We start from the raw sequence: 348,343 nt of genomic DNA on the forward strand, positions 1-348,343 counted from the left end.
TCACCCGTCATGGCGGCATCCTGCATTACGTGCTGCGGCAGCTGGCGGCGCGCAAGGCGGCGTAAGCGGCTTCGTGGCGGCGGAAGCCCCGCAGCACACCTATGCCCCTCTCCCGCGAGCGGGGGAATGGAAAGCCGGAGCCTGCCCTACGGCAAGCCCTGCCCTACAGCTTCGGCTTCCACTCCGCGCTGGTCATCCGCCATTCGCCCTCGCTCTCGCGCCAGCCGGTGCGCACCTCGTACACCTGCGCCGCCTCCGGCAGCACCTGACCGGCGCCGCCGCTGAGCGCCGCGCTGAAGCGCACCGTGGCGCGGTCGCCCTGGATCGCGATCTCGGCCGGCCCCAGCACCACGCCCACATCGCGGTAGCGCCGGAAGCTCAGCATCGCCAGCGCGCGGGCGCCCCTGCGGTCCATGCCTTCGGGGCCGACGAAGTCCTCGGCCAGGCTCGCCTGCAAACCCTCCAGGTCGCGCTTTTCCAGGGCCGTCTGCAACTCGCCCAGGGTCTCGCGCAGGCGCTGCTCGGGCGGCGTGCGCGCGCAGGCGGCGAGCAGGGCCAGCAGCGCCAGCGCGCACAGGCCCAAAGCGGCGCGGCGCCAAACCGATGTTCCGAAACCCGTGGTAGGGGTCTGCATAAACCTGACCGTCCGTTCGTTTTTTCGGTCGCCATCCTGACACGTCGCGACGGTCTTTCGCGCCCCCTGCCCAGGTCTCCTTGCCAGCCAATAGAGCCTATGCTCCAATCCGGAGAGGACCGTACGGCGGCGCATTCGATGCGCTGCCAGTGAACGGAAACACCGGCGATAGAGAGGGGATCGCGATGAGTTTTGAACGTCCGTGGCTTGCCCAGTACCCGGCGGAGGTGCCGCCGCAAATCGACGTGGACGAGTTCCCGTCCATCGTATCGGTACTGGAAACCGCGATTGAGAAGTATCGCGACCGCCCGGCCTTCGCCAACCTCGGCAAGGTGCTTACCTACGCCGACATCGACCGCCTCAGCGCCCAGTTCGCGGCCTACCTGCTCGGCGAGCTCAAGCTCAAGAAGGGCGATCGCGTCGCGATCATGATGCCCAACTGCCTGCAGTACCCGATCGCGACCTTCGGCGTGCTGCGCGCCGGCCTGACCGTGGTCAACACCAATCCGATGTACACCGCGCGCGAGCTCAAGCACCAGCTCGACGACTCCGGCGCCAGCGTCATCTTCGTGCTCGACAACTTCGGCGACACCGTGCAGAACGTGGTCGCCGGCAGCCCGATCAAGGTCATCACCACCGGCCTGGGCGACATGCTCGGCTTCCCCAAGGGGCCGATCGTCAACTTCATGCTCAAGCACGTGAAGAAGATGATCCCGGACTACAACCTCCCGGGCTCGATCCGCTTCCGCGACGCCCTGACCCTGGGGCAGATGCACAAGCTGCCCGACATCGAGATCACGCCCGACGACATCGCCTTCCTGCAATACACCGGCGGCACCACCGGCGTGGCCAAGGGCGCGATGCTGACCCACCGCAACCTGGTCGCCAACATGCAGCAGGCCGCGGCCTGGGTGGGCACCAACGTCAAGCTGGGCGAGGAGATCATCATCACCGCGCTGCCGCTGTACCACATCTTCGCGCTCACCGCGAACGGCCTGGTATTCATGAAGTTCGGCGGTCTCAACCACATGATCACCAACCCGCGCGACATGCCGGCGTTCGTGAAGGAACTGAAGAAAACGCCGTTCACCGCCATCACCGGCGTCAACACCCTGTTCAACGGCCTGCTCAACACACCGGGCTTCAGCGAGGTCGATTTCTCGCGCCTGCACCTGACCTTGGGCGGCGGCATGGCGGTGCAGCGCGCGGTGGCCGAGCGCTGGAAACAGGTCACCGGCGTGACCCTGCTGGAAGCCTACGGTCTCACCGAAACCTCGCCCGCGGCCTGCATCAATCCGATGAACCTGGCCGACTACAACGGCGCGATCGGCCTGCCGATCTCCTCCACCGACGCCTGCGTCAAGGACGAGAACGGCAACATGCTGCCGATGGGCGAAGTCGGCGAGCTGTGCATCAAGGGTCCGCAGGTGATGAAGGGCTATTGGAAGCGTCCGGAGGAAACCGCCAACGTCATCGACAGCGAAGGCTGGCTGCACACCGGCGACATGGCGCGCATGGACGAACAGGGCTACTTCTACATCGTCGACCGCAAGAAGGACATGATCCTGGTCTCGGGTTTCAACGTGTACCCGAACGAGGTCGAGGACGTGATCGCGATGATGCCCGGCGTGCTGGAAGTGGCCGCCGTCGGCGTGCCCGACGAGAAGTCCGGCGAGGCGGTCAAGGTCGTGATCGTCAAGAAGGACCAGGCGCTGACCGCCGAGCAGGTCAAGGCGCACGCGCGCGAGAACCTCACCGGCTACAAGCATCCCAAGTACGTCGAGTTCCGCACCGAGCTGCCCAAGACCAACGTCGGCAAGATCCTGCGCCGCGAGCTGCGGGACGCGCCGGCGGCCTGAACGCCGCCGGTCCGGCGGCCCAAGCGCGCCGTCCGTCCGATAAGCCGCCTAAACGCGCCCGCAAGGCCCTCGCGCCTTGCGGGCGCTTTGTTTTGGGCGCATAGAATCGGCCCTGCCGAGCATCGGTTTGCCAGCCGGGTCACGCCCGCTGAGGCATGCTGAATCGGCCACACGCCCGTTCTGGCCGCGGGGTCGGCCAATTTCTGGAGCTTCGAGTCTGAACGGCAGGTGTAGCATGAATTTGCCGGGCCAATGCCCGTCATTCCCTACTACGACTAGGAGCCTCGCCATGTCTGCTGTCCCCGCACGTCTGCACCTCGAAGATTCTTCGCTGTTCCGCCGCGTCACCGATGCCGCCGGCACCGCCGATTGGTGCTACATGCACGCCAATCCGTCCCAGGTCTACCACCCCTGCTTCTCCGAGCGCCTGCTCTGGGACATGAAGCGCACCCAGGAATGCATCCGCCGCGAACTTGCCGCGACCGACAACGCGCGCGCCGGCATCCACCATCTGGTGCTCGCCTCCGACGACTCCCACGCCTTCAACCTGGGCGGCGACCTGGCCCTGTTCTCGCAGCTGATCCGCAACGGCAACCGCGGCCGCCTGCTCGAGTACGCCAAGCTCTGCATCGAGGTCGCGTTCAATCTCTACCAGCTGTACGAAGACCGCGTGCACAGCATCGCCGTGATCCAGGGCGACGCGCTCGGCGGCGGTTTCGAGGCCGCTCTGTGCTGCCACACCATCATCGCCGAGGAAGGCACCGGCATGGGCTTCCCGGAGGTGCTGTTCGATCTGTTCCCGGGCATGGGCGCCTATACCTTCCTCACCCGTCGCGTCACCCCGATCCAGGCCGAGCGCATGATGCTGGACGCGCGCGTCTACCCGGTCGAAGAGCTGCATCGCATGGGCGTGGTCGACATGGTCGTTCCGCGCGGCGAAGGCCTGCGCGCGGCGGCCGACATGGTCAGGCGCAACCAGCGCATCGGCAACGCCCTGCGCGCGATGAACACGGTCCGCCAGGCCTGCAACCCGGTCACCCTGGACGAATTGCTGTCGGTCACCACCGAGTGGGTGGACGCGGCGATGCGCCTGAACGATCGCGGGCTGAAGACCATGGAACGCCTGGTGCGCGCTCAGCAGCGCCGCGCGGAATCGAACGCCCCGGCGCTTGCGTTCGCATGAGGACTTCGCAGGGGGAGCCTGCCACGCGTCTTGCGTGGCAGGACGAAGGGCTCAGGAGACGTCGGGGACGTCCTTGCCGCGCCCACTGCGGCTGAGCCGGGCGACTTCGTGACGGCTGGCGTCGGTCACCGCGGTTAGCTGCGCGGCCAGATCCGTCACCAGCTTGGACTGCTCGCGCGCCAGGACTTCGTCGCTAGCGCGCATGATCTGCGAGCAGCGCTCGGCGATCGAGTGCGCACCCAGGTTCTCGGCCACGCCCTTGTAGGCGTGCGCCACCTCGCGGAACTCCTCCCAGTTGCGCGCCGCGCCGACCTTGGCCAGTTCCTGCTGGCAGCCGCCGGCGTCCTTGAGGCATTGCTCGACGAAATCGCGCAGGAACTGCTCGCCCAGGCCCATCTCCGCCAGCTCGGCCAGCACCGCCGGATTGGTCAGCGGCCGGCTGACGTCGCTGATCGCGCGCACCGCCGGCAGCTTCTGCGAATCGACCACGTCGGCGATGGTCTCCAGCAGGCGCCCGACCACGATCGGCTTGGTCAAAAAGGCCATCGCGCCGGCCTCGTTGGCCGCCTCCGACGCCTGCAGGGTGGCGTCGGCGCTGAGGATGATGGTGGGCGTATTGCGGCCGGTGCCGGCCTGCATGAAACGCAGCTGGCGGATCACGTCCAGGCCGCTGAGGCCGGGCATGTGCATGTCCAGCACGGCCAGCTCGAACTGCGCGACCTCGAGCTGATCCAGGGCCTGCTCGCCGTCGTTGACCGCGGTCACGCGGTGGCCGGCGCGTTCCAGGATGCGCGTGAGCACGGTGCGGTTGGCCTGCTGGTCGTCGGCGATCAGCACGCGCAGATTGCGCACCCGGGTCTTGTGGCGGATGAAGGGATCCTCGAACGAGATCACCTTGCCGCCGTCGCTGCTCGCGGTCTCGTGCTGCTGGGTCGGCTGGGTCTCCTCCAGCAGCATCGGCAGCTCGATCCAGAAATGGCTGCCGCCGCCGGGGTTCTCTTCCAGCCCGATCTCGCCGCCCAGCAACTGGGTCAGGGTGCGCGCGATGGTGGTGCCCAGACCGGTGCCGCCGAAGCGGCGGGTCGGCCCGGTGTCGACCTGCTCGAAAGCCTGGAAGATGCGCTCGGCGTCCTGGCTGGGCACGCCGATGCCAGTGTCGCGCACCGAGAAGCGCAGCCACACGCGGCGCTCGGGGTCGGCGGCGTCGGCGCGGTCGCCGGCCAGGCGCGCGACCAGCGACACCCCGCCCTTCTCGGTGAACTTGACCGCGTTGTGCATCAGGTTCAACAGCACCTGGGTCAACAACGCGCTGTCGCCGTTGAGGCGCACCGGCACGTCTTCCTCGATATCGACCTTGAAGGTCAGGCCCTTGGCCGAGGCCAGCGGCTGCAGCATCTTCTGCAGGCGCTTGAGCACCTCCTGCAGATTGAAGTCGACATCGCGGCGCTGCAGCTTGCCGGCCTCGATCGCGGAGATGTCGAGCACGTCGTTGACCAGCAACAGCAGCGACTGGGCCGAGGTGTGGATGACCTCGGCGTACTCGCGCTGCTCCGGCGCCAGGCGGGTGCCGTGCATGAGCTCGGCCATGCCGATGATGCCGTTCAGGGGCGTGCGCAGCTCGTGGCTCATGTTGGCCAGGAAGCGGCTCTTGGCCTCGTTGGCGCGGCGCGCGTCCTCGGTCGCCTTCTGCAGGCTGCGCAGCAGCGAGGACAGGTAGGCCGGGATCGCGACCAGGCCCATCCACAGGCCCGCGGCCAGGTAGGGCTGCACGCGCCAATAGGGATTGCCGATGACCACGGCCATGAACGAGGCCGCCGCCAGGGCCGCCGCGGTGTACAGGTAGGTGGTGCCGTAGCGCAGGCCGTTGCCGATGGTCACCCACAGCACGATCACGTACAGCGGCGCCAGCGAGGGCGCATCCAGCGACATCAGCATCGCCAGGGTCGAGTAGTCGGCGATCATGCCGACCCAGCGGCGGATGTGCGACACCCCCGGCGCAACCACGATGCCGGCCAGCAGGGCCAGGCCGATCACCGACTCGCCCAGCATGACCCACAGCATGGTCATGGCGGCCTGGCTGTCGCGTTCGAACGCGTGCAGGCTCAGCAGGTAGGCCACGATCAGGCAGGCGATCACCAACCGCACCAACGCCTGCCCGTGCTCGCTGTCCGGGCGATTCGAAAGGCGCTCCTTCAACAAGCGCAGGACGGAAGCCATCGGCTACTCCATGCCGGGACGGGGGACACTCGTCGAATAGCGGCTGCAGATCTCTTCGAGGCGGGCGCGGCTGCGGATCAGGGCATCCACGCAGCGCGGATCGAACAGACGCCCGCGCTGCGCATAGAGGTAGCCCAGGGCCGCGTCCACGTCCCAGGCCTTCTTGTAGGGGCGCGGCGAGATCAGGGCGTCGAACACGTCGGCGACCGCCACGATCCGCGCTTCCAGCGGGATCTCCTCGCCGACCAGGCCGTCCGGATAACCGCTGCCGTCGTAACGCTCGTGGTGGCGCAGCGCGATCATCGCGCCGGCCTGGATGAAACGGTTCTGGCTGCCGCTGAGCAGCTCGTAGCCGATCTTGGGATGACGGCGCATCACCGCCGTCTCTTCCTCGGTCAGCGGGCCGGGCTTCATCAGCACGGCGTCGGGGATCGCGATCTTGCCCACGTCGTGCAGCGGCGCGGCCATCTCGATCACCCGCACCTCGTCCTCGAACATGCCCAGCGCCTCGGCGATCAGCCCGGCGATGTGGGCCATACGCTCCAGGTAGGCGCTGGTGCCGGCGTCGCGGTACTCGATCGCGCGCGCCAGACGCGACAGGGTCTCGCGTTCGCGCTCCTCGACCTCGTGCATGCTCGACAGCAGGCGCTGCTCCAGCGACAGCGCGCGCTGCTTGACGTTTTCGGATTGCTGGCGCAGCTGCAGCAGGTTGCGGCAACGCGCGCGCAGCTCGCGCGGGCGCACCGGCTTGACCAGGAAATCGATCACGCCGGCCTCGAGCGCGGCCTGGCGCACGGGCTCGTCGCCAACCACGGTGACCAGGATGATCGGGATGTCGCGATGCAGCGGCAGGCGGCGGAAGCGGCGCGCGAATTCCAGGCCGTCGATGCCCGGCATGCGGTAGTCCAGCAACAGCAGATCGGGCTGGCTGGATTCGCACCAGGCCAGCGCGGCTTCCGGTTCGCCGAAGTCGTGCACGGCCAACTCGGACGCAATGTCCTCGATGATATGGCGCAGCATGGTGCGCGCGGACGTTTGGTCATCGACGATAACGACGTTCACACCGGCATCCGTGAGGGGCCACCCCCTGTGGTGGCCGACAAGGCGAGGATACCCCGCCCAGCGGCCGTTGGCAGCCGCCCCGTTCATTTTGCTTGCCGGCGTCTATCCAGAACGCAGGAAGGCCGCAGCTGCGGCCTTCCTGTTCGCGCCGCGGCGGCGCGGCGGGGGTTCACGGCCGCCGCCCTGTCGCGTCCCGCCGGGCCGCGCAGGCGCCGGCGGGCGATCAGCCTGCTTCGGGCCGCATGTAGGGGAACAGCAGCACGTCGCGGATCGAGGAGGAGCCGGTCAGCAGCATCACCAGGCGGTCGATGCCCACGCCCAGCCCGCCGGTGGGCGGCAGGCCGACCTCGAGCGCGCGGATGTAGTCGGCGTCGTAGTGCATGGCCTCGTCGTCGCCGCCGGCCTTCTGGTCGACCTGGGCGCGGAAACGCGCGGCCTGGTCCTCGGGGTCGTTGAGCTCGGAGAAGCCGTTGGCCAGCTCCTTGCCGCCGATGAACAGCTCGAAGCGGTCGGTGATCTCCGGGTCCAGGTCGTTGGCGCGCGCCAGCGGGCTGACCTCGACTGGATGGTCGGTGATGAAGGTCGGCTGGATCAGGGTGTGCTCGACGGTGGCCTCGAAGATCTCCAGCAGCAGCTTGCCCCAGCCGTAGGAGGCCTTGATCGGCAGCTTCAGGCGCGCGCAATGGGCGCGCATGGCGGCCAGGTCGCGCAGCTCCTCGCGCTTGATCTCGGGGTTGTGCTCCAGCACGGCGTCGATCATCGACCAGCGCCGGAACGCCGGGCCCAGGTCGATGCGGTTGCCGTCCCACTCCGACACCAACGCCCCGATCTGTTCGGCGCAGTGGCGGATCACCGCCTCGGTCAGGTCCATGATCTCGGTGTAACTGGCGTAGGCCTCGTACAGCTCGAGCATGGTGAATTCGGGGTTGTGCCGGGTCGACACGCCCTCGTTGCGGAAGTTGCGGTTGATCTCGTAGACGCGCTCCAGGCCGCCGACCACCAGGCGCTTGAGGTAGAGCTCCGGCGCCACGCGCAGGTACAGCTCCAGGTCCAGCGCGTTGTGGTGGGTGGTGAAGGGCTTGGCCGCGGCGCCGCCGGGGATGTAATGCATCATCGGCGTTTCCACTTCCAGGAAACGCCGCGCGTCCAGCCAGGCGCGGATCGCGCGGATGATCAGCGAGCGCTTGACGAACACGTCGCGCGCATCCGGCGAGACGATCAGGTCGACGTAGCGCTGGCGGTAGCGCTGCTCGACGTCGGCCATGCCGTGGAACTTGTCCGGCAGCGGGCGCAGCGCCTTGGTCAGCAGGCGCAGGCTTTCGGCCTTCAGCGACAGCTCGCCGGTGCGGGTGCGGGTCAGCTCGCCCTCGGCCGAGACGATGTCGCCCAGATCGAGTTCCTTGAACACCTCGTAGGCCTCGCCCAGCACGTCCTTCTTCAGCCACAGCTGCAGGCGCCCGGACTCGTCCTGGATCTGGGCGAAGCCGGCCTTGCCCATGTCGCGCTTGAGCAGCACGCGGCCGGCCACGGCCACGCGGTGGCGCTTGCCTTCCAGCGCCTCGGCGTTCCATTGCTCGGCGTCGGCGTAGGCCTGCTGCAGGTCGCCGACGTAGTCGCCGCGGCGGAAGTCGTTGGGGAAGGCGATGCCCTGCCCGCGCAGCGCCGTGAGTTTGGCGCGACGCTCGGCGATCAGGTGGTTCTCGTCGTGCGGCGTGGTCTCGGGCGTCTGGTCGGTCATGGTCTTCGCGTAGTGAGGGTTGCGGTGGGACGGGGTCGGGAACGTATTGCTTAGGAGCGCAGAGTACTGGCAGCCGCGACGGTTTGCTCGCGGCCGGCCGCCGGGCGGGCCCGCGCCCGCGCCCGAAAGGCCGGGTGACCTTGCGCACATCCGTGCGCGCTCGGCCGGGCCTAGATTCGTTGCTGCGCCCTAACTGTCGGCGCGCCCATGAGGCGGATGCAGCATGTTCAAGAAATTCCTGATCGGTCTGGCGATGGTGGCGGTGGTCTGCGCCCTCGCCCGCGCCGGCTACGAGTTCGGCCAGCACCGGGCCGAGCGCGATCGGGCCAAGCTCGCCGCGACGGCCGCCCAACCCTAGGCGGGCGGCGACGCGGCCCCCGGGCGGCGGGCGGCGACCGTGTCGCGCCCGTCGCCGGCGGGGTTCAGACCGCGTCGCTGCGTTTGGAGCCGACTTCCAGGCCCGATTTGAGGCTGGCCTCGACGAATTCGTCGAGATCGCCGTCCAGCACCTTCTGGGTGTCGCTGCGCTCCACACCGGTGCGCAGGTCCTTGATCCGGCTCTGGTCGAGCACGTAGTTGCGGATCTGGCTGCCCCAGCCGATGTCGGACTTGGTCGCCTCGACCGCGTCGCGCTCGGCGTTGCGCTTCTGGATCTCCAGCTCGTAGAGCTTGGCGGCCAGCATCTTCATCGCGTTGTCGCGGTTCTGGTGCTGGCTGCGGCCGGTCTGGCAGGCCACCACTATTCCGCTGGGGATGTGGGTGATGCGCACCGCCGACTCGGTCTTGTTGACGTGCTGGCCACCGGCGCCGGAGGAGCGGTAGACGTCGGTGCGCAGGTCGGCCGGGTTGATCTCGATGTCGATGTTGTCGTCGACTTCCGGCGACACGAACACCGAGGTGAAGCTGGTGTGGCGGCGGTTGTCGGAGTCGAACGGCGACTTGCGCACCAGCCGGTGCACGCCGGTCTCGGTCTTGAGCCAGCCGTAGGCGAAATCGCCCTCGACCCGCAGCGTGGCCGACTTGATGCCGGCGACGTCGCCGCCGCTGGCCTCCATCAGCTCGGTCTTCCAGCCGCGCGATTCGCACCAGCGCAGGTACATGCGCAGCAGGATCTCGGCCCAGTCCTGGGCCTCGGTGCCGCCGGCGCCGGCCTGGATGTCGACGAAGGCGTTGGACGCGTCCATCTTGCCGGAGAACATGCGCCGGAATTCGAGCTTCTCGACTTCCTTGGCGTAGCTCTCGACGTCCTCGACCACGGCCAGCGCGGTGGATTCGTCGTCCTCCATCTCGGCCAGCTCCAGCAGCTCGCCGGCGCCGGTCAGGCCGTCGGTGAGGTTGCGGATGCCGTCGACCACCTTCTCCAGCGAGGAGCGCTCGCGGCCCAGGCCCTGGGCGCGTTCGGCGTCGTTCCAGATGTCCGGGCTTTCGAGTTCGCGGTTTACTTCTTCGAGACGTTCGACCTTGCTGTCGTAGTCAAAGATACCCCCTGAGCGAATCCAGCCGCCCGGTGAGGTCGGCGATGCGCTGGCGGACGGGATTGAGTTCGATCATGTCCGGTGGTTTTGATGCGGATGAACCGGCGATTCTAGCAGGCCGGGCGGGTCCAGGCCCTGCCCGCCCCAGGGCCGGCGGCTCGCGCCGCGCCCCCGGGCCGGATCCGGCACAGGCGCGCGACGCGGGCCGCGGTCGCGGCGCGCGTCCCGCGCGGCGCTCACTTCACCTCGAACTCGCCGACCAGCACCGTCTCCGACTGCTGCTTCAGGCGCAGGGTCACGCGCTGGTCCTGCTGGCGGGCGGTGCCGAAGCCGGTGCTCAGCCACAGCTGCAGGGTGGTGGCGCCGGTGACCAGTTGCTGGCGGTCGCCGTAGAAGTTGGCCTCGACCTTGTACTTGCCCGGCTTGGCGTCGCGCAGCATGAACTCCTCGGGGCCGTAGCCGCCGGTGAAGTCGTCGGAAATGCGCCCGCCCTGGTAGGTCAGGGTGTGCTGGTAGAAACAGCGCTCGCCGTTGGGGTCGGTGACCCACAGGTCCATGTCGGAGTTGTCGCTGTCCCAGCTCAGCACCGCGCGCAGGTCCAGCGGCAGATTGCGCAGCAGGCGCCGGTCCATGGCCGAGGTGTCCAGCGGCCGGCCCGAGGTCGCCACGATCGCGTTGAGTTCGTTGAGCGCGATCAGGGCCACGCCTTCGAAGCGGCTGTCCCAGCTCCGGCTGACCACCTGGTAGAGGTTGTCGATGGCCGGCTGGTAATCGCGCGCGGCGGCATGGGCCAGGCCGAGGTCGCGGAAGCTCTGCGGCTCCTCCTGCGCCAGGCGCGCCACCCGCTCGAACACCGGCACCGCCAGGCCCGGCTCGTCGGCCTGCAGCAGGCGATAGCCGAGCACGCGCAGGATGTGGCGGTTCTCCAGGTCGAGTTCGGCCAGGTTGGACAGCACCCGCAGCGCCAGCGCGCGCTGCTTCTTTTCCAGCAGCACGTCGGCCACGTCCAGATAGAAGGCGGTGCTGGCGGCGTAGCCGTCGCGTTCGTCCAGGTAGATCGCGTAGGCCTGGTCCGGAGCGGCCTTGCGCAGGCGCGCGGCGTACGGCGAATCCGGCTTCCAGGCCTGCAGGGCGATGGTCGCGCCGCGGCCTTCGCCGCCGTCGCCGGCCTCGCCCTTGGGCTCGGCTTCGGCCTGGGCGATGTCATCGGCGGAGATCCGCGCGCCGGTGACTTCGATCCGGTCCAGGCTCTGGGCCGCCGCGTCCACCCGCTCCTCGTGCACCACGCCGAGCGTCGTCACCGGCGCCGGCGCGGCCATCGGCATCGGCGGCGCATAGCCCGCCACCGCGCCCTCGGTTTCGCCGGCGCGTTGACGACGCTTGGCCTCGGTCTCGGGGCTGGGCGGCCGGCCCTTGGGCCAGGTCTTGCGCCACCACTGCACGGTGTCCTCGAACTGCGCCGCGATCTGGTCCAGATGGCTGCGCCGCGCGTCGTCGCGCTGCACGGATTGAGCGGACTTGAGGCGATCGAATTCGGCGCGCAGCTCGGCCGGCGGCAGGATGTCGTACTGCAGATAATCGGCGAGCGCTTCCAGCACCAGCAGCGAACTCTCCGGCGTGACCAGGCCGAACTGCTGGCTCAGCCGCGCGATGGCGGCGCGGTTGAGCTCGGGTTCGGCGCCCAGCGCACGCACGCGATAGCCGGCCCACAGCCGCGCCGCATAGGCGCTGTCCGGCGTGTCGGCATCGATCGCCAGTTGCAGCGGCGCTTGGCCCTCGAAGCCCAGCTTGAGCTGTGCGGTCGGCGCGGTCAGGCGCCCGGCCACGCGCAGCACGCCGTCCTGCGGATACGCCGACTCGGCGACCAGGTCGGTCGCGCCCAGCGCCTCCAGATCGGTCAGGCGCGCGCCGGCGCTCAACAGCTCGCGCACGCCAGCGTCGATCGCGCCCGGCGTCTGCCAGGCGATCAGGCGGCCGCCGTGGCCCTCGGCCAGCGCGCTCAGGCGCGTGCTGTCGGCGGCGTTGCCGGCGGAGTTGATCGCGTACAGGCGCTGGCCGCGGCGCAGCTCCGGGAAGCGGCGCTGGCCGTAGTTGAACAGGCCGTCGCTGACCAGCAGGTATTCCTCGACCTCGGCCTGCGGATTCCAGCCGCCGGGATCGGTGGCGCCGTCGTACACCGTGGCCTTCAGCGCGTCGCGCAACGCGCGCCAGTCGCCGCCCTGGACGCGGAAGTCGCCCGCGTCCTCGGCGCGGTCGCGCAGCCGGATCAGATGCACCTGGGCATCGCCGAGCGCGGCGAAATAACGATCGAGCAAGACCAGCTCGCCGGCCAGGTCGCGTTTGCGGCCCGAGGCCGAGCTGTCCCACAACAGGCCCACGCGCTTGGGCAGCGCGCGCGTGGCGGTGGTCGCGGGCACCGGCACTTCGGCGACGAAGTAGTGCTGGCCGTCGACGCTGTGGGTATAGGCCTGCGGCGATTTGGCGCGCGCGAAGCGCAGCCCCAGGCCATTGCCCACCCGTTGCTCGCGCGCGATCCGCGCCGTGTAACCGCCCTTGCCGTCGCGCTGGAAATCGACCCGGCCGAAACCGCCGTCGGCCTGCGGCGCCGAGCCGCCGCGCGCGAGCACGCGCAGCTCGACCGCATCCGCGCCGCGCGCGTAGTCCAGCGGCAGCGGCAGGCGGCGGCCGTCGCCGTCGGGGCGCAGCGCCTCGACATAGCTCAGGCGCACGCGCCGGGTGCCGTGGGCCGGGATCGGATACACGCGCAGGCGGAAATGGTTGCCCTCGGTCTTCTCCAGCAGGGCCGGATCGACCCGGCGCCGCTCGATCGCCTCGAACACCGCCTGCCCTTGCGCCTTGGGCACCGGCACCGCCGCGCGCATGCGGCCGTCGATGTCCAGGGCGAAGGCGCTGATCTGCTGGCCTTCGTGCAGCGGGAACTGCAGCTCGCCTTCCAGGTCCCGCGCGTTGGGATTGCGGAACGTGAGTTCGACCGTGGTCTGGGCCAGGCCGCCGTTGACTTCGACCTCGACCGCCGCCGTTTCCAGCACGATCGGCCGCTCGGCGCCCTGCACGCGCATCAGCGGCGGCGCGGTCAGCGACAGACGGTCCGGCGCGACGACCTGGGCGGCGACCGCGCCGCTCAGCCCCAACAGCAGGCACACATTCAAGACATAGGAACGCACCGGTCACCTCTCCTGGATTCGTCGTCGGTCACACCTGCTGGTAGCCAACGCACGCGAACGCTGAACGGGGTTGAGCCTCGGCCCAACGCGTCCAGGGTTCGGGAATCTAGGCAGCCCCTGCCCCTCCACCTTAAGGCCTGGGCGGCAAGGCCTGGGCGGCGTCCGCGCGGGCGGAAGCCGCGCCTGGGCCCGTGCTCGGCGCCGAGGCGATCGCCGTTTCGGAAAACGCTATGGCTGTCACGCTTTCTGGGCGTTTACCCGCCTTCGGCCCGCGCCGGGCCTCCCCGGCGCTCGGCCATGATCCGGGCAGCCCCGCACACCGCGAGGGCTTCAAGGTATTCATCAGCACACTGGGAGCCAGACGCAATGACACGTAAAGGCATGCTTCGCTACGCGCTGTTGGCCGCAATCTCCAGCGCGAGCGCCGCGACCTCGGCGGCGGAAATGACCGCCGCGCCCGTCACCGCAAAGCCCATGGCCGGCGCCCTGGGCGGCGCCGACTTCGCCACCGGCCACAAGATCCGTTCGCTGCGCGCGGTCGACCTGGGCCTGCCCAGCGCCGACGCGCTGAACGCGCTGCGCGCCCGCCGCGACGACCAGCACCGCAACGGCGAGCCGATGGAGATCGGCATGGCGCGTCAGGTCGAGCGCAGCCGGATCGATCTGACCGGGCTGGACTGGGAAGCGCTGGCGGACGGCTCCCACGGCGCGCGCTTCACCCTGACCTCCACCAACGCCGCCGCGGTCCGCGCCGGCCTGCGCTTGAGCGCCGCCGGCAAGCGGGGTGGCGATCCCTCCGCGGTCACCCTGCGCTTCGCCGGCAACGACGGCCGCGTGTTCGCCGACAACGGCCGCAGCTACAGCGGCGCGCAGGCGGGCTGGTCGCCGGTCGTGGCCGGCCCCACCATCACCGTCGAAATCGTGCTCGCGCCCGGCCAGCGTCCGGACGCCTTCAGCCTGAGCGTGCCGCAGCTTTCGCATCTGGACGTGGATCCGGCCGCCAGCACCCGCGATCTGGCCAAGTCCGGCGTCGGCGCCAGCGCCGCCTGCGAGCAGGACATCGTGTGCCGGGCCAACCCGAGCGCCGGCTTCCTGGCCGCCAGCAAGTCGGTCGCGCGCATGGTCTACACCAGCGGCGGCAGCTCCTACCTGTGCACCGGCACCCTGCTCAACAACAGCAACTCGCCCAAGCGCCAGTTGTTCTGGACCGCGGCCCACTGCATCGACACCCAGGCCGAGGCCGACAGCCTCCAGACCTATTGGTTCTTCGACGCCACCGCCTGCAACAACGACACCGCCAACCCCGGCGCGGTCACGCTGACCGGCGGCGCTTTCCTGCGCCATGCCAACGCCGGCCGCGACACCGCGCTGCTCGAGCTCAAGACCGCGCCGCCCGCGGGCGCGTTCTACGCGGCCTGGAACAGCACCGCCATCACCGCGACCGGCACCGGCATCGAGGGCATCCATCACCCCGCAGGCGATCTCAAGAAGTACTCGCTGGGCGGCGTGACCAACGTGTCGGGTTCGATCGACGGCAAGAGCCCGCTGACCCAGGTGATCTGGAACGCCGGCGTCACCGAGGGCGGTTCCTCGGGTTCGGCTCTGTTCACCGTCGACGGCAACGGCGACTACCAGCTGCGCGGCGGCCTGTACGGCGGCTACTCGGCCTGCAAGAAGCGCGGCCAGCTCGGCCCGGACAAGCCGGACTACTACTCCCAGCTCAGCGGCGTGTGGTCCAGCATCTCGACCTACTTCGGCCCCTGATCCGCAACGTCGTCACCTCGGCCTCTCCCGCCCACGCGGGAGAGGCCGTTTTCTTGCCCGCGCCGCTCAGACCTTGAAGTCGTCGAACGCGACCCGATCGTCGGCCACGCCCAGCTTGCGCAGCAACTGCCGCGTCGCCGCCAGCATCGCCGGCGGACCGCAGACGTAGAACTCGCATGCGCCCAGGTCCGGGTGCGCGCTCAACAAATGCTCGTGGGTGGCCTCGTGGACCAGGCCGCGCAGCAGCCCGTCGCCCTGCTCGGCCTGCTCTGACAGCACCAGGTGCCAGCTGAAGTTGGCGTGGCGCTGCGCGAGTTCGGCCATCTCCTCCACGTAGGGCGCTTCGCGCAGCTGGCGCGCGCCGTACCAGTAGTGCATGCGCTCGCGGCCGCCCCGATCGAGCCGGGCGTGGATCATCGCCCGCAACGGCGCCATGCCCGCGCCGCCGCCGATGAAGATCTTCTCGCGCTCGCCCGGCTGCAGGGCGAAGTCGCCGAAGGCACCGCTGAAGTCGACCGCGTCGCCGGGCTTGAGCGAGTACAGATAGGTCGACCCCTTGCCGAACAGTGTGCGCTTCTTGTGCTGGCCGCCGGGACTGAAACGCGCCAGCAGGGTCAGGCGTCCGTCGGCCTTGTCCACCGGCAAGGCCAGCGAGTACGAGCGGCGCACCGCGTCCTTGTTGTGCAGGCTGGCCGGCAGGTCCAGCGCGGCCCAATCCTGGCGATGCTGCTCGGGATAGGCGATGTCGTCGCGCCGCAGCGTGTAGTCCGGCACGTGCAGTTGCAGGTAGGCGCCGGGCTGGAACTCCGGCCCCGGCGGCGACTCCGGCCGCAGCACGATCTCGCGCAGGAACGGGGTGACCGCGGTGACCGATTCGACCGTGGCCTGGCGCTGCGTCCACAGCGCCGCGCCGCCCGCCACTTCGATCTGCAGGTCGCCGTCCAGCGCCAGATTGCAGGCCAGGCGATGGCCCAGGCGCAGTTTGCTCTCGGCCAGATGGGCGCGGTCGGCGCTGCTGGGCGCCGGTGCGACGCCGCGCACCCGCACCTCGCATAGGCCGCAGCTCTGGCCGCCACCGCAGTTCGACGGCAGCTGCAGGCCGTTGCGGGCCATGGCCAGATAAACCGTGTCGCCACGATGCGATTCCAGCGAACGCAGCTTGTCGCCGGCGTTGTCGAACACGGTCAAGGCGCGCAGCGGCCGCCAGCGCGCGGGCACGAATTCGCCCAGGCGGAAGCTGGCCACCAGCAGCCAGACGCCGGACAGCGCGATCCACAGCCCGCCGGCCGCGGCCATGATCACCAGCGGATGATTGAAATCCTGGCGCCCGCTGTAATCCATGATGTGCAACATCCAGAAGAGGTCGAACAGGCGCCAGGCGTCGTTGCGCCGTTCCAGGATGCGTCCGTCCTGCGCCGACAGGTACAGCGTGGTGCCGTCGCCGTCGTCGAAGTCCACGCGCCAGAACGGGCCGGCGTGCCCGCGCACTTCCAGCGTCGCGCGCTGCATCCATTGCGGAGCGCCCGCGCGGCCGTCGCCAACGTAGTCCGCCGCGGCCAGGCGGCTGGCGAGCGCGGCGTCGATCTTCAGCGGCCGCCCGTCGCGCGCGTCGACCAGCCAGGCCCGGCTGTGGTGGCTGAGGCGATACACCGGGCGCTCCTGCAACCAGGCCGCTTCCACGCCCTGCACCGGCTGGCCGGACCGGGCCAGCAATTGCGCCGGCGCCAGGGTGCCCGCGGGCCAGGGCCGCTCGGTCCTGGCGGCGTGAGCGCGGTGCTGGTGGCCCTCGACGGTGTCGTGATCGAGCACGCTCATCACCAGCCCGCTCGCCGTCCACAGCAGGAACTGCAGCGCGACGATCAGGCCGACCCATTTGTGCAGCTTGCGCATCCAGGGCGTCATGCCGGCCGCCTCTTGCTGAAGCTGTACAACAGCAGCCAGACGCCGCTGAGCGCGAACACCAGGCCCAGTCCGGAGGCGATCCGCAGCAGGGTGTTGTTGACGTCGCTGCGTTCCTGGTAATCCATGATGTGGAACATCCACAGGAAGTCGAACCAGCGCCACAGGTCGTGGCGCTTGGCCAGCAACTCGCCGGTCTGCGGCGAGAGATAAAGCGCGGTTTCGTTGCCGTCGGCGAAAGACACCCGCCACATCGGCACCGGCCGGGTTTTGACCTCGCTGGGCGCCACTTGCAGCAACTCGACCGTCTCGATCGAGGCCTGGCCCTGATACAGCGATAGCGCCAGGGCCCGCGCGCCCGCTTCGTCCAGGGGGCTCAAGGCTTCGCCGCTGCGCGCGTCGACCAGGCTGAGCTTGTCGCCCCGGCGCAGCTCGTAGACCTCGCGTTCCATGTAGCGCTTGAGCCGGAACCCGCTCAGGTCCGGATAGCGTTCGCGCAGGGCGTCGGGCGCGATGAACGCGGTCGACGCCGACAGCGGCTTGGCCTTGCTGTGGGCCAGATGATCGCCGTGGATGATGTCGATCGAAATGGAGGTCATGTACAGGCCGCTGACCATCCACAGCAGGGCCTGGACGCCGACCACCAGGGCGATCCATTTGTGGGCGCGGCGCGCCCAGAATGCAGGTTTCATAGCTTCACCACTCTCGATTCGTGCGCATGCCGGCGATGCCTCGGCCCCGCCGGCGAACGCCGGCAGGGCCGCTGCCTATCACCAGCGGTAGGTGGCTTTGAGGTTCCAGCGCCGGCCCAACAGGTCGTAGGTCATGGTGTCGGTGTTGGCGTCGGTCCAGCTCTGGATGAACGGCGGCGATTTGTCGAACAAGTTGTCGACGCCGGCCGAGAGCGCGAAGGCCTCGCTGAAGGCGTACTTCAATTGGACGTTGTGGTAGCTCACGCTGGGCGCGCGATCGCCGATGTCGCCGCGTTCGGCGTTGATGTCGTCGGCCGAACCGATGTACTGCAGGCTGTACGAACCCGACCAGGGACCGCGCGCCAGGGTCAGCGAGGCGAACGAACGCCACTGCGTGTAACTGCCGCGGCCGCCGGTGATCTTGCCGGCGTAGCGGATCTCGTCCGCACCCAGGAACGGACGCACGTCGTAGTTCTTCAGGTACGACACGTCCCAGCTCAGGTTCGCATCCCAGCCGGCCAGATCGAACTGGTACAGCAGGCCCAGGTCGATGCCCGAGACCCGCTCGCTGGCGGCGTTGACCGGCTGCGCGGACAGGAAATCGATCTCGCCGGTAAGCGGATTGCGGGTGAAGTTGTCGGCGCTGCAGAACGGGTGGCTCAGGCCCGGCGTGTTGTAGCAGACCGAGAGCTTGGTCGAGCCGTCGATGCGCTGGATCGCATGATCGATCCTGATCTTGTAGTAATCCAGGGTCAGGGTCAGATCGGGCGCGAAGCTCGGCGTCCAGACCGCGCCCACGGTCAGGGTTTCGGCGTCCTCGGGCTCGAGCTCGGCGTTGCCGCCGACCGTGGTCAGCACCGAGTTGCCCAACTGGGTGTAGCCCACCGGCACGCCCGCGGCCTGGCAGTTCTGGTAGACCACCGACGAGGCTGGCTTGCCGCTCCAGCCGCTGCAGGGATCGGTGGTGGTCAGGTTGCCCTCGGACACGCCGCCGAACAGCTCGGGCACGTTCGGGATGCGGAACGCGGTCGCGTAGTTGGCGCGCACTTTGAGCGAGGGCACCACCTGCCAGTCCAGGCCGACCTTGTAGTTGGTGTCGGCGCCGAACAGGTCGTAATCCGAGTAGCGCACCGCGGCGTTGAGGGTCAGCGCATCGGCGAAGGCCTTGCCCTGCAGCAGCGGCACCGCGATCTCGGCGAACACTTCCTTGGCGGTGTACTCGCCGGCGATGCGCTGCTGCTGGTTGGTGTTGGCGATGCCCAGCACGGTCAGCGGATCCGGATCGCGCCAGCCGCGTTCCTTGCGCACCTCCACGCCGGTCGCCAGCCCCACCCAGCCGGCCGGCAGCTCGAACAGTTGGCCGCTGACGTTGGCGGTGAAGCTCTTCTGCTCGTTGCCGCCGGTGTCGCGGGTGGTGAACATGATGTAGTCCAGCACCTGCCGGGTCATGTCGCCGTAGCCAAGATAGTCGGCGCAGGGAATCGCCGCGCCGGGCGCGTTGCTGCACAGGGCGGTGTTCAAGGTCTGATCGACGCGGTCGAGATTGGCGACGTTGCTGGAGCCGTCGATGCCGGTGTTGCGGCCCCAGTTCAGCGCCGCCGACCAGTCCCAGCCCAGGCCGAACTTGCCGTCCAGGCCCAGCACCACGCGGAAGGTGTCGGTCTCCTGGTAGAACTCGCGCACCCCGCCCTCCTGCAGGCGCCGGCGCTGCAGCAGCAGGTCCTGCCCGGTCGGATTGGTCGGATGATTGGCGGCGATGTTGATCGGCCGGTACTGGCCGATCGCGCCCGGCGTGGCGAGCTGGTTGGAACGGCGATTGGTGTACATCAGCTCGGTGAACAGGCGCAGGTCGTCGCTGAGATTCAAGTTGCCGAAGCTGCTGAAGCTCAGGCGTTTGATCGGGTTGACCGCGTTGAGATAGGGATTGCTATTGTAGTTGTGCTTGGCCGGCGAATAGGTCTCGTAGAAATCGCCGTCGCCGTTGGGGTCCTGGTTGAAGTTCACCCGCCGCCCGTCGGCGAGCACGGCGCGGCCGCCGATCGTGGTCGAACTGCCCACGCAGACCAGCTGGCCGTTGGACTCGCCCAGGCCGCAGGGCGCGCGGTCGGCCATGTTGACCGTGCCGCCTTCGGTGTAGTTGACCGCGGCCATGATCGAACCACCCTCGCCGCTCATGCCCCAGGTCAGGTCCACCGCGGTCTCGTCGCCGTCGCCCTGGAAGGTCTGGCCGTAGCGCAGCGAGGCCTCGACGCCGTCGAATTTCTTCTTGGTGATGATGTTGACCACGCCGGCCACCGCGTCGGCACCGTAGATCGCCGATGCGCCGTCCTTGAGCACTTCGACGCGCTCGATCAGCGCGATCGGGATCACGTTGAGATCGACCGAGCTGTTGGCGCCGGTGCCGCCGTTGACGATGCGGCGGCCGTTCAACAGCACCAGGGTGCGGTTGATGCCCAGACCGCGCAGATTGACTTGGGTGGTGCCGTAGCCGTTGTCGGCCCAGTAGGCATTGGTCTGGTTGCCGGCGAAACCCGCGGCCGCCGGCAAACGCTGCAGCAAGGTGTCGATGGAAATCGCGCCGGAACGCTGGATCGCTTCGCGGTCGAGCACGGTGACCGGCCCGACGCCGGAAATCTGCGCGCGTTTGATATGGCTGCCGGTGACGGTGACCGTATCGATGGTCGTCGCATCCTGCGCGGTGTCTTCCGTGGGGGCGGCCGGTGCGGCGGTTTGGGCGTAGGCGGCCTGGCAGATACCGGCGGACAGCATCAGGCCTATCGCGGTAGCGAGGTGGTTGCGCTTGCAGTACATGGAATTCCCCGAACGGTTTGTGATCTGGCTAGCGAGCGCCCATGGCGATGCCCACGCGGCTGCGCGGAGATGGCGAAAGGCGACGGAGACCACCACGCAGGTGGCCGGACCGGATCAGGCGATCGGAGGTCGGAATACGCCGGTAGCGGCGGCAGGAACCACGGACGCGGGCGCCGGCGTCGGCGGCTGGTCGGCAAGACGGTGTTGCGCGGCGAACGGAACGCTGTGCACCACGGCCAGCACCGGGAAAGCGCAGGCGCAGCAGCCCGAACCGCTGCCGCAATCGCAGTCGCGGTGCGGCGTGCGGCCCTGCTCGTGGGAAGCGTCGTTCTCGCAATCCGGATCGGCGGCGAGCCCGTCCCGGGATTCGGCGGCGACGCTGGCCGCGGCGGCGACGGCGCCCTCGGCGGCCATGGCGCTGGAAGTCCACAGCGACAGCGTGCCTTCGAGGCAGAACGCCACGATCAACAGGCAACGCAGGAGTGTGCCGAGAGAGAACATAGGCCGCTGTGACGAGAACGCCCCGATGAAATAGCACGACAAAAAAGCGTGTGTCAACCGCGTGACGAATGGCATGCCGAGTGTGTCGTTCGACGCGGACAACGCGGCCTGGACATGGATGCCGCAGCTGCATCGATGCGGTCCGGCATGGATCGCCGATTCAGCCGTCACCGATTCAGCCGCCGCCGATCAGCCGCCGATTCAGCCGCCACCGATCCCGGACCAACGCGCCGCGAGGGCGATGCGCAAGGGATTGCCCGGGTCCGCCAACAGTTTCACCGTCAGCGCCAGGCAGATCACCACCAGCACCGGCCGCACCGCGCGCGCACCGAAGCGCATGGCCGCATGCGCGCCGACCTGGCCGCCGGCGACGCTGGCCACGGCCATGGCCAATCCCAGCAACCACAGCACGTGCCCGCCGGCGATCATCACCGCCAGCGCGGCCAGGTTGCTGGCCAGGTTGAAAAACTTGGTCTGCGCGGTCGCGCGCACCACGCCCAGGCCGCCCAACGCGACCAGCACCGTGGCCATGAACGAGCCGGTGCCGGGACCGAAGAAACCGTCGTAGGCGCCGATCAACGCGATCAGCGCCGCCAATGCGTAGGGGCCGATGCGCTGGTGGCTGTCCTGGTCGCTCATGCGCGGCGCGAGCAGGAAGTACACCGCCATCGCGATCAGCAGCAAGGGAATCACGCCGCTGAGGAAGGACGGATCCAGCCGCTGCAGCAGCCAGGCGCCGCCGGCCGAGCCCACGAACGCGCCCAGCGCGGGCAAGGCGTAGCGGCGGAAATCGATATGGCCCTTGCGCGCGAAGGCGAACACCGCGCTGGAGGTGCCGATCGCGCTTTGCAGCTTGTTGGTGGCGATGGCCGCGACCGGCGGAATGCCCACCGCCATCAGCGCCGGGATGGTCAGCAGCCCGCCGCCGCCGGCGAGCGCGTCGATGGCGCCGGCGACGAAGGCCACGGCCATGAGGAAGGCGACGACCTCCAGCGAGAACTCCATCGGCGGCGCACCTGATTCCGGGAGCGCGCATTGTCTCCGCTGCGCCTCGTCCATGAAAGCGCGATGCGGGCGCGTGGCCGTCTTCGCCAGGATCGGCTAGGCCGGCTCGCGATGCGTGATTACCAACTGGACCGCATCGCCGCCGCGGTAATCGTCCGGCTCCAGCCGATAGGCGATGCGCACCCGCGCCGGCGGCGGATCGCCGTGCCAGCCGCCGAACTCGATCGCGTTCAAGCGCCGGCCCTGGTGGCCGAGTTCGAGCTTGAGATGGCGCTCGCCGACCACGCGCCAGCCCAGCACCGGGAACTCGCCGTCGAACTGCGGTTCGGGGAAGCCCTGCCCCCAAGGCCCGCCGTCGCGCAGCGACTCGGCGCTGGCGCGGTCGAACTCGCCCGCGCCGAGTTCGCCGTCGCTGAGCACGTCGGCCTGCAACAGCTCGGGGGTGAGCAAGGCGCCGGCGCAGCGCTCGAAGGCGCTGCGGAACGCATCCAGCGAGGCGCGGTGCAGCGACAGGCCGGCGGCCATGGCGTGGCCGCCGAAGCGCTCGATCAGCTCGGGGTGCTGCGCGGCCACGTCGGCCAGCGCGTCGCGGATATGGAAACCGGGAATCGAACGCGCCGAGCCGCGCAGCGCGTCGCTGCCGGGTTCGGCGGGCGCGAACGCGATCACCGGCCGGTGCAGGCGCTCCTTCATCTTCGAGGCGACCAGGCCGACCACGCCCGGGTGCCAGTCCTCGTCGAACAAACAGACCGCGAGCGGCGCATAAGCCGCATCCAGCGCGACCTTGGCGAACGCGACCGCGGCCTCGTCGGTCATCTGCTGCTGCACCGCGCGCCGCTCGGAGTTGATCTCGTTGAGGCTGTGGGCGATCTCGCGGGCCTGCGCCTCGTTCTCGGTCAGCAGGCATTCGATGCCCAGGGCCATGTCTTCGAGCCGGCCGGCGGCGTTGAGGCGCGGCGCCAGCGCGTAGCCGATGTCGGCGGCGGTCAGGCGGCGCGCGTCGCGTTGCGAAACTTCGATCAGGGCGCGCAGGCCGGCCCCGCCCTGCCCCGCGCGCAGCCGGCGCAGACCGGCCGCGACCAGGGCGCGGTTGTTGGCGTCCAGCGGCACCAGGTCGGCGACGGTGCCGACCGCGACCAGGTCCAGCAGCACCTGCAGATCCGGTCCGTTGCCTTCGCAGCGCCCTTGCGCGCGCAGTACGCGACGCAGCGCCAGCAGCACGTAGAACATCACCCCGACCCCGGCCAGGGCCTTGCTCGGGAACGCATCGCCGGGCAGGTTGGGATCGACGATCGCGTCCGCTGGCGGCAGATGCTCGCCGGGCAGATGGTGGTCGGTGACCAGCACCTGCCAGCCGCGCGCCTTGGCCGCGGCGATGCCGGCATGGCAGGCGATGCCGTGATCGACGGTGACCAGCAGATCGGGCTGCAGCGCGGCCAGTTCGTCCACCAGCGCCGGCGACAGGCCGTAGCCGTGCACCATGCGATTGGGCACCGCGTGCGAAACCCGGCGCGCGCCGAGCATGCGCAGGCCGCGCACGCCGACCGCGCAGGCGGTGGCGCCGTCGCAGTCGAAGTCGCCGACCACGACGATGTGGCGGTCGCCGGCGATCGCGTCGGCGAGCAAGGCGGTGGCGGCGTCCAGGCCGCCGAGGCCGTCGGGCGGCAGCAGCTGGGCCAGGCGCGGCTGCGCCTGTTCGATCGCGATCGCGCCGCGCGCGGCGTACACCCGGCGCAGCAGCGGCGACACGCTGTCGGGCCAGGCGCCGGGGTCGGCGATCTCGCGCCGGCGCAGGCGGGCGGCCTGGTTCATGCGCGCGCCGTCATGGCTGCAGCGAGCGCAGGGGCCGGCGCCAGAAGCGCCAGCGCTGGCCGCGCGCGAGTTCGAAAGCTTCGCTGTCGCCGAACTCCAGCGCGATCCGCTGGACCCGGCCGGCGTCGAGCTCAGCGCCCAGCGGCGTCAGCCAGTCGCGCTCCAGCGCCTGCAGGTCGCGCGCGCGGCGCAGGTCGACCGCGAGGTCGCCCTCGCCCGCGCTCCAACGCGGCGGCAGCGCGGCCACGCGCGCGCCGGCCAGCGAGCCCAGGGCGGTCAGCGCTTCGTCGTCGCTGCAGATGCGCGCGTAGGCGCTGCGCACGTGATCGGGCAGCACGCCGGCACCCCAGAACCACAGCGAGTTCACCGGCGCCTGGCCGGCGGCGATGCGCTGGGCGTTGCGCGGGTGGTTGTGCAGCAGCACCTGCGCCTCGCTCAGCAGCGAACGCCAGCGCCGGCCCTCGGGGCTGTTGTCGGCCGCGTCCGGCAGATGCTCGAACAGGTCGGCGCCGAGCGCGGTCTCCGGGCTGGCGAACGCCGGCAGCCTGGCGCCCTGCGGCAGACGCAGGTACCAGCGCGAAGGCAGCGGCGCGTCGATCGGGAAACCGGCGTCGCCGAAGGCCGGCTTGAGCGTGCGCAGGAAATCGGCGGCCTCGGCCTCGTCCAGGCCCAGGGCCTGGCCGTAGGCGAGCAGGCGCGCGCCGTTGAGATCGGGGCGCACGTAGGCCGGGTCGGCGCGCAACCAGGCCGCGTTGGCGGCGTCGCGGGCGTCGCGCTGACGGGTGGCCGCGGCCACCGGCCAGCCGCGCGGCAGCACGTCGAGCACGCGCGCGAGCGGATCGCCGCTGCGCTCGACACGGTCGGCGCGCGCGAGCCGGCGGCCCAGCTCCTCGGACAGGCGCTGCCCGCCGAAGCGCTCGCGCTCGGGCAGCAGCAGGGTCGCGGTGGTGGGCGTCATGCGCGGCCTCGCGGTCGCGGCCTGCTCAGCCGGCGTAACTGACGCCGACGATTTCGTACTCGTGGGTGCCGCCCGGTGCCTCGATGACGACGCTGTCGCCCTCGTGCTTGCCGATCAGCGCGCGCGCGACCGGCGAGGAAATCGCGATCAGGCCCTGCTTGATGTCGGCTTCCAGGTCGCCCACGATCTGGTAGGTGCGCTCTTCGTCGGTGTCGACGTCGGCCAGCTCCACGGTGGCGCCGAACACGATCTTGGAGCCGGCGTTGAGGGTGGACACGTCGATCAGCTGGGCGTGCGAGAGCTCGGACTCGAGCTGCTTGATGCGGCCCTCGATGAAGCTCTGCTGCTCGCGCGCGGCGTGATACTCGGCGTTCTCCTTGAGGTCGCCGTGCGCGCGCGCCTCGGCGATCGCATTGATCACGGCCGGTCGCTTGACCGACTTCAGCTCTTCCAGTTCCGCGCGCAGGCGCTGCGCGCCCTTCACCGTGATCGGTGCTCTCATCTCGTCGTTCCTCGTGCCGGCCGGCGGCCGGTCGCTTGCGTTTGCAAAGTTCGATTGTGCCGCGAACGCGGCCGCTTGGCACCCCATCGGGCGCCGCCGGGAAAATCCGGGAAAACTGGCCGGACGCCCGCGTCTGGCGCGCGGGCGTCCGGGACGCGGAGCCGCTCCGCGTCCGCTACGGCCTGGGACGCGGAGCCGGTCCGCGCCCCTGCCGGCTCAGGCCGCGCCCTGGATCTGCGCGTGCAGCTCCTGCAGCGACCACACCGGGCCCTGGCCGCGGTAGTCCAGCGAGTTCACCAGCGCGCGCGCACCGGACACCGTGGTCGAATAGGTGATGCGCGCCTGCAGCGCCTCGCGGCGGATCGAGAACGAGTCCGAGATCGCCTGGCGGCCTTCGGTGGTGTTGATGATGTAGACGATCTCGCCGTTCTTGATCAGGTCGACCACGTGCGGGCGGCCCTCGGTGACCTTGTTGACCACTTCGCAGGCCACGCCGTGGCCGCTGAAGAAGGCTTGGGTGCCGCTGGTGGCGACCAGGCTGTAACCGCGGCGCACCAGTTCCTGCGCCACCGACAGCACGCGCTGCTTGTCCGGGTCGCGCACCGAGACGAACACCTTGCCCACCGGCGGCGCCTTGATGCCGCCGGCTTCCTGGGCGCGCGCCATGGCCGCGCCGAAGTTCTTGCCCACGCCCATGACCTCGCCGGTGGAACGCATCTCCGGCCCGAGGATCGGGTCCACGCCCTGGAACTTGGCGAACGGGAAGATCGCTTCCTTGACCGAGTAGTAGTCCGGCACGATCTCCTCCAGCGCGCCCTGCGAGGCCAGGGTCTGGCCAACCATGCAGCGCGCGGCGATCTTGGCCAGGGCCATGCCGGTGGCCTTGGACACGAACGGCACCGTGCGCGAGGCGCGCGGGTTCACTTCGATCAGGAAGATGGTGTCGCGGCCTTCGGCGTCGGTCTGGATCGCGAACTGGGTGTTCATCAGGCCGACGACCTTGAGCGACTTGGCCAGGGCCACGACCTGCTTGCGCAGCTCGTCCTGGGTCGCCTGCGACAGCGAGTACGGCGGCAGCGAGCACGAGGAGTCGCCGGAGTGCACGCCGGCTTCTTCGATGTGCTCCATCACGCCGCCGATCAGCACGTGGCCTTCGCGGTCGGCGATGATGTCCACGTCGACTTCGACGGCGTTGTCGAGGAAGCGGTCCAGCAGCACCGGCGAGTCGTTGGAGACCTTGACCGCGTCGCGGATATAGCGCGTGAGGTCGGCGTCGGAGTAGACGATCTCCATCGCGCGGCCGCCGAGCACGTAGCTGGGACGCACCACCATCGGGTAGCCGATCTGGTTGGCCAGCACCAGGGCTTCGTCGGGGTTGCGAGCGGTGCGGTTGATCGGCTGCGCCAGGCCCAGTTGCTGGACCAACTGCTGGAAGCGCTCGCGGTCCTCGGCCAGGTCGATGCTGTCCGGGCTGGTGCCGATGATCGGCACGCCGTTGGCTTCCAGCGCGCGCGCCAGCTTGAGCGGGGTCTGGCCGCCGTACTGCACGATCACGCCCTTGGGCTTCTCCAGGTCGGCGATCTCCAGCACGTCTTCCAGCGTCAGCGGCTCGAAGTACAGGCGGTCGGAGGTGTCGTAGTCGGTGGAGACCGTCTCCGGGTTGCAGTTGACCATGATGGTTTCGTAGCCGTCCTCGCGCAGGGCGAGCGCGGCGTGCACGCAGCAGTAGTCGAACTCGATGCCCTGGCCGATGCGGTTGGGGCCGCCGCCGAGCACGATGATCTTGTCGCGGTTGCTCGGCTGCGCCTCGCACTCGTCCTCGTAGGTCGAGTACATGTAGGCGGTGGTGGTGGCGAACTCGGCCGCGCAGGAGTCCACGCGCTTGTACACCGGGCGCACGCCGAAGGCGCGGCGCAGGGTGCGCACGGCGGTCTCGTCGGTGCCGGTGAGCTGGGCGATGCGCGCGTCGGAGAAGCCCATGCGCTTGAGCGCGCGCATGCTGGCCTTGTCCAGCGAGGCCAGGCCGGCCTCGGCGAGCTTGCGCTCGGCGGCGATCAGCTCCTCGATCTGGTCCAGGAACCAGGGATCGACGAAGGACAGCGCGTGCACGTCCTCCACGCTCATGCCGGCGCGGAAGGCGTCGCCGATATGGAACATGCGCTCCGGGCCCGGCTCCTTGAGCTCGCGGCGCAGCTTGGCCAGGTCGGCTTCGCTGGACAGGTCCAGGCCGGTCGGGTCGAGGCCGACCTTGCCGGTCTCCAGGCCACGCAGGGCCTTGTGCAGCGATTCCTGGAAGGTCCGGCCCATCGCCATGACTTCGCCGACCGACTTCATCTGCGTGGTCAGGCGCGCGTCGGCCTGCGGGAACTTCTCGAAGGCGAAGCGCGGAATCTTGGTGACCACGTAGTCGATGGTCGGCTCGAACGAGGCCGGGGTGGCGCCGCCGGTGATCTCGTTGCGCAGTTCGTCCAGGGTGTAGCCGATCGCCAGCTTGGCGGCGATCTTGGCGATCGGGAAGCCGGTGGCCTTGGACGCCAGCGCCGAGGAACGCGACACGCGCGGGTTCATCTCGATCACGACCACGCGGCCGTTCTGGGCGTTGATGCCGAACTGCACGTTGGAGCCGCCGGTATCGACGCCGATCTTGCGCAGCACCGCGATCGAGGCGTCGCGCAGGCGCTGGTATTCCTTGTCGGTCAGGGTCTGCGCCGGGGCGACGGTGATCGAGTCGCCGGTGTGCACGCCCATGGCGTCGAAGTTTTCGATCGAGCACACGATGATGCAGTTGTCCGCGGTGTCGCGGACCACTTCCATCTCGAACTCCTTCCAGCCCAGCACCGATTCCTCGACCAGGATCTCGTGCACCGGCGACAGCTCGAGGCCGCGCTTGGCGATCTCCTCGAACTCCTCCTTGTTGTAGGCGATGCCGCCGCCGCTGCCGCCCAGGGTGAAGCTGGGGCGGATGATGGTCGGATAGCCGACCCGGGTCTGGATGTCGACGGCCTGCTCGAAGCTGCGCGCGACCTCGGCCTTGGGGCACTCCAGGCCGATCTCGGCCATGGCCACGCGGAACAGTTCGCGGTCCTCGGCCATGCGGATGGCGTCGCGCTTGGCGCCGATCAGCTCGACGTTGTACTTCTCCAGCACACCGTTATCGGCCAGGTCCAGCGCGCAGTTCAGCGCGGTCTGGCCGCCCATGGTCGGCAGCAGCGCATCGGGCTTTTCCTTGGCGATGATCTTCTCGACCGTCTGCCAGTTGATCGGCTCGATGTACACGGCGTCGGCCATGTTCGGGTCGGTCATGATCGTGGCCGGATTGCTGTTCACCAGCACCACGCGATAACCCTCGTCGCGCAGCGCCTTGCAGGCCTGCGCGCCCGAGTAGTCGAATTCGCAGGCCTGACCGATCACGATCGGCCCGGCGCCGATGATCAGGACGGTTTTGATGTCGGTGCGCTTGGGCATTTAGATCACTCGAGTATCGTGGAAGGCGGCACGTCGCAGGTCGTCATCGCGCCCAGCATCAGCTTCAGCACCAGACGGGTGCCGATGCTCTTGCCGGCGTCGCTGTTCTCCTGCGCCGTCTTGGAGGGGTTGAAGGCTTCGCCGATGCCGACCAGTTCGCGCAGCGGCGCGTTGTCGGCGTCGGTGATGAAGTCCACGAAGGACAGCATCTGGTCGGCCTTCATCTTCTTCATCACTTCGCTGGTCTCGACCTTCTTGCCGGTCTGGGCTTCGTCGACGCCGGCGTTGATGAAGTCGGAGAACACGCTGGCGGCGCCGCCCTTGAGCAGGGCCATGTCGGCGTCGATGCGTTCGGGATGGGCCTGCACGTACGTGAGGGCTTCGGCGCGCTTGCTGCGGCGGTAGCCGGTGGTCGACAGTTCGCTGCGCAGGCAGCCCAGCTGCTTGGGGGTGACCTTGTCGGCCTTGCCCTGCAGCGGCCACTCGGGATCGGCGGCGGCGGCATCGTCGAGGATCTTGCCGAACGGCAGCATCTGCAGCATCACCTCGGTGAGGCCGTCGGCCTGCGCCTGCGCGTTCTGGGCGGACACGGTGAAGGGCAGCAGCGCCAACAACGCGGCGGCGGCGACGGCATTGCAGCGGGCTTGCAGGGTCATTCCTTGTCTCCGTTGGGTAAGCGTCGCGGGGTGTGCGGGATGGGCATGTCAGTACAGGCGGTCCCGCCAATCGGCGGGCGGCAGCCAGGTGATCTGCTGCGCGCCCTGGGCGTCGATGGCGCCCTGGCGCACGGCGGCGAGCACCGCGGCGTTCATTTCGTCCCAGCTGCGAGCGTCGTGGCCGATGCGCGCGCCGATGCGGTTGTTGTGCGCGTCCATGGCGCGGCTGCGGTTGCCCTGCCCGTCGCGCTCCATGACCCAGGTGACCCAGTCCACCAGGCGCGGCGAGGTGGTGTAGGCGACCACGGCGCTGGCCAGGGAATGCCGGTAGGCGTCGGCGGGGCCGTTGCGCCCGCCCGGCAGGCCGGCGGCGAAGAAGTGCGAATACACCGCGATCAGGACGAAGGCCGGATAAGCCGCGAACACGGCGCCGGCGGCCAGCCAACGGCGCCAGCGGCGCGCGAGCTTGCGCGCTGCGGTCGCGGCCATGGCCGGCGCGGCGCTCATCAGGCCTTGGGCATCTCGATGCCGCAACGCTCGGACACGCGCTGGCCCAACTGCTCGATCTGCGCCGGGCTGACGTCGGTGTCGGGGAACTCGCGCTCCAGCACCTTGGCGGCCGGGCTCTGCATGAACTCCATCACCTGCATCAGCTCTTCGGCGTTCATGCCCTTGAAGAACTCGACCGCCTCGGCCTTGGGCGCGCCGTCGACGGCGTTGTCGATGTTGCCCTTGACCTGCGCGCGCATGCCGGCGACGAACTTGGCGCCGCCCTGGGTCTGGCCGAAGCGGGTCCAGGCGGCGATGGTCTCGCCGTCGCCGAACAGCTGGCGGAAGGCATCGACCATGCTGGTCCTGAACTCCGGCAGCAGTTGGCCCTTGATGCAACCGCGCTGGCTGGCGCTGAAACCCTTGAACTCTTCGGCGTTGTCGATCTTGCCGGCGATCACGCGCTCGATGGCGACGTCGAAACCCAGCAGCTGCTGGATCTGCGCGACTTCGGCATCGGTCGGCACGGCCGCGTCGGCCGGGGCCGTCCAGGCCAGCCCCGCCACCAGGGCGGCGGCGAACGCTAAGGCCTTCATCGCGCCGACTCCATGCTGGCGACGAAGCGATCGAACAGCGGCGCGACGTCGTGCGGGCCCGGGCTGGCTTCCGGGTGGCCCTGGAAACTGAAGGCCGGCGCGTCGCTGAGCTCGATGCCCTGGTTGCTGCCGTCGAACAGCGAGCGGTGGATCACCCGCACGTTGGCCGGCAGCGTGGCCTCGTCGACCGCGAAGCCGTGGTTCTGCGAGGTGATCATGACCCGCCCCGTATCCAGGTCCTGGACCGGGTGGTTGGCGCCGTGGTGGCCGAATTTCATCTTCAGGGTCTTGGCGCCCGCGGCCAGGCCCAGCAGCTGATGGCCCAGGCAGATGCCGAAGGTCGGCAGCTTGCGCGCCAGGAACTCGCCGATCGCGGCGATCGCGTAGTCGCAGGGCTCCGGATCGCCGGGGCCGTTGGACAGGAACACTCCGTCGGGTTTCAGCGCCAGCACCTCGGCGGCCGAGGTCTGCGCCGGCACCACGGTCACCCGGCAGCCGCGCTCGGCGAGCATGCGCAGGATGTTGCGCTTGACGCCGAAATCGTAGGCGACGACATGGAAACGCGGTTCGGCCTGGACGAAGGCGTTGGCGTCCAGATCGAGCTGGCCGTCGCGCCATTCGTAGCGTTCGCGGGTGCTCACTTCCTTGGCCAGGTCCATGCCCTTCAGGCCGGGGAACTTGCGCGCGGCCTCGATGGCCTGGGCGGCGTTTATGCCCTCGCCCGCCATCAGCGCGCCGTTCTGGGCGCCGCGGTCGCGCAGCAGACGGGTCAGCTTGCGGGTGTCGATATCGGCGATCGCGACCACGCCGCGCTCGGCCAGCCACTGCGGCAGCGCGACCTGGCTGCGCCAATTGCTGGGGCGGCGCGGCACGTCGCGCACGATCAGGCCCGAGGCCCAGACCTGGCCGGCTTCGTCGTCCTGGTCGGTGCAGCCGGTGTTGCCCACGTGCGGATAGGTCAGCGTGACCAGTTGGCGCGCGTAGGACGGATCGGTGAGGATTTCCTGGTAACCGGTGATGGCGGTATTGAAGACGACTTCGCCGACGCTGAGGCCGGGCGCGCCTACGGAAACGCCCTCGAATACGGTGCCGTCTTCGAGAGCGAGGATTGCGGGTTGGGTCACGGGGGTCGCCTTGGCTGCCGAGGATACTGACCCCGTCCAGCGCGCACCGGCAAAACCGGCTTGCAGCAAAACACGGACGCGGTGCGGGACCGGTCCGGCGGGCGGGGTTCAGGCGAGCGAGAATTGTACCGACGGCGACCGCCGAACGCCAGCCGCGCCGGCCCATTCGCGCGGGCGTAGGCGCGCCCGCAAACCGGCCGTTCACCTTCGCGGCAGCCGATCCGGCCTTGCGGCCCGGATCGGCAAACCGGCGCGGCGCCCCGATCCGGAGCGCTCCGCCGGGCCGGTACCGCGCGCTTACACCGGCGGATCGATACGCGCGGCGCGGCTCAGGGCCTTGAGCCCGCCGCTGGGCGACTCACAGATTCGGAAACATCAGCTCGGCCAGGCCGTAGCGGCCCGGGGCCTGGCGCACCACCTTCAGCGCCGCCTCCAGCGCGCCGCGCGCGAAGATGTCGCGGTTGCTCGCGCGGTGGATCAGCTCCAGGCGCTCGCCGGCGCTGGCGAACTGGACCGTGTGCTCGCCGACGATGTCGCCGGCGCGCAGGCTGGCGTAGTGCGGGTCGCGGCCGCTGCCGATCTCGACCGCACGCCCCAGATGCAGGGCGGTGCCCGAAGGCGCGTCGAGCTTGCGGGTGTGATGGGCCTCGACGATGTCGCAGTCCCAGGCCGGCAGCGCGGCCGCGGCGCGGCGCACCAGCTCGGTCAGCACCGCCACGCCCAGGCTGTAGTTGGCGGCCCAGACCACGGCGATGCGCGCGCTGGCCGCCTCGATCGCGCGGTTTTGCTCCGAAGACAGGCCGGTGGTGCCCGAGACCAGGGCGCAGCCGCGCTGCGCGCACAGCGCCAGCACCGGGTCGAAGCCTTCGGGCAGGCTGAAATCGATGGCGACATCGAACTCGGGGACGCCGCCGAGTTCGCTGGCGGCGAACTGCGGCACGCCGTCGACCACGCGCTGCGCCGGCGATTTGCGCGAGACCGCGGCGACCACGCCGAGATCGTCGCGGCCGGCGGCCAGGCGCAGCAGCGCCAGGCCCATGCGCCCGGAGGCGCCGTGGATCAGGAGTCGGGGGGTCTCGTTCATGCCGGCAGGCTAACGGCTGGGCCGGAGTTTCGACAAGCGCCGAGGCCGCGTCGCCCTATCGGCCGTGATAACGCGCCAGGGTCGTACGCAGGGACTGGCCATCCGGCCCGATCAGATCGGCCGCGCGCCAGCAGCGGCCCGCGCCGCTGAAATGCAGGCGCAGCTCGCGCGCCCGCGCCGGCATATCCTCGGTCAGCACGAAGCGGTAGCGCAGCCGCACCTCGTTCGCGCCCTCGGCGAAATACTCGGGGTCGCGCGCTTCGCCGTCCTGCGCGTCCAGCCAGGGGTCGGCGTCGATCGCGCACAGGCCTTCGGCCTCGCTGCAGGCCTGCTCGCGTCGCAGCAGGCCCAGCAAGGGCGGCGCGAAGGTTTCGCGCAAGACTTCGGGCGGATCGTTCCAGAAGCTGTAGTGATCCCGGAACCAGGCCTGCGCGGCCGCCAACGGCGTTTCGCCCAGGCAGGCCGCCGACGCCGGCATCGCCAGCGCGAATACGGCGACGGCGATGCCGAGCCGGAGCACGCAGCGCAGGCGCAAACTCATCGCCGCGGCGCTCACCGAGGGGCGGAGCGAGTTGCGGCACGACCTCATGCGTCGGCAACCTCGGCCGAGCCCCAGCCCTGCTCCGCCGCATAGCCCTGCAAGCGTTGCAGCATCGCCCCGGCCTTGGCGCCGCGGCTGAGCTCGATATGCAGGCGGGTCTGCGGCAGTCGCGGATCCCAGTCGCTGCCGCGCACGCGGCAGACCACGCCGTCGCGGCGGCCTTCCCAGTACAGGTCCAGGGCCTGGCCCGGCCCGGTCTTCTCGATCAGGCGCGGCCGCGCGATGCCGAGCGCGCCGAACACCCGGCTCGCCGCCGCTTGCAGGCTGCAGGCGTGGCGGCCGGGCGCGAACACGAGCTCATGCGCGGGCAAGGACACGGCGATGCGTCCTGCCCGCCTACTGGTACACCACCTGCGACTTCAGGTTCGGCAGCACCTTCTTGGCGAAGGCCTGGAAGGCGCGGTTGTACTCCGGCGTGCACAGCGGCCCCGGCGTGCCGTCCTCGAATACGCGGCTGGCCTCGAGCACGTTGCCCTTGAGGCTGTAGCTGGCCTGGTAGCGCAGGCCGCCGGATTCGAGCGAAAGATTCGACGGCACCGCGATCACCTTCATGCCGGCCGGGAACTCGATCCGGTAGATCTCCTCCGAGCGCCCGCCCGTGCAGGCGGTGTCGCCCTGTTCGCTGATGTCCTCGTTGGCGCTGGCGGCGAAGCTCGCCACCGGCATCGGGTTCATGAACAAGGGCCCGAGCGGGATCGCACCCGGCACCGGCAGCATCTGCGCGACCTCGAACTCGGCGTCGTAGTTCTGGGTGTCGATCAGGGCCTTGGGATCGTCGTGGCGGAAGCTGCCTTGGGCGACCAGGCCGCCGGCGCGGAAGTAGTTCTTGACCAGGTCCTGGGACTGCTCCTGGGTCAGGCCGCGCAAGGCCTCGCGCAGGGTGATCGCCGGAAAGCCCGATACCTCCACCGCGACCTTGCCCTTGATCGAGCCGTCCTCGGCCACGGTCAGGTGGGTGGTCATGCGCTGGCGATTGCGGCCGGAGCGGTAGGCGGGTGTCTGCGCGCTCAGCTCGGGGCGGTCGACGCGCAGCACCGGCTTGCCGGCCACGCTCACCGGCAGATCGCCGAAGGGGATGCCCTTGGCGGTGGCGTCCAGGTACAGGTCCAGCCCGGGCAGGTAATTGATCACGTGGTTGACGCTGGAAGCGACCGGAATCTCGGGCAGTTGGTACACGTTGCCGGCGTTGACCAGGGCCTGGCTGGCCTCGATGCCCTTGGCCGCCAGCAGCGCCTGCAGCAGGGTCGCGTGGTCCTTGCAATCGCCCAGGCGGTTGTCGAGCACGAAGTCCTGGTCGCGCGGCACCACCGCGCCCAGGCCGATGCAGTTGCCGCCGTAATGGATGTTGGTCGACACCCATTCGTACAGGGCGCGCGCAACCTCGCGCTGGTCGGTCTTGCCGGCGGCGATCTCGTCGGCGAGCTTGCGCACGCGCGCGGTCGGCACCGCCTTGGGCAGCGCGCGCTCGCCGTAGGCGCGCGCGATGTCGCCGTAGCTGCGGAAGGTCGAATAGGCGAAGCCGGGGAACCGATCGACGCGGTACACCGAGTTATCGCGGTTCTTGCGCTTGCGCGGCGCGAGGTTCCGATAGCTCCATTCGACGATGCGGCGATCGCCGACGGTCTCGTCGCGCACTTGCTTCATCGCGCCCCAGGCCTTGTGCTGGGCCCACATCGCGGCCGGCGCGTCGATCTTGATGCGCACGTCGCCCATGTACTGGCTGTCGCCGTAGCTGTCGAGTTCGGAGAACTGGCGATCGAACATCGGCTGCTTGCCGGTCAGCCGGTAGGACAGCACCACCGTGTCGCCGGCGACGACATCGGGAAAGATCAGGCTGGTGGTGGCGATGTCGGAGAAGGCCGGCCCGCCGCCGTCGCGGCCGTCGTTGGTTTCGACCTGGAAGTTGGACTTGGGCACGTCGATGCGGCGGCCGTCGGCCTTGCGCGTATAGGCCTCGATCACGTCCAACTGCTGGATGCTGGCGCTGTAGCTGATCGATTCGCGCTTGGCGTATTCGACCGCGCGCTCGTCCAGCACCTTGACCTGCATTTCGCGCTGTTCGACGTAGCTGCCGTCGGGCTGCACGGTGTAGCTCAGGTGCGCGCGCTCGTTGCGCATCGGCTCGTCGGGCGCGGCCTGCGCCGCCGGGGCCAGGGCTACCGGAGCCTGAGCCGGCGCCGCGGCGGACGCGGCGTCCTGGGCCAGGGCGCTGGCGCACGCCAGCGCCAGACCGATCGCGGCGCACAGCCGCCGTGTTGCGATACGCATCCCTTCCCCCTGTTCCTCGGTGGCGACGCGCGCCTTGCGGAATGGTTCCGCGCCGCGCCGTCCTGAGCCGGCCCAACGCCGGATGCGAGACGTTCTATCACATCGCGCGGGCACCGCTAAGACCGGTCCGGCGCAAGCCCGCCGAGACACATCGCGGCCACGAAAAAGGGGGCCGCGGCCCCCTTGGTCGACAGGCCGGCGCCGACCTCAGGAGGTCATCCGGTCCCAGAAGCCCTTGACGCCGTCGAGGAAGGTCGAGGAACGCGGCGAATGCTTGCGCGCGCCTTCGCCGATGAAGGTCGCTTCGAACTTCTCCAACAGCTCGCGCTGCTCGACGGTCAGGTTGACCGGCGTTTCCACCACCACCCGGCAGTACAGATCGCCGGGCTTGCGGCTGCGCACCGACTTCACGCCCTTGTCGCGCAGGCGGAACAGCTTGCCGCTCTGGGTCTCGAACGGAATCCGCAGCTCGACCTCGCCGCCCAGCGTGGGCACGCGGATGGTGTCGCCGAGCGCGGCCTGGGAGATGCGGATCGGTACTTCGCAATGCAGGTCGTCGCCGTCGCGCTGGAAGATCTCGTGCTCGCGCACGCGCACTTCCACGTACAGGTCGCCGGGCGGCGAACCGGCCGGGCCGGCCTCGCCTTCGCCGGTCAGGCGGATGCGATCGCCGTTGTCGACGCCGGCCGGAATCTTGACCTGCAGGGTCTTGGTGCGTTCGACCCGGCCCTGGCCGTGGCAGTCCTTGCAGGGGTCGGCGATGGTCTGGCCACGGCCGCCGCAATGCGGGCAGGCCTGCTGCATGGAGAAGATGCCGCGCTGGAACCGGACCTGGCCGCGGCCGTTGCAGGTGGCGCAGGTTTCCAGCTTGCCGTCGGCCGAACCCGAGCCGTGGCAGGTGTCGCATTCGTCCAGGGTCGGGATTTCGATCTGCTTGTCCAGGCCGCCGACCGCTTCCTCCAGCGACAGCTCCATCACGTAGCCGATGTCGGCGCCGCGGCGCGGACCGCGCTGGGCGCCGCCGCCGAAGATGTTGCCGAAGATGTCGCCGAAGATGTCGCCCATGTCGGCGTAGCCGGCGCCACCGCCGCCACCGCCCATGCCGTGCTCGAACGCGGCGTGGCCGTGCTGGTCGTAGGCGCGCCGGCGGTTGCCGTCGGACAGCACCTCGTAGGCCTCCTTGCACTCCTTGAACGCGGCCTCGGCGGACTTGTCGTCGGGGTTGCGGTCCGGGTGGTGCTTCATCGCGCAGCGCCGATAGGCCTTCTTCAGGTCTTCGTCGCTGGCGTTGCGGGCCACGCCCAGCACTTCGTAGTAGTCGCGTTTGCTCATGGGCGCAGGTCGGGAATCGGGAATTGAGAGTCGGGAATCGTTAAATCAAAAACAGGCGGCGCGTGGGTACGCCTGCCGCCCGCGACGGATACAAGAAAGGGGAATCGGGTGTCGACGGACCGCAAGCACAAGCCGCGTACCCATTCCCGATTCCCCATTCTCCATTCCCGGCTTTACTTCTTCTCGTCCTTGACCTCGGTGAACTCGGCGTCGACCACGTCCTCGGACTTGGCGCCGGCGTTGCCGCCCGCGTCCGCGCCCGGCTGCTGGGCCTGCACCGCCGCGTCCAGCGCCTGCGCGGCTTCCGCCAGGGCCTTGGACTTGGCCTCGATCTGGCCCTTGTCGTCGCCCTTCATCGCGGTCTCGAGCTCGGCGATCGCGCCCTCGGTGCGGCCGATCGCGTCGCCCGGCAGCTTCTCACCGTGCTCCTTGATCGTGCTGCGCGCCATGTGGATCAAGCCGTCAGCCTGGTTGCGGGCCTGCACCAGCTCGTGGAACTTCTGGTCTTCCTCGCGGTTGGCTTCCGCGTCGGCGACCATCTTGGCGATCTCCTCCTCGGACAGGCCCGAGCCGGCCTTGATCTCGACCTTCTGCTCCTTGCCGGTCTTCTTGTCCTTGGCCGACACGTGCAGGATGCCGTTGGCGTCGATGTCGAACGAGACCTCGACCTGCGGCATGCCGCGCGGCGAAGGTTCGATGCCGGACAGGTCGAAGCGCGCCAGCGACTTGTTGTAGCGGGCCTGCTCGCGCTCGCCCTGCAGCACGTGCACGGTCACCGCGGACTGGTTGTCCTCGGCGGTGGAGAAGGTCTGCGAGGCCTTGGTCGGCACCGTGGTGTTCTTCTCGATGATCTTGGTGAACACGCCGCCCAGGGTTTCGATGCCCAGCGACAGCGGGGTCACGTCCAGCAGCAGCACGTCCTTGACCTCGCCGGCCAGCACGCCGCCCTGGATCGCCGCGCCGACGGCGACGGCTTCGTCCGGGTTGACGTCCTTGCGCGGTTCCTTGCCGAAGAACTCGGCCACGGCCTGGCCGACCTTGGGCATGCGGGTCTGGCCGCCGACCAGGATCACTTCGCTGATGTCGCTGGCGCGCAGGCCGGCGTCGTTGAGGGCGATGCGGCAGGGCTCGATGGTCTTCTTGACCAGGTCCTCGACCAGCGACTCCAGCTTGGCGCGGGTCAGCTTGATGTTGAGGTGCTTCGGGCCGGAGGCGTCGGCGGTCACGTAGGGCAGATTGACTTCGGTCTGCTGGGCGCTGGACAGCTCGATCTTGGCGCGCTCGGCCGCGTCCTTCAGGCGCTGCAGGGCCAGCGGATCCTTGCGCAGGTCGATGCCCTGGTCCTTCTGGAATTCGTCGACCAAGTAGTCGATGACGCGCTTGTCGAAGTCTTCGCCGCCCAGGAAGGTGTCGCCGTTGGTGGCCAGCACCTCGACCTGCATTTCGCCGTCGACCGAGGCGATCTCGATGATCGACACGTCGAAGGTGCCGCCGCCGAGGTCGTAGACCGCGACCTTGCGATCGCCGCCCTTCTTGTCCATGCCGTAGGCCAACGCGGCCGCGGTCGGCTCGTTGATGATGCGCTTGACTTCCAGGCCGGCGATCTTGCCCGCGTCCTTGGTGGCCTGGCGCTGGCTGTCGTTGAAGTAGGCCGGCACGGTGATGACCGCCTCGGTGACGGTCTCGCCCAGGTAGGCCTCGGCGGTCTTCTTCATCTTGGCCAGCACTTCGGCCGAGATCTGCTGCGGCGCCATCTTCTTGGCGTCGGCGGTCGACACCCAGGCGTCGCCGTTGTCGTGCTGGACGATGCCGTAGGGCACCAGGTCCAGGTCCTTCTGCACTTCGGCGTCGGTGAACTTGCGGCCGATCAGGCGCTTCACCGCGTAGAAGGTGTTCTTGGGGTTGGTGACGGCCTGGCGCTTGGCCGACGCGCCGACCAGGACTTCGCCGTCCTTGGTGAAGGCGACGATGGACGGCGTGGTGCGATCGCCTTCCGCGTTCTCGATGACCTTGACGTTGCCGCCTTCCATGATCGCCACGCACGAGTTGGTCGTGCCCAGGTCGATGCCGATGATCTTGCCCATGGTGTTGTTCCCTCTCGAATGCTTTTGATGTTGCGGCTGCCGTGCAGGCGCCGATGTGCGTTATTTGGGGTCCGGTCGCGGGCGGTTCAAGCGCCCCCGCCCTCGCCCGTCGGCCGTGGCGCGCTCGCGCCGGCGACCGTTCAGGCGTCCTGGGCGACCACGACCAGGGCCGGGCGCAGCAGGCGCTCGTTCAACAGCCAACCCTTCTGGTAGACCTGGACCACGTGGTTCGGGGCCACGCCCGGCGCCGGCACCATGCTCATGGCCTGGTGCTGCTCGGGGTTGAACGGCTGGCCGGTCGGATCGACCGCGACCAGGCCGTTGTCGCCGGCGACCTTGAGCAGCTGGCGCAGGGTCAGCTCCATGCCCTCGCGCAGCGCGCTGGCGTCGCCGCCGGCGGCGGCCAGGCCGGCTTCCAGGCTGTCGATCACCGGCAGCAGGGCGCCGAGCAGGCGCTCGTTGGCGAACTTGCGCGCCATGTCGATGTCGCGCGCCAGGCGCTTGCGCTGGTTGTCGAGTTCGGCGCGCTCGCGCAGCGCGTCCTCGCGGGCCTGGGCCAGTTCGGCGCGCAGGGTCTCGACCTCGTTCGGCGCGACGGCGGCGGCCGCGTCCTGCGCATCGGGCTGGAGTTCGGGATTGGGATCGTGGTGGCTCATGCTGGGCTGGGTCCTGGCGGTACTTCCGCGACAGGGGCAGCTATTGGGGCCGCGCCCAGGCCGTTCAAGTGCGCGCCGCGCAGAAGTGCCACGATCTGCGGCGATCGTGCGGCAACAGCGGCTAGCACCGTGGTTCGATGCCGTTTTTGGGACGATGGCGGGGGCGCGGGCCGAATGATTCGGCCATCGCCGCTTATCGGGGCCTGGCGCCGAGGCGGCGATGCCGGGGCGCGGGGCGTTCGCAGCCCCTGTGGGAGCGGCGTAAGCCGCGATGGGGTTCGGCGACGGTGATACCCGCATCGCGTGTGGGGTTCGATCGCGGCTTACGCCGCTCCCACAAGGGGCTGCGGCTTGGTGGAGGACGCAGGTTGCGACGGCTGTTGGAGGTCGCGGTCGCGGCTTACGCCGCTCCTACCCTAAGGCCGGTCCGCCTTTCCCCTAAGGCCGGTCCGTCTTTCGGTCGCGCGCTCAGCCTTCGGGCTTGAACGCATCTCCCAGCGCGTCCGCGGCGGCCTGCACCACCGGGATCACCCGCTCGTAGGCCATCCGGGTCGGCCCGATCACGCCCAGCACGCCCAGCACGCGGCCGCCGGCGGTGTACGGCGCGGTCACCAGCGACACCCCCTCCAGCGGCGCCAGCCCGGTTTCCTCGCCGATGAAGATGCGCACGCCCGGGGCGTGGATGGTGCGCTCCAGCAGCTGCAGGATCTCGCGCTTGCGCGCGAAGGCCTCGAACAGCTCGCGCAGGCGCTCGACGTCGGACAGCTCCTGCACGCCCATCAGGCGCGTCTGCCCGGCCAGCACCATGTCGTCGTCGCGCTCGGGCGCCAGCGCCTGCTCGGCCAGCTCCACCGACTGCGCCAGCAGCGCGGCCATCTCCGACTGCGCGCTGCGCAGCTCGTGCAGCAGGGTCGCGCGGATATCGGCGACCGGCCTGCCGGCGAAATGGGTGTTGAGGTAGTTGGCCACCCGCTCCAGCTCGCTGGCCTCGAACGGGCGCCGGGTTTGGATGATGCGGTTCTGCACGTCGTGATCGGCGAACACCAGGATCGCCAGCACGCGCTGCGCGTCCAGCGGCACGAAGTCGATGCGCCGGAACGCGAACTGCTCGCGCTTGGGCACGCTGACCACGCCGACGAAATGGGTCATCGCCGACAGCAGCTCCGAAGCGCTGCCGAGCAGGGCCTGGGTGCCCGAGCCGGCCGGCAGTTCGCTGCGCAGGCGCGCCAAGTCGCCCTCGGGCAGCGGCCGCACCTGCAGCAGCGAATCCACGAACAAGCGATAGCCCTGCGCGGTCGGCACCCGCCCGGCCGAGGTGTGCGGGGCGCTGAGCAGGCCGGCTTCCTCCAGGTCGGACAGGATGTTGCGGATGGTCGCCGCGCTCACGTCCAGGCCGGCGTGGCGCGCCAGCGTCTGCGAGCCGACCGGTTCGCCGCTGTGGATGTAGCGCCCGATCAGCGTGCGCAACAACTGGCGCGCGCGCGGATCCAGGCTGAGGTCGGAAGAACGCAGGTTCATTGCTGTCGATATAAGCGCGCCCGGCGGCCGGCGCAAGCGGGGCGATGCGGGACGGCGGTTCATGATCGGGGCTCGCCGGGTTCGGCGGCGGACGCCGGCGGCGTGCGGGGTGAGCCGGTCGTGCCGGAGTCGGCTGCGCGGTAGAAGCAAATTCCCCTCAATCCCCCTTTTTCAAAGGGGGAAGACAAGCGGGGGCGGTGGGGTCGTGCGAACCATTGGGGGCTGGCGCGCGATTTCGCGCATCCCAATCTCAGCTTTGGAGACTATTCCGACGCAGATTGGCGGCCTTCCCTGCTAGCCCGGTCATCCCCGACCCGGCACAATCGCCGCTCCACAACGCCGCCAGCGCATGCTCACCCACCTTTCCCTCAAGCATTTCGTCGTGGTCAGCGCGGCCGAGCTCTCGTTCGGCCCCGGCCTGACCGTGATCTCCGGCGAGACCGGCGCCGGCAAATCGCTGCTGGTCGACGCCCTGGGCCTGATCAGCGGCCTGCGCGCCGACAGCGGCGTGGTCCGCCACGGCGCCGACCGCGCCGAACTGGTCGCCGACTTCTCCCTGGACGACGCCGCGCCGGCCGCCGCCTGGCTGCGCGAGAACGAGCTGGACGAGGACGACAGCTGCCAAGTCCGGCGCGTGATCCGCGCCGATGGCGGCTCGCGGGCCTGGATCAACGGCCGCCCGGCCACCTTGGGCCAGCTCGCCGACCTGGCCTCGCACCTGGTCGAGATCCACGGCCAGCACGAGCACCAGGCCCTGCTGTCCAAGGCCAGCCAGCTCGCCCTGCTCGACGCCTACGCGCGCAACGACGCCGCGCGCGCCGCCGTCGACGCCGCCGCGCGCGACTGGAACGCCCTGCTGCGCGAGCGCGACGCGCTGATCGCCAAGGGCGACGTCTCCGAACGCATCGGCTGGCTGGAACACCAGTACGCCGAACTCGAACGCGAAACCCTGGAACCCGAGGCGATCGCGCGCCTGGTCGCCGACCACAAGCGCCATGCCCACGCCGCCGGCCTGATCGCCGCCTGCGACCACGCCTTCGCCCGCCTCGGCGGCGAGGACGGCCCCTCGCTGTCGCGCAACCTGCAGCAGGTACGCGGCGAGCTGCAGCGGGTGGCCGAGCACGAGGCGCGCCTGCTCGACGTCGACGCCATGCTCGACGCCGCCGCGATCCAGGTCGACGAGGCCCTGGCCCTGCTCGGGCGCGTGCGCGACGACCTCGACCTGGACCCGTCCGCCTTCGAAACCCTGGAACAGCGCCTGGGCCGCCTGCACGAACTCGCGCGCAAGCACCGGGTGACGCCCGAACAACTGGCCGCGCACCGCGACGGCATGGGCGCCGAGCTGGAAGTCCTGCGCGGCGCCGGCGAACGCCTGGCACGCCTGGACGGCGAGATCGTCGGCGCGCGCAAGGCCTGGCACGGCAGCGCCGACCAGCTCAGCGCCTCGCGCAGGATCGCCGCCCAGGCTCTGTCCGCGGCCACCACCGGCCTGATCGGCGAACTGGGCATGGGCGGCGGCCGCTTCGAGATCGCCCTGGAACCCATCGGCGAAGACCGTCCCGACCCGCTGGGCGGCGAGCGCGTCGAGTTCCTGGTCGCGGCCAACCCCGGCCAGCCCGCGCGCGCCCTGCGCAAGGTCGCCTCCGGCGGCGAACTCTCGCGCGTCTCGCTGGCCATCGAAGTGGCCGCACTGGGCCTGGATACGGTGCCCAGCATGGTCTTCGACGAGGTCGACTCCGGCATCGGCGGCGCCGTGGCCGAGATCGTCGGCCAGAAGCTGCGCGCCCTGGGCGCCAGTCGCCAGGTCCTGTGCGTGACCCACCTGCCCCAGGTCGCGGCCCAGGGCCACGCCCATTACCGGGTCAGCAAATCGGCCAGCGAGGGCGTCACCCAGAGCGCGGTCCAGCGCCTGGACGCCAAGCAGCGCGAAGAAGAACTGGCGCGCATGCTCGGCGGCGTCGAGCTGACCAAGGAAGTGCGCGCGGCGGCCAAGCGGCTGCTGGCGGACGTGGTTTAAGGCCGGGATTCGGGATTCGGGATTCGGGATTCGGGATTCGGGATTCGGGATTCGGGATTCGGGATTCGGGATTCGAAAAGAGCTTAGAACCTCGTCGCCACTCTCGATCCGTCATCCCCGCGCAGGCGGGGATCCAGTGAATGGCCTGGCTGTCGCCGACGGCGCGGCCGCATCGGGCTTCGCAGCCCCAAGCCTTCGGGCCGGCGTCCTGCCGGTCGAGCCGGTCCCGCACCGAACGAAGCCGCGCCGCCGCATTCCTCGTAATTCGACACCGGCAGGCACGCAGCCCGCCAAAGCGAAGGCCCGCCATCGGCGGGCCTTCTTGTCCCGGTATATCGGCGAGCGCTACGGCCCTGCCTACCCGAGTCGCGAATCGAGATTCGCGACCGTCAACGCTTCTTACGCACGTACAGCACCAGCGAGTGCTCCTCGATCTCGTAGCCGTGCTTGGCCGCGATCTTGCGCTGCAGCTCCTCGATCTCGGCGCTTTCGAACTCGGTGATCTTGCCGGTCTCGATGTCGACCATGTGGTCGTGGTGGTGGCCGCGGTCGAGTTCGTACACCGACTGGCCGGCTTCGAAATTGTGCTTGAGCACCAGGCCGGCGGACTCGAACTGGGTCAGGACCCGGTAGACCGTGGCCAGGCCGATGTCCTCGCCTTTTTCCAACAACAGCCGGTAGATGTCCTCGGCGGTCATGTGGCGCGGCTTGGACTGCTCCAGCAGCTCCAGGATCCGCATGCGCGGATGGGTGACCTTGAGTCCGGCGTTGCGCAGGTCCTGCGATTCCATCTGATCGTCCCTCTTTATCTTGCTCGATGGGCGGCCCGGGCCGGCGTTCGTGCGCCGGCGGCGCGGCGGCCACGGCCGGAACGGCGGATGAACGCGTCGCGGCGCGCCCCGGTCCACCCCTTGTGGATGCGGCCTTCAGTGTATCATCGGCGCGTTACCCGCCCGTCGCAGACATAGGTCCCAGCACACGATGCGCAAGCTCCTGCTCGTCCTTTCGATCGCCCTGATCACCTCCGGTTGCGGCATTCTCTATAAGCAGCCGATCTACCAGGGCAACCTGCTCGAGAAGACCGCGATCGACCAGCTGCAGGCCGGCATGACCAAGCAGCAGGTGCAGTTGCTGCTGGGCAGCCCTTCGATCGAAGACCCGTTCCACCACGACCGCTGGGATTACACCGCCACCCAGCGCACCGGCCGCCTGGCGCGGACCGAGAAGAAGAACCTGGTCCTGTACTTCGAGAACGACGCCCTGACCCGCTGGGACGGCGACTACTTCCCGGAGCAGGACGAGCAGATCGCCAAGGCCGCGCCCAAGCAGTTCGGCCGCAACCTGGCCAAGGAAAAGGACAAGAAGCGCCGCCGCTGAGGCCGCGCTCGTCCGACCCGGCAAGACTCCGGCACCGCCGCGGCGGTGCCTGCCCTATTTCGACGTACCGCCCTTGAGCGGCCCGCGCACCTGCGCGCGGCGCCGGCGTGCGTCCTTGGGATCGGCCAACAGGGGCCGCAGCAGCTCGATCCGGTCGCCGTCGCGCAGGACCGCATCGGGCTCGGCGCGCACGCCGTAGACCGCATAGGCGACCGCCTCCGGGTCCTGCTCCCAGCCCGCGGCGGCCAGCGCGTCGCGCAGGCGCGCGCCCTCGGGCAGGTCCAGCGCACGCGACTCGAACCGCCGCGGCCAGGCGCGGACCAGCTCGATCTTCACGCCTCGTCCCCGCGGTCGGCGACCCGCACGAAGTCGTCGACCATGCGGTCGGCCAGGCTCTGGAAGCCGATCGCCATCGCCGGGCCCAGCAACTTCACCGCCGGCTCGAACTCCAGGGTCAGGGTCACCTTGCAGGCCGACTCGTCCAGGGCATGGAACTCCCAGCGCCCGCCGAGCTGGCGGAACGGCCCGTCGACCAGCTTGAGCTCGATATGGTGCGGCGGCACCAGGGTATTGCGGGTGGTGAACCAGGTCCGCAGCGCCCCCAGGCCCAGGTCCAGCCGCGCCACCATGTGGCTGTCGCTGGCCTCCAGCACCTGCGCGTTCTCGCACCAGTCGAAGCGCCGCGGGTAGGCCGCGACGTCGTTGACCAGCGCGTACATGCGCGCGGCGGAATGTTCGACTAGGGCGGAGCGACGGATGGTCGGCATGGAATATTCGCTAGCGGCCGCGCAATCGGGGACAATGGCGCGATGGCTAAAAATGCAAACAACAAGGCCGGCAAGGATAAAGGAAAGGGCGGTGCCGGCGGCACCATTGCCCTGAACAAGCGTTCGCGCCACGACTACCACCTCGAGGAACGCTTCGAGGCGGGCCTGGCCCTGCAAGGCTGGGAGCTCAAGTCGATCCGCGCCGGACGCGCCAACATCACCGACGCCTACGCGGTCATCCGCGAGGGCGAGATGTTCCTGTACGGCTCCCAGATCAACCCGCTGATCTCGGCCTCGACCCACGTCGTGGCCGAGGAACGCCGCACCCGCAAGCTGCTGCTGCACCGGCGCGAGATCGACAACCTGATCGGCCGGGTCCAGCGCGACGGCTACACCGTGGTGCTCACCGCGCTGTACTGGAAGGGCAACAAGGTCAAGGCCGAGATCGCCCTGGCCAAGGGCAAGCAGAGCCACGACAAGCGCGAAGCCAGCAAGGAACGCGACTGGGCGCGCGAGAAGCAGCGCGTGATGCGGCGGCACAACCGGGACGCTTGAAGCCTCGGGCGGCCCGGCCTGTGCGGGCCCCGCCGCCACGGTTCGACGGACTGGCCGTATACGGCCCGGCAATCGGCGGCAGCCGTCTCTCACGGTTCGATCAGCCCCCCTCGATAACGCTCCTCCGCCGCCTCCTACTTTGAAAAAGGGGGATTGAGGGGATTTGCTCCTGCCCGCCACAACGAAGCCCGCCGCCCACGCTTCGAGAAGCTCGCACGAACGACTCAGTGCGCCGCGACCGGCTCGCGACTACGCGGCCGATCACCGCGCAGGCCTATTCCCCCGGCAACGTAAACGTAAACGTCGCGCCCTGCCCCTCCACGCCCTCGGCGCGGATCGTGCCGCCGTGGCGTTCGACGATGCGTTTGACCGAGGCCAGGCCGATGCCGTGGCCCGGAAAATCGCTGTCGGTGTGCAGGCGCTGGAACGGCCGGAACAGCTTGCTCACGTATTCCTGGGCGAAGCCCGCGCCGTTGTCGCGCACATGGAATTCCGCCAGCCCCTGGGCGTTGACGGTGGCGCCGAACTGGATACGCGCCAGCGCCTGGTCGCGGGTGAACTTCCAGGCGTTGCCCAGCAGGTTGGCCAGCAGGTTGCGCAGCAGCGCCGCGTCGCCGACCACCTGCAGGCCCGGTTCGATCTCGACTTCGACGCGGCGCTGCGGATCGGCGCTGCGCAGTTCCTCGACGATCTCGCCGGCCAGCTTGCTCAGATCGATACGGTCGAACTTGAGCTCGCTGCGCGCCAGTCGCGACATGTGCAGCAGGGCGTCGATCAGCTCGCCCATGCGCCCGGCCGCCTTGCGCACGCGCCCCAGATAGTCGCGCCCGGAATCGTCGAGCTGGGCGGCGTGCTTCTCGATCAGGATGCGGCTGAAGCCCTCGATCGCGCGCAGCGGCGCGCGCAGGTCGTGCGAGACGCTGTAGGCGAAGGCCTCCAGCTCCTGATTGGCCAGGCTCAGCTCGCGCGTGCGCAGGGCCACGCGCGCCTCCAGGGTACGGTTGAGCGCGTGCACGCGCGCTTCCGCGCGCAGGCGTTCGGTCACGTCCTCGACCTGGACCAGGCCGGTGATGTCCTGGCCGACGTTGCCCGGCACCGGCGAATAGGTCAGTTGGACCTGGCGCACCAGCCCGTCCTCGCGATGCAGGCGCCGGGTCGCGCGGTGCACGCCGTCGGTGTCGGTGCGGCCGGCGGTCCGGCCCACCAGTTCGTGGTCCTCGTTCTCGAACAGGCCGTCGAAACGGGTGCCGCGCAGCGCGGCCTCGTTGTTGCCGACGATCGCGACCAGGGCCGGATTGGCCTCGACGATGCGGCCTTCGCTGTCCAACAAGGCCTTGCCGATCGCCGAATAGCGCATCGCGCTGCGGAAGCGGGTCTCGCTGCGGCGATAGTCCTCGGTCATGCGCAAGGCGATCTTGCGCGCGCGCGCCTCGGTGCGGGCCAGGGTCAGCGCCACCGCGTACAGCAGCAGCGAGGCGAACAGGCCCAGCGCCAGCATGTTCTGCAGGCTGGCCAGGCGCGGCGCCGACTGCGCCTGCGGGCTGGATTCGAACTCCAGCCGCCAGCGCCGCCCGTAGACGTCCAAGGTGGTCGAGTGACGGAACGCCGGCACCTCCTCGCTGAGCTCGCCGGGGCTGGCATACAGCAAGGAACTCGCGCCGCGGTCGACATCGTAGATGCGGAAGCGCGCGTCCTTGAAGGCGTTGCCCAGCGAGTTCTCCACGAACGGCTGCACCCGGAACGGCACGTACACCCAGCCCTGCATCGAGCTGCGGCGTGCATCCCGGCTCTGCGGGCGGTCGCCGCCGCGATACACCGGCAGGTACAGCACCAGGCCGACGCTCTTCTCGGCGCCGTCCTGGATCAGGTGCACGGGGCCGGTCAGCTGCGGCTGGCCGGACTCCAGCGCCGCCGACATCGCGGCCGCGCGGGTCGGCTCGGAGTACATGTCGTAGCCGACCGCCGCCACGTTGGCCGGCGTCTTGGGCTCCAGGTACAGGATCGGGCCGTAGTCGCGGCGCACGCCGCGCGGACGCACCTCGAGCATGCCGTAGCCGGATTCGCGCCATTCGGTTTGCAGATCCGGCAGCCGCGAACTGCGCACGTAGCCGCCGAAGCCCAGACCCAGCATGGCCGAGAAGCGCTCGCGCAGGTTCATGCCGTCGACATAGGCCCGCCACTGCTGCGGCGTCGGCCGCGATACCGAGGCGAACAGCGACACGCCGCCGCCCGCGACCAGTTCGTAATAGATCAGGCGCTGCCGCATCAGGTCGGTGACGACCTCGGTCTGGGCGTGGAATTCGGACTCGGCCGAACGCAGTTCGCGATCGCGCGCCACGGTCCAGGTCGCGAACACCAGCACCAGCGCGCCGATCAACACCAGCAAGGCGAGCAGATAGCTGCGGCGCGGCACCAGGCCGGACAGTTGGGCGGCGGCGGAATCGTCCAGGTCGGCTGCGCTCATACCCGGAGCATACAAGCCGGGCCAGCACCCAGGCACCTTTCCGACGCCCTCGCCCGCTACGGCTCGGCGGAGCCCGGCGCGGCCGGCGGCGGCCTCGCCTCGCGTCGCAAACCCTCCAGCATCAAGGCGTTCACGCATTCCAGATGCTCGCCGGCGATGCGGCGGCACAGCCGCGCCCAGCGCCGCTGCTCGCCCGCGCTGCGCCCGGCACGCTCCAACTGCGCCACATGCACCTCGATTTCGCGCGCCAACCACAGCAGCGAGTCGCCGTTGCGACTCTCGCGCTCGGCCAGATCCGGCCGCGGGCGCTGACCCCGCATCGACACCGCCAGCACGCAGGCCGCCGCCGCGATCAGCAGGGCCAGCGCCGCGGCCAGACCGGCCGCCACCGCCGAAGCGTCGGCCCACTCGCCGCCCGGCGCCGAAGCCGGTTCGGCCGCCACCACCGCGACCACGGCGGTGGTGGCGGATTCGCGCATGGGCGCCTCGGCAGCGGCATCCGGCCCGCTCATCGGCTCAACCCCGCCCGCTCCGCCGCGGCAGCGCCATCAGCTCGATCGCACTGACCCGCCCGGCACAGGCCTCGGCCATGCGCAAAGCTCGGTTGCGCGTGGAAACAAAGCCTCGAATGCGCATTTGGCGCAGCATTTCTGTGGACACACCGGCGGCCTTGGCCGCCAAGCCGACTGTCGCGAAGCAGGCGACATAACGCCGGATCGGATTTTCGCGGGAGTTTCCGCTTTCCGCGTTCGCGGACATTGCTGCACTGACTGTTCCGGCCACGACATCCCTATCGTCGTTTACGCAAACAAAACATACAACTCGAAGTAGCTAAATACAACACTTAAAAAGTGTGATTCGTTTCCACAAGATGCGCAAGAATGAGTTGCGCTCTCCCGCGCAAGAACGAGTGGACACCCGGTGACGGACAACCGATCGAGCCTGGCAGGACGCACAGGCGGTACCGCATGAGCAACACACCGCACGACGAATTCGCCCGCCGCCTGCATCAGGCGCTGGATTTCTCCGGCTTCGCCAAGGGCCGCGCCCGCACGGGCGCGCTTGCGTCCTATTACGGCGTCAGCCGCGAGACCGCGCGCAAATGGCTGATTGGCCTGGCCCTGCCCGAGCTCGAGCGCATGCTCTCGATCGCGGTCCAACAGCACGTGAGCTTCGAGTGGCTGGCCACCGGCCGCGGCACCATCGAAGGCAAGTCGCTGTCGGTGCGCGACCAGACCACCAAGTACAGCGATCCCGACGAGCTGCGCCTGATGGGCCTGATGCGCAAGCTGTCGCGCAAGAAACGCCGCGCCCTGATCGAACTGCTGGACGGCCACTGAACACCGGCGCGGGCCCTGCCCGCTCCACGGTGTCCGGCCCCGGTCCCGTCGGCGTTGAAGGCCGTTGCATTGAGACTATGCCGTGCGTGTCGCACAGGGCGAGACGGGCGCGATCGTCGTCACGCCACGCAACGCCTGCGCGCGCGCAGCCGCTCCGAGGCAGGTCCGGCGTAAGCCGCGGCCACGCAAGCCCGCGCAGACCAGGCCCCGTCCGAACCAAGGCTGCGCGCACCGGACATCGGCACCCGGCAGCGCCGCGCGATCTCCGGGATCGCGCGGCCTGGTCCAGCCTCAGCGCTCGCCCGTATAGCTGACGTGCCAGGCCTTGCCCTTGTCGTCGACCATGCAGGCCCAGGGCGCGTTCGCGCCCGGCGCCTTGACCTGGACTCCAGTGCCGGCCTGGCTCCACTCGGCGCTGATCACCGACAGCTTGCCCGCATCGGTCTTCGCGGCCTTGGCGACCGCGGCCAGACAGGCCTTCTCGGCGACGGGGTGCGACCGGCGCGGCGCGGCCTTGGGCACGGCGGCGGCAGGCGGCACGGCCACATCGCCCGCCGTCAGCTGGCACACGCCATTGGCGCGATTCTTCCCCGTATACGACAGGCTGGGCCTGCCGCCGGAATCGACGGCGATCGACAGGGTGACGCCGGAGGCGGCGTCCTTGGCTTCGTAGTAGTTGTCGTTGAAACGCTTGAGTTTGGCCTGCTTGCCGTTGACGTACACCGGACCGCCCTGGCCGGCGCGCACGGACAGCTTGCCCGGGCAGCTGCCGTCGAACTGCGGCAAGCCGGCGTGGGCATTGCACGCGAACAGCGACGCGGCGGCCGCGGCGGGGACGAGGATCCATTTCATGGCGAAAACTCCGTGGTTTGGGGGAGCGCGCCGCAATCGAAGGCGCGAGCGGCGGATGATGCGCCCTCGCCCGCCAACGAGACCCGAATACCGGAATCGCCGGGGCGACACGGCTTTGAGCGCGCCGATCCCGGCCCGCCCGCTTATGCGGCGCCCGCCCCCAGCCAAAGGCCCAGGCCGAACATCGACCAGTCGTTGATCGCGTGCGCGCCGAACGATACCCACAGGTTCCGGCTCTTGAGATAGGCCAAGCTCAGCACCAGGCGCGCGCTGCCGATCACCACCAGGCACTGGACCAGGTTCCAGTCGTAGGTCGGCAGATGCGCCGCGCCGAACCACAGCGCCGACAGCAGCCACGCGCACAGCAGCGCGCGCGAACGCGGCCAGGCCAGCTTGCGATGGAACAACCAGGCCAGGGCCAGCAAAGGCAGGATGCTCAGCACTTCCTCGCCGAACAATTGCGGCAGGGTCCTGAGAAAGAACAGCAGCCGTTCGTCGCCGGTCTGCCCGGCCAGCAAGGCGAACGCCGGATTGCGGGCGGCGTCGAACAGCTTCAGCACCGTCGCGCCGATCAGCACGGTGACGACGATATTGAGCAAGGCGAATCCGAACATCCACAGCAGCTCCCGCCAGCCGACGCGGCGAAAGACGGCGGTCCAGTGGCGCCCCGCGACCATGCGCAGGCCCAGCATCGGGATCGCGAAGAACGCGACCGCCGGAACGAACCGGCCCCAGCCATCGCGCAACAGCGGCAGGGGTGCGATCAGCACCGCGAAGCCGAGCGCGACCGTGGCCATCAGGAACCACCACCGCGCACCGGAGATCGCGACGGGCCGGTCGTCGTAGTACGGAAGATCCGATCCGGCGGGCATAGCCTGGGCGGCCGCAGCGTTCTTCATGGGAGCTCCTGCAGCACTACGGCCGGACAGACCGGGCGGAAACCTGCTGCGCAGCAGTATGCCCGGTGCGTGGCGTCATCCACGGCAAGCACCGGCAACAACGCCGGCGGGAGTCGGGGTCGGAATCCATCGCCCGGGGCCCGTCTCGGACGCAGGCCGAGCCAGGCTCGGGCCGCGCCCGCCGCCGGCATTCGCCGCCCGTTCGCTGCGCTGTGCTCCTTTCGGGCTAAGGCAGCGTGAACTTGCGCGTTACGCGCAAGGGCCAGATCGACGTGAACTGGGCGCCGCCGACCAGACGGAACGCCGCCGATACGCCCTGCACCACTCCCGCCTGCTCCAGCACGTTGCGTGCGCGCCGGAAGGCCTGGCGCGGATCGGCCGTGGTCATGAACAGATTGATCTCCTTCGGGCTGGTGTCGTAGCCCTCCAGTTCCACCGTGTCGCCCAGGACCTGCTTGAGCTCGCTTTCGATCGTGGCGAGGAAGGCTTCGTCTGCGAGCGACTTGCGCCACAGCTTGATGACGAGTTGATAGTCCATTGCGCCATTGTAGCCCCTGACCGCATGCGGCTCGCCGGCCGCGGCGGAAACGCAGCGGATGCACAGACGCCGCCGCCCCGGACAGCGTCTGGCGATGGCTGTCCCTCGGGCAGTGCGTCGCATCGGCGGCATTCCCCGTCTACGGCGTCGTGCCCGGCAACTGGGTGCTCATCGTCGCCGACCGCCGCGTGCACCGACGACCATCGCGGATCGGGCACGAACGGTGATCGGCCACCGGTCGCGACGCTGAACCTCGTCGCACGATCGCGCTTTCACCTTGCTGTTTCGATCGTCGTGCAATGATGGTCTACCGGCACGCACGCCTCTTGTTTGGTTTCCGATGCCTCAGCTGTGGAGGATGTTCAGCCGTTGGCTACGCTTACGCAGGCGTTGGTGGCGCTGGCGACGTGCAGCCGCACCGAGCGCGCTGCAGGTCGAAGGCCCCCTGCGATCGCAACTGTTCAATGCCGAGCAGATGGAGTCGCACGGCAAACTGCTGGCACGCACCCATCGCGTGCATGCGCGTGCCGGGCCCGAACGGCTGCTGGACCGGCTGGAAGAGAACGAAGGGCTGCTCGACGATGCCTACACCCTGTTGACCCGGATGGTCCAGGACGACATGCGCATCACCCCGGCCGGCGAATGGCTGCTGGACAATTACTACCTGATCGAAGAACAGATCCACACGGCCCGCCGGCACCTTCCCAAAGGCTACAGTCGGCAGTTGCCCTCATTGAGCCAGGGCGCCTCGACCGGCCTGCCGCGCGTCTACGATCTGTCGCTGGAAGCCATCGCGCACGGCGACGGCCGCATCGACGGCGAAACCATCAGCCGCTTCGTCGCGGCCTATCAATCGATCACGCCGCTGAAGCTGGGCGAACTGTGGGCCATACCGATCATGTTGCGGCTGGCTCTGATCGACAACCTGCGGCGCATGGCGGTGCGGGTGATGCGCGATGGCGCCGACCATAGGCTCGCGAACGAATGGGCCAGTCTGCTGAACGAAACCGCCGCGGACAATCCCAAGAACGTGGTGCTGGCGGTGGCCGACATGGCGCGATCCGGACCGCCGCTATCCGGGGCCTTCGTCTCCGAGCTGACGCGCGGCTTGCAGGGCCGCGGCGCGGTGTTCTCGATGCCGATCACCTGGTTGGAACAGTGGGTCGTCGACGGCGGCCACAGCATCGAGGAGCTGGTGCACCTGGAAAGCCAGCAACAGGCCGCCGACCAGGTATCGATCAGCAACAGCATCGGCAGCCTGCGTTTTCTGGCCAATATGGATTGGCGCGAGTTCGTGGAGAACATGAGCGTGGTCGAGCGCCGTCTGCGCGAAGACCCGGTCGGCGTCTATGCCCTGATGGATTTCAACACCCGCGACAGCTACCGCCATGTGGTGGAGAAGATGGCGCGTCTCAGCGGCGCCAGCGAGCAGGAGGTCGTGGACATCGTGCTGCAGCTGGCCCGATCGGGCGCGGCGGCGGGCGCGGCCGGCGACAGCCAGGCGCACGTCGGCTATTACCTGGTCGACGACGGGGTGGCGCAAACCCGGGCCGCGGTGGCCGCATCGGGACCGTCGCGTCGGCCGATCCGTCTGCGCCCTGCGCGTATTCCCTTGCCTGCCTATCTGGCTCCGATCGCCGCGATCACCGCGCTGTTCGCCTGGGGCCTGTTGTCCGAGGGCTCGGGCATCCCCCCGGCAACGCCGCTGTGGCTGCTGGCGACGTTGGCGGTAGCGGCTTTCAGCGAGTTGGGCATCGCCCTGGTCAACTGGGCGGCCACCTTGCTGGTGGCGCCGCGGCCCCTGCCGCGAATGGATTTCTCCAAAGGCATTCCCGCCGATGCCCGGACCTTGGTGGTGGTGCCCAGCATGCTGGGCAGCGCCGATGGCGTGGACGGCCTGGTGGAGGGGCTGGAAGTGCGCTTCCTGGCCAATCGCGATCAGCACCTGCACTTCGCCCTATTGACCGATTTCCTCGATGCCGGCCAGCAAACCCTGCCCTCCGACGCGGTCCTGCTGGCGCGGGCCGCGCAACAGATCGAACTGCTCAATACCCGCTATGCCCCCGAAAGCGGCGACCTGTTCTTCCTGCTCCACCGCGCGCGCGAGTGGAATCCGCGCGAGGGCCGCTGGATGGGTCACGAACGCAAGCGCGGCAAGTTGGCCGCATTGAACCGATTGCTGCGCAGCGGTGCGCACGACGAATTCCTGCAGGTGAGCGGCAATACCGAAGTCCTCACCCAGGTGCGCTACGTGATCACCCTGGACACCGACACCCGCCTGCCGCGCGATGCCGCCCGCGAATTCGTCGGCACCCTGGCGCATCCGCTGAATCGCGCCCGCTTCGACAGCCGCCAGCGTCGGGTCGTGCGCGGCTACGGCATCCTGCAACCCAGCGTCGGCACCAGCCAGAGTGGGCGCCGCAACACGCGCTATGCGCGCATGTTCGGCAACGAACCGGGCATCGACCCGTACACCCGCACCGTGTCGGACGTGTATCAGGACCTGTTCGGCGAGGGCTCCTTCGTCGGCAAGGGCATCTACGACGTGGACGCGTTCGAGTCGGCGCTGGCGCAGCGTTTCCCGGACAACCGCATCCTAAGCCACGACCTGTTGGAAGGCTGCTACGCGCGTGCGGGCCTGGTCAGCGACGTGCGCCTGTTCGAGGACTACCCCTCGCGTTACGCGGCCGACGTGAAACGGCGCTACCGCTGGATACGCGGGGATTGGCAGCTGCTGCCCTGGCTGTTGCCCTGGGTGCCGCGCGCTCATGGCGGCTACGAGCGCAACCCCTTGTCGTGGCTGTCGCGCGGCAAGCTGCTGGACAACCTGCGCCGTAGCCTGGTGCCGGTGGCCGCCACGGCCCTGTTGCTGCTGGGCTGGCTGTTCTCGCCGCAGCCGCTGGCCTGGACGGCGTGGCTGATCGGCCTGTGGCTGTTGCCCGTATTGGTGCCGGCGCTGCGCGATGCCTTCGCCGTCCCGGTGGACATGCCGCTGGAGGCGCATCTGCTGCGTGTGGGCAAATCCACTTTGCGCCAGCTGCAGCGCGCCCTGGTCCAGATCGCCTGCCTACCCTACGAAGCCCTGCTGAGCCTGGGCGCGATCGCACGCACGCTATGGCGGCTGACGATCAGCCGCCGTCATCTGTTGCAATGGAATCCCTCCAGCGAGGTCGAACGCAGCCTGGGCAGCGGCATGAGCGCGGAACTGCGCGGCATGGCCGCGGCGCCATTGTTCGCCATCGCCGCGGCGATACTGCTTGCGATCGTCCAGCCGTCGGCGCTGTGGATAGCCGCGCCCTGGCTGGGCCTGTGGTTGCTGTCGCCGGCCCTCATGGCCTGGCTGGGCCAGCAGCCCGCACAGCACGACGCCGACCTGTCCGCTTCGCAGTTGGCGTTCCTGGGCCGCCTGGCGCGCCGCACCTGGGGCTTCTTCGAAACCTACGTCCGTGCCGAGGACCATTGGCTGCCACCGGACAACGTGCAGGAACATCCCGCCTTGGTGGTCGCGCGGCGCACCTCGCCGACCAACATCGGCCTGTCGCTGCTGGCCAACCTGTCGGCCTACGACTTCGGCTATCTGCAGATGGACCGCGCGATGGAACGCACGCGCCGCGTATTCGCCACCCTGGAAACGCTGCCGCGCCATCGCGGGCATTTCTACAACTGGTACGACACCGAGACGCTGCAACCGTTGCCGCCGCGCTACATTTCCACCGTCGACAGCGGCAACCTCGCCGGGCACCTGCTGACCCTGCGCCAGGGGCTGCTGGCGCTGGCCGACGAACCGGTGCTGGCGCCCGCCACCTTCGCGGGACTGGCCGATACGCTCGGCGTGCTGGAAGAAGGCCATCGCGCCGCGGGCCATACCGACGAAGCGCTCGGCCGCAGCCTGTCCGCCTTCCGCGACGCCCTCGATCCGGCGCTCGCGCGGGCGCCGGCGACGGTGCGCGAAGCGCTGGCCATGCTGACGCGGTTGAGCGCGCACGCCGACGACATCCTGGCCGCCTGGCCCGCGAGCGAGGATCCGAACGCAGCCCGTTGGGCCGCTGCCCTCGCCGATGCCTGCCGATCCGCGCAGGCCGAACTGCGGTTCTTCGGCCTGGGCCCGGCGCCGTCGGACGCGACCGATGCCGACGCGGCCGCCGACGAACGTATCCCCACCCTGCGCGAGTTGCAGTCGCGATCGTCCGACCCCGAGGCGCAGGCGCGCGCTCGCGCGCGCGTCCACGAACTGGAGCGGCTGGCGCATGTCGCCGGCCAGTTCTCGCTGATGGAGTACGAGTTCCTGTACGACCGCGCGCGCCACCTGCTGTCGATCGGCTACAACCTGGACGAACACCGCCTGGATACCGGCTACTACGACCTGCTGGCGTCGGAGGCGCGGCTGTGCAGCTTCGTGGCCATCGCCCAGGGCAAGCTTCCGCAGGAAAGCTGGTTCGCGCTCGGGCGCCTGCTGACCGAAGTCAACGGCGACGCCACGCTGCTGTCGTGGAGCGGCTCGATGTTCGAGTACCTGATGCCGCAACTGGTGATGCCCAGCTATCCGGATACCCTGCTCGACCAGACCTCGCGCCATGCGGTGGAGGCGCAGATCGCGCACGGCCTGGAGCGCGCGGTGCCCTGGGGCGTGTCCGAGTCCGGCTACAACACCGTCGATGCGCGCATGAACTATCAATACCGCGCGTTCGGCGTCCCCGGGCTCGGGCTCAAGCGCGGCCTGGGCCAGGACCTGGTGATCGCGCCCTACGCCAGCATGATGGCCTTGATGGTCGCGCCGGAAGCCGCCTGTCAGAACCTGCAGCACCTGACCGCCCTGGGCTTCGGCGGCGAACTCGGCTTGTACGAAGCCATCGACTACACCCCCGCGCGGGTGCCGCACGGCCAGGAATACGTGGTCGTGCGCTCCTTCATGGCCCACCATCAGGGCATGGGCTTGCTGGCCTTGGACCATTTGCTGCGCCAGCAACCGATGCAGCGGCGCTTCGTCGCCGACCCCGAGTTCCAGGCCACGCTGCTGCTGCTGCAGGAGCGCATCCCGCATACCGGCGTGTTCCATCCTCACGAAGCCGAGACCCTGGGCGCGCGCGCCAGCGTCGGCGAGACCGAAACCCAACTGCGCATCTTCCGCAATCCCGACACGACGCGCCCGGCCGTGCAACTGCTGTCGAACGGCCGCTACCACGGCTTGCTGACCAGCGCCGGCGGCGGCTACAGCCGGCAGCAGGAGATGGCGGTCACGCGCTGGCGCGAGGACGGCACCCGCGACCATTGGGGCAACTTCTGCTACCTGCGGGACGTCGACAGCGGCGAATTCTGGTCCGCCGCCCTGCAGCCGACCGGCGTTCCGGTGGAGCAGTACGAGGCGATCTTTTCCGATGCCAAGGCCGAGTTCCGCGGACGCAAGCGCGGCTACGACAGTCATCTGGAAATCGCGATCTCGGCCGAGGACGACATCGAGCTGCGCCGGCTGCGCCTGAGCAATCGCAGCCGGCACACGCGCACGATCGAGATCACCACCTATGCCGAAGTCGTGCTGGCCCCGGCCATCGCCGACGAGCTGCATCCGGCCTTCAGCAACCTGTTCGTGCAATCGGAGATCCTGAGGCCGAAACAGGCGCTGCTATGCACGCGGCGACCGCGTGCGCACGACGAAGTGCCGCCGTGGATGTTCCACCTGGTCGCGGTGCACGACGCCGACGTCGGCGCGATTTCCTACGAAACCGATCGTGCGCGTTTTCTGGGCCGCGGCAACACGCCGCGCACGCCGCGTGCGCTCTCGGCCGACGTAGCGCTGTCGGATTCCCAGGGTTCGGTGCTGGACCCGATCGTCGCCATCCGCTGCCGGATCGAGCTGGCGCCGCAGCAGACCGCGATGATCGACATGGTCTATGGCGTCGGCGCGGACCGGGACGCCTGCGTGGGACTGATCGAGAAATACCGCGACCGCCGCCTGGCCGACCGTGTGTTCGATCTGGCCTGGACCCACAGCCAGGTGGTGCGGCGCCAGATCAACGCCTCCCAGGCCGATGCCCAGCTGTACGAGCGCCTGGCCGGGTTGATCGTCTACGCCCACCCCCTGTTGCGCGCCGACCCGGACGTGCTGCTGCAGAATCAACGCGGCCAATCCGGCTTGTGGGGGCATGCGATCTCCGGCGATCTACCGATCGTGCTGCTGCAGATCTCCGATGCCGACAACATCGAACTGGTAAGGCAGATGGTGCAGGCGCACGCCTATTGGCGGCTCAAGGGTTTGCGTGCCGATCTGGTGATCTGGAACGAAAGCAAGGCCGGCTACCGCCAGCAGCTGCAGGACCAGATCCTGGGCATGGTCTCGGCCGATCCGGAAGCCAACCTATTGGACCGGCCCGGCGGCATCTTCGTGCGCCCGGCCCAACAGATGTCGCAGGAAGATCGCATCCTGCTGCAGTCGGTGGCGCGGGTTATCGTCAGCGATCAACGCGGCACCTTGGCCGCGCAAATCGGACGGCACGTGCCGCCCGAACGATCGGTGCCCGCGCTGCTGTCCGAAGCCGCCGAGGTGCCGCCCCCGGCAACGGACGCGAGCGCCGCTACCGGCCTGCCTCCGCCCCGGACCGACGCCAATGCGGAGGATGCCTGGCCGTTCGACGCGGTGAGCGAAGAATTCCAGTTCGACAACGGCACCGGTGCGTTCTCCGCCGATGGCCGCGAGTACGTAATCGTCTTGCGCGAGGGCGCGCCGACCCCCGCCCCTTGGTCCAACGTGATGGCCAACGCGAAACTCGGCACCGTGGTCAGCGAGAGTTCGCCGGGCTACACCTGGTTCGAGAACGCGCACGAGTTCCGCCTGACGCCCTGGCACAACGACCCGGTCGCGGACAGCGGCGGCGAGGCCTACTACCTGCGCGACGAGGACAGCGGGCGCCTGTGGTCGCCGATGCCGCTGCCCTGCCGCGGCCGCGGCGACTATCGGACCCGCCACGGCTTCGGCTACAGCGTCTACGAACACATCGAAGACGGCATCGCCAGCGAGCTATGGTTGTATGTGGACGTCGAGGAAGCGGTGAAGTTCTCGGTCTTGAAGCTGCGCAACCTGTCCGGCCGCGCACGCCGGCTGTCCGTTACCGGCTACGTGGAATGGGTGCTCGGCGACCTGCGGGCGAAATCGCAGATGCACGTGGTCAGCGAACTGCAGGCCGACAGCGGCCTGCTGACCGCGCGTAACCCGTACAACACCGAGTTCAACGGGCGCGTCGCCTTTTTCGACACCGATGCCAACGGCTGCAGCTACACCGCCGACCGCACCGAGTTCCTGGGCCGCAACGGCAGCCTCGGCGCCCCCGCGGCAATGCGACGCGAGCGCCTGTCGGGCCGGCTGGGGGTGGCCCTGGACCCCTGCGCCGCCATCCAGGTGCCGCTGAGCCTGGCCGACGGCGAGGAAACGGAAACGGTGTTCCGCCTGGGCATCGGCAAGGATCACGCCGAGGCCCTGAAACTGGCGACGCAACTGCGCGGCGCGCAGCGCGCCCACGACGCGCTGGACGCGGTGCGTATCCATTGGCACGGCCTGCTCTCGACCGTGCAAGTGAAAACCCCGGACCCCGGCGTCGATGCCCTGGCCAACGGCTGGCTGCTCTACCAGACCTTGGCCTGTCGCTACATGGCGCGCAGCGGCTATTACCAGTCCGGTGGCGCCTTCGGTTTCCGCGATCAGCTCCAGGACACCATGGCGACCGTGCATGCCAAGCCGGCGCTGACACGCGAACACCTGCTGCTGTGCGCGGCGCACCAGTTCCCGCATGGCGACGTGCTGCATTGGTGGCACCCGCCGCAGGGACGCGGCGTGCGCACGCGCTGCTCGGACGATTATCTGTGGCTGCCGGTGGCGGCCTGCCGCTACCTGGAGGTCACCGGCGATGCCAGCGTGCTGGACGAGAACGTGCGGTTCATCGAAGGGCGCCCGGTCAACCCCGACGAAGAGTCCTACTACGACATGCCGGTGGCGTCCTACCTGCAGCAGTCCTTCTACGATCACTGCGCACTCGCGCTGCGGCGCGGTTGCGGCCTGCTGGGCGAACGCGGCCTGCCGTTGATCGGCACGGGCGACTGGAACGACGGCATGAACCGGGTCGGCGACGCCGGGCGCGGCGAAAGCGTGTGGCTGGGCTTCTTTCTGTTCGACGCCCTGCGGCGTTTCGCGGACGTCGCCCAGGCGCGCAACGACGAGGCATTCGCCGAGTACTGCCGCGAACACGCGCAGCGCCTGCGCGATAACCTCGAAGCCCATGCTTGGGACGGGCAATGGTATCGCCGCGCCTGGTTCGACGACGGCTCGCCGCTGGGCTCCGCCCAGAGCGACGAATGCAGGATCGACTCCATTTCGCAAAGCTGGTCCGTGCTTTCCGGCGCAGCCGATCCGGTGCGCGCGCGCCAGGCCATGGATTCCCTCGACCAGCACCTGGTGCGGCGCGAAGCCGGGCTGATCCAGCTGCTGGAGCCGCCGTTCGACAAGACCGCCAAGGACCCGGGCTACATCCGCGGCTACGTGCCCGGCGTGCGCGAGAACGGCGGGCAGTACACGCATGCCGCGGTATGGGCGGCGATGGCGTTCGCCGCTCAGGGCGACGCGGCGCGGGCCTGGGACCTGGCCCATATGATCAATCCCATCCACCACGCCCTCAGCAGCGAGGACGCCGCGCGTTACAAGGTAGAACCCTACGTGCTGGCCGCCGACGTATACGGGGTGCCGCCGCATGTGGGGCGCGGCGGATGGACCTGGTACACCGGTTCCGCCGGCTGGATGTATCGCTTGTTGACCGAATCTCTGCTGGGCCTGCAGCGCAGCGGCGACCGTCTGTCCCTGAAACCCTGCCTGCCCGCCGGCTGGCCTGAATACCGGATGCAGTACCGCCATGGCACCAGCCTGTACTCGATCCTGGTACGGCAGCGCGATGCGGGGCCGGCACTGTTGCAATTGGACGGCGTCGAACAGCCGGATTTCGCGTTCGCGCTCGTCGACGACGGCGCCGTGCATCGGATCGAAGCTCACTGGCCGCGCTCGCCAGCATGAAAACGGGCCCGCAACTGGATGCGGAGCTAGACCATCTGGCGCGCATGCTGCCGCCCTGGCTGGAGAGGCTCCGTCATCCATCGCAGTTCTGGCCTCAGTTCGAGGCGCTGGCACGGGACATCCTCGCCCAGGCCGAACCTGACGATCGGCCGCATGTGAGACGGTGCCTGGAGGCCATGCTGATCGAGCACGGCATGCCGGGCGGACGCTACCGCGAGCACGAACATCGGGCACCCCCGTCCACCTCGGACTGACCAGCGAGCCGCCAGATTTCCAGCGCGCTCGACTGCAGATTCTTCCGTCCGGAAACTGGACGCAGAATGCTTAACGATTCATCAAGAATGGAGCGCGCATTCAGGGCGAAAATTCACGTTTTCAACATCCGACGGCTCTTAATTTCCTACGCCTGATCGCGTCGAAGGACGCTGCATATCGGAGAGGAACATGGCCAAGAAGACGCAAGATTCCGCGCAGCTCAAGGAACTGCTCTACCAGGCTTTGGAGACCGAACTGGGCGGTATTCAGGTGTATGAAACCGCCGTCCGCTGCGCGGTCAACGACGAGCTCCGCAATGAGTGGACGGAGTATCTCGAGCAGACCCGGACCCACCGCAAGGTGCTGCTGAACGTATTCGAATCCCTGGGCCTGGATCCGGATGCTTCCACTCCCGGGCGGGATGTGGTCGCGCATATCGGCAAGGCCCTGGTCCAGGCGATGGAAATGGCCCTGGCCGCAGGCGACCCGGCCGCCGCCGAGCTTGTGGCCGGCGAATGCGTGGTCCTGGCGGAAACCAAGGATCACCTGAACTGGGAACTCATCGGCCACGTGGCGAAGAACGGCAAGGGGCCGGCGATCGAAGTCCTGCAAGCCGCGTTCGACGCGGTCGAGCAGGACGAAGACCATCACCTCTATCACACTCACGGCTGGACCCGGGAGCTGTGGATCCAGTCGCTCGGCTTCCCGGCCGTGCTTCCGCCCCCGGAGGAGATCAAACAGGTCGAAACCGCCATCGGCGCATCCCGCGCCGAGCAGGCGCGAGATCGCATGCTGAAGAAGCATTGATGGCGGCGCAGCACGCGCCCTGCATTCTGCCCGCCCGCGGAAACCGAAAACTCCGGCGCACCTGCACGAGTCGGGGCCGACGCACTGTCATTTGCTCCAGACCGGGCCCCGGCCCGGTCCGGGCCTGATGTGACAGATCATTAACAATCCCAAGCGTAGCGTCGGCCATCCGTTCGCTCGCAAACGCAGGCCATGCTCGCGCACACCAGTCCCTCGATTCGAGCGTTCGAAGACGGCGATCAATTCAGGCTGCTGGTCCAAAGCGTGTTCGATTACGCCATCTATCTGCTCGACCCGGATGGATACATCTGCAACTGGAACGAAGGCGGGCGCCGGATCAAGGGCTACGACGACAAGGAAATCATAGGCCAGCACTTTTCGCGCTTCTACGTGCAGACCGACCAGGACGCCGGCGAGCCCGAGTACGGGCTGCGCATGGCGCGCGAGAACGGGCGCTACGAAAAGGAAGGCTGGCGCCTGCGCAAGGACGGAGCCCGGTTCTGGGCCAGCGTGGTGATCGACCCGATCTTCAAGGACGGGCAATTGATCGGTTACGCAAAAGTGACCCGCGACATCACCGAGCGCCACGAGTCGGCGCTGCGGCTGGCCGAAGCGCAGAGCGCGCTGTTGCAGGCCAAGAAAACCGAGGCCATCGGCAAACTGACGCTGGGCCTGTCGCACGATTTCAACAACATACTCGGCGTGATCGTCAACAGCCTGGACCTGATCAGCGCCCATCGCGAAGACGAACAACGGGTGAGCCGCTTGGTCGATGGCGCCATCCGCGCCGCCGACCGCGGCATGCTGCTGACGCGGCAACTGCTGAGTTTCGCCCGCGGCCAGGCCCTTGCGCCGGAAACCCTGGAGATCAACCAGCTGGTGCAGGGCATGCGCGAACTGCTTACGCGCGCCTGCGGCCCGAACATCAACTTCCGGTTCTCGCTGGCCGACGGTCTGCCCAGGGTCCGAGTCGACCCGACCCAGCTGGAAGCGGCGCTGTTGAACCTGGTCGTCAACAGCCGCGATGCGCTGGTCGACGGCGGCATCATCCAGGTCGCCACGGACGCCACCGCAAACCGACCGCTCGAGCTGAACTCGAAGGAAGAAGACTTCGTGCGCATCAGCGTGACCGACAACGGGCCGGGGATGAGCGAAGAGATCCTGCAACAGGCCGTGCAGCCTTTCTTCACCACCAAGGAAGTCGGCCGCGGCAGCGGATTGGGCTTGAGCCAGGCCTTCGGTTTCACGGCGCAATCCGGAGGCTATCTGCACATCGACAGCGAGCCCGGCCGCGGTACGCGCGTATCGCTGTGCTTTCCAGCCATGGGGAACAATGCATGACCTCGCCCTGCATCTTGATCGTGGAAGACGACGACTTGCTGCGCGACCTGGTGGTCGAAGCGCTGGAGGACATCCACTACCGCCCTGTCCGCCTGCGATGGGCCGCAAGCCCTGGAAATGATCGAAGCCCACGCCGGGATCGACGTGATATTCAGCGATGTCAGCATGCCCAAGGGAGTGTCCGGCATCGACCTGGCGCACACCATGCGGGAACGCCGGCCCGAAACGCGCTTCATCCTCTCCTCCGGCTACGCCAAGTCGCAGCTGCCGCCGATTCCCGAGGGCGTGTCGTTCCTGCCGAAGCCCTATCGCATCGTGCAGCTGCTGGCCTTGCTGGAATCGACGCGAGCGCGCTGAAGCCGCAGGGAATCGCGACAGGACATCGCCGACTTCGCGCGGCGCCTCCTGCAGCAGGGGGTGCAGATCGATCGCTTCACAGGCCAGGCTGGCGGGCGACAGCGAAGATACCGCCAGGGTCTGATGGCCGGCGAGATGACGACTGAACCGTTCCAGGTATCGGCCGCGGCGAGCGTTCGGCCAGGACGTCCACGCACCGTGCGATGGATTTCGGCGCCGCAAGGGTCAGGCCTTGCGATGCGCTCGTCAGCTCATCGAAGAGGATTCGACCACCGCCTGCACGCGGTAGGTGTTGCGCCCCGCTTTCTTGGCCTCGTAGAGCGCTGCGTCCGCCACCGACATCAGGCTGGTGGCGTCCGTGGGCAGGCTCGAATATGCGATACCGATGCTGGTCGTAACGTCCAGGGACCGGCCTTCGATGTCGATTCGGCCATGCATCGCCTTGATCAGCTTTCGCGCCATCGCCTCCGCGGCCTCGGGCAGCATCGCGTCCTCGATGATCACCACGAACTCGTCGCCGCCCAGGCGCGCGACCAGATCGGTCCTGCGCACGCTGTCGAGCAGGCGGCGCGCGAAAATGCGCAGGACCTGGTCGCCGGCGGCATGGCCCTGACCGTCGTTGATGCGCTTGAAATGATCGATATCCAGGTACATCAGGGCGATCGGGAAACCCTGGCGCCGCATCCGCAGTAAGCTCAGCGACAGGCATTCGTCGAACTGGCGCCGGTTCGCCACGTCGGTGAGCGTGTCGACGCGGGCCAGGCGTTCCAGTTCCAGTCGGCTTTCCTCCAGCGCCTGCTCGGCCACCACGCGCCGGGTCACGTCGCGGCCGGCGTAGATGATGTCCTGTTCGCCGGCCCGGTCCTCGCTGGGAATCGGCCGCGTGACCGCTTCCACCCAGACGTAGTGCCCGTCCTTGTGACGCACGCGGTAGACCGCGGTCTTGGCCCGCCCTGAAGCCAATACTTCCTCCATGGCGCGGATCTGGTGCTCGCGATCCTCCGGATGCACCAGATCCCAGCGCGTGCCCAGCATTTCCTCGGGCGACCAGCCCAGGATGTCCTGGGCCGAAGGCGATACGTACAGCCGTTCGCCGTCGGCGCGCATGCGCACGATCACGTCGTGGGAGTAATCGGCCAGCATCCGATAGCGGTGCTCGCTTTCGCGCACCCGCGCGGTCAGCCGTTTGCGTTCGGCCATGGCCAGGGCGACCGGGATGGTCATCAGGCAGCCGCCGGCGATATACAGCTGCAACAGCGCGATGCGGCCGCCGGTGCCGATGTCCTGCACCAGCCACAAGGGCCCTCGCCCCATGGCCGTGGCGACGCTGCCGACGACGGTCAGCAGGATCACGCCCATGGCCACGCCCGCGAAACGGTGCCGGAACGCGCCCAGCAGCAGCGGCGGATAGGCCATGAACAGCACCGGATAACGCGAATGGAAGACCGCGATGCTGATGCCCGCCAGCAGTAGCATGCTGACGAAGAACGACCCGCGACGCCCCCGCGCGCCCACGAAATCCAGGCCTTCGCGCAGCACCACCAGGGTGGAAGTGGCGATGATCACCATGCCGACCACGTGCGATGCGAACCAGCCGATGAAGTTCATCGCCAGCGAGCTTCCGTACATGGCCGAGGTGATCCAGGCCCCCAGCGCGCCGGATATCGCGCAGGCCACCAGCGTGCTGGCGGTGGCGATGCCGCCCAGACTGATCCAGCGCTTGGGATCGCCCACGTCCGGCACCAGGCGCCTGACCACGCCTGCGACGATCATTACCTCCACCAGATTGCTGGCGCCCAGGGCCGCCGCATGCAGACTCGAATAGCCGGTCAACAGGTGCGCGGCGATATCGGCCGCCAGCCCCGCCAGCACATAGCCGGGCCAAGTCCAAGTCGGCCTGGACAACAGCCAGCCCGTGAAGATTCCGTTGCCTATCCAGATCGCGGCCAACTCGCCCGGGCCGCGGGCCAGCTTGAGCGACAGCCAAGCGGTGAGCCCGATCAGCAGCGCCATCGACGATCGGTCGATCCAGGGCCGTTGCGGCGACGCCGAGAAACTATTCACGTCGGTCTCTCATCCGGAGAGCTGTATCCAGCCTAGTCCAGTCGGCGTGACGATGAGTGAAACCGCCGCGCCCGGCGCCCGGCTCGCGTCTTTCACGCGACGCGCGGCCATGGCGCGCACGAATCTGTGACGCGATACCGGTCCGGGCCGCGCCTGCCCGCGGCGTTCGATGTCCGCTGCGCGCTCGCCTCCACCCGGAATCACATCGCCCTAGCGATCGCTGTGTTAATAGCGACCCCTGCGGTATTCCAGTAGCCCTCCGCCCAATCGGGACGCAGCCAATGGAAGCAGACTCCCCGCTCAAGACCCGGCTGAGCCGGCGACAGGTGCTGATCGCGGGCACCGTATCGGCCGCGGCCACCACCCTGCCCATGATAGGCACGCTCGCCGCCGAGGCCAGCGCACCGGAGGCGGCGCGAGCGCCGGTGACATCGAAGGTCGGATTCGAGGTCAACGGCACGCAGCGCAGCCTCGAACTGGACACGCGCACCACCCTGCTCGACGCCCTGCGCGAACACCTGCGCCTGACCGGCACCAAGAAAGGCTGCGACCATGGCCAATGCGGCGCCTGCACGGTGATCGTCGACGGGCGCCGGATCAACGCCTGCCTGAGTCTGGCGGTGATGCACGGGGGCGCACGCATCACCACCGTCGAAGGACTGGGCACGCCCGAGCGCCTGCATCCGATGCAGGCGGCCTTCGTCAAACACGACGGCTACCAATGCGGTTACTGCACGCCGGGACAGATCTGTTCGGCGGTGGCGATGCTGGAGGAGGTCAAGGCCGGCATCCCCAGCCACGTCACCGATGACCTCAAGGCGCGGCCGCGGCTGAGCGCCGCGGAGGTGCGCGAACGCATGAGCGGCAACCTCTGCCGCTGCGGCGCCTATTCCAATATCGTCGACGCCATCGGCGACGTGGCCGGAGGCCTGTCATGAGGGCCTTCGCCTATCAACGCGCGCGCACGCCGGCCGAGGCCGCGGCCGCGGTGGCGGCCACGCCGGGCGCCCGTTTCATCGCCGGCGGAACCAACCTGCTGGACCTGATGAAACTGGAGATCGAAACGCCGTCCCATCTGGTCGACGTCAACGGCATCGGGCTGGACGCGATCGCCAAAACCCGCGAGGGCGGGCTGCGGATCGGCGCGCTGGTACGCAACACCGACCTGGCGGCCGACCGCCAGGTGCGCCGTCACTATCCGCTGCTCGCGCGCGCCCTGCTGTCCGGCGCCTCCGGGCAATTGCGCAACCGCGCCACCACCGCCGGCAATCTGCTGCAGCGCACGCGCTGCCCGTATTTCTACGACACCCACCAGCCCTGCAACAAGCGCCGCCCCGGCAGCGGCTGCGCCGCGCTGGAGGGCTACAGCCGCCACAACGCCATCCTCGGCGCCAGCCAGGCCTGCATCGCCACCCATCCCAGCGACATGGCCGTGGCGATGCGCGCGCTCGACGCGGTGGTGGAAACCGTGGACCCGCAGGGACAGTCCCGCAGCATCCCCATCGCCGAGCTGCACCGCTTGCCGGGCGACACGCCGCAGATCGAGCACAGCCTGAAAGCGGGCGAACTGATCACCGCGGTCACCCTGCCCAAGCCCGTCGGCGGCCAACAGATCTACCGCAAGGTGCGCGATCGCGCCTCCTACGCCTTCGCGCTGGTGTCGGTGGCGGCCATCGTGCAGCGCGACGGCAGCGGCCGGATCGCCCTGGGCGGCGTCGCCCACAAGCCCTGGCGCCTGGACGCCGCCGACGCGGCGATGCCGCAGGGCGCCAAGGCGGTCGCGTCGGTCCTGCTGGATGGCGCGCGCCCCACCCACGACAACGCCTTCAAGCAGCCGCTGGTCGAACGCACGATCGCCGCCGTGCTGGTCGACGCAGGGAGACGCGCATGAAATTCGATCAGCCCGCCACCACCAATCCGATCGATCGGGGCAAAGTCGTCGGCAAGGCCACCGACCGCATCGACGGCCCGCTCAAGACCACGGGAACCGCGCCTTATGCCTACGAGCGCCACGACGTGGTGCCCAACCAGGCCTATGGCTACGTGGTCGGCGCCGGCATCGCCAAGGGCCGGATCGCCTTCCTCGACGACAGCGCCGCGCGCAAGGCGCCGGGCGTGCTGGCGGTGGTGACGGCGAAGAACGCGGGCAAGCTCGGCAAGGGCAAATTCAATACCGCCAAGCTGCTGGGCGGGCCGGAGATCCAGCATTACCACCAGGCCATCGCGGTGGTCGTGGCCGAGACCTTCGAACAGGCGCGCGCCGCCGCGCAGACGATCCGGGTGGACTACGTGCGCGCCAAGGGCGCCTACGACCTGGACAAAGCCAGGGCCGGCGCGATCGCGCCGAAGAACGAAAAGCCCGACAGCGATGCCGGCGACTTCGCCACGGCGTTCAAGAACGCACCGGTCCAGTTCGACGCCACCTACACCACGCCGGACGAATCGCACGCGATGATGGAGCCGCACGCCTCCATCGCCGCCTGGGACGGCGATCGGCTTACGGTGTGGACGGCCAACCAGATGATCGACTGGGGCGTGGGCGATATGTCCGCCACCCTGGGCATACCCAAGAAGAACGTGCGCCTGGTGTCGCCCTACATCGGCGGCGGTTTCGGCGGAAAACTGTTCCTGCGCGCCGACGCGCTGATGGCGGCGCTGGGCGCGCGCGCCGCGCGGCGGCCGGTCAAGGTGGCGCTGCAACGCCCGCTGATGATCAACAACACCACTCACCGCCCGGCCACCATCCAACGCGTGCGCCTGGGCGCCGACCGCGACGGCAAGCTCACCGCGATCGGCCACGAAAGCTGGTCCGGCGACCTGCCCGGCGGCGGCCTGGAGGTGGCGGTGCAGCAGACCCGGCTGCTGTATGCCGGCGCCAATCGCATGACCCGGATGCGCCTGGCCACGCTGGACCTGCCCGAGGGCAACGCGATGCGCGCGCCCGGCGAGGCCCCCGGCCTGATGGTGCTGGAAGCGGCGATGGACGAGATGGCCGAGAAGCTGGGCATGGACCCGGTGGAGTTCCGCATCCGCAACGACACCCAGGTCGATCCGGAGCATCCGCAGCGCCCGTTCTCGCAGCGGCGCTTCGTCGAATGCCTGCGCACCGGCGCCGAACGCTTCGGGTGGAATCGGCGCTCGGCGACGCCCGGCAGCGTGCGCGACGGGCGTTGGCTGGTCGGCATGGGCGTGGCCGCCGCGTTCCGCAACAACCTGCTCACCAAGTCCGCCGCCCGCGTGCGCCTGGACGATCGCGGCACCGTCACCGTCGAAACCGACATGACCGATATCGGCACCGGCAGCTACACGATCATCGCCCAGACCGCGGCCGAGATGATGGGCCTGCCGCTGGAGCGCGTAAACGTGCGCCTGGGCGACTCCGCCTTTCCGGTCTCCTGCGGCTCCGGCGGGCAATGGGGCGCCAACAACTCCACCTCCGGCGTATACGCGGCCTGCCTCAAGCTGCGCGAAGCGGTCGCGCGCAAGCTGGGCTTCGATGCCGCCACGGCCGAATTTTCCGACGGCCGGGTGCGCGACGGCGCGCGCCAGGCGGCGCTGGCGGACGCGGCGAAAGACGGCGAACTGGTGGCCGAGGACTACATCGAATACGGCGACCTGGGCAAGAAGTTCCAGCAGTCCACCTTCGGCGCGCACTTCTGCGAGGTCGGCGTGGACGCGGCCACCGGCGAGGTGCGGGTGCGCCGCATGCTGGCGGTGTGCGCGGCCGGCCGCATCCTCAACCCGAAAGCGGCGCGCAGCCAGGTCATCGGCGCCATGACGATGGGCGTGGGCGCGGCACTGATGGAGGATCTGGCGGTCGACAAGCGCCTGGGCTACTTCGTCAACCACGACCTGGCCAGCTACGAAGTGCCCGTGCATGCCGACATCCCGCACCAGGACGTGATCTTCCTGGACGAGACCGATCCGATCTCCTCGCCGATGAAGGCCAAGGGCGTCGGCGAACTGGGCATCTGCGGCGTCGGCGCGGCGGTGGCGAACGCCATCCACAACGCCACCGGTTTCCGCGTCCGGCACTACCCGATCACGCTGGACAAGCTGCTCGACCATCTACCGGCGTGACCGCGGCGGCCCGGCGCAGCGGCGACCGCCTTGCACCGGCGACATCGTCGTCGCGGCCCGGCACAACCATCGCCGGGCCGCGGCCGCAGGCGGTCGCGGCGGGAGCTGAGTAAGCGCCACGGACTCGCCCGTCGAACGATCGGAGCGGATCGGTTGCTTCCGGTTTGCCGAGGGCCCGTTCGCGGCCTTGGCGCCGCTAGGCCGCGCGCCCTCGCCCGCGGAAGAAGGAGATCGCCGCCAACACCAGGAACACCACGAACAAGATCCAGGCGATCTGGGTGGCCGCTCCGGCGATGCCGGTGAAGCCGAGCACGCCGGCGATCAGGGCGATGACTAGGAAGACCAGGGCATAACTGAGCATGGCAGTATCCTTGTTTCATCCGGTGACTCATCGTCCGGCAGCGCTCGCTATGGCGCCGTATACGCGGACGGCTCGGCTCGTGGCGAGGCCTTAACACACGCGCCGGCGGGCGGCGCAGGTCATGCGCGCGCGGAGCGGGCCGGCGCCTTCGGTTTCGCCGCGGATTTCGCCCGGCCGCCGTCCGCGCCGCGAGCGGCCCCGCTGGCGCCGGGTTCCGGGGCGGCACGCGCCGGAGTCAGGGCGTCTTGAAATACGCGTTTCAGCGGCACGCGGGTTCGCGTCGCGCTGGGGGTGATCGGCGCTTTGCGCTTCATGTCGAACGCCTCAGCCTGGGGTCGATCGCCACCGGACTGATGGTCACCGACTGCAGGTGCACGATGTCCACGTGGCGGGGGTTGATCAGGTAGTTGCATTGGTTGGGCGCCAGCGCGCTGGGCACCTTCAAAGCCAGCGACTTTCCTTCCTGCGCCCATTGATCCCCGACGCGCTGGGCGTCGGCGCGGTAGGGATACTCCGACCAGGTGGACGGCAGCGCCGTTTGCGCGAGGATGCAATCGGACGGAATCGTCGCCGACGCCAGCACGACCTCGCTGCACGCGTGCGCGCCGGCATGCGCCAGATATTCGAGGATCGCCCCGGCCTCGCTCGCCGAGGCGTAGATCGCCGCCACGTCGTCGGAAGTCCAGCGGCCGGCGCGATACTTGGGCTGTTCGCCGAAGGGCCGGTCGGAGTCGGGCGGCTCGATCACCCGAAACAGATTGGTATGGCCGCTCTTGCTCGATGTTGTCGACCCGGCCACGTGCGGGGCGGACGGCGTCGCCGTCGTGCCGGACGTCATCGAAGGCGGATCGCTCGCCGGAAAGCTGTTGTCCAGCGCCTCGTCCAAGGGCTTCTTGCTTTCGCCTGTACCGTTCATAGGGACCTCGGGCATTGGACGGATCGCCTGAGTCGCATGGCGCCTGTACCGCAGGGCGAACGAGGCCATCCGCGCGCGAATTTTGCGAGCGAATCCGTGTTGCGGACGTGATGGACGAATGCGCACGCGTCGCGCGCCCGGGCGTCGTCAGCCACGCCGTTTTTACTTCGCGGCCACTCGCGCTTCACGTATCGCGTATGAAGGCGGCCCTAGGCTGGACCCAGCCGCCCCCGCCGCGCGCTTCCCAGGCCGCTATGACCCGCAAAAAAACCTTCAAGATCGCGACGTTCAACGTGAACGGCATCGGCACGCGCCTGCCGCATCTGCTGGCGTGGCTGGCCAAGGAAAAACCGGACGTGGTCGCGCTGCAGGAACTGAAGGCCCCGGACGCGGCCTTCCCGGCCGCAGCGCTGGAGGACGCGGGCTATGGCGCCATATGGCACGGGCAGAGGTCCTGGAACGGGGTGGCCCTGTTGGCGCGCGGCCTGCTGCCGATCGAGAGCCGGCGCGGCTTGCCCGGCGACCCCAAGGATGAGCAGAGCCGCTATATCGAAGCCGAAGTGCACGGCATCGTGATCGCCTGCCTCTACCTGCCCAACGGCAATCCGCAGCCCGGTCCCAAGTTCGACTACAAACTCAAGTGGATGCAGCGGCTCAATCGCCGCGCCAAGGCCTTGGTGGCGCTGCCCAATCCGGTCGCGCTGGTGGGGGACTTCAATGTCATCCCCAGCGACGACGACGTGTACGACCCCACGGCCTGGCGCAAGGACGCGCTGATCCAGCCCGAAGTTCGCCAGGCCTATCGGCGCCTGCTGGACCAGGGATGGACGGACGCATTGCGCCAGATATACGGCGATCGGCGCATCTATACCTTCTGGGATTATTTCCGTCAGCACGCCGAGCGCGACCGCGGGCTGCGCATCGACCATCTGCTGCTCAATCCCGCCCTGGCCGAACGCCTGAAAGACGCGGGCGTGGATCGCTGGGTCCGGCTGCAGGACAAGGCCAGCGATCATGCGCCAGCCTGGGTCCAGGTCGGTTTGGCCTGAGTCGCGCGTCGCTACGCAACCGCGTCCGTTGGCGACGGAAGGCCGCTCACGCACTCACGACAGGCCCAGGAGTATCTAGGTTCGCGCTATTCAGGAGATACCTTTATGGCAGACGACAAAAGCAAAGTGGGCCCGCCGGACCGCGACCGCATCAACGTCAACGAGGCCTACGAACTCCAGTACTGGACCCAGGCCCTGGGCGTGACGGCCGAGCAGTTGCGCGCGGCGGTGAAGGCCGTCGGGCCGACCGTGCAAGCCGTGCGCCGGCATCTGGGCCAATAGCCCCATGCCATGAGCTTGGTCGACTACCGCCGCAAGCGAAGCTTCGATCAAACGCGCGAACCCGAGCCCGGCAAGGCGCCGCCGAAAGGACGGCGCGCCATCTTCGTCGTCCAGCTCCACCACGCCAGCCGGCGGCACTACGACTTCCGGCTGCAGGTAGGCGACGCCCTCAAAAGCTGGGCGGTGCCCAAGGGCCCCAGCTACGACCCCAAGGTCAAGCGCATGGCGGTCGAGGTGGAAGACCACCCGCTGGACTACGCCGGCTTCGAGGGCGAGATACCGAAGGGCCAGTACGGCGGCGGCCACGTGGCCCAGTTCGATCACGGCGTCTGGGCCACCGAGGGCGACCCGGAGGAGCAACTGGCCAAGGGCCATCTTCGTTTCGAACTGTTCGGCGCGAAACTCAAGGGCGCCTGGCATTTGGTGCGCTCGGGGAAGGCGGCCAGGCAGCCGCAGTGGCTGCTCTTCAAAGACCAGGACGCGTTCGCCGGCAGCCTGGAGGCCGACGACCTGTTGGCCGACGTGACCGCGGCGCCGGCGGCGGATCGCAAGCGAGCCGGCGCGGGCAAGACCCGCAAGAAGCAGCTGGCGGCCCTGCCCGTGCGCAAACGGCGGCGCAAGGATTGGGCGAAGCAGGCGCTCAAGCTGCCCGATGCGAAGAAGGCCAAGGCCCTGGCGGGGCCGTTCGAACCGCAATTGGCCAAGCTGGGCGAAACACCTCCCCAGGGCGATCAATGGATACACGAGCTGAAGTGGGACGGCTACCGGATCCTGGTCACCATCGCCGCGGCCCGGGTGCGGCTATGGTCGCGCAACGCATTGGAGTGGACGGAAAAAATTCCCGATATCCGCGATGCGATCGAAGCCCTCGGGCTGGAATCGGGCGCGTTGGACGGGGAGCTGATCGCCGGTTCGGGCAGCAAGGAGGACTTCAACCTCCTGCAATCGACGCTCTCGGGCGAACGCCAGGGCAAATTGACGTTGGCCCTGTTCGATCTGCTGCACATCGACGGAGTGGACATCACCGATGCACCGCTGATCGAGCGCAAGGCCCTGCTGCAGGACCTGCTGGCCAGCGCGCCCTCCCCTCTGGCCTTCAGCTCGCACATCAGCGGCAACGGCGAGGCCGCGTTCGAACTGGCCGGCAAGCGCCACTTCGAAGGCATCATCTCCAAGCGCGCCGACCGGCCGTACCGCGGCGGACGCAGCGACGACTGGCGCAAGACCAAGCTGCTGGCCTCGGACGAGTTCGCGGTGGTGGGCTATACCGCGCCGCGGGGATCGCGCAGCGGCTTCGGTTCGCTGTTGCTGGCCAAGCCGGATCCCGAGCACGGCTGGCGCTACATCGGACGCGTCGGCACCGGATTCAACGACGAACTGATGCGCAGCGTGACCCGCAAACTGCAAAAAGGCGGCGGCAAACGCCCCACCGCCTATGTCGGCGCCACCGACACCGACCTGCGCGGCGCGACCTGGATCGCGCCGCGGTTCGTGGTGGAAGTGTTCTACCGCGGCATGGGCCGGCAGCAGCTGCTGCGCCAGGCCTCGCTGAAGGCGGTACGCGAGGACAAGGACGTGCAGGACCTGGCCGACAGCGACACGGGCACGCAGCCTCCTCGCGTTCGAAGCAAGGGAACAGGAGCCATGAAGACCGCACCCAAGACCGCGAAGAAAGCCGCGAAAAAAACCTCGCCCCAGCGGGATCTGCCCACCCTGTCCAGCCCGACCAAGGTGTTGTTCCCCGACTCCCGCATCACCAAGCAGGAGGTCTGGGACTATTACCTGGCCGTGGCCGATTACCTGTTGCCGGAAATCGCCGGGCGCCCTGTGTCGGTCATCCGCTGTCCGTCGGGCATAGAGCGGCCCTGCTTCTTCCAAAAGCACCTCACCTCCGGCCTGGAACGGGTATCGACCGTCAAGCTCAAGGAAGAATCCGGTGCGCAGGCGCAGTACCTGGTGGTCGAAGATCTGCCGGGGCTGATGGAACTGGTCCAGTTCAACGCGCTGGAATTCCACCCTTGGGGCGCGCACGCCCTCGACCCCGACCGCGCCGACCGGGTGGTCTTCGACCTGGACCCGGGCCCCGGCGTCGGCTTCGCCGAGATCAAGCAGGCCGCCGTGGACATACGCAAACTGCTGGAACGGATGCAACTGACCTCGTTCCTGCGGGTGTCGGGCGGCAAAGGCCTGCATGTCGTGGTGCCGCTCAACCCTGGCTGCGACTGGGACCTGACCAAGCGCTTCGCCCATGGCTTCGCCGACGCGCTGGCGCGCTCGCAGCCGGACCGTTTCCTGTCCACCGCCACCAAGAGCAAGCGCAACAGGCGCATCTTCGTGGACTATCTGCGCAACGGCAGGGGCGCCACGGCCGTGGCGTCCTACTCGATGCGCGGCCGGCCGGGCGCGCCGGTGGCCATGCCGCTGGCATGGAACGAATTGGGCCGGCTGAAGAAGGCCAATGCCTTCACCATCAAGGAGGTGCCGGCCAAGCTCAAACGGCGGCGCAAGGATCCTTGGGACGGCATCGACCGCATCAAGCAGAACCTGGCCGCATGGGCGCGCGAGGAATAGCGACGGCCCGATTGTTGAACATGCTCGCGAGGATGCGCGCGAGGCGCTCAGGCGTTAAGCGATGCCTGCAGTGCCGTCGCCAGCGCCGCATCTCCATTCACCAGTTCGGACCAACGCAGTTCCAGGCCTTTCCGCCGCCCCTTCTCCACCAGCTTCAATCCCTGCGGATCGATGGTGAGGGTGTAGGGCCGGTCCTCTATCACCAGTTCGCGCCGTAGCGGTTTGTCGAGCGGAGTCATGTGGTCTCTCCGGGAGGACGTAGACGGCCGCAAGCTAACGCCTGGACCTCGTCGGGCGCGTCAAGGTTTTGATTGCGGTCCGTGATCGCACGGAGCCGGGCGCGGACGCCGTCGTGGGACAGGCGCACCGGGAAGGCGCTATTCAGCCCACTGCCACCATGCCTGAATGCGCCGCAGCGCCGGCCCTGGGCAGGCGGCATGGCCCAAGCGCTCCTCACGCGCCCTCCACGGCTGCGTCCCAAGCATAGGCGCATGGGCAAGCCCAGGGCCCAGCTAGAAGCCGAACTGGCGCTACTGGAGGCGGAACTCCAGCGGCTACGGCGGTCCCCAACCTTGTTTCGGGACATCGAAAATCATTTGGACACCCTCGCCTTCGAGGCCGATCCCTCCGACTGGGACTGGTTGCTCACCCAGCTCGAAGGCCTGCTGATCCGCTACGAAATCCGCTGAGGCGACGGCCAGGGCGCCGCTGCGGGGCGGCTCGATCTACGAGGCCGACGGCGGCGCCAGGCGCCGCAACTGGTCCACCGAATCGAAGAACTCCTCCGCGCCCGCCGTGCGCAAGACGTCGGCATGCGCATAACCCCAGCCTACGGCGCCGAAGGCCACGCCCGCGCGATGCGCGGCCTCGCCGTCGCTGACCTGATCGCCGACATAAATCGCCTGCGAGGCGTCCAGCTTCGCCTGCTTCAGCATCCGCGCGATGCGCCGATGCTTGCCGAGCATGTGCGCACCGCCGTCGGTCAGCTCGATCGTCTCCATCAACTCCGCGCCGAGCACGCGCCGCACATTGTCGGCCGAGTTCGAAGTCAGGATCGCCAAACGCGCCCCGCCGCCGCGCAGGTGGCGCAGTGCCTCCGCGACGCCCGCGAACAACGGCACCGGCGGCGCGGCGCGCATGCGGCGCACGAAATCGGCGGCCACGATCGGCAGCTTCCATCTGGAGAACTCGAACTCCCGCAGCAACTCGCGCGTGCCCAGCCGCCGCATCTCCTCGACGCGGTCTTCGGCGATGGCCTTGAAACCGTGGCGTTGCGCCAGTGCGTGCTGAGCTTGCATGAAGAACGCGAACGAATCGGCCAGCGTGCCGTCGAAATCGAAGATGATCAGTGAGTAGCGCATGTACGCGATCGGGAAGATGAAAGCGCATCTTGCCGGCAATCGCGCTCCAGGTCATGGCCCACTGCGGGCCCGCATCGGCTCGCTCGCGCCGAGCATGAATCCTTAGCGGCCTCGGCCGGATCGACCGCCGGCCACGGCCTAAAAGCGCGGCTCGACGCGGCCATCGGGCATGGCGAGAGCCCAATCTGGAGCGCCGTACCTATTGGCAAAAGCCAGCCGATCTCTCGCATAGTCCCTTAGCAACGAGCTCGGCTGGGCGCGCGGACCGCTGCGGATCATCTGATAGACATTGACCAGCAAGGCCGCAGGGGTGAACAGCAGGCCGAACGGAATACCCCACCACCCGACCAGCAAGGTTCCCACCGACGAAAGGGCCTGAGCCTTTCTGGCGCACGTCGAGCAACCGATGAAGGTGTTTTCGCTCATGCGGGTAATCAGCACTGCCGACCAGACGAAAACGCTCTTATGGAAATCTATACTTCCGGACTTGCCGCACTTTGCGCACAAACCATTGCGAATCTTGGCGACCTCCACATCGACATTCGCGGCGGAAACGGACGCGAGGCTGGCGATGAACGCGGCCTTCTGGGCATGGCAAGCTTTGCTGCAAAAGCGAAACCCATGATCTTTGATACCGCCAAAAGCGACGGTTCTTTTGCAGCTGTAGCAAGGCCCCATAAGTCCCCCGATGTTCGATGATGTGCGATGTCCCGGCCTTGCCGCGGTCCTTTTGGGACCGTTTTATGGCGAGAGTGGCCGCCCCCAAGCGTGCGCCGCGAGGCCCATTCTGCCCCGGACCAGGCCTACTGCGTCGAACGCCCCAATCTCACGCCAGCCTCGCGGGAATAAATCCTTAGGCTGCATGGCTAACAAACCTCCAAGGTCAGGGTCTCGTTTGCAACCCAAACGCCCGACTTGAGGAACAGGTCGAGGGAGATTGTCGTACCGCAGTCCAAATTTGCGTTGCGATGCATCGGGCCGAAGGTCGCGACAATGGTTGCCTTGTCCTGAGCGACGTCGATTTTGCGGACGATAGCGAAGCCAGGGGCGATTTCGTAGGCCTCGTTCGAGACGCCCGAAACGTTGACCACAGGCGCGACGGCGCCGATCGCTTGCTGGTACCGATCGGGAACTGCCGCTTCGATGGCGATTCCTTTAAGAGGCTCTCGTCCGAGAGAGGCGAAGTACGCGCGCATCAGCTGCTTGTCGGTGTCAGGACTTTGCGTACTCGGATAACAGCAGGCAGCGACAAGCTCGTCAGGAGTGATATGCCTTGAAGCCCATCGGTAACGGCTCGTTACGTTGCAAGCTGAGATGCAAATCAGGCTTGCGAGCAACAAGAAGATTCGCATAAGGCCTCCCCCCTGAGGCGAGCCGAGCCGCGAGACCGCAGCCGAGTGCGCTATCACCCAAAGTACGCACTTGGATGCCTCGCTGATGCGTCCTGCTTGAACGAATGGCCGGGACCGCGCCCTCGGCCCCGCCAGAATTTTACGAGGCCGTAGGCGCCCTGTGGCATCGGCCCGCCGTTGGATTCCACCGGTCCGGCGCAAGGTCCGATTCGCTTCCCCGGACGCGTGGCATGGCGGCAACCGTTCCTTCCGACGACAGGCGCGCTGCCTCCGAGAGGGGCGGACACAAAAAAGGCCGGAAGCCCTGATTGCGCAGGATTTTCCGGCCTTTCATGGTCCTTGGGGGACCCTTTTATGGTGGAGGTGGGCGGAATCGAACCGCCGTCCGAAGGCACTCCATCCCCGGCACTACATGCTTAGCGCTCCGTTAGATCTCGCCCCCGGACAGCACGGCGCGCAAAGCGCATCCGGGAACCAGCCTGTTTTGGGTTAACCGGGGATTGACAGGCGACCGTCCCCAGCGATTCCGTGATGATGACCCTACGCTGCGAGCACGGACACAAGCAGTTTCGGGGCTTACGCCTTAAGCGGCGAGAGCGTAGTTGTCGTCGTTGGCAACTAAAAGTTTGCAGCTGGATTTACGAGGAAAGCTACCCCCTCGGCATGCGCCAAGCGATTTTGCAACCCCCGTCGAAGCCAGTGCACCCCCGGGGACAGCTAACAACGCTGACCCGATCAGTATAGGGGCGGCGGCCGCATTCACAAGCGCGGCGGTGGCGGCGGTTCATGTGGAAGCCGCGGCCGGGGCTGGGGCCGGAACAGGACCCGCGGCGGCAGAACGCCGCGTTGCCTGGGCGCTCACCGCCGCGCGCCCGGCCCAGGGCGATACTGTCGCGGCCGCCCCGCGAAAACGACGCCATGCCGCTGCTCGATCTGCCCGATCTGGAACTGCCGCTGATCCAGGCGCCCATGGCGGGCTCGCAGGGCAGCGCGCTGACGGTGGCGGTCTGCCAGGCCGGCGGCCTGGGCTCGCTGCCGGCGGCGATGCTGAGCGCGCAGGGCCTGGGCGAGGAACTGGCGGCGATCGCGGCGCAGACCGACCGCCCCTACAACGTCAACTTCTTCTGCCACAGCCCGCCCGAGCCCGACGCGGCGGTCGAAGCGGCCTGGCGCGAATCGCTGGCGCCCTATTACGGCGAGTTCGAGATCGACCCCGCCACCGTCGGCGCCGCGGCCGGCCGGCGTCCCTTCGACGCCGAGACGGCCGAGTTGCTGGCGCAGTTTCGCCCGCGCGTGGTCAGCTTCCATTTCGGCCTGCCCTCGCCCGCCCTGCTGCAGCGGGTGCGTGCCTGGGGCGCCAAGGTGTTGTCCTCGGCCACCACGATCGAGGAAGCGCGCTGGTTGGAGGCGCAGGGCGTGGATGCGGTCATCGCGCAGGGGCTGGAGGCCGGCGGGCATCGCGGGCATTTCCTCGACGACGACCTCAGCCGCCAGTCGGGCACGTTCGCGCTGCTGCCGCAGCTGGTGCGCGCGCTGCGGGTACCGGTAATCGCCGCCGGCGGCATCGCCGATGCGCGAGGCGTGGCCGCTTCGATGCGGCTGGGCGCGGCAGGCGTGCAGATCGGCACGGCCTACCTGCTCTGCCCGGAAGCCGACACCAGCGCGGTGCATCGGGCCGCTTTGAAGGGCGCCGGCAGCGGGCACACCACGCTCACCAATCTGTTCAGCGGGCGCCCCGCGCGCGGCATCGTCAATCGCTACATGCGCGAACGCGGTCCCTTGAGCGGGCTGGCGCCGCCCTTCCCCTTGGCGAGCGGCGCGCTGGCGCCGATCCGGGCGCGCGCCGAGGCGCAGGGCAGCGGCGATTTTTCGCCGTTGTGGTCGGGGCAGAACGCGAGCGGTTGCCGGGAGATTCCGGCTGCGGAGCTGACCCGCGAGTTGGCGCGCGGGTTCGAACGCGATGGCTGAACGCGGGCTTGTTGTAGGAGCGGCGTAAGCCGCGACCGCGTGGCCACGACTGGCTGCGCCGCTTTTGCCGGCCATCGCATTCAACACCGCCGACGCGCCATCGCTGCCCCCTGCCCCGCGCGCGTTATGCCGCCGCAGCGAACCGGTTTTTGCGGCGCGATACGCCGCCGGTCATGGCGTGCGCCAAGGCGATGCGAAGGTCGCGGGCGCTGGCGCTCTTCGGAAGTTGCCCCCAAGGTGTAGGGTTCGCGATCGCGGCTTACGCCGCTCCCACAGGGGGCTTCGGAGGATGCGCGATGGCGTGGGGGCGTGGTCGCGGCTTGCGCCGCTCCTACAGGGTGCATCGGGGCTTACGGCGATGGTGGGACTTCGTAGTCGCGGCTTGCGCCGCTCCTGCGCGACGAGACCCCCGCGGAGTCAACGCAGGGCTTCGGCCAGCCCTGGCGGATACAGCGCGGTGTCGGGGTCGGCGGCGGTGCCGCGGCGGCGGACCAGGGCCTGGCGCACGCGTTCGGCGTCGTCCGGGGTCAGCGCTTCCTCGATCATCTCGACCTTGCCCGCGCTCAGGCTGGCGATCGGCAGGCCGTCGCGGAACAGCACGCGCGCGCCGGGCAGGCGCGCGACGCGGTCGCCGGCGAGCACGGTGCCGGCCAGGTTGAGCGGGTCCATCGCCGAGACGCAGACCAGCTCGCCGCTGTCGGGACGCTGGCGCAGCTTGCGCAGCGCGCCGATCGCGTCGGGCAGCGCGAACTGTTCGCCGGACATGCCGCTGACGAAGCGGCCGCCGCGGATCTCGCCGCGCGCTTCCCAGCGCCGGTACACGCGCAGCAGGTCGCGCCAGGGCGGCAACCAGCTGGCCTCGCGTTCGATCAGGCGCCAGAACACCACGCCATAACGGTCGAGCAGGCTGCGCGCGGCGTGCTCGACGGTTTCGGCGTCGACCGCGGGCGGCGGCGCGTCCTCGGCCGGGCGCGGCGTCAGCGACCAGCGGCCGGCGTCCTGGATGCCGAACATCGGCGCGCGCCGGCTGCGGCCGCCCCGCGAGCCCTCGCGCTTGGACGGCGGCACCAGCAGCGCGCGCAGGCCGGCGTAGCTGTCGCAGGTCACGCGCCCGCGCGCGACCAGTTCGCTCAGGGCCTCTTCCAGCTCGGTCTTGAGCAGGTGCGCGCCGCGCTCGAGCTCGTCGAAGAAGGAGGCGCCGCGCACGCGCAGGCAATCGACCACGCGCAGCGCGCGCGAGGACAGCGGCGCGTCGTCCGCGCGCTGCGCGGTCAGGGTGGACCACATCGCCAGCTCGCGGCGCGGCAACAGCACGATCGGGGTCTGGCGTACCGAGGGCGAGGCCGCGGTGCCGGCCTCGACCCGGGCCGGACGCAGGCGCGCCCAGCTCACGCGTCCGGCGCTGCACAGGTCGTCCAGCCAAGCCGGGCTGTAGTCGGCGATGCGCGCGCTCAGCAACTCGCCTTCCCACACCGCTGCCGGCGCCTCAAAGCCCTGCAGCTGCGCCAGTACCGCTTCGACCGCGTCGCGGCCGCTCATGCGGGTGGCCGCGGACACGCGCTGCCAGTCGAACAGGAAGCGCACGAAATCGCGCGGCGACACCGGCTCGATCTCGCGCCGCAGGCGGCCGACGGTGTAGCGATGGATGCGCGCGAGCAAATGGCGTTCGCACCATTCCTCGGCGCCGCCTTCGCTGCTTTCGCGGCTGAAGCGGCCGCGCATCACATAGCCCTCGCTTTCCAGCCTCGCCAGCGCGATCTCCACCGCCACGGCCGGCTGCCGCAGCGAAGCCGCCAGCGCGGCCACGGTCGCCGGACCCAGGCCGGTCAGGCGCGAACGCAGCCATTCGGCCAGCACGCCGTCGGCGTCCCAGGCCGCCGCGGCGTACTCGGCCGGCACCGTCACCTCGGGCGACCAGGCCGCGTCGGGGAACAAGGCGCGCGCCTGCGGCAAGGTCTCGGTGGCGATCCACAAGGCCGCGTCGTCGTCGCTGTCGGCGGTCGCTCGCAAACGGGTCGCGCGCCCGGCCTCGGCCAGGCTATGCAAGGCGTCCAGCCAGCCGTGCGCGCGCGCCTCGCGCGCCTCGACATAGGCCAGGCCGATCAGGGCCTCGTGCATCTCGTCGGCGTTGCGCGCTTCCGGCCAAGCCTCGGCGCGCACCGCCGCAATCGCCTCCGGATCCAGGCGGCCGAGGTCGTCGGCGCTGTCCGGGTCGGCGTAGCGGCGGCTCATCACCGCCTGGGTGCGGCGTTCTTCCAGCGGCGCGTCGTCGAGGAAGGCATAGGGCCGCGCATTGATCGCCTCGGCCGCGATCGGCGACGGGCCGGTCACGTCGCGCGCGATCACCTGCACCTCGCCGCGCTCCAGCCGGCCCAGCAGGCGCAGCCAGCCCTGCGCGTCCATGGCCTCGTACAGGCAGTCGTGCAAGGTCTGCGCGACCAGCGGATGGTCCGGCACCTCGCGTTCGCCGACCAGGTTTTCGGCGCAGGCGACTTGGTCCGGGAACACCGTCGCCAGCAGATCCTCGCTTTTCATGCGCTGCAGCTGCGGTGCGACCTTGCGGCCGCCCTGGTAGCGCGGCAAGGCCAGCGAAGTGGTCGCGTTCCAACGCCAGCGCACCCCGAACAGCGGCGCGTCCAGCAGCGCCTGGATCAGCACGTCCAGCGCGCTGGCGCTGTGCAGATAGCGCGCGACCTCGATCAGCGGGAAGCTGTGGCTGGTCGACAGCGACAGCACGATCGCGTCCTCGGTGGCGGCCGCCTGCAGTTCGAAATTGAATTTGCGGCAGAAGCGCTTGCGCAGGGCCAGGCCCCAGGCGCGATTGATGCGGCTGCCGTAGGGCGTGTGGATGACCAGCTGGGTGCCGCCGGATTCGTCGAAGAAGCGCTCCAGCACCACCGTGTCCTGGGTCGGCACCGCACCCAGCGCATAACGCGTGCGCGCCAGGTAGTCGACCAGTTGAGCGGCGGCGTCCTCGCCCAGGCCCAGTTCGTGCGCTATCGCCGCCGCGACCTGCGCGTGCACCTGCGCCAGCGTCGCCGGATCGGGCTCGCCGTGCGCGGCCAGTTGGGCGTCGACCAGGCCGCGCAGGCGCGACACGCCCAGCGAGAGTTCGTCGCTGCGCCCCGGCGCCTCGCCCAGCCAGAACGGAATGTTCGGCGGCGCGCCCTGGGCGTCCTCGACCCGTACCCGCCCCGGCTCGACGCGCAGGATGCGGTAGCTGGCGTTGCCCAGCTGAAACACGTCGCCGGCCAGGCTTTCGATGGCGAAGTCTTCGTTGACGTTGCCGATCGTGGTCGCCTGCGGTTCCAGCACCACCGCGTAGTCGCCGGTATCGGGAATGGTGCCGCCGGAGGTGACCGCGGTCAGCGCGCCGCCGCGGCGGGCGCGCAGGCGCCGGTGCACGGCGTCGCGGTGGACGTAGCCGGCGCGCGCGCCGCGGCGGGTGGTGAAGCCCTCGGCGAGCATGCGCACGACCGCGTCGAAATCCGTGCGCGCCAGGCGCGCGTAGGGCCAGGCCTGGGTCAGGCGCGCGTACAGCGCGTCCTCCTCCCATTCGCGCGAGGCGACCTCGGCGACGATCTGCTGCGCCAGCACGTCCAGCGGCGCGACCGGCAGCTCCAGCGCATCCAGCTCGCCGCGACGCACGCAGTCCAGCAGCGCCGCGCACTCGATCAGGTCCTCGCGCGACTGCGGGAACAGGCGTCCCTTGGGCACGCCACCGACATGGTGGCCGGCGCGGCCGACGCGCTGCAGGAAGGCGGCGATCGCGCGCGGCGAGCCGAGCTGGCAGACCAGGTCGACATCGCCGATGTCGATGCCCAGTTCCAGCGAGGCGGTGGCGACCAGCACCCGCAGCTCGCCGCGCTTGAGCCGTTGTTCGGCGTCCAGGCGCAGCTCGCGCGAGAGGCTGCCGTGGTGCGCGGCGACCGCCTCCTTGCCCAGGCGTTCGCCGAGATGGCGCGCGGCGCGCTCGGCCATGCGCCGGGTGTTGACGAAGACCAGGGTGGTGCGGTGTTCGGCGACCAGTTCGGCCAGGCGCCGATAGACCTGGTCCCATTGCTCGTGCGACATCACCGCGCTCAGCGGCGACGGCGGCAGCTCCAGGGCCAGGTCGCGGCGCTTGTCGTAGCCGATGTCGACGATCTCGCAATCCGGGCGACCCTCGGCGTCGATCGCCGACGCGCCGACCAGGAAGCGCGCGACCTCCTCGATCGGCTTCTGCGTCGCCGACAGGCCGATGCGCGCGATCGGATGCCCGCACAAGGCCTGCAGGCGTTCCAGGGTCAGGGCCAGGTGGCTGCCGCGCTTGCTCGCGGCGACGGCGTGGATTTCGTCGACGATCACCGTGCGCACGGTCGAGAGCATGGCGCGCCCGGATTCCGAGCCCATCAGCACGTACAGCGATTCGGGCGTGGTCACCAGCAGGTGCGGCGCTTGCTTGCGCATGCGCATGCGCTCGCTGGCGGTGGTATCGCCGGTGCGCACCGCGCTGCGGATGCCGGGATCGGGCCGGCCCATGCGCGCCAGCTCTTCGCGGATGCCGGCCAGCGGCGCGTCGAGATTCAGGTGGATGTCGTTGGACAGCGCCTTCAGCGGCGAGACGTAGACCACCGTGGTCTCGTCGGGCAAGGCGCCCTGCGCCTCGGCCTGGCGGACCAGGGTGTCGATCGCGGCCAGGAAGGCGGTCAGGGTTTTGCCCGAGCCGGTCGGCGCCGCGACCAGGGTATGGCGCCCGGCGCGGATCGACGGCCAGGCCAGGACCTGGGCCTGGGTCGGCGCCGGGAAGGTCGCCGCGAACCAGGCGGCGACGGCGGGATGGAAGGCGGTCAGTGGCATGGCGCGCGGACGCGATCGCTGCGGCGAATCCGGTGGGGGCCGCTACCGGTATGGGGGCGGACGGGAGCTAAGGGAATGGTAGCGCCGCCGCGGCAGACCGGGGCTGGAGCACCGGTGCCGTAGCCCGGTGCCGTATCGTTCGGCGCCTGCGTCCCTGGGGCTCGGATCCAGCCTGCCCTGCCCGCGTCTCAAGGACTGCGACGCCGGCTCATCCGGGCGGCGCGGAGACCTCGCGCACCACCTCGGCGGTCGCCCGGCTTTTGCCGGCGCGGGCGAGATCGGCCAGCGACACGATGCCGGCCAGGCGCCCTTCGGCGTCGACCACCGGCACGCGCCGGATCTGCTCGCGCTCCATCAGCTCCACGCAATCGCGCAGATCGGCGTCCAGATTCACGCTGTGCGCCGGCATCGTCATCGCGTCGCCGGCGGTGGAGGTGCCGTCGCGGCCGGCGGCCACCACGCGCACGGTGATGTCGCGGTCGGTGACCACGCCCAGCGGCACGCCCCTTGCGTCCAGCACGGGGATCTCCCCGCAGTCGTGGTCGGCCATCATGCGAGCGACATCGCGCAGGGGCGTGGTGACGTCGCAGGCGACCGGATTGGGTGTCATGAAAGCGCTCACGTTGGCCATGACTATCTCCTCGGGTTGGGTTTCGGTGACGGCCGATGTGATCGCGGCGTGAAACGCAAGTCGAAGCGAATAGCGGCCACGCGATTGCGCGCACTCAGCCACGCCGCAGCCGCGCCGGCCGTTGTATCCTCGGCCCGGTATGCGTCCTTGACGCGATACGCCCCGCGATGCGACATCAACGGAGAGAACGCCATGACGACCAAGTTGGACAAGCCGCTGCGACGCGAACTGGAAATCGGCGACAAGCTCTACACGCTCACGATCGACGCCCACGGTTTGAAGCTCACCGAGAAGGGACATCGCAAAGGTGTCGAGCTGAGTTGGAACGAAGTGATCGGCGGCGACGACGCGGCGACGCCGCCCGGCGCCTGATCGCCAGGGCCGCGACGGCCCAGGGTTCCGCCGTCGCGGCCCGATCCAATACGCGCGCAGGCGCCGATGCCGACCGGCCTCACTTCTTGCTGGCGTGCTTGGCGGCCATCAGCGCCTTGGCGTCGACGCTGCGCACGCCTTGCACGGATTTGGCCACCGCGGTCGCCTTGTCGATCTGGGCCTGGTTGTCGACCGTGCCCGACAGCGAAACCACGCCGTTGACGGTATCGACATCGATCTTCAGGCCCGACACGTCCTTGGCGGCCAGCAATTCGGTCTTGACCTTGGTGGTGATCCAGGTGTCGCTGACCGGCTGACTGGATTCGCCGGTCGCCGGCGGCGGGGTATGTTCCTGGGCGAACGCCACGGCGGGCGCGCCGACGAGCAGCGCGAGGGTCAGCGCGGTGGCGAAACGACTGCGAATCGGATTCATGAGCGTGCTCCTATCGATGGGTAACGACGCGTCGCCGGCTCAGTGCTGGCGTTCGCGTCCCGAGCCTGACTTCTTGCCGCCGCCGTCCTGTTTGTTGACGGTGGCCCAGGCGCGCTGTTCGGCGGTCTTCTCGGACAAGCCTTCTTTGCGGTATCCCTCTTCGATATGACGCGCCTGGCGTTTCTGTTTGTCGGTGTAAGCGGATTTGTCTCCACGGGACATGGATAAGCCTCCGGTCGGAACCGTTCCGACGCGGGGCCGAGGCTAGTCCTGGCGCGGTAAACGCGACGGCAGGATTTCGTTAGCGCGCGGTCGTGATAGCGCCTGGCGCATGCAGCGCAGGCTCATGTAGATGAATCGCGGATTCGCCGCCTTGCGCGCTCACCCCGCGACGACGGCCGGTGGAGTGTGCTGTCCGCGCATCCCACGACGAGCCCACGCATGCCCCGGTACCGCGCATGGCCATGGACCTGAAGAGCGGCTACCCCTATTGGGCCGTGCGCAACGGCCTGATGCACGCCTTCCCGGCCCTGGATGCCGACGCGCGCTGCGAGGTGGCGGTGGTCGGAGGCGGCATCAGCGGCGCCCTGATCGCCGACGAGTTCGCCCGCCACGGCCACGACGTGCTGGTGATCGAGCAGCGCGATATCGGCTGGGGCAGCACGGCGGCCAGCACGGCGCTGCTGCAGTACGAGATCGACACCCACCTGATCGATCTGAGCGAACGCTACGGCGAGGACGCGGCCGCCCTCGCCTACCGCGCCTGCGGCGAAGCGGTGCAGGCCTTGCGCGAGCGCGTGCGCGGCCTGGGCGATGTCGATTTCGCGCGGGTGGACAGCGTCTACTGCGCAAGCAAGCAGCGCCATGTGTACGCGCTCAAGCACGAACTCGCGCTGCGCCGCCGCCACGGCTTCGATGTGCGCTGGCTCAACGCCGCCGATCTGCACGAACGCCACGGCCTGCACGCGCCCGGTGCGATCCTGAGCCGCCTGGGCGCGCGCGTGGATCCCTATCGCATGACCTATCGCCTGCTGATGCGCCTGGCCAGGCGGGGCGTGCGCGTACACGACCGCAGCGAGGTCGCGACCATCGAACCCGGCGCGCGTTCGGTGCTGCTGCGCACGCCCCAGGGCCATACGATCCGCGCGGCCCAGGCCGTGCTGGCGACGGGGTACGCCGGCCAGCGCTGGCTGCGCCAGCGGCTGGCGCGCAACCGCAGCAGCTACGCCTTCGTCACCGATCCGATGGCGCCGGGCGAATTGCGCGGCCTGGACCGGACCATGGTCTGGGAGTCGGCGCGGCCCTATCTCTATCTGCGCGGCACCGGCGACGGCCGGATCATGGTCGGCGGAGAGGACGACGCGATCGACATTCCGTCCCGGCGCGACGCACGCCTGGAGAAGAAGACCCGGCGCCTGGTGCGGCAGGTCGCACAGCGGTTTCCCGGCCTGGAGCTGGCGCCGACCTTCGCCTGGGCCGGCACCTTCGCCGAAACCGAGGACGGCCTGCCCTACTTCGGGCCGCACGAGCAGTACGGGCCGCGCGTGCATTTCGCGATGGCCTACGGCGGCAACGGCATCACCTACGCCGAGGTCGGCGCGGGTTTGTTGCGGGCGTCGGTCGAGCGGCGCCCGCATCCCCTGGCGCGCTTGTTCTCGTTTCAGCGGATGGGCTGAGGGCTTGCGCCGTGAGTGGGAGGGGGCGGTCGCGGCTTACGCCGCTCCTACCCCAAGGCAGGCATGCGAGTGCCGACCGGCATCCTGTGGGAGCGGCGTGAGCCGCGATCACGCTGCCGCGCCGCTTGTGCGACGTGTGGCGCAGCGGGTCGATTGAAGCGCGGCGGTGCTGCGTCGGCCAGGCATCGGGGGCATTCGTCGTAGCTGCGGTGGCGCGGTCGCGGCTTGCGCCGCTCCTACAAGGAGCATCGGTCCAATGCTGTTCCTGCTCCGGAGCGGAGCTCGGAGAGTGCGGCTGCAAAGCGAACGGGCCGCTTTCGCGGCCCGTTCGATCGGAACTTGCTGAAATTGGCGAGCCCGCGCGGCGCTGTCGCCCTGCCCGCCCGTCGGCTCAGGAACGCAGCGGCACCAGGGTGATTTCGACGCGGCGGTTCTGGGCGCGGCCTTCCTCGGTGTCGTTGCTGGCGATCGGACGGGTCTTGCCGGCGCCGGTGAGGATGAAGCGGTCGCGGACCAGGCCGCGCGACATCAGGTAGTTGCCGACCGAGGCCGCACGCTGCTCGGACAGGCGCTGGTTGACCGCGTCGGTGCCGATGCTGTCGGTGTGGCCGGCGACCTCGACGATGGTCTGGTTGTACTCCTGCAGGGTCGAGGCGACGTTGTCCAGCACCGGATAGAACTGCGATTCGAGCTGGGAACTGTTGAAGGCGAAGGTGATGTTGCTGGGCATGTTCAAAGTGATGTTGTCGCCCTGGCGCACCACGTCGACGCCGGTACCGGCCATGCGCTCGCGCAGGGCGCGCTCCTGGCGGTCCTGGTAGTTGCCGATGGCGCCGCCGGCAAGGCCGCCGACGCCGGCGCCGATCAGCGCGCGCTGGCGGCGTTCGGTGGCGTCGTCGCCGCTGAGCAGGCCCGCGGCGACGCCGGCCAGCGCGCCGATCAGGGCGCCCTTCTGGGTCCGGCTCATGCCTTGGCGCTCCTGCGGGTACTGGCCCTGCGGCTGGCCGCCGTAGTAGCCACCGCCGCCCGTGGCGCAACCGGCGAGCGCGGCGGTCATCGCGGCGGCGGCCATCGCGATCTTGATCTGGGTTTTCATGGGACGTCCTCGGCTGAATTCGGCGGAGCCAAAGCTAATCACGCCGGCGTCACGGATGGGTGACGAGGGCGCACGGCAGTTCAGCTGTCGGCAGGCGTGGACGAGGAAGGCCGTTGCGCGTTCGAGGCGTTAGCCGACTCCAAGCGCGCAACGGGATGGGGGTTCGATCGCGGCTTACGCCGCTCCCACAGAAGGCATGGCGTGGCGCGGCTTGTGACCGAAGCAAATCCTTGCGCGGCGCCGCCACTACCCCGAGCTCGGCGACGGCGGCAGGGTGCGAACGGGTCGCACCCTGCCTGTCGCCTGGCGCTCAGCCGGCGGGGATCAGGGCGTCGGCGCCGGCGGCGTCGAGGGTGTGGTCCCAGTTGCCCATCAGCGCCAGGTACAGCAGCTTGTCGAACTCGGCGCCGAAGCGGCTGATCACCGCGTCGGGATCGGGGATCAATTTGGCGTCGGCGATCAGTCCGAAGTGGACGCGGCCGTTGTAACTGAGGATGGAGATGCCGACGCCGATCGAGCCGGTCTGCGGCACCCAGAACATCATCTCGCGCAGCGTGCAGCCGGCCAGGTACAGGGGCTGCTGCGGGCCCGGCACGTTGGTCGCCACCGCGGTGGCCTTGCGGCTGAAGAGTTCCAGCGCCAGCCCCTGCAGCTGCGACGGCGCCATGCCAAGGGCGGCCAAAAGACCAAATGCAACAATGGCTTGCCGTGAATTTTTAAGGTTGTTCATGCATTCGGCGACGCGTTCGACCCGACGGATCGGGTTGTGCTCGCCGACCGGCAGTTCCAGGAACACCAGGCCGAAATGGTTGCCGAGTTTCTTGGCGTGCTCGAGCGGGCGCAGGTTGACCGGCACGGTCGCGCGCAGGGTCACGCCGTCGACGCTGTCGCCGCGCTCGATCATGTAGTTGCGCAGCGCGCCGGCCGCGGTGGCCATCAGCACGTCGTTGACGGTGCAGTCGCAGGCGCGGCCGACCGCCTTCACTTCTTCCAGGTCCAGCGGTTCGGCCCAGGCCACGCGCTTGCTCACCCCGAGCTTGCCGCGCAGCAGCGAGGGCGGATCGTCGGACAGCGCCAGCGCATTGAGCAGTTCGCGCGCGATCTCGCCGCCCTCCTTGGCCAGCATGCCGGCCAGGGTCGGGTCGCGGTACATCTCCATGCCCTTTTCCAGCGCGCGCGAACCCAGCTTCATGTAGCGGTCGACCGCGCCGACCCGGCGCGCGACCTCGACGCCGTCGGTCTTGAGCCAGGCGTGCGGCAGGTCGCTGCCCTTGGCCGGCTCGCGGGTGGTATCGGTCAGCGACAGCAGGACCTGGACCAGGGCGATGCCGTCGGCGTAGCTATGGTGGATGCGCGCGATCAGGGCCGAGCCGCCGTCGTAGCGCTCGACCAGATGGAACTGCCACAGCGGCCGGCTGTGATCGAGCGGGCTGGACGCGAGCTGGCTGACGAAGCGTTCCAGGCCGCGCTTGCCGCCGCGCCCGGGCAGCGCGGTCAGCTGCACGTGCCAGTCCAGGTCGAAGTCCTCGTCGGTCTGCCAGGACGCGCCGGCCGGCGTGTCGACCGCTTTCTGGCGAAAACGCGTATAGGCCAGGAAGCGCTGCTTGACCACGCGCCGCAAGGCATCGATCGACATCGGTTCGGCGAACATCAGCACGCCGGTGATCATCATCGGATTGGTCGGTCGCTCCATGCGCAACCAGGCCGTATCCACTCGCGACATCGGTTCGCGACGCGCGCGTTTGCGCGGTTGTGCTGTGGCCATGCGCCCTCCAAAGCGTCTGCGCCGAGTGAATCACGCGGCCGCGAGCGGCGTCAACGCGAGAAGGCGGGACTCCGGATCGGCAAGAGCACGGCCGGCTCGGCGCGCGCTTGCCGTAGGCCGTGCCCTACTCCCGCTGTTTTCGGTAGGCGGCGAGCGCGGCGTCGCGGCCGGCGGCCAGGTCGACCAGGGGCTGAGCCGGATAGTCGGGAGCCAGGCGGCGCAACGTCGCCGGTTCGCGCCAGGGCGCATAGTGCAGGGGCAGCGGCAGCGCCGCCAGCTCCGGTACCCAGCGCGCGATATAGCGGCCGTCGGGATCGAACTTTTCGGCCTGGGTGACCGGATTGAACACGCGGAAGTACGGCGCGGCGTCGGCGCCGGTGCCCGCCACCCATTGCCAGCCCAGGGTGTTGTTGGCCAGGTCGGCGTCGACCAGGGTGTCCCAGAACCAGCGCGCGCCGTGGCGCCAGTGATAGCGCAGATGCTTGGTCAGATAGCTGGCGACGATCATGCGCACGCGGTTGTGCATCCAGCCGGTGTGCCAGAGCTCGCGCATGCCGGCATCGACGATGGGCACGCCGGTGCGGCCGTGCTGCCAGTCCTGCAGGCGCGGCTGGACCAGGCGCGCCCAATCGAAATCGTCGAAGCGCGGGTTGAAGTTGCGTTGCGGTGTTTCCGGGAAATGGTGCAGCAAATGGTGGGCGAACTCGCGCCAGCCCAGCTCGCGGATCGCCGCGTCGATGTCGCCCGCGCGCGCGGCGCTGCGTCGCGCCTCCAGGGCGGCGACCACGCGCCAGGGCGCGATCTCGCCGAAGTGCAGGTGCGGCGACAGCCGCGAGGTGCCGACGCGATCGGGACGGTCGCGCTGCTGGGCGTAGCCGTCCAGCGCACCGTCGAGGAAAGTTTCCAGGGCTTCGTGCGCGCCGGCCTCGCCGGGCCGCCAGTGTTGCCAGAAACCCTGGTCCCAGGCCGGCGACGGCAGCAGCTTCAAGGCTTCCAGCGGCACGCCTTCCGGCCCGGCCGCGCTGGCGGGCAGATGCGCCGGCGGCTCCCAGGTCGGCGCCAGGCGCCACCCGGCCAGGGCGGCGCGCCAGAACGGCGTGAACACGCGATAGGGTTCGCCCTGCTTGGTCGCCAGTTGCCAGGGCTCGAACAGCAGCGCGCCGTTGTGGCTTTCCACGCGCGCGCCCTGACGGCGCAGGGTCTGCTTGATGCGGGTGTCGCGCTTCTCGATCGCCGGCTCGTAGCGGCGGTTCCAGTACACCGCCTCGGCGTCGGTCGCCAGCAGCAGCGATTGCAGGGTCGGCAGGCTGGGGCCTACGAAGCGGCGCAGGTGCGAGCCGCGCGCGCGCAGGTCGCGGTCCAGCGCGGCCAGGGAATGATGGCGCCAAGCGTCGGAAGCGGCGCCGGGCCGCCAGTCGCCCTGCTCGTCGGGCGCATGGATGTAGATCGGAATCGGCGTGTAGCCGTCGTCCAGCGCGGCCCGCAGGGCCGGATTGTCGGCCAGGCGCAGGTCGTTGCGGAACCAGACCAGCGCGGTGGCGGCAACATCGGGCATCGCGGAACCGGGGCGGCCTAGGAGAACGCCAGTATGCCGTCCGGCGCGGCCGGCGACAGACGGGGCCCGGCTGGGCCCCGTCCGCGTTTTGTGACGCTTACTGCGACTGCAGCTCGGTGATCGCGGCCGGCATCTGGACCAGGCCCCAGCCGGTGTTGTTGTCGTAACCGGCGGCGTCGATGTCCTGCGCCGTGGTCAACAGCGCGTCGCGCACCTGCGCCGCGGTCGCGGTCGGCTTGGCGCTCCACACCACCGCGGCCGCACCGGACACGTGCGGGGTCGCCATCGAGGTGCCGCTCATGGTCTCGTAGGCGGTGTTGGACAAGGACGGGGTCGCGTCCAGCGTCATGGTCTGACCGGCCAGGCCGGCGACGATGGCTTCGCCGTCGGCCTTGCTGATGCCCAGCGCGGGCAGCGTGGTGGTGATCGGCTGGAGGTTGGCGTCGTACATGCCGATGCGCAGCTCGCCGGCGACGTTGTTGTAGATCACCACGCCGGCGGCGCGGCCGGTCTTGGCCTTGGTGATCTTGTCGACGAAGGTGTTGGTGCCGCGCTGGCAGAGCACGATCTTGTTGCGCCAGGTGGTGGACGAGGCCTGGCACAGGCCGCCGTTGACCCAACCCGCGCTGACCGTGGTCTGCCTGGAGCCGTCGACCGGGATCGCGGCGAAGCTGGAGTTGCCGACCAGCAGCGGGTCGTCCTTGAGCGGATAGGTGCTGAGCGTGTCCACGCCCGGCGCCGCGATGTCGACCGCGCTGTTGAACTGCGAGAAATCGGCCTTGACGTTGGCCGAGTCGATCGCCGCCACCGACACCACGCTGGCGTAAGACGCCGGATAGCTGAGGCTGGAATTGCCGCTGTTGCCGGCCGCGGCGATGCTGAGCACGCCGTTGTTGGCCAGGGTCTGGAAGGTGTTCTGCTCGGTGGTCGAGCTGTTGGGGCCGCCCAGGCTCATGCTGATGATCTTGGCGCCGGCGGTGTTGCAACGGTTGGCCGCATCGACCAGGGTGGACGAATAGGTCCACGAGCACTGGCCGTGGCTGCCGCCGTTGGTGCCGTTGCTGCCGAAGATCTTGATGATGTGCAGCGAGACCTTGCCCGGGCTCACGCCGACCACGCCGGTGCTGTTGTTGGCCGCGGCGATGGTGCCGGCGACGTGGGTGCCGTGACCGCAGGTGTCGGTGTCCCAACCGGTCGGGTAACCGGTGATGGTCATGCCGGCGAAGTCTTCGTGGGTCTTGTTGATGCCCGAATCGATCACGCAGACCTTGATGCCGGCGCCGGTGGCCGCGCCCGCGTCGAGCACGCCGTCCTGGTTGGCGTCCCACACGTTGCGCGCCTGCACCTGGTCGATGCCGTAGGGCACGCTCTGCGCCTGCAGGTAACGCGGCTGGTCGATCTCGACCGATTCCACGTCCGGATTGGCGCGCAGCGCCTTGATGGCTTCCGGCGAGGACAGCGTCATCACCGCGCTGTTGAGGCGGTCGAACTGGTAGTTCAGCACGGCGTCGCCGCCGCGCGCGGCGCTGAGCTTGCCGCGCAGCGCCTGGATGCGCTGGCCCAGGCTCTGGCTGGAAACCGCGGCGCTCTTGCCGGTGGCGGCGCTGACTGCGCCGGCCTTGAACTTGACCCAGACGCGATTCGGATTCGGTTGCTCCTGCGCTGCAACGACGGTGGAAGCGACCATCGTGGCCAGGCCCAGGCCCAGCGCGTACATCAGCTTGCTCTGCTTCATCGATCCCCCAATGGAATGTCGGCCGCGCTCCGGACGGAGCGGCCTTAGGCGCGGGCGTGCCGTAGCGCCCGATCGACCGACCTTATCCAAACGGGCGAATACCGCTCCCCCCCTACCTGTTGGGGAAAAATCCCAGCTTTTGCGACCATATTCTCACTTTGGAGAAGTGCGCATTCGGCGCTGCACATCGCGTATGCCGACGATCCACACAAGGGCGCCAGTCACGCGAAGCGCAGGGGCCGCAGCGGGCTCAGGTCTCGACGAAACGCACCCGGCGGGTGATCGAGCAGGTCAGCTCGTAGCCGATCGTGCCGGAGACTTCGGCGATGCGTTCGACCGGCAGCTCCGGGCCCCACAGCAGCACCGGGTCGCCGACGCGGGCGTCGGGGATGCCGCGCAGGTCGATGGTCATCAGGTCCATGGAGACGCGGCCGATCACCTGCGCGGGCTGGCCGCCCACCAGCACCGGCGTGCCGGAGGGCGCCGCGCGCGGATAGCCGTCGCCGTAGCCGATCGCGGCCACGCCGACGTTCATGTCTTCCGGGCATTCCCAGGTCGCGGCGTAGCCGATGCGCTCGCCGCGGCGCACGCGGTTGACCGCGATCAGGCGCGTGGACAGGGTCATGGCCGGGCGCAGGCCGAAGTCGGCGCCGGTGGTGCCCTCCACCACCGAGATGCCGTACAGCGCGCCGCCGGGACGGATCCAGTCGGCGTGGGCGTCGGGCCAGCCCAGCACGGCGGCGGAATTGGCCAGCGAGCGCGTGCCCTCCAGCCCGGCGGTGGCTTCGGCGAACGCGCGCAGTTGCATGCGCGTCTGCGGCTGGTCGAATTCGTCCGAGCTGGCGAAGTGGTTCATCAGCACGATGCCGTCGGCCACGCCCGCCAGCGCCGACAGGCGCGCATGGGCTTCGCGCACCTGCTCGGGGGCGAAGCCGAGCCGGTGCATGCCGGTATCGACCTTGAGCCAGCAGCGGATCGGCTCGCCGGCGGCGGCCTGCTCCAGCATCTCGATCTGGCTGAGGTGGTGGACCACGGTCTCCACGCCCAGGCGGCGCAGCTGCGGCAGATCGTCGGCTTCGTCGAAGCCCGACAGCAGCACGATCGGCTGCGACAAGCCCGCAGCGCGCAGGCGGTCGGCGTCGGACAGCGCGGCCACGCCGAACGCGTCGGCGCCTTCCAGGGCGCGGGCGACGCGCTCCAGGCCGTGGCCGTAGCCGTCGGCCTTGACCACCGCCATGACGCGGCTGTGCGGCGCGCGCGCGCGCGCCTGGGCGAGGTTATGACGCAGGGCGTCGGTGTGGATGCTTGCGGAAGTCGGGCGTGCCATCGCGCTAGTTTATCGGCTGGCGCCTTGCGCAGGCTGTCGGGGTGGATGCTGGCTGCGGGAGGTCGCGGGTGCGCCCTCATCCGCCCTGCGGGCCCCTTCTCCCGCCAGCGGGGGAAGGAATCCAAAGCCCGCGCAGTGAGAGCGTTTCGGCTGGCGACAGAGGAACCTGGCGCCCGCACGGCCTCAGTCTTCGAATTCCAGCACCGTGTTGGGAGCGGGCCGCTCGCGTTCGCGATCGGGCGCCTGCGAAGCCGGCGCCCACGGCGCCTTGCCCAGTTGGGCGAGGTCCGGGTAGCGGCCCAGTACGCGGAAACCTTCGAACTCGAACGCCACGCCTTCCGCGCCCAACGGCGAGGCGCGGTCGGCGACGTGGAAATGCAGGTGCGGGCCGGTGGAGTCGCCGGTGAAGCCGAGCGCGGCAACGACCTCGCCGCGGCGCACGCGTTGACCCGCCCTGACCCGCAGGCTGCCCGGCTTGAGGTGCTCGTAGAACGCGTATCGACCGTCGCCCAGGTCCAGCGCGACATAGTTGCCGGTGGCGTCGCCCAGCGCCTGCTTGCCGTGCTCGGACACGCGCTGGGTCTCGCTCACGTCGTCGCGCACCGCGGCCACGGTCGCGTCGGCCACCGCCAGCACCTCGGCGCCGTAGCCGTAGGCTTGGGCGACCAGATCGGCATCGCCGCCGGTGGTGCGGCCCTCGGCGTCGAGCTTGACCCAGTCGATCGCGTAGCGGCCCGGAATGCGTGCGCGGCCGTCGATCGTGTAGAGCACGCGGCGATGGCCGCGCATCCAATCCGGGTGGTGAATGGCGATCCAGGGACCGCCGCGCACCGGCGGCCCCAGGGCCAAGGCGGCGGCCTGGGCCACCGCGACTTCGCCGCCGTCCAGCCAATGCGGCGTGTCGCTGCCGGCGACGCGGTAGCGCAGGCGATGGGCGAGCCGTCGCGGCACCGGCGCCTGCGCCGGCAGGCTCAGCTCCAGGTAGAGCACGCCGCGCTGGCCCGGCGCCAGGGTCAGCGCGTCGCTGCCCGGCGCCGCCGCTAGGCGGTCGAAGCGGCGCTCCAGCGCCTGGCCTTCGTAACCGGCCAGCCCCTGCCCGCCCTCGCCGTCGCGCGCCTCGGCGCTCAGCAGTTGCAGCGGCTCGCGGCTGAAGTTGGTCAGGTGCAGTTCGTAAATCAGCACCGCTGCGCCGTCTACCCGCACCGGCGCCGGCGCGGCCGGTACCTGCAGGTCGAAGGACTGGCGCAAGGGTGCGGCGCGATCGGCCGCGAACGACGAAGCGGCGAAGGAAAACAGAGCGGCTAACGCGATGGCGCGCATGCGGTGCGGTGTCCTGGGAACTTGGAAGAAACCCGGCGCAACCGCTGCGCCGGGCGCGGAGGTTCAGCGGTCGTAGCGCAATTCGTCGATCGCGGCGTCCGACAGCCACAGCAGGGTATTGAGGTAGTCGTCTATGCAGTCGACGACCTCCGCGCGCGGCCCTTCGCGCCAGGCCGGCGAGGAATAGAACGCGTCCTGTTGCGCGACCAGGTCGGCCTGGTCGCGGTAGGCGCGGATCAGGTACCAGCTCTCGCGCTCGTGCCAGCTGCGCCCGAACGCGACCACGTCCATGCCGTGCTCGCGCAGCAGCGGCAACGCGCGCGCGCGCATCGCCTCCTGGAATCGCGCCGCCGCGTCCGGCTTGAGCCGGTAGCTGCGGATTTCGATCAGTCGCTTCATGGCGCGCTCCCGGGTGATCGGCAGCGGATGCTGATCGACCCGGGCGGCTGCGCGCAAGTCGCTACGGTCATGCTCCGTGAGCGGGCGGAAACAAAAACGGGCCGGCTTGCGCCGGCCCGTTTCCCTTCGCGAAGAGCGTGCGCTCAGTCGCAGCGGCGCTCGATCACGGTCTCGGTCTTGTTCTGCTGGTTTTCCTGGATCTTGCGGCCGACCAGGGCGCCGCCGACGGCGCCGGCCGCGGTCGCGACCTTCTTGCCGCTGCCGCCGCCGACCTGGTTGCCGAGCAGACCGCCCGCGACCGCGCCCAGGGCGGTGCCGGTGATCTTGTGCTTGTCCTTCACTTCTTTCGGGCGCTGCACTTCGACGTCGTAGCAATGCGGCTGCTTGGCCGGCTTGGCCTTGGACTTGGTCTGCGCGGCGGCACCGGTCGCCATCACGCAGGACATCAGGGCGACGGCGAGGGTGGATTTGAGCTTGGCGTTCATGGGGAATGCACCGGTTGGAGTAGAGGGCCACGGCAACATGCGCCGCGCTTCGTCACGGCCGCGTCAAGCGCGGCACCGTGTCTGCGCGACAGTCTGGCGCTTGCAGTCTGAACCGTCGCAGGCGCGCGCGCTGCAACCCCGATCACATCCGCGTGCTGGACGACGAACGGCGATCGCGATGAGCCGCCAGTCCCTGCTGTTCGCCCCGCCGCGATCGGCGACGGCGATGCGGCCGCCTGCCCTCGTCGGCCGCGGCTGGCCTCGCCGCACATGGATCCGAAGCCGGACCGCCGTGGGCGAGCCGGCCGCCGCCGCTTACTCGAACGACCCCACCGAGTCGTGCGCGAGGTTGTCGAAGCGGGTGTACTCGCCGAAGAACTTGAGCTTGAGCGAGCCGGTCGGGCCGGAACGCTGCTTGCCGATGATGACCTCGGCCAGGCCTTTGTCCGGCGAGGTTTCCTTGTTGTAGTAATCGTCGCGGTAGATGAAGACGATCACGTCGGCGTCCTGCTCGATGGCGCCCGATTCGCGCAGGTCGGCCATCACCGGGCGCTTGTCGGCGCGCTGCTCCAGCGAGCGGTTGAGCTGCGACAGCGCGATCACCGGCAGGTTGAGCTCCTTGGCCAGGTGCTTGAGCGAGCGCGAGATCTCGGAGATTTCGGTGGCGCGGTTTTCGCTGTTGCCGGGCACCGACATCAGCTGCAGGTAGTCGATCACGATCAGGCCCAGGTCGTGCTCGCGCTTGAGGCGGCGCGACTTGGCGCGCAGCACGTCCGGCGACAGGCCCGGGGTGTCGTCGATGAAGATCTTGGCCTCGCGCAGCTGGCGGATCGCGCTGGTCACGCGGCTCCAGTCCTCGTCCTCGAGCTGGCCCGAGCGCAGGCGCTGGGCGTTGACGCGGCCGACCGAGGAAATCAGGCGCAGCGCCAGCTGGCTGGCCGACATTTCCATCGAGAACACCGCCACCGCCTTCTTGCTGCGGAAGGCGGCGTACTCGGCCATGTTCAGGGCCAGGGTGGTCTTGCCCATGGCCGGACGCGCGGCGATGATCAGCAGGTCGGTGTTCTGCAGGCCCGCGGTCATTTCGTCGAATTCGGTGTAGCCGGTCGGCAGGCCGGTCACGCTGCCGCCGTTGGCGTAGCGCGTCTGCAGCACATCGAAGGCTTCCGACAGCGCCTTGTTGACCGGGGTGAAGTCGGTGCGGCCGCGCGCGCCGGCTTCGGCGATCGCGAACACTTCCTGCTCGGCCTTGGCCAGGATCTCGCTGCTGTCGCGGCCGTCGGGCTGGAAGCCGTCGTTGACGATGCCGGTGCCGACCTCGATCAGCTGCCGCAGCACCGCCTTGTCGCGCACGATCTCGGCGTAGGCGGCGATGTTGGCGGCCGAGGGCGTGGTGCTGGCCAACTCGATCAGATAGGCGCCGCCGGCGACCTGCTCGGACAGGCCCATGGAATCGAACCACTCGCCCAGGGTCACCGCGTCGAAGGGCCGGTTCTTCTCGGCCAGTTCGCGGATCGCACGGTAGATCAGCTGGTGGTCGCGACGGTAGAAGTCGTCCTCGACCAGCTGGTCGGCGACGCGGTCGTAGGCGTCGGGCGCCAGCATCAGGCCGCCGAGCACGGCCTGCTCGGCTTCGATCGACTGCGGCGGCACGCGCAGCTGGTCGATGCGCTGCTCGGCGCGGGTTTCGAACCGCTTCTCGCCGCGGAATCCGCTTCGTGCGCTCATCTGTGTCGCGGTCCTCGCTGAGCGGCCGTCTTGCGCGGCCGTTGATATCGGGGTGGTTCGTCGCCCCGCAGGGGGCCCGGCCGGTCGGACATCGTAGAGGCGAATGCCCCGCCGGCGTTGCATACAAGCCTGTGACGAAGCTGTGGATAAGAGGTGGGCAACTTCCCCTCTATCGCACACTCCGTTCTCATCGGCTGCGACGGTAGCCGTCGCGGCGATGCCGGGGCCCTGGCGCGGACCGGCCCGCAAAAACGAAGGGCGCCTCGCGGGCGCCCTTCGTTCTACGCAAGCCCGCGTCGGATCAGGCGGCTTCGCCTTCGATCACGACCTTGACGGTGACTTCGACGTCCGCGTGCAGGTGCAGCAGGATGTCGTACTCGCCGGTGCGGCGCAGCGGGCCTTCGCCCATGATCACTTCCGACTTCTCGACCGGGTGGCCGTGCTTGGTCAGGGCCTCGGCGATGTCGCGCGGGGTGACCGAACCGTACAGCTTGCCTTCGGTGGAAGCGTTGGCGTGGATCGTGACCGACACGTCCTCGAGCTTGGCCTTGCGGCCTTCGGCGCCGTCGAGCAGCGACTTGGCCTTGGCTTCGTAGTCGGCGCGCTTGGCTTCGAACTCGGCCAGGTTGGCGGCGGTGGCCGGCACGGCCTTGCCCTGCGGGACCAGGAAGTTGCGGCCGTAGCCCGGCTTGACGTTGACCTTGTCGCCCAGGTTGCCCAGGTTGGTGACTTTCTGCAGGAGGATCAGTTGCATGGTGGTGCTCCGTATTCGTTAGCGGGCCTGTAGGTCCGCAGCAGAGGACGCTGTCCGAAAAGGCTTTGTGCGGGTTCGGGCGCTGTCGCGGCCCTCACCCCTGCCCTCTCCCGCTGGCGGGAGAGGGGGACAAAGGGTTCGCCCGCAAGCGGGCGAACGTCTTTACTTATGCGTTGTGGTTGTCGGTGTACGGGATCAGCGCGAGGAAACGGGCGCGCTTGACGGCCGTCGACAGCTGGCGCTGGTACTTCGACTTGGTACCGGTCACGCGGCTCGGCACGATCTTGCCGGTCTCGGTGAGGTACTGGCGCAGGGTGTTGAGATCCTTGTAATCGATCTCTTTGACGCCCTCGGCGGTGAACTTGCAGAACTTGCGGCGGCGGAAGAACTTGGACATGAGTGCGATCCCTTAGGCGGCTTCGGCGTTGTCTTCGGCGCTGTCGGCGGTGCCGACTGCGTTGTCGCTGTCGTCGTCACGACGACGGCGCTCGCCGCGCTCGGGCTTGTCGCCCTTCTCGTCCTTGAACTTCATGATCAGGGACTGTTCGGTGTCGGCCTCGTCGCGCTTCATGACCAGGTGACGCAGCACCGCGTCGTTGAAACGGAAGCCGTCGACCAGCTCGTTGAGCACGGTCTGGGTGACTTCGATGTTGAGCAGGACGTAGTGGGCCTTGACCAGGTTCTCGATCGGATAAGCCAGCTGACGACGGCCCCAATCCTCGAGACGGTGGATCTTGCCTTCGCCGGCTTCGATCAGCGACTTGTAGCGCTCGATCATGGCCGGGACCTGCTCGCTCTGGTCCGGGTGGACCAGGAACACGACTTCGTAATGACGCATCGTTGTTTCCTTGTGGGTGTCGGCCCGTCGACCGGGCCGGTTCAGCCCCCCGCCACCGGGCGAGCGATCGCCGGGCGCGGTAGGGCAAGGGTCCTACGACGGCACCAGGCCTCGCGGGAGCCGGAAATTATGGCAGGGTCAAGGGCTTAGGTGCAAATCGGGGGCTGGGGAGGCGCCGGCTGGGGCCGAATTGGGGCTGGGGCCGTCGGTTTGGGGGCCGATCCGCTTTGGCGGGAGCCTGCGCCGGCCCTCGCGGGGCGCGGTCGCGGCTTGCGCCGCTCCTACAGTGGGTTGGACGGGCTTGCGCGAGATGTCGTGGGCGCGCGGTCGCGGCTTACGCCGCTCCTACCCCAGGGCACCGTGGCCCGCCCTGCCCCGGGTCCGCCGTTGGGCGGACCCGGGACCGGGACTCACTCGGCGTGCAGGGCCGCGACCGACGCGGCCGGCAGCGCCGGCTCGGCCGATTTGCCGCGCGCGCGGCGGACCGCGCGCGCGCTGCCGTTGCGCAGGTCGTCGAGGATGGCGTAGATGGTCGGCAGGAACAGCAGGCTGACCAGGGTCGAGAAGGCCAGGCCGCCGGCGATCGCGCGCGCCATCGGGTAGTAGGCCGGCATGTCGTTGCTGCCGCTGGTCGACAGCGCGATCGGCACCATCGCCAGGATCGCCGTGCCCATGGTCATCAGGATCGGGCGCAGACGCTCGCGGCTGCCCTCGACCAGGGCCTCGGTGCGCGACAGTCCGCGCCGGCGCAGGTTGTTGATGTGCTCGATCATGACGATGCCGTTGTTCACCACCACGCCCATCAGCACCAGGATGCCGATGAAGGACATGATCCCGAAGGTGGTGCTGGTGATCCAGAACAGCCAGAACACGCCGAACACCGAGAACAGCACGCCGCTCATGATCGCGGCCGGGAACAGCAGCGATTCGAACACCGCCGCCATCACCACGTAGATCATCACCAGGGCGAGCAGCAGATTGAACATCATCTGCCCGGTCGCCTCGTCCTCGTCCTCGAACGCGCCACCCTCGAAGGAATAGCTGTAGCCGGCCGGGAACGAGACCGCCTTCAGGGTGTCCTCCATGGCCTTGCGCGCGTCCGGCACGGTGGCCTTGTCGGCCAGGTTGGCCTGGATGGTCAGGGTGGTCTGGCGGTTGGCGCGGCGGATCTCGGTCGCGGCCGGGCGCACGCTGACGTCGACCATGCTCAGCAGCGGCACGGTGCGGCCGTCCGGCGCGCGCACGGTGAACGAGGCGATGTCCTCGACGCCGTAATCCTCGGCGCCGGCGAAACGCACCCACACCGGCACTTCGGTCTCGCCGCGGCGGAATTCGCGCAGCGGCGCGCCGCGCAGGGCCAGGCCGACGAAGCGCGAGACCTCCTGGGCGCTGAAACCGAACGAGGCCGCGCGCTCGCGGTCGACCCGCACCGCCAACTCGCTGTTCTGGTCGCCTGCATCCACGCGCACGTCGCGCAGTTCCTTGCGTTTGGCCAGGATCGGCACGATGTCCTTGGCCACTTCAGCCAGGGTCTGGGTCGAATCGCCGACCAGCTGCACCTGCACGTTCTTGCCCGGCTGCCCGCCACCGCCGCCCGGGCCGCCCTGGTCGCCGATGCCGATGTCGGCGCGGGCCGACTTGGGCAGCGCCTTGCTGATCGCGTCGACCAGGGGCTTGGTGGCGCTGGCTTCCTTGGTGTCGAAGGTGATGCGGGTGCCGGCGCCGCCGACTTCGCTGTAGTAGGAATAGATCTGGGTGATGTGGAAACGCTTGCGGTTGGCGTCGAGGAACTTCTCGACCCGCAGCACTTCGTCCGACATCTGCTCCTTGGTGTAGCTGCCCTTCCATTGGTAGAAGACGTTGACTTCGCCGCCTTCGTCGCCGCCGAACATGTCGAACTTGGTCTGGGTCATCGGGAACACGCTGACGGCGATGATCAGCACGATGCCCAGCACGCTCCAGCCGCGATGGGCCAGGGTCCAGCGCAGGAACCGCGCGTAGCGGGTCTGCAGGCGCGGGATCAGGCCGCGGGTGTTGTTGACCGTGGGCGGGGTCTTCAGGCGCGCCGAGATCATCGGGATCAGGCTGACCGCGACCAGCCACGAGGCCAGCAGCGAGACCGAGATCGTGATCGCGATCTGGGCCATGTAGATGCTGAGGAAGTTGCGCTCGCCGAACAGGTTGGGCAGGAACACGATGCAGTGGCACAGGGTGCCGGCCGACAGCGCGATGGCGACGTGGCGGGTGCCCAGGATCGAGGCCAGCCGCGGCTGGTCGGGCATCTTCTCGCGTTCCTGGTAGATGCTCTCCACCACCACCACGGCGTTGTCGACCAGCATGCCGACCGCCAGCAGCAGGCCCATCATCGACAGGATGTTGAGGGTGACGCCGGCGAAGTACATGAAGCCCAGGGTCATCACGAAGCAGATCGGGATGGCCAGGGTCACCATCAGCGTCGACGGCCAGTGGCGCAGGAAGAAGAACAGCACCGCGACCGACAGCAGCAGGCCGATGCCGCCGGCCTCGGCCAGGTCGAGCAGCGAGGACGTGACGTTCTCGCCCTGGTTCTCGATGATCTTGATCTGGACGCCGCGCAGCGAAGGCTCCTTGCGGATGTCCTCGACCTCCTGCAGCGCCAGTCGCGAAACCTCCACCAGGTTGGCGTTGCGCTCCTTGAAGATGTCCAGGCCCACCGCGGGACGGCCGTCCAGGCGGCGGCCGTAGTCCATGCGCGCCGGCTTCATGCGCACGTCGGCGATGTCGCCCAGGCGGGTGCCGTTGGCGCCGATCACCAGCTCGCGCAATTGCTGCAGATCGGTCACCTCGCCCACCGGCTGCACGCGCAGGCGCTGGCCGCCGTCGTCGATCTGCCCGGCCGAGACCGAGAAGTTCACCGCTTGCAGGCGCGTGGTCAGTTCGTTGAGGCTGAGGTTGTGCGCGGTCAGGCGGTCGGGCTGGATCGCGATCTCGACTTCGTTCGGCGGCGCGCCGGACACATCGACCCGGGCCACGCCGGGCAGGCGTTCGATGCGGCGCTTGAACTCGCGGTCGATCAGGTCGTAGGCGCCGGTCAGGTCGATGTCGCCGGCCAGGCGCACGCGCAGCACGGGCTGGTCGGTGGTCGAGAACTTCTGCACGAAATAGCGCTGCAGGTCTTCGGGCAGGTCGGCGCGGATCGCGTCGATGCGCTCGCGCGCCTCGGACGCGGCGATCGCCACGTCGCGGTCCCAGTCCGAGAACTGGATGAAGATGTTGGCGCCGTCCGCGCGCGCGCCGGCGTCCATGCGCTTGATGCCGGTCATGGTCGACAGCGATTCTTCGACCGGCCGCAGCACCGTGCGCTCGACCTCTTCCGGGGTCGAGCCGGTGTACGGCATCTGCACGAAGATGAAGGGCGGAGAGACCTCCGGGAACGCCTCCAGGGGCAGCCTAATCGCGGCGATCAGGCCGACCACGAACAGCGACACGAACAGCATGACCGCGGTGACGGGACGCTTGATGCTGAGCTCGGCGATGCTCATCGTGCGCTCCTCAAGCCTGGCCCGGGCCGGTCGGATCGACCAGCGGCGCTTGTTCGTCCTCGATCATCTCGGCCGCGGCGCGCGCCTCGCGACGGGCGCGGCGCGCGCGTTCGCGATAGTGCTCGTCGGAACGGCGGTCGAGCAGGTCGTACACCACCGGGATCACCACCAGGGTCAGCAGGGTCGACACCAACAGGCCGCCGATCACCGTGATCGCCATCGGCGCGCGCACCTCGGCGCCGTCGCCGGTGGCGATGGCCAGCGGCAGGAAGCCGAACAGGGTGCACAGCGTGGTCATGATGATCGGGCGCAGGCGCGAACGCGCGCCCTCGGCCAGGGCCTCGCGCTTGGGCACGCCCTGCTCGCGCAGCTGGTTGACCTTGTCGATCAGGATGATGGCGTTCTTCACCACCAGGCCGACCAGCAGGATCAGGCCGATGAACACCACCACCGAGACCGCCGAGTTGGTGAGCAGCAGCGCCAGCACCGCGCCGACCAGGGCCAGCGGGATGGTGAACAGGATCACGAAGGGGTGCAGCAGCGATTCGAACTGCGAGGCCATCACCAGGTAGACCAGGAAGATCGCCAGGCCGAACGCGAACAGCAGCGAATTCACCGACTGCTGCAGCTCCTCGCCCTGACCGCCGATGTGCATGCGCACATCCGTCAGCGGATTGTCGGCGACCATCTGCTGCACCTCGGCCACGGCGGCGCCGAGGTCGATGTCGCGCAGGTTGGCCGAGACGATCGCCACGCGCACCTGGTCGGCGCGGTGGATTTCGCTGGGGCCGGTGGTGGAGATCACGTCGGCGACCGAGTCCAGGGTCACCGGGCGGTTGCTGCCCGGGTTGACGATCAGGCGGCGGATGCTCTCGACCGAAGCGCGGTCGGATTCGCGCGCCCGCACCAGCACGTCGATCTTGCGATCGCGGAAGCTGTAGCGGGTGGCGACGTCGCCGCGCACCTTCTTGACCACCACGTCGGCGATCTGGCGGGTGGTCAGGCCGAGCGCGCCGGCGCGTTCCTGGTCGAAACGGATCTGGATCTCCGGGAAGCCCTGCTCCACCGTCGACTTGACGTCGGCGTAGTGCTTGTTGGCGCGCAGCATCGCGGCCACGCGCTGGCCGGCGCGCTGGATGGTTTCGACATCTTGGCCGCGCAGTTCGATTTCCAGCGGGGTCGAGAACGAGAACAGTTCCGGACGGCTGAAGTCGACCTGGGCGCTGGGATGGGCGCGCATGGTCTGGCGCAGGCGTTCGGTCTCGGCGGCCTCGACCTGCTTGCTGCCGCCGTCGGCCATCACCACGCTGAGCTTGCCGATGTTCTCGCCGCTCTCGGTGGGATTGGCGTCCAGGCGCGTGCCGCTGCCGCTGACGCCGAACAGGGCGCGGATGCCCGGATCCTTGGCGTGCTTGCTCTGCAGCTCGCGCACCAGGGCGTCGGTTTCGCGCAGGGGCGTGCCGGGCGGCAGCTTGACCGTCATTTCGAAGCGGTCCTGGGCCAGCTGCGGGATCAGGTCGGCGCCCAGCATCGGCACCGCCAGCAGGGTCAGCGCGAACGCCGCCGTGGCCGAGCCCAGCACCAGCCACGGCCGCCGCATGGCGTTGGGCAGCAGGCGCAGGTAGGCGTTTTCGGCGCGGCTGTACGGCCACATGGCGATGTCGCTGGCCTTGCGCATGATCGGGCCGATCACCGCGGCCAGGCCGCGCCACAGGCGCACGAAGAACCAGGCGATGCCGAAGAACGCGCCGCGGCCGGCCACGCCCAGGCCGTGGCTGGTGGCGGCCAGCGGCTTCTGCAGCTTGGACTGCGGCTGCCAGCGCGGATGCGGCTCCTCTTCCGGGAACGCCATCGGCGTGCGGTCCTTGAGCGCGCTCAGCATCGGGATCAGGGTCATCGACACGACCAGCGAGATGCCGATCGCCAGGGCCACGGTCAGGGCCTGATCGCGAAACAGCTGGCCGGCGATGCCCTCGACGAACACCAGCGGCAGGAACACCGCGATCGTGGTCAGGGTCGAGGCGACCACGGCCATGCTGACTTCGCGGGTGCCGGCGACCGCGGCCTGGAGGATGCCCAGCCCGCGTTCGCGCGCCTTGGCGATGCTTTCCAGCACCACGATCGAGTCGTCCACGACCAGGCCGGTGGCCAGCGCCAGGCCGCCCAGCGACATCACGTTGAGGCTCAGCCCCAGGCGGTCCATGAAGAAGAAAGTGGTGATGATCGAGACCGGCAGCGACAGGCCGACCACGAAGGTGCTCCAGCCGTCGCGCAGGAACAGGAAGATGATCAGGATCGCCAGGGCCGCGCCGATCATGCCGTCCAGCTTCACGTCGCGGATGGCGTGACGGATGAACTGCGACTGGTCGTCGATGGTGGTCAGCTCGACGTCGGCCGGGATCTGCGCCTTGATCTGCTCCAGGCGGGCCTGGATGGCGTCGGCGGTGGCGACGGTGTTGGCGTCGCCTTCCTTGTAGATCGCCAGCTCGACGGCTTCCTTGCCGCCCATGCGGATGATCGCCTCGCGCTCCTTGTAACCCTGGCGCACCTCGGCGATGTCCTTCAGGCGCACCGGCATGCCGCCGGCCACGGACGCGCTGGAACCGGAGTTCGCGCTCTGCACCGACGCCGCCGCGGCCATCGCCGCCGCATCGCCGCTGGAGGCCGCGATCGCCGCCATCTGCGCGGCCGCGTCGGCGGCCGCGTTGCCGCCGCCGCTCTGGGTGGTGACCAGCATCTCGCGGATTTCGGGCACGCTGGCGAACTGGTTGACGGTGCGCACCAGGTAGCGCTGCGAACCCTCTTCCAGGCGGCCGCCGGAGATGTTGATGTTCTCCTGCTGCAGGCGCTGGATCACGGTGTCGATCGGCAGGTTCAGCTGGGCCAGCTTCTGCTGGTCGATATCGACCTGGATCTCGTCCTCCAGGCCGCCGCCGACCTTGACCGCGGCGACGCCGTCGACCGGTTCCAGCTTCTTCTTCAGATCGTCGTCGGCGTAGCGGCGCAGCGCGGTGAGCTGGCGCACCGAATCGCCGTCGGCCTTGGCCGACAGCGCCAGGCGCAGGATCGGCTCGGTCGAGGGGTTGAAGCGCAGCAGCACCGGGGCCTTGGCCTCCAGTGGCAGCTGCAGCACTTCCATCTTGTCGCGCACCTCCAGGCTGGCCTGGTCCATGTCGGTGCCCCAGGCGAACTCGAGCACGACGTCGCTCTGGCCGGTGCGCGAGACCGACTTGAGCTTGCGCAGGCCCTTGACCACGCCCACGGCCTCTTCGACCGGCTCGGAGATCAGGGTTTCGATTTCCGACGGCGCCGCACCGGTGTACTCGGTGCGCACGGTCAGGGTGGGATAGCTCAGGTCCGGCAGCAGGTTGACCTTGAGGTCGCCCAGGGCGATGAAGCCGAACAGGATGAAGGTGATGGTCACCATCGCCACGGTGACCCGGCGGCGTGTGGAGAATTCGACCAGATTGAAGGAGCCGCCCTCGTGGGCGTGATTCTTGGAAGCCGGGGTCACGGTGGGTCTCCGCCCTTACTGCTTCGGCTTATCGGATTTCTCGGCGGAGGCGACCTGCTTGGGCGCGTCCTTACCGATCAGCTGCACCAGGGTGCCGTCGCGCAGCGCGGTCTTGCCCGCCACCACGACCTGGTCGCCCTGCTTGATGCCGGCGCGGACCTCGGCCCATTCGCCGTCCAGGTAGCCCAGCTTGACCGGCACGCGCGCGGCCTTGGCGTTGCGGATCACGAACACCGCCGGATCGCCCTCGTCCTCGAGCAGGGCGATGCGCGGCACCACCAGGGCGTCGGCGCGGTTGTCGTAATCGATGCGGATGCGGCCGAACATGCCCGGCTGCAGGGTCTCGCCGCCGGCGAAGGTGCAGACCACGCGGAAGGTGCCGCTGCCCGAATCCACTACCGGCGCGACGCGATCGACCGTGCCCTGGAAGACCTTGCCCGGCAGGGCGTCGACCGCCAGCTGCACCGGCAGGCCGGCCTTGAGCGTGGCCAGTTCGCGCTCGGGTACGTTGAGCGTGGCCTCCAGGCGCGAGGTGTCGACGATGCGGAAGATCGGGGTGTTGATCTGGACGAAGTTGCCGGTCTTGATCGAACGCGAGGCGATCACGCCGGAGATCGGCGCCTGCACGTTGGCGTAGGACAGTTCCAGGTTGGCCAGGCGATTGGCGGCGCGCGCGTTCTCGAGGTCGTAGCGCAGTTGGTCGTTGTCGTTGGCGCTGAGCAGGCGCTGTTCGGCCAGCTGCTTGGAACGGGCGAAGTTGGCCTCGAGCTTGCGCATCTGCGCCGAGGTCTGGGCGGCCTGCAGTTCCGAGCGCGCCGAATCCAGGCGCACCAGGGTCTGGCCGGCGCGCACGATCTGGCCTTCCTCGGCCATCACGTTCAGGGCCACGCCCGAGGTCTTGGCGACCACCTGGGACTCGGCCCGGGCCTCGAGGGGGGCGGTGCCGGTGTAGCTGGCGGCGATGGCCCGGCGCGAAGCCAGGGCGACCTCGACCGGGACGGCGTCGGGCGCCTTCTGTTCCTTGGCCTGGGCTTCTCCGGCCCCGCCGCCGCCCTTGCAGGCCGTCAGGGCCAGGGCGCAGGACAGCGCGAGGAGAGCGACGCGGGCGGCCCCGGCCTGACGGAATGTGGTGTTTTGACGCATTTCAGACGACCCCGATGGCTGAACTTGCTAGCTGGAACCGGCGCTTGTGCCGGTGTTGTATATAGGTATATCACCCACCTCCGAAATCGCATCCGCCGAAGGTCATGGTGACTGCCGCCATGCCTTGCGCGCCGCGCCCCGAATCCCTGGGACAACGTGCGGCGCGCGGCCGATCGGCACACCCTGCGTATGCGATGCGGTCAGGGACGACTTCGTTGCATCCGCATCGCGGGCTATACTTGCGGACTTATGCGCGGTCGTGACCGTGCACAGCCAGCTACAACTCTTTCGCTAGCCATTCGAGATTGCGGATTACGACATGATGCGACCGCTGACGATCGCCGCCTGCTTTGCCCTGACCATCGCCGCCGCACTGGCCGCGAACGCCGAGGACAAGGCTCCGGCCGCCACCCCCGCCGCTCCGGCCGCGGCCACCGCCGCTCCGGCTCCCTCCGCAAAAGCGCCGGCCATCAAGGGCAACGCCGACACGGGCCGCCAGCTCACCTATACCTGCCAGGGCTGCCACGGCGTCACCGGCTACAAGAACGCCTATCCGAACTATCACGTTCCCAAGATCGTCGGCCAGTCGCCCGAGTATCTGGCCAATGCGCTGAACGAATACAAGAAGGGCGCGCGCAAGCACCCGACGATGCAGGCCCAATCCCAGAGCTTCTCGGACCAGGACATCGCCGATATCGCCGCCTTCCTTTCGACCGCGAAGCAGTGAGCAGCCGCCCCATGACGACCAAGCACCTCGCCATCGCCCTGTTCGCCGCGTTCGCCGTGTCCGCCTGCTCGCAGGGCGACACCCCGGCCGAGCATTCCTCCGCCGACCGCGCCGAAGGCCACACCTCCTCCTCGTCCGGCCTGCCGGCCGGCCACATCGCCGCCGGCGAAAAGCTGGCCAGCACCAAGGGCGCGGCCACCGGCCAGTCCTGCGTGGACTGCCACGGCGCCGAAGGCAACGCCCCGATCGACGCGACCTACCCCAAGCTGGCCGGCCAGTACCACGACTACATCGCGCACTCGCTGCAGATGTACCGCGACGGCGACCGCGAGCACGCATTGATGTCCAGCCAGGCCAAAACCCTGACGGACCAGCAGATCGCCGACCTCGCCGCCTACTTCGGTTCGCGCGACGGCAAGCTGCACGATCTGCATAACGTGCATTGATCCTGGCTCCGGTCCGGACAGCGAAAGGCCCGCTTCGGCGGGCCTTTTTGTTGGCGACTATTAGCGGCTAGTAGCCAGTGCCTAGCAGCGAGTAACAGGTGAAAGCCGCCCTTGCTCGTTACTAGTCACTTCTTTACTCGCTATTCGCCGCCCCTACCCGCCCGGCGGCGGCTTCACGCTGCCGTTGTCTTCCTGCAGGCCGGGCTTGAACGGAATGTCCGGCGGCGGGCGCGCGATCGCGGGCTGCTCGTTGAGGTTGGGGTCGTTGATGCTGCAGGCGCCGCCCAGGGCCAGCAGCGACACCCCGCAGACGATGCTCTTGGTGGTGCCCGGGATCGGGATCGCGACTTCCTTGAAGCCCTTGCGCACCCATTCCTGCAACAAGGTCTCGTTGGGCCGCCAGTACTTGTCGAACGCGGTCGGCTCGTAGTCGTTGGGCTTGCGCCGCAGCCAGGTGCCGGCGCGGTCGATGTTCTTGATTTCCTGGGTGATCGTGCCCGGCGGGAAGCCCGGCGAGGCCGAACCGGGCTGCTCGGCCAGGCGCACGCTGCCGTCGCTGTTGAACAGGCCGGGCTTCTCGCCGCGCTGGCCGCCGGGGACGTTGCGGGTCGATTGGCCCCAGTCGTCGCCGCGCCGCGGCGTGGCGATGCTGCCGGGCGCCGGCGTGGGCTTGGGCCCGGCGCCGCCGGCGGCGGGCTTCGTTCCGCTGGGGCGCGGCGTGCCGGCGGTGCTGGGCGCCGTGGCGGGCGCCGAGCTCGTGGCCGGAGTCGAAGCCGGCGCGGTCGACGAAGCCGCCGCCGGTGCGGCCGTGGCGGTGCTGGCGGCAGCCGCGGCGGCGGGCGCCGGGACATCGCGGGTGCGCAGGTTCGGCGTGGCCGCGCTCAGCTGCGGCGTCGCCGTGGTCGGGGTCGGCAGTTCGCGCAGCGGCGCGCGCTGCAAGGGCGCCGGCACTTCGCGCGCGGCGACTTCGGGCAGGCGCGCGCTCAGGGACGGCGCCGCGAGTTCGCGCTGCGGCAGCTCGCGCCGGATCGGCTGCACCGGCTCGGAGACCTCGGCCTGGCGCAGCTGTTGGGTCGGCGCCGACAACTCCGGCACCGCGATCGCGGTCTCGGTGCGGCGCTTGGTCGGCGGCAGGGTGAACACCGTGGTTTCCGTGCTGGGCACCGGCTCGCTCACCGCCACCGGCTGCTCCACCGTTGGCGGCGGCAACTGCGGCTCGGGCACGTCGCGCTGCGGAATATCGGGCGCGGCCGCTTCCAGGGTCGGGGTCGGCAGGCTCGGCGAGGCGATGCTGGCGGTGGCCGACGCGGCCGCCTCGGCCGGGGCCGGCGCGGCCTGGGCGGCAGACTCGGAAGGCTGCTCGCTGGGCTGGTCGGGACCGCCGCCGGGTTCCTCCGGCGTGCCCACGCCGATGTATTCGACCTGGACCACGGTCTCGCCCTCGGGCGGCGGGGCCGGCGTGCCGAGGAACTGCAGGTACATCAGCCACAGCAGCAAGGCGCCGAAGAACAAATGCCACAGCAGGGTCACGCTGACCGCGAGCCAGTGCACGCCGCGGGTTTCGCGCTCCGGCGGCTGCCACTGCTGGCGCCACAAGGTGGCGAAGGCCTGCCAACGGTTGAGGTCGCCGACCCGGCGCGGCGGTTGCGTCAGCGGCCGCTGCAGCAGCTGTTCGATCAGGGAGTCGGCGGTGGCCCCGGTCACCCGGCCGGCGCGCGCGCCCATGTCGGCGAACCAGACCGCCCAGCCGGGCGGAAACTCGCCGGGCTTGAGCGAATCGCGACGCACGTTCAGACGCAGCCTGCGCTGCAGGGCTTCGATGAGTGCGGCGGCGGAATACATCAACGGCGCCGCGCCGGGATCAGGCCGCGCTATCGCGGCGGATGTACGGGGCGTCGCCGCTGTCGTGGTCGGTGGCGTCGCGCACCGCGGTCACGCCGGGCACCTTGCTCATCAGGGTCTTCTCGATGCCCTGCTTGAGGGTGACGTCGGCCATGCCGCAGCCGTGGCAGCCGCCGCCGAAGCGCAGCAGCACCACGCCGTCGGCGGTCACTTCCTGCACCGACACGTTGCCGCGGTGCTCGGCCAGTTGCGGATTGATCTCGTGCTCGACCAGCCAGTGCACGCGCTCGACCAGCGAGGCCGACTCGGCCGGCGCCTCGCCCTTGATCTTGGGCGCGCGGATCTGCAGCTGGCCGCCGGTGGCCATGGTTTCGTAGTCGATCTCGGCGCCGTCCAGGTAGCGCACGCTGACCGCTTCCAGCCACAAGGTGAAGCCGTCGCAGTCGATCGCCCACTCGTCGCCGGACAGGTCGCCGGGCTCGGCGAACTCCAGGCGCACGTCGGCGCGCGGCGTGCCCGCATGCACCGCAGACAGCTTCACGCCCAGACCGGGCAGCGCCTCGCGCTCGATCAGCTTGCGGAAATGGGTCTGCGCCGATTCGGAAATGTTGATCATGGGGCTATTCTAACGGGGTCCGTGTCATGTGAAGACACACCCCGACGGCCGCGGCGGCCGGTGTTGCGAGTTCCATTCAGGCAAGCCCGAACGGACCCGCGCCCCGCCCCCGCAAGGAGCGCAAGACCGATGAACGACTTGATCCCCCTCGCCCAGGCGCACTGCCTGGCCCGCCGCGGCAGCGAACACCGCCTCAGCGAGGCGCGCGTGCGCGAACTGCTGCCGGAAGTGCCGGGCTGGGAGCTGGCCGAAGACGGCCACGCGCTGGTGCGTACCTTCCGCTTCGACGATTACTACCGCACCATGGCCTTCGTGAATGCGCTGGCCTTCATGGCCCATCGCGAGGACCACCACCCCGACCTGGGCGTGCATTACGACCGCTGCGTGGTGCGTTATTCCACCCACGACGTCGGCGGGCTCAGCGAAAACGACTTCATCTGCGCCGCCAAAGCCGACGCCCTCACCGGTTGACCGCCGCCATGACCAGCCCAGCCCCGTTCCGCCTCATCCCTTTGCGCGCCCTGGCCGCGGCGCTGGCCCTGAGCACGCTGCTCGCCGCCTGCCACAAGCCCGCCGAGGAACCGATCGTGCGCTCGACCGAGCCGCTCGCGGTGAACACGCCGCCGCCCGCCTATCCGATGGAATTGGGTTGCGAGGACATCGGCGGCCAGGTCGTGCTGAAGGTCACCATCGGCGTGGAAGGCAAGCCCACCGACATCCGCATCGTCCAGACCAGCAAGACCAAGCAGCTCGACGACGCCGCGGTCGCGGCGGTGCGCGGCTGGACCTTCCGCGCCGCCACCCGCGGCGGCAAACCCACGCCGGTCTCGATCCAGGTGCCTGTGACCTTCGCCCCGCCGGCGGTGCGTCCGGAGTCGTGCTTCGTGTACGACGAGGAAAAGAAGAACACGCTCTGAGCCCGGGCCGCGCGCCAGCCCGGGCAAGCGGCCGTGCGGCGCGCAACGCGCACGGCCCGCCGCAAGGCCGTACCGGCGCCGGAGCCCGCGCCTCTTCATCGGCGAGATCATCGCCGCCGTCCCGCCACGAGTTCCGGGGAGATCTCGTCACCATGTCCGTTCGTCCGCTCCGCTCCGCGGCGCTGCTCGCGTTCGCCCTGCTCGCCCACGGCGCGAACGCGCAAGCGCCGACCCCGCCGCCACCGCCGCCGACACCGCCGGTCGCGATCGACCCGGGCAAGCCGCAGCGCCCGGTCGCCGCGCTTTCCAGCGTGATGCCGACCTATCCGCGCGACCAAGTCTGCCTGGGCGTGCACGGGACCGTGACCCTGATCGTCACCATCGGCGCCGACGATCAGGTGCAGGACGTCGAGGTCGAACGCAGCACGCGCAGCCGCGAACTCGACCGCGCGGCGATGGAAGCGGTGCGCAAGGCGCGCTGGCAGGCCGAAATCGTCAACGGCGAGCCGGTCGCCTCGCGTGTCCGCCTGCCGGTGGAGTTCGTGCTGGATCAGCAGCCGCGCGAGTACTGCCGGCGCGTAGACGTCACCCTGTTCGACACCGAAGCCGTGGCGCCGGTGAGTGCGCGCATCGAGCTGTACGTGCCCGCCGCGCTGGAAGCACAGCTGCAATGGCGCCGCCTCGCCGTACCGCCGCAGTCGGAGGCCCTGATCCACGAGGAGCGCCGCGCGCTGCCACGGTCGGAACGCGAGCGCCGCAGCGCCGTCGAGGTGGCGACGCCTAAGCCGCTGCCGCCGGGCCGCTACGCGCTGGACGTGCTGATCGACGGCGAGCTGCGCGGCCACCAGGAATTCGAGGTGCGCTGAAGCGCCGCCGGCCACGCACCACGCGGACGGCGACGTTCAGCCACCTCGGCTTCGCCACGCCTCGCCGCAGCGCCACGCCGATCGAGGCGCGTCGAGGGAACGCTACCAGCGAAGAGAGACGACCATGAGCAGCGACACCGAACCGCTAATGCTCAATTGCGGCGAGCATGGCCAGCGCATCGCCACCGTGGTCTGCGGTCACATGCTCGGCGGCAGCGACCGCCCCCGCGCGGGATTCATCGAGAACAGCGGCGACCCGAACGACCTTCAGGCCTGGTGCCATGCCTGCGAAGCCAAATTCGAAGAGGAAGGCGGTATGACCGAGGCCTTCCTGGCGTTCAACGCCGTCGCGATGGTGTGCGTGGACTGCTACCTGGCCGCCAAGGCGCATCACTCCCTGGCGGACCACTGACCCGCTCGCTCAAGCCAAGCGATCCAGCACCTCGATCAGCTCCGGGGCCAGCGGCGCATTCAACAGATACGGCTCGCGGCCGCCGTCCAGCGCGAACTCCAGGGTCGAGGCATGCAGGAACAGCCGGCGCAGCCCGGCCTGGTCGCGCAGGCGCTTGTTGGCCTCGGGGTCGCCGTACTTGTCGTCGCCGGCCACGGCGTGGCCGATGTGCTGGGCGTGGACGCGGATCTGGTGGGTGCGGCCGGTCTCGATCCGGACCTCGCAATAGGACTGCCCGCCGCGCCGCTCCAGCACCTTGAAGTGACTCAGCGAGGCCTTGCCGTCGCGGTGGACCTGAACGTGGCGCTCGCCGCCCTGGCGCAGGCCGATGTGCAGCGGCGCGTCCACGCTCATGACCCCGTCGGGCAGGCGCCCGGTCAGCAAGGCCAGGTAGCGCTTGGCGATACCGCCGTCCTCGCGCATCAGGGCCTGCATCTCGGTCAGGGCGGAACGCTTCTTGGCCACGATCAGCAGCCCCGAGGTGTCGCGGTCCAGGCGGTGGACCAGCTCCAGGGTCTGGCCCGGGCGCAGCGCGCGCAGGGTCTCGATGGCGCCGAAGCTGATCCCGCTGCCGCCGTGGCTGGCCACGCCCGAGGGCTTGTTCAGGGCCAGCAGGCGCGCGTCCTCGAACACGATGGCCGCGTCCAGGGCGTCCATGAAGCCCTTGGGCGGCGAAGCCTTTTCTCCGACCTCGCTGAGACGGACCGGCGGAATGCGCACCTCGTCGCCGGCCTCGAGCTTGCGCTCGGCCTTGGCGCGGCCGCCGTTGACCCGGACCTGACCCGAGCGGACCAGCTTATAAATTAATGAACGGGGCGCTCCCTTGAGCTGGCCGAGCAAGAAGTTGTCGAGCCGCTGACCTTCACGGTCGTCTGGCACACGAATAGTGCGGGCCCCGGGGCCCGTGGCGGTGTTGGCTGGAGAGGTCATCCGGAAAGCGTTATCTGTTACACTCGCGACGCGAGATAAGGTTTTGATTTCGCTGGGAGTTGTCCTGCAGGTCGCGCCAGAAGGGCATGACCGCAGGATTGGGCCGAAAGCCCCTCCTCGCGATTCCGGTCCGCGTCTAACCACTGCCCACGGGGTAGCCATGTTAGCAGCGACGGTCCGGCGGAACCCGCCCTCGCCCGGTGGTTCTCCCGCAGGGGCGACGCCATCGCGATGAACACGACCCGTGCGGCGCCAAGGTTCAGACCGAAGGCCGCCGCCGGGCCCCCGCCCCGAGCGACGTTCGCGTCGCCGGTCCGAAAGTCAGGCAACAAAGAAACAAGCGCTCCCGCGGCGTGCCGTGGTGTAGAAGCGCTGGTAGTGGAAGTTTCGCCGGCGCGCGCCGGGCGCAGAGCGGTTCGCCGCCCTGCTGCGTACAGGCCGCGACGGCGGGGCTTCGGTTCCCAGATAGCGAAACGCCATGGCGTTCCGCGCGGTAGAGCGCGCGAGGAACGCAACAATGAAGCGCATGCTGATCAATGCGACGCAGGCGGAAGAACTGCGCGTCGCAATCGTCGACGGCCAGAACCTGTACGACATCGACATCGAACAACCGGCCAAGGAACAGAAGAAGTCCAATATCTACAAGGGCCGCATCACCCGCCTGGAGCCCTCGCTCGAAGCGGCGTTCGTGGAATACGGCGCCGAGCGCCACGGCTTCCTGCCGTTGAAGGAAATCTCCCGCGACTATTTCCAGGCCGGCGTCGACCATAACAAGGCCGGCCTGCGCGAACTCCTGCGCGAAGGCCAGGAAGTGGTGGTCCAGGTCGACAAGGAAGAGCGCGGCAACAAGGGCGCCGCCCTGACCACGTTCATCTCCCTGGCCGGCCGCTACATGGTGCTGATGCCCAACTCGCCCACCGCCGGCGGCGTCTCGCGCCGGATCGAGGGCGACGACCGCGCCGCCCTCAAGGAGGCGATGGACAAGCTGGCCATCCCCGACGACATGGGCGTGATCATCCGCACCGCCGGCGTCGGCCGCGACGCCGAAGAGCTGCAGTGGGACCTGGACTACCTGCTGCAGGTCTGGAAGTCGATCGCCGAGGGCGCCCTGAGCAAGCCCTCGCCGTTCCTGATCTACCAGGAATCGCGCCTGATCATCCGCGCCCTGCGCGACTACATGCGTCCGGACATCGGCGAGATCCTGGTCGACACCGACGAGATGTACGCCGAAGCGCGCGATTTCGTCGAACAGGTCATGCCGCACAACCTGCGCAAGCTGAAGAAGTACAGCGACGATACCCCGCTGTTCAACCGCTTCCAGATCGAATCGCAGATCGAAAACGCCTACGAGCGCACCGTGCGCCTGCCCTCCGGCGGCGCCCTGGTGATCGACCAGACCGAGGCCCTGACCGCGGTCGACGTGAACTCGGCGCGCGCCACCAAGGGCGGCGACATCGAAGAAACCGCGTTCAACACCAACCTGGAGGCGGCCGAGGAGGTCGCGCGCCAGATGCGCCTGCGCGACCTCGGCGGCCTGGTGGTGATCGACTTCATCGACATGTCGTCCAACCGCCACCAGCGTGAGGTCGAGAACAAGCTGCAGAACGCCCTCAAGCAGGACCGCGCGCGCGTCCAGATCGGCCGCATCTCGCGCTTCGGCCTGCTCGAACTCAGCCGCCAGCGCCTGCGCCCCTCGCTGGGCGAGTCCAGCCAGTTGGTCTGCCCGCGTTGCGACGGCCACGGCCGCATGCGCAGCGTCGAGTCGCTGTCGCTGTCGATCCTGCGCGTGGCCGAAGAGCATGCGATGAAGGAGAACACCGGCCAGGTGCTGGTGCAGGCGCCGACCGAGATCGCCAACTACCTGCTCAACGAAAAGCGCCGCGCCCTGAGCGAGATCGAGCAGCGCCACGATTCGCCGATCGTGATCGTCGCCGACGACCAGCTGGAGACCCCGCACTACGAGGTCACCCGCATCCGCGAGAACGAGCTGGGCGAAGAGTCCAGCAAGCCCAGCTACCAGCGCGGCACCCCGCGCAAGCTGCCGACCCACGCCCTGACCAAGGCCCATCTGAACATCCCGGATGCGCCGATGGTGACCAACGTCAAGCCGGCCCAGCCCGCGCCGATGCGCGAGCCGCGCGAAGAGCCGGCCGTGGCCGCCTTCGCGGTGCCGGCGCCGGTGGTGGTGGCGCCGCCGCAGGTCGGCGTGTTCGGCCGCATCCTCAACTTCTTCCGCGGCGGCGAACCCGCTGCCCCGGCCGCGCCGGCTCCGGCCGCGCGCGCGCAGGACGGCCGCGGCCGCAGCGAGCGCGGCGACCGCAACGGCGGCCAGCGCCGCGACGGCCGCAACGAAGGCCGCAACGGCAAGGGCGGCCGCGACGGCGGCCGCCGCGACGAGCAGCGCCGCGACAAGCCGCAGGCCCAGCAGGCCCAAGGCGGCCAGCCGCAGGCCAACCGCGGCAAGCAGGAGCAGCCGGCCAAGCAACAGCAGCCGCAGAACCCGCCCAAGCAGCAGCAGGCCCAGCAGCCCAAGCCGCCCAAGCCGCTGCCGCCGCAGGGCGAAGAGCAGCGCGCGGGCCATGCCCAGCAGCAGGCGCAGGCCAACAACGCCCCGCGTCCGCCGCGCGAGCCCAAGCCGGCCGCTCCGCAGCCGCCCAAGGCCGACACCGAAGCGCTGAACGCAGCCGCGATCGCCGCCGCCCTGCCCGCCGTCGCAGCCGCGACCGGCGAAGCCGTGGCCGCCGAGGAAACCATCAAGCGCGAAGCCGCCGTCAACACCAGCAACGAGAACGGCGCCGCGGCCGACGACGCCGCCGGCGAAGGCGGCGGTCGCCGCCGTCGCGGCCGTCGCGGCGGTCGCCGCCGTCGTCGCGGTGCGGGCGAAGCCGGCGCCGCCGGCGAGTCGCAGCTGCACGACGACGTCTTGAACGACGAAGACGACGACGCCGGCGACGAGCCGGGCGCGCCCGCGGTCGAGGCCGCGAACCGCTCGCAGCCCGAGTTCGACTTCGACGACGACAGCTCGGCTCCGGCCAAGCCGGCCGCCGCGCCTTCCGCTGCGTCCGCCGTCGCCAACGCGGCGCCGGTCGCCGCCGCCGCTGCGGTCGCGCCCTCGTTCGCCGCCGAGAGCAAGCCGGCCGAGATCCACGGACGCGCGCGTTTCGACCTGCCCGCCGACGAGCTCGAGCCGGTGCCGCCGAAGGCTGGCGCGCCGACGCCGGCAGCCCCGGCCGCCGCCGCACCGACGGCGATCGAGCCGGCCACCGCCAGCCCGGCCGCCAGCGCAACGGTCGTGGAGCCGACGCCGGCTGCCGCCGCCGCGGAAGCGATCGCGCCTGCGGCCGCCGCAGTGGAAGCCAGCCGCAAGGCCGACGCGGTCAGCGAAGCGCCGAAGGCCTATGAAGCGCCTAAGGCTTACCAAGCGCCGAAGGCCTATGAGGCTCCGAAGGCTGACGAAATGCCGAAGGCCTACGAGCCGAAGGCCTACGAAGCGCCCGCGCCGGTCGTGACTGCGCCGCAGTACGCCCAGCCGGCCGCGCCCAAGGCCGACGAGCCGGCCGCGGTGACGCCCGCCGCCGTCGTGGTCGAGCCCGAAGTCGTGGCCCCGGTCGTGGTCGAAGACGAGCTCGTGCCGGCACCGGTACCGGTCGAGGAGACCGTGGTCGAGACGCCGGTGGTGGTCCCGCCGGTCGAGCCCAAACTGGACGCCGCCGCAACGCCGGTCGCGATCGACGCCGACAAGCGCAGCGACGCCGCGCCGTCGGTGCCGCACACCGCCAGCCTGTTCGACCCGGTGCCGCAGCCGCAGCGCCCGGCGGCACCGGCTCCGGCCGACGCCGCGGTCGAAGGCCAGGCCGATGCGGAAGACGAGCCCAAGGAAGGCGACCGCCAGGCCTGATCGGCTGGGCTCGCAATGCGTCAGGGAACGGGCCGCTCAATGCGGCCCGTTTCCGTTTTGGGGGGCTGACCTCCGGACAGGAATTCGCCGGGCCTTCCGAGCCGCTCGTGGTGAGCGTGTCGAACCATGAGCGGCAGGCCCGCGCAGGTGCAAAAGCAAATCCCCCTCAATCCCCCTTTTCCAAAGGGGGAGGAAGAGAGAGTTGCGTCGTCGCTCTTTGAGCCGTTCGTGGCGAGCCTGTCGAACCATGAGCGGCGGGCCCGTGCCGCCGTAACCGCCACTCGCCTTACAACGCGTTAGCCGGATCGGCCAGGCCGTATTGGCCGGCCAGGCGCGCCAGCGCGATCGTGTCGGCCACCGCCAGCTTGGCGAACAGACGCGTCTTGTGGGTGTTCACGGTCTTGGCGCTGAGGCTAAGACGCTTGGCGATCTCTTCCTGGCGCAGGCCCTGCACCAGCAGCAGCGCGATCTCGATCTCGCGCGGCGACAGTTCGTCGAACGGCGAGGCGCCGCCGTCGACCTTGGCCAAGGCCATGTTCTGCGCGATCGTGGTCGCCAGGTAACGCTTGCCGCGCGACACCTCGCGCACCGCGCGCAACAGCTCGGCGGCGTCGCCGCCCTTGTTGACATAGCCCGAGGCGCCGGCCGCGAGCAGGCGCTGCGGCATCGGCCCGTCCTCCAGCACCGACACGATGATCACGCGCTCGGTCACTTCCAGCCCGCTGTAGCCGGGCAGATGCAGATCGCACAGCACCACGTCGGGACGCAGCTTGCGGATTTCGGGCAAGGCGATCTCGCCGCTCTCGGCGTCGCCGACCACCTCGATGTCGGTTTCCGCCGACAAGATCATGCGCATGCCGGTTCGCACCAGCGCATGATCGTCGACAAGGTAAACGCGTATCGTCATGCTGTCCCCGGCCGCGGCGGCCTGCCGCGAACGAGGCTACGCGGCGCCCGCGGAGCACGCAAGCAGGCGCGAACCTTTGGCACATTCGATCAATTCCGCCGCTGTGCAAACTCCAGCAAATTCGTTAGGCAAAGGATCTCAAATGCCGCACAAAACCCGTCTCGTCGTCCTCGCCCTCAGTCTCGCGATCGCCGCGTGCGCACAAACCGCGCCGATCACGCCGGCGACACCACCGCCGAGCGTGGATGCCGCCAGCCAGCCCGCCGCCGCCAGCTGGCTGGCCGACGTGGAGGCGATGTCCGGCAGCGCCGCCGCGGGCGATCGCCGCGCGGTGATCCAACGCCGCCTGCACGGCCTGGGCATCCAGTGGCGCGGCGTGCCGTTCAGCAGCGGCGAGTACAGCGGCGAAAACCTGCTGGCCGATGTCGCCGGCGCCGCCGACGCGCCGCTGCTGTTGCTGGGTGCGCATTCGGACAAGGTCGAGGCCGGCCACGGCGCGACCGACAACGCCTCCGGCAGCGCGGTCGTGCTGGCCCTGGCCGAACGCTTCAAGCGCGAACCGCTGCAGCACCATCGCGTCGCGGTCGCGTTCTGGGACCTGGAAGAGCGCGGCCTGCTCGGCGCCAAGGCCTACGTCGCCGACGGCAAGCTCAAGCCCGCGCTGTACGTCAATTTCGACGTGTTCGGCTGGGGCGACACGCTGTGGCTGATGACGCCCGATCCGAACCAGCCGCTGGTCGCCGCCTCGCGCGCGGCCAGCGACGAGACCGGGCTCGGCCTGTCCGCCGGCGACAAGTATCCGCCGTCCGATCATCTGGCCTTCCTCAAGGCCGGCTGGCCGGCGGTGTCGTACTCGCTGCTCGGCGCCGACGAGATTCCGCTGACCCTGGAGGCCTTCGCCGGCAAGAAGCCCAAGCCTATGCCCAAAGTGATGCAGGTGATCCACAGCGACGCCGACACCGTCGGCCAGATCGACGCGGTCGCGGCCGCGCGCGGCGTCGATGCGGTCGAACGCGCGCTGCGCCGCTGGGACGCGCAGTCCGCGCCGTAACGTCTGCGGGCTCGCGGCGCGATCCGCCGCGGGCGCTGATCGCAATCGCCGCGGCGAATTCGCAAACGCCGCACACGCTAGCGACGGTGCGCAGGCTATCGTGGCCTGCGCCATCCGAATCCGCGCCACTCGATCCGCCGCCGCGCATATCGCGACGCCGCCGCCACGGCGCTGTCCGAATCCGGCGAGTCGCGATCGCGCCGAGCTGTCAGCATGGCCGCATCCCCTCTCCCCCGGAGCCTCGCATGACCGACCACGCCACCACCTTCCGCCGCCTGCACCAGGACGGCCTGCTCCTGCTCGCCAACGCCTGGGACGCCGGCAGCGCGCGCCTGATCGAAAGCCTGGGCGCGAAAGCCGTCGCCACCACCAGCGCCGGCCTGGCCTGGGCGAACGGTTACCCCGACGGCGACTACCTGCCGCTGGACCGTCTGTACGCCGCGGTCGAAAGCATCGCGCGCGCGATCCGCGTGCCGCTTACCGTCGACGCGGAAGGCGGCTATTCCGACGATCCGATCGCGGTCGGCGCCACCATCGCGCGTCTGGGCTCGCTGGGCGCGGTCGGCATCAACCTCGAAGACGGCGCCGGCAGCCCCGAAGCCTTGTGCGCCAAGCTCGAGCAGATCAAGCGCGCCTGCGCCCAGGCCGGCGTCGACGTGTTCGTCAACGTGCGCACCGACATCTACCTGCGCGGCCTCGCGCCCGAAGGCGAGCGCGTCGGCGCGACCCTGGCGCGTGCACGCCTCTACCGCGACGCCGGCGCCGACGGCCTGTTCGTGCCCGGTATCCAGGAATCGGCCGAGATCGCCGTCGTCGTCGCCGGCACGCCGCTGCCGGTGAACGTGCTCGCGCGCCCCGGCCTGCCCGCCGCGGCGGAACTGGCGCGATTGGGCGTGCGCCGTCTCAGCGCCGGCTCCGGCCTGTCCCAGACCCTGTTCGCACGCGCCGCCGAACTGGCCACCGGCTTCTTCCGCGACGGCGATTCCGCGCCGCTTTCCGCCGCCGCCATGCCCTACGCCCAGATCAACGCGCTGTTCGAACCGCGCTGACGCGGCGGCGCGACGCGCCGGTGTACATTGCCCGCAACGCGCACGCGCCGGCCTTCGCCGGCGCGGCGCTCGCGCCGAGGCAGACGCATGTTCCATTGGCTGACGGGCACCTTCGCGCACCTGGCCGCCGCCGCGCTGGCGGTGCTGATCTACGTGCTGACCACGCGCGTCGCGCAGGAACGCCGCGCGCCCGCGGCCGCGATCGCCTGGGTGATCGCGCTGGCCCTGCTGCCCTACGTCGCCCTGCCGCTCTACCTCGCATTCGGGCGCCGCAAGCTCACGCGCGAGCGCGCGCACCTGCGCGCGCAAACCCGCCCGCAGGCGCATTGGGCCGCCGAACTGCTGGTCTCGCTGGGCCTGCCGACGCCGGCCAGCGCCAGCACCCGCTTCGACGCCGACGGCACGGCCGCGCTCGCCTCCGTGCTGGCCCTGATCGGCGGCGCGCACGAGCGTCTGGATGTGTGCAGCTTCATCCTCGGCGGCGACGAAGTCGGCGCGGGCGTGCTGCAGGCCCTGGCCGCCGCGCGACAACGCGGCGTGCGCGTGCGGCTGCTGCTGGACGGCGTCGGCTCGCTGCGCAGCGACCGCGCCGCGTTGCGTGCCCTGCGCCGCAGCGGCGCCGAGATCGCGTTCTTCCGCGCCCTGCTGGAACGCCCCGACGGCGCGCCGCGCAATCTGCGCAATCACCGCAAGCTCGCCATCGCCGACGGCCAGCGCCTGTGGAGCGGCGGCCGCAATCTGGCCGCCGAATACTTCCTCGACCGCCCGCGGCGTCCGGCCTGGCTGGACCTGTCGTTCACCGTGGACGGCCGAGTCGCCGCCGATGCCGCCGACCGTTTCGAACGCGACTGGCGCAAGGCCCGGCACCAGCCGCAACCGCCGCCGGCCGCGCCATCGCCCGAACCGTCCGAAGCCCCGACCGCGGCCGCCCAATTTTTGCCCAGCGGCCCGGAGCTGCCTGAGGACAGCGCCCAGGCCTTGCTGCTCGCGGGCGGTTTTCGCGCGCGTCGCCGCCTGCTCGCGGTCACGCCCTACTTCGTGCCCGACGACGGCCTGCAGCTGGCGTTGAAGCTGGCCGCGCTGCGCGGCATCGAAGTCGATATCGTCCTGCCGGCGCGCTCCAACCACCGCCTGGCCGACCTCGCCCGCCGCCGCTCCATGCGCGAACTCGCCGCCGCCGGCGCGCGCTTCTGGCTGCATCCGCGCATGCTGCACGCCAAGGCGGTGGTGTTCGACGACGACCTGGCCATGTGCGGTTCGATCAACCTCGACCTGCGCAGCCTGTTCCTCAATCACGAGGCCTCGGTGCTGTTCTATGGCCGCCAGGAGATCGACTGGCTCGCGGACTGGATCCAGGCCCGCCGCGACGAATCGCAGGCCTACGCGCCACGCCCGGCCGGCATGGGCGCCGACCTGCTGGAAGGCGCGGTGCGCGCGGTCGCGTTCCAGCTCTGATCCGGCCCACCCGGATGAAGGCGCATCGATTGAGGATTCAGGTCACAACTTTTACGCAATCTCGCAGCGTCGCCGCCGATTCCATGCTTCCATGCCGGCCAGGGCTACACCATCGGCACGTTTCACCCACTATCCTGTGCCGGGACACGACACCGCCCGCCACGACAGGCATCACACGGGGCCGCACCACATGCCGGACAAGGACCGCCGCCGTAGCGCTGAGCCCACCGACGAGCAACTGCGCTCAGGCCTCACGCCCGAACAACTCGCCGCCCTGGCGACGCTGGAGCATTTCCGCTGGTCCCTGCGCTTCGTGCGCCGCCCGCTGTTCCGCGAGCCCATCCCGGTGGTCTTCCACGCCGACGGCCGCTACGCGGTGCTGGAACCCGACGGCTCGATCAACGACAACCCCGGCTTCGATATCCGCAAATAGCCGCACCCGCAACGTCGCCGCTAAAGCTATCCAGGAACAGGAGCGGCGCGAGCCGCGACCGCGCCACCGGATCCACGTCGCCAGCCCAGCCTCCCACGCCGCCACTGTTTTCTGTGGAAGCGGCGTAAGCCGCGATCGCGCACTGAATCGGCCTCGCCGACCGTCCTCTCCTCACCGCTCCAACTGCCCCCTGTAGGAGCGGCGCAAGCCGCGACCACGCCCTCCGGTTACGACGACTCCGAACTTCAAGAAAAACTTGAAGCCTTGCAAGAAACATTCGTTTCCCCACACCAAAACTAGCGCGGATAGTCGCCCCCATCGAACCGCTGCATTGCTACCCCGTTTGCATTGCAGCGCCCCCTCCTTGGAGCGCCTGCCATGCCTACCGCCTCACCCGCTTTCGTCACTCAACGCAACGGCCAAGACGCCAGCGCCGACGCCCTCGCCCCGCTCGCCTTCGCCGGCCACGCCCACTTCACCGCCATGCAAGTCCGCGACCGCAAGATCCGCGGCCTGGACCTGCACCTGGACCGCCTGCGTTCCGCATCGATGCGCATGTACGACCGCGCCCTGCCCGACGAGCGCATCCGCGCCTACCTGCGCAGCGCCATCGCAGCCGGCCCGGCCGAACTCTCGCTGACCGCCACGGTCTACTCGCCGGCCGGCGAATTCGTCGTAGCCGGTGCCGACATCGAGCCCGAAGTCCTGATCCGCACCAGCCCCGCCGCCACCGGCCCTGCGGGCCCGCTAAGCCTCGCTAGGTTCGACTACGAACGCCCGCTCGCCAGCGTGAAGCACGTAGGCGAAGTCGCCAAAACCCACTACCTGCGCGAGGCCGTCGCACAAGGCTTCGACGACGCCGCCTTCGTCGACCGTCACGGCCGCCTCAGCGAAGCCACGATCTGGAACCTGGCGTTCTGGGACGGCGAAGCCGTGGTGTGGCCGATCGCCGACATGCTGATCGGCACGACGATGGGCATCGTGCGCCGGCAGCTGCAAGGGCTCGGCGTGCCGCAACGTTCCCAGGAAGTACGGATGGCCGATCTATCGGGTTTCGCGGGCGCTGCGGTCATGAACTCGTGGACGCCGGGAATCGCGGTGAGCGGCATCGGTCCCACTTCGCTGTCGGAAGCGCCGATCTTCATGCAAGCCTTGCATCGCGCATATAGCGCGGAGCCACCAGCCGCAGCCTAGCAGCCTGTGTCATCGGCAGTCGGTGAATGTTGGCGAAGTAGGCCTCTGCCGATCCGCGAGGGCGAAGCGAAATGCCTCGACGCGGCGGTCCGCCTACTGCGCCTCAGTCGCGATCGGCTCCCGCGGCCGGGACGGTTTCATGGTCGAGGCTGAGAATGCGGGCCAGGCGCCAGGTCTTGTCCTGCAACCGCCACACGCTGACGAACCGGGCCAGCGTGCTGGTCGCCGCGCCGCGTTCGTCGAAGCGATGAACCCCGACCTGCGCCGCGCCGTAGCCCTGGATCGGATACACCCGCAGGCTGCCCGGAACGATGGTCCGGGTAACGCCGTGCTTGCCTGGACACGAGGCCGTGAGGCGACGGGTGTTCTCGCGTACTTGCTCGCCGGACGAAAGGCCGTCCTTGTCGTGATAGAACTCGACGTCCTCGGTAAAGATCGCATTGGCCTTGGCCGCATCGCATAGCACGAACGAGGCATCGAACAGCGCCTTATCCATGCGAGCGAGTTCATCGAACAAGGGCCCCGCATCCAGCCCGCCTCCCTTGCCCAGGACGTCCTGGGCTCGCAGCAGCGGAGCATGGGTCAGCATGAGCAAGAGGCTGCTCGTGACGACTGCGATTCGACAGGCGATAGGCATGGGTCGAGGCTCCTTGCTGGAAGTCGCGAACGCAACTCTTCGGCGCCGGCAGGCAAAGTCTCCCGTACAAGAGATCTATACGCGAGCCTTCACGGGTACCGCCAAACTTGCAGGAGATTCGATAGAAGCATGTCGGCACTCCATGCTTCAGGCTCCCCTTACCTCAAAAGCCGAGAATCAGATAAATCTTATAGAACAAAGATTTACGCCACAGCATGGCGGAGAGAGTGGGATTCGAACCCACGGAAGGTTTAACCCTTCGGCGGTTTTCAAGACCGCTGCCTTAAACCACTCGGCCATCTCTCCGTAGCGGGGTCGCGGCGCCGGGCGTGGCCGGCGGCGCCGCGGGATTCTCTCACGCCGCGGTCTTGCTGCGCGCCTTGGCGTCGTTCTTGGAGACGCCGTCGGGGCATGGGGCGCCCTTGATGTCGCTGCACTGCAGGCGCGCGGACTCGACCAGGGACGGGGCCTTTTCGGCCAGGAAGTCGATGAACACGCGCACCGCCGGCAGCAAGCCGCGTCGGGAGGCGAACACGGCGTGGAAGATGCCCTGCGGCAGGCGCCAGTTCGGCAGCACCACTTCCAGCTCGCCGCGGCGCACGGCTTCGGCGCAGACGGTTTCCGGCAACAGGGTGATGCCCACGCCCTGCTCGGCCAGCGCCATCAGCATCGGGAAATCGAAGCCCATCACGCGCGGCTTGAGCTCGACCCGGCGCACTTCGCCGTCGGGGCCGTGCAGCTCCCAGCGCTGGCGGGCGTCGTCCTCGCTGATGCTTAGGGTGACGTGGTCGGCCAGTTCGTCGGGGTTCTTGGGGCGGCCCATGCGAGTCAGGTACTTGGGGCTGGCGACCAGCAGTTCCTGGATCTGGCCGAAGCTGCGCATCACCAGGCTGCCGTCGTCGTCCAGCTTGGAACGCACGCGCAAGGCGACGTCGATGCCTTCGTTGATGATGTCGACGCGGCGGTTGCTGACGTGCAGCTGCACGCGCACCTGCGGGTACTTGGCCAGGAATTCGGGCAGCAGCTTGGGCAACTGCTGCTGGGCCAGGCCGACCGGCACGCTGACCCGGATCACGCCGCGCGGCTCGGCGCTGAGGCGGTCCACCACTTCGCGCGCGGCCTGCGCCTCGGCCAGCATCGACTGGGCGTGGCGGTAGACGCTGTTGCCGACGTCGGTGACGGCGAAGCGGCGCGTGGAACGCTGCAGCAGGCGCACGCCCAGGTCGGTCTCGAGCTGGCTGATGCGGCGGCTCAGACGCGATTTCGGGATGCCCAGGGCGCGCTCGGCGGCGGCGAAACCGGCGTGGTCGACGACCATCGCGAAGTAGTAGAGGTCGTTGAGATCGTGCATGGCATTAGTTCCGAATTCAGAACAGTAAGTGATAGTAAACCAGCTTTATCCTATTTTTGCAACAACCTACAGTGTGCCTCAACGCGGCGTTGCCGCCACCGCCCACCGAGGCCAGCCATGAAACTCCTGCACATCGATTCCAGCGCCCTGGGCGCCAATTCCGTGACCCGCGAGCTTAGCGCGGCCGTGGTGGCGCGCTGGCAGGACGCCATCCCGGCGCTGTCGGTCCAGTACCGCGACCTGGACGCCGAGCCGATCCCGCATCTTACCGGCCGCACCCTGGCCAAGGCGGATCCGGCCGAGGCCGACGAGGGCGAACGCGCGATCCAGCAGTTCCTGGACGCCGACGTGATCGTGATCGGCTCGCCCATGTACAACTTCGGCGTCAGCTCGACCCTGAAGGCCTGGATCGACCGCGTGGCCGTCGCCGGCCGCACCTTCCGCTACACCGAAGCCGGCCCGGAAGGCCTGGCCAAGGGCAAGCGCGTGATCGTCGCCACCGGCCGCGGCGGCATCCACACCGGCGCGCCCACCGACTTCCAGGAGCCCTATCTGCGCCAGGTGTTCGGTTTCCTGGGCATCGACCAGGTCGAGTTCGTGCGTGCCGAAGGCGTGGCGTATTCGCCGCAGCACCGCGCCGATGCGCTGGCCGCCGCCCATGCCGCGATCCCGGCGCTGGCGCCGCAACGCCTGGCCGCCTGAGCCCCTCCCCCGCGCCGGCCCTCCCCTCGCCGGCACCGCGCCGGGCCTGTACGCAGGCCCGGCGTTTTTGTTGGGGGCGACGCACAGCCTTTTGTAGGAGCGACGCAAGTCGCGACCGCGAAGCTCCGGCCACCTGCGCGGGCCGCGACTTGCGTCGCTCCTACAGGGGCGGTGACGCAAGTCCGGTGGCGACGTCGCCCCGACTACTGCTCCAGCTCGATCGTCACCGTCGCCGGCACGCGCTCGATGCGCAGCTCGCCGTTGCGCCACTGCGCCGGCCGGCCGTCGATGCGGGTGACGCCCGGGGGCTGCGGATACGGCCAGCTCAGGACCACGCCGCCTGCGGGCGGGGTCAGGCCGGGTTTGAGCGTCAGCTGCACGCGCTCGCCTTCGCGGCGCAACGCATAAGCCAGCTCGCCATACGGCGTGCGCAGGCCTTCGACCGATACGCCCTCGCCGTCCAGCCAATCCGCCGGCAGCCCCGCGCCGATCACCAGCGCCTCGTCGAGGTCGCGGGTGTAGGCGAACAGGTCCAGGGCCGAGCGCACGTAATCCGACTCGACCCAGGCATGCGGCAGATCGCCGACGAAGAAGGGTTTGCGCGGCGTGCGCGAGACCACCTCGGCCCACTGGTTCCAGGCCCGCGGCTGCTGGTCCTTGAAGAAGAAGTCCAGCGCCTCGTGCGCGCGCCCGCGCCAGCCCAGGCGCACGAAGCTGCCGATGGTGCGCAGCTCGTAGGGCGTGTAGTCCTTCCATTCGCGGCGGCCGTCGCGGCGGTCGACGAACTCCTTCCAATAGCGCTCGAAGGTGTTGCGCAGCAGGGTTTCGGGCAGGCGGCCCTGCTCGCCGCCCGGGGCCAACGCGATCGTGGTGGAGGTGGCGTCGAAGTCGCCGAGTTCGGCCGCGCCGGGAATGAAATCGATGCCGCGGTCGCGGGTGGCGGCGGCGATCGAGGCGTAGAGGTCGTCGCGGAACTGGTCGCGCGAGGCTTTGATGCGCCGGGCCTCGTCGTCCTTGCCCAGCCACTGCGCGATCTCGACCGCGTCCTTGTAGCCGCGCAGGGCCCAGAAGTTGTCCCAGTACGAGTGCATCGGCTTGGCCGAATAGCCCTCATGGCTGATCGAGGCCGGCATCATCCCGTAGAAGGCCGGATTGCGGGCGCGGTTGGCTTCGGTGCGCTCGCTCAGGCGCAGCTCGTCCATGTACTTCACCGCGCCCGCCACATGCGGCCACATCGCCTCGAGCAGGGCGCGGTCGCGGCGGTAGCGGTAGACCTCGGCGACGGTGAAGATCAGCTCGCCGTGGCTGTCGTTCTCGGGCACCGGGTCGCTGCCGCGGTCGTCCACGCAGCACGGCACCTTGCCGTTGTCGAACTGGTACGGCGCGTACCAGCGCAGGAATTCCTCGGCCACGTCCTCGCGGCCCATGCGCAGCAGGCCCTCGCCTATCATCGCGCCGTCGCGGATCCAGGCGCGCGAGTACGAACGCGTGCCCGGCTGCAAACGCGGGCCGACGCGGCTGATCAGCATGTGCGCCAAGCCCGTGCGCAAGGTGTCGACGACGTGCTGGCCCTGCTTCGGCACCGAGATACGCACGCGGTCGAGCTTGCCGCGCCATTGCTGGGCCACCAGCGCCTGAGTGGCGGCCAGTTCCTCGACGCCGGCGAAGGCGCCGCTGTCCGGGCCCGACAGCGCGCTGCTCCAGCCGAACTCGCGGCTCTCGCCCGGCGCCAGTTCGACGCTGTAGAACAAGGCGCCCGACGCCAGGCCGGTGCCGTCGTTCTGGAACTCGGTCGCGGTGCCGCCGCCCAGGCGCCGCAGGATCTCGCCCTGTGGCGTGCAGTTCGCGCAATCCTGCTCCCAAGGCATGCGTGCGAGCCGGGCGACGATCTCGCCGCCGTCGAAAGGACCGACCGCGCTGGCGTCGGCCGCGGTCGCCTGCACGCGGCGTGCCGTCGCGGCGCCTTCGGGGCCCTCGACGCCGAAGCCCTGCGCATCGGCTCGCAGGCTGCGGATCGCGCTGACGCCGCCGATGGTGTTGAGGAACTGGCTGGGCGGATTGACCTGGAACGGCCGCGCCGCCAGCACGAACACGTAGCGGCGCTTGGACGCGGTGGGGTTGCTGAGGCGGTAGCGGCCGTACAGGCGCGAACGCTCGCGCGTGCCCTGCGCGAAGGCGGTGATGCTCAGGCCGAAATCCGGATGGGTCCACTGCACCAACGGGATCGGCAGATAACCGTCCTGCAGCGATTGGCCGGTCTTTACGTCGGCCCAGGTCGACAGCTTGCCGTCGCTGATCACGAACGGCTCCAGGCTGAAGGCGCCCTTGCCCACTTCGATGGCGCCGTCTTCCGAGATCAGGCCCTGATCCTGGCCGCCGTCGACGCCGACGATGGTCCAGTACGGCTGCTCGCCGGTGAAGCCGCGAGGGTAGCGGCCGCGAGGCTGGTCCTTGGCGATGGCGGCGACGAAGTCGTTATGGGTGGCGGCGAAGGACAGCGGTTGCACGCTGAATTCGGCCAGACCGAACCCCAAGCCGTGGCCGTTCTCGGGCAACAGGCGCAGGTAGCGGGCTTCCGACTCCGGCAGCGCCAGGTAATCGCTGCCGCCATCGCCGCCGTGCACGCTGCGCGCCTGGCGCCATTGCTTGCCGTCGTCGGACAGCTGCAGGCGGTAATCGGAGGCGTACTCCCGATCGGACCAGCGCAGCACCACACCGCCGAACTCGCGCTTGCGGCCCAGGTCCAAGGTCAGGGCCGGGTCGGGATCGGTCGCGAAACCGGCGTGCCAGGCGGTCGTCGGATTGCCGTCGGCGGCGTATTCCGCGCGGCTGCCTTCGGCGCTGGTGGTCGCGGCGACGCGGCCGGTCAGCGGCGCGCCGTCGTCCTTCGGCAGCGGCTCAAAGGTCAGCTGATCGAAGCACACCGAACCCTTGCCGCCGCTGCTGTTGTAGATCGTGAACTCGAGCTTGGCGCTGCGCCGCAGGGTCGGGTCCGGCGCCGGGCCCCAGGCGCGGCTGATGTGGCGCTGCTTGTAGACCACCGGCGTCCACTGCTTCGGGAACGCATACTTGGGCCGGTTGACCCACCAGACGTTGTCGCCGCTGTCCTCGACCAGCTTGAACTGCAAATCGTTGACCGGCGAGTCGCCGCGCAGTTGGAACGAATAGGCGTAGTTGTCCGGATAGCTCATCGGCAGCGCACGCTGCAGGCCGACGTAACCGGACACGCCATTGAAGTCGTAGTCCAGGCAGAGCGCCTTGCCCTGCGCGCCCTCGGCGATGCGCAGCTGGCCGCTGACCTGGTTGGAGGTGACCACGGTCCAGGGGGTGGTGGATTCGAAGCTATCCAGCAGACGGGGTTGGGCCTTGGTCGGGAGACTGATCAGGAGCAGGAGCGCGAAGCAAATCCCCCCTAGCCCCCCTTTTGCAAAGGGGGGAACGGCGGCGTTGACGACGGCGGGCCGCGCTTGCTGCGACACCGCGCCGGTCTTCCCGCCAAAAGCCGCGCTGCATGCCGGCGCTTGCGATGCAGCCAAGCTGGTCTTCCCCCTTTGCAAAAGGGGGACGGCGGCGTTGACGACGGGGGGCTGTGCTTGCTGCGACACCGCGCCGGTCTTCCCCCAAGAAGCCGCGCTGCATGCCGGCGCTTGCGATGGAGCCGAGCTGGTCTTCCCCCTTTGCAAAAGGGGGATTGAGGGGGATTCGCTCTTAAACCGCGCCGCACTCGCCAACATCCCGCTCCTCATCCAATCGGCCGCTCAGCCCTTGACGCTGCCCACCAGCAGGCCCTGCAGGTAATAGCGCTGCAGCACCAGGAACAGCAGCAGCACCGGCAGCACGGTGACCACCGAGCCGGCCATCATCAGTTCGTTGTCCTGCACGTGCTCGCGCGACAACGAGGCCAACGCCACCGGCAGGGTCTGCAGGCCGTTGTCGCTGAGCACGATCAAGGGCCACATGAAATCGTTCCAGGCGCCCAGGAAACTGAAGATCGCCAGGGTGACCAGGATCGGCTTCAGCGCCGGCAGCACGATCTGGAAGAAGATCCGGAACTCGCCGGCGCCGTCGATGCGCGCGGCCTCCAGCAGTTCGTCCGGGATCGAGCGCGCGTACTGGCGCACCAGGAAGATGCCGAAGATGCCGGCCATGCCCGGCACCACCGCGCCGGCGTAGGTATTGATCAGCCCGATCTGCTTGAGCATCAGGAACAGCGGCATCATCGTGACCTGGGCCGGGATCACCAGCGCCGCCAGCAAGGCGCGGAACACGCGCTCGCGCCCGGCGAAGCGCAGCTTGGCGAAGGCGTAGCCGGCCATGGTGTTGAGCAGCAACGCGATCAGCGTGGTCATCGCCGCGATCAGGAAACTGTTGAACAGGTAGCGGCCCATGCCGATGCGTTCGAACAGCTCGTGGTAGTTGCCCAGGGTCGGATGCGCGGGCAGCAGCGGCGGCGGGAAGCTGGCCGCCTCGCCGGGCTGCATCAGCGACACCGACAGCATCCACAGCAGCGGCGCCAGGCTCAGCACCGCCAGCCCGACCAACAGGCCGTTGATGATGGCGCGGGCCAGACGCGGGCTCATCACTCCACCCCCTTGCGGCGCGCGAACCAGAGCAGGCCGCTGGTGACCGCGGTCATCAGCACGAACAGCAAGAACGCCACCGCCGAGGCGTTGCCCAGGTTCCACCACTTGAAGCCTTCTTCGTACATCAGGTACAGCACGCTGACCGTGCTCTGCAGCGGGCCGCCCTGGGTGATCACGTAAGGCTCGGCGAACAGCTGGAAATAGCCGGCCAGGGTCAGGATGCCGACCAGCACCAGCACCGGTCCCAGCATGGGCAGGGTCACGTGGCGGAACTGCCGCCAGGGCGAGGCGCCGTCGATGCGCGCGGCTTCGTACAGATCCTCGGGGATGGCCTGCAGGCCGGCCAGGAAGATGATCATGTTGTAGCCGAAGTTCTTCCACACCGCGAACAGGATGATGGTCGGCATCGCCCAGGTCGGATCGCCCAGCCAGTCGATCGGATCGATGCCCAGGCCCGACAGCGCCCAGTTCACCAGGCCGTAGCGGGTGTGGAACAGATAGCGCCAGATCACCGCCACCGCGACCACCGTGGTCACCACCGGCGCGAAGTAGGCGGTGCGGAAGAACGGCTTGAGGTAGCCCAGCTTGGAATGCAGCAGCAGCGCCGCGCCCAGCGACACCGCGATCGACAGCGGCACGCCGACCGCCACGAAGTACAGGGTGTTGCCCAGTGCGCGCCAGAACAGCGGGTTCTGCAGCAGATTGAGATAGTTGTCGAAGCCGACGAAGCGCAGGTTGCCGATGTCGGACAGCGCGTAGATGTCGAAGTCGGTCAGGCTGAGCGCGAGCGCGGCCAGCACCGGCAGGCCGAAGAACAGACCGATCACGGTCAGCGCGGGGCCGGCGAACACCCAGCCGGCGGTCGAAGCCTTCATCGCCCTGACCCCGCCTGCGCCGCGGCCTGGTGGTCGAGCATCCAGCGGCGCTTTTCCAGAATCTTGTCGGTGCGGCGGTCGAGTTCCGCCGCGGCCTCGTCCACGCTCAGGCGGCGGTTGGCGAGCTGCTCGCCGACCAGCTTGATCTCCATGGCGATGCGCTCCCACTCCGGCACCTTCGGCGTCGGCCGCGCGCGCTCGAGCTGGTCGCGGTAGGCGCGTGCGTACGGGTCCTGGGTCAGCGCCGGTGCGTTCCAGGCGCTACGGCGCGGCGGCAGGTTGCCGGTCAGGCCGTGGAAACGGATCTGGGTTTCGGTACGCGACAGGTACTCGACCAGCTTCCAGGCCGCGTCCTGGCGCTTGGAACCGCGGAACACCACGAAACTGGCGCCGCCGGCGACCGAGGCGCCGGGGCCGTGCTCGCCCGGCAAGGGCATGGTCATCCAATCGCCCTGCACCTGCTCCGGCAAGCGCTTGCGGAACTCGGCGATGTTCCAGGGGCCGTTGACGTAGTAGCTGAAGTAGCCGCGGCCGAATTCGTTCCAGACGTTGGCGACCTGGGTGTTGCTCAGCAGCGGCGCCCAGCGCCGGTCGAACATCTCGCGATAGAAGGCCAGCGCGCGCTTGAAGCCCGGGCTGCGGAAATTGCCGTAGCGGCCGTCCTCGCGCAGCAGCGGATCGGGCGACTGGATGCCCAGGTTCAGCAGCGGCTCGGGCTCGTTGAGCGGCAGCAGGATCGCGTAGCGCTCCGGCCCGACCTCGCGCTTGATCGCGGCCATCGCCTGGCGCCATTCGTCCCAGGTCTGCGGCGGCGTCTTGATACCCGCGCGCTCGGCGATGTCGCGGCGGTAGAACGGCAGCCGCGTCTCCACGTACCACGGCACCGCATAGGCCTGGTCGCCGATCACGCCGCTGTCCCAGGCGCCGGTGAAGTAGTCCTGCACGGCCAGCGACGGCGTCGCCGCGATCCGCGCGTCCAAGGGCTGCAGGGCGTTGAGCAGCGCGAATTCGGGAATCCAGGTATTGCCGATCGCGCACACGTCGGGCAGCGAATCGCCGGCGAAGGCGGTCAGCAGCTTCTCGTGCGCGGAGATGATCGGCAGTTGCTGGATCTCGACCCGGATGCCGGGGTTGAGACGCTCGAACTCCGGAATCAGCTGGGCGACCACTTCGCCCTCGTAGCCCATGGCCCAGAACCGCACCACCTCGCGGCCGTCGCCTTGGCGCGTGCAGGCCGCCACCAGCAGGCAGGCGAGCAGGAGCAGCAGCGCGGCCAGGCCGGTACGCGCGCGCGATGCGCGCGGCGCCGGCTGGCGATCGGGGGATGCGGGGGCGATAAGCATGGGCGCAGCTTAGTCCGGCTGCTGCTTGGGCGCCTGCGCCTCATTGGCGCGTCCGGCGCGCGACTCCGCCTCGCCCAGCGCGCGCGCGGTCGCCGCATCCTTCTCGGCCTGGGTCTGCGGCTTGGGCGCGGTCTCCGGCAGCGCTTCCTTGCCGTCGGCCTGCGCCTTCGGCGGTTCCAGCCAACCGCCCTGGAAACCCGCGCGTTCCAGGCCGGAGCGGATGTAGGGATTGCGCTTCATCACGTTCCAGACGAAGTCGTTGCGGTAGTTGGCGATCATCGCCAGGATCGGGCCCTGATCGATGCCGATGTAGTCGCTGGCCACCCAACCCTGGTTCGGCACCACGCGCCCGGTCTTGAGCGGGATGTCGTACTTGAAGCTGGGATTGAACGAATCCAGGAAGCCGTAGCTGGAGTACAGGAACTCGCCGTAGCGCTCGTGCATGGCCACGGTGCTGGGGATCACGATCTCCGGCGCGAACGGCAGCGAGGCGATCGCCGCGGTCGGGGCGATGGTGCCGTCGTCGAAGTTTTCGCGCAGGCCGGCGCCGCGCGCCGAGTAGTGGCGGAACTGGCGCTGCTCGCCGCGGTATTCCTGCAGGGTCTGTTGCGGCCCATCGCTGGCCGTCAGGCCCCAGACTTCCGGGCCGTAGTCCTCCCACTTCATCGGGTTGGCGATGGCGTAGGCGCGCTGGGCGTAGGCGGCGCGGCGGCTGTTCTCGAAATAGTCGATGCCGCGCTCGCGCATGTACTGGTCCTGGATGCCGCGGAAATCGATCCAGACGTGGCTGTACTGATGGCCGAACAGCGGGCCGAAGGCCAGGAACTCCTCGCCCTGGTAGACGCCCCAGACATCGTTGTAGGTCCGCGTCCACACCGTCCACGCGTCCGGGCTGACCGGATGGCTGGGCGAACCCAGCGCCAGCACGTACAGCAGCATGGCCTCGTTGTAGCCGGTCCAGTCGTGTTTGATGAAGCCGCTCTCGGGGAACCAGCCCATCGACACCAGCGGCTTGTTCTTCTGCAGCCAGGTCCAGTCGACGCGGCGGTACAGCGTGTCGGCGATGTCGCGGATCTCCTTCTCGCGCGCCTCGTCGCGATCGTAGTAGGACTGCGCGAACAGCACGCCCATCATCAGCAGCGCGGTGTCCACGCTCGACAGCTCGACCCAACTGTCGTAACGCTGGCCCTTCTGCATGTCGAGGAAGTGGTAGTAGAAACCGTTGTAGCTGCCCTTGCCGGTTTTCTGGGGGCCCGAGGGCATGTCGCGGAAGAACTTCAAGGTCAACAAGGTGCGGTCGACCGCCTGGCTGCGGCTGACCCAGCCGTTCTCCACGCCGATCGGGTACGCAGTGAGCGCATAACCCACCGAGGCGATGCTAGCGAACGGACGCGAGGGGAAGCGATCGGGCGTAAGCCCGTTCTGCTCGTTGGTGGTGTCCCAGAAGAACTGAAAGGTGCGCTTTTCGATGTCGCGGAACAGCGGCGGCAACTCCATCTTGGTCGCCTTGAGCGGCTCGACCTCGACGGGGCCCGCAGGCGCGATCGGATACGTCTGGGTTTCCTGGCGCTGGCAACCCGCGAAGAAGCTCAGCGACGCCACCAGCAGCATCGTGATCAGGGAACGCGGGGCGGAAGCGGCTGACGACATGAAACGAGGGCCTGTGTTGACGGGAGCGACCGAAGCGCGGCCGCGAATGGGGGTGTGGGTATTGCAACGCCTCGCCCGCCGCCCGTTGCGGGGCGGCAGGCGGACGGGGGTTACCAGCTGAAGCCGAGGGAGAGCTTGAAGGTGCGGGTGTAACCGGTGATGTCGTCGTTGTGGTTACCGAAATTCGGATTCTCCACGCCGTTGATGCCGCGGAAGGTCTCGAACCCGCTCCAGTTGCGATGGTTGGTGACGTTGAGAATATCGCCTCGCACACGCACCTTCAGATCGGTTCCGGTATCCCACTCCTTCTGGACAGCGATGTCCCACTGGAAGAACTTGGCATCGTCGAAGTACTCGGATTTGAACGTGCCGTGTGCGCATCCGTCCTGGCCAGGCAAAGTGGCCGCCATGCAGTTCAGCGAATCCTTGGCGACCGGGCTCGTCACCACCACCTTGGTGGAGAACGTCAGGCCCCAATTCGAGTAGATGCCGGTACCTACGAAGCGGTGCTTGGCGATGCCGATCGACGGAACCCAGGGGTGGTCGTCCAGGTTCGGATAGTCGAACACGTAATGTTCGTCGGAGTTGGCCGCATTGATGCGGTTCTCTTCCGAGTCTGTGTAGGTGTAAGCCAGTGTCACGCCCCACGGAGATTCCGCCGTGAACGGCTTCTCCGCCGACAACAACAGTTGATTCATGCGGGTTTCGACGCCGTTGTCGGCCTTGATCAACGAACCGAAGCCAGGAATCGGCTGCCCGAACGGTGCACCGCCGAACGTGCGACCCGGAGCGTAGAAGGTGCCGTCGGGATAGCGGTTACCAAGCGAGAAGATGATGCCGTCGTGGCTGCGAATGTGAACGACCGAGACCGAGGTATTCCAGTCCTGGTTGAACACGGCGATCGTGTTCCGCATGCCGAGGCTGAACTGATCGGAGTACGGCACCTTGATGTCGTTGTTGATCAGGTTAACTTCGGAACCACGGTTCGGATTGGCCGCAACCAGCGCATACAGCTCCTGCGGATTCAGGTACTTCGGATCCCATGCGAAACACGTGGTGTTGTTGACCGCACAGGGATTTCCGGGCGTATTGAACAGTAGCGTGTACGACGGGAACGTGCTCTTTGACTGCTCCAACGCGATGTAGTCGAACAGATTGCGATCATAAGCGCGGCCGGCGCCGCCAAAGATCACGTGACGCTGGTCGGCGAACAAGTCATAGGAGAAGCCCAAGCGCGGCTGCCAGGCGTCCTTGAACGCCTTCCGGTTATTCCCGGTGCTGATGTAGTCCTCGATGTTGTAGTCCACGTTCGCGTTATGAATGTTCGACCACGAACGCAACGCGGCAACCAGATTGGCCGGAGTCACGTAATTCTCGTAGCTGGGCGTGGTTTCGTAGTCGTAACGCAAGCCCAGATTCAGCGTCAGCTTCTCATTCACCTCCCAATCGTCTTGGAAGTAGATGCCGTACTGTTTGTTCTCCGAGGTGATGTTGCGATCACCGACGCCGGGCAACGGTGCGCCGAAACGCACTTGGTACGGCTGGAACGCCGCCAGCGAATTGCGACCTGCATCGATATTGGCCGGAAGATTGATCGAGTACTGAGGATTGTAGGGCTGCTGCTCGAAAGCGTTGATCTCGACAGATTTGTACTTGAAACCCATCTTCATCGTGTGGCCTTCGATACCACTGAAGGTCAAGTCATCCTGAAAACCCCAACCCTTCTGGCCTTTGTCTTGATAGTCCTGACCGCCACCGACGTTCAGTACGGCACCGCGATTTCGGTTCTGGATCAGAAAACCAGGTGCCAACGTGATCGCACGCGGATTGAAGGCCTCGTCCTCGTATGTGATGTGGGCGTCGTTAAGCCAATTGATGCCGCTCCATTGGTAGCGCAAATCGTAACGGGTGCTCTCGTTGTTGTTGGTCTTGCCGTAGCCCTCGGTGTCGCGGCCGCCGATGCCCTTGATCTCGCTCTCGTCGCGCTTCTTGACCGAGAACTCGAACAAGTGATCATCGCCTGGCTGCCAGGTCAACTTTCCGAACCAAAGATCCTCGTCGAATGGCGCCGAAGTAGGACCGGTCAGCGCAGCCAAATCGGGAGTAACCGTGTAGCCAGTCTCCAATGATCCTGCGCTGATCGTTTGGGGAATATCGAACTGCTTGTTCTCATAGGTACCAAAAAAGAACAGGCGATCCTGAATGATTGGGCCGCCGAAGGACGCGCCGTACTGCGTTTCTCCAGAGGGCGCTTTTCGACCGGTTCTCTCTTCCGCTGGCGTGGGTGCGCGCCAACTGGGTGTGGCATAGCGATCCCAGAAGAAGTCTCCGTGGAATTCATTAGTACCCGACTTAGTGACGGCCGTTACTGCTGCGCTGCTGATCTGGTCGTACTCGGCCTTGTAGTTGGAGGTGATGACCTTGTACTCGCCGATCGCCAACTGCGGGAACGGATTGCCTCGGCTCGTATCTTGACCGCCGATACCGCCCTTCAGTACATAGCCTTTCTGACCCACGCCATCGATGAAGACATTGATGCCGTTCGCGCTCTGAGCGCCACTACGCAACTGGGTCGAGCCGTCCGGCTTCGTATCGAAGATCACGCCCGGCACGATATCCGCGAACGCCAAGAAGTTACGTGAGGTCTGCGGCAGCGCTTCGATTTGCTGCTGGCTAATGTAGGTCGCCACTTCCGAGGTTTTGGTCTCGAACACCGGCGCAGCGGTCACGGTCACCGCGTCGATGTTGGTCGCATCGGGTGCGGGTGCGGATTCCGCCACGCCGCCGGTCGACAGGTTCACGGTGGCGGTCTGGCCGACCTGGACCGTGATGGTTCGGGAGTTGGTCTGTCCGCCCGCGGTCACGTCCAGGCGATAGGTGCCCGGCGGCAGGCCGGCCACGGCGTAGCCGCCGTTGGCGGTGGCCTGCACGCTGCGGGTCAGGCCCGTCGCGACATTCGTCGCAGTCACCTTCGCATCGGTCGCCGGCGCCGAATCCACGGTCACCTGACCTCGAATGGTGGCGGCGGTGGACTGGGCGAAGGCGGCGGGGGCGGCCATCGCCAGGCAGCTGGCCAGGGCGCAGGCTAACAATCTCGGCGTGGGCCGACGGGTGGAACCTTGATACGGCTTCATATGCTTTCCCTCTCTCCAAGAAGCATTCGAGCTGGTTGAAAACGGTTACATCGACACACAAAAAAAGGTCGTCACGCGCTTCCGCTGCGCTTGCTTTCCGCGGACGCGCTGGAGGCGCGCACGATCAGTTCCGGACGCAGGGCCTCTCGCCCCTCGTCCGCATGGGCTTCGCCGGCGATCTGCGTCAGCAGCAGACGCGCGGCGCGGGCGCCGAGTTCGGCGATGTTGACCCGCATGGTGGTCAAGGTCGGGTGGACGTAGCGCGCCAGGGGGATGTCGTCGAAGCCGGCCAGGGCGATCTCGCCCGGCACGTCCACCCCGCCCTGCGCGAACACGAACAGGCAGCCCAGCGCCATCATGTCGTTGGCCGCGAACACCGCGTCCGGACGCTGCTGGGCGCCGAGGATGTCCAGCCCGGCCCGATGGCCCGAGGCCTCGTCGAAGTCGCCCGGCAGTACCCACTCCTCGGCGTCCGGCAGCAGGCGCTGCAGCGCGTCGCGGTAGCCGCGCAGGCGCTCATGGGCGTCGAAGTTGTCGCTGGGGCCGGCGATGAAGGCGATGCGGCGGTGGCCGGAGGCGACCAAGTGCTCGACCATCGCCACCGCGCCGCCGTAGTTGTCCACGCCCAGCGAGATCACCCCGGCGGTCGCGTGCTGGGTATTGATCAGCACCGTCGGCAGCGTCGGCGCGAGTTCCTCGGCCAGCGGACCGGGCGCGGCCACGAACGGCGACATCACCAGCAGGCCGTCGACGCGGCCACGCATGGCGCGCAGCGCGGCGCCCTGCTCTTCCGGGTGGCCGTGGTAGCTGGAGACCAGCAGGTGCAGGCGGTGCTCGCGCGCGATCTGGTCGATGCCGCGCACCAGTTCGGAGAAGAACTCGCCGTGCAGGTCCGGCAGCACCACGCCCAGGGTCTGGGTGCGGCGGCTGCTGAGGCTGCGGGCGGCGGCGTGGGGGGTGTAGCGCAGTTCGTTGGCGGCGGCCAGCACGCGGCGACGCACTTCCTCGGCCACGTTGCCGTGTCCGTTCAGTGCCCGCGATACGGTGGCCACCGATACCTGGGCCACTCTCGCAACATCTTTGATGGTTACGCTGGTCACGCCCTGAACCGCCCCTCCGCGGCTGGGATGCGGGGCCGACTGTAAACGTTTTCAAACACGAGTGTAAAGTTCGCGTTATCGAATTCGGCATCTGACGCAAATCCTTGCAGGAACAAGGGATTCCGCCGTTGGCGCATGCTGCACTGCGACATCACGCGGGGCTCAAGCGCCCTCACCCGGCGCCCGCGCCTTGATCGCCAGTGCATGAATGTCGGTGATCATCATCTCGCCCAGCGCCGCGTACACCGCGCGGTGGCGGGCGATCGGGTTGAGGCCGGCGAAGGCGGCGCTGACGATCTCGACGTTGTAGTGGCCGCGGCCGTCCTGGGCGCCGGCGTGGCCGGCGTGGCGGTGGCTGTCGTCGACCACCGCCAGCGATTCCGGCGCCAGCGCGGCTTCCAGCCTGGCGCGGATCGCTTCGACGCGCTGCTCGCGCGGCAGCGGGCCGGCGCTCACGGCAGCACCCGCTTGAACGGGCGCACGTCCACGCGCGTGTAGACGCCGGCGGCGACGTAGGGGTCGGCGTCGGCCCAGGCGCGGGCGGCGTCCAGCGATTCGAACTCGGCCACGATCAGGCTGCCGCTGAAACCGGCCGGGCCGGGGTCTTCGGCGTCGATCGCCGGACACGGGCCGGCCAGCATCAGCCGGCCGGCGTCGCGCAGCGCGTGCAGGCGCGCGAGGTGGTCGGGGCGTGCCGCCAGACGTTGCGGCAGCACGTCGCTGCCGTCATACCCTTCGATGAGATACCACATGTGATTCCGGTCAACCTCCAAGCGTGATGCGGGGTTCTGGGTTCAGCAAATTGAGGGAAATCCCGATTGCATGAACACAGGGCGATCGCGTCCTAATCGCGGGTCCCGCACAGGGGAACGTGACCATCGGGACATCTTCATTCGGCGGCGCCGCCGCCATCTACTCAGGAGGAGTGACATGAAGTCGAATTCCGTGAAAGCCACGGCCGCGATCGTGAGCATGATACTCGCAGGTTCCGCGGTTGCCGCCGGCAAGCCGCTGGTGAGCAGCACCGCCACCCTGGCCAAGGCCGCCAACGAAGCCGCGCTGGAGAGCCTGCTGTCCAGCGCCTCGACCAACAACGTGCGCCTGGTCCAGGTCGACGCCAGCGCCGTGGACGCGACGCAGATCGAGATCGAACTCGACGGCCGCGTGCTGACCGCCAACCGCAACAAGGTCGAACGCACGCAGACCGGCGAAACCGTGTGGTACGGCAATTTCGGCCCGCGCGTGAGCGCCAAGACCCTGTCGGGCGTGGATCCGCTGAACTCAGCGATCCTGGTGCGCAGCGGCGACACCGTCACCGGCACCCTGCGCAGCAACGGCAAGCTCTATCGCGTGCGTCCGCTGCCGGGCGGCGAACACGCGATCGTCGAGATCGACGAGAGCCGCCTGCCGGCGGATCATCCCAACGACCACAACCGCCTGCCGACCATCCGCATGGCCGCGCCCGCGGACGACGGCCGGGTCGGCGCGCTCGGCATCCCGCCGGGGCCGACCGCGACCATCCGGGTGATGGTGGTGGCGACCAATCAGGCGGTGACGGGCTACGGCGGCAACATGCAGTCGCTGATCCAGCTGGCGGTGGCCGAGTCCAACCAGGGCTACGTCAACAGCAACGTCGGCATCAACCTGGTGCTGGCCAGCTATTCCACCACCAGTTACACCGAGTCGGGCAACTTCAGCACCGACCTGGCCCGCTTCCGCGGCACCAGCGACGGCTACATGGACAACATCCACACCATCCGCAACAGCAGCGCGGCCGACGTGGGCGTGATCGTCCTCAACAACAGCTCCTACTGCGGGCTGGCCTCGGGCATCGGCTCGACCGCGGCCACCGCGTTCGCATCGGTGTACTGGGACTGCGCGACGGGCTACTACAGCTTCGCCCACGAGATCGGGCACCTGCAGAGCGCGCGCCACGACCCAGCCACCGACCCGTCCACCAGCCCCTACCCCTACGGCCACGGTTATCGCTATCAGCCGGCCACCGGCACGCGCTGGCGCACGATCATGGCCTACAACTGCAGCCCCAGCTGCACGCGCATCAATTACTGGTCCAACCCCAGCATCAGCTATGGCGGTGTGCCGATGGGCACCGCGACCCAGAGCGACAACCAGCGTGTGCTGGTGAACACCAAGGCCACGGTCGCGGGCTTCCGCTGACCTGAACGGCCCCGCCCACCCGGGCGGGGCCGCTCTCTCGGCGCGGGCGCGATCCGGCCCGGCCAGGCCCGCGAGTCGTCCGGCCAGCCCGCACGCCCCGCTGAACGCCGGAGTACCCGGCGTGCATCTCCAGCGCCGGCCCTCCCGGCCGGCGCTGGACACTGCGGGCGCCAGCGCTTACCCTAAGTCTCAACGCCCGAGGCCGGACGCAGCGGCCCGTCGCGACAGGTTCCCCACGCCGTCGCCACGACCCAGCACCGCTGCAGACCACCGGCCCGCGCCCGCAACCCTCTCGAACTTCGTCGCCACGCGGTATGCGCGGCACGGGCCGAGCCGTTCGGGCCCAGCTCCGACTTTATTGAGTTACGCCTCGCCTTCGTCCCAGGCCGGACCGCACCCGTTGCCGGTTGGCCACAGGCACCGCCCGCGGTGCCGGATCGTCGCGCGCGGATGTGGTTGCCGAGGTCTGTCTTCACCCGGCGCCGCCGAGCCGCGAACCCCGCGCTCGTTGCGTCGCCATCAGCAGTACCCACGGCCCGGAGGGGCCGGCCCAGCATGACCAACGAAAACGTGTCCGACGAAGCGCTGCCCGACGAGAGCGCGCCCAACGCCAGCCCAGCGGATCCCTCCGCCGCCGGCGTCGAGCCCGCATCGCCCGCGCCCGACGACACCGCGCCCGCCGCCGATCCTGGCGCGGCCGCGACCGCCGCTAGCCGCCCGCAGCAGCAGGAAATGCCGCTGGCGATGATCCACGGCCAGCCGGTGCTGCAGATTCCGCAGGACCTGTACATCCCGCCGGACGCGCTGGAAGTGATCCTGGAGGCCTTCGAAGGCCCGCTGGACCTGCTGCTGTACCTGATCCGGCGCCAGAACCTGGACATCCTGGACATCCCGGTGGCGGACATCACCCGCCAGTACGTGCAGTACATCCAGGCCATGCACGAGATGCGCTTCGAGCTGGCCGCCGACTACCTGGTCATGGCCGCGATGCTGGCCGAGATCAAATCGCGCATGCTGCTGCCGCGCGCGCCCAACGAGGAAGGCATCGAGGAAGACCCGCGCGCCGACCTGGTGCGGCGCCTGCAGGAGTACGAGCGCTTCAAGAAGGCCGCCGAGGACATCGACGCCCTGCCCCGCCAGGACCGCGATACGGTGCCGGTGCAGGCCTTCGTCCCCGACCGCGCCTCGATCCGCCTGCCGCCGCCGGTGGACCTGAAGGAAATGCTGCTGGCGCTGCACGACGTGTTCAAGCGCGCCGAGCTGTACACCCAGCACGCGATCAAGCGCGACGCGCTGAGCGTGCGCCAGCGCATGGGCGAGCTGCTCACGCGCATGGCCGACGGCGTGTTCCACCGCTTCGAGTCGCTGTTCACGGTCGAGGAAGGCCGGCTCGGCGTGGTGGTGACCTTCCTGGGCCTGCTCACGCTGGCCAAGGAGCAACTGATCGAGATCGTGCAGGAAGGCCCGCTGGAACCGATCTACGTCAAGTCGCTGGCCCTGATGAAGGACCCCGACGAGATCGAGCTCAGCAGCGAGTTCGACCACGCCGCCAACGACGATCCCAACGCATGAGCCTGACCCTGCGCGCTTCCGGCGGCCGCCGCCTCCCGAACGCCGCAGCGCCGCCGCAAGGCACCCAACGGTAAGAACCCGCACGCCCCATGGATCAACATTTCATCACCCGCATCGTCGAGGCCGCCCTGCTCGCGGCCAACCAGCCGCTGACCCTGGCGCAGCTGCACGCGCTGTTCCCGGAAGACCAGCCGGCGCCCGCCGACAGCGTCGAGCAGGCCCTGGAGGCCCTGCGCGAGGGCTGCAAGGAACGCGGCGTGGAACTGGTGGAGCTGGCCTCGGGCTTCCGCTACCAGGTCCAGTCCGACGTGCACCCCTGGGTCGCGCGCCTGTGGACCGAACGCCAGACCCGCTATACCCGCGCCACCCTGGAAACCCTGGCCCTGATCGCCTACCGCCAGCCGATCACGCGCGGCGAGATCGAGCAGGTCCGCGGCGTCGCGGTCAACAGCAACATCATCAAGGCGCTGGAAGAGCGCGAGTGGATCCGCGTGGTCGGCCACCGCGACGTGCCCGGCAAGCCGGCCCTGTTCGGCACCACCAAGGCCTTCCTCGACTACTTCGGCCTCAAGCGCCTGGACGAGCTGCCGCCGCTGTCGGAGCTCAAGGACATCGGCGAGCTGGAACCGCAGCTGCAGTTCGACGGCCCGCCCGCGCCCAGCCAGATCGAGGCCGGCGGCATCGCCAGCGGCGCCGACGAGGACGCGGCCGGCAACGACGAGGTCGGCGGCGACGAAGCCGGCGACGAGCCCGCGACGGATGGCAACGACATCCAGGCCGCGGACCTCGACGATGGCGGCGAAGCCGGCGACGAACACGACAGCACCGACACCAACGGCGACGCCGGCGAATCCGCCGACGAGGCCGGGCAAGAACCCGAATCCGTCCCCATGGACGACCCCGATGCCGCGCCGGGCGAGCGCGCGGCAGACGCGAACGATCACGAGCAAGACCCTCACGCCGTCGAGACGGCGACCCAGGCCGTTGACGAGCACGTTCCGAATTCAGAGGCCGAGTCCGAAGACGACCGGCCGGAGCAACAGAAATGAGCGAACACAAACCCCGCAAGCTTTCATTGAAGCGCAGCGGTGACGCCGCCTCCACCGAGGCGCCGCGTCTGGAAGAGCGTCTGCACAAGGTGCTGGCGCAGGCCGGCCTGGGCTCGCGCCGCGCGCTCGAACAGCGCATCGCCGACGGCCTGGTCAAGGTCAACGGCGAGACCGCGCAGGTCGGCATGAGCATCAAGGGCGGCGACAAGATCGAGCTCGACGGCCGCAGCTTCGTCGCCAGCGCGCTGACCGAGCCGGCGCGCGTGCTGATGTACAACAAGCCCGAAGGCGAAGTCACCACCCGCGACGACCCCGAAGGCCGCCCGACCATCTTCGAATCCCTGCCCGCTCTCAAGGGCGCGCGCTGGATCGCGATCGGCCGGCTCGACATCAACACCACCGGCCTGCTCCTGCTGACCACCGACGGCGAGCTCGCCAACGCGCTGATGCACCCGTCGTTCGAAGTCGAACGCGAATACGTCTGCCGCGTGCGCGCGCCGGAAGGCCAGGACAAGGTCGCCGACAACATCGTCGACCGCCTCGCCCGCGGCGTCTCGCTGGAGGACGGCCCGGCCAAGTTCGACGAGATCGAACGCGTCGGCGGCAGCGATTCGCACGACTGGTTCCGCGTCGTCGTGAAGGAAGGCCGCAACCGCGAAGTGCGCCGCCTGTGGGAATCGCAGGGCTGCCAGGTCAGCCGCCTCAAGCGCATCCGCTACGGCAGCGTGTCGCTGCCGCGCGAACTGCTGCGCGGCCAATCGCAGGAACTGGCCTCCGACAAGGTCGAAGCGCTGCGCGGCGAACTGGGCCTGGAAGACGGCACCCCGTCGGCGCTGACGCTGCAGCCGGTGATCGGCCAGCGCAAGGCCGCCAAGTCCACCGTGCACCTGTCCGGCAGCGAGCGTTCGCCCGGCTACGTGGGCGGCCACAACACCGCCGACGAAGGTCGCGAACTGCGCCGTTTCGATCACGTGCGCGAGGATCGAGGCGGCCGCGGCCGCGGCGGTCCGCGCAAGCACGGCGGCCTGACGGTCAGCGGCGAAGCCGCGGCCAATCAGTCGCAGAAGCCGTTCAAGCAGCGCAAGGACAAGGGGCCCAAGCCCTTGCCGGACGGCAACCCGGCCGCGTTCCGCACCTGGTACGTGCCCGACGGCGTCGACACCGGCCCCAGCGGTCACCGCAATCCCGACAGCCGCGGCCCCAAGAAGCCCTACGGCGGCAAGCCCGGCGGTGGCGGCGGTCGTGCCGGCGCGGGTGCCGGCGGCGGCGCGCGCAGCGGCGGCGGTTACGGCGGCGGCCAGGGCCGCTCCGAGCGCGGTCCCGGCGGCGGCTTCGGCGGCGAACGCAGCGGCGGCGGCAATAGCCCTTACGGCGAGCGTCGCGGCGGCGGCGTTGGCGGTCAGGGTCAAGGCCAGGGCCAGCGCTCGCGTCCCTACGGTCACCCCGGCAATGCGCCCAGCTTCCCCTCCGACCACGCCAACCCCGGCGGCTTCAATCCCTACGGCGAGCGTCCGCGCACGCCGCGTCCGGCCGGCGGCCCGGGCGGCAAGCCCGGCGGTCGTCCCGGTGGCGCCCCGCGCCCGGGCGGCGCGCGCCCGAACGCCAACGGCCCGCGTCCCGGCGGCCCGCGCGGCGGCGGCCGCCCCGGCGGCGGTCGCGGTCCGCGCGGCTGAGCGCTGGCGACCCGTGAATGAAGAAAAGGCGCTTCGGCGCCTTTTCTTTTGCGCTCGCTCGCGCGGCCCGCATACTTCGCGCGGGGAATCGGTCGCAGGGGGGCCGGGATGTACACGCAAGCGGATTTCGTCGAGCGCTTCCGCGCGCTCGAAAACTACGAATTGCTCGATCGTCTGGCGACGTCGCAACTCACCGACGAGGCACGCGCGGCCTTGCGGATCGTGTTGCAGGAACGCGGCGTATCGGAGACCGAATTGCCGGCCTTGGTGGTACAGGCGAAGAAGGACCGCTTTCGCCGCACCGGGGTCACCAACGATTGCGACCACTGCGGCAAGTCCAACGGGATTGCGCCCGTGCACGACGGCGAGCAGACCTTTTGCAGCATCGGCTGCCGTGATCACATGCGGATCATGGAAGCCGCGGCGGACTTCGACGACGACGCCATCCATCGACACGCGCAGGCACTGCAGCACGGCCCCTGCCCGCAATGCCGACGCCAGGGCTCGCCTGTCGAGGTGCGTAGGTCCTATCACGTCTGGTCGGCGCTGTTCATCACCCGCTGGGGCACGACCAGCAAGCCTGGCTGCCGCGCCTGCGGTATCCGCGCGAACCTGCTGGACGCGGGCTATTCGGCGGCCCTGGGCTGGTGGGGCTTTCCGTTCGGTCTGCTGATGACTCCGGTGCAGATCCTGCGCAACCTCGGCGAGGCGCTGATGCGCGATCGCGCGAGGCCGCCCTCGCCGGAACTGTTGGACTTGGCGCGAGCCGATCTAGGCTTGAAAGCCCTGCGTCGGCAGCGGCTCGCCCTCGGCACCGAGAGCCGCGAGGCGACGTCGCGTTGGCGCCCCAGCGAGGACTGACGCGGCACACGTCGATCTGCGCGCCGGACTTCACATTCGCCCCATCCAGGCTTCATCGCCTGGCGCGACAGTGGCTGCGCCCTTCGATACGGATGCCCGCCATGCCGCTTCACGACTCTTCCTACGATTGCGACGTGCTGGTGGTCGGCGCCAGCTTCGCCGGCGCGGCCTGCGCGCTCGCGGCCGCGCGCGCGGGCCTGCGCGTGACCGTGCTGGAACGCAAGAGCGATCCCGGCGAGCGTTTGCGCACCACCGGCATCGTGGTCAAGGAGGCCGCCGAACAGACCTGGCTGAGCCGCGCGCCCAGCGACTGCCTGCACCGCGTCGAACGCGTGCGCCTGTATTCGCCGCGCCTGCAGAGCCTGGCCCTGAACGCGCCCGGCTACTACTTCCTCACCACCGATACGCCGCGGCTGATGCGCTGGCTGGCCGACGAACTGCGCCGCAACGGCGTGGATCTGCGCCTGGGCGCCTCGTTCACCCAGGCCGAGCGCGACGGCGACGGCTGGCGCGTCGAAGGCGTGTCGCAGGGGCTGCTGCCCATCCACTGCCGCGCGCGTTGTCTGGTCGGCGCCGACGGCGCCAAATCGCGGGTGGCCGAACGCGCCGGCCTGGGCCGGGTCAGCGAATTCCTGTACGGCATCGAGTACGAGTTCGCCGGCGCGCAGTTGCCGGAACCCGACGCCCTGCACTGCTTCGTCAGCAAGCGCTACGCGCCGGGCTACATCGGCTGGATCGCGCAGAATCCGACCGGCGTGCAAGCCGGCCTGGCCCTGCGCCACGATCCCGAGCGCGCGCGCGTGCCCGACATCGACGGCTTCCTGGCTCGCGTCGGCACATTGGTCGGTCTGCCCATCGACACGCCCGACTCGACCCGCGCCGGCTTGATTCCCTGCAGCGGCCCGGTGTTTCCGCTCGCGCGCGACGGCGCGCTGCTGACCGGCGACGCGGCCGGCATCGTCTCGCCGGTGACCGCCGGCGGCATCCATTCGGCCTGGGCCCACGGCTGGACCCTGGGCCAGGCCCTGGCCGCGCACCTGCGCGGCGGCGGGCCGGCGCCGGAGCAGGTGGCGATCGACAGCGCGCCGCGCTTCCGTACCAAGCGCGCGCTGCGCTGGGCCTTCGACCGCTTCCAATTCGACTGGCCCTTCGACCTGCTGCTGCACTCCGCGCCGCTGCGCTGGGCCGCCGAACAGGTCTATTTCCATAAGCGCGGCGCCAGCCAGGCGCAGGTGCTGCGTCGGGTGGATTGAATCGATCGCGCAGCCTTCCAGCGATCCAGCCCGTCGCCCGCTTCGCCCCCCTTTGGGAAAGGGGGATTCAGGGGGATTTGCTTCTACCAACTACGCGCACGATCCGACGGGCCCGTCGCGTTTATCGCGAAGGGATCCAAGGCTGGCGTCGCGATATTTGCCGCTGCGCGATGCCGCGGTGGTCGCCGCACCTCACGTCGACGCGGCTACTCGGCGACGCTCAACGCATCGAACCAGGCCAGCGCCGGCGCGTAAGTCAGCGCAGCGCTGTTCCAGTGATCCACCGCGCCCAGGGCGTGCAGCGACACGTTGCCGCCGTGCGCTTTCGCGTACGCATGGAAGGCCTGCGCGGACTGCGGCAATACATCGCTGTCGTCGTCGCCGTAGTAGATCCGGAACGGCGCGACCGGCGCCCAGCGATCGGTGCGATTCTCGTCCAGCGCACGCGTGAGCCAGTTGTCCCGATCGGCTTGCAGCGCGCGCAGGAATTCGGGCCGGAACAGCCGGCGCGCGTCCTCGGGCAGCACCGGCGCGAGCTGCTGCGGAGTCTTGCCGCCGTCGAACAGCGCGGGCACGGCGGCCGCGTACTCGGCCGTCAGGATTTCGTCCAGGGCATGTCCGTAGTAAGCCGAATAGGCGTTGGCGATGAAGGCGAAATAGCCGGCGTTGTTCGGCGCCGCGGCGTGCGCGGGCGAGATCTTGCTGACCACCAGTGCGCGCAGGTCGTAGGGGCCGGCGATGCCGACCGAGCCGCGCAGGCGGTAGCCGGCCAGGGGCTCGCGCTCCAGCGCACGATGCAGGGCTGCCGCGCTCTGCCCGCCTTGCGAAAACCCCATCAGATAAAGAGAGGGCGAGCCGCTGCGCTGCAGCTTCGTGGCGGCGCTGCGCACCGCGCGCAGCAAATCGATCGAGGCGTCGACCTGGGCCGCGGCGATCAGATAGGCCTGCGGCTCGCTGGACACGCCCAGGCCTATGTAGTCCGGCAAGACCACCTCGTAGCCGTTGCCGGCGAACACCGCGGTTTCCTCGTTGCCGTCGACGCGCTGCGGCTGCGAGGGCGACGCGGCGCGGGTGATCTGGGTGCCGTGCAGGTAGAGCACCGTCCCCTTCGACGCCCCGATGCCGTCGGGCACCGAGTACAGCCCGGAAGCCAGCACCGGCCGTCCCCGGTATTGGCTGCGGTAGACGACACGGTAAAGCCGGGCGCCGCCGGCGACCGCGATCTTGCCGGGGAACTCCGCCGCGATCCGCTGCAGCTGCGCCCGGTCCAGCGTCTCCAGCGCTACCAGTTCCACCAGTTCGCCGCGCCGGTGCGCGCTTTCGGCGGCGCCGGCGGATCGGACCGCCGCGGGCCGGGTGGCGCTGCAGGCGCTCAGCGCGATCGCGCCGGCGGCGGCGAGGCCGAGCAAGGCTTTGCGGAAGGGCATGGCATGGTTCCCGCTCCCGACGGTCGGCGCGGGATGGCGGGCTAGGTTTGGGTATCGGCCGCAGGCCCGCACAGTGCCATCGGTCACGCGGGCGCGATAGCGCCGCCACCGCATGGCGCCATGCGCATGGATCGCGGCGACCGCGGCGCTCAGGCCCGACGGCAGGCGGCGCCGGGCCCGGTTCGCCTAAGACATCGCCATGCGATCGGCTTCAGTGGCGCGTTAGCGCGGCCACGCGCGGATGCACCAATTGCTCGAAGTCCGACCAGGCGATGCGCATCAGCTCGCGATGACTGCCGGCATTGAAGGCGATGCGTTCCTCGCCGGCCAAGCTGTCGGCGGCGTAGACCTCCAGCCCATAGAGATTGCCGAACGGCGGCATCGCGCCGACCTCGCACTCGGGAAAGCGTTCCTTGAACTCGGCCTCGCTGGCCAGCGCCACGTATTGCGCGCCGCTGGCTTCGCGCAGGCGCGTGAGCCGCAGCCATTCGTCGGCGGGTACCACCGCCATCGCCAGGCGGCCGTCGAGTTTGACCATCACCGTCTTGGCCATCTCGTGATCGTCGATGTCGGCGCTGACGGCCGCGCCGTGCGCGGTCATGGCGTAGGGGTGAGCGAGGGTGTCGTAGGCCACCTGATGCGAATGCAGGTAGTCCTGTAGCCGTTGCGATGCCATGGCGGGCTCCTCCGTTGTGGGGAACCGGCGCCGCGGTCCGGGCCGGCCGGACGCGAGGCGCCGGCATCCGTGGGTGCGGTTACCGCGCAGGGCGCGGCTCGACCAGTGTAGCCCTCGACGCGGATGGGGGCGTGGGCGTGGCGTGAGGTCGCGATGAATGGGCGGTGGGGTGGGCGCGGCTATTTGGCGGTCCGCCGCTGCGTCGATCGCGGCTTGCGGCGCTCCCACAGGAAGCGGTGGCGCCGCGCTTTGGGGTAGGAGCGGCGTGAGCCGCGACCGGGATCGGCGCGTTGCGGCGCGGGTTCGGGATTGGGTCGATGCGCAGGACACGAAACCGGCGCAGGCGGCGGCGGTCCGGGTCGCGGCTTGCGCCGCTCCTACAGGGGGCGGCGTATCTGCGCGGGCGGATCAAGCGGAGCGTTGGGGCGGCAGCGGACCGATGCCCTGCCCGTTCACTTCAGCTCGAAGGCATCCCCGTCCAGCATCGCCGGGAAGCGCGCGCGGTGCGCGGCCAGTTCTTCGGCCTGCAGGGTGGTGGTCGACACCACTTCCTCGTCGGTGCATTCGCTGACCGGATGGCCGAGGAAGTCGATCACCGCGCTGTCGCCGGAATAATGCAGGCCGTTGCCGTCGTCGCCGACGCGGTTGAGGCCGGCGACGTAGCACAGGTTCTCGATCGCCCGCGCACGCAACAGAGTCTTCCAGGGATAGGCGCGCGCCGAGGGCCAGTTGGCCACATACAGCAGCAGGTCGTAGTCCAGCGCGCCGGGGCGCTCGACGTCGTAGCGGTTGCGCGAGAACACCGGAAAGCGCAGGTCGTAGCAGACCTGCGGACAGATCCGCCAGCCCTTCCACTCCACCGTGAGGCGGTCGCGGCCGGCGGCGTAACGCTCGTGCTCGTGGGCGTAGCGGAACAAGTGGCGCTTGTCGTAGGTATGCAGTTCGCCGTCGGGCGTGGCGAACAGCAGGCGGTTGAACACGCCCTGGTCGGTGCGCAGTTGGACGCTGCCGGTGACCGCCGCGCCCAGCTTGGCCGCCTGCTCGCGGATCCAGGCCACGGTCGGCCCGTCCATGGTCTCGGCATTGCCGATGGCCTCGTTGCTGAAGCCGCTGGTGAAGGTTTCCGGCAGCAGCACCAGGTCGGTGGTGCCGCGCAGCCCGGAGATCAGATGGCCGTAGTAGTCGCGATTGCCGGCCGGGTCGTGCCAGCGGGTGGCGCCTTGGACCAGGGAGATGCGCAGGTTCTGCATGGGGAAGGTTCGGTCGCTGAAGGCCGCGGGGGCGGCCGATGACGGACATCGTATCGCCGCGGCCGCGATCGTGCAGCCGCCGCGCCGGTGTGCGGCGGCGGCGGCCTAGCGGCGGCTCAGACCCGGATGTTCAGGGTCGGCACGCTCACCTTGGGCATCAGGCGCGAGGTGAAGTACTTGTCCTGGTAGTACTTGATCTTGTCGCACTTCACCGGGTGCGGAATGCCTTCGTACAGGAACACCTCGGTGTCGAAGCCCATGGCCTTGAGCTCCTGCGGCAGCATCAGCGCGCGGCGCTCTTCCGACTCGCTGCGCGAGAACTCGCGGCCGCGGGTGACGTTCTGCTTGCGCACCGTGGTGTAGCCGAGCATGTCGGAGTAGTCGTTGGCGTCCTGCTGCTCGCGCGGCGCGTAGATGATCTGCAGGGCGTGGTTGGTGATGATGGTGCGCGAAATGTCCTTGCCGTAGGTCGCGTCCAGCTGCGACATGCTCTGGATGATCGGCAGCAGGCGGATGTTGTAGCCGGCCATGTACGACACCGCCGAGGCGATGATGTCGACTTTGCCGATCGAGGTGAACTCGTCCATCAGCAACAGGCACTGGTGCTTGAGCGCCTTGTTGTTCTGCGGCAGTTCGCGGGTGTTGAGGTTGATGATCTGGCTGAAGAACAGATTCACGATCAAACGGCTTTCGGCCAGCTTGTTGGGCTGGATGCCGACGTAGATGGTCATCCGCTTCTTGCGCAGGTCGGTCAGCAGGAAATCGTCGGCGCTGGTGGCCGCGTCCAGCACCGGGTTGATCCAGGGGTTCAGCGGTTCCTTGAACGTGCCCAGGATCGAGGCGAAGGTCTCGTCGGCCTGCGACAGCATGTTGGCGAACGCCGAGCGCGCGTTGTCGCTCAGGAACGGACGCTGCGACAGCCCCTGCAGATAGGGCTTGAGCTCGCTCTTGCCGTCGCCCGAGGACAGGCGGTAGATCGCGCCGATGGTGGGCGCGCTGGCGAAGGGGAAGCCGATCTTGTTCTCTTCCTCGAAGGCCTCGAACAGGTACAGCGAGAACGCCATGAAGGCGTTGCGGGCCTGGCTGACCCAGAATTTCTGGTCGTCGGAACCGTCCGGGTACAGCATCGCCGCGATGCTCATCAGGTCCGAGACCCGGAACGCCGGGTCGTTGGACACGTAGGTCAGCGGGTTCCAGCGGTGGGTACGGCGGTCCTCGGCGAAGGGATTGAACAGGAAGATCTCCTGGCCCTGCTGGGCGCGCCAGCCGCTGGTCAGGTCGAAGTTCTCCTGCTTGATGTCCAGCACCACCATCGATTCCTGGTACTCGAGCAGGTTCGGAATGACGATGCCCACGCCCTTGCCCGAGCGCGTCGGCGCGGCCAGGATCACGAACTGCTGACCGCCCAGGCGCACCAGCTTGCCGTTGTACTTGCCGACCACGATGCCGTTGGGCGATGCCTTGAACATGCCCTTGCTCTGCAGGTCCATGCCGTTGGCGAAGCGCGCGTCGCCGTGCATGGAGCGCGCCTTGGGCTTGAGGATCAGCACCGCCATGGCCAGGTAGGCCAGGCCCGGCAGGCCGAAGCCGATGTAGCCGGAGGCCTTGATCTTGCCCGCGTACGGCTTGTACTGCGGCAGGTCGAGCACCCGCACGTAGTCCGTGTAGGTGCTCCACTTGAGCAGGCCGGTATCGAGTTTGAGGAACAGCAGCGCCAAATAGCCCGACAGGTACAGCCCGGCGACCAAGGCGACGAGGCCCAGGCCCAGGGCGAAGATCAGCTTCCCTTTCACGTGTTATTCCCTAATGAAGTTCCCCAAGACCCGCCCCGCCATCATCGCCGCTTCCGGCCGGGCCGGACCAGCGAGGATCGCGTGCGGGTCGCTTCTACCGGATCGCGTTCGCGTGCGCGCACGGGCTCGGGGCTGCTGGGGCTGCCCCGGTCCTGCTCTATCCTATCGTCTATCCAGTTCCTGGCGTCGCTGAGCGAGAGCTCCTGGCGCAGTTTGACGCCGGAAGACGACATCACCGCGTAAGCATAGATGTCGTCGTTCTCGAACTCCTCGTCCCGGGTCAAGGCGACGATGTGGTAGTGGCCGCGCGTCAGTACGTGATGTTGGTATTCGCTCACAATCTGGCCTCCAATGCCTGTGCAACCCCGCGGACCGGCCGCGTCTGCACCGCCCTCACAGGGAACGCGGCCCCAGCCCCAGCAGCGGTGCTTCGCGCTGCGGCTCGGCCTGTTTCTCCTGCTGCTGACGGCGGTCGCGCTGTTCCTGCTCGCGCGACAGCTGCGCCAACTGCTCGCCGCTGCGTTCGATCGGCTGCGCGGCGGCTTGTGCGGTTTCGACGTAGGTGACCCGGCGCCCGGGCGAATTGAGATCGCCCTCGACCGCGAATGCGCGCTCGCCGTCCTTGCTCAGGACGACGTGGTTGACGCGCATTTCGTTGCGCCGGGCCTCGACCGCGAGCGCGGCCGCGAGGTTGTCGTTCTGTTCGGGGGAACGCGAGGACACGGTGTCCTGGCGATCCAGGCATACCCGCACCTGCTTGAACAGGTCGTGGTTGGGATGGCTGGGACTGCTCAGCAGCGCGCGTTGTTCGGCCTGTCGCAGGTCGTCCAGGGTCTTCACCGACGCGTCGCTGTCGACCCTGCGTTCCTGTCCCTGGGGGAGTCCGTTCATGGCGCCTCCGCTGCTGCAGCCTGGCCCGTATGCTCGCGCAATCGCGAGGGTGCTTCAAGGCTAGGCGGATGCGGGACCGCAGAACGGCCCCGCATCCGACTCGCCGCCACAGCCGCGTCCCGGGGGGGCTGCACGGCTGAGGTCCGGTGGCGGGGGCGCAAGACGCGCTCCCGCGTGTAGGGTGATGGCCGCGCGTCGCCATCGGCGGCGCGACGCGCGGCCGCCATGGTCATACGCGCGCCGGCTGGCGCTCCTGCTGCGGTTGCGGCAGGGTCGGGACCGGTTGCTGCTGCGGCACGTCCTGCTGCAGGCGCTGGCTGGTCTGTTCGACGCTCTGCCCCACCGCCTGGCCGCGATCGGCGAAGGCGCGGTGGTGGGCCGGGTCGTTGAGGCCGCCCTGGACCGCGAACAGGCCGGTGCCGGTGGTGTTGGGCACCACGTGGTCGATCCGGTTCAGGCCGCTGACCCGCGCTTCGTAGGTCAAGGTGGCGGCGGCGCGCTCCATCTCTTCGCGATTGCCGAAGCCGCCGTTCGGGCCCAGGCGCTCCAGGCCGGCGACCGCCTGGCGGAAGATCGGGTTGTCGCGGTTGCCCGGATCCGACAGCGAGCTGCTGCGGGCCGGATCGGCGCCAGCCGGCTGGGCCGGCTGATCGCGACCGCGTTCGTTGGCCGGCAGTTGGTTCTGCGCGTTGCGCAGCGCGGCCAGGGTATCGCGGCCGGCGATGCCGTCGTCGGTCAGGCCCTGGTCGCGCTGGAACGCCTTCAGCGCTTCCTGGCTGCGGCGGCCGAAATGGCCGTCGGGATTGAGCTCGTTGCCCTGGGCGTCGCGATAGCCCAGACGCTTGAGCGTTTCCTGCATGTCCTCCACGGCCTGGCCGCGCTCGTTGAGCTTGAGCACGCCGTCGGCCATGGCATCGCGGCCGCCCCGGCCCTGCGCGGGCAGCAGCACTTCGCCGCGCGCCAGCCCCTGCATCACCTCGGGAGTGAGCATGCGTTCCCATTGCTCGACCGCCTGGCCGCGCTCACGCAGATGGTTGTAGCCGCCGTTGATGTCGTGGGTCGCCTCGCGCACGTTGAACTGATTGCCGTGCGGGACGACCCGGCTCTGCCAGTAGTGCACGGCGATGTTGGCGGCGTTGGCGCGGTCGGAGGCCAGGTCGGGATTGGTGGCCAGATCCAGGCCGAGTTCGCGGCCGGCGCGCTCGTAGTTGTCGCGGCCGGTCAGCTGCACGTAGCCGCGGCCGTGGAAACGCCAACCGTCGCCGGGCTCGGTGTTGCCCAGGTTGTCGCGGCCCCAGCGGCCGCCGTAGATGGTCTCGGCGATCTGCTCGCGGCCGCCGCGCACGACATCGCGCGCCTCGGCCAGGGTGTTCATGCCGTTGCGGTCCGGGAACACCTCGTGCAGGCGCTCGGCGCTGTAGCCCAGGTTCTCGTGCATGCTCGCGAAGGAGCGGGACTCGACCTGCATCTGGCCCATGAAGGCGGCCAGTTCGCGCGGGTTTTGGATGCCCGCCTCGTAGGCGCGCTGCAGCAGGTAGTCGCGGTTGCTCGGTGTAGACATTAGGTTTCCTCCTTGATGCGATCGCTATGCGTGGTGTCGGCGGTGGCCGTGCGGATCAGGGCTTGGCCGGAAGCCCGCCGCGATCGATCGCAGCGTCGCGGTCCCAACCGCGGGTGAACTTGAACAAGGTGTCGTCGATGTCGTCGACCACGCTGCCGGGCTCGCAGGCCGCGAGGCTCTCGGCCTTGGCGGCGTCGCCGCTGGCGATCATCACGCCCTGCTCCTGCAGGCCGCTCTCGCCGGAGATCGAGTAGAAGATGCGCTTGCGGCCGCCGTCCTCGAAGGAATAGGCGTAGCCGCCGGTGTTGCCGGCGAAACCGAGCTGGGTGCGCTTGAAGCGCTTGGCGTGCACGCCCTTGTCGGCCGGGAACAGGTAGTCGGGATGGCCCGCCGCGCCCTGGGCGAAATAGACGTAACCGGCCTGGTCGCTCACGCCCTTGGATGCGCACAGCGAGGCCAACAGGCCGCCGGCCAGCTTGCACGACAGCACGACGTCCTCGTCGGCCGCGCACAGCGAGCGGCCGTCGCCGGCGGGCGCCGCGGCTACGGGAGCGGTGGCGGGATCGGCTTCGACCGCGGCGGCGGTGGGCGCCGGTACCGGCGTGCTGGCGGCCGGCGTCGCGGTCGCCGCGGCCTCGGTCGGAGCGGTCGCTGAATTGCAGCCGGCCAGGACGGTCAGCAGCGCGGCGCACAAAAGATGAGCAGATTTCATAAGCTTTCCTGGAACGGAATCGATTAGCGGATTCGACTGGGGTTTCGATAGGTGGAGCCCGGCAAACGGGGTTCGCCGGCGATCGGATCGAGCTCAACCGACTCGATCCGGTGCGCCCTGCTACGGGGACGCACCGGACCGGGCCGACGGCCGCATCTCGCCCCCTCGCGGACACGGCCGTACCGGCGCCGCGCTCGCGCGCGGCGGGGTCGACTCAACCCATCGCGCGCGTGGGCGGCGGCTGGGTCTGGTTCGGATTGGCCTGCGCTTCGAGCTTCTGGCGCTGCAGGGTGTCCTGCTGCAGCTGGAACGTGGACTGCTCCAGCGGCTGTTCGCCGGCCTGTTGCTTGTTCACGTGCGCGCGGTGGTGGCCGGGGTCGTTGAGGTTGCCCTGGACCGCGAACAGGCCGGTGCCGTTGGTGCTCAAGGCGACATGATCGATCTGCTTCAGGCCGCCGACCTTGGCTTCGAAGGTCAGCGTGGCCGCGGCGCGCTCGAGCTCGGCGTGGTTCTTGAAACCGGCGTTCGGGCCCAGCTTCTCCAGCCCGCCCACCGCCTGCTTGAACATGGCGTGGTCCGGATGCGAGGGATTGGACAGCAGCGGCGTCTGTTCGGCCTTCTTCAACGCATCCAGCGTCTTGGGGCCGGCGACGCCGTCGTCCTTCAAGCCGTGCGCGCGCTGGAAGGCCTGCAGCGCTTCCTTGGTGCTGGCGCCGAAATGGCCGTCGGGGTTGAGCGCGCGGTCCTTGCCGTCGGTGTAACCCAGCGCGTGCAAGGATTTCTGCATGGCTTCGATCGCCGGACCCTTCTCGCCCGACTTCAGGACGCCGTCGGCGGCCGCGTTCGGCGCCGTGCGCGTAGCCGGCGTGGCCGGCGTCTGCGGTTCCACCGCGCGGCCGATGCGGCCGGCGGCGAGCTGTTCCATCAGCTCGGGGGTCAGGGTCTGCAGCCAGCGTTCGTTGCGGGCTTCGCGATCGGCCAGGCCGTTGGTGCCGCCGTTGACCGCGCGGGTGGCCTTGGTCACGTCCTCGCGCGCGTTCTCCGGCACGTTGTGCTGCCAGTACCAGGTCGCGATGCGGGCCGCGTTCTCGGGCTTGGCGGCCAGGTCCGGATGGTGGACCAGGTCCAGGCCCAGCGCTTCGCCGGCGGAGCGGTAGTTGTCCTTGCCGGTCAGCTGCATGTAGCCGCGGCCGCGGTATTTGTAGCCGTCGCCGGGCTCGTCGTTGCCCATGCGGCCGCCGTACATCAGTTCGGCCAGCGCCTCCGGGCGCCCGCGCAGGGCTTCCAGGCGCGCCGATTCCAGCGCCTGCGCGCCTTCGCGCATCGCCGATTTCACCGGGATCTGCGAGATGCCCTTGGTGTAGCGAAAGCCCTCTTCGAGCTTGGTCAGGCCGTGCGATTCGTGGCCGACCTGGGCCATGAAATTCGCCAGCTCGCGACGCGAGGATATCCCCGACGCCGTCGCGGCCTGCAGCAGTTGCGTTTCCCTATCCGTCGTCATGTGTAGCTCCTGGTTGACTTAGCCATATCGCCTAAACCCAAGCCCTGTCTGAACCTTCCTGGTCCGGGCCGGCGCCCTTGTTGCGTACTCAGGTCCCATCCACGGACGGCAGCTTGTCCCGGTCGAACTCTTCCAGCCGGATCGCGCCGAAATCCTTGCGCTGCAGATCCAGGCGCTTGTCCTCGCCGGTGTCGGTGTCGACCACGCTGCGCACCGCCTTCTCCAACAGCCAATCCTTCTGCTCGGCCGAATAGGCGAAGCCGAACTCGTCCGACCAGCGCTCGCGCGAGCCGCCCTCGATCAGCACCGTGAACCCGCCCGCGTAGGCGCGCACGTAGCCGAAGGGGTCGCCGGCGATGCCGCCGCACTTCGCGCACGGCACCAGGCGGTCGCTGCGCTTGACTGCCTGCAGCTTGCCGGCGGCGTCGCGGATCAGCACCACCACGGTGCGCGGCGCGCCCTCGCCCAACTTGGCTTGCGCTTGCGACGGCGGGTCGATCACCAGCAGCGCGTCCTCGCGGCCGTCGCCGTCCAGATCGGCGCGTTGCACCGCCAACTGCTTGCTGCCGGCGGGGATGAACTGACTCAGATCGTCTTGCTGCGGCGTCACGGACAGATTGTTCACGGGCACTTCCTGTTGCGGGTTTGGCTGCGTCTGCGCGGCGGACGCGGACGCAGCTGCCTGCGGTTGCGCATCGCCTGGCGCCGCCTGGCAGGCCGCCAGCGACGTCATCAGCACTAACAAGGTCAACGACTTGCGCATGTTCTCGCTCGGTACTCCATTCGGCTTTGCCGACCGCGGCCGCAACGCGGTCCGCAACCGGCTTCGCGCCGATCGACGCCGGGCGTCGATCGGCGTTTGCGACCTCAGGCCATCACGCGCGCTTCGCGCTGCTGCTGCGCGACCGCCGGCGCCTGTTCCAGCTTCTGGCGCTGCTGCGCGTCCTGCTGCAGCTGGAACGTCGACTGCTCCAGCGGCTGCGCGCCGGCCTGCAGCTTGTCCACGTGAGCGCGGTGGTGGCCCGGATCGGTCAGCCCGCCCTGGACGGCGAACAGACCGGTGCCGTTGGTGCTCAGCGCGACGTGGTCGATGCGGTTGAGGCCGCCGACCTTGGCCTCGAAAGTCAGCGTGGCCGCGGCGCGCTCGAGCTCGGCGTGGTTCTTGAAGCCGGCGTTCGGGCCCAGCTTCTCCAAACCGCCCACCGCCTGCTTGAACATGTCGTGGTCCGGATGCGCCGGGTTCGACAGCAGCGGGGTCTGCTCGGCCTTCTTCAGCGCGCCCAGGGTCTTGGGACCGGCGACGCCGTCGTCCTTGAGCCCGTGCGCGCGCTGGAAGGCCTGCACGGCTTCCTTGGTGCTGGCGCCGAAGTCGGCGTCGGGATTCAGCGCGCGGCCCTTGCCGTCGTGATAGCCCAGCTTGTTCAGCGACTCCTGCAGCGCGCGGATCTCCGCGCCCTGCTCGCCCGAACGCAGCACGCCGTCGGCCGAGGCGCGCGCAGGCGCCGGCGCCGTGTGCTTGGCCGGCTCGTCGTGCTGCGCGGTCACCGGCGCCGCGGCCTGGGTCGGCTGACCCTTGCCCGGGTAGCGCTCGGCGGTGATCACGCCGCTGTCGATATCGCGGATGTACTGCTTGAACTTGTCGAGATGATTGGCGTTGAAGTCGATATGGGTGTGGGTCGGATAAGCGTCGAGCTTGCCGCCGCCCATGCCGGACTGGATGCCCATCGGCTGACCGTACTTGATGTGGTCGCCTTCCTTGAGGCCGGAACCGCGCAGGTCCATGTGACGGACCTGGGCGATCATCTCGCCGTCGGGCAGCTTGTCGTAGATCTTCACCAGACCGCTGTTCTTCTCGATCTTGATGTAGCCCTCGGCCGGAGCCGGCGTGCGCAGGCCTTCCTTGCTGCCCTTGTCGTCGAGCAGGATGAAATCCTTGGACACGAACACGTGCCCGTCCTTGGAATGGGTGACCTTGCCGCCCGAGGACAGGACTTCCTGGTTGTGGCCGTCCACCACCTGGTAGCGGCGCCCCGGCTCCTTGCCCTTCTTGCTGGGGTGATGGATTTCGAGATCTTCGTACGAATGAACTGCTTCACGGCCCTTGGGGCCGCTCTCAACGATCGTGTACTTACCGCCCACGAGACACCTCCGTATTTTCTCGGAACAAAGAAGAAAACCCGCGCTGGATCAGCGCAGGTCCTGCGTCAGGTACCAGCACTTGTCGCGCAACTCGAAGACATAGGCGCCACGGTCGCCGACCGTTCGCACCAGGTTGTCGTCGGCATCGAACTCGGCCTTCACGTACTCGACCTGCGCGGTCTTGTCCTTGGGCTCGATGTCGATGTCCAGTCGCGGATAGTCGCCCGGCTCCTTGATGGCCGGGTCCAGGTACACCCACCGGTAATCGACGGCGCCGATCCTGAAGTCGCGGTAGCCAGACCCGGCGACGCTGCGCGCGTCCTGCTTGGGGTCGGCGTAACGCCCGACCCGCACGTCGGCCCAGGTATAGGCCTTGCGCACGGATTCGGAGTCGACGTAAGCCTCGAAGAACTCGCGGAACCCTTCGGGCTTGCAGGCCGATTCGGGTAGCGGAGGATCGGGCAGGACCGTAGCGGCCGGTGCGGCGCTGTCGGTGACGGGCGGGGTTTGAGCAGGCGGAGCGACCGCGTCGGAGGCTTTGGGCGCGGCGGCAGGGTCGTCCTTGGGTGCGGCCGGCGCATGGGACGCCGAATCGCAGGCGCTGAGCATGCATAGCAGCAGCGCGAAGGGAACGAGTTGTAGCTTCATGCAAACCTCTACGCCGCGTCGAGTTTCCGACGCAGCGTCTCCTGGTGCCTTCGACCGCGCGCGGCCTGGGGCACGTTGTCCGCCGGCGGATGCCGGCGGTGTAACTCCTCGGAGCAGCGATTGCAGGATCGCCGCGACTTCCTAGTCACGGCTGTGCGATCGCGCCCCTTGATCTGGCGCTGCGGACGGTGGGGACCGAGGTCCGGATACCGTGCCGCCTACGACTACTTTACCGCATCCGGCCGCGAATCCGTCGCCGCCGGGATTGCCGCCATTATTTACTCCGATACCGGATAACTGCAACCGGAATAGTAAATCTGGCAATCGGCCGTGTTCTGGCCGCATACCTCCAAGGCCTCCGCGGCGGCCGCGTCGACCGAGGCCCCGCTGCGCATGGCCGCGAAACTGGCGCCCCAGGCGACCACGCCGCAACCGTTGCCCCAGGACAAGAGGTTCTTCCGGCAGCTGGCATCGTCTCCGCCGTCGGCTCGACACTGGGCGATCGCCGCCTTTTCCGCTTGCCGGGTGCTGCCTTGGTTGGCCGCGGTGCCGAGCTTGCCCCGTGAGTAGTCGATGGACATGGCCCCGTAGCGCGACTGCCACCGCGGCCCGCGCGGCGCTCGCGGCTGCAGCGGCCCGCTGCCACCGACCCCGTAGCCGGGTTGCGGGACGCAGATCGGACCGGGCGCCTGGCCGATCGGGGCCAGGCCCTCCGGGCATCCCTGCTCGGCTCCGGCCGCGCAGGAAACCATGACGAGCGCGAGCAGACACCAGACTCTCATTCGCTACCGCCCTCGAGACGACGCACCGCTATCGGCGCTCATTTCATGACCGGCAAACTGCAGGCCGAGTAATAGACCCGGCAGTCGCTCGTGTTCTCGCCGCACTCCTTGAGCGCAGCCGCGGACGCCTGTTCTTCGGACGCGGCACTACGCGTGACCGCGTACTGATCGCCCCAGACCAGCGCGCCGCAACCGTTGGCCCAGGAATGCAGGCCTTTCTTGCACTCCTCCGCAACACCGCCCTTCGCGCGGCACTCGGCAAGCGCGGAGTCCACAGCCTTGCGGTTGCTCGACATATTGCTCGCGGTGCCGAACTTGCCGTGTGCGTAGTCGGCCGCGATCGCGCCATAGCGATCGCTCCACCGAGGTCCGCGCGGCTGTTGCTGCACGGGACTAGCCCCTCCAATGCCATAACCCGGCATTGGCACGCAGATCGGCCCGGGCGCCTGCCCCGTCGGGATCAGACCGGCGGGGCACCCCTGCTCCGCATAGGCCAGCCCGGACGCGAACAGTCCGAACATCAGCAAGCAGCACCTAGTCTTTCGCATCGAAGCATCCTACGCTCGACTGGACCAGTCAGTCGACCAGCACCGGGTAGCTGCAACGCGTGTAAAGAACTTCACAGTTCGTTGAATTCAGGTCGCATAGCTTTTGCGCCTTCTTGGTGGCTTCTTCGACGGTTCCGCCACCATCGAACGCGACATAATCGCTACCCAAGGCCAAAGCACCACAGCCGTTTCCATAGGTGTACAGCGATTTCTTGCACTCTTGCGCGGCCCCTCCACGAGCCTGGCAGTCCTTCAACGCGCTGCGTTGAGCTTCGCGCCTGCTCTTTTTTTCCGTCGCCACGCCCATCTTCGATGCGACGACATCGAGGGAAACGGCGCCCCAACGATCAATCCACCGCGGTCGCGGCATGCTCGGCTGCTGGCTCTGAGCCGGGGCCGACGGGCTTCCCAGCCCATAGCCCGGCTGCGGTACGCAGATCGGGCCTGGCGCCTGCCCAATCGGAGCCAAACCGGCAGGACACCCCTGCTCGGCGTAGACGAAGCTGGAACACGACATCCCTGCAATAAGCAGACAAAACGCTATCAGGTTACGCATGGTCGCCATCAGTCCTTTGTGGTGCGCTTAGCGCAGGAGACAGGCCTGCCCCGCACGCCCCCACCCGGAAAGGGTGAGTCCGAGCACCAGCACATAACGAATCATTGAATCAATAACGAGTAGCTGCAGCTCGCGTATTACCTGACAGCCCGCCGAGTGCTGCGAGTTCATGACTCCGCTGGCCGCGAGTTCGCGCGTGCCCTCGCTACGCAGCGACACGTAACTCTCGCCCCAGGCGACCACGCCGCAGCCGTTACCCCAAGACAACAGGTTCCTCCAACAGTCGTCGGAGTCTCCGCCGTTGCCGCGACACTGGGCTACCACCGCCTTTTCAGCTAGACGAGCGTTGCTCATGTCGGCTGCCGTACCGAGCTTACCCCGGGCGTAGTCGATCGCCATGGCGCCGTAGCGACTTTGCCAGCGAGGGCCAGATTGCGGTCGCGTCAATTCGCCGCAGCCGAGACCATACCCCGGCTGCGGCACGCAGATCGGACCAGGTGGCTTGGCCTATCGGCGCTAAGCCAGCCCGGCAACGCTGTTCCGCGTAACCGCTGCTGCAACACAACAGAGTGAGCAGCCAGTACCGAGCCCTCATCCTCCGTTGGCCAATACCGGGTAGTTGCAGTGGGTGTACAAAACCTCACAACCGGTCGAGTCCATTTCGCAGGCTTTCAGGGCGTTGGCGGACGCGTCCTCAACGCTGCCGCCACCGCGCGCCGCAAACAGATCGCCGCCCAAAGCGACAGCGCCACAACCGTTGCCGTAGATCAGTACCGTCTTCTTACACTGCTTTTCCGTGCCACCGCGATTCTTGCAGTCCTTAAGCGCTGCACGCTCCGCATCGCGACTGCTCTTTCGATCCGTCGCCGTACCCATCTTGGCGGCGACCGAGTCGAAGGCAACGGCCCCCCAACGATCGAGCCAACGAGGCTGGGGAGCGCTGGGCCGTTGCTGCACCGGACTCGGCCCACCAATTCCATAACCAGGCATTGGCACGCAGATCGGCCCGGGCGCTTGCCCCGTCGGGATCAGACCGGCGGGGCACCCTTGTTCCGCATAAGCCAGCCCGGACGCGAACAGTCCGAACATCAGTAAGCAGCACGTAGTCTTTCGCATCAAAGCACCGATGCTCTGCTGGAGCCGTCAGTTGACCAGCACCGGATAGCTGCAACGTGTGTACAAGACCTCACAGTCAACCGAGTTCGCGCTGCATTCCTTCTGCGCGCGCTCCGAAGCCTGTTCGATACTGCCGCCGCCGCGGGCCACCACGAAATCGGCGCCCAAGGCCACGGCGCCGCAACCATTACCGTAAACCAATAGCGTCTTCTTGCATTCCTGAGCCGATCCACCGCGAGTCTGGCACTCCTTCAAAGCCGCCTTCTGCGCGTCGCGACTGCTCTTCTTGTCGGTCACTGCTCCCATCTTTTGGGCGACGCCATCGATGGCGATGGCGCCCCAACGCTCGAGCCAACGCGGCTGCGGCAGGTTCGGCCGCTGCTGAATCGGATCCTGCCCGCTTACACCGTAACCGGGCTGCGGCATGCAGATCGGACCGGGCGCCTGGCCGATCGGTGCGAGCCCCGCGGGGCAACCCTGCTCCGCGCGCGCCCATCCGGAAAAGACTAGTCCGACCACCAGAACATAACGAATCATTGGATCAGCGAAGGATTAGCTGCAGCTCGCATATGTCCAGCGAACTCAGTTCTGCACGGGGTAACTACAACCCGAATAATAGATCTGGCAATCACCGGTGTTCTGACCGCAGACTTGCAAGGCCTCTGATGCGGCGGCATCGACGGACGCGCCACTGCGCATGGCAGCGAAGCTTTCGCCCCAGGCGACCACACCACAACCGTTGCCCCAGGAAAGCAGGTTCTTCTTGCAGCTGCTGTCGTCGCCGCCATTGGCACGACACTGCGCGATCGCGGCCTTCTCGGCCTTGCGCGTATTGGCCATGTTGGACGCCGTACCCAGCTTGCCGCGGGTGTAGTCGATCGACATGGCACCAAAACGCGACTGCCACTGCGGTCCGCGCGGCTCTCGCGACTGGACCGGGCTGGGGCCGCCGATGCCGTAGCCCGGCTGAGGTACGCAGATCGGTCCCGGCGCCTGGCCGATCGGGGCCAGGCCTGGAGGGCATCCCTGCTCTGCCTGAGCCCAACCCGAGCTCACGAGACCGAGCAGGAGCACACAAAACCAAACTTTCATCCTCAACCACCTCCGTATGGATTAGCGCGTGCCTGGAGTGACGTTCGGACTAGGTTTAATGGTGTCGACCTGAGGCTGAGGTGAACCAGGCCGGCCGGTCGCGGCACCTTGTTGCAGTGACGGATTGGGCGCGTTACCCGACTGCGAGGGCGGCACGTAACCTGGCTGACCGCCACCACCGCCGCCGTAAGTCGGCGTGGTCGGGCGATAGCCCGCGCTGCCGGCGTAACCCGGAGGCATGCCCGCGCCCGGCTGGGCCGCGCCTGCACCGCCCATGGCGTTGTAAGCGCTAGGCGTACCGAGCAGACCCTGGAAGAACATCGCGGCCATCGGCGGCGCGCTGACGATCAGCACGGTCAGGATCAGGCCCATGCCGCCCTGCTGCATGGCCTGGCTGGTCATGCCGTCGCTGAAATCCATACCGCCCATCAGCTTGCCGGCTAGCGCCGTGGTCCAGAACGCGGCGGAGACGCGTGTGACCATCTCCAAGGCTATCGATACCATCGCGCTCAGGACCGCCATCGAGAATAGCGTTCCTATGCCGTAGTAAAGCCATTTAGTGAATAGCTGTTTTGTCTGGTCGAACAGCAAACACAATATGAATATTGGCCCGAAGCCCACGAACATGGCCATGGCGATCTCGTACAGCAGCAGCATGGTGCCGCTGACGATCGCGGGGCCGCCCGTGCCCATGCCGATGAACCACATGGCGCGGTTCTTGTCGTCGTCCAGGGTCGGGTCCCGCACCACGTCGATCATGTCGATACTGGTCAAGGCTACCTGCATCCAGGCCAGGCTCTTGTCGATCTGGTCCTCGATCTTGGTTTCCTTGCCGGTGACGATCCAGTGGATTTCCTTGTTGAGATCCACGGTGAAGAACGTGTGCATATTGGTGCCGAACGCCGCCATCGACGTCGCCACGCCGATGATGAAGGCGGCGCGCAGCGAGCTGCTCACCAAGCCCATCATCGGTTCGCGCGAAATGCCGGTGACGATGCGATAGCCCTGCACCAGGATCCACAGCGTCATCGCGGTCAGCGCGATGCCGCCCACCCACTGCATGGCGTTGGTCATCATGCCCACGCCGAACTTCTGGATCTCCTCGCGCAGGTAGGCAAGGATCAGGCGGAAGAAGACGAAATCCCCCACCGACTGGACATGCGGATTGAGCCAATCCAGCCAGTTGCCGATGCTGCCCTTCAGCCAATCACCCACGATTTCGATTCCCCTGCTCATCTGCGCGCCTATCTGCCTGTCGGGTCATTGCCGCTGGCCTGCCCCTGTTCAACCACCGCACCGAACCCATCGGCGCAGACTCTGTACCGGCTTCGAAGCAGCGGGCCGCCTGGCCCGGCCGCTCCGGCCGTCCCCTAACTCAGTTGCCGACCTTCAAGGCGGTCGCGAGCGCGCCGGTCTTGACCAGCGAACCCAGGATGGTCTGCTGCCCCTTCATGGCCTTGTAAGCCAGCACGCGCTGGTTCTCTTCCATGCTCGCGATGTAGACATCGTAGGTCTGCATGTGGCCCTGCCACATCTGGAACTTCAGCGCCAGATCGTTGCTGATCTGGGTGGAAGAGGTCGCCACGTTCGTGACGTTGCCCTGCGAGTTGTCGCCGTTGCGCTGGCTCTGCACGTTCTTGAGCATGGCCTCCATCTGCGGCGCCGTTTCCATCACGAACCTGACCGTGTAGTTGTACTTCTCGTTGCGGGCCTGGCGAATGGCGGTGCAGATCTTCTTCTGCTCGGCGACGATGTCGCCGCCCGGATTCAGATTGAACATGGTCAGCAAGGAGCTGAGGTTGAGGCCGCCGCCGCCGCGGTTGCAGGACTCCTCGACCAGGTAAGTCTTGGCGTTGACCGTGCTCCAGGTGGTGCCGTTGGGCATGCCCACCGAGCTGAGCAGGCTCTGCATGTTGATCAGCTGCTGCTTCATGTGGTTGAGCTGATCCAGCCAGCTCTTCGCATCGTTCGCGTACGCGGCCGTGTCGGCGAACCTCTGCGAGTAGGTGTTGATCTGATTCAGGATGCTCTGGATCAGGTTCGGACCAACCTCGACCACCGGCCCCATGGCGCTGCCGTTGCCGGCGGCCAGCGAGCAGGCCAGTAGGACGCCGGCGAGCGCCAGCTTCTTGGACTTGCGGCCGTTGGCCTGGTTATTGCGCTTGATGATCATGGCGAAGTTCCTCTTCTTGGGCAGGTTGCGGTACGTCGACGTTCGCGTGCTGCGTGAATCCGTGGGGGTATCAGGCCGTGGCCTGGCTACGTTCGGTGGTGCTCGGCTTGGCTTTGCCCGAGCCCTTGCGATTGGCGTAGAACGAGGCCAGCCACTGCTCGGGCCGCAGCTCGTCGACCGTGACTCCGGCGCGACGGGCTTCGGTTTCGAGCACGTTGTGCATGATCTCGATGTTGTCGGTGGAGGCCGAGATCACCGCCAGCGAGTCGTCGAGGCCGCGCAGGTTGAGCTGGCAGACCGTGGCCGCGTGGCCCTGCTTGACCAGGAAGCAGCGCGAGCGCTCGTCCAGGCTCTTGACCACCTGGTATTCCGAGTCGGTCAGCTTGAGGCCTTCCATGTAGTCCTCGCGGCTGGCGTTCGGGTTCGGCAGCAGGATCAGGGTCGCGGTCTGTTCGATCAGCGAGGCCGAGATGTCGCTGGCCAGGGCGTCTTCCGGGCTCTGGGTGGCGAAGATGCCCAGGCCGTTCTGCTTACGGATGGTCTTCTGCTTGTTCTTGGCGAATTCCTTGAGGCCGCCGGAGCCGTCGAGGATCTTCCAGAACTCGTCCATCACGTAGATCAGCGGGCGGCCGTCGATCAGTTCCTCCAGGCGGTGCAGCAGGTAGTTGATCACCGGCACGCGCACTTCGGGGTTGTCGATCACATCGGTGTAGTCGAAACCGATGATGTTGGCCTTTTCCAGATTGATCGTGTCGACCGGGTTGTCGAACACCCAGCCCAGCGAATTGCCCGCGGTCCATTTGCGCATGCGCGCGAACAGGCCGTCGTCGCCCATGTTGGGCAGGCTCTTCTGCAGGTTGGTCATGCTGCGCAGGTGCTTGGGCGTGTCGAGCATGTTCTCGACCGCGCGGAAGATGTCCTCGTCCTCGCGCGCCGAGTACTGGCTCTTGCCGCACAGCACCTTGATCAGGTCGGCCAGGAACTGCGTGTTGGCCTCGTTGCGCTCGCACTGCAGCGGGTTGAAGCCGGTCGGCTGACCGTTCTCCAACGCCAGGTAGTTGCCGCCGCAGGCGCGCACGAAGATCTCGGCGCCGCGGTCCTTGTCGAAGAAGAAGATCGTCGGCGTCGGCTTGAGCTTCTGCACCTGGCTCAACAGGAAGTTGATCAGCGCGGTCTTACCGGTACCGGACTTGCCGATCACCATGGTGTTGGCGATCGCCTTCTCGCCCAGCGAATTCTCGGCCGGGTGAGTGGCGTGGAAATTGAAATAGTACGGCTGGCCGTTGGTGGTCTGCAGGGTGGTGACGCACTCGCCCCAGGGGTTGTTCTCCTTCTTGCCGGTCGCGAAGTTGTGCAGCGGCGACAGACCGAGGAAGTTGAGCGAGCTGACGTTGGCCAGACGGGTGCGGTACTGCCAGTTGCCCGGGAACTGCGCGTAGAACGACGCAGTCACGGCCAGGTCTTCCTTGGCCGACACGAAGCCGGCGTTGGACAGCTCGGCGCGCGCCATCGCGATGTTGTTGGCGAGCTTTTCCTGGGATTCAGCGTACAGACAGATGGTGAAATGGTATTCGCCGAGCACGAAGTTGCCCGAGGCCAGCTGGTCCATGGCCATGTCGAGTTCGACGATCTGGCTGACCGCCTTGTCGCCGGACGAGATCATCATGCCCTTGGTGCGGTCCAGCACCTTGAGCGCGTCCTGGCGGCCCATCGGACTGAACGAGTGCGTGATCACGTACTCGAAGTCCAGGTACTTCATGCCGTTGAGGATGCCGGGATAGGTGCCGTCGGTGTACTCCTTGACGTTGAGCATCGCACCGAAGTGGTTGACGCCGGTCGGAGTGTTGACGACGAAATCGCCGGTCTTGGCCGAGAACATCAGCCGGCTGACCGGCAGATAGCTCGGGATCGGCGCCGGCAGCACCGGCACCGGCTCGTCGATGCGGTTGAGCAGGTAGCCGAAGAATTCCAGCGCCTCGGAGAACACGACGCCGTTCTTGGCCTCGTACATGCCCAGGCGGTACGGAGCGTAATCCTTGAGCACGGCCTCGACGTTGCTGGCCAACTCGAGGATCTTGGCCACTGCCTGGTCCTGCTGCGCCTGCAGCTGCTCGGCGCTGGCGGACTTCTCGACGAAACGCTTACCCGTCACGATCGGGCGGTACATCATCGTCAGGTACAGCTCGTTCTGCATCAGCTTGGCGCCCGACAGCGTGGCGAAATACGCGTCGGACATTTCCTGGTTGAACTGCTGCTCGAACTTGCTGCCGCCCTGGACGCGGCGCTTGCGGCGCACGTCGTGGACCCAGAACGCGACGTTGGTGAAGTCCGGCGCTCGCAGGGTCTGCAACATGCGGTTGAAGGTGTTGTGGCGGTGCTCGATCTCCCATTCCTCGCGACCGACGAAGGGCAGACCGCCCAGGCTCCACACGAGCATGTAATCCCCGCCCGTGGTCTTGATGACGGTCGGAGAGACGTGCGTGGACAGCGGAATGAAATCGCTGATGGGCGTATCGGGAGTCAGCATGGCGTACTGGGTCTGCTCTGAAGTCGGACGGGCTATGGATCGATCACCTGCCGCCGGCGCGATGCCTTGCGGCTACGCGACCGTCGGGACCTGCAAACCCGTGCGCCATCGCGGTCGGACCGCGATGGCGCCGGGGGAGTATCACTTCCTCTTGTCGCCCGGGCTGCGATAGGTGTTCTGGGTGAACACCCACATGCCCGAGTGGTGCTGCAGATTGCGCATGCGGAAGCGGAACTTCCAGCGCAGGCTGAGCAAGCGGAAGATCATTTCGTCGCGCCGCGTCATCTGTCGCATCACGAAGATGACGAACGGCAACAGCGCGATGCAAAACATGTTGACGTACATCGTCAGCACGATGACCGCGCCCGCACCGATGGCGAAGGGGATGTAGGGCACCCCCAGAAACATCGCCGGCCGCGTGCAGCCGCGGAACAACACGTTCTTATGCATAGGACGCGTTGAGGATGGTCAGCATCACGCCGGAACCGACGTTTTCCGGAATGATCATCTTGGCGATCTGGGCAGCCGCACCGATCACGAACGCGCCGACCAGGATCGGCAGCATGTCCATGATGCGCTTGTTGGCGAACGCGATCTGATAGCCGCAGTAGATCAGCGCCATCGTGACGACCGCGACCGAGGCGATGTTCAGCAGGCCGTTGATGTTGTTGATGAAGCCCTTCACGCGGCCCGTAGCGTCGGCGCCGCCGCCGCTCTGAGCGAACGCGATGTCCGGCACGAGCAGCATGCCGACGAACAGGGCCGCCATGAGGAAGGACGTGAAGATGGTCTTGAAGTGCGCGTTGGAGTTCATGGATAGATCCCTCTTTCGATTGACAACGATTTGAATGGTGAAAGCTAGCTTCGGTTCAAACTACAAGCGGCACGCTAAAAAACGAATGCCTGATCCCCCTGGGATTGCTCCGTGGCGGATGCGGGGGCATTCGCCATGGGTTGCACTTTCACCGGCTGCGGCGCCTGTGCGGCGACCACCGCGCCCATCGCCGCGACCGGCATGGGAGCGACGGGCTGCGGAACGGGCGCGGCCGGGGCCGGGCTCGCGGGCACGGCCGAGATCTGAACGGGATTGGGCGCCATCGGCATGGCCGGCGGCGCGGCCACCGCCATGGTGACGCGGCTGGTGACCTGGGCCGGCGCGGCGCCGGCGGCCGGCAGACGCTGGGTGCCGGCGGTCTGGCGGGTATTGGCGTACAGCGGCATGCGGCTGACCGGCACCGAGCGGCGCGAGGGCTTGCTGATCACGGCGATCGCCTGGCCGTCGGCGGCCGGCGCGGCCTTGGCGCCCATAGAGGCGTAGACCTTCTGCACGTAGCCGTGGCGGTAGCCGGTGACGAAATTGCCGGAGTAGTAGCAGCTGAAGGATTTGCCCCAGTCCCCACTGGAGCGGCCGTAGCATTCGGCCAGGATGCGCGAGCCGGCCTGCAGGTTCGGGCAGGTCTCGAAGGCCTTCTCGTAGGAATCCAGGCCGTATTTGGCCATGTTGTAGCGGTTGACCTGGGCCAGGCCCAGGGAGAAGTTGTAGCCCTTGCTCTCGAGCATGCGCACGGTGGCCAGGGCTTCGGGCAGGCTGCGGGGCTGGCGCACGAGGCGGCCGCCGACGACGCCGATGGCGTACGGATTGTAGGAAGACTCCACGCGCACGACGTGGTGCATCACTTCGTGCGGAACCGCCAAGCTAGGGCAGCTCATCAATTCGATACCGGGCAACATCCGTATTTCCCCCTGTGCCGACCTTGGCGTCGACCTAACAAAACCGTTCTATAAACAGCCTGTTATGCGCCAGATCGACGCACTTATCATTCATCTACAGACGAATGATGTCAATAAGCGCTCCCCTACCCTGCCCCGGCCAGGTCGCGCCCCCAAAATGGGACAGACCTCGCGTTTATTCGCTGTGCGCCCGTTCCGGGTTGAAATCGATACCCGTGATGTGGCGCTGCCCGGCGTGGGCCTTGATATGGACCACGATATCGATGGTCATCATCAATAGCCGCTTGATGACCGCGAACTCGAGGCCCGAGCCCTCCGCCGAAGCCTTCACCATCAGCGCCAACTGGTCCCAGGTCTGGGTCGTGCTGCCGGCGTGGCAGCTGGTGATCGACCCGGGGTGGCCGGAGGCGCAATTTCGGATGAAGTAGAACGATTCGTCGCCGCGCAACTCCGCCAGGATGATCCGGTCCGGCTTCATGCGCAGACAAGCTTCCATGCAACTCTTTGCAGTGACGTTGCTGGTGCTTTGTCCACCTTTCGAGTAGAGCAAGTGCACTACGTTGGGCTGCTGGATGAAAAGCTCGCGGGCGTCCTCGATCGTGACCAGGCGTTCGACGTCGGGGATGTGCCCCACCAGCGACTTCATGAAGGTGGTCTTGCCGCTGCCGGTGGCCCCGGCGACGACGATGTTCTTCTTGTACTGCACGGCCTTCTTGAAGAACTCGGAGTAGTTGCGCGAGGCGCGCAGCTCCAGCAGTTCGCGGTCGTGGTCGCTCAGGACGTGCGTGCTTTCCAGGATCTGGGCGAAGAAGCCGTCGTCCTGGTACTGCTGCAGGGTCTTGTTGTGCTTGGACGGCAGGCGGATGGTGATCGAGACCTTGCCCGCGTCGCAGGCCGGGGGAATCACGAACTGCGCACGCTGCCCGGTCGGGAAGGTCAACGAGACCACCGGGTCGGCATCGGTGATGCGCTGACCCGTGTTGCTCTCGTTGACCACCGCGGTACAGAACTGACGCGCCCGATCGAAGGTGAGCGTCGGCACCTCAATCTTCTTCCAGCCCTCGCGGGTTTCCAGGTACAGCTCGCCCGGCTTGTTGATGCAGATTTCGGTGACGTCGGGCGACGACATGAAGTCGTGGATACCCAGCACTTGGTACTGGTAATCCAGGAACCCGCTCGACACCGCAGCGATAGGCGAATCGTCCATACCCATTCAGACCGTCTCCCCGTCCATCATCAGCGGATGATGGACGAGAAGTCGACGTCCTTGGCCACGTAGACGTTGACCACCGTGCCCTGGTTGATCGTCACCGTCGGCGGACGGTTCACGCTCTTGTCCAGGGCCTGGTTGGCCAGGCGCTCGACCGAACGCGCGGTCACGCTCTCGTAGGGGCTCTGCACCACCAGGCCGCCCGGGGCGACCGTGCTGGATTGCGGACCGTTCTCGGCCGCGGCGTATTTGAACGCGTCGGCGATCAGGCTGATCATCAGCGCCGAGGCGATGCGGCTGCCCCAATGCGCGTTGTAATCGCCCGGATGGCCGGCGCCGCCGAGGTTGTCCACGCCCGGGCTGGCCATGTTCACGTCGATGCCGGTCGGGGTGGTGATGCGGTCCCAGATCACCGACACGCGCGGGCCGTTGATGTTCTCGTTCTGGTAGCGGCCCGAGATCTTGGAGCCCTTGGGCAGCAGCAGGCGACGGCCGTTGATCGAGTAGGTCGGCTCGGTGACGATGCAGGAAGTGAAGCCGGCCACGTCGGTGATGATGCGGGTCTCCATCACGCAGCGGATGTAGGTACCGCGCACCAGCAGGGTGTCGGGGTTGTAGATCGGCTTGGCGCTGGCGACCGCGGCCCCTTCGCGCTGCTGGCCCTGCGGCCGCATCTGGCCGTCCGGGCCCGGCACCATGGCCATCATCTGCTTGGCGTACTCGTCCGGCGGCGTCATGCCCGCCGTCGCGGCCTGGCCTGGCGTCATCGCGCCCGGATTGCCATCGGCGCTGTTCATCATCCGGCGCTCCATCAGCGTCGGACCGCGCGGACCGGTGTCCTCGACCACCATCGCCGAGCCGTCGTTGTTCTGCACCGGCGGCGGCATTTCGGGAGCCAGCGGCACCGGCGGCAGATCGGCGACCTGTTCCGGCGGCAGCGGCGGGGCCACGTCCGAAGCGGCCTTGGGCAGCTCGGGAATGCTGACCACCTCTTCCTCGACCTTGGCCTTTTCGTCCTCGCCGGAGGTCGCGCGGGTGAACATCCACACCGCGCCGAACACCAGCAGCAGGATGATGCCGGCCAGGAACAGCAGCGCCTTGCGATTCAGCTTCTGCACGTCGCTGGATTTGAGCAGCGGCGCGCCCGCGTCCAGGTCGGGCGCCGCCTGGGCGCCGGACTGCTGGCCGTAGTACGGATTGGCGCCGGTGTAGCCGTAGCTCTGCTGATCCTGCGGAGCGCCGGTGTTTTCGTCGGGCTGGCCCTGGTTGGGCGGCATGTTATGGCTCATTTCTGCTTGTTCCTGCGCAGACCGACGACGTTCTTGCCGTGGCGGATGATCAAGTAGGGATAGGTGCCGTGGACGACGATGGTGTTGTCCTCGACCGTGGTGTTGACCACGAAGTCCTCGCCGCTCTCACGCTCGCGCGCGAACACCGCCGGGAAGTTGCCGGTCGGCAGGTCCTTCAGGCCACTCATCTTCACGTAGGTGAACTGGCCGTCGTCGTAGACGTTGACCGGAATCAGCCAGGCCTTCTTCTTGGCGCTGCGAGTCGAGTACTGGTAATCGAAGTGGTACAGCCGGCTCTTGTCCAGCGCGGTGCTGATCTCCGGCACCGGCGCCTCGGCCTCCTTGCTCTTGGCGGCGGCGAACTCGGTGTCCTTCGGATATACGAACTTGACCTTGTACTGCACGCCGGCCTGCTTGGCCTGCTCCAGCACCCGCCAGTCCGTGGCCACGACCTTGAGCTCCAGGATGTAGGAGTGGGTCGCGGTACGGATCATCATGTTGGTGTCGACGTCGACGTTCTTCGGCTTCAGATAGAAGACGTTCTCGCGGCGGCTCAGGTCCCAACCGGCGCTGAAACCGGTGCTGTAATCGAGGATGACCTCGTTCGGGTCCAGTTCGACCTGCGTGGTGATGCCCAGACCGGTGCGCACCTGGTAGATGCGGCTGGGTTCGTATTCGTATTCCTGGACCACTTGGGCCGCAGCGGGTAGCGCCGAGCCGGCGAGCGCCAGAAGCAACAGGGCGGCGGCGAGGCGATGTTTACGCAGGCAATTCATCGGGTGCTGACTCCATTCGCATTACCGGTCGGTGCGGGTGCAGCCGGCGGCGTCGCCGGGTTGACGGTGTTGGGGGCGGGAACGCCAGGCTGCGGCGCAGCGCCGGGTACGCCGGGTTGCGGCGCGGGCGGCACCTGGTTGGGATCGACCGGCTGGCCGGGGACGGCACCGGGCACGGCGCCGGGCGCGGCCGGGGCGGCCTGGGTCGGCATCGGGAACTCGCTGCCGGTATTGACCGGCGGCGACGCCGCGTAGTCGTTGTCGACGCGGTAACCGGTGACCTGGAAGCCCAGCGGATTGAGGACGCGGTTGGCCTCGTCCATCTTCAGGTTGGACTTGTACAGGAACTCGATCGTGGCGATCTTGCTGTCCAGCGGTTCCGAGGAGCCGCTTTCCTTGTTGTACAAGGTGCGCTGGAAGCGCGCGGTCGCGGTCTTGGTCTTGTCGTCGATGTTGGACGCGCCGTGCAGCTGCATGCTGAGGATCTTCACGCGCACGGTCTTGGTCTTGCCGAACAGGGTGATCGGGTTGTTGCGATTGGTGCTGTCGTACAGCTGCTTGTAGCCGCTGGTGACGTGCGGGGTGCCCATCGCGAACACCGTCGACCAGTCGCGCTCGCCGATCTGCGAGAAGTCGTAGGACTCGCGCGCCATGATGAAGTGCGAGATGTTGCTCTTGTTGAGCGCCTCGCTGGCGGCGATGCTCGGGTTGGCGAAATCGTCGCGCAAACGGGCGATGGTGACCGTGCCGGTGTAGGCGTCGGCCATCACCAGGTAAGGCACCTTCTCCTTGAGCGGCAGGAAGTAGAAGTAGCCGCCGGCCAGGATCAATGCCATCAGGATCGACGCCCACGCCACGATCCACGCGCGCTTTTCGCTGCGGCGTGCGATATCGGCGACGGTGACTTCGTAATTCACGGCCTTCGCGACCGCGTTCTCCACTTGGGGAGTGACTGTTTTCTTTCCGAACATCTAGGCTGCATCCAGTACGAGCATGGAAAGTGCGTCGCCGCCCGCGCGCGCGGGCCCGAAGGCTCCGGCCGCGCGCGGCGCCGACGTGCGCGCGTTTACGGCGCGACCCCGGCCACGTGCGTCGCCTCGCCCTGCGCGGCGTCGTCCGTCGTCGACACGGGCGCGGTGTCCGAGCTCGGCGTCGCGGCACGGACCACGATCTGGCCGTTCTCGACCGTCACCGAGACGCCCTGGGCGGAGTAAGCCGAGCTCAGCTGGGCGACCGCGTCCTGGACGCTGGTGGTGTGGATCTGAGCCACGGCCTGATGCAGGGTGAAGTCGGACGGATGCAGGTAGGACAACGGCATCTGCGAGTCCTGGGCCCAGCGCTCGAGCATCGTCTTCAGCGTGCCGTCCATCGGCGACGGGTAGTAGACGTAGGTCTTTTGCAGCGGGATTTCGTCAGGAACGGAGGCGAAGTGGTTGACCGGCTTCCAGCGGCCGCCGAAATCCGGAGCCGGACGCGAGGCGCACCCGACCAAAGCGACGGCCAGCAACGCCGCGACCCACATACGATGACTGGTTGCAGTAGAGATACTCACGCTTTCCCCAATAGTCTTGAATTGACGCGCGCACCGATCGGCGATGGAGGCGGACGCGGCCGGCCGTGCCGGTGCGCTCGCGCCACCATGGTCTAGATCAGTGAAATTGAGATGACCGGACGCAGCTCGGTCGGTATGCGGTTGCGGGCGCCGTCTCCCCGACGGCGCGGGCCGCGCGTGCTCTGGTCGCACCGGGCGACGATGTCGCGCCCAATGAACGACTAGAGAAAATCGTTCTATCCATGAACTCCCCCCTTACAGCACGGTCACAATGTCTGACGAGCTCTTGCGACGCTCGTCACTGAAGGTTAGCCCGAACTTAAACCGTTGAGCAATAGGTCTGCGCAACTTAAGTGTGCATTTGCGTCATTAGAGGCCGCGTAGGCGCTCGATCGCGGCATCCAAGGTGGTTTCGTTCTTGGCGAAACACAGCCGAACCAGGCGCTGATTGGCCGGTGCGGACTCGTAGAACGGCGACAATGGGATCGTGGTCACACCTTTTTCGATCGTCAGCCAACGGCTGAAGGCGACGTCGTCGAGATCGCTGATCGCCGAATAGTCGACCAATTGGAAGTAACCGCCGGCCACCGGCAGCGCTTGCAGGCGGGTTTGCGATAGTTGCGCGCGAAACCGATCGCGCTTGGCCTCGTAGAAGGCGCCGAGCTGTTCGTAGTGCTCCGGCTCGGCCTCGATCATCTCGGCGAAGGCCCACTGGGCCGGGGCGAAACTGCAGAAGCTGTTGTACTGGTGGACCTTGCGGAACTCGGCCGACAGCGCCGGCGGCGCGATGCAGTAGCCGATCTTCCAGCCGGTGCAGTGGTAGGTCTTGCCGAAGCTGGAGATCACGAAGGCGCGCTCGCGCAGTTCCGGATAGCGCAGCACCGACTCGTGACGCACGCCGTCGAAGACGATGTGCTCGTAGACCTCATCCGACAGCAGATAGATACCGGTCTGGCGCAGCAGCGCATTCAAGTTGGCGATGTCGTCGGCCGTGAACATGGCGCCGGACGGGTTGTGCGGCGAATTGATCATCAGCATGCGCGTCTTGGGCGTGACCGCCGCGCGCACTAGGTCCCAGTCGACCGCGAAGGTGCGCGGGTCCAGCGGCACGTGCACGGCGCGGCCGCCGGCCAGATCGATCGAGGGCTCGTAGCTGTCGTAGCAGGGATCGAGCACGATCACCTCCTCGCCCGGCCGGACCACGGCGTGGATGGCGTCGAAGATCGCCTCGCTGGCGCCGGAGACCACGGTGACCTCGCTGTCGGCGTCGGGGCGGTGGCCGTAGCAGCGCTCGGTCTTGGCCGCGATCGCCTGGCGCAGGGCCGGGATGCCGGTCATCGGCGCGTACTGGTTCTTGCCCTCGCGCATCGCCCGCGCCAGCGCGTCGACCAGGCGCGCGGGCACCTCGAAATCGGGGAAACCCTGGCCCAGGTTGACCGCGCCGTGCTCGGCGGCGAGCTGCGACATCACGGTGAAGATGGTGGTGCCGACCTTCGGCAACTTGGTTTCGGGGCTCATGGATCCGGAACATGGCGTGGGGACGCCGAGTGTACGGAATCGCCGCCGCAACTCATAAGCGCGACGGCATGACGATGCGGAACCGGCCCATGCGCCCGCGCCATCGCCCGCGCCGTAGGGGTTTTCTCTCAGCGCCCGACGCAAACGGGCGCCGTCCGTCGGCGCCCGTTTGCGCGCCGCCGCGGCGCGCACCAGACTGGCCGCATGCGTGAAATCCAGATCGTCGACGCCGCCGAACTGGCCGCTCTCTACGCCGCGGCCACGTATGCCGTGGTCGTCGACGGCGATGCGATCGCATTGCGGGTGGGCGCGCCCGCGCCCGATCTGGAGGCCTACCTGCCAGCCGAGGCCTATGTGCTGGTCAGCGCCTGGAACCCGGCTTCGGAACCGCGCTCGGACGCCGCCAACGCGGCCGCCGACGCGGCGCTGGTCGCGCGTCTGGATGCGGCCGGCATCGCCCGCCAATCGGCCTGGGCCAGCGCCCCCGACGGGCAGTGGCGCGAACCGGGCTGGCTGCTGACCGGGATCGAACAGAACGCCGCCGACCGCCTGGCCGCCGACTTCGGCCAGGCCGCGGTGCTGGCCTGGCGGCGCGGCCAACCGGTGCGCCTGCGCATGCTGCTGCCGGCGCCGGCCCATGCCGCGGCCAGCGCGCACACCGACTGGGCCGGCGTGTAAACGCCCGTCCGGGTAGGGGTTTGCGCCGCGACTGGCGGTAAACTAGCCGGCTACGCGGCCCACCGCCGCCCGCGCCCGACCGATGACCCCACTCGACCGCCCCGCCCCTGCGTTGCTGGAAGCCCGCGGCCTGCGTTTCGCGCGCAACGACGAACCCGTGTTCGGGCCCTTGGATTTTTCGGTCGACGCCGGCGAAGCCTTGCTGGTCCAGGGCGGTAACGGCGCCGGCAAGACCACCTTGCTGCGGGTGCTGGCCGGCCTGCTGCGCGCCGACGGCGGCGAGATCGACATCGACGGGCAACGCGCGCGCGCCGCGCGGCGGGCGCGCGCGATCGCCTACCTGGGCCATCTGCCCGGGCTCAAGGCCGACCTGAGCGCGCTGGAGAACCTCGACTTCCTGTGCGGTCTGCAAGGCCGCCGCCGCGCCCAGTTGCCGGGCAACGCGCTCGCGATCGTCGGCCTGGCCGGCTACGAGGACGCGCTGGCGCGCCAGCTCTCGGCCGGGCAGAAGAAGCGCCTGTCGCTGGCCCGGCTGTGGATGTCGCCGGCGCCGCTGTGGCTGCTGGACGAACCCTACGCCAACCTCGACCTGGACGGCATCGAACTGGTCAACCGCATGGTCCAGGCGCATCTGCGCGACGGCGGCGCGGCCCTGGTCACCACCCACGGCGCCTACGCGGCGCCGCCGGTGCGCACGCGCATGCTGGTACTGGGCGAGCCGTCGCGCTCGGCCGATGCCCTATCGGCATCGGCTGCCACGGCGAATACCCGGCCGGAGCCCGCGCAATGAGCGCCCTGCACGGCAAGCCGATGCCATCTATCGAGGCCGCTTCGGCATGACCCCGAACCCGACCGTCCGCGCGCAGCGCCCCGGCAGCGCCGCCCTGCCCGGCCTGATCGGCGCCGCGCGCGCCCTGCTCGCCCGCGATCTGCGTCTGCTGTGGCGCCGCCGCGGCGACGCCCTGCAGCCGGCGCTGTTCGCCCTGCTGGTGGTGGTGCTGTTCGCCCTGGCCCTGGGCGGCGAGGCCCAGTCCCTGTCCAAGGTCGCCGGCGCGGTGCTATGGCTGGCGGTGCTGCTGGCCGGCCTGCTGGCCCTGGACACCCTGTTCCGCGGCGACGCCGAGGACGGCTCGCTGGAGCAATGGATGCTGGCGCCGGTGCCGCTGGGCTGGCTGGTCGCGGTGCGCACCTTCATGCATTGGGCCACCACCGCCCTGCCGCTGCTGATCGCCACGCCGTTCCTGGCCGAGCTGCTGCACCTGCCGCGCGCGCAGCTGCCGGTGCTGCTGGTCTCGCTGGCGCTGGGCACGCCCTTGCTGAGTCTGCTCGGCGCGGTGGTCGCCGCGCTGACGGTCGGAATGCGGCGCTCTGGTATCCTTGTGGCCTTGTTGGCGCTGCCGCTGTACGTGCCCGTGCTGGTGTTCGGTGCCGGCAGCGTGGCCGCCTCGGCCCAGGGACTGGATGCCACCGGCGGCCTGCTGTTGCTCGCCGCCGGCCTGGTGGTGGCGCTGGTGCTGGCACCGCTGGCCGCCGCCGCCGCGATCCGGATCGCCTTGAACTGACCGCCCACCCGCGCGGCCGGTCCGGGCCCCGAGCCCGGTCGCGACGAACCGATCACCGCCCGCGCGGTCCAACCGCCGCGCCCCCAACACGCCCGTCGCCGGGACGGACCGAATAGCTGCATGAATCCACTCGTCCGCTGGTTCCACCAACTCGGCTCGCCGCCCACCTTCGACCGCTTCGCCGCGCGTTGGGCGCCGTGGGGCTATATCGCCGGCCTGCTGGTCATGGCCTGGGGCCTGTACGGCGCGCTGTTCGTGGTGCCGGCCGACTACCAGCAGGGCGACAGCTTCCGCATCCTCTATATCCACGTGCCCAGCGCCTGGATGAGCATGGCGGTGTTCGCGCTGATGGCGGTCTACGCGGCGATCGCGCTGATCTGGCGGATCAAGCTGTGCGAAATCCTGGCCATGGCCTGCGCCCCGATCGGCGCCGGCTTCACCCTGATCACCCTGGCCACCGGCTCGATCTGGGGCAAGCCGATGTGGGGCACCTGGTGGGACTGGGACCCGCGCCTGACCAGCGAGCTGATCCTGCTGTTCCTCTATCTGGGCGTGATCGGCCTGTACAACGCCATCGACGACCGCCGCGCCGCCGCGCGCGCGGCCGGCCTGCTGGCGATCGTCGGCGTGGTCCTGCTGCCGGTGATCCGCTACTCGGTGGAATGGTGGAACTCGCTGCACCAGGGCCAGACCATCCGCCTGATGGGCGAGTCCAGCATGGACGCGAGCATGATCGCGCCGCTGGTCTGGATGATCGTGGGCACCAAGCTGTGGTTCGTCGGCGCCCTGCTGGCGCGCGCGCGCGCCGACAACCTGCGCCGCGAGTCCGGCAAGGCCTGGGTCGCGCAGCTGGCCGGCGCGGCGCGCGGCGAGGGCCCGCAGGCATGAACTATCTGAACTACGTCATCGCCGCCTACGCGGTGTTCGCCATCGTGCTGATCTGGGATTTCGTCGCCACCCGCCTGCAGATCCGCCGCGAGCTGCGCAATGCGCGCGCCCGCGCGGCGCGCCAGGCCGGCCAGACCGCACGCAGCCAAACGAGTGAATTGAGCCGATGAATCCGACCCGTCGCCGCCGACTGCTGTGGGTGCTGGCCCTGGTCGCCGCGGCCGCCATCGCCATGACCCTGGTGGCCATGGCCCTGCAGCGCAACGTCGCCTACCTGTACACGCCCAGCGAAGTGCTGCGCGGCGAGGCCGGCGAGCACGCGCGCTTCCGCCTGGGCGGCATGGTCGCGGCCAACTCCTTCCAGCGCGCGCGCGGCTCGCTGGAGGCGCATTTCCGCGTGACCGACGGCGATGCCGAAATGCCGGTGGTCTACACCGGCATCCTGCCCGACCTGTTCCGCGAGAAGCAGGCCGTGGTCGCGACCGGCCGCATGCAGGACGGGCGTTTCGTGGCCGAGGAAATCCTGGCCAAGCACGATGAGACCTACATGCCCAAGGAAGTCGCCGACAAGATGGGCATGGCGCACAAGAAGCACGACGTGCCGGCGCCGGGCGCGCCCGCGGCGGCGGAAGCGCGCTGAGTGAGGGCATCGCGCGCCGTGGCCGTCGCTCGCTGCGCCTTCGCCAACGCCGCATGCCGCGCCGCCGCGCGCCATCGCCACACCTCCAGCGTTCGCCGTCGCCGGCGCACGCGTATCGATCAGGAATTACCGCATGCTGCCTGAACTCGGCCAGATCGCCCTGATCCTGGCGTTGCTGATCGCCGCCCTGCAGGCGCTGCTGCCGATGCTGGGCGCGCAACGCGGCATCACCGCCTGGATGGCGCTGGCGCGCCCGGCCGCCTACGCGCAGCTGGCCCTGGTCGCGGCCGCGTTCGTCATCCTGACCCACGCCTTCGTGGTCCAGGATTTCTCGCTCAAGTACGTCGCCGAGAACAGCAACTCGCTGCTGCCGGTGGGCTACCGCTATTCGGCGGTATGGGGCGCGCACGAAGGCTCGCTGCTGCTGTGGGCGCTGGTGCTGGCGCTGTGGACCGGCGCGGTCGCGCGTTTCTCGCGCGCCTTGCCGCAAGCGGTGATCGCGCGCGTGCTGGGCGTGATGGGCATCGTCAGCGTCGGCTTCCTGTCGTTCCTGATCTTCACCAGCAACCCGTTCGCGCGCCTGCTGCCGGCGGTGGCCGAAGGCCGCGACCTCAATCCGCTGCTGCAGGACCCGGGCCTGATCATCCACCCGCCGATGCTGTACATCGGCTACGTCGGTTTCGCGGTGCCGTTCGCGTTCGCGATCGCCGCCCTGCTCGACGGCAAGGTCGACGCGCGCTGGCTGCGCTGGACCCGGCCCTGGACCAACATCGCCTGGGCCTTCCTGACCCTGGGCATCGCCCTGGGTTCGTGGTGGGCGTACTACGAACTGGGCTGGGGCGGCTGGTGGTTTTGGGACCCGGTCGAGAACGCCAGCTTCATGCCCTGGCTGGCCGGCGCCGCGCTGCTGCATTCGCAGGCGGTGACCGAAAAGCGCGGCAGCTTCCGCGGCTGGACCCTGCTGCTGGCGATCGCCACCTTCTCGCTGTCGCTGCTGGGCACCTTCCTGGTCCGCTCCGGCGTACTGACCAGCGTGCACGCCTTCGCCGCCGATCCTTCGCGCGGCCTGTTCGTGCTGATCTTCCTGGGGCTGGTGATCGGCGGTTCGCTGCTGCTGTACGCGCTGCGCGCGCCCTCCGACGACCCGGGCAAGCCCTTCCAGGCCAGCTCGCGCGAAACCCTGCTGCTGGCCAATAACCTGCTGCTGACCACCGCCTGCGCGATGGTCCTGCTGGGCACGCTGTACCCGCTGCTGGCCGACGCGCTGGAACTGGGCAAGCTCTCGGTCGGCCCGCCTTACTTCGCGCTGATGTTCCTGCTGCTGATGGCGCCGCTGGTGTTGCTGCTGCCGTTCGGCCCGTTGTTCCGCTGGCAGCGCGAGCAGCTCTCGCGTCCGGCCGCGATGCTGCTGCCCTGGGCCGGCCTGGCCCTCGGCGCGGCCATCGGCGCCTACTTCATGGCCCCCCAGGGCGCGTGGAAGGTCGCCGCCGGCGTCGGCGGCGCGGTCTGGGTCGCGGCCGGCACCCTGCGTTTCGTGTGGACGCGCCTGCGCGGCGACGGCAACCGCTACACCGCCGAAATGCTGGGCATGACCCTGGCCCACGCGGGCGTCGCCGTATTCCTGATCGGCGCCCTGCTCACCGAAGGCCTGAGCCAGCAGCGCGAGCTCGCCCTGGCGCCCGGCCAGACCGTCGAGGTGGGCCGCTACGCGTTCCGCTTCGACGGCGTCGCCCACCGCCAGGGCCCGAATTTCGAAGCCGACCGCGGCAGCGTCACCGTGTTCGAGAACGATCGCCTGCTGGGCGTGATGCATCCGGAGAAGCGCGCCTACGCCAGCGGCGGCCAGGTCATGACCGAGGCCGCGATCGACCCGGGCCTGAGCCGCGATCTCTACGTCGCCCTGGGCGAACCGCTGGGCGACGGCGCCTGGGCCATGCGCGTGCACATCAAGCCGTTCGTGCGCTGGATCTGGGCCGGCGCGCTGCTGATGATGCTGGGCGGTTTCGTCGCCGCGGCCGATCGGCGCTTCCGTCCCAAGCTCGTCGCCGAATCCGAACCCGCACCGCACGCGCCCGTGGCGCTTGAGCCGGTTCTCGCCCATCACCGCAGCGCGCCCGTCGACGGCCCGCGCGACGACGACGCCCTGGGAGGCGAACCCGCATGAACAAGAGCCGCTGGCTGCCCCTGGCCGTGTTCGCCGTGCTCGCCGTGCTGCTCGCCGCCGGCGTGTGGCTGAGCCGCAACCCCAATCGCGAAGCCCTGCCCTCGCCGCTGATCGGCAAGCCCGCGCCGGAGTTCTCGCTGCCGGTGCTGCACGAAGCCGGGCGCCTGATGAGTTCCGAACAGCTGCGCGGCTCGCCTTATCTGCTCAACGTCTGGGGCAGCTGGTGCCCGGCCTGCCGCGACGAGCATCCGGTGCTGACCCGCTTCGCCGAAACCAAGCGCGTGCGCGTGATCGGTTTCAACTGGAAGGACGAACACGCCGACGCGATGCGCTGGCTGGAGCAGTACGGCAACCCGTACTGGATGGTGCTGGCCGATTACGACGGCAAGGTCGCGATCGACTGGGGCATCTACGGCGCACCGGAAACCTTCCTGGTGGACGCCAAGGGCGTGGTGCGCTGGAAGCACGTCGGCCCGATGAGCGAGGCGACGATCCGCGACGAGCTGCTGCCGGCGCTGACGGAAGTCGAGAAGACGCGATGAAAAGCGAATCCCCCCTGCCCCCCTTTTGCAAAGGGGGGAACAGCCGCCGCACTGATGAATCCCTCGCAGCACCGATTGGTCTTCCCCCTTTGCAAAAGGGGGACCGAGGGGGATTCGCTTTTAACACCCTGCGCAGCCTCGCCCTAAGCGCCCTGCTGACCCTGGTCGCCGCCGCACCGCTGTCCGCCCAACCCGCCAACGACCCCGCGCCGCTGCAATTCCACGACGCCGGCGAGGAAGCGCGCTTCCACGCTCTGGCCGCGGAGCTGCGCTGCGTGATGTGCCAGAACCAATCGCTGGCCGAATCCAACGCCCAGATCGCCCACGACCTGCGCCGCGAAGTGCTGGCGCTGATGCGCCAGGGCAAGGACAACCGCCAGATCAAGCAGTTCCTGGTCGCGCGCTACGGCGAGTTCGTGCTGTATCGCCCGCAGGTCGAATCCAAGACCTGGCTGCTGTGGTTCGGCCCGGCCCTGGTGCTGCTGGCCGGCGGCTTTGCGGTGGCCGCCATCGTGCGCGGCCGCGCGCGCGCCGCGGCCGCCGAACGCCCGCGCGGCGACGGCGAAGACGACAACGAGGAATGGTAATGACCGCGTTCGTACTGGCCAGCGCCGCGCTGGTCCTGCTGGTGCTCGCCTTCGTGCTGCGTCCGCTGTGGCAGGCCAAGCCGATGGCCGCGGCCGGCGTGTTCGCCGGCCTGGTCCTGATCACCGGCCTGACCTACGCCCTGATCGGCACGCCCGACGCGCTCGACCCCGTGCGCCGCGAGCCGCCCGCGACCGCGCAGGACGCGATCGCCCAGCTCGAAGCCCAGCTCGAACGCGAACCCAACCGCATCGACGGCTGGCGCCTGCTCGCGCGCGCCTATGCCGACGCCGGGCGCCTGGACAAGGCGCGCGCGGCGAGCGCGCGCGCGCTCAAGCTCGCCCCCGAGGACCCGGACCTGCTGGTGGAAAGCGCCGAGATCGGCGCCCTCGCCAGCGACGGCCGCAAGTTCGGTGCCGACGCGGTCGCGCAGCTGCGGCGCGCGCTGGAGATCCAGCCCATGCATCAGCGCGCGCGCTGGTTCCTGGGCATCTCGCTGCGTCAGTCCGATCGGCCGGCCGAAGCCGCGAGCACTTGGGAGCCCTTGCTGGCCGTGGTCGACCCGCGCACCTCCGCCAGCCTGCGCGAGCAGATCGACGCCGCGCGCAAGGACGCCGGCCTGGCGCCGCTGCCGGCGCCGGTCGCAAGCACGTCCGCCGGCGGCCTCAAGGTCCGCGTGACGCTCGCGCCCGCGCTGGCCGCCAAGCTGCCGGCCGACGCCAGCCTGTTCGTGCTCGCCCGCCAGCCCGACGGACCGCCGATGCCGGTCGCGGTGGAAAAGCTCGCGGCCCGCGACTTCCCGGTCGAGGTCGTGCTCGACGACGGCGACAGTCCGATGCCGACGATGAAGCTGTCGCAACTGCAACAGGTCGCGGTGCTCGCGCGCGTCTCGGCCTCGGGCCAGGCGATCGCCCAGAGCGGCGACCTGGCCTCGAAGCCGCAGACCGTGCGCACCGACCGCAAGAACACGCTCGAAATCACCATCGACCAGGTCGTTCCATAAAGCCGCTCTTAGCCCGTCTTGCGCGCGCGGGGTGACGCGCGGGGTGAACGGACGCTGCTTGCGAGCCCCCGGCTCGCGCGTCCGCGAATGCCCGAACGCTGGTCGTTTGGGCCGGGACCGGTTGGAATAAGCCCCGCGCCAGCGATCAGTTCGAACGTCGCGCCGTCACCCGGGCGGCTCGACGCCCCTCCATAGGCCGCGCCACATGCGTTCCGGCATCACCCCATTACCACCCGCGCTTACCCCCATCGCGCCGCCGCAGGCAAAATGGTCCCCCTAGCGCAGGCGCCGCTTCCAGCGCGCCGCGCCCGCAACCAGGAAGGCAGCAACCCGGCATGACCGAATTCATTCCGCCCGGCACCCGCTATTTCGCCCTGCCCGACGGCTTCCCGATGAAGCGCGGCGGCCGCCTCGACGGCGCCCGCGTCGCCTACGAGACCTGGGGCGAACTCAACGCCGCGCGCGACAACGCCCTGCTGATCGTCACCGGCCTGTCGCCGGACGCGCACGCCGCGGCCAACGCCGGCAATCCCGAACCGGGCTGGTGGGAGGCCATGCTCGGCCCCGGCAAGCCCATCGACAGCCAACGCTGGTTCGTGATCTGCGTGAACTCGCTGGGCAGCTGCAAGGGCTCCACCGGCCCGGCCTCGATCAATCCGGCCACGCGCGAGCCCTACCGCCTGGACTTCCCCGAACTCTCGGTCGAGGACGGCGCCGACGCCGCCGCCCTGGTCGTGCGCGGCCTGGGCATCGAGCGCCTGGCCTGCGTGATCGGCAATTCCATGGGCGGCATGACCGCGCTGGCCCTGCTGATCCGCCACCCCGGCATCGCCCACGGCCACATCAACATCTCCGGCGCCGCCCGCGCGCTGCCGTTCTCGATCGCGATCCGCTCGCTGCAGCGCGAAGCGATCCGGCTGGACCCGCACTGGTACCAGGGCCGCTACGACGAGCGCAGCTACCCCGAGGCCGGCATGCGCATGGCGCGCAAGCTGGGCGTGATCACCTACCGCTCGGCGCTGGAATGGGACGGCCGCTTCGGCCGCGTGCGTCTGGACTCCGACCGCGCCGACGACGAGCCCTTCGGCCTGGAATTCGAAGTCGAAAGCTACCTCGAAGGCCATGCCCGCCGCTTCGTGCGCCGCTTCGACCCCAACTGCTACCTCTACCTCAGCCGCTCCATGGACTGGTTCGACCTGGGCGACTACGCGCGCGGGGCCGACGATGCCGGCCCCGCCGACACCCGCGCCGGCCTGGCCAAGATCCGGGTCGACAAGGCGCTGGCGATCGGCGTGCGCACCGACATCCTGTTTCCGCTGCAGCAGCAGGAGGAGATCGCCGAGGGCCTGCGCGCAGGCGGCGCCGACGCGCGCTTCCTGCCGCTGGAGTCGCCGCAGGGCCACGACGCCTTCCTGGTCGACATCGGCCGCTTCGGGCCGGCGGTGGCGGGCTTTCTCGCCGAGCTGTGATACCCGTCCGCGGCGCCGTGCCGGCGCGTGCCGGCGCCCTCGCGACCGGCTAGAATGGTTATATGGACATAACCCGATGTCATCAGGCCGAGGTCCTACCCGACCTCGACTTCCCCGGCCACGACAAGCTGGTCGCGGCCATCGACGACGCCGTCAACGCCGGCGACGAACATGCGGTCACCTCCGCGCTGCGCAACACCCTGTGCCGGATGATCCGCGACCGCGACGTGCAGCTGCCCGAGTGCGTGTTCGACGCGATCGACGACCACTACGCCCGCCGCGAGATCTACCGCAGCCCGCGCCTGGGCTACAGCGTGGTCGCCATGACCTGGGGCCCGGGCCAGGGCACGCCGGTGCACGACCACTGCGGCCTGTGGTGCGTGGAAGGCGTCTGGGACGGCGAGCTGGAAATCACCCAGTACGAGCTGCTGGAGCGCGACGGCGACGACTTCCGCTTCCGCGCCGCTGGCGGCATGCACGCCGGCCCCGGCAGCGCCGGCAGCCTGATCCCGCCGCACGAATACCACACCATCCGCAACGCCAGCGGCGAAAACGTCGCGGTCTCGCTGCACATCTACAAGGCGCCGATGGAAGCCTGCTCGATGTTCGTGCCGCGCGAAGGCGAATGGTTCGTGCGCGTCGACAAGGCGCTGAAGACCGACCAAGCGGCCTGACCCCTAGCGCCGCAAAGCAAGCGCCCTTGGGAGCGATGCGAGTCGCGATCGCGCCACGCTCCTAGGCGCCCGCCGCTGCGGGCGCCGGCGTTCGCACAAAATCACGCCATAGCCCTGTTAGGCGCACTGCGTGCAGCGACAATCCATGCCGTTGCACCCCATGCGCGCACGCAGCGCCAACCGCGCCTAAACTCCCTCCACCACTCGTCACAACAGCCGAGCGCCCCATGCTGACCGATCTGTTGCTAGCCGCCTTCCACCATCTGCTGGTGTTCGCCCTGATCGCCATGCTGGTCGCCGAATCGACCCTGCTGCGCGGCCCGCTGGACGCCGCCGCCCTCAACCGCGTGGCCCGCATCGACGCCGGCTACGGCGCCGCCGCCGGCCTGCTCCTGGTCGCCGGCCTGCTGCGCGTGTTCTACGGCGCCAAGGGCAGCGATTTCTACATGCACAACCCCTGGTTCCACGCCAAGCTCGGCGCCTACGTCCTGATCGGCCTGCTCTCGCTGCTGCCGACCCTGCGCTTCCTGCGCTGGCGCAAGGCCCTGAGCGCCAACCCCGCCTTCCTGCCCGAAGCCGCCGACGTCGCCCGCCAGCGCGGCGTGATCCGCTTCGAGCTGATCCTGATCGCCGCGATCCTGGTCCTGGCCGCCGCCATGGCCCGCTACGGCGGCTTCTGAGCGCCCAACCCCATTCGCGGGGGTACGACAGGCCCCGCGCTCGGCTATACTCTGCGGCCGCGCCGGAATGGCGGAATCGGTAGACGCAGCGGACTCAAAATCCGCCGCCCTTAAAAGCGTGTGGGTTCGAGTCCCACTTCCGGCACCAGCTGTTTCTAGTAGTTTCCTGGCATAAGGGCGCCTAAAGCGCCCTTTGTTTTTGCCTCGCAACCCGCAAATTTTGCTCCGCAATTCGGGTACTTGCTGGGCAAAATAGCGATCAGAGCCTCTGGTCCAACGCTGCCTCCTCGCGAAATTTTGCTTCGCAAAGCCAGACGCGGCCGTCAGGTGAACATTGGGGCGGTCGACCGCCATAGCGCGCTTTCGACCCAAAGGCCATGGATTAGACCGGCTAACCCGACCCACTGGATCCGGTAAACGCCGGCTTGTTAGCCGGCCCCAGGTTCCGTAATCTCGCGGCATGCGCCAAATTCGGGGGAGCGTGGCAGCAGATATACCCCCCGCGGATCCTTTATTAGGTAGCTTAGGGGGCAATGATGAGTTCTCGTTCACTCACTATTCTTTTTCTGATCGTCACAGCAGTGGGATTCAACCCCGCGCACGCCCAGGATATCTGCAGCAGGCTCAATGGCTCCGTGATCGTCGCACAGGATTCGAAAAACACCGTCTTGGGCAAAATCACCAATAATTTTGACAGCGACTCAATCTTCAACGAATTTGGCACCTACGGAAACGAGTTCAGTAGTGACTCGATCTGGAATGAGTTCTCAACCTTCGGGAACGAGTTCAGCTCCGACTCTCCTTTCAACGAATTCTCGTCCAGCCCACCCATGATCATCAAGGGCGGCAACGTAATCGGCTACCTTTCAGCCAACAAAAGTATTCGCAGTTCGATATCACCGAACTTGCTAAAGGCACTCTGTGAAGATGCTCTGTAAGTTACCCCTAACAATTCGTTCAACCCGATGCCGCTTCGCGGCACGGTTTAATTCAGGCGTTAGGCCGCTATGACAGACGATCTTTCTGGCGGCCCCGGCTGGGCTCGAGTGATGAGCCTCCTCGATCGTGGAGACGACACCCTTGACCTCGTTCTTCGCGGGCACCTTCACGTCGAGCAACTATTGCTCGCGATGATCGAAGAGTGGGCCATTACCCCAAGACACATCATCGAGGCAAAGTTGGGCTTCAGCCAGAAGCTCAGCTTAGTACGAGCGCTCAACCTGCATCATCCAAACGAGCCCATTTGGCATGCACTTAGTGCGCTTAACACGCTGCGCAATGACTTTGCTCATCGCCTCAGCTCTGACCACCGCGATAGAAAGATACAAACTTTCATTGATTCAACGCTCGCCGATTTCCCGCAATCGGAGGCTGACCCGGACGAACATCACGATGTCAGGGGAAAGCTGCTGGGTTGCTTTGCCTACCTAATGGCGAGCCTAGAAGCAATGAAAAAGGAGTACGCGTCTAGGGCCGCCATAGTTAAGCTTACCGGCGAGAGGGCTGCCATGCTTTCGACGCCTCGCGGTGACGCGGCCTAACAATTCACTCAAGCCGGAGCCACTTCGCGGCTCGGCTTAGACTCAGGTGTTGGCGAACGACCACTTATGGCCGGTAGCGGACACTCAAGGGCGCTCCGCAATAACAATGCGGAACAAGCCAAATCAGGGGGTTACGGACCGGAAAATGGCTCAAATTGCGGAGCGGAAATCGGGCTGCAGGCCTTGATCTATCAAGGAATGACCTAAGGACTCAAAATCCGCCGCCCTTAAAAGCGTGTGGGTTCGAGTCCCACTTCCGGCACCAGCTGTTTCTAGTAGTTTCCTGGCATAAGGGCGCCTAAAGCGCCCTTTGTTTTTGCTTCGCACCCGCAAATTTTGCCCCCCAATTCGAGCTGTGGGAGGCGGGTGCGCCTGGTCCGACGCGGACTCCTTGCGAATTCTCGCTCCGGCAAGCCCGTTCAGCCATGTAGCCGGGCGTGAGTCGGCCGGCCGAGCTGGGCAATTCTCGACTCAAGCCGGCCATCGCTATGCCAACAGAGTTCGCAGTAGAGACACACCCCTACTTCGCGAACGCGTGCTTCGCGCGGTCGCGTCGATCTTCGTCATCGACATCCCCCGTGCGCAACGTGTGTTCAAGCAGACGCTGCTTGAGCGACGCAGGAACGAGGGCTATGTCCAAGGGATGGCGCTTGGAGAAACCCCATCCGGCGAAGTACCGAGCCGCGCCTTCCAGCAATGCTTCGCTCGTATCGGCCGCCTGCGCAACCGCGACAATGCGATCGGTGGGGTAATCCAACAACAATTGACCTGCAATGTCCTCGTAACCAGGAAAGCCCGACCAGCGCCCGGTTCCGGACCCGAACCAGACGAGCAGCACGCGGATTGCCGCATCGCGATCGGGATTTGCAGATGTGAACGCAGCGCGGAGATCCGCCATAGGCAACGGCGGGATCCCCGACTGGAGATTGGCGTCCGCATCCCAGAACGGTTTGATGGACGGGGGCATCGCGGCGAGGAAACGCTTCTGACCAGCCTCAATGCGGGCAATCTCGGCCTGCTGGCCCTTCTCCATGTCCTCGAGGGAGTGCGAAAGCGGAAGCTGCAAGCTCGTCATTAGGTCGTTGAGTACCTCGGGGGAGCCCGTAATTCCGGCGCCACCGATCATCTTGCCGTCCCGGAAGACTTCCACCTGTTGGCATGAGTAGCAGAGGAGAAAGTCGTACGCGTGTCCCTCGAACTGGATTCGGAGTGCGTGCCTCGGATCGAAGCACGCCGCGATAGCCCCTTCCCATCCGGCGAGCGCCGAATCAAACGCGCCGACAGCGATCGACCTCTGCGCGTCGCTCAAATCGGATCTCCCAAGGATTTGGTATCCCTGCAGCCGCACGACATTCTTGTCGGGATCGGCCCAGGGCTCCAGGGAGTAAATAACGGCATGCCCAGTGGAGTGGAGCGCCTGTGTCGCTTCCGCAGGGAGCGCGTTTGCAAGATCCGACGCGACAGCGCAGCTTGATGCGAGCAGCCATGAGATCAACAGGAATATCTTCACCGACGCCCCCAGAATTCGATGGCACGCTCAGGATAATCAATCCTGTGGAGTTTGGCATTTCGTCGTCGACGAATCCCTCTCTCTGGCCGAAAGCGGACATCCGCGATAGGCCAGGAAGCCGGCGATAGCGATGCCTGCTTTCGGCCCATTATGGACGGCGGTTGGCGCTCCGCAATTGCGGATTCTTGGGGATCATAGAGTTGCGCGTCGCAAAGCTGCCCATTTTGCGGATAGAAAATCAGCTTCTAGCCCTTGACATATCAAGGAGTCTCGTAAGCACTCAAAATTCGCCGCATTAAAGGCCTGCGGTTCAACTCCCACTTCCGGCACACTGTTTTTAAGTAGTTCTTTTACACAAAGGGTGCCCTTTGCACCCTTTGCGCCCGTTGTTTTGCTCCGCAGCTCCTAAGTCTGCTCCGCAATTCGGGGGACTTACCGGGCCGATAGCGATCAGAGCCCCTAGTTCATCGCCGCTTCCGCGAAATCTCGCTCCGTAAAGCCGGATACGGCCGTCGCGTGGGCACCGCCAGTGCCCGCTTTCGCCCCGAAGCCGACGTTGCGCGCGGCTCGGTAGTGATGCCGGGAGAGACCGTGTCGACCGCCTAGTCGCATTCGACGGCCGGTGCTCCTCGCCGATGAATTGGGAGTAGTCGACGAAGTCTCTGAAGGATCAGTCGGTGTAAAAGCGGCTCGCCTATTAAGGTCTGTTGTTCACTCAGGTGGGAATTGGTGACTGCGCAGGGCGAAGATAGTCGATCAAGTGCGGTGGGCGTTCGTGGAGACTGAGGGATTCGAGCCACAACTCCCACACTTCGCCCCATCTTCACAGTCCGTCCACGTATTCCAACGTGAGCTGAAGGCAGGGTCGCAACTCCAGCGAAAAGGCCGCTATATTCCGGAGACCCCAGACGAAGGAGAGTGCAATGTTTCCGACCAAACAACATCTGACGATGGCGCGTACGCTCGGTGTGGCGATCGTCGCCACCTTGAGTCTTGCCAGTTGCGCCACCTACAAAGAGGAGTTCGCAGGCATCAACTCGCGCCTCGACCAACTCGACACGAAGGTGCAGAGCGCGGCCCAGAGCGCCGAGTCCGCCAATCAGTCCGCGCAGCAGGCCAATCAACGGCTGGATCAGATGGAAAGCCGTGTCCAGCAGCTCGAAACGGCGCCGCACCGGAAGCCGCGCGGTTAACCGCTTTTCGTGACGAACGGTTCGAATCCGGGATCCGGGGGCCTTCGCAGGCCGCCGGTTTCCTTTCTTCACTCAATCTTCGTTCTAAGGAATCGCCCCATCCGAACTTGCATACACCCTGCGATCCGCGCCGCTAGTGGCGCGCTGGTGTTGGCGCTTGCGTGCACGGGCTTCGGCGTGGCCAGCGCCGAAGAGGCCACCGCGCAACCGGTGGCCGCCGTCGACCAGCTTCCGCCACGCCAAGAAGTGTCCGACATGGTGGTTGAGCTCGCGGGCTGGGTGGTCGCATCCAAGGACAGCCACGGCTATCCGTTCGCGATCATGGACAAAGCCGCCGCACAGATCCTGGTGTTCGGCGGCGACGGCCGGCTTCGCGGCGCGGCCCCCGGGCTCTTCGGCTCGGCGGTCGGCGATCACACCGCCCCGGGCATCGCCGGTGTCGCGCTTCGCGAGATTCCGGGCCGCGATCGCACTACGCCTGCCGGCCGCTTTATTGGCGGTTTCGGCCCGTCCATCGACGCTGGGCGCGTGCTGTGGGTGGACTACGACTCCGCGGTTTCCATCCACCCCACCGCCACCGGCGTCCCCGCCGAGAAACGCCCCGAACGCCTTGCGTCGCCTTCGCCCGACGACAACCGCATCACTCATGGCTGCATCAACGTCTCGCCCGAGTTCTACGAGCAGGTCATGCTTCCGACGTTCGAGCGCGGCGGGGTGTTCTACATCTTGCCGGACTCGGCGCCGCTGACGGAGACCTTCCCGGAGTTCGCGCAAGGTCGTGCGAATGCCAAACGTGGCGGCGGAAAACGCGCACGGTCTGCCCGCTAGTGAAAGGCGCGTCGGCGCCTTGCTTGCGGGCGAGACAGGAACCGCTGATGCGCTCGTGGCCGGCGCCCCAATGACTCAAATTGCGGAGCGATACGGGCTGCAGGCCTTGATCTATCAAGGAAGCGCCTAAGAACTCAGAATCCGATGCCCTAAAAGCCTGCGGATTCGAACTCCGCTTCCGTACCAGAAAGCCCGCCGAAGCGGGCTTTTTTGTATCTGTAGTGCAACTCTGGCACCGCGCCGCCCTCGAATCACAACTGCTCGGCAATCTCGCGCGCCATCTCTTCGAACAGGCCCAGGTTACCCCAGCGATTGGCGACCACGGCGACGTGGACGCCGCTCAGGTCCTTGCCCTTCGGGCTGATGTAGCCGGCCGGGAACATCACCACGTAGGCCATGCCGCCGTCGGCGCCGCCGTTGTGTTCGAGACTGCCGTCGCCCGGAGCGCCCCAACCCATGCGGTCCATGTCGGCGTCGCTGTACTTGCCGTCGAGCTTGGCGGTGAGGACGGTCAGGGCGCGCGCGGTGCCACGGTAGCCGCCGGCGGCCAGGCCGGTGGTCGAGGCCACGTACGGGCCCGGCACGGGCACGCCGCCCACGAGGATGTGGTTGGCCGAATCGCGCGAATCCGGGCTGGCGGCCTGCGGCTCGATGTCGTCGCCCACGCCGGCCGGCAGCAGGTAGTGGTTGTAGACGTAGTCGCGGTAGGTCTGGCCGGACATCTTTTCGATCAGCAGCGTCCACAGGCCGAAGCCGTGGTTGGAGTACTGGCTGTTGCCGCCGGGGGCACGCAGCAGCGGACGGGTGCGCAGGAAGTGGCGGTGGATCTGCTTGTAGCTCAGATTGGCTTCGGCGGTGCCGAACAGTTCGGCGGCGCCGGGGCCGTCGCCGCTGCGGGTGAAACCGGCGCGGTGGTCGAGCAGGTTCTGCAGGGTGATCGTCGAGTACAGGTTGACCCAGTTGGGGCCGGCGAGCGTGGCCGGCAGGGTGTAGCCGTAAGGCGCGATGTACTTGTCTAGGTCGTGGCTCATGCCGGAGCTGGCCTGGCCGTTGCCGAACCAGGTGTAGACGTGATCGTTGGAGGCGATCGCCATGCCGCGGATGTCGTAGCTGGAGCCGCTGGCCTGCGCGGCCCAGGTGTAGGGCTTGACGCCATTGGAGTAGTAATCGAAATCCATCGAATAGCCTTCGCTGTACGTACCGTCCTGGTACCAGACGTAGACGTGGTTGTTGGACTTGGCGATGGCGATGCCGACGATGTCGTAGGCGGTCTTGCCGGCCGGCAGCTTGACGGTTTCGGTGGTCTGCGCGCTGTGCGCGTCGAGGTCGCTGGCGGTGCCGATCGAACGGGTGATCGCCGGCTCGTCGGTCAGGGTGGTGCGGGCGGCGTGATACCAGGTATAGACCTGGCCGTTGGCGGTGATGCCCATGCCGAGGATGTCGATCGGCTGGCGTCCCGGCGGCAGCGTGTAGGGCTGCGGGGCGTTGTACTGATCGAGATCGTTGGTGGCGCCTTCGCTGAAGGTCAGGTCGTTGTACCAGGTGAAGGTGTGGTCGTTCTGGCCGATGTCCATCTCGATGATCGGCGTATGGCGGTTGGCGCCGCGCACGATGTCGTTGGCGAAATCGTTGCCGAACACGCCATTGGCGCCGTACAGGGTCTTGGTGGCCGGGTTGATGCCCTCGGCCTGCATCAGCTGGAAGCCGGCCGGGCCGGTGATCGCGGCCTTGGTGACGCTGCCGATGCGCGAACGGGTGCTTGCGGTCATCAGCTGTTTGGTCTGGGTGTTGGCATAGCCGTAGCCCTTGTTGAACAGCAGCGCGCCGTTGCGGGTAGCCGCGACGGTGACGCCCGGCAGCTTGTCTTCCTGCATCTGCGCCCAGACCAGCGGGTCGATCTTCATTTCCAAGGGGCTGAAATTCTTGGGCGGATTGACTTCAGGATCGCTGGGGTCGGGCATTTCGCAGGTTTGGCATTGCAGGGCGAATGCGGGCGCGATGCCGGCAGCGGCCAGGACCAGGGCGGAGACGGCAAGAATCAAGGAACGAGGCATAGCTTTGCTGCGCATTGGGTAATGCTCCTGAGAGAATGGGCTTGTCGGCGCATGCAGGCCCTCTCGCGCGGCAAGGCGCCGCGGCGATAGCAGGGATTCCACTAGGGGAAGGCGCAGGAAAACGCGCTACATGCTGGTAAGGACGGAGGCCCGCAAATACTTTCAGCACCGATGGGTGCTCACCGAAACGGGCCCGATTTCCGTCTCGACCTGTATAAACGCGGGGTCGATCAAGAACCGGACAAGATTTTTTGCCACCCGGATCGGATGATCGGCCCGCAGTTTGGGACATTCACATACTCGGCCGGCACGGCCGGGCACACGCTCGCCACGCCCACATACACAAGAAAGCCGCATCGCGTGTCCCGAACAGCTCCGGCCGCCACAGCCGTGTAGCAGCGAAATGACATCATTTATGTGACTAGATTCGCGTTCCCCCGCCGCTCCCAGCCCGGATACTGCTGGACAAAGGGGAAGTCCCGGGGAATCCGTCATGAATCGCAAAGCCAGGCGCGAACGGGCGTTGGCGCTGTCGCACCTGTTCCGCCGCTACGGTAAGGGGCGCTGGATCCGGCCGCAGCGTTTCGCCAATTCGGCGCGCGCGCAGGAACTGCAGGACGCCGCGGCTGCCGCGGCGCAACCTGTCGAATCGGGCTGGAGCGGCGACGCCCCGCAGATGGCCGGCGGGCCGTCGATGTCGCGCGATTCGCAAGCGCAGCTGCTGACCCTCGCCCGCCCCGGCCTGGCGATCCGCGCGCTCAACAATATGAGCTATGGCGTCACGCCGACTTCGCTGGCCGAATTCAACGGCCTGGGCTCGACCGACGCCCAGCGCCTGCAGAACTACATCGACTGGCAGCTGGACTGGACCGCGATCGACGACAGCGCGGTCGAGGCACGCCTGAGCGCGGCCGGCTACACCACGCTGGGCAAATCGCTGACCCAACTGTGGGCCGACCATGTGGTGCCCGATCCCGCCCATGACGTACGCATGCGCCCGGCCTGGGAAATCCAGCGCGCGGCCTTCGTGCGCGCGACCTATTCCAAGCGCCAGCTGCGCGAGGTGATGGTCAATTTCTGGCACGACCACTTCAACGTCACCGCCAACGACTTCGCCTCCGGTCCGGTCTATGTGCACTACGACCGCGACGTGCTGCGCAAGTCGGCGTTCGGCAATTTCCGCGTCATGCTCGAGGACGTGGCCTGCAGCCCGTCGATGCTGTTCTACCTCGACAACGTGTCCAACAGCCGTTCCGGCCCGAACGAGAACTGGGCGCGCGAGCTGCTGGAACTGCATACCCTCGGCGCCGGCCGCTACCTGGGTTTCACCGATCCGTTCATGGTGCCGCCGGATGCCGAGGACGCCGCCTACCCCTCCGGCTACACCGACATCGACGTCTACGAGACCGCGTCGGCCTTCACCGGCTGGAGCCTGAAGAACGCGCACTGGCAGTACCCGACCGAGAACGACGGCACCTTCGTCTATCGTCAGGCCTGGCACGACGCCGGGCCGAAGTTCGTGCTCGGCCGCCTGCTCAATCCGGAACAGCCGGCGATGAAGGACGGGCGCGACGTGCTCGACCGCCTCGCCAGCCATCCCGGCGTCGCCCGCTTTGTCTGCAGCAAGCTGGTGCGGCGCTTCGTCGACGACACGCCGCCGCCGGCCCTGGTCGCCTCGGCGGCGGCGGTGTTCCGCCAGCACTGGCAGAGCCCGAACCAGATCGAGCATGTGCTGCGCCACATCCTCAACTCCAGCGCCTTCAGCAACGCCTGGGGCCAGAAGAACCGGCGTCCGTTCGAGGCCATCGTCGCGGCGATGCGCGCGGCCGGCAGCGACTGGACCCTGCGCCCGGCGCATTCCAAGTCGGACGACTTCCTGTATCGCTTCGGCTTCACCGGCCACGCGCCCTACGACTGGCCGGCGCCCAACGGCTATCCCGACACCGGCCTGGCCTGGTCGGGCGCGAGCACCTACGCCACCACCTGGAAGATGCTCAACTGGCTGACCGAGACCAGCGAGGCCAGCGTGCCCCTGCTGCCGATCCTGCAGCTCAGCCGCAGCGAGGTCGCCAGCTGGACCGCGCCCAACCTGGTCGACTACTGGTGCCGGCGCCTGCTGGGCTATCTGCCCGACGCCGCGCGGCGCCAGACCTTGATCGCGTTCATGGCCCAGAACGGCGACCCCGCCAACTACGTCATCACCGACACCGACACCTGGGCCGGCACCGATCTCAAGCGCCATTACAACCAGCAACGCCTGCGCAGCATGGTGTCGCTGGTGCTGATGACGCCCGAATTCCTGAGCCGCTGAGGAGCACGCCATGTCTTCGATCACCCTCAGCCGCCGCGGTTTCCTCAAAGCCTGCGCCGCCACCGCCGCGGTCGGCGCGGTCGGTCCCACCCTGCTGTTCTCCAGCGCCGCCGAAGCGGCCGCGAACGCGCACGACACCGTGGTGTTCCTGTTCCTGCGCGGCGGCATGGACGGCCTCAACCTGGTCGTGCCGGTCGACGGCACGGACCGCGGCTTCTACGAGCAGGCGCGCCCGGCGCTGCAGATCGCCACCAGCGGTACCTACGGCGCCCTGCCCTTGACCCTGGCCGGCGGCGCCGGCACCGGCTTCGGCCTGCACCCTTCGGCGACCGGCCTGCGCGACATCTGGAACAGCGGCCAGCTCGCGATCGTGCACGCTTGCGGCCTGCTGACCTCGGTCACGCGCAGCCATTTCGACGCCCAGCTGTCGATCGACCTGGGCACGCCCGGCCAGGGCGGTGGCGTGGGTTGGCTGGCGCGCGCGATGAACACGCAACCCGGCACCAGCGGCGCCGAGCCGATGCCCGCGCTGGCGGTGAACAACCGCCAGCCGGCCAACCTCAACGGCACCACGCGCGCGCTGACCATGGGCCGGCCCTCGGATTTCGCCCTGGATTCCGGCGCCTGGCAGTGGCAGAAGACGCGCTCGGACTCGCCCGCGAACCTGCGCGGCGTCAACGAAACCCTGGCCTCGCTGTGGAACGGCAATACCGGCCTGGAATACGGCGGTCAGCGCGCCGACGGCTCGCTGCGCGTGATCGCGCAACAAAGCTATGCCGCCCTGCCGGCCAACTGGCCCACCGGCAATTTCGCCGAACAGCTGTGGACGATCGCGCAGTCGATCCGCTTCAACCTCGGCCTGCGCTACGCCACCCTCGACCTGGGCGGTTGGGACACCCACGACGGCCAGGGCAGCGCGGGCAGCGGCTATCACTACTACCAGAACAAGATCGCCGAGCTGTCGGCGGCGCTGGCCGCGTTCCACAACGAACTGGCCGCCAGCGGCCATCTCTCGCGCGTGACCACGGTGGTGCAGTCCGAGTTCGGCCGCCGCGTGCGCGAGAACGCCAACCGCGGCACCGACCACGGCTACGGCAATCCGGTGATGGTGCTGGGCGGCGCGGTCAACGGCCGGCGCTTCTACGGCCAGTGGCCGGGCTTGAATCCGGAAACGCTGTCGGCCTACTACGGCGACGTGCCGGTCACCACCGACCACCGCCGCGTGCTCTCGGAGATCCTGGTGCGGCGCATGGGCAACAACCAGCTCGGCACGGTGTTCCCCGGCTACAGCGGCTATGCGCCGCTGGGCATCGTGCAAGGCAGCGATCTGGCCTTGCAGGGCGCCGGCGTGGGCATGGCCGCGCAACCCGCGCTGAGCGCGATCGAACCGCCCGTGGCGACGCGCGAGAGCAACCCGCGCCGCAGCTATCTCGCGCGTTTGTTGAGCGACCCGCGCATCGTGCGTCACCGTTGAACGCCGGCCCGGGCGCGGCGGCGCCGCGTCCGGGGTAGCATGTCGCATGTGCCTGATCGCCCTGTCCTGGCGTAGCCATCCGCGCTACCCGCTCGCCCTGATCGCCAACCGCGACGAATCGCATGCGCGCGCCGCCGCCGCGGCCGGCCCCGACCCCGAAGCGCCCGACGTCTACGGCGGCCGCGACCTGGTCCAGGGCGGCGGTTGGCTGATGGTGTCCACGCGCGGGCGCTTGGCCGCGGTCACCAACGTTCGCGCCGGCCTGGCCGCCGACGCCGCGCCGCGTTCGCGCGGCGCGCTGGTGCGCGGCTTCGTGCGCGGCAGCGCTTCGGCGCAGGACACCTTGGCGACGGTGCGCGAGCAGGCGCCGGATTACGGCCGCTTCAACCTGGTGCTGTGGGACGGCGAGTCGCTGTTCTTCGCCAGCAACTATCCGGATTACCGCGAACACCCGATCGCGCCCGGCATGCACGCCATGTCCAATGGCGCCTTCGATGCGCAATGGCCCAAGAGCGGCCATGCCACACGCGCCTTGGCGAACTGGCTGGCCTCGCCCGCCTCCGAATCGGCCGCGCCCGACGCCGCCGCTCTGCAGCCCCTGTTCGCCGCGCTCGCCGACACCACGCCGGCGCCGGACGCCGAACTGCCCGACACCGGCGTCGGCCTGGAACTCGAGCGCGTGCTGTCGCCGCCGTTCGTGCGCGGCGAGCGCTACGGCACCCGCTGCAGCACCGTGGTGCTGGTCGGCACGGATTCGATCGTGTTCGTGGAACGCCGCTATGGGCCGGACGCCGCGCCGGGCGGCGAGACGGCGACGGTGTTGCCGCTGAGGCCTTAAGCGCCGCTCAACATCGCTGCCTTCTGTGGGAGTGGCCTGCCATCTGTGGGAACGGCCTGCCATCTGTGGGAACGGCCTGCCATCTGTGGGAACGGCCCGCCTTCTGTGGGAGCGGCGTAAGCCGCGATCGCGCTACCGCACAGGCCCGCGTCACCATCGACGGGCCCCAGTCGCGGCTCGCACCGCTCCCACAGGCACGGCAGCGTCGTGCGGGCCGATGCCGCAAAAATGAGAAGGCCCAGGCTTCGAGTTTTACCTCGGGTGGCTGGGCCTTCCGTGTCGGAGCGGTTGCATCGGGCTCGCGCCCGTTGGTTTTTCTCCGACGCCTGAAGCTTAGCCAGGGCCGCGTTAGGCGCCGGTCAAAATTCCGTAACGGCCGCGCCTACTTCGCCCACGGCCACCAGCCGCGCCCGGTCTGGGCGTAGCGGTCGGCCGCGCGTTCGAAGCGGTTGCGCACGCTGACTCCGCCGCACAGCAGGTACAGCGGCAGGAACAGCGCGCCCAGCACCATGTACTGGTAGACGTGCGCGCGTTCATGGTCGGCGAGCTGGATCTCGGCCTCGTCGCCGTGGCCGGCGCGATGGGCATAGGTCACGCAAGGGGAATCCAGACTGTCGCCGGTATGCAGGATCACGTTGCCCAGGGTGATCGCGCCGCCCGGGCCCCAGGGCCAGCGATGGAACACCAGCGCCAGATCGCGCCTGCGCAGATGCACGTGCGCGCCGCGTACCAGCCCGACCGCACCGGCGATCAGCCCGAGCAGGCTCACCGGCGACGCCCAGACGATGCCGAGCGCGCGCCCGACGAGGCGCAACAGCGGGCTCAGGCCGTGCCCTCTTCCGGCATCAGCAGCCACAGGATCAGGTAGACCAGCAGGCCCGGAAAGGCCGCCGAGGCGATCGACACGATCGCGTAGATCGCGCGCAGCAGGGTCGCGTTCCAGCCGAAGCGCTGGGCGATGCCGCCGACCACGCCGGCGATCATGCGGTCGTGACGCGAACGGACGAAGGGTCGCGATGCTTGGCTCATACGGCTCGCTCCTGGCGACGACGGCCGCAGTTTAACGCCTCAGCGCGCGGGCGGCGCGGCCGCCGGCTTGGCGCGGATGTCGTTCAGGCGCGCGCGCAGCCAGGCCGCCGACGGCATCGCCGCCGCGCTGCCGCAGCGGATCTGGTAGGCGCGGCCGCTCATGCTGCTCTCGCTGGCGGCGCGCTCGATGAACTGCTCGGCGCTGGCGACCATGTCGCGCTTGCGCAGGTAGGCGTACTTCTTGCGCAGGTGGGCCTGGGCCTGGGCGGCGTCGTACCAGCTGCCGTTGCGCTGGAACTGGCAGCCCGAGCGCGCCAGGGTCGCGATCAGCTGCTCGATCTCGCGCTCGGCCTGCGGCGGCGGCGCGGCCGGGACGGGAGCGGCGGCGAGCGCCAGCAGCGGCAAGAGGACGGCGGCGAGACGGGGCTTCATGCCGGTATTACAACCCATGCAACCAGGGCCCGATCACGCGCGCCCAGATCGCATAGCCCTTTTCGTTCATGTGCAGGCGATCGGCCACGAACAGTTCCTCGCGCGGCAGGCCCTGGGCGTCGAGCATGGGGGTGTAGACGTCCAGATAGGCGACCTGGTGGGCGGCGGCGTATTCGCGGATCAACACATTGGCTTCGCGCACCTGCGGCAGCAGATGCGCGCGCACCGGACTGGGCTTGATCGAGACGAAGCCGATCGGCAGCTTGGGCTGCGCCGTGCGCACGCGCGCGACGAAGGTCGCGAAGTCCTGCGCGACCTGGCGCGGCGTGCGCCCCTCCTGCAGGTCGTTGTCGCCGGCGTAGAACACCACCGCGCGCGGCTGGTACGGGGTGACGATGCGGTCGGCGTAGTGGACCGAGTCGTAAACGCGCGAACCGCCGTAGCCGCGGTTGATGGCGACGACGCCGGGCAGGTCTTCATGCAGCGTGGTCCACAGCCGGAACGAGGAGCTGCCCACGAACACCACAGCGCCGGGCATGCGGCGCACGCGGCTGTCCTCGGCCTCGAAGGCGGCGATGTCGGGTTCGAATCGGGCCCAGTCGTCGGGGGCGGCGGGCGTTGCCGGCGCCGGCGGTGTTGCGGGTATCGACGGCGCAGCGGCCGTGGTCTCGACGGCCGGGACGGTGCCGCGGCAGGCGGCGAGCAGGATCAGCAGCAGCGGGACTAGCAGACGGCGCATACGCGGGCGGCTCTCGACGGACGAGGTTCTAGCCTAGCGTGCTGCGGCGACGATGTGGCAGCTGCAGATGGGGCGGCGTCGCTGCAAAAGCCCTCCCTCAACAAAGGGCGAAGACAAGCGGAGCCGTTCATGGTGAGCCAGTCGAGCCATGGACGGCGAGGCCGCGCGCTGCAAAAGCAAATCCCCCTCCCCCCCCTTTTCCAAAGGGGGAAGACAAGCGGGGCCGTTCGCGCTCTCGATCCCCCTCAACAAAGGGGGAGCAAGGCGGATTCAGCGCGAGCGCAGCTCCAGCCAGTCGTGGATCGCGCTGGGCACCTCGCGTTGCGCGCGGCTGGAGACGTAGATGCCGATGTGGCCGCCCTTGAACGAGAGTTCGGTGTAATCGGTGGTGCCGATCAGACCGCGCAGTGCGCGCGAGGCGTCGGGTGGCACCAGATGATCCTGCTCGGCGTAGATGTTCAGCACCGGCATGTCCAGGTAGTTCAGATCGACCGCGCGCCCGCCGATGTCGATGCCGCCCTTGACGAAGCCGTTGCCCTGGTAGAACTGCTTGATGAACTGGCGGAAGGCTTCGCCGGCCTGGTCGGGCGAGTCGAAGATCCACTTCTCCATGCGCAGGAAATCCTCCAGCGCGCGCTTGTCGTCGAGGATATCGACCAGGCCGACGTACTTCTGCACGAACAGCCGCCAGGGCTTGAGCGTGAGGTAGCACCAGTTCATCAGGTCGGCCGGCACGTTGCCCAGCGTATCGACGAATTGGTCGACGTCGAGGTTGCGGGTCCAGTTAGACAGCATGTTGTCGCCGGTGTGGAAATCCACCGGCGTGACCATGGTGATCAGGTTGCGGACCTTGTTCGGATTCAGGGCCGCATAGCACAGCGAGAACGCGCCGCCCTGGCAGATGCCGAGCAGGTTGACCGAGTCCATGCGATAGGCGCCGCGCAGGTAGTCGATGGCGCCGCCGAGGAAGCGCTGGATGTAGTCCTCCAGTTCGAGGTAGCGGTCGGAACGGTCCGGGTAGCCCCAGTCGAGAATGTAGACGTCCTCGCCGCGTTCGAGGAGCCCGCGCACGATCGACTTGTCCGACTGCAGATCGACCATGTAGGGCCGATTGACCAGGGCGTAGCCGATCAGCAGCGGCACCTTGGCGGTGGGCGCGGTCTCGCCGCGGTAGCGGTACAGCGCGACCTTGCCGTCGCGCCAGACCTCTTCCTTGCGGGTCGCACCGTAGTCGACGTCGTCGACCTCGCGCAGAGTGTCCAGGCCGGCGCGCAGCTTGGCCTGGACGCGCATCGCTTCCTGCGCCAGCGATTCGGGGGTGAACTGGATCGGGCCGGTCATGTCAGCGCGCTCCCTTCTTGGCGGCCGCGCTCACCTTGGTCGGCTTGCTGGCCTGCTTGGCGGCGGCCTTGGCCGCGACCGGACGCGCCGGCGGCTGCGGACGCGCGATCGCGGATTTCTTCGCCGCAGGTTTCTTGGCGGCGGCTTGCTTGGGCGCCGCCGGCTTCGACGCGGGCGCGGCCTTGGCGCGCGGCGCATCGTTCGCGGCCGGCTCGCGCGCGCGCGCGGCCGCACGCGCCGGTGCCGGTGCCTGGACCGCGTCGCGCAGGCGCCGTACTTCGCGTTCCAACTGCACGATCTTGCGGTGCGCGGCGTCGATCTCGGTACGGGTGGGAATGCCGAACAGACCGGTGGCGTGCTCGACCTCGGTCTGGATCGCGCCGCGCAGCTTCATCTGCGAATTGACCAGGGCCGCGTAGGCATCGCGGAAACGCGGCGACAGCGCGATCTCGGCGTAGGCGTCCTCGGCGGCGTCGATCCACAGATCGAACAGTGCGCGCGCGGATTGCAGCTGCCGGCCCGGTTCGCTGCGTTCGGCCAGCTTGTCCTCGAAACGCGCGAACGCGTTCTGTCCGGCTTCGGCCATCAGGGCGTTGTAGGCCTGGCTCTGCTGCTGATAGTGCAACTGCGCCTGCGCCAGCGCCTGCCAGCGCTCCTGGTGTTCGCGCGCGAAACCGAATGCGGGCGTGCCCAGCCAGGACTGGCCGTCGCGCTGCCACTGCTGCAGATAGGGCGCGGCCTGTTCCAGCCACTGCGAGAAATCGTTCTGGCCCGGGCCGCGCATGCTGCCGAACACGTCGGCGAAGGGATTGGCGCCGCTGCCGCCCAGGGCCTGCTTCCAGGCCTGGGCGATGTCGCCGGCGGACGCGTCGCGGCCGGCGAACTGCGCGGCCAGCTGCTGCATCTGGCCGAACCAGCCGCGCGCCTGCGAATTGAAGCGCTCGATGGCTTCGTTGGCCTCGCTACGGCCGCCCTGGGCCAACTGCGACCACCACTGCACGGCCTCGTTCCAGCCCGGCGCTGCGGTCGGCGCCGGCGCGGGCGCACCGCGCATCAACTCGCCCCAGGCGTTCCAGTACTGGCGCGCGACGGCGTCGAAGTCGCCTTGTCCGAAACCGCCCGGCCCAAAGCCGCCTTGTCCAAAGCCGCCCGGCGTGGAACCGCCGGAGCCGAATCCGTGATTGGCCATCGCACCCTCCAAGTTTGGTCCGATCATAACAACGCGATGTTGCGTCGCGTCAGCCTGTGCCAGGCGGCACAGGCCAGGACCGGCTCCGTACCCGCGCGTGGGGGCGCGTATTCAGGGCTTGGGAATACGCAGGGTCTTGCTGATCATCAGCGAGCCGGAAAGCGCGAACATCAGTACCAGCGGATGGAACTGCCAGGGTCCCAGCTGGACCACGCCCAGCCACAGTCCGTGGCCGATCGCGCCCTGCCAGGCCGCGACCGCCAGCACCACCACCAGCAACAGGCTGGTCGGAATCGGCGTGCCCTCGAAGTATTTGACCTTGTCGTCCTCGCCCGCCAACGCCTCGGCGGTGACGTTGTAGCGCGCCAGGCGGCTCACGCCGCAGCCGACGAAGTAACTCAGCACCGCCCAGTCCCAGCCGCCCTGCAGGCCGCAGGCGTAGGCCAGCGCGGCCGGCGCTACGCCGAAGGAGATCACGTCGGCCAGCGAGTCCAGCTCGCGCCCCAGGGTGGACGAGGATTTGCGCCAACGCGCGACCCGGCCGTCGACGGCGTCGAAGATGAAGGCCAGCGGGATCAGGGCCATGCCGATCATCAGGTCGCGCACGCCGCCTTCCTGCAGGAAGCGCATCGCGGCGAAGATCGCGCCGGTGCCGCAGAAGGCGTTGGCGAGGGTGAACCAGTCCGCAAGGTGGAAATCGCGGAGCATCGAGAAATGACGCTTCATGCGGCGCTCCTGAGCCGACTGCCGCAGGCGGCCGTCGGTGGTGGAAAGTCACAGCCTGCCAAAGCGGGGGCCGCGCAGGCAAGGACTTGACGGCTGGCGTCGGGCCGGCGGCGGCCCGCGGGCGAACGCGGCCGCTTGATTTCAGCCCGTGCGGGCCGGCAAGCGGCGCGGTGTGGGCCGCGATGTCGCGGCCGGCGATCGCGGCCCGCCGCCGCCGCGGCAAGCGCGGTTGGCTCAGCGCGGTATCGCCAGATTCGCCGCCGACACCGGCTTGCCGGCGCCGCGCGGCACGGTGTCGATCACCGCGTCCGCCAGCAGCGGCGCGCTGCCGTCCAGACGCGCGGACACGCGGTCCAGCGCCTCGTACACATAGGGCAGCAGCGGCAGATAGCGCGAACCGTAATCGGGCAAGCCGAGGAAGGCATCGAAGTGCTGGGCGTTGCGCACCTGCCAATAACGTACCTCGCGCCCGGCCGCCTGGGCCTGGCGCACATACGGTGCGCTGGTGAACGCGGTCGGGATCAGGCCGTCGTCGCGGCCGTGGATCACCACCACCGGCAGGCCCGCGCGCGGCAGCCCGGCGCGGGTTTCGGCCACGCCCTTGCGCACCCGGTCGGCGTCGGCGCCCTGCCCTTGCCACAAGGCGCGCAGGCATTGCAGGCCGGCGAAACCCGGATCGGGCGACTGCATCTTGGCGTCGACGATGCCCACGCCCGCGCCCGGCGGAATGCCGCTGGCGTCGGCCCACCACGCGGCCCGCTCGCCGGCCGTCGCCGCGCGCGGACTGAAATCCGGATTGAGCGCGGAATAGGAATAGCCGCAGGGATGTTCGCCGACGCGATAACGCCCGTAGGCCGACGCATAGGCGACCGCGACCGCGCGCCACAGATCGAAACCGACCGACAGCGCGCCCGCGCGCAGGGCCTCGTCGGTCCAGCCCTGCGCCTTGAGCTGGGCATGCGCGGAGCGCGCCTGCGCGGCCGTGTCGGCGCCTTCGACCAGACCGGCGGCCTTGAGCGAAGCGCAGCGCTGCGTCCACAGCGGCGCCGCCTGCGCCGCCAGCGGCGGTTGCGGCAGGGTGCCCAGCGCCGGATCGAGCAGCGCGCAGGGCATCAGCAGCGCGGCCTCGGTGGTGTAGTCGTAGAGCGCGCGGCCGCCCTGCGCGAGCACGCTGGGTTCGCCCGCGACCACCGCGTCCAACCAGTCGCCCTCGAGTTCGGCCGCGCGCAACACCGCGCCGCCGCCGTTGGAGACGCCGACCGCGATCACGCGCGTGTTGGCGAAGGTGAACGGCGCCGACTGCGGCAACGCCTCGTCCAGCGCGTGCAAGGCGAACTGCGCGGCCTGCTTGACGTGACGGCCCCAATCGGCCTCGGGGTTGTCGGTGGAATGCGCATGCTTGAAGGCGATGCCGGCGACGCCGGCGGCGGCGTCCGGCGGGAACGCCAGGCCGGCGTCGCGCGCGCCGATCGTGCCGTCGGCGCGCACGCCCTCGCCCGCGTCCAGATCGAAGTAATCGGTGCCCGCGCCCTTGTCGGTGTAGGCGATCGCGCAGCCCTTGGGCAGGCCCCAGGCCGCGGCGACCGAGATCGCACCGTAGATGCCGCGCGAGCCCGAAGAGGCCGCGACCACCACGCAGCGCTTGCCGGCGTCGAAGGCGTCCGGCACCTGCACCAGCACGCGGTGCGGTTTGCTCGCGCCGGGCACGGTCGCCAGCGCGCTGTACTCGCGCCCCGGCACCGCCGCGGTGCTGCCGTAGAGCTCGCCGTAACCGCCACCGGGGGCGAGGTCGGCGATGCCGCGCCAGTTGGCCCAGATCGCGCGCCGGCGCAGTTCGGCCACGCTTGGCGCTTCGGGCTGCGCGAACGCCGGCGGCGCCAGCGCGCGCAGGCCGGCCAGGCCGAGACCGGCGGTCAGCAGGTCGTCGTCGCCGCGATGCTCGCTGACGCGTTCGGCGTTGAACATCGGCGCGGACTCCTGGGCGACGCGCGCGCCGCCGCCGGCGCAGGCGGCGAGCACGAAGGGAACGACGAGCGCGGCGCAGGCCGCGGCGATACGCAGTTTGGGCGGATTCATCCCGCGAGCGTAGCAAGCCGCCGCGCCGCCCTCATCGTACTTTCGTACAGCCCCGCCCGTGCCCGCGTCCGGGTGCGCTAGGCTAGCGGCGATGCCGACCCTGCTGATCGCCGACGACCACCCGCTGTTCCGCGCCGCATTGCGCCAGGCCGCCGCGGACGCGGTCGCCGACACCCAGGTGCGCGAAACCGACACCCTGGACGGCGTGCTGGCCGCGCTGGACGCCGAGCCCGGCATCGACCTGGTCCTGCTGGACCTGCACATGCCCGGCAACCACGGCCTGGCCGGGCTGGCCGCGATCCGCGCCCAGTACCCGGGCGTGGCGGTGGTGGTGGTCTCGGCCAACGACGATCCGCGCGTGGTCCGGCGCGCCCTCGACCACGGCGCGGCCGGTTACCTGCCCAAGAGCGCCGGCCTGGACGAACTGCGCGATGCGATCCGCGCCGTGCTCGCCTGCGAACAATGGCTGCCGGCCTCGCTGCGCGCCGCGGTCGCGCGCACCGACAGCGCCAGCGCCGACGCCGACCTGGCCGCGCGTCTGGCCAGCCTGTCGCCGCAGCAGTTCCGCGTCCTCACCCTGGTCGCCGACGGCCTGCTCAACAAGCAGATCGCCGACCGCCTGGACGTGCAGGAACGCACGGTCAAGGCCCATCTGTCGGCGATCTTCGACCGCCTCGGCGTGCGCAACCGCACCCAGGCCGGCGTGGTCCTGCGCGAACTCGAACTCAGCGACCCGGCGCGCCAGATCGCCGATTGAGCATCGCCGTAGGCTTCGTGGCAGGAGCGGTCGACCAGACATCCCCGCCCCCTGTGGGAGCGGCGTAAGCCGCGATTGCGCCCCGAGCACGACGCAAACGGCCTCCAACGAACGATCGGACGCGCTATGCCCACTGTGGGAGCGGCATCAGCCACGATTGCATGGGTTCACGCCGTCGCTGCAATGGCCTTCGGCGCTGCATTGAACGCCAAGCGGTGATACCCAAAAGACAGTTCGAGCGCTCGTCGCTATTGAAGTTTCGCGATCGCGGCTTACGCCGCTCCTACAGAAAGCGAAGCGGCACGCGCGGCAAGGGAGCGACGCCGATGGGCGCCGCTCCCGATCCGCCTCGCGCCCGTATCAGCCCGCCGTCAGTCGCGGCCGCGCCGGCGCGCGGTAATCGCACTGCGCCTGCTTGGCCGACGCCGCGCAGGTACGCTCGCGCGGCTGCAGGCTCAGCGCCTTGGCGCCGCCGCCGGACCCGCAATCGGCGAAGCAGGCCGCACGTTCGGCCTCGCACGCGGCCGGCGATTCGCCGCTGGCCAGGCAGATGTTGTACAGACGCACGCAGATGCTTTGGCACGAGGCCTGCGCGGGCAGCGCCGCGAACAACCCCAGGCCCAACGCCAGCGCGTACGAACACACGGTAGCCGTGGTCTTCATCGTTCCTCTCCTTTGAAACGCGAACCCCCTGCCCGGCGGACCCTACCCCAGGTCGGCACCTAAAAACGACGCGCGGCCGCGGCCATGCGCGATTTCTGGACGCAGCGCAAGAAAACGCCGCATTCATCGGCGTGCCGTTGCGCATCGCATCATCGTGGGCCGTTGACCGCGCCTTGGAACGACGGTGGCGCGCAAGCGGGCTCGCCTACGAGTACTCCAACTCCCGCGCCGCCAGCATGCGGTCCAGCACCGACTTCAGGGCCAGCGGCTTGAGCGGCTTGGTCAGCAGCGACAAACCGGCCTCGTGCACGGCCCGGCGCACGACTTCGCCGCTGTCGGCGCTCAGGATCAAGGTCGGCCGGTTGCCGAACGCGGCGCCCAGGCGCTCGGCCAGGGCGACGCCGGTATCGCCCTCGTCGAGGTGATAGTCGAACAGCCACAGCGAGGCCGGATCCTCGACCATGGCCTGCTGCGCGCGCGCGCCGTCGGGCGCGGTCGCGACCTCGAAGCCCCAGCGCCGCAGCAGCTCGGCCAGCGCCGCCAGCGCCTGCGGATCGTTGTCGACCGCGAGCACGCGCAGGCCGGCGCGGCCGCCGCGCGCGCGATGCGCCGCCGCGTGCGCGCCGCGCGCGGGCACGCGCGCGACCCGCACCGCGAACGCCGTGCCGCGGCCGAGGTGGCTGCGCAGGCTCAGCGGCGCGTCCAGCAACTGGGCGATGCGGTCGGCGATCGACAACCCCAGCCCCAGCCCCTGTCCGGGTGCGTCCTCGCCGCGCCGGAACTCCTCGAAGATCGCGGTCTGGTGCTCCAGGGCGATGCCCGGCCCGGTGTCGTGGACCTCGATGCGCAGGTGCCCGCCGTCGCGGCGCACGCCCAACAGCACGCTGCCCTGCACGGCATAGCGCACCGCATTGGCCAGGAAGTTCTGCAGCACCCGGCGCAGCAGTTGCGGATCGCTGTGGATCCAGGCGCGCGTGGCGACGTAACGGAAGCGCAGGCCGCGCGCGGCCGCGATCGCGCCGAACTCCGAGGCCAGCGGTTCCAGCACCTCGGCCAGCGGAAAGTCGCGCGGCTGCGGCACCAGGCCGCCGGCCTGCAGTCGCGACATGTCCAGCAGGCCGGTCAGCAGATCGCCGGTGGAATCCAGCGCGCCGCTGATCTGGGCCACGGTCTCGCGCTGCTGCGCGCCCTGCACCTGCTGCGACAAGGCATCGGCGAACAGCTGCGCGGCGTGCAGCGGTTGCATCAGGTCGTGGCCGATCGCGGCCAGGAAGCGGCTCTTGGCGTCGTTGGCGCGCTCGGCCTCGCGCTTGGCGATCTCCAGATCGGCGGTGCGCTCGATCACGCGCTGTTCCAGGGTTTCGTTGGCCTGGATCAGGCCGGCCTCGGCGCGGCGGAAGGCGGTGACGTCGGTGAAGGTGGCGACGAAGCCGCCGCCGGGCATGGGGTTGCCGCGGATCTCGACGATGCTGCCGTCGGGCAGCACGCGTTCGGACAGATGCGGCGTGCCCGCGCGCATGAAGGCCAGGCGCCGCTCCAGCGCGCGCTCCAACTGCCCCTGCAGCGGCCGGCCCGAAGGCGGCATGCGTTGCAGGGCCCAGCGCGACAGCTCGGCGATCGGGCGCCCGACCTGCAGCAGCTCGGGCGGGAAATCGAACAGTTCGGCGTAACGCCGGTTCCAGGCCACCAGGCGCAGCTGCGCATCGACCACGCTGATGCCCTGGCTCATGTTCTGCAACGCCGCCTCCAGCACGCGCTGGTTGAAGCGCAGGTCGGCCGAGGCCTCGCCGACGATGGCCGCGACCGTGTCCAGATCGCGGCCGGCATCGCGACGCGCGGCGTCCAGCAGCACCCGCGCCGAGGCCGAGCCCAGCACCGCCGCGAGTTCGCGCTCGACCCGGTCCTCGATCTGCGCGGCCACCGCTTCGCCCGTGGGCACGCCCTGCAGCAACTGGGCGACGCGCTCGCGCGGCAGGAAGCGCAGGCCGGTATCGCGCAGGGTCTGCACGTCCAGGCCGCGTTGCGCGCGGCGCGGCGCCTCGCGCCGCCACACCGCCGCGATCACCGTGGCCAGCGTGCCGACGAACAGGCTGGCGCCGACCGCGCGCCCGAGCCGGCTCCAGCCGGTCAGTCCGAACAAACCTTCCGGCGACAGCCAGCCCAGGCCGAACGGCCCGCTCTCCAGCCAGGCCGGGGCCACGCCGCGCGCGGCCAGCATCATCGGCAGCAGCAACACCCAGGCCCAGGCCGCGAAACCCAACAGCACGCCGATCACCGCTGCGCGCGGCGGCGTCTGCGGCCGCCACACCGCGAAGCCCAACGCCGGCGCCAGCGTCGCCAGCGCCGAGAACGACACCGCGCCGACGTCCGCCAGCGCTTCGCTGCCGGCGATCAGGCGGCTATACGCCCAGGCCAGCAGCATGATCGCCACGATGCCGCTGCGGCGCAGCGCCAGCACGTGGCCGCGCAGGTCGCTGCCGTCGTTGCGCGACCACAGCCCGCGCAACAGGCCCGGCGCGAACCAGTGGTTGCCGATCATCAGGCTCAGGGTCAGCGTGCTGACCACGACCATGCCGGTGGCCGCGCTGAGTCCGCCGAGAAACGCGAACAAGGCCAGGCCCTCATGCCCCTGCGACAAGGGCAGCGCGAGCACGTACAGATCCGAAGGCACGCCGCTGCCGCCCAGCAGGGCCTGCCCGGCCTTGGCCAGCGGCAGCACCGGCAAGGCGATCAGCACCAGGTACAGCGGGAACTGCCAGCGCGCGGTACGCACGTCGCGCTCGTCGCGGCACTCGACCACGCCGACATGGAACTGGTGCGGCAGGATGAACATCGCCAGCGCGCCCAGCAGCACCAGCGGCGCGAAACCGCCGGCGGGGTCCGCGGGCTGCGGCGGCGCGGCCGGCGTCGACGGCAGGTCCAGGCCGAACCATACGAACAGGCCCAGCGACAGCATCGCGGCGAGCTTGAACACCGATTCGAACGCCATCGCCAGGACCAGGCCGCGGTTGTGTTCGGCGGCGCTGGCGCGGCGGGTGCCGAACAGCATCGCGAACAAGGCCATCGCCAGGGCGACGTAGAGCGCGCTGTCCTGCCAGGCCGGCGACGCGGCCGCGTCGGGCGAGCGCGTGGTCAGCATCGCGAAACTCATGGCCACCGCCTTGAGCTGCAGCGCGATGTAGGGGATCAGGCCCAGCGCGGCGATCAGGGTCACGGTCGCGGCGAGCCAGGCGTCCTTGCCCAAGCGGGTCGCGATCAGGTCGGCCAGCGAGGTCGCGTTGGTTTCGCGCGCCAGCCGCACCAGCCTCATCATGAAACCGACGGCGAGCGCGTACAGCAGGATCGAGCCGAGGAAGGTCGGCGGCAGCGGCCAGCCGTAGCGCGCGGCCTGGGTCACGGTGCCGTAGAAGGTCCAGGAGGTGCAGTGCACCGCCAGCGACAGCGAGTAGATATGCCGCCAGTGCCGCGCCAGCACGGTCGGCCGGCGTTCGGCGTAGAGCGCGGTGCCGAACATCAGCGCCAGCCAGGCCACGCTGGCCAGGGCGACGGCGGTGAGGCTCAGCATGGGCGGAGTTGCGGCGGCATCGGCTGAGAATAACGTAGCCGGCAACCAGGGCCAGGACGTGGCGCAGGAGGCGCAGGAGGCGCGGCGGCGATGCCGGCCTTGCACGGCGCGGCGCGGGGAGAGCGATCGCGGCTCACGCCGCTCCTACAGAAAGCCGCAGGGATCGCTGGCGGCTGCTTGAAGCGGAAGGCGTATCCCCATGTGGGAGCGGCGTAAGCCGCGATCGAGCGCCCGGTCTCCCCAACCGGGCGCTCGACCACAACCCCTCTGCCCTGTCCGCATCGCACGCGGATCGGGTGGCACCCGCCCCGCTTTCGTCGTCGATCAGAAGTCGTAACGCACCGACAGCGTGTACTGGCGCGGCGCGCCGTAGAAGCCGGTGAACACGCCCAGCGCCGAGTTCAGGCTGTAACCGGTGGTTCGGTACTCCTTGTCGGCCAGGTTGGTGCCCTGCAGCGAGACCGTCCACGGGCCGCCGCTCTTCCAGGTCACGCCGGCGTTGACCAGGCCGTAGCCGTCCTGGGTGATCGGCACCGCGCCGGTGCGCACGATCTCGGTGGTCGCGACCACCTCGCTCTGGTAGCTGTAGCCCACGCGCGCGGCCAGGTTGCCGCCGTTGGACAGGTCGGTGCGGTATTCGACGTTGAGCGCGCCCGAGAATTCCGGCGCGTTGGTGAACTCTTGTTCCTTGGCGATGTTGACGCCGGCGTACATGAACTCGTCGTACTTGGCGTCCAGCCAGGCGAGATTGCCGGAGATCAGCCAATTCTGATTCGGCAGCCACTGGTACTCGACTTCCAGGCCGTCGACGGTGCCAGAACCGGCGTTGGTGAAGTCGCCGAAGAAGGCGTCGTTGGTGCCGTCGCCGTTGCTGTCGTAGGCGGTGAACACCGACAGCTGGATGTCCTGGTACTTGTTATGGAAGTAGGCCAGGTTCAGGAACATGGTCTGGTCGAGGAACGACATCTTGCTGCCGATCTCGTAGCTGTCGACGACCTCGTCGTCGAAGGGCTCGGCCGAACGCGGCACCGCGGTGGCCTGGGCGCGGATGTTGTAGCCGCCGGACTTGAAGCCGCGCGTGGCCAGGCCGTACAGCAGGATGTCCGGCGTGATCTGGTAATCCAGCGAGACCTTAGGCGAGGTGTTCTTGAAACCGATGCGCTTGTCGAAGTTGGCCGCGACCACGCCGTTGGGCGTGGTGAAGGTCGCGTCGCGGTAGCCGCGGTTGAGCACCTTGGCGCGCTTGTCCTCGTCGGTGTAGCGCACGCCCACGTCGAGCTTGAGGCGGTCGGTCAGGTCGAAGGTCCAGTCGGCGTAGGCGGCGATGCTCTTGGTGTAGACCGTGCCCTGGGTGTCGCCGAAGGAGAGATTGAAGAAGTTGTTGAGGACCTGGCCGCCGGCCTCGCCGTCGAAGGCGTAGATGCCCATCACGCCGCGCGCGCGGCCGCCGCCGTCGTAGTTGGCCTGCAGCTCGTGGCTGACCTGCTGATCGCTGTAGAACGCCTTCACGTCGGCGATCTTGTTCTGCAGGGTGTCGAAGTCGATGTTGGTCTCGGTGTCGGACTCGCGCTTGGCCAGCACGTATTTGAACGCCCAGTTCTCGTTGGCGTTCCAGTTCACCGTCGCCGAGGCGCCCTTGATGGTGGTGTCGTTGACGTTGGGCATGCCGTTGCGCACGTCGTAGCGGCTGTCCATCGGCTGGGTGCCGGGCGCGAAGCGGTTGGCGGCCAGCATGCGGGCGCCGCGCACACCGGACTGGTCGTCCATCCAGTCGAAGGCGAACTGGATGTTGAGGTCGTCGCTGACGTAGGCGCCGAGCTGGCCGCGCAGGGCCAGGATTTCCTTGTCGCTCACGTCCTGGTGGGTGACCACGTTCTCGCCGAAGCCGTCGCGGTTGAGGCTGGCCACCGCGATCCGGCCGCGCAGGGTGTCCTGGCCGCCGATCGGGCCGCCGACGGCTGCCTTGACGTCGAGCTGGTTGTAGTTGCCCACCGTCACCGAGGCGAAGCCGTCGAACGAGGTCGGCAGGCCGCGCGAGATGTACTTGATCGCGCCGCCGATGGTGTTCTTGCCGTACAGCGTGCCCTGCGGGCCGCGCAGCACTTCGATGCGGTCGACGTCGAACACGTCCAGCAGCGCGCCCTGCGGCCGCGCGATGTAGACGTCGTCCATGTAGATGCCCACGCCCGGGTCCACGCCCCACAGCGGATCGGACTGGCCGACGCCGCGGATGTAGGCGGTGATGGTGCTGCTGGAACCGCGCGCGGCGTAGATGGTCAGGTTGGGCACCTGGGCGTCGAGATCGCTGAGGTCCTCGACGTTGAGTCGGTCCAGCGAATCGGCGGTGAACGCGGTGACCGCGACCGGCACCTCCTGCAGCGTCTCCTCGCGCTTGCGCGCGGTGACGGTGACCGAGCCCAGGGTCTTGGCCTGGCCGCCTTCGGCGGCGGGCGCGGCGTCCTGGGCCCAGGCCGTCGGCGCCAACAACGCGCAGGCGATGGCCAGACTCAGACTGCGACGGCTCATGGTGGTGCGTGCGATCACGATGCTCTCCTCCCCAAGGTGACGCCGGCGGCGGTAAGACCCGACAGGCGGCGGACGGGCATTCCCGTCATGCGGCACAGACTAGGAGGCCACCGCCGCGGGCGGCAGCTGTACCTTCGGACAATGCCCCAGCGCCGCCGCGATGCGGACACTGCGCCCCTACGCGGGGACATCCGCCCGCAGACGGGATTGGGGCTGTTCAATGGATTTTCTGATCGTGCTGGCCGCGTTGTGCTTCCTGATGTTCGTGGCCTACCGCGGCTACAGCGTGATCCTGTTCGCGCCGGTTGCGGCGCTGGGCGCGGTGCTGCTGACCGATCCGGCCCTGGTCGCGCCGATGTTCACTGGCCTGTTCATGGACAAGATGGTCGGCTTCCTCAAGCTGTACTTCCCGGTGTTCCTGCTCGGCGCGATCTTCGGCAAGCTGATCGAGCTGTCCGGCTTCTCCAAGGCGATCGTGGCCGCGACCATCCGCCTGCTCGGGCGCGAGCGCGCGATGCTGTCGATCGTGGTGGTATGCGCGCTGCTGACCTACGGCGGCGTGTCGCTGTTCGTGGTGGTGTTCGCGGTGTACCCGTTCGCGGCCGAGCTGTTCCGCCAGAGCGACATCCCCAAGCGCCTGATCCCCGGCACCATCGCGCTGGGCGCGTTCACCTTCACCATGGACGCGCTGCCGGGCACGCCGCAGATCCAGAACATCATCCCGGCCTCGTTCTTCGGCACCAACGCCTGGGCCGCGCCCTGGCTGGGCAGCCTGGGCGGCGTGTTCATCCTGATCGTCGGCCTGAGCTATTTGAACTGGCGCCGGCGCAGCGCGCTCAAGGCCGGCGAAGGTTACGGCGAGCAGTTGCTCAACGAACCGGCGCCGTTCGTGGGCGGCAAGCTCGCCAACCCGGCGCTGGCGATCCTGCCGCTGCTGCTGGTCGGCGTGTCCAACAAGCTGCTGACCGCATGGATCCCGGGCTACTACGGCGCCAGCCACAGCTTCGACCCGGCGGTGATCGGCGACGCCGCGCCGGTGGTGCAGGACGTGGCCAAGGTCGCCGCGATCTGGGCGGTCGAGGGCGCGCTGCTGATCGGCATCCTCAGCGTGCTCGCCTTCGCCTGGAAGCCGGTGATGGCGAGCTTCGCCGAGGGCACCAAATCGGCGATCGGCGGCGCCCTGCTGGCGGCCATGAACACCGCCTCGGAGTACGGCTTCGGCGCGGTGATCGCGGCGCTGCCGGGTTTCCTGATCGTGGCCAATGCGCTGGGTGCGATTCCGAACCCGCTGGTCAACGAGGCCGTGACCGTGACCGCGCTGGCCGGCATCACCGGCTCGGCCTCGGGCGGCATGAGCATCGCCCTGGCGGCGATGTCCGAGACCTTCATCGCCAACGCCAACGCGGCCGGCATCCCGATGGAAGTGCTGCACCGGGTCGCGGCCATGGCCTCCGGCGGCATGGACACCCTGCCCCACAACGGCGCGGTGATCACCCTGCTGGCGGTGACCGGCCTCAGCCATCGCCAGGCCTACAAGGACATCTTCGCGATCACCCTGGTCAAGACCCTGGCGGTGTTCGTGGTGATCGGCCTGTACTACTCCACCGGTCTGGTCTGAGACCGCACGGCCAAGGCGGCCGCGCGCGTGTTGTAGGCTGGGCCCATCCGTCCGGACCGCAGGCCGCCATGCCGACCACCACCTCCGCGCCCGACCGCCGTCGCGCGCGCAACGGCAACGATCTGCGCGGCGTGCAGCGCCTGACCATCGACGCGATCACCGGCGTCACCGACCTGGTCGAGGCGATGCACGCCAACATCAGCGCCCTGCCGGGCGTGCTCGGCAAGCCCGCCGCCGGTCCGGCGCCCGGCATCGCCGGCCTGGTCTATCGCAGCGTGCGCGGGGTCACCCGGTTCGTCGGCGACGGCCTCGACCTGGCCTTCGCCAAGCTCGCGCCGCTGCTGGACGTGGTGCGGCCGCCGCCGCAACGCGAGGCCGTGGTCGCCGCGCTCAACGGCGTGCTCGGCGACCATCTGGACGCCACCGGCAATCCGCTCGCGATTCAGATGCGCCTGCGCCACGACGGCCATGCGCTGACGCTGCACCGCGACGCCCTCGCCCGCGCCCTGCCCGAGGCCGGCGGCAAGCTGCTGATCCTGGTCCACGGCCTGTGCATGAACGACCTGCAATGGCGCTACGCCGGCCACGACCACGGCGCCGCGCTCGCGCGCGAGCTGGGCTATACGCCGCTGTACCTGCACTACAACAGCGGCCGCCGCATCTCCACCAACGGGCGCGAGTTCGCCGCGCTGACGGAGCAATTGCTGCGGCATTGGCCGGTGCCAGTGGAGCGCCTGAGCATCCTCTGCCACAGCATGGGCGGCCTGGTCGCGCGCAGCGCCTGCGTGGCCGCGCAGGAGCAGGAACAGGCCTGGCTCGCGCGCCTGGATCGCCTGGTCTTCCTGGGCACCCCGCACCAGGGCGCGCCGCTGGAGCGCGCCGGCAGCTGGGTCGACACGCTGATCGCGCTGAGCCCCTACACCGCGCCGTTCGCGCGCCTGGGCAAGGTCCGCAGCGCCGGCATCCAGGACCTGCGCCACGGCAACGTCCGCGACGAGGATTGGCAGGACCGCGACGGCGACGGCCGCGCGGACGGCCGCGTGCCCTCGCCGCTGCCCAAGGGCCCGCGCTGCTACGCGATCGCCGCCAGCACCGCCAGCCAAGCCAGCGACGAGGACGCCCTGCCCAAGGGCGACGGCCTGGTTCCGACCGCGAGCGCGCTGGGCCGGCATCGGGACCGCGCCTACGACCTGCGCATCGCCCAGACCCGCCAGCGCATCGCCTACGGCGTGCATCATCTGGAGCTGTTGAGCGATGCCGGCGTCTATCGGCAATTGCTGCGCTGGCTGGCCTGAGCGGCGCCTACGCGCGATTCAATCGACCCGCGGCGCCGCATCCCAGGCCACCCCGAGGGTGAAGCCGCGGCCCGCGCCCGGCTCGAAGTAGCGCGCATTGCCCTCGTTGACGATCACCGAGCCCACGTAGTCGCGGTCGAACAGATTGTCGACGCGCGCGAAACCGCGCCAGCCGCGCGCGTTGCGCGGGCGCCAGTCCAGCCGCAGCGCGTAGCGCGCATTGCCGGCGACGCTGTCGGTGTTGCGGTCGTCGACCGCGATGCGATCGCTGAAACGGCCTTCCAGCGCGGCATCCAGGACGCCGTCGCGCGAGCGCCAGGCGATCTCGGCGTAGCCGTCGGCGCGCGGCACCCCGGGCACGCGGTTGCCGGCCGCGACCGTGCGCGTGGCGCCCTGCACGCGGTAGGCGAAGCTCTGCTGGAAACGCGCGTCGATCCAGTTCGCCGCCAGCGCATAGCGCCAGCGCGCGCCCCAGGTGCCGTCCAGGCCCAGTTCGATGCCGTCGCGGCGGGTGCGGCCGGCGTTGGCGAAACTGGCGCGGCCGCCGCGGCTGTCGGCGGGCACGATCTCGCGCTCGCCTTCGACCCGGTACGCGGCCAGGCTGAAGCGCCCACCGTCGTAACGCCAACGCATTCCCAGCTCGGCGGTGTCGAAACGCGCCGGCCGCAGCTCGCGATTGAAGCCGGCGCTGCCGTCGGCGCGATAGGCCAGTTCGGTCGCGGTCGGCGTTTCGAAGCCGCGGCCGAGGCTGGCGAAGACTTCGCCTTGCGCGAATGCGCGCGCCACGCCCAGCGCCGCCGAGGTTTCGCGGTAATCGGCGCCGCCGCTGTCGTCGCCGTTGCCCGGCGCGAAATAGCGGTCGTCGGAGCGGAAGTCCAGGCGCGCATGCCGCACCGCGCCCAGCACCGTCCAAGCCGGCGCCGGCGCGTAGTCGCCGATCGCGTACAGCTCGCGGTCGCAGATGCGGTTGCGCTCGTCGCGGCGCAGCCGGCCGCGCACGCCCAGGCGATCGCCGACGAAATTCTCGTAACCGCGCCGGTCCTCGTCCAGGCGCGCCAGCTCGACGCCGAGCGCGAACGCGCCGCGCGCGCCGCGCCAGCGGTGTCCCGCGTCCACGCCCAGCGAACTGCGCCCCAGGTCGATCACGCCGCCGGCGCTGCCGGGCGCGGCCTGCGCCGCCACCGGCAGGGCCAGGTACTGCTGCACGTCGCGCTCGATGCGGTAGCCGCCGATCCAGGCCTCGCGCCCCGGCGCATAATCGCGCTGCCAGCGCAGGCCGGCCTGATGATTTTCGATGCGTTTGCGGGTATCGAACCTGCGCGCGACCGCGTCGGTGCCGTGCACGTCGGCGCGCAAGCCGGCGCGGTCCAGGCCTAGCGGATCCTGGGTGTCGGGCTGCGACAGCGAGTTCAGCACCAGACGAACGCGTTCGCCCTCGCGCGGCGCCCACTCGGCCACGGCATCGAACTGCGAGCGCTGCGCGGCCGCATGGTCGCGCTCGCCGTCGGTTTCGAAACGGCTGGCGCCGACCCGGCCGCGCCAGCGTCCGTCGTCGCTGGCGGCATCGGCGACCGCGCTCGAACGGCGGCTGCCGTGATCGCCGGCCCAGGCCTGCAGACTGGCGCCGCGCAGGCGCTCCAGATCCGTGGCGGCCACGATCGCGCCGCCGGCGGCGTTGCCGTATTGCAGCGCCAGCGGGCCGCGCAGCACTTCGATCCGGTCCAGCGCATCGAGCGGGAAATTCGCCGCCTGCCCCTGCCCGTCCGCGGCCGAGGCGGGAATGCCGTCCACCACCAGGCGAATGCCGCGGATGCCGAAGGTCGAACGCGCGCCGAAGCCGCGGCTTTGTATCTGCAGGTCCTGGGCGTAGTTCTGGCGATCCAGCACGCTGATACCGGGCACCCGCGCCAGGGCCTCGGACAGGTTCACCTGACGCTGGCCCGCGCGCAGGGTCTCGCCGTCGATCGCGGTGACCGCGCCTGGGAAGGTGGATAAGGGACGCCGCGGCGCGACCACCTCGACCGTGTCCAGCGTGCGCGCGTCGGTCCCGGCTTGTTGCGCCGCCGCCGGCGCGGCCACCGCGCCCAGGGTCAGAGCGCAGGCGACCGCCAGGCGCCGCCACGCTGGCGGGAATGCGTGCAACTGCGTCGGGTTCGATACGAAGGGCGGCATGCGATGGCGGTCCGAACGGCTGCCGGCATGATGCCATCCCGTTCGCACCGCGCCTGCCACCGGCGTCACGCCGTCGCCGGTGGCCGGACCGGGCTTACTCCTTCTCGCTGTTCAGATCGAAGCAGTGCCTGCCGGTCGGGTGCGGCCATTCGCGGTCGTACCAGTTGTCCTTGCCGTCGGCGCCGGTATCGGTATCGAAGTTGGCGCACAAGCGATACGCGCGGCCCGGACCCGGCTCGTACACGTAGGGCAGGCCGCTGGTCGGATCGGTATAGCTCAGACTCACTCCAGGCTGGTCGGCCAGCGCCTTCAGATTCGGCGGCAGGCGATCGTGCTGGCGGGCGTAGTTGTTCACCGCCCTGCTGATCTCGCCGAAATCCCGCGCACGGCGCTGGTCCAAACGGATCAGGCGCTGCGCGCCGGGCCCGCCGGTGATCCACAGCGCCGCCACCACCGCCGCCAGCATCACCGCGGCGGTCAGGATCAGCAGCCCGCGCCCCACCGCGCGCCCGCCGGGGCCCTCGGTCTCCTCGCGGCGCAGGTCGCGCAGGTAATAGCCGAACACGGTGCCCGCGATCGCCGCGACCACCAGCACCTTGAGCACGAAGCGCAGGCTGAGTTCGCCGTCGAGCAGGTTGTAGACCAGCGCGGTCATGTCGCCGATCAGCACCGAGGCGGCCACGAACAAGGTCAGGTAGGTCAGCCAGCGCCGTACCGGCGACAAGCGCTTGATCGGGTAGCGCGCGACTTCGCGGGCCAGGTAGGCGCTTACGAACGCGAACACCGGGAAGGCGATGATCACGGCCGCCACCGACCAATGCAGCTCCGGTCCCAGTCGCATGTTTATCAGGCGCCCGGCCATGTCCGCCGGATCGGGCAGCCAGGTATTGATCAGATCGAACAGCAGGCTGCCCAGATTGAAGGCGACGAAGTACAAGGTCGCGAACAGCACCAGGTAGAGGAAGGCCTCGCGCGCCGACAGCGAGGCGCGCGGCCTGGGCACCGGCACCACGAAGCCCACGTCCGCGTAGGCGTCGAGCACGCCGCGCGTCTGCTCGGCCGTCCATCCGGCCTGGCCCAGGGCCTGGGCGATCGCTTCCTTGGTTTGCCCGCGCAACAGCGCTTCGCGTACGAACAGTTCCAGTTCCTGGGTTCCCGCCGCCATGCCTGCGCTTCCGCTGGTGAGTGCCGTGAATCTAGCAGCTTGGCGGCCCGGTTCCGCGACGGTCGGCTGAGTGGAGGGATACGCTACCGCGGGGCGCGCGCGGAGCTACGCGGCTCTGCTACCGGCCCGGCCGCCACGGTAGGCTCCCAGTGGCTCGCGGAGCCCGGGCGCCCGCAAGCCTCATACCTGCCCCATGCGGCAGATGCACCGCCGGCTCTGTCCGTCTCCAGGCAGTTGTCCGCTCGGACAACATCGCGCTGCCGCTGCCTCCGCACGCCGTCATGCCCGATCGGCGTGGCGGCGTGCGGGATCCGACGGGAGCTCTGGTGCTCTCGCGCCGATCGCCGTACTCAGTTCACCGTGCAGGTGAAGCTCAGCCTTGCGGTCTCGCCGGCAGCTAGCTGGCCCAGGGCGATGCCCGCGATCAAGTCGTTTATCGTGAAACTCCCCGGCGGGACGCCGTTACCGGTGATGGTCACCGTATTGCCGCCCGGGCAGGTGATGCCCGCGCCCGGCGCATCCCTCACCACCGCGCCGGTCACCACGGCCGGCCCCTGGTTGGTCACCGCCAAGGTGTAGGTAGTAGCGGCGCCCGTGGCCACGACATCGTCGGGCAGATCGCTGGGCTGCGCCTGGGTGAAGGTGTTCGACTTGGTGATCGTCAGGTCGGCGATCGTGCGCCCGTTGGAGTAGGTGCAGGTGATGTCGTCGGCCGGGGCGAGATTGGCGAGATCGAACGAGATGCCCGCGCCGTTGGGCAACACCGTCGGCGACCCCGCGTTGGCGTTGCTGCAGGCGATTTGCGAAGTGTAGTTACCCAACGCGCTGGCGCTGCCGGCGGCCATCGCTTCGGTGAGGACGTAGTTCCCGCCGGCATCGGCGCTGGCGAAATCGGCGGTGCCGGTGGCGGCGGCACCGGTGCCGGCCGTGTTCACGCCGGCGTTGGTCGTGGCGCCGCCGCTGGGGCCGGCGATGTTCAACGCGAACTGGTCCGATGCATCGATGCGCCCGTTCGGCAGGGCCTTTTGCAGGCGCACGCGCGGACGGCTGTTGGTGTAGGTGCACGTCGGCGGCGTGGCGGGCAGCGGCGTCGCGAAACTGTCGGCCGCGACCGTGACCGTGCCGGTGTTCAGATCGACGACGGGCGCGGTGGCGAACCCCGTGCAGGCGATGGCGGTCACCCGGTAACCGGTCGGAATGGTCGTCTCCTGGATCGTGGCCACGGCATCGCGGTTGATTACCAGCAACGGCTGCGTGCCCGCGACGGTCCAGGCGTCGAACGCGACCGGCGTGTTGGCGGCCGTCGTGGTGATGCTGGCGCTGGTGTCCACGGCCGCGGTGCCCACTACCGTGTCGGCATTGGCGGTGGTGAAACTGAAGGTCTGGTTGCCGGCCTGGCGATTGGTCTGCTTGACCAGGCAGATCGACGGCGAAGCGATGCTGACATTGCGGACGAACAGGTCGTCGGTGGCACCATCGCTGGTGGCGTTCTGCTCGCGGCTGGTCTGGATCCTCAGCACGCCGCCTGCCGACAACATGTTGGCGGGCAGCCTGATCCGATAGGTCACGGTGGTGTTCACGCTGGTCCAGCTGGCGGCGGAAACCTGGGTGAGCGTGGCGCCGTTGGAGGCTGTCGGGGCCGGCGCCACTGCCGGAGTGGCTCCGAACGGCGAGGTCCTGAAGGTGGCGTAGACGACGTTGTTGTAGACGACCTGCATGTCCACCTGGTTGCCGTTGACGCCCTGCACGCCGCCGCCATTGCCCCACTGGGTGGCGATGGTGATCTCGCTGCCGCCCGCCACGCCGCCGGCGATCGTCTGCTGGATCGAGTTGTAGGCGCCGAGGTTGGTTCCCATGTCGTTGTTGTGGAAGACGCCGCTGCCGCCCAAGGTCCAGCCGGACGCGCCTTGCGCCGTCGTCGTGGTCCAGGGGGCTATCGTGCCGGCGAAGGTGGGGTTCACGACCGGCGCCAGCGCCGTGCAGGTCTGGGCGAAGGCCGGCGTGGCGCCGAACCCCAGCGCAAGCGCCAGCAGGCAGCCGGCGTGGCGTAGCCAGCGCGCCGCGCCCGCCGCAGCCCGGTCCGGACGGCCCGGGTCGCGCCGGTCCGATCCGCGCCGCTTCGCTCCACGCCGGTCCGATGCCTCCCCGATCCGGGGCGTGGGGCTGATAAAGCTGGCTGGCATTGGGCTGTCCCGACCGAGGGCGACGCCCCTCTCCAATCCCAATGTCTCCATTCGCTGCCGAATCAGGACATGTCCTGGCACCGGCGCCACAAAAGAAAAGCGGGCCGAAGCCCGCTTTTCCGGAGACAGCCATGGCGCACGGCGATTACTCGGCCACGACGCCCTCGCCTTCCTCGACGGCCTTCATCGACAGGCGGATGCGGCCCTGCTTGTCGACTTCCAGCACCTTGACCTTGACCACGTCGCCTTCCTTGAGCTTGTCGCTGACCTTCTCGACGCGCTCGTTGGAGATCTGCGAGACGTGGACCAGACCGTCCTTGCCCGGCAGGATCGTCACGAAGGCGCCGAAGTCCATGATCTTGGCGACCTTGCCTTCGTAGATGCGGCCCGGCTCGACGTCGGACACGATCTGGTCGATGCGCGCCTTGGCGGCCTGCGCGGCGGCGGCGTTGACCGAGGCGATGACGATGGTGCCGTCGTCCTGGATGTCGATCTGGGTGCCGGTTTCCTTGGTGATCGCCTGGATGGTCGAACCGCCCTTGCCGATCACTTCGCGGATCTTGTCCGGGTGGATCTTCATGGTCAGCAGACGCGGGGCGTACTCGGACAGCTCCGAACGCGAGGTGGTGATGGCGTTGGCCATCTCACCCAGGATGTGCAGGCGACCGGCCTTGGCCTGGCCCAGCGCGACCTTCATGATCTCTTCGGTGATGCCCTGGATCTTGATGTCCATCTGCAGGGCCGAGATGCCCTCGCTGGTGCCGGCGACTTTGAAGTCCATGTCGCCAAGGTGATCCTCGTCGCCCAGGATGTCGGACAGGACGACGAAGTTATCGCCTTCCTTGACCAGGCCCATCGCGATGCCCGCGACCGGCGCCTTGATCGGCACACCGGCATCCATCAGCGCCAGCGAGCTGCCGCAGACCGAAGCCATCGAGGACGAACCGTTCGACTCGGTGATTTCCGAGACCACGCGGATGGTGTACGGGAATTCTTCCATCGTCGGCATCACGGCGAGCACGCCGCGCTTGGCCAGACGGCCGTGGCCGATTTCGCGGCGCTTCGGGCCCATCATGCGGCCGGCTTCGCCCACCGAGAACGGGGGGAAGTTGTAATGGAACAGGAAGTGTTCCTTGTACTCGCCCGAGACGGCGTCGATGATCTGACCGTCGCGCGCGGTGCCCAGGGTGGCGACCACGATGGCCTGGGTCTCGCCGCGGGTGAACAGCGAGGAGCCGTGGGTGCGCGGCAGCACGCCGACCTTGGACGCGATCGGGCGCACGGTGTCGAGGGCGCGGCCGTCGATGCGGACCTTGGTGCTCAGCACCGAGTTGCGCATGGTCTGGTACTCAAGCTCGCCGAATTCCTTCGACAGCTCCGAGTTGGCCCAGCCTTCGGCTTCGGCGCGGCCGGCCAGCGACTGCATGACGTCCTTCTTGATCGCCGAGATGGCGTCGCGGCGCTGCAGCTTGTCGCGGACCTGGAAGGCGGCGGCGAGCTGGTCGCCCACGGCCTCCTTGAGGGCGGCGATCAGGGTTTCGTTCTTGGCCGGAGCTTCCCAGGTCGAGGCCTTGGTGCCGGCTTCGACGACGAGCTCGTTGATGATGTTGATGACCTTCTGCATTTCGCGATGGCCGAACATCACCGCGCCCAGCATGACGTCCTCGGACAGCATCTTGGCTTCGGATTCGACCATCAGCACCGCGTTGGAGGTGCCGGCGACGACCAGTTCCAATTCGGAATCGGCCAGCTCGCTCACGGTCGGGTTCAGCAGGTACTGGCCGTTCTTGTAACCGACCTTGGCCGCGCCGATCGGGCCCTGGAACGGGGTGCCGGCCAGCGCCATGGCGGCCGAAGCGCCGATCAGCGCCGGGATGTCGCCGTCGATTTCCGGATTCATCGACATCACGGTGGCGATGATCTGGACTTCGTTCTTGTAGTCCTCGGGGAACAGCGGACGGATCGGGCGATCGATCAGGCGCGAGATCAGCGTTTCCTTCTCGGTCGCGCGGCCTTCACGCTTGAAGAAGCCGCCCGGGATGCGGCCGCCGGCGTAGAACTTCTCCTGGTAATCGACGGTGAGCGGGAAGAAATCCTGCCCCTCGCGCGCGCTCTTGGCGGCGACGGCCGTCACCAGCAGTACGGTGTCGTCCATCTTGACGATCACGGCGCCGCTGGCCTGGCGAGCGATCTCGCCGGTTTCCAGCGTCACCTGGTGGTTGCCGTACTGGAAGGTCTTGGTAATTTTTGCCACGTTGGGTTCCTTCGGTTCGATACGTTCCGGTCGAGGCCCTTGCCTCACCCGGTCGGCCGCCGTAACGGCCTGCGGTTTGGTGTGCACCCTGGCCCGGGCGTCCGCCCTGGCCGGGTTGCGCGGCCCGGACTGCCGGGCCTGGGCCGAAGCGGACTGGACCGGAGCGGTCCTGGGCCGATCGGCTGGCGCTGCGTCCTGCATCGCCGCGGGGCGCGGTTCCGAAGATTCCGGTCCCGCAAAAGAAACCGCGGCGCATCGCTGCGCCGCGGTCGGTATCGGTTAGCGGCGCAGACCGAGCTTTTCGATCAGGGCCTTGTAACGCTCGTTGTCTTTGCGCTTCAGGTAGTCGAGCAGGCTGCGGCGGCGGTTGACCATCTGCAGCAGGCCGCGCCGGCTGTGGTGGTCCTGCTTGTGCAGCTTGAAGTGACCGGTGAGCTGCTCGATGCGAGCGGTGAGCAGGGCGACCTGGACTTCCGGCGAACCGGTGTCGTTGGCGCCGCGCTTGTTGTCTTCAATGATCTTGCTGGTGTCGATCGACATGATGTTCTCTTCCGATGCGTGGCCTGCAGAAGCGAATCGGTCGCGGCCTTGCCGCCCCGACGCACCGCCTGGCTCGCCGTTTGCTATGGATTAGGGATGCCGTTCAAGCGCGAGTGCTTGGGAAGTGCTTGAAAAGCGGCGGAATTGTATCAGCCCGCGGCGGCGAATGCGACCTGAATCGCGAGCGGCCGCGCAATGGGCTCCGGGGCCCGCGAACGCCGCGAGTTCATGCGCTCGGCCGCTGCCTGCGCTGGAGGCCGTCAATCGGCCGCCGCGTCGCGTTCAGTTTCGCTCCCGGCCCGATCCCGCGCCTGCGCCGCCGCTTCCGGCGCGGCTGGCGCGCGTTGGATTTCGGCCTGGGCCTGCGGCCGTCGCTGCCGCAGGGCCTGAAGCTGCGAGCGCCGCGGCGCCTCCCGGGCATCGTCCCCACCCTGCCCGGCCGCACCGGACTGCGCCCGCACGCGCCGCAGGCCCTCGATCATGGCGCGCACGTCGCCCTTGAGCTGCAGGCGCCACTGGCCGTCGATACGGCGCAGGCTGACGATGTCCATCAGGGTCATGGGCGTGTCGGTCAGACCGGAACGCATGACCGTGCGGGTGACCGCATGGTACTGGTCCTCGCCCTCGGCGATGCCACCGATCACCTGCACGCTGTCGATGCTGACCCCGCCCACAACGCGCATGGTGCCGGCCATGAAGGCCGCGAAGAACTCGTTGTCGTCCAGGCGCTCGATCTGCTCGGGGGTCTTGCCGCCGAACAGGGCCGCCATGCGCGGATCGGCGGTGGCGCCGGAGATCCTGTCGCCCAACAGTTCGCGCAGGTCCTTGAGCGCGGCCGGGTCCATCAAACGGGCCAGGCACGGCCAGTCCTGGCGGCGGCTGCACTCGGCCGAGGCGTCGATCACCGGCTGCGGGCGGCGGGTGTCGACGCTCTCGACGGGCTGGGCCGGCGTGGCGGCGGCCGCCCAGACGGGCATCGCGACGGCGATCAGCGCCGTCGCCAGCCTCAAGTTCATGCGCTTCATCGTCGCTCCCCCGGCGTCCCTGGACGCGCCGAACGCCGGCGGCCCTCAGGCGTCCGGGTCGGACGCCTGTTCCTGGGCGACGGTAGCCGCGCCCGGGCTGCCGCTCAAGACCGCCCAGCGGAACAGACGCTGCGGCTGCAGGCGCTGCCGATCGTCGCGCTGGCCCAGGCCCAGGCAGCGGCCGTCTTCGCCGAACACCGCGACCAGGCCCGGCTCGCCTTCGGCGCAGGGCACGGACTGGCCGTAGCCGATCCGGCGCTGGGCCTGCGCGTCCAACTGCACGCGCTCGAATCCGGCCAGGCCGGCCTCGATCGGCAACAGGCAGGCGTCGAGCGCGGCCTCGCCCTGTTCGGCCAGGGCGCGCAGCTCGTCCAGGGTGTACATGCGCGGCTGCACGAAGGGCTCGACCCAGAGCCGGCGCAGCGTCGCCACATGGGCGCCGCAGCCCAGGGTTTCGCCGAGGTCGCGCACCAGGCTGCGCACGTAGGTGCCGGAACCGCATTCGACGTGCAGGCGCAGGCGCGCGCCGTCGCGCTCGATCACGCGCAGCGCATGCACGCTGACGTCGCGCTCGGGCGCCTCGATGGCTTCGCCGCGGCGGGCCTTGGCGTACAGCGGTTCGCCGCCCTGCTTGAGCGCGGAATAGATCGGCGCGCGCTGGCGGATCTCGCCGCGCAGCGGCGCCAGCGCCGCTTCGATCGCGGCTTCGTCCAGTTCCGGCACCGGGCGCTCGAGCAGGATCGCGCCGTCGGCGTCGTCGGTGTCGGTGACCGCGCCCAGCACGGCTTCGGTTTCGTAGGCCTTGCGCGCCCCCAGCAGCAGGCCGGCGATCTTGGTGGCCTCGCCGAAGCACAGCGGCAACAACCCGGTCGCGAGCGGATCCAGGCTGCCGGTATGGCCGCCCTTGTCGGCGCGGAACAGATGGCGCACCTGCTGCAGGGCCTGGTTCGAGCTCAGGCCCGGCGGCTTGTCGAGCAGCAGCAGCCCGTCTAGGGCCCGGAACACGGTGCGAGGCTTCTTGCTCATGCGGGCATTGTAGGAGCGATGGCGGCGTGCACCAGTCCGGCGGGCGGACGCTGGGGCGCGAGGCAATGGGAGGGAATCGCCCGCCGCCCGCGGTGGGAGCGGCGCGGGTCGCGATCGCGAATCCGCGATCGCCTGGCTGGCTGGAGCAAGGTCGGCCGCCGATCGCGGCTCACGCCGTTCCCGCAGGAGATCGGCGTGGCCCGAAGCCGGAGACGCCCCGGCTCAGTCCTGTTCGGACTCGGGTTCCTGCGGCGGCAGATCGCGCAGCAGGTTGTCGATGCGTTCGCCGCGGTCGACCGAGTCGTCGTAGTGGAAGTGCAGCTCCGGCACGTGGCGCAGCTTCATGGCCTTGCCGAGCTGGAAACGCAGCTGCGGCGAGAGCAGCTTCAGCGCCTTGACCGCTTCCTTGGAACGCTCGGCCTGCAGGGCGGTCACGAACACCTTGGCATGGGCCAGATCGCGCGTGACCTCGACATCGGACACGCTGACCGACGGCAGAGCATGCTCGCGCACGGCCTCGTGCACGATCCGGCCCAGCTCGCGACGGAGCTGGGCGGACACGCGATCGCTGCGATAGAACGTCTTCTGCGCCATTTCGATTACAGCGTACGCTGCACTTCGATGCGCTCGAAGCACTCGATCTGGTCGCCCGGCTTGACGTCGTTGTAGGCCTTCACGCCGATGCCGCATTCGGTGCCGTTACGCACTTCGTCGACGTTCTCCTTGAAGCGGCGCAGCGATTCCAGCTCGCCCTCGAAGACCACCGCGTTGTCGCGCAGCACGCGGATGGGCTTGGAGCGCTTGACCACGCCCTCGACCACCATGCAGCCGGCGACCGCGCCGAACTTGGAGCTGCGGAACACGTCGCGCACTTCGGCGATGCCGATGATCTCTTCGCGGATCTCGACGCCGAGGATGCCCGAAGCCACCTGCTTCACCTGGTCGATCACGTCGTAGATGATCGAGAAATAACGCAGGTCGACGCCGTTGCCCTCGATGATGCGGCGCGCGGAGGCGTCGGCACGGACGTTGAAGCCGATCACGGTGGCCTTGGCGGTGGCCGCGGCGTTGGCGTCGGACTCGGTGATGCCGCCCACGCCGGAGCTGATCACGTTGATGCGGATCTGATCGTTGGACAGCGCCATCAGCGACTGGCGCAGCGCCTCGACCGAACCCTGCACGTCGGCCTTGATGACCAGGTTGAGGCTCAGCTGGCCCTCGCCCTTGCCCATCTGGGCCATGATGTCTTCCATGCGGTTGCCGGCGGCGGCGACCAGGCGCGATTCGCGGCGCTTGGTGTCGCGCTGCTGGGCGACGTCCTTGGCCAGGCGCTCGTCCTCGACCACCACGAAATCGTCGCCGGCGTCGGGCACGCCCGACAGGCCCAGCACCTGCACCGGAATCGACGGACCGGCGAATTCCACCTGCTTGCCGTTCTCGTCGAACAGCGCGCGCACGCGGCCGTACTGCACGCCGCAGACCAGGTAGTCGCCCTTCTTGAGCTGGCCCTGCTGGACCAGCACGGTGGCGACCGGGCCGCGGCCCTTGTCGAGCGCGGATTCGATGACCGTACCGGTGGCGCGGCCGACCGGCACCGCCGACAGCTCCAGCACTTCGGCCTGCAGCGAAATCGCGTCGAGCAGGCTGTCCACGCCCTGACCGGTCTTGGCCGACAGCTCGACCATCTGGGTGTCGCCGCCGAAGTCCTCGGCCACGACCTGTTCGGCCAGCAGTTCGTTCTTGACCCGCAACGGATCGGCGTCGGACTTGTCGACCTTGTTGATCGCCACGATCAGCGGCACGCCGGCCGCCTTGGCGTGCTGCACGGCCTCGCGGGTCTGCGGCTTGACGCCGTCGTCGGCCGCGACCACCAGCACCACGATGTCGGTCAGCTTGGCGCCGCGCGCGCGCATCGAGGTGAAGGCGGCGTGGCCCGGGGTGTCGAGGAAGCTGATCACGCCGCGGTCGGTTTCGACGTGGTACGCGCCGATGTGCTGGGTGATGCCGCCGGCTTCGCCGGAGGCGACCTTGGTGCGGCGGATGTAGTCCAGCAGCGAGGTCTTGCCGTGGTCGACGTGGCCCATGATGGTGACCACCGGCGGACGCGCGACGCGGTCGCCCTGCTGCTCTTCGACGTGCGCGATCAGCGCGTCCTCGGCGTCGTTGCCGTTGGCCTTGATCACGGTGTGGCCGAGTTCCTCGGTCACCAGCGCCGCGGTGTCGTGGTCGATGCTCTGGTTGATGGTCGCCATGACGCCCATCTTGAACAGCGCCTTGACCACGTCGCCGCCCTTGAGGGCGAGCTTCTGGGCCAGATCGGCGACCGTGATGGTCTCGCCGATCGCGACTTCGCGCACGATCGGCGCGGTCGGACGCGAGAAGCCGTGGGCGCCGCCGCCGGAGCGGCTCTGCTCGGCCTGACGGCGCGGCTTGGACTTGCCGCGCGTGCTGCTGGTGCGGCGGGCGCGGTCGGAGGCGCTCAGGTGCAGCTGACCGGCGAAGCGGTTGGCGGCATCGTCGTCCTCGACGCCGGCGACCATCGCGTGCGAGCCGCGGGTCTTGTGGCGCGGATTGTTGCGGTCGTCGACGCGGGCCGGCTCCGGACGGGCGGGCGCCGGCTTCGGATGGCCATGGCCGTGCGTGGTCGGCGGCTTGCGCACCGGCGCCTCGTCGTTCTCGGCGGGCACGACCGCGCTGACGTCGGCGAGCTTGGCCTTCTGCTCTTCCTCGGCCTTGGCGCGGGCAGCCTCTTCGGCTTCGCGACGCGCGGCGTCGGCGGCTTCGGCGCGACGCTTGTCGACCTCGGCCAGCTTCTGCTGCTCGGCCAGGTTGCGCTGCTTGGACTCTTCGAGCTTGCGCAGGATCTCGGCGCGCTCGTCGGTCGGGTCGCCCTGGGCCTCGTTCGGCTTGACCAGGGTGACCTTCTTGCGCACGACCACGTCGACGGTGGTGCGGTTCTTGCCGCCACCGACGGTGAGTTCCTGCTTGCGGCTGCGGTTGAGCGTGATCTTCTTCGCCGCTTCGCTCTCTTCGGCGGGCTTGTCGACCTTGCCGTGCGAGCGCTTCAGGAAGCCGAGCAGCTTTACTTTCTCGATGCTGGTCACGACCTGGTCGGGGCCGCTGAAGCTCATGCCGGCCTCGGCCAGCTGCTCCAGCAACTTCTCGACCGGCGTGTTCACCAGTTCGGCCAGCTTGCGGATGGTGGTTTGCTGCGACATTCGGTGTCCGTTTCCTTCGTGGCGCGGGACGTGTCCCGCGCGTGATGGCGCCATTCTAGCCCCGCGCAGCGCCCAACACCTCGGCGCCTCGCAGACCCGGATGGCCTGCCCGCGGACCGGGCCCATGCCCGGTCCAGCGAAGCCGGATCGGGGCGCTAGCCGCGATCCGGGGTGCCGGAAGACGCCCGCCAGGGACCTCTTCCGGCCTGAAGCTAAATCCTCACTCGAACCAGTGCTTGCGCGCTTCCATGATCAGGGCCGCAGCGCGGGCTTCGTCCATACCTTCGATATCGGTCAGCTCGTCGGTCGCCAGGTCGGCCAGATCGTCGCGCGTGACCACGCCGCGGCCGGCCAGCAGGTAGGCGAGCTCGTCGTCCATGCCCTCCAGCGACAGCAGGTCCTCGGCCGGCTGGTGCTCGTCGAGCTCCTCCTCGGCGGCCAGGGCCTCGTTCAGCAGGGCGTCGCGAGCGCGGGCACGCAGTTCCTCGACGATGTCCTCGTCGAAGCCCTCGACCGCCAGCAGTTCGCCGACCGGCACGTAGGCGATTTCCTCGACCGTGCTGAAGCCTTCCGAGACCAGGATGCCGGCGATTTCCTCGTCGACTTCGAGCTTGTCCTGGAATAGCTGGCGGGCCGAATTCTGCTCGGCTTCCGACTTGGCGGTGACCTGGTCCTGGGTCATGACGTTGAGCTGCCAGCCCGACAGGCGGCTGGCCAGGCGCACGTTCTGGCCGCCCTTGCCGATCGCCTGGGCCAGACGGTCCTCGGCCACGGCCAGGTCCATCGAATGCTTTTCCTCGTCGACGATGATCGACTGCACTTCCGCCGGCGCCATCGCGTTGATGACGAACTGGGCCGGGTTGTCCGACCACAGCACGATGTCGACGCGCTCGCCGTTGAGCTCGTTGGACACCGCCTGCACGCGCGAACCGCGCATGCCGATGCAGGCGCCGATCGGATCGGTGCGGTTGTCGTGCGCGAGCACGGCGATCTTGGCGCGGTCGCCCGGATCGCGCGCGCAGGCCTTGATCGAGACCAGGCCCTGGCCGACTTCCGGCACTTCCAGCTTGAACAGCTCCATCATGAATTCCGGGGCGGCGCGGCTGATGAACAGCTGCGGGCCGCGCGGCTCGGTGCGCACGTCGAACAGGTAGCCGCGCACGCGGTCGCCGGCGCGCAGCACGTCGCGCGGAATGCCCTTGTCCTTGGGAATGATCGCCTCGGCGTTGCCGCCCAGGTCGACGTAGATGTTGCCGCGCTCCACGCGCTTGACGATGCCGGTGACCAGCTCGCCGACGCGGTCCTTCCAGGCGTCCACGACCTGGGCGCGCTCGGCCTCGCGCACGCGCTGCACGATGACCTGCTTGGCGGCCTGGGCGGCGATGCGGCCGAAGTCCGGGTTCTCGATCTGCTCCTCGATGTAGTCGCCGACCTCGACGCCCTCCACCTCGTCGACCGCGTCCATCAGGCGCACCTGGCGGTCGGGCGATTCCATCACCACGTCGTCGGCCACGACTTCCATGCGGCGGAACGTTTCGTAGCTGCCGTCCTTCTGGTCGATCGAGACGCGCACCAGCACGTCTTCGTCGTGATAGCGCTTCTTGGCGGCGGACGCCAGCGCGGCCTCGATGGCCTCGAAGATGACCTCGCGCGGCACGCCCTTTTCGTTGGCGACTGCGTCAACTACCAGCAACAGTTCCTTGCTCATCTCGTCACTCCGCACGGGTCGGCTCGCGGGCCGCCGGCTCTAGGGTTGGTTAATGCTCGTTAGACTGCCAATTCGTCGCGAAGCCGGGCTCTTATGAGGTCTTGGGCTTCGTCTGTTTGTTCTTGCCGTCCTTCGGCTTGGGCTTGCCCGGCTTGGTAGGCGCCAGACCCAGCGCGGCCCAGTCCGGAACCAGACGCGCCTTGTCGATGTTCGAGAACGGCACGCTGAAACGCGCGCCGTCGATCGCGAACACCACCTGCGCGCCTTCCACCCCGACGATCTCGCCCTGCAGCCTGCGCCGGCCCTCGTGCGGCAGCTTCAGGCCGACCTTGGCGGTCTGGCCGGCGAAGCGCGCGTAATGGTCCAGCGCGAACAGCGGGCGGTCGATGCCCGGGGACGACACTTCGAGGGTGTAGTTGCCGCTGATCGGATCTTCGACGTCGAGCTGGGCCGACACTTCGCGGCTCACCGCTTCGCAGTCTTCGATGGTGACCAGGCGCGGCTCGCCGTCGGCGCCGCTGGCGTCGTCGGCGGGCACGTCGATGTACAGGCGCAGCACCGCGCTGCCGGGCGACGGCAGATACTCGGCACCGAGCAGCTCCACGCCCAGCGAACGGATCGTCGGGGCGAGCATCGCGGCGATTTGGACGGCTTTATCCGACACGCGCATGACTCCTGCAGCTTCGATCGACCGACAGCGCTTGCGGGATCGATCTCTTCGTTGAACGTTGTTTGACGAAATCCGAACGCGAAAAACAACAAGGGGCCCGGTGGGCCCCTTGTCCGTACAACTGGATTTCGGTGTGTTGGCGCGAGCAGAGCGCCATCACAAAGCCCGACCTGGTTCGAAAAGAAAGCCTCAACGATGAGGCTTTCTGCCGACCGCCGATGAACCGGCGATCGCGAACCTAAGCTGGTAGCGGGGGCAGGATTTGAACCTGCGACCTTCGGGTTATGAGCCCGACGAGCTGCCAGACTGCTCCACCCCGCATCAGGCCGACCATCATAACGGCCGGCTAACCTTACTGCAAGCCCGCATTCACTTTTATTTTCAACATCCAGTGATTGGGGTTTGCCGCGACACACAACATATAGGCGTCCGGCCGCTTTTCAAGCGCCGGCCGCAACAATATTTTTTCAGCCCGCGAAGGCCTTCTGACACCAGGCCATGATCGGGTTCCAGGCCAGGCCCAGCGCCAGCAGGGCCAGGGCGTTGACGCCGAAGACCACGTTCAGCGGACGGTCCTCGCGCAGCGGCGGCAGCTCGCCGTCGGGCTCGTCGAAGTACATCGCCTTGATCACGCGCAGGTAGTAGAAGGCGCCGACCACCGCGAACACGATGCCGACGATCGCCAGCCACATCATCCCGCCCTGCAGGGCGGCGCGCAGCACCGCCAGCTTGGCCCAGAAACCCAGGAACGGCGGCAGGCCGGCCAGCGAGGCCATCACGCACAGGACCAGGCCGGCCATCCACGGGCTGCGGGCGTTGAGGCCCTTGTAGTCGTCGATACGGTCGGCCTCGAAACCGCGGCTGGACAGCACCACGATCGCGCCGAAGGCCGCGGCCGACATCAGCGAGTAGCTGATCGCGTAGAACATCGCCGCCGCCAGGCCCTGCTCGCCGCCGCCGGCGATGCCCAGGAACAGGAAGCCCACGTGCGAGACCGTCGAATAGGCCAGCAGGCGCTTGAGGTTGGTCTGGACCAGCGCGCTGAGGTTGCCGATCGCCAGCGACATCACCGCCAACCAGGCCAGGGCCAGGCGCCAGTGGTCGTCGAGCGGGCCGGCGCCGACCTCGAGCAGGCGGTAGGTCATGCCGAAGGCGGCCAGCTTGGGCGCCGAGCCGATGAACAGGGTGATCGGGGTCGGAGCGCCCTGGTAGACGTCCGGCAGCCACATGTGGAACGGCGCGGCGCCGAACTTGAAGGCGATGCCGGCGACCACGAACACCACGCCGGTGATCAGCATCAGCGAGGACGGGTTGCCGTAGGCGCTGGCGCCGATCTGGCCCAGGTCCAGCGAGCCGGTGGCGCCGTAGATCAGCGACAGGCCGTACAGCAGCAGGCCAGAGGCCAGCGCGCCCAGCACGAAGTACTTGATCGCCGCTTCCGAAGCCAGGGGGCTGTCGCGGTCGATCGCGACCAGCGCATAGGAGCACAGCGCCAGCATTTCCAGGCCGAGGTAGATCATCACCAGGCTGCCGGCCGAGACCAGCAGCATCATGCCGGCGGTGGCGAACAGCATCAGCACCGCGACCTCGCCCTTGTACAGCTCGCGCTCGCGCAGGTAGGACCAGGTGTAGACCATCGACAGCACGCTGACCACGCCGATCGCCAGCTTGAGCACGTCGGCGGCGGTGTCGCGCACGAACATGCCGCTGAGCACGGTGCCCTGCCCGCCCACGCCGAAGGCGATCAGCGCGGTGGCGGCGATCAGCACGGCGATCGCGAAGGCGTGGCTGACGATGCGACGGCGCTCGGGCACGAACAGGTCGATCATCAGCAGCGCGAACGCGCCGACGATCACCACCAGCTCGGGCAGCAAGGGCATCAGGTCGGCGAGTCCTCGTACAGGCATGTTCATGCGTTACAGCCCCATCTGCAGCTTGGAGGTGGCGATCTGCGTCGCCAGGTTGGCGATCGCCGGTTCCATCAGGTCGGTCAGCGGCTTGGGCCAGATGCCCAGCAGCAACACGCCGGCGGCGAACACGCCCAGCACCAGGGCCTCGCGCGGGTTGATGTCTTCCAGCTCGGCGACATGGGCGTTGCCGACCTCGCCCCAGATCGTGCGCTTGACCAGCCACAGGGTGTAGGCGGCGCCGATGATCAGGGTGGTCGCCGCGGCGAAACCGATCATCGGATGCTTCTGGAACGCGGCCAGGATCACCATGAACTCGCCGACGAAACCCGAGGTGCCCGGCAGGCCGGAGTTGGCCATCGCGAACAGCACCACGAACGCGGCGAACCAGGGCATCACGTTGGCCACACCGCCGTAATCCTTGATCATGCGGCTGTGCATGCGGTCGTAGAGCACGCCCACGCAGGTGAACATCGCGCCCGACACGAAGCCGTGGCTGATCATCTGCACCATCGCGCCCTGCAGGCCCAGGCGGGCGGCGTCGGCGTTGCCGTAGTCGCGCACCAGGGCGAAGGAAATGAAGGTACCCAGGGTGACGAAGCCCATGTGCGAGACCGACGAGTACGCGATCAGCTTCTTCATGTCGTCCTGGACCAGGGCGACCAGGCCGACGTAGACCACCGCGATCAGGCTCAGCGCGATCACCAGCCAGGCCCACTCCTGCCCCGCGTCCGGTACCACCGGCAGGGTGAAGCGCAGGAAGCCATAGCCGCCGATCTTCAGCATGATCGCGGCCAGGATCACCGAACCGGCGGTCGGCGCCTCGACGTGCGCGTCCGGCAACCAGGTATGCACCGGGAACATCGGCACCTTGACCGCGAAGGCGATCAGGAACCCGAAGAACAACCACATCTGCTCGGTCGCGGTCAGCGACAGCGGATACCAGTCGGCCAGCTGCCAGCTGCCGCTCTTCAGGTACAGGTAGATCAACCCGACCAGCATGAACACCGAGCCGAGGAAGGTGTACAGGAAGAACTTCACCGCGGCGTAGACGCGGCGCGGGCCGCCCCATACGCCGATGATGATGAACATCGGGATCAGCATGCCCTCGAAGAACACGTAGAACAGCATCGCGTCCATGGCCGAGAACACGCCCACCATCAGGCCCTCCAGCACCAGGAAGGCGGCGTAGTACTGGCTCACGCGCTTGTCGACCGAGCCCCAGGCGCTGATCAGCACCAGCACGGTGACCAGGGTGGTCAGGCCGATCAGGGCCACCGAGATGCCGTCCGCGCCGAGGTGGTAGCGGATGTCGTAGGCCGGGATCCAGGCCCGGTCCTCGATGAACTGCATGCCGGCGTTGGCCGGGTCGAAACCGGTGAACAGCAGCACGCTCAGGACCAACGTCACCAGGCCGACGGCCAGCGCGAACCAGCGCGCGGAACCGGCGCGCTGGTTGCCGAACGCCAGGGTGGCCAGGCCGCCGACTATCGGCAGCCAGATGATCGCGGAGAGCAAGTAGGTGCTAAGCAAGGGTACGGTGCTCTGCAAGGGCTCGGGGCTCACGTCTCGGTCCTTGTCTGTTAGCGCCAGTAACGAATCAGCACGGCCAGCAGTGCAATCAGGCCGAGGATCATCGCGAAGGCATAGTGATAGAGATAACCGGATTGCGCGCGGCGCACGATCCCGGCGACGAAGTCGACCACGCGCGCGCTGCCCTCGACGATGCCGCCGTCGATGACGCGGCTGTCGACCTCGCGCGAGGCCTTGCCCAGGCGCACGCCGCCGCCGGCGAAGCCTTCGATCCAGAGCTTGTCGAAGTAGTACTTCTCTTCGAGCACGTGCACCGGCCAGGCGAACAGCTTGCGCGCCTTGGCGGGCAGCTCGGGCTTCCACCAGTACATGACCGTGGCCAGGGCGAAGCCGGAGAAGGCCAGCCAGAACGCGGGCGCGGTGAAGCCGTGCAGCGCGAACTTCAGCGGGCCGTGCCAGGCCTCCTTGCCGACCAGGGCGATGGTGTCGCGCGCCGGTTCGAGATCGATCGCGCCGAGGAAGAACGGCAGCTGCTGGACGTGGCCGGCCCAATCGGTGCCGAACAGCATCGGCCCGGCGGTGAAGTAACCGATCAGCACCGACGGGATCGCCAGCAGGATCAGCGGCAGGGTCACCACCCAGGGCGACTCGTGCGGCTCGTGCGCGCCGTGGTGGCCGTGGTCGTCGTGCGCATGCTCGTCATGGGCATGCGAATCGTGGGCATCGTGATGCGCGCCGTGACCGTGATCGGCGTGGGCGTCGCGGAAACGCTCCTTGCCGTGGAAGGTCAGGTAGAGCAGACGGAAGCTGTAGAACGCGGTGACGAAGGCGCCCAGCAGCACCGCCCAATAGGCGTACTGCGAGACCCAGGTCGCGTGCGCGCCGCTGGCGGCGTGGTGCGCGGCCTCGATGATGGTGTCCTTCGAGTAGAAACCGGCGAAGAACGGCGTGCCGACCAGGGCCAGCGTGCCGAGCAGGCTGGTCCAGTAGGTGATCGGCATGTACTTGCGCAGGCCGCCCATCTTGCGCATGTCCTGCTCGTGGTGCATACCGATGATCACCGAGCCCGCGGCCAGGAACAGCAGCGCCTTGAAGAAGGCGTGGGTCATCAGGTGGTAGACCGCCGACGAGTAGGCCGACACGCCCAGCGCCACGGTCATGTAGCCCAGCTGCGACAGGGTCGAGTACGCGACCACGCGCTTGATGTCGTTCTGGACGATGCCCATCAGGCCGGTCCAGAAGGCGGTGGTGGCGCCGATGAACAGCACGAAGTTGAGCGCGGTGTGCGACAGCTCGAACAGCGGCGACATGCGCGCGACCATGAAGATGCCCGCGGTCACCATCGTCGCGGCGTGGATCAGCGCCGAGATCGGGGTCGGGCCTTCCATCGAGTCCGGCAGCCACACGTGCAGCGGCACCTGCGCCGACTTGCCCATGGCGCCGATGAACAGGCAGATGCAGATCGCGGTCGCGGCCGACCAGACCACCGGCTCGGCGGTGACCTGCCAGCTTTGGCCGAACAGGCTGAAGCTGCCGCCCCAGATGCCGATGGTGCGGCTGGCGATCTCGCCGGCCTTGGCGAAGACCACGCCGTAGTCCAGCGAACCGGTCGCCCACAGCACGCCGGCGATGCCCAGCAGGAAGCCGAAGTCGCCGACGCGGTTGACCAGGAAGGCCTTGAGGTTGGCGAACACCGCGGTCGGGCGCTTGAACCAGAAGCCGATCAGCAGGTACGACACCAGGCCCACCGCTTCCCAGCCGAAGAACAGCTGCAGGAAGTTGTTGCTCATGACCAGCATGAGCATCGAGAAGGTGAACAGCGAGATGTAGCTGAAGAAGCGCTGGTAGCCCGGGTCCTCGGCCATGTAGCCGATGGTGTAGATGTGCACCAGCAGCGAGACGAAGGTGACCACCACCATCATCATCGCGGTCAGCTTGTCGATCATGAAGCCGACGTTGGCCTCGATGCCGCCGACCTGGAACCAGGTGTAGAGGTTCTCGTTGAACGGCAGCGCGGCCTGCGCCACCAGCTGCCACAGCACGTAGCACGACAGCGCGCAGCTGACCGCGACGCCGAGGATGGTGACGGTGTGCGAGCCGGCGCGGCCGACCTGGCGCCGGAACAGACCGGCGACGATCGCGCCCAGCAGGGGCGCGAGCACGATCGCGAGCAGGACGGACTTGGAGAGTACGACGGGTTGCATGCCGGTCAGCCCTTCATCGAGTCGATTTCAGCGACGTTGATCGTGCGCCGGTTGCGGAACAGCGTGACCAGGATCGCCAGGCCGATGGCGGCCTCGGCGGCGGCGACGGTCAGGATGAAGAACACGAACACCTGACCGGCCGGGTCGGCCAGCTGGCGCGAGAACGCGACGAAGTTGATGTTGACGGCGAGCAGCATCAGCTCGATCGACATCAGCAGCACGATCACGTTCTTGCGGTTGAGGAAGATGCCGGCGACGCTGATGCAGAACAGCACCGCGCCCAGCGCGAGGTAGTGGCCCAGGGCCAGGCCGGCTCCAGAAAAGAATGTGCCGAAGAATTCGCTCACGGCTTGGCCTCCTCGACGGGCGCTTCGGGTTCGGGCGGCGGCGGCTTGACCGCGTCCATCTTGACCATGCGCAGGCGGTCGCCGGCGCGCACGCGCGCCTGCTCCGACGGGTTCTGGTGCTTGGCGCCCGGACGGCGGCGCAGGGTCAGCATCACCGCCGCGATCACCGCCACGGTCAGGATCACCGCGGCGACCTCGAACGGCAGCAGGAAATCGGTGAACAGCGCGCGCGCCAGCCAGGCGGTGTTCTCGCCGCCGGAGGCGTCGGCGGTCAGCGGCGTGGCGACGTTGGCCTTGACCCCGATCAGGGTCAGCATCTCGACCAGCATCACCACCGCGACCAGCAGGCCGACCGGCAGATAGCGCACGTAGCCCTCGCGCAGAGGCGCAACGTCGATGTCGAGCATCATCACCACGAACAGGAACAGCACCATCACCGCGCCGACGTAGACCAGGATCAGGGCCACGCCGAGGAACTCGGCGCCGGCGATGATCCACACGCAGGCGACCGAGAAAAAGGTCAGCACCAGGCTGAGCGCGGCGTGCACCGGGTTCTTGACGCTGATCACCGCCACCGCGGCGGCCGTGGCCGCGAAGGCGAAGACGAAGAAGGCGATCTGGGCGAGATCCATATCAAATACTCAGCGGAAGGCGGCGTCGGCAGCGCGGCGCTCGGCGATCTCGGATTCGAGACGGTCGCCGATCGCCAGCAGCTGCTGCTTGGTGACGATGTTCTGTCCGCGCTGGTCGAAGTGGTATTCGTGGATGTGGGTCTCGACGATGGAGTCGACCGGGCAGGACTCCTCGCAGAATCCGCAGAAGATGCACTTGAACAGGTCGATGTCGTAACGCGTGGTGCGGCGGGTGCCGTCCTCGCGCTTGGTCGAGTCGATGGTGATCGCCAGCGCGGGACACACGGCCTCGCACAGCTTGCAGGCGATGCAGCGCTCTTCCCCGTTGGGATAGCGGCGCAAGGCGTGCACGCCGCGGAAGCGCGGCGACTGCGGCGTCTTCTCCATCGGGTACATCAGCGTGTACTTGGGCTTGAACAGGTACTTGAGCGTCAGCCCAAGGCCCTGCGCGAGCTCGATCAGGAGCAGGCTCTTGAAGTAGGAAACGATGCGATTCATATCGAAGAGGCCTGTCCTTACACGTTCGGCAGGAACACTTTGTAGTACGCCATGACGGCGACCACGCAGATCCAGGCGATGGTCAGCGGAATGAACACCTTCCAGCCCAGCCGCATGATCTGGTCGTAGCGGTAGCGCGGGAACGAGGCGCGGAACCAGATGAAGCAGCTGGCGAAGAAGAACACCTTCGCGAACAGCCACCACCAGCCGTCGACCGAGAGGAACGGAATGCCCAGGCCCTGGAACGGGCTCAGCCAGCCGCCGAGGAAGAAGATCGAGGTCAGGAAGCTGATCAGGATCATGTTCGCGTATTCGGCCAGGAAGAACAGCGCGAACGCCGAACCCGAATACTCGACCATGTGGCCGGCGACGATTTCCGATTCGCCCTCGACCACGTCGAACGGCGCGCGGTTGGTCTCGGCCACGCCGGAGATGAAGTACACCACGAACAGCGGCAGCATCGGCACCACGAACCATTCCAGCGCGCCGGCGTTGCCGGACTGCGCCATCACGATCTGGGTGAGATTGAGGCTGCCGGCGCCGACCATCACGCCGACCATGGCGAAGCCCATCGCGATCTCGTAGGACACGACCTGGGCCGCAGCGCGCATCGCGCCGAGGAAGGCGTACTTCGAGTTCGAGGCCCAGCCGGCCAGGATGATGCCGTACACGCCCAGCGAGGTCATCGCCAGCAGGTACAGCAGGCCGGCGTTGGCGTTGGACAGCACCGCCTGCGCGTCGAAGGGCACCACCGCCCAGGCCGCGAACGCGGGCGCCAGGGTCAGCAGCGGCGCCAGCTTGTACAGGAAGGGCTCGGCGCGGGCCGGTTGGATCACTTCCTTGAACAGCAGCTTGAACACGTCCGCGAAGGCCTGGAGGATGCCCATGCCGACGTACATCGGACCGCGGCGCACGTGCATCCAACCGATCAGCTTGCGCTCCCAGACCACGTAGAACGCGACCGTGATGATCACCGGCATGGCGATCAGCAGGATCTTCAGCACGATCCAGGCGACCGCGCCGGCGTTGCCGAACGACAGGAACCATTCGCGGGTCGGGTCGACCAGTTGGGTAGTGAACATACCGTCCGTCATGGCTTAAGCCCTCCCCGCCTGGACGCGGCTGGCGCCGAGCGGCGCGGTGGCGCCGTGGCCGCTTTCGATCCAGACCGTGCCGCGTGCGACCTTGTCGCTGGTGGCGACCGGCAGGGTGGCGGTGCCGGCGGCGGCGGCGAACTTGCCGACCACGCCGTCGGCCAGGCCGGCGGCCTGCGCGTCGAGCGGATGCAGCACCGCGCGCGGTGCGAGATTGAGCGGATGCGACTGCAGCGCGGCCGAGCGGCGCACGGTGGCGTCGCTACGATAGATCGCGATGCTGGCGGCGACTTCGAAGCCCTCGCCCGCCGCGTTGGCGGCCTTGCCGGCGGCCGGCTTGAACGAACGCGGCTGGATGCCGGCGCGCAAACCGGCCAGGTCGGTGAAGTCGAAGCCGGCGGCGCCGAGCTCGCCGCCCAGCGCGCGCAGCACGCGCCAGCCGGCGCGTGCCTGGCCCGGCAGCTTGCCGCCGGCGCTGGCGCCCTGGTCGCGACCGTCGAGGTTGGTCAGGCTGGCGTCGATTTCCGGCAGCAGGCCGATCGGCAGGATCACGTCGGCGACCGCGAGGGTCGAACGGCAGGCGTAGTGACTGAAAGCGACCACCTGGGCCTGGCCCAGCGCTTTCAGCGCGACGGCGGTGTCGGCGAAGTCCAGGCCCGGCTCGATGCCGTAGATCAGGTAAGCGCCGCGCGCGTCGGCGAGCATGCCCTGGGCGTCGCGCGCGCTCGGCAGCACGCCGTGGCGGCTCAGGCCCAGCGCGTTGGCGCCCTGCGGGATGCGGCACAGCGCGGCGCCGGTGGCGGCGGCGAAATCGGCCGCGGCGGCGCGGATCGCGGACGCGTGCGGACCGTTCTCGGCCAAGGCGCCGAGCACGATCGCGACGCGGCTGCCGGCCTTGGCGGCGTCGCGCAGGCCGGCGTCGGCGAGCGCCGCGGCCAGCTGCGACGGCGCGACGATGTGCTTGCCGGCGATGTCGAAGGTGAAGTCGAAGTCGACCGGATTGACCACGTGCACCTTGGCGCCGCGGGTCCAGGCCTTGCGCACGCGCTGGTGCGCGAGCGGCAGTTCGTGGCGCAGGTTGCTGCCCACGATCACGATCACGTCGGCCTGCGACAGCTCGGCGACCGGCATCGCGAAGGCTTCGGCGACGGCGGCGTCGGACAGGTCGTGCTGGGCGATGCGGTGATCCAGGTTGCCGGTGCCCAGGGCGCCGGCCAGGCGCGCGAGCAGCGCGCCCTCCTCGTTCGAGGTCGCCGGATGGGCGAGCACGCCCAGCGCGTCGGCGCCGTTGTCGCGCAGGATCTTGGCGGCGCGCGCCAGCGCGTCCTCCCAGGTGGTCTCGCGCCACTCGCCGCCGTCCTTGACCATCGGCGCGGTCGCGCGGTCTTCGGCGTACAGGCCCTGGTGCGAATAGCGATCGCGGTCCGACAGCCAGCATTCGTTGACGGCTTCGTTGTCGCGCGGAACGCTGCGCAGCACGTCGCCGCGGCGCACGTGCAGGAACAGGTTGCTGCCCAGCGCGTCGTGGTAGCCCAGCGATTCGCGCGCGGTCAGTTCCCAGGGACGGGCCTGGAACTGGAACACCTTGTTGGTCAGCGCGCCGACCGGGCAGACGTCGATCACGTTGCCGGACAGCTCGGTGGTCAGCGGCTTGCCGTCGTAGGTGCCGATCTGCAGGTTCTCGCCGCGGTACATGCCGCCCAGCTCGTAGGTGCCGGCGACTTCCGCGGTGAAGCGCACGCAGCGCGTGCACTGGATGCAGCGGGTCATCTCGGTGGCGACCAGCGGGCCCATGTCTTCGTCGGGCACCACGCGCTTGCGCTCGGCGAAGCGGCTGACCGAGCGGCCGTAGCCCATCGACAGGTCCTGCAACTCGCACTCGCCGCCCTGATCGCAGATCGGGCAGTCCAGCGGATGATTGACCAGCAGGAATTCCATCACGTTGCGCTGCGACTTCAGCGCCTTCTCGCTGCGGGTGACGACCTTCATGCCGTCCATCACCGGCGTGGCGCAGGCCGGCGCGGGCTTGGGCATCTTCTCGACTTCGACCAGGCACATGCGGCAGTTGGCCGCGATGCTGAGCTTGTCGTGGTAGCAAAAACGCGGGATCGGGATACCGGCCTTGTCCGCGGCCTGGATGATCATCGAGCCCTTGGGCGCGGCCATCTCGACGCCGTCGATGAAGACGGTGACGTGGTCCGGCGGCAGGTTCGGGTTTACGGGCTGCGCACTCATGCGGCTACCTTCTCCACCGTGCCTGCGGCTTCATCGTCGACCAGGAAACGCTTGTTCACGATCGCGTACTCGAACTCGTTCCAGTAGTGGCGCAGGAAACCCTGCACCGGCCACGCCGCGGCTTCGCCGAAGGCGCAGATGGTGTGGCCCTCGATCTGGCCGGCGGCGGCGCGCAGCATCTGCAGGTCTTCCAGCGTGGCCTGCTTCTCGACGATGCGGGTCAGCATGCGGTACATCCAGCCGGTGCCTTCGCGGCAGGGCGTGCACTGGCCGCAGCTTTCCTTGAAATAGAAGCGCGCGATGCGCTGGCAGGCGCGGACCATGCAGGTGGTCTCGTCCATCACGATCACCGCGCCCGAGCCGAGGCCGGAACCGGCCTTCTGGATCGCGTCGTAATCCATGGTCAGCCCCATCATGGTCTCGCCCGGCAGCACCGGCATCGAGGAACCGCCCGGGATCACCGCCTTGAGCTTGCGGCCCTCGCGCATGCCGCCGGCCATCTCCAGCAGGTCGGCGAACGGCGTGCCCAGACGGATCTCGAAGTTGCCCGGCTTGGCGACGTGGCCGGACACCGAGAAGATCTTGGGACCGCCGTTGTTGGGCTTGCCGAGGTTGAGGAACCACTCGGCGCCGTTGCGGATGATCGCCGGCACCGAGGCGTAGGTCTCGGTGTTGTTGATCGTGGTCGGCTTGCCGAACAGGCCGAAGTTGGCCGGGAACGGCGGCTTGTAGCGCGGCTGGCCCTTCTTGCCCTCCAGCGACTCCATCAGCGCGGTTTCTTCGCCGCAGATGTAGGCGCCGGCGCCGAGCGCGCCGTAGATGTCGATGTCGATGCCGCTGCCCAGCACGTTCTTGCCCAACCAGCCGTGCTCGTAGGCTTCCTTCAGCGCCTGCTCGAAATGCTCGAACGGCTCGTGATGGAATTCGCCGCGCAGGTAGTTGTAGGCCACGGTCGAACCGGTGGCGTAGCAGGCGATCGCCATGCCCTCCACCACCGCGTGCGGGTTGTAGCGCAGGATGTCGCGGTCCTTGGCGGTGCCCGGCTCGGACTCGTCCGAGTTGCACAGGATGTACTTCTGGGTACCGCTGCCCTTGGGCATGAAGCTCCACTTCAGGCCGGTCGGGAAACCCGCGCCGCCGCGGCCGCGCAGGCCCGAACCCTTGACCATGTCGACCACCTGGGCCGGATCGATCTTCTCGCTCAGGATCTTGCGCAGCGCCGCGTAGCCGCCGGTCTTGAGATAGTTCTCGTACGACCAGGGCGTATCGAAATGCAGGGTCGTGTAGACGACCTGATGCTCCTGCGGAGCCGGGCCGACCGGACCGTAGCCCTGGGAATAGTCGTGGTGATCGTGGTGCGCCATCTGGCCCTGCCTCACTTCAGCCCGTCGAGAATCTCGTCCACCTTGGCGGTGTCGAGCTTCTCGCGGTAATGACCGTTGACGACGACCACCGGCGCGCCGCAGCACGCGGCCAGGCATTCCTCCTCGCGCTTGAGGAAGATGCGGCCGTCGGCCGTGGACTCGCCGAGCTTGCAGCCCAGCTTCTTTTCGGCGTGCCGGACCAGGTCCTCGGCGCCGTTGAGCCAGCAGCTGATGTTGGTGCAGAAGGCGACGTTGTGGCGGCCGACCTTCTCGGTCTCGAACATCGAATAGAAGCTCGCGACCTCGTAGGCCCACACCGGCGGCAGGCCCAGGTACTTGGCGACCGCAGCGATCAGCTCGTCGCTCAGCCAGCCGCCGTTCTGCTCCTGCGCGGCGTGCAGGCCCTGCAGCACCGCCGAACGCTTACGGTCCGGCGGAAACTTGCTCAGCCAGTGATCGATATGCGCGCGCGTCTTGTCCGACAGCACCGCCATCGGATCGACATGCTGCGCGGTTTCGAAATTGCCAGTCGCTTTCATAGAGGTGAAGCCGGAAATCGGGAATAGGGAATAGGGAATCGCGAGGAGCGGAAAGACAAGGGAACGAGGTAAGCCACCCGCTTATGCCCGGCGCCGATTCCGGCAGCCAGAGCTTCGCCGATTCCCCATTCCCGATTCCCGATTCCCGGATTCATCGGTCGATCTCGCCGAACACGACGTCGTAGGTGCCGATCATGGCCACCACGTCGGCCAGCATGTGACCCTTCACGATCTCGTCCATCGAAGACAGGTGCGCGAAACCCGGCGCACGCAGCTTGCAGCGGAACGGCTTGTTGGCGCCGTCGGAGACCAGGTAGCAGGCGAACTCGCCCTTGGGCGCCTCGACCGCGGCATAGGTCTCGCCGGCGGGCACGCAGTAGCCCTCGGAGAACAGCTTGAAGTGGTGGATCAGGGCTTCCATGTCGTCCTTCATTTCCTCGCGCTTGGGCGGCGCGACCTTGAAGTTGTCGACGATGACGGGGCCCGGATTGACCTTCAGCCAATTCACGCACTGCTTGATGATGCGGTTGGACTCGCGCATTTCCGCGATCCGGACCAGATAGCGGTCGTAGCAGTCGCCGTTGACGCCGACGGGGATGTCGAAATCCACTTCGGCGTACTTGGCGTAGGGCTGCTTCTTGCGCAGGTCCCAGGCGATGCCGGAGCCGCGGACCATCGGCCCGGTCATGCCCCAGGCCAGCGCCTGTTCCGGCGAGACCACGCCCACGCCGACGGTGCGCTGCTTCCAGATGCGGTTGTCGGTGAGCAGGGTCTCGTACTCGTCGACGCGCTTGGGGAAGTCGTTGGTGAACGCGTCCAGGTAGTCCAGCAGCGAGCCTTCGCGCCATTCGTTGAAGCGCTTGAGGCTGGCGCCCTTCTTCCACGGCGATTCGCGGTACTTGGGCATGCGGTCCGGCAGGTCGCGGTAGACGCCGCCCGGGCGGTAGTAGGCCGCGTGCATGCGCGCGCCGCTGACCGCCTCGTAGCAGTCCATCAGCTCTTCGCGCTCGCGGAAGGCGTACAGGAACACCGCCATCGCGCCCAGGTCGAGCGCGTTGGAACCCACCCACATCAGGTGGTTCAGGATGCGGGTGATCTCGTCGAACATGGTGCGGATGTACTGCGCGCGCTCCGGCGCCTCGATCCCCAGCAGGGTTTCGATCGCGCGCACGTAAGCGTGCTCGTTGCACATCATCGACACGTAGTCCAGGCGATCCATGTAGCCGATCGACTGGTTGAAGGGCTTGGACTCGGCCAGCTTCTCGGTGCCGCGATGGAGCAGGCCGATGTGCGGATCGGCGCGCTGCACGACTTCGCCGTCCATTTCCAGGATCAGGCGCAGCACGCCGTGCGCGGCCGGATGCTGGGGACCGAAGTTCAGGGTGTAGTTGCGGATCTCGGCGTTGTTGAGGCCCGAGGTCGCGCTGGCCTTGCCCGGCGGTTGTGCGCTCACTTCTTCACCTCCGAGCGCTGCGCGGCTTCGCCGGCGGCGGTCTGGTAACGGGCGTCGTCGCGGATCACGCGCGGCACGCCCACGCGCGGCTCGATCGACACCGGTTCGTAGACCACGCGGCGCTTGTCGGGGTCGTAACGCACTTCGACGTTGCCGATCAGCGGGAAGTCCTTGCGGAACGGGTGGCCGACGAAACCGTAGTCGGTGAGGATGCGGCGCAGGTCCGGGTGACCTTCGAAGATGATGCCGAACAGGTCGAAGGCCTCGCGCTCGAACCAGTTCACGCCCGGCCAGATCGAGGTCAGCGAAGACACGGTCGGCAGGTCGTCGTTCTGCGCGAAGGCGCGCAGGCGCAGGCGGCGGTTGTGCTGGTACGACAGCAGGTGGGCGACCGCGGCGTAGCGGCGTGCGGGCGCGGTGGCTTCGCCGTTGGGCGACTCGCCCCAGACGAAGCGGCCGGCGCTCTTGCCCTCGACGCCGCGCGAGAAGCCTTCCGAGGACACGTCGGTGTCCCACTCGTCGCTGCCGTAGCTGAGGTAGTCGACGCCGCTGACGTCGACGCATTGCTCGAAGCCGAACTCGTCGCGCAGCGCGCGCGCCGCGTCCAGCCAGTCGGCGGCGCCGGTTTCCAGCGTCACTTCGCCGCGCGGCAGGGCGACGACGACGGAGGCGCCCGGAAAACGGGCGCGCAGGCGATCGGCGAAAGCGTTCACGGTCTCGCTCATGTCAGCGCATGCCCTGCTTGTGCTCGCCGAAGTTGGTGCCGCGGCGGATCTTGCGCTGCAACTGCAGGATGCCGTAGACCAGCGCCTCGGCGGTCGGCGGGCAACCCGGCACGTACACGTCGACCGGCACCACGCGGTCGCAACCGCGCACCACCGCGTAGGAATAGTGGTAGTAGCCGCCGCCGTTGGCGCAGCTGCCCATCGAGATCACCCACTTGGGGTCGGGCATCTGGTCGTAGACCTTGCGCAGGGCAGGGGCCATCTTGTTGACCAGGGTGCCGGCCACGATCATCACGTCGGACTGGCGCGGCGACGGGCGGAACACCACGCCGTAGCGGTCCAGGTCCAGGCGCGAGGCGCCGGCGTGCATCATCTCGACCGCGCAGCAGGCCAGGCCGAAGGTCATCGGCCACATCGAGCCGGTGCGGGCCCAGTTCCAGAGCGTGTCCAGATTGGTGGTGACGAAACCCTGCTGCAGCAGCGGGTTCTCGCCTTCCGGGCGCAGGATGTCGTCGAGGCGGCCTTCCGGGATCGGGTTGTGCATCAGGCCCGAAACGGTGTCGCTGACGGTTTGGATCACTCCCATTCGAGCGCTCCCTTCTTCCAGACGTAGACGAAGCCGAGCAGGAGCATGCTGGCGAAAATGCCCATCTCGATCAGGCCGACCGGACCGAGTTCGCGAAACACGGTGGCCCAGGGCACGATGAAGATGATTTCCAGATCGAAAATGATGAACTGGATGGCGATGAGGTAGTAGCGCACGTCGAATTGCATGCGCGCGGCCTCGAAGGCCTCGAAGCCGCATTCGTAGGGAGACAGTTTCTCCAACGTCGGGCGCTTGGGCCCGAGCGTATTGCCTACCACCAACAGGGCGACGCCAATGACGCTGGCGACGATCAGGAACAGCAGGGTCGGCAGGTATTCGGCCAGCACTCGGTGTTCTCTCGGCTACTTGGCCGCGTTTCCGCAGCCTTGGCTCGGCGGTATGGTCCTGTTCGGAATGCCGATCAGGCCAGTGGCGCGGCCCGCCGTGCGTGCCGCACCTCGGGTAGTTGGTGCGTGTTGCTGCAGTTTAGGTGTGGTGCCCAAAGGGGGACTCGAACCCCCACGACTTGCGTCGCTACCACCTCAAGGTAGTGCGTCTACCAATTCCGCCATCTGGGCAATCAAACCTGGCCATCCTGGCCGTTGCTTCGTCGGTACCGCGCGAAGCCCTTTCGGTCATTGCTGACCGCGCCCCGGTCGTCCGTTCCGGGCCGCTGAACGCATTGCACTATGTTACCGCGCTTTGTCAGCCGCCCGAAGCCGGTTGCGACTGCGGCGGGGCCTGCTGCGGGGCCGGAGCGGCTGGAACCGTGGACCCGCTGGCGGCCGGCGCCTGCGGCGCGGCGGTCGCCGGCGCGCTGGGCACCGTCGAGGCCGGAGCGGCCGGGGTCGCCTGCGCCGGAGCGCTGGGCACCGTGGCGCCGGCGGCCGGCTTGGCCGGGGTATTGGCGATATCGGCGGCCAGGCCGGCGTCCTGCGAGGCCGGAGCGGCACCGCCAGCAGCGCCACGCGAGGCCTGCCAGGCCATGAACAGGCTGATCGCGAAGAACAACACCGCCAGCCACTTGGTGGTCTTGGACAGGAAGTTGGACGAACCGCGGGCGCCGAAAACGGTCGCCGAAGCGCCGCCGCCAAAGCCCGAGCCCGCCTGCGCGCCCGCGCCGCGTTGCATCAGGATCAGCGCGACCATGGTGATCGCGATCAGCACATAGATGACGTTGAGAATCAACAACAGCATCGTCGAATTCTTTCTTTGGCTACGTTGTGACGACCGTCGGGCGGGCCCGAAAGTTCGTCAGGGCGCCGCCGCGGCTGCGATGGCGTTGAAATCGGCGGCGACCAGGGAGGCCCCGCCGACCAGGCCGCCGTCGACGTCGGGCTGGGAAAACAGCGCGGCGGCATTGTCGGCCTTCACGCTACCGCCGTACAGAATGGGTAGCGAGCCAGCAATTCTAGCATCGTGTCCGGCGATTTCGCTACGAATGAATGCGTGCACGGCCTGCGCCTGCTCCGGGCTGGCGGTCTTGCCGGTGCCGATCGCCCAGACCGGCTCGTAAGCCAGGATCGCGCCTTCCAGGGCGGCCACGCCGAGCAGGTCCAGGACCGGGCCCAGCTGCTCCTGCAGGCGGTACTCGGTTTGGCCATCCTCGCGTTCGCTCAGGGTTTCGCCCACGCACAGGATCGGCACCAGGCCGGCGGCCTTGGCGGCGGCGAACTTGCGCGCGACCAGTTCGCTGCTCTCGGCGTGGTACTGGCGGCGCTCGGAATGGCCGACCAGGCCGTAGCGAGCGCCCACGTCCTTGAGCATCGAGGCCGAGACCTCGCCGGTATAGGCGCCCTTCTCGTTGCTGCTCACGTCCTGCGCGCCGAAGTCCAGGCCGCGCCCGGCGTAGTGCTCGATCAGCTCGCCCAGGTAGGGCAGCGGCGGCAGGATGATGCGCTCGACCCCGGCTGGCGCCGCGGCGGCGGCGACCTGGTCCAGCAACCCGAAGGCGAACTCGCGGCTGCCGTGCAGCTTCCAGTTTCCGGCGACGATCCTGCGGCGCATGGCCACTCCGTGGTACGAAAGGACGCAAGTTTACCGCAGCCCCGCGCCGCGCACGGCGGGGTCCCCCGACACGACCGGCAACGAAGCCCTCCATGCCCGAAACCGCAAACACCCCCTACGCCCTGATCACGGGCGCCTCCGCCGGCATCGGCGCCGCCCTCGCCCGCGAATACGCGCGCCGCGGCGTGCCGCTGGTGCTGACCGCGCGCCGCGAGGAGCGCCTGCAGGCCCTGGCGGCCGAACTGCGCGACCGCGTCGCGGTGGAAGTGATCGCCGCCGATCTGGCCGACCCCGCCGCGCCGGCGCGGCTGCAGGCCGAAACCCGCCGGCGCGGCCTGGCGATCGGCCACCTGGTCAACAACGCCGGCTACGGCGTGCCCGGACGCTACCTCGCCGACGACTGGAAGGTCCATGCCGATTTCCTGCAGGTGATGGTGACCGCGGTCGCGGAATTGACCCATCGCTACCTGCCCGAGATGGAACGGCGCGGCCACGGCCGCATCCTCAACATCGCCTCGCTGGCGGGGCTGGCGCCGCCCTCGGCCGGGCATACCCTGTACGGGGCGGCCAAGAGCTTCGTGATCCGCTTCAGCCAGTCGCTGGCGCTGGAAAGCCGGCCGCGCGGCGTGCACGTGACCGCGCTCTGCCCGGGCTTCACCTACACCGAGTTCCACGACGTCAACGGCATGCGCGAGCGGATCTCGCGCCTGCCCAAGTGGCTGTGGCTGGACGCCGACACGGTGGCGCGCCTGGGCGTGGATGCGGTCGAGCGCGGCGATGCGCGCTGCATCACCGGCACCGCCAACAAGATCGTCGCCGGTTTGACCAAGGTCTTGCCCGAGCGCGTCGCGACCGCCCTGGTCGCCCGCCGCGCCGGCGATTTCCGCGACGCCGAATGAGCGCCGGCGGCGCGCGGTTGCGCAGTTTCGCGCCGGTGGCGGCGGCCGACGCGCGCGTGCTGGTGCTGGGCAGCATGCCGGGCGAGGCCTCGCTGGCGGAGGCGCGCTACTACGCGCATCCGCACAACCGGTTCTGGCCGATCATGGGCGAGCTGGTCGGCGCGGCGCCCGCCCTGCCCTACGAGCAGCGGCTGCAACGGCTGCTGGACGCGGGCATCGCGCTATGGGACGTGCTCGCCAGCTGCGAACGCGTCGGCAGCCTGGACACGGCGATCCGGGCCCCGCAGGCCAACGATTTCGCGGGCTTCTTCGCCGCCCATCCGCGCGTGGCGACGGTGCTGTTCAACGGCGCGCAGGCCGAGACCAGCTTCCGCCGGCTGGTGCTGCCGGGCTTGGCGGCGCCCCTGCCCGCGCTGCGCAGGCTGCCTTCGACCAGTCCGGCCAATGCCTCGCACCGGCCCGAGGCGAAGCTGACGGCTTGGCGGGAGGGCTTGCTCGAGGCGGGGATCGCGGTGGCCGATTCAGGCTAGGGCTGGATGCGTCTGTCCGTGGAGCTCGATCGCGACTTACGTCGCTCCCACGAAAGGCAGCGCGACTACGGGCTCTCTGTGGGAGCGACGTAAGTCGCGATCGAGCGCCGGCGCCGCCCCGCCCCTGGCCTCAAACGCAGTGGCCCGGGCTGCCCCGGGCCATTCTTCCATCGCGTGAATGCGCCGACTTACTTCAGCTTGATCTCGCGCAGACGCTCTTCCAGATAGCCCTGCGCGGTGATCGGCTCCGGGTAACGCTTGGGGTTGTCCGGGGTAATCGTCGAGGGCAGCACGTCGATCAGGAAGTCCGGATTCGGGTGCAGGAAGAACGGCGTCGAGTAGCGCGGCTGGCGCGCCTTCTCGCCCGGCGGGTTGACCACGCGGTGGGTGGTCGAGGGGTACACGTGGTTGGTCAGGCGCTGCAGCATGTCGCCGATGTTGACCACGATGGTGTCGGCGTCGGCGGTGAACGGCACCCACTCGCCCTTGCGCGACTTCACTTCCAGGCCTTCCGAGCTCGCCCCGACCAGCAGCGTGATCAGGTTGATGTCCTCGTGCGCGCCGGCGCGCTCGTTGGGAATGTTGTCGGCGGTGATCGGCGGGTAGTGGATCGGCCGCAGAATCGAATTGCCCGAGTCGGTCTTGTCGGCGAAATAGTTCTCCGCCAGGCCCAGATGCAGGGCCAGCGCGCTGAGCACGCGCGAGCCCAGATTGTCCAGGGCCTGGTACAGGCCGTAGGCCTGCTCGCGGAACTCCGGGATTTCCTCCGGCCACAGATTGGCCGGCATCTCGGCGGCGTACTTGGAGTCGCGCGGAATCTCGCGGCCGACGTGCCAGAACTCCTTGAGATCGAAGTGCTTGGAGTCCTTGGCGGTTTCGACGCCGAACGGGGTGTAACCGCGCGCGCCGCCGCTGCCGGGCACGTGGTACTTGCGCTTGGTTTCTTCCGGCAGGGCGAAGAAGCGCTTGAACAGGTCGTAGGACTGGTCGATCTGCTCGGCCGGAATGCCGTGGCCGCGGATGCCGGCGAAGCCCCACTCGCGGTAGGCCGCGCCGAGCTCGGCCACGAAGGCCTCGCGGTCGGTGTCGAAGCGGCGGATGTCCAGGGTCGGAATCTGAGAGGTCATATCTGGTCTCGTAGGTTCATTGCGCCGCCGCGCGCACGGCTTCGGCCAGGCGCTGCAGCGTGTCCAACATCAGTTGACGATCGTCCGCCTCGACGGTCACGCGCACCACCGGCTCGGTGCCGGAGGGCCGCAGGAAGGCGCGGCCGCGGCCGGCCACGGCGGTCTGCGCCTGCGCCAGCGCGGCCTGCACCGCCGGCGCTTCGGCCGGCCTGGCGCTGCCTTCGTAGCGCACGTTGATGGTTTTCTGCGGCACTTTGACGAAGCCCTGCAGGGCCTGGGCCAGGCCGACGCCGCGGCGCCGCAGCACTTCCAGCACCTGCAGGGCGCTGACGATACCGTCGCCGGTGCTGGCGCGGTCCAGGCACAGCAGGTGGCCGGAGGCCTCGCCGCCGAGCACCGCGTCGTGGGCGATCAGCTGCTGGTGCACGTAGCGGTCGCCGACCTTGGCGCGGAAGAAGCCGATGCCGCGCTGCTGGAACGCGCGTTCCAGGGCATAGTTGGTCATCAGCGTGCCGACCACCGGGCCGCGCAGGCGGCCGCTGTCCTGCCAATCGCAGGCCAGCACGTACAGCAGGTCGTCGCCGTCGCGCACGGTGCCGTCGCCGTCGACGAACAGGACCCGGTCGCCGTCGCCGTCGAAGGCGATGCCCAGATCCGCGCCGCTGGCCCTGACCCGCTCGGCCAGGGTTTCCGGATGGGTCGAGCCGACGCCGTCGTTGATGTTCAGGCCGTTGGGATCGATGCCGATCGCGTCCACGCGCGCGCCCAGCTCGCGCAGCACCAGCGGGCCGAGCTGGTAGGTGGCGCCGTTGGCGCAGTCCATGGCGATGCGCATGCCGCCCAGGTCGAAGCCCTTGGGCACCGAGCCCTTGCAGGCCTCGATGTAGCGGCCCAGCGCGTCGCGGGTGCGTACCGCCTTGCCCAATTGCTCGGAGGGCACGGTGCGGAACGGCTGCTCCAGCGCGGCCTCGATCGCCAGTTCGGTGGCGTCGTCCAGCTTCTCGCCTTCGGCCGAGAAGAACTTGATGCCGTTGTCGTAGTGCGGGTTGTGCGAGGCGGAAATCACGATGCCGCCGTCGGCGCGCATCGAATGGGTCAGGTGGGCGACGGCCGGGGTCGGCATCGGCCCCATCAGCTGCACGTCGACGCCGGCCGCGACCAGGCCGGCTTCGAGGGCGGCCTCGAACATGTAGTTGGAGATGCGGGTGTCCTTGCCGATGATCACCACCGGGTTGCGCCAGTCGCGGCGCGCCAGGGCGTGGCCGTAGGCGTTGCCCAGGCGGAGGACGAAATCGGCCGAAATCACGCCTTCGCCGACGCGGCCGCGGATGCCGTCGGTGCCGAAGTACTTGCGGCTCAAGCGGCGGCCTCCGCATCGTCTTCCGGCTGCGGCTGCTTCATCAGCAGGGCCAGCAGATGGGCCAGGCGTTCGCGCAGTTCGCGGCGGTCGCAGATCTGGTCGATCGCGCCGTGGGCGACCAGGAACTCGCTGCGCTGGAAGCCTTCGGGCAGCTTCTCGCGCACGGTCTGCTCGATCACGCGCGGGCCGGCGAAGCCGATCAGGGCCTCGGGTTCGGCCATGTTGATGTCGCCCAGCATCGCGAACGAGGCCGAGACGCCGCCGGTGGTGGGATGGGTCATCACCGAGATGTAGGGCAGGCCGGCCTCGCGCAGGCGCCCGAGCGCGGCCGAGGTCTTGGCCATCTGCATCAGCGAGAACAGGCTTTCCTGCATGCGCGCGCCGCCGCTGGCGGAGAAGCAGACGAAGGGGCAGCCGATCTCCAGCGCGGCTTCGGCCGCGCGCGCGAAGCGCTCGCCGACCACCGAGCCCATCGAACCGCCCATGTAGGCGAAGTCGAACGAACAGGCCACCAGCGGGCGCTGCTTGAGGGTGCCGCGCATCGCGATCAGGGCGTCGCGCTCGCCGGTGGCTTTCTGCGCGGCCTTGATGCGGTCGGAGTACTTCTTCTGGTCCTTGAACTTGAGCACGTCGGTCGGGCCCAGCTCGGCGCCGATCTCGCTGGTGCTGCCGGGGTCGAACAGGGCGTTCAGGCGCACCCGGCCGCGGATCGGCATGTGGAAGCTGCACTTGGGGCAGACCTCGAGGTTTTCCTCGAGCTCGGGCCGGTAGAGCACGGCGCCGCAGCGGTCGCACTTCTCCCACAGCCCTTCGGGCACGCTGCGGCGCTTGTTGGCGCCGGCGGAGTCGGTGCGGATGCCGGTGCGGCTGCCGGGCATGAGTTTTTTGAGCCAGGACATGCGGTGCGTTTTTCCCGTTCAGGCTGCTAAGGGTGCCGGTCCACGGTCCGTGGCGGAACCCGGCCTAGCGGGTCAGTTTAGCGCAGCCGGGTTTGGCCCAGGCAGGGGCGAGCCCCGAACGCGGATCTAGGCGTCCAGCGCCTGTCGCAGCGGCGTCAGGAACGCGGCGGCCGCCGCGACCGCGCCTTCGACGTCGGTCTCGGCGATCGCCGCGACCAGGGCGCTGCCCACCACCACGCCCTCGGCCTCGCGCGCCATCGCGCTGGCGCTGGCAGCGTCCTTGATGCCGAAGCCAGCCACCACCGGCACCCGGCTGCGTTGGCGGATCTCGCTCAGGCGCCGATTGGCGGCGACCGCGTCGAGGCGGTCGGCGCCGGTCACGCCGGCGAAGCTGACGTAATAGAGATAGCCCTGGGCGTCGTCGCAGAGCAGCGCCAGGCGCGCGTCGGTGGTGGTCGGCGAGGCCAGCAGGATCAACTGCAGGCCCGCGGCGGCGAAGGCGGCGCGCAGCTCGGCGGCCTCCTCCGGCGGCAGGTCGACCAGCAGCACGCCGTCGACGCCGGCCGCGACCGCTTCGGCGGCGAAGCGCGCGCTGCCGCGGATCTCGATCGGGTTGAGGTAGCCCATCAGCACCACCGGGGTCGTATCGTCGCGCTGGCGGAACTCGCTCACGCAGCGCAGCGCGTAGGACAGACCGGCGCCGCGCGCGATCGCGCGCTCGGAACTGCGCTGGATGGTCGGGCCGTCGGCCATCGGGTCGGAGAATGGCACCCCCAGCTCGATCACGTCGGCGCCGGCGGCGGCCAGCGCGTGCATCACCGGCACGGTCGCCTCCAGCGAGGGATCGCCGGCGGTGACGAACGGGACCAGGGCCTTGCGGCTATGCGCCTTGAGCGCGGCGAAGCGGGTGTCGATGCGGTTCATGCGGTGGCTGCGCTTTCTGCTGGTAGCCCCTCTCCCACTGGGAGAGGGGTTGGGGTGAGGGTTCGGCGCGAATGCGCGGCGCCGTACTCGCGCCGGACCCTCATCCGCCCTACGGGCACCTTCTCCCAGGGGAGAAGGCAAAAAATCAAAACACGATGCCTTCGCGGCCGGCGATCGTATGCACGTCCTTGTCGCCGCGCCCGGACAGATTGCACAACACGATTTGGTCCTTGGGCATGGCCCGCGCCAGCTTCACCGCCTGGGCGATGGCGTGGCTGGATTCCAGCGCGGCCAGGATGCCCTCGGTGCGCGCGAGCTGGTGGAACGCCGCCAGGGCCTCGTCGTCGCTGACGCCGACGTATTCGGCGCGGCCGGCGTCCTTGAGGAAGGCGTGCTCGGGGCCGACGCCGGGGTAGTCCAGGCCGGCGGAGACCGAATGGGTTTCGATGATCTGGCCTTCGTCGTCGCACAGCACGTAGGTGCGGTTGCCGTGCAGCACGCCGGGACGGCCGGCGGCCAGCGAAGCGGCGTGGTGGCCGCTGGCGATGCCCTCGCCCGCCGCCTCGGCGCCGACGATGCGCACCGAGGGGTCGTTGAGGAAGGCGCGGAACAGGCCGATCGCATTGCTGCCGCCACCGACGCAGGCGGTGATCGCGTCGGGCAGGACGCCGTATTCGGCCAGCATCTGCGCCCTCGCCTCGCGCCCGACGATGGCGTTGAAGTCGCGCACCATGCGCGGATACGGGTCGGGGCCGGCGACCGTGCCGATGATGTAGAAGGTGTCGCGCACGTTGGTGACCCAGTCGCGCATGGCCTCGTTGAGCGCGTCCTTGAGCGTGGCCGAGCCGCTGGTCACCGGCACCACGGTCGCGCCCAGCAGCTTCATGCGGTAGACGTTGATCTTCTGGCGCTCGATGTCGGTCGCGCCCATGTAGACCACGCATTCCAGGCCCAGGCGCGCGGCCACGGTGGCGCTGGCGACGCCGTGCTGGCCGGCGCCGGTCTCGGCGATGATCCGGGTCTTGCCCATGCGGCTGGCCAGCAGGGCCTGGCCGATGGTGTTGTTGATCTTGTGCGCGCCGGTGTGGTTCAGATCCTCGCGCTTGAGCAGGATGCGGGCGCCACCGACCTCGTCGCTCAGGCGCTGGGCGTGATAGATCGGGCTGGGCCGGCCGACGTAGTGGGCCAGGTCGCGGTCGAAGGCTTCGATGAAGGCCGGATCGACGCGGGCGGCGTCGTAGGCCGCAGCCAGTTCCTCGAGCGGGCCGATCAGGGTCTCGGCGACGAAGCGGCCGCCGTAACGGCCGAAGTGCCCGGAGGCGTCCGGATAGGCGTGGTAATCGGTAATGGCGGTCACGGCGGGACGGATTCGGGGAGTGCCGCCACTTTATCGCAAGCAAGAGGGGCCTATAGCGCATAAAATAGGACCGACCCGTCAGAAAAACTCACCTATCGCATGAGCCGCGCCCTGCCCCCGCTCAACGCCCTGCGCGCCTTCGAGGCGGTGGCGCGGCTGGACGGCGTCGGCCGCGCCGCGGCCGAGCTGCACGTGACCCACGGCGCGGTCAGCCGCCAGTTGCGCGTGCTGGAGGACGCGCTGGGCGCGGCCCTGTTCCTGCGCGAGGGCCGCGGCCTGGCCCTGACGCCGGCCGGACAGCGGCTGTACGAGGCCGCCGCCGAGGGTTTCGCGCCGCTGCGCGCGGCCTGGGCCGAGTTGCAGCGGCGGCCGGAGCAGGCGCCGCTGGTGCTGGGCTGCCCCGGCAGCGTGCTGGCGCGCTGGATGATTCCGCGCCTGGACCGGCTAGCGCGCGAGCGCCCGGCGCTGCGTCTGCATCTGGCCGCCAACGACACCGCCCCCGACGCCGCCCTGGCCGGTTTGGACGCCGCCGTGTTGATCGCCGCGCCGCCCTGGCCCGCCGACTGGACGGTGCGCGAACTCGCGGTGGAGCGCATCGGCCCGGTGCTGAGCCCGCGCTGGCCCGGCGCCGCGGCGCTGGCCTCGGCCGCGCCGCAGGCCTTGAGCGCGACGGAATTGCTGCACACCGCCTCGCGACCGCAGGCCTGGAGCGACTGGGCCGCGCGGGTCGGCCTGGACCCGGCCTCGCTGCGCCCGGGCACCGGCTTCGCCCATCTGTACTACCTGCTGGAAGCGGCCAATGCCGGCCTGGGCGTGGCGATCGCGCCGCAACCGCTGGTGGCCGAGGATCTGGCCGCCGGGCGCCTGCTGGCGCCCTGGGGCTTCGTCGACACCGATGCGCGCTGGGTCTTGGCGGCGCCGCGCAGGCGCGAGGATGCGCGGGTGGCGGAGTTGGCGACGTGGCTGGGCGAGGCGCTGGCGCAGGATTGAGCGCGGCCGTGCGCTGTTGACGGCGCAGGCTCCGCGCTTCGGCCGGAAGCACTCCGCATGTTTTCTGTGGGAGCGACGTGAGTCGCGATGCGCGGTCGCAGATCGCCGCAGAACTTCGGGATCCCGGTACTCCGATCGCGACTCACGTCGCTTCCACAAACAACGACCGCTCCCGCAGACGGCCAGCGCAGGCGGCCCTTCAGCCGCCGTGGCAATCCGCGCGCCGCACTTCCTCGACGAAGCGCCGCATCAGCTCGCCGTCCTTGCGGCCGGGTGCGCTTTCGATGCCGCTGGACACATCCACGCCCCAGGGCCGGGTGGCCAGGATCGCTTCGTAGACGTTGTCGGGCACCAGCCCGCCGGCGAGCAGGTAGGGTTTGTGCATGCCGGCCGGAATCCGCGACCAGTCGAAAGTCTGGCCGCTGCCGCCGCTGCCGCCGGCGACGTGGCTGTCGAGCAGGAAGCCGGCCGCGGCCGGATAGCGCGCGTGCAGGGCCAGGCCCTGCGCCGCCGCGGGATCGCCGCCTCCGCCCATCGCCACGGCCTTCATATAGGGCACGCCGAACGAACGGCAGAAGGCATCGTTTTCGCCGCCGTGGAACTGCAGCAGGCTGGGCCGGACCTGGCGCACGACCTCGCGCACCTGCTCGGCCGGGTTGTCCATGAACAAGGCCACCGCATCGACCAGCGGCGCCAGCGCCTGGCGCATCGCGCGCGCCTCTTCGGCCTCGACCCGGCGCTTGCTGGTCTCGGCGAAGACGAAGCCGATCGCATCGGCGCCGAGTTCGCAGGCCAGGCGCACGTCGCCGGGGCGGGTGAAGCCGCAGAACTTGATGCGGGTGCGGAACAGGGTCTTGGGCGCGTGGCTCACAGGCATACCTCCGCGGGCAGTCGCCAGTCCGCAGGGTAGCGCGGACCGACGAACACCAGCCCCGCCGAAGGCGCGGTGGGCCCGGCCACGGTGCGGTCGCGCCCGGCCAGCAGTTGCGCGATCCATTCCTCGGGCCGCTCGCCGCGTCCCACCGGCAGCAGGCTGCCGACGATGTTGCGCACCATGTGATGCAGGAAGGCGTTGGCCTGCACTTCCATCTCGACGATGTCGCCGTCGCGGCGCACCGCGATGTATTGCAGCTCGCGGCGCGCGTGCGGGGCCTGGCAGTGCACGGTGCGGAAGGCCGAGAAGTCGTTCTCGCCCAGCAGCGCCTGGGCGGCGCGGTGCATGGCGTCGGCGTCGAGCGGACGGCGCTCCCAGCTCAGGTACTGGCGTTGCAGCGCCGGCCGCACCGGCCGGTTGAGGATGCGGTAGCGGTAGCGGCGCGCACGCGCGGAGAAGCGCGCATGGAAGTCGTCGGCGACCGGCACGCACCAACGCACGCACACCGACGGCGGCAGGCGCGAAGTCGTGCCCAGCACCCAGCCGCGCGGCGCGCGTTCGGCCGGGCCGTCGAAATGCACCACCTGGCAGGACGCATGCACGCCGGCGTCGGTGCGGCCGGCGCAGGTCACGTCGATCTGGCGGCCGGCGACGAAGGACAGCGCCTCCTCGACCGCGCCCTGCACCGTGGGCTCGCCGCGCAGATCGGGCTCGCCCGGCCGGCTCAGGCGCTGCCAGCCGGAGAATTCGCCGCCGTCGTATTCGATGCCCAAGGCGTAGCGGCGCAGCGCGGCCGGACCCTGGTGCGCCGAATCCGCCGCGTCGGGCGCTGCCGCCGGAACCTCAACAGCCACCGCTTACTCCAGTTCGCGCAACATCCGCGCGGCCTGCTGGCGCGCGGCCAGATCGCCGTTGACCGCGACCTCGCCGAGCAGCTGACGCGCGCTTTCGTGATCGCCCAGGTCCATGTAGGCGCGCGCCAGTTCCAGGCGCTCCTGGCCCGGCTGCGCGGCCAGCAAGGGTTCCTGCACCGGCTGCTCGCCATGACCGACCGCGGCCACGTGCCAGGCCGGGACCTTGCGCTCGTTGGCGGGCGCGGCCTGCGGGGTGGTCCAGAACGGGGCCGTGGCCCCAACGGGCGTCGCCGCGGCCGGGGTCGGCGCCGCGACCGGCTCGGCCGCCGCGGGCTCGGGCGCCGGCTCGGCGAAGGCGTCGGCGATCGAAGGACCGGCGGCGCCGGCCGCGAGCGGCGCGCGGAACACCGGCTTGGACGGGCGCCGGCGCATGAACCACGCGCCGAACGCCGCCAGCAGCAATACCGCGCCGGTGATCGCCCACGGCAGCATCGCGCCGCCCTGGGCGGCGGCCTGCTTCTGATTGGAGTCGGCCAGGCGCTGCTGCGCCGCGGCCAGTTCGGTGTCCTTGAGCTGGATCAGCTGTTGCTGCTGCTTCTGCAGTTGCTCCAACTCGGCGACGCGGCCCTTGAGGTCGCTGAGTTCGGCCTCGCGTGCGGCCAGCGATTCCTTGGATTCTTGCAGTTCCTGTCGCAGCATCTGGCCCTCGCCCCCGGCATTGATGCCGGACTGTGTACCCGCCCGCGCGGCGCGGCTGGCGCCGGGCGGGACGATTTCCAGACGCGCACCGGCCGAGGCCGCCGCGTCCGTCGCAGCGCCGGCGCTGGTGGCGGCCGCACGCGGCGCCGTCGCCAGCGGTACCGGCTCCACCGCCGGCTGCGGCGCCGGACGGCGCGCCTGGCGCCACTGCTGGATCTGGCTGCGCACCAGCGCGCTGGCTTCGCCGGCGTCGATGCTGGCCACTTCGTTGCCGCTGGGCACACGCAGGATCGCGCCTTGCTTGAGGCGATTGACGTCGCCGCCGATGAAGGCGTCGGGGTTGGCGCGCAACAGCGCGACCATGGTCTGGTCCAGGCTGGTGCCCTCGCCCAGGTCCAGCCCGCTGGCGATGCGCGACAAGGCGTCGCCGCGCTTGACCTCGATCGACCCGTCCGCGCCGCTCGGCGGTGCGGCGTCCAAGGACGGTACCGGGGTCGGCGCGGGCGGCGCGATCGCGATCGCGGTCGGGCGCTCGGGGAAGGCGTTGCCGGGCGTGGCCGGCACCGCGTCGACGGCGGCCGGGTCCGGCACCACCGCGGCCGGATCGGTCGGGGTGTCGCTGGCGATCACCGCCGCCGGGTCCAGCGGACGCTCGATCAGATTGGACGGCGCCGACACCGGCGCCTCGATCGGCGGTTGCAGCGGCGCCGATACGGTCTTGGGAGTGTCGATCAGCGCCGAGTACTCGCGCACCAGACGGCCCTGGCCCCAGTCGACCTCGACCAGGAAGGTCACCAGCGGCTGGTTCACCGGCTGCTGGCTGGTCACCCGGATCACCGGGTTGCCGCGCGCGTCCAGGGCAACCTGGAACTGCAGGTCCGAGACGATGCCCTGCGGCGGCATCAGGCCGATGCGGGTGAAGGTCTCCGGCGAGGCCAGGCGCGCCTGCAGCTGTTCGAGTTCGGCGGGGTCGCTGGAGACGATCGGGATCTCCGCCAGCAGGGGCTGGTCGGAACGCGATTTGACCTCGATCTGGCCCAGACCGAGCGCGCAGGCGCCGCCGCTGGCCAATGCCAGCGCCAGTGCCAACGCGGTACGCGCGAAACGATGCTTCACTTCGAATGTCACTCCCTGTCCCCTGGCGGCGACTCTAGCCGCCGCCACGGTTAATACGCAATGCGGCCGCGATACGGTCACATTACGCCCTGCACCTGGTTTTAGGCGGCCTGTCGGCCGCCCCGGCTCAGGCCGCGTGCTGCGCGCGCTGCTCGGCCCAGACCAGCTCGGCCAGTTGCACGGCGTTGAGCGCCGCGCCCTTGCGGATGTTGTCGGCCACCACCCACATCGCCAGACCGCGCGGGTGCGAGATGTCGTCGCGGATGCGTCCGACATAGACCGGATCCTGGCCGGAGGCGTGGGTGACCGGGGTCGGATAACCGCCGCCGACCGCCTCGTCCACCACTTCCAGGCCCGGCGCGCCTTCCAGCAGCTTGCGCGCGTCGGCCGCGCTGAGCTTCTCGCGGGTCTCGATGTGCACCGCCTCGGAGTGGGCGTAGAACACCGGCACCCGCACCACGGTCGCGTTCACGCCGATCGAGTCGTCGCCGAGGATCTTGCGGGTCTCCCAGACCAGCTTCATCTCTTCGGTGGTGTAGCCGTTGTCGGTGAAGTCGCCGCCGTGCGGGATCACGTTGAACGCGATCTGCACCGGGTAGACCTCGGCCTTGGTCTCCTGAAAGTTCAGCAGGCCCGCGGTCTGGCGGCCCAGTTCTTCCAGCGCGCGCCGGCCGGTGCCGGACACCGACTGATAGGTGGCGACATTGATGCGCTCGATGCCGACCTTGCGGTGGATCGGCGCCAGCGCCACCAGCATCTGCATGGTCGAGCAGTTCGGGTTGGCGATGATGCCGCGCGGGCGGTTGGCGACCTGCTCCGGATTGACTTCGCTGATCACCAGCGGGATGTCGTCGTCGTAACGGAAGGCCGAGGAGTTGTCGATCACCACCGCGCCGGCCGCGGCGAACTTGGGCGCGTATTCCTTGGACACCGAACCGCCGGCCGAGAACAGCGCGATATCGACGCCGGACGGATCGAACGTGGCCAGGTCCTCAATGACCAGGGTTTTGCCTTCGAACTGAATTTTCTCGCCCGCCGAGCGTTCGCTCGCCAACACATGCAGCCGGCCGATCGGGAATTTCCGCTCGGCGAGGATCTTCAGCATGGTTTCACCGACCGCTCCGGTAGCACCGACCACGGCGACATTGCAGGACGTCTTGGCGTTCATCAGTTTCGATTTACCTGGCTTGGGGGCCGCCGGACCCATTTCCGGCGGGTGTTGCTTGAAAGCGGGGATTCGCGATTGGGGATTCGGGATTCGCAGGAGCGATTCGGGCCACTGGCCGCTCCGATCCCAATCCCGGCCTCCCGATTATCGGCTAAGCGCAGCGACAATGGCGGATCGGCGTTCGCAATCGGCGAACGCGACGCGCGCGGCGGGTTCAGGCGCCGCGTTTTCGGGCGTGGGCCAGCGCGTCGGCGTTGAGCGGCGACGGCGGGCGGCCGGCATCGGGACCGTGGCCCAGGGCGGCGGTCAGGTTGGCCACCGCCAGCGCGACCATGGCCCGGCGCGTGGCCAGGCTGGCGCTGGCGATGTGCGGGGTCAGGACCACGTTGCGCAACGCCAGCAGGCGCGGATTGACCGCCGGCTCGCCTTCGAACACGTCCAGGCCCGCCGCGGCCAGGCGCCCGCCGGCCAAGGCATCGGCCAGCGCCTCTTCGTCGATCAGTCCGCCGCGGGCGATGTTGGTGAGGGTGGCGTGCGGACGCAGCCGGGCCAGCGCCACGGCATCGACCAGATGGTGGTTCTGCGGCGCGTACGGCAGCACCAGGATCAGATGATCGGCGCGCTCGAACAGGGCCTCGAAGCCGACGTACTCGGCGGCGTGCTCGCGCTCCACCGGCTCCGGCAGGCGGCTGCGGTTGTGGTAGAGCACGCGCATGCCGAAGCCCGACGCACGCCGGGCGATGCCGCGGCCGATCCGGCCCATGCCGAGGATGCCCAGGGTGGCGCCGTGGATGTCGCCGCCCAACAACGATTCGAAGCTCCATTGCCGCCAATGGCCATCGCGCAGCCAGCGTTCGGCCTCGGTGATCCGGCGCGCGGCCGCCATCATCAGGGCGAAGCCGAAATCGGCGGTGGTCTCGGTCAGCACGTCGGGCGTGTTGGTGGCCAGGATCCCGGCCGCGCTCAGCGCCGCCAGGTCCAGGTTGTTGTAGCCGACGCCGACATTGGCGATCGCGCGCAGGCGCGATGCGCCGGCCACCTGGGCCGCGCCGATCGCGTCGTTGAGGGTGACCAGGGCGCCATCGGCGCCGCTTAGGGCCGCGGCGACCGCATCCGGGCCGTGCTGGGTGACCGCATCGGTGCGGACGACATCGAAGTGCTGGTCCAGCCGCGCGACGATGTCGGCGAACAGCGGTTGCGAGACCCAGACGCGCGGACGCTCAGCCATCCGCATCGCCGGCCGGGATCCGCGGCGTCACCTCGCCGACATCGCCGCATTGGGCGCGGTGGCGCAGGGCCTGGTCCATCAGCACCAGCGCGACCATGGCCTCGCAGATCGGCGTGGCGCGGATGCCGACGCAGGGGTCGTGGCGGCCGGTGGTGACCACCTCGACCTCGTTGCCGTGCACGTCCAGGCCGCGCCCGGGCAGGCGCAGGCTGGAGGTCGGCTTGAATGCGGTCGAGCAATGCAGCTGCTGACCGGTGCTGATGCCGCCGAGGATGCCGCCGGCGTGGTTGGAGGCGAAACCGGCGCGCGACATCTCGTCGCGGTGCTCGGTGCCGCGCGCGGCGACCGCGGCGAAACCGTCGCCGATCTCCACGCCCTTGACCGCGTTGATGCTCATCAGCGCCGCCGCCAGTTCGCCGTCGAGCTTGCCGTAGATCGGCTCGCCCCAGCCCGGCGGCACGTTGTCGGCGATCACGTCCACGCGCGCGCCGACCGAGTCGCCGGACTTGCGCAATGCGTCCATGAACGCCTCCAGCTCGGCGACCTGGGCCGCGTCGGGCCAGAAGAAGGGATTGTCCTCGACCACGCTCAAGTCGTAGCCGTTGGGAAATATCTCGCCGATCTGCGACATGAAGCCGCGTACCCGCACCCCGTGGCGCTCGGCCAGCCATTTTTTGGCGATCACGCCGGCGGCCACGCGCATGGTGGTCTCGCGCGCGGACGAACGCCCGCCGCCGCGCGGATCGCGCAGGCCGTACTTCTGCCAGTAGCTGTAGTCGGCGTGACCGGGGCGGAACTGCTCGGCGATCGAGCCGTAGTCCTTGCTGCGCGCGTCGGTGTTGCGGATCAGCAGCGCGATCGGGGTGCCGGTGGTGCGGCCCTCGTAGACGCCGCTGAGGATCTCGATCTCGTCGGCCTCGCGCCGCGCCGAGGTGTGGCGGGTCTTGCCGGTGGCGCGGCGGTCGAGGTCGTGGCGGAACTCCTCCGGCGCGATCGCCAGCCCCGGCGGGCAGCCGTCGACCACGCAGCCGATCGCCGGACCGTGGCTCTCGCCGAAGGTGGTGACCCGCAACAGGCGGCCGAAGGTGTTGTTCGACATGCGTCTCTCTCGTCAGCCGCGGCGCGCGCGATTCACAGCGCGCACGCCGCCAGTTCGGTTTCGGCTCACGCCGGCCCCGCGTCAGCCGCCGCGCTGGCTCGCGAGTTCGGCGATGCGGGCGTGATGCTCGACCAGATCCTCGCGCTCGGCGACGAAGATGCCCATCTGCCCGACCTTGAACTCGACCCAGGCCAGCGGCAGCTGCGGCAGCAGCTCGACCAGGGCGCGCTCGGCCTCGCCGACCTCGCAGATCAGCAGGCCGTGCTCGCTCAAATGCGCGGGCGCGTCGCGCAGGATGCGCAGCGCCAGGTCCAGGCCGTCGTCGCCGGCGCGCAGGCCCAGTTCGGGCTCGTAGGAATATTCCTTGGGCAGCGCATCGGTTTCGGCGTTGGTGACGTAGGGCGGATTGGTCACGATCAGGTCGTAGACCTCGCCCTGCAGGCCGTCGAACAGGTCCGACTTGCGCAGCTCGACGTTGTCGGCGTGCAGGCGGGCCTTGTTCTCGGCCGCCAGCGCCAGCGCGTCGTCGTTGATGTCGGCGCCGTGCACGACCCAGTCCGGGTGATAGTGCGCGGTCGCGATGGCGATGCAGCCCGAACCGGTGCACAGGTCCAGCGCGCGCTCGACCTGACGGCCGCCCAGCCAGGGCTCGAAACCGGACTCGATCAGCTCGGCGATCGGCGAACGCGGCACCAGGGCTCGGCGGTCGCTCTTGAAGCTCAGGCCCGCGAACCAGGCCTCGCCGGTCAGGTAGGCGGCCGGAATGCGCTCGCCGATGCGGCGCTCGAACAGCGCCAGCACGGCATCCTTCTCGTCCGGGGTCACCTTGGAGGCGCCGTAGACCGGGCTCAGATCGTGCGGCAGGTGCAGCGCGTGCAGGACCAGCTGGGTCGACTCGTCCAGGGCATTGTCGTAGCTGTGCCCGAAGGTCAGCCCGGCCGCGCCGAAGCGGCTGGCGCCGTAGCGGATCAGGTCGATGACGGTCAGTTGCTCGAAGGAAACGGAGGGCACGGCGGGTCCGGAACGTAGCAGGGCCGGGCATTATAGCGGCCCACCGTCCTCCCACGGCTTGGGCGCCCAAGCGGGAGCGCGGCCGCGGACCGGGATCGCTCGGCGGCGGCGCTCAGAGCTGCAATTCGCAGGACGCGGCCTCGGCCTGCGCCGCCACCGCCGACACCAGCGACCGGTAGACCATGGCCCCGACCGCCACCTGCGCGGCCCCGGCCAGCAGCAGCAAGCCGAACACCAGCCCGGTCTCGGGCACGTGCAGGGGCAATTCCATCATCAAAGGCAGGCTGACCATGGCCAGCCCCAGCAACCAGGCGATCGCCACCAGCTTCCGCGCCGCCCGCAAGGAGCGCGCCGCCACCGCCGCAGCCCCCTGCCCCGTGCCGTCGAGCAGCCGCCGCCCCGCCAGCGCCACCAGGCAGGTCGCCAGCACCGAGGCCCGGATCTGCAGCATCCCGGCCGTGATCGCGCCCCACTTCGACAGCTCGACGATGTTCAGGTTGGTGCCGCTGATGCCGAGCACCGCGATGGCGATCGCCAGCAGCAGCACCGCAAAACCGGCCAGCACCCCGCCTTCGACCATGCGCGCGGAGGCCGACCAATCGAAGTCGGCAGCGGCGTCTGGAGTTGAGTCCTTTCGGGTCATGGCACGGGTACCGCCCCTTCGATCCTGGTCCGATTGTCGCTTGATCCGTTCCCGAACGTCGAGTTGTCCAGGCCGGTCGGCGTGAGGCCGCAGCAAGCCGACTTACTGAACCTGTACCGGCAAGCTGCAAGCCCTGAACCTAACCGTCATCCTCGACCCTGCCGTGAATCGGTGGCGACTTCATTACTGGATCTGCTCCGGCAGGCTGCAGGCCTTGTAGTAAATCTGGCACTCCTTAGCACCGGACTCCTCGCACATCTTCATGCCATTAGCCGCAGCGATCTCAACGGTCGGACCGCTCTGGGAGCGGGAGTATCCGAAGCCCGCGATCACGACGGCACACTGGTTGTCGTAGACCAGATTGATCCTGCAGTTCTGTCCGCCCTTGGCGCGACAGTCCGCGAGCGCCCCGTTCTTGGCTTGTCGCTTGCTACTGGCCGCTGCCGATACTCCAATCCCAACGTTGCTCTCCCCAAAATCGAAAGCAATCGCGCCCCAGCGGCTTCGCCAACGCGGCCCGCCACCGCTTTTCTGGCATTTTGTGAGTCTGACATAGGCATGCAATTTATGACGCCCTGCTCCGGCCCAGGAGCCTGAACATAACCAGCAGGACATTGCCCCTCGGCACGCGCGCACAAGCTCGTATTCAACAAAACCACTCCCACGACGCAGCTCGCTCTCACGTTCATCTGCCCGCCCTGCGCGCAATCGACAGTTCAGTAGAACGCGTCATCTGATCCGAACCGGAAGACTACAACCGGAGTAATAGACGCGGCATCCTGCATCCAGCTCGTCGCATCTCTTCATTCCAACCTCGGTCGCGATTCGAACGGACTCCGCTCCTTGCGATAAGTACTTGGAATCGCCGGCGATCGTCACCGCGCATTGGTTGTAATAGACCAGATCGACCTTGCACGATGCCCCTCCCTGCGCTTTGCATCGAGCGAGCGCTTCCTTCTGAGCGGCCCGCTTCCTAGGCATATCCGACGCCGCACCGAAGGCAGATTTCGCACCGTCGGTCGCGATGGCTCCCCATCGCGTAGCCCACTTGGGAGCGGGCCCACTTGTCGATTCCGACTCCCCGCTTGGAATCGGGGCGCAACCCAACACTCCAGGACCGTTCTGTGGGTAGAAACCGGGAGGGCAGGTTCCGCCCTCCGCACGAGCCACATTTGCTGAAGACAAGATCAGCGCACCAAAGAAAATGAACGCGTCCCTCATTCTCGATTTCTCCTTGAGTCGGTAGCGACACGATCTCGCATCGGTGAGCCTACTGCGCCGCCGTAGGGAGAGCTCGCTGGATTGAGAGTCCCCGTGCCAACAGCGCTTCTGGGCTGAGCAGCCTCCACTGGCGGGGAATAGGCCCCTTCTTGACTCGCCTGAGTAGATTTCCCACCTCCTGCGCCCCCAAAGGCCGAGAACGTCGCAAAACTCCCCAGCGTCCCCTGGAAAAACATCGCAGCCGCCGGCGGCACCGTGACGATCAACACCGTCAGCAACAGCCCTATCCCGCCCTGCTGCATGGCCTGGGTCGTCAGGCCTTCGACGTCCGTGCCCAGGATGCCGTTGACGGCCTTGGCCATCCACAGCGCCACCGCCACGCGCGAGGCCAGTTCCAGCGCGATCGCGGTGACGGCGCTGAGCATCGCCATCGAGAACAGGGTGCCGAGGCCGTACATCAGCCATTTGCGGAACAGGTCCTTGGTCTGATCGAAGATCAGGCACAGGATGAACAAGGGCCCCAGCCCGACGAACAGGGCCAGGGTGAACTTGTAGAGCAGCAGCATCGCGCCGGCCGTCATCGGCGGGCTGGCGGTGCCGAAGCCGGCGAACAGCATCGCCCGCACCTTCTCGTCGTACATCTGCTGGTCGTCGTCGACGATCTGGACCGCGTCGATCGCGCTCAAGGCGACCTGCATGTAAGCCAGGTTCTCGTCGATCGCATCGGCGGAACTGCGGCCGTCGTCGCCGGTGAACATCCCGTGCACTTCGCGATCCAGGTCGTTGGTGAAGACCTGGTGCAGGTCGCCGCCGAACACCGACATGGTGGTGGCCACGCCGACGATCACCGCTATCCGGGTGAGGCTGGTGACCAGCGCGATCATGGGCTCGCGCGACTGGCCGGTGACGATGCGATAGCCGGCGACCAGGATCCACAGCGTGACCAGGGTCAAGGCGATGCCCGTGGCCCACGCCATGAACTGGCCCATCAGCGCCAAGCCGAATTCGTCGACCTTGACCGACAGGTAATCGTTGACCAACTTGAAGAAGGCGAACTCGCCTATGCCGGCCGCGCGCGGCGACCAGGCCTCCCATGCGGCGCCGACGGCGCCGCCCCACTCCCAAACTGCCTGCATCGTGCGCTTCCTGCTGGGGCGCAGGCCCCGGATTGGCTAAGACCACAACATCCCTTTGCGCCGCGGCGGGCTCAGGGCCTCAAGGCCGCCTTGAGCGCCGCGGCCTGCACCACCTGCCCGACTATGCCTTGCACGCCCTGCCCCTTCTTGCCGCGCATCGCGCGCTTGGCCAGGCGCGCCTGATCCCATTTCAGGGACTCGATGTAGCTGTGGTAGGCGGTCATGCGCGCCTGCCAGTAGTCCAGATCCATCGACATGCGCACCACGAAGCGCTGCACTTCGTTGTCGTTGGCGGCCAGGGCGCCCTGGTCCTTGCCGCCCTGGTCGCGCTGGCGCTGCACCGCCTGGAATTCGCGGTTGCGCTGGATCAGGGTTTTGAGCATGCGCACGGATTCGTTGTACTTGGCGTTCTCGGCCTGGACCATGCGTTCGCAGATCTTCTGCTGTTCGTCGAGCACGGCGCCGTCCATCTTCGGCTGCGCCGGCCTGAAGACCTTCATCACCAGCCCCTGCGCCGCGCCTTCGGCGCCGCCCCCGGCCCCGGCCGGACAGCTGTCCACCAGGCCGTAGTTGGGGTCGCGCTCGGGAAAGCCGTCCTCCATTTGCGGATCGCCGAAGTTCAGGCGCTGCAGACGGATCAGCTGTTGTTGGTAGTGGCTGTAGGTGTCGGTGTAGTACTGGTAGGTCTCGCCCCAGCGCTTGGCCTGCAGGCCGAACTCCTTGGCGTCCGCGAAGGTTTGCCTGAACTGCCCCAGGATCAGGCTCGGGTCCTCGACCACGACTTGCGCGGCCGCGGGCCCCGAGGCCAGGCCGACGACGGCCAAGAGAGCCAGCGCGCAGCGGCGCGGGCGCGACAGCGAAGGGAAACTCCATTTCATCGTATTTTCCTCGCGCGACTCATTTCGCGGCCGGCAACGCGTTTAAAGTTAATACGTAATTAATGCACACAAACTCATTACATCGGATCGCCTTCGAATTCATAATCGACGCGGCCACGATTGCATTTGTGATGGGTTTCGCGCCGCAAAACAAGAGGTGTTTTCCACCAGCGCCGAGCAAGTACAGCCAGCGCATGCAAATCCAACAGATAATGCGTGCCGACCCTCACGGATAATATTCAAGAAGCCACAGCATCGAAGCCGAGTCGCGATTATTTCGATGCCGAGGCAAGCCGGCCGGAGCACTCGCCCGCACGCGCTTCGCTCCCACTTCCACCGGCCATGGGGCCAGCGCCCGCCGACTCGGTACCGCCCCCGAAACGCGCGCGCTGCGGCGCTATGCCGCACCCGCCCGACGCGGCCGGCCCGGTATCATGTTCGGGATACCCCCGTCGGACCGGCCATGTTCAATCGCACCACCGTCATCGTTCTCGTCGCCGCGCTGGCCGCTGCGCTCGGTCTGTGGGCCGCGCAACGCCACTTCGGTTCGGCCGCGCCTTCGCAGTGGCCGCAGACACAGGCGGTGCGCCTGTTCTCGCCGGCACGCGAACTGCCCGATTACTCGCTGCGCCAGTCCGACGGCACGGCCCTGGTGCCGGGCGAGCTCAAGGGGCACTGGACCCTGGTGTTCCTGGGCTTCACCCACTGCCCCGACATCTGCCCGACCACCCTGGGCGAGATGGCGCAGGCGCAGAAGCAGTGGGCCGCGATCCCGGAGGCGCTGCGGCCGCGCGTGCTGTTCGTGTCGGTGGACCCTGAGCGCGACACCCCGGACCGCATCGGCGAGTACGCCCACGCCTTCCATAAGGACACCTTGGCCGCGACCGCCGACCTGCCGGCGCTGGAGCGCTTCGCCAAGTCGCTGAGCATGGTGTTCGCGAAAGTGCCGCCGCCCGAGGGCGTGCCGGCCAACCAGTACTCGGTCGACCACAGCGCCTCGATGGCCGTGCTCGATCCGCAGGGCCGCATGGCCGGCCTGATCCAGCCGCCGCTGGACCCGAAGGCGATCGCCGCCGACATGGCCGCCCTGACCGAGGCCATGCCGTGAGCCTGCTGACCCGCTTCACCTACGTACTGCCGCACCGCGCCCTGTCGTCGATCGCGCGCGCCCTGGCCTACTCCCAGCGCCCGACGGTCAAGCAGTGGCTGATCGACACGGTCACGCGCAAGTTCGGCGTCGACCTGTCCGAAGCCGCCGAATCCGACCCGCGCGCCTACCCCAGCTTCAATGCCTTCTTCACCCGCGCGCTCAAGCCCGGCGCGCGCGTCGCCGATGCCGACCCGCGCAGCCTGCTGATGCCGGCCGACGGCCGCATCAGCCAGTGCGGGCCGATCGTGGCCGGCGACATCTTCCAGGCCAAGGGCCAATCCTTCACCGCCGCCGAACTGCTGGGCGACGAAGCCGCGGCCGAGCCCTTCGAGAACGGCGTGTACGCGACGGTGTACCTGTCTCCGAAGGACTACCACCGCGTGCACATGCCCTGGGCCGGCAAGCTGCGCGAAACCGTGCACGTGCCGGGCCGTTTGTTCTCGGTCGGCCCGGACGCGGTGCGCAACGTGCCGCGCCTGTTCGCGCGCAACGAACGTCTGGTCTGCCACTTCGACACCGATTTCGGTCCGATGGCGGTGGTGATGGTCGGCGCGCTGCTGGTGTCGGGCGTGGAGACGGTGTGGAGCGGCGTCGAGATCCCGCGCTACGCCGACACCGTGACGGTCAAGGACTATCGCGGCGCCGACATCGCGCTGGACCGCTTCGCCGAGATGGCGCGCTTCAACTACGGCTCAACCGTGATCGTGCTGCTACCTCCGGGCGTGGCGACCCTGTCGCCGACGCTGGCGGCGGAAACCGCGGTGCGCCTGGGGCAGACGCTGGCCAAGCGGGTCGATTGAGGGCGCTTGCGGTTTCGGCGCGAGCGCCGGAATCCGCGCTCGCGCTCCGCCCCAGCCCCTCTCCCGCGAGAGAGGGGCCGAAGCTTGGCGAGACGACGCGCTCAATACACCGGCGTGGCCACGTAGGCCATGCCGGCGCCGGTTTGCGGATCGATCGCCTGGCCGCTGATGCGGCCGAAATCGTCGATGTCGGTGGCGGTGGTCAGGCGCGGGCCGTCGACGGGGAAATCCGGGATCAGGTCGCGTAGCCGGTACACCTGGCCGTCGCGCCACAGCACGGCATCGCAGGCCGACATGCTCGGGTTGGTGCAGGAACGCCCTACCGCGTGCCGCCACAGGTTCAGGCCGTTGCCCTGTGCGTTGAGATGGCCGGCCAGTTTCGGCAGCGCGCGCATGCCGCCATGACGCGTCCACAGGAACGCGCCCCAGTCCGGCGCGCCTTCGTCGGTGAGCGATTGATTGCCGAAGCCGACCACGTCGCCTTGCGGATTGATCGCCATCGGCGTGTTCCAGGCCGCGCCGCCGATGTCGCCCAGGACCGTGGGCCGGCCGTGTTCCCACAAGACCGCGCGGATCGCGCTGAACTTGCCGATCGCGTCGTCGCAGATGCCGGAGATGCCGACCACCTGGCCGCGGTCGTTGATCGCGGTCGCCGCGCTCACGGTGTCGCCGGCGGCGACCACCGGCGGCAGTTCCCGGATGCCGTTGCGGCGCGGCTCCCACAGCGCGGCGCGGAACTGGAATTTCTGCGGCAGCGTACAGCCGGCCGGGTCGCGCACCGCGGTCTCGGCCCAGCCCACGACCTGGCCGAAGTTGTTGGCACCGGTGGCGAAGCCGTGGGTGCCGCCGAAGGTGGGCAAAGCCTGCATGCGCCCGTTCTCCCAGACGAAGCCCAGGCATTGATAGCGCGGCGCGCCCGCCGGCCGGCCGAGCAGGAAGGCCGAGCAGCTCCAGTCCTCGTTCTCGCTATCGATCACGTTGGTCTCGGCGATGCCGGTGACGATGCCGCGTACGTTCTTCACCGGCCAGACCACCGCGCTCTGGCGCTCGGGACTGCCCAGGGTGCCCAGGTCGGTGATCTGCCGGTCGCGCCATAGCACGGCGTGACGATGCGAAGGTGCGGGCGCGGTCAGGGTGGAGCGGCCGGCGACCCAGCCAAGATCGTTGACGCTGGTGGCGGTGCTGGACCCGCCCAGCGACGGCAGGTAGTCGATGCGATAACGCGGTGGCGCGGCCTGGGCGGCGCCGATGGCGAACAGACTCAGACTCAACAGGGAAACGGACGGCGAGAGCTTCATGGCAGGGCTCCTTCGGGCCGAGCGCGGTCGTCGCGATGCGCGAGCGCGATCGGCGTGGACGTATCGACAATGCTGCGATTGCGCGCCGGCGGCGCAGCGTCTGTATGCGCTGGGATACGAGCGATTACTCGCCGTTTTCGGACGACTTCATGTCGCGCGGCGCAGGCGGATTTTCAGGCATCGCCCGTATGCGGAAAGATGTGCGCGAGCTGCGGATTGATGCTGCGAAGAACGTCGATTGGCGATGTTCCTGCTCGCCCAACTCGCGATCGAACGCCGCGATCGATGCCGGGTCGCGGATCAGCGCCTCCCTGCGGTGGATCGGCATGCGCGCGCGCCGTGCCGCTGCAAAAGCCGGCCACTTGTGGACACGACATCGACGCCGGTCGCAGCGCGCCGGCAGGCGCTACATCGAGCGCGCGGTCCGCTGGCTTTGCTGCTGCTCCTGCTGCTCGGCCGGCGGCATGGGCGCGGCGTCCAGGCGCTGCTGCAGCTCTTCACTGCGAACGCGCAGCGCCTCGCCCAGGGGCATCGATGCGATCCGGCGACCGGGATCGGCCAGTTCGCCCTGCACCACCAGCACATTGGGCTCCTGCCCGGGCGGCGAGCGCCCCAGCATCACGTGGTCGATGCGGTCGAAACGGTGCTGCGCGGCCAGGCAAGCCACGTTGAGATCCAGGCATGCGCGCGCATCGCCGCTGACCGCGCCCAGCTGGCCGTCCAGGCCGCGGGCCTGATCGCGCGCCTGCCGCAGCAGCGGATGGTCCGCGCGTTCGGGCGCCACCGGCACGTCCACGTCCACGTCCAGGCTTGCGCGCAGTCCGGGCGCGCGCGGGTCCACGTGCAGCAGCTGACTGACGTTGCCGTCGCGGGTCAAGTTGAGGTCGGTCGTGCCGTCGCGGTTGCGCACGCGGCTGAGGTCGTTGCGCGCAACCTCTGACCACTGCCCGTCCAGGTAGGCGCGACCGGCTCCGTCGCGGTTCCAGAGCACGAAGTCGTCGCCCTGGGCGTACAGCCCGGCGGTGGCGCGGTTGCGGCCCTCGGCCTGCGGGCGGCCGTAGGCATAACCCGCACCGCGGTCCAGGGCGTCGATGAACGCCGGCGCCTGTTCCTTCTGCAGGAACAGCTCCTTGACGGTGGTGTACTCCGCGCGCTGGTTGGGACGGCTCGCGTCCTGGCCCAATTGCGAAGGATTGGCCAAGGGATCGGCCAGCACACCCTGCCATGCGGTGTGCAAGGGGCTGCGCGTATCGGCGTTGCGTAGCGCGACCACCACCTCGGCACCGGCCAGGGTGGCGTCGCGGCCGGACTCCATGTAGTCGCCGTTGGCGCGCAGCATGCGGCCGATGGCCTGATTGACGTCGGCGACGCTGTCGTGGGTGCCGTTGTTCATGTCGCGCAGCAGGCCCGGCGCCCAGCGATCGCCGCTCTGATTCTCGACCTTGGCGACCATGGCCGCCAGGCGGATCTGGTCGTCGGGCGTGGAATTGCGGAACAACGCGGTCTGACGCACTTGCGCCAGAGTGCCGGTCATCAGCTCTTCGACCTGGGCCGCGTCGCGGTCGTGGATGTAGGTGACACCGGCATCGGAGCGCAGGAAGGCATTGAGGTTGCGTTCGATGCGCGCATCCATCGGCCGGCCGTTCTGGGCGTCGATGGTGTCGCCGTCACGGGCCAGGTCGGCGGCGGTCTGGCGGCGCTCGGCCGCGCTGAGCGCGGTGCCGGCCGGCTGGGTCGCGGCCCAGGCTTGGTAGGCGTCCAGCAGGGACGGGATCACTTCGGGGTGCTGGCCCAGATCGGTCTGTAGGGTGCCGATGGAATAGCCGCTGTTGCCGACCGGAGACATGCGGCCGGTGTCGGCGTCGCGGTTGCCGGCGAAGGACAGGCGCGTGGATACGTCGCGCCCGCCCACGCTGCCTTCGGAACCCACGCCGATGGCAAAATAGGCGACCGCGCGCAGCTCGGCGTCGGTCAGCGCGCGCGGCGCGGCCGCCGCGGCGGCGGGCGCAACTTGGTCTGCGGGTACGTTCATCGCGTCGCCTCCTTGGCGTGGTCGCGCTCAGTCTTGCTCGGCGTCTTCCTCGCAGCCGCTGGTGTCGTCGGGCACGGCCTGGCCGGCGCCGACCGGATGCAGTTTCAGATAGGGCCGATAGACGTCACCGGACTTGCGGTACCAGCCCAGCACCGCACCTTCGCGCGCCAGGTAGGCCGATTCCTCGCCATAGTTGGGGCAGGCTGGGATTTTGCCGCCGCCTTCGCCTTCGCTGCACAGGCGCAGATACAGACGGCCGTCGCGCAGTTCGCCCTGCAATTGGCCGCTGTCGCCGCGCGCGCGAGTGCCGTCATCCCAGCGGCCGCCGGCGCCGCTGCCGGACTCGGCCAGTTCCAAGTGAGCGCTGTGCTGCCAGCCGCAGGACTGGCGATAGGCCCATTGGCCCGAGAATTCGTTCTTCGGCGCCGCCATCACGACTGCCGCCGCAGGCACGGGCAGCGGCTCGGCGGAGGTCTGGTCGGGGGCCGCCGTCGCGGCCTGAGCCGTTTCGACAGCGGCGGCTTCGGGGCCGGGCGACTTGGCGGCGCAGGCCGGCAACGCCAGCATGGCGGCTAAGACGAAAGCGCTGAAACAACGTCCTGTAATCATGGGCCACCGAGGCTCCTGTCGGTGGGCCAGTAGTAGCACGAGGCTCGAACGGGCGACAAGACAGATCGCAGGCGCATAAAGCATGCCGCGGCCGGCTGTTCACCCGAGCGCGGCGATGCCTGCAGCGGGGCACCGCGGACGTTCGGGGCCGGCGCAGCAAGCCTCCCAGGAACCGAGGATCGACGTACCGTCATGACGATTACAGTACCGGCACCTGCAACCGGGTGCAGCTATCGGCCCTGCCCCAACTCGGCCAGCTCGCGTTCGAACTGCGCGACCAGGGCCGGATCGGCGTCCTTGCCGTGCCGATCGAGGAAGCGCCGCAGTTCGGTGCGGTATTCCGCGATGAACTCGGGGTTGTCCGGGCTCGCCTCCAGTTGCGCGGCGGCCCTGTCCACGGGGCCGCGCGCCTGCATGATCAGCCAGCGGCGCCCGTAGTCGGACTCGTCGCTCATGATCGCGATGTTGCGCTCGAAACCGGGCACGTACTTGACCACGAACTTCTGGCCCTGCGGCGGCAGCAGGATCTCGTTGCGGATCGGGTAGATGCTGGCCGACATGGTGTCGAACTCGACCTTGACGTCGCGCCCGTCGGCGGTGCGCAACACCGCCCAGTAATCGGAAATGTACTGGTCGTTGAGGGTGGAGCTGGTCAGCTCCGAATGCACGATCACCGCCGTGCCGCGGCTGCCGTAGGCATTGAGGAACCAGGCATTGAAGATGTGACCGGTGAAGAAGTTCAACTGGCCGCCGATGAAGACCGCCAGCAACAACAGCAGCCAGCGCGCCTTTCCGGTCCAGCGCAACAGCAGCAGGCTCGCCGCCAGGGCGACCAGCATCAGGCCCAGCCAGGACCAGAACGGATGGTGCGCAAGTACGTAGAAGAACGCGGACACAATGGTCATGCGGCGAATGCGATCCGTGGTCGGTCGCTCCCATGGTCGCATCGATGCGTGTCGATTGGCATTACGTCCCCGCCCGGGTCCGATCGTCGCGCGCCGACAGGCCGATCCAGGCCTGCGCCAGCCAATAGCTGGCCAGCACCATCGCGCCGGCGGCCGCGAACGGGACGGCGAAGCGGTCGATGGCCAGGCTCGCGTCCGAGACCACGAAACTCAGGCCGCCCAGGGCCGCCAACGCGGTTGCGCGCGTGCGCCGCCGCCACCACACCGCCGCGGCCTGCGCGGCCATCGCCGCCAGCACCGCCACATAGACCACGACCGGCACGCGCAGCTCGCCCGGCAGGTGCGGCCACAGCACCGCGAGCACGGCGCCGGCCAGCGCCGCGTAGGCCAGGAACGGCCACAGGGCCGCCAGCGCCGGCGCCCTGCGCGTGAGCGCGAACAGATAGGCCAGATGCGCGCACAGGAAACTGCCCAGCCCGAACACGAACCAGTCGCCGGGCAGCATCAGGAACACATCGCCCAGCGTCGACAGCGCCAGACCGATCATGATCGCGGAGCGGTACTTCGAGCCGCTCGCCGGCATGCGCCAGACCATCGCCAGCACCAGCAAGGTCGCGCTGGGCTTGGCCAGGTAGTGCAGCCAGGGCATGGGAGCCATCGCACCGACGATCGCGAGCACCGACGCCAGCGCGACGGCGAGCAGCCAGTACCGCGCGCCGTCGTCGCCGGAAGCCGCGCTGTCGTTTCTATCGATCGGTCCCAAGCCCTAGCCCCTCAGCCTGCGACGCGGCCCGTCGCCTCATCGATGATCGCCTGCATATAGCAGCGCAGTCGCGCTTCGCAGCGGCGGGTTGAGACGTCGATCGAATTTTCGGCGCGCGCGCGATCGCTCCATCGCCGACGCCGAACGCTCGGCCTGGCCGCGTCCGGCGCCGAAGGCGCTCGGGGCCACCAACAGGCCCGCCGGTATCTCCATCGACCGGTTCAGTCGCGGTGGCCAGGACCAGGGCGCCTTCGCGCCCCGATCCGCCTGCTTTGCGTCGGCGGCGTCCATGCCGGCGAGCTTACTTGCAGTCGTCGACTTTCAGCGTCTGACCTGGCCGGATCGCATAGCGCGGCGCCCTCAGGCCGTTGCGCTTGGCCAGCTTGCCGGTATCGCATTGGAACTTCTGCGCGATCGAGGTCAGGGTTTCGCCGCGCTGCACGCGATAGCTCTTGGGCTTGGCCCTGTCTTTGCCCTTGGCCTTCGCCGGCTCCGGGTTCGCCGGCGCGACAGCGGCGGCAACGGCACCGGCCATGCCCGCCTCGGCCGAGTCGACCATGGTCACCGGGCCGGTGCGCACGATCGCCGTGCTCGGGTCGCTGAGCATCAGGGTGCGGGCCAGATCGGCGCGCGCGCCCTGCACGCACCAGCGGTTGTACAGGCCGACGATCTTGGTGGTGGCGTTGAGGCTGGTGCCGGCGGCCAGGTAGCTGTCGGCCTGGTAGCGCGGGTTGAGGTTGCGCAGCGCGCGCATGTAACCGTCGCGGCTGCCGCCGTTGCCCAGGCAGATGGTGAGCTGGTAGATCGAGCTGGGCTGGCTCAGGCGCAGGTTGGCCGGCTTGGGATCGACCTTGGGGAAGCTCAGGCCGTATTCCTTCGGGTGCAGGAACAGCCAGGCCGCGGCGATCACCATCGGCACGTAGTCGCGGGTTTCGGCCGGGAACTGGTTGTAGACCGATTCGTCCCAGAAGTTGCCGCCGCCGCTGGCGTTGAACACGCGCTGGGCGCGGCCTTCGCCGCCGTTGTAGGCGGCCAGCGACATCTCGATGCTGTTGTTGAGCGCGCCCAGGCGCTCGTTGAGGTACTCGGCGCTGGCCTGGGCCGAGGCGCGCGCGTCGTAGCGGGTGTCGAAGCCGGTGCCGTCGTCGCCCAGGCCGAAGCGCTTGCCGGTGGCGTACATGAACTGCATCGGCCCGGCCGCGCCGGCGCGCGAGGTCGAATGCACGCGGCCGTTGGATTCCTTGGCCATGATCCCAAACAGCAACGCCTCGGGCAAGCCGGCGCGCTCGTACTGCGGCCACATCATCTGGCGCAGGTACTGGTAGTTCTCGTGGCTCTGGATCAGCGAGCCGCGCATGTCGGTGAGCCAGCGGCGGATGCCCGCCTGCACGGCCGGGTTGTACTGCACCATCTTGACGAAGCGCTGGCCGTCGGCATTGAGCAGCGCGGCGGCGCGCGCGGCCTGCGGCACGTCGGCGGCGAGCGAGCCATCCGAGTCCAGCGGGACCTCGTCCTCGTCGTCGCCGGCGTCGGCGCGCGATTCGGCATCGGCATTGGCCTTGAGCAGGCGCTTGTAGCTGGTCAGCATGGTGGTCAGCTGGCAGCCCTTCTGCTTGTTGCAGGCCGTGATCACGTCCTCCATGTCCTCCAGCGCGGCGTCGCTGAGCTTCTGGCCCTCCGGATCGGCGTTGCGGATCTGCACCAGCGCGGCGCGGTACTTGGCTTCGGCGGCCTGCATGCGCTGGTTGAGCGCGTCGACCGCGGCCTGATCGCGCTTGGACAGCGCCGAGGCGTCGAAGGACAGCGCGGCCAGCGCGAGAACGGCGGCGGGCGCGAAGGCGCCGGAAAGACGGACAAATGAGGGCATGGACGGCAAGGGCAGCGAAGGTCCAGGCAGGGTAGCCGCGGGGTCCATGCGGGGCAAGGAAGCGTGAGCGCGAGCACCCTGCCGGTTCATACAGCCCCTCCCGCGCCGACACGGCGATGCGACGCTGCCGCTAGAATCGTCCCAACTTCCAACGGACGCGGACATGGACTCGACGCAGAACGCCATCCTCCTGGGCAAGGCGGTGACCACGCCCGAGAGCGGCCCGGTCTACCTGCAGGCCAAGCTGGGCAATCGCCATGGCCTGGTCGCCGGCGCCACCGGCACCGGCAAGACGGTGACCCTGATGACGATCGCGGAAGGGTTCTCGCGCCTGGGCGTGCCGGTGTTCCTGGCCGACGTGAAGGGCGACGTCGCCGGCCTGGCCGTGGCCGCGACGCCGAACGACAAGCTGCTGGCGCGCGTGGCCGAGCTGGGCGTGCCGGATTGGACGCCCGAAGCCAGCCCGACCGTGTTCTGGGACCTGTTCGGCAAGCTCGGCCATCCGGTGCGCACCACCGCCAGCGAAATGGGCCCCACCCTGCTGGCCCGCATCCTGGAGCTCAACGACACCCAGTCGGGCGTGCTCGACATCGTCTTCAAGCTCGCCGACGACCGCGGCCTGCTGCTGCTCGACCTCAAGGACCTGCGCGCGTTGCTGGCGCTGGTGGCGGAGGAGCGCAAGGACATCTCGACCTCCTACGGCCTGGTCAGCACCCAGTCGGTGGGCGCGATCCAGCGCGCCCTGCTGCGCCTGGAGCAGGAAGGCGGCGACGCCTTCTTCGGCGAGCCGGCGCTGGAGTTGAGCGACCTGATGCGCACCGCGCCCAACGGCCGCGGCATGATCAACATCCTGGCGTCCGAACAGCTGATCATGAAGCCGCGCCTGTATTCGAGCTTCCTGCTGTGGCTGCTGTCGGAGCTGTTCGAGAGCCTGCCCGAGGTCGGCGACCTCGACAAGCCCAAGCTGGTGTTCGTGTTCGACGAGGCCCACCTGCTGTTCGACGACGCCCCGCCGGCCCTGCAGCAGCGCGTGGAGCAGGTGGTGCGCATCATCCGTTCCAAGGGCGTGGGCGTGTACTTCTGCTCGCAGTTCCCCGACGACGTGCCCGACGACATCCTCGGCCAGCTCGGCAACCGCGTGCAGCATGCGCTACGCGCCTTCACCCCGCGCGACCAGAAGGCGGTCAAGACCGCGGCCGAGACCTTCGTGCCCAACCCGGCCCTGGACGTCGCCGAGGCGATCTCCAAGCTCGGCACCGGCGAGGCCCTGGTCTCGACCCTGCAGGACAAGGGCGTGCCGATGCCGGTCGAGCGCACCCTGATCGCGCCGCCGCGTTGCCGCATGGGCGCGATCAGCGAGGCCGAACGCGCGCAGCTGCGCGCCGGCAGCCCGGTCGGGCACAAGTACGACACCGAGATCGACCGCGAGTCGGCCTCGGAAATGCTGGCCAAGCGCGCCGAAACCGCCGCCGCCCAGGCCGAAGCGCCGCCGGCCAAGACCCGCGAACAGGACGAGGCCGAGCAAGGCGGCTTCGGCCAGGCGGTCAAGGACGCGGTATTTGGCACCAAGCGCCGCCAGGGCATGGTCGAGACCATGGCCAAGCAGACCGCGCGCACCGTCGGCAACCAGATCGGCCGGCAGATCCTGCGCGGCCTGCTGGGCGGCATCTTCGGCGGGCGCAAGTAGGCGCGCCCGGCATAGGCGGCGCCGCTTCCACAGCCGTCCCTTCCCAACCTCAGTTTCGATCGTCAACCAGGAGCGTGTCCGTATGAACCCGAAGTTGCTCGTGCTCGCCAGCGTCGTCCTGATCGCCGTCGCCGGCTGCGACCCCAAGAAGCCGGCCGAACCTGCCGCCGAAGCGCCCAAGGCCGAAGTCGCGGCCGCGCCCGCCGCCATGCCGGAACCGGCGCCGCCGGCCGCGCCCGCGCTGGATCCCAAGGCCTTCGCCGGCACCTTCAGCGGCACCCTGCCCTGCGCCGACTGCCCGGGCATCGACACCAAGCTGGAGCTCAAGGCCGACGGCACCTATGCCATCGAAACCAGCTACCAGGAGCGCAAGGACGGCAACAGCAAGAGCGACGGCACCTGGACCGCCGAGGAAGCCGGCCAGCGCGTGCGCCTGGATCCCAACAGCAAGAGCGAGGAAGACGCCCTGTACCAGGTGGTGTCGGCCGACGAGATCCGCGCGCTGGACAAGGAAGGCAAGGCGATCGACAGCCAGGCCAACCTCAGCCTCAAGCGCCAGCCCGCGGCGCAGTAACGGCGCATGGGCCGATGGCGACCTCCCGCGGAGCACAGCACCGCGCTGATCACGCGGGAGGGCCACGCCCGGCTCAAGCAGGAGCTAGACGAGCTGTGGCGCGTCAAGCGTCCTGAAGTGGTGAAAGCCCTGGCCGCCGCGGCGGCCGAGGGCGACCGCTCGGAAAACGCCGAGTACATCTATCGCAAGAAGCAGCTGGGCGAGATCGACCGGCGGGTGCGCTACCTGAGCAAGCGCGTGCCCGCGCTGCGCGTGGTCGAGACCGCACCTTCGGATCCGCAGGCGGTGTATTTCGGCGCCTGGGTCGAAGTGGAGAATGTCGCCAGCGGCGAGCTGCAGCGCTACCGCATCGTCGGGCCCGACGAGACCGACGCGCGCCTGGGACACATCAGCATCGATTCGCCGCTGGCGCGGGCGATGCTGAAAAAGCGCGTCGACGACGAGTTCGAGGCGGCCTTGCCGGGCGGCGCCACTCGGTTCGCGATCGTGGACGTGCAGTACGAGGCTTGAGCTGCGGGGGATCGTGCCGGGCGCTGGGTGGCATGCCGCTGAAGTCACTGGATTCCCGCCTTCGCGGGAACGACGAATCGCAGCGGCGCGGACGATTCGAACGGAGCCAGGCGAATCGGAACCGCGCCAGACGGTTCGGAGCGACGCAAGCGAAGGTTTCTCCACGCCCTCGCCCGACGCACTCCCCCGAGCCGTTCGTGATGAGCCCGTCGAACCATGAAGGGCGGCCCGCGTCCTGTAACGGCGCAAGCGGGGGTCTCTCCACGGCCTGGCGCTAAGCTGCGCCCATGCCTCGCACCGCCTACCGTATCCGCCGCGCCGATCCCGCCGATGCGGCGCCGATCGCCGATCTCGTCAGCGGCCTCACCCGGCGCTGGATCGCACCGGACTGCGATGCCGCCGGCGTGCTCGTCCTGCTCGCCTCGATGACCTCCGCCGCCACCGCCGAACGGCTGGCCGGCGCTTACCGCTACCACGTCGCCGAATCGACATCGGGCCTGCTGCTGGGCGTGGTCGCGATCCGCGAGCCGCAGCACCTCTACCACCTGTTCGTAAGCGACGCCGCCCAACGCGGCGGGATCGCGCGCGCCTTGTGGGAACACGCACGCGCGGAACTGTTCGCAGCCGGCGGCGAGGTCGCGATCACCGTCAACGCCTCGCGCCTGGCCGTGCCGGTCTATCGCCGCCTGGGCTTCGCGGCCGAAGGCGCTGAGCAGGTCCACGCCGGCATCCCGTCGACGCCCATGCGCTGGCTTCCGCACCCGACGCCGTTGCCGCAGATGTAGCTTCTGGGCGGTGTCGCCGATGCGGATCGACGACGCATCGCCCACTCGGGCCGCGCCGCGCAAGCAAGCCGCCGCCGATCAGCCGCCCTGCCCCTGCTCGTCGAGCAAGGTGTCCGGGCTGGGCGTTTCCTCCATGTACACCGGCGCCGACTTGCTCGCCAGTTTGCGCTCGGGCTCGTAGCGATAGGCCTCGTCGCCTTGGCCGCTGTCGTTGACGCGGCCGCGCTGGACGATGCGGGTGCCGGTCAGCAGGTTCCAGCTGAACTTCAGGCTGTCGTGGCTGTTGGTGCGGCTGTAGCGCTGCGCGTCCAGGCCGATCAGGCGCATGCGCCGGGTTTGGGCGTCGTAGCGATAGCGGTAGGTGGTCGCGGTGGCGGTGGTGCCGCCGGTGAGATCCTCGACGATCAGCACGCCCTTCTTCAGCGACAGCGAGGCCGCGCCCAAGGGCCCGACCTCGAGTTCGGCTTCGCCCGTGGGCGTATGCCCCAGATCAAATTCGTCTTTGTAGCCCAGCATCACCTTCAGCAGGCGCTTTCCGTCGTTGCCGCCGACGTAGGCGGTATCACCGAGGCCGTCGCCGTTGAAATCGCCGTCCAGGCGGGTCTCCACCCGCGAATCGTCGGGCAGGTAGTCCAACAGCATGCGTTCGGTCATCGGTTCCAGCTTGGGTTCCTGCGCCCACGCCGCCCCAGCCAGCGCCAGCGCCAAGCCCATCCCCACCCACATCGTCCTGCCGCGCTTCATCGTCCGTCCCCCTGTGTCGATCCCTTGCGCGGATCCTACCCCCGCGCCGCTTGCACAAGCTCACGCGAAACCGCCGCGGCCCAGGCCAAAGGCGGGGATGACCGCCGCGACGCGACCCGCCTAAGATGCTCGCCAGCCCAGGGCGCTGCCCGGAGACGACGATTGGACCTGGAAACCAGCCTGCGCGGCCTGCTCAGCGCGATCGCGATCGGCCTGTTGATAGGCGTGGTGCGCGAGCGCGCCCATGCCGGCGACCGCACCGCGGTGGCGGGGGTGCGCACGCATGCGGTGGTGGCGATCGCGGCCGCGGTCGCGGCCTTGTTCGGCGTCGCGGTGCTGACCGCGCTGCTGCTGACGGTCGGCGCCCTGTCCCTGGCCAGCTATCTGCACACGCACCGCGACGACCCGGGCCTGACCGGCGAGATCGCGCTGCCGGCGACCGCCCTGCTGGCCGCCTATGCCCAGCATCAGCCGGCCTGGGCCGCGGGCCTGGGCGTGATCGTCGCCGGCCTGCTGTTCGCCAAACGGCCGCTGCAGGCCTTCGCACGCCAGCTGGTGTCCGAACGCGAGCTGCAGGATGCGCTGCTGCTGGCCGCGGCGGCCCTGATCGTGCTGCCGCTGCTGCCCGACCGAGCGATCGATCCCTGGGGCGTGCTGGTGCCGGCCGCGCTGTGGCGCCTGGTGGTATTGGTGATGGTGGTGGGCATGCTGGGCCACATCGCCCTGCGCAGCGTCGGCGCGCGCTGGGGCCTGCCGGTGGCGGGCTTCTTCTCCGGTTTCGCCTCCTCGACCGCGGCGGTGGCCGGTTTCGGCGAACGCAGCCGCGACGAGGCCGCCCTGAGCGGCGTGTCCGCGGCCGCGGCCCTGCTGGCCAACCTGGCCTCGCTGATCCTGTTCGCCGGCGTGATCGGCACCGCTTCGCCGGCCTTGCTGCGCGCCAGCGCCTGGCCGCTGGGCGCGGCGGCGGCGATGCTGGCGATCGCCGCCGCGCTGGGCCTGCACCGCAGCGGCGCCAACGGCAACTTGCCCAAGGCGCCGCCCGCGCGCGCGTTCCGGCTGAGCCAGGCCCTGCTGCTGGCGGCGGTGATCGCGGCCGTGCTGTTGTTGTCGGCGTGGATGCGCCATCTGTTCGGCGACGCCGGCGCGCTGGTCACGGCGATGCTGGTGGCGCTGGCCGAGCTGCATGCGGCGGCCGCCAGCGTCGCCCAACTCAGTCAGGCCGGCGACCTGAGCCTGGAACACGCGCGTTGGGGCGTGGTCGGCCTGCTCGCGGCCAGCGCCGCGGCCAAGAGCGTGGTCGCTTTCGCCAGCGGCGATCGCCGTTACGCCCTGCATGTCGCGGCGGGCCTGCTCGGCATGGCCGCGGCCGGCGCCGCGGCGACCTGGGCGACAAGCTAGGCGGAACTCAGTCCTCGAACGCGACTTCGCCGTAGAGGTCGTGCTCGTCGCTGCCCAGGATCTGCACGTCGACGAACTCGCCCGGCTGCAGGCCGGCCTCGAAACCGTTCTGGATCTGGACTAGGCCGTCGATGTCCGGCGCGTCGCCCATGCTGCGCGCGATCGCCAGCTCGCCGTCCAGGGCATCGACGATGCAGCGCTGCACGCTGCCGACCTTGGCCTCGAGCTTGGCCGCCGAGATCTCGGCCTGGCGCTCCATGAAGCGCGCCAGGCGTTCCTGCTTCACTTCCTCGGGCAGCGGATCGGGCAGCGCATTGGCCTGGGCGCCGTCGACCGGCGAGTAGGCGAAGGCGCCGACGCGGTCGAGCTGGGCCTCGTCGAGGAAGTCCAGCAGTTCCTCGAACTCGGCCTCGGTCTCGCCCGGGAAACCGACGATGAAGGTGCTGCGGATGGTGATGTCCGGCGCGATCGCGCGCCAGCGCTGGATCCGCTCCAGGGTCTTGTCGACCGCGCCCGGGCGCTTCATCAGCTTGAGCACGCGCGGGCTGGCGTGCTGGAACGGAATGTCCAGGTACGGCAACAGGATCGGCATGCCGTTGGCGCCGGTCTGCGCCATCAGCGGAATGATCTCGTCCACGTGCGGGTACGGGTAGACGTAGTGCAGGCGCGTCCACAGGCCGAGTTCGCCCAGGCCTTCGCACAGCGCCTTCATGCGGGTCTGGTAAGCCTTGCCGCGCCATTCGCGCTCGGCGTACTTCACATCCACGCCGTAGGCCGAGGTGTCCTGCGAGATCACCAGCAGCTCGCGCACGCCGCCCATGGCCAGCTTCTCGGCCTCGCGCAGCACCTGATCGACCGGGCGCGAGACCAGGTCGCCGCGCATCGAGGGAATGATGCAGAAGCTGCAGCGGTGATTGCAGCCTTCGGAAATCTTCAGATAGGCGTAATGCTTGGGCGTGAGCTTCACGCCGATGCCTTCCTCGGCCCCGAACGCGCGCCGCGGCACCAGGTCGATGAAGGGGTCGTGCTTGGGCGGCAGCGCGGCATGCACCGCGGTCATCACGCTGGCGTAGTCCTGCGGGCCGCTGATCGAGAGCACGTCGGGGTGGGTTTCGCGGATCAGCTCCGAGCGCTTGCCCAGGCAGCCGGTGACGATGACCTTGCCGTTTTCGGCGATCGCCTCGCCGATCGCGTCCAGCGACTCGGTCACCGCCGAGTCGATGAAGCCGCAGGTGTTGACCACCACCACGTCGGCGGCGTCGTAGCTCTGGACGATGTCGTAGCCCTCCACGCGCAGCTGGGTGAGGATGCGTTCGGAGTCGACCAGGGCCTTGGGGCAACCGAGGCTGACGAAACCGACTTTGGGATTGGCTAAGGACATGCGTGCGGGGGCCTGGCGGGACGCTCGGACGCGCCTGCGCGCGGAGCCGGACGTACTGGCTGAGTAGTGGGTGCGGATGCCCGCGAGGACGGGCGCAGCGGAAACGGAGCCGGCGCCTGACGCCACCGGGGTCGCGAATTATAGCCCCGGCGCTAAACTGGACTCGATTCCCGCAGCTGAACGGAGGCCGCCATGGGCCAGTGGACCGATCTGGACACCCCGCACGGGCCGATCGCGGCCTGGCGCGCCGAACCCAGCGGGCCCTCGCGCGGGGCGCTGGTGGTGCTGCAGGAGATCTTCGGGGTCAACCAGCACATCCGCGACGTCGCCGAACGTTTCGCCCAGGCCGGCTACGTCGCGCTGGCGCCGGACCTGTTCGCCCCGATCCAGCCGCACATCGAACTGGGCTACGACAAGGACGACCAGGCGCGCGGGGTCGAATTGCGCAACGCGCTCGGCTTCGACCGCGCCATCGACATCGCCGGCGCGGCCGCTCGGCACCTGCAGGGCGAAGGCCTGCGCACCGGCGCGGTCGGCTACTGCTGGGGCGGCAGCCTGGCCTTCCTGTGCAATACCCGCCTGGGCCTGCCGGCGGTGAGCTATTACGGCGCGCGCACCCTGCCGTTCCTGGGCGAGCCCTTGCGGGCGCCGATCCAGTTCCACTTCGGCGAGCGCGACGCCAGCATCCCGCCCGAGGCCATCGACGCCCATCGCGCGGCGCTGCCGAACGCGCCGATCTACCTCTACAACGCCGGCCACGGCTTCAATTGCGAGCCGCGCCCGGACTATCACGCCGACAGCGCGGACCTGGCCTGGAGGCGTACCCTGGACTTCTTTGCGGACGCGCTGAAATGAACCCCTGGCACCTGCATCCGCAACTGGCGGACGACACCCATCCGCTCGCGCAATTCAAACTCTGCGAGCTGCGCCTGATGGACGACGCCAACCATCCCTGGCTGATCCTGGTGCCGCGGGTCGAGGACGCGGTCGAGCTGATCGACCTGGACGAGGCCCAGCAGGCCGAGCTGACGCGCGAGATCGCCGTCGCCAGCCGCGCCCTGCAATCGGCGTTCTCGCCGCACAAGCTCAACGTGGCCGCGCTGGGCAACCTGGTGCCGCAGTTGCACGTGCACGTGATCGCGCGCTTCCGCGAGGACATCGCCTGGCCGCGCCCGGTCTGGGGCATGGCCACCGCGCAGCCCTACTCGCCCGAAGCCCTGATCGCCCGCATCCGGCGCCTGCAGGACGCGTTGGCGACGTGAACGCGCGCGCGCCGGAGGTGCTGGCGCTGGCCGACGACGCCTGGTTGCTGCGCTACGCCCAGGGCGATGCCGCCGGCATCGACGATGCAACCAACGCGCGCGTGCATGCCGACGCCGCGCGCGTGCGCGCGGCCGCCCCGGAGTGGCTGCGCGACCTGGTGCCGGCCTACGCCAGCCTGGCGGTGTTCTTCGACGACGCGACGATCGATGCGACACAGGTGCGCGACTGGCTGCTGAGCCGGCTGAGCGCCGCCGATGACGCTGGCGCGCGCGCGTCGGCCGCGCGCGCAATCGACATCCCCGTGGTCTACGGCGGCGAATACGGCCCCGACCTGGACTCGGCCGCGGCCGAGCTCGGCCTGAGCCCGCAGGCGCTGGCCCAGCGCCATGCGGCCGGAAGTTATCGCGTGGCGATGATCGGCTTCGCGCCGGGCTTTCCCTATCTGTCGGGCCTGGACCCGGCGCTGGCGTTGCCGCGGCTGGCGACCCCGCGCACCCAGGTCGCCGCCGGCAGCGTCGCCATCGGCGGCGCCCAGACCGGCATCTACCCGCGCGCCAGCCCCGGCGGCTGGCGCATCCTCGGGCGCACGCCGTTGAGCTTGTTCGATCCGCAGCGCGATCCGCCGACCGCGCTGCTGCCGGGCGATCGCGTGCGCTTCGTCGCCATCGACGCCGCCCAGTTCGCGCGCCTCGCCCAAGGCACGCCCGCATGAGTCGCCTGATCCACGTGCTCGCGCCCGGGCTGCTGACCACGGTGCAGGACCTCGGCCGCGACGGCTGGCGCCACCTCGGCGTGGCGCGCGCGGGCGCGCTGGACCCGGTAGCCGCGCGTCTGGCCAATCGCCTGCTCGGCAATCCCGACGATGCCGCGGTGCTGGAACTCACCCTGCAGGGGCCGAGCCTGCGCTTCGATGCGCCGGTGCGCATCGCCCTGTGCGGCCGCCCCGTGGATGCGCGCTTCGAGGATACGCCGCTGGCCTTCGGTCGCCCGATCGCCTTGCCGCCCGGCACTTTGCGCCTGGGCGCGGTGCGCGGCGGCGCACGCGCCTGGCTGGCGGTGGACGGCGGCTTCGCCGTGCCGCCGGTGCTGGGCAGCCGCAGCACCGACCTGCGCGGCGGCTTCGGCGGCCATCAGGGCCGCGCGCTGCGCGCGGGCGACGAACTCGTGCTGGGTCCGGGCGACGCCGATGAACCGACGTCGGTGCAGATGCCCGCTTGGTGGATCGATCCCAGCTTCGATGCGTACGGGCGCGATGCGCCCATCCGCTATCGCCCCGCCCAGGGCGCGCCCGCTGCCGCGCTGGCCGCACGCGCCTGGCGCGTGGACGCGGCCAGCAATCGCCAGGGGCTGCGCCTGCAGGGCGAGGCCCTGCCCGCCGTCGCCGCCGGCGGCGGCGTGTCCGAGCCGGTCGCGCCGGGCACGGTGCAACTGCCTCCGGACGGCCATCCCATCGTCTTGCTGGCCGACGCCCAGACCGTCGGCGGCTACCCGCGCCTGGGCCACGTGATCGCCGCCGATCTGCCGCGCCTGGCGCAGTTGCCGCCGCACGCGCCGCTGCGCTTTCAGGCCTGCGACGCGGCCACGGCCGAGGCCGCGTCGCGGCGCGCGCGCGCCGAACTCGCACGCCTGCGACTCGCCATCGACGCGCGCACGCGTTGAGCCCTCGTCCGCCGCCGCGCACCGCGCAGGCTCCGACACCGCCCCCTGCCCGCCGGAACCGGATCGGGCCGGCCTTCTCGCCCCGCCGCGGTAGTGGGAAGATCGTGGCCGAGCCCAACCACCTTCGAGGCGCCACCCTGCGCAAATGAACGAGCTCGTGGCCCGCGCCCTCGCCCTGTTCGACGACTGCGCCAATTTGTCCGCGGCGGAGCGCGAACGCCGGCTGGCGCAGCTGGCCGAGCGCGATCCGGCGCTGCACGCCGCCTTGTGCGCCCTGCTGGCCTCGGACGCGGACGGGAACCAGCGGTTCCTGCGGACGCCCTCGCAAACCATGGCCGGTATCGAACATGCCGTGCACGCTGCCGACGACGCCCGCGATCCGCGCATCGGCACGCGCCTGGGCGCCTGGCGCATCGACCGGGCGATCGGCCGCGGCCGCATGAGCACCGTCTACGAAGCGCACCGCGACGACGGTCAGTACCAGCAGCGCGTCGCGCTCAAGTGCATCCGCGCCGACCTGAACTCGGCGCAACTGGCTTCGGCCTTCCGCGACGAACGCATGCGGCTGGCGCAACTCGACCACCCCGGCATCGCCGGCGTGGTCGACGGCGCCATCGACGCGCAAGGCGAGCCTTGGCTGGCGATGCGCTACGTCGACGGACTGCCGATCGACGTCTGGTGCGACCGCCGCCGCGCCGGCATCGATCAACGCGTCGCGCTGCTGATCCAGGCCTGCGAGGCGCTGGTCTACGCCCATGCGCACGCGGTGCCGCACCGCGACCTCAAGCCGTCGAACCTGCTGGTGAGCGAGGACGGCCGCGTGCACCTGCTCGATTTCGGGCTCTCCAGCAGCGGCGGCGCGGCCGACGCGCTCGCTTCCGACTATGCGGCTCCGGAGACGCGCGAATTCGGCGTGCAGGGCCCGGCAGCCGATCTGTACATGCTGGGGGTGCTCAGCTACCGCCTGCTCAGCGGGCAATGGCCGGTGCCGCCGCAGGCGGCGCGCGCGCGGGACTTACCGACCGCCGCGCCGCAAGCGATGGACCGCCTGCTCGACGGCGCCGACGACGGCGTCGCCCGCCTACGCGGCCTGCGCGATGCGCGCGCCCTGCAACGGGCGCTGGCCGGCGACCTGTCGGCCATCGCGCTCAAGGCCGTCGCCGCTAAACCGCAGGACCGTTATGCCAGCGTCGCGGAGTTCGCGCGCGAGCTGCAGGACTGGCGTGCGCATCGACCGGTCGCCGCGCGCCGCAGCGGATGGGCCGCACGCACGCTGAAGTGGAGGCGCCGCAATCCGGTCGCCGCCGGACTGATCACGGCCTTGCTGCTGGTCTCGATCGCCGGCGTCTTCGCGATCGTCTGGCAATCCCGGCGCGCGGAGCGCGAAGCCGCGGCCAGCCATGCGGTCAGCGATCTGTTCGCCAGCACCCTGGGCAGCGCCACCGTGTCGGGCCTGGGCAGCACGCCGTTTTCCTCGCGTGCGCTGCTGGAGCGGACCGAACGTCAACTCGATGCGATGCCCCTGGGCGATCAACCCGGATTGCATGCGCGCAGCCTGGCGACCCTGGCCCGCAGCTATGCGGTGATCGGCGATTACCGGCACGCCAAGGTCCTGGCCGACCGGGCCGAGCGCGTGCTCGGCGACGAACAGGACCAGGACGGTTTCGTCGCCGCGACGCGGCTGTCGATCCTGTGCACCCAGGCCCATTACGCCGAGACGATACGCTTGGCGCGCACGCTCATCGCCGGACTGGGCGAGCGTCAGGACGAGGTCGCGCGCACCTCGCGCGTGGTCTTCGGCGCGCAGTTGGCGCAAGCGCAATGGGACCTGGGCGACACCGCGACCGCGGTAGGCACGGTGAGCGACCTGGTCGCGCAGGCCGAGCGCCTGGGCCCGGGCCACGAGGAACTGCTTGCGCAGACACTGATCCTGCGCGCGGACTTCCTCAGCCGCCTTCTGCGCCCAATACCGGCCGACGCCGACGCCCGCCGCGCGATCGCCCTGGCTCGGCCGCTCAATCCGATCCTGGCCGACGATGCGCTGGAAAAGCTAGTGCGCGTGGTCCAGATGCAGCCTAACCTACAGGCGCGCGAGCTCGCCCGCGAGTTGGTCCAGCGGCGCAAGCGCACGCTGGGCGCCGCCCACCCCAAGACCGCCTATGCGCTCATCCGCCTGAGCATCTTCCCCGGCTCGCAGGTGTCGGACTCCGAGATCGTCCAGGCCCAGAACGCGATCCGGGCCGCCTACGGCACCGATCACCCCATGTACGTCTACGTCCTGTCGGCCGGCTGGAAAACGGCCCGAGAGGATCGCAATCAACAGATTGTCCGCTTGCGCGAGGCGGTGCTCAAGTTGGAGCGCAAACTGCCCGCCAACAACGAGCGTCTGCTCATGACCCGCTACAACCTGGGCCTGTCCCTGTTGTACGACGGCGACACGCCGGCTTCGCGTCAGAACACCGCCGAAGGCCTGGAGGTGCTGCGCCAGACCGTCGCGAACCGGACGCGCGCCGGTCTGCCCAGCATGGTCGAACGCCATCTGATGGCCACGTTCCTGATCGACTACGGCAGCGACGAACGGCTGCCGGAACTGCAGCGGCTGCTCGCGCAACTGCGCGCCGAGACCATCGCCCTGTTCGGCGCCCACGATTACCGCCTGCGCGAAATCGACTACGCCCAGTCCAAGCTGCTGTTCCGCCAGGGCCGTCTTGGCGATGCCGACCGCGCCTTCGCCGATCTGCTGGCCGCGGATCGCGATTTCGTCGCCACCGGCGGCACCGGCACCGGCGCGTTGAGCGATTTCCAGACGCGCAGCACCGACCTGATCTGGGCGCTGCTCTACCGCGGCGTGTACGCGCTGGAAACCTGCCGCAAGGCGCAGGCGCTGGACTACCTGGAACAGGCGGTCGCGCTGAGCGCCACCGCGCCGCTGCGCAGCGCCGACGCCGATCGGGTCGCGCGCGCTTACCTCAGCGGCGCTCGCAAGGGACGGATTCCGGATATCGCCGACCATGTCGTGGGGGCGGCGGATCGCGAGCGCGTCAATCGCGCCGCGCAGGCCTGCCGGAACGCGCACGGCGCGCACGGGCAGCGCGCGCGCTGAAGGCGTCCGTGCGACGCGCCCGCGACCGCCCGGCGCCGGCCCCGGGCCGATCCGGACGGCACTGGTCAAACCGAGCGTCAGCGCCGAGGATCGGCGGGCGCGCCGCTCCGGCCGGCGCCGCTCCCCACCGCTGCTACGGAGACACCGCAATGCATGTCCTGCGTCTGCTGTCCTTGTCCGCCTGCGTCGCCGCCGCCTTGCTGGCCGGCTGCAAGAAAACCGAGACCGCTGCCCCCGCCGACGGCACCGCCGCGCCCGCCGCCAGCGCCGCCGTCAATGCCGATTGGCAGCCCGCCGTCGATGCCTTCATCCAGGGCTACTTCAATCGCTACCCGACCTTCGCCGCCGGCGCCGGCAAGCACGAGTACGACGGCAAGCTGCCCGATTGGTCGCCCGAGGGCCTGGCCGCCACCTCGGCCTGGCTCAAGCAGGAACGCGCCAAACTGGCCGCGTTCGGCGACGACAAGCTCGACGCCGACCAGCGCTTCCAGCGCGAATACGCGCTGTCGGTGATCGACGGCCAGTTGTTCTACCTGGAAGACTCCGGCTTCCCGCACAAGAACCCCGCCTTCTACGCCGGCGACCTGTCGCCGAGCATGTACCTCACCCGCCCCTACGCGCCGCTGCCGCAGCGCATGGCCGCGTTCGCGAGCTATCAGGAAGCCCTGCCCAAGGCCGCCGAACAGATCCGCGCCAACCTCAAGGGGCCGCTGCCGGCCAGCTACATCCAGTACGGCAACATCGTCTTCGGCGGCCTGGCCGAGTTCTTCAGGAACGACGCCCCCAAGGCCTTCGCCGAAGTCCCCGACGCCGCGCTGCAGGCGCGCTTCAAGGCCTCCAACGCCAAGGCCATCGAGGCCATGCAGGGCTTGTCGGACTGGTTGAGCGCGCAGAAGCCGCAGGCGACCCAGGATTACGCGATCGGCGCCGAACGCTTCGCCAAGATGCTCAAGGCCACCGAGCGCGTCGACATCCCGCTGGACCGGATCAAGGCCATCGGCGAGGCCGACCTGGCGCGCAACCTGGCCGCGCTCAAGGCCGCCTGCGACCAGTACGCCGCCGGCCAGACCATCAACGCCTGCATCGACAAGGTCAACGCCGACAAACCGCAGGGCGGTGCGGTCGAGGGCGCGCGCGCCCAGCTGGTCGATCTGCGCAAGTTCCTGGTCGACAAGGACCTGGTCACCATTCCGGGCACCGAGGAGGCGCGGGTCGAGGAAGCGCCGCCGTTCAACCGCACCAACTTCGCCTACATCGAGATCCCGGGCCCGTACGAGAAGAACCTGCCCTCGGTCTACTACATCGCCCCGCCGGATCCGAAGTGGCCCAAGGCCGAGCAGGACGCCTACGTGCCGGGCAAGGCCGATCTGCTGTTCACCTCCGCCCACGAAGTCTGGCCGGGCCACTTCCTGCAGTTCCTGCACGCCAACCGCTCGCAGTGGAAGTTCGCCCAGTTGTTCGTCGGCTACGCCTACGCCGAGGGCTGGGCGCACTACACCGAGGAAATGATGTTCGACGCCGGCGTCGGCGGCGCCACGCCCGAGATCCACATCGGTCAGCTCAGCAACGCCCTGCTGCGCGACGTGCGCTTCATCTCGGCGATCGGCCTGCACACCGGCGGCATGACCGTGGCCCAGTCCGAACAGATGTTCAAAGAGAAGGCGTTCCAGGATCCGGGCAACGCCCGCCAGCAGGCCGCGCGCGGCACCTACGACCCGGGCTATCTCAACTACACCCTGGGCAAGCTGATGATCATGCAGCTGCGCGAGGACTGGACCGCCAGCCGCGGCGGCCGCAGCGCCTGGAAGGCCTTCCACGACCAGTTCCTGAGCTACGGCGGCCCGCCGGTGCCGCTGGTGCGCGCGCAGATGATGGGCGGCCCGGCCGAGGCCAAGCTGTGGCAGGCGCCGGCCGCGGCCGCGCCGGCGGCGGCCCCGGCCAGCACCGAAAAACCGCAGCCCGCCCCCGGCGGTTGAACCCGGCGCAGCGGGCGGCCCGGGCCGCCCGCTGCATGGCACACTGGGCGCTCACTCGGGGGAGCGACTTATGAGATCGAATATCGTCGGCGCGGCGGTGCTGATCGTGATCGGCAGCGTGTTCCTGCTCGACAACCTCGGCCTGGCCGACATCAGCCTGGGGCGCCTGATCCGCACCTGGTGGCCGGCGATCCTGATCCTGGCAGGCATCGGCATGCTGTTCAGGCCCGGGCGCAGGCACCGCGACCCCTGAGGCCCGCTGCGGCGCCGCTTTCAGGCAAAATCCGGGCGTGGACGACCGCAGCGCCAAACCGCGTATCGACTTCAACTGCGACCTGGGCGAGGGCTGCGGCGACGACGCCGCGATCCTGCCCTACGTCAGCTCGGCCAACATCGCCTGCGGCGGCCATGCCGGCGACGAGGCGACCATGCGCGCCACCCTGCGCCTGTGCCGCGAGCACGGCGTCGCCGTCGGCGCGCACCCGGGCTATGAAGACCCCGAACACTTCGGCCGCCGCGTGCTGCCGCTGGACCGCGACGAGATCGGCATGCTGATCCTCAGCCAGCTCGCGCGCCTGGCCGCGATCGCCGCCGACGAGGGCCTGCGCCTGAGCCACGTCAAACCGCACGGCGCGCTCTACAACCTGGCCGCCGACGACCGCATCGTCGCCGAGGCCATCGTCGGTTCGGTCGCGGCCTTCGACCCCAAGCTGGCGGTGTTCGGCCTGTCGGGCTCGCAGCTCACCGCCGCCACCGAGGCCGCCGGCCTGCGCGCCGTGCACGAAGTGTTCGCCGAGCGCGGCTACGCACCCAACGGCCGCCTGTTGCCGCGCGGCACGCCCGGCGCGGTGCTGGAAACCCTGGAGCAGGCGATCGCGCAGGTGCGCAGCCTGGCCACGCGCGGCGAAGTCGTGTGCGCCGACGGCAGCCGCCTGCCGCTGCGCGCCGACACCCTGTGCCTGCACGGCGACCGCGCCGACGCACCGGCGTTCGCGCGCGCGGTGCGCGCCGCGCTCGAGGCCGACGGCATCCGCATCCTGGCGATCGACGCCGCGTGATCGCAGCCGCCGCCCCGGCCCGCAGCGATATTCCATCGCGTCCGCCGCGCGGCGACGCCGCCCCTTCCCCTCCCGACACGGACGCCGCCGCCGCCGGCAGGCCCGCTGCCGACAGGATGCATCCATGAACTATTGGCCCTTGCTGGGCGTCGCCGCCGTCGTGCTGGGCTTCGCCCTGCGCCTCAATCCCGCCCTGGTCGTGGTGGTCGCCGGCTTCATCACCGGCCTGGCCGCCCAACTCTCGCCGCTGGACGTGCTGGAGGTGCTGGGCAAGGCCTTCACCGACAAGCGCTTTTTGCTGCTGTTCCTGCTGACCCTGCCGGTGATCGGCCTGCTCGAGCGCCACGGCCTGAAGGAACACGCCCAGGCCTGGATCGCGAAACTGCGCCGCGCCACCATGGGCCGGCTGCTGATCGCCTACCTGCTGATGCGCCAGTTCTTCTCCGCGCTGGGCCTGACCAGCCTGGGCGGCCATCCGCAGACCGTGCGCCCGCTGCTGGCGCCGATGGCCGAGGGCGCGGCCCAGGCCCGCCACGGCGAACTGCCCGAGGACGAGCGCCAGCGCATCCGCGCGATGTCGGCCGGCACCGACAACGTCGGCCTGTTCTTCGGCGAGGACATCTTCATCGCCTTCGGCGCGGTGCTGCTGATCCAGAGCTTCTACGCCGAGCACGGTATCCGCCTGGACCCGATCCAGATCGCGCTGTGGGGCATCCCCACCGCGATCTGCGCGTTCCTGATCCATTCCTGGCGCGTGCTGCGCTTCGAGCGCCGGCTGGCGCAACGCATGGCGCAGACCGAGCCCGGAGCGCCATCGCCATGATCACCCTGACCTACGTCTACTGGCTGCTCGGCGCCTACCTCGCCGCCCTGGCCTGGCGCGGCTGGCGCGACCGCGACAACCCGCGCCGCCATACCACCGCCCTGTTCTGGGGGCTGGTCTCGTTCCTGCTGTTCGCCGCCGAACGCCTGCCGCCCAAGGTCGTCGGCGCGATCGTGGTGCTGCTGGCCTTGCTGGCCGGCTTCGGCGGCCTGCGCATGGGCCGCTACCAGCAAAGCAGCGCCGAGGAGAAACACAGCGAAGCCCGGCGCCTGGGCAACCGCCTGTTCTGGCCCGCGCTGCTGATTCCGGCGGTGACCCTGATCGGCGCGATCGGGCTCAAGCGGTTGTCGTGGCACGGCACCCCGCTGATCGAAACCGCCAACGTCACCCTGGTCTCGCTGGCGATCGCCTGCGTGGTCGCGTTGGCCGCCGCCTGCCGGCTGACCCGGCAGACGCCGTGGAGCAGCGTCGAGCAATCGCGGCGCCTGGTCGACTCGATCGGCTGGGCGGCCCTGCTGCCGCTGCTGCTGGCCTCGCTGGGCAGCGTGTTCGAGGCCGGCGGCGTCGGCCAGGCCACCGCCGCGGTGGTGCGCTCGGTGATCCCGGTCGACAACCCCTTCGTAGTGGTGGTCGCCTACGCCTTGGGCATGGCCTTGTTCACCATCATCATGGGCAACGCCTTCGCCGCGTTCCCGGTGATGACCGCCGGCATCGCCCTGCCGCTGCTGGTGCAGCAGCACGGCGCCGAAGCGGCCTCGCTGGCTGCGATCGGCATGCTCTCGGGCTACTGCGGCACCCTGATGACGCCGATGGCGGCCAACTTCAACCTGGTGCCGGCCGCGCTGCTGGAACTCAAGGACCCCTACGGCGTGATCCGCGCGCAGTGGCCGACCGGCGCCTTGCTGTTGGCCTGCAATGTGCTGCTGATGTACTGGATCGCGTTCCGATGAGGGTGCGCCAACCGACCGTGCTGTTGACCGGCTTCGCGCCCTTCGGCGGCGAAACCAGCAATCCCAGCTGGGAGGCCGTGCAAGCGCTGGCCGGCAAGTCCGTGCGCGGCCACCGTATCGTCGCGCGCTGCCTGCCCTGCGTGTTCGGCGCTTCGCTGCGCGAGCTGCGTGCGGCGATACGCGAAACCCGGCCCGCGCTGGTGCTCTGCGTCGGCCAGGCCGGCGGCCGCGCCCAGCTGTCGCTGGAACGCATCGCGATCAACATCGACGACGCCCGCATCCCCGACAACGACGGCGCGCGCCCCATCGACGAACCGGTCGTGGCCGGCGGTCCGGCCGCCTACTTCAGCGACCTGCCGATCAAGGCCATGCTCGTGGCGCTGCGCGCGGCTGGCATCCCCGCCGAGGTCTCACAGACCGCCGGCACCTATGTCTGCAACCACGTCTTCTACGGCCTGATGCACGCCCTGCGGCGCAACCCCGGCGTACGCGGCGGCTTCGTGCACATCCCCTATTCGCCGGCCCAGGCCGCGCTGCACCCCGGCGCGCCCAGCTTGGCGATCGAGGTCGTCTCCGCCGGCCTGCGCATCGCACTGGCGACCGCGCTCGGCACCGGCGCGGACCGCAGAATCGCGGCGGGCGCCGAGCACTGACCCGCGCGTATTCCCCCACTTGCCTCCCCCTTTGCAAAAGGGGGATTGAGGGGGATTTGCTCTTAGCCGCAGCAAAAGCAAATCCCCCTAGCCCCCCTTTGCCAAAGGGGGGAATGCAAAAACAGAAATTCAAACCCACGTTCCGCTTCCGTTCGCCCGCGACCGGCGAAGATGCCGCATCGCGTGCGATCATGCCCCTGCCCCCGGAGAACGCCATGCATCCTCGTCTGTCCGCCGCCCTGCTCTGCACCCTGGCCGTGTTCGCCGCGCCCGCCGCCCAGGCCGGCCTGTTCGACAAGAACCCCGACCAGGTCGCGCAGGAAGCCGTCGCCAAGAACCTGCGCGCGGTGACCCTGTGGGTCGAAGCCAGCTGGGGCTTTCGCAACCAGGGCGCCGCCAACAACCTCAGCCGCGCCCACCAGTCCTTCACCACGCGCGGTTACGACGTGGTCAGCGTGGAGCCCTATATCGAAAACGGCGACCTGCAGGGCTTCTTCGTGACTTATCAGAAGCCCTGAGTCACGCGCGCTTTTGGGCAGGAGCGGCGTGCACCGCCCCTGCCAGAGCCTTCGTCTTTTCGGGCCAAATACGCCGCGATCGCTCCGGCGCTGCGCGCCTTATGCCGCCGCTGAGGCCAGCGATCAGGCCGCGTCGGATCGGGCCACGACCACGCGCGTGCCGGCGATCAGGTCGTGCGCGCAACGGCGGTCGCCACGGAAAATCATCAGCGTATCGATCAACCCGCCGAGCATGCCCACGAAGGGTATGGAGCTGACCACGCTGACCGGCAGATAGCGCCGCAGCAGCAGGTGCCCCAGGCTGGGCTTGCTGCCGTCCAGGGCGACGATCTTGATCTTGCACACCCGCTTGCCCCAGGTCTGTCCGCTGGTGTGCAAGGGATAGCCCTGCAGCAGAACGAACACCGCAAAACCGATCGCCGACCACAACAGGATCACGCCCACCGGCATGAACTGCCGGCCGGCGGCCGCATTGTCCATGACCTGACCGAAGTACCCGCCGAAATAAGCGATCGGCATGAACACCGCCATGCTGAAGATCGTGTCGAGGATCGCCGCGGCCAGGCGCGTGACGCGATCGGCCAACTCGCCGTCCGCCGCTACCGGCTCGATCAAGGCCGCTTGCGGGCTGCGGTACGGGTTCTCGTCCTGACTGTGATCCATACGGTCCGATTCCTGGAAGTGGGGCGAACGCCGCTCAAGTGCGCGGCAAGGTCACGCCGGTCTGGCCCTGGTACTTGCCGCCGCGATCCTTGTACGAGGTCTCGCAGACTTCGTCGGACTGGAAGAACAGCATCTGCGCCACGCCTTCGTTGGCGTAGATGCGCGCCGGCAGCGGCGTGGTGTTGCTGAATTCCAGGGTCACGTGGCCTTCCCACTCCGGCTCCAGCGGAGTCACGTTGACGATGATGCCGCAGCGCGCGTAGGTGCTCTTGCCCAGGCAGACCACCAGGGTGTCGCGCGGAATGCGGAAGTACTCGACCGTGCGCGCCAGGGCGAAGGAATTCGGCGGGATGATGCAGACGTCGTTCTCGATGTCGACGAAGCTGCCCGGGTCGAAATGCTTGGGGTCGACGATGGTCGAGTTGATGTTGGTGAAGACCTTGAACTCGCGCGAGCAGCGCACGTCGTAGCCGTAGCTCGAGGTGCCGTAGCTGACGATGCGCTGGCCGTCGGCGGCGTGCTTGACCTGGCCGGGCTCGAACGGCTCGATCATGCCGTGCTGCTCGGACATGCGACGGATCCAACGGTCGGACTTGATGCTCATGCAGGGGTCTCGGGGCGTACTGGGGCGAAAGCGCCGTGACCGCCGATTGTAAGCGAGCCTGCCCCGGGCCGGCCTTAGGCAGGCGCGCCCGACCGCCCCGGCCCGCCGGGCCCTCCTCAGCCCAGCAGCGAGGCCGAAATCGAGGGCGCGACCCGCGGCCGCAGCGCCAGCCGCACCGCCAGATTGCGCGCCGCGGCGCGGTAGGCCCGGGCCGCGGCCGAGTCCGGCGCGGCCACGACCACCGGCACCCCGGCGTCGCCCTGCTCGCGGATCGCGATCTCCAGCGGCAGGCTGCCCAGCAGCGGCACCCCGTACTGGGCCGCCATGCGCGCCCCGCCGCCCTCGCCGAACACGTGCTCGGCGTGGCCGCAGTTCGAACACACGTGCACCGCCATGTTCTCGATCAGGCCCAGCACCGGCACCTGCACCTTTTCGAACATCTTCAAGGCCTTGCGCGCGTCCAGCGTGGCCACGTCCTGGGGTGTGGTCACGATCACCGCGCCCGCCACCGGAATCTTCTGGGCCAGGGTCAACTGGATATCGCCGGTGCCCGGCGGCAGATCCACGATCAGATAATCCAGCTCGCCCCAGCGCGTCTCGTTGAGCAACTGGGTCAGCGCCGACGTCGCCATCGGCCCGCGCCAGATCATCGGCGTGTCCTGCTCCACCAACAGCCCGATCGACATCGCCGCGATCCCGTGCGCATGCATCGGCTCGATGGTCTTGCCGTCCGGGCTGTCCGGCTTGCCGCTCAGGCCCAGCATGGTCGGCACGCTGGGCCCGTAGATGTCGGCGTCCAACACCCCCACCCGCGCCCCGTCGGCCGCCAGCGCCAGGGCCAGATTGACCGCCGTGGTCGACTTGCCCACCCCGCCCTTGCCCGAACCGATCGCGATCAGATTGCGCACGTTCTCCAGCGGCGCCAGATTGGGCTGCACCGCATGCGAAGTGATGCGGCTATTGAGCTCCAGGCTGGCCAGGGCGCTGCCCTGCGCCGCGAGCACAGCCGCTATGCCCTCGCGCAGCGCCGCCTCGATGCCCTGCACCGGGAACCCGCAGCTCAGCGCCACCGCCACCCGCCCATCGGCGTCCGCCGCCCGCACTTTGACGCCGGCCTCGGCAAGGGTGAAGGCGGTGTCGGGCAGCGGCAGGGCTGCGATCTGGGTTTGAAGCTGGTCGCTCAAGGGGTCACCTAAGTCACAAGAAAGTGTCGGCAGGGCTAAAACCCGTACTTCTACATGATACGTCTCGCCCATGCTTTGGCGAGTAAAGCGCCTTTCCAGAGACACTTGGATAACCGGCACTGCACGGGAGCAGATGCGCATCCCTGGACTAGCCAGAGCACCGGCACAGATAAACGCTCCATTGGCGCGCGCCGATCACGACCGACCGATCGACAGTTGCGCGGGCACGACATACGGGGCAATGCTCCGAAGATGCAGGCGCATTCAACAGATAGCCCCCCAACAGGCTCCTCGCTCGCACCCCAAGAACGGAGGCATAGATGCGTTACATCGCCTGCTCTTTCGGGCTATCGCTCTGCATCAGCTGCAACCCGACACAACCGGCCACACCCGACGCCATCCGGCTCTCCGCCCAAAGCTGCGAAGTTTATGCAGATTCAATGGCGATCAGATTATCGAGCAACACCGGCCTAAGAATAGCGATGTTCGACCAACTCGGAGCCGCCTTTCATATCGGGGAACCACCGTTCTCATTACTTTATAGCCGGACTTCAATAAAAATCCCGAAGAACGGCCACATCCATATTTCATCCGGCTCGAAAAAAATAGAGATCGAGGGCGTAGACGCGAGGTGCGCTGCGTGGCTATCCCGTAACCTCCCCCAATGACTCGCGCTGTCGAATGATTAAAATCCATCCGCATTAACTCGGGCCCATTGGCGTCGCTCCCATAAACACGTGAGCTGTGATTACTGATGCGCGGCGAGCACGTAGCGAAGTGGCGCGTTGTCAGGCCCCAGGCGGCGCTTGAACCAGTCCGAGCCGCTGCTGCTGTTTTGGCGCCGGGCTCCCAATTTGCGTTCTCTCCGAAGAGGTTTTTTCTACGAGCGGATCAGGAGGGCTCGTTTTGAGATCGCAACGGCCATGGGTGGTGACCTCCCTACCTTCCTGCGCCAAACCGGTTCGGCGCACTTTGCATAATCGGTCTATTCGACAAGCACATGCAAAGCACGTTAACGCCATGTTACGTTCGGGTTCGTCGGGGGATTGACGACGAATAAATGGCCAGGGACAGGCCCACCATCCAAAAAGTTAGGGGACAACTCATGGAAGCAACCGAGAAGCGGCTGCCGCGCAGCCGACTGACTGCTGCACTTTTGGCGGCATTAATTGCACCCGCGGCTGGCGGTGCGTTCGCGCAAGACGCGGCACCCGCCCAGGCTGAAGCCGCTAGCGACACGCCGACCGACGTCGACGGCGTCACGGTGGTGGGCTCGCGCATCAAGCGCGCACAGATCGAAGGCCCGGCGCCGGTCACCGTCATCAGCCGCGACGATATCGACAAGCAGGGCTTCCAGACGGTCAGCGACATGCTGTCGTCGCTGACCCAGAACACTACCAACTCATTCACCGGCGACCTCGCCGTCAACGGGTTCACGCCGAACGCCCAGGTCGTCAACCTGCGCAACCTCGGCCCGGGCTACACCCTGGTCCTGGTCAACGGCCGCCGCATCGCCGACTATCCGCAGCCCTACAACAGCGATCGTTCTTCGGTGAACGTCGGCGCCATCCCGTCCTCGATCATCGAGCGCGTGGAAGTGCTGGCTGGCGGCGCTTCGGCCATTTACGGCTCGGATGCGGTCGCAGGCGTGGTCAACATCGTCACCCGCACCAACTTCGACGGTAACCTGCTGCGCGGCACGGTCGGCACGACTGGCGCTGGCGGCGGCGACAGCGTCAATCTCGAGTATTCGGGTGGCCGCATCGGCGACAACTGGAACCTGACCTACGCGCTGCAGTACAGCTACAACGAACCGATCTTCGCCTCGCAGCGCGATTTCATGGACGACCTGCGCGACGGTCCTCGCGGCAATCGCGTCGGCCCGAGCCTGTCGCTGGTCGCTATCGATCTGCTCAATCGTAACCGCGCCGCGTACTATCCCGGACAAGAGGTCTGCGACCGCTTCGGCTTTACGCCCTACCTGTCCGCTACCCGCGGCCAGATCTGCGGCTCCTACGATTCGGTGGCATCGCAATCGATCTCGAACAAGCGCGAAGCCATGTCTGGCTATGCCTATGGCACCTACGACTTCAGCAACGGCATGCAGGCTTGGAGCAGCCTGATGCTGAACAACTCCGACTCGACGTCCAGCAGCGGTACGGAGTTCTGGGGCACCGGCGGCGACCCGTTCCTGCCCGCCAGCTTCTACTTCGACGAAGGCCTGGGCACCTACGTCCAGCTGCAGCGCGTGCTGACGCCGAAGGAAGTCGGCGGCAACACCGCGGTGACCACGAAGTATCACGAAAAGAGCTACGACTTCGCCACCGGCTTGCGCGGCGACTTCGGTGACCGCTTCGACTGGGATCTGTCGACCTCTTACGGCCGGTACGACTACAAGTCTGATTCGCCGCGCCTGCTCGCCCAGAGCGTGCACGACTACTTCCTCGGTCCGCAGACCATCGACGACTACGGCTACGCGCACCACACGCTGAACCTGGATCGCTGGCACACGCCGCTGACTCCAGAGCAGTATCGTGCGATGTCGACCCGCGTGATCAACAAGGGCCACACCTCCTCGGCGCAGGCCAACTTCGTCGTCAGCGGCGACCTGTTCGAGATGCCCGCTGGTCCGATCGGTTTCGCCGGCACCGTGGAGTTAGGCCGCCAGACCATCGACCTCAAGAGCGACCCGCGCACCGACCCCAGCCGTACTCCGGACGCGACTACGCCCTACAACCTGGTCAGCTCGGGCAACATCAAGGGCGAGCGCGACCGCTACGCGATCGGCGCCGAGTTCCGCGTGCCCCTGCTGGACACCTTGAGCGCTCAGCTGGCCGGCCGTTACGACAAGTACGACGACATCACCGAAGTGGACGGCGCTTTCACCTATGGATTGGGCCTGGAGTTCCGCCCGATCGAGCGCCTGCTGCTGCGTGCTAATTACTCCACCAGCTTCCGCGCGCCGGACATGCCGCTGGTGTTCGCGCAGGGCGTGGCTTCGTTCGCCGGTATCGTTGACTACTACGGCTGCCGTTCGGACGGCGACACCGTTACCGAATGCCGTAGCAACAACCACCCGAGCCAGTATCAGACCCTGAACCAGACCGTCGGCAACCCCGACCTGCAGGAAGAAAAAGGCAAGTCGCTCACCGCCGGCTTCGTGCTCGATCTGATCGAGGGCATGTCGATGTCCGTCGACTACTACAAGATCACCTTGGACGATCAGGCCACGCGACTGAGCCTGGACTACATTCTGCAGAACGAAGCCAATTGCCGCATCGGCACGATGCCGGACGGCTCACCGATTCCGCAGGGGCAGAACTCCGCATTCTGTCAAGACATCCTGTCGCGCGTGACCCGTCAGGTTGCTCCGGGCAATCCCAATGGCCGTATCGTCAATGTCCGCGCCGGTTACATCAACGCGTCGCGCTCGGAGAACACCGGCATCGACGCGACTTGGCGCTACCGCTTCGACACCGACCGCTGGGGTAACTTCGATTTCAACCTAGCCTACAGCCTGAGCCTGGGCGAGAAGTACAAGCAGTTCGAGGAAGACGATCTGATCGACTACCGCGACCGCCTGGACAACGACAACCAGCGCAGCCGCGTGCGCGGCAGCGTGACTTGGGAAAAGGGCGACTGGACGACGACGGTGTTCGGCCAGCGTCTGGGCTCGGCGCCCAATGAAGCGGAAGCGGCCGGCCGCGATGCGGTGACGGGCGTTTATTACGGTGCGCGTCTGCAGCCATACATGCTCTACAACCTCTCGATCGAGAAGAAGTTCGGCGAGAACGTGGAAGCGGCGTTCATCGTCAATAACGTGCTTGACAACACGCACCGCAAGGATCCGAGCAACACGGCGTATCCCTTCTTTAATCCCTTCATCGGTGCCGACCCTTACGGCCGCGCGTTCTTCCTGCGTCTGTCGTACAAGTTCTGATACCCCGCAACCCGCGACACAGAAAGGCCCGGCGCAAGCCGGGCTTTTTCTTTTGGGGGAGCCCGACCTAGCGAATCGCGAACGCCAAGACCGTCCTACCGGGCACCTGAATACGTATCGACCTTGGCCTGCCGAATTGGATCAATACGCCGGCGAGCTCAAAAAGACCACCATCAATTGCAATAAATAGCATATTTAGCATGCTAATTCTGTTTAATTTCAATAAAAACAATAATTTACCGAGATCCAATCGCAGCACAAAAAAGTGTGATCGCGTGATGACACAGGCGTTAACCCCATGTTAAGTTCGCCAACAAGGGGACAGCTCCACGCCAAGGTCGGCACACAGACGTAACACGTCAAGTTCATTTTGGGGGACAACCTAATGGCAGTTCGCAACGCAACCGGCCTGCAGCGCAGCAGGCTGACGGCGGCGCTTATCAGCGCCCTGCTCCTGTCAACCGCCGGGGTGGCGGTCGCTCAGGACAGCAACACTCAGAACCAAGAGCCGGAACAGAAGGCCACCGATATCGACGGCGTGACCGTCGTCGGCTCGCGCATCAAGCGTTCCGAAATCGAAGGTCCGGCACCGGTCACCGTCATCACCCGCGACGACATCGACCGTGAAGGTTTCCAGACCGTTGCGGACATGCTGCAAACGCTGACCCAAACCACCACGAACTCGTTCACCGGCGAACTCGCCGTGACCGGCTTCACGCCGAACTCGCAGGTCATCAACCTGCGCAACTTCGGTCCGGGCTACACCCTGGTGCTGATCAACGGCCGTCGTCCGGCCGAGTATCCGCAGCCGTATAACCGCGACAACTCGTCGGTCAACGTCGGCGCGATCCCATCCTCGATCATCGAGCGCGTGGAAGTGCTGTCGGGCGGCGCATCGGCCATTTACGGCTCCGACGCGGTCGCCGGCGTGGTCAACATCGTCCTGCGCACCAATTTCGAAGGCAACCTGCTCCGCGGCACCGTCGGCACCTACAGCCAGGGCGGCGGCGACAGCGTCGACCTCGAGTACTCCGGCGGCCGCACCGGCAACGACTGGAGCGTCACCTACGCTCTGCAATACTCGGCCAACGAGCCTATCTTCGCCTCCCAGCGCGACTTCCTCGACGACCTGCGAGATGGACCTAACGGCACCGATGTCGCGCCCAGCCTGTCGCTGATCGCGATCCGCCAGTCCAATCCCAATGCCGGCTTCGCCGCGTACTACCCGGGCCAGGGCGTTTGCGATCGCTTCAACTACGACACCTTCCAGAGCCCGACCCGCGGCCTCATCTGCGGCTCGTACACGACCGTGGGCGCGCGCTCGATCGTCAACAAGCGCGAGGCCATGTCGGCTTACATCTACGCCGACAAGCACCTGAGCGACAACCTGCAGCTCTGGGGCAGCCTGACCGGCTACAGCTCGACCGCCTCCGCCAGCTCGGGCACCGAGTTCTGGGGCACGTCCGGTGATCCCTTCAACACTCTGCGCCCGACCGGCTCGCAAACCCGCGGCGCCGCGACGACCGCCTACTTCGATCCGCAGTTCAACTCGCTGATCCAGTTGCAGCGCATTCTCAATCCGTTCGAACTCGGCGGCGAAGAGGCCATCACCACCAACTTCGACGAGAAGACCTACGAGGTCGCAGGCGGCCTGCGTGGCTCCTTCGGCGAGCGCTTCGACTGGGACCTGACCGGCGCTTACGCTCGCTATGAGTACGAAGCCGACCGCCCGCGCCTGCTTGCGCAGGCCGTGCACGATTATTTCCTTGGCCCGCTGCTCGGCTACAACGGCAACTTCCCGGTCTATCGCCTCAACCGCGAACGCTGGGAAACCCCGCTGACGCCCGAACAGTACCGCTCGATGTCGACCCGCGTGATCAACAAGGGCGTGACGACCTCGCAGCAGGCCAACTTCGTGGTCTCGGGCGACCTGTTCCAGCTGCCGGCCGGCGCGCTGGGCTTCGCCGCTTCGTTCGAAGCCGCGAAGCAGACGCTCGACTTGAACAGCGATCCGCGCACCGATGCGCTGCGCCCGATCGACTCGCAAACGATCTACAACCTGCGCAGCTCGGGCGAAACGCACGGCGACCGCAGCCGTTACGCGGCCGGTGTGGAGTTCCGCGTTCCGATCTTCGAGAAGCTGTCGACCAACCTGGCCGCCCGCTACGACAAGTACGACGACATCACCGAGGTCGACGACGCCATCACCTGGAGCGCGGGCATCGAGTTCCGCCCGTTCGACAACCTGCTGATCCGCGGCAACTACGCCACAAGCTTCCGTGCGCCGGACATGCAGTTGGTGTTCGCCGAAGGTGCAGCCGGCTTCACCTCGGCGCTCGACCAGTATGCTTGCCGCGCAGGTATCGGCCCCGGCCAGGCATTGGGCCCGCGCACCACGACCGCTTGCAATCGCTCCGGCGACCCCACGATCTACAGCATGCAGAACTCGGTGTCGGGCAACTCGCTGCTGAAGGAAGAGGAAGGCGAATCCTGGACCGCAGGCTTCGTTTGGGACATCTTCGACAACCTGTCGCTGACCGCCGACTACTACGACATCAAGCTGGAAGACCAGGCGAGCGTGCTGTCGCTCGCGTACATCCTGGGCAACGAAGCCAACTGCCGCCTCGGCACTCGGCCGGACGGCACGCCGTTCGAGTTCGACATGAACTCGACCTTCTGCCAGAACATCACCAGCTTCGTGACGCGACAGTCCGCTCCGGGCACCGCGCTGGACGGTCGCGTCGCCAACGTCGCCACCGTGGCCATCAATACGGCGCTAACCCGCAATACCGGTGTCGATGCCTCGTTGAAGTACAACCTCGATACCGATCGCTTCGGTGAGTTCAAGTTCGATCTCGGTTACAGCGTCACGATCAAAGAAGAGTTCAAGCAGTTCAACGACGACGACCTGATCGACTTCCGCGATCGCCTCAGCAACGACAATCAGCGTAGCCGCGCACGCGGCAGCGTCAGCTGGGAGAAGGGCGACTGGATCACGACGGTCACGGGTGTTCGCTTCGGCTCGGCGCCGAACAGCGCAGAGCGTGCGCACATCTCTACCGACGAAAACAAGTTCGGCCGTCGTCTGCAGCCGTACATGTTCTACAACTTCACGGTGACCAAGAAGTTCGGCGAGAACTTCGCCGCGTCGCTGATCGTCAACAACGTGCTGGACAACACCATTCGCTACGATCCCAGCAACACCGCGTACCCGTTCTTCAGCCCGTTCATCGGTGCTGATCCGGCGGGCCGTCAGGTGCTCGTGCGTTTGGCTTACCAGTTCTAACTGTTCCAGCAGCGTGTCCCCAGAAGCCCGGCGCAAGCCGGGCTTCTTTTTTTGCCCCGCCGGGGCCGGCCCGCCCCGCTTCCATACGCCGCCGGATGCGGTATAAAGAAGGTCAGCCGCGGGGACGCTGCGGCCAGAACCATGCCTATCCCTGGGAGGGGAACATGCGCACCAAACTGCTTGCACTGCTCCTGCTCGCGCTGCCGATGGCGGCGTTCGCGCAGAACACGCCGCTCGGACACTGGGTCACGATCGACGACAAGACCCAGAAGCCCAAGTCGGTGGTCGAAATCTACGAAGCGAAGGACGGCAGCCTCGCCGGCCGCGTCACCAAGGTGCTGCAGTCCGACCGCGGCCCGAACCCGGTCTGCGACAAGTGCTCGGGCGACCGCAAGAACAAGCCGGTCGAGGGCATGGTCATCCTGTGGAGCGTGCGCAAGCACGGCGATACCTGGGAGGACGGCAAGATCCTGGACCCGGCCACCGGCAAGATCTACTCGGTCAAGGTCACGCCGGTCGAAGGCGGCAAGAAGCTGGACGTGCGCGGCTTCATGGGCTTCTCGCTGCTGGGTCGGACCCAGACCTGGGTCCGTCAGTAAGCTTCCGCGCGGTAACGGCGATACCGACGACCCGGCCTAGGCCGGGTCGTTTCGTTTCGGCCGGCGGAATGGGCTGAGGCGGGGTGGCGCGGCGGTCGGGGGCTCATCGCGGCTTACGCCACTCCCGCAGGGCGGGCGGCTCAAGCGGCTGCGGAGCGGGCTGCACGGGACCTGCGGCGGCCGCATGCCATAATTCACGACCTCCCACCGCAACGCCGCCCATGTCCCGCGAGTTCGTCGTTACCTGCGCCCTGCCCTACGCCAACGGGCACCTGCACCTAGGCCACCTGGTCGGTTACACCCAGGCCGATATCTGGTGCCGCGCGCAGCGCATAGCGGGCCATCGCGCCTGGTACGTATGCGCCGACGACACCCACGGCACGCCGATCATGCTGGCGGCCGAGAAGGCCGGGGTAACACCTGAGTCCTTCATCGCCGGCATCCAGGCCAGCCACGAGCGCGACTTCGCCGATTTCGGCGTCGCCTTCGACCACTACGATTCGACCAATTCGGCGCGCAACCGCGCGCTGACCGAGGCGTTCTACGCCAAGCTCGACAACAACGGCCACATCTCGCGGCGTTCGGTCGCGCAGCTGTACGACCCGGTCAAGGGCATGTTCCTGCCCGATCGCTACGTCAAGGGCATCTGCCCGAACTGCGGCACGCCCGACCAGTACGGCGACAACTGCGAGAACTGCGGCGCGACCTACGCGCCGACCGAGCTGAAGGAGCCGCGTTCGGTGGTCAGCGGCGCGACGCCGGAGCTGCGCGAATCCGAACATTTCTTCTTCGAGGTCGGCGGCTTCGAGGCCTTCCTGCGCGAATGGCTGAGCGGCGACGTGGCGATTGCCGGCGTCAAGGCCAAGCTGCTGGAATGGCTGGACGCCGAGGGCGGCCTGCGCGCCTGGGACATTTCCCGCGACGCGCCCTACTTCGGTTTCGAGATCCCCGGCCACCCGGGCAAGTACCTGTACGTGTGGCTGGACGCGCCGATCGGCTACCTGAGCAGCTTCGAGGCCCTGTGCGAGCGCGAGGGCCTGGACTTCTTCTCCTACCTCACCCGCGACAGCCAGGCCGAACTGCACCATTTCATCGGCAAGGACATCGTCACCTTCCACGGCCTGTTCTGGCCGGCGGTGCTGCACGGCGCCGGTTTCCGCGCGCCGACCCGCCTGCACGTCAACGGCTACCTGATGGTCAACGGCGAGAAGATGTCGAAGTCGCGCGGCACCTTCATCCAGGCCCGCACCTACCTGGACGTGGGCCTGGATCCGGAGGCGCTGCGCTACTACTTCGCCACCAAGACCGGCGGCGGCGTCGACGACGTCGATCTCAACCTGGCCGACTTCGTCGCGCGCGTGAACGCCGACCTGGTCGGAAAGTTCGTCAACCTGGCCAGCCGCTGCGCGGGCTTCATCGAGAAGCGCTTCGACGGCCGGCTCGCCGAGGCGCTGCCCGAGCCGGCGACCTACGCGCGTTTCGTCGAGCAGTTGCAGCCGATCGCGCAGGCCTACGCGCGCAACGAGGCCGCCACCGCGCTGCGCCTGACCATGGCCCTGGCCGACGAGGCCAACAAGTACATCGACGAGCGCAAGCCCTGGGTGCTGGCCAAGCAGGACGGCGCTGACGCCGAGCTGCAGGCGGTCTGCACGCAGGGCCTGAACCTGTTCCGCGTGCTGGCCGCGGCGCTCAAGCCGGTGCTGCCGCGCGTGTCGGCCCAGGCCGAGGCCTTCCTGGCCGCGCCGGTCGCGCTGTGGAGCGATCTGGACGCGCCGCTGCTGGCGCGCCGCATCCAGGCCTACACACCCTTGTTCACCCGTATCGACCCCAAGCAAATCGAGACCATGATCGAAGCCTCCAAGGAATCCTTGAAGCCCGCCGACACCGAAACCGTCGCCGCGCCCGCCGCCAAGGCGGCCGCCGTCGCGCCTGCCGCCACGCCCGCCGCGGCCCCGGTCAGCACCGTCGCGACCATCGGCATCGACGATTTCGCCAAGCTCGACCTGCGCGTGGGCAAGGTGCTGGCCTGCGAGTTCGTCGAAGGCTCCGACAAGCTGCTGCGTTTCGAACTGGACGCCGGCGAGTTGGGCACGCGCCAGATCTTCTCCGGCATCCGCGGCTCCTACGCCGAGCCGGAGAAGCTGGTCGGCCGCAACGTGGTGTTCATCGCCAATCTGGCGCCGCGCAAGATGCGCTTCGGCCTGAGCGAGGGCATGATCCTGTCGGCCGGTTTCGACGGCGGCGGCCTGCACCTGCTCGACGCCGACGGCGGCGCGCTGCCGGGCATGCCGGTGCGGTGAGGCGAGCAAAGAGCGGACAGGAGTGAGGAGCGAGTAGAAGCACTCCCTCAGTTCTCCCTCCTCTCAACTCACTTCTGCCCCATGGACCTGATCGAACGCCTGGACCGCCTGCTGCCGCAGACCCAATGCGGCCAGTGCGGCTACGCCGGCTGCCGCCCCTACGCCGAAGCGATGGCTCGGGGCGAGGCCGGCATCGACCATTGCCCACCCGGCGGCGACGCCGGCGCGCGCGCCTTGGCGCGCTTGCTGGGGCTGCCCGCGCGCCCGTACAACCGCAGCCGCGGCACGCACAAGCCGGCGCCGGTGGCGGTGATCGTCGAGGCCGACTGCATCGGCTGCACCAAGTGCATCCAGGCCTGCCCGGTCGACGCCATCATCGGCGCGGCCAAGCACATGCATACGGTGATCGAGCCGCTGTGCACCGGCTGCGAGCTGTGCGTGCCGGCCTGTCCGGTGGACTGCATCGTACTGGAGCCGGCGCGGCCGGCGCTCTGAGTCCCCGCTACGGCCAGCCTGGCAGGTTGCGGCGAGCGCGGGCGAAGCGCATCGCTTCCGCGAATCGTGGATACCGCCGCATCGGTGCGGTTCGCTTGCGCTCACCGCACCCTACGGCCGCCAACCTCAGCGCTTGCCGGCCTGGCCCTTGGCCGGGCTCGGTGCGCCGGCGGCCGGCGCTGCGGGCGCCGCGGGCGCCAGATCGGCGGTGCCCGGCGCGCAGGCCGTGCACAAACGCTCGATCTTGTAACCCTTGGCGCGCAGCTTCTCGACCACGCCGTCCTCGCCCAGCAGGTGCAGCGCGCCGACCACCACCAGGGTGTCGTCCTTCTTGGACTCGTCCAGCATCTTCTGCAGCTGCGGCACCCAGGCGTCGTTGCGCTCGACGTTGACGATACGGTAGGTCTGCGGCGTCTTCTCCCTCATCTCGGTGCGGGTCAGCGCGTCGAGCTTGGCCACGTCGCCGGCGCGCCAGGCACCATGCATGTCGGCGAGCATGCCGGGCATTTCGGTGGGACGATCGAGGAAATCGCGCAGGCCCTCGATCTGTTCGGGCATCGGCGAGCTGTCCAGCACCGTCAGCTGCGCTTCCATCGTTTCCAGACCGCCGGTGGGCTTCTTGGCCGTGCTCGCCTGCTTCATCAGGTGCAGGTCCAGGCCGAGCTGGGGGCTGAAGCCCATGGCCTGCGACACGCCCAGCATCAGCGACAGGTTCACGAACCAGGGCTCGTAGCCGTCCAATGCCGCCACCGGAACGCCCTGCTTGCCCATCAACCGGCTCAGCTTCTCGCGCAGTTCGGCGGGCAGCACCTGGCTCAGGGTGCGGCCGTCGGGATAGCCGGCGGCGACCATGAACTTGGCGGCCGCGCCCGGATCGGTCATCTGTTCCGGCGGCACTTCGAACATCACCTTGTCGGCGGCCGCGAACGCGGCGTCGACGTCGGGCGACAACGGGTAGTCGTCGCTCTTGAGCAGGTGGAACGAACCCAGCAGGTAGACCGCGTTGTCGGCGTCGGACACCTTCCACAGCAGCGGCACCGGCGGCGCCGGCGGCGCCTTGGCCGGCGCGACGGCGGCCGGCGCTTTCGCGGGCGCGGTGTCCTGCGCGGACGCGATGGCCGAGCTCAGGGCGGCGAGGATCAGCGCGCAGGGCAGCAGGCGCTTGAGATGCGGATTACGGAGCATGGGTCATCGTCCTTGGAGAGTCGGTCAGTGCGCGCCGGCGTAGGCCTTCTCGCCGGCGGTGATCGCCAGATCGAGACGGTTTTCCTGCGGCGGCAGCGGGCAGGTCGCGAACGCGGTGAACGCGCACGGCGGGTTGTAGCTCTTGTTGAAGTCGAGCATGACACGGCCGCCGATGCCCGGCTTGGGCGCGTCGAGGAAACGCCCGGCGCCGTAGCTGCCGTGGCCGTTGGTGCGGTCGGCGAAGACCAGGAATAGCTCGTCGCCGCCCTCGTCCAGCGCTTCGATGCGATAACTCTTGCCGTCGCGCTCGAACTCGACGTAGCCCGGGTTGGGCACCTGCTCGGTGGTGCCGACGATGTTGGCGATCGCGATGGTCTTGCCCGGCGGATGGGCGACGAACTTGCTGTCGACCACCCAGCCCGCGTCGGCCTGCCAATACGGAATGTCCTTGAAGCCGCTGCGGGTGGGCGCGTCGGCGTGCTTGACCCGCAGGGCGTAGCGGTCGCCGCGCTTGATCACGGTCAGGATGCCCTTGCCCTCGTCGAAGCCGAGCTTGCTGGGGCCGGCCGGGTCGGTGTCGATGCGCAAGGCGGTCGCGCCCTTGAGCGGCTGGTCGTCCAGCGTGAACACGGTGCCGCGCTCGGGCACGAAGCGCACGCTGCCGTTCTTCTTCAGGTCGATCATGCCGAAGTGGCCGGGGCCCATCGCCAGGCGGATGCCGTTGTCGGGCTCGCTGCCGAAGTAGTGCGGGCCCGGATCCAGCCAATGCAGGCCGACCAGGCTGGTCCAGCCGTCGGGCTTGGTCAGGTTGGCCTTGCGCTCTTCGCGCCAGACCTGCTGTTCGCCGACGAAGGCCGCGCTGGTGGGCTTGGACAGCGCCTGCGGTTCGGCTTCGGCGTTCTCGGCGGCGGCGGTGCCGGCGCCTGGGGCGTCGAGGTCGCTTTCGGAACGTTCGCCGCCACCGCAGGCGGCGAGGGCGAGGCAGAGCACGATCGGATACAGCAGCAGCGGTCGCGGCATAGTCGGCAGTCGCATTCTCAACGTCCTCGCAGGAACCATCGGTCGATTTCGGACAGGCTGAAACGGGCCCAGGTCGGCCGGCCGTGATTGCATTGGCCGGAACGCTCGGTCGCTTCCATTTCGCGCAGCAGCGCGTTCATTTCGGGCAGGCTCAGGCGCCGGTTGGCGCGCACCGCGCCGTGGCAGGCCATGGTCGCCAGCAGTTCGTCGCGCGCGGCGGCCACGCGCCGCGATTCGCCGTGCTCGCGCAGGTCGGCGAGCACGTCGCGCAGCAGCGCCTCGACGTCGCCGTGCGCGAGCAGGGCCGGCACGCTGCGCAGGGTCAGCGATTGCGGGCCGCTGCGGGTCACGTCGAAGCCCAGCGCGGCCAGGGTCTCGGTTTCGCGTTCGGCGACCTCGGCCTCGCGCTCGGACACCGCCAGTGCCGCCGGCACCAGCAGCGGCTGCGTGCGCAGGCCTTCGCCGTCGTGGGCGTGCTTGAGCTTTTCGTAACCGATGCGTTCGTGGGCGGCATGCATGTCGACCACGATCAGGCCTTCGGCGCTTTCGGCCAGCACGTAGATGCCGTGCAACTGGGCGATGGCGTAGCCCAGCGGCGGCAGGCTGGCGTCGTCGCTGTGCGGCAGGGCCGGACGCGGCGCGCTCGCATCGTAAGCGGGTGCGGACGCGTAGCCGGAATAGACCGACGCCGGCGTCTCCTCGCGCGGCGCGCCGTACAGGGCGGCATAGCCGTTGCGGGTTTCCTCGACCTGGAAGCCGAGCGGGCGCGTGGGCGCGCTCCAGTTGTAGCTGGGCTGCGCGCCCTGCCCCGGCGCGCTCGCGCCGGAGGCGAACGCGGCCGGTTCGGCGCCCGGCTGCGGCACGATGCCGGCGCGGGTTTCGGCCAAGGCGTCGTGCAGAGTGCGGTAGACGAAGTCGTGGATCAGGCGCGAGTCGCGGAAACGCACCTCGTGCTTGGCCGGATGCACGTTGACGTCGACCCGGCGCGGATCGAGTTCCAGGAACAGCACATAGGCCGGCTGGCGGCCATGGAACAACACGTCCGCATAGGCCTGCTTGACCGCGTGGGCGACGCTGCGATCGCGCACCGCGCGGCCGTTGACGTAGAGGTACTGCTGGTCGGCGCTGGCGCGGTTGTAGGCCGGCTGGGCGATCCAGCCGTGCAGCCGCAAGCCCGCGCCCGAGTGATCCACGCGCAGGGCGTTGCGCGCGAACTCCTCGCCCAGGGTTTCGTTGATGCGCGCGTCCGAGAGCAGATCGCCCTCGCCCTTCCAGCGCCGCGAGGGCTTGCCGTTGTGGGACACGCGCAGTTCCACGTCCGGACGCGCCAAGGCCAGCTGGCGCAGCCATTCCTCGATGTGGCTGAGTTCGGTGCGCTCGGCCTTGAGGAACTTGCGCCGCGCGGGCACGTTGAAGAACAGGTCGCGCACCTCGACCGTGGTGCCTTGCGGGTGCGGCTTGGGCGTGACTTGCCCGACCCGGCCGCCGTCGACCTCGAGGGTGGCACCGTGTTCGGTATCGACCCGGCGCGAAACCACCGCGAAACGACTGACCGAGGCGATCGAGGGCAAGGCCTCGCCGCGGAAGCCCAGCGTGGCCACGCCTTCGAGATCGTCCAGGGAGGCGATCTTGCTGGTGGCGTGGCGCGAGATCGCCAGCGGCAGCTCGTCGGCGGCGATGCCGGCGCCGTCGTCGCGGATCCGGATCAGGCGCACCCCGCCCTCTTCCAGGTCGATGTCGATGCGCGTCGCACCGGCGTCGAGCGCGTTTTCGACCAACTCCTTGACCACCGAAGCCGGACGTTCCACGACCTCGCCGGCCGCGATCTGATTGATGAGGGTGTCGGGGAGTTGACGGATAGCCACTGAGCGACCGGGCGCCGCTGCGGCGCCGTGAGAGTACGGCCTGGATGATAGCCGCTCGCCCACGGCTTCCGCGATCCGTTTGACGCTTTCGCGACGCAGGCCCGTTCCGCCGCAGGAGGGCGGCGGAACTCGCACAGGGGTCGGTCGGGCTCAGGCAGCGCGCACGCCGCCGTGCGAAGTCAGGGGCTGCCGCCGCCCCCGCCCATCGCCACCGGTTGCGCATCGGCGCGCGCGGCGTACAGCGTGCCCGGCGGCGGCTGGCGGGTGAAATAGGTGTTGACGCCGTCGAGCACGGCGCGCGCAAGCGCGCGCTGGTGCGCGGGATCGGTCAGGCGGCGCTCTTCGTCCGGGTTGGAGATGAAGGCGGTCTCGACCAGCATCGCCGGCATGTCCGAGGTCCGCAGCACGGCGAAATTGGCGCGCTCGATATGCGGTTTGTGGTTGTTGCCCACGCGCTTGAGCCCGTCCAGCACGTGCCCGGCCGCGTCTTCGGATGCCTTCATGTGGCCGCTCTGGGTGAGGTCCAGCAACACCGAGGTCAGGGTGTTGTCGGCTTCCTGCAGGCGCACGCCGCCGACCAGGTCGGCCGAGTTTTCCTTGTCCGCCAGCCAACGCGCGCGCTGCGAGGAGGCGCCCTTCAGCGACAGCACGTAGACCGAGGAGCCCCTGGCCGCGCGGTTCTCGGCGGCGTCGGCGTGGATCGACACGAACATGTCGGCCTTGGCCTGGCGCGCCAGCTGGGCGCGGCGCGGCAGCGGGATGAACACATCGCTGTCGCGGGTCAGATAGGCCTTGAGGCCGGGCGTGGCGTTGATCTGGCGCGCCAGTTCGCGCGCGATCGCCAGGGTCACGTCTTTCTCGCGCTTGCCGGCCAGGCCGACCGCGCCGGGATCCTGGCCGCCGTGGCCGGGATCGATGGCGATGATGAGCGGGCGCATGCCGCGGCCGCGCATCACGTCCTTCATGGTCTTGACCGCGCCGGGCGTGACGACGTCCCCGGCCGGCGGCAGCGGCGCGGTCGCGCCCGGCATCGGGGCCGGCACGCCGGTGGCGATGCGGGTGGGCACGCCGGTGGCGACGGTGGTCGGAACCGGCGGTTGGGTAGCGGCAACGACCGGCGCGGCCGACGGCGGCGCGGCCGACGGTGGCGCGGCGGCCGGCGGCGAGGCGCTGGGCGCGTTGCGCGCGGCGAGTTCGGAGATCAGGCGGGTGGTCGCGGCCGCGGACGCGGCGGCCTGGTCGACACCGCGGCTCTCGGACACCACGGCCGTCGCGGCCGTCGCGGCCGGCGGCGGCGACTGCGGCGCCGGCACGGATTGGGTCGATGGGACGTGGACGGCGACGGCGGAAGCCGGCGGCGCGGCGATCGGCTGCGGCTCGACGTCGTCGCCCGGCCATTCCAGCACCAGACGCGCGCCGTTGGCGGCCGGCTCGATGCGCGGCTTGAGCGCGGCGACCGGCTGGGCCAGATCGAACACGATGCGCACGGTGCCCGGAGCGGGCTGGCCGGTACGCACGGATTTGACGATGCCCGCGCCGGCCGGCAGGCGCAGACCCTTGGCCAGCGACGAGGCCGGCAGATCCACCGCGAGGCGGTCGGGGCCCTTGAGCGAGATCAGCTTGAATTCGCTGCTACGGTCCAGCGCGATCTCGGCGCGGGTGCCGGTGGCGCCGCTGCCGACTTCCAAGCCCTTGATTTCACTGGCGTGCGCGAGATTCCAGGCCAGCGCCGTGAGCAGCGCCATGCCGAGCAGGAATTTCTGAACGGTGGCCCCTTTTACGCGCATGGGCTTAGTCAAGCACCAGTGCCTCAGAAATGCAAGCACTTTTCCCTTACGAATCCGGTACCTGCCACCACTTCCTGTGGAAACGTTCAGGAGTCGGCCGCAAGCTCAAGGGTGCCCGCCAGGGCCCCGACCCATTCCGCGCCGGCTGCGGACCCCGGAACCAGCCGGGCCGAACGCCCTGCCCCGTCCACCGCCAGCTCCACCCGCAGGTCGGCCGGCGGCAGTCCGCCGCGGCCGCGGTCCGGCCATTCGATCAGCCACAGCGTGGCCTCGTCGCCGTCGAGACCGAGAAACTCAAGTTCGCCCACGTCGCCGATGCGATACAGGTCCAGGTGCCAGGCTTCGCCGCCGCCGGCGAGCGGATAACGTTCGACCAGGGTGTAGGTGGGGCTGCGGATCGCGCCCTGCACGCCGAGCGCGCGCAACAGCGCGCGCGCGAGCGTCGACTTGCCGGCGCCGAGATCGCCGCTCAGGTGCACCACCGCGCGCGCCGGCCGCGAGCGCGCGAGCGCGGCGCCCAACGCATCGGTCGCGTCGGCATCGCGCAACGACAGTGCGATCGCATCGTGCTCGCGCGCGGGCGTGGCAGGATTCGACGACATCAAGACGCATTCTCCGGATTGGCCAATCGCCGCAACCACGGCATCAGATCGCTGGGCAGCAAACCGCGTTCGCCGCCGTCGCGCGCGGCGGCATCGGCGGCAGCGGAGTGCAGCAGGGCGCCGCAGACCGCGGCATCGAAAGCACTCAATCCCTGCGCGCGCATCGCTGCGATCGTACCGCTGAGCACATCGCCCATGCCGCCCACCGCCATGCCGGGATTGCCCGCGGCGATCACATAGGGTTCCGCATCGGGTGCCATCACAATGGTGCCCGCGCCTTTCAACACGATGGCGCAGCCATAACGATCGCGCAAGGCGTGTGCCGCGGCGAAACGATCGGCCTGCACCTGCGCGGTGTCGATGCCGAGCAAGCGCGCCGCTTCGCCCGGGTGCGGCGTGAGCACGCAGTCCGAATGCAGCGCTCGCGGATGCTGCGCCAACAGGTTCAAGGCATCGGCATCGAGCAACAGGGCTCGCTCGCCCTCGAGCACGCAGGCCTGCAGCTCGCGCGCCCATTCGCCCCGCCCCAGGCCAGGCCCCAAGGCCACGACGTTCGCGCGCTCCAGCGCCGCGCGCAGCTGCGCCACATCGCGCACCTCGCGAGGCATCGCCTCCGGAACCCGCGCCAGCAAGGCCGGCACGTGCTCGCCGCGCGTGGCGATCTCGACCAAGCCGGCGCCGCTGCGCAACGCTGCCTGCGCGCACAGCACGATCGCGCCGCCGCTGCCGTGATCGCCGCCGACGCACAGGACGCGCCCGTTGCGGCCCTTATGGCTGTCGCGCGTGCGTGGCGACAGCCATCGGCCCAGATCGCTCGCGCGCACAGAACGCGCGACCGGCGCGCTGTCGAAAAAGTCCGCGCCGAGCTGCAGATCCGCCAGCACCCGCTCGCCGACACAGTCGAGCGCCGAACCGGTACTCAATCCGAGCTTGCGTGCGATGAATTCGATCGTGCAATCGGCGACCACCGCCGGCGCATGTGCGATGCCGCGCTCGGCGTCGACGCCGCTGGGAACATCCAGCGCGAGCACGGGCGCAGATTGCGCATTGATAGCCTCGATCAGGGCGGCCGCGTCCTTGTCCGGCGCACGCGTCAGACCGATTCCGAACAAGGCATCGACGACCAGGTCCGCGTTCAAACCGCCGCCCGCATAGAGGTCGCAGCGGCCGCCGGCCGCCGCGTACGCGTCGGCGGCGCGCCGGGCGAGCTCGCCGCGCGGCGCGTGCGCCGCCAGCTGCGTCACTCGCACGTCGCGCCCGCTCGCATGCGCGTGCGTCGCCAATACATAACCGTCGCCGCCGTTATTGCCGGACCCGCACACCACCACGATGCGTTGCGCCTGCGGCCATCGCCGCAGCAGTTCGCGCCAGGCCGCCGCGCCCGCGCGCCGCATGAGTTCGTAGGCATCGCCCAGCGCCACGCTGGCGCGGGCCTCGACCGCGCGCAGGGCCGCAGTGTCGTAGAGTGCTGAATCGAAGGGAAAATCGGCCTTGGGCATCGCACGATTCTATACTTGCCCCATCGTGAGCCCGCACCCTGCCAGCCCCGACCCCACGCCCGCCGCGCCCGATTACGCGGCGCTGGGCCTGCGTATCCGCGAACTGGCGCGCGAACTGGGCTTCCAGCGCTGTGGCATCGCCGGCATCGAGCTGGGCCCCGACGAGGACTACCTGCGCGACTGGCTGGCGCAGGGGTTGTACGGCTCGATGGACTGGATGGCGCGCCACGGCGAGTTGCGCTCGCGCCCGCAGGAGCTGATTCCGGGGACTCTGCGGGTGATCTCGGTCGGCCTGGACTATGGCCGCAACGACGACGACGACGCCTGGGCCACGCTGGCCGATCGCGAGCGCGCCTACGTCGCTCGCTACGCCCTGGGCCGCGACTATCACAAACTGATGCGCCAGCGCCTGCAGCGCCTGGCCGACCGCATCGGCGAGACCGTGGGCCCGTTCGGGCATCGCGTGTTCGTCGATTCGGCGCCGGTGCTGGAACGCGCGCTGGCCCGCAACGCCGGCCTGGGCTGGATCGGCAAACACACCTGTTTGATCGACAAGGACGGCGGCTCCTGGTTCTTCCTCGGCGAGATCTACGTCGATCTGCCGCTGCCGATCGACGCGCCGGCGAGCGCGCACTGCGGCACCTGCGTGCGCTGCATCGAGGTCTGCCCGACTCAGGCCATCGTCGCCCCGCACCGGCTGGATGCGCGCCGTTGCATCGCCTACCTGACCATCGAGCACGAGGGCGCGATCCCCGAGGAACTGCGGCCCGCGATCGGCAACCGCATTTTCGGCTGCGACGACTGCCAGCTGGTCTGCCCCTGGAACAAGTTCGCCAAGCGCACCGACGAGCCGGACTTCCGTGCCCGTAACGACCTCGACCGCGCCAACCTGGCGCAGCTGTTCGCCTGGAGCGAGGCCGAGTTCCTGCAACGCACCGAGGGCTCGGCGATCCGCCGCAGCGGACACGAGCGTTGGCTGCGCAATATCGCGGTGGCGCTGGGCAATGCGCCGGGCACGCCGGAGGTGATCGACGCCTTGCGCTCGCGCCGCGACGCCGACAGCGCGGTGGTGCGCGAGCATGTGGAGTGGGCGCTGGCCCGGCATGGCGAGGGTTGAGGCAGTGACGCGCGCTTTGGGGTAGGAGCGGCGTGAGCCGCGACCGCGAATACACGCAGACTCGCGAGCCTGCGCGGCGATGCGTTTCCGGCGTGAGTGGCCGTTCGACGGCTATCGCGGCGACGCGCCGAAGTCACTGGATCCCCGCCTTCGCGGGGATGACGAATTGGAGAGCGTCGCTGCGCGGGCCGCCCGCAGGACGGTGCGGTGCGCCTTCGGCTTACCGCAGCCTACGAGAACCTGCGCGCACGCTTTGGCGGCCGGATGAGAACCTGCGGGCCGCGCCGTGGCGGCCGGCCCGACTCAAGCGCGCAGCTGTGCGATCAGCTCGCGCGTGACCGGATCGTCGGCCTCGGCTTCGCCGGCCAGCGCCGGAACCAGACGGCTGGCGACCTGCTTGCCCAGCTCGACGCCGAACTGGTCGAAGGCGTTGATGTCCCAGAACACCGACTGCAGGTAGACGCTGTGCTCGTACATCGCCAGCAGCGCGCCCAGCGAGCGCGGGGTCAGCGCGTCGAGCAGCAGGGTGGTGCTGGGCCGGCTGCCGGCGTAGCTGCGGTGCGGATCGTCGCTGGCCTGGCCGTTGGCGAAGGCCTCGGTCTGGGCCAACAGGTTGGCGTGCAGCGCGCGGTGGTTCTCGGCATAGGGCGTGTCGGCGCGGACCACGCCGATGAAATCGCCGGGCACGATCGAGCTGCCCTGGTGCAGGGCCTGGAAGAAGCTGTGCTGGGTGTCGGTGCCCACCCCGCCCCACCACACCGGCACGGTGTCGCCGGCGATAGCGCTGCCGTCCAGGCGCGTGGACTTGCCCAGGCTTTCCATCACCAACTGCTGCAGATAGTTCGAGAGCAGCTTGAGGCGGTCGTCGTAGGCCAGCACGGCCTGGGTCGCATAGCCCAGGCCGTTGCGGTTCCAGATCGCGGTCAGCGCGTGCCAGGCCGCCAGGTTGCGCGGTGGCGGCGCGTCCAGCACGTGTGCGTCCATTTCGGCGGCGCCGGCCAGGAAGGCTTCGAACGCGTCCATGCCGATGGCCAAGGCGATCGGCAGGCCGACCGCCGACCACAGCGAATAGCGCCCGCCGACCCAGTCCCACATCGGCAGGATGCGCTCGGGCGGAATCCCGAACGCGGCCGCCGGGCGCTCGAGGTTGGCGCTGATCGCGTACAGGCGCTCGCCCGCGTACGCGCCCAGCCAGTCGCGCACCAGCGCGCCGTTGAGCAGGGTTTCCTGGGTGCCGAAGGTCTTGGAAATCAACAGCGCGGCGGTGCGCGCCGGGTCCAGACCGGCCAGGGTGCGCTGGGCGGCATGGCCGTCGACGTTGGACAGGAAGTGCACGCGGAACCGGCCCGGCGCGGCGCCGCTGAGGGCGTCGGCGGCCAGGCGCGGGCCGAGGTCGGAACCGCCGATGCCGATGCTGACGATGTCGGTGACGTCGCTGGCGGCCAGCGCGTCGACGATCTCGCGCATGCGCACGCGCGCCTGCAGCGCCTGGGCGTGGGCGTCGCGCGCGATCTGCGCCTGCGAGAAATCGCCGCGCAGCGCGGTGTGCAGCGCCGGCCGGCGTTCGGTGACATTGACGGTCTCGCCGTCGAACAGCGCGCGCAGGCGCGCGCGGAAACCGGCGCCCTCGGCGGCGGCGAACAGCGCGGCCAAGGCTTCGCGGTCGTAGTGCTGGCGGGCGAAGCTGGCGTAGATCGGGCCGACCCGCAGCGCGAAGTCCTGCGCGCGTGCCGGGTCGGCAGCGATCAGCTGCGGCAGCGTGGTGCCTGCGACGCGCCCCGCCTGGGCGCTCAGTAGGCTCAGTCGGGATGCGTCGCTCATGCGTTCTCTCAGGCCGCCTGGGCCGGCATCGAAGTGTTGGTGTGGGTCAGCTGGTTGTGCCGATCCACGTAGACCAGGGTCGGCTTGAACTTGGCCGCCTCGGCTTCGTCGCAGACGCCGTAGGCGCAGATGATCACCAGGTCGCCGGGCTGGGCCTTGTGCGCGGCCGCGCCGTTGACCGAGATCACGCCGCTGCCCTCTTCGCCGCGGATGGCGTAGGTGACGAAACGCTGGCCGTTGTTGACGTTGTAGATGTGGACCTGTTCGTACTCGCGGATGCCCGAGATATCGAGCAGGCGGCCGTCGATCGCGCAGGACCCTTCGTAGTGGAGCTCGGCGTGGGTGACCGTGGCGCGGTGGATCTTGGCCTTGAGCAGGTTGAGTTGCATGTTCTCACTCCGTCCGCGGACGTGCGGGCGCGAAAAACCGAAGTCTAGCAGCGCATGGCGCACCGCAACATAGGCGGCCCACGCCGGCCCTGGAACGGTGTATTTGCGTTCAGGCGGCGAATTCGAGGTTGTCGATCAGGCGGGTCTTGCCCAGCCGGGCCGCGATCAGGGCGACCCGCGGCGCATCGCCGGGGCCGGTTTCCGGCAGGCCCAGATCCGGGCGCCGGATGGCCGCGTAGTCGACCACGAAACCCGCGGTCTGCAGGCGCTGCACGGCCTCGGCCTCGACCGCCTCGCGCGGCGTGCCGGCCTGCAGGGCCTGGCGCATCCATTGCAGGCAGCGGTGGATCTCGGCCGCGCGCGGGCGCTCTTCGTCCGACAGGTACTGGTTGCGCGAACTCATGGCCAGGCCGTCGGCCTCGCGCAGGGTGTCGCCGGCGACGATTTCGATCGGGAACGCCAGATCGCGCACCAGGTAACGGATCACCGCCAGTTGCTGGTAGTCCTTGCGCCCGAACACCGCCAGATCCGGCCGGACCTGGTTGAACAGGCGCGCGACCACGGTGGCGACGCCGTCGAAATGGCCCGGGCGGTGCGCGCCCTCCAAACCCTCGGTCACGTGCGGCACGCGCACTTCGACCGTGGCCTGCGGACCGTAGGGGTACATGGTCTCCACCGTGGGCAGCCACATCAGGTCGGCGCCCGAGGCCGACAGGCCGGCGGCGTCGGCCTGCGGCGTGCGCGGATAGCGGCCGAAATCCTCGTTGGGCCCGAACTGGGTGGGGTTCACGAACACGCTGACCACGACCCGGTCGGCGCGCTCGCGCGCCAGCTTCACCAGCGAATGGTGGCCGGCGTGCAGATTGCCCATGGTCGGCACGAAGGCGACGCGCAGCCCGTCGCGGCGCCAGGCGTCGATGGTGGAACGCAGTACGGCCAGGTCGTCGACGGTCAGCATGCCTTGCTCGGTATCGGGTCGAGGGAATCGGACGGCGCGAACACAGCCCGCGCCGCAGGCTGCGAATTACACGCGCTAACGCCGGCGATCACAACGCCTGCGCCGGAACGCTGGGTTCGCGCCGCCGGCCTCAACCGGCGTAGGAATGCGCCTCGTCCGGGAAACGGCGCTCGCGCACGGCCTCGGCGTAGGCGCGGAACGCGCCTTCGATGGAGCCGCCCTCGGCCAGGAAATCCTTGACGAACTTGGGCCGGCGGTGGCCGGAGTTCACGCCCAGCAGATCGTGCAGCACCAGCACCTGGCCGTCGCAAGCCAGGCCCGCGCCGATGCCGATGGTCGGAATGGCGAGGTCGGCGGTGATCGCGGCGGCGACCGGGTTGGGCACGCATTCCAGCACCAGCAGCGAGGCGCCGGCGTCCTGCACCGCGCGCGCGTCCTCGCGCAGGCGCGCGGCGGCGGCCTCGTCGCGGCCCTGGACCTTGTAGCCGCCCAGGCGCAGCACCGATTGCGGAGTCAGGCCCAGGTGCGCGCAGACCGGAATCTCGCGCTCGACCAGGAAACGGATCACCTCCAGCTTGTGGCCCGCGCCTTCCAGCTTGACCATCGCCGCGCCCGCCTGCAGCAGCGCGGTGGAGGCCTCGAGCGCGCGCTCGGGGGTGGCGTCGGACTGGAACGGCAGGTCGGCGATCAACAGCGCCTTGGACAGGCCGCGGGCGACGCAGGCGGTGTGGTAGGCGATGTCGGCCACGCGCACCGGCAAGGTGCTGTTGTGGCCCTGCACCACCATGCCCAGCGAATCGCCGATCAGCACCAGATCGATCCCGACCGCGTCCATGGTGCGCGCGAAGCCGGCGTCGTAGCAGGTCAGCATGACCAGGGGGCGGCCGTCGCGCTTGGCGTCGGCGAGCATGGGCACGGTCCAGGCGGTCTTGCGCGGGCTTTCGGTGGGGGCCGAGGTGTACATGGTCGTCAGGGTCTCGCCCGGCCGATCGCCGGACGCTCGCTGGGGGTAGCCCTATAACTTACCGCCTAAGCCAGGGTTTGTATGTCGCCGATCTCGAGCTGGGCCAAGGCATCGCGTGCCGGCCCTACCCCCGGAATATGCGCGTCGGGCGCGATCTCCAGCAGCGGCAGCAAGGCGAACGCGCGCTGGTGCAGATGCGGATGCGGCAGGCGCAGGCCGGGTTCGTCCAGGCCGAGTTGGCCGTACAGCAGCAGATCCAGATCCAGCGTGCGCGGGCCCCAACGGTCGCTGCCGTCCTCGCGGCGGTCGCGGCCCGCCTCGCGCTCGATCGCCAGCATCGCCGCCAGCAAGGCTTGCGGCGCCAGCGTGGTTTCCAGCATGGCGGCGGCGTTGAGGAAGTCCGGCTGCGCGGTCAGGCCCCAGGCCGGCGTGCGGTACAGCGAGGACACGCGCAGCAGGCGCGTGCCCGGCAGCGCGGCCAGGGACCGGAAAGCGCCACGCAGGATCGCGGCGCTGTCGCCCAGGTTGCTGCCCAGGCCGACGAACGCGACCTCGGCGGCGCTCATTCGCCGTCGTGGTGAGCGGCGCCGGCGTCGGCCCCGCCGCCGGTGCGGCGACGGCGGCGACGCTTGCGCGGCGCGCTGCCGGGCTCGGCGTCCGAGGACGCAGGCTGTGCGTCCAGCTGTGCGGCCAGTTCGTCGCCGGGCTTGCCCTGGGCCTCGCGCCAGAACGCGACATCGGCCGCGTGCTCGTCGGAGGCGGCCAGGCGCAGATTGAGGAAATCGTAGGCGGCGCGGAAACGCGGATGCGACAGCAAGCGGAACACGCGCTTGCGCTGACGCTGCGAGAAGCGCGTCTGCAGCAGCCAGATCTCCTGCATCGGCAGCGAGAACCGGCGCGGCAGCGCGATGGTTTCCAGCTGATGCACGGTGACCCGGTCGGCGGCGCGGCGCTGGGCCTCGACCGCGTGCATGCCCTGCGCCTGCAGCGCCATCAGCGCGCGGCAATAGGCCGGCCACAGCAGCATCGCGAACAGGAACGCCGGCGAGACCGGCTCGTCGTTGGCGACCCGGGTGTCGGTGCCCTGCAGGCCTTCCAGCAGCATGCGCCGCAGCGCGCCGCTGCGATTGGATTTGAGCGCGGCCGCGGTTTCCGGCAGCAGCGCCGGCAGCAGGCCGTAGCGCTCCAGGCCGAGGAAGCTCTGCACCGCGTGCCCGGACAGGAACAGCTTCAGGCATTCCTCGAACAAACGCGCCGGCGCGGCCTCGCTGAGCAGCGGCGCCAGGGCCGGGATCGGCGCCGCGGTCGCGGCCTCGATCTCGAAGCCGAGCTTGGCCGCCAGGCGCACCGCGCGCAGCATCCGCACCGGGTCCTCGCGGTAGCGCGTTTCCGGATCGCCGATCAGGCGCATCAGGCGGTTTTCCACGTCCTCGAAGCCGCCGACGTAGTCGCGCACCGAGAAATCCTCGACCGCGTAGTACAGCGCATTGGCGGTGAAGTCGCGGCGGACCGCGTCGTCCTCGATGCTGCCGTAGACGTTGTCGCGGACCAGGCGGCCGCCGTTGTCGGTCTCGCGGTCGCCGCTGCCGTCGTCGATGTTGGCGCGGAAGGTCGCGACCTCGATGATCTCGCGGCCGTAGACCACGTGGGCCAGACGGAAGCGCCGGCCGATCAGGCGGCAGTTGCGGAACAGGCCCTTGACCTGCTCCGGGGTCGCGTCGGTGGCGACGTCGAAGTCCTTGGGATGGCCGCCGACCAGGATGTCGCGCACCGCGCCGCCCACCAGGTAGCCGCCGAAACCGGCATCGCGCAGGCGGTACAGCACGCGCAGCGCGTTGGGGCTGATTTCCTTGCGCGAGACGTTGTGCTGCTCGCGCGGGATCACCCGCAACATGGGGTGGACGTGGTCGTGACCGGTAGGATTTTCGGGCTGCATCGAGCGGTCGTCGCCGCGGTTGGGATCGCTGCTGCTGGGCAGTGGATCGCTGTGGAAAGGGTGAACGGCGGCCGGCCGAAGCCGGTTGCCGAGCGCTATTCAGCCCCCTATACTAGCAGGCCGCATACGATTGAGAGTCGGATGCGGGTTTACCCAGCTCCCTTCGTCTAGAGGCCTAGGACGTGGCCCTCTCAAGGCTAAAACACGAGTTCGAATCTCGTAGGGAGCGCCAAATTCGGAATGCGGGCCGTCCGCGGCCTTCCGCCCTCGCCGGCGGAAACGTTCCAAAAGCAGAAGCCCGCGCAGCGATGCGCGGGCTTTTTCTTTGCCCGAGCGGTCGCCGCCCGCGCGCCAATTGAGAGTCGCTCGCAACAACCGCGAGGCGGCGCGATCGGCTAGGTTTGCGCCCCCGCCTGTCGCTAAACTAGTCGCGACCGCTCACCCACGGAAGACCGTTCCATGCCCTTCGTCGTCACCGAGAACTGCATCAAGTGCAAGTACACCGACTGCGTCGAGGTGTGCCCGGTCGACTGTTTCCACGAAGGCCCGAACTTCCTGGTGATCGATCCGGACGAATGCATCGATTGCACCCTGTGCGAGCCGGAATGCCCGATCAACGCGATCTACCCGGAAGACGACGTGCCGGCCGGCCAGGAAGCGTTCGTGAAGCTCAACGCCGAACTGGCCAAGGCCTGGCCGGTGATCACGACCCGCAAGGACGCGCTGGCCGACGCCAAGGACTGGGAAGGCAAGACCGGCAAGATCGACCTGCTGGAGCGCTGAGCGCTTCGGACTTCGGACTTCGGACTTCGGACTTCGGACGAGGCTACGCCTGCGGCGCCGGCCTCGACTCGTCATCCCCGCGCAGGCGGGGATTCAGTGACCGGGTCGGCGTGCGCTGACGACGCAACTCGATAGAGCCTTGCGAATCACCGGCCCTGATCGCCCGCCGGGACGCTCGCCTACGCGCTGAAGTCCCTGGATCCCCGCCTGCGCGGGGATGACGAATCGATAATCTCGCCGCGATTCGGAACCACGCGTCCAGGCAACAATCGGGCGTCTCGCCGCGACTCGAAGCCGCGCGCCTGGGCAACACCCGCCGCAACTGCCCCTACCTCCCCCTTTGGAAAAGGGGGATTGAGGGGGATTGGCTTTTGGAGCCACGCAAGCCCGTCACGGCCCGACAAGCGCACCACGAACGACTCGAAAGTCGCGCAGCCGTGCTCCGTTGCACCAACGTGTTCTGCCCCAGCAAAACAAAACGGGCGCCTCGCGGCGCCCGTTTGCCTAACCCGGAATCGAACCAGGCTTACTTGCTGCCCAGCGCTTCCTTCAGCGCCGCGATCAGCTTGATCGGCGGCTGGCCGCTGGCCGGCAGGCCGCGCGGATCGACCGCGGACACGTAGGCGCCGGCTTCGACCGCGCTCACGCGGACCAGGAAGTTGGCGCCTTCGTAGTTGACGTCGTAGGCGCCCAGCAACTGGGCGCGGCTGGCGACGGTCAGGCCTTCGACCTTGGCCAGCGCTTCGCCGACCTTGGCGTAGGCCTCGTCGCGGCTGCCGGCGGTGGTGAAGCCGATCGGCGACGCGGCGCTGGCGACCGCGGCCGGCGCGCGCTCGGAGGCGCTGACCGAACCGTTGGGGATCGCCATCGCACCGTCGGTGCGCGGGCGGTCCAGATCCGGCGGCACTTCCAGCGGACGCTGTTCGGCGTTCTCGGCGTACAGCGGGTTGGTGCCCTTGCGGAACCAGCTGCAGCCGGCGGTGGCGACCAGGCCGATCAGCAGTGCGCCGACTGCGACGCGGGACAGGGAAACATTGGAACGCATGGGCAAATCTCCTGCGGGGTTCAGGCTGCGAGCGTAGCGCGGCAGTCGTGTTCGAGTTCGCGTGCCAGCGCATGGGCGCTGGCCGCGGCGTCTTGGTGGGCGGCCGACAAGGCGGTCAGCGGCAGGCGCAGGCCATGGCCGAAGCCCTGGCGGGCGAGCACGGCCTTGACCGGGATCGGATTGGATTCGACGCCGAGGAAGTCGTACAGCGGCGCCAGGCGCGCGTCCCAGGCCTGGGCCTCTTCGCCGCGGCCGGCCCGGGCCAGGTCGGCCAAGCGCCGGAACGAAGCCGGGACCACGTTGGAGGCGACCGAAATGATGCCGTCGGCGCCGGCCAGCATCGCCCGGCAGGCGGTCGGGTCGTCGCCGCTGAGTACGGCGAAGTCCGAGGCCCGCAGCGCGAGCAGCGCGCTCATGCGCTCGGCCTCGCTGCGCGCTTCCTTGATGCCGACGATGCGCGGATGACCGGCCAGCTGGGCCACGGTCTCCGGCAGCAGGTCGCAGCCGGTGCGGCCGGGCACGTTGTACAGCACCACCGGCAAGGCGCCGTCGTCGGCGATCGCGCGGTAGTGGGCGACCAGGCCGGGCTGGGTCGGACGCACGTAGGGCGGCGTCACCACCAGGGCGGCGTCGGCGCCCAGCGCGGCGACGCGGCGGGTCAGTTCGATGGTTTTGGCGGTATTGGACAGGCCGGTGCCGGCCAGCACCGGGATGCGCCCGGCGACCAGCTCCACCGCGGTGCGCAGCAGGGTGTCGTATTCGGGGTCGTGCAGGGCCGCGGCTTCGCCGGTGGAACCGGCGACCACGACGGCCTGGGTGCCGCCGTCGAGCTGCGCGGCCAGCAGGGCGCGCCAAGCGTCGAGGTCGAGTTCGCCGGCCGCGTCGAACGGCGTGGCCAGCGCGGTGATGCTGCCGGAGAGTCGCAAATGAGGGCCTTCGCGCGGAGCGCTGTGTGAGCGGCGGCACGGTACGCCGCCAACAACCGATGTTACTGCCTTGCGATGTTACTTGCGGGCCGAAAGCGCGGGCAAGTATGCTGGCTTCAAGCCGCAGCCCGTGCGCGGGCCGCCGTTCAGTATCCGAGCCACCCGCTCCCCTTGCAGGCGCCGCCTTGACCGATTCCGCTGCCCGGCCGTCGCCGAACGAAAATCACCTCCTGATCAACGCCTATACGACGCATCCGGAGTCGCCGCTGTTGTCGGTGACGCGGCGGATCGCCGATTCGGGCTGCAACCTGGTCGACGCACGCCTGTCCACGGTGGGCCGCGACGTCTCCGTGACCGCGCTCGCCGTAGGGTCCTGGGACGCGGTCGCCAAGCTCGAGGCCATGCTCACCCGCCTGGAGCGCGAGGAAGGCCTGAAGCTGGTCTGGTACCGCACCGGGCCCAAGCAGGTGCAATCCAATCTGCTGCCCTACATCGTCGAGGTGGTCGCGGCCGACAAACCGGGGATCCTGTTCCAGCTCGCCGACTTCTTCGATCGCCAGGGCATCACCATCGAGAGCCTGCACTGCTCGCGCTACCGCGCCATGCAGACCGGCGCCGACATGTTCTCCGCCCAGGTGACCATCGGCGTGCCGTCGAGCATGCACATCGCCGCGCTGCGCGACGATTTCCTGGAGTTCTGCGATCACTTGAATCTCGATGCCATCATGGACCCGATGAAGTTCTGAGGATCAGACAGCACGCATGCTCGACACCGGCAACCGCCTCGACAAGACCGTCTCCTCCCTGCCCCTGGTGCTGTCCAGCGGCCAGACCGTGCAGCTGAAGGACTACGCCGGCCAATGGCTGGTGCTGTACTTCTACCCCAAGGACAGCACGCCGGGCTGCACCACCGAGGGCCTGGACTTCAACGCCCTGCTGCCCAAGTTCAAGAAGCTGGGCGCGACCGTGCTGGGCGTGTCGCGCGACTCGCTCAAGTCGCATCAGAATTTCTGCGCCAAGCAGGGCTTCAAGTTCGACCTGATCAGCGACAAGGACGAGGCCCTGTGCCAGGCCTTCGGCGTGATCAAGGAAAAGAGCCTGTACGGCCGCAAGTACATCGGCATCGAGCGCAGCACCTTCCTGATCGACCCCAAGGGCGTCATCGCCCAGTCATGGCGCCCGGTGAAAGTGCCGGGTCATGCCCAGGCCGTGCTCGACGCACTGAAGGCTGCACAGACCCAGTGACCGCCCCTTCGATCCTCGTTGCCCGCCGTCCCGCCCCGCGGGCCACGGCGGCGCTGCCTTGCGCGCAAGGCCGCATCACCGCGTTCCACCCGACGTGTCCGCACCGCGCCGCACCCACCTGCCATGAGGCATCGGAATGACCCGAAGCAAGCGCATCTACGTTCTCGACACCAACGTGCTGATGCACGACCCGACCGCGCTGTTCAAGTTCCAGGAGCACGACGTGTACCTGCCGATGCAGGTCATCGAAGAGCTCGACAACGGCAAGAAAGGCACCTCCGAAGCCAGTCGAAACGCGCGCCAGGTCAGCCGCTTCCTGAACGAGCTGATCGAGGTCGAGGGCACCGACAAGATCTCGGTCGGCATCACCCTCAAGCGCCCGCAGGGCCTGCAACTGCGCGGCGAACAGAGCATCGGCAAGCTGCGCTTCCAGACCGGTTCCTTCGACGCCGGCAAGCGCTTCGGCGCGGTGATCCCGGACAACCACATCCTCGGCGCCATCCTCGCCCTCAAGGAGAGCGAGCCCGGCGTGCCGGTGGTGTTCGTGTCCAAGGACATCAACCTGCGGATCAAGGCGGCGATCGCCGGGATCGCCTCGGAGGACTACGAGAACGACCGCGCGCTGGACGATTTCAGCCTGCTCTACACCGGCGCGACCGCGCTGCCGGAGGACTTCTGGCAGCGCCACGGCAAGGACCTCAAGTCCTGGACCGAGAAGGGCCGCACCTACTACGAGATCGCCCGCACCAAGGACGACGACTGGTACCCGAACCAGTTCCTGTTCCTGCCCGGCGACGAGGAGTCCGAGCTCAAGGTCAGCAAGGTCGGCGACGACCGCGTGACCCTGCAGATCGTCGACGACTACCGCCACAACCAGCATGCGGTGTGGGGCATCATCGCGCGCAACCGCGAGCAGAACTTCGCGCTCAACGCGCTGATGGATCCGGAGATCGACTTCGTCACCCTGCTCGGCACCGCCGGCACCGGCAAGACCCTGCTTGCGCTGGCCGCGGGCCTGGCCCAGACCATGGACCAGCAGCGTTACCGCGAAATCATCATGACCCGCGCCACTGTCAGCGTCGGCGAGGACATCGGCTTCCTGCCCGGCACCGAAGAGGAAAAGATGACGCCGTGGATGGGCGCGCTGACCGATAACCTGGAAGTGCTGACCCACAACCAGGAAGGCGGCGCCTGGGGCCGCGCGGCCACCAACGACCTGCTGGCCTCGCGGATCAAGATCCGCTCGATGAACTTCATGCGCGGGCGCACCTTCCTCAGCCGCTGGTTGATCCTGGACGAGGCCCAGAACCTCACCCCGAAGCAGATGAAGACCCTGATCACGCGCGCCGGCCCCGGCACCAAGATCGTCTGCCTGGGCAATGTCGAGCAGATCGACACGCCCTACCTCACCGAGACCACCTCGGGCCTGACCTATGCCGTCGATCGCTTCAAGGGCTGGGCGCACAGCGCGCACGTGACCCTGCGCCGCGGCGAGCGTTCGCGCCTGGCCGACTACGCCTCGGAAGTGCTGTAAGCGCGGCACGAAAAAGGAAGCCGGCCTCGCGGCCGGCTTCCGGGTACTCGCATCCTTGCGCTCGCTCGTTCCGTCAGCGTCCGGGCACGCGGCAGCAGGTCGCGTTGACCTGGTATCCGAGCACGCTCAGCAAGGAACCGACCAGATCGCACTTCCAGCCCACCGGCTGACCGGCGACCACGTTCGGCTCGGAATTGCTGATGCCGATGCCGAGCACGCCGCCGCAACCGCCGCCGGCGGCGGTGTAGCCGGTCGGGCAATTGACGAACTTGGTCTGCAGACCGCCCAGCAGGGCCAGGTTGCCGGACTCCTGCGCGATGGTGCAGTCGAGCGCGGTGGCTTCGGGTTCGATGTAGTAACCGGTCACGTCGATCACGACGTCCGACTGCTGCGTGCTGTACAAGTTGAATTCGGCCGGACAAGCAGGACGGCACAGCCGGATGTGCGACTCGTTGGACATGGTCATGCCGGCGGTGTAGTTCAACGAAGACGCGTTCGGCCTGGCCTGGTCGAACGGATAGGCGGTGAAGTGGCCGTAGATGGCCGGGAATACCGAAGTGATTTTCACGGTCAGCGCCGAGACGTTCTGCGGCAGGCCGCAGTCGGACGAAGCACCGCCTTGCGCGGTAAAGTCGGTGGTAGTGAAAGCGCGGAAGCTGCGCGTACCGTCGGGCGACATCGGTCCTCCCACCACGCGCGTGTCGACGATGCGGCATGGGTTGATCGGCGTATACACCAGATCGCTGCCCGGCGATCCCAGGCTCATGGGCTGTACGCTCGGCTGGCTGCTGGCCGCGCCCATTCCCCCGCCTAGCAGAGCGGCATTCATCTGCTCAAAGCTGGGAGCGCTGGCAGCCGCCTCCAGGTTGGCGATATCGGCGCTCTGCATGGTGGCCTCCATACGCTCGCTCCAGCCGGCCCCCATCGCTCCGTAACTGCGTTCCACATAGGGCGACCATCGGTCGACGATGTCCTGCGCCAGTTCTCCCCGCATGCCTTCCGGCGCCAAACCGGTCGTGTTGGTGCCGAACAGGCCGACACCCACGGCCGCCGCCGGCAGGACCACAGCCAGCAGGGCGATCAGTACTTTGCCTTTCTTACGCATATAACCCCCGTATCCGTAATTTTGAGAGGGCGCCAGATTGCGTTTGACCAGCGGAGATTAATCACCAGAAACACCGAATGCGGGCGCATGCATCGGTAGCGATAATGCTTATCCGGCGTCTGATAATGCCGCAACGTCTGATTTCACTAACGTGAATAGCTGCGCGGGTGACGAAATACGGCATATCGCGCCCATACGCGCCTCGGCGTGTGACGCGTTACTCAATCCACACCAATCGTGCCTCGTACCGCTATCGCGTTAGCGAAACACTCGGGCATGATCCCTGACACTCTTAGGGGAGATCACCCATGGCGGCCCTACCGGAGCGCATACGGCGCGCCCGTACTTTGTCCCGGATTTCCCAACTCGCCCTCGCCAACCTGGTCGGCGTGCAGCGCAGCGCGGTAGCCCAGTGGGAACGCAAGGACGGCAGCCATCCGTCGATGCATCATTTGATCGCGATAGCCTTGGCCACCGGGGTTTGCCTGGAATGGCTGGGCACCGGACGCGGCCCGGTGAAACCCGGCGACGACGCCTGGACCCCGGCCATGCGCACCGACGACTACGCCCAGGACGATATTGAATCGGAGTGTTTGGACTCGCTAAGGAAAATACCTTTCCAGATCAGAAAGCAAATCGTCGGACTTATTACCCTGGTATCGCGGAATTATTGACGCCCCGATCTGGGTATAAACCCCCACGAGCGGACCGAAAATACAGGGCGTGAAAACACCGCATTAATGACCGGTATTTTTGGCCGGCCACCGGTGTCCGCAAATCCGCGGTTTGCGCGAAATACCGGCCCGCTCCGCGGATCGACGATGCGATATCGTCTCCGGACCCGTCCCGAAGCCGCGCCCCGCCCCACGATGACCCCTGCCCCGATTTCCGCCCTCACCATCGCCGGCTCCGACTCCGGCGGCGGCGCCGGCATCCAGGCCGACCTCAAGACCTTCGCCGCCCATCGGGTGCATGGACTGAGCGCGATCGCCGCCCTGACCGCCCAGCACACCCGCGGGGTGAGCGCGGTGCACGTGCCGGACCTGGGCTTCCTGCGCGCCCAGATCGACGCCTGCTTCGAAGACTTCAGGATCGGCGCGGTCAAGCTGGGCATGCTCGCCAACGCCGCGGTCATCGAAACCGTGGCCGAGTCACTGGAGCGTTATCGGCCGCCGCGGCTGGTGCTGGACCCGGTCATGGTCGCGACCTCGGGCGCGCGCCTGCTCGAACCCGAGGCACTGACCGCGTTGCGCACGCGGCTGCTGCCGCTGGCGACCGTGATCACCCCCAACCTGCCCGAGGCCGAGTTGCTGCTGGGCGCTGCCATCCCCGATCAGGCGGCGATGCGCGAAGCGATCGCCGCGCTGCGCGCGCTGGGCGCGAAGGCGGTCCTGCTCAAGGGGGGCCATCTGGCCGGAGACGGCGACGTGGTCGACTACCTCGGCGACGATCGCGGCCTGCACGCGATCGCGCACCCGCGGCTGCGCCTGGAGGCGCACGGCACCGGCTGCACGCTGGCCTCGGCGATCGCGGCGCAGCTAGCGCTGGGCCGCGATCTGCGCCAGGCCTGCGATGCGGCCGCCGACTACGTGCACGCCGCGCTGCGCGGCGGCTACCGCCCCGGACGCGGCGATATCGTCGTCCTCGACCACTACGGCGCCGCCGCGCATGGCTGATCCGATCCAAACGCTGGAACTGCCGCTGCAATCCGAGGACGGCCACCGCTGGCAACTGCTCGCGCGCCTGCCGCGCGCGCCGCAAGCGAGCCTGCTGTGGCTGCCCGCGCTCGGCGTCGCCGCCAAGCACTATCTGCCCTTCGCCGAGGCCCTGGCCGCGCGCGGCATCGCGGTGTTCGTGCACGAATGGCGCGGCAACGGCGGCAGCAACCTGCGCGCGAACCGCGCCCACACCTGGGGCTACCGCGAACTGCTGCTGCAGGATCTGCCGCGCAGCGAGGCGGCGCTGAGTGCGCAGTTGCCGGATCTGGCGCGCATCCTCGGCGGCCACAGCCTGGGCGGACAGCTCGCCTGCTGCCGGCTCGGCCTGCTCACGCGCGAGGCCGCAGCCGACCGGCCGACGCGCCTGTGGCTGGTCGCCAGCGGCGCGCCGTACTGGCGCGCGTTTCCGCCGCGTTCGCGCTGGTGGCTGCCGTTCGCCTATCGCTTCCTGCCCTGGCTCGCGGACCAGCGCGGCGCCCTGCCCGGCCGCAAGGTCGGTTTCGGCGGCGACGAGGCGCGCGGCCTGATCCGCGACTGGGCGCGCAGCGCGCTCAGCGGGCGCTACGCCGCGGCCGGCGTCGATATCGATCTGGAGGCCGCGATGGCGCAGGTCGAGATCGAGGCCCGGGCCCTGGTGCTGGACAGCGATTGGCTGGCGCCGGAATCCTCGCTGCGTTTCCTGTTGTCGAAGCTGCCGCGCACGCAGGCGCAGGTCGATACGCTGGGCGCGGGCATGTTGGGCACGCGCGCCGACCATTTCGCCTGGATGAAGCAGCCCGGCGCGATCGCCGCGGCGCTGATGCGCTAGGCGCTGGAGCCGCCGCGCGCGGCCTTCCGGCTGGTTTTACGCTGAATTTACGCCCGCCGCCGCGGGTGGAATGGAGGTTTTACGGCTGCGGTTTCGACAATGGCGATGTGGCCGATCCGGCTTCGTTCGCAACTCGGAACCCGAAATGTCGATGCAACCGCTGCGCCTGCGCGAGGCGTCCATCCCCCTGATTTTCGCCGTCTGCGGCGGCGCCGGCCTGCTTGCGCTGGGCGCGCGCGCCGATGCCGCCACGCTTGCCGGCAACGCCGCATTGACCACCGATTACGTATGGCGCGGCAGCACCCAGACCCAGGGCGATCCGGCCGCGCAAGCCGGTTTCAAGTTCGCCGGCGATTCCGGCTTCTACGGCTCGGTGTGGGGTTCCAACGTCGAGTTCGCGCCGGCCACCCACGCCAGCAGCGAACTCGACTTCACCGCCGGCTGGGCCGGCAAGCTCTCCAACGACTTTGCGCTGGACGTCAACGTCCTGCACTACCGCTATCCCTCGACCACGGTCGATCTCAACTGGACCGAGCTCAACGGCACCCTGACCTACGCCGACAACTACTGGCTGTCGCTGGGGTATTCGAACGAAGCCCTGGGCAGCCGCGACAGCGGCGTCTACACCCAACTGGGCGCGAAGTTCCCGATCAACGACAAGTTCCGCCTCGAAGCCGCCGCCGGCTACTACTACCTCGACGAGGTCTACGACGAGAGCTACGCGCATGCGCAGCTCAGCGCGGCATGGGCGATCAAGGCGCCGCTGGAGCTGCGCCTGAGCGCGCACGCCACCGATTCGGGCGCCAGGAAGATCTTCGGCGACGACTTCGCAGGCGACCGCATCGAAGCGGCGCTGCAGGCGTCCTTCTAAGGAGTCACGACTATGCCCGGTTGGCTTGCCCTGGTGTGCGCGGTGTCGGCCCTGGTGGTCGCCGCCTACCTCCTCTATGTCGTCCTGCGCCCGGAAGACTTCTAGGCACGACGGCGACGCGCGGGGCCGGGACGGCTCCGCGGCGGCTCTCCTCGCGCGGGGCCATCGAACCTGGCGGTTCGAATCGGCCCCGCGCACCATCCGCGCCGCTCCTGGACGGGTCGGCGCGGATCACCTTCCGTTGGGTTGACGACGATGATCGACATCTTTCTTGTATTCGCGCTCGCGATCGGCCTGGGCTGGCCCTTGGGCCTGTATCTGGCCCGCGTGATGCGCGGCGCGCCCTCGAAGCTCGACCGCGTGTTCGGGCCGTTCGAGCGCGCGATCTACCGTGCGCTCGCCACCGACCCGGCGCGCGGCATGAGTTGGCGCGGCTATGCCCGCGCCTTCGTGCTGAGCAACCTGGTGCTGGCGGCGCTGGTGTGGCTGCAGTTCATGACCCAGGCCTGGCTGCCCCTGAACCCGGACGGCATCCCCAACCTGCGTTGGGATACCGCCCTGCACACGATGGTGTCGTTCCTGACCAACACCAACCAGCAGCACTACTCCGGCCAGGCGCAGCTGAGCTACCTCTCGCAGATGGTCGGCATCGTCGGCCTGCAGGTGGTGACGCCGATGATGGGCCTGGCGATGGTCGTGGCCACCTTGCGCGGCCTGTTCGGCGGGCGTCAGGCGCTGGAATCCTGTCAGGAGGCGGGCGATGCCGCCTGCGATGCGCCCGCGAATCAAGAGCCGACGACCGGGCCGGTGTACGGCGCGCGCCGAGCGGCCAAGCCCAGCCTTCCCAGCGAGGGCGAAGCGCGCGACCTGGGCAACTACTGGGTCGATGTAACCCGCGCCACGCTGCGCTTCATGCTGCCGCTGTGCCTGCTGTGGACGTTGATGCTGACCGCGCAGGGCGTGCCCGCCACGCTCGCGGCCGGCCCCAGCGTGCAACCGATCGACGCCACGGTGCAGATGAAGCAACAGAAGATCCCGCTGGGGCCGGTCGCGCCCATGGTCGCGGCCAAGCAACTGGGCACCAACGGCGGCGGCTGGTACGGCCCCAACAGCACGGTGCCGCTGGAGAACCCGACGCCGTTGTCCAATCTGCTGGAGATCCTCGCGATCGTCCTGATTCCGGTCGCCGTGACCTTCATGATCGGCCCCTTCACCGGCCGCCGCCGCCTCACCGCGATGGTGTTCGGCAGCATGCTGCTGATGTCGGCGATCTCCACCGGCGCCGCGGTATGGTCGGAGGCCTACTCGCCGACCGGTGCCGACAGCGCATTGATGGAGGGCAAGGAAGTCCGCTTCGGCGCCACCACCTCGGCGCTGTGGACGGCGGTCACCACCCAGACCAGCAACGGCTCGGTCAACGCCATGCACGACTCGCTGGCGCCGCTGACCGGCGGCGTGGCCCTGGTCAACATGCTGGTCAACGCGATCTGGGGCGGCATCGGCTGCGGCCTGCAGCAGTTCCTGGTCTACCTGTTGCTGGCGGTGTTCCTGGCCGGCCTGATGACCGGACGCACGCCCGAGCTGTTCGGCCGCAAGATCGAAGCGCCCGAGGTGCGCCTGCTGGCGCTGCTGATCCTGCTGCAACCGCTGGTGGTGCTGGGCTTCACCGCCGCGACCCTGGCGCTGCCGTCGATCACCGGCAATTCCAATCCGGGCTTCCACGGCATCTCGCAGGTGTTCTACGAGTACACCTCGGCCTTCGCCAACAACGGCTCGGGTTTCGAAGGCCTGGGCGACGCGACCTACTGGTGGAACCTGAGCTGTTCGGCGGTGCTGGCGCTGGGCCGCTATCCGGCGCTGATCCTGCCCCTGGCGGTGGCCGGCCTGCTGGCGCGCAAGCGCGTCGCGCCGGAAGGCAGCGGCACCCTGCACGTCGAAACGCCGACTTTCGCCCTGACCCTGATCGCGGTGATCGCAATCCTGACCGTACTGCAATTCATGCCTGCGCTGGTGCTGGGCCCGGTGGCCGATCACCTGTCGCTGGCCGCCGTGTCGACCGCCGCCGCGCCGTCGCCGGCTCTCTGAGGTAATGACCGTGAGCGAACACATTCATCTGGGTACCCAACGCCGCCATGCCGCGGCCGGGCTGGACGGCGCGGCTGTGCGCATCGCCCTGCTCGAATCCTTCCGCAAGCTGTCGCCGCGCCAGGCCCTGCGCAGTCCGGTGATGGCGGTCGTGCTGCTGGGCACGATCCTGTCGGCGCTGATCACCGCGGCCGTGCCGGGCAAGCTCGGCTTCGGTATCGCCGTCACCCTGGTCCTGTTCGTCACCGTGCTGTTCGCGAACTTCGCCGAGGCCGTGGCCGAAGCGCGCGGCCGCGGCCAGGCCGCGTCCCTGCGCGCCGCGCGCCGCGACCTGGTCGCGCGCCGTCTCGACGACGCCCGCGCGGAGACGCGCGTCGCCGCCACCCAGCTCAAGCCGGGCGATCTGGTGATCGTGTCGGAGAACGAGCTGATCCCGGCCGACGGCGAGATCGTCGAAGGCGTGGCCACCATCAACGAATCGGCGGTCACCGGCGAATCCGCGCCGGTGCTGCGCGAGGCCGGCACCGACCGCTCCGGCGTGATCGGCGGCACCAAGGTGCTGTCGGACCAGATCGTGGTGCGGGTCAGCGCCGAGCCGGGCGGCAGCTTCCTCGACCGCATGATCGCGCTGGTCGAGGGCGCCAACCGCCAGAAGACCCCGAACGAAATCGCCCTGACCATGCTGCTGGCGGCGATGACGCTGACCTTCCTGATCGTGGTCGCGAGCCTGCCGCTGCTGGCCGGTTTCGTCGGCGCCAAGCTCGACCCGCTGCTGCTGATCGCGCTGTTGGTATGCCTGATCCCGACCACGATCGGCGGGTTGCTGCCGGCGATCGGCATCGCCGGCATGAACCGGGCGCTGGCGGCCAACGTGCTGGCCAAGTCCGGCAAGGCGGTGGAAGTGGCCGGCGACGTCGACGTGTTGCTGCTGGACAAGACCGGCACCATCACCCACGGCGACCGCCAGGCCACCGCCTTCCATCCGCTGGCCGGCATCGACCGCAGCCAGCTGCGCGACGCCGCGCTGTTGTCGTCGCTGGCCGATCCGACCCCGGAGGGCAAGTCGATCGTGCGCCTGGCGCGCGAGCAGCAAAGCACGGTCGCCGAACCCGAGCGCGCGCACTACCTGCAGTTCACCGCGCAGACGCGCATGTCCGGCGTCGACCTGGAAGACGGCCGCGCGATCCGCAAGGGCGCCGGCGACGCGATCGGCCAGTACGTGCGGTCGCAGGGCGGCCAGATCGTGCCGGAACTCGCCGCGCGCATCGAACAGGTCGCGCGCGGCGGCGCCACCCCGCTGGTGGTGTCCGAAGGGCGCCATATCCTGGGCGTGGTCGAGCTGTCGGACGTGGTCAAGCACGGCGTCAAGGAACGTTTCGCCAGGCTACGGGCGATGGGCGTGCGCACGGTGATGATCACCGGCGACAACCCGCTGACCGCCGCCGCGATCGCCGCCGAGGCCGGCGTCGACGATTACATCGCAGAGGCGCGGCCGGAGGACAAGCTCGCGCGCATCCGTGCCGAGCAGGCCGGCGGCCGCCTGGTCGCGATGGTCGGCGACGGCACCAACGACGCCCCGGCCCTGGCCCAGGCCGACGTCGGCCTGGCCATGAACTCGGGCACCCAGGCCGCCAAGGAGGCCGGCAACATGGTCGATCTGGATTCGGATCCGGCCAAGCTGCTGGCGGTGGTCGAGGTCGGCAAGCAGCAGCTGATCACGCGCGGCGCGCTGACCACGTTCTCGCTGGCCAACGACGTGTCCAAGTACTTCGCGATCCTGCCGGCGCTGTTCGCCGCGGCGATCCCGCAGATGGCCGCGCTCAACGTGATGCGCCTGTCCAGCCCGAGCAACGCGGTGCTGGCGGCGCTGATCTTCAACGCCCTCATCATCCCGGCGCTGATTCCGTTGGCCCTGGCCGGGGTGCGCTTCAAGCCCGCCAGCGCGGTCGTGCTGCTGCGCCGGAACATGCTGATCTACGGCGTCGGCGGCGTGTTGCTGCCGTTCGTGGGCATCAAGTTGATCGACATGATCCTGGCCGCGATCTCCTGATCTCCGACGCCCATACGCTTCCTAGGAATTCCGATGAGCACCACATCTGCTCCCCAAGCCATCGTCGTCGACGACCGCATCGCGCCGCGCGCGCCCCTGCTGTTCGCCCTGCTCGTCCTGCTCGGCTTCGGCCTGCTGTACTCCCTGGTCGGCACCGCGCTGGGCCGGCTCGCCTTTCCCTGGCAGGCCACCGGCAGCCTGGCGATGCAGGACGGCCAGGCGCGCGGTTCGACCCTGGTCGCGCAGCCGTTCGCCGACGCCCGCTACTTCCAGCCGCGTCCGTCGGCGGCCAACTACGATCCCATGGCCGCCGCCGGCAGCAACCAGGCGCGCAGCAACCCGGATCTGCGCAAGCGCATCGCCGAGACCGCGGCCGCCGTCGCCGCGCGCGACGGCATCGCGCTGGCCGAGGTACCGGCCGAACTGACCACCCAGTCGGGCGGCGGCCTGGACCCGCATCTGTCGCCGCGCGCGGCGCAGGTGCAGGTCGCGCGTGTCGCCAAGGCGCGCGGCCTTTCCGCGGCGGAGGTCGACGCGATGGTGGTCGCGCACACGCAGCCCCGCCAATTCGGCCTGCTCGGCGAGCCGCGCGTCAACGTGCTGGAACTCAACCTGGCCCTGGACGCCCGCCGCTAGGCGCCGCCTGGTTCCTCTCCCCGACACGGGAGAGGACCGGGTCGCGCGGCAGGCATCCGGCTCTCCTGGCAATACCGGCGAGACTTCGCCGGCATCTTCACTACGCCGCGCGCGAACCGGAGCGCACAATGCCGTCCATGACCGATGCCCGCAGCGCTCAGGCCGACGCCCTGATCGGCGAACTCCAACGCCAGGGCGCCGGCCGCCTGACCATCTTCCTCGGCGCCGCGCCCGGTGTAGGCAAGACCTACAGCATGCTCGGCCGCGCGCGCGAACTGCAGCGCCGCGGCACCGAGGTCGTGATCGGCATCGTCGAGACCCACGGCCGCGCCGAAACCGGCGCCCTGCTCGAGGGCCTGGAGCTGTTGCCGCGCAAGCGCATCGAATACCAGGGCCGCACGATCGAGGAGATGGACCTCGACGCCCTGCTCGCGCGCCGGCCCAAGCTGGCGCTGGTCGACGAACTGGCGCATCGCAACGCGCCCGGCAGCCGCCACGAGCGGCGCTGGCAGGACGTGGTCGAGCTGCTCGACGCCGGCATCGACGTCTACAGCACGGTCAACATCCAGCACCTGGAAAGCCTCAACGATGTCGTCCACCGCATCACCGGCGTGCGCGTCGGCGAGACCGTGCCCGATGCCCTGTTCGACCGCCTGCGCGACATCGTCCTGGTCGATCTGCCGCCGCGCGAACTGATCGAACGCCTGCAACAGGGCAAGGTCTACGTGCCCGAACAGGCCGCGCACGCGCTGCAGGCCTTCTTCTCGCCCAGCAACCTGACCGCGCTGCGCGAACTGGCGATGCAGACCGCCGCCGACCGCGTCGACAGCGACCTGCGCGAGGCCCAGACCGCGCGCGGCCTGCCCGGCGTGCCGCTGCGTCGCGGCGTGCTGGTGGCGATCGACGGCCGCGGCCAGTCCGAATACCTGGTGCGGATCGCGCGCCGCCTGGCCGAACGCCGCGATGCGACCTGGACCGTGGTCACGGTGCAGACCGGCGCCGCGCCGCCGGACGCGCAGCAACTCGAACTCGACCGCGCCTTCGCGCTCGCGCGCCGGCTCGGCGGCGACGCGGTGGTCTTGCACGGCGCTAGCATCGTCGACGCCCTGCTCGACCACGCCGCGCGCACCGGCGTGAGCGCGATCGTGCTGGGGCGCACGCGCGAGCGCCCGGTCGCGCGCATGTTCAACCGCACCCTCACCCAGCAACTGATCCAACGCGGCGCGCACTACGAACTGACCATCGTCAGCACGCCGGAGGCGCGCGCCAAGGCGCGCCGCGCGCTGCGCCCGCTCAGCGGCCTGCTGAACCGCTCCGACGCCGGCCTGGCGGTGATCGCGGCGGCGATGGCGACCGCTCTGGCCTGGATCGCCGAACGCTGGATCGGCCTGGACGACCTGTCGCTGATCTTCATCGTCGCGGTGGTCGTGGTGGCCGCGCGCACACGCATGACCGCGGCGGTGATCGCGGCGGTGCTGTGCTTCTTCGCCTACAACTTCTTCTTCATCGAACCGCGCTTCACCCTGCTGATCGGCGCCAGCCAGGGCGTGACCACGGTGGTGCTGTTCCTGGTCGCGGCGCTGGTCGCCGGCCGGCTGGCATCGAAGCTGCGCATGCAGGTGTTGGCGCTGCGCGCGGCCAACGCCCACGCGATCGCGCTGCAGACCCTGGGCCGCCAGCTCGCCGCCGCCGCCGACCTGGGCCAGGTGACCCAGGCCGGGCGCGACGCGCTGCGGCGCTCGCTGGGCGCGGACGCGATCGTGCGCATCGGCGACGCCGGCCTGCACGGCGCCGACCTGCCCGAACTGAGCGACAAGGACCGCGCCGCCGCCGACTGGAGCCTGCGTCACCGCCAGCCGGCCGGACGCTACACCGACACCCTGGCCGGCTCGGACTGGTGGTTCCTGCCGCTGGCCAGCGGCGGCGACGGCGGCGTGATCGGCCTGCGCTTCCCGCAGCGCACCGGCCGCCTCGGCCCAGAGCAGCAGCGCCTGGCCGAAGCCATGGCCGAGGACATCGCCCAGGCGGCGGTGCGCACGCGCCTGGTCGCCGACCTCGAGAACGCGCGCGTCAGCGGCGAGACCGAGCGCCTGCGCTCGGCGCTGCTGTCGTCGGTGTCGCACGACCTGCGCTCGCCGCTGGCGGCGATCATCGGCGCCGCCAGCAGCCTGGACAACTACGCCGAGGCGATGAGCCGCGAGGACCGCCACAGCCTGCTGGAAACGGTGCGCATCGAAGGCGAGCGCCTGGACCGCTACATCCAGAACCTGCTGGACATGACCCGGCTCGGCCACGGCGGGCTCACCCTCAACCGCGATTGGATCGGCGTCGACGAACTGATCGGTTCGGCGGTCACGCGCCTGCAGCGCTACCAGCCCGGCGCGCGTTTCGAATTGCAGCTGGAGCCCGAACTGGGGCCGATCTGGGTGCATCCGGCCCTGGTCGAACAGGCGCTGTTCAACGTGCTGGAAAACGCCGCCAAGTTCTCGCCCGCGGGCGCGGCGGTGACCGTGGAAGCGCGCCGCGTCGACGGCCAATTGCGCATCGACGTGCGCGACAGGGGCCCCGGCATCCCCGAGGACGAGCGCAAGCGCATCTTCGACATGTTCTACAGCGTCGAGCGCGGCGACCGCGGCCGCCAGGGCACCGGCCTGGGCCTGGCGATCTGCCAGGGCATGATCGGCGCCCATGGCGGCAGCGTCGAGGCGCTGCCCGGCGCCGATGGCCGCGGCACCACGATCCGCATTACCCTGCCTCCCATCGAACCCGCCGCGCCCGCCACCGCATGACCGAGGACACCGCCGCCAGCGCCGCCACCCAGACCGCACGCGTGCTGGTGGTCGACGACGAGCCGCAGATCCGCAAATTCCTCGACATCAGCCTGCGTGCGCAGGGCTACGCGGTGGAAACCGCCGACACCGGCGGCGGCGGCCTGGAGGCGCTGGCCACGCACGGCGCCGATCTGGTGATCCTCGATCTCGGCCTGCCCGACCGCGACGGCCATGAAGTGCTGCGCGAGCTGCGCCAATGGTCGTCGGTGCCGGTGATCCTGCTGACCGTGCGCGCGGGCGAAGCCGAGAAGGTCGCCGCGCTGGACGCCGGCGCCAACGACTACGTGACCAAACCCTTCGGCGTGCAGGAACTGATGGCGCGCGTGCGCGCCCTGCTGCGCTCGCACGCGAGCCAGGGCGAGGCCCTGCCGGTGTTCGACGATGGCCGCCTGCGCATCGACCTGGCCCGGCGCGAGGTCCGCCTGGACGGCGAGAGCGTCGCCCTGGCGCGCAAGGAATACGCCCTGCTCGCCCTGCTGGTCCAGCACGCCGGGCGCGTGGTCACCCAGCCGCAGCTGCTGCGCGAGCTGTGGGGGCCGACCCATCAGCACGACACCCACTACCTGCGCATCTTGGTCGGGAAGCTACGCCACAAACTGGGCGACGACGCGGCCGCGCCGCGCTACATCGTCACCGAACCGGGCGTGGGGCTGCGCTTCATCGAACGGCCTTGAGCTGGGCGGGAGCGGGCGTCGGCTGAACCGACGCGGGCTTGATCGCGCTTTTCGGGTGCGCGCCCATGCCGTCCATGAGCGGCGGGCCCGCGCACGATCGGATTCGCATCCGCTGGCGAGCCGATGCGCTTAAGTCGCTGGATCCCCGCCTTCGCGGGGATGACGGATCGGAATATTCGTGAGGACGGGCGTTCGCTGCGATAAAACCGGCGCGCGCGGCGACAAACGGATGCTCGCAGCGTGCGTGAGCTCTCCGAGTCGTAGGTGGGAATCTGTCGAATCCAGAGCGGGGTGGGCCGGCGCAGGAGCGGGGTCGCACCGTCGGCGAGCCGATGCGCTTAAGTCGCTGGATCCCCGCCCTCGCGGGGATGACGGATCGGAATATTCGTGAGGACGGGCGTTCGCTGCGATAGAACCGGCGCGCGCGGCGACAAACGGATGCTCGCAGCGTGCGTGAGCTCTCCGAGTCGTAGGTGGGAATCTGTCGAAT

The 348,343-nt window shown here is 68.8% G+C and carries 298 protein-coding genes, 5 tRNA genes, 1 other RNA gene and 2 pseudogenes; 110 read left to right on the plus strand and 196 right to left on the minus strand.

Annotation, left to right across the window (positions count from 1 at the left end; all coding sequences use genetic code 11):
• Positions 1-163 precede the first annotated feature (163 nt).
• On the minus strand, positions 164-634 hold the full coding sequence (locus tag V1318_RS02560) for a nuclear transport factor 2 family protein (RefSeq protein WP_332937444.1): 471 nt from the start codon (positions 632-634) through the stop codon (positions 164-166).
• Positions 635-819: 185 nt separating this feature from the next.
• Here V1318_RS02560 and V1318_RS02565 point away from each other — a divergent pair, with 185 nt between their 5' ends.
• On the plus strand, positions 820-2,493 hold the full coding sequence (locus V1318_RS02565; RefSeq protein WP_332937445.1) for a long-chain fatty acid--CoA ligase: 1,674 nt from the start codon (positions 820-822) through the stop codon (positions 2,491-2,493).
• A gap of 289 nt (positions 2,494-2,782) precedes the next feature.
• Positions 2,783-3,676, plus strand: coding sequence for a crotonase/enoyl-CoA hydratase family protein (locus V1318_RS02570; protein WP_332937447.1), 894 nt, complete (start codon positions 2,783-2,785; stop codon positions 3,674-3,676).
• Positions 3,677-3,727: 51 nt separating this feature from the next.
• Here the strand turns inward: V1318_RS02570 and V1318_RS02575 are convergent, their stop codons facing one another.
• The 3 genes from V1318_RS02575 to lysS form a co-directional block, all read right to left on the minus strand.
• Complete coding sequence (locus V1318_RS02575; RefSeq protein WP_332937449.1) at positions 3,728-5,893, minus strand: response regulator; 2,166 nt, start codon at positions 5,891-5,893, stop codon at positions 3,728-3,730.
• Between the two features lie 3 nt (positions 5,894-5,896).
• A complete protein-coding gene (locus tag V1318_RS02580) occupies positions 5,897-6,955 on the minus strand; it encodes a two-component system response regulator (protein ID WP_055901601.1) in 1,059 nt (352 codons plus the stop codon).
• Between the two features lie 223 nt (positions 6,956-7,178).
• Positions 7,179-8,693 (minus strand): lysine--tRNA ligase, encoded by a 1,515-nt coding sequence (gene lysS / locus V1318_RS02585; protein WP_332937453.1) that lies wholly within the window; start codon positions 8,691-8,693, stop codon positions 7,179-7,181.
• 223 nt (positions 8,694-8,916) lie between these two features.
• Between lysS and V1318_RS02590 the strand changes: the two genes are divergently transcribed.
• On the plus strand, positions 8,917-9,051 hold the full coding sequence (locus V1318_RS02590) for a hypothetical protein (RefSeq protein ID WP_332937455.1): 135 nt from the start codon (positions 8,917-8,919) through the stop codon (positions 9,049-9,051).
• A gap of 64 nt (positions 9,052-9,115) precedes the next feature.
• Here the strand turns inward: V1318_RS02590 and prfB are convergent.
• Both prfB and V1318_RS02600 read right to left on the minus strand, forming a co-directional pair.
• A protein-coding gene (prfB, locus tag V1318_RS02595) for a peptide chain release factor 2 (RefSeq protein WP_332937456.1) occupies positions 9,116-10,244 on the minus strand; the annotation gives its coding sequence in 2 pieces (ribosomal slippage) (positions 9,116-10,168 and positions 10,170-10,244; 1,128 coding nt in all).
• A 160-nt stretch (positions 10,245-10,404) separates the two neighbouring features.
• On the minus strand, positions 10,405-13,353 hold the full coding sequence (locus V1318_RS02600) for a VIT domain-containing protein (RefSeq protein WP_332937458.1): 2,949 nt from the start codon (positions 13,351-13,353) through the stop codon (positions 10,405-10,407).
• Between the two features lie 366 nt (positions 13,354-13,719).
• On the opposite strand from V1318_RS02600, the gene V1318_RS02605 reads away from it, so the two are divergent.
• Positions 13,720-15,117, plus strand: a complete 1,398-nt coding sequence (locus V1318_RS02605) for a trypsin-like peptidase domain-containing protein (RefSeq protein WP_332937460.1) — start codon at positions 13,720-13,722, stop codon at positions 15,115-15,117.
• Between the two features lie 66 nt (positions 15,118-15,183).
• Here V1318_RS02605 and V1318_RS02610 read toward each other — a convergent pair whose 3' ends face one another.
• From V1318_RS02610 to hrcA, 21 genes are all read right to left on the minus strand, one after another.
• A complete protein-coding gene (locus V1318_RS02610; RefSeq protein ID WP_332937462.1) occupies positions 15,184-17,019 on the minus strand; it encodes a 2Fe-2S iron-sulfur cluster-binding protein in 1,836 nt (611 codons plus the stop codon).
• Positions 17,016-17,708, minus strand: coding sequence for a PepSY domain-containing protein (locus tag V1318_RS02615; protein WP_332937463.1), 693 nt, complete (start codon positions 17,706-17,708; stop codon positions 17,016-17,018). The genes V1318_RS02610 and V1318_RS02615 overlap by 4 nt, the downstream gene beginning before the upstream one ends.
• A gap of 78 nt (positions 17,709-17,786) precedes the next feature.
• On the minus strand, positions 17,787-20,477 hold the full coding sequence (locus V1318_RS02620) for a TonB-dependent receptor (protein ID WP_332937465.1): 2,691 nt from the start codon (positions 20,475-20,477) through the stop codon (positions 17,787-17,789).
• Between the two features lie 156 nt (positions 20,478-20,633).
• Complete coding sequence (locus V1318_RS02625; protein WP_332937466.1) at positions 20,634-21,191, minus strand: CopL family metal-binding regulatory protein; 558 nt, start codon at positions 21,189-21,191, stop codon at positions 20,634-20,636.
• Between the two features lie 30 nt (positions 21,192-21,221).
• Positions 21,222-22,025 (minus strand): TSUP family transporter, encoded by an 804-nt coding sequence (locus V1318_RS02630; protein WP_332937467.1) that lies wholly within the window; start codon positions 22,023-22,025, stop codon positions 21,222-21,224.
• A 96-nt stretch (positions 22,026-22,121) separates the two neighbouring features.
• A complete protein-coding gene (gene recJ / locus V1318_RS02635) occupies positions 22,122-23,837 on the minus strand; it encodes a single-stranded-DNA-specific exonuclease RecJ (protein ID WP_332937468.1) in 1,716 nt (571 codons plus the stop codon).
• A gap of 10 nt (positions 23,838-23,847) precedes the next feature.
• Positions 23,848-24,795: a phosphoglycerate mutase gene (locus V1318_RS02640; RefSeq protein WP_332937470.1), complete on the minus strand. Its 948-nt coding sequence runs from the start codon at positions 24,793-24,795 to the stop codon at positions 23,848-23,850.
• Positions 24,796-24,820: 25 nt separating this feature from the next.
• Positions 24,821-25,297 (minus strand): transcription elongation factor GreA, encoded by a 477-nt coding sequence (greA, locus tag V1318_RS02645; protein ID WP_332937472.1) that lies wholly within the window; start codon positions 25,295-25,297, stop codon positions 24,821-24,823.
• Between the two features lie 216 nt (positions 25,298-25,513).
• A complete protein-coding gene (carB, locus tag V1318_RS02650; protein ID WP_332937473.1) occupies positions 25,514-28,762 on the minus strand; it encodes a carbamoyl-phosphate synthase large subunit in 3,249 nt (1,082 codons plus the stop codon).
• A gap of 5 nt (positions 28,763-28,767) precedes the next feature.
• Positions 28,768-29,418 carry a hypothetical protein gene (locus V1318_RS02655; RefSeq protein WP_332937475.1) on the minus strand — a complete coding sequence of 217 codons (651 nt, stop codon included), beginning with the start codon at positions 29,416-29,418 and terminating at the stop codon, positions 28,768-28,770.
• 48 nt (positions 29,419-29,466) lie between these two features.
• The gene (locus V1318_RS02660) at positions 29,467-29,925 is read right to left on the minus strand and encodes a hypothetical protein (protein WP_332937477.1); all 459 of its coding nucleotides are present in this window, start codon (positions 29,923-29,925) and stop codon (positions 29,467-29,469) included.
• Complete coding sequence (locus V1318_RS02665; RefSeq protein WP_332937478.1) at positions 29,925-30,503, minus strand: hypothetical protein; 579 nt, start codon at positions 30,501-30,503, stop codon at positions 29,925-29,927. Before V1318_RS02665 ends, V1318_RS02660 begins: the two co-directional genes overlap by 1 nt.
• Positions 30,500-31,627 carry a glutamine-hydrolyzing carbamoyl-phosphate synthase small subunit gene (carA, locus tag V1318_RS02670; RefSeq protein WP_332937479.1) on the minus strand — a complete coding sequence of 376 codons (1,128 nt, stop codon included), beginning with the start codon at positions 31,625-31,627 and terminating at the stop codon, positions 30,500-30,502. The genes V1318_RS02665 and carA overlap by 4 nt, the downstream gene beginning before the upstream one ends.
• 358 nt (positions 31,628-31,985) lie before the next feature.
• Entirely contained in the window at positions 31,986-32,711 is a 726-nt protein-coding gene (gene dapB, locus V1318_RS02675; RefSeq protein ID WP_332937480.1) for a 4-hydroxy-tetrahydrodipicolinate reductase, read from the minus strand.
• Positions 32,712-32,766: 55 nt separating this feature from the next.
• The gene (locus V1318_RS02680; protein ID WP_332937481.1) at positions 32,767-33,252 is read right to left on the minus strand and encodes a hypothetical protein; all 486 of its coding nucleotides are present in this window, start codon (positions 33,250-33,252) and stop codon (positions 32,767-32,769) included.
• 44 nt (positions 33,253-33,296) lie between these two features.
• Complete coding sequence (locus V1318_RS02685) at positions 33,297-33,629, minus strand: hypothetical protein (protein ID WP_332937482.1); 333 nt, start codon at positions 33,627-33,629, stop codon at positions 33,297-33,299.
• A gap of 19 nt (positions 33,630-33,648) precedes the next feature.
• Positions 33,649-35,580, minus strand: a complete 1,932-nt coding sequence (locus tag V1318_RS02690) for a DUF3857 and transglutaminase domain-containing protein (protein ID WP_332937483.1) — start codon at positions 35,578-35,580, stop codon at positions 33,649-33,651.
• 207 nt (positions 35,581-35,787) lie between these two features.
• Positions 35,788-36,912 (minus strand): molecular chaperone DnaJ, encoded by a 1,125-nt coding sequence (dnaJ, locus tag V1318_RS02695; RefSeq protein WP_332937484.1) that lies wholly within the window; start codon positions 36,910-36,912, stop codon positions 35,788-35,790.
• Positions 36,913-37,085: 173 nt separating this feature from the next.
• Positions 37,086-38,996 (minus strand): molecular chaperone DnaK, encoded by a 1,911-nt coding sequence (dnaK, locus tag V1318_RS02700; RefSeq protein WP_332937485.1) that lies wholly within the window; start codon positions 38,994-38,996, stop codon positions 37,086-37,088.
• Between the two features lie 140 nt (positions 38,997-39,136).
• On the minus strand, positions 39,137-39,952 hold the full coding sequence (gene grpE / locus V1318_RS02705) for a nucleotide exchange factor GrpE (RefSeq protein WP_332937486.1): 816 nt from the start codon (positions 39,950-39,952) through the stop codon (positions 39,137-39,139).
• A 168-nt stretch (positions 39,953-40,120) separates the two neighbouring features.
• On the minus strand, positions 40,121-41,170 hold the full coding sequence (hrcA, locus tag V1318_RS02710; RefSeq protein WP_332937487.1) for a heat-inducible transcriptional repressor HrcA: 1,050 nt from the start codon (positions 41,168-41,170) through the stop codon (positions 40,121-40,123).
• Between the two features lie 349 nt (positions 41,171-41,519).
• Here hrcA and recN point away from each other — a divergent pair, with 349 nt between their 5' ends.
• Positions 41,520-43,187 carry a DNA repair protein RecN gene (gene recN / locus V1318_RS02715; RefSeq protein ID WP_332937488.1) on the plus strand — a complete coding sequence of 556 codons (1,668 nt, stop codon included), beginning with the start codon at positions 41,520-41,522 and terminating at the stop codon, positions 43,185-43,187.
• Positions 43,188-43,576: 389 nt separating this feature from the next.
• Here recN and fur read toward each other — a convergent pair whose 3' ends face one another.
• A complete protein-coding gene (fur, locus tag V1318_RS02720; RefSeq protein WP_056174976.1) occupies positions 43,577-43,978 on the minus strand; it encodes a ferric iron uptake transcriptional regulator in 402 nt (133 codons plus the stop codon).
• A 190-nt stretch (positions 43,979-44,168) separates the two neighbouring features.
• On the opposite strand from fur, the gene bamE reads away from it, so the two are divergent.
• Positions 44,169-44,564 carry an outer membrane protein assembly factor BamE gene (gene bamE / locus V1318_RS02725; protein ID WP_332937489.1) on the plus strand — a complete coding sequence of 132 codons (396 nt, stop codon included), beginning with the start codon at positions 44,169-44,171 and terminating at the stop codon, positions 44,562-44,564.
• Positions 44,565-44,618: 54 nt separating this feature from the next.
• Here the strand turns inward: bamE and V1318_RS02730 are convergent, their stop codons facing one another.
• Entirely contained in the window at positions 44,619-44,900 is a 282-nt protein-coding gene (locus tag V1318_RS02730) for an RnfH family protein (RefSeq protein WP_332937490.1), read from the minus strand.
• The gene (locus tag V1318_RS02735; protein WP_332937491.1) at positions 44,897-45,331 is read right to left on the minus strand and encodes a type II toxin-antitoxin system RatA family toxin; all 435 of its coding nucleotides are present in this window, start codon (positions 45,329-45,331) and stop codon (positions 44,897-44,899) included. The genes V1318_RS02730 and V1318_RS02735 overlap by 4 nt, the downstream gene beginning before the upstream one ends.
• 42 nt (positions 45,332-45,373) lie before the next feature.
• Between V1318_RS02735 and smpB the strand changes: the two genes are divergently transcribed.
• Positions 45,374-45,886, plus strand: coding sequence for an SsrA-binding protein SmpB (smpB, locus tag V1318_RS02740; RefSeq protein WP_332937492.1), 513 nt, complete (start codon positions 45,374-45,376; stop codon positions 45,884-45,886).
• 274 nt (positions 45,887-46,160) lie between these two features.
• Here the strand turns inward: smpB and V1318_RS02745 are convergent, their stop codons facing one another.
• Genes V1318_RS02745 through V1318_RS02755 form a run of 3 tightly spaced genes read right to left on the minus strand, consistent with a single transcriptional unit; the run spans position 46,161 to position 49,109 of the window.
• Positions 46,161-48,350: a CHASE domain-containing protein gene (locus tag V1318_RS02745; RefSeq protein ID WP_332937493.1), complete on the minus strand. Its 2,190-nt coding sequence runs from the start codon at positions 48,348-48,350 to the stop codon at positions 46,161-46,163.
• Positions 48,351-48,406: 56 nt separating this feature from the next.
• Positions 48,407-48,829 (minus strand): hypothetical protein, encoded by a 423-nt coding sequence (locus V1318_RS02750; protein ID WP_332937494.1) that lies wholly within the window; start codon positions 48,827-48,829, stop codon positions 48,407-48,409.
• A 37-nt stretch (positions 48,830-48,866) separates the two neighbouring features.
• On the minus strand, positions 48,867-49,109 hold the full coding sequence (locus V1318_RS02755; protein WP_332937495.1) for a hypothetical protein: 243 nt from the start codon (positions 49,107-49,109) through the stop codon (positions 48,867-48,869).
• Positions 49,110-49,318: 209 nt separating this feature from the next.
• Between V1318_RS02755 and V1318_RS02760 the strand changes: the two genes are divergently transcribed.
• Positions 49,319-49,690 carry a helix-turn-helix domain-containing protein gene (locus tag V1318_RS02760; RefSeq protein ID WP_056174996.1) on the plus strand — a complete coding sequence of 124 codons (372 nt, stop codon included), beginning with the start codon at positions 49,319-49,321 and terminating at the stop codon, positions 49,688-49,690.
• 291 nt (positions 49,691-49,981) lie between these two features.
• Here the strand turns inward: V1318_RS02760 and V1318_RS02765 are convergent, their stop codons facing one another.
• From V1318_RS02765 to V1318_RS02775, 3 genes are all read right to left on the minus strand, one after another.
• A complete protein-coding gene (locus tag V1318_RS02765; RefSeq protein ID WP_332937496.1) occupies positions 49,982-50,542 on the minus strand; it encodes a hypothetical protein in 561 nt (186 codons plus the stop codon).
• A gap of 143 nt (positions 50,543-50,685) precedes the next feature.
• Positions 50,686-51,441, minus strand: a complete 756-nt coding sequence (locus V1318_RS02770) for a CPBP family intramembrane glutamic endopeptidase (RefSeq protein ID WP_332937497.1) — start codon at positions 51,439-51,441, stop codon at positions 50,686-50,688.
• Positions 51,442-51,667: 226 nt separating this feature from the next.
• The gene (locus V1318_RS02775; protein ID WP_332937498.1) at positions 51,668-51,979 is read right to left on the minus strand and encodes a hypothetical protein; all 312 of its coding nucleotides are present in this window, start codon (positions 51,977-51,979) and stop codon (positions 51,668-51,670) included.
• A 475-nt stretch (positions 51,980-52,454) separates the two neighbouring features.
• Between V1318_RS02775 and V1318_RS02780 the strand changes: the two genes are divergently transcribed.
• From V1318_RS02780 to V1318_RS02800, 5 genes are all read left to right on the plus strand, one after another.
• Positions 52,455-61,028 (plus strand): glucoamylase family protein, encoded by an 8,574-nt coding sequence (locus V1318_RS02780; protein ID WP_332937499.1) that lies wholly within the window; start codon positions 52,455-52,457, stop codon positions 61,026-61,028.
• Positions 61,025-61,282, plus strand: a complete 258-nt coding sequence (locus V1318_RS02785) for a hypothetical protein (protein WP_332937500.1) — start codon at positions 61,025-61,027, stop codon at positions 61,280-61,282. The genes V1318_RS02780 and V1318_RS02785 overlap by 4 nt, the downstream gene beginning before the upstream one ends.
• A 190-nt stretch (positions 61,283-61,472) precedes the next feature.
• Complete coding sequence (locus V1318_RS02790; RefSeq protein WP_332937501.1) at positions 61,473-62,090, plus strand: hypothetical protein; 618 nt, start codon at positions 61,473-61,475, stop codon at positions 62,088-62,090.
• 192 nt (positions 62,091-62,282) lie between these two features.
• The gene (locus V1318_RS02795) at positions 62,283-63,431 is read left to right on the plus strand and encodes an ATP-binding protein (RefSeq protein WP_332937503.1); all 1,149 of its coding nucleotides are present in this window, start codon (positions 62,283-62,285) and stop codon (positions 63,429-63,431) included.
• A gap of 117 nt (positions 63,432-63,548) precedes the next feature.
• Positions 63,549-63,788: a hypothetical protein gene (locus tag V1318_RS02800; protein ID WP_332937505.1), complete on the plus strand. Its 240-nt coding sequence runs from the start codon at positions 63,549-63,551 to the stop codon at positions 63,786-63,788.
• 246 nt (positions 63,789-64,034) lie between these two features.
• On the opposite strand, the gene V1318_RS02805 is transcribed toward V1318_RS02800, so the two are convergent.
• Positions 64,035-65,852, minus strand: coding sequence for a diguanylate cyclase (locus V1318_RS02805; RefSeq protein WP_332937507.1), 1,818 nt, complete (start codon positions 65,850-65,852; stop codon positions 64,035-64,037).
• A 281-nt stretch (positions 65,853-66,133) separates the two neighbouring features.
• On the opposite strand from V1318_RS02805, the gene paoA reads away from it, so the two are divergent.
• Genes paoA through paoC form a run of 3 tightly spaced genes read left to right on the plus strand, consistent with a single transcriptional unit; the run spans position 66,134 to position 69,932 of the window.
• Complete coding sequence (gene paoA, locus V1318_RS02810) at positions 66,134-66,790, plus strand: aldehyde dehydrogenase iron-sulfur subunit PaoA (protein ID WP_332937509.1); 657 nt, start codon at positions 66,134-66,136, stop codon at positions 66,788-66,790.
• The gene (locus tag V1318_RS02815; protein ID WP_332937510.1) at positions 66,787-67,743 is read left to right on the plus strand and encodes a xanthine dehydrogenase family protein subunit M; all 957 of its coding nucleotides are present in this window, start codon (positions 66,787-66,789) and stop codon (positions 67,741-67,743) included. The genes paoA and V1318_RS02815 overlap by 4 nt, the downstream gene beginning before the upstream one ends.
• Entirely contained in the window at positions 67,740-69,932 is a 2,193-nt protein-coding gene (paoC, locus tag V1318_RS02820; RefSeq protein WP_332937511.1) for an aldehyde oxidoreductase molybdenum-binding subunit PaoC, read from the plus strand. Before V1318_RS02815 ends, paoC begins: the two co-directional genes overlap by 4 nt.
• 196 nt (positions 69,933-70,128) lie before the next feature.
• On the opposite strand, the gene V1318_RS02825 is transcribed toward paoC, so the two are convergent.
• The gene (locus V1318_RS02825) at positions 70,129-70,293 is read right to left on the minus strand and encodes a DUF1328 domain-containing protein (protein ID WP_332937513.1); all 165 of its coding nucleotides are present in this window, start codon (positions 70,291-70,293) and stop codon (positions 70,129-70,131) included.
• Positions 70,294-70,603: 310 nt separating this feature from the next.
• A complete protein-coding gene (locus tag V1318_RS02830) occupies positions 70,604-71,179 on the minus strand; it encodes an RES family NAD+ phosphorylase (protein ID WP_332937515.1) in 576 nt (191 codons plus the stop codon).
• 284 nt (positions 71,180-71,463) lie between these two features.
• Between V1318_RS02830 and xth the strand changes: the two genes are divergently transcribed.
• The 3 genes from xth (at position 71,464) to ligD (ending at position 75,111) form a co-directional block, all read left to right on the plus strand.
• Positions 71,464-72,258: an exodeoxyribonuclease III gene (gene xth, locus V1318_RS02835; protein WP_332937516.1), complete on the plus strand. Its 795-nt coding sequence runs from the start codon at positions 71,464-71,466 to the stop codon at positions 72,256-72,258.
• Between the two features lie 105 nt (positions 72,259-72,363).
• The gene (locus V1318_RS02840) at positions 72,364-72,540 is read left to right on the plus strand and encodes a DUF3606 domain-containing protein (RefSeq protein ID WP_332937518.1); all 177 of its coding nucleotides are present in this window, start codon (positions 72,364-72,366) and stop codon (positions 72,538-72,540) included.
• Between the two features lie 9 nt (positions 72,541-72,549).
• On the plus strand, positions 72,550-75,111 hold the full coding sequence (ligD, locus tag V1318_RS02845) for a DNA ligase D (protein WP_332937519.1): 2,562 nt from the start codon (positions 72,550-72,552) through the stop codon (positions 75,109-75,111).
• 47 nt (positions 75,112-75,158) lie between these two features.
• Here ligD and V1318_RS02850 read toward each other — a convergent pair whose 3' ends face one another.
• From V1318_RS02850 to V1318_RS02860, 3 genes are all read right to left on the minus strand, one after another.
• Complete coding sequence (locus tag V1318_RS02850; RefSeq protein ID WP_332937521.1) at positions 75,159-75,350, minus strand: hypothetical protein; 192 nt, start codon at positions 75,348-75,350, stop codon at positions 75,159-75,161.
• 486 nt (positions 75,351-75,836) lie between these two features.
• The gene (locus V1318_RS02855; protein WP_332937523.1) at positions 75,837-76,472 is read right to left on the minus strand and encodes an HAD-IA family hydrolase; all 636 of its coding nucleotides are present in this window, start codon (positions 76,470-76,472) and stop codon (positions 75,837-75,839) included.
• Positions 76,473-76,610: 138 nt separating this feature from the next.
• Positions 76,611-76,898 carry a hypothetical protein gene (locus V1318_RS02860; RefSeq protein WP_332937524.1) on the minus strand — a complete coding sequence of 96 codons (288 nt, stop codon included), beginning with the start codon at positions 76,896-76,898 and terminating at the stop codon, positions 76,611-76,613.
• A gap of 39 nt (positions 76,899-76,937) precedes the next feature.
• Here V1318_RS02860 and V1318_RS02865 point away from each other — a divergent pair, with 39 nt between their 5' ends.
• The gene (locus V1318_RS02865) at positions 76,938-77,171 is read left to right on the plus strand and encodes a hypothetical protein (RefSeq protein WP_332937526.1); all 234 of its coding nucleotides are present in this window, start codon (positions 76,938-76,940) and stop codon (positions 77,169-77,171) included.
• Between the two features lie 167 nt (positions 77,172-77,338).
• On the opposite strand, the gene V1318_RS02870 is transcribed toward V1318_RS02865, so the two are convergent.
• Positions 77,339-77,668, minus strand: a complete 330-nt coding sequence (locus V1318_RS02870; protein WP_332937527.1) for a hypothetical protein — start codon at positions 77,666-77,668, stop codon at positions 77,339-77,341.
• A gap of 511 nt (positions 77,669-78,179) precedes the next feature.
• Positions 78,180-78,533: a transfer-messenger RNA gene (gene ssrA / locus V1318_RS02875) on the minus strand.
• A gap of 209 nt (positions 78,534-78,742) precedes the next feature.
• Here ssrA and V1318_RS02880 point away from each other — a divergent pair.
• Positions 78,743-79,792: a nitronate monooxygenase gene (locus tag V1318_RS02880; protein WP_332937529.1), complete on the plus strand. Its 1,050-nt coding sequence runs from the start codon at positions 78,743-78,745 to the stop codon at positions 79,790-79,792.
• Between the two features lie 417 nt (positions 79,793-80,209).
• Here the strand turns inward: V1318_RS02880 and V1318_RS02885 are convergent, their stop codons facing one another.
• Together V1318_RS02885 and V1318_RS02890 are read right to left on the minus strand one after the other, a co-directional pair.
• Positions 80,210-84,631: a DEAD/DEAH box helicase gene (locus V1318_RS02885; RefSeq protein WP_332937531.1), complete on the minus strand. Its 4,422-nt coding sequence runs from the start codon at positions 84,629-84,631 to the stop codon at positions 80,210-80,212.
• A gap of 208 nt (positions 84,632-84,839) precedes the next feature.
• On the minus strand, positions 84,840-85,262 hold the full coding sequence (locus V1318_RS02890; RefSeq protein ID WP_332937532.1) for a CBS domain-containing protein: 423 nt from the start codon (positions 85,260-85,262) through the stop codon (positions 84,840-84,842).
• Positions 85,263-85,454: 192 nt separating this feature from the next.
• On the opposite strand from V1318_RS02890, the gene V1318_RS02895 reads away from it, so the two are divergent.
• Complete coding sequence (locus V1318_RS02895; RefSeq protein WP_332937534.1) at positions 85,455-85,634, plus strand: hypothetical protein; 180 nt, start codon at positions 85,455-85,457, stop codon at positions 85,632-85,634.
• A 79-nt stretch (positions 85,635-85,713) separates the two neighbouring features.
• On the opposite strand, the gene V1318_RS02900 is transcribed toward V1318_RS02895, so the two are convergent.
• Positions 85,714-86,067: a BON domain-containing protein gene (locus V1318_RS02900; protein WP_332937535.1), complete on the minus strand. Its 354-nt coding sequence runs from the start codon at positions 86,065-86,067 to the stop codon at positions 85,714-85,716.
• A 39-nt stretch (positions 86,068-86,106) separates the two neighbouring features.
• Positions 86,107-86,289, minus strand: coding sequence for a hypothetical protein (locus V1318_RS02905; RefSeq protein WP_332938353.1), 183 nt, complete (start codon positions 86,287-86,289; stop codon positions 86,107-86,109).
• Between the two features lie 242 nt (positions 86,290-86,531).
• Between V1318_RS02905 and V1318_RS02910 the strand changes: the two genes are divergently transcribed.
• Entirely contained in the window at positions 86,532-87,743 is a 1,212-nt protein-coding gene (locus V1318_RS02910) for an FAD-dependent oxidoreductase (protein WP_332938309.1), read from the plus strand.
• A 391-nt stretch (positions 87,744-88,134) separates the two neighbouring features.
• Here V1318_RS02910 and V1318_RS02915 read toward each other — a convergent pair whose 3' ends face one another.
• The 15 genes from V1318_RS02915 to V1318_RS02985 form a co-directional block, all read right to left on the minus strand.
• Positions 88,135-88,839, minus strand: a complete 705-nt coding sequence (locus V1318_RS02915; RefSeq protein ID WP_332937537.1) for an OmpA family protein — start codon at positions 88,837-88,839, stop codon at positions 88,135-88,137.
• Positions 88,840-89,149: 310 nt separating this feature from the next.
• Entirely contained in the window at positions 89,150-90,604 is a 1,455-nt protein-coding gene (locus V1318_RS02920) for a wax ester/triacylglycerol synthase family O-acyltransferase (protein ID WP_332937539.1), read from the minus strand.
• A 124-nt stretch (positions 90,605-90,728) separates the two neighbouring features.
• Positions 90,729-92,159: a deoxyribodipyrimidine photo-lyase gene (locus V1318_RS02925; protein ID WP_332937541.1), complete on the minus strand. Its 1,431-nt coding sequence runs from the start codon at positions 92,157-92,159 to the stop codon at positions 90,729-90,731.
• A 97-nt stretch (positions 92,160-92,256) separates the two neighbouring features.
• Entirely contained in the window at positions 92,257-93,894 is a 1,638-nt protein-coding gene (locus tag V1318_RS02930) for a S8 family serine peptidase (RefSeq protein WP_332937544.1), read from the minus strand.
• Positions 93,895-94,144: 250 nt separating this feature from the next.
• The gene (gene alr / locus V1318_RS02935; protein WP_332937546.1) at positions 94,145-95,221 is read right to left on the minus strand and encodes an alanine racemase; all 1,077 of its coding nucleotides are present in this window, start codon (positions 95,219-95,221) and stop codon (positions 94,145-94,147) included.
• Between the two features lie 183 nt (positions 95,222-95,404).
• Positions 95,405-96,541, minus strand: coding sequence for a M23 family metallopeptidase (locus V1318_RS02940; protein WP_332937547.1), 1,137 nt, complete (start codon positions 96,539-96,541; stop codon positions 95,405-95,407).
• A gap of 63 nt (positions 96,542-96,604) precedes the next feature.
• On the minus strand, positions 96,605-96,940 hold the full coding sequence (locus V1318_RS02945) for an NIPSNAP family protein (RefSeq protein ID WP_332937549.1): 336 nt from the start codon (positions 96,938-96,940) through the stop codon (positions 96,605-96,607).
• A 143-nt stretch (positions 96,941-97,083) separates the two neighbouring features.
• Positions 97,084-97,374, minus strand: coding sequence for a glycine zipper 2TM domain-containing protein (locus V1318_RS02950; RefSeq protein WP_332938310.1), 291 nt, complete (start codon positions 97,372-97,374; stop codon positions 97,084-97,086).
• A gap of 366 nt (positions 97,375-97,740) precedes the next feature.
• The gene (locus V1318_RS02955; protein ID WP_332937551.1) at positions 97,741-99,153 is read right to left on the minus strand and encodes a replicative DNA helicase; all 1,413 of its coding nucleotides are present in this window, start codon (positions 99,151-99,153) and stop codon (positions 97,741-97,743) included.
• A 301-nt stretch (positions 99,154-99,454) separates the two neighbouring features.
• The gene (gene rplI, locus V1318_RS02960; protein ID WP_056175089.1) at positions 99,455-99,907 is read right to left on the minus strand and encodes a 50S ribosomal protein L9; all 453 of its coding nucleotides are present in this window, start codon (positions 99,905-99,907) and stop codon (positions 99,455-99,457) included.
• 166 nt (positions 99,908-100,073) lie between these two features.
• Entirely contained in the window at positions 100,074-100,304 is a 231-nt protein-coding gene (rpsR, locus tag V1318_RS02965; protein WP_055899483.1) for a 30S ribosomal protein S18, read from the minus strand.
• A 12-nt stretch (positions 100,305-100,316) separates the two neighbouring features.
• The gene (gene rpsF / locus V1318_RS02970) at positions 100,317-100,745 is read right to left on the minus strand and encodes a 30S ribosomal protein S6 (protein ID WP_056175092.1); all 429 of its coding nucleotides are present in this window, start codon (positions 100,743-100,745) and stop codon (positions 100,317-100,319) included.
• A gap of 410 nt (positions 100,746-101,155) precedes the next feature.
• Positions 101,156-104,266, minus strand: coding sequence for an efflux RND transporter permease subunit (locus V1318_RS02975; protein WP_332937557.1), 3,111 nt, complete (start codon positions 104,264-104,266; stop codon positions 101,156-101,158).
• Positions 104,267-104,276: 10 nt separating this feature from the next.
• Complete coding sequence (locus tag V1318_RS02980) at positions 104,277-107,780, minus strand: efflux RND transporter permease subunit (protein ID WP_332937559.1); 3,504 nt, start codon at positions 107,778-107,780, stop codon at positions 104,277-104,279.
• 15 nt (positions 107,781-107,795) lie between these two features.
• A complete protein-coding gene (locus tag V1318_RS02985) occupies positions 107,796-108,923 on the minus strand; it encodes an efflux RND transporter periplasmic adaptor subunit (protein ID WP_332937561.1) in 1,128 nt (375 codons plus the stop codon).
• A 322-nt stretch (positions 108,924-109,245) separates the two neighbouring features.
• Between V1318_RS02985 and V1318_RS02990 the strand changes: the two genes are divergently transcribed.
• Both V1318_RS02990 and V1318_RS02995 read left to right on the plus strand, forming a co-directional pair.
• Positions 109,246-109,650 carry a cytochrome c gene (locus V1318_RS02990; RefSeq protein ID WP_332938312.1) on the plus strand — a complete coding sequence of 135 codons (405 nt, stop codon included), beginning with the start codon at positions 109,246-109,248 and terminating at the stop codon, positions 109,648-109,650.
• Between the two features lie 11 nt (positions 109,651-109,661).
• Positions 109,662-110,096 (plus strand): c-type cytochrome, encoded by a 435-nt coding sequence (locus tag V1318_RS02995; protein ID WP_332937563.1) that lies wholly within the window; start codon positions 109,662-109,664, stop codon positions 110,094-110,096.
• A 153-nt stretch (positions 110,097-110,249) separates the two neighbouring features.
• Here V1318_RS02995 and V1318_RS03000 read toward each other — a convergent pair whose 3' ends face one another.
• On the minus strand, positions 110,250-111,938 hold the full coding sequence (locus V1318_RS03000) for a transmembrane repetitive protein (RefSeq protein WP_332937565.1): 1,689 nt from the start codon (positions 111,936-111,938) through the stop codon (positions 110,250-110,252).
• 19 nt (positions 111,939-111,957) lie between these two features.
• Positions 111,958-112,554 (minus strand): NfuA family Fe-S biogenesis protein, encoded by a 597-nt coding sequence (locus V1318_RS03005; protein ID WP_332937566.1) that lies wholly within the window; start codon positions 112,552-112,554, stop codon positions 111,958-111,960.
• A 129-nt stretch (positions 112,555-112,683) separates the two neighbouring features.
• Between V1318_RS03005 and V1318_RS03010 the strand changes: the two genes are divergently transcribed.
• From V1318_RS03010 to V1318_RS03025, 4 genes are all read left to right on the plus strand, one after another.
• Entirely contained in the window at positions 112,684-113,025 is a 342-nt protein-coding gene (locus tag V1318_RS03010) for a 4a-hydroxytetrahydrobiopterin dehydratase (protein WP_056175111.1), read from the plus strand.
• A gap of 8 nt (positions 113,026-113,033) precedes the next feature.
• Complete coding sequence (locus V1318_RS03015; protein WP_332937569.1) at positions 113,034-113,471, plus strand: energy transducer TonB; 438 nt, start codon at positions 113,034-113,036, stop codon at positions 113,469-113,471.
• 152 nt (positions 113,472-113,623) lie between these two features.
• Complete coding sequence (locus V1318_RS03020; protein ID WP_332937571.1) at positions 113,624-114,337, plus strand: energy transducer TonB; 714 nt, start codon at positions 113,624-113,626, stop codon at positions 114,335-114,337.
• A 124-nt stretch (positions 114,338-114,461) separates the two neighbouring features.
• Positions 114,462-114,749 carry a hypothetical protein gene (locus V1318_RS03025; protein WP_332937572.1) on the plus strand — a complete coding sequence of 96 codons (288 nt, stop codon included), beginning with the start codon at positions 114,462-114,464 and terminating at the stop codon, positions 114,747-114,749.
• Between the two features lie 9 nt (positions 114,750-114,758).
• On the opposite strand, the gene V1318_RS03030 is transcribed toward V1318_RS03025, so the two are convergent.
• Positions 114,759-115,718, minus strand: coding sequence for an RluA family pseudouridine synthase (locus V1318_RS03030; RefSeq protein ID WP_332937573.1), 960 nt, complete (start codon positions 115,716-115,718; stop codon positions 114,759-114,761).
• A 526-nt stretch (positions 115,719-116,244) separates the two neighbouring features.
• Here V1318_RS03030 and V1318_RS03035 point away from each other — a divergent pair.
• Positions 116,245-119,616 carry an Rne/Rng family ribonuclease gene (locus V1318_RS03035; protein ID WP_332938314.1) on the plus strand — a complete coding sequence of 1,124 codons (3,372 nt, stop codon included), beginning with the start codon at positions 116,245-116,247 and terminating at the stop codon, positions 119,614-119,616.
• A gap of 286 nt (positions 119,617-119,902) precedes the next feature.
• Here the strand turns inward: V1318_RS03035 and V1318_RS03040 are convergent, their stop codons facing one another.
• Positions 119,903-120,523, minus strand: a complete 621-nt coding sequence (locus V1318_RS03040; protein WP_332937575.1) for a response regulator — start codon at positions 120,521-120,523, stop codon at positions 119,903-119,905.
• Positions 120,524-120,665: 142 nt separating this feature from the next.
• Here V1318_RS03040 and V1318_RS03045 point away from each other — a divergent pair, with 142 nt between their 5' ends.
• From V1318_RS03045 to V1318_RS03065, 5 genes are all read left to right on the plus strand, one after another.
• On the plus strand, positions 120,666-121,574 hold the full coding sequence (locus tag V1318_RS03045) for a M28 family peptidase (protein WP_332937576.1): 909 nt from the start codon (positions 120,666-120,668) through the stop codon (positions 121,572-121,574).
• A gap of 245 nt (positions 121,575-121,819) precedes the next feature.
• Positions 121,820-122,623, plus strand: coding sequence for an isocitrate lyase/phosphoenolpyruvate mutase family protein (locus tag V1318_RS03050; protein ID WP_332937578.1), 804 nt, complete (start codon positions 121,820-121,822; stop codon positions 122,621-122,623).
• Between the two features lie 87 nt (positions 122,624-122,710).
• Positions 122,711-124,078 carry a phospholipase D-like domain-containing protein gene (locus tag V1318_RS03055; protein WP_332937580.1) on the plus strand — a complete coding sequence of 456 codons (1,368 nt, stop codon included), beginning with the start codon at positions 122,711-122,713 and terminating at the stop codon, positions 124,076-124,078.
• A 190-nt stretch (positions 124,079-124,268) separates the two neighbouring features.
• Positions 124,269-124,511 (plus strand): hypothetical protein, encoded by a 243-nt coding sequence (locus V1318_RS03060; RefSeq protein WP_332937582.1) that lies wholly within the window; start codon positions 124,269-124,271, stop codon positions 124,509-124,511.
• A gap of 378 nt (positions 124,512-124,889) precedes the next feature.
• The gene (locus tag V1318_RS03065) at positions 124,890-125,705 is read left to right on the plus strand and encodes an aminotransferase class IV family protein (protein ID WP_332937585.1); all 816 of its coding nucleotides are present in this window, start codon (positions 124,890-124,892) and stop codon (positions 125,703-125,705) included.
• Between the two features lie 103 nt (positions 125,706-125,808).
• Here V1318_RS03065 and V1318_RS03070 read toward each other — a convergent pair whose 3' ends face one another.
• The 3 genes and pseudogenes from V1318_RS03070 to V1318_RS03080 all read right to left on the minus strand — a co-directional run.
• Complete coding sequence (locus V1318_RS03070; protein WP_332938316.1) at positions 125,809-126,294, minus strand: nuclear transport factor 2 family protein; 486 nt, start codon at positions 126,292-126,294, stop codon at positions 125,809-125,811.
• Positions 126,295-126,558: 264 nt separating this feature from the next.
• Positions 126,559-126,648 (minus strand) — tRNA-Ser (locus V1318_RS03075).
• A 166-nt stretch (positions 126,649-126,814) separates the two neighbouring features.
• Positions 126,815-127,693, minus strand: a pseudogene (locus V1318_RS03080) (LysR family transcriptional regulator); the annotation flags it as partial.
• Positions 127,694-127,810: 117 nt separating this feature from the next.
• Here V1318_RS03080 and V1318_RS03085 point away from each other — a divergent pair.
• Positions 127,811-128,395 (plus strand): NAD(P)H-dependent oxidoreductase, encoded by a 585-nt coding sequence (locus V1318_RS03085; RefSeq protein WP_332937588.1) that lies wholly within the window; start codon positions 127,811-127,813, stop codon positions 128,393-128,395.
• Positions 128,396-128,598: 203 nt separating this feature from the next.
• Here the strand turns inward: V1318_RS03085 and V1318_RS03090 are convergent, their stop codons facing one another.
• From V1318_RS03090 to V1318_RS03130, 9 genes are all read right to left on the minus strand, one after another.
• Positions 128,599-131,778, minus strand: a complete 3,180-nt coding sequence (locus V1318_RS03090; protein ID WP_332938317.1) for a discoidin domain-containing protein — start codon at positions 131,776-131,778, stop codon at positions 128,599-128,601.
• 375 nt (positions 131,779-132,153) lie between these two features.
• On the minus strand, positions 132,154-132,975 hold the full coding sequence (locus tag V1318_RS03095) for a carbohydrate ABC transporter permease (protein WP_332937590.1): 822 nt from the start codon (positions 132,973-132,975) through the stop codon (positions 132,154-132,156).
• The gene (locus tag V1318_RS03100) at positions 132,975-133,853 is read right to left on the minus strand and encodes a sugar ABC transporter permease (protein WP_332937592.1); all 879 of its coding nucleotides are present in this window, start codon (positions 133,851-133,853) and stop codon (positions 132,975-132,977) included. The genes V1318_RS03095 and V1318_RS03100 overlap by 1 nt, the downstream gene beginning before the upstream one ends.
• The gene (locus V1318_RS03105) at positions 133,850-135,196 is read right to left on the minus strand and encodes a sugar ABC transporter substrate-binding protein (RefSeq protein ID WP_332937595.1); all 1,347 of its coding nucleotides are present in this window, start codon (positions 135,194-135,196) and stop codon (positions 133,850-133,852) included. Before V1318_RS03105 ends, V1318_RS03100 begins: the two co-directional genes overlap by 4 nt.
• A gap of 9 nt (positions 135,197-135,205) precedes the next feature.
• Positions 135,206-136,846 carry a glucoamylase family protein gene (locus tag V1318_RS03110; protein ID WP_332937597.1) on the minus strand — a complete coding sequence of 547 codons (1,641 nt, stop codon included), beginning with the start codon at positions 136,844-136,846 and terminating at the stop codon, positions 135,206-135,208.
• A gap of 110 nt (positions 136,847-136,956) precedes the next feature.
• Positions 136,957-139,980: a TonB-dependent receptor gene (locus tag V1318_RS03115; protein WP_332937599.1), complete on the minus strand. Its 3,024-nt coding sequence runs from the start codon at positions 139,978-139,980 to the stop codon at positions 136,957-136,959.
• A 71-nt stretch (positions 139,981-140,051) separates the two neighbouring features.
• A complete protein-coding gene (locus V1318_RS03120) occupies positions 140,052-141,080 on the minus strand; it encodes a LacI family DNA-binding transcriptional regulator (RefSeq protein ID WP_332937601.1) in 1,029 nt (342 codons plus the stop codon).
• 162 nt (positions 141,081-141,242) lie between these two features.
• Positions 141,243-141,521, minus strand: coding sequence for a BolA family protein (locus V1318_RS03125; RefSeq protein WP_332938319.1), 279 nt, complete (start codon positions 141,519-141,521; stop codon positions 141,243-141,245).
• An 11-nt stretch (positions 141,522-141,532) separates the two neighbouring features.
• Positions 141,533-141,832 carry a YciI family protein gene (locus tag V1318_RS03130; RefSeq protein ID WP_332937603.1) on the minus strand — a complete coding sequence of 100 codons (300 nt, stop codon included), beginning with the start codon at positions 141,830-141,832 and terminating at the stop codon, positions 141,533-141,535.
• Between the two features lie 178 nt (positions 141,833-142,010).
• Here V1318_RS03130 and V1318_RS03135 point away from each other — a divergent pair, with 178 nt between their 5' ends.
• The 6 genes from V1318_RS03135 to V1318_RS03160 all read left to right on the plus strand — a co-directional run bounded on the left by V1318_RS03135 (position 142,011) and on the right by V1318_RS03160 (position 149,666).
• A complete protein-coding gene (locus V1318_RS03135) occupies positions 142,011-143,258 on the plus strand; it encodes a zinc-dependent metalloprotease (RefSeq protein ID WP_332937605.1) in 1,248 nt (415 codons plus the stop codon).
• Between the two features lie 555 nt (positions 143,259-143,813).
• Positions 143,814-144,830, plus strand: a complete 1,017-nt coding sequence (locus V1318_RS03140) for a ScpA family protein (RefSeq protein WP_332937607.1) — start codon at positions 143,814-143,816, stop codon at positions 144,828-144,830.
• A gap of 89 nt (positions 144,831-144,919) precedes the next feature.
• Complete coding sequence (gene scpB / locus V1318_RS03145) at positions 144,920-145,879, plus strand: SMC-Scp complex subunit ScpB (RefSeq protein ID WP_332937609.1); 960 nt, start codon at positions 144,920-144,922, stop codon at positions 145,877-145,879.
• Positions 145,876-147,552 (plus strand): pseudouridine synthase, encoded by a 1,677-nt coding sequence (locus V1318_RS03150; RefSeq protein WP_332937611.1) that lies wholly within the window; start codon positions 145,876-145,878, stop codon positions 147,550-147,552. The genes scpB and V1318_RS03150 overlap by 4 nt, the downstream gene beginning before the upstream one ends.
• Positions 147,553-147,660: 108 nt before the next feature.
• Positions 147,661-148,413 (plus strand): hypothetical protein, encoded by a 753-nt coding sequence (locus V1318_RS03155; protein ID WP_332937612.1) that lies wholly within the window; start codon positions 147,661-147,663, stop codon positions 148,411-148,413.
• A gap of 101 nt (positions 148,414-148,514) precedes the next feature.
• Positions 148,515-149,666 (plus strand): NAD(P)/FAD-dependent oxidoreductase, encoded by a 1,152-nt coding sequence (locus V1318_RS03160; RefSeq protein ID WP_332937614.1) that lies wholly within the window; start codon positions 148,515-148,517, stop codon positions 149,664-149,666.
• A gap of 206 nt (positions 149,667-149,872) precedes the next feature.
• Here the strand turns inward: V1318_RS03160 and V1318_RS03165 are convergent, their stop codons facing one another.
• The 31 genes from V1318_RS03165 to V1318_RS03315 form a co-directional block, all read right to left on the minus strand.
• A complete protein-coding gene (locus tag V1318_RS03165) occupies positions 149,873-151,093 on the minus strand; it encodes an alpha/beta hydrolase (protein WP_332937617.1) in 1,221 nt (406 codons plus the stop codon).
• Between the two features lie 211 nt (positions 151,094-151,304).
• Complete coding sequence (locus V1318_RS03170) at positions 151,305-151,769, minus strand: YbaK/EbsC family protein (protein ID WP_332937619.1); 465 nt, start codon at positions 151,767-151,769, stop codon at positions 151,305-151,307.
• A 452-nt stretch (positions 151,770-152,221) separates the two neighbouring features.
• On the minus strand, positions 152,222-153,019 hold the full coding sequence (locus V1318_RS03175; RefSeq protein ID WP_332937621.1) for an amidohydrolase: 798 nt from the start codon (positions 153,017-153,019) through the stop codon (positions 152,222-152,224).
• Between the two features lie 116 nt (positions 153,020-153,135).
• Positions 153,136-154,800, minus strand: coding sequence for a type IV secretory system conjugative DNA transfer family protein (locus V1318_RS03180; RefSeq protein ID WP_332938321.1), 1,665 nt, complete (start codon positions 154,798-154,800; stop codon positions 153,136-153,138).
• A gap of 53 nt (positions 154,801-154,853) precedes the next feature.
• The gene (locus V1318_RS03185) at positions 154,854-155,150 is read right to left on the minus strand and encodes a hypothetical protein (protein WP_332937622.1); all 297 of its coding nucleotides are present in this window, start codon (positions 155,148-155,150) and stop codon (positions 154,854-154,856) included.
• 55 nt (positions 155,151-155,205) lie between these two features.
• Positions 155,206-155,703, minus strand: a complete 498-nt coding sequence (locus V1318_RS03190; RefSeq protein WP_332937624.1) for an XVIPCD domain-containing protein — start codon at positions 155,701-155,703, stop codon at positions 155,206-155,208.
• A 229-nt stretch (positions 155,704-155,932) separates the two neighbouring features.
• Entirely contained in the window at positions 155,933-157,264 is a 1,332-nt protein-coding gene (locus tag V1318_RS03195; RefSeq protein WP_332937626.1) for an XVIPCD domain-containing protein, read from the minus strand.
• 55 nt (positions 157,265-157,319) lie between these two features.
• Positions 157,320-157,976: a hypothetical protein gene (locus V1318_RS03200; RefSeq protein ID WP_332937628.1), complete on the minus strand. Its 657-nt coding sequence runs from the start codon at positions 157,974-157,976 to the stop codon at positions 157,320-157,322.
• A gap of 214 nt (positions 157,977-158,190) precedes the next feature.
• Positions 158,191-159,477: an XVIPCD domain-containing protein gene (locus V1318_RS03205; RefSeq protein WP_332937630.1), complete on the minus strand. Its 1,287-nt coding sequence runs from the start codon at positions 159,475-159,477 to the stop codon at positions 158,191-158,193.
• Between the two features lie 88 nt (positions 159,478-159,565).
• Complete coding sequence (locus V1318_RS03210; RefSeq protein WP_332937631.1) at positions 159,566-160,102, minus strand: hypothetical protein; 537 nt, start codon at positions 160,100-160,102, stop codon at positions 159,566-159,568.
• A gap of 242 nt (positions 160,103-160,344) precedes the next feature.
• A complete protein-coding gene (locus V1318_RS03215) occupies positions 160,345-161,616 on the minus strand; it encodes a peptidoglycan-binding domain-containing protein (RefSeq protein WP_332937632.1) in 1,272 nt (423 codons plus the stop codon).
• A gap of 48 nt (positions 161,617-161,664) precedes the next feature.
• Entirely contained in the window at positions 161,665-162,264 is a 600-nt protein-coding gene (locus V1318_RS03220) for a hypothetical protein (protein WP_332937634.1), read from the minus strand.
• 278 nt (positions 162,265-162,542) lie between these two features.
• Positions 162,543-162,845 carry a DUF4189 domain-containing protein gene (locus V1318_RS03225; protein WP_332937636.1) on the minus strand — a complete coding sequence of 101 codons (303 nt, stop codon included), beginning with the start codon at positions 162,843-162,845 and terminating at the stop codon, positions 162,543-162,545.
• A gap of 239 nt (positions 162,846-163,084) precedes the next feature.
• A complete protein-coding gene (locus tag V1318_RS03230; protein ID WP_332938324.1) occupies positions 163,085-163,567 on the minus strand; it encodes a DUF4189 domain-containing protein in 483 nt (160 codons plus the stop codon).
• Between the two features lie 55 nt (positions 163,568-163,622).
• The gene (locus V1318_RS03235; RefSeq protein ID WP_332937638.1) at positions 163,623-164,150 is read right to left on the minus strand and encodes a DUF4189 domain-containing protein; all 528 of its coding nucleotides are present in this window, start codon (positions 164,148-164,150) and stop codon (positions 163,623-163,625) included.
• 27 nt (positions 164,151-164,177) lie between these two features.
• Positions 164,178-164,549 (minus strand): hypothetical protein, encoded by a 372-nt coding sequence (locus V1318_RS03240; protein WP_332937640.1) that lies wholly within the window; start codon positions 164,547-164,549, stop codon positions 164,178-164,180.
• Between the two features lie 192 nt (positions 164,550-164,741).
• Positions 164,742-165,239: a DUF4189 domain-containing protein gene (locus V1318_RS03245; RefSeq protein ID WP_332937641.1), complete on the minus strand. Its 498-nt coding sequence runs from the start codon at positions 165,237-165,239 to the stop codon at positions 164,742-164,744.
• A 54-nt stretch (positions 165,240-165,293) separates the two neighbouring features.
• Positions 165,294-165,803, minus strand: a complete 510-nt coding sequence (locus tag V1318_RS03250) for a DUF4189 domain-containing protein (protein ID WP_332937642.1) — start codon at positions 165,801-165,803, stop codon at positions 165,294-165,296.
• 45 nt (positions 165,804-165,848) lie between these two features.
• A complete protein-coding gene (locus tag V1318_RS03255; RefSeq protein ID WP_332937644.1) occupies positions 165,849-166,151 on the minus strand; it encodes a DUF4189 domain-containing protein in 303 nt (100 codons plus the stop codon).
• Positions 166,152-166,379: 228 nt separating this feature from the next.
• On the minus strand, positions 166,380-167,594 hold the full coding sequence (locus V1318_RS03260; protein WP_332937646.1) for a type IV secretion system protein: 1,215 nt from the start codon (positions 167,592-167,594) through the stop codon (positions 166,380-166,382).
• Between the two features lie 139 nt (positions 167,595-167,733).
• Positions 167,734-168,531 carry a hypothetical protein gene (locus V1318_RS03265; protein ID WP_332937647.1) on the minus strand — a complete coding sequence of 266 codons (798 nt, stop codon included), beginning with the start codon at positions 168,529-168,531 and terminating at the stop codon, positions 167,734-167,736.
• 70 nt (positions 168,532-168,601) lie between these two features.
• On the minus strand, positions 168,602-171,058 hold the full coding sequence (locus tag V1318_RS03270) for a VirB4 family type IV secretion/conjugal transfer ATPase (RefSeq protein ID WP_332937649.1): 2,457 nt from the start codon (positions 171,056-171,058) through the stop codon (positions 168,602-168,604).
• A 141-nt stretch (positions 171,059-171,199) separates the two neighbouring features.
• A complete protein-coding gene (locus V1318_RS03275; protein WP_332937651.1) occupies positions 171,200-171,508 on the minus strand; it encodes a VirB3 family type IV secretion system protein in 309 nt (102 codons plus the stop codon).
• The gene (locus tag V1318_RS03280) at positions 171,501-171,872 is read right to left on the minus strand and encodes a TrbC/VirB2 family protein (protein WP_332937653.1); all 372 of its coding nucleotides are present in this window, start codon (positions 171,870-171,872) and stop codon (positions 171,501-171,503) included. Before V1318_RS03280 ends, V1318_RS03275 begins: the two co-directional genes overlap by 8 nt.
• A 74-nt stretch (positions 171,873-171,946) precedes the next feature.
• A complete protein-coding gene (locus tag V1318_RS03285) occupies positions 171,947-172,789 on the minus strand; it encodes a lytic transglycosylase domain-containing protein (RefSeq protein ID WP_332937654.1) in 843 nt (280 codons plus the stop codon).
• Between the two features lie 175 nt (positions 172,790-172,964).
• On the minus strand, positions 172,965-174,002 hold the full coding sequence (virB11, locus tag V1318_RS03290) for a P-type DNA transfer ATPase VirB11 (RefSeq protein WP_332937656.1): 1,038 nt from the start codon (positions 174,000-174,002) through the stop codon (positions 172,965-172,967).
• Positions 174,003-174,025: 23 nt separating this feature from the next.
• Positions 174,026-175,288 (minus strand): TrbI/VirB10 family protein, encoded by a 1,263-nt coding sequence (locus V1318_RS03295; RefSeq protein WP_332937658.1) that lies wholly within the window; start codon positions 175,286-175,288, stop codon positions 174,026-174,028.
• Positions 175,285-176,064: a TrbG/VirB9 family P-type conjugative transfer protein gene (locus V1318_RS03300; RefSeq protein ID WP_332937659.1), complete on the minus strand. Its 780-nt coding sequence runs from the start codon at positions 176,062-176,064 to the stop codon at positions 175,285-175,287. The genes V1318_RS03295 and V1318_RS03300 overlap by 4 nt, the downstream gene beginning before the upstream one ends.
• On the minus strand, positions 176,061-176,981 hold the full coding sequence (locus V1318_RS03305; RefSeq protein WP_332937661.1) for a type IV secretion system protein: 921 nt from the start codon (positions 176,979-176,981) through the stop codon (positions 176,061-176,063). Before V1318_RS03305 ends, V1318_RS03300 begins: the two co-directional genes overlap by 4 nt.
• Before the next feature lie 149 nt (positions 176,982-177,130).
• Entirely contained in the window at positions 177,131-177,586 is a 456-nt protein-coding gene (locus V1318_RS03310) for a hypothetical protein (protein ID WP_332937663.1), read from the minus strand.
• Positions 177,587-177,985: 399 nt separating this feature from the next.
• On the minus strand, positions 177,986-179,134 hold the full coding sequence (locus V1318_RS03315; RefSeq protein ID WP_332937664.1) for a pyridoxal phosphate-dependent aminotransferase: 1,149 nt from the start codon (positions 179,132-179,134) through the stop codon (positions 177,986-177,988).
• A gap of 204 nt (positions 179,135-179,338) precedes the next feature.
• Here V1318_RS03315 and V1318_RS03320 point away from each other — a divergent pair, with 204 nt between their 5' ends.
• The 16 genes and pseudogenes from V1318_RS03320 (at position 179,339) to V1318_RS03395 (ending at position 191,560) form a co-directional block, all read left to right on the plus strand.
• Complete coding sequence (locus tag V1318_RS03320; RefSeq protein ID WP_332937665.1) at positions 179,339-179,812, plus strand: DUF3293 domain-containing protein; 474 nt, start codon at positions 179,339-179,341, stop codon at positions 179,810-179,812.
• Positions 179,813-179,894: 82 nt separating this feature from the next.
• The gene (ccmA, locus tag V1318_RS03325) at positions 179,895-180,602 is read left to right on the plus strand and encodes a heme ABC exporter ATP-binding protein CcmA (protein ID WP_332937667.1); all 708 of its coding nucleotides are present in this window, start codon (positions 179,895-179,897) and stop codon (positions 180,600-180,602) included.
• A 46-nt stretch (positions 180,603-180,648) separates the two neighbouring features.
• Positions 180,649-181,374 carry a heme exporter protein CcmB gene (gene ccmB, locus V1318_RS03330; RefSeq protein ID WP_332937669.1) on the plus strand — a complete coding sequence of 242 codons (726 nt, stop codon included), beginning with the start codon at positions 180,649-180,651 and terminating at the stop codon, positions 181,372-181,374.
• Positions 181,375-181,494: 120 nt separating this feature from the next.
• A complete protein-coding gene (ccmC, locus tag V1318_RS03335) occupies positions 181,495-182,262 on the plus strand; it encodes a heme ABC transporter permease CcmC (protein WP_332937671.1) in 768 nt (255 codons plus the stop codon).
• Entirely contained in the window at positions 182,259-182,432 is a 174-nt protein-coding gene (ccmD, locus tag V1318_RS03340) for a heme exporter protein CcmD (RefSeq protein WP_332937672.1), read from the plus strand. The genes ccmC and ccmD overlap by 4 nt, the downstream gene beginning before the upstream one ends.
• Positions 182,429-182,902: a cytochrome c maturation protein CcmE gene (gene ccmE / locus V1318_RS03345; RefSeq protein ID WP_332937674.1), complete on the plus strand. Its 474-nt coding sequence runs from the start codon at positions 182,429-182,431 to the stop codon at positions 182,900-182,902. The genes ccmD and ccmE overlap by 4 nt, the downstream gene beginning before the upstream one ends.
• A gap of 133 nt (positions 182,903-183,035) precedes the next feature.
• Positions 183,036-184,934: pseudogene (locus tag V1318_RS03350) on the plus strand (heme lyase CcmF/NrfE family subunit); the annotation flags it as partial.
• Between the two features lie 128 nt (positions 184,935-185,062).
• On the plus strand, positions 185,063-185,608 hold the full coding sequence (locus V1318_RS03355) for a DsbE family thiol:disulfide interchange protein (RefSeq protein ID WP_332937676.1): 546 nt from the start codon (positions 185,063-185,065) through the stop codon (positions 185,606-185,608).
• 128 nt (positions 185,609-185,736) lie between these two features.
• Entirely contained in the window at positions 185,737-186,195 is a 459-nt protein-coding gene (locus tag V1318_RS03360) for a cytochrome c-type biogenesis protein (protein ID WP_332938326.1), read from the plus strand.
• Positions 186,195-187,196 carry a tetratricopeptide repeat protein gene (locus tag V1318_RS03365; protein ID WP_332937678.1) on the plus strand — a complete coding sequence of 334 codons (1,002 nt, stop codon included), beginning with the start codon at positions 186,195-186,197 and terminating at the stop codon, positions 187,194-187,196. Before V1318_RS03360 ends, V1318_RS03365 begins: the two co-directional genes overlap by 1 nt.
• Positions 187,197-187,531: 335 nt before the next feature.
• Complete coding sequence (locus V1318_RS03370) at positions 187,532-188,665, plus strand: homoserine O-acetyltransferase (RefSeq protein ID WP_332937679.1); 1,134 nt, start codon at positions 187,532-187,534, stop codon at positions 188,663-188,665.
• Between the two features lie 62 nt (positions 188,666-188,727).
• Positions 188,728-189,339: a cysteine dioxygenase family protein gene (locus V1318_RS03375; protein WP_332937681.1), complete on the plus strand. Its 612-nt coding sequence runs from the start codon at positions 188,728-188,730 to the stop codon at positions 189,337-189,339.
• Positions 189,340-189,566: 227 nt separating this feature from the next.
• Positions 189,567-190,019 carry a DUF2214 family protein gene (locus tag V1318_RS03380; protein WP_332937683.1) on the plus strand — a complete coding sequence of 151 codons (453 nt, stop codon included), beginning with the start codon at positions 189,567-189,569 and terminating at the stop codon, positions 190,017-190,019.
• A 61-nt stretch (positions 190,020-190,080) separates the two neighbouring features.
• Positions 190,081-190,167, plus strand: a tRNA-Leu gene (locus tag V1318_RS03385).
• A 388-nt stretch (positions 190,168-190,555) separates the two neighbouring features.
• A complete protein-coding gene (locus V1318_RS03390; protein WP_332937685.1) occupies positions 190,556-190,957 on the plus strand; it encodes a hypothetical protein in 402 nt (133 codons plus the stop codon).
• A 111-nt stretch (positions 190,958-191,068) separates the two neighbouring features.
• A complete protein-coding gene (locus V1318_RS03395; RefSeq protein WP_332937687.1) occupies positions 191,069-191,560 on the plus strand; it encodes a hypothetical protein in 492 nt (163 codons plus the stop codon).
• Positions 191,561-192,080: 520 nt separating this feature from the next.
• On the opposite strand, the gene V1318_RS03400 is transcribed toward V1318_RS03395, so the two are convergent.
• Positions 192,081-193,070 (minus strand): hypothetical protein, encoded by a 990-nt coding sequence (locus tag V1318_RS03400; protein WP_332937689.1) that lies wholly within the window; start codon positions 193,068-193,070, stop codon positions 192,081-192,083.
• Positions 193,071-193,993: 923 nt separating this feature from the next.
• Here V1318_RS03400 and V1318_RS03405 point away from each other — a divergent pair.
• Complete coding sequence (locus V1318_RS03405) at positions 193,994-194,263, plus strand: hypothetical protein (RefSeq protein WP_332937691.1); 270 nt, start codon at positions 193,994-193,996, stop codon at positions 194,261-194,263.
• Positions 194,264-194,407: 144 nt separating this feature from the next.
• Entirely contained in the window at positions 194,408-195,091 is a 684-nt protein-coding gene (locus V1318_RS03410) for a hypothetical protein (protein WP_332938328.1), read from the plus strand.
• A 251-nt stretch (positions 195,092-195,342) separates the two neighbouring features.
• Here V1318_RS03410 and V1318_RS03415 read toward each other — a convergent pair whose 3' ends face one another.
• A complete protein-coding gene (locus V1318_RS03415; protein WP_332937693.1) occupies positions 195,343-197,160 on the minus strand; it encodes a serine hydrolase domain-containing protein in 1,818 nt (605 codons plus the stop codon).
• 478 nt (positions 197,161-197,638) lie between these two features.
• On the opposite strand from V1318_RS03415, the gene V1318_RS03420 reads away from it, so the two are divergent.
• The 3 genes from V1318_RS03420 to V1318_RS03430 are packed head-to-tail and all read left to right on the plus strand — an operon-like array spanning position 197,639 to position 201,768.
• Entirely contained in the window at positions 197,639-199,456 is a 1,818-nt protein-coding gene (locus V1318_RS03420) for a DUF1800 domain-containing protein (RefSeq protein WP_332937694.1), read from the plus strand.
• Positions 199,457-199,466: 10 nt separating this feature from the next.
• Positions 199,467-200,930, plus strand: a complete 1,464-nt coding sequence (locus V1318_RS03425; RefSeq protein ID WP_332937696.1) for a DUF1501 domain-containing protein — start codon at positions 199,467-199,469, stop codon at positions 200,928-200,930.
• A 46-nt stretch (positions 200,931-200,976) separates the two neighbouring features.
• The gene (locus tag V1318_RS03430; protein ID WP_332937698.1) at positions 200,977-201,768 is read left to right on the plus strand and encodes an NRDE family protein; all 792 of its coding nucleotides are present in this window, start codon (positions 200,977-200,979) and stop codon (positions 201,766-201,768) included.
• A gap of 382 nt (positions 201,769-202,150) precedes the next feature.
• Here the strand turns inward: V1318_RS03430 and V1318_RS03435 are convergent, their stop codons facing one another.
• The 8 genes from V1318_RS03435 to V1318_RS03470 form a co-directional block, all read right to left on the minus strand.
• Positions 202,151-202,582 (minus strand): hypothetical protein, encoded by a 432-nt coding sequence (locus V1318_RS03435; protein WP_332937700.1) that lies wholly within the window; start codon positions 202,580-202,582, stop codon positions 202,151-202,153.
• Positions 202,583-202,590: 8 nt separating this feature from the next.
• Complete coding sequence (locus V1318_RS03440) at positions 202,591-202,797, minus strand: PspC domain-containing protein (protein WP_332937702.1); 207 nt, start codon at positions 202,795-202,797, stop codon at positions 202,591-202,593.
• Positions 202,798-202,836: 39 nt separating this feature from the next.
• Positions 202,837-203,229: a DUF5329 domain-containing protein gene (locus tag V1318_RS03445; protein WP_332937704.1), complete on the minus strand. Its 393-nt coding sequence runs from the start codon at positions 203,227-203,229 to the stop codon at positions 202,837-202,839.
• 7 nt (positions 203,230-203,236) lie between these two features.
• On the minus strand, positions 203,237-203,968 hold the full coding sequence (locus V1318_RS03450) for an SGNH/GDSL hydrolase family protein (protein WP_332937706.1): 732 nt from the start codon (positions 203,966-203,968) through the stop codon (positions 203,237-203,239).
• 270 nt (positions 203,969-204,238) lie between these two features.
• Positions 204,239-205,309 carry a class III poly(R)-hydroxyalkanoic acid synthase subunit PhaC gene (locus V1318_RS03455; protein ID WP_332937708.1) on the minus strand — a complete coding sequence of 357 codons (1,071 nt, stop codon included), beginning with the start codon at positions 205,307-205,309 and terminating at the stop codon, positions 204,239-204,241.
• A gap of 1 nt (position 205,310) precedes the next feature.
• Positions 205,311-206,498: a class III poly(R)-hydroxyalkanoic acid synthase subunit PhaE gene (gene phaE, locus V1318_RS03460; protein ID WP_332937709.1), complete on the minus strand. Its 1,188-nt coding sequence runs from the start codon at positions 206,496-206,498 to the stop codon at positions 205,311-205,313.
• 111 nt (positions 206,499-206,609) lie between these two features.
• On the minus strand, positions 206,610-207,224 hold the full coding sequence (locus V1318_RS03465) for a CDP-alcohol phosphatidyltransferase family protein (protein WP_332937711.1): 615 nt from the start codon (positions 207,222-207,224) through the stop codon (positions 206,610-206,612).
• A gap of 234 nt (positions 207,225-207,458) precedes the next feature.
• Positions 207,459-209,300 carry a 3-hydroxybutyrate oligomer hydrolase family protein gene (locus V1318_RS03470; RefSeq protein ID WP_332937713.1) on the minus strand — a complete coding sequence of 614 codons (1,842 nt, stop codon included), beginning with the start codon at positions 209,298-209,300 and terminating at the stop codon, positions 207,459-207,461.
• Positions 209,301-209,391: 91 nt separating this feature from the next.
• Between V1318_RS03470 and V1318_RS03475 the strand changes: the two genes are divergently transcribed.
• Complete coding sequence (locus V1318_RS03475) at positions 209,392-210,057, plus strand: response regulator transcription factor (RefSeq protein WP_056175361.1); 666 nt, start codon at positions 209,392-209,394, stop codon at positions 210,055-210,057.
• A 360-nt stretch (positions 210,058-210,417) separates the two neighbouring features.
• On the opposite strand, the gene V1318_RS03480 is transcribed toward V1318_RS03475, so the two are convergent.
• The 3 genes from V1318_RS03480 to V1318_RS03490 all read right to left on the minus strand — a co-directional run bounded on the left by V1318_RS03480 (position 210,418) and on the right by V1318_RS03490 (position 216,811).
• On the minus strand, positions 210,418-210,720 hold the full coding sequence (locus V1318_RS03480; RefSeq protein ID WP_332937716.1) for a hypothetical protein: 303 nt from the start codon (positions 210,718-210,720) through the stop codon (positions 210,418-210,420).
• Positions 210,721-210,925: 205 nt separating this feature from the next.
• Positions 210,926-214,285 carry a PAS-domain containing protein gene (locus V1318_RS03485; RefSeq protein ID WP_332937718.1) on the minus strand — a complete coding sequence of 1,120 codons (3,360 nt, stop codon included), beginning with the start codon at positions 214,283-214,285 and terminating at the stop codon, positions 210,926-210,928.
• Positions 214,286-214,609: 324 nt separating this feature from the next.
• Positions 214,610-216,811, minus strand: coding sequence for a TonB-dependent receptor (locus V1318_RS03490; RefSeq protein WP_332938330.1), 2,202 nt, complete (start codon positions 216,809-216,811; stop codon positions 214,610-214,612).
• Between the two features lie 220 nt (positions 216,812-217,031).
• On the opposite strand from V1318_RS03490, the gene V1318_RS03495 reads away from it, so the two are divergent.
• Together V1318_RS03495 and V1318_RS03500 are read left to right on the plus strand one after the other, a co-directional pair.
• On the plus strand, positions 217,032-218,429 hold the full coding sequence (locus V1318_RS03495; RefSeq protein ID WP_332937720.1) for a GntP family permease: 1,398 nt from the start codon (positions 217,032-217,034) through the stop codon (positions 218,427-218,429).
• Positions 218,430-218,497: 68 nt separating this feature from the next.
• Complete coding sequence (locus V1318_RS03500) at positions 218,498-219,724, plus strand: hypothetical protein (RefSeq protein ID WP_332937722.1); 1,227 nt, start codon at positions 218,498-218,500, stop codon at positions 219,722-219,724.
• Between the two features lie 18 nt (positions 219,725-219,742).
• Here the strand turns inward: V1318_RS03500 and V1318_RS03505 are convergent, their stop codons facing one another.
• The 29 genes from V1318_RS03505 to tpiA form a co-directional block, all read right to left on the minus strand.
• A complete protein-coding gene (locus V1318_RS03505) occupies positions 219,743-221,896 on the minus strand; it encodes a TonB-dependent receptor (protein WP_332937724.1) in 2,154 nt (717 codons plus the stop codon).
• A gap of 94 nt (positions 221,897-221,990) precedes the next feature.
• A complete protein-coding gene (locus tag V1318_RS03510) occupies positions 221,991-223,061 on the minus strand; it encodes a DUF5671 domain-containing protein (RefSeq protein WP_332937726.1) in 1,071 nt (356 codons plus the stop codon).
• A gap of 350 nt (positions 223,062-223,411) precedes the next feature.
• On the minus strand, positions 223,412-225,295 hold the full coding sequence (locus V1318_RS03515; RefSeq protein ID WP_332937727.1) for a hypothetical protein: 1,884 nt from the start codon (positions 225,293-225,295) through the stop codon (positions 223,412-223,414).
• Positions 225,296-225,389: 94 nt separating this feature from the next.
• A complete protein-coding gene (gene pnp / locus V1318_RS03520) occupies positions 225,390-227,498 on the minus strand; it encodes a polyribonucleotide nucleotidyltransferase (protein WP_332937729.1) in 2,109 nt (702 codons plus the stop codon).
• A gap of 279 nt (positions 227,499-227,777) precedes the next feature.
• On the minus strand, positions 227,778-228,038 hold the full coding sequence (gene rpsO / locus V1318_RS03525) for a 30S ribosomal protein S15 (protein WP_091637084.1): 261 nt from the start codon (positions 228,036-228,038) through the stop codon (positions 227,778-227,780).
• Between the two features lie 260 nt (positions 228,039-228,298).
• Positions 228,299-229,063, minus strand: coding sequence for a hypothetical protein (locus V1318_RS03530; RefSeq protein WP_332937734.1), 765 nt, complete (start codon positions 229,061-229,063; stop codon positions 228,299-228,301).
• Between the two features lie 45 nt (positions 229,064-229,108).
• Positions 229,109-230,089 carry a tRNA pseudouridine(55) synthase TruB gene (gene truB, locus V1318_RS03535; protein ID WP_332937735.1) on the minus strand — a complete coding sequence of 327 codons (981 nt, stop codon included), beginning with the start codon at positions 230,087-230,089 and terminating at the stop codon, positions 229,109-229,111.
• A gap of 222 nt (positions 230,090-230,311) precedes the next feature.
• Complete coding sequence (rbfA, locus tag V1318_RS03540) at positions 230,312-230,683, minus strand: 30S ribosome-binding factor RbfA (RefSeq protein WP_091637087.1); 372 nt, start codon at positions 230,681-230,683, stop codon at positions 230,312-230,314.
• Positions 230,684-230,688: 5 nt separating this feature from the next.
• Entirely contained in the window at positions 230,689-233,307 is a 2,619-nt protein-coding gene (gene infB / locus V1318_RS03545) for a translation initiation factor IF-2 (protein WP_332937743.1), read from the minus strand.
• A gap of 220 nt (positions 233,308-233,527) precedes the next feature.
• Complete coding sequence (gene nusA, locus V1318_RS03550) at positions 233,528-235,015, minus strand: transcription termination factor NusA (protein WP_332937744.1); 1,488 nt, start codon at positions 235,013-235,015, stop codon at positions 233,528-233,530.
• 91 nt (positions 235,016-235,106) lie between these two features.
• The gene (rimP, locus tag V1318_RS03555) at positions 235,107-235,679 is read right to left on the minus strand and encodes a ribosome maturation factor RimP (RefSeq protein WP_332937745.1); all 573 of its coding nucleotides are present in this window, start codon (positions 235,677-235,679) and stop codon (positions 235,107-235,109) included.
• 250 nt (positions 235,680-235,929) lie between these two features.
• Positions 235,930-236,006: transfer RNA gene (locus V1318_RS03560), tRNA-Met, on the minus strand.
• A 146-nt stretch (positions 236,007-236,152) separates the two neighbouring features.
• Positions 236,153-237,598 (minus strand): NADH-quinone oxidoreductase subunit NuoN, encoded by a 1,446-nt coding sequence (nuoN, locus tag V1318_RS03565; RefSeq protein WP_332937746.1) that lies wholly within the window; start codon positions 237,596-237,598, stop codon positions 236,153-236,155.
• A 3-nt stretch (positions 237,599-237,601) separates the two neighbouring features.
• A complete protein-coding gene (locus V1318_RS03570; protein ID WP_332938332.1) occupies positions 237,602-239,125 on the minus strand; it encodes an NADH-quinone oxidoreductase subunit M in 1,524 nt (507 codons plus the stop codon).
• 50 nt (positions 239,126-239,175) lie between these two features.
• A complete protein-coding gene (gene nuoL / locus V1318_RS03575) occupies positions 239,176-241,329 on the minus strand; it encodes an NADH-quinone oxidoreductase subunit L (protein WP_332937747.1) in 2,154 nt (717 codons plus the stop codon).
• A gap of 5 nt (positions 241,330-241,334) precedes the next feature.
• Positions 241,335-241,631: an NADH-quinone oxidoreductase subunit NuoK gene (gene nuoK, locus V1318_RS03580; protein WP_200944187.1), complete on the minus strand. Its 297-nt coding sequence runs from the start codon at positions 241,629-241,631 to the stop codon at positions 241,335-241,337.
• A 41-nt stretch (positions 241,632-241,672) separates the two neighbouring features.
• Positions 241,673-242,308: an NADH-quinone oxidoreductase subunit J gene (locus V1318_RS03585; protein ID WP_332937748.1), complete on the minus strand. Its 636-nt coding sequence runs from the start codon at positions 242,306-242,308 to the stop codon at positions 241,673-241,675.
• Between the two features lie 9 nt (positions 242,309-242,317).
• Positions 242,318-242,806 (minus strand): NADH-quinone oxidoreductase subunit NuoI, encoded by a 489-nt coding sequence (gene nuoI / locus V1318_RS03590; protein ID WP_332937749.1) that lies wholly within the window; start codon positions 242,804-242,806, stop codon positions 242,318-242,320.
• A 17-nt stretch (positions 242,807-242,823) separates the two neighbouring features.
• On the minus strand, positions 242,824-243,888 hold the full coding sequence (gene nuoH, locus V1318_RS03595) for an NADH-quinone oxidoreductase subunit NuoH (protein WP_332937750.1): 1,065 nt from the start codon (positions 243,886-243,888) through the stop codon (positions 242,824-242,826).
• A gap of 15 nt (positions 243,889-243,903) precedes the next feature.
• Entirely contained in the window at positions 243,904-246,135 is a 2,232-nt protein-coding gene (nuoG, locus tag V1318_RS03600) for an NADH-quinone oxidoreductase subunit NuoG (protein WP_332937751.1), read from the minus strand.
• Positions 246,132-247,499 (minus strand): NADH-quinone oxidoreductase subunit NuoF, encoded by a 1,368-nt coding sequence (gene nuoF / locus V1318_RS03605; RefSeq protein ID WP_332937752.1) that lies wholly within the window; start codon positions 247,497-247,499, stop codon positions 246,132-246,134. Before nuoF ends, nuoG begins: the two co-directional genes overlap by 4 nt.
• A gap of 11 nt (positions 247,500-247,510) precedes the next feature.
• Entirely contained in the window at positions 247,511-248,038 is a 528-nt protein-coding gene (gene nuoE, locus V1318_RS03610) for an NADH-quinone oxidoreductase subunit NuoE (RefSeq protein ID WP_332937754.1), read from the minus strand.
• 151 nt (positions 248,039-248,189) lie between these two features.
• Positions 248,190-249,491, minus strand: a complete 1,302-nt coding sequence (locus tag V1318_RS03615) for an NADH-quinone oxidoreductase subunit D (RefSeq protein ID WP_332937756.1) — start codon at positions 249,489-249,491, stop codon at positions 248,190-248,192.
• The gene (locus V1318_RS03620; protein ID WP_332937758.1) at positions 249,488-250,216 is read right to left on the minus strand and encodes an NADH-quinone oxidoreductase subunit C; all 729 of its coding nucleotides are present in this window, start codon (positions 250,214-250,216) and stop codon (positions 249,488-249,490) included. Before V1318_RS03620 ends, V1318_RS03615 begins: the two co-directional genes overlap by 4 nt.
• 1 nt (position 250,217) lies before the next feature.
• Complete coding sequence (locus V1318_RS03625) at positions 250,218-250,802, minus strand: NADH-quinone oxidoreductase subunit B (RefSeq protein WP_055899751.1); 585 nt, start codon at positions 250,800-250,802, stop codon at positions 250,218-250,220.
• Entirely contained in the window at positions 250,793-251,149 is a 357-nt protein-coding gene (locus V1318_RS03630; protein ID WP_332937762.1) for an NADH-quinone oxidoreductase subunit A, read from the minus strand. The genes V1318_RS03625 and V1318_RS03630 overlap by 10 nt, the downstream gene beginning before the upstream one ends.
• A 146-nt stretch (positions 251,150-251,295) precedes the next feature.
• A tRNA-Leu gene (locus V1318_RS03635) sits at positions 251,296-251,380 on the minus strand.
• Between the two features lie 127 nt (positions 251,381-251,507).
• Positions 251,508-251,999 (minus strand): preprotein translocase subunit SecG, encoded by a 492-nt coding sequence (gene secG, locus V1318_RS03640; protein ID WP_332937764.1) that lies wholly within the window; start codon positions 251,997-251,999, stop codon positions 251,508-251,510.
• 57 nt (positions 252,000-252,056) lie between these two features.
• On the minus strand, positions 252,057-252,809 hold the full coding sequence (gene tpiA, locus V1318_RS03645; protein WP_332937766.1) for a triose-phosphate isomerase: 753 nt from the start codon (positions 252,807-252,809) through the stop codon (positions 252,057-252,059).
• 92 nt (positions 252,810-252,901) lie between these two features.
• Here tpiA and V1318_RS03650 point away from each other — a divergent pair, with 92 nt between their 5' ends.
• Positions 252,902-253,708 carry an SDR family oxidoreductase gene (locus V1318_RS03650; protein ID WP_332937768.1) on the plus strand — a complete coding sequence of 269 codons (807 nt, stop codon included), beginning with the start codon at positions 252,902-252,904 and terminating at the stop codon, positions 253,706-253,708.
• The gene (locus V1318_RS03655; protein WP_332937770.1) at positions 253,705-254,238 is read left to right on the plus strand and encodes a DNA-deoxyinosine glycosylase; all 534 of its coding nucleotides are present in this window, start codon (positions 253,705-253,707) and stop codon (positions 254,236-254,238) included. Before V1318_RS03650 ends, V1318_RS03655 begins: the two co-directional genes overlap by 4 nt.
• Positions 254,239-254,426: 188 nt before the next feature.
• Here the strand turns inward: V1318_RS03655 and V1318_RS03660 are convergent, their stop codons facing one another.
• From V1318_RS03660 to trpB, 5 genes are all read right to left on the minus strand, one after another.
• Positions 254,427-255,365 carry a 2-oxoglutarate and iron-dependent oxygenase domain-containing protein gene (locus V1318_RS03660; protein WP_332937772.1) on the minus strand — a complete coding sequence of 313 codons (939 nt, stop codon included), beginning with the start codon at positions 255,363-255,365 and terminating at the stop codon, positions 254,427-254,429.
• Positions 255,366-255,381: 16 nt separating this feature from the next.
• Entirely contained in the window at positions 255,382-256,725 is a 1,344-nt protein-coding gene (gene glmM / locus V1318_RS03665; protein ID WP_332937774.1) for a phosphoglucosamine mutase, read from the minus strand.
• The gene (gene accD, locus V1318_RS03670) at positions 256,722-257,624 is read right to left on the minus strand and encodes an acetyl-CoA carboxylase, carboxyltransferase subunit beta (protein WP_332937776.1); all 903 of its coding nucleotides are present in this window, start codon (positions 257,622-257,624) and stop codon (positions 256,722-256,724) included. The genes glmM and accD overlap by 4 nt, the downstream gene beginning before the upstream one ends.
• A gap of 126 nt (positions 257,625-257,750) precedes the next feature.
• Positions 257,751-258,548 carry a tryptophan synthase subunit alpha gene (gene trpA / locus V1318_RS03675; protein ID WP_332937778.1) on the minus strand — a complete coding sequence of 266 codons (798 nt, stop codon included), beginning with the start codon at positions 258,546-258,548 and terminating at the stop codon, positions 257,751-257,753.
• Between the two features lie 145 nt (positions 258,549-258,693).
• Positions 258,694-259,917 carry a tryptophan synthase subunit beta gene (trpB, locus tag V1318_RS03680; RefSeq protein WP_332938336.1) on the minus strand — a complete coding sequence of 408 codons (1,224 nt, stop codon included), beginning with the start codon at positions 259,915-259,917 and terminating at the stop codon, positions 258,694-258,696.
• Positions 259,918-260,004: 87 nt separating this feature from the next.
• Between trpB and V1318_RS03685 the strand changes: the two genes are divergently transcribed.
• Complete coding sequence (locus tag V1318_RS03685) at positions 260,005-260,895, plus strand: LysR family transcriptional regulator (RefSeq protein ID WP_332937780.1); 891 nt, start codon at positions 260,005-260,007, stop codon at positions 260,893-260,895.
• A gap of 199 nt (positions 260,896-261,094) precedes the next feature.
• Here V1318_RS03685 and V1318_RS03690 read toward each other — a convergent pair whose 3' ends face one another.
• From V1318_RS03690 to V1318_RS03740, 11 genes are all read right to left on the minus strand, one after another.
• Positions 261,095-261,766, minus strand: a complete 672-nt coding sequence (locus tag V1318_RS03690) for a phosphoribosylanthranilate isomerase (RefSeq protein ID WP_332937781.1) — start codon at positions 261,764-261,766, stop codon at positions 261,095-261,097.
• Positions 261,763-262,557 (minus strand): tRNA pseudouridine(38-40) synthase TruA, encoded by a 795-nt coding sequence (gene truA, locus V1318_RS03695; protein ID WP_332938337.1) that lies wholly within the window; start codon positions 262,555-262,557, stop codon positions 261,763-261,765. The genes V1318_RS03690 and truA overlap by 4 nt, the downstream gene beginning before the upstream one ends.
• Before the next feature lie 69 nt (positions 262,558-262,626).
• The gene (locus V1318_RS03700) at positions 262,627-264,438 is read right to left on the minus strand and encodes a FimV/HubP family polar landmark protein (protein WP_332937783.1); all 1,812 of its coding nucleotides are present in this window, start codon (positions 264,436-264,438) and stop codon (positions 262,627-262,629) included.
• 127 nt (positions 264,439-264,565) lie between these two features.
• Entirely contained in the window at positions 264,566-265,606 is a 1,041-nt protein-coding gene (locus V1318_RS03705; RefSeq protein ID WP_332937784.1) for an aspartate-semialdehyde dehydrogenase, read from the minus strand.
• 214 nt (positions 265,607-265,820) lie between these two features.
• A complete protein-coding gene (locus V1318_RS03710) occupies positions 265,821-266,834 on the minus strand; it encodes a D-glycerate dehydrogenase (protein ID WP_332937786.1) in 1,014 nt (337 codons plus the stop codon).
• A complete protein-coding gene (gene aroC / locus V1318_RS03715; RefSeq protein WP_332937788.1) occupies positions 266,827-267,933 on the minus strand; it encodes a chorismate synthase in 1,107 nt (368 codons plus the stop codon). Before aroC ends, V1318_RS03710 begins: the two co-directional genes overlap by 8 nt.
• Before the next feature lie 81 nt (positions 267,934-268,014).
• Positions 268,015-268,944, minus strand: coding sequence for a 50S ribosomal protein L3 N(5)-glutamine methyltransferase (gene prmB / locus V1318_RS03720; RefSeq protein ID WP_332937790.1), 930 nt, complete (start codon positions 268,942-268,944; stop codon positions 268,015-268,017).
• 112 nt (positions 268,945-269,056) lie between these two features.
• Positions 269,057-269,587, minus strand: a complete 531-nt coding sequence (locus V1318_RS03725; protein WP_332937792.1) for a hypothetical protein — start codon at positions 269,585-269,587, stop codon at positions 269,057-269,059.
• 183 nt (positions 269,588-269,770) lie between these two features.
• On the minus strand, positions 269,771-270,151 hold the full coding sequence (locus V1318_RS03730) for a DUF4189 domain-containing protein (protein ID WP_332937794.1): 381 nt from the start codon (positions 270,149-270,151) through the stop codon (positions 269,771-269,773).
• 653 nt (positions 270,152-270,804) lie between these two features.
• On the minus strand, positions 270,805-271,944 hold the full coding sequence (locus V1318_RS03735; protein ID WP_332937796.1) for a type IV secretion system protein: 1,140 nt from the start codon (positions 271,942-271,944) through the stop codon (positions 270,805-270,807).
• Between the two features lie 71 nt (positions 271,945-272,015).
• Complete coding sequence (locus V1318_RS03740) at positions 272,016-272,822, minus strand: hypothetical protein (RefSeq protein ID WP_332937797.1); 807 nt, start codon at positions 272,820-272,822, stop codon at positions 272,016-272,018.
• A gap of 463 nt (positions 272,823-273,285) precedes the next feature.
• On the opposite strand from V1318_RS03740, the gene V1318_RS03745 reads away from it, so the two are divergent.
• Both V1318_RS03745 and asd read left to right on the plus strand, forming a co-directional pair.
• A complete protein-coding gene (locus V1318_RS03745) occupies positions 273,286-273,930 on the plus strand; it encodes an SCO family protein (protein ID WP_332937799.1) in 645 nt (214 codons plus the stop codon).
• Positions 273,927-274,772 carry an archaetidylserine decarboxylase gene (gene asd / locus V1318_RS03750; RefSeq protein ID WP_332937800.1) on the plus strand — a complete coding sequence of 282 codons (846 nt, stop codon included), beginning with the start codon at positions 273,927-273,929 and terminating at the stop codon, positions 274,770-274,772. Before V1318_RS03745 ends, asd begins: the two co-directional genes overlap by 4 nt.
• A 101-nt stretch (positions 274,773-274,873) precedes the next feature.
• Here the strand turns inward: asd and V1318_RS03755 are convergent, their stop codons facing one another.
• The 8 genes from V1318_RS03755 to V1318_RS03790 form a co-directional block, all read right to left on the minus strand.
• Positions 274,874-276,070, minus strand: coding sequence for a hypothetical protein (locus tag V1318_RS03755; protein WP_332937801.1), 1,197 nt, complete (start codon positions 276,068-276,070; stop codon positions 274,874-274,876).
• A 124-nt stretch (positions 276,071-276,194) separates the two neighbouring features.
• Complete coding sequence (locus tag V1318_RS03760; RefSeq protein ID WP_332937803.1) at positions 276,195-276,398, minus strand: hypothetical protein; 204 nt, start codon at positions 276,396-276,398, stop codon at positions 276,195-276,197.
• A 78-nt stretch (positions 276,399-276,476) separates the two neighbouring features.
• A complete protein-coding gene (locus V1318_RS03765; RefSeq protein ID WP_332937804.1) occupies positions 276,477-278,102 on the minus strand; it encodes an XVIPCD domain-containing protein in 1,626 nt (541 codons plus the stop codon).
• A gap of 27 nt (positions 278,103-278,129) precedes the next feature.
• Entirely contained in the window at positions 278,130-278,711 is a 582-nt protein-coding gene (locus V1318_RS03770; protein WP_332937805.1) for a hypothetical protein, read from the minus strand.
• Between the two features lie 230 nt (positions 278,712-278,941).
• A complete protein-coding gene (locus tag V1318_RS03775) occupies positions 278,942-279,616 on the minus strand; it encodes a hypothetical protein (RefSeq protein ID WP_332937806.1) in 675 nt (224 codons plus the stop codon).
• A 61-nt stretch (positions 279,617-279,677) separates the two neighbouring features.
• Positions 279,678-280,379, minus strand: coding sequence for a lysoplasmalogenase (locus tag V1318_RS03780; RefSeq protein ID WP_332937808.1), 702 nt, complete (start codon positions 280,377-280,379; stop codon positions 279,678-279,680).
• A 36-nt stretch (positions 280,380-280,415) separates the two neighbouring features.
• On the minus strand, positions 280,416-280,670 hold the full coding sequence (locus V1318_RS03785) for a hypothetical protein (protein WP_332937810.1): 255 nt from the start codon (positions 280,668-280,670) through the stop codon (positions 280,416-280,418).
• 10 nt (positions 280,671-280,680) lie between these two features.
• Positions 280,681-282,246, minus strand: coding sequence for a transglycosylase SLT domain-containing protein (locus tag V1318_RS03790; protein WP_332937812.1), 1,566 nt, complete (start codon positions 282,244-282,246; stop codon positions 280,681-280,683).
• Positions 282,247-282,409: 163 nt separating this feature from the next.
• Between V1318_RS03790 and V1318_RS03795 the strand changes: the two genes are divergently transcribed.
• From V1318_RS03795 to V1318_RS03810, 4 genes are all read left to right on the plus strand, one after another.
• Positions 282,410-283,933: a helicase HerA-like domain-containing protein gene (locus V1318_RS03795; RefSeq protein ID WP_332937816.1), complete on the plus strand. Its 1,524-nt coding sequence runs from the start codon at positions 282,410-282,412 to the stop codon at positions 283,931-283,933.
• 82 nt (positions 283,934-284,015) lie between these two features.
• On the plus strand, positions 284,016-284,507 hold the full coding sequence (locus V1318_RS03800) for a copper resistance protein NlpE (protein WP_332937818.1): 492 nt from the start codon (positions 284,016-284,018) through the stop codon (positions 284,505-284,507).
• Between the two features lie 6 nt (positions 284,508-284,513).
• On the plus strand, positions 284,514-285,017 hold the full coding sequence (gene greB / locus V1318_RS03805; RefSeq protein WP_332937820.1) for a transcription elongation factor GreB: 504 nt from the start codon (positions 284,514-284,516) through the stop codon (positions 285,015-285,017).
• Positions 285,018-285,304: 287 nt separating this feature from the next.
• Positions 285,305-285,802 (plus strand): GNAT family N-acetyltransferase, encoded by a 498-nt coding sequence (locus tag V1318_RS03810; RefSeq protein WP_332937821.1) that lies wholly within the window; start codon positions 285,305-285,307, stop codon positions 285,800-285,802.
• Between the two features lie 78 nt (positions 285,803-285,880).
• Here the strand turns inward: V1318_RS03810 and V1318_RS03815 are convergent, their stop codons facing one another.
• Positions 285,881-286,546 (minus strand): hypothetical protein, encoded by a 666-nt coding sequence (locus V1318_RS03815; protein ID WP_332937822.1) that lies wholly within the window; start codon positions 286,544-286,546, stop codon positions 285,881-285,883.
• A gap of 162 nt (positions 286,547-286,708) precedes the next feature.
• Here V1318_RS03815 and V1318_RS03820 point away from each other — a divergent pair, with 162 nt between their 5' ends.
• Positions 286,709-287,944, plus strand: a complete 1,236-nt coding sequence (locus V1318_RS03820) for a DUF4010 domain-containing protein (protein WP_332937824.1) — start codon at positions 286,709-286,711, stop codon at positions 287,942-287,944.
• Between the two features lie 7 nt (positions 287,945-287,951).
• On the opposite strand, the gene rimO is transcribed toward V1318_RS03820, so the two are convergent.
• Complete coding sequence (rimO, locus tag V1318_RS03825; RefSeq protein WP_332937826.1) at positions 287,952-289,325, minus strand: 30S ribosomal protein S12 methylthiotransferase RimO; 1,374 nt, start codon at positions 289,323-289,325, stop codon at positions 287,952-287,954.
• Positions 289,326-289,517: 192 nt separating this feature from the next.
• Here rimO and V1318_RS03830 point away from each other — a divergent pair, with 192 nt between their 5' ends.
• The 12 genes from V1318_RS03830 to V1318_RS03885 all read left to right on the plus strand — a co-directional run bounded on the left by V1318_RS03830 (position 289,518) and on the right by V1318_RS03885 (position 301,328).
• Positions 289,518-290,180 carry a dienelactone hydrolase family protein gene (locus V1318_RS03830; RefSeq protein ID WP_332937828.1) on the plus strand — a complete coding sequence of 221 codons (663 nt, stop codon included), beginning with the start codon at positions 289,518-289,520 and terminating at the stop codon, positions 290,178-290,180.
• Positions 290,177-290,587, plus strand: a complete 411-nt coding sequence (locus V1318_RS03835; protein WP_332937830.1) for an HIT family protein — start codon at positions 290,177-290,179, stop codon at positions 290,585-290,587. The genes V1318_RS03830 and V1318_RS03835 overlap by 4 nt, the downstream gene beginning before the upstream one ends.
• Positions 290,584-291,300 carry a 5-oxoprolinase subunit PxpB gene (pxpB, locus tag V1318_RS03840; protein ID WP_332937832.1) on the plus strand — a complete coding sequence of 239 codons (717 nt, stop codon included), beginning with the start codon at positions 290,584-290,586 and terminating at the stop codon, positions 291,298-291,300. Before V1318_RS03835 ends, pxpB begins: the two co-directional genes overlap by 4 nt.
• Positions 291,297-292,247: a biotin-dependent carboxyltransferase family protein gene (locus V1318_RS03845; protein WP_332937835.1), complete on the plus strand. Its 951-nt coding sequence runs from the start codon at positions 291,297-291,299 to the stop codon at positions 292,245-292,247. Before pxpB ends, V1318_RS03845 begins: the two co-directional genes overlap by 4 nt.
• Positions 292,248-292,404: 157 nt before the next feature.
• Positions 292,405-295,350 (plus strand): serine/threonine-protein kinase, encoded by a 2,946-nt coding sequence (locus V1318_RS03850; RefSeq protein WP_332937836.1) that lies wholly within the window; start codon positions 292,405-292,407, stop codon positions 295,348-295,350.
• Between the two features lie 149 nt (positions 295,351-295,499).
• Entirely contained in the window at positions 295,500-297,326 is a 1,827-nt protein-coding gene (locus V1318_RS03855) for a DUF885 domain-containing protein (protein ID WP_332937838.1), read from the plus strand.
• A 70-nt stretch (positions 297,327-297,396) separates the two neighbouring features.
• Positions 297,397-297,579: a DUF5668 domain-containing protein gene (locus V1318_RS03860; RefSeq protein ID WP_332937840.1), complete on the plus strand. Its 183-nt coding sequence runs from the start codon at positions 297,397-297,399 to the stop codon at positions 297,577-297,579.
• Between the two features lie 37 nt (positions 297,580-297,616).
• Positions 297,617-298,384 (plus strand): 5-oxoprolinase subunit PxpA, encoded by a 768-nt coding sequence (locus V1318_RS03865; protein ID WP_332937842.1) that lies wholly within the window; start codon positions 297,617-297,619, stop codon positions 298,382-298,384.
• Between the two features lie 124 nt (positions 298,385-298,508).
• A complete protein-coding gene (locus tag V1318_RS03870; RefSeq protein WP_332937844.1) occupies positions 298,509-299,207 on the plus strand; it encodes a DUF969 domain-containing protein in 699 nt (232 codons plus the stop codon).
• Positions 299,204-300,157 (plus strand): DUF979 domain-containing protein, encoded by a 954-nt coding sequence (locus V1318_RS03875; RefSeq protein WP_332937845.1) that lies wholly within the window; start codon positions 299,204-299,206, stop codon positions 300,155-300,157. Before V1318_RS03870 ends, V1318_RS03875 begins: the two co-directional genes overlap by 4 nt.
• Entirely contained in the window at positions 300,154-300,810 is a 657-nt protein-coding gene (gene pcp, locus V1318_RS03880; RefSeq protein WP_332937847.1) for a pyroglutamyl-peptidase I, read from the plus strand. Before V1318_RS03875 ends, pcp begins: the two co-directional genes overlap by 4 nt.
• Positions 300,811-301,025: 215 nt before the next feature.
• Positions 301,026-301,328: a hypothetical protein gene (locus tag V1318_RS03885; protein ID WP_332937849.1), complete on the plus strand. Its 303-nt coding sequence runs from the start codon at positions 301,026-301,028 to the stop codon at positions 301,326-301,328.
• Positions 301,329-301,451: 123 nt separating this feature from the next.
• Here the strand turns inward: V1318_RS03885 and V1318_RS03890 are convergent, their stop codons facing one another.
• From V1318_RS03890 to apbC, 3 genes are all read right to left on the minus strand, one after another.
• Entirely contained in the window at positions 301,452-301,991 is a 540-nt protein-coding gene (locus V1318_RS03890) for an RDD family protein (protein ID WP_332937851.1), read from the minus strand.
• A 34-nt stretch (positions 301,992-302,025) separates the two neighbouring features.
• A complete protein-coding gene (dcd, locus tag V1318_RS03895) occupies positions 302,026-302,595 on the minus strand; it encodes a dCTP deaminase (RefSeq protein WP_055899878.1) in 570 nt (189 codons plus the stop codon).
• Between the two features lie 116 nt (positions 302,596-302,711).
• Positions 302,712-303,779 carry an iron-sulfur cluster carrier protein ApbC gene (gene apbC / locus V1318_RS03900; RefSeq protein ID WP_332937856.1) on the minus strand — a complete coding sequence of 356 codons (1,068 nt, stop codon included), beginning with the start codon at positions 303,777-303,779 and terminating at the stop codon, positions 302,712-302,714.
• Positions 303,780-304,099: 320 nt separating this feature from the next.
• Here apbC and V1318_RS03905 point away from each other — a divergent pair, with 320 nt between their 5' ends.
• The 6 genes from V1318_RS03905 (at position 304,100) to rnfB (ending at position 314,399) form a co-directional block, all read left to right on the plus strand.
• Entirely contained in the window at positions 304,100-304,447 is a 348-nt protein-coding gene (locus V1318_RS03905; protein WP_332937857.1) for a hypothetical protein, read from the plus strand.
• A gap of 437 nt (positions 304,448-304,884) precedes the next feature.
• Positions 304,885-307,719, plus strand: a complete 2,835-nt coding sequence (locus tag V1318_RS03910) for a TonB-dependent receptor (RefSeq protein WP_332937858.1) — start codon at positions 304,885-304,887, stop codon at positions 307,717-307,719.
• A gap of 385 nt (positions 307,720-308,104) precedes the next feature.
• Positions 308,105-311,005: a TonB-dependent receptor gene (locus V1318_RS03915; RefSeq protein ID WP_332937859.1), complete on the plus strand. Its 2,901-nt coding sequence runs from the start codon at positions 308,105-308,107 to the stop codon at positions 311,003-311,005.
• Between the two features lie 164 nt (positions 311,006-311,169).
• On the plus strand, positions 311,170-311,604 hold the full coding sequence (locus V1318_RS03920; RefSeq protein WP_332937860.1) for a DUF2147 domain-containing protein: 435 nt from the start codon (positions 311,170-311,172) through the stop codon (positions 311,602-311,604).
• A 221-nt stretch (positions 311,605-311,825) separates the two neighbouring features.
• Positions 311,826-313,904, plus strand: coding sequence for a methionine--tRNA ligase (gene metG / locus V1318_RS03925; protein ID WP_332937862.1), 2,079 nt, complete (start codon positions 311,826-311,828; stop codon positions 313,902-313,904).
• Positions 313,905-313,985: 81 nt separating this feature from the next.
• Positions 313,986-314,399 (plus strand): Rnf electron transport complex subunit RnfB, encoded by a 414-nt coding sequence (rnfB, locus tag V1318_RS03930; RefSeq protein WP_332937863.1) that lies wholly within the window; start codon positions 313,986-313,988, stop codon positions 314,397-314,399.
• A gap of 126 nt (positions 314,400-314,525) precedes the next feature.
• Here rnfB and V1318_RS03935 read toward each other — a convergent pair whose 3' ends face one another.
• The 6 genes from V1318_RS03935 to V1318_RS03960 form a co-directional block, all read right to left on the minus strand.
• Positions 314,526-315,584 carry a TraB/GumN family protein gene (locus tag V1318_RS03935; protein ID WP_332937865.1) on the minus strand — a complete coding sequence of 353 codons (1,059 nt, stop codon included), beginning with the start codon at positions 315,582-315,584 and terminating at the stop codon, positions 314,526-314,528.
• Between the two features lie 24 nt (positions 315,585-315,608).
• Positions 315,609-316,619 carry a DUF1684 domain-containing protein gene (locus V1318_RS03940; RefSeq protein ID WP_332937867.1) on the minus strand — a complete coding sequence of 337 codons (1,011 nt, stop codon included), beginning with the start codon at positions 316,617-316,619 and terminating at the stop codon, positions 315,609-315,611.
• A 2-nt stretch (positions 316,620-316,621) separates the two neighbouring features.
• The gene (gene mutL, locus V1318_RS03945) at positions 316,622-318,469 is read right to left on the minus strand and encodes a DNA mismatch repair endonuclease MutL (protein WP_332937869.1); all 1,848 of its coding nucleotides are present in this window, start codon (positions 318,467-318,469) and stop codon (positions 316,622-316,624) included.
• Positions 318,470-318,648: 179 nt separating this feature from the next.
• A complete protein-coding gene (locus tag V1318_RS03950) occupies positions 318,649-320,214 on the minus strand; it encodes an N-acetylmuramoyl-L-alanine amidase (protein WP_332938338.1) in 1,566 nt (521 codons plus the stop codon).
• 128 nt (positions 320,215-320,342) lie between these two features.
• Positions 320,343-320,858: a tRNA (adenosine(37)-N6)-threonylcarbamoyltransferase complex ATPase subunit type 1 TsaE gene (gene tsaE, locus V1318_RS03955; RefSeq protein WP_332938339.1), complete on the minus strand. Its 516-nt coding sequence runs from the start codon at positions 320,856-320,858 to the stop codon at positions 320,343-320,345.
• Complete coding sequence (locus tag V1318_RS03960; protein ID WP_332937870.1) at positions 320,858-322,357, minus strand: NAD(P)H-hydrate dehydratase; 1,500 nt, start codon at positions 322,355-322,357, stop codon at positions 320,858-320,860. Before V1318_RS03960 ends, tsaE begins: the two co-directional genes overlap by 1 nt.
• An 82-nt stretch (positions 322,358-322,439) precedes the next feature.
• On the opposite strand from V1318_RS03960, the gene queG reads away from it, so the two are divergent.
• Positions 322,440-323,474 (plus strand): tRNA epoxyqueuosine(34) reductase QueG, encoded by a 1,035-nt coding sequence (gene queG / locus V1318_RS03965; RefSeq protein WP_332938340.1) that lies wholly within the window; start codon positions 322,440-322,442, stop codon positions 323,472-323,474.
• 303 nt (positions 323,475-323,777) lie between these two features.
• On the opposite strand, the gene pgi is transcribed toward queG, so the two are convergent.
• The 6 genes from pgi to pcnB all read right to left on the minus strand — a co-directional run bounded on the left by pgi (position 323,778) and on the right by pcnB (position 329,542).
• Positions 323,778-325,295, minus strand: coding sequence for a glucose-6-phosphate isomerase (gene pgi, locus V1318_RS03970; protein WP_332937872.1), 1,518 nt, complete (start codon positions 325,293-325,295; stop codon positions 323,778-323,780).
• 8 nt (positions 325,296-325,303) lie between these two features.
• Complete coding sequence (gene panD, locus V1318_RS03975) at positions 325,304-325,684, minus strand: aspartate 1-decarboxylase (RefSeq protein ID WP_056175616.1); 381 nt, start codon at positions 325,682-325,684, stop codon at positions 325,304-325,306.
• Positions 325,685-325,793: 109 nt separating this feature from the next.
• Positions 325,794-326,642 (minus strand): pantoate--beta-alanine ligase, encoded by an 849-nt coding sequence (gene panC / locus V1318_RS03980; RefSeq protein ID WP_332937875.1) that lies wholly within the window; start codon positions 326,640-326,642, stop codon positions 325,794-325,796.
• A 130-nt stretch (positions 326,643-326,772) separates the two neighbouring features.
• Positions 326,773-327,606: a 3-methyl-2-oxobutanoate hydroxymethyltransferase gene (panB, locus tag V1318_RS03985; RefSeq protein ID WP_332937877.1), complete on the minus strand. Its 834-nt coding sequence runs from the start codon at positions 327,604-327,606 to the stop codon at positions 326,773-326,775.
• A 65-nt stretch (positions 327,607-327,671) separates the two neighbouring features.
• Positions 327,672-328,172: a 2-amino-4-hydroxy-6-hydroxymethyldihydropteridine diphosphokinase gene (gene folK, locus V1318_RS03990; protein ID WP_332937878.1), complete on the minus strand. Its 501-nt coding sequence runs from the start codon at positions 328,170-328,172 to the stop codon at positions 327,672-327,674.
• Positions 328,169-329,542: a polynucleotide adenylyltransferase PcnB gene (gene pcnB / locus V1318_RS03995; RefSeq protein ID WP_332937879.1), complete on the minus strand. Its 1,374-nt coding sequence runs from the start codon at positions 329,540-329,542 to the stop codon at positions 328,169-328,171. The genes folK and pcnB overlap by 4 nt, the downstream gene beginning before the upstream one ends.
• Positions 329,543-329,698: 156 nt before the next feature.
• Between pcnB and V1318_RS04000 the strand changes: the two genes are divergently transcribed.
• Positions 329,699-329,774: transfer RNA gene (locus tag V1318_RS04000), tRNA-Glu, on the plus strand.
• A gap of 227 nt (positions 329,775-330,001) precedes the next feature.
• Positions 330,002-330,325, plus strand: coding sequence for a ferredoxin FdxA (gene fdxA, locus V1318_RS04005; protein ID WP_332937881.1), 324 nt, complete (start codon positions 330,002-330,004; stop codon positions 330,323-330,325).
• A 526-nt stretch (positions 330,326-330,851) separates the two neighbouring features.
• On the opposite strand, the gene V1318_RS04010 is transcribed toward fdxA, so the two are convergent.
• A complete protein-coding gene (locus V1318_RS04010; RefSeq protein ID WP_332937883.1) occupies positions 330,852-331,370 on the minus strand; it encodes a hypothetical protein in 519 nt (172 codons plus the stop codon).
• Between the two features lie 20 nt (positions 331,371-331,390).
• Positions 331,391-332,296 (minus strand): 4-hydroxy-tetrahydrodipicolinate synthase, encoded by a 906-nt coding sequence (gene dapA / locus V1318_RS04015; protein ID WP_332937884.1) that lies wholly within the window; start codon positions 332,294-332,296, stop codon positions 331,391-331,393.
• Positions 332,297-332,403: 107 nt separating this feature from the next.
• On the opposite strand from dapA, the gene V1318_RS04020 reads away from it, so the two are divergent.
• The 3 genes from V1318_RS04020 to V1318_RS04030 all read left to right on the plus strand — a co-directional run bounded on the left by V1318_RS04020 (position 332,404) and on the right by V1318_RS04030 (position 335,075).
• Positions 332,404-333,042, plus strand: coding sequence for a glycine cleavage system protein R (locus V1318_RS04020; protein ID WP_156087727.1), 639 nt, complete (start codon positions 332,404-332,406; stop codon positions 333,040-333,042).
• A gap of 16 nt (positions 333,043-333,058) precedes the next feature.
• Positions 333,059-333,541: a peroxiredoxin gene (locus V1318_RS04025; protein ID WP_332937885.1), complete on the plus strand. Its 483-nt coding sequence runs from the start codon at positions 333,059-333,061 to the stop codon at positions 333,539-333,541.
• Between the two features lie 136 nt (positions 333,542-333,677).
• Positions 333,678-335,075 (plus strand): PhoH family protein, encoded by a 1,398-nt coding sequence (locus V1318_RS04030; protein ID WP_332937886.1) that lies wholly within the window; start codon positions 333,678-333,680, stop codon positions 335,073-335,075.
• Between the two features lie 73 nt (positions 335,076-335,148).
• Here the strand turns inward: V1318_RS04030 and V1318_RS04035 are convergent, their stop codons facing one another.
• A complete protein-coding gene (locus tag V1318_RS04035) occupies positions 335,149-336,180 on the minus strand; it encodes a hypothetical protein (protein ID WP_332937888.1) in 1,032 nt (343 codons plus the stop codon).
• 308 nt (positions 336,181-336,488) lie between these two features.
• Between V1318_RS04035 and V1318_RS04040 the strand changes: the two genes are divergently transcribed.
• From V1318_RS04040 to V1318_RS04085, 10 genes are all read left to right on the plus strand, one after another.
• Positions 336,489-336,854 carry a helix-turn-helix transcriptional regulator gene (locus V1318_RS04040; RefSeq protein WP_332937890.1) on the plus strand — a complete coding sequence of 122 codons (366 nt, stop codon included), beginning with the start codon at positions 336,489-336,491 and terminating at the stop codon, positions 336,852-336,854.
• A 195-nt stretch (positions 336,855-337,049) separates the two neighbouring features.
• A complete protein-coding gene (gene thiD / locus V1318_RS04045) occupies positions 337,050-337,856 on the plus strand; it encodes a bifunctional hydroxymethylpyrimidine kinase/phosphomethylpyrimidine kinase (RefSeq protein WP_332937892.1) in 807 nt (268 codons plus the stop codon).
• Complete coding sequence (locus tag V1318_RS04050) at positions 337,849-338,706, plus strand: alpha/beta hydrolase (RefSeq protein WP_332937893.1); 858 nt, start codon at positions 337,849-337,851, stop codon at positions 338,704-338,706. Before thiD ends, V1318_RS04050 begins: the two co-directional genes overlap by 8 nt.
• Positions 338,707-338,851: 145 nt before the next feature.
• A complete protein-coding gene (locus tag V1318_RS04055; protein ID WP_332937894.1) occupies positions 338,852-339,577 on the plus strand; it encodes a TorF family putative porin in 726 nt (241 codons plus the stop codon).
• 12 nt (positions 339,578-339,589) lie between these two features.
• Positions 339,590-339,682 carry a potassium-transporting ATPase subunit F gene (locus V1318_RS04060; protein ID WP_332937895.1) on the plus strand — a complete coding sequence of 31 codons (93 nt, stop codon included), beginning with the start codon at positions 339,590-339,592 and terminating at the stop codon, positions 339,680-339,682.
• 150 nt (positions 339,683-339,832) lie between these two features.
• Positions 339,833-341,662, plus strand: a complete 1,830-nt coding sequence (kdpA, locus tag V1318_RS04065) for a potassium-transporting ATPase subunit KdpA (protein ID WP_332937896.1) — start codon at positions 339,833-339,835, stop codon at positions 341,660-341,662.
• Positions 341,663-341,690: 28 nt separating this feature from the next.
• On the plus strand, positions 341,691-343,712 hold the full coding sequence (kdpB, locus tag V1318_RS04070) for a potassium-transporting ATPase subunit KdpB (protein WP_332938343.1): 2,022 nt from the start codon (positions 341,691-341,693) through the stop codon (positions 343,710-343,712).
• Positions 343,713-343,745: 33 nt separating this feature from the next.
• Entirely contained in the window at positions 343,746-344,348 is a 603-nt protein-coding gene (gene kdpC, locus V1318_RS04075; RefSeq protein WP_332937898.1) for a potassium-transporting ATPase subunit KdpC, read from the plus strand.
• A gap of 137 nt (positions 344,349-344,485) precedes the next feature.
• On the plus strand, positions 344,486-347,137 hold the full coding sequence (locus tag V1318_RS04080; RefSeq protein ID WP_332937899.1) for a sensor histidine kinase KdpD: 2,652 nt from the start codon (positions 344,486-344,488) through the stop codon (positions 347,135-347,137).
• Positions 347,134-347,853, plus strand: coding sequence for a response regulator (locus V1318_RS04085; RefSeq protein ID WP_332937900.1), 720 nt, complete (start codon positions 347,134-347,136; stop codon positions 347,851-347,853). Before V1318_RS04080 ends, V1318_RS04085 begins: the two co-directional genes overlap by 4 nt.
• Positions 347,854-348,343 lie beyond the last annotated feature (490 nt).

It is taken from the genome of Lysobacter sp. CCNWLW3, from assembly GCF_036697405.1.
Lineage (GTDB): Bacteria > Pseudomonadota > Gammaproteobacteria > Xanthomonadales > Xanthomonadaceae > Lysobacter.

Bases quoted from the DNA above. Each gene is read 5' to 3' on its own strand.
- V1318_RS03495 (WP_332937720.1), top strand. From the start codon at position 217,032: ATGGATTTTCTGATCGTGCTGGCCGCGTTGTGCTTCCTGATGTTCGTG.
- V1318_RS03725 (WP_332937792.1), bottom strand. From the start codon at position 269,587: ATGACCCGAAAGGACTCAACTCCAGACGCCGCTGCCGACTTCGATTGG.
- V1318_RS03320 (WP_332937665.1), top strand. From the start codon at position 179,339: ATGCGTGAAATCCAGATCGTCGACGCCGCCGAACTGGCCGCTCTCTAC.
- rimO (WP_332937826.1), bottom strand. From the start codon at position 289,325: ATGTCCTTAGCCAATCCCAAAGTCGGTTTCGTCAGCCTCGGTTGCCCC.
- V1318_RS03505 (WP_332937724.1), bottom strand. From the start codon at position 221,896: ATGCCGCCCTTCGTATCGAACCCGACGCAGTTGCACGCATTCCCGCCA.
- V1318_RS03940 (WP_332937867.1), bottom strand. From the start codon at position 316,619: ATGCGACTGCCGACTATGCCGCGACCGCTGCTGCTGTATCCGATCGTG.
- V1318_RS03200 (WP_332937628.1), bottom strand. From the start codon at position 157,976: ATGAAATCTGCTCATCTTTTGTGCGCCGCGCTGCTGACCGTCCTGGCC.
- recJ (WP_332937468.1), bottom strand. From the start codon at position 23,837: ATGAACCAGGCCGCCCGCCTGCGCCGGCGCGAGATCGCCGACCCCGGC.
- rpsF (WP_056175092.1), bottom strand. From the start codon at position 100,745: ATGCGTCATTACGAAGTCGTGTTCCTGGTCCACCCGGACCAGAGCGAG.
- V1318_RS02930 (WP_332937544.1), bottom strand. From the start codon at position 93,894: ATGAAGCAGAGCAAGCTGATGTACGCGCTGGGCCTGGGCCTGGCCACG.
- truB (WP_332937735.1), bottom strand. From the start codon at position 230,089: ATGAGCAAGAAGCCTCGCACCGTGTTCCGGGCCCTAGACGGGCTGCTG.
- V1318_RS03130 (WP_332937603.1), bottom strand. From the start codon at position 141,832: ATGTGGTATCTCATCGAAGGGTATGACGGCAGCGACGTGCTGCCGCAA.
- V1318_RS03830 (WP_332937828.1), top strand. From the start codon at position 289,518: ATGGGCCAGTGGACCGATCTGGACACCCCGCACGGGCCGATCGCGGCC.
- V1318_RS04030 (WP_332937886.1), top strand. From the start codon at position 333,678: ATGACCCGAAGCAAGCGCATCTACGTTCTCGACACCAACGTGCTGATG.
- kdpC (WP_332937898.1), top strand. From the start codon at position 343,746: ATGAGCACCACATCTGCTCCCCAAGCCATCGTCGTCGACGACCGCATC.
- V1318_RS03885 (WP_332937849.1), top strand. From the start codon at position 301,026: ATGCATCCTCGTCTGTCCGCCGCCCTGCTCTGCACCCTGGCCGTGTTC.
- V1318_RS03070 (WP_332938316.1), bottom strand. From the start codon at position 126,294: ATGCTGACCCATGCTCCGCTGCTGCGAGCCCAGGACGTCCTGGGCAAG.
- V1318_RS02800 (WP_332937505.1), top strand. From the start codon at position 63,549: ATGATCGAAGCCCACGCCGGGATCGACGTGATATTCAGCGATGTCAGC.
- V1318_RS02895 (WP_332937534.1), top strand. From the start codon at position 85,455: ATGACGACCAAGTTGGACAAGCCGCTGCGACGCGAACTGGAAATCGGC.
- V1318_RS03765 (WP_332937804.1), bottom strand. From the start codon at position 278,102: ATGAACGTACCCGCAGACCAAGTTGCGCCCGCCGCCGCGGCGGCCGCG.
- V1318_RS02655 (WP_332937475.1), bottom strand. From the start codon at position 29,418: ATGACCCTGCAAGCCCGCTGCAATGCCGTCGCCGCCGCCGCGTTGTTG.
- panB (WP_332937877.1), bottom strand. From the start codon at position 327,606: ATGTACACCTCGGCCCCCACCGAAAGCCCGCGCAAGACCGCCTGGACC.
- V1318_RS03585 (WP_332937748.1), bottom strand. From the start codon at position 242,308: ATGGATCTCGCCCAGATCGCCTTCTTCGTCTTCGCCTTCGCGGCCACG.
- V1318_RS03160 (WP_332937614.1), top strand. From the start codon at position 148,515: ATGCCGCTTCACGACTCTTCCTACGATTGCGACGTGCTGGTGGTCGGC.
- pcnB (WP_332937879.1), bottom strand. From the start codon at position 329,542: ATGCAGCCCGAAAATCCTACCGGTCACGACCACGTCCACCCCATGTTG.
- V1318_RS03430 (WP_332937698.1), top strand. From the start codon at position 200,977: ATGTGCCTGATCGCCCTGTCCTGGCGTAGCCATCCGCGCTACCCGCTC.
- V1318_RS04040 (WP_332937890.1), top strand. From the start codon at position 336,489: ATGGCGGCCCTACCGGAGCGCATACGGCGCGCCCGTACTTTGTCCCGG.
- V1318_RS02940 (WP_332937547.1), bottom strand. From the start codon at position 96,541: ATGCGCGCCATCGCGTTAGCCGCTCTGTTTTCCTTCGCCGCTTCGTCG.
- V1318_RS02840 (WP_332937518.1), top strand. From the start codon at position 72,364: ATGGCAGACGACAAAAGCAAAGTGGGCCCGCCGGACCGCGACCGCATC.
- V1318_RS02945 (WP_332937549.1), bottom strand. From the start codon at position 96,940: ATGAAGCGACTGATCGAAATCCGCAGCTACCGGCTCAAGCCGGACGCG.
- V1318_RS03380 (WP_332937683.1), top strand. From the start codon at position 189,567: ATGCTGACCGATCTGTTGCTAGCCGCCTTCCACCATCTGCTGGTGTTC.
- V1318_RS03015 (WP_332937569.1), top strand. From the start codon at position 113,034: ATGACCAGCCCAGCCCCGTTCCGCCTCATCCCTTTGCGCGCCCTGGCC.
- V1318_RS03735 (WP_332937796.1), bottom strand. From the start codon at position 271,944: ATGCAGGCAGTTTGGGAGTGGGGCGGCGCCGTCGGCGCCGCATGGGAG.
- V1318_RS03755 (WP_332937801.1), bottom strand. From the start codon at position 276,070: ATGAAGCTCTCGCCGTCCGTTTCCCTGTTGAGTCTGAGTCTGTTCGCC.
- V1318_RS03510 (WP_332937726.1), bottom strand. From the start codon at position 223,061: ATGGCGGCGGGAACCCAGGAACTGGAACTGTTCGTACGCGAAGCGCTG.
- V1318_RS03415 (WP_332937693.1), bottom strand. From the start codon at position 197,160: ATGCGCAGCAAAGCTATGCCTCGTTCCTTGATTCTTGCCGTCTCCGCC.
- V1318_RS03265 (WP_332937647.1), bottom strand. From the start codon at position 168,531: ATGATCATCAAGCGCAATAACCAGGCCAACGGCCGCAAGTCCAAGAAG.
- V1318_RS03220 (WP_332937634.1), bottom strand. From the start codon at position 162,264: ATGAAGCTACAACTCGTTCCCTTCGCGCTGCTGCTATGCATGCTCAGC.
- ccmC (WP_332937671.1), top strand. From the start codon at position 181,495: ATGAATCCACTCGTCCGCTGGTTCCACCAACTCGGCTCGCCGCCCACC.
- V1318_RS03275 (WP_332937651.1), bottom strand. From the start codon at position 171,508: ATGCATAAGAACGTGTTGTTCCGCGGCTGCACGCGGCCGGCGATGTTT.
- V1318_RS04060 (WP_332937895.1), top strand. From the start codon at position 339,590: ATGCCCGGTTGGCTTGCCCTGGTGTGCGCGGTGTCGGCCCTGGTGGTC.
- V1318_RS02880 (WP_332937529.1), top strand. From the start codon at position 78,743: ATGCCGCTGCTCGATCTGCCCGATCTGGAACTGCCGCTGATCCAGGCG.
- dnaK (WP_332937485.1), bottom strand. From the start codon at position 38,996: ATGGGCAAGATCATCGGCATCGACCTGGGCACGACCAACTCGTGCGTG.
- V1318_RS02750 (WP_332937494.1), bottom strand. From the start codon at position 48,829: ATGCGCGAATCCGCCACCACCGCCGTGGTCGCGGTGGTGGCGGCCGAA.
- V1318_RS03170 (WP_332937619.1), bottom strand. From the start codon at position 151,769: ATGGCATCGCAACGGCTACAGGACTACCTGCATTCGCATCAGGTGGCC.
- hrcA (WP_332937487.1), bottom strand. From the start codon at position 41,170: ATGAACCTGCGTTCTTCCGACCTCAGCCTGGATCCGCGCGCGCGCCAG.
- dapB (WP_332937480.1), bottom strand. From the start codon at position 32,711: ATGAACGAGACCCCCCGACTCCTGATCCACGGCGCCTCCGGGCGCATG.
- V1318_RS03910 (WP_332937858.1), top strand. From the start codon at position 304,885: ATGGAAGCAACCGAGAAGCGGCTGCCGCGCAGCCGACTGACTGCTGCA.
- V1318_RS03445 (WP_332937704.1), bottom strand. From the start codon at position 203,229: ATGAAGCCCCGTCTCGCCGCCGTCCTCTTGCCGCTGCTGGCGCTCGCC.
- rpsO (WP_091637084.1), bottom strand. From the start codon at position 228,038: ATGTCGATCGACACCAGCAAGATCATTGAAGACAACAAGCGCGGCGCC.
- V1318_RS03020 (WP_332937571.1), top strand. From the start codon at position 113,624: ATGTCCGTTCGTCCGCTCCGCTCCGCGGCGCTGCTCGCGTTCGCCCTG.
- V1318_RS02680 (WP_332937481.1), bottom strand. From the start codon at position 33,252: ATGAGTTTGCGCCTGCGCTGCGTGCTCCGGCTCGGCATCGCCGTCGCC.
- V1318_RS02590 (WP_332937455.1), top strand. From the start codon at position 8,917: ATGTTCAAGAAATTCCTGATCGGTCTGGCGATGGTGGCGGTGGTCTGC.
- V1318_RS02605 (WP_332937460.1), top strand. From the start codon at position 13,720: ATGACACGTAAAGGCATGCTTCGCTACGCGCTGTTGGCCGCAATCTCC.
- V1318_RS02665 (WP_332937478.1), bottom strand. From the start codon at position 30,503: ATGAAGGCCTTAGCGTTCGCCGCCGCCCTGGTGGCGGGGCTGGCCTGG.
- V1318_RS02640 (WP_332937470.1), bottom strand. From the start codon at position 24,795: ATGACGCCCACCACCGCGACCCTGCTGCTGCCCGAGCGCGAGCGCTTC.
- V1318_RS03140 (WP_332937607.1), top strand. From the start codon at position 143,814: ATGACCAACGAAAACGTGTCCGACGAAGCGCTGCCCGACGAGAGCGCG.
- V1318_RS03810 (WP_332937821.1), top strand. From the start codon at position 285,305: ATGCCTCGCACCGCCTACCGTATCCGCCGCGCCGATCCCGCCGATGCG.
- V1318_RS04050 (WP_332937893.1), top strand. From the start codon at position 337,849: ATGGCTGATCCGATCCAAACGCTGGAACTGCCGCTGCAATCCGAGGAC.
- V1318_RS04080 (WP_332937899.1), top strand. From the start codon at position 344,486: ATGACCGATGCCCGCAGCGCTCAGGCCGACGCCCTGATCGGCGAACTC.
- V1318_RS02870 (WP_332937527.1), bottom strand. From the start codon at position 77,668: ATGCGCGCGTACTTCGCCTCTCTCGGACGAGAGCCTCTTAAAGGAATC.
- V1318_RS02855 (WP_332937523.1), bottom strand. From the start codon at position 76,472: ATGCGCTACTCACTGATCATCTTCGATTTCGACGGCACGCTGGCCGAT.
- ccmD (WP_332937672.1), top strand. From the start codon at position 182,259: ATGAACTATCTGAACTACGTCATCGCCGCCTACGCGGTGTTCGCCATC.
- ligD (WP_332937519.1), top strand. From the start codon at position 72,550: ATGAGCTTGGTCGACTACCGCCGCAAGCGAAGCTTCGATCAAACGCGC.
- panD (WP_056175616.1), bottom strand. From the start codon at position 325,684: ATGCAACTCAACCTGCTCAAGGCCAAGATCCACCGCGCCACGGTCACC.
- V1318_RS03815 (WP_332937822.1), bottom strand. From the start codon at position 286,546: ATGAAGCGCGGCAGGACGATGTGGGTGGGGATGGGCTTGGCGCTGGCG.
- V1318_RS03650 (WP_332937768.1), top strand. From the start codon at position 252,902: ATGCCCGAAACCGCAAACACCCCCTACGCCCTGATCACGGGCGCCTCC.
- V1318_RS04055 (WP_332937894.1), top strand. From the start codon at position 338,852: ATGTCGATGCAACCGCTGCGCCTGCGCGAGGCGTCCATCCCCCTGATT.
- V1318_RS03105 (WP_332937595.1), bottom strand. From the start codon at position 135,196: ATGCTTATCGCCCCCGCATCCCCCGATCGCCAGCCGGCGCCGCGCGCA.
- fur (WP_056174976.1), bottom strand. From the start codon at position 43,978: ATGGAATCGCAGGACCTGCGCAACGCCGGACTCAAGGTCACCCATCCG.
- V1318_RS03515 (WP_332937727.1), bottom strand. From the start codon at position 225,295: ATGGAGACATTGGGATTGGAGAGGGGCGTCGCCCTCGGTCGGGACAGC.
- V1318_RS03225 (WP_332937636.1), bottom strand. From the start codon at position 162,845: ATGTCCATCGACTACTCACGGGGCAAGCTCGGCACCGCGGCCAACCAA.
- V1318_RS03760 (WP_332937803.1), bottom strand. From the start codon at position 276,398: ATGCCGATCCACCGCAGGGAGGCGCTGATCCGCGACCCGGCATCGATC.
- V1318_RS03790 (WP_332937812.1), bottom strand. From the start codon at position 282,246: ATGCCCTCATTTGTCCGTCTTTCCGGCGCCTTCGCGCCCGCCGCCGTT.
- V1318_RS02900 (WP_332937535.1), bottom strand. From the start codon at position 86,067: ATGAATCCGATTCGCAGTCGTTTCGCCACCGCGCTGACCCTCGCGCTG.
- scpB (WP_332937609.1), top strand. From the start codon at position 144,920: ATGGATCAACATTTCATCACCCGCATCGTCGAGGCCGCCCTGCTCGCG.
- V1318_RS02745 (WP_332937493.1), bottom strand. From the start codon at position 48,350: ATGAGCGCAGCCGACCTGGACGATTCCGCCGCCGCCCAACTGTCCGGC.
- V1318_RS03425 (WP_332937696.1), top strand. From the start codon at position 199,467: ATGTCTTCGATCACCCTCAGCCGCCGCGGTTTCCTCAAAGCCTGCGCC.
- V1318_RS04020 (WP_156087727.1), top strand. From the start codon at position 332,404: ATGCTGGCTTCAAGCCGCAGCCCGTGCGCGGGCCGCCGTTCAGTATCC.
- V1318_RS02920 (WP_332937539.1), bottom strand. From the start codon at position 90,604: ATGGCCACAGCACAACCGCGCAAACGCGCGCGTCGCGAACCGATGTCG.
- V1318_RS02575 (WP_332937449.1), bottom strand. From the start codon at position 5,893: ATGGCTTCCGTCCTGCGCTTGTTGAAGGAGCGCCTTTCGAATCGCCCG.
- V1318_RS03705 (WP_332937784.1), bottom strand. From the start codon at position 265,606: ATGAACGCCAAGACGTCCTGCAATGTCGCCGTGGTCGGTGCTACCGGA.
- V1318_RS02570 (WP_332937447.1), top strand. From the start codon at position 2,783: ATGTCTGCTGTCCCCGCACGTCTGCACCTCGAAGATTCTTCGCTGTTC.
- V1318_RS03395 (WP_332937687.1), top strand. From the start codon at position 191,069: ATGAGCCTCCTCGATCGTGGAGACGACACCCTTGACCTCGTTCTTCGC.
- V1318_RS03240 (WP_332937640.1), bottom strand. From the start codon at position 164,549: ATGGCGATCGACTACGCCCGGGGTAAGCTCGGTACGGCAGCCGACATG.
- V1318_RS02615 (WP_332937463.1), bottom strand. From the start codon at position 17,708: ATGAAACCTGCATTCTGGGCGCGCCGCGCCCACAAATGGATCGCCCTG.
- infB (WP_332937743.1), bottom strand. From the start codon at position 233,307: ATGTCGCAGCAAACCACCATCCGCAAGCTGGCCGAACTGGTGAACACG.
- V1318_RS03660 (WP_332937772.1), bottom strand. From the start codon at position 255,365: ATGACCTCTCAGATTCCGACCCTGGACATCCGCCGCTTCGACACCGAC.
- ccmA (WP_332937667.1), top strand. From the start codon at position 179,895: ATGACCCCACTCGACCGCCCCGCCCCTGCGTTGCTGGAAGCCCGCGGC.
- V1318_RS03835 (WP_332937830.1), top strand. From the start codon at position 290,177: ATGAACCCCTGGCACCTGCATCCGCAACTGGCGGACGACACCCATCCG.
- folK (WP_332937878.1), bottom strand. From the start codon at position 328,172: ATGAGCGCCGCCGAGGTCGCGTTCGTCGGCCTGGGCAGCAACCTGGGC.
- V1318_RS03230 (WP_332938324.1), bottom strand. From the start codon at position 163,567: ATGTTCGGACTGTTCGCGTCCGGGCTGGCCTATGCGGAGCAGGGGTGC.
- alr (WP_332937546.1), bottom strand. From the start codon at position 95,221: ATGGCACGCCCGACTTCCGCAAGCATCCACACCGACGCCCTGCGTCAT.
- V1318_RS03055 (WP_332937580.1), top strand. From the start codon at position 122,711: ATGTTCCATTGGCTGACGGGCACCTTCGCGCACCTGGCCGCCGCCGCG.
- smpB (WP_332937492.1), top strand. From the start codon at position 45,374: ATGGCTAAAAATGCAAACAACAAGGCCGGCAAGGATAAAGGAAAGGGC.
- V1318_RS04035 (WP_332937888.1), bottom strand. From the start codon at position 336,180: ATGCGTAAGAAAGGCAAAGTACTGATCGCCCTGCTGGCTGTGGTCCTG.
- V1318_RS02850 (WP_332937521.1), bottom strand. From the start codon at position 75,350: ATGACTCCGCTCGACAAACCGCTACGGCGCGAACTGGTGATAGAGGAC.
- V1318_RS02630 (WP_332937467.1), bottom strand. From the start codon at position 22,025: ATGGAGTTCTCGCTGGAGGTCGTCGCCTTCCTCATGGCCGTGGCCTTC.
- V1318_RS03935 (WP_332937865.1), bottom strand. From the start codon at position 315,584: ATGCTCCGTAATCCGCATCTCAAGCGCCTGCTGCCCTGCGCGCTGATC.
- V1318_RS03245 (WP_332937641.1), bottom strand. From the start codon at position 165,239: ATGTTCGGACTGTTCGCGTCCGGGCTGGCTTATGCGGAACAAGGGTGC.
- V1318_RS02915 (WP_332937537.1), bottom strand. From the start codon at position 88,839: ATGAAAACCCAGATCAAGATCGCGATGGCCGCCGCCGCGATGACCGCC.
- V1318_RS03165 (WP_332937617.1), bottom strand. From the start codon at position 151,093: ATGCCCTTCCGCAAAGCCTTGCTCGGCCTCGCCGCCGCCGGCGCGATC.
- V1318_RS02790 (WP_332937501.1), top strand. From the start codon at position 61,473: ATGGCCAAGAAGACGCAAGATTCCGCGCAGCTCAAGGAACTGCTCTAC.
- V1318_RS02690 (WP_332937483.1), bottom strand. From the start codon at position 35,580: ATGCGTATCGCAACACGGCGGCTGTGCGCCGCGATCGGTCTGGCGCTG.
- V1318_RS03800 (WP_332937818.1), top strand. From the start codon at position 284,016: ATGAACCCGAAGTTGCTCGTGCTCGCCAGCGTCGTCCTGATCGCCGTC.
- V1318_RS02865 (WP_332937526.1), top strand. From the start codon at position 76,938: ATGGAAATCTATACTTCCGGACTTGCCGCACTTTGCGCACAAACCATT.
- greB (WP_332937820.1), top strand. From the start codon at position 284,514: ATGGGCCGATGGCGACCTCCCGCGGAGCACAGCACCGCGCTGATCACG.
- V1318_RS03745 (WP_332937799.1), top strand. From the start codon at position 273,286: ATGTTCAATCGCACCACCGTCATCGTTCTCGTCGCCGCGCTGGCCGCT.
- V1318_RS02610 (WP_332937462.1), bottom strand. From the start codon at position 17,019: ATGACGCCCTGGATGCGCAAGCTGCACAAATGGGTCGGCCTGATCGTC.
- rpsR (WP_055899483.1), bottom strand. From the start codon at position 100,304: ATGTCCAAGTTCTTCCGCCGCCGCAAGTTCTGCAAGTTCACCGCCGAG.
- V1318_RS03050 (WP_332937578.1), top strand. From the start codon at position 121,820: ATGACCGACCACGCCACCACCTTCCGCCGCCTGCACCAGGACGGCCTG.
- V1318_RS03195 (WP_332937626.1), bottom strand. From the start codon at position 157,264: ATGTCTACACCGAGCAACCGCGACTACCTGCTGCAGCGCGCCTACGAG.
- V1318_RS02890 (WP_332937532.1), bottom strand. From the start codon at position 85,262: ATGGCCAACGTGAGCGCTTTCATGACACCCAATCCGGTCGCCTGCGAC.
- V1318_RS03420 (WP_332937694.1), top strand. From the start codon at position 197,639: ATGAATCGCAAAGCCAGGCGCGAACGGGCGTTGGCGCTGTCGCACCTG.
- V1318_RS03045 (WP_332937576.1), top strand. From the start codon at position 120,666: ATGCCGCACAAAACCCGTCTCGTCGTCCTCGCCCTCAGTCTCGCGATC.
- V1318_RS03235 (WP_332937638.1), bottom strand. From the start codon at position 164,150: ATGCGTAACCTGATAGCGTTTTGTCTGCTTATTGCAGGGATGTCGTGT.
- thiD (WP_332937892.1), top strand. From the start codon at position 337,050: ATGACCCCTGCCCCGATTTCCGCCCTCACCATCGCCGGCTCCGACTCC.
- V1318_RS03405 (WP_332937691.1), top strand. From the start codon at position 193,994: ATGTTTCCGACCAAACAACATCTGACGATGGCGCGTACGCTCGGTGTG.
- V1318_RS03480 (WP_332937716.1), bottom strand. From the start codon at position 210,720: ATGAAGACCACGGCTACCGTGTGTTCGTACGCGCTGGCGTTGGGCCTG.
- V1318_RS04010 (WP_332937883.1), bottom strand. From the start codon at position 331,370: ATGCGTTCCAATGTTTCCCTGTCCCGCGTCGCAGTCGGCGCACTGCTG.
- V1318_RS03005 (WP_332937566.1), bottom strand. From the start codon at position 112,554: ATGATCAACATTTCCGAATCGGCGCAGACCCATTTCCGCAAGCTGATC.
- V1318_RS02925 (WP_332937541.1), bottom strand. From the start codon at position 92,159: ATGCCCGATGTTGCCGCCACCGCGCTGGTCTGGTTCCGCAACGACCTG.
- nuoH (WP_332937750.1), bottom strand. From the start codon at position 243,888: ATGTTCACTACCCAACTGGTCGACCCGACCCGCGAATGGTTCCTGTCG.
- V1318_RS04085 (WP_332937900.1), top strand. From the start codon at position 347,134: ATGACCGAGGACACCGCCGCCAGCGCCGCCACCCAGACCGCACGCGTG.
- fdxA (WP_332937881.1), top strand. From the start codon at position 330,002: ATGCCCTTCGTCGTCACCGAGAACTGCATCAAGTGCAAGTACACCGAC.
- V1318_RS03870 (WP_332937844.1), top strand. From the start codon at position 298,509: ATGAACTATTGGCCCTTGCTGGGCGTCGCCGCCGTCGTGCTGGGCTTC.
- V1318_RS03280 (WP_332937653.1), bottom strand. From the start codon at position 171,872: ATGAACTCCAACGCGCACTTCAAGACCATCTTCACGTCCTTCCTCATG.
- V1318_RS02620 (WP_332937465.1), bottom strand. From the start codon at position 20,477: ATGCTGTCCGCCGGTATCTGCCAGGCCGCCTACGCCCAAACCGCCGCA.
- phaE (WP_332937709.1), bottom strand. From the start codon at position 206,498: ATGGCCAATCACGGATTCGGCTCCGGCGGTTCCACGCCGGGCGGCTTT.
- V1318_RS02910 (WP_332938309.1), top strand. From the start codon at position 86,532: ATGGACCTGAAGAGCGGCTACCCCTATTGGGCCGTGCGCAACGGCCTG.
- V1318_RS02565 (WP_332937445.1), top strand. From the start codon at position 820: ATGAGTTTTGAACGTCCGTGGCTTGCCCAGTACCCGGCGGAGGTGCCG.
- V1318_RS02985 (WP_332937561.1), bottom strand. From the start codon at position 108,923: ATGCGTCAAAACACCACATTCCGTCAGGCCGGGGCCGCCCGCGTCGCT.
- V1318_RS03485 (WP_332937718.1), bottom strand. From the start codon at position 214,285: ATGCTGAGCCTCACCGCCGTCGCCCTGGCCAGCGTGGCCTGGCTGGCG.
- V1318_RS03085 (WP_332937588.1), top strand. From the start codon at position 127,811: ATGAAACTCCTGCACATCGATTCCAGCGCCCTGGGCGCCAATTCCGTG.
- V1318_RS02885 (WP_332937531.1), bottom strand. From the start codon at position 84,631: ATGCCACTGACCGCCTTCCATCCCGCCGTCGCCGCCTGGTTCGCGGCG.
- V1318_RS02815 (WP_332937510.1), top strand. From the start codon at position 66,787: ATGAGGGCCTTCGCCTATCAACGCGCGCGCACGCCGGCCGAGGCCGCG.
- rbfA (WP_091637087.1), bottom strand. From the start codon at position 230,683: ATGGCGCAGAAGACGTTCTATCGCAGCGATCGCGTGTCCGCCCAGCTC.
- V1318_RS03785 (WP_332937810.1), bottom strand. From the start codon at position 280,670: ATGGACGCCGCCGACGCAAAGCAGGCGGATCGGGGCGCGAAGGCGCCC.
- nuoL (WP_332937747.1), bottom strand. From the start codon at position 241,329: ATGCAACCCGTCGTACTCTCCAAGTCCGTCCTGCTCGCGATCGTGCTC.
- V1318_RS03295 (WP_332937658.1), bottom strand. From the start codon at position 175,288: ATGAGCCATAACATGCCGCCCAACCAGGGCCAGCCCGACGAAAACACC.
- V1318_RS02990 (WP_332938312.1), top strand. From the start codon at position 109,246: ATGCGACCGCTGACGATCGCCGCCTGCTTTGCCCTGACCATCGCCGCC.
- pgi (WP_332937872.1), bottom strand. From the start codon at position 325,295: ATGAGCGACGCATCCCGACTGAGCCTACTGAGCGCCCAGGCGGGGCGC.
- V1318_RS02660 (WP_332937477.1), bottom strand. From the start codon at position 29,925: ATGAGCGCCGCGCCGGCCATGGCCGCGACCGCAGCGCGCAAGCTCGCG.
- V1318_RS02560 (WP_332937444.1), bottom strand. From the start codon at position 634: ATGCAGACCCCTACCACGGGTTTCGGAACATCGGTTTGGCGCCGCGCC.
- V1318_RS03190 (WP_332937624.1), bottom strand. From the start codon at position 155,703: ATGAACGGACTCCCCCAGGGACAGGAACGCAGGGTCGACAGCGACGCG.
- V1318_RS03770 (WP_332937805.1), bottom strand. From the start codon at position 278,711: ATGATTACAGGACGTTGTTTCAGCGCTTTCGTCTTAGCCGCCATGCTG.
- V1318_RS03260 (WP_332937646.1), bottom strand. From the start codon at position 167,594: ATGAGCAGGGGAATCGAAATCGTGGGTGATTGGCTGAAGGGCAGCATC.
- recN (WP_332937488.1), top strand. From the start codon at position 41,520: ATGCTCACCCACCTTTCCCTCAAGCATTTCGTCGTGGTCAGCGCGGCC.
- paoC (WP_332937511.1), top strand. From the start codon at position 67,740: ATGAAATTCGATCAGCCCGCCACCACCAATCCGATCGATCGGGGCAAA.
- V1318_RS03845 (WP_332937835.1), top strand. From the start codon at position 291,297: ATGAGTCGCCTGATCCACGTGCTCGCGCCCGGGCTGCTGACCACGGTG.
- V1318_RS03060 (WP_332937582.1), top strand. From the start codon at position 124,269: ATGCCGGACAAGGACCGCCGCCGTAGCGCTGAGCCCACCGACGAGCAA.
- V1318_RS03270 (WP_332937649.1), bottom strand. From the start codon at position 171,058: ATGCTGACTCCCGATACGCCCATCAGCGATTTCATTCCGCTGTCCACG.
- nuoE (WP_332937754.1), bottom strand. From the start codon at position 248,038: ATGAAAGCGACTGGCAATTTCGAAACCGCGCAGCATGTCGATCCGATG.
- V1318_RS02825 (WP_332937513.1), bottom strand. From the start codon at position 70,293: ATGCTCAGTTATGCCCTGGTCTTCCTAGTCATCGCCCTGATCGCCGGC.
- V1318_RS03390 (WP_332937685.1), top strand. From the start codon at position 190,556: ATGAGTTCTCGTTCACTCACTATTCTTTTTCTGATCGTCACAGCAGTG.
- V1318_RS03115 (WP_332937599.1), bottom strand. From the start codon at position 139,980: ATGAAGCCGTATCAAGGTTCCACCCGTCGGCCCACGCCGAGATTGTTA.
- V1318_RS03025 (WP_332937572.1), top strand. From the start codon at position 114,462: ATGAGCAGCGACACCGAACCGCTAATGCTCAATTGCGGCGAGCATGGC.
- pcp (WP_332937847.1), top strand. From the start codon at position 300,154: ATGAGGGTGCGCCAACCGACCGTGCTGTTGACCGGCTTCGCGCCCTTC.
- tsaE (WP_332938339.1), bottom strand. From the start codon at position 320,858: ATGTCGTCGAATCCTGCCACGCCCGCGCGCGAGCACGATGCGATCGCA.
- V1318_RS03375 (WP_332937681.1), top strand. From the start codon at position 188,728: ATGGACATAACCCGATGTCATCAGGCCGAGGTCCTACCCGACCTCGAC.
- V1318_RS03775 (WP_332937806.1), bottom strand. From the start codon at position 279,616: ATGACCATTGTGTCCGCGTTCTTCTACGTACTTGCGCACCATCCGTTC.
- V1318_RS03065 (WP_332937585.1), top strand. From the start codon at position 124,890: ATGCCTACCGCCTCACCCGCTTTCGTCACTCAACGCAACGGCCAAGAC.
- nuoN (WP_332937746.1), bottom strand. From the start codon at position 237,598: ATGAACATGCCTGTACGAGGACTCGCCGACCTGATGCCCTTGCTGCCC.
- V1318_RS03530 (WP_332937734.1), bottom strand. From the start codon at position 229,063: ATGAAGCGCATGAACTTGAGGCTGGCGACGGCGCTGATCGCCGTCGCG.
- V1318_RS03490 (WP_332938330.1), bottom strand. From the start codon at position 216,811: ATGAGCCGTCGCAGTCTGAGTCTGGCCATCGCCTGCGCGTTGTTGGCG.
- V1318_RS03950 (WP_332938338.1), bottom strand. From the start codon at position 320,214: ATGGCGCTGCTCACGGCGCTGGCCTGGAATCTCGCGCACGCCAGTGAA.
- V1318_RS02995 (WP_332937563.1), top strand. From the start codon at position 109,662: ATGACGACCAAGCACCTCGCCATCGCCCTGTTCGCCGCGTTCGCCGTG.
- V1318_RS03315 (WP_332937664.1), bottom strand. From the start codon at position 179,134: ATGAGCCCCGAAACCAAGTTGCCGAAGGTCGGCACCACCATCTTCACC.
- V1318_RS02780 (WP_332937499.1), top strand. From the start codon at position 52,455: ATGGAGTCGCACGGCAAACTGCTGGCACGCACCCATCGCGTGCATGCG.
- ccmB (WP_332937669.1), top strand. From the start codon at position 180,649: ATGACCCCGAACCCGACCGTCCGCGCGCAGCGCCCCGGCAGCGCCGCC.
- V1318_RS03110 (WP_332937597.1), bottom strand. From the start codon at position 136,846: ATGTCGTCAGCCGCTTCCGCCCCGCGTTCCCTGATCACGATGCTGCTG.
- V1318_RS02785 (WP_332937500.1), top strand. From the start codon at position 61,025: ATGAAAACGGGCCCGCAACTGGATGCGGAGCTAGACCATCTGGCGCGC.
- accD (WP_332937776.1), bottom strand. From the start codon at position 257,624: ATGTCCTGGCTCAAAAAACTCATGCCCGGCAGCCGCACCGGCATCCGC.
- V1318_RS02765 (WP_332937496.1), bottom strand. From the start codon at position 50,542: ATGAAATGGATCCTCGTCCCCGCCGCGGCCGCCGCGTCGCTGTTCGCG.
- V1318_RS03285 (WP_332937654.1), bottom strand. From the start codon at position 172,789: ATGTTGCCCGGTATCGAATTGATGAGCTGCCCTAGCTTGGCGGTTCCG.
- V1318_RS03000 (WP_332937565.1), bottom strand. From the start codon at position 111,938: ATGTATTCCGCCGCCGCACTCATCGAAGCCCTGCAGCGCAGGCTGCGT.
- V1318_RS03135 (WP_332937605.1), top strand. From the start codon at position 142,011: ATGAAGTCGAATTCCGTGAAAGCCACGGCCGCGATCGTGAGCATGATA.
- V1318_RS03740 (WP_332937797.1), bottom strand. From the start codon at position 272,822: ATGAAATGGAGTTTCCCTTCGCTGTCGCGCCCGCGCCGCTGCGCGCTG.
- rnfB (WP_332937863.1), top strand. From the start codon at position 313,986: ATGGACCTGATCGAACGCCTGGACCGCCTGCTGCCGCAGACCCAATGC.
- V1318_RS03960 (WP_332937870.1), bottom strand. From the start codon at position 322,357: ATGCCCAAGGCCGATTTTCCCTTCGATTCAGCACTCTACGACACTGCG.
- xth (WP_332937516.1), top strand. From the start codon at position 71,464: ATGACCCGCAAAAAAACCTTCAAGATCGCGACGTTCAACGTGAACGGC.
- V1318_RS03875 (WP_332937845.1), top strand. From the start codon at position 299,204: ATGATCACCCTGACCTACGTCTACTGGCTGCTCGGCGCCTACCTCGCC.
- V1318_RS03795 (WP_332937816.1), top strand. From the start codon at position 282,410: ATGGACTCGACGCAGAACGCCATCCTCCTGGGCAAGGCGGTGACCACG.
- V1318_RS03620 (WP_332937758.1), bottom strand. From the start codon at position 250,216: ATGAGCGAGACCGTGAACGCTTTCGCCGATCGCCTGCGCGCCCGTTTT.
- secG (WP_332937764.1), bottom strand. From the start codon at position 251,999: ATGCTGTTGTTGATTCTCAACGTCATCTATGTGCTGATCGCGATCACC.
- V1318_RS03205 (WP_332937630.1), bottom strand. From the start codon at position 159,477: ATGACGACGGATAGGGAAACGCAACTGCTGCAGGCCGCGACGGCGTCG.
- bamE (WP_332937489.1), top strand. From the start codon at position 44,169: ATGCGCAAGCTCCTGCTCGTCCTTTCGATCGCCCTGATCACCTCCGGT.
- V1318_RS03470 (WP_332937713.1), bottom strand. From the start codon at position 209,300: ATGAATCCGCCCAAACTGCGTATCGCCGCGGCCTGCGCCGCGCTCGTC.
- metG (WP_332937862.1), top strand. From the start codon at position 311,826: ATGTCCCGCGAGTTCGTCGTTACCTGCGCCCTGCCCTACGCCAACGGG.
- V1318_RS03685 (WP_332937780.1), top strand. From the start codon at position 260,005: ATGAGCCGCGCCCTGCCCCCGCTCAACGCCCTGCGCGCCTTCGAGGCG.
- V1318_RS02795 (WP_332937503.1), top strand. From the start codon at position 62,283: ATGCTCGCGCACACCAGTCCCTCGATTCGAGCGTTCGAAGACGGCGAT.
- V1318_RS03890 (WP_332937851.1), bottom strand. From the start codon at position 301,991: ATGGATCACAGTCAGGACGAGAACCCGTACCGCAGCCCGCAAGCGGCC.
- V1318_RS03855 (WP_332937838.1), top strand. From the start codon at position 295,500: ATGCATGTCCTGCGTCTGCTGTCCTTGTCCGCCTGCGTCGCCGCCGCC.
- V1318_RS03175 (WP_332937621.1), bottom strand. From the start codon at position 153,019: ATGCAGAACCTGCGCATCTCCCTGGTCCAAGGCGCCACCCGCTGGCAC.
- lysS (WP_332937453.1), bottom strand. From the start codon at position 8,693: ATGACCGACCAGACGCCCGAGACCACGCCGCACGACGAGAACCACCTG.
- V1318_RS03095 (WP_332937590.1), bottom strand. From the start codon at position 132,975: ATGAGCCCGCGTCTGGCCCGCGCCATCATCAACGGCCTGTTGGTCGGG.
- V1318_RS03355 (WP_332937676.1), top strand. From the start codon at position 185,063: ATGAACAAGAGCCGCTGGCTGCCCCTGGCCGTGTTCGCCGTGCTCGCC.
- virB11 (WP_332937656.1), bottom strand. From the start codon at position 174,002: ATGGGTATGGACGATTCGCCTATCGCTGCGGTGTCGAGCGGGTTCCTG.
- V1318_RS03030 (WP_332937573.1), bottom strand. From the start codon at position 115,718: ATGACCTCTCCAGCCAACACCGCCACGGGCCCCGGGGCCCGCACTATT.
- V1318_RS03155 (WP_332937612.1), top strand. From the start codon at position 147,661: ATGTACACGCAAGCGGATTTCGTCGAGCGCTTCCGCGCGCTCGAAAAC.
- V1318_RS03255 (WP_332937644.1), bottom strand. From the start codon at position 166,151: ATGTCGATCGACTACACCCGCGGCAAGCTGGGTACGGCGTCCAACATG.
- V1318_RS02975 (WP_332937557.1), bottom strand. From the start codon at position 104,266: ATGAGCATCGCCGAGCTCAGCATCAAGCGTCCCGTCACCGCGGTCATG.
- V1318_RS02770 (WP_332937497.1), bottom strand. From the start codon at position 51,441: ATGAAGAACGCTGCGGCCGCCCAGGCTATGCCCGCCGGATCGGATCTT.
- kdpA (WP_332937896.1), top strand. From the start codon at position 339,833: ATGATCGACATCTTTCTTGTATTCGCGCTCGCGATCGGCCTGGGCTGG.
- V1318_RS03920 (WP_332937860.1), top strand. From the start codon at position 311,170: ATGCGCACCAAACTGCTTGCACTGCTCCTGCTCGCGCTGCCGATGGCG.
- dnaJ (WP_332937484.1), bottom strand. From the start codon at position 36,912: ATGAGCAAACGCGACTACTACGAAGTGCTGGGCGTGGCCCGCAACGCC.
- V1318_RS03310 (WP_332937663.1), bottom strand. From the start codon at position 177,586: ATGTGGGTCGCGGCGTTGCTGGCCGTCGCTTTGGTCGGGTGCGCCTCG.
- V1318_RS03860 (WP_332937840.1), top strand. From the start codon at position 297,397: ATGAGATCGAATATCGTCGGCGCGGCGGTGCTGATCGTGATCGGCAGC.
- V1318_RS03040 (WP_332937575.1), bottom strand. From the start codon at position 120,523: ATGACGATACGCGTTTACCTTGTCGACGATCATGCGCTGGTGCGAACC.
- V1318_RS03625 (WP_055899751.1), bottom strand. From the start codon at position 250,802: ATGGGAGTGATCCAAACCGTCAGCGACACCGTTTCGGGCCTGATGCAC.
- dcd (WP_055899878.1), bottom strand. From the start codon at position 302,595: ATGAGCATCAAGTCCGACCGTTGGATCCGTCGCATGTCCGAGCAGCAC.
- V1318_RS03300 (WP_332937659.1), bottom strand. From the start codon at position 176,064: ATGAATTGCCTGCGTAAACATCGCCTCGCCGCCGCCCTGTTGCTTCTG.
- V1318_RS03150 (WP_332937611.1), top strand. From the start codon at position 145,876: ATGAGCGAACACAAACCCCGCAAGCTTTCATTGAAGCGCAGCGGTGAC.
- nuoG (WP_332937751.1), bottom strand. From the start codon at position 246,135: ATGAGTGCGCAGCCCGTAAACCCGAACCTGCCGCCGGACCACGTCACC.
- aroC (WP_332937788.1), bottom strand. From the start codon at position 267,933: ATGTCGAACAACACCTTCGGCCGCCTGTTGCGGGTCACCACCTTCGGC.
- V1318_RS02860 (WP_332937524.1), bottom strand. From the start codon at position 76,898: ATGAGCGAAAACACCTTCATCGGTTGCTCGACGTGCGCCAGAAAGGCT.
- V1318_RS03450 (WP_332937706.1), bottom strand. From the start codon at position 203,968: ATGCGCCGTCTGCTAGTCCCGCTGCTGCTGATCCTGCTCGCCGCCTGC.
- V1318_RS02760 (WP_056174996.1), top strand. From the start codon at position 49,319: ATGAGCAACACACCGCACGACGAATTCGCCCGCCGCCTGCATCAGGCG.
- nuoI (WP_332937749.1), bottom strand. From the start codon at position 242,806: ATGAATCGCATCGTTTCCTACTTCAAGAGCCTGCTCCTGATCGAGCTC.
- V1318_RS04025 (WP_332937885.1), top strand. From the start codon at position 333,059: ATGCTCGACACCGGCAACCGCCTCGACAAGACCGTCTCCTCCCTGCCC.
- V1318_RS03475 (WP_056175361.1), top strand. From the start codon at position 209,392: ATGCCGACCCTGCTGATCGCCGACGACCACCCGCTGTTCCGCGCCGCA.
- V1318_RS03250 (WP_332937642.1), bottom strand. From the start codon at position 165,803: ATGATTCGTTATGTTCTGGTGGTCGGACTAGTCTTTTCCGGATGGGCG.
- V1318_RS02775 (WP_332937498.1), bottom strand. From the start codon at position 51,979: ATGGACTATCAACTCGTCATCAAGCTGTGGCGCAAGTCGCTCGCAGAC.
- V1318_RS02905 (WP_332938353.1), bottom strand. From the start codon at position 86,289: ATGTCCCGTGGAGACAAATCCGCTTACACCGACAAACAGAAACGCCAG.
- rplI (WP_056175089.1), bottom strand. From the start codon at position 99,907: ATGCAACTGATCCTCCTGCAGAAAGTCACCAACCTGGGCAACCTGGGC.
- V1318_RS02955 (WP_332937551.1), bottom strand. From the start codon at position 99,153: ATGAGCGCACGAAGCGGATTCCGCGGCGAGAAGCGGTTCGAAACCCGC.
- paoA (WP_332937509.1), top strand. From the start codon at position 66,134: ATGGAAGCAGACTCCCCGCTCAAGACCCGGCTGAGCCGGCGACAGGTG.
- V1318_RS03100 (WP_332937592.1), bottom strand. From the start codon at position 133,853: ATGAAGGCTTCGACCGCCGGCTGGGTGTTCGCCGGCCCCGCGCTGACC.
- V1318_RS03905 (WP_332937857.1), top strand. From the start codon at position 304,100: ATGCGTTACATCGCCTGCTCTTTCGGGCTATCGCTCTGCATCAGCTGC.
- V1318_RS03455 (WP_332937708.1), bottom strand. From the start codon at position 205,309: ATGACCGGCCCGATCCAGTTCACCCCCGAATCGCTGGCGCAGGAAGCG.
- V1318_RS03370 (WP_332937679.1), top strand. From the start codon at position 187,532: ATGACCGAATTCATTCCGCCCGGCACCCGCTATTTCGCCCTGCCCGAC.
- carB (WP_332937473.1), bottom strand. From the start codon at position 28,762: ATGCCCAAGCGCACCGACATCAAAACCGTCCTGATCATCGGCGCCGGG.
- ccmE (WP_332937674.1), top strand. From the start codon at position 182,429: ATGAATCCGACCCGTCGCCGCCGACTGCTGTGGGTGCTGGCCCTGGTC.
- trpA (WP_332937778.1), bottom strand. From the start codon at position 258,548: ATGAACCGCATCGACACCCGCTTCGCCGCGCTCAAGGCGCATAGCCGC.
- V1318_RS02755 (WP_332937495.1), bottom strand. From the start codon at position 49,109: ATGTCCGCGAACGCGGAAAGCGGAAACTCCCGCGAAAATCCGATCCGG.
- V1318_RS03500 (WP_332937722.1), top strand. From the start codon at position 218,498: ATGCCGACCACCACCTCCGCGCCCGACCGCCGTCGCGCGCGCAACGGC.
- V1318_RS03365 (WP_332937678.1), top strand. From the start codon at position 186,195: ATGACCGCGTTCGTACTGGCCAGCGCCGCGCTGGTCCTGCTGGTGCTC.
- V1318_RS02950 (WP_332938310.1), bottom strand. From the start codon at position 97,374: ATGGCGACCGGTGCCGCCGCGCAGACCAAGTCCAAGGCCAAGCCGGCC.
- V1318_RS03440 (WP_332937702.1), bottom strand. From the start codon at position 202,797: ATGAGCCAAGCATCGCGACCCTTCGTCCGTTCGCGTCACGACCGCATG.
- grpE (WP_332937486.1), bottom strand. From the start codon at position 39,952: ATGCGGGTATCACCGTCGCCGAACCCCATCGCGGCTTACGCCGCTCCC.
- tpiA (WP_332937766.1), bottom strand. From the start codon at position 252,809: ATGCGCCGCAGGATCGTCGCCGGAAACTGGAAGCTGCACGGCAGCCGC.
- V1318_RS02735 (WP_332937491.1), bottom strand. From the start codon at position 45,331: ATGCCGACCATCCGTCGCTCCGCCCTAGTCGAACATTCCGCCGCGCGC.
- V1318_RS03915 (WP_332937859.1), top strand. From the start codon at position 308,105: ATGGCAGTTCGCAACGCAACCGGCCTGCAGCGCAGCAGGCTGACGGCG.
- greA (WP_332937472.1), bottom strand. From the start codon at position 25,297: ATGAGAGCACCGATCACGGTGAAGGGCGCGCAGCGCCTGCGCGCGGAA.
- V1318_RS03035 (WP_332938314.1), top strand. From the start codon at position 116,245: ATGCTGATCAATGCGACGCAGGCGGAAGAACTGCGCGTCGCAATCGTC.
- nusA (WP_332937744.1), bottom strand. From the start codon at position 235,015: ATGAGCAAGGAACTGTTGCTGGTAGTTGACGCAGTCGCCAACGAAAAG.
- panC (WP_332937875.1), bottom strand. From the start codon at position 326,642: ATGCTGACCGTCGACGACCTGGCCGTACTGCGTTCCACCATCGACGCC.
- V1318_RS03710 (WP_332937786.1), bottom strand. From the start codon at position 266,834: ATGGCTGAGCGTCCGCGCGTCTGGGTCTCGCAACCGCTGTTCGCCGAC.
- nuoF (WP_332937752.1), bottom strand. From the start codon at position 247,499: ATGGCGCACCACGATCACCACGACTATTCCCAGGGCTACGGTCCGGTC.
- V1318_RS03655 (WP_332937770.1), top strand. From the start codon at position 253,705: ATGAGCGCCGGCGGCGCGCGGTTGCGCAGTTTCGCGCCGGTGGCGGCG.
- V1318_RS03010 (WP_056175111.1), top strand. From the start codon at position 112,684: ATGAACGACTTGATCCCCCTCGCCCAGGCGCACTGCCTGGCCCGCCGC.
- V1318_RS03465 (WP_332937711.1), bottom strand. From the start codon at position 207,224: ATGAAGCGTCATTTCTCGATGCTCCGCGATTTCCACCTTGCGGACTGG.